The sequence below is a fragment of the Arthrobacter sp. 92 genome (genome assembly GCF_050260325.1).
Taxonomy (GTDB): Bacteria; Actinomycetota; Actinomycetes; order Actinomycetales; family Micrococcaceae; genus Arthrobacter.
Genome location: NZ_CP189863.1, coordinates 167,365 through 621,395, shown reverse-complemented (window position 1 = coordinate 621,395; position 454,031 = coordinate 167,365). Strand labels below are relative to the sequence as shown.

Annotated in this window: 410 protein-coding genes, 8 tRNA genes and 2 pseudogenes (2 of these 420 only partly in view); 176 read left to right on the top strand and 244 right to left on the bottom strand. The window is 65.5% G+C overall.

Going from position 1 to position 454,031, the window contains the following annotated elements; translation table 11 throughout:
• A protein-coding gene (locus ACP4XC_RS02905; protein ID WP_427174992.1) for an acyl-CoA dehydrogenase family protein crosses the window boundary here: on the bottom strand, positions 1-706 show its 5' portion. Its footprint begins 428 nt before the window's first position; the window shows 706 of its 1,134 coding nt (coding positions 1-706); it begins with the start codon at positions 704-706; the stop codon falls past the left edge of the window.
• A 161-nt stretch (positions 707-867) separates the two neighbouring features.
• Between ACP4XC_RS02905 and ACP4XC_RS02900 the strand changes: the two genes are divergently transcribed.
• The gene (locus ACP4XC_RS02900) at positions 868-2,643 is read left to right on the top strand and encodes an AMP-binding protein (RefSeq protein WP_427173395.1); all 1,776 of its coding nucleotides are present in this window, start codon (positions 868-870) and stop codon (positions 2,641-2,643) included.
• 30 nt (positions 2,644-2,673) lie between these two features.
• Positions 2,674-3,180 carry a MarR family winged helix-turn-helix transcriptional regulator gene (locus tag ACP4XC_RS02895; protein ID WP_427173393.1) on the top strand — a complete coding sequence of 169 codons (507 nt, stop codon included), beginning with the start codon at positions 2,674-2,676 and terminating at the stop codon, positions 3,178-3,180.
• A 66-nt stretch (positions 3,181-3,246) separates the two neighbouring features.
• Here ACP4XC_RS02895 and ACP4XC_RS02890 read toward each other — a convergent pair whose 3' ends face one another.
• On the bottom strand, positions 3,247-4,293 hold the full coding sequence (locus ACP4XC_RS02890; protein ID WP_427173392.1) for a LacI family DNA-binding transcriptional regulator: 1,047 nt from the start codon (positions 4,291-4,293) through the stop codon (positions 3,247-3,249).
• Positions 4,294-4,587: 294 nt separating this feature from the next.
• Here ACP4XC_RS02890 and ACP4XC_RS02885 point away from each other — a divergent pair, with 294 nt between their 5' ends.
• From ACP4XC_RS02885 to ACP4XC_RS02855, 7 genes are all read left to right on the top strand, one after another.
• Complete coding sequence (locus ACP4XC_RS02885; RefSeq protein ID WP_427173391.1) at positions 4,588-5,907, top strand: extracellular solute-binding protein; 1,320 nt, start codon at positions 4,588-4,590, stop codon at positions 5,905-5,907.
• Between the two features lie 89 nt (positions 5,908-5,996).
• Positions 5,997-6,815 (top strand): carbohydrate ABC transporter permease, encoded by an 819-nt coding sequence (locus ACP4XC_RS02880; protein WP_427174991.1) that lies wholly within the window; start codon positions 5,997-5,999, stop codon positions 6,813-6,815.
• The gene (locus tag ACP4XC_RS02875) at positions 6,815-7,717 is read left to right on the top strand and encodes a carbohydrate ABC transporter permease (RefSeq protein ID WP_427173390.1); all 903 of its coding nucleotides are present in this window, start codon (positions 6,815-6,817) and stop codon (positions 7,715-7,717) included. The genes ACP4XC_RS02880 and ACP4XC_RS02875 overlap by 1 nt, the downstream gene beginning before the upstream one ends.
• Before the next feature lie 17 nt (positions 7,718-7,734).
• Positions 7,735-8,943, top strand: coding sequence for a Gfo/Idh/MocA family protein (locus ACP4XC_RS02870; RefSeq protein WP_427173389.1), 1,209 nt, complete (start codon positions 7,735-7,737; stop codon positions 8,941-8,943).
• A gap of 10 nt (positions 8,944-8,953) precedes the next feature.
• Positions 8,954-9,958 carry a sugar phosphate isomerase/epimerase family protein gene (locus ACP4XC_RS02865; protein WP_427173388.1) on the top strand — a complete coding sequence of 335 codons (1,005 nt, stop codon included), beginning with the start codon at positions 8,954-8,956 and terminating at the stop codon, positions 9,956-9,958.
• Positions 9,959-10,020: 62 nt separating this feature from the next.
• The gene (locus ACP4XC_RS02860) at positions 10,021-10,719 is read left to right on the top strand and encodes a ThuA domain-containing protein (protein WP_427173386.1); all 699 of its coding nucleotides are present in this window, start codon (positions 10,021-10,023) and stop codon (positions 10,717-10,719) included.
• Complete coding sequence (locus ACP4XC_RS02855; protein WP_427173385.1) at positions 10,704-11,810, top strand: Gfo/Idh/MocA family protein; 1,107 nt, start codon at positions 10,704-10,706, stop codon at positions 11,808-11,810. Before ACP4XC_RS02860 ends, ACP4XC_RS02855 begins: the two co-directional genes overlap by 16 nt.
• Here ACP4XC_RS02855 and ACP4XC_RS02850 read toward each other — a convergent pair.
• The 3 genes from ACP4XC_RS02850 to xylA all read right to left on the bottom strand — a co-directional run bounded on the left by ACP4XC_RS02850 (position 11,792) and on the right by xylA (position 15,833).
• Entirely contained in the window at positions 11,792-13,003 is a 1,212-nt protein-coding gene (locus tag ACP4XC_RS02850) for an ROK family transcriptional regulator (RefSeq protein ID WP_427173384.1), read from the bottom strand. The genes ACP4XC_RS02855 and ACP4XC_RS02850 overlap by 19 nt on opposite strands.
• 93 nt (positions 13,004-13,096) lie before the next feature.
• Entirely contained in the window at positions 13,097-14,623 is a 1,527-nt protein-coding gene (xylB, locus tag ACP4XC_RS02845; RefSeq protein WP_427173383.1) for a xylulokinase, read from the bottom strand.
• A 19-nt stretch (positions 14,624-14,642) separates the two neighbouring features.
• A complete protein-coding gene (xylA, locus tag ACP4XC_RS02840; protein WP_427173382.1) occupies positions 14,643-15,833 on the bottom strand; it encodes a xylose isomerase in 1,191 nt (396 codons plus the stop codon).
• A gap of 279 nt (positions 15,834-16,112) precedes the next feature.
• Here xylA and ACP4XC_RS02835 point away from each other — a divergent pair, with 279 nt between their 5' ends.
• From ACP4XC_RS02835 to ACP4XC_RS02825, 3 genes are all read left to right on the top strand, one after another.
• Positions 16,113-17,369, top strand: coding sequence for a D-arabinono-1,4-lactone oxidase (locus tag ACP4XC_RS02835; RefSeq protein WP_427174990.1), 1,257 nt, complete (start codon positions 16,113-16,115; stop codon positions 17,367-17,369).
• 10 nt (positions 17,370-17,379) lie between these two features.
• Positions 17,380-18,624, top strand: coding sequence for an ROK family protein (locus ACP4XC_RS02830; protein ID WP_427173381.1), 1,245 nt, complete (start codon positions 17,380-17,382; stop codon positions 18,622-18,624).
• Between the two features lie 124 nt (positions 18,625-18,748).
• Positions 18,749-19,387 carry a class I SAM-dependent methyltransferase gene (locus tag ACP4XC_RS02825; protein WP_427173380.1) on the top strand — a complete coding sequence of 213 codons (639 nt, stop codon included), beginning with the start codon at positions 18,749-18,751 and terminating at the stop codon, positions 19,385-19,387.
• 40 nt (positions 19,388-19,427) lie between these two features.
• On the opposite strand, the gene ACP4XC_RS02820 is transcribed toward ACP4XC_RS02825, so the two are convergent.
• Genes ACP4XC_RS02820 through ACP4XC_RS02805 form a run of 4 tightly spaced genes read right to left on the bottom strand, consistent with a single transcriptional unit; the run spans position 19,428 to position 23,814 of the window.
• Entirely contained in the window at positions 19,428-20,207 is a 780-nt protein-coding gene (locus tag ACP4XC_RS02820) for an enoyl-CoA hydratase (RefSeq protein WP_427173379.1), read from the bottom strand.
• Positions 20,208-20,217: 10 nt separating this feature from the next.
• A complete protein-coding gene (mmsB, locus tag ACP4XC_RS02815) occupies positions 20,218-21,234 on the bottom strand; it encodes a 3-hydroxyisobutyrate dehydrogenase (RefSeq protein WP_427173378.1) in 1,017 nt (338 codons plus the stop codon).
• Positions 21,227-22,315: an enoyl-CoA hydratase/isomerase family protein gene (locus ACP4XC_RS02810; protein WP_427173377.1), complete on the bottom strand. Its 1,089-nt coding sequence runs from the start codon at positions 22,313-22,315 to the stop codon at positions 21,227-21,229. The genes mmsB (ACP4XC_RS02815) and ACP4XC_RS02810 overlap by 8 nt, the downstream gene beginning before the upstream one ends.
• Positions 22,315-23,814: a CoA-acylating methylmalonate-semialdehyde dehydrogenase gene (locus tag ACP4XC_RS02805; RefSeq protein ID WP_427173376.1), complete on the bottom strand. Its 1,500-nt coding sequence runs from the start codon at positions 23,812-23,814 to the stop codon at positions 22,315-22,317. Before ACP4XC_RS02805 ends, ACP4XC_RS02810 begins: the two co-directional genes overlap by 1 nt.
• A 270-nt stretch (positions 23,815-24,084) precedes the next feature.
• Here ACP4XC_RS02805 and ACP4XC_RS02800 point away from each other — a divergent pair, with 270 nt between their 5' ends.
• A complete protein-coding gene (locus ACP4XC_RS02800; protein WP_427173375.1) occupies positions 24,085-24,891 on the top strand; it encodes an exodeoxyribonuclease III in 807 nt (268 codons plus the stop codon).
• 37 nt (positions 24,892-24,928) lie between these two features.
• Positions 24,929-25,855 (top strand): hypothetical protein, encoded by a 927-nt coding sequence (locus ACP4XC_RS02795; protein ID WP_427173374.1) that lies wholly within the window; start codon positions 24,929-24,931, stop codon positions 25,853-25,855.
• A gap of 52 nt (positions 25,856-25,907) precedes the next feature.
• Here ACP4XC_RS02795 and ACP4XC_RS02790 read toward each other — a convergent pair whose 3' ends face one another.
• The 5 genes from ACP4XC_RS02790 to ACP4XC_RS02770 form a co-directional block, all read right to left on the bottom strand.
• A complete protein-coding gene (locus tag ACP4XC_RS02790) occupies positions 25,908-26,978 on the bottom strand; it encodes a LacI family DNA-binding transcriptional regulator (RefSeq protein ID WP_427173373.1) in 1,071 nt (356 codons plus the stop codon).
• Positions 26,979-27,059: 81 nt separating this feature from the next.
• Complete coding sequence (locus tag ACP4XC_RS02785; protein ID WP_427174989.1) at positions 27,060-27,305, bottom strand: hypothetical protein; 246 nt, start codon at positions 27,303-27,305, stop codon at positions 27,060-27,062.
• A 50-nt stretch (positions 27,306-27,355) separates the two neighbouring features.
• A complete protein-coding gene (locus tag ACP4XC_RS02780; RefSeq protein ID WP_427173371.1) occupies positions 27,356-28,249 on the bottom strand; it encodes a carbohydrate ABC transporter permease in 894 nt (297 codons plus the stop codon).
• On the bottom strand, positions 28,246-29,280 hold the full coding sequence (locus ACP4XC_RS02775) for a carbohydrate ABC transporter permease (protein ID WP_427173370.1): 1,035 nt from the start codon (positions 29,278-29,280) through the stop codon (positions 28,246-28,248). Before ACP4XC_RS02775 ends, ACP4XC_RS02780 begins: the two co-directional genes overlap by 4 nt.
• 10 nt (positions 29,281-29,290) lie before the next feature.
• The gene (locus tag ACP4XC_RS02770) at positions 29,291-30,580 is read right to left on the bottom strand and encodes an ABC transporter substrate-binding protein (RefSeq protein ID WP_427173369.1); all 1,290 of its coding nucleotides are present in this window, start codon (positions 30,578-30,580) and stop codon (positions 29,291-29,293) included.
• A gap of 237 nt (positions 30,581-30,817) precedes the next feature.
• On the opposite strand from ACP4XC_RS02770, the gene ACP4XC_RS02765 reads away from it, so the two are divergent.
• Positions 30,818-32,536 (top strand): glycoside hydrolase family 13 protein, encoded by a 1,719-nt coding sequence (locus tag ACP4XC_RS02765; RefSeq protein WP_427174988.1) that lies wholly within the window; start codon positions 30,818-30,820, stop codon positions 32,534-32,536.
• A gap of 61 nt (positions 32,537-32,597) precedes the next feature.
• On the opposite strand, the gene ACP4XC_RS02760 is transcribed toward ACP4XC_RS02765, so the two are convergent.
• From ACP4XC_RS02760 to ACP4XC_RS02715, 10 genes are all read right to left on the bottom strand, one after another.
• Positions 32,598-33,209, bottom strand: a complete 612-nt coding sequence (locus ACP4XC_RS02760; RefSeq protein WP_427173368.1) for a hypothetical protein — start codon at positions 33,207-33,209, stop codon at positions 32,598-32,600.
• Positions 33,206-33,769 (bottom strand): hypothetical protein, encoded by a 564-nt coding sequence (locus ACP4XC_RS02755; protein WP_427174987.1) that lies wholly within the window; start codon positions 33,767-33,769, stop codon positions 33,206-33,208. The genes ACP4XC_RS02760 and ACP4XC_RS02755 overlap by 4 nt, the downstream gene beginning before the upstream one ends.
• A gap of 182 nt (positions 33,770-33,951) precedes the next feature.
• On the bottom strand, positions 33,952-34,335 hold the full coding sequence (locus tag ACP4XC_RS02750; RefSeq protein WP_427173367.1) for a hypothetical protein: 384 nt from the start codon (positions 34,333-34,335) through the stop codon (positions 33,952-33,954).
• Positions 34,332-34,523 (bottom strand): hypothetical protein, encoded by a 192-nt coding sequence (locus tag ACP4XC_RS02745; RefSeq protein WP_427173366.1) that lies wholly within the window; start codon positions 34,521-34,523, stop codon positions 34,332-34,334. Before ACP4XC_RS02745 ends, ACP4XC_RS02750 begins: the two co-directional genes overlap by 4 nt.
• The gene (locus ACP4XC_RS02740) at positions 34,520-34,999 is read right to left on the bottom strand and encodes an Asp23/Gls24 family envelope stress response protein (protein ID WP_427173365.1); all 480 of its coding nucleotides are present in this window, start codon (positions 34,997-34,999) and stop codon (positions 34,520-34,522) included. The genes ACP4XC_RS02745 and ACP4XC_RS02740 overlap by 4 nt, the downstream gene beginning before the upstream one ends.
• A 176-nt stretch (positions 35,000-35,175) precedes the next feature.
• The gene (locus tag ACP4XC_RS02735; protein WP_427173364.1) at positions 35,176-35,625 is read right to left on the bottom strand and encodes a hypothetical protein; all 450 of its coding nucleotides are present in this window, start codon (positions 35,623-35,625) and stop codon (positions 35,176-35,178) included.
• Between the two features lie 111 nt (positions 35,626-35,736).
• Positions 35,737-36,198 (bottom strand): universal stress protein, encoded by a 462-nt coding sequence (locus ACP4XC_RS02730; RefSeq protein ID WP_427173363.1) that lies wholly within the window; start codon positions 36,196-36,198, stop codon positions 35,737-35,739.
• A 153-nt stretch (positions 36,199-36,351) separates the two neighbouring features.
• Positions 36,352-36,427 (bottom strand) — tRNA-Phe (locus ACP4XC_RS02725).
• A 48-nt stretch (positions 36,428-36,475) separates the two neighbouring features.
• A tRNA-Asp gene (locus ACP4XC_RS02720) sits at positions 36,476-36,549 on the bottom strand.
• A gap of 95 nt (positions 36,550-36,644) precedes the next feature.
• A tRNA-Glu gene (locus ACP4XC_RS02715) sits at positions 36,645-36,717 on the bottom strand.
• Between the two features lie 230 nt (positions 36,718-36,947).
• Here ACP4XC_RS02715 and ACP4XC_RS02710 point away from each other — a divergent pair.
• The gene (locus tag ACP4XC_RS02710; protein ID WP_427173362.1) at positions 36,948-37,967 is read left to right on the top strand and encodes a PHP domain-containing protein; all 1,020 of its coding nucleotides are present in this window, start codon (positions 36,948-36,950) and stop codon (positions 37,965-37,967) included.
• Between the two features lie 15 nt (positions 37,968-37,982).
• Here ACP4XC_RS02710 and ACP4XC_RS02705 read toward each other — a convergent pair whose 3' ends face one another.
• The 3 genes from ACP4XC_RS02705 to ACP4XC_RS02695 form a co-directional block, all read right to left on the bottom strand.
• Positions 37,983-38,585: a methyltransferase family protein gene (locus tag ACP4XC_RS02705; protein ID WP_427173361.1), complete on the bottom strand. Its 603-nt coding sequence runs from the start codon at positions 38,583-38,585 to the stop codon at positions 37,983-37,985.
• Between the two features lie 51 nt (positions 38,586-38,636).
• Positions 38,637-39,260 carry an FMN-binding negative transcriptional regulator gene (locus ACP4XC_RS02700; RefSeq protein WP_427173360.1) on the bottom strand — a complete coding sequence of 208 codons (624 nt, stop codon included), beginning with the start codon at positions 39,258-39,260 and terminating at the stop codon, positions 38,637-38,639.
• 86 nt (positions 39,261-39,346) lie between these two features.
• Positions 39,347-39,949 (bottom strand): LysE/ArgO family amino acid transporter, encoded by a 603-nt coding sequence (locus tag ACP4XC_RS02695; protein ID WP_427173359.1) that lies wholly within the window; start codon positions 39,947-39,949, stop codon positions 39,347-39,349.
• Between the two features lie 68 nt (positions 39,950-40,017).
• Here ACP4XC_RS02695 and ACP4XC_RS02690 point away from each other — a divergent pair, with 68 nt between their 5' ends.
• From ACP4XC_RS02690 to ACP4XC_RS02670, 5 genes are all read left to right on the top strand, one after another.
• Entirely contained in the window at positions 40,018-40,899 is an 882-nt protein-coding gene (locus ACP4XC_RS02690; RefSeq protein WP_427173358.1) for an ArgP/LysG family DNA-binding transcriptional regulator, read from the top strand.
• 149 nt (positions 40,900-41,048) lie between these two features.
• The gene (locus ACP4XC_RS02685) at positions 41,049-41,987 is read left to right on the top strand and encodes a DMT family transporter (RefSeq protein WP_427173357.1); all 939 of its coding nucleotides are present in this window, start codon (positions 41,049-41,051) and stop codon (positions 41,985-41,987) included.
• A 21-nt stretch (positions 41,988-42,008) separates the two neighbouring features.
• Entirely contained in the window at positions 42,009-42,482 is a 474-nt protein-coding gene (locus ACP4XC_RS02680; protein ID WP_427173356.1) for a metallopeptidase family protein, read from the top strand.
• A gap of 98 nt (positions 42,483-42,580) precedes the next feature.
• A complete protein-coding gene (locus ACP4XC_RS02675; protein WP_427173355.1) occupies positions 42,581-43,513 on the top strand; it encodes a cation diffusion facilitator family transporter in 933 nt (310 codons plus the stop codon).
• Between the two features lie 262 nt (positions 43,514-43,775).
• Entirely contained in the window at positions 43,776-45,212 is a 1,437-nt protein-coding gene (locus ACP4XC_RS02670; protein ID WP_427173354.1) for a C40 family peptidase, read from the top strand.
• 60 nt (positions 45,213-45,272) lie between these two features.
• Here ACP4XC_RS02670 and ACP4XC_RS02665 read toward each other — a convergent pair whose 3' ends face one another.
• The 5 genes from ACP4XC_RS02665 to ACP4XC_RS02645 all read right to left on the bottom strand — a co-directional run bounded on the left by ACP4XC_RS02665 (position 45,273) and on the right by ACP4XC_RS02645 (position 52,157).
• Positions 45,273-46,142, bottom strand: a complete 870-nt coding sequence (locus tag ACP4XC_RS02665) for an ABC transporter permease (RefSeq protein ID WP_427173353.1) — start codon at positions 46,140-46,142, stop codon at positions 45,273-45,275.
• Positions 46,132-47,154, bottom strand: a complete 1,023-nt coding sequence (locus tag ACP4XC_RS02660) for an ABC transporter ATP-binding protein (RefSeq protein ID WP_427173352.1) — start codon at positions 47,152-47,154, stop codon at positions 46,132-46,134. The genes ACP4XC_RS02665 and ACP4XC_RS02660 overlap by 11 nt, the downstream gene beginning before the upstream one ends.
• Positions 47,151-48,257: a LolA family protein gene (locus ACP4XC_RS02655; protein WP_427173351.1), complete on the bottom strand. Its 1,107-nt coding sequence runs from the start codon at positions 48,255-48,257 to the stop codon at positions 47,151-47,153. Before ACP4XC_RS02655 ends, ACP4XC_RS02660 begins: the two co-directional genes overlap by 4 nt.
• A gap of 105 nt (positions 48,258-48,362) precedes the next feature.
• A complete protein-coding gene (locus tag ACP4XC_RS02650; protein WP_427173350.1) occupies positions 48,363-51,077 on the bottom strand; it encodes a PEP/pyruvate-binding domain-containing protein in 2,715 nt (904 codons plus the stop codon).
• A 48-nt stretch (positions 51,078-51,125) separates the two neighbouring features.
• Complete coding sequence (locus tag ACP4XC_RS02645) at positions 51,126-52,157, bottom strand: universal stress protein (RefSeq protein ID WP_427174986.1); 1,032 nt, start codon at positions 52,155-52,157, stop codon at positions 51,126-51,128.
• Between the two features lie 455 nt (positions 52,158-52,612).
• Here ACP4XC_RS02645 and ACP4XC_RS02640 point away from each other — a divergent pair, with 455 nt between their 5' ends.
• Positions 52,613-53,245 carry an FAD-dependent monooxygenase gene (locus ACP4XC_RS02640; protein ID WP_427174985.1) on the top strand — a complete coding sequence of 211 codons (633 nt, stop codon included), beginning with the start codon at positions 52,613-52,615 and terminating at the stop codon, positions 53,243-53,245.
• A 132-nt stretch (positions 53,246-53,377) separates the two neighbouring features.
• Here the strand turns inward: ACP4XC_RS02640 and ACP4XC_RS02635 are convergent, their stop codons facing one another.
• Positions 53,378-54,013, bottom strand: a complete 636-nt coding sequence (locus tag ACP4XC_RS02635) for a copper resistance CopC family protein (RefSeq protein WP_427173349.1) — start codon at positions 54,011-54,013, stop codon at positions 53,378-53,380.
• A gap of 108 nt (positions 54,014-54,121) precedes the next feature.
• On the opposite strand from ACP4XC_RS02635, the gene ACP4XC_RS02630 reads away from it, so the two are divergent.
• Positions 54,122-55,564 (top strand): NCS2 family permease, encoded by a 1,443-nt coding sequence (locus ACP4XC_RS02630; protein ID WP_427173348.1) that lies wholly within the window; start codon positions 54,122-54,124, stop codon positions 55,562-55,564.
• Positions 55,565-55,640: 76 nt separating this feature from the next.
• Positions 55,641-56,612, top strand: a complete 972-nt coding sequence (hutG, locus tag ACP4XC_RS02625; protein ID WP_427173347.1) for a formimidoylglutamase — start codon at positions 55,641-55,643, stop codon at positions 56,610-56,612.
• A gap of 17 nt (positions 56,613-56,629) precedes the next feature.
• On the opposite strand, the gene ACP4XC_RS02620 is transcribed toward hutG, so the two are convergent.
• The gene (locus ACP4XC_RS02620) at positions 56,630-58,546 is read right to left on the bottom strand and encodes a hypothetical protein (RefSeq protein WP_427173346.1); all 1,917 of its coding nucleotides are present in this window, start codon (positions 58,544-58,546) and stop codon (positions 56,630-56,632) included.
• A 292-nt stretch (positions 58,547-58,838) separates the two neighbouring features.
• Between ACP4XC_RS02620 and ACP4XC_RS02615 the strand changes: the two genes are divergently transcribed.
• Positions 58,839-59,075 (top strand): hypothetical protein, encoded by a 237-nt coding sequence (locus tag ACP4XC_RS02615; RefSeq protein ID WP_427173345.1) that lies wholly within the window; start codon positions 58,839-58,841, stop codon positions 59,073-59,075.
• 8 nt (positions 59,076-59,083) lie between these two features.
• On the opposite strand, the gene ACP4XC_RS02610 is transcribed toward ACP4XC_RS02615, so the two are convergent.
• From ACP4XC_RS02610 to ACP4XC_RS02595, 4 genes are all read right to left on the bottom strand, one after another.
• Positions 59,084-59,320, bottom strand: coding sequence for a hypothetical protein (locus tag ACP4XC_RS02610; RefSeq protein WP_427173344.1), 237 nt, complete (start codon positions 59,318-59,320; stop codon positions 59,084-59,086).
• A gap of 165 nt (positions 59,321-59,485) precedes the next feature.
• A complete protein-coding gene (gene hutH, locus ACP4XC_RS02605; RefSeq protein WP_427173343.1) occupies positions 59,486-61,078 on the bottom strand; it encodes a histidine ammonia-lyase in 1,593 nt (530 codons plus the stop codon).
• Complete coding sequence (locus ACP4XC_RS02600) at positions 61,075-62,778, bottom strand: urocanate hydratase (RefSeq protein WP_427173342.1); 1,704 nt, start codon at positions 62,776-62,778, stop codon at positions 61,075-61,077. The genes hutH and ACP4XC_RS02600 overlap by 4 nt, the downstream gene beginning before the upstream one ends.
• A 287-nt stretch (positions 62,779-63,065) precedes the next feature.
• Positions 63,066-63,869 carry an IclR family transcriptional regulator gene (locus ACP4XC_RS02595; protein WP_427173341.1) on the bottom strand — a complete coding sequence of 268 codons (804 nt, stop codon included), beginning with the start codon at positions 63,867-63,869 and terminating at the stop codon, positions 63,066-63,068.
• A gap of 217 nt (positions 63,870-64,086) precedes the next feature.
• Here ACP4XC_RS02595 and ACP4XC_RS02590 point away from each other — a divergent pair, with 217 nt between their 5' ends.
• Positions 64,087-65,004, top strand: coding sequence for an SDR family oxidoreductase (locus ACP4XC_RS02590; RefSeq protein ID WP_427173340.1), 918 nt, complete (start codon positions 64,087-64,089; stop codon positions 65,002-65,004).
• Between the two features lie 4 nt (positions 65,005-65,008).
• Here ACP4XC_RS02590 and ACP4XC_RS02585 read toward each other — a convergent pair whose 3' ends face one another.
• Positions 65,009-65,695, bottom strand: coding sequence for a hypothetical protein (locus tag ACP4XC_RS02585; RefSeq protein ID WP_427173339.1), 687 nt, complete (start codon positions 65,693-65,695; stop codon positions 65,009-65,011).
• A gap of 400 nt (positions 65,696-66,095) precedes the next feature.
• Here ACP4XC_RS02585 and ACP4XC_RS02580 point away from each other — a divergent pair, with 400 nt between their 5' ends.
• On the top strand, positions 66,096-66,374 hold the full coding sequence (locus ACP4XC_RS02580) for a hypothetical protein (RefSeq protein WP_427173338.1): 279 nt from the start codon (positions 66,096-66,098) through the stop codon (positions 66,372-66,374).
• A gap of 100 nt (positions 66,375-66,474) precedes the next feature.
• On the opposite strand, the gene ACP4XC_RS02575 is transcribed toward ACP4XC_RS02580, so the two are convergent.
• Positions 66,475-67,224: a 3-hydroxybutyrate dehydrogenase gene (locus ACP4XC_RS02575; RefSeq protein ID WP_427173337.1), complete on the bottom strand. Its 750-nt coding sequence runs from the start codon at positions 67,222-67,224 to the stop codon at positions 66,475-66,477.
• A 103-nt stretch (positions 67,225-67,327) separates the two neighbouring features.
• Entirely contained in the window at positions 67,328-68,710 is a 1,383-nt protein-coding gene (locus tag ACP4XC_RS02570; protein ID WP_427173336.1) for an MFS transporter, read from the bottom strand.
• Positions 68,711-68,844: 134 nt separating this feature from the next.
• On the opposite strand from ACP4XC_RS02570, the gene ACP4XC_RS02565 reads away from it, so the two are divergent.
• Both ACP4XC_RS02565 and ACP4XC_RS02560 read left to right on the top strand, forming a co-directional pair.
• Positions 68,845-69,741, top strand: a complete 897-nt coding sequence (locus ACP4XC_RS02565; RefSeq protein ID WP_427173335.1) for a LysR family transcriptional regulator — start codon at positions 68,845-68,847, stop codon at positions 69,739-69,741.
• 245 nt (positions 69,742-69,986) lie between these two features.
• Entirely contained in the window at positions 69,987-70,697 is a 711-nt protein-coding gene (locus tag ACP4XC_RS02560) for a GAF and ANTAR domain-containing protein (protein ID WP_427173334.1), read from the top strand.
• A 68-nt stretch (positions 70,698-70,765) separates the two neighbouring features.
• Here ACP4XC_RS02560 and ACP4XC_RS02555 read toward each other — a convergent pair whose 3' ends face one another.
• Genes ACP4XC_RS02555 through ACP4XC_RS02545 form a run of 3 tightly spaced genes read right to left on the bottom strand, consistent with a single transcriptional unit; the run spans position 70,766 to position 74,733 of the window.
• Positions 70,766-71,656: a spermidine synthase gene (locus ACP4XC_RS02555; protein ID WP_427173333.1), complete on the bottom strand. Its 891-nt coding sequence runs from the start codon at positions 71,654-71,656 to the stop codon at positions 70,766-70,768.
• A 51-nt stretch (positions 71,657-71,707) separates the two neighbouring features.
• Complete coding sequence (gene rfaE2, locus ACP4XC_RS02550) at positions 71,708-73,243, bottom strand: D-glycero-beta-D-manno-heptose 1-phosphate adenylyltransferase (protein WP_427173332.1); 1,536 nt, start codon at positions 73,241-73,243, stop codon at positions 71,708-71,710.
• The gene (locus ACP4XC_RS02545) at positions 73,240-74,733 is read right to left on the bottom strand and encodes an aldehyde dehydrogenase family protein (RefSeq protein WP_427173331.1); all 1,494 of its coding nucleotides are present in this window, start codon (positions 74,731-74,733) and stop codon (positions 73,240-73,242) included. The genes rfaE2 and ACP4XC_RS02545 overlap by 4 nt, the downstream gene beginning before the upstream one ends.
• A gap of 243 nt (positions 74,734-74,976) precedes the next feature.
• On the opposite strand from ACP4XC_RS02545, the gene ACP4XC_RS02540 reads away from it, so the two are divergent.
• Positions 74,977-76,134: a glycosyltransferase family 9 protein gene (locus tag ACP4XC_RS02540; RefSeq protein WP_427173330.1), complete on the top strand. Its 1,158-nt coding sequence runs from the start codon at positions 74,977-74,979 to the stop codon at positions 76,132-76,134.
• Here ACP4XC_RS02540 and ACP4XC_RS02535 read toward each other — a convergent pair.
• The 7 genes from ACP4XC_RS02535 to ACP4XC_RS02505 all read right to left on the bottom strand — a co-directional run bounded on the left by ACP4XC_RS02535 (position 76,100) and on the right by ACP4XC_RS02505 (position 82,847).
• Positions 76,100-76,801 carry an SDR family oxidoreductase gene (locus ACP4XC_RS02535; RefSeq protein ID WP_427173329.1) on the bottom strand — a complete coding sequence of 234 codons (702 nt, stop codon included), beginning with the start codon at positions 76,799-76,801 and terminating at the stop codon, positions 76,100-76,102. The two genes, ACP4XC_RS02540 and ACP4XC_RS02535, sit on opposite strands and share 35 nt — an antisense overlap.
• Before the next feature lie 78 nt (positions 76,802-76,879).
• On the bottom strand, positions 76,880-78,253 hold the full coding sequence (locus ACP4XC_RS02530) for a PfkB family carbohydrate kinase (protein ID WP_427173328.1): 1,374 nt from the start codon (positions 78,251-78,253) through the stop codon (positions 76,880-76,882).
• Entirely contained in the window at positions 78,250-78,981 is a 732-nt protein-coding gene (locus ACP4XC_RS02525; RefSeq protein ID WP_427173327.1) for a D-sedoheptulose-7-phosphate isomerase, read from the bottom strand. The genes ACP4XC_RS02530 and ACP4XC_RS02525 overlap by 4 nt, the downstream gene beginning before the upstream one ends.
• Entirely contained in the window at positions 78,978-80,237 is a 1,260-nt protein-coding gene (locus ACP4XC_RS02520) for a glycosyltransferase (protein ID WP_427173326.1), read from the bottom strand. Before ACP4XC_RS02520 ends, ACP4XC_RS02525 begins: the two co-directional genes overlap by 4 nt.
• The gene (locus tag ACP4XC_RS02515) at positions 80,234-81,223 is read right to left on the bottom strand and encodes a glycosyltransferase (protein ID WP_427173325.1); all 990 of its coding nucleotides are present in this window, start codon (positions 81,221-81,223) and stop codon (positions 80,234-80,236) included. The genes ACP4XC_RS02520 and ACP4XC_RS02515 overlap by 4 nt, the downstream gene beginning before the upstream one ends.
• Positions 81,220-82,296, bottom strand: coding sequence for a glycosyltransferase family 9 protein (locus ACP4XC_RS02510; protein WP_427173324.1), 1,077 nt, complete (start codon positions 82,294-82,296; stop codon positions 81,220-81,222). The genes ACP4XC_RS02515 and ACP4XC_RS02510 overlap by 4 nt, the downstream gene beginning before the upstream one ends.
• The gene (locus ACP4XC_RS02505) at positions 82,293-82,847 is read right to left on the bottom strand and encodes a D-glycero-alpha-D-manno-heptose-1,7-bisphosphate 7-phosphatase (protein WP_427173323.1); all 555 of its coding nucleotides are present in this window, start codon (positions 82,845-82,847) and stop codon (positions 82,293-82,295) included. The genes ACP4XC_RS02510 and ACP4XC_RS02505 overlap by 4 nt, the downstream gene beginning before the upstream one ends.
• A 126-nt stretch (positions 82,848-82,973) precedes the next feature.
• Here ACP4XC_RS02505 and ACP4XC_RS02500 point away from each other — a divergent pair, with 126 nt between their 5' ends.
• A complete protein-coding gene (locus ACP4XC_RS02500; protein ID WP_427173322.1) occupies positions 82,974-83,918 on the top strand; it encodes a glycosyltransferase family 9 protein in 945 nt (314 codons plus the stop codon).
• On the opposite strand, the gene ACP4XC_RS02495 is transcribed toward ACP4XC_RS02500, so the two are convergent.
• A complete protein-coding gene (locus ACP4XC_RS02495; protein WP_427173321.1) occupies positions 83,876-84,718 on the bottom strand; it encodes a sigma-70 family RNA polymerase sigma factor in 843 nt (280 codons plus the stop codon). The two genes, ACP4XC_RS02500 and ACP4XC_RS02495, sit on opposite strands and share 43 nt — an antisense overlap.
• 205 nt (positions 84,719-84,923) lie before the next feature.
• Between ACP4XC_RS02495 and ACP4XC_RS02490 the strand changes: the two genes are divergently transcribed.
• The 6 genes from ACP4XC_RS02490 to ACP4XC_RS02465 all read left to right on the top strand — a co-directional run bounded on the left by ACP4XC_RS02490 (position 84,924) and on the right by ACP4XC_RS02465 (position 90,170).
• Complete coding sequence (locus ACP4XC_RS02490) at positions 84,924-85,904, top strand: hypothetical protein (protein WP_427173320.1); 981 nt, start codon at positions 84,924-84,926, stop codon at positions 85,902-85,904.
• A complete protein-coding gene (locus tag ACP4XC_RS02485) occupies positions 85,901-86,323 on the top strand; it encodes a phage holin family protein (protein WP_427173319.1) in 423 nt (140 codons plus the stop codon). Before ACP4XC_RS02490 ends, ACP4XC_RS02485 begins: the two co-directional genes overlap by 4 nt.
• A gap of 18 nt (positions 86,324-86,341) precedes the next feature.
• Complete coding sequence (locus ACP4XC_RS02480; protein ID WP_427173318.1) at positions 86,342-86,929, top strand: DUF3618 domain-containing protein; 588 nt, start codon at positions 86,342-86,344, stop codon at positions 86,927-86,929.
• Between the two features lie 123 nt (positions 86,930-87,052).
• The gene (locus tag ACP4XC_RS02475) at positions 87,053-88,168 is read left to right on the top strand and encodes a YihY/virulence factor BrkB family protein (protein ID WP_427173317.1); all 1,116 of its coding nucleotides are present in this window, start codon (positions 87,053-87,055) and stop codon (positions 88,166-88,168) included.
• 117 nt (positions 88,169-88,285) lie between these two features.
• Positions 88,286-89,143 carry a universal stress protein gene (locus ACP4XC_RS02470; RefSeq protein WP_427173316.1) on the top strand — a complete coding sequence of 286 codons (858 nt, stop codon included), beginning with the start codon at positions 88,286-88,288 and terminating at the stop codon, positions 89,141-89,143.
• Between the two features lie 25 nt (positions 89,144-89,168).
• Positions 89,169-90,170 carry a zinc-dependent alcohol dehydrogenase family protein gene (locus tag ACP4XC_RS02465; protein WP_427173315.1) on the top strand — a complete coding sequence of 334 codons (1,002 nt, stop codon included), beginning with the start codon at positions 89,169-89,171 and terminating at the stop codon, positions 90,168-90,170.
• Between the two features lie 36 nt (positions 90,171-90,206).
• Here the strand turns inward: ACP4XC_RS02465 and ACP4XC_RS02460 are convergent, their stop codons facing one another.
• The 6 genes from ACP4XC_RS02460 to ACP4XC_RS02435 form a co-directional block, all read right to left on the bottom strand.
• Entirely contained in the window at positions 90,207-93,389 is a 3,183-nt protein-coding gene (locus ACP4XC_RS02460) for a beta-phosphoglucomutase family hydrolase (protein ID WP_427173314.1), read from the bottom strand.
• Between the two features lie 100 nt (positions 93,390-93,489).
• A complete protein-coding gene (locus ACP4XC_RS02455) occupies positions 93,490-93,957 on the bottom strand; it encodes a hypothetical protein (protein ID WP_427173313.1) in 468 nt (155 codons plus the stop codon).
• Between the two features lie 7 nt (positions 93,958-93,964).
• Entirely contained in the window at positions 93,965-95,209 is a 1,245-nt protein-coding gene (locus tag ACP4XC_RS02450) for an ABC transporter permease (protein WP_427173312.1), read from the bottom strand.
• Complete coding sequence (locus ACP4XC_RS02445; RefSeq protein WP_427173311.1) at positions 95,206-95,940, bottom strand: ABC transporter ATP-binding protein; 735 nt, start codon at positions 95,938-95,940, stop codon at positions 95,206-95,208. Before ACP4XC_RS02445 ends, ACP4XC_RS02450 begins: the two co-directional genes overlap by 4 nt.
• A 6-nt stretch (positions 95,941-95,946) precedes the next feature.
• Positions 95,947-97,518, bottom strand: a complete 1,572-nt coding sequence (locus ACP4XC_RS02440; RefSeq protein WP_427173310.1) for an efflux RND transporter periplasmic adaptor subunit — start codon at positions 97,516-97,518, stop codon at positions 95,947-95,949.
• Between the two features lie 90 nt (positions 97,519-97,608).
• Complete coding sequence (locus ACP4XC_RS02435; RefSeq protein WP_427173309.1) at positions 97,609-98,643, bottom strand: polysaccharide deacetylase family protein; 1,035 nt, start codon at positions 98,641-98,643, stop codon at positions 97,609-97,611.
• Positions 98,644-98,810: 167 nt separating this feature from the next.
• Between ACP4XC_RS02435 and ACP4XC_RS02430 the strand changes: the two genes are divergently transcribed.
• Positions 98,811-100,757, top strand: a complete 1,947-nt coding sequence (locus ACP4XC_RS02430; RefSeq protein ID WP_427173308.1) for a heavy metal translocating P-type ATPase — start codon at positions 98,811-98,813, stop codon at positions 100,755-100,757.
• Here ACP4XC_RS02430 and ppsA read toward each other — a convergent pair.
• The 7 genes from ppsA to ACP4XC_RS02395 form a co-directional block, all read right to left on the bottom strand.
• Complete coding sequence (gene ppsA / locus ACP4XC_RS02425; protein ID WP_427173306.1) at positions 100,709-103,090, bottom strand: phosphoenolpyruvate synthase; 2,382 nt, start codon at positions 103,088-103,090, stop codon at positions 100,709-100,711. The two genes, ACP4XC_RS02430 and ppsA, sit on opposite strands and share 49 nt — an antisense overlap.
• Positions 103,083-105,773, bottom strand: a complete 2,691-nt coding sequence (locus ACP4XC_RS02420) for a cation-translocating P-type ATPase (RefSeq protein WP_427173304.1) — start codon at positions 105,771-105,773, stop codon at positions 103,083-103,085. The genes ppsA and ACP4XC_RS02420 overlap by 8 nt, the downstream gene beginning before the upstream one ends.
• A 115-nt stretch (positions 105,774-105,888) precedes the next feature.
• On the bottom strand, positions 105,889-106,677 hold the full coding sequence (locus ACP4XC_RS02415; RefSeq protein WP_427173303.1) for a glycosyltransferase: 789 nt from the start codon (positions 106,675-106,677) through the stop codon (positions 105,889-105,891).
• A gap of 1 nt (position 106,678) precedes the next feature.
• Positions 106,679-108,049, bottom strand: a complete 1,371-nt coding sequence (locus ACP4XC_RS02410) for a PIG-L family deacetylase (protein WP_427173302.1) — start codon at positions 108,047-108,049, stop codon at positions 106,679-106,681.
• Positions 108,043-109,167, bottom strand: a complete 1,125-nt coding sequence (locus ACP4XC_RS02405) for a hypothetical protein (RefSeq protein ID WP_427173301.1) — start codon at positions 109,165-109,167, stop codon at positions 108,043-108,045. The genes ACP4XC_RS02410 and ACP4XC_RS02405 overlap by 7 nt, the downstream gene beginning before the upstream one ends.
• A gap of 145 nt (positions 109,168-109,312) precedes the next feature.
• Positions 109,313-109,990: an O-methyltransferase gene (locus ACP4XC_RS02400; RefSeq protein ID WP_427173300.1), complete on the bottom strand. Its 678-nt coding sequence runs from the start codon at positions 109,988-109,990 to the stop codon at positions 109,313-109,315.
• A 79-nt stretch (positions 109,991-110,069) separates the two neighbouring features.
• Positions 110,070-110,420, bottom strand: coding sequence for a thiamine-binding protein (locus ACP4XC_RS02395; RefSeq protein ID WP_427173299.1), 351 nt, complete (start codon positions 110,418-110,420; stop codon positions 110,070-110,072).
• A gap of 100 nt (positions 110,421-110,520) precedes the next feature.
• On the opposite strand from ACP4XC_RS02395, the gene ACP4XC_RS02390 reads away from it, so the two are divergent.
• A complete protein-coding gene (locus ACP4XC_RS02390; protein WP_427173297.1) occupies positions 110,521-111,162 on the top strand; it encodes a TetR/AcrR family transcriptional regulator in 642 nt (213 codons plus the stop codon).
• Between the two features lie 65 nt (positions 111,163-111,227).
• Here ACP4XC_RS02390 and ACP4XC_RS02385 read toward each other — a convergent pair whose 3' ends face one another.
• From ACP4XC_RS02385 to ACP4XC_RS02350, 8 genes are all read right to left on the bottom strand, one after another.
• Positions 111,228-111,554 (bottom strand): hypothetical protein, encoded by a 327-nt coding sequence (locus tag ACP4XC_RS02385; protein ID WP_427173296.1) that lies wholly within the window; start codon positions 111,552-111,554, stop codon positions 111,228-111,230.
• 13 nt (positions 111,555-111,567) lie between these two features.
• The gene (locus tag ACP4XC_RS02380) at positions 111,568-111,720 is read right to left on the bottom strand and encodes a hypothetical protein (protein WP_427173295.1); all 153 of its coding nucleotides are present in this window, start codon (positions 111,718-111,720) and stop codon (positions 111,568-111,570) included.
• A 98-nt stretch (positions 111,721-111,818) separates the two neighbouring features.
• A complete protein-coding gene (locus tag ACP4XC_RS02375) occupies positions 111,819-112,547 on the bottom strand; it encodes an ANTAR domain-containing protein (protein WP_427173294.1) in 729 nt (242 codons plus the stop codon).
• A 111-nt stretch (positions 112,548-112,658) separates the two neighbouring features.
• Positions 112,659-112,877, bottom strand: a complete 219-nt coding sequence (locus ACP4XC_RS02370) for a hypothetical protein (protein WP_427173293.1) — start codon at positions 112,875-112,877, stop codon at positions 112,659-112,661.
• 53 nt (positions 112,878-112,930) lie between these two features.
• Positions 112,931-113,242, bottom strand: a complete 312-nt coding sequence (locus tag ACP4XC_RS02365) for an AzlD domain-containing protein (RefSeq protein ID WP_427173292.1) — start codon at positions 113,240-113,242, stop codon at positions 112,931-112,933.
• Complete coding sequence (locus ACP4XC_RS02360; protein WP_427173291.1) at positions 113,239-114,021, bottom strand: AzlC family ABC transporter permease; 783 nt, start codon at positions 114,019-114,021, stop codon at positions 113,239-113,241. Before ACP4XC_RS02360 ends, ACP4XC_RS02365 begins: the two co-directional genes overlap by 4 nt.
• Positions 113,982-114,434: a DoxX family protein gene (locus tag ACP4XC_RS02355; protein WP_427173290.1), complete on the bottom strand. Its 453-nt coding sequence runs from the start codon at positions 114,432-114,434 to the stop codon at positions 113,982-113,984. Before ACP4XC_RS02355 ends, ACP4XC_RS02360 begins: the two co-directional genes overlap by 40 nt.
• A gap of 273 nt (positions 114,435-114,707) precedes the next feature.
• A complete protein-coding gene (locus tag ACP4XC_RS02350; RefSeq protein ID WP_427173289.1) occupies positions 114,708-115,583 on the bottom strand; it encodes a glycerophosphodiester phosphodiesterase in 876 nt (291 codons plus the stop codon).
• Between the two features lie 50 nt (positions 115,584-115,633).
• On the opposite strand from ACP4XC_RS02350, the gene ACP4XC_RS02345 reads away from it, so the two are divergent.
• Positions 115,634-116,992, top strand: a complete 1,359-nt coding sequence (locus tag ACP4XC_RS02345) for a DUF445 domain-containing protein (RefSeq protein ID WP_427173288.1) — start codon at positions 115,634-115,636, stop codon at positions 116,990-116,992.
• 122 nt (positions 116,993-117,114) lie between these two features.
• Here the strand turns inward: ACP4XC_RS02345 and ACP4XC_RS02340 are convergent, their stop codons facing one another.
• From ACP4XC_RS02340 to ACP4XC_RS02300, 9 genes are all read right to left on the bottom strand, one after another.
• Positions 117,115-118,338: an MFS transporter gene (locus tag ACP4XC_RS02340; protein ID WP_427173287.1), complete on the bottom strand. Its 1,224-nt coding sequence runs from the start codon at positions 118,336-118,338 to the stop codon at positions 117,115-117,117.
• Positions 118,339-118,385: 47 nt separating this feature from the next.
• Positions 118,386-119,198: a respiratory nitrate reductase subunit gamma gene (narI, locus tag ACP4XC_RS02335; protein WP_427173286.1), complete on the bottom strand. Its 813-nt coding sequence runs from the start codon at positions 119,196-119,198 to the stop codon at positions 118,386-118,388.
• Between the two features lies 1 nt (position 119,199).
• Positions 119,200-119,820: a nitrate reductase molybdenum cofactor assembly chaperone gene (gene narJ / locus ACP4XC_RS02330; protein ID WP_427173285.1), complete on the bottom strand. Its 621-nt coding sequence runs from the start codon at positions 119,818-119,820 to the stop codon at positions 119,200-119,202.
• A complete protein-coding gene (narH, locus tag ACP4XC_RS02325) occupies positions 119,817-121,547 on the bottom strand; it encodes a nitrate reductase subunit beta (protein ID WP_427173284.1) in 1,731 nt (576 codons plus the stop codon). The genes narJ and narH overlap by 4 nt, the downstream gene beginning before the upstream one ends.
• Complete coding sequence (locus tag ACP4XC_RS02320) at positions 121,547-125,257, bottom strand: nitrate reductase subunit alpha (RefSeq protein WP_427173283.1); 3,711 nt, start codon at positions 125,255-125,257, stop codon at positions 121,547-121,549. Before ACP4XC_RS02320 ends, narH begins: the two co-directional genes overlap by 1 nt.
• A gap of 98 nt (positions 125,258-125,355) precedes the next feature.
• A complete protein-coding gene (locus tag ACP4XC_RS02315; RefSeq protein ID WP_427173282.1) occupies positions 125,356-125,673 on the bottom strand; it encodes a FadR/GntR family transcriptional regulator in 318 nt (105 codons plus the stop codon).
• Positions 125,674-126,114: 441 nt separating this feature from the next.
• The gene (locus ACP4XC_RS02310; protein WP_427173280.1) at positions 126,115-126,864 is read right to left on the bottom strand and encodes a LamB/YcsF family protein; all 750 of its coding nucleotides are present in this window, start codon (positions 126,862-126,864) and stop codon (positions 126,115-126,117) included.
• On the bottom strand, positions 126,848-127,690 hold the full coding sequence (locus ACP4XC_RS02305) for a hypothetical protein (RefSeq protein ID WP_427173279.1): 843 nt from the start codon (positions 127,688-127,690) through the stop codon (positions 126,848-126,850). Before ACP4XC_RS02305 ends, ACP4XC_RS02310 begins: the two co-directional genes overlap by 17 nt.
• A gap of 146 nt (positions 127,691-127,836) precedes the next feature.
• Complete coding sequence (locus ACP4XC_RS02300; protein ID WP_427173278.1) at positions 127,837-128,427, bottom strand: hypothetical protein; 591 nt, start codon at positions 128,425-128,427, stop codon at positions 127,837-127,839.
• Between the two features lie 255 nt (positions 128,428-128,682).
• Here ACP4XC_RS02300 and ACP4XC_RS02295 point away from each other — a divergent pair, with 255 nt between their 5' ends.
• A complete protein-coding gene (locus ACP4XC_RS02295; RefSeq protein WP_427173277.1) occupies positions 128,683-129,132 on the top strand; it encodes a transferase in 450 nt (149 codons plus the stop codon).
• 4 nt (positions 129,133-129,136) lie between these two features.
• Here ACP4XC_RS02295 and ACP4XC_RS02290 read toward each other — a convergent pair whose 3' ends face one another.
• The 8 genes from ACP4XC_RS02290 to ACP4XC_RS02255 form a co-directional block, all read right to left on the bottom strand.
• Complete coding sequence (locus tag ACP4XC_RS02290) at positions 129,137-129,535, bottom strand: hypothetical protein (RefSeq protein WP_427173276.1); 399 nt, start codon at positions 129,533-129,535, stop codon at positions 129,137-129,139.
• Between the two features lie 162 nt (positions 129,536-129,697).
• A complete protein-coding gene (locus ACP4XC_RS02285) occupies positions 129,698-130,345 on the bottom strand; it encodes a hypothetical protein (RefSeq protein ID WP_427173275.1) in 648 nt (215 codons plus the stop codon).
• Between the two features lie 67 nt (positions 130,346-130,412).
• A complete protein-coding gene (locus tag ACP4XC_RS02280) occupies positions 130,413-131,543 on the bottom strand; it encodes an AI-2E family transporter (protein ID WP_427173274.1) in 1,131 nt (376 codons plus the stop codon).
• A 112-nt stretch (positions 131,544-131,655) separates the two neighbouring features.
• The gene (locus tag ACP4XC_RS02275) at positions 131,656-134,016 is read right to left on the bottom strand and encodes a glycoside hydrolase family 65 protein (RefSeq protein ID WP_427173273.1); all 2,361 of its coding nucleotides are present in this window, start codon (positions 134,014-134,016) and stop codon (positions 131,656-131,658) included.
• 57 nt (positions 134,017-134,073) lie between these two features.
• Positions 134,074-134,832 carry an HAD family hydrolase gene (locus ACP4XC_RS02270; RefSeq protein WP_427173272.1) on the bottom strand — a complete coding sequence of 253 codons (759 nt, stop codon included), beginning with the start codon at positions 134,830-134,832 and terminating at the stop codon, positions 134,074-134,076.
• A gap of 80 nt (positions 134,833-134,912) precedes the next feature.
• On the bottom strand, positions 134,913-135,941 hold the full coding sequence (locus ACP4XC_RS02265; protein ID WP_427173271.1) for a LacI family DNA-binding transcriptional regulator: 1,029 nt from the start codon (positions 135,939-135,941) through the stop codon (positions 134,913-134,915).
• 147 nt (positions 135,942-136,088) lie between these two features.
• Entirely contained in the window at positions 136,089-136,706 is a 618-nt protein-coding gene (locus ACP4XC_RS02260; protein ID WP_427173270.1) for an alpha/beta hydrolase, read from the bottom strand.
• Positions 136,707-136,773: 67 nt separating this feature from the next.
• Entirely contained in the window at positions 136,774-137,994 is a 1,221-nt protein-coding gene (locus ACP4XC_RS02255; RefSeq protein ID WP_427173269.1) for a beta-ketoacyl-[acyl-carrier-protein] synthase family protein, read from the bottom strand.
• A 348-nt stretch (positions 137,995-138,342) separates the two neighbouring features.
• Between ACP4XC_RS02255 and ACP4XC_RS02250 the strand changes: the two genes are divergently transcribed.
• The 7 genes from ACP4XC_RS02250 (at position 138,343) to ACP4XC_RS02220 (ending at position 144,180) form a co-directional block, all read left to right on the top strand.
• Entirely contained in the window at positions 138,343-138,600 is a 258-nt protein-coding gene (locus ACP4XC_RS02250; protein WP_427173268.1) for a DUF6458 family protein, read from the top strand.
• A 246-nt stretch (positions 138,601-138,846) separates the two neighbouring features.
• Entirely contained in the window at positions 138,847-139,656 is an 810-nt protein-coding gene (locus ACP4XC_RS02245; RefSeq protein WP_427173267.1) for a DeoR/GlpR family DNA-binding transcription regulator, read from the top strand.
• Positions 139,653-140,639 (top strand): 1-phosphofructokinase family hexose kinase, encoded by a 987-nt coding sequence (locus tag ACP4XC_RS02240; RefSeq protein ID WP_427173266.1) that lies wholly within the window; start codon positions 139,653-139,655, stop codon positions 140,637-140,639. The genes ACP4XC_RS02245 and ACP4XC_RS02240 overlap by 4 nt, the downstream gene beginning before the upstream one ends.
• Before the next feature lie 2 nt (positions 140,640-140,641).
• Positions 140,642-142,699 (top strand): PTS fructose transporter subunit IIABC, encoded by a 2,058-nt coding sequence (locus ACP4XC_RS02235; protein ID WP_427173265.1) that lies wholly within the window; start codon positions 140,642-140,644, stop codon positions 142,697-142,699.
• Between the two features lie 72 nt (positions 142,700-142,771).
• Positions 142,772-143,050 (top strand): HPr family phosphocarrier protein, encoded by a 279-nt coding sequence (locus tag ACP4XC_RS02230; protein WP_427173264.1) that lies wholly within the window; start codon positions 142,772-142,774, stop codon positions 143,048-143,050.
• A 255-nt stretch (positions 143,051-143,305) separates the two neighbouring features.
• Positions 143,306-143,911: an SRPBCC family protein gene (locus tag ACP4XC_RS02225; protein WP_427173263.1), complete on the top strand. Its 606-nt coding sequence runs from the start codon at positions 143,306-143,308 to the stop codon at positions 143,909-143,911.
• A gap of 2 nt (positions 143,912-143,913) precedes the next feature.
• Complete coding sequence (locus tag ACP4XC_RS02220; RefSeq protein ID WP_427173262.1) at positions 143,914-144,180, top strand: DUF7218 family protein; 267 nt, start codon at positions 143,914-143,916, stop codon at positions 144,178-144,180.
• Between the two features lie 83 nt (positions 144,181-144,263).
• On the opposite strand, the gene ACP4XC_RS02215 is transcribed toward ACP4XC_RS02220, so the two are convergent.
• Positions 144,264-145,331 carry a Ku protein gene (locus ACP4XC_RS02215; protein WP_427173261.1) on the bottom strand — a complete coding sequence of 356 codons (1,068 nt, stop codon included), beginning with the start codon at positions 145,329-145,331 and terminating at the stop codon, positions 144,264-144,266.
• Positions 145,332-145,371: 40 nt separating this feature from the next.
• Between ACP4XC_RS02215 and ACP4XC_RS02210 the strand changes: the two genes are divergently transcribed.
• Positions 145,372-147,783, top strand: coding sequence for an ATP-dependent DNA ligase (locus ACP4XC_RS02210; RefSeq protein ID WP_427173260.1), 2,412 nt, complete (start codon positions 145,372-145,374; stop codon positions 147,781-147,783).
• Between the two features lie 152 nt (positions 147,784-147,935).
• Here ACP4XC_RS02210 and ACP4XC_RS02205 read toward each other — a convergent pair whose 3' ends face one another.
• Both ACP4XC_RS02205 and ACP4XC_RS02200 read right to left on the bottom strand, forming a co-directional pair.
• Positions 147,936-148,193, bottom strand: coding sequence for a hypothetical protein (locus tag ACP4XC_RS02205; protein WP_427173259.1), 258 nt, complete (start codon positions 148,191-148,193; stop codon positions 147,936-147,938).
• A gap of 74 nt (positions 148,194-148,267) precedes the next feature.
• Positions 148,268-148,549, bottom strand: a complete 282-nt coding sequence (locus ACP4XC_RS02200; RefSeq protein WP_427173258.1) for a hypothetical protein — start codon at positions 148,547-148,549, stop codon at positions 148,268-148,270.
• A gap of 461 nt (positions 148,550-149,010) precedes the next feature.
• On the opposite strand from ACP4XC_RS02200, the gene ACP4XC_RS02195 reads away from it, so the two are divergent.
• Positions 149,011-150,588 (top strand): MFS transporter, encoded by a 1,578-nt coding sequence (locus ACP4XC_RS02195; protein ID WP_427173257.1) that lies wholly within the window; start codon positions 149,011-149,013, stop codon positions 150,586-150,588.
• A gap of 99 nt (positions 150,589-150,687) precedes the next feature.
• Positions 150,688-151,803: an FUSC family protein gene (locus ACP4XC_RS02190; RefSeq protein ID WP_427173256.1), complete on the top strand. Its 1,116-nt coding sequence runs from the start codon at positions 150,688-150,690 to the stop codon at positions 151,801-151,803.
• 15 nt (positions 151,804-151,818) lie between these two features.
• Here the strand turns inward: ACP4XC_RS02190 and ACP4XC_RS02185 are convergent, their stop codons facing one another.
• Both ACP4XC_RS02185 and ACP4XC_RS02180 read right to left on the bottom strand, forming a co-directional pair.
• Positions 151,819-152,592 carry an SDR family NAD(P)-dependent oxidoreductase gene (locus ACP4XC_RS02185; protein WP_427173255.1) on the bottom strand — a complete coding sequence of 258 codons (774 nt, stop codon included), beginning with the start codon at positions 152,590-152,592 and terminating at the stop codon, positions 151,819-151,821.
• Between the two features lie 19 nt (positions 152,593-152,611).
• Complete coding sequence (locus ACP4XC_RS02180; RefSeq protein WP_427173254.1) at positions 152,612-153,301, bottom strand: hypothetical protein; 690 nt, start codon at positions 153,299-153,301, stop codon at positions 152,612-152,614.
• 123 nt (positions 153,302-153,424) lie between these two features.
• Here ACP4XC_RS02180 and ACP4XC_RS02175 point away from each other — a divergent pair, with 123 nt between their 5' ends.
• The gene (locus tag ACP4XC_RS02175) at positions 153,425-154,162 is read left to right on the top strand and encodes a GAF and ANTAR domain-containing protein (RefSeq protein WP_427173253.1); all 738 of its coding nucleotides are present in this window, start codon (positions 153,425-153,427) and stop codon (positions 154,160-154,162) included.
• A gap of 67 nt (positions 154,163-154,229) precedes the next feature.
• Here the strand turns inward: ACP4XC_RS02175 and ACP4XC_RS02170 are convergent, their stop codons facing one another.
• The 6 genes from ACP4XC_RS02170 to ACP4XC_RS02145 all read right to left on the bottom strand — a co-directional run bounded on the left by ACP4XC_RS02170 (position 154,230) and on the right by ACP4XC_RS02145 (position 161,145).
• Positions 154,230-154,583 (bottom strand): GNAT family N-acetyltransferase, encoded by a 354-nt coding sequence (locus tag ACP4XC_RS02170; RefSeq protein WP_427173252.1) that lies wholly within the window; start codon positions 154,581-154,583, stop codon positions 154,230-154,232.
• A complete protein-coding gene (locus ACP4XC_RS02165) occupies positions 154,580-155,941 on the bottom strand; it encodes an acyltransferase family protein (protein WP_427173251.1) in 1,362 nt (453 codons plus the stop codon). Before ACP4XC_RS02165 ends, ACP4XC_RS02170 begins: the two co-directional genes overlap by 4 nt.
• 292 nt (positions 155,942-156,233) lie before the next feature.
• Entirely contained in the window at positions 156,234-157,109 is an 876-nt protein-coding gene (locus ACP4XC_RS02160; protein ID WP_427173250.1) for a class II fructose-bisphosphate aldolase, read from the bottom strand.
• A complete protein-coding gene (locus tag ACP4XC_RS02155; protein ID WP_427173249.1) occupies positions 157,109-158,575 on the bottom strand; it encodes a GntP family transporter in 1,467 nt (488 codons plus the stop codon). Before ACP4XC_RS02155 ends, ACP4XC_RS02160 begins: the two co-directional genes overlap by 1 nt.
• Before the next feature lie 132 nt (positions 158,576-158,707).
• Positions 158,708-159,607: an NAD(P)-dependent oxidoreductase gene (locus ACP4XC_RS02150; protein WP_427173248.1), complete on the bottom strand. Its 900-nt coding sequence runs from the start codon at positions 159,605-159,607 to the stop codon at positions 158,708-158,710.
• 32 nt (positions 159,608-159,639) lie between these two features.
• Positions 159,640-161,145 carry a four-carbon acid sugar kinase family protein gene (locus tag ACP4XC_RS02145; RefSeq protein WP_427173247.1) on the bottom strand — a complete coding sequence of 502 codons (1,506 nt, stop codon included), beginning with the start codon at positions 161,143-161,145 and terminating at the stop codon, positions 159,640-159,642.
• Between the two features lie 151 nt (positions 161,146-161,296).
• On the opposite strand from ACP4XC_RS02145, the gene ACP4XC_RS02140 reads away from it, so the two are divergent.
• Complete coding sequence (locus tag ACP4XC_RS02140) at positions 161,297-162,007, top strand: FadR/GntR family transcriptional regulator (RefSeq protein WP_427173246.1); 711 nt, start codon at positions 161,297-161,299, stop codon at positions 162,005-162,007.
• Positions 162,008-162,065: 58 nt separating this feature from the next.
• Here the strand turns inward: ACP4XC_RS02140 and ACP4XC_RS02135 are convergent, their stop codons facing one another.
• Entirely contained in the window at positions 162,066-162,323 is a 258-nt protein-coding gene (locus ACP4XC_RS02135) for a metal-sensitive transcriptional regulator (RefSeq protein WP_354245727.1), read from the bottom strand.
• Between the two features lie 170 nt (positions 162,324-162,493).
• On the opposite strand from ACP4XC_RS02135, the gene ACP4XC_RS02130 reads away from it, so the two are divergent.
• Positions 162,494-163,399, top strand: a complete 906-nt coding sequence (locus tag ACP4XC_RS02130; protein ID WP_427173245.1) for an SGNH/GDSL hydrolase family protein — start codon at positions 162,494-162,496, stop codon at positions 163,397-163,399.
• Between the two features lie 93 nt (positions 163,400-163,492).
• Positions 163,493-163,702, top strand: a complete 210-nt coding sequence (locus tag ACP4XC_RS02125) for a dodecin (protein ID WP_011690139.1) — start codon at positions 163,493-163,495, stop codon at positions 163,700-163,702.
• A 64-nt stretch (positions 163,703-163,766) separates the two neighbouring features.
• Here the strand turns inward: ACP4XC_RS02125 and ACP4XC_RS02120 are convergent, their stop codons facing one another.
• Positions 163,767-164,696 carry a helix-turn-helix transcriptional regulator gene (locus tag ACP4XC_RS02120; RefSeq protein WP_427173244.1) on the bottom strand — a complete coding sequence of 310 codons (930 nt, stop codon included), beginning with the start codon at positions 164,694-164,696 and terminating at the stop codon, positions 163,767-163,769.
• 205 nt (positions 164,697-164,901) lie between these two features.
• Between ACP4XC_RS02120 and ACP4XC_RS02115 the strand changes: the two genes are divergently transcribed.
• The 8 genes from ACP4XC_RS02115 (at position 164,902) to ACP4XC_RS02080 (ending at position 173,204) form a co-directional block, all read left to right on the top strand.
• A complete protein-coding gene (locus ACP4XC_RS02115; protein ID WP_427174984.1) occupies positions 164,902-165,747 on the top strand; it encodes an aldo/keto reductase in 846 nt (281 codons plus the stop codon).
• A 24-nt stretch (positions 165,748-165,771) separates the two neighbouring features.
• Complete coding sequence (locus ACP4XC_RS02110; RefSeq protein ID WP_427173243.1) at positions 165,772-166,743, top strand: aldo/keto reductase; 972 nt, start codon at positions 165,772-165,774, stop codon at positions 166,741-166,743.
• On the top strand, positions 166,737-167,762 hold the full coding sequence (locus ACP4XC_RS02105; RefSeq protein WP_427174983.1) for an NAD-dependent epimerase/dehydratase family protein: 1,026 nt from the start codon (positions 166,737-166,739) through the stop codon (positions 167,760-167,762). Before ACP4XC_RS02110 ends, ACP4XC_RS02105 begins: the two co-directional genes overlap by 7 nt.
• Positions 167,763-167,802: 40 nt before the next feature.
• On the top strand, positions 167,803-168,633 hold the full coding sequence (locus tag ACP4XC_RS02100) for an aldo/keto reductase (RefSeq protein ID WP_427173242.1): 831 nt from the start codon (positions 167,803-167,805) through the stop codon (positions 168,631-168,633).
• Between the two features lie 134 nt (positions 168,634-168,767).
• Complete coding sequence (locus ACP4XC_RS02095) at positions 168,768-169,031, top strand: GlsB/YeaQ/YmgE family stress response membrane protein (RefSeq protein WP_427173241.1); 264 nt, start codon at positions 168,768-168,770, stop codon at positions 169,029-169,031.
• Positions 169,032-169,174: 143 nt separating this feature from the next.
• Positions 169,175-169,663 carry a hypothetical protein gene (locus tag ACP4XC_RS02090; RefSeq protein WP_427173240.1) on the top strand — a complete coding sequence of 163 codons (489 nt, stop codon included), beginning with the start codon at positions 169,175-169,177 and terminating at the stop codon, positions 169,661-169,663.
• A gap of 311 nt (positions 169,664-169,974) precedes the next feature.
• Positions 169,975-172,125 (top strand): glycogen debranching N-terminal domain-containing protein, encoded by a 2,151-nt coding sequence (locus tag ACP4XC_RS02085; protein ID WP_427173239.1) that lies wholly within the window; start codon positions 169,975-169,977, stop codon positions 172,123-172,125.
• 23 nt (positions 172,126-172,148) lie between these two features.
• Positions 172,149-173,204: a glycosyltransferase family 4 protein gene (locus tag ACP4XC_RS02080; protein ID WP_427173238.1), complete on the top strand. Its 1,056-nt coding sequence runs from the start codon at positions 172,149-172,151 to the stop codon at positions 173,202-173,204.
• A gap of 16 nt (positions 173,205-173,220) precedes the next feature.
• On the opposite strand, the gene ACP4XC_RS02075 is transcribed toward ACP4XC_RS02080, so the two are convergent.
• From ACP4XC_RS02075 to glyA, 7 genes are all read right to left on the bottom strand, one after another.
• Complete coding sequence (locus ACP4XC_RS02075) at positions 173,221-174,039, bottom strand: putative protein N(5)-glutamine methyltransferase (protein ID WP_427173237.1); 819 nt, start codon at positions 174,037-174,039, stop codon at positions 173,221-173,223.
• A gap of 125 nt (positions 174,040-174,164) precedes the next feature.
• Positions 174,165-175,538, bottom strand: a complete 1,374-nt coding sequence (locus ACP4XC_RS02070; protein WP_427173236.1) for an L-serine ammonia-lyase — start codon at positions 175,536-175,538, stop codon at positions 174,165-174,167.
• The gene (locus tag ACP4XC_RS02065; protein ID WP_427173235.1) at positions 175,538-176,173 is read right to left on the bottom strand and encodes a sarcosine oxidase subunit gamma; all 636 of its coding nucleotides are present in this window, start codon (positions 176,171-176,173) and stop codon (positions 175,538-175,540) included. Before ACP4XC_RS02065 ends, ACP4XC_RS02070 begins: the two co-directional genes overlap by 1 nt.
• The gene (locus ACP4XC_RS02060) at positions 176,166-179,129 is read right to left on the bottom strand and encodes a sarcosine oxidase subunit alpha family protein (RefSeq protein WP_427173234.1); all 2,964 of its coding nucleotides are present in this window, start codon (positions 179,127-179,129) and stop codon (positions 176,166-176,168) included. Before ACP4XC_RS02060 ends, ACP4XC_RS02065 begins: the two co-directional genes overlap by 8 nt.
• Entirely contained in the window at positions 179,126-179,560 is a 435-nt protein-coding gene (locus ACP4XC_RS02055; RefSeq protein ID WP_427173233.1) for a sarcosine oxidase subunit delta, read from the bottom strand. The genes ACP4XC_RS02060 and ACP4XC_RS02055 overlap by 4 nt, the downstream gene beginning before the upstream one ends.
• A 40-nt stretch (positions 179,561-179,600) precedes the next feature.
• Positions 179,601-180,821: a sarcosine oxidase subunit beta family protein gene (locus ACP4XC_RS02050; protein ID WP_427173232.1), complete on the bottom strand. Its 1,221-nt coding sequence runs from the start codon at positions 180,819-180,821 to the stop codon at positions 179,601-179,603.
• Entirely contained in the window at positions 180,818-182,197 is a 1,380-nt protein-coding gene (glyA, locus tag ACP4XC_RS02045; RefSeq protein WP_427173231.1) for a serine hydroxymethyltransferase, read from the bottom strand. The genes ACP4XC_RS02050 and glyA overlap by 4 nt, the downstream gene beginning before the upstream one ends.
• A gap of 176 nt (positions 182,198-182,373) precedes the next feature.
• Here glyA and ACP4XC_RS02040 point away from each other — a divergent pair, with 176 nt between their 5' ends.
• The gene (locus ACP4XC_RS02040; RefSeq protein ID WP_427173230.1) at positions 182,374-183,045 is read left to right on the top strand and encodes a GntR family transcriptional regulator; all 672 of its coding nucleotides are present in this window, start codon (positions 182,374-182,376) and stop codon (positions 183,043-183,045) included.
• Between the two features lie 479 nt (positions 183,046-183,524).
• On the opposite strand, the gene hxlA is transcribed toward ACP4XC_RS02040, so the two are convergent.
• The gene (hxlA, locus tag ACP4XC_RS02035; protein ID WP_427173229.1) at positions 183,525-184,148 is read right to left on the bottom strand and encodes a 3-hexulose-6-phosphate synthase; all 624 of its coding nucleotides are present in this window, start codon (positions 184,146-184,148) and stop codon (positions 183,525-183,527) included.
• Positions 184,149-184,210: 62 nt separating this feature from the next.
• Complete coding sequence (hxlB, locus tag ACP4XC_RS02030) at positions 184,211-184,828, bottom strand: 6-phospho-3-hexuloisomerase (protein WP_427173228.1); 618 nt, start codon at positions 184,826-184,828, stop codon at positions 184,211-184,213.
• A 136-nt stretch (positions 184,829-184,964) separates the two neighbouring features.
• On the opposite strand from hxlB, the gene ACP4XC_RS02025 reads away from it, so the two are divergent.
• Positions 184,965-186,272, top strand: coding sequence for a LuxR C-terminal-related transcriptional regulator (locus tag ACP4XC_RS02025; protein WP_427173227.1), 1,308 nt, complete (start codon positions 184,965-184,967; stop codon positions 186,270-186,272).
• A gap of 195 nt (positions 186,273-186,467) precedes the next feature.
• Positions 186,468-187,277, top strand: a complete 810-nt coding sequence (locus ACP4XC_RS02020) for an IclR family transcriptional regulator (RefSeq protein WP_427173226.1) — start codon at positions 186,468-186,470, stop codon at positions 187,275-187,277.
• 60 nt (positions 187,278-187,337) lie between these two features.
• On the opposite strand, the gene ACP4XC_RS02015 is transcribed toward ACP4XC_RS02020, so the two are convergent.
• Both ACP4XC_RS02015 and ACP4XC_RS02010 read right to left on the bottom strand, forming a co-directional pair.
• The gene (locus ACP4XC_RS02015; RefSeq protein WP_427173225.1) at positions 187,338-188,474 is read right to left on the bottom strand and encodes an aromatic ring-hydroxylating oxygenase subunit alpha; all 1,137 of its coding nucleotides are present in this window, start codon (positions 188,472-188,474) and stop codon (positions 187,338-187,340) included.
• Between the two features lie 92 nt (positions 188,475-188,566).
• The gene (locus ACP4XC_RS02010) at positions 188,567-189,832 is read right to left on the bottom strand and encodes an NAD(P)/FAD-dependent oxidoreductase (RefSeq protein WP_427173224.1); all 1,266 of its coding nucleotides are present in this window, start codon (positions 189,830-189,832) and stop codon (positions 188,567-188,569) included.
• A 249-nt stretch (positions 189,833-190,081) separates the two neighbouring features.
• Here ACP4XC_RS02010 and ACP4XC_RS02005 point away from each other — a divergent pair, with 249 nt between their 5' ends.
• From ACP4XC_RS02005 to ACP4XC_RS01965, 9 genes are all read left to right on the top strand, one after another.
• Complete coding sequence (locus ACP4XC_RS02005) at positions 190,082-190,432, top strand: bifunctional 3-phenylpropionate/cinnamic acid dioxygenase ferredoxin subunit (protein WP_427173223.1); 351 nt, start codon at positions 190,082-190,084, stop codon at positions 190,430-190,432.
• Positions 190,433-190,528: 96 nt separating this feature from the next.
• A complete protein-coding gene (gene purU, locus ACP4XC_RS02000; protein ID WP_427173222.1) occupies positions 190,529-191,494 on the top strand; it encodes a formyltetrahydrofolate deformylase in 966 nt (321 codons plus the stop codon).
• Between the two features lie 36 nt (positions 191,495-191,530).
• Positions 191,531-194,038: a GcvT family protein gene (locus ACP4XC_RS01995; RefSeq protein WP_427173221.1), complete on the top strand. Its 2,508-nt coding sequence runs from the start codon at positions 191,531-191,533 to the stop codon at positions 194,036-194,038.
• A 61-nt stretch (positions 194,039-194,099) separates the two neighbouring features.
• Entirely contained in the window at positions 194,100-195,842 is a 1,743-nt protein-coding gene (betA, locus tag ACP4XC_RS01990) for a choline dehydrogenase (RefSeq protein WP_427173220.1), read from the top strand.
• A complete protein-coding gene (locus ACP4XC_RS01985) occupies positions 195,839-197,380 on the top strand; it encodes an aldehyde dehydrogenase family protein (RefSeq protein ID WP_427173219.1) in 1,542 nt (513 codons plus the stop codon). The genes betA and ACP4XC_RS01985 overlap by 4 nt, the downstream gene beginning before the upstream one ends.
• A complete protein-coding gene (locus ACP4XC_RS01980; RefSeq protein WP_427173218.1) occupies positions 197,377-198,411 on the top strand; it encodes a quaternary amine ABC transporter ATP-binding protein in 1,035 nt (344 codons plus the stop codon). Before ACP4XC_RS01985 ends, ACP4XC_RS01980 begins: the two co-directional genes overlap by 4 nt.
• The gene (locus tag ACP4XC_RS01975) at positions 198,411-200,444 is read left to right on the top strand and encodes an ABC transporter permease (RefSeq protein ID WP_427173217.1); all 2,034 of its coding nucleotides are present in this window, start codon (positions 198,411-198,413) and stop codon (positions 200,442-200,444) included. The genes ACP4XC_RS01980 and ACP4XC_RS01975 overlap by 1 nt, the downstream gene beginning before the upstream one ends.
• 50 nt (positions 200,445-200,494) lie before the next feature.
• Entirely contained in the window at positions 200,495-201,478 is a 984-nt protein-coding gene (locus tag ACP4XC_RS01970; protein ID WP_427173216.1) for an ABC transporter substrate-binding protein, read from the top strand.
• Positions 201,479-201,632: 154 nt separating this feature from the next.
• Complete coding sequence (locus ACP4XC_RS01965; RefSeq protein WP_427173215.1) at positions 201,633-202,154, top strand: NUDIX domain-containing protein; 522 nt, start codon at positions 201,633-201,635, stop codon at positions 202,152-202,154.
• A 19-nt stretch (positions 202,155-202,173) separates the two neighbouring features.
• On the opposite strand, the gene ACP4XC_RS01960 is transcribed toward ACP4XC_RS01965, so the two are convergent.
• The 12 genes from ACP4XC_RS01960 to ACP4XC_RS01905 all read right to left on the bottom strand — a co-directional run bounded on the left by ACP4XC_RS01960 (position 202,174) and on the right by ACP4XC_RS01905 (position 210,663).
• Entirely contained in the window at positions 202,174-202,485 is a 312-nt protein-coding gene (locus ACP4XC_RS01960; RefSeq protein WP_427173214.1) for a hypothetical protein, read from the bottom strand.
• Positions 202,486-202,558: 73 nt separating this feature from the next.
• Positions 202,559-203,260: an SOS response-associated peptidase gene (locus ACP4XC_RS01955; RefSeq protein ID WP_427173213.1), complete on the bottom strand. Its 702-nt coding sequence runs from the start codon at positions 203,258-203,260 to the stop codon at positions 202,559-202,561.
• Between the two features lie 37 nt (positions 203,261-203,297).
• A complete protein-coding gene (locus ACP4XC_RS01950; protein ID WP_427173212.1) occupies positions 203,298-204,350 on the bottom strand; it encodes a HoxN/HupN/NixA family nickel/cobalt transporter in 1,053 nt (350 codons plus the stop codon).
• Positions 204,350-205,180: an urease accessory protein UreD gene (locus ACP4XC_RS01945; protein ID WP_427174982.1), complete on the bottom strand. Its 831-nt coding sequence runs from the start codon at positions 205,178-205,180 to the stop codon at positions 204,350-204,352. The genes ACP4XC_RS01950 and ACP4XC_RS01945 overlap by 1 nt, the downstream gene beginning before the upstream one ends.
• 149 nt (positions 205,181-205,329) lie before the next feature.
• Positions 205,330-205,947: an urease accessory protein UreG gene (ureG, locus tag ACP4XC_RS01940; RefSeq protein WP_427173211.1), complete on the bottom strand. Its 618-nt coding sequence runs from the start codon at positions 205,945-205,947 to the stop codon at positions 205,330-205,332.
• Between the two features lie 12 nt (positions 205,948-205,959).
• Positions 205,960-206,625 carry an urease accessory protein UreF gene (locus ACP4XC_RS01935; RefSeq protein WP_427173210.1) on the bottom strand — a complete coding sequence of 222 codons (666 nt, stop codon included), beginning with the start codon at positions 206,623-206,625 and terminating at the stop codon, positions 205,960-205,962.
• Positions 206,626-206,751: 126 nt separating this feature from the next.
• Positions 206,752-207,234 carry an urease accessory protein UreE gene (gene ureE, locus ACP4XC_RS01930; protein WP_427173209.1) on the bottom strand — a complete coding sequence of 161 codons (483 nt, stop codon included), beginning with the start codon at positions 207,232-207,234 and terminating at the stop codon, positions 206,752-206,754.
• Between the two features lie 19 nt (positions 207,235-207,253).
• Positions 207,254-209,026: an urease subunit alpha gene (gene ureC, locus ACP4XC_RS01925; RefSeq protein WP_427173208.1), complete on the bottom strand. Its 1,773-nt coding sequence runs from the start codon at positions 209,024-209,026 to the stop codon at positions 207,254-207,256.
• Complete coding sequence (locus ACP4XC_RS01920; RefSeq protein ID WP_427173207.1) at positions 209,023-209,367, bottom strand: urease subunit beta; 345 nt, start codon at positions 209,365-209,367, stop codon at positions 209,023-209,025. Before ACP4XC_RS01920 ends, ureC begins: the two co-directional genes overlap by 4 nt.
• 10 nt (positions 209,368-209,377) lie before the next feature.
• Positions 209,378-209,680, bottom strand: a complete 303-nt coding sequence (locus ACP4XC_RS01915) for an urease subunit gamma (protein WP_427173206.1) — start codon at positions 209,678-209,680, stop codon at positions 209,378-209,380.
• 41 nt (positions 209,681-209,721) lie between these two features.
• Positions 209,722-210,372: a DedA family protein gene (locus ACP4XC_RS01910; RefSeq protein ID WP_427173205.1), complete on the bottom strand. Its 651-nt coding sequence runs from the start codon at positions 210,370-210,372 to the stop codon at positions 209,722-209,724.
• Positions 210,373-210,492: 120 nt separating this feature from the next.
• Positions 210,493-210,663 carry a hypothetical protein gene (locus tag ACP4XC_RS01905; protein WP_427173204.1) on the bottom strand — a complete coding sequence of 57 codons (171 nt, stop codon included), beginning with the start codon at positions 210,661-210,663 and terminating at the stop codon, positions 210,493-210,495.
• Positions 210,664-210,819: 156 nt separating this feature from the next.
• On the opposite strand from ACP4XC_RS01905, the gene ACP4XC_RS01900 reads away from it, so the two are divergent.
• A complete protein-coding gene (locus tag ACP4XC_RS01900; protein ID WP_427173203.1) occupies positions 210,820-211,797 on the top strand; it encodes a cation diffusion facilitator family transporter in 978 nt (325 codons plus the stop codon).
• A 78-nt stretch (positions 211,798-211,875) separates the two neighbouring features.
• Here the strand turns inward: ACP4XC_RS01900 and ACP4XC_RS01895 are convergent, their stop codons facing one another.
• Positions 211,876-213,216, bottom strand: coding sequence for an MFS transporter (locus ACP4XC_RS01895; protein WP_427173202.1), 1,341 nt, complete (start codon positions 213,214-213,216; stop codon positions 211,876-211,878).
• Between the two features lie 227 nt (positions 213,217-213,443).
• On the opposite strand from ACP4XC_RS01895, the gene ACP4XC_RS01890 reads away from it, so the two are divergent.
• From ACP4XC_RS01890 to ACP4XC_RS01875, 4 genes are all read left to right on the top strand, one after another.
• The gene (locus ACP4XC_RS01890) at positions 213,444-214,172 is read left to right on the top strand and encodes a GntR family transcriptional regulator (protein ID WP_427173201.1); all 729 of its coding nucleotides are present in this window, start codon (positions 213,444-213,446) and stop codon (positions 214,170-214,172) included.
• A gap of 140 nt (positions 214,173-214,312) precedes the next feature.
• The gene (locus ACP4XC_RS01885) at positions 214,313-215,659 is read left to right on the top strand and encodes an enolase C-terminal domain-like protein (protein WP_427173200.1); all 1,347 of its coding nucleotides are present in this window, start codon (positions 214,313-214,315) and stop codon (positions 215,657-215,659) included.
• Complete coding sequence (locus ACP4XC_RS01880; protein ID WP_427173199.1) at positions 215,656-217,173, top strand: aldehyde dehydrogenase (NADP(+)); 1,518 nt, start codon at positions 215,656-215,658, stop codon at positions 217,171-217,173. The genes ACP4XC_RS01885 and ACP4XC_RS01880 overlap by 4 nt, the downstream gene beginning before the upstream one ends.
• Positions 217,170-218,384: a fumarylacetoacetate hydrolase family protein gene (locus ACP4XC_RS01875; RefSeq protein WP_427173198.1), complete on the top strand. Its 1,215-nt coding sequence runs from the start codon at positions 217,170-217,172 to the stop codon at positions 218,382-218,384. The genes ACP4XC_RS01880 and ACP4XC_RS01875 overlap by 4 nt, the downstream gene beginning before the upstream one ends.
• Here the strand turns inward: ACP4XC_RS01875 and efeB are convergent.
• The 3 genes from efeB to efeU form a co-directional block, all read right to left on the bottom strand.
• The gene (gene efeB, locus ACP4XC_RS01870; RefSeq protein ID WP_427173197.1) at positions 218,377-219,771 is read right to left on the bottom strand and encodes an iron uptake transporter deferrochelatase/peroxidase subunit; all 1,395 of its coding nucleotides are present in this window, start codon (positions 219,769-219,771) and stop codon (positions 218,377-218,379) included. The genes ACP4XC_RS01875 and efeB overlap by 8 nt on opposite strands.
• Positions 219,768-220,907, bottom strand: a complete 1,140-nt coding sequence (efeO, locus tag ACP4XC_RS01865; protein WP_427173196.1) for an iron uptake system protein EfeO — start codon at positions 220,905-220,907, stop codon at positions 219,768-219,770. The genes efeB and efeO overlap by 4 nt, the downstream gene beginning before the upstream one ends.
• A gap of 147 nt (positions 220,908-221,054) precedes the next feature.
• Positions 221,055-221,903 carry an iron uptake transporter permease EfeU gene (gene efeU / locus ACP4XC_RS01860; RefSeq protein WP_427173195.1) on the bottom strand — a complete coding sequence of 283 codons (849 nt, stop codon included), beginning with the start codon at positions 221,901-221,903 and terminating at the stop codon, positions 221,055-221,057.
• 277 nt (positions 221,904-222,180) lie between these two features.
• On the opposite strand from efeU, the gene ACP4XC_RS01855 reads away from it, so the two are divergent.
• Together ACP4XC_RS01855 and ACP4XC_RS01850 are read left to right on the top strand one after the other, a co-directional pair.
• Positions 222,181-223,269, top strand: coding sequence for a S1C family serine protease (locus ACP4XC_RS01855; RefSeq protein WP_427173194.1), 1,089 nt, complete (start codon positions 222,181-222,183; stop codon positions 223,267-223,269).
• 75 nt (positions 223,270-223,344) lie between these two features.
• Positions 223,345-224,154, top strand: coding sequence for a dioxygenase family protein (locus ACP4XC_RS01850; protein WP_427173193.1), 810 nt, complete (start codon positions 223,345-223,347; stop codon positions 224,152-224,154).
• Between the two features lie 74 nt (positions 224,155-224,228).
• On the opposite strand, the gene ACP4XC_RS01845 is transcribed toward ACP4XC_RS01850, so the two are convergent.
• A tRNA-Lys gene (locus ACP4XC_RS01845) sits at positions 224,229-224,301 on the bottom strand.
• Positions 224,302-224,505: 204 nt separating this feature from the next.
• Between ACP4XC_RS01845 and ACP4XC_RS01840 the strand changes: the two genes are divergently transcribed.
• From ACP4XC_RS01840 to ACP4XC_RS01830, 3 genes are all read left to right on the top strand, one after another.
• Complete coding sequence (locus ACP4XC_RS01840) at positions 224,506-225,165, top strand: hypothetical protein (protein WP_427173192.1); 660 nt, start codon at positions 224,506-224,508, stop codon at positions 225,163-225,165.
• A gap of 353 nt (positions 225,166-225,518) precedes the next feature.
• The gene (locus ACP4XC_RS01835) at positions 225,519-226,136 is read left to right on the top strand and encodes a DUF47 domain-containing protein (RefSeq protein WP_427173191.1); all 618 of its coding nucleotides are present in this window, start codon (positions 225,519-225,521) and stop codon (positions 226,134-226,136) included.
• 1 nt (position 226,137) lies between these two features.
• Positions 226,138-227,154, top strand: a complete 1,017-nt coding sequence (locus ACP4XC_RS01830; protein WP_427173190.1) for an inorganic phosphate transporter — start codon at positions 226,138-226,140, stop codon at positions 227,152-227,154.
• A 42-nt stretch (positions 227,155-227,196) separates the two neighbouring features.
• Here the strand turns inward: ACP4XC_RS01830 and pstB are convergent, their stop codons facing one another.
• From pstB to pstS, 4 genes are all read right to left on the bottom strand, one after another.
• Positions 227,197-227,976, bottom strand: a complete 780-nt coding sequence (gene pstB, locus ACP4XC_RS01825) for a phosphate ABC transporter ATP-binding protein PstB (RefSeq protein ID WP_427173189.1) — start codon at positions 227,974-227,976, stop codon at positions 227,197-227,199.
• A 47-nt stretch (positions 227,977-228,023) separates the two neighbouring features.
• Positions 228,024-229,133 carry a phosphate ABC transporter permease PstA gene (gene pstA, locus ACP4XC_RS01820; protein ID WP_427173188.1) on the bottom strand — a complete coding sequence of 370 codons (1,110 nt, stop codon included), beginning with the start codon at positions 229,131-229,133 and terminating at the stop codon, positions 228,024-228,026.
• Complete coding sequence (pstC, locus tag ACP4XC_RS01815) at positions 229,134-230,066, bottom strand: phosphate ABC transporter permease subunit PstC (protein ID WP_427173187.1); 933 nt, start codon at positions 230,064-230,066, stop codon at positions 229,134-229,136. It lies immediately after the preceding gene.
• Positions 230,067-230,264: 198 nt separating this feature from the next.
• Positions 230,265-231,383: a phosphate ABC transporter substrate-binding protein PstS gene (gene pstS / locus ACP4XC_RS01810; RefSeq protein ID WP_427173186.1), complete on the bottom strand. Its 1,119-nt coding sequence runs from the start codon at positions 231,381-231,383 to the stop codon at positions 230,265-230,267.
• A 250-nt stretch (positions 231,384-231,633) separates the two neighbouring features.
• Here pstS and ACP4XC_RS01805 point away from each other — a divergent pair, with 250 nt between their 5' ends.
• On the top strand, positions 231,634-232,761 hold the full coding sequence (locus ACP4XC_RS01805; RefSeq protein WP_427173185.1) for an FUSC family protein: 1,128 nt from the start codon (positions 231,634-231,636) through the stop codon (positions 232,759-232,761).
• A 90-nt stretch (positions 232,762-232,851) separates the two neighbouring features.
• Entirely contained in the window at positions 232,852-234,225 is a 1,374-nt protein-coding gene (radA, locus tag ACP4XC_RS01800; RefSeq protein ID WP_427173184.1) for a DNA repair protein RadA, read from the top strand.
• A gap of 20 nt (positions 234,226-234,245) precedes the next feature.
• On the opposite strand, the gene ACP4XC_RS01795 is transcribed toward radA, so the two are convergent.
• Entirely contained in the window at positions 234,246-235,007 is a 762-nt protein-coding gene (locus ACP4XC_RS01795; RefSeq protein WP_427174981.1) for an SDR family NAD(P)-dependent oxidoreductase, read from the bottom strand.
• Positions 235,008-235,147: 140 nt separating this feature from the next.
• Positions 235,148-236,116: an IS481 family transposase gene (locus ACP4XC_RS01790; protein ID WP_427173183.1), complete on the bottom strand. Its 969-nt coding sequence runs from the start codon at positions 236,114-236,116 to the stop codon at positions 235,148-235,150.
• Positions 236,117-236,289: 173 nt separating this feature from the next.
• On the opposite strand from ACP4XC_RS01790, the gene ACP4XC_RS01785 reads away from it, so the two are divergent.
• Positions 236,290-236,478 carry a hypothetical protein gene (locus tag ACP4XC_RS01785; protein WP_427173182.1) on the top strand — a complete coding sequence of 63 codons (189 nt, stop codon included), beginning with the start codon at positions 236,290-236,292 and terminating at the stop codon, positions 236,476-236,478.
• Positions 236,479-236,490: 12 nt separating this feature from the next.
• Positions 236,491-236,577: an SHOCT domain-containing protein gene (locus tag ACP4XC_RS01780; RefSeq protein ID WP_427174980.1), complete on the top strand. Its 87-nt coding sequence runs from the start codon at positions 236,491-236,493 to the stop codon at positions 236,575-236,577.
• 143 nt (positions 236,578-236,720) lie between these two features.
• On the opposite strand, the gene ACP4XC_RS01775 is transcribed toward ACP4XC_RS01780, so the two are convergent.
• Positions 236,721-237,956: a fatty acid desaturase family protein gene (locus tag ACP4XC_RS01775; protein ID WP_427173181.1), complete on the bottom strand. Its 1,236-nt coding sequence runs from the start codon at positions 237,954-237,956 to the stop codon at positions 236,721-236,723.
• Between the two features lie 13 nt (positions 237,957-237,969).
• Positions 237,970-239,085 carry a ferredoxin reductase gene (locus ACP4XC_RS01770; RefSeq protein ID WP_427173180.1) on the bottom strand — a complete coding sequence of 372 codons (1,116 nt, stop codon included), beginning with the start codon at positions 239,083-239,085 and terminating at the stop codon, positions 237,970-237,972.
• Between the two features lie 99 nt (positions 239,086-239,184).
• On the opposite strand from ACP4XC_RS01770, the gene ACP4XC_RS01765 reads away from it, so the two are divergent.
• On the top strand, positions 239,185-240,387 hold the full coding sequence (locus ACP4XC_RS01765) for a PucR family transcriptional regulator (protein WP_427173179.1): 1,203 nt from the start codon (positions 239,185-239,187) through the stop codon (positions 240,385-240,387).
• A gap of 11 nt (positions 240,388-240,398) precedes the next feature.
• Here the strand turns inward: ACP4XC_RS01765 and ACP4XC_RS01760 are convergent, their stop codons facing one another.
• The gene (locus ACP4XC_RS01760; protein ID WP_427173178.1) at positions 240,399-241,763 is read right to left on the bottom strand and encodes a protein kinase domain-containing protein; all 1,365 of its coding nucleotides are present in this window, start codon (positions 241,761-241,763) and stop codon (positions 240,399-240,401) included.
• Positions 241,764-241,899: 136 nt separating this feature from the next.
• Positions 241,900-243,513: a peptide chain release factor 3 gene (locus ACP4XC_RS01755; protein WP_427173177.1), complete on the bottom strand. Its 1,614-nt coding sequence runs from the start codon at positions 243,511-243,513 to the stop codon at positions 241,900-241,902.
• 389 nt (positions 243,514-243,902) lie between these two features.
• Between ACP4XC_RS01755 and disA the strand changes: the two genes are divergently transcribed.
• Together disA and ACP4XC_RS01745 are read left to right on the top strand one after the other, a co-directional pair.
• Positions 243,903-244,979 carry a DNA integrity scanning diadenylate cyclase DisA gene (disA, locus tag ACP4XC_RS01750; protein WP_427173176.1) on the top strand — a complete coding sequence of 359 codons (1,077 nt, stop codon included), beginning with the start codon at positions 243,903-243,905 and terminating at the stop codon, positions 244,977-244,979.
• Between the two features lie 196 nt (positions 244,980-245,175).
• Positions 245,176-246,876: a phospholipase C gene (locus ACP4XC_RS01745; protein ID WP_427173175.1), complete on the top strand. Its 1,701-nt coding sequence runs from the start codon at positions 245,176-245,178 to the stop codon at positions 246,874-246,876.
• A 54-nt stretch (positions 246,877-246,930) separates the two neighbouring features.
• On the opposite strand, the gene ACP4XC_RS01740 is transcribed toward ACP4XC_RS01745, so the two are convergent.
• The 5 genes from ACP4XC_RS01740 to ACP4XC_RS01720 form a co-directional block, all read right to left on the bottom strand.
• The gene (locus ACP4XC_RS01740; protein WP_427173174.1) at positions 246,931-247,833 is read right to left on the bottom strand and encodes an aldose 1-epimerase family protein; all 903 of its coding nucleotides are present in this window, start codon (positions 247,831-247,833) and stop codon (positions 246,931-246,933) included.
• Positions 247,830-249,350, bottom strand: coding sequence for an L-arabinose isomerase (araA, locus tag ACP4XC_RS01735; protein ID WP_427173173.1), 1,521 nt, complete (start codon positions 249,348-249,350; stop codon positions 247,830-247,832). Before araA ends, ACP4XC_RS01740 begins: the two co-directional genes overlap by 4 nt.
• A 52-nt stretch (positions 249,351-249,402) precedes the next feature.
• A complete protein-coding gene (locus ACP4XC_RS01730; RefSeq protein ID WP_427173172.1) occupies positions 249,403-250,110 on the bottom strand; it encodes an L-ribulose-5-phosphate 4-epimerase in 708 nt (235 codons plus the stop codon).
• Positions 250,107-251,822 carry a ribulokinase gene (gene araB / locus ACP4XC_RS01725; RefSeq protein ID WP_427173171.1) on the bottom strand — a complete coding sequence of 572 codons (1,716 nt, stop codon included), beginning with the start codon at positions 251,820-251,822 and terminating at the stop codon, positions 250,107-250,109. Before araB ends, ACP4XC_RS01730 begins: the two co-directional genes overlap by 4 nt.
• A 135-nt stretch (positions 251,823-251,957) precedes the next feature.
• On the bottom strand, positions 251,958-252,971 hold the full coding sequence (locus ACP4XC_RS01720) for a LacI family DNA-binding transcriptional regulator (protein WP_427173170.1): 1,014 nt from the start codon (positions 252,969-252,971) through the stop codon (positions 251,958-251,960).
• Between the two features lie 333 nt (positions 252,972-253,304).
• On the opposite strand from ACP4XC_RS01720, the gene chvE reads away from it, so the two are divergent.
• The 3 genes from chvE (at position 253,305) to mmsB (ACP4XC_RS01705) (ending at position 257,380) form a co-directional block, all read left to right on the top strand.
• The gene (gene chvE, locus ACP4XC_RS01715; protein WP_427173169.1) at positions 253,305-254,429 is read left to right on the top strand and encodes a multiple monosaccharide ABC transporter substrate-binding protein; all 1,125 of its coding nucleotides are present in this window, start codon (positions 253,305-253,307) and stop codon (positions 254,427-254,429) included.
• 105 nt (positions 254,430-254,534) lie between these two features.
• Positions 254,535-256,064, top strand: a complete 1,530-nt coding sequence (mmsA, locus tag ACP4XC_RS01710) for a multiple monosaccharide ABC transporter ATP-binding protein (protein WP_427173168.1) — start codon at positions 254,535-254,537, stop codon at positions 256,062-256,064.
• Between the two features lie 5 nt (positions 256,065-256,069).
• Entirely contained in the window at positions 256,070-257,380 is a 1,311-nt protein-coding gene (mmsB, locus tag ACP4XC_RS01705) for a multiple monosaccharide ABC transporter permease (protein ID WP_427173167.1), read from the top strand.
• A gap of 65 nt (positions 257,381-257,445) precedes the next feature.
• Here the strand turns inward: mmsB (ACP4XC_RS01705) and ACP4XC_RS01700 are convergent, their stop codons facing one another.
• Complete coding sequence (locus tag ACP4XC_RS01700; RefSeq protein ID WP_427173166.1) at positions 257,446-258,150, bottom strand: hypothetical protein; 705 nt, start codon at positions 258,148-258,150, stop codon at positions 257,446-257,448.
• 237 nt (positions 258,151-258,387) lie between these two features.
• Here ACP4XC_RS01700 and ACP4XC_RS01695 point away from each other — a divergent pair, with 237 nt between their 5' ends.
• Positions 258,388-259,224 (top strand): A/G-specific adenine glycosylase, encoded by an 837-nt coding sequence (locus tag ACP4XC_RS01695; RefSeq protein WP_427174979.1) that lies wholly within the window; start codon positions 258,388-258,390, stop codon positions 259,222-259,224.
• 25 nt (positions 259,225-259,249) lie between these two features.
• On the opposite strand, the gene dhaM is transcribed toward ACP4XC_RS01695, so the two are convergent.
• The 3 genes from dhaM to dhaK are packed head-to-tail and all read right to left on the bottom strand — an operon-like array spanning position 259,250 to position 261,551.
• Positions 259,250-259,924 carry a dihydroxyacetone kinase phosphoryl donor subunit DhaM gene (dhaM, locus tag ACP4XC_RS01690; protein ID WP_427173165.1) on the bottom strand — a complete coding sequence of 225 codons (675 nt, stop codon included), beginning with the start codon at positions 259,922-259,924 and terminating at the stop codon, positions 259,250-259,252.
• Positions 259,921-260,547 (bottom strand): dihydroxyacetone kinase subunit DhaL, encoded by a 627-nt coding sequence (dhaL, locus tag ACP4XC_RS01685; protein WP_427173164.1) that lies wholly within the window; start codon positions 260,545-260,547, stop codon positions 259,921-259,923. Before dhaL ends, dhaM begins: the two co-directional genes overlap by 4 nt.
• Before the next feature lie 2 nt (positions 260,548-260,549).
• A complete protein-coding gene (dhaK, locus tag ACP4XC_RS01680; RefSeq protein WP_427173163.1) occupies positions 260,550-261,551 on the bottom strand; it encodes a dihydroxyacetone kinase subunit DhaK in 1,002 nt (333 codons plus the stop codon).
• 487 nt (positions 261,552-262,038) lie between these two features.
• Between dhaK and ACP4XC_RS01675 the strand changes: the two genes are divergently transcribed.
• The gene (locus ACP4XC_RS01675) at positions 262,039-262,974 is read left to right on the top strand and encodes a 5'-3' exonuclease (RefSeq protein WP_427173162.1); all 936 of its coding nucleotides are present in this window, start codon (positions 262,039-262,041) and stop codon (positions 262,972-262,974) included.
• Positions 262,975-263,151: 177 nt separating this feature from the next.
• Here the strand turns inward: ACP4XC_RS01675 and ACP4XC_RS01670 are convergent.
• Positions 263,152-263,237 (bottom strand) — tRNA-OTHER (locus ACP4XC_RS01670).
• A 179-nt stretch (positions 263,238-263,416) separates the two neighbouring features.
• Between ACP4XC_RS01670 and ACP4XC_RS01665 the strand changes: the two genes are divergently transcribed.
• From ACP4XC_RS01665 to ACP4XC_RS01640, 6 genes are all read left to right on the top strand, one after another.
• Positions 263,417-264,664, top strand: coding sequence for a pyridoxal phosphate-dependent aminotransferase (locus ACP4XC_RS01665; RefSeq protein ID WP_427173161.1), 1,248 nt, complete (start codon positions 263,417-263,419; stop codon positions 264,662-264,664).
• 123 nt (positions 264,665-264,787) lie between these two features.
• Positions 264,788-265,573 (top strand): amino acid ABC transporter ATP-binding protein, encoded by a 786-nt coding sequence (locus tag ACP4XC_RS01660; RefSeq protein ID WP_427173160.1) that lies wholly within the window; start codon positions 264,788-264,790, stop codon positions 265,571-265,573.
• A gap of 41 nt (positions 265,574-265,614) precedes the next feature.
• On the top strand, positions 265,615-266,505 hold the full coding sequence (locus ACP4XC_RS01655; RefSeq protein WP_427173159.1) for a glutamate ABC transporter substrate-binding protein: 891 nt from the start codon (positions 265,615-265,617) through the stop codon (positions 266,503-266,505).
• Positions 266,506-266,524: 19 nt separating this feature from the next.
• Positions 266,525-267,175 carry an amino acid ABC transporter permease gene (locus ACP4XC_RS01650; protein WP_427173158.1) on the top strand — a complete coding sequence of 217 codons (651 nt, stop codon included), beginning with the start codon at positions 266,525-266,527 and terminating at the stop codon, positions 267,173-267,175.
• Complete coding sequence (locus ACP4XC_RS01645) at positions 267,172-268,059, top strand: amino acid ABC transporter permease (RefSeq protein ID WP_427173157.1); 888 nt, start codon at positions 267,172-267,174, stop codon at positions 268,057-268,059. The genes ACP4XC_RS01650 and ACP4XC_RS01645 overlap by 4 nt, the downstream gene beginning before the upstream one ends.
• A gap of 85 nt (positions 268,060-268,144) precedes the next feature.
• Positions 268,145-269,014 (top strand): MurR/RpiR family transcriptional regulator, encoded by an 870-nt coding sequence (locus ACP4XC_RS01640; RefSeq protein ID WP_427173156.1) that lies wholly within the window; start codon positions 268,145-268,147, stop codon positions 269,012-269,014.
• A gap of 57 nt (positions 269,015-269,071) precedes the next feature.
• On the opposite strand, the gene ACP4XC_RS01635 is transcribed toward ACP4XC_RS01640, so the two are convergent.
• The 7 genes from ACP4XC_RS01635 to lysS all read right to left on the bottom strand — a co-directional run bounded on the left by ACP4XC_RS01635 (position 269,072) and on the right by lysS (position 277,108).
• The gene (locus tag ACP4XC_RS01635; protein WP_427173154.1) at positions 269,072-269,656 is read right to left on the bottom strand and encodes a histidine phosphatase family protein; all 585 of its coding nucleotides are present in this window, start codon (positions 269,654-269,656) and stop codon (positions 269,072-269,074) included.
• Positions 269,657-269,770: 114 nt separating this feature from the next.
• The gene (locus ACP4XC_RS01630) at positions 269,771-270,280 is read right to left on the bottom strand and encodes an amino-acid N-acetyltransferase (protein ID WP_427173153.1); all 510 of its coding nucleotides are present in this window, start codon (positions 270,278-270,280) and stop codon (positions 269,771-269,773) included.
• A gap of 183 nt (positions 270,281-270,463) precedes the next feature.
• A complete protein-coding gene (locus ACP4XC_RS01625) occupies positions 270,464-272,956 on the bottom strand; it encodes an ATP-dependent Clp protease ATP-binding subunit (protein ID WP_427173151.1) in 2,493 nt (830 codons plus the stop codon).
• A 182-nt stretch (positions 272,957-273,138) separates the two neighbouring features.
• Entirely contained in the window at positions 273,139-274,428 is a 1,290-nt protein-coding gene (locus ACP4XC_RS01620) for an ISL3 family transposase (RefSeq protein WP_427173150.1), read from the bottom strand.
• 442 nt (positions 274,429-274,870) lie between these two features.
• Positions 274,871-275,197, bottom strand: coding sequence for a histone-like nucleoid-structuring protein Lsr2 (locus ACP4XC_RS01615; RefSeq protein ID WP_427173149.1), 327 nt, complete (start codon positions 275,195-275,197; stop codon positions 274,871-274,873).
• 145 nt (positions 275,198-275,342) lie between these two features.
• Positions 275,343-275,573, bottom strand: coding sequence for a hypothetical protein (locus ACP4XC_RS01610; RefSeq protein WP_427173148.1), 231 nt, complete (start codon positions 275,571-275,573; stop codon positions 275,343-275,345).
• Positions 275,574-275,575: 2 nt separating this feature from the next.
• Complete coding sequence (gene lysS, locus ACP4XC_RS01605; protein WP_427173147.1) at positions 275,576-277,108, bottom strand: lysine--tRNA ligase; 1,533 nt, start codon at positions 277,106-277,108, stop codon at positions 275,576-275,578.
• 92 nt (positions 277,109-277,200) lie between these two features.
• Here lysS and ACP4XC_RS01600 point away from each other — a divergent pair, with 92 nt between their 5' ends.
• Positions 277,201-278,133: an alpha/beta fold hydrolase gene (locus ACP4XC_RS01600; protein WP_427173146.1), complete on the top strand. Its 933-nt coding sequence runs from the start codon at positions 277,201-277,203 to the stop codon at positions 278,131-278,133.
• A gap of 67 nt (positions 278,134-278,200) precedes the next feature.
• Positions 278,201-279,034: an alpha/beta fold hydrolase gene (locus ACP4XC_RS01595; RefSeq protein WP_427173145.1), complete on the top strand. Its 834-nt coding sequence runs from the start codon at positions 278,201-278,203 to the stop codon at positions 279,032-279,034.
• Between the two features lie 155 nt (positions 279,035-279,189).
• On the opposite strand, the gene ACP4XC_RS01590 is transcribed toward ACP4XC_RS01595, so the two are convergent.
• The 14 genes from ACP4XC_RS01590 to ACP4XC_RS01525 form a co-directional block, all read right to left on the bottom strand.
• On the bottom strand, positions 279,190-280,668 hold the full coding sequence (locus ACP4XC_RS01590; RefSeq protein WP_427173144.1) for a DHA2 family efflux MFS transporter permease subunit: 1,479 nt from the start codon (positions 280,666-280,668) through the stop codon (positions 279,190-279,192).
• Positions 280,669-280,798: 130 nt separating this feature from the next.
• Entirely contained in the window at positions 280,799-281,725 is a 927-nt protein-coding gene (locus ACP4XC_RS01585; protein ID WP_427173143.1) for a 4-phosphopantoate--beta-alanine ligase, read from the bottom strand.
• A gap of 1 nt (position 281,726) precedes the next feature.
• Entirely contained in the window at positions 281,727-282,647 is a 921-nt protein-coding gene (locus tag ACP4XC_RS01580) for a Rossmann-like and DUF2520 domain-containing protein (RefSeq protein WP_427173142.1), read from the bottom strand.
• Positions 282,640-284,271 carry a PH domain-containing protein gene (locus tag ACP4XC_RS01575; protein WP_427174978.1) on the bottom strand — a complete coding sequence of 544 codons (1,632 nt, stop codon included), beginning with the start codon at positions 284,269-284,271 and terminating at the stop codon, positions 282,640-282,642. Before ACP4XC_RS01575 ends, ACP4XC_RS01580 begins: the two co-directional genes overlap by 8 nt.
• Positions 284,272-284,288: 17 nt before the next feature.
• The gene (locus tag ACP4XC_RS01570) at positions 284,289-284,801 is read right to left on the bottom strand and encodes a PH domain-containing protein (RefSeq protein ID WP_427173141.1); all 513 of its coding nucleotides are present in this window, start codon (positions 284,799-284,801) and stop codon (positions 284,289-284,291) included.
• On the bottom strand, positions 284,782-285,309 hold the full coding sequence (locus ACP4XC_RS01565; RefSeq protein ID WP_427173140.1) for a DUF3180 domain-containing protein: 528 nt from the start codon (positions 285,307-285,309) through the stop codon (positions 284,782-284,784). The genes ACP4XC_RS01570 and ACP4XC_RS01565 overlap by 20 nt, the downstream gene beginning before the upstream one ends.
• Before the next feature lie 2 nt (positions 285,310-285,311).
• Positions 285,312-285,863: a 2-amino-4-hydroxy-6-hydroxymethyldihydropteridine diphosphokinase gene (gene folK / locus ACP4XC_RS01560; protein WP_427173139.1), complete on the bottom strand. Its 552-nt coding sequence runs from the start codon at positions 285,861-285,863 to the stop codon at positions 285,312-285,314.
• Positions 285,860-286,219: a dihydroneopterin aldolase gene (gene folB, locus ACP4XC_RS01555; RefSeq protein ID WP_427173138.1), complete on the bottom strand. Its 360-nt coding sequence runs from the start codon at positions 286,217-286,219 to the stop codon at positions 285,860-285,862. Before folB ends, folK begins: the two co-directional genes overlap by 4 nt.
• 13 nt (positions 286,220-286,232) lie before the next feature.
• The gene (gene folP / locus ACP4XC_RS01550) at positions 286,233-287,168 is read right to left on the bottom strand and encodes a dihydropteroate synthase (RefSeq protein ID WP_427173137.1); all 936 of its coding nucleotides are present in this window, start codon (positions 287,166-287,168) and stop codon (positions 286,233-286,235) included.
• Positions 287,169-287,179: 11 nt separating this feature from the next.
• Positions 287,180-287,824, bottom strand: coding sequence for a GTP cyclohydrolase I FolE (gene folE / locus ACP4XC_RS01545; protein ID WP_427173136.1), 645 nt, complete (start codon positions 287,822-287,824; stop codon positions 287,180-287,182).
• Positions 287,825-287,833: 9 nt separating this feature from the next.
• Complete coding sequence (gene ftsH / locus ACP4XC_RS01540) at positions 287,834-289,900, bottom strand: ATP-dependent zinc metalloprotease FtsH (protein ID WP_427173135.1); 2,067 nt, start codon at positions 289,898-289,900, stop codon at positions 287,834-287,836.
• Between the two features lie 171 nt (positions 289,901-290,071).
• The gene (gene hpt, locus ACP4XC_RS01535) at positions 290,072-290,623 is read right to left on the bottom strand and encodes a hypoxanthine phosphoribosyltransferase (RefSeq protein ID WP_427173134.1); all 552 of its coding nucleotides are present in this window, start codon (positions 290,621-290,623) and stop codon (positions 290,072-290,074) included.
• Between the two features lie 29 nt (positions 290,624-290,652).
• Positions 290,653-291,714: a tRNA lysidine(34) synthetase TilS gene (tilS, locus tag ACP4XC_RS01530; RefSeq protein ID WP_427173133.1), complete on the bottom strand. Its 1,062-nt coding sequence runs from the start codon at positions 291,712-291,714 to the stop codon at positions 290,653-290,655.
• 69 nt (positions 291,715-291,783) lie between these two features.
• Positions 291,784-292,902, bottom strand: a complete 1,119-nt coding sequence (locus tag ACP4XC_RS01525) for a zinc-dependent metalloprotease (protein WP_427173131.1) — start codon at positions 292,900-292,902, stop codon at positions 291,784-291,786.
• Between the two features lie 157 nt (positions 292,903-293,059).
• Between ACP4XC_RS01525 and ACP4XC_RS01520 the strand changes: the two genes are divergently transcribed.
• Positions 293,060-293,245, top strand: a complete 186-nt coding sequence (locus ACP4XC_RS01520) for a hypothetical protein (protein WP_427173130.1) — start codon at positions 293,060-293,062, stop codon at positions 293,243-293,245.
• Here ACP4XC_RS01520 and dacB read toward each other — a convergent pair.
• Complete coding sequence (gene dacB, locus ACP4XC_RS01515) at positions 293,242-294,834, bottom strand: D-alanyl-D-alanine carboxypeptidase/D-alanyl-D-alanine endopeptidase (protein WP_427173129.1); 1,593 nt, start codon at positions 294,832-294,834, stop codon at positions 293,242-293,244. The two genes, ACP4XC_RS01520 and dacB, sit on opposite strands and share 4 nt — an antisense overlap.
• 148 nt (positions 294,835-294,982) lie before the next feature.
• On the opposite strand from dacB, the gene ACP4XC_RS01510 reads away from it, so the two are divergent.
• Positions 294,983-295,471: an inorganic diphosphatase gene (locus ACP4XC_RS01510; protein WP_427173128.1), complete on the top strand. Its 489-nt coding sequence runs from the start codon at positions 294,983-294,985 to the stop codon at positions 295,469-295,471.
• Positions 295,472-295,616: 145 nt separating this feature from the next.
• Entirely contained in the window at positions 295,617-296,372 is a 756-nt protein-coding gene (locus tag ACP4XC_RS01505) for a DUF429 domain-containing protein (RefSeq protein ID WP_427173127.1), read from the top strand.
• Positions 296,373-296,389: 17 nt separating this feature from the next.
• Here ACP4XC_RS01505 and ACP4XC_RS01500 read toward each other — a convergent pair whose 3' ends face one another.
• Positions 296,390-298,831, bottom strand: coding sequence for a phosphoketolase family protein (locus tag ACP4XC_RS01500; protein WP_427174977.1), 2,442 nt, complete (start codon positions 298,829-298,831; stop codon positions 296,390-296,392).
• Positions 298,832-299,033: 202 nt separating this feature from the next.
• Here ACP4XC_RS01500 and ACP4XC_RS01495 point away from each other — a divergent pair, with 202 nt between their 5' ends.
• Complete coding sequence (locus ACP4XC_RS01495; protein WP_427173126.1) at positions 299,034-299,633, top strand: MarR family transcriptional regulator; 600 nt, start codon at positions 299,034-299,036, stop codon at positions 299,631-299,633.
• A gap of 106 nt (positions 299,634-299,739) precedes the next feature.
• Here ACP4XC_RS01495 and ACP4XC_RS01490 read toward each other — a convergent pair whose 3' ends face one another.
• The 3 genes from ACP4XC_RS01490 to serS all read right to left on the bottom strand — a co-directional run bounded on the left by ACP4XC_RS01490 (position 299,740) and on the right by serS (position 303,465).
• Positions 299,740-300,696, bottom strand: a complete 957-nt coding sequence (locus ACP4XC_RS01490) for an HAD family hydrolase (protein WP_427173125.1) — start codon at positions 300,694-300,696, stop codon at positions 299,740-299,742.
• A 212-nt stretch (positions 300,697-300,908) separates the two neighbouring features.
• Positions 300,909-301,922 (bottom strand): hypothetical protein, encoded by a 1,014-nt coding sequence (locus ACP4XC_RS01485; protein ID WP_427173124.1) that lies wholly within the window; start codon positions 301,920-301,922, stop codon positions 300,909-300,911.
• A 262-nt stretch (positions 301,923-302,184) separates the two neighbouring features.
• Positions 302,185-303,465 carry a serine--tRNA ligase gene (serS, locus tag ACP4XC_RS01480; RefSeq protein WP_427173123.1) on the bottom strand — a complete coding sequence of 427 codons (1,281 nt, stop codon included), beginning with the start codon at positions 303,463-303,465 and terminating at the stop codon, positions 302,185-302,187.
• 77 nt (positions 303,466-303,542) lie between these two features.
• Here serS and ACP4XC_RS01475 point away from each other — a divergent pair, with 77 nt between their 5' ends.
• A complete protein-coding gene (locus ACP4XC_RS01475) occupies positions 303,543-304,613 on the top strand; it encodes a diacylglycerol/lipid kinase family protein (RefSeq protein ID WP_427173122.1) in 1,071 nt (356 codons plus the stop codon).
• An 85-nt stretch (positions 304,614-304,698) separates the two neighbouring features.
• Here ACP4XC_RS01475 and ACP4XC_RS01470 read toward each other — a convergent pair whose 3' ends face one another.
• The 3 genes from ACP4XC_RS01470 to ACP4XC_RS01460 form a co-directional block, all read right to left on the bottom strand.
• Positions 304,699-304,902, bottom strand: coding sequence for a hypothetical protein (locus ACP4XC_RS01470; protein ID WP_427173121.1), 204 nt, complete (start codon positions 304,900-304,902; stop codon positions 304,699-304,701).
• Between the two features lie 93 nt (positions 304,903-304,995).
• Positions 304,996-305,979: a prephenate dehydratase gene (pheA, locus tag ACP4XC_RS01465; RefSeq protein ID WP_427173120.1), complete on the bottom strand. Its 984-nt coding sequence runs from the start codon at positions 305,977-305,979 to the stop codon at positions 304,996-304,998.
• Positions 305,980-306,100: 121 nt separating this feature from the next.
• Positions 306,101-306,427 carry a rhodanese-like domain-containing protein gene (locus tag ACP4XC_RS01460; protein ID WP_427173119.1) on the bottom strand — a complete coding sequence of 109 codons (327 nt, stop codon included), beginning with the start codon at positions 306,425-306,427 and terminating at the stop codon, positions 306,101-306,103.
• A gap of 111 nt (positions 306,428-306,538) precedes the next feature.
• Here ACP4XC_RS01460 and ACP4XC_RS01455 point away from each other — a divergent pair, with 111 nt between their 5' ends.
• The 3 genes from ACP4XC_RS01455 to ACP4XC_RS01445 all read left to right on the top strand — a co-directional run bounded on the left by ACP4XC_RS01455 (position 306,539) and on the right by ACP4XC_RS01445 (position 311,381).
• Positions 306,539-307,282: a Type 1 glutamine amidotransferase-like domain-containing protein gene (locus tag ACP4XC_RS01455; protein WP_427173118.1), complete on the top strand. Its 744-nt coding sequence runs from the start codon at positions 306,539-306,541 to the stop codon at positions 307,280-307,282.
• The gene (locus ACP4XC_RS01450) at positions 307,275-308,768 is read left to right on the top strand and encodes an amidase (RefSeq protein ID WP_427173117.1); all 1,494 of its coding nucleotides are present in this window, start codon (positions 307,275-307,277) and stop codon (positions 308,766-308,768) included. The genes ACP4XC_RS01455 and ACP4XC_RS01450 overlap by 8 nt, the downstream gene beginning before the upstream one ends.
• Before the next feature lie 354 nt (positions 308,769-309,122).
• The gene (locus ACP4XC_RS01445) at positions 309,123-311,381 is read left to right on the top strand and encodes a polysaccharide deacetylase family protein (protein ID WP_427173116.1); all 2,259 of its coding nucleotides are present in this window, start codon (positions 309,123-309,125) and stop codon (positions 311,379-311,381) included.
• A 228-nt stretch (positions 311,382-311,609) separates the two neighbouring features.
• Here ACP4XC_RS01445 and ACP4XC_RS01440 read toward each other — a convergent pair whose 3' ends face one another.
• Positions 311,610-312,125 (bottom strand): DUF4190 domain-containing protein, encoded by a 516-nt coding sequence (locus ACP4XC_RS01440; protein ID WP_427173115.1) that lies wholly within the window; start codon positions 312,123-312,125, stop codon positions 311,610-311,612.
• A gap of 283 nt (positions 312,126-312,408) precedes the next feature.
• Between ACP4XC_RS01440 and pgm the strand changes: the two genes are divergently transcribed.
• Positions 312,409-314,070, top strand: a complete 1,662-nt coding sequence (gene pgm, locus ACP4XC_RS01435; RefSeq protein ID WP_427173114.1) for a phosphoglucomutase (alpha-D-glucose-1,6-bisphosphate-dependent) — start codon at positions 312,409-312,411, stop codon at positions 314,068-314,070.
• Here the strand turns inward: pgm and ACP4XC_RS01430 are convergent.
• Together ACP4XC_RS01430 and ACP4XC_RS01425 are read right to left on the bottom strand one after the other, a co-directional pair.
• Positions 314,067-314,606 carry a 2'-5' RNA ligase family protein gene (locus ACP4XC_RS01430; RefSeq protein ID WP_427173113.1) on the bottom strand — a complete coding sequence of 180 codons (540 nt, stop codon included), beginning with the start codon at positions 314,604-314,606 and terminating at the stop codon, positions 314,067-314,069. The two genes, pgm and ACP4XC_RS01430, sit on opposite strands and share 4 nt — an antisense overlap.
• Positions 314,607-314,806: 200 nt before the next feature.
• The gene (locus ACP4XC_RS01425; protein ID WP_427173112.1) at positions 314,807-315,412 is read right to left on the bottom strand and encodes a malonic semialdehyde reductase; all 606 of its coding nucleotides are present in this window, start codon (positions 315,410-315,412) and stop codon (positions 314,807-314,809) included.
• Positions 315,413-315,663: 251 nt separating this feature from the next.
• On the opposite strand from ACP4XC_RS01425, the gene ACP4XC_RS01420 reads away from it, so the two are divergent.
• Complete coding sequence (locus ACP4XC_RS01420) at positions 315,664-317,031, top strand: uracil-xanthine permease family protein (protein ID WP_427173111.1); 1,368 nt, start codon at positions 315,664-315,666, stop codon at positions 317,029-317,031.
• A gap of 3 nt (positions 317,032-317,034) precedes the next feature.
• On the opposite strand, the gene ACP4XC_RS01415 is transcribed toward ACP4XC_RS01420, so the two are convergent.
• Positions 317,035-317,565, bottom strand: a complete 531-nt coding sequence (locus tag ACP4XC_RS01415) for a hypothetical protein (protein ID WP_427173110.1) — start codon at positions 317,563-317,565, stop codon at positions 317,035-317,037.
• Between the two features lie 293 nt (positions 317,566-317,858).
• Between ACP4XC_RS01415 and ACP4XC_RS01410 the strand changes: the two genes are divergently transcribed.
• Both ACP4XC_RS01410 and ACP4XC_RS01405 read left to right on the top strand, forming a co-directional pair.
• Positions 317,859-318,359: a DUF6328 family protein gene (locus tag ACP4XC_RS01410; protein ID WP_427173109.1), complete on the top strand. Its 501-nt coding sequence runs from the start codon at positions 317,859-317,861 to the stop codon at positions 318,357-318,359.
• The gene (locus ACP4XC_RS01405; protein ID WP_427173108.1) at positions 318,356-319,066 is read left to right on the top strand and encodes a DUF6766 family protein; all 711 of its coding nucleotides are present in this window, start codon (positions 318,356-318,358) and stop codon (positions 319,064-319,066) included. The genes ACP4XC_RS01410 and ACP4XC_RS01405 overlap by 4 nt, the downstream gene beginning before the upstream one ends.
• A gap of 80 nt (positions 319,067-319,146) precedes the next feature.
• Here ACP4XC_RS01405 and ACP4XC_RS01400 read toward each other — a convergent pair whose 3' ends face one another.
• The gene (locus tag ACP4XC_RS01400; protein WP_427173107.1) at positions 319,147-320,271 is read right to left on the bottom strand and encodes a glycerate kinase; all 1,125 of its coding nucleotides are present in this window, start codon (positions 320,269-320,271) and stop codon (positions 319,147-319,149) included.
• Positions 320,272-320,497: 226 nt separating this feature from the next.
• Between ACP4XC_RS01400 and ACP4XC_RS01395 the strand changes: the two genes are divergently transcribed.
• Both ACP4XC_RS01395 and ACP4XC_RS01390 read left to right on the top strand, forming a co-directional pair.
• Positions 320,498-321,283 carry a histidine phosphatase family protein gene (locus ACP4XC_RS01395; RefSeq protein ID WP_427173106.1) on the top strand — a complete coding sequence of 262 codons (786 nt, stop codon included), beginning with the start codon at positions 320,498-320,500 and terminating at the stop codon, positions 321,281-321,283.
• Positions 321,267-322,226: an ADP-dependent NAD(P)H-hydrate dehydratase gene (locus ACP4XC_RS01390; RefSeq protein ID WP_427173105.1), complete on the top strand. Its 960-nt coding sequence runs from the start codon at positions 321,267-321,269 to the stop codon at positions 322,224-322,226. Before ACP4XC_RS01395 ends, ACP4XC_RS01390 begins: the two co-directional genes overlap by 17 nt.
• Positions 322,227-322,239: 13 nt before the next feature.
• Here ACP4XC_RS01390 and ACP4XC_RS01385 read toward each other — a convergent pair whose 3' ends face one another.
• Together ACP4XC_RS01385 and ACP4XC_RS01380 are read right to left on the bottom strand one after the other, a co-directional pair.
• Entirely contained in the window at positions 322,240-323,037 is a 798-nt protein-coding gene (locus ACP4XC_RS01385) for a class I SAM-dependent methyltransferase (RefSeq protein WP_427173104.1), read from the bottom strand.
• A gap of 85 nt (positions 323,038-323,122) precedes the next feature.
• The gene (locus ACP4XC_RS01380) at positions 323,123-323,491 is read right to left on the bottom strand and encodes an STAS/SEC14 domain-containing protein (protein WP_427173103.1); all 369 of its coding nucleotides are present in this window, start codon (positions 323,489-323,491) and stop codon (positions 323,123-323,125) included.
• Between the two features lie 88 nt (positions 323,492-323,579).
• On the opposite strand from ACP4XC_RS01380, the gene ACP4XC_RS01375 reads away from it, so the two are divergent.
• The 4 genes from ACP4XC_RS01375 (at position 323,580) to ACP4XC_RS01360 (ending at position 328,649) form a co-directional block, all read left to right on the top strand.
• The gene (locus ACP4XC_RS01375; RefSeq protein WP_427173102.1) at positions 323,580-325,223 is read left to right on the top strand and encodes an ATP-binding protein; all 1,644 of its coding nucleotides are present in this window, start codon (positions 323,580-323,582) and stop codon (positions 325,221-325,223) included.
• A gap of 325 nt (positions 325,224-325,548) precedes the next feature.
• Entirely contained in the window at positions 325,549-326,622 is a 1,074-nt protein-coding gene (locus ACP4XC_RS01370; RefSeq protein WP_427173101.1) for a hypothetical protein, read from the top strand.
• 175 nt (positions 326,623-326,797) lie between these two features.
• Positions 326,798-327,121, top strand: a complete 324-nt coding sequence (locus tag ACP4XC_RS01365) for an STAS/SEC14 domain-containing protein (protein ID WP_427173100.1) — start codon at positions 326,798-326,800, stop codon at positions 327,119-327,121.
• Positions 327,111-328,649, top strand: a complete 1,539-nt coding sequence (locus ACP4XC_RS01360) for a putative bifunctional diguanylate cyclase/phosphodiesterase (RefSeq protein ID WP_427173099.1) — start codon at positions 327,111-327,113, stop codon at positions 328,647-328,649. Before ACP4XC_RS01365 ends, ACP4XC_RS01360 begins: the two co-directional genes overlap by 11 nt.
• Here the strand turns inward: ACP4XC_RS01360 and ACP4XC_RS01355 are convergent.
• The 8 genes from ACP4XC_RS01355 to ACP4XC_RS01320 form a co-directional block, all read right to left on the bottom strand.
• Entirely contained in the window at positions 328,646-329,431 is a 786-nt protein-coding gene (locus tag ACP4XC_RS01355) for a glycerophosphodiester phosphodiesterase (protein WP_427173098.1), read from the bottom strand. The two genes, ACP4XC_RS01360 and ACP4XC_RS01355, sit on opposite strands and share 4 nt — an antisense overlap.
• 27 nt (positions 329,432-329,458) lie before the next feature.
• Positions 329,459-329,683 (bottom strand): hypothetical protein, encoded by a 225-nt coding sequence (locus tag ACP4XC_RS01350; RefSeq protein WP_427173097.1) that lies wholly within the window; start codon positions 329,681-329,683, stop codon positions 329,459-329,461.
• 157 nt (positions 329,684-329,840) lie between these two features.
• A complete protein-coding gene (locus ACP4XC_RS01345) occupies positions 329,841-330,656 on the bottom strand; it encodes an HAD family hydrolase (RefSeq protein ID WP_427173096.1) in 816 nt (271 codons plus the stop codon).
• 89 nt (positions 330,657-330,745) lie between these two features.
• Positions 330,746-331,258, bottom strand: coding sequence for a YbhB/YbcL family Raf kinase inhibitor-like protein (locus tag ACP4XC_RS01340; RefSeq protein ID WP_427173094.1), 513 nt, complete (start codon positions 331,256-331,258; stop codon positions 330,746-330,748).
• A gap of 9 nt (positions 331,259-331,267) precedes the next feature.
• A complete protein-coding gene (locus ACP4XC_RS01335) occupies positions 331,268-332,359 on the bottom strand; it encodes a carbohydrate kinase family protein (protein WP_427174976.1) in 1,092 nt (363 codons plus the stop codon).
• 43 nt (positions 332,360-332,402) lie between these two features.
• Complete coding sequence (locus ACP4XC_RS01330) at positions 332,403-333,776, bottom strand: MBL fold metallo-hydrolase (protein ID WP_427173093.1); 1,374 nt, start codon at positions 333,774-333,776, stop codon at positions 332,403-332,405.
• An 81-nt stretch (positions 333,777-333,857) separates the two neighbouring features.
• Positions 333,858-335,216 (bottom strand): Na+/H+ antiporter NhaA, encoded by a 1,359-nt coding sequence (nhaA, locus tag ACP4XC_RS01325; protein ID WP_427173092.1) that lies wholly within the window; start codon positions 335,214-335,216, stop codon positions 333,858-333,860.
• A 116-nt stretch (positions 335,217-335,332) separates the two neighbouring features.
• Complete coding sequence (locus ACP4XC_RS01320; protein ID WP_427173091.1) at positions 335,333-336,124, bottom strand: alpha/beta hydrolase family protein; 792 nt, start codon at positions 336,122-336,124, stop codon at positions 335,333-335,335.
• 221 nt (positions 336,125-336,345) lie between these two features.
• Between ACP4XC_RS01320 and ACP4XC_RS01315 the strand changes: the two are divergent.
• From ACP4XC_RS01315 to ACP4XC_RS01295, 5 genes and pseudogenes are all read left to right on the top strand, one after another.
• Positions 336,346-336,833 (top strand): annotated as a pseudogene (locus ACP4XC_RS01315) (MFS transporter).
• 57 nt (positions 336,834-336,890) lie between these two features.
• Entirely contained in the window at positions 336,891-337,328 is a 438-nt protein-coding gene (locus ACP4XC_RS01310) for an MFS transporter (protein ID WP_427173089.1), read from the top strand.
• Positions 337,329-337,427: 99 nt separating this feature from the next.
• Positions 337,428-338,534, top strand: a complete 1,107-nt coding sequence (locus ACP4XC_RS01305) for a GTP pyrophosphokinase (RefSeq protein ID WP_427173088.1) — start codon at positions 337,428-337,430, stop codon at positions 338,532-338,534.
• Between the two features lie 349 nt (positions 338,535-338,883).
• Entirely contained in the window at positions 338,884-343,032 is a 4,149-nt protein-coding gene (locus ACP4XC_RS01300; RefSeq protein ID WP_427173087.1) for a Pls/PosA family non-ribosomal peptide synthetase, read from the top strand.
• Between the two features lie 116 nt (positions 343,033-343,148).
• Positions 343,149-344,171 (top strand): bile acid:sodium symporter family protein, encoded by a 1,023-nt coding sequence (locus ACP4XC_RS01295; protein WP_427173085.1) that lies wholly within the window; start codon positions 343,149-343,151, stop codon positions 344,169-344,171.
• Here the strand turns inward: ACP4XC_RS01295 and ACP4XC_RS01290 are convergent.
• The 3 genes from ACP4XC_RS01290 to ACP4XC_RS01280 form a co-directional block, all read right to left on the bottom strand.
• Positions 344,168-344,761: a LacI family DNA-binding transcriptional regulator gene (locus ACP4XC_RS01290; protein WP_427173084.1), complete on the bottom strand. Its 594-nt coding sequence runs from the start codon at positions 344,759-344,761 to the stop codon at positions 344,168-344,170. The two genes, ACP4XC_RS01295 and ACP4XC_RS01290, sit on opposite strands and share 4 nt — an antisense overlap.
• An 87-nt stretch (positions 344,762-344,848) precedes the next feature.
• Complete coding sequence (locus tag ACP4XC_RS01285; protein WP_427173083.1) at positions 344,849-345,463, bottom strand: TetR/AcrR family transcriptional regulator; 615 nt, start codon at positions 345,461-345,463, stop codon at positions 344,849-344,851.
• An 82-nt stretch (positions 345,464-345,545) separates the two neighbouring features.
• Positions 345,546-346,202 carry a PAS and ANTAR domain-containing protein gene (locus ACP4XC_RS01280; RefSeq protein WP_427173082.1) on the bottom strand — a complete coding sequence of 219 codons (657 nt, stop codon included), beginning with the start codon at positions 346,200-346,202 and terminating at the stop codon, positions 345,546-345,548.
• Between the two features lie 425 nt (positions 346,203-346,627).
• On the opposite strand from ACP4XC_RS01280, the gene ACP4XC_RS01275 reads away from it, so the two are divergent.
• Positions 346,628-346,993, top strand: coding sequence for an ArsR/SmtB family transcription factor (locus ACP4XC_RS01275; RefSeq protein WP_427173081.1), 366 nt, complete (start codon positions 346,628-346,630; stop codon positions 346,991-346,993).
• 30 nt (positions 346,994-347,023) lie between these two features.
• On the opposite strand, the gene ACP4XC_RS01270 is transcribed toward ACP4XC_RS01275, so the two are convergent.
• A complete protein-coding gene (locus tag ACP4XC_RS01270; protein WP_427173080.1) occupies positions 347,024-347,455 on the bottom strand; it encodes a response regulator in 432 nt (143 codons plus the stop codon).
• A 156-nt stretch (positions 347,456-347,611) separates the two neighbouring features.
• Here ACP4XC_RS01270 and ACP4XC_RS01265 point away from each other — a divergent pair, with 156 nt between their 5' ends.
• Positions 347,612-347,995, top strand: coding sequence for a VOC family protein (locus tag ACP4XC_RS01265; protein WP_427173079.1), 384 nt, complete (start codon positions 347,612-347,614; stop codon positions 347,993-347,995).
• A gap of 5 nt (positions 347,996-348,000) precedes the next feature.
• Here the strand turns inward: ACP4XC_RS01265 and ACP4XC_RS01260 are convergent, their stop codons facing one another.
• The 6 genes from ACP4XC_RS01260 to ACP4XC_RS01235 form a co-directional block, all read right to left on the bottom strand.
• The gene (locus tag ACP4XC_RS01260) at positions 348,001-350,178 is read right to left on the bottom strand and encodes a glycogen debranching N-terminal domain-containing protein (RefSeq protein ID WP_427173078.1); all 2,178 of its coding nucleotides are present in this window, start codon (positions 350,176-350,178) and stop codon (positions 348,001-348,003) included.
• Between the two features lie 119 nt (positions 350,179-350,297).
• Entirely contained in the window at positions 350,298-350,609 is a 312-nt protein-coding gene (locus ACP4XC_RS01255; RefSeq protein WP_427173077.1) for a DUF6221 family protein, read from the bottom strand.
• Between the two features lie 71 nt (positions 350,610-350,680).
• Positions 350,681-352,456 (bottom strand): acetyl/propionyl/methylcrotonyl-CoA carboxylase subunit alpha, encoded by a 1,776-nt coding sequence (locus tag ACP4XC_RS01250; RefSeq protein ID WP_427173076.1) that lies wholly within the window; start codon positions 352,454-352,456, stop codon positions 350,681-350,683.
• Positions 352,456-354,192, bottom strand: a complete 1,737-nt coding sequence (locus ACP4XC_RS01245) for a 5-oxoprolinase/urea amidolyase family protein (protein ID WP_427174975.1) — start codon at positions 354,190-354,192, stop codon at positions 352,456-352,458. The genes ACP4XC_RS01250 and ACP4XC_RS01245 overlap by 1 nt, the downstream gene beginning before the upstream one ends.
• 34 nt (positions 354,193-354,226) lie before the next feature.
• Complete coding sequence (locus ACP4XC_RS01240; protein ID WP_427173075.1) at positions 354,227-355,564, bottom strand: MFS transporter; 1,338 nt, start codon at positions 355,562-355,564, stop codon at positions 354,227-354,229.
• A gap of 127 nt (positions 355,565-355,691) precedes the next feature.
• Positions 355,692-356,450, bottom strand: coding sequence for a LamB/YcsF family protein (locus ACP4XC_RS01235; protein ID WP_427173074.1), 759 nt, complete (start codon positions 356,448-356,450; stop codon positions 355,692-355,694).
• Positions 356,451-356,557: 107 nt separating this feature from the next.
• Here ACP4XC_RS01235 and ACP4XC_RS01230 point away from each other — a divergent pair, with 107 nt between their 5' ends.
• Complete coding sequence (locus ACP4XC_RS01230; RefSeq protein WP_427173073.1) at positions 356,558-357,316, top strand: GntR family transcriptional regulator; 759 nt, start codon at positions 356,558-356,560, stop codon at positions 357,314-357,316.
• Between the two features lie 23 nt (positions 357,317-357,339).
• Here ACP4XC_RS01230 and ACP4XC_RS01225 read toward each other — a convergent pair whose 3' ends face one another.
• On the bottom strand, positions 357,340-358,095 hold the full coding sequence (locus ACP4XC_RS01225) for a LysR substrate-binding domain-containing protein (protein ID WP_427173072.1): 756 nt from the start codon (positions 358,093-358,095) through the stop codon (positions 357,340-357,342).
• Positions 358,096-358,173: 78 nt separating this feature from the next.
• Between ACP4XC_RS01225 and ACP4XC_RS01220 the strand changes: the two genes are divergently transcribed.
• Positions 358,174-358,578 (top strand): DUF5997 family protein, encoded by a 405-nt coding sequence (locus tag ACP4XC_RS01220; protein WP_427173071.1) that lies wholly within the window; start codon positions 358,174-358,176, stop codon positions 358,576-358,578.
• Positions 358,579-358,599: 21 nt separating this feature from the next.
• Here ACP4XC_RS01220 and ACP4XC_RS01215 read toward each other — a convergent pair whose 3' ends face one another.
• Both ACP4XC_RS01215 and ACP4XC_RS01210 read right to left on the bottom strand, forming a co-directional pair.
• On the bottom strand, positions 358,600-358,875 hold the full coding sequence (locus ACP4XC_RS01215; protein WP_427173070.1) for a hypothetical protein: 276 nt from the start codon (positions 358,873-358,875) through the stop codon (positions 358,600-358,602).
• Between the two features lie 163 nt (positions 358,876-359,038).
• Complete coding sequence (locus tag ACP4XC_RS01210; protein ID WP_427173069.1) at positions 359,039-359,428, bottom strand: VOC family protein; 390 nt, start codon at positions 359,426-359,428, stop codon at positions 359,039-359,041.
• Positions 359,429-359,536: 108 nt separating this feature from the next.
• On the opposite strand from ACP4XC_RS01210, the gene ACP4XC_RS01205 reads away from it, so the two are divergent.
• Entirely contained in the window at positions 359,537-360,181 is a 645-nt protein-coding gene (locus ACP4XC_RS01205; RefSeq protein WP_427173068.1) for a hypothetical protein, read from the top strand.
• On the top strand, positions 360,174-360,812 hold the full coding sequence (locus ACP4XC_RS01200) for an NADPH-dependent F420 reductase (RefSeq protein ID WP_427173067.1): 639 nt from the start codon (positions 360,174-360,176) through the stop codon (positions 360,810-360,812). The genes ACP4XC_RS01205 and ACP4XC_RS01200 overlap by 8 nt, the downstream gene beginning before the upstream one ends.
• 7 nt (positions 360,813-360,819) lie before the next feature.
• On the opposite strand, the pseudogene ACP4XC_RS01195 reads toward ACP4XC_RS01200, so the two are convergent.
• The 3 genes and pseudogenes from ACP4XC_RS01195 to ACP4XC_RS01185 all read right to left on the bottom strand — a co-directional run.
• A pseudogene (locus ACP4XC_RS01195) lies at positions 360,820-361,017 on the bottom strand (pyridoxamine 5'-phosphate oxidase family protein); the annotation flags it as partial.
• Positions 361,018-361,024: 7 nt separating this feature from the next.
• On the bottom strand, positions 361,025-362,539 hold the full coding sequence (locus tag ACP4XC_RS01190; RefSeq protein ID WP_427173066.1) for an APC family permease: 1,515 nt from the start codon (positions 362,537-362,539) through the stop codon (positions 361,025-361,027).
• 227 nt (positions 362,540-362,766) lie between these two features.
• Entirely contained in the window at positions 362,767-364,152 is a 1,386-nt protein-coding gene (locus ACP4XC_RS01185) for a flavin monoamine oxidase family protein (RefSeq protein WP_427173065.1), read from the bottom strand.
• A 141-nt stretch (positions 364,153-364,293) separates the two neighbouring features.
• On the opposite strand from ACP4XC_RS01185, the gene ACP4XC_RS01180 reads away from it, so the two are divergent.
• A complete protein-coding gene (locus tag ACP4XC_RS01180) occupies positions 364,294-364,983 on the top strand; it encodes a TetR/AcrR family transcriptional regulator (protein ID WP_427173064.1) in 690 nt (229 codons plus the stop codon).
• Between the two features lie 146 nt (positions 364,984-365,129).
• Here ACP4XC_RS01180 and ACP4XC_RS01175 read toward each other — a convergent pair.
• Positions 365,130-365,212: transfer RNA gene (locus ACP4XC_RS01175), tRNA-Leu, on the bottom strand.
• Positions 365,213-365,612: 400 nt separating this feature from the next.
• Here ACP4XC_RS01175 and ACP4XC_RS01170 point away from each other — a divergent pair.
• The 7 genes from ACP4XC_RS01170 to pknB are packed head-to-tail and all read left to right on the top strand — an operon-like array spanning position 365,613 to position 375,260.
• Entirely contained in the window at positions 365,613-366,359 is a 747-nt protein-coding gene (locus ACP4XC_RS01170) for an FhaA domain-containing protein (protein WP_427174974.1), read from the top strand.
• A complete protein-coding gene (locus ACP4XC_RS01165; protein WP_427173063.1) occupies positions 366,356-366,838 on the top strand; it encodes an FHA domain-containing protein FhaB/FipA in 483 nt (160 codons plus the stop codon). The genes ACP4XC_RS01170 and ACP4XC_RS01165 overlap by 4 nt, the downstream gene beginning before the upstream one ends.
• A gap of 2 nt (positions 366,839-366,840) precedes the next feature.
• On the top strand, positions 366,841-368,511 hold the full coding sequence (locus ACP4XC_RS01160) for a PP2C family protein-serine/threonine phosphatase (RefSeq protein ID WP_427173062.1): 1,671 nt from the start codon (positions 366,841-366,843) through the stop codon (positions 368,509-368,511).
• Positions 368,508-369,968: an FtsW/RodA/SpoVE family cell cycle protein gene (locus ACP4XC_RS01155; RefSeq protein ID WP_427173061.1), complete on the top strand. Its 1,461-nt coding sequence runs from the start codon at positions 368,508-368,510 to the stop codon at positions 369,966-369,968. Before ACP4XC_RS01160 ends, ACP4XC_RS01155 begins: the two co-directional genes overlap by 4 nt.
• The gene (locus ACP4XC_RS01150) at positions 369,965-371,425 is read left to right on the top strand and encodes a peptidoglycan D,D-transpeptidase FtsI family protein (RefSeq protein WP_427173060.1); all 1,461 of its coding nucleotides are present in this window, start codon (positions 369,965-369,967) and stop codon (positions 371,423-371,425) included. Before ACP4XC_RS01155 ends, ACP4XC_RS01150 begins: the two co-directional genes overlap by 4 nt.
• The gene (locus ACP4XC_RS01145; RefSeq protein WP_427173059.1) at positions 371,422-373,239 is read left to right on the top strand and encodes a protein kinase domain-containing protein; all 1,818 of its coding nucleotides are present in this window, start codon (positions 371,422-371,424) and stop codon (positions 373,237-373,239) included. The genes ACP4XC_RS01150 and ACP4XC_RS01145 overlap by 4 nt, the downstream gene beginning before the upstream one ends.
• 56 nt (positions 373,240-373,295) lie before the next feature.
• Positions 373,296-375,260, top strand: coding sequence for a Stk1 family PASTA domain-containing Ser/Thr kinase (pknB, locus tag ACP4XC_RS01140; protein ID WP_427173058.1), 1,965 nt, complete (start codon positions 373,296-373,298; stop codon positions 375,258-375,260).
• A 29-nt stretch (positions 375,261-375,289) separates the two neighbouring features.
• On the opposite strand, the gene ACP4XC_RS01135 is transcribed toward pknB, so the two are convergent.
• Genes ACP4XC_RS01135 through ACP4XC_RS01125 form a run of 3 tightly spaced genes read right to left on the bottom strand, consistent with a single transcriptional unit; the run spans position 375,290 to position 376,887 of the window.
• Complete coding sequence (locus tag ACP4XC_RS01135; RefSeq protein WP_427173057.1) at positions 375,290-375,931, bottom strand: aminodeoxychorismate/anthranilate synthase component II; 642 nt, start codon at positions 375,929-375,931, stop codon at positions 375,290-375,292.
• A complete protein-coding gene (locus ACP4XC_RS01130; RefSeq protein WP_427173056.1) occupies positions 375,928-376,098 on the bottom strand; it encodes a hypothetical protein in 171 nt (56 codons plus the stop codon). Before ACP4XC_RS01130 ends, ACP4XC_RS01135 begins: the two co-directional genes overlap by 4 nt.
• 3 nt (positions 376,099-376,101) lie before the next feature.
• Positions 376,102-376,887 carry a class E sortase gene (locus ACP4XC_RS01125; protein WP_427173055.1) on the bottom strand — a complete coding sequence of 262 codons (786 nt, stop codon included), beginning with the start codon at positions 376,885-376,887 and terminating at the stop codon, positions 376,102-376,104.
• 171 nt (positions 376,888-377,058) lie between these two features.
• Here ACP4XC_RS01125 and ACP4XC_RS01120 point away from each other — a divergent pair, with 171 nt between their 5' ends.
• Both ACP4XC_RS01120 and ACP4XC_RS01115 read left to right on the top strand, forming a co-directional pair.
• Complete coding sequence (locus ACP4XC_RS01120) at positions 377,059-377,313, top strand: cell division protein CrgA (RefSeq protein ID WP_427173054.1); 255 nt, start codon at positions 377,059-377,061, stop codon at positions 377,311-377,313.
• Positions 377,314-377,540: 227 nt separating this feature from the next.
• The gene (locus ACP4XC_RS01115; RefSeq protein WP_427173053.1) at positions 377,541-378,146 is read left to right on the top strand and encodes a DNA-3-methyladenine glycosylase I; all 606 of its coding nucleotides are present in this window, start codon (positions 377,541-377,543) and stop codon (positions 378,144-378,146) included.
• 1,018 nt (positions 378,147-379,164) lie between these two features.
• Here ACP4XC_RS01115 and ACP4XC_RS01110 read toward each other — a convergent pair.
• Together ACP4XC_RS01110 and ACP4XC_RS01105 are read right to left on the bottom strand one after the other, a co-directional pair.
• Positions 379,165-380,034, bottom strand: a complete 870-nt coding sequence (locus ACP4XC_RS01110) for a rhomboid family intramembrane serine protease (RefSeq protein ID WP_427173052.1) — start codon at positions 380,032-380,034, stop codon at positions 379,165-379,167.
• Between the two features lie 9 nt (positions 380,035-380,043).
• Entirely contained in the window at positions 380,044-380,589 is a 546-nt protein-coding gene (locus ACP4XC_RS01105) for a peptidylprolyl isomerase (protein ID WP_427173051.1), read from the bottom strand.
• Between the two features lie 155 nt (positions 380,590-380,744).
• On the opposite strand from ACP4XC_RS01105, the gene ACP4XC_RS01100 reads away from it, so the two are divergent.
• Together ACP4XC_RS01100 and ACP4XC_RS01095 are read left to right on the top strand one after the other, a co-directional pair.
• On the top strand, positions 380,745-381,671 hold the full coding sequence (locus tag ACP4XC_RS01100) for a hypothetical protein (RefSeq protein ID WP_427173050.1): 927 nt from the start codon (positions 380,745-380,747) through the stop codon (positions 381,669-381,671).
• A gap of 127 nt (positions 381,672-381,798) precedes the next feature.
• Positions 381,799-382,674, top strand: coding sequence for a glycosyltransferase (locus ACP4XC_RS01095; protein WP_427173049.1), 876 nt, complete (start codon positions 381,799-381,801; stop codon positions 382,672-382,674).
• Positions 382,675-382,702: 28 nt separating this feature from the next.
• On the opposite strand, the gene ACP4XC_RS01090 is transcribed toward ACP4XC_RS01095, so the two are convergent.
• The gene (locus ACP4XC_RS01090) at positions 382,703-383,614 is read right to left on the bottom strand and encodes a DMT family transporter (protein ID WP_427173048.1); all 912 of its coding nucleotides are present in this window, start codon (positions 383,612-383,614) and stop codon (positions 382,703-382,705) included.
• A gap of 120 nt (positions 383,615-383,734) precedes the next feature.
• Between ACP4XC_RS01090 and ACP4XC_RS01085 the strand changes: the two genes are divergently transcribed.
• The gene (locus tag ACP4XC_RS01085; protein ID WP_427173047.1) at positions 383,735-384,103 is read left to right on the top strand and encodes a cupin domain-containing protein; all 369 of its coding nucleotides are present in this window, start codon (positions 383,735-383,737) and stop codon (positions 384,101-384,103) included.
• A gap of 46 nt (positions 384,104-384,149) precedes the next feature.
• Here ACP4XC_RS01085 and ACP4XC_RS01080 read toward each other — a convergent pair.
• The 11 genes from ACP4XC_RS01080 to dnaA all read right to left on the bottom strand — a co-directional run bounded on the left by ACP4XC_RS01080 (position 384,150) and on the right by dnaA (position 396,433).
• Positions 384,150-384,225: transfer RNA gene (locus tag ACP4XC_RS01080), tRNA-Ala, on the bottom strand.
• A gap of 72 nt (positions 384,226-384,297) precedes the next feature.
• A complete protein-coding gene (locus tag ACP4XC_RS01075) occupies positions 384,298-384,414 on the bottom strand; it encodes a DLW-39 family protein (RefSeq protein ID WP_427173046.1) in 117 nt (38 codons plus the stop codon).
• A 59-nt stretch (positions 384,415-384,473) separates the two neighbouring features.
• Positions 384,474-384,547 (bottom strand) — tRNA-Ile (locus ACP4XC_RS01070).
• Positions 384,548-384,647: 100 nt separating this feature from the next.
• Positions 384,648-385,295, bottom strand: a complete 648-nt coding sequence (locus ACP4XC_RS01065; protein WP_427173045.1) for a DUF3566 domain-containing protein — start codon at positions 385,293-385,295, stop codon at positions 384,648-384,650.
• Positions 385,292-387,997: a DNA gyrase subunit A gene (gyrA, locus tag ACP4XC_RS01060; protein ID WP_427173044.1), complete on the bottom strand. Its 2,706-nt coding sequence runs from the start codon at positions 387,995-387,997 to the stop codon at positions 385,292-385,294. The genes ACP4XC_RS01065 and gyrA overlap by 4 nt, the downstream gene beginning before the upstream one ends.
• A gap of 61 nt (positions 387,998-388,058) precedes the next feature.
• Complete coding sequence (gene gyrB, locus ACP4XC_RS01055; RefSeq protein WP_427173043.1) at positions 388,059-390,149, bottom strand: DNA topoisomerase (ATP-hydrolyzing) subunit B; 2,091 nt, start codon at positions 390,147-390,149, stop codon at positions 388,059-388,061.
• 409 nt (positions 390,150-390,558) lie between these two features.
• A complete protein-coding gene (locus ACP4XC_RS01050) occupies positions 390,559-391,119 on the bottom strand; it encodes a DUF721 domain-containing protein (protein WP_427173041.1) in 561 nt (186 codons plus the stop codon).
• Positions 391,116-392,324, bottom strand: coding sequence for a DNA replication/repair protein RecF (gene recF, locus ACP4XC_RS01045; RefSeq protein ID WP_427173040.1), 1,209 nt, complete (start codon positions 392,322-392,324; stop codon positions 391,116-391,118). Before recF ends, ACP4XC_RS01050 begins: the two co-directional genes overlap by 4 nt.
• A 39-nt stretch (positions 392,325-392,363) precedes the next feature.
• A complete protein-coding gene (gene gnd / locus ACP4XC_RS01040) occupies positions 392,364-393,248 on the bottom strand; it encodes a phosphogluconate dehydrogenase (NAD(+)-dependent, decarboxylating) (RefSeq protein WP_427173039.1) in 885 nt (294 codons plus the stop codon).
• 106 nt (positions 393,249-393,354) lie between these two features.
• Entirely contained in the window at positions 393,355-394,479 is a 1,125-nt protein-coding gene (dnaN, locus tag ACP4XC_RS01035; RefSeq protein WP_427173038.1) for a DNA polymerase III subunit beta, read from the bottom strand.
• A gap of 532 nt (positions 394,480-395,011) precedes the next feature.
• A complete protein-coding gene (gene dnaA / locus ACP4XC_RS01030) occupies positions 395,012-396,433 on the bottom strand; it encodes a chromosomal replication initiator protein DnaA (RefSeq protein WP_427173037.1) in 1,422 nt (473 codons plus the stop codon).
• A gap of 468 nt (positions 396,434-396,901) precedes the next feature.
• Between dnaA and rpmH the strand changes: the two genes are divergently transcribed.
• The 8 genes from rpmH (at position 396,902) to ACP4XC_RS00990 (ending at position 402,604) form a co-directional block, all read left to right on the top strand.
• Positions 396,902-397,039, top strand: coding sequence for a 50S ribosomal protein L34 (gene rpmH / locus ACP4XC_RS01025; protein ID WP_003800212.1), 138 nt, complete (start codon positions 396,902-396,904; stop codon positions 397,037-397,039).
• A 41-nt stretch (positions 397,040-397,080) separates the two neighbouring features.
• Positions 397,081-397,491 carry a ribonuclease P protein component gene (gene rnpA / locus ACP4XC_RS01020; RefSeq protein WP_427173036.1) on the top strand — a complete coding sequence of 137 codons (411 nt, stop codon included), beginning with the start codon at positions 397,081-397,083 and terminating at the stop codon, positions 397,489-397,491.
• Entirely contained in the window at positions 397,484-397,879 is a 396-nt protein-coding gene (yidD, locus tag ACP4XC_RS01015; RefSeq protein ID WP_427173035.1) for a membrane protein insertion efficiency factor YidD, read from the top strand. The genes rnpA and yidD overlap by 8 nt, the downstream gene beginning before the upstream one ends.
• A 16-nt stretch (positions 397,880-397,895) precedes the next feature.
• The gene (gene yidC, locus ACP4XC_RS01010) at positions 397,896-398,873 is read left to right on the top strand and encodes a membrane protein insertase YidC (protein WP_427173034.1); all 978 of its coding nucleotides are present in this window, start codon (positions 397,896-397,898) and stop codon (positions 398,871-398,873) included.
• On the top strand, positions 398,873-399,439 hold the full coding sequence (locus tag ACP4XC_RS01005; protein ID WP_427173033.1) for a protein jag: 567 nt from the start codon (positions 398,873-398,875) through the stop codon (positions 399,437-399,439). The genes yidC and ACP4XC_RS01005 overlap by 1 nt, the downstream gene beginning before the upstream one ends.
• 19 nt (positions 399,440-399,458) lie before the next feature.
• The gene (rsmG, locus tag ACP4XC_RS01000) at positions 399,459-400,109 is read left to right on the top strand and encodes a 16S rRNA (guanine(527)-N(7))-methyltransferase RsmG (protein ID WP_427173032.1); all 651 of its coding nucleotides are present in this window, start codon (positions 399,459-399,461) and stop codon (positions 400,107-400,109) included.
• An 87-nt stretch (positions 400,110-400,196) separates the two neighbouring features.
• Positions 400,197-401,264 carry a ParA family protein gene (locus ACP4XC_RS00995; protein ID WP_427173031.1) on the top strand — a complete coding sequence of 356 codons (1,068 nt, stop codon included), beginning with the start codon at positions 400,197-400,199 and terminating at the stop codon, positions 401,262-401,264.
• Positions 401,265-401,329: 65 nt separating this feature from the next.
• Positions 401,330-402,604, top strand: coding sequence for a ParB/RepB/Spo0J family partition protein (locus tag ACP4XC_RS00990; RefSeq protein WP_427173030.1), 1,275 nt, complete (start codon positions 401,330-401,332; stop codon positions 402,602-402,604).
• A 5,416-nt stretch (positions 402,605-408,020) separates the two neighbouring features.
• Here the strand turns inward: ACP4XC_RS00990 and trxA are convergent.
• The 5 genes from trxA to ACP4XC_RS00965 form a co-directional block, all read right to left on the bottom strand.
• Positions 408,021-408,347, bottom strand: coding sequence for a thioredoxin (gene trxA, locus ACP4XC_RS00985; RefSeq protein ID WP_427173029.1), 327 nt, complete (start codon positions 408,345-408,347; stop codon positions 408,021-408,023).
• Between the two features lie 36 nt (positions 408,348-408,383).
• Positions 408,384-409,340, bottom strand: coding sequence for a thioredoxin-disulfide reductase (gene trxB, locus ACP4XC_RS00980; protein WP_427173028.1), 957 nt, complete (start codon positions 409,338-409,340; stop codon positions 408,384-408,386).
• A gap of 158 nt (positions 409,341-409,498) precedes the next feature.
• Positions 409,499-411,193 (bottom strand): ABC transporter substrate-binding protein, encoded by a 1,695-nt coding sequence (locus ACP4XC_RS00975; protein ID WP_427173027.1) that lies wholly within the window; start codon positions 411,191-411,193, stop codon positions 409,499-409,501.
• Between the two features lie 166 nt (positions 411,194-411,359).
• Positions 411,360-413,423 carry a murein biosynthesis integral membrane protein MurJ gene (murJ, locus tag ACP4XC_RS00970; RefSeq protein ID WP_427173026.1) on the bottom strand — a complete coding sequence of 688 codons (2,064 nt, stop codon included), beginning with the start codon at positions 413,421-413,423 and terminating at the stop codon, positions 411,360-411,362.
• A 68-nt stretch (positions 413,424-413,491) separates the two neighbouring features.
• Entirely contained in the window at positions 413,492-414,040 is a 549-nt protein-coding gene (locus ACP4XC_RS00965; RefSeq protein ID WP_427173025.1) for an NUDIX hydrolase, read from the bottom strand.
• Positions 414,041-414,199: 159 nt separating this feature from the next.
• Between ACP4XC_RS00965 and ACP4XC_RS00960 the strand changes: the two genes are divergently transcribed.
• Entirely contained in the window at positions 414,200-415,717 is a 1,518-nt protein-coding gene (locus ACP4XC_RS00960) for a CCA tRNA nucleotidyltransferase (protein ID WP_427173024.1), read from the top strand.
• Positions 415,718-416,302, top strand: coding sequence for a histidine phosphatase family protein (locus ACP4XC_RS00955; protein WP_427173023.1), 585 nt, complete (start codon positions 415,718-415,720; stop codon positions 416,300-416,302).
• Between the two features lie 513 nt (positions 416,303-416,815).
• Here the strand turns inward: ACP4XC_RS00955 and ACP4XC_RS00950 are convergent.
• Positions 416,816-418,138 carry an ISL3 family transposase gene (locus ACP4XC_RS00950; RefSeq protein ID WP_427173022.1) on the bottom strand — a complete coding sequence of 441 codons (1,323 nt, stop codon included), beginning with the start codon at positions 418,136-418,138 and terminating at the stop codon, positions 416,816-416,818.
• A gap of 259 nt (positions 418,139-418,397) precedes the next feature.
• On the opposite strand from ACP4XC_RS00950, the gene ACP4XC_RS00945 reads away from it, so the two are divergent.
• The 3 genes from ACP4XC_RS00945 (at position 418,398) to ACP4XC_RS00935 (ending at position 421,520) form a co-directional block, all read left to right on the top strand.
• Positions 418,398-418,538, top strand: coding sequence for a hypothetical protein (locus ACP4XC_RS00945; RefSeq protein WP_427173021.1), 141 nt, complete (start codon positions 418,398-418,400; stop codon positions 418,536-418,538).
• A gap of 80 nt (positions 418,539-418,618) precedes the next feature.
• The gene (locus ACP4XC_RS00940) at positions 418,619-420,088 is read left to right on the top strand and encodes a glycosyltransferase family 87 protein (protein ID WP_427173019.1); all 1,470 of its coding nucleotides are present in this window, start codon (positions 418,619-418,621) and stop codon (positions 420,086-420,088) included.
• A complete protein-coding gene (locus ACP4XC_RS00935) occupies positions 420,081-421,520 on the top strand; it encodes a phytoene desaturase family protein (protein ID WP_427173018.1) in 1,440 nt (479 codons plus the stop codon). Before ACP4XC_RS00940 ends, ACP4XC_RS00935 begins: the two co-directional genes overlap by 8 nt.
• Before the next feature lie 22 nt (positions 421,521-421,542).
• On the opposite strand, the gene ACP4XC_RS00930 is transcribed toward ACP4XC_RS00935, so the two are convergent.
• The gene (locus ACP4XC_RS00930) at positions 421,543-422,151 is read right to left on the bottom strand and encodes an NAD(P)-dependent oxidoreductase (RefSeq protein WP_427173017.1); all 609 of its coding nucleotides are present in this window, start codon (positions 422,149-422,151) and stop codon (positions 421,543-421,545) included.
• 164 nt (positions 422,152-422,315) lie between these two features.
• Between ACP4XC_RS00930 and ACP4XC_RS00925 the strand changes: the two genes are divergently transcribed.
• The 7 genes from ACP4XC_RS00925 to ACP4XC_RS00895 all read left to right on the top strand — a co-directional run bounded on the left by ACP4XC_RS00925 (position 422,316) and on the right by ACP4XC_RS00895 (position 434,395).
• Positions 422,316-424,334 (top strand): penicillin-binding transpeptidase domain-containing protein, encoded by a 2,019-nt coding sequence (locus ACP4XC_RS00925; protein WP_427173016.1) that lies wholly within the window; start codon positions 422,316-422,318, stop codon positions 424,332-424,334.
• 34 nt (positions 424,335-424,368) lie between these two features.
• On the top strand, positions 424,369-426,051 hold the full coding sequence (locus ACP4XC_RS00920) for an ABC-F family ATP-binding cassette domain-containing protein (RefSeq protein ID WP_427173015.1): 1,683 nt from the start codon (positions 424,369-424,371) through the stop codon (positions 426,049-426,051).
• A gap of 196 nt (positions 426,052-426,247) precedes the next feature.
• Positions 426,248-429,115, top strand: a complete 2,868-nt coding sequence (locus ACP4XC_RS00915) for an FAD-binding and (Fe-S)-binding domain-containing protein (RefSeq protein WP_427173014.1) — start codon at positions 426,248-426,250, stop codon at positions 429,113-429,115.
• 55 nt (positions 429,116-429,170) lie between these two features.
• Positions 429,171-429,944 carry a DeoR/GlpR family DNA-binding transcription regulator gene (locus tag ACP4XC_RS00910; protein ID WP_427173013.1) on the top strand — a complete coding sequence of 258 codons (774 nt, stop codon included), beginning with the start codon at positions 429,171-429,173 and terminating at the stop codon, positions 429,942-429,944.
• Complete coding sequence (locus tag ACP4XC_RS00905; RefSeq protein ID WP_427173012.1) at positions 429,941-431,128, top strand: MFS transporter; 1,188 nt, start codon at positions 429,941-429,943, stop codon at positions 431,126-431,128. The genes ACP4XC_RS00910 and ACP4XC_RS00905 overlap by 4 nt, the downstream gene beginning before the upstream one ends.
• Before the next feature lie 69 nt (positions 431,129-431,197).
• Positions 431,198-432,700 (top strand): bifunctional phosphatase PAP2/diacylglycerol kinase family protein, encoded by a 1,503-nt coding sequence (locus ACP4XC_RS00900; RefSeq protein WP_427173011.1) that lies wholly within the window; start codon positions 431,198-431,200, stop codon positions 432,698-432,700.
• 270 nt (positions 432,701-432,970) lie between these two features.
• Complete coding sequence (locus ACP4XC_RS00895) at positions 432,971-434,395, top strand: amino acid permease (protein ID WP_427173009.1); 1,425 nt, start codon at positions 432,971-432,973, stop codon at positions 434,393-434,395.
• 104 nt (positions 434,396-434,499) lie between these two features.
• On the opposite strand, the gene ACP4XC_RS00890 is transcribed toward ACP4XC_RS00895, so the two are convergent.
• Positions 434,500-434,754, bottom strand: coding sequence for a hypothetical protein (locus ACP4XC_RS00890; RefSeq protein ID WP_427173008.1), 255 nt, complete (start codon positions 434,752-434,754; stop codon positions 434,500-434,502).
• A gap of 78 nt (positions 434,755-434,832) precedes the next feature.
• A complete protein-coding gene (locus ACP4XC_RS00885) occupies positions 434,833-435,300 on the bottom strand; it encodes an Hsp20/alpha crystallin family protein (protein ID WP_427173007.1) in 468 nt (155 codons plus the stop codon).
• A 985-nt stretch (positions 435,301-436,285) separates the two neighbouring features.
• Here ACP4XC_RS00885 and ACP4XC_RS00880 point away from each other — a divergent pair.
• The 3 genes from ACP4XC_RS00880 to ACP4XC_RS00870 all read left to right on the top strand — a co-directional run bounded on the left by ACP4XC_RS00880 (position 436,286) and on the right by ACP4XC_RS00870 (position 444,032).
• Positions 436,286-437,599, top strand: coding sequence for a M18 family aminopeptidase (locus tag ACP4XC_RS00880; protein ID WP_427173006.1), 1,314 nt, complete (start codon positions 436,286-436,288; stop codon positions 437,597-437,599).
• A gap of 257 nt (positions 437,600-437,856) precedes the next feature.
• Positions 437,857-442,563 (top strand): DUF4082 domain-containing protein, encoded by a 4,707-nt coding sequence (locus tag ACP4XC_RS00875; protein WP_427173005.1) that lies wholly within the window; start codon positions 437,857-437,859, stop codon positions 442,561-442,563.
• A 29-nt stretch (positions 442,564-442,592) separates the two neighbouring features.
• The gene (locus tag ACP4XC_RS00870) at positions 442,593-444,032 is read left to right on the top strand and encodes a glycosyl hydrolase (RefSeq protein WP_427173004.1); all 1,440 of its coding nucleotides are present in this window, start codon (positions 442,593-442,595) and stop codon (positions 444,030-444,032) included.
• A 65-nt stretch (positions 444,033-444,097) separates the two neighbouring features.
• Here ACP4XC_RS00870 and ACP4XC_RS00865 read toward each other — a convergent pair whose 3' ends face one another.
• From ACP4XC_RS00865 to ACP4XC_RS00855, 3 genes are all read right to left on the bottom strand, one after another.
• Positions 444,098-444,730 carry a NeuD/PglB/VioB family sugar acetyltransferase gene (locus tag ACP4XC_RS00865; RefSeq protein WP_427173003.1) on the bottom strand — a complete coding sequence of 211 codons (633 nt, stop codon included), beginning with the start codon at positions 444,728-444,730 and terminating at the stop codon, positions 444,098-444,100.
• Positions 444,731-444,964: 234 nt separating this feature from the next.
• The gene (locus tag ACP4XC_RS00860; protein ID WP_427174973.1) at positions 444,965-447,682 is read right to left on the bottom strand and encodes an AAA family ATPase; all 2,718 of its coding nucleotides are present in this window, start codon (positions 447,680-447,682) and stop codon (positions 444,965-444,967) included.
• Between the two features lie 326 nt (positions 447,683-448,008).
• Positions 448,009-448,710, bottom strand: coding sequence for a DUF1345 domain-containing protein (locus tag ACP4XC_RS00855; protein WP_427173002.1), 702 nt, complete (start codon positions 448,708-448,710; stop codon positions 448,009-448,011).
• Between the two features lie 329 nt (positions 448,711-449,039).
• Between ACP4XC_RS00855 and rpsF the strand changes: the two genes are divergently transcribed.
• The 4 genes from rpsF to rplI all read left to right on the top strand — a co-directional run bounded on the left by rpsF (position 449,040) and on the right by rplI (position 450,814).
• On the top strand, positions 449,040-449,345 hold the full coding sequence (rpsF, locus tag ACP4XC_RS00850) for a 30S ribosomal protein S6 (protein ID WP_427173001.1): 306 nt from the start codon (positions 449,040-449,042) through the stop codon (positions 449,343-449,345).
• 55 nt (positions 449,346-449,400) lie between these two features.
• On the top strand, positions 449,401-449,979 hold the full coding sequence (locus ACP4XC_RS00845; RefSeq protein ID WP_427173000.1) for a single-stranded DNA-binding protein: 579 nt from the start codon (positions 449,401-449,403) through the stop codon (positions 449,977-449,979).
• Between the two features lie 125 nt (positions 449,980-450,104).
• The gene (gene rpsR / locus ACP4XC_RS00840) at positions 450,105-450,344 is read left to right on the top strand and encodes a 30S ribosomal protein S18 (protein ID WP_003800144.1); all 240 of its coding nucleotides are present in this window, start codon (positions 450,105-450,107) and stop codon (positions 450,342-450,344) included.
• A gap of 17 nt (positions 450,345-450,361) precedes the next feature.
• Entirely contained in the window at positions 450,362-450,814 is a 453-nt protein-coding gene (gene rplI / locus ACP4XC_RS00835) for a 50S ribosomal protein L9 (protein WP_078028400.1), read from the top strand.
• Positions 450,815-450,975: 161 nt separating this feature from the next.
• On the opposite strand, the gene ACP4XC_RS00830 is transcribed toward rplI, so the two are convergent.
• Complete coding sequence (locus ACP4XC_RS00830; protein ID WP_427172999.1) at positions 450,976-451,398, bottom strand: DUF1801 domain-containing protein; 423 nt, start codon at positions 451,396-451,398, stop codon at positions 450,976-450,978.
• Positions 451,399-451,579: 181 nt separating this feature from the next.
• On the opposite strand from ACP4XC_RS00830, the gene ACP4XC_RS00825 reads away from it, so the two are divergent.
• Positions 451,580-452,206, top strand: coding sequence for an FMN reductase (locus ACP4XC_RS00825; RefSeq protein ID WP_427172998.1), 627 nt, complete (start codon positions 451,580-451,582; stop codon positions 452,204-452,206).
• Positions 452,207-452,248: 42 nt separating this feature from the next.
• Here ACP4XC_RS00825 and ACP4XC_RS00820 read toward each other — a convergent pair whose 3' ends face one another.
• Both ACP4XC_RS00820 and ACP4XC_RS00815 read right to left on the bottom strand, forming a co-directional pair.
• On the bottom strand, positions 452,249-452,818 hold the full coding sequence (locus tag ACP4XC_RS00820; RefSeq protein ID WP_427172997.1) for a hypothetical protein: 570 nt from the start codon (positions 452,816-452,818) through the stop codon (positions 452,249-452,251).
• 4 nt (positions 452,819-452,822) lie between these two features.
• On the bottom strand, positions 452,823-453,284 hold the full coding sequence (locus ACP4XC_RS00815; protein ID WP_427172996.1) for a hypothetical protein: 462 nt from the start codon (positions 453,282-453,284) through the stop codon (positions 452,823-452,825).
• Positions 453,285-453,965: 681 nt separating this feature from the next.
• Between ACP4XC_RS00815 and dnaB the strand changes: the two genes are divergently transcribed.
• A protein-coding gene (gene dnaB / locus ACP4XC_RS00810; RefSeq protein ID WP_427172994.1) for a replicative DNA helicase crosses the window boundary here: on the top strand, positions 453,966-454,031 show its start. The gene runs 1,317 nt beyond the window's last position; only the first 66 of its 1,383 coding nucleotides appear in the window; the start codon lies at positions 453,966-453,968; its stop codon lies off the right edge, out of view.

Here is a 454,031-nt window from a genome sequence, read left to right as displayed (position 1 = left end):
GTGAGTCACGCAGGAGCTCATTGGCCTTGGAGAAGCTGGTGGCGCCGGGCAGCAGGTTGGCCTCCGGGATACGCACGTTCGCCAGTTCGATGTCCGCGTTCTGCATGATCCGCAGCCCGATCTTGTTGGCGATCTTCGTGGCAGTGTAGCCGGGCCGGTCCGTTTCCACGATGAAGCCCTTGATCTGCTGGTCGGTCACGTCCCTGGCCCAGACGAGGGCGAAGTCCGCAATGGTGCCGGCGCCGATCCAGCGCTTGGCGCCGTTGATAATCCATTCGCCCCTATCCAGCCGGGCCGTGGTTTCAAGGCCGCCGGCAATGTCGGAGCCGTGTTCCGGCTCGGTCAACGCAAAGGCTCCCAATTGGGTGAAGGAGGTCAGGCCCGGAAGCCACCTGCGCTTCTGGTCCTCGGATCCCAACTCGTCGATCATGCCCACAATCAGCTCATTGTGGATGCCGACGAGCGCGGACAAGGACACGTCCGCGCGGGCTACCTCCACATACATCAGGCCTTTGAAGAGCTTCGATGTGCCGTCAGTCTGCAGGCCGCCAAGTCCGTACTTGCCCATTTCCGCCAGCAGCCCGAAGGGAAACTCCTCCCGGTTCCAGTAGTCAATGGAAGCAGCCCTGACCCGGGACTGAAGGAACTCGCGGACCTCCAGGTAGCGGGACCTCTCCGCCGGGGGCAACAAATCCACGATGTACATCAGGTCCGCGTCAGGAAACGGCGGCTGCTCCTGGGCTGTGGCGGTTTCCCCGCTGTCAAATCGTTTCGGCTGCACCGGCACGCGTCCCTTCGCTCTTCCAAACCCTTGGATGTCCTAGTATATTGCACAGTGATGTGGATCACTAGATGAAAGGTGCCCCCATGACAGTCACCGACGACTTCCGGGCAGCGCGCGACAGGCTGTTGGCCCTCCGCGAGGACTACGAGCAGGCGCGCAGCGAATTCCAGTGGCCGCGTTTCACCGAGTTCAATTTCGCCCTCGACTGGTTCGACCAGATCGCCGCGGACCCGGACAAGGGAGGCAACCCCGCGCTGGTCATCGTGGAGCAGGACGGCCGCACCGCCCGGCGGAGCTTCGCCGACCTCGCCGGACGTTCCAACCGGGTGGCCAACTGGCTGCGCGGCCAGGGCGTGCGCCGTGGGGACCGGATGATCATCATGCTGGGCAACCAGGTGGAGCTCTGGGAACTCATGCTCGCCGGCATCAAGCTGGGCATCGTCATCATTCCCACCACCACCCTCATGGGCCCCGCGGACCTGAGGGACCGGGTGGAGCGCGGCGGGGCGGCCTGGGCCGCCGTCGGCCGGGACAACATCGGCAAGTTTGCCGATGTTCCGGGAAACTACCGGCTCATCGAAATCGGCGACGGCGCTTCGGTCACCGAACCGGCCCTCGCAGAACCGGCCTCCCCGGAACCGGCCGCCAGGGAACAAACGCCGGGCGCGGTCCAGTATGCGGACGCGGCGACAGCCCCGAGGGAGTTCACGCCGGACGCACCGACGCAGGCCGACGAGACGCTCCTGCTGTACTTCACCTCGGGCACCACCTCCAAGGCCAAGCTGGTGGAACACACGCACACCTCCTACCCGGTGGGACACCTCTCCACGATGTTCTGGATCGGCATGGGGCCCGGCGATGTGCACCTCAACGTGGCCTCTCCCGGCTGGGCGAAGCACGCGTGGTCCAACGTGTTCACGCCGTGGATCGCCGAAGCCTGCGTGTTCATCTACAACTACGACCGTTTCGACGCCAAGGCCCTGATGGAGCAGATGGACCGCGAAAAAGTCACCAGCTTCTGCGCCCCGCCCACAGTGTGGCGCATGCTCATCCAGGCCGATCTCACGGTCTTGAAGAACCCGCCCACCAAGGTGGTCTCCGCCGGCGAGCCCCTCAACGCCGAGGTGATCGACCAGGTGCAGCGTGCATGGGGCCAGACCATCCGCGACGGCTTCGGCCAGACGGAAACCACGGTGCAGATCGCCAACACGCCGGGACAGCCGATCAAAATCGGCGCCATGGGACGCCCGCTTCCGGGCTACGACGTTGTGCTGGTTGATCCGGCCACAGGCGAGGAGTCCGACGACGGCGAGCTTTGCCTCCGCCTGGACCCCCGGCCCGTCGGGCTGATGAAGGCTTATCACGACGACCCCGAAAAAACCGCGGACGCCTTCCGCGACGGCTACTACCACACGGGAGACATGGCCAGCCGGGACGAGCGGGGCATCATCACCTATGTGGGCCGAGGCGATGACGTCTTCAAATCCTCGGATTACCGGCTTTCCCCGTTCGAGCTCGAAAGCGTCCTGATCGAGCATCCGGCGGTGGCGGAGGCCGCCGTCGTCCCCTCCCCCGATCCGCTCAAGCTTTCGGTGCCGAAGGCGTTTGTGGTCCTGGCCGCCGGGCACCAGCCCGGCCCCGAACTGGCCGAGGACATCCTGCGGTACTGCCGAGACCACCTGGCACCCTTCAAGCGCATCCGCCGGCTGGAGTTCGCCGAACTGCCCAAGACGATCTCCGGCAAGATCCGGCGCGTGGAGCTGCGGCACAGCGAGGAACTGCGCCACGGCGGCGGCGTCCTTCCCGAGGGCCTTGGCACCGAATACTCCGAATCGGACTTCCCCGGCCTGAAAAGTTAGGCTGAAACAACCCACATCTCAGGAGGTGCCATGGCAACCCCGCTCCCGCGCGACCCCATTGCCGACGCCCAGCGGAACTGGGAGCGCCATGGATGGGGGGACGTCGCCGCGCCCATGGCGGCCATCACGGCCATAATGCGGACCCAGCAGATCCTCCTGGCCCGGATCGAAACCGTCCTCAAGCCCTTCGGCCTGACCTTCGCGCGGTACGAGCTGCTTGCGTTGCTGAGTTTCGCCCGAAGCGGCGCGCTGCCCATGAACAAGGCGAGCGCGCTCCTGCAGGTCCACCCCACCTCGGTGACCAACGCCGTCGACCGCCTCCAGGACGCCGGCCTGGTGCTCCGCTCGCCGCACCCGACGGACGGACGCACCACATTGATCGAGCTCACCCCGGAGGGGCGGACCCTCGCCAAGAGTGCGACGGCGGCACTGAACACCGAGGTGTTCGGCCAGTCGGGCTTCTCCGATCTGGATGTGGATGAGCTGATCCGGATCCTGGGGACTTTCCGCCGAAACGCCGGAGACTTCAGCGGCTGAGCGGCACCTGCCGGTAAACCCCTGCCTGCGGGGTGGCTCCTGGCTCGGCCGGACGGGACGAACAGGCTACACGGCCTGGGCGGCAGGAGGTGCGGTGGATTCACGGACCACAAGATGCGTGGCCAACTCCACCCTGCGGGAATCCAGTTCATCCCCATGCAGCTGGCGCAGCACGAACCGGAGCGCCGCCCGGCCCATCTCGTGCAGGGGCTGGGCCACGGACGTGAGCGCGGGCACGGACTCCTCGGCCTGGTACGTGCCATCGAAGCCCACCAGGCTCAGGTCCTCGGGAATCCGGATGCCCTGCCTGCGCGACTCCGCGAGCACACCCAGGGCGATGCTGTCGCTGGCGGCAAAGATGGCCGTGGGCATCCGTCCGAGCCGCATCAGGGCTCTCAGGCCCTCAACACCACTCTCCGTGCGGAACCTTCCCTGGAGGATCAACTCCTCATCCACAGGGACCCCCTTCGCCATGAGAGCCGCCATGTAGCCATGCAACCGGGCCTGATTGCACTCGGCAGCCTCAGGCCCGCCCAGGTAGGCGATTCTGCGGTGGCCCAGATCGAGCAGATGTGCGGTGGCGGCCTTGCCTCCGGCCCAGTTGCTTGCTCCGACGCTGACCACATCACCCGGGGGCGGGTTGAGGGGATCGATCACCACCACGGGAATCTGGCGGCGATGGAAGGCATCCAGCTGTGCCGACCCGAATGCCGAGGTCACCACAATCATCCCGCCGCGCCCCTCATCGACCATTCGCTGGGCCCGGCGCTCCGGGCTTAGCACGGAGGCCTGCTGGAGTCCGGTGACGTTCAGCAGGATCTCCACGTCCGCTACGGCCGCATACTCCAGCACCCCGCTGAGCACCTCCACCACGTAAGCGGACTGCAGCGCGTCAAGGACCACCTCAACCACGGTGGTGCGGCCGGCCGCGTTCTTGCGCTGCAGCGGCGACTTGTAGCCCGTGTGCTCCAGCGCCTCCAGAACCCTCGCGCGGGTGCCGGCCGCGACGTCCTCGCGGCCGTTCAGCACTTTGGAGACCGTCGGCGCGGACACCCCGGCCTCGCGGGCCACTGCGGCCAGCGTCGGCTTCAACGGACGGTCAACAACGGTCATGGTTACCTCAAAACTTTCGAAACATTTCGGTAGAACAAGTCTGAGGGCTCGGTTCCTAGAGGTCAACCTTCATTTCGTAAAAGAGTTGAACTTTATTGGGAAAATGTATTGACGGTGTTTTTCATCACAGCTAAATTGAGTCAACGGGTTGCGATAAGTACCGAAATATTTCGATCCGGATCAACCTAAAAACCTTTATCCAGCGGCAGTGCAGCCTCTCTCTCCCGAAGGCCGGACTCCCGAACGCATAGCCGGGTAGTCAGCGTCGAGCCCGGAGGACCGAATGGAATGCAAATGGTAAATCGTAAATTGCGCTCTGCCGCGATGGCAGTCTCAGCGGCCGCGCTGTCAATCAGTCTCGCGGCCTGCGGATCCAGCGGCCCGGCAGGGTCGGGAACAAGCGGCGATTCAGCCAGCATGTGGGGTCTTACGGGCGGAAACCAGCCCGTGCTCCAGAAGTCGGTGGATGCGTGGAACTCGGCACACCCTGATGAGTCCATCAAACTCGATTTCTTCGCCAACGACGCTTACAAGACGAAGGTCCGTACCGCCGTCGGCGCCGGCCAGGGCCCCACCTTCATCTATGGATGGGGCGGTGGGGTGCTGAAGTCCTATGTGGACGCCGGACAGGTTGCGGACCTCACGGACTTCGTCAAACAAAATCCCGACGTGACAAGCCGCTACCTGCCCGCAGTCCTGAAGAACGGTGAGATCAACGGCAAGACCTATGCGCTGCCCAACAACAACGTGCAGCCTGTGGTGCTCTACTTCAACAAGGACGTGTTCGCCAAGATCGGAGCGCAGCCACCCAAGACATGGGACGAGTTGATGGCACTGGTGCCCAAGTTCAAGGCAGCGGGCGTGGCGCCCTTTTCCCTCGGTGGCCAATCCAAGTGGCCCGACCTGATGTGGCTCGAATATCTCGTGGAACGCATCGGCGGACCGGAAACGTTCGCGAACATTGCCGCGAACAAGCCCAACGCATGGTCGGATCCGGCCGTGGCCGACGCCCTGACTAAAATTCAGCAGCTGGTGGACGCCGGCGGCTTCATCAACGGCTTCTCCTCCGTAGCGGCGGACAGCAACGCGGACCAGGCACTCCTCTACACCGGCAAGGCCGCCATGGTCCTGCAGGGCGGCTGGATCTACCAGGGCATGAAGAAGGACGCTGCGGACTTCGTCAAGAACGGCAAGCTCGGATACACCACGTTCCCCACGGTCTCCGGCGGCAAGGGCGACCCCGCGAATGTTGTGGGCAACCCCTCAAACTTCTGGTCCATCTCCTCGAAGGCGACCGACAGCCAGAAGAAGGCCGCCCTTGAATACGTCAAGAGCGGGATGTTCACCGAGGCCGACACCCAGGCCCTGATCGCTTCCGGCGCCGTTCCGGTGATCAACGGCATCGACAGCAAGCTGGCAGCGTCACCGGACAAGGACTTCCTGACCTACGTCTACGGCATGGCCAAGAACGCCCCGAGCTTCACGCTCTCGTGGGACCAGGCCCTTAGCCCGGCCCAGGGCGATGCCATGCTGTCCAATCTGGACCAGATCTTCCTGAAGAAGATCACCCCGGAGCAGTTCGTCACGACGATGAACGCCACGATCGGAAAGTAAGCAACGTGACCACCACCAGTTCCACTCGCCGGGGGGTCCGCGACGCGGGCCCCTCGGGGTGGCTGGCCGCGCCAGCCCTCGTCTTCTTTATGCTCTTCGCCGTCATCCCCCTGGCCGGGGTGCTCTTCCTCAGCTTCACCAGCTGGGATGGCCTCAGGGAGATCCGGCTCGACGGGCTGAGCAGCTGGGTTACGGTCCTAAGCGACCCCGTCACCGGAAACGCCCTCCTGGTCACCGCAAAGATCATGTTTTTCTCCTTTATCGTCCAAGCACCCATCAGCTTGCTCCTCGGCGTTTTCACCGCCGGCGCCCAGAAATACCGCGCCGCCCTCGCCGTCCTGTACTTCCTCCCGCTCCTGCTGTCCTCCGCAGCCGTGGCAATCGCGTACAAGGCCCTGCTGGACCCAAACTTCGGCCTGGGCCCCGGCCTCCAGCTACCCTTCCTAACGCAGGACTGGCTGGGTAACTCGGACCTCGTCCTGTTCGTGGTGGTGTTCGTCATCGCCTGGCAGTTCGTGCCCTTCCACACGCTGATCTACCAAGGCGGAGTACGCCAGATTCCCACCTCCCTCTATGAAGCGGCGGAGATCGATGGCGCGGGCAGGTTCCGGCAGTTCTGGCACATCACCATGCCGCAGCTGAAGTACACCATCATCACGTCCTCCACCCTCATGGTGGTGGGCAGCCTCGCCTACTTCGACCTGGTCTTCGTCCTCACCGGCGGCGGGCCCGGCTACAGCACGCGCCTGCTGCCCCTGCACATGTACCTGACCGGTTTCAAGGCCAACGACATGGGGGCCGCCAGCGCCCTGGGTGTCATCCTCATCGTGATCGGCCTCGGCCTGGCCCTGCTCCTGCAGCGCCTGGGCGGCAAGAACCGGAACGCCAGCCAATTGGAAGGAGCCTGATGGCCTCCACAACACAGCTCCCGGTCCCGCCGGTGAAGCAAGCCCGCCGGGCGGCGGCTGCCCCGCAGGGCGCCAAAGCCCTGGGCCGCCGCCGGCCGAATATCCTCGGCGGCCTGGGCGGCTGGCTCTGGCTCGCCGTGATCATCCTGCCCATCTACTATGTGGTGATCACCAGCCTGAAGAACCAGGCGGGGTTCTTCACCTCCAACCCCATGCTGCCGCCCACCGAACCCACGCTGGACAACTACGCGCTGGTGCTGGAAAACGACTTCGTCCGCTACTTTGCCAACAGCGTGGTGGTGACCCTCGGTTCGGTTATCCCGGCCCTCGTTGTGTCCTTTATGGCCGCGTACGCAATCGTGCGGGGCAAGAGCCGGTTCCTCAGCTGGACCAACAACCTCTTCCTCCTGGGCCTTGCCATCCCCCTGCACGCGACCATCATCCCGATCTACTGGATGATCACCCGGGCGCACCTTTACGACACGCTCCTGGCCCTCATCCTCCCGTCGATCGCATTCTCCATCCCGATCTCGGTCCTGATTCTGTCCAACTTCATGAGGGACGTCCCCAACGAGCTTTTCGAATCGATGCGGCTGGACGGCTGCTCCGACTGGGCCATGATGTGGCGCCTGGCGCTGCCCATGACCCGGCCCGCCGTCGTCACCGTGGGCATCTACAACGCGTTGGGGATCTGGAACGGCTTCCTGTTCCCGCTGATCCTGACCCAGAGCCCCGCCACCAGGGTGCTGCCGCTGTCCCTCTGGACGTTCCAAGGTGAGTTCAGCGTCAACATCCCGGCCGTGCTGGCATCGGTGGTGCTGGCAACCCTGCCCCTGCTGGTGCTCTACGTAGTGGCCCGCCGCCAGCTGCTCAGCGGACTGACCGCCGGCTTCAGCAAATAGACCTGAGAGGACACCACATGGAACACACAACTCCCCTGCGGGTGGGCATGGTGGGCTACGCCTTTATGGGCGCCGCGCACTCGCAGGCCTGGCGGACCGCGCCCCGCTTCTTCGATCTCCCGCTCGAACCCCGGCTCACGGCCCTCGCCGGAAGGAACCAGGCCGCCGTCACGGCGGCCGCGGCCAAGCTCGGCTGGGACTCCGTGGAAACCGACTGGCGCCGGCTGATCGAACGCGAGGACATCGACCTCGTCGACATCTGCACGCCCGGCGACACCCACGCCGAAATCGCCATCGCCGCCCTCGAAGCGGGGAAGCACGTGCTGTGCGAGAAGCCCCTGGCCAACTCGGTGGAAGAAGCCGAGCGGATGACGGCGGCAGCGGATGCGGCCGCCGCCCGGGGCGTGTACTCCATGTGCGGCTTCAGCTATCGCCGCACCCCCGCACTGGCGCTCGCCAAACGGATGGTCGAAGACGGCCGGCTCGGGACGATCCGCCACGTCCGGGCGCAATACCTGCAGGACTGGCTCAGCGACGCCAACGCGCCCCTGACGTGGCGGCTGGACAAGTCAAAATCCGGCTCCGGCTCGCTCGGTGACATCGGCGCCCACAGCATTGACGCCGCCCAGTGGATCACCGGCCTGAACATCACCGGCGTCTCCGCGCTCCTGGAGACCTTCGTCAAGGAACGCCCCGTGGGCGGCGACTTCGTGGGACTCGGCGGCCACGGTGCCACCGGCGGGGACGTCCAGCGCGGTCCGGTCACGGTGGACGACGCCGCCATCTTCAGCGCCCGGTTTGAAGCGAACGGTTCCAACGGCGGTTCCTCCGGCGGCGGGCCGATAGGTGTCTTCGAGGCCACCCGGTTCGCGCTGGGCCGCAAGAACGCCATGCGCCTGGAGCTCAACGGAACCAAGGGATCGCTGGCCTTCGATTTTGAGGACATGAACTCGTTGTCCTTCTACGACGCTGCGGACGAGCCCGACGCCGGCTTCCGCAGGATCTTCGTCACCGAACCGGAACACCCCTATGCCGGGAACTGGTGGCCCACCGGGCACGGACTCGGCTACGAGCACCTCTTCACCCACCAGGTGGTTGACCTGGTGGCCGCGATTGCTGGCAACCGGCGCCCTTCGCCCTCCTTCGCCGACGCCCTGCAGGTGCAAAAGGTGCTTGCCGCCGTCGAGGCCAGCGCCGAAGCGGACAGTCGCTGGCAGAAAGTCTGAGAGGAAAACCATGACACGACCCATCACACTCTTCACCGGCCAGTGGGCGGACCTGCCTTTCGAGGAGGTGGCGCGCCTGGCTGGCGAATGGGGCTTCGACGGCCTGGAAATAGCGTGCTGGGGGGACCATCTGGACCCCCGCCGGGCCGTTGAGGATGACCGCTACCTGAAGGGCCGGCTGGACATCCTTGAGAAGCACAAGCTTCAGGTCTTCGCCATCGCCAACCACCTCACCGGGCAGGCGGTCTGCGACGATCCGATCGACGAACGGCACCGCGGCATCCTCTCAGACGATGTCTGGGGAAACGGCGATGCTGAAGGCGTGCGGCAACGGGCCGCGGAGTCCATGAAGGACACCGCGCGGGCTGCGGCCAGGCTCGGCGTCAAGACGGTTACGGGCTTCACCGGGTCCTCCATCTGGAAGGCCGTCGCCATGTTCCCCCCGGCCCCTGAGTCCATGATCGAACGCGGATACCAGGACTTTGCGGACCGCTGGAACCCCATCCTCGACGTGTTCGACGAGGCCGGGGTCCGGTTCGCCCTCGAGGTCCATCCCTCCGAAATTGCCTACGACTATTGGACGGCCAAACGCGCCCTCGAGGCGATCGGGCACCGGGAGAACTTCGGCCTGAACTTCGATCCCTCGCACTTCATCTGGCAGGACCTGGACCCTGTGATGTTCCTTCAGGACTTCGCGGACAAGATCTTCCACGTCCATGTCAAGGAGTCCGTCAGGCAGCTCAACGGGCGGAACGGCAGGCTGGGCTCGCACCTGCCGTGGGCGGATCCGCGCCGCGGCTGGGACTTCGTGACCGCCGGGCACGGGGACGTGCAGTGGGAGCCCATCTTCCGCACGCTTAACGCGATCGGCTACACAGGGCCCACCAGCATCGAATGGGAGGATGCCGGCATGGATCGGCTCACCGGCGCACCCCAGGCGCTCGCCATGGTGCGGCAGTTGGCGGCCATTGCGCCGCCCGCTGCGGCCTTCGATTCAGCATTTTCCAGCCACTAGGCACCATTACCGGGCCCGCGGCCGCAACCCCCGTGGCCGGAACCGAACAAAGGAAACCCTTCATGACAGACAAAAAGACGGCCCTGGTGGTCCGTGGTGGCTGGGACGGCCATCAGCCCTTCGAATCCACCGAACTCTTCATCCCTTTCCTCAGGGACAACGGCTACGAGGTCCGCATTGAGGAATCCCCCAAGGTTTATGCCGACGCCGCCTACATGGCTGGCGTTGATCTGATCATGCAGTGCATGACCATGACCACCATAGAGAAGGACGAGTTCGCGGGGCTGCGCTCCGCCGTCGAAAACGGCACCGGGCTGGCTGGCTGGCACGGTGGCATCGCGGACTCCTACCGGAACAACTCGGACTACCTGCACCTGATCGGCGGCCAGTTTGCGTGCCACCCGGGCAAGCACCCGGACGAGCTGATCGGAGAGCAGTCGGACAACTATGTGCCGTACACAGTGAACATGCTCCCGCACGCCGCGGAGCATCCCATCACCCGGGGCATTGGCGATTTTGACCTGGTCACCGAACAGTACTGGGTGCTTTCCGATGATTACATCGATGTCCTGGCCACCACCACTCAGAAGGTTCGCGAGTGGGATCCGTGGCATCGCGAGGTGACATCCCCGGCCATTTGGACGCGGCTGTGGGGCAAAGGCAAGGTCTTCGTCTGCACGCCGGGGCACCGCGTGGAAATTCTGCAGGACAGCAACGTTCGCACCATCATTGAAAGGGGACTGCTGTGGGCAAGCCGCTAAGGGTAGGAATCATCGGTTGTGGCGCGATCATTGCGCAGTATCTTGCCAACTTCCGCAGGCTCGATCAGATCCACCTCGTCGCCGTGGCGGACCTGGATCCGGCCCGGGCACGTGCGGTCGCCGAGGGCTACGACGGCGTCCGCGCGGTGTCCGTCGACGAGCTGCTGGCCGCCGACGACGTCGACCTAGTCCTGAACCTGACCATCCCCGCCGCACACGCCGAGGTGGCCCTCCGGGCCATAGCTGCCGGCAAGAGCGTCTACGGGGAGAAGCCGCTGGCAGCGACTACCGGGGAAGCGCGCCAGGTGTTGGACGCCGCTCGTGCGGCGGGAGTCACGGTCGGCTGCGCTCCGGACACCGTGCTGGGCACGGGAATCCAGACGGCCCGCAAGGCAATCGACGACGGCCTGATCGGCAAGCCCATCTCGGCAACCGCCACGATGGTGACGCCCGGCCACGAACGGTGGCATCCGAACCCCGACTTCTACTACCAGCCCGGCGGCGGACCCCTGCTGGACATGGGCCCGTACTACGTCAGCGCCCTGGTGACCCTGCTGGGTCCGGTGGTTTCAGTGATGGGCGCCGCGAGCCACACCCGCAACCAGCGGACCATCGGTTCGGGCCCCCGCAAGGGCCAGCTGGTGCCCGTGGACATCGACTCCCACGTCACCGGAGTCCTGGTCCATGCATCCGGCGCCCTGTCCACGCTCTTTATGAGCTTCGACGCCGTACAGTCCAAGTCCCCCAACATCGAGATCCATGGTGAAAACGGCTCCCTTGTGGTACCCGACCCCAACCACTTCGACGGCAACGTCCAGTTGTTTGGGCTGGGCGCCGACTCCTGGGAGACCCTCCCGGTTTCGGCCGGCTACGTCGACTCCGGACGCGGGTTCGGCATCGCGGACCTGGCAGCAACACCGGCCGGATCCGAACCCCGGGCCGGCGGTTTGCTGGCGTACCACGTGCTTGAGGTCATGGAATCCGTCCTCGAATCCGCACGCAGCGGCGCTGCCGTACCCATCCACAGCACAGCGGCCCGGCCGGACGCGGTGGAGTTGGGTTGCCTGGCGGTTCAGGAAATCAGCTCGTAGGACCGGCCAAGCACGTTCCTGACTGAGGAGCCGGCGGCGCCCATGAGCGCCGCCGGCTCCCTCAGTCGCGAAAAGGCGATATTTCCATCCGGGATGAGGCCCGGGGCGTAGTTGGCCAGGCTCCGGCGTAACGCGGGACCAAGCCAGGGCTCCAGGACCGCGAAGTGGCCGCCGAGAACCACGGCCGGCACATTTGTCAGCCGTGCTGCCGAGGCAACCGCCACACCGAGGTAGTGCCCGGCCTGCTCTACCGCCGCGGTGGCCCGGACGTTCCCCTCGGCCAAGGAACGGAGCAGGTGCGCGGTCTGGGCAACGGTTGACTCACCGCCGATGCCGGCCGCCAAAAAGATGGCATGCTGCCCGGCGAATTTCTCCAGGCAGCCATGGCCCCCGCAGGTGCAGCGGGGACCATCCGGATGAACCACCATGTGGCCGATTTCGCCGGCGTGGCCGTGAGGGCCGGCAAACAGTTCGGAGCCGATCACCAGGCCACCGCCAACGCCGACTTCACCGGACAGGTAGAGGTAGTCCTTGAACCTTGCACCATGAAACATCGCGCCGTGGCCGAACCAGAGTTCCGCGAGCGCGGCGCTGTTTGCCTCGTTGGAGAGCGTCACTCCGAAGCGCGAACCGGGCAGGAGTTTCTGCAGTTCTGCGGAGAGCCCGACGCCGGCCCAGCCCAGGTTAGGAGCGTTGATCAGGACGTCCCGCTCCGTATCCACCAGCCCGGGCACCGTCAGTCCGCCGCCGAGCAACTCGATTCCGGCAGCTTGGGCCGCGTCTGCCGCGCGACGCGCCATGGTCACCAACAGCGTGAATACCTCCCCGGGCCTGCTTGCCCGGTTGTGGCGTTCCAGCGTTTCATGGAACCTTAATTGGCCGGTGAAGTCCAGGACGCCGACGGCGAGGTAGTCCACGTTGATTTCGGCGCCGAGCGCTCCCCGGGCCGGGTTGAGTATGATCCCGGTACCCGGCCGGCCCCGTTCGCCGTCCCGCGTGACACTCGATTCCTGCACCAGGCCGGCATCGATCAGATCAGCCACGAGGCTGGAGACGGACGCCTTGGTGAGGCCGCTTTCGGCCGCCAGTTGGGCGCGGGTGGCCTGCCCGTTGCTCAGGAGGCCTGTCAGGATCAGGGCGAGGTTCTGTCTCCGGACATCCCCGACTCTTCCCGGCGAGGGCGTGGCGCGCATGGTTCCTCCGGAATCCGCCGACAGTGTGGTGACTTCATTCCACCACGCCGCCGGCGGATTCATTCAGCTGGCCCATTCAGTCAGACGGGTCGCCTAAGTGCCTGCGTCAACGTTGCGGCTTGCCTTCTTGTAGTTCCCGATGATGAAGGGCCTGAAGTCCGGCTCAGGCGAGGCATCCACCGCAACGTGCCAGCGCGGGCGGTCTCCGGAGAGTGCCCAGGCCGCCTGGACCGCTGCCCCGCGTGCCACGTACTCCCCCGGGCGCGGGATTTCCACGGGAAGATCGAAGACCTGGGCCGCGACGTGCTGCACCGCGGGGTTCTGCACCGCGCCGCCGATCAGGAGAAGGCGCGTTGCCGGGCCGCCTTGGGCCCGCAGGGCATCGAGCCCGCCGGACAGTCCACACAGCATGCCCTCGATGGCGGCACGGGCAAGGTTGCTCCGGGTGCTGGAGGCGATGCTGAGGCCGTGGAAGCTGGCCTTGGCGTGCGGCAGGTTGGGTGTGCGCTCACCTTCGAAGTACGGCACCAGCACCACGCCGCCGGCCCCGGGTTCGGCGTCAAGGGCCAGGCGTGAGAGTTCGTCGAAGTCCACGCCCAGGATGCCGGCCACCGAGCTGAGCACCCGCGCGGCATTGAGCGTGACGGCAATGGGGAGGTACTTTCCGCTCGCGTCCGCGAAGCCTGCCACGGTTCCGCTGGGATCTGTGACGGCCCGCGATGCCACCGAAAACACGGTGCCGCTGGTGCCCACGGAGACCACCACGTCCCCGGGCTGTGCCCCCAGCCCCAGGGCGGCGGCCGCGTTATCGCCGGCACCGGCGCCGAGCAGGATCCGGGACCCGGTTCCGGCAGAGCCGGATCCGGCAAACCCTGGTAAGCCGGCCGGGTGCCCGAAGCAGCCGGGGTGGATCGCTCCTGCGGCGTCGCGGGGGCCGAGAACCCGGGGCAGAATCACGCTTCCTGGTTCGCCCGGCCCGGCATCCCCGGTGGCCTCGCGGGCGTCCCGGCCGAAAGCGACCTTGAACAGCTCAAGATCGTACTCGCCGGCCGAGGGGGACCAATAGCCTGTTCCGCTGGCATCGGAGCGGTCCGTGGTCAGCTGGTCCAGATCCGGCCCCAGGGGGCTGGACCCGGCAGGGCCGTAACCGCGGAGCCGCCAGTTCAGCCAGTCATGGGGCAGCGCAACGGCCGCCACCCGGGCGGCCAGCTCGGGTTCGTGGTCCCGGACCCAGCGGACCTTGGTGATGGTGAACGAGGCCACCGGCACCAGCCCGGTCCGCCGGGCGAAGTCCTCCGCCCCCACTTCCCCTGTCAACGCGGCCGCGGCCCCCGCCGAGCGGGTGTCGTTCCACAGCAGCGCCGGCCGCACCACTTCACCGGCGGCATCCAGCAGCACCATGCCGTGCTGCTGGCCCCCCACGGAGAGCGCGCTGACGTCCGCCAGCCCGCCGGCGCTGTCGAACGCCTCGGCCAGAGCCCGCCACCAGTGCTCCGGGTGCACTTCCGTGCCGTCCGGATGGGCCGCGCGGCCCTCGCGGACCAGGGTGCCGCTGGCGGCGTCGAGGACCACCACCTTGCAGCTTTGGGTGGAGGAGTCGACGCCGGCAACGAGGGTCATGGGAGCAGCCGTCACGGGATCAGCGGGCGCCGAGCAGGTGCTCGATGAAGAGCTGCTGCAGCTTCACAAACCCGAAGCCCTTGCCACCGAAGTAGGCGTCGGCGTCGAAGTCCTCATAGGAAGCACGGTCGGCGCGCAGCTGCTCGTAGCCTTCGCCCGGGTTGAGCGTGGGTTCGTTGATTTCGGCCACGCGCGAAGCCTGCAGCGCGGCCTGGACCTCGGGGTCGGCGCGGAACGCCTTGGCGCGTTCCTTGAGCAGCAGGTAGGTCTGCATGTTCGCGGCCGCGGAATCCCACACACCGTCGATGTCCTCGGTCCGGCTGGGCTTGTAGTCGAAGTGGCGCGGGCCGTGGTAGGCCGGTCCCCCGTCGGGGCCGCCGTTCTCGAGCAGGTCCACCAGGGAGAACGCGTTCTGCAGGTCGCCGTGGCCGAACACCAGGTCCTGGTCGAACTTGATGCTCCGCTGGCCGTTGAGGTCGATGTGGAAGAGCTTGCCCTGGTAGAGCGCCTGGGCGATGCCGTGGGTGAAGTTCAGCCCGGCCATCTGTTCGTGCCCGGTTTCGGGGTTGATGCCCACCAGCTCGGGGCGTTCGAGTGTTTCGATGAACGCCAGGGCGTGGCCCAGGGTGGGCAGCAGGATGTCGCCGCGGGGTTCGTTGGGCTTGGGCTCAATGGCGAACCGGATGTTATAGCCCTTGTCCGTGACGTAGTCGCCCAGCAGGTTCACCGCTTCACGGTAGCGCTCCAGGGCCCCGCGGATGTCCTTGGCGGCGTCGTATTCGCTGCCCTCGCGCCCGCCCCACATCACAAACGTCTCCGCACCCAGTTCCGCGGCAAGGTCGATGTTGTCCAGGACCTTGCGGAGAGCGAAGCGCCGGACGCCGCGGTCATTGCTGGTGAAGCCTCCGTCCTTGAAGACCGGGTGGCTGAAGAGGTTGGTGGTGACCATCGGGACGATCATCCCGGTGGCCTTCAAGGCTCCGGTCAGACGGTCGATTTCGCGCTGGCGGTCCGCTGCGGAACAGCCGAAGGGAAAGAGGTCGTTGTCATGGAACGTGATGCCATAGGCGCCGAGGTCGCTGAGCCTGTTGATGGCTTCGACCGTATCCAGCGGCGGGCGGGTGGCGGAGCCGAACTGGTCCTGGGCCTCCCATCCCACCGTCCAGAGGCCGAAGGAGAACTTGTCTTCGCGGGTGGGCTGAATCGTCATTGAATGCTCCGGGGTGGTCGGTGGAGGGCGGTGCCGGATCGGACCGCCCGGGCTGCTCGAAAGAAAATGTTCTGTACACAAACATATTATGAATTTTCGTGATGTCAACCACTAAACCGAGCAGCCGCCGGGAGCGCCGGAAACCCCGTATGGAAGATTCTCTGGCCGCGAAGGCATTTGAATGTTATGTTGTGCAGAGCATCAAAACCCGCATCAAAACCTGCAACGACGCCGACGACGGCGCCCGGAACTAAAGGATTAACCGTGACGGATCAGCTTGTGACCGAACGCAACTGGGCTGGCAACTACAGCTACCAGGCTTCCCGGATAGCCCGGCCCCGGACCCTTGGGGAACTGCAGGAACTCGTGGCGGGCAGCACCGCGATCCGCGCCCTCGGGTCCAGGCATTCCTTCAACGACATTGCCGACACCACTGGGACCCTGGCCGTACTGGACGGCCTCGATTCAGGGCTCAGCGTGGACACCGGGGACATGACCGTAACGGTGTCCGGCGGAATCCGCTACGGCACTCTCGCCGCGGAGCTGCAGCGCCGCGGCTTCGCGCTGCACAATCTCGCGTCGTTGCCCCACATCTCCGTGGCCGGGGCGGTGGCGACAGCCACTCACGGCTCCGGGGACGCGAACGGAAACCTGGCCACCGCCGTCGCCGGTTTGGAACTGGTTACGGCCGATGGCAGCATCCTCACCGCCCGGCGCGGGGACGCGGACTTTGACGGGATGGTGGTGGGACTCGGCGCGCTCGGCATCGTCAGCCGCGTGACCTTGGACATCGAACCAGCTTTTGACGTCGCCCAAAGCGTTTTTGAGGACCTCAGCTGGGAGCAGGTGCTTGAGAATTTCGATCAGGTGACATCCTCCGCGTACAGCGTGAGCCTTTTCACCGACTGGAGCGGCCCCACCCTCGGCCACGCCTGGCTCAAGAACCGCACGGATGCCGAGCCGGCCGGAGCCGGAATGGATTCATTCTTCGGAGGCGTGCCGGCCACCCAGGCCCGGCATCCGCTGCCCGGAGTCTCCGGCAGCAACTGCACCCAGCAGCTGGGCATGCCAGGCCCGTGGTCGGACCGGCTGGCGCACTTCCGGATGGAGTTCACCCCGAGCAAGGGCGACGAGCTGCAAAGTGAATACCTGATCCCCCGCGAACACGCCGTGGATGCACTGCGCACCCTGCGCAGGCTCTCTTCGGTAGTTACACCGCTGCTGCTCATCGGGGAAATCCGCACCATTGCCGCGGACACGCTCTGGCTTAGCCCCAATTACGGCCGGGACGGCATCGGCCTGCACTTCACCTGGCGTCCGGACCAGCCGGCGGTCCAGCCTGTCCTCCGCATGCTCGAAGCGGAACTGGCCCCGTTCGCCGCACGCCCCCATTGGGGAAAGCTGTTCGACGCCGATGCTGCCGCAATCGCTCCCCTTTACCCGCGTTTCAGCGAATTCACGGCGCTGGCGGACCGGATGGATCCGGCCGGAAAGTTCCGCAATGACTTCCTGACGCGGAGCGTGTTCGGCTACTGATATCCTCGCGATGATGCCCTCTCCCACCCGACAGACCGCTGCCGGCCGGCAGCAGGCCAAGCCGGCGGCGTCCGGCGAGCCGGATCCGTCGCGGCGCAACAACCTGGCCCTGATCACCGCCCTGGTCCACCATCACGGCGTGCTCAGCCGCGCGCAGCTGACCAAAATGACCGGGCTAAACCGCTCCACGGTGGGAACCCTGATCGGTCAGCTGGTGGCCCTCGGGCTGGTGTACGAGACGGCGCCCGCAGGTGATGCGCAGCAGGTGGGCCGGCCAAGCCCTAATGTGCGCCCCAGCGAAACCATCGCTGCCTTGTCCGTCAACCCCGAAGTGGACGCCGTCACCATCGGCCTGGTGAGCCTGGGCGGAAAGGTCAGGAAGAAGATCCGCTTCCCCACAGAGCGGATTCCCACAGCCCGGGAGGCCGTCAATATCGCAGCGGCGGTCATTGAGGGCATGCGCTCGGAACTCGAGTCCGCCTACCGCATCACCGGAATCGGGGTGGCGGTACCGGGCCTGGTCAGCCTCGACGACGGCACAGTCCGCCTCGCTCCCCATCTGGGATGGCGGGACGAGCCCGTGGCACGGATGCTCAGTGAAGCCACCGGCTACTCCTGCCGGGCAGCCAATGACGCGTCCCTGGCCGCGGAGGCGGAACTGATTTTTGGCGCGGGCGCCGGCGGCCGGAACCTTGTCTATCTCAACGGGGGCGCCAGCGGCGTGGGCGGCGGCGTGATTGCGGACGGCGTGTTGTTGCGCGGTAGCTCCGGCTACGCCGGAGAGCTGGGCCACACCTTCGTGCGCACCTCCGGAAGGACCTGTCATTGCGGCGCCAGCGGTTGCCTGGAAACCGAGGTTTCGCAGGCGGCCCTCTTTGAACTCGCCGGTCTGGCCGGCGGGGATGCCTCCCAGCTGGAAGAGGCGCTCCGCAACACCGGGCGCCCGGAGGTGGCCGGGGAAGTGGAACGGCAACTGGGCTACCTCGGCATTGCGTTGCGCAACGCCGTAAACATTTTCAACCCGGATGCCATCATCCTGGACGGTTTCCTGGGGGTGCTCCACGCGCTGTCTCCCGCCACGCTGGACACCCTGATCCTGTCCCAGGCCATGGAGGGCCCCGCCGCCACGGTCAGAATCCACCGCGCTGCGCTGGGGTCGGACCTGATGATGATCGGCGCCGCGGAACTGGCGTTCACTCAGTTCCTTGCCGATCCCTCCGGCATCGGCACTGTTCCGGTCCGGCAGGGAACGTGACGCCGGCGAAAGAGCTGGACGATGCCGCCACAGCGTATCGTGGCAATGTCACGGCTCAGCCCGGCCGTCCCTGACGGCACCCCGGCGGGGCCGATACCGGCGGCTAACGAGGAGATCAGCGCAAATGACCGCACCGTTCGACGAATCCTTCTGGGATGAGCGCTACCGCCAGCACGGGGACGTGTGGAGCCGGAACCCCAATCCGCAGCTGGTGAGCGAAGCCAGCGGCCTGCGTCCCGGCTCGGCCCTCGATGTGGGAAGCGGGGAGGGTGCGGACGCCATCTGGCTGGCACGCCGGGGCTGGCGGGTCACCGCAGTGGACATCTCCTCCGTAGCACTCGAGCGCGCCTCCTCCCGGGCGGCGGAGGACCCGGACGCGGCGCAGCGGATCACCTGGACTCATCAGGACCTCACCAAAACGGCTCCCCCGGCCGGAACCTTTGACTTGGTGTCGGCCCAGTTCATGCATGTGCCCAAGGAGCAGAGGGATCCGCTGTATCACCGTCTGGCTGCCTCCGTTGCGCCGGGCGGAACCCTCCTGATCGTGGGCCATCATCCGTCAGACCTGGCCACCGGGGTGCGCCGCCCCTCGGCGCCGGGCCTGCTGTTCACCGCCGATGAGATCGCTGCCGTCCTCGACCCCGAGGAGTGGGAGATCCTGGTCTGCGAGGCCCGCCCGCGTCCTGCCCATGATGCCGACGGGAACACCGTCACCATTAGGGACTCGGTGTTGCGCGCGCACCGCAGGACTTCGGCACAGTAAGCAGTGAGCCGCTTGAGCAGCGCGGTATCAGCAGCGCCCCCTAACGGTGTTTGAAATCCGGCTGCCGCTTCTGAGTGAACGCCGCCATCCCTTCCTTCTGGTCCTCGGTGGCGAACAGCGAGTGGAAGACACGACGCTCGAACAGCACTCCCTGCGCCAGCCCGGTCTCGAAGGCGGCGTTGACGGCTTCCTTGGCCACCATGGCCACCGGCTTGGATTTGGAGGCGATCACTTCAGCGGCTTTCAGGGCCTCTTCGACGACTTCGGCGGCGGGCACCACCCTGGACACCAGGCCCGCGCGCTCGGCTTCGGCGGCGTCCATCATGCGCCCGGTCAGGATCATGTCCATCGCCTTGGACTTGCCCACGGCCCGGGTGAGCCGCTGCGAGCCGCCCATGCCCGGCAGCACACCGAGGTTGATTTCGGGCTGGCCGAACTTGGCGTTGTCTCCCGCGATGATGAAATCGCACATCATGGCCAGTTCGCAGCCGCCGCCCAGGGCAAAGCCGGAGACCGCCGCAATCACCGGGATGCGCAGCCGGGTGAAGTCCTCCCAGCCGCGGAACCAGTCCGCGGCGTACATGTCCATGTAACCCTTTGACTGCATTTCCTTGATGTCCGCCCCGGCAGCAAAGGCCTTGGCAGATCCGGTCACCACCACGGCACCCACTTCCGGATCGGCGTCCATGGCCGCTACCGCGCCCACGAGTTCGTCCATGGTTGCTTTGTTCAGGGCATTCAGCGCCTCAGGCCGGTTGAGCGTCACCAGCCCCACACGTCCGCGGCAATCAACCAGAATATTTGCGTACTCTTCCGCCATGCCTGACCCCTTACGTGGTTTCGCTTCGTTGCGCGTGATGCGCAGATTTGTCCCTGATGTCCGTGATGATGCCGGAGAAGTCCCTCCCGGCGCCGCCTTCGGCCGCAAATGTATCGTAGATTTCCGAGGCCAGCGGACCCATGCGCGCGGCCACGCCGGTGCTTTTCACGGCGTTCAAAGCCAGCTTGAGATCCTTCGCCATCAGCGCCCCGGCGAAGCCCGGCTGGTAGTCCCGGTTGGCCGGGCTGCTGGGGACCGGTCCCGGCACCGGGCAGTTGGTAGTCAGCGCCCAGCATTGCCCGGAGGCTGCGGACGCGACGTCGAAGAGCGCCTGGTGTGTCAGCCCCAGCTCCTCGCCAAGCACAAAGGCCTCACTCACGGCGATCATGGACACGCCCAGGATCAGGTTGTTGCAGATCTTCGCTGCCTGGCCGGCGCCGTGACCCCCGCAGTGCACAACGCGCCGGCCCATCACTTCCAGGATGGGCCGGACCGCTTCGAAGTCCGCCGGAAGCGCTCCCACCATAAACGTCAGCGTGCCGGCCTCTGCCCCCACCACCCCGCCGGAGACGGGGGCGTCCACGGCCCGGTGGCCCGCCGCCACGGCGATCGCCGCGGCTTCGCGCGCCTCGTCCACGTTGATGGTGGAACAGTCCAGGAACACCGTGTCCGGTGGCGCGACGTCCAGGAGGGCGGGGGCGCCGCCCGCACCACGATAGGCATCCAGCACGTGCTGGCCGCTGGGTAGCATGGTCAGCACCACGGCGGCTCCGGCCACGGCTTCCGCGGGGCTTGCCGCAGTGGGAACGCCCTGCTCTTCCGCTTTTTCGAGCGCTGCCGGGACCACGTCGAACCCCACCACGTCGTAGCCGGCCTCCACCAGGTTGACGGCCATGGGGCCGCCCATGTGGCCAAGGCCCAGGAACGCGATGCGTCCAGGTTCCGCCGCGCGCCCCGATTCCGACTGTGCTGGTTCGGGCGTTGTGGGTTCGGGGGTTGCTGGTTCGGGGGTTGTGGGTTCAGACATTGTCAGACTCCTTTGAATGCAGCTTGAGCTCGCGCTCCCCCAGCGGGGCAAAGAACCTCTCGACGTCGGCCGCGGAGACCTCGTGCAGGGTGGCCGGCTTCCAGTGCGGGTTGCGGTCCTTGTCCACCACCTGGGCCCTGATCCCTTCGCGGAATTCGGGCCCGGCCAGGAACCGCAGCCCCACCCGGTACTCCTGCGCAAGCGCCTCGTCCAGGCTCAGTCCCCGCGCGCGGCGCAGCGCGGCAAGTGTCACCTTCACGGCGGTGGGCGACTTGGCCTCGATGGTGTCCGCCGCGTCGACGGCGTCCCCGCCGGCGGCGCGGAGCCGGCGCAGGATCTCTTCCACGTCCTCGCTTGAGTAGCATTCATCGATCCATCCGCGCTGGGCGGCCAGCGCCGAGGCGGGCGCCTTCTCGCTGAAGCGTCCGACGGCGTCCTCCGGGGTTTCGGTCTCCAGCGCGGCGGCGAGCGCGTCGAGGTTTCCGGAGGCCACGAAACGGTCAGCCAGCCCTAGGTACAGCGCATCGGCGCCGCTCAGATGGGCGCCGGTCAGGGCCGCATGGGTGCCGGTCTCCCCCGGCGAGCGTGAGAGCAGCAGTGTGCCTCCGACGTCGGGCACAAAACCAATGGTGGTTTCCGGCATACCCGTTCTGGTGCGCTCGGTGACCACGCGCAGCGAGCCGTGCGCGGAGATTCCCACTCCGCCGCCGAGCACAAGTCCGTCCATAAAGGCCACGTAGGGCTTGGGGTATCCGGCAATGAGTGAGTTCAGTTGGTACTCAACCTGCCAGAAGTCCGCCGTCGCGTCGCCGCCGGCAAGCATGTCCTCGTAGATCGCCACGATGTCCCCGCCGGCACATAAGCCGCGTTCGCCGGCGCCGCGTACCAAAACCGTGGCAACGGCGTCGTCGTCCGCCCATGCCGACAGTTGCCGCAGCATCGCCGCCGCCATTCCCGCAGTGAGGGCGTTGACCGCCCTGGGCCGGTTCAACGTGATCACAGCCAGCCTGCCGCGCCGTTCGAACAGCACCTCGTCCCCGGGCATTTCGGCGGGCACACCCTCGGCTGCGGGCTCAGTCATCAGCTTCCTTCCGGCATCACGAAGCTGGCGCCCTGGCGGATGCCGGAGGGCCAGCGGGTGGTCACCGTTTTGGTCTTGGTGTAGAAACGGAACGCGTCGGCACCATGCTGGTTGAGGTCGCCGAAGCCCGAGGCCTTCCAGCCACCGAACGTGTAGTAGGCAATGGGCACCGGGATGGGGACATTGATGCCCACCATACCCACCTGAACACGGCTGGCGAAGTCCCGGGCGGCGTCGCCGTCGCGAGTGAAGATGGCCACGCCGTTGCCGAACTCGTGCTCGCTGCAGAGCCGGAGGGCTTCGTCGTAGTCCGCCGCGCGCAGCACGCTGAGTACTGGGCCGAAGATCTCCTCCTTGTAGATCTTCATGTCCTTCGTGACGTTGTCGAAGAGCGTGGGCCCCACCCAGAAGCCGCCCTCGTAACCGTCGACGGTGAGTCCGCGACCATCCGCCACCAGGGTGGCGCCCTCGTCAACTCCGGACTGGATGTAGCCTTCGATCCGCTCCTTGGCGGCCGCCGCCACCACCGGGCCGAAGTCCGAATCCTTGTCCAGGCTGTGGCCCACCCGGAGGTGTTTGACGCGCTCTTCCAGCTTGGCCACCAGGGCGTCTGCGGTGGCTTTGCCCACGGGGACGGCGACGGAGATCGCCATGCAGCGTTCGCCCGCGGAACCGTAGCCTGCGCCCATTAGTGCATCCGTGGCCATATCCAGATCCGCGTCGGGCATGATCACCATGTGGTTCTTGGCCCCGCCGAAGCACTGGGCGCGCTTTCCGTGGGCCGCGGCGGTGGCGTAGATGTACTGGGCGATGGGCGTGGAACCCACAAACCCGATTGCTTTGACCCGCTCGTCTTCCAGTAGTGCATCCACTGCTTCCTTGTCCCCGTTGACCACGTTGAACACCCCGTCCGGTACACCGGCCTGGCTGTACAGTTCGGCCAGGCGCAGCGGCACGGACGGGTCACGTTCGGAGGGCTTGAGGATAAACGCGTTGCCCGCGGCGAGGGCGGGACCGGATTTCCACAGGGGAATCATGGCCGGGAAATTAAAGGGCGTGATTCCGGCAACCACGCCCAGTGGCTGGCGCAGTGAATGCACGTCGATGCCCGTTCCGGCATTGTCCGAGAACTCACCCTTGAGCAGGTGCGGGGCGCCGGCTGCGAACTCCACCACTTCGATGCCGCGCTGGATGTCCCCCTTGGCGTCCGGAAGGGTCTTGCCGTGCTCGGAGGACAGCAGGGCTGCCAGTTCGTCCAGGTTTTCATTAACCAGGTCCACAAACTTCAGCAGGATGCGGCCGCGGCGCTGCGGATTCATGGCCCCCCACTCAACCTGGGCCTTTTCCGCGCTGGCAACCACATTGCGCACCTCTTCGGCGCTGGCCAGCGGAAGCCGGGCCTGGACCTGACCCGTGCACGGATCATAGACGTCGCTGAAGCGCCCGGAGGTGCCCTCTACCCGCTGGCCATCGACGTAATGGGAAAGCTCGCGAACCATGGTGGAATGCTCCTTTGCATGTGACCTACATCATCCTCGCAGCTGAATATACTCGGACTTCCTACTAATTTCCAGAGCTGCGCCCAGCCTCGGGAGTACGTCGCCGCACCACCTGCCCCCGCCGTCGTGGGGCAGTTTGAGGGACGTTCTGTGCGCTCGAGCTCCACCTGTCGGCGTGTCCGCGCCATACTGCCCCGTTCCCGCAGCAGACGACAGCCAAGGGAACGCGCTCCGGTATACGTGGCGCCCAAGTTCGGTAAGTTAGGACTTGTGAAGATTGCTACCTGGAATGTGAACTCCCTCCGTGCTCGCGCCGACCGCGTGGAAGCGTGGCTTCAGCGCACCGACTGCGACGTCCTGGCGATTCAGGAAACCAAGTGCAAGGACGAAAACTTTCCCTGGGAGCTGTTCGAAAACAACGGCTACGAGGTAGCCCACTTCGGCGTGAGCCAATGGAACGGGGTGGCCATCGCCTCCCGGGTGGGGCTTGAAGACGTCCAGCGCGCCTTCATGGACCAGCCCGTCTTCGGCAAGAACGGCAAGGACCCCGTGGAGGAAGCGCGCGCCATCGGCGCCACCTGCGGCGGAATCCGGGTCTGGAGCCTCTACGTCCCCAACGGACGGGCGCTCGACGACGAACACATGCCTTACAAGCTCAGCTGGCTGGACACGTTGAAGAACCACGCCCAGGCCTGGGTCACGGAGAACCCCGAGGCACAGATTGCCCTGATGGGCGACTGGAACATCGCACCCCAGGACGACGACGTCTGGGACATTGAATTCTTCCGTGCCAACGCTATGACCCACGTCAGCGAGCCGGAGCGCGCCGCATTCCACGCCTTCGAAACCGCGGGATTCAAGGACGTGGTCCGTCCGCACACTCCGGGTCCCGGCGTCTACACCTATTGGGACTACACCCAGCTGCGTTTCCCCAAGAAGGAAGGCATGCGGATTGATTTCATCCTGGCTTCCCCCGCACTTGCGGCCCGGGTGACCGGCGCGTCAATCGACAGGGAAGAGCGAAAAGGCAAGGGCGCCTCAGACCACGCGCCGGTAATCGTGGAGCTGGCCGAGTGATGGGGCGCCTGCAGGGCACCGGCAGCGGGGGGCCGCAATGACCGGGAACCTGTACCGAGGCCAGGCCGGGCTGCCTTTTTCCTCCGCACTTCGCGTTTACGAACCCTTGATGGCGTTTCCGGAGGAACAGCGCCCCGCGCTTCAGGCCGCCGGCGCCCGGGCCGTATCCCGCGCGGCTGTGGAAAATGCCGAACTACAAGCGTCGCTTGGCAGGATCACCCGCCCCGGCGGCGATCCCTTCCCCACTGGACGGACGGACCTGGTTCGGGTCCTGCCCGCCCCGGATTCCTCAACGCCGCTCGCCGGCACTGCGACGGGACGGACTGCGGAAGAGACCGACGGCGGCGGCCAGGGAGAGGTTGCGGCCCCTGACCTGCTGTACTGCCCCAGCCAGCTGGTGCTGCGCGCAGGGCTCGCCGCGAACGCACTGATGGAGGGCATCCATGGGCCTCTGGCGCAGCTCCTCATCCCCGAGGAGCAGCGTGACAAGCACCAGGAGCGCATCGACCTGGTGAAGGCGCGCGGGGGCGTTACCAAGGTCCATACCCGCGCCTCCACATGGGGAATCCCCTTCAGCTGGTTTTCGCTCTTCCAGGAGTCGGATCCCCGGGACGTGGTGGAATCGGGCGGCCGGATCGTCACCGTGCGGGTGTGGGCAAAGATTGAAGACGCTCTCGAAAGGGTCCGGTATGCCGTGGCCAACCTCGCGCTCGCCGCGCCGGATCTGGACATGCTGGACGACATGACCCAGCTGACCGAGTGGCTGGAACTGTTTGATCCGCATTCAGTAGTGGAACTCGATTACGGTGCTGTGGCGGACAAGGTGTATCCGGACGATTCGCCTATGGACGTCCGCCTTGGCATCGAATGCCTTGCCGAGGGCGATATGACTGGAGCTGCCGCGGCCTACCGGCGGCTGGCTTCCCGCTGGATCCCGATCCGGCAGCTGGCACGCGCCTCCTGAGCTTCGCTTTTTGGAACAAAGCGTCCCGGCCGGCCACAAACAGGGAATCGGCCTACCGGGCCGGCTCCTCCCCGGGCCGCGGCGGCGCCGTCGTTCTCCTGACGATGAGCTGATGCGGTGCTACAACCGAGCGCACGGCACCCAGATGTCCGTCCAGTTCATCCAACAACATCTTGGTGGCCGTCTCAGCCTGCTCGTCGGGCCTCTGGCTGACCGTGGTCAGCCCCATCGGGCCGGAAAAATCGTGGTCGTCGATCCCGATCACGGACAGGTCATCGGGGATGCGGACGCCCCGGCGGTTCGCCTCGAAGACAACGCCCATGGCCATCTCGTCAGAGGCGCAGAAGATCGCGGTCGGCTTTGGTCCGGGTTGGTCCCAGAGTCTGCTGAACGCCTCCTGGCCGCTGTGCACGGTGAAGTCCCCCCACTCGTCCCACTCCGGCCGGACAGTGAGCCCCGCTTCGGCCATGACTTCCTGGAACGCTTGGATCCGGACGCGCGGGACGTCGAAATTGAGGTCCGTTTCGTCGTCGCCGTGGAGCAGGGCAATGTCCTTATGACCTAGCCCGATGAGATGCCGCACCGCGGTGGAGGCGGCGGCGTAGTCGTCGATCCCGATGTACGCGCACTCCTCGACGTGGCCCCCCACCACCACCAGGGGGATATCGAGCTTCTGAAGGTGTTCAATTTCCTCATGGCTCAGGGCCATACAGAGCACCAGCAGGGCGTCGATCTGCTTGTAAACCATGGTCTTGCTGAACAGCCGCTCACGGTGGCTGCCGTGCCCGCCAAGATTGAACAGGGACAGGTTGTACTGGCGGGCGTGCAGTTCGCGGTCGGCTCCCTCGATTGCCTTGGAGAAGAACCACCGGCTGACAAAGGGCGCCAGCACCCCAATGGTCCGGGTCCGCCCGGTGGCCAGGCCGGACGCCGAGGAGGAGGCCACGTAGCCCAGGGAATCGGCGATTTCCAGGATCTTTGCCCTAGTGCTCGGTGAAACCCTGGGCAAACCACGGACGGCCCGGGATACCGTGGCCGTGGAAACCCCGGCGGCGGCGGCAACATCTTCAATACTCACACCGGAGTGTCCGCCCCGTTGAGCCCTTTCAGGTGTCTTCGCCACTGTGTCCCCTCGTCGGCTGTCCGCGGACGTGCGCTAGCCTGCCTCCCCAGCAGCCATAAACCATTCCAACTCGCCCCGCCCTCAGCTGTGCCGGGTGGCGGTCCGTGCGGGCAGCCGTCGCCGGAGCCGCACCATTCCATAAAGCGCGAGCAGTGCGCCGAGCAGGCCAAGCGCCCATCCAAGCGCCGGCTGCGCGGTGACTTCCATCCATACTGTGACCACCAGCAGCACCACGGCCCAGAACCCCAGGAATCCGATGATGATGTCGAAATCCTCGGCGGACCGCACCCGGCGGTGCTCCACGCGGACCTCGCCGGGTTTAGGCACGCCGGGTGCGTTGGTGGTCGGGGCGTGGTCCCCCGGCACGGCCGAGGGTGTCACTTGACCGCACCCGCTGTCAGTCCGGCCACGATCTTGCGCTGGAACACGAGCACCAGGATCACCAAGGGAATGGTGACGATGGTGCCGGCAGCCATGATGGCCGTGTACGGGATCTGGTTCGGCTGTGCCCCGGCAAAGCTGGCAATGGCCACCGTGACCGGCTGCGTCTTGTCGCTGGAGAGCTGGCTGGCGATAAGGAATTCGTTCCAGGAGGAAATGAACGCCAGGATCGCCGTGGTGAAGATCGCCGGCGCCGCCAAAGGCATGATCACCTTCCGGAACGCCTGTCCCTGGGTGCAGCCATCCACACGCGCCGACTCTTCCAGCTCCCACGGCATTTCGCGGAAGAAGGACGTCATGGTGTAGACGGTCAGCGGCAGCACGAAGGAGATATTGGGAATGATCAGCGCCTGATATGTGCCGATCCAGTGGATGCTGGTGAACAACTGGAACAGCGGCGTGATGAGGGCGACGCCGGGGAACATCGATGCTCCCAGGATGAAGCCGAGCACCAGGTACTTGAACCGGAAGTTGAGCCGGGCCAGCGCGTACGCGGCGAACACGCCGATCAGCAGCGACACGAGGGTAACCACACCACCGATGAACACGCTGTTGAGCAGTGCCTGGCCGAAGTGGTTGCCAAAGGAAGTGTCGAACGCTGTTTTGAAGTTGTCCAGCGTGATGTGGCTGGGCAACACCGAGGTGTCGTACGTGAAGCCGACCTCACGGAAGGCTGTCACCACCATCCAGTAGGCGGGAGCCAGGCACCAGATGAGGATCACCGCTGCGCTGACATAGGTCCGGCCCTGCGCCCACTTTTCCCTGTTCTGCGCTGCCCTGCGGCCGCGGTCCTGCTGCGTGCGGAGGGTCGTGGCTGTGGCGGTGGTCATTTCTTCCCCTTACCGGTTGCTCCGCTTTGTTCCACCACGTTGGCGCCCAGGAAGCGGACAAAGATGAAGGCGACAAGGAAGATGATGATGAACGTGATGGTGGACAGAGCCGCCGCCGCGTTGAACCCTTGCCTGATCTGGTTGATCACCAGGATGGAGAGCGTGGTGGTGTTGTTCGCGCCGCCCGTCAGGATGTACGGAAGGTCGAACATGCGCAGGGCATCCAGGGTGCGGAACAGGATGGCCACCATCAGCGCGGGCTTCACCAGCGGCAGGGTGATCAGACGGAACCTCTGCCAGGCGGTTGCCCCGTCCACCTTCGCTGCCTCGTAGACCTCCGCGGGAATCATCTGGAGGCCGGCCAGGATGAGCAGCGCCATAAACGGCGTGGTCTTCCAGGTGTCGGCGATGATGACGGCCCACTTCGCCGGCCATTCGCTACCCGTCCACAGGATGGTGGTGTTGAACAGCTTGTTGGCGATGCCTTCGAAGGCGAAGATGAACAGCCACAGCTTGGCGGTGACAGCGGTGGGGATGGCCCACGGCACCAGCACTGCCGCGCGGACCAGGCTGCGTCCCTTGAATTCCCGGGCCATGATCATGGCCATCCAGAATCCGAGGACAGTTTCAAACGCCACCGTGACCACCGTGAAGAAGAACGTGGTGGCAGTGGCGGACCAGAACTGGGCACCAAGGGTGCCCGGGGGGCATGCCACTGTGCCGCCGCCCGCAGCCGAACACTGCTGGGCGAGCCAGTTGACATAGTTCTGGACACCGGCTGCCCCGCCGGCCGTGAAGAGGCCGGTGGCGGGATCGAGCCCTGCGTCCTTCTGGAAGGACATGATGATGGCGCTGATGATCGGGTAAACGATCACGATTGCCAGCGCGATGATGGTGGGGGCAAGGAGCCACGAGGCCCATTTGCCTTGGCTGAGGATCTTGTTGTCCTCGCCAACCCCCTTGGGTGCGTGGTGAAGCGGGGTACCGCCCGACGCCGGCTTTACCGGCGTCGGGCCCAATTCGGTTGCCATGGCTGGACTACTATCCCGCGCTAGCGGATTCGATGGACTTCTGCATGTCAGACAGTGCCGTGTCCACGGGCTTCTCGCCCTTGATGGCCGCGTAGGCGTTCTCCTGGATCGCCTTGGTGACTGCAGGGTAGTAAGGCGTCACGGGACGCGGAACGGCGTGCTCGATAGACGTCTTCAGGACGGGCAGGTACGGAAGCTTGGCCACCAGGTCCTTGTCGTCGTAGAGGCTGGTCAGCACCGGGGCCAGTGAGCCCTGCGTGGCGAAGAACTTCTGGTTCTCAGCGGAGGTCAGGAACTTCAGGAAGTCCAGGGATGTGGCCTTGTACTTGGAGTAGACGCTGACCGCGGCGTTGTGACCACCGAGCGAGGAGGCACCGGGGCCGTCCTTACCCGGAAGGGCAGCCATACCCAGCGTGTCCTTGACCTTTGAGGAACCTTCCGTGGTGGCGAGGTTGTAGACGTACGGCCAGTTCCGCAGGAACAGGAGCTTGCCGTCCTGGAACGCCTGACGGCTTTCCTCTTCCTTGTACGTGATGGCTTCCTTGGGAATGTTGCCGTCCGCGTAGGCCTTGGCCAGGTTGCCCAGTCCCGCCTTGGCGGCGTCTGTGGTCAGGCTCGGCTTGCCGTCCTTGTCCAGCACGGAGCCGCCGGCGGAGTTGATGGCCTCGGAAGCGTTGACGGTGAGGCCCTCATACTTCGAGAACTGGCCCGCGTAGCAGCCGATGTTGTTGCTCTTGGCGATGGAGCACATGCTCATCATCTCGTCCCAGGTTTTGGGAGGAGTGGGCACCAGGTCCTTGCGGTAGTAGAGGATGCCGCCGTCGGAGGATACCGGTGCCGCGTACAGGTTGCCCTTGTACGACGCTCCATCCACGGTGGGCTTGAGCATGGTGCTGGTGTCAACCGCCATCTTGTCCTTGAGGGGCTGCAGCCAGCCCTTGGCCGCGAACTCGGCGGTCCAGACCAGGTCCACGCTCATCACGTCGTAGCTGGCGTTCTTGGCCTGGAAGTTCTGGACCAGGTCATCGTGCTGCTGGTCCGCGCTGTCCGTCTGCTCCTTGAAGGTGACCTTCTCGTTCGGGTGGGCCGCGTTCCACTTGTCGACCAGCGGGCGGACAACGTTGCTGTTGTCCTTGCCCTGGACGTAGGTGATGGGTCCTCGGCCGTCCAGCCCTTGCTCGGCGTCGCTGCCTCCGCCGCCGCCGCCGCTTGAGGTGCCTCCACCGCCACCACAGGCGGAGAGGGTGAGTGCCAGGACACCGGCTGTGGCCACCGGCAGAAGGAACTTAGGGGTTTTCATAAAATGGGACTCCTCGCTGAGTTACAAGATAAATCGGCGGTGCAGTTGATGTGGTGACCATCACACTAGTAACGTTACGGTGAGAAATGCAAGCGTTTACACAGAAGATTTACCCAAAGGAGACCTGTGGCACTGACCCCCATCCCGACCCCCGGCTCATCTATAAAGGCCTGGTGGGCCAGCGCGGTGGTGTACCAGATCTACCCTCGTTCCTTTGCTGATGCCAATGGCGACGGAATGGGTGACATCCGCGGGGTGACGTCGCACATGGGCTATTTGAAGGCACTGGGGGTCGACGCTGTGTGGCTTTCCCCGTTCTACAAGTCGCCCCAGGCTGACGCCGGCTACGACGTGGCCGATTACCGCGAGGTGGACCCCTTGTTCGGCACGTTGGCGGACTTCGACGAGATGTTGCAGAAAGCTCACCACGAGGGAATCAAGGTAATCGTGGATCTGGTCCCCAACCACACCTCTGACGAGCATGCGTGGTTCCAGGAAGCACTCGCCGCCGCTCCGGGCTCCCCGCAACGGGACCGGTACATGTTCCGCAGGGGGAAGGATGCCGTGCCCGGTTCCGGTGACGGCAAGCTGGCCCCGAACAACTGGAAATCCATCTTCGGCGGCCCGGCCTGGACCCGGACCGCCGGCCCCGACGGCGAGCCCGGCGACTGGTATCTCCACCTGTTCGACACCAAGCAGCCGGACCTGAATTGGGAGAATCCCGAGGTCCGGGAGGAGATGCGCTCGGTTCTGCGCTTCTGGCTGGACCGGGGCGTGGACGGTTTCCGGGTTGACGTGGCCCACGGGCTGGTCAAGGAAGCGGGCCTGCCGGATTGGGACGGCGCGGCTGCCATGGTGGAGGGGACCAGCGAGCTGCCCGGTGATGCCCGTGGCGGCCACACCGAGGCAGTGGAGCCCCACCGGGCGCACCCTGTTGCCAACGGCACGGGCGACGACGGTCATCAGGCCGTCTCGCCGCTGTACCCGCCGTCGCCCTTCTTCGATCAGGACGGCGTCCACGAGATCTACCGCGACTGGCACCGCGTCCTGTCCGAATACGACGGCGACCGCATGCTCGTGGCGGAAGCCTGGGTGGAACCTGCCGAACGGCTGGCCCGGTACATCCGCCACGACGAGATGCAGCAGGCGTTCAACTTCGATTTCCTCCTTGCGGGATGGAGTGCGGCCCGCACGGCCGCGGGCATCGAGGACTCCCTTCGCGCTGCCGCTTCAGTGGGCGCACCGTCCACGTGGGTGCTGAGCAACCACGACACCGTCCGGCACCCCACCCGGTTTGGACTGACGGACCCCACAACGTTCCCTAAGGGGATCGCCGCCGACGATGAGCAGCCTGACGCAGCCCTGGGACTCTCGCGCGCCCGGGCCGCCACCATGGTCTCGTTTGCCCTTCCGGGGTCCGCCTATATTTATCAAGGCGAGGAACTGGGCCTTCCGGAACACACCACCCTGCCAGCCGCTTCAAGGCAGGACCCCACCTTCTTCCGGACCAAGGGAGTGGAGCCCGGCCGTGACGGCTGCCGGGTTCCCCTTCCCTGGAAGTCCGGGGAGCCGGGTTATGGCTTCGGCGGAACCCCGTGGCTCCCCCAGCCGGACTCGTTCGGCGGCCTGGCCGCGGACGAGCAGGACGGCGTCGCGGGTTCCACCTTGGAGCTGTACCGCGCCGCGCTGTCGCTCCGGCGCAACCACGGGTTAGGTGCGGGCACGTTCCGCTGGGCCGGGGAGCACGCCCCCGAGGAGGGCGTCCTGGCCTTCCACAACCGGGACGTCCTGGTCCTGGCGAATATGGGCATGGCCGCGGTGGCGCTTCCCGAGGGCTACCGCGTTGCTCTCGCAAGCATGCCCGACGCGGTGGCCGGCCACGCCGGGCCCGGCGTGGGTGACAGCGGCGCACGGAAGCTTGCGCCCAACAGCGCCGTGTACCTGACGGCGGGCTAACAGGCTGCCGGGCTGAGGGCTGCCGGGCCGTTCGGCCCGGCAGGGGCCTTTGCCTCACGGACTAGCGGACGCGTTCGGCCCGGCTGAACCGCGAACGGGCACCAACGCCGATATGGATCAACACAGGAGTCCGTTTACCGACGACGGCGTCCAAGGCCTCCACCAGGGCCGAAGTATCGGCAGCGAGGACGTGAGGCGCCACGCCCTGCCGCGGCTGCAGCCGGATTTTCAGGGCAGGCTCGCCCCGGATTTCGTAGGTGGTCACGGAGGCGCCCGCCAGGTCCTGGCGGTCGGCCAAGGCTGCCCTCAGGGCCTGCCCGGCGACGGCGCCGCTGATCTGGACGTTTCCGGGATATCCGCCGGCGTCGTCCTCACTGACAATGAGGTTGGCGCGGCCCTTGCCCTGCTGGGCCGCCCACGCCACCATCAAGCCGACCACTAGGGCCAGCAGCAGGGTGATGACGACCCACAGCCAGCTGTCTTCCCGCCCCGGGAAACGGGTGTGCTGCAACACTTGGCTGGCCATGCTCCATCCGGAGGCAGACCAGGTGTGCCACCAGGTTCCCACTGCCGGGACGGTTGCGAGGAGGACGAGGAGCAATCCGATGACCATCAGCTTCAGCCCGAGGATCCCGAGCAGAATGCGGTTAAGGGTTCGAGGTGTGTTATTCATGCGCCGATCACTCCGGACGAGGCGAGGTTGACCCGGACCTCCGGCATGGGCGCAGGCGCCATGTGCAGCAGTTCCTCCTGCACGGCCGCCAGCACGGCACTTTCGCTCACCGGAATGCCCGAGGTGGGGCGCACATTAACCACTGCCTGCCGCTGCGAAACCACCACCATGACTTGTTCCTGGGTCACGTTCGCGGCGAGCCGGGCACGGCGTGCCAGCGCGGAGGCGATGACTTCATCGTCCACCACAACGCCTGCCCGGTGGTCGGGGAGGAGATGGCGGGCGCGGCGTCCTGGCAGCACGGCGTTGAGGAAAAAGAACAAGCCCGCCATCAGGGTTACCGCACCGATGGCGCCAAGCAACAGCGGCGGGATGCCTTGGGGCAGCGCGATGATTCGTTCGGCGGCGGTTTGCGGAGCTATGAGCCACGGAGGCTGGCCAATCGCCCGCACAGCCGACTCCAGAAGGGCGTAACCGCAAAAGAGAATCACCAGGGCGGCTGCAATTATGGAAACTCCGGCCCGCGAGAAAGTGGTTTCGCGAGCCAGAATCCGGCGCATGCTCGCGCCGTTCACGCCATCAACATCGTCCGGGTCCACGGCTGGCGCCCTGCCTCTGGCGCTGTGTGCCGGAAGGTGCGGACGGCCAGGGAGGTGGGGACCGGGAGAGGTGCCTGTGCCGGTGTTCCCAGCGGCGTCATTGGCAGCAGCATGGTCTTCGGCGTGGTTTTCAGTGGCGTGGTTCAACGCACCCTTCCCCCTTCACTAATGGCAACCCCGCTGATCCGGATATCCACCCGGCTGAGTTGCGCGCCGCTTAATTCGGTGACCCGGGTCAGGATTGTGGCCTTGGCCGCGACGGCGCGGTCCCAGATGGGTCCGCCAAATCCGGTCACACGCCCGGGGTCCCGCAGCACAGCGGCCAGCGAGGGTATCCGGATGGGGAGGACCAAGGACAATGCCAGCAGCCCGCCGTCGTCGGCCCATTCTGCCCGGACCTCGTGCGGCGGGACGCCCAGCGCCTCCGCGGCAGCGGTGCGCGCCAGGCTGGTCAGCGCCTGGGTACTAATACGGTTGTGGCCAGCCATCGCGGTGCCGCCGGCCACCGTCCCGGCCGTGGTGCTCATGACGACGAACGCCGGCCCGTGATGGCGTCGAGAACGCTGCGGAGGTCAAGTTTTCCTTCCGCGGCCCGGCCAAAGAGCGCACCGATCCCCATAAAGAGCAACGAGACCAGGAAGCCCCACACACCGAACTCGAAGGACATAAAGGCCACGAAAGCGCCAACTCCGATCCCCACAACAGTCATGCTCACTGGAGGGCCTCCCTTTCAGTCCGCTCAGTCCGGGCGTCCGCGGGCACGCCCGGCGCGCCGGGTTTTACCGGAGCCGGCACATAAACATCGTTGATCTCCACGTTGACCTCAATAACCTGGAGGCCAACCAGCTCTTCCACCGCGGCGTACACGGCTGTTCGGACCTGGTTTGCGAGGGCGTGCAGCGGCGTCCCGTAGACAGCGACGAGATTGATATCGACGGCGACCTGGGTCTCGCCCACCTCCGCGTGAACCCCGGCAGCATGATCGGAGCTTCCTACGGCATCCCGGATGGCGCCCAGTGCCCGCGAGGGCCCGGTTCCAAGTGAATAAACGCCCGGGACGGACCGGGCGGCGATGCCGGCAACCTTTGCCACCGCGGCTTCTGAAATGACGGTACGTCCGGCGCCGGCAACGAGCGCAGCACCCGGATGAGGCGATCCCCCCGGCGCGGGAGGTGTGTTCTGGTATTCCATCAGGCACTCCCTTCTCTTGAACACCACCCTAGTCCTTGCCTGCGACAAGAGGACGGACGCGGGAGAAAATCTGCTCAAGGACCGTGGGGAGATGCCGGCATGGAAAAATCTGTGCCGGCAGGGCAGGGCTTAGCCGCCCTGCCGGCACACCTGCCGCTTGCCCAGGGGCCGTCTGCTTACTTGCAGTTGGTGCTAAGCCACGCAGTCACCGGCGCCATGGCGTCCTGGAATTTTCCGCTGGAGTACACCGTCTGGTCACTCAGGCCGGCAATCGCGGTGTCCTTGAGCTTGGTGAAAGCGGCCTTGAGGGTGTCCGGCACACGCTCGGCGGTGCGGGCCAGCTCCGCCTTGTACTGTTCCAGCTCAGCGGTTTTTCCCTGGGCCGCGGACATGGGCAGCAGGGACGCGCCCGTTGCCTGCTGGGAAATGGCGGTGCATGCTTCCGCTGCGGTGGGGTATTCCCCAAATGGGCCGGAGGATTTGCTGGGGGTGGGAGTGGCGGAGGCGTCGGCGGTTTGGGAAGCGGACGACGACGGCGCGCTGCCTGCCTGTGGCGCGGAACATGCGCTCAGGGCCAGGGCGGCAAAGACGGCGGCGACGGTCAGAGGGCGTGAAAGGTTTTTCAAAGGTCACATTTCTGGTTGAGATTGCGCCGCCGGGCCTTTCGGGCCGCAACGGCATTGGCGTTCGTTCCCCGGCGTGCGAGTCTAGCCCGGATAGGGGGCCGGGTTCCAACCTCAGGCGGAAGTGGCTTCAGGCGCCTCTGGTTCGTGGATCACCAGAACGGGGCACGGGGCGTGCTCCGCGCACGCGGAGCTGACCGAACCGAGCAGGAGTCCGGCAAACCCGCCATGCCCCCGGGAACCCACCACCAGCATCTGGGCGCCACGGCTTTCCTCGATCAGCACATAGGCGGCATGTCCCATAACGGTGATGGTCTTCAGTCCTTGGGGTGGTTTGTCTCCGAACGCACGGGTGAGGGAATCCTGGAGAACCTCCCTCGCTGAGGCTTCCGGGTCCCAGGCCGGCGGGGGCGACCAGCCGAATCCCGTGTCGACGGGAAAATGCCATGCGGTGACCGCGGTAATTGTGGTATCCAGCGCGACGGCGAGCCGGGCCGCCCACTGCAGGGCCTTGACCGACAGCTCTGATCCGTCCACGCCGACGACGATCCCCGAAGCGTTCCTGCTCGGACTCATGCCTGAGGATAGCGCCGGCAGCGGCGCAAGGCATCGGGGCAAACGCCTCTACCGCCGGACGCCGCGGCGGCTGCGGTTGGCGTCTACGGTTGGCGGCTGCGGCTGGCGGTTAAAGAAGAAAAGCACCAGTTCCGAAGAACTGATGCTTCCCAGTGGTGGCTCCGACCGGCGTCGATCCGGTGACCTTTCGATTTTCAGTCGAACGCTCTACCAACTGAGCTACAGAGCCTAGGTGACGTGTCACCATGACAGCCGGAATTTCTTCTGGCAATCAGAGCGACCCTGACGGGACTTGAACCCGCGACCTCCGCCGTGACAGGGCGGCGCGCTAACCAACTGCGCTACAGGGCCATGCTTGTTTCTTGCTGCCTGCGGTATCGCTACCGCAATTTTTCAAGGCCTTTAGCCTACCAGACTTTCCCATCCGGTTTGACCACTTCCTTGCGTACCCCCAACGGGATTCGAACCCGTGCCGCCGCCGTGAAAGGGCGGTGTCCTAGGCCGCTAGACGATGGGGGCCAGAACTCAATTCGGCTCACTGAGGGCAAAAATAAAGGGCCGAAGCCTTTCGTTTTTGTCCTTTCGAGTTGCTCCGAACTGGACTATAAAACTATAAGGGCAGACCCCCGGAATAACCAAAATCGGGTTCCCCGGCCGCCGGCGCACCCACGGGCCGGCGTCGGCCACGTCTCGGGCATCTCCGGGGCATGTCCGGGCGTCCAGCCGCATTATGGGTGCAAGATGGACAGATGGATGCCGTTGCCGCCCTCAACGAGATTGCCTTCTGGCTCGAACGCGAGCTGGCCCCAACGTTCAAGGTGCAGGCATTCCGCAAGGCTGCCGCGACCATCGGGACCCTGACGCCGGACGAGCTGGCCGAGAGGGTCCGGAAGGGCCGGCTCAGGAGCATGAAGGGCATCGGCGACAGGACCTTCGAGGTAATCCGGCAGGCGGTCGACGGCACGGTCCCCGACTACCTCGAAGGTTTGCGGCAGCGTGGCAAGCAGCCCCTCGCGGACGGCGGAGCCGAATTGCACGCCGCCCTTCGCGGCGACCTTCACACTCACAGCGACTGGTCCGACGGCGGCTCACCCATCGAGCACATGGTGGATGCCGCGCGGGTGCTCGGCCGCGAGTACGTTGCCCTCACGGACCACTCCCCCACCCTCAAGATAGCCAACGGGCTCAGCGCCGAGCGCCTCGCGCAGCAGCTCGACGTCCTGGCCTCCATCAATGACGACGGCGGCCGCTTCCGTCTCCTGCGCGGCATCGAGGTGGACATCCTCGAAACCGGCGAATTGGACCAGTCCGCCGAGATGCTGGACCGCCTGGACATCGTGGTGGCAAGCGTCCACTCGAAACTCCGGTCCGACCGCGCCACCATGACCCGGCGGATGCTGGCCGCGATCAATGATCCCCACATGAACGTGCTGGGCCACTGCACCGGCCGCCTCCTGCAGGGGTCACGGGGAACACGCCCCGAGTCCGACTTCGACGCCCGGCAGGTGTTCGAGGCGTGCGCCGAGAACAGCGTGGCCGTGGAGATCAATTCCCGCCCCGAACGGCAGGATCCGCCCGACGAACTCATCCAGCTCGCCCTCGACGCAGGCTGCCTGTTCAGCATCGACAGCGACGCGCATGCGCCGGGCCAGCTCGACTTCCTCCAGTACGGGGCCGAGCGCGCGGCGCGGAACAACGTGCCCGCCGAGCGGATTGTCACCACCTGGCCGTTGGACAGGCTCCTGGAGTGGTCTGGCCGGGGACGGTAGGAGCCGGCCGCACCACTAGTGTGCCGAGCTGTCTCCGCCAGGGCTCCAGGGAGTCAAGCGGGGCAACCAGCGCGGGACATTGCTGCGGTAGGCCTGGTACTCGGCTCCGAAAGTCCGGGCCAGCGTGGGCTCCTCATAGAACCTGACGAAGGCTGTCACCGGAATGGCACCCAGGGCCACCGCAAGAAACAGCTTCGGCTGCCCCAGCAGCAGCCCTTGTCCCGTGACGGCGGAAGCGATGGCCACATACATCGGATTACGCACAAACCGGTAGAGCCCGCCCACCACCAGATGCTTCGGTGGCGCCATCGGAGCGGGCGTTCCCACGCCTTCAATGGCGAAGTGCACGAAGGAATTCGCCAGAGCGGCCGCCCCGGCACCGACCAGCACGGCCCCTGCGAGCTGAGCAGGCGCTCCTCCCGGGACCGGCTGGCGGAGGGTCCACCGCGTCAGCAGCCAGGGGACCAGGCCGGCGGCCGACAGGGGAGCGAGGGCGAAAACCGCCGTGCCAATGACGGCCCGCCGTTTCTCACTCCTGGAATCCACGGTTCTGGAGTCCACGGTTCTGGAGTCCGCGGTTCCGGAGTCCGCGGTGCTGGGATCTGCGAATGCGTCCATGCCGCCATTGTGCACCCCGGCCACTCCAGGCGTACATGCCTCGGGAATGGGTCATCGTGGCCGTGCCCGCTCCACGTCCGCGGCGGCGTCGGCCTCTCCCCTGGCCGACAACCCGGCCACCACACCGTCAATATCGGCCGAAGGCCGGTTCTGGCTAAGCTTCAGTTTCGCCTCGACCCGGGTAATAAGAAGTTCGACGCCGACAATCGCGCGCAGCTGACCGGCGACGTAGCGCTCGGGCGCGTCATCCACGGACCATGGCTGCTCCGACCCGGCTTCATGGACGTCCGTCAACCGCCGCACCAAGCCCTCGAGCCACGCTGGGTCGTCGTGGATGACCAGGTTGCCGTAGACGTGCGCGGCTGAATAGTTCCACGTGGGCACCACCCGCCCGTGCTCAGCCTTCGACGCGTACCAGTTGGGCGAGATGTAGGCGTCCGGGCGCTGGATAATCACCAGGGATTCACAGAGCGCAGGTTCTGACCACTGGGTGTTGTTGCGGGCCACGTGCCCCAGCAGGGCCCCGCGCTCGCCCGCCGCAGGGTCGTAGACGAAGGGCAGCAGGGTAGCCACGAGCCCGCGGGCCGTACTGGTGACAAGGTTTGCGGCGCCAGGGTGGTTCAGCAACTCCTGAACGGCTTCGGGGCCGGCTGCGAAATGAGCGGGAATATACATGGCACTTTCCTTTTTCTAGCCCTCTATCGGACAGTGTATTGCGATGCTTGCCGCGCCAGAACCAGCCGAGACAAACGCTGCCCGGCCTAGGTGAGCAGCAGCGCGGCGAGAGCGATCATGACCACGGCGATCCCGGCGTCGAGCACCCGCCAGGCGTTCCTGCGCTGAAACAGCGGCGTGAGGTAACGGGCACCGGCGCCGAGGGCCGAGAACCAGGCGATGCTCCCGATGCCCGCGCCAGCGGCAAACCACCACCGGCCGGTGTCCCCGTGCGTGCCAGCGAGGGATCCCAGCAGCAAAACGGTGTCAAGGTACACGTGCGGATTCAACCAGGTGAAGGCCAGGCACGTTCCCAGGACGGTTGCCCAGCTACCGCTCTTGCCGGTCCCGGCCTGGCCCATTTGTTCCCCACGGACGGCCCGCCGCGCGGCGAGCAACCCGTAGGCCAGCAGAAAAGCGGCTCCGACCCAGCGGATAACCACCACGGCTGCCGGCGCCCGGTCAATCAGCGCACCGACCCCGCCCACGCCCACAACAATGAGTGCCAGATCCGAGACCGCGCAGACCGCCACGACCATGGGCACATGGGATCGCAACAGGCCCTGCCGCAGGACGAATGCGTTCTGGGCGCCGATGGCGACAATGAGGGACAGGCCTGCCGAGAGGCCTGAGAGCAGGGGAAAGATCACCCTCCAACGTTAGGAGCGGCCCGATCATTAATCCAGTTAAAGATATTGCATTCACATAAGATGAGCTAATGATCGACATCCACCCGGAGCAAGCCCGCACGCTGGCTGCCATCGTCAAGCACGGAAGCTTCGACGCCGCCGCCAGCCACTTGTCCGTCACACCGTCGGCCGTCAGCCAGCGAATCCGGGCGCTCGAGGTTGCCGTTGGCCGCCCGGTCCTGAGCAGGGCGCGTCCGGTGGAGCTCACCGAGACCGGAGAGTCCGTGGTGCGCTTCGCCCGCCAACTCGAGCTGCTGACCGCCGACCTGGCGGAGGACCTGCAGCCGGACCAGCCCCTCGGACTGCCCTCCCTGGCACTGGTGATCAACAGCGATTCGCTGCACACCTGGGCGCTCAAGGGCTTGGCAGCGGTGGCCCACACCGCCCAACTGGAAATCCTTCGCGAGGACCAGGAGCATTCGCTGGACCTTCTCCGCAGCGGCGCCGCGGCAGGCGCCATCACCGCCACGGCGACGCCCATCCCCGGCTGTTTATCCCGCAGACTGGGGGTCATGCGCTACGTCCCGGTGTGCACGCCAACGTTCGCCCGCAAATGGCTCGACGACGGGGCAACCGCTGCGGCCCTGGCCGCGGCCCCCGTCATCATTTACGACCGAAAAGACGATTTACAGGACCGCTGGCTGCGGCGCCTGAGCCGCAAGCCGCTCCAGCCGCCGCGGCACTATGTTCCTGCCGCCCAGGAATTCGGCGATGCTGTCCGTTTGGGGATGGGATGGGGGATGATGCCCGAGATCGAAATCGGTGAGGACCTCCGGCGGGGGGCATTGCTGGCGCTGGCGCCGGGCGCCTTCGTGGACGTGACGCTGCACTGGCAGCAGTGGCGCCACGGCTCCGCCGCGCTGGACGAAATCGCCGCCGCCATCCAGCTGGCGGCAGGCGTGCTGCGGTAACGACCGGTTTAGGCGCTGTGAGTCGCCCCGGCGCGCCCACCAGGTAGGGCCGCACGTTCGAAAGGACGCCGTCAACTTTGGCAGGATCTCGACTAGACGTGGCCGATTTCCGCCAGCCCCGGACGCCGGTCCGGGGTTAGATTGGCTGCATGGCAACAACCGCCGAATCCGGCCCCCTGCAGTCCCCCGGCACCCACGAAGTGTCCGCGCAGACTGCCCGCACTCCCGTCAACAAGCTCGGCGTCGCCGCCGTCATCACCACCGTGGTGCTCTGGGCCTCCGCGTTCGTGGGCATCCGCTCGGTAGGGCCGCACTTCTCCCCCGGCTCCCTGACGCTGGGGCGGCTCGCGATCGCCGCCGTCGCACTGGGCCTTGTGGTGCTCCCCAAACTGCGGACGCTGCCCAAGGGGCGCGAGTGGTGGCCGATCCTCGCCTACGGGGTGATGTGGTTCGGCGGCTACAACGTTGCCCTCAACGCCGCGGAGCACCTGCTCGACGCCGGCACCAGCGCGCTACTGATCAACGTCAACCCCATCCTGATCGCGGTGATGGCCGGGGTGGTCCTCAAAGAAGGCTTCCCCCGCTGGTTGATCATCGGTAGCGCGGTGGCGTTCTCCGGTGTGGCGATCATCGCCTTGAGCTCCGGTCAACGCTCGACGGCGGATGTTGCCGGAGTTCTGCTCTGCCTGCTCGCAGCCGCCCTCGCCGCGGTGAGCGTCATCGTGCAGAAGCCGGTGCTGCGGAAGTTCCCCGCCGGGCAGGCCACCTGGTTCGGAATCGTGGTCGGCGCCCTCTGCTGCCTGCCCTTCAGCGGCCAATTGGTCACGGAACTTCAGGTGGCCCCGCTGCAGGCCACCCTGGGACTGGTCTACCTTGGCGTTTTCCCCACGGCGATCGCCTTCACCACGTGGGCCTACGCGCTGTCCCTGATCGATGCCGGGCGGTTGGCCGCCACCACCTATCTGGTGCCTGGCACCACGATCCTGATCTCCTGGCTGGTGCTCGGCGAGGTGCCGACCGTCTGGGGCCTTGTGGGCGGCGTTGTCTGCCTCGTGGGTGTGGGGCTGACCCGGCGCCGGTCCCGCTGATTCGGCGCTAGAGTTTCTGCTATGCCCGCCTCCCTCCCGCCAGGCCTGCCAATCAACCCGGACAGCCCGAGTGGCCCGGGCAACGCCCGGGACCGAGGCGCGAACGGCGTGGGCAAGGACCGCGCACCGTTTCCAATGTCCGAAGCCGACTTTGAAGCCGCAGTAAACGACGCCCTGGACCGTATCCCGCCGCACCTCGCCAAGACCATGAACAATGTGGCCATCTTCATCGACGACGACTACGTTCCACGGCCTGGGGATGACCCGGATACCGTCCTGTTGGGCCTTTACGAGGGCGTTCCGCTGACCGAGCGGGATTCGTGGTGGGACGCCGGCTCGCTGCCGGACCGTATCATCATCTACCGCCAGCCGATTCTGGACATCTGCACCTCCCGCGAGGAAGTGGTCCACGAGGTGGCGGTGACCGTGACCCACGAGATCGCCCACCACTTTGGCATCAGTGACGAACGCCTCCATGAACTCGGCTGGGGATAGCCCTACCCGCCCGGCGGCCGCAGGCGGCGCCGGTGCGGTACGCCTCGTTGACGCCGCCCTGCCTCATCCGGCAACCGCGCGGGACTAGCCTTGTAGGCATGGGACACGACCACAGCCACTCGCACGGCCTCTCGGCCTCCGCCACGGGCACTGCCAAGCACCGGAAACGACTGATCGCCGTCTTAGGCATCACCCTGGCCGTGGTCCTGATCCAGGTCGTTGGCGCCGCGGTGTCTGGTTCACTGGCACTGCTTGCCGACGCCGGCCACATGCTCTCCGATGCCGCAGGCGTGTCCATCGCGCTGCTGGCCGCCTGGATCGCCTCCCGGCCCGCCAGCGACCAGCGGACGTACGGCTACCAGCGGGCCGAGGTACTCGCCGCCCTGGCCAATGCACTGGTCCTCATTGTGATCTCAGTGGTCATTTTCACCGAAGCCCTCCGACGGCTTGGAGCGGCACCGGAAGTCCGGACGGATGTGATGCTCTACGCCGCGATCCTGGGCGCGGTGGCCAACCTGGTGTCCCTCCTGATCCTCCGCGGCGCCCAGAAGGAAAGCCTCAACGTGCGCGGCGCCTACCTCGAAGTGCTGGGCGACCTGCTGGGCTCTTTCGCCGTCATCGTGGCTGCTTTGGTAATCATCTTCACCGGATTCCACGCGGCGGACACCATCGCTTCGATCCTTATTGCGGTCATGATTCTTCCTCGCGCCTGGCACCTGCTCCGCGATGTAGTGGACGTCCTGCTGGAGGCCACGCCCAAGGGAGTGGAAGTCCAGATGATCCGCGAGCACATCCTGTCCGTGGCGGGCGTGGTGTCCGTGCACGACATCCACATCTGGACCATCACGTCCGGAGTGCCGGTCTTTTCCGCCCACGTGGTGGTGAAGGACGACGTATTGAGCGCGCGTGGCGCGGACCAGGTGCTGGACCGGCTCGCCTCCTGCCTGGGCTCGCACTTCGACACGGAACACTGCACATTCCAGTTGGAGCCCGCCAGCCATTCGGCGCACGAGGCCCACCAGCACGCCTGAGGGTTTCCGCACCTGATCCGTCCTTTTAGAAACCCCTTGGTGTGCCCCGCTGCTCCTTTTTTCGAGCCGCTTTTCGCGACACGCCGTCCGCCAGTGTGACTAAATGACATCCTTGTTGTTTATGTTATTCATGTGACCAGTGTTGCCAAAGTTGCGACCGGCACGTAGCCTCGTCTCTGCCGGGTGATCCGCAGAGGGGCCTTCCGTGTGAAACTTCCACACCCCTCGCTCATCCCGGCCCGAGTGCTGCGAGGTTTTACTGATGGGTTTAACGGGATCCGGCCGAAAAGCCGCCGTGCTGGGCGCCGCCGTCGTGCTGCTTGGAACGCTCGCCCTGCCCGCGCAGGCGACGCCCCTGGGGTCCACGGCCGCGACGGCCGTTCGCGCACCGGCGTCGCCCGAGATCCCGTCACCGGACGAGATTGCCGCTGCCAAGGCCAGTGAAAGCGCGACGGCGGATCAGGTCGCCAAGATCGACCACATCCTGGCGGACGCCGCCGCGGCCCAGGAGGCCAGCTTTGCCACCTCGATGCAGGCCAACAACGCCTACGGCGATGCTTTGGTGGCGCTCGGCATCCGGCGCGACGCTGCGGCCGTGGCCGCCGCGAAGGCGGCATCCGCCGACGTCGAACAGCAGAAGACCCGTAAGCAGATCGGCCAGCTGGCCGGGGATCTGTACCGCAACGGCGGCCTGAACCCCGAGCTCAGCACCTTCGTCGCAGGCAATGGCCAAGTCATGCAGCAGGCGGCCACCTTGGAAACCATTGCGGCGAGCCGCACCCGGGCGTTCGAGGGCGCCGAGAACGCCGCCTCGGCCGCCACGTCGCTGCGGGCAGCGGCCGAGGACGCCAACCGCGCCGCGGACGACGCCGCCAAGGAAGCGGAGGCCCGGAAGGCCGATGCCGAGAAGGCCAACGCGGCCCAGCTGAAGGCGGTGTCCGACGCGAAAACGCAGCGGACCATTCTGGTGGATCAGCTGGCCACCCTGAAGAACACCACGGTGGCGCTGGAATCGGCCCGGGTGGATGCCCTGGATCGCCAGCGGGAACAGGAACGGTTGGCCGCTGTGGCTGCCGCTGCCGTTGCCCAGGCTCCGCCCGTCCAGAACCAAGCTGCCGCCCAGGCGCCGGAGTCCGCCGGCGCGGCGGCTCCCCCGGCCGCACAGGCCGCTGCGGCCGGTCCGGCACCGCTGGCGCCCGCGCCCGCTGTTCCCGCTCCGGCCGCTCCGGCCCCGGTTCCCGCGCCCGTTGCTCCCGCGCCCGTTGCCGCCGCTCCGTCGCCGGTCCCGGCGCCCGCACCAGCCCCGGCGCCCGCACCGTCGCCGGACGGCTCGAACCAGACCGCCATTTCGGTGGCACTTGGCAAGGTAGGTTCGCCCTATTTCTACCAGTACGGCGGAACCGGGCCCCTTGGTTTCGACTGTTCGGGGCTGGTGCAGAACGCCTTCGCCGCAGCAGGGAAATACCTACCTCGCACGGCGGCGGAACAGTACGCGCAGGCACCCGTCCACCTGCCGCTCTCCCAGGCGCAGCCGGGAGACCTGCTGGTATGGGGATCGGCCCCGGGCTTCTACCACGTGGCCATTTATTTGGGCGGCGGCCGGGTGGTCCAGGCCCTCAACCCCGATGATGGCATTACCGTCACGGATGTGTCCCGGATGGCCGGAATGCAGCTCTACCCCTACGTGGCGCGCTACTAAGAGCTGGTCCGGAGGGAAGACCGGCAGGGCCTGGTTCCGGGAAAGCTGGTTCCGGGAAAGCTAGGACAGGACGTCCTTGGTGACGAACCGGCCATAGGCAAGCGCGCCGAAGACCGCGATGTATCCGGCCTGCAACACCGCGTTGTTGGTAAAGGAGTCCCATGCCGGCGGCTGGCGCAACAAATCGGCGAATCCGAGCCAATAGTGGCTGAACAACCAGGGATGCAGCCACTCGAGTTGTGGGAGTTCCCCCATCACCTGTGACACCACCGATGCCACGATGGTGGCGGCCATGGCACCTACGGGCACTTCGGTGAGGGTGGACAAGAAGAGGCCGACGGCGGAGAGCCCCAGCAGTGAGACGGTCAGGTAGGCGGCGATCAGCAAGAGCCGGACCACGGCTTCTTCCGGGCTGATCACGTCTCCGGACAGCAGCGTGACAGGTCCAACGGGAAAGAGTGCGGCGCCGATGCCCGCGCCGGCGAGCGCCACCACCAGCGGCGCAACGACGCAAAAGACGGCCGCACCCACGTACTTGACCAGCAGCAGCCGCACCCTTCCCGCCGGAGCCACCAGAAGGTAGCGCAACGTTCCCAGGCCCGCTTCGCCGGCGATCGTATCGCCCGCCACCACCCCCACGGTAAGGGGGAGAAACAACGGCACCGATACCAGCAGGGCAGTGACGCCCACAAACAAGCCGTTCTGCGTGATCCGGTCCAAAAAGGCCGGTCCCCGGCCAGGGGGCACCGAGGACGACACCCGCACCGCGACGGCCATCAGCACCGGCACGGCGGCGAGCGCGAGCAACATGGCCCAGGTCCGGCGCCTGCGGAACAGGACGGACAGCTCCGACACCAGCAGGGGTCCACCGGACCGTGCGGGCTTCGGGTCCCGGCGGTCACCGGCAGCCGGCAACTCGTTATTGGGCAATCTCGAATCCCTCCCCTGTCAAGGCCACGAAGCGGTCCTCCAGGCTTCCTTGTTCCACCACAAAGCCGCGGACCCGCACGCCCGCCGAGACCAGGGCGGACACCACGGCCTCAGGCGGGATGTCCGTCCCGGCGTGTGTTCTGCCGGGCGCCCGGATCCCCGGATGCGTCGCATCAAGGGGTTCGGGGAATACCGCCAACACCACGCCCTCCACGTCCGGGCCCGCTCCATCAAGGGGAGTAATGCCCATCTGCACCAAAACACCTGACGCTAAAGCGGCATCGGGGGTAACCAGACGGATTCTGGGCTTGCCGATCCCCCTCAGTTCCGCGAGCGTCCCCTGTGCCACGAGCCGGCCGGCACTCATCACGGCCGCATGGGTGCAGATCTGCTCCACCTCCGCAAGCAGGTGGCTGGAGACAAACACGGTGGCACCATCGGCCGCGAGTGAGCGGACGAGGTGCCTGACCTCACGGGTGCCCTGCGGATCCAGGCCGTTGGTCGGTTCATCGAGCACCAGCAGCTCACGGGGGGACAACAAAGCATTGGCGATGCCCAGTCGCTGCTTCATGCCCAAGGAATAGGCCCGGACCTTTTTCCCGGCGGCGTGGCTTAGGCCCACACGTTCCAGGGCCGCAGCCACCCGCGTACTGCGGGTGGCTGCGTCGGTGTACGGGTCCGCGGCATCAAACCGCTTCAGGTTGGCGGCTCCGGAGAGAAAAGGGTAAAAAGCCGGACCCTCCACCAAGGCCCCTACCCGCGGGAGAACTTCCTGCAACCGATCCGGCATCTCCTGCCCCAGCACACGGACGGATCCTGAGGTGGGCGCTGCGAGCCCCATCATCATGCGGATAGTCGTCGTTTTGCCGGAACCGTTCGGCCCCAGGAAACCGAACACTGAACCCCTCGGCACGGCCAGCGCAATCCCGTCAACAGCGAGTTGACGGCCGAACCGCTTGCTCAGGCCGTGCGTTTCGATGGCAAGTTCGGCAGCACTGCCCAGGGCGGTCACCGGTTGGCAGCGGCAGCCTGCAGCTGCTCCGCCGGGACGGAGCCGGCAAAAATGCGGCCGTCGTCGGTCAACAGCACGTTGACGATGGCTGTGGAGAACAAATGCCCACCGGGAACCGCGACGGCGGCCTGCTGGAGCAACGGATCACCGGAGAGGAAAGCGCCGGGCTGTCCCGGTGCCCCTGCAGCTGTGGCGTCGAGCCGGGTTTCCACTACGCTCTCCCAGCCTGACCCGGTCACCGACGGACGCTCATGCGTGGCCGCAGCCGGGCTTCCAGGCTCCCCTGCGTGGCTGTCCCTGGCGGCACTCTCTTTGAGGGTGCTCTCCTTGACGGTGGCCCCCGGAGGCGGGCTGAAAGCGAACAGCGCCGCGTCCGGTGCCTGCAGCGACAGGCTCGTGAACGCCACCTTGAGGGCCGGCTCCGCCTGGCCGCGGGCCTTCACCTCAACGCTGAGTGGCAGCCCGCTCTGACCGTCCACGGCAATGGCCACCGAGCCAATCAGGGTGCCGTTACCCCGGGGTGTGAGCATCAGATTGTAGGCTGGCCGGCCAGCGACATTAACGTCCGGCAGCACGGCAAAATCCGTGGTGGGACCGGCGGTGGCGAGAAGACGCGCAGCGAGCTCCTCCGGCGTCGGCATTGCTCCTTCGGTACGGGCGGGCTGGTGCTGGGCGGCGCCTGCGGGCAGCGTCAGATGGGTGGCCGAATTGTCCTTGGAGCTGTAGAGCCATATCTGGTCGCCATTGCGCACGGCATTACGCTCGGCCAGCCGGTCCAGTACCTGGACGCGGGAATGCGTGCTTCCGTCCAGGAACACCCGTGCCGTGTGCGGGCCGCTGAGCAACTCGAGGATGGACGTTCCGTCAGTTCCAGTCGAAGGACCCAACTTTGAAAGCGAGGGCAGGCCCATGTTGGAGGACTGCTCCAGGGTTCCGGAGAGCGAGGGGGCGGAGTGCCCCGCCACAAGCGCGAGTACTTCCCCGGGCGTCTTGGCGGGCAGCGGATTGCCGGCACTCGCGGGCAATGAGCCCGTCAGCGCGGCGGCGGCAATTACGGCAGGGGCAGCCACGGCGGGCAGCCACCGCAGCCATTTTCGGGTCATGGCAATCCAACTCCAACGTTGCAGCTCATAAATCCAGAGTACGCTTCGGACAACTCCCTTACACCCCCTCCGCTGGACGGTGGGGCCGTTTCGCCCGGCCCCGCTTCAGCCCGTCTGAGGCACCACTGTGCCGGCGGCGCCGTCCACCGCGACCACCTGCCCGGTGGCGAGGACAGAGGTGGCATCCGGCACGCCGACCACCGCAGGGATGCCGTATTCCCGGGCCACCACGGCTCCGTGCGAGTTGGGCCCGCCCATTTCCATCACCAGTCCTCCGGCGGTGAGGAACAGGGGCGTCCAGCCGGGATCCGTGGACGGTGCCACGAGGATCTCGCCCGGTTCCAGATGCGCCCCCTCCGGATCCAGAATGACGCGCGCGGGGCCCACCGCGGTTCCCGCTGAGGCGGGCGTTCCAGCCAGGACGCCGCGGGCTGTCCGGGCCCGGTCCTGCTGCAGGTCCTGCTGCAGCGTTTCGGGCTCCGTTCCGTCCGACAGCAGGACCCTGGGGATATGCCGGCGCCCGAGTTCGGCCCGATAGGCTTCCCGCCGCCGCTCCACGGTTCCGTGCAGTGGCGTGCCGCTGAGTCCCTGCCGCACCTCCACGAGGTCAAGGAAGAAGATATCCTGCGCGGACTCAATCCTGCCGGAGGCCGCAAGCTCGGCGCCCACCAGGGCAAGCTGTTTCCGCACCGCGGCCAGCGCCTCCACAATGTGGTATTTCGGCAGTTCACGGAGCCCGGCGAACATCCGGGCGCGCTTCAGTGCCGCGCGGACCAGGCTGGCGCGTAGCCGGCTCCGCTCCCCCGCGGCGGCGACGAGCCGCTCCACTTGGGCCTCGGCCTCGCGCGCGGCATTGCGGAACTGCCTGTCGGGAGCCTGCGCGGGATCCTCCAGCCTGAGGTAGTTCGTCAGCACCCCGAAGATGTGGGCGGGGTCGTCGGTCCAGCGGGGCATCCCCACGTCTATTTCGGCGACGGCCCGGTGGCCATAGCGGCTCAGGAACCGCGCCACTCCGGACTGTACGACGGCGGGCAACGCACCTGCGCGGTAGCGGCGGGCCAGCTCGGCCGGCTGGGCCTCGGCCAACATCGCAGCAGCAGCGGGGTGCAAACGGATGGATCCCGCAAGCTGCCAGAGCTCAAGGTCCATCTGCGTGGTCACATTGTTGGGCAGCCCGCGCAGCACGGTTTGCAGGCCTCCCTGATCCGCGCCGGCGCCCGTGCCCAAGAGTTTTCCGGCCGCCGCGAGCATGGCAAAACCCAGCGCCGGCAAGGGAAGCACGTTCGGAACCACAGGAAAGAGTTCGTTGCCCAGGATGCGTTCGGCGTGGGCCAGGCGTTCCGCGGGAGTGGCTCCCGCTGGAGCCACCAGGGCAGCCCGGAACTGTCCGCCGAAACGTTCCACGCGGTGGAGGGCGGCCTCCGGCCGAAGGAGCGCCCGGACCAGGGACCCGGGGACGCGGGCGCGCGCCGCCACCGGCGCCACATGCCGGAGGAGCCGCCAGGGCGAGCGTCTGGTGATGGAAAACCGGGGATCAGCGAAGAGCCGGCGCAGCACTGCCGCGGACCGGGCCTCCATCACGTCGAACACCCGCGGGACAATCGCCCGGCCGGCGGCGCTGCGCACGGCGGCTGTGAGGTCGAAGAAGATGCGCTGTCCGGCCTGCGTGTAGGGGCGGGGACCGCTGTGGGGCTCGGGGACGTCAAACCCCGCAGCGCCAGCAACAGAGGACGCGATGAGCCTGAACGCGGCAAGCCCCATGGGAGTCAGGGGCCGGGTCAGCCCCTGGGCCAGGCTGAAGCACAGGTAGACGCGCGAACCGTCACCCGCAGCCGGCCTCCCGGTGGCGTTTTCGGCTGCGTTATCCGGCAACGGATACAGGGTGGTGATGGGCCGCGACTGCGTCAGCCACAAGGAGCCGTCCACATCGATGGCCCATTCAAGGTCCTGGGGCGAGCCCAGATGGACCTCCGCCCGCCGGCCGAGCGCCTCCAGGGCCTGGATCCGGACATCCGACAAGCATGCTGCCGAACCGGCCGCGGCCGTCTCCACCCGCTCGGTTCCGCCTCCCTGACGGGACCGAATGACTAACCGCTTGTCCCCGATCCGCCGCTCCGTGATCCTCTTTGTGACGCTGTCCACCACAAAGTGGTCCGGGTTGACTGCGCCGGAGACCACCGCTTCGCCCAGGCCCGGACTTGCATCGATCACGGACTCATGCCGCCGTCCCGTGACCGGATTCGCGGTGAACAGCACACCGGCGACCTCCGCATCCACCATGTGCTGCACCACCACGGCCAGGGATACGGCGGACGGCGGGATTCCGTGGGTGGCGCGGTAGGCGACGGCCCGGTCTGTCCATAGGGATGCCCAGCATTGCCGGACGGCTGTCAGGACGGCCTCGACTCCCACCACATTCAAGAACGTGTCCTGTTGTCCGGCGAAACTGGCCAGCGGCAGATCCTCGGCCGTGCCGGAGGACCTCACGGCAACAGGAACGTCCGGACCGAGGGCCGCATAGGCGGCACGTACGGCGTCGGCCACCTCGGCAGGGATCCCGGCGCCAAGCACGCGTCCACGCGCCCCGCTGGCCAGTTCCGCCAGCGTACTCAGCTCGCCGGGCCTGGTGGCGGCCAGGGCGGCGTGCAGTTCATCGAGGCCGGCGGGTGCGACGGCGCGGCGGTACGCCGCGGTGGTGAGGCAGAATCCGGCCGGCACAGGCAGCCCCGCGGAGCTCAGTTCCCCGAGGTTCGCTGCCTTGCCGCCCACCGCCGGGAGCATGTCCGCTGTGATCATGTCCAGCCCCAGCACCAGATCCATCGGGGGCGTACCTTGCGTTCGGAGCCGGTTCACAGCACGGCCTCGGACCTAGGCCGCCCCGAGCATCGGACCAAAGCTCGGGCGGTCCGCAAGGCGGGGATCGTCCCTGTCCGGGACCACAAGGACGGGGCCCTTGGCGTGGTGCAGCACCCCGTCCGAGGTGGATCCGAGCAGCATCCCGGCAAAGCCGCCGCGGCCGCGCGTTCCCACCACCACAAGTTCCACGTGCCGGCTGGCGTCCACCAGGATGTCAATGGGAGAACCATCCACGAGCTGGGTTTCCACCGTCAGACTGGGGAAGTGGCTCTTCAGCCACGCCGCACCGGCGTCGAGCTGTACCCGGATCTCCGCGAAGAGCGCCTCGCGGTCCATGGGGGCAGGCACCCACGCCAGTGAACCGCTGTACTGGGGCACCGCACAAACCACGCGCAGGGTGGCGCCGAGGCGCTCCGCCTCGGCTGCGGCCTCGAGGACGGCCACGCGTGCCTGGTCGGAGCCGTCCACGCCCACCACCACCACATTCTCGATGGGCCGGTGCCCGGACTTGGCGCGCTCCGCCTTGACGTGCTTGTCCTCCGTAACCTCACCGAGCCTGTCCGCGCAGATCAGCGGCACCGTGACCGTGGGGCACTTGGCGTGGGCGGGCAGCGCGCTGCTCACCGATCCAAGGAGCCGGCCCACAAAACCGCCCCGCCCGCGCGTGCCGAAGACCAGAAGCTCAGCCGTTTCCGACATTTCCAACAGCACGCCGGAGGCGTCGCCGTTTTCGACGGTAGCGTCGAGGTCGATGTCGTAGGAGGCCACTTTATCCACGGCCTGTTTCAGGATGGCTTCGGCACCTTCGCGGATCACCGAATCGTCCACCGTGGCGTATCCGCCGTCGAGGCCGGACGCGGCGAAGATCGGCACGGAGTAGGCGGTCACAATGTGAAGGGGGCGGTGCCGGCGCTGGGCTTCGCGGGCCGCCCATACCAGCGCGCAATGGCTGTGGTCCGAACCGTCCACTCCCACGACGATCCCTTCGGGAGCGGCAGAGCCGCCGTCGTCGTCCTTTGCAGGGTGCACCTGTTCTCGGCCCATGGGGTCCGCCTCCTCGCGATACTGCATGATGTTGCCGCTATTCTGCCAGAACTGTCCGCGGTTCGTGTCAAACGTGGCGCTGGCGCCACAACAGGCCGAAAATCCGCTGATTCTGCCCGCTCTTCCCGGTGCGGGACCGTGGGAAAGAAGGCTTAACGAAGGCGTGGAGAGCAGCCGGAAACAGCCTTCCGCGCCAATTGGTAACCCATCCGAAATATCTACATCCCACCTCCCATGAGCCGAATCACATGTGTGAGATTGTAGGGGTACCCAATGATCCGGAAAGGCTATCCAGAGCTCCAAAAGTTCTGTAGTCTCGAGGCACTGCGATCTGAGATTTGTGTTTCAGAACACATCTGCGGATGACGCGGACGCCGGACTTTGGGGGTTACGGAGAACGTGCGGAGGAACTCTGCACATTGAGCCACTCGAGGAGGAAACCCGCTGTGTCCAGCATGCCAGTTTGCGGTGGGACCGAACGCACCACCACAGTGATCATCGGCGCGGGCCTGCCGGGTTTGGCGATTGCCAGCGAACTCCGGCGCCGGGGTGTGGACTCGATCGTTGTGGACGGCCTCGAAACCCTGGGCGTTGCACAGCCGGCCAACACCATATCGCTGCCCCGCTGTGACGCACCGAATTCGGCCACGATTCAGGAACGGAACGAAATCCTCCGGCACCTGCGCAACTACGCCGCGAGCCACAAGCTGGACATCCGCAACCATACCCGGGCCGTGCAGCTGGATCTGCTGGACACCGAAGCGAACAATCCCTCGGTGCACCAATGGGCTGTCCATACCCCCGACGGAATCCTCCTCGCGGACCACATCGTCCTGACCCGCGGCGCCCACAGCCACCTGCGCCGCATGTTCGCGGACCTGGGCCTGGCGGTGGGCCACAACCTGGGCGCCGCCATGCGCGCCATAGGCATCTACCTGGTGGGGGTCGGTGAACTGATCACGCCCACGCCGAAGGAGATCCTCCGCCAAGCCAAGGTGGTGGGCCAGGCCATTTCCGCCAAGGTCCACCCTGACAGCGTTCCCCTGGCACTAACGGGAAGTTTTGCCGCCGTTTCAGCCTCGATTTAGCGCCTCAGTCACTCCCCGCCCAGGGCCTCGGGCTGACGGGTCGGGGCTGGCCGGGTCGGGCTGACGGGTCGGGCTGACGGGTCAGGCTGACGGGGCGCCGTCCGCGGCCGCTGCCCGGGTTCAGCCGGCCTCTCAGCGCGCGTCATCCCCCGCATCGGCTGCATCCTCCGATTCAGCCGGGACTTCGGCTTCGGTCGCGTCCTCCTCCACCCCCAGGCTGCGCTTGGCCAGGACACCCAGAGCCACCAAAATTCCCAGGGCGGTCCCCGCGAAGATCACCAGGCTCCAGGGAAACGGCTCGGACGCATCAGGGGCTTTCTCCGGCGCCGGAGTGGTGCCGGGCTGAGGCGTCCCAGCCGTGGGCACCGGCGCGGCCGAACCGGCGGCCCCTGCGGTGGCGGTGAAGGTGAAGGTGCCTTCAATGGGGTGCGAATCGGAACTGACCACACGCCACACCACAGTGAACTTTCCCGCGGGCGCTCCCTCTTTCAGCCGCTGCGAGGCCACGTTGTCCACAATCTCCACTGCGCCGTCGGCCCAGTTGGTGCCAGCGGCGTCGGTGACCTTGACCTGAGAACCCAGAGCCAGCGGATGCTCGTTGAAGGTGATGGACACCTTAGCGGGCGGGACGGGCACGGTGGTGCCGTCCGCAGGGCTGGTGGACTCCGCCACATCATGCGCCGAGGCGGGGCCGGCGGCGAACAGCAGAGCGGCAGCGAAGACGACTGCACCAAGGAGGACGCTAAGCAGCTGGCGGGTGGAACGCATACGTGGACTACTCCTGTGTTGGCTTCCTTACAGAGTAGGCGAAATTGCAGGTAGGCCATCCTGGCGACTAATAAGATTCAAGAATCACTTATCACCCCCGGAGGACTAATGCTTAAGCAGGGCTCTGCGCTGGACCGCTACTTCAAGATTACTGAGCGGGGGTCGAACGTCTCGCGCGAGGTCCGCGGAGGGTTCGCCACCTTCTTCGCCATGAGCTACATCGTGGTGCTCAACCCGCTGATCCTCTCGGGCCAGGACTCCACCGGCGGCACGCTCGGCTTCCCGGCCGTTGCCGCCGTCACCGCCCTGGTAGCCGGCATCCTGACTATCATCATGGGAGCGTGGGCCAAGCACCCGTTCGCCCTTGCCACCGGCCTCGGCGTCAACGCCTTTGTGGCGGTCACGGTTGCCACGAACAAGGGCCTGAGCTGGCCGGACATGATGGGCCTGGTAATGCTGTCCGGCCTCACCATGCTGATCCTGGTGCTGACCGGATTCCGCACCGCGGTGTTCAAGGCGGTCCCGGACGGGCTGAAAACCGCAATCGTGGTCGGCATCGGCCTGTTCATCGCGCTGATCGGCCTGGTCAACGCAGGCTTCGTGCGCCGCATCCCGGACGTCGCCGGCACCACGGTTCCGGTGGGGCTGGGTTTTGATGGCAAGCTCCTGGGCTGGCCCACCCTCGTGTTCGTCCTTGGCCTGATCCTCACGATCGCCCTCGTGGTACGCAAGGTCAAGGGCGCCATCCTCATCGGCATCATCGCCTCCACCGTCCTGTCCGTGATCCTGGAATTCACCCTGCATATCGGACCCAGCTTCGACGGCAAGAACCACAACCCGCAGGGCTGGTCCCTCGTGGCCCCCAAATTCACCGAATGGGCGGCGCCTGACCTGTCGCTCATCGGCAAGGCCAACCCGGTGGGCGCTTTCGAACACCTGGGTTTCGTGGCCGCCACCCTGCTGGCTTTCGTGATCCTGCTCAGCATCTTCTTTGACGCCATGGGCACCATGGTGGGGCTCGCCACCGAAGCGGGAACCATCGACAAGGACGGCAACATTCCCAACGTGGACCGCGTGCTCATGGTCGATGCCGTGGGCGCCATCGCCGGCGGCGGCGCCTCGGTGTCCTCCAACCAGATCTTCGTCGAATCCGGTGCGGGCATCGGCGAAGGCGCCCGCACCGGTCTGGCGTCCATCGTCACCGGCCTGCTGTTCCTCGTGGCCATGTTCTTTACGCCGCTGATCAATCTGGTCCCGTTTGAGGCCGTGGCTCCGGCGCTGGTGGTAGTGGGCTTCATGATGGTCTCCCAGGTGGGCAAGATCGACTGGCAGGACTGGGGCATCGCCATTCCCGCCTTCCTGACCTTCACCCTCATGCCGTTCACCTACTCCATCGCCAACGGGCTCGGCGCGGGCTTCATCGCCTATGTACTGATCCGCACATTCCAGGGCCGCACGCGGGACATCCACCCGCTGATGTGGGCCGTGGCCGCCGCCTTCCTGCTGTTCTTCGCGGTTGGCCCCATTGAGGCGGCCCTGGGCATCCACTAGGGCTGATTCCGGGATTTCAGACAGTTCGACGGCGCCGGGGATGGTTTTCCCGGCGCCGTTGCTGTGTGCTTGGAGTATGCCGTTTACCGCCTTCACCGTGGACATCCCGCCGCTGAGCTGGAAGGGCCGTTTCGACGGCGAGGGATCCGAGCACCGCCGGTGGTGGCAGGCCGTCTCGCCCTACCGCCGCGGCCACGGAACGCCCGCCCTGCCGTCCGCCGCCCCGGTCCGCCGGCCAGCGGTGATCCTCGGTTTTAGCAGTGAAGCCGGCGTGATCCGCAACAAGGGCCGCGCGGGGGCCGCGGCGGGCCCTGCCGCCATCCGCACGGCCCTTGGCCCGCTGGCCTACCATCTGGACCGAGAGGTGTTCGACGCCGGTGACGTCACCGTCAAGGGCGGCGCGCTGGAAGCCGGCCAGGCGCGAGCGGGCCTGGCTATTACGGAGATGCTCGACGCCGGCAACCTCACCGTCCTGCTGGGCGGCGGCCACGAAACCGCGTTCGCAAGCTACCTGGGCGTGGCGGGGTCCGCGGCGGTCCGGGACGGACAGCGCCTCGGTGTGCTGAACCTTGATGCCCACTTCGACCTCCGCGACGAGCCCGAGCCCAGTTCAGGCACCCCGTTCCTGCAGATGGCCAAAGCCGAAGAGGCCGCTGAACGCGAACTGAACTACGCCGTCGTCGGAATCTCCGAACCGAACAACACGCGCGCCCTCTTCAACACCGCCAAGCAGCTGGGCGTGAAATACCTGCTGGATGAGGACTGCACCGCCGAGGCCACACGGGACTTCGTGGCCGCGTTCCTGGACAGCGTGGATGTGCTGTATCTGACCATCGACCTTGACGTCCTGCCGGCGGCGGTGGCTCCGGGGGTGAGCGCCCCCGCCTCCTACGGCGTGCCCTTGCCGGTGATCAGTGCAGTGTGCCGGCAGGTGGCCGCCAGCGGCAAGCTGTTCCACCTGGACGTGGCCGAACTGAACCCGAAATTCGACGTCGACCAGTGCACCGCAAAGGTGGCCGCCCGGCTGGTCACCACGCTGCTGGGGTAGCACTCAGCGGGGGCTGCTCAGCCGTTGAAGGTGACGACGGCGGTGGACCACGGTCCGAGCACCAGCGTGAGGGTACCGCCGTCGGCCGCCGTGGCTTTTGCCTGCGCTCCGGCTTCGGCGCCGATCACACTCACCGCAGCCCGGACGGCGTCGGCCCCGTCGGGCAGGGACACCGTTGCCTCGGCCTGCCGGGGGCTACGGTTTGCGGCAAACAGCTCCAGGCCGCCCCCCGATTCCACCGGGTAAAGGGTCAGGGGGCTCTTCCCGGACCGGGCCTCTGTGACGGTCAGCACCTTCCTGCCCCTGTGGGCCGCGAGCCGCTGCAGCAACTCCCCGGCCGGTGTCAGGGCCCCGTCATCGGCGGTGATACCGCGCGGCGGGCTGGTCTCAAAATATGTCACCGAGGCCACGCCATCCACGGTGAGCGCCGCGATGCTGCCCAGTGTCCAGGCGGCAGTAAAACTGTGGCCCTGCAGTTCGTCATGGGCGCCCTGATGCCCGGGTGCGTGGAACCGGGGTTTGAGCGTGACGGGCCCCACGTGGACCGGACGCCCGCCGCCGAGCCGGAGTGCGTTCAGGGCGGTGAGCCGCTGGATGGGGAGCGTCTCGAGGACATGTCCTATTTCAGTGCTGTGGACCTGCGGCGACAGGCTGTATGCCAAGGCATCCGCGTCCCGCGGAACGACCGCTGGATCTGCGCTGATCCAGCGGTTGAGCTCGGTGAAATGCGAGCATGTCCCGGCCACGAGCTGGCCGCCGAAGTCGGTTCCCTTAAGCGCCCCTGTCAATCCCGCCCAGACGGCGGGGTCGGTGCACTGCGTGCCGGGGTCAAAAATCCCCAGGCGGCTGATCCGGGAAAGTGTCCCGCCCAGCGCCCGGGCCAGGATCTCCGGCACCTCATCCGCTGCCGTGGAAATGATCCTCACGTCCAGCCCGGCGCCGTGGCGGTCCGCTTCCCGGGCGGCCGCAGTGAGCCTGGCAGGCCATTCTTCCCGCGGCTCGAAGAGCTCCAGCAGGACCGCGTCCAGTCCTGGAAGCACCGCAGACCCTGGGGAAACCGCGGCCCCAGTGGCGTCCTCAGGGGCGTTGCCGGAGTCGCTGGCGCCCATCAGAAGGGCGAGGGGCGGAACGGTTCCCGCCGGCCCAGCCACCGCGAAGGCGTCCTTGGCATGGATCTCGCTCAAGGGGTTGTCCGGCGTCTCGATGCTGAGCGCCTCGAGGCTGACGGACTGCTGCACGGTGTCTCCGGGCGCCACGTCCACGGGGATGGGCAGGGCGGACGGCGTGCTGTACGTCTTGAAGGACCCGTCCGACCAGTTCCGCTGATCTTCGGTTTCAAAAATGTCCCCGGTGAAGCCCAGATCGAAAGCCGTACCCGCATCCGCCCACTCCATGGAGGAGATGTCCCGGAACACCAGGTCCGGGCTGATCTCCCGCGGGAAAGTGCCGGTGGTCAAAGTGCCGTCCTGCGCCACCACGCTGACGTCCCGTCCGGCCTCGCTGGCGGGGTGGAGCACCACAATTCCGATCCGGTTCCTGCGGAAGGCCGTTATGGCCCTCCCCGAAAAATTCATTTCGACCGTGGCTGGGGTGATCCGGAACGTCACCATACCCTCGTAGGCCGGCTCCACGGCGTCCGGCGCCGCATAGTCCACGTGGAAGCGGAAGCTGAGCCCGTCGTCGTCCTTCAACTCGGTGAAGTCACGCACAGACGGTGCCAGGGTGCGCCATTCATGGTCCCGGACGACGGCCTTGATGGCGCGCAGGACCGGGCGGCCGGCGTAGCTGATATCCGCCAGTTCGTCGCCGACCAACTCGGCCGTCCAAACTCCGACCGCAAGCCGGCGGACGGGCGGATCGAGGCGCTCCTCAAGCGGGGAGCGCGCGCTGACGTCCGCGGGGATCGGGAATGTTGCCGGCTGATCAGGTGACAAGGAATGCTGCTCTCTGGAGGCTCGTGACTGCACCCAGCTGACCCAGGGCGGTCCTGTCGAGTCGACGATATCCGATGCACAGCACGTGCTCAATGGGCCAAAAGGACTACCCCGCGCCGGAGCCCAGGCGGCGCGAGGGTGTCAAGTGGGTGAACTCCACCTACGGCGTCCCTCCGGGAGGCGTCTGGGAAGACCGCCGCCGCATTGAAATGCCAGACATCCTACATTTGTTGACAGCGTCGGTAAGATGGGCTGAGGCCAATTGGCACACGTCATGAGAGAAAGTCCCCCAATGAGCTCAGCCACTATCGAATCCCGGACCCCCGCCGTGCGGTCCTTTCACCTGACCTTCTCGTCCGCCGAAGAGGTGCACCGCGGCCTCGAGAACGCTGTCAAGGCGCTCATCGAAGCAGCCGTTGAGGACGGAACCTGTGGAATCCGCGTCACCCGTCACGAAGCGGGCACCTACACGGTGACCCTGGACGAGACAGTCCCCTTCGGCGAAACGTACGAGGACGTCACCGCTTAATCGCGGAATTAGCTCCGGCGGACCTGCACGCCGTCGGATTTCATAAAGAGTTGAGTGTCGGACGGACCCGAAGCCACCAGCCAAAGGACGTTTCCGCTGACGGACACTTCTTCAACTTCACCCGCGGCCACAACGTGCGCGTGTTTGAGGATTTCAACTCGTTCGCCTGACTTGAGGCTCCTCCAGTCAGGAACGGTGGCGGCGAATGCCATGCGCCTGGACAGTACCGTCCCGCGTGCTTTCATTGAACTTCTACCCCTTTGTATATGTTCTTTTGCCACAACATCATTGGTGTGGACTTTTTTGCTACACCTTTAGTTCTACTACAATTCCCGGGCCCCCGCCTGCCGTGTCACGCATTATTTCGGGGACGCCGGGAATTGTTCATTCGTTTTGCACTTTGTTCAAATTCACGCCAGAATTCCGACGGCGGATTCGGCCGCGGCCCGGATCTCCCCGGACTCAACGAGCAGGTTTGCCGCTTCCAGTTCCGGGGACAGGAACCTGTCCGTGCCCGGCCCGTCCACAACGGTGCGAAGGGCCGCGATCACTGCTGCGCCCGCGGGCCCCGGGGTCAGCTCGCCGCCGGAGAGCTGGGTGCGGATATCGAGAGCCCGCGCCGAGGTCACCAGTTCGATGGCGAGGACGCGGCGCAGGTTGTCCACGGCTCGGCGAAGCTTGCGGGCCGCGTGCCAGCCCATGGAGACATGGTCCTCCTGCATGGCCGAACTCGGAATCGAGTCGACGGACGCCGGGACGGCCAGCCTCTTGTTGTCCGAGACCAGCCCAGCCTGGGTGTACTGGGCGATCATGAGGCCCGAGTCGACGCCGGGATCCGCGGCCAGGAACGCCGGCAGACCGTGCGAGCGCGCCGGGTCCAGCATCCGGTCGGTCCGGCGCTCGGCGATGGAGCTCAGGTCCGCGACGGCGATGGCCAGGAAGTCCAGCACGTAGGCCACCGGCGCGCCGTGGAAGTTGCCGTTGGAGCTGACCCGGCCGTCCGGGAGGACCACCGGGTTGTCGATCGCCCCGGCGAGTTCGCGGGAGGCGACCAGGGCCGCGTGGTCCACGGTGTCGCGGACGGCGCCGGCCACCTGGGGCGCGCAGCGCAGCGAGTAGGCGTCCTGGATTTTGGTGTCGTTGATCCGGTGCGAGGCCACAATCGGGGAGTTGGAAAGGACCCGGAGCATATTGTCCGCGGATGCGGCCTGGCCCGGGTGGGGCCGGAGGGCCGCGTGCAGTTCGGGGAGGAACACCTGGTCGGTGCCGAGCAGCGCCTCGACGCTCAGGGCGGCGGTGATGTCCGCCGTCGTGAGCAGCTGGCGGATGTCGGCGATGGCCATCAGCAGCATGCCCAGCATGCCCTCAGTGCCGTTGACGAGGGCCAGGCCCTCCTTTTCGGCCAGGGTGACGGGTTCGATGCCGTGCCCGGCGAGGAGCTCGGCGACCGGCCGTCCGCCCTTGGCGCCGTACAGCTCACCGTCGGGGCCGGTTGCTTCGCCTTCGCCCATCAGGACCAGGGCGCAGTGCGAGAGCGGCGCGAGGTCGCCGGAGCAGCCGAGCGAGCCGAATTCGCGGACCACCGGGGTGATGCCCGCGTTGAGGACGTCCACCATGGTCTGCAGCACGACGGGGCGGACGCCGGTCCTACCCGAGGCGAGGGTCTTGGCGCGCAGGAACATGATGCCGCGGACCACTTCGCGTTCCACGGCCGGGCCCATCCCGGCGGCGTGGCTGCGGATCAGGGATTTCTGCAGCTGGGTGCGCAGCTCGTTGGGGATGTGCCGGTTGGCCAGCGCGCCGAAGCCGGTGGAGATGCCGTAGGCCGGGACCTCGCTGTGGGCGAGGTTGTCGATGTGGGCGCGGACCTTCGCCACCGTGTCCAGGGCGTCCTGGGAAATGGTCACCCTGGCGTCGTGGCGGGCGACGGCCACGACGTCCTCGGGCGTCACGCCGCTGGAGCCGAGGGTGACGGTGAGCGGGGAATGGGTGGTCAGGGTCACTTTGTGGTTCCTTCGTTCATGGGGATGCGGACGCCGCGTTCTTTGGCCACCTCGACGGCGCGGGGGTAGCCGGCGTCGGCATGGCGGATGACGCCCATGCCGGGGTCGTTGGTAAGGAGGCGTTCGAGCTTCTGGGCGGCGAGGTCGGTGCCGTCGGCGACCGAGACCTGGCCGGCATGGATGGAGCGGCCGATGCCCACGCCGCCGCCGTGGTGGATGGAAACCCAGGTGGCGCCGGAGGCAGTGTTGAGCAGGGCGTTGAGCAGCGGCCAGTCCGCGATTGCGTCGGAGCCGTCGGCCATGGCCTCGGTTTCGCGGTACGGGGAGGCGACGGAGCCGGAGTCGAGGTGGTCGCGGCCGATGACGATGGGCGCCTTGACCTTGCCTTCCTTGACGAGCTGGTTGAACAGCAGGCCGGCCTTGGCGCGGTCGCCGTAGCCGAGCCAGCAGATGCGGGCCGGGAGGCCTTCGAATTCGACCCGTTCCTGCGCGGCGTCGATCCAGCGGTGCAGGTGCTTGTTCTCCGGGAACAATTCCTTGATCGCCGCGTCCGTCACGGCGATGTCCTCGGGGTCGCCTGAAAGCGCCACCCACCGGAACGGGCCGAGGCCCTCGCAGAACAGCGGCCTGATGTAGGCCGGGACGAAGCCGGGGAACTCGAACGCGCGGTTGTAGCCGCCCTTGCGGGCCTCGTCGCGGATGGAGTTGCCGTAGTCAAAGACCTCGGCGCCGGCGTCCTGGAATTCGACCATGGCCTGGACGTGCTTGGCCATCGAGGCCTGCGCCTTCTTGGTGAAGCCTTCGGGGTCGGCGGCGGCCTCGCGGTGCCATTCCGCCACCGTGATGCCTTCGGGGAGGTAGCTCAGGGGGTCATGCGCCGAGGTCTGGTCCGTGACGATGTCCACGGTGAGTTCGCCGGCGTTGTGGCGGCGCAGGATCTCCGGGAAGACGGTGGCGGCGTTGCCGACGTAGCCGACGGACCAGCCGCGGCGCTCCTCCTTGGCCTTGAGCACCTTGGCGATGGCGGCGTCGAGGTCGGTCTCCACCTCGTCGAGGTAGCGCTTGCCGAGGCGGCGGCGCAGGTGGCTTTCGTCGACGTCGACGATCAGGCAGGCGCCCTCGTTCAGGGTGACGGCGAGCGGCTGGGCACCGCCCATCCCGCCGCAGCCGCCGGTGAGGGTCAGGGTGCCGGCGAGGGTGCCGTTCTCGTCGCCGGTGAGCTTGCGGGCGATCGCGGCGAAGGTCTCGAAGGTGCCCTGCAGGATGCCCTGGGTGCCGATGTAGATCCAGGATCCGGCGGTCATCTGGCCGTACATCATCAGGCCCTCGGCCTCGAGCCGGCGGAATTCGGGCCAGTTGGCCCAGTCGCCGACGAGGTTGGAATTGGCCAGCAGCACCCGCGGCGCCCATTCGTTAGTGCGGAAAACCCCGACCGGCTTGCCGGACTGGACCAGCAGGGTCTCGTCCTTTTCCATGGTTTCCAGGGTGCGCGTGATGGCGTCGAACGCGGCCCAGGACCGGACGGCGCGGCCGGTGCCGCCGTAGACCACGAGGTCATCGGGGCGCTCGGCGACCTCGGGGTCAAGGTTGTTCATGAGCATGCGCAGCGGGGCTTCGGTCTGCCAGCTTTTGGCGGTGAGCTCGGTGCCGCGGGCTGCTTTGACCGGGCGGGCACCGGTGGTGAAATCGGCGGGTGCCATGAGGGGCTCCTTCTGTGCTGTGGGTTTTCGGGATGTGGTCCTGTATCAACTAAAGCCGGTCCGCGGCCTTGGATACAGCGGATTGAAGCCGGTACTGTCCGGGATTCCAGACCCCGCCCTGCCTGCCCCGGCCCTGCTCCTCCCGCGCCGCCTGCCCCTGGGTTGCGCTATCACTTTCGGTCCCTAAAACCGCCTAATGGGAGCCATAGGTGATAGCGCAACCCAGGGTGCCGGGGGGCCGGGGTGCCGGGGTGCCGGGGGCGGGGTGGGGCCGGGGGCCGGGGTGGTCAGGCCGGGCGGCGGCCGTGGATGCGGGTGGAGAGCTCGTCGGCGACCTTCTGCACCCGGGCGGCGAGGACCGGCCACTGCTCGGCGGGGAGCTTTTCCTCAAGGAATGTCACGGCGACGGCGGCGGTGGGCCAGCCCACGTGATCCGTCACGGCAGCGGCGATCGAGCCGAAACCGGGCGTCACCTCGCCATGTTCGGTGGCGTAACCGCGCTGCCGGACCTGGTCCAGGTGCGAGGACAGCGCCGAGTACTTCATGATGGCACCCTCCACCTCATGGCGGGCGGTAAAGGCCGCGGCGTTCGGGTAAAGCGCCCTGACCTGGGATTTCGGCAGCGCTGCAAGGATGGCGCGGCCGCTGGCGGTGAGGTGGCTCGGCAGTCTGACGCCGACATCAGTCACCAGGGACGGGCGGTTCTTGGCACGCTCCTCCACAATGTAAAGCACGTCCCGGCCGTGCAGGACAGCCAGGTGCGCGCTTTCGCCGATCACATCCACGAGCGAGGCAAGCATGGGCCGCCCCAGCCGGGAAAGCGGCTCCTGGCGCGAATACGCGGAGCTCAGTTCGAAGGCACTGATGCCCAGGCCGTAGCGCTGCTCCTCGTGCAGGTGCATCACGAAGCCGTTTGCCTCCATGACACCCAGCAGGTGGTAAACGCTGGAGCGGGGCAGACCCAGTGCCGTAGCAATGTTCGACGCCGCCATGGGCCCGCGTTTGGAGGCCAACAGTTTGAGGATGCGCAGCGTGTTTTCCGCCGCCGGAACTTTCGACGCCGCCCGAGCGGATGCTTCGCTTAAGGCCATGTCTCCTCCTTCGTTCGCGGCCGGACACGAGGGAAAATGTCCGGTATCCCGTACTTAAGCGTGCACCTTCGCCCGCACCTCGAAAGACCATCGAATCACGCCTCTGTCCGGGATACCAGACATTCAGGTTGACGTAGGCGGCGGGGACTTCCGCCCCTATCCCGGCAATGTCCAGTGGTGCTTCGATGGAGGGGCCGGCCGAGGAGGAAAGTGAATTATGGTCAAGCCACTGTCGGGAAAGATCGCGCTGGTGGCAGGGGCCACCCGCGGAGCAGGCCGGGGCACCGCCGTCGCCCTCGGTGAAGCCGGTGCCACCGTTTACTGCACCGGCCGCAGCACGCGCGAGCACCGCTCCGATTATGACCGGCCGGAGACCATCGAAGAGACCGCGGAACTGGTCAACGGTGCCGGCGGAGTGGGCATCGCCGTCGAGGTCGATCATCTGAATCCGGCGGCCGTGCAGTCGCTGGCGCGGCGGATCGATGACGCCCACGGGCGCCTGGACGTCCTGGTCAATGACATCTGGGGCGGTGAACACTTCATCGAATGGGACGCCCCGGTATGGGCACACCACCTTGGCTACGGTCTTCGGATGCTGCATCTCGCCGTCGACACCCACCTGATCACGAGCCATTTCGCCCTCCCCCTGCTGATCCGTAATCCCGGCGGCCTGGTGGTGGAGATGACGGACGGAACCCGGGAGTACAACGACGGGCACTACCGCGTCTCCACGTTCTATGACCTCGCCAAGAATTCGATCCTGCGCCTCGCTTTCAGCCAGGCCGAGGAACTGAAACCCTTCGGCTGCACCGCCGTTGCCTTGACTCCCGGTTGGATGCGTTCAGAGATGATGCTGGAGAACTTCAAAGTTACCGAGGCGACCTGGCGTGCGGCCGCAACCATCCAACCGCACTTCGCTGCAATCTCGGAAAGCCCCAGGTTCGTAGGCCGCGCCGTTGCCGCACTCGCCGCGGACCCTGACGTGCAGCGCCGGAACGGTGGTTCGTTTTCGTCCGGCGGACTTGCCCGTGAGTATGGTTTCACCGATGTGGACGGCTCGCAGCCGGACTGCTGGCGGTACCTGGTGGAAGTCCAGGACGCGGGGCGTCCGGCTGACGCGGCCGGCTACCGTTGAAGGCCTAGCCTACGGGCAACCAGTCCACGTGCGAGTCGTAGTCGTAGACCCTGCACACCCGCTGGTTCGCCTGGACGGGCCCGTCCAGGAGCTTGGTGGTGACCCGCACCACGACGTCATAGGACGCCAGCCCCGCCTTGGCAGAGGACCGCTCCGGGACTCCGGCGAATTCGAGGGAAACCAAGGTGTACGGCCGGCCCACCGCGGTGCCGGTCACCACGCCCGAACTCGCGGCGTCGCTCTGCATGCGGTTGGTGCAACTCGTCCTGACGCGCTGCACAGTCTGGGCGTCGGCGGTTTCCGGCGCAGGCGCTGCGGGCGGTGCAACCGCAGAAGGCGCCGCATGGGCCGTCTGGGTGGCGCCGGGCGCCGGGGCAGCGTTGCCGGACGGCTTGGCCGAAGCGCCGGGCCCCGGAGCCGCTGATGTTGAGGGCGGTAGCTGCGGGGCAGTGGTGGCCGGACCCGGGGCGGCAGCCTGGGATGTCTCAGGAATGGCGGATGGGGAGTTGGATTGCCGGGCGGAGCTGGACTGCGCGGAACTGGATTGCTGCGCGGGTGCAGAAACCGTTCCGCCTGCCGCCGTCCTGTTTCCCGAAGGGATCTGGGCGACGCCTACCACGATGGCGATCAGGACGAGGGTGGCGACGCCGACCCCCACCGGGACCAGTCGCTTCGATGACGGATTTTTCACAGCTCCCCCGATCGGGTTAGAGCAGGCCGGTCCGCTGCCGAACGCCCTGCGGGACGAGCGGGCAGCTCGGGGCTCCTGGCGATTCCGAGACCTGTCGGAACGAGCATAGGACCGCGGCCAGGCCCCCGCACGGGTGGGTTCTACCTGTCTTTGGGGCCCTGCCACTCGTTTGCCACCTGCCCTCCGCAGGAGCGAAGTCACGCAGGTAGTGGAGCACCGGACATCGAGTGTGCGCCGGGAGAGAAGGGGTGGAAGTTACGCGTGCTACGTACGGGGTTTGCGCCTAGGTTGATCACCAGGCGCAATCCGGACACCCTTGCCCGTACCTACCAGACGCGTGTTCCCAGCTCCGGAGCGGCGCGGAGTGCTGCCCGTCAAGAAGCTGCAAGGAGTGAGGTTGATGAAGGATCTACCAGTCCCCCGGCTCCCGCACCGACGTGGCGGGAACCGCCTGGCAATAATGCTGGCCCGCACCGCAGAACAGGTGCGGGCCGCGACGGTCCCCTACAAGGTGGGCGACGTGGTGTTGGGTGACGATCCGTTCAACGGCCGTCAGGTGGGGACGATCACAGTGATCCGCGGACCCGTCCTCGGCTTGCGGACCGCCTGCGAGGGCCATCCCGACTTCGTCCCGGGCATCGTCTACTACGATTACCGTCAGGTCAGGACACCCGACTAGGCAAGGGCCGCCGAGCCAGCAGCACCGGCCGCCGACGAGCATCGGCCAAGCGGGCAACACCCGCCGCCAGGCGCCGGCAGGCGACAGGGACGCGACACCCCTACCGCGCCGACCAGCCGCCGTCCATGGTGTAGCTGGCGCCGGTGACCATGCCGGCGTCGTTCGAGGCGAGCCACGCGACCAGCGAGGCCACCTCTTCCGGTTCCACCAGCCGCTTGATGGCTGACTCGGTCAGCATGATCTTCGCCAGCACCTCGGATTCCGGAATGCCGTGCACCTTGGCTTGGTCGGCGATCTGGCTTTCCACCAGCGGGGTCCGGACGTATCCGGGATTGATGCAGTTGGACGTGACCCCGTGGGGGCCGCCTTCAAGCGCCGTCACCTTGCTCAGCCCTTCCAGGCCGTGTTTGGCGGAAACGTAGGCACTCTTGAAGGGCGAGGCACGCAGCCCGTGCACCGAGGACAAGTTGATGATCCGGCCGAAGCCGTTGGCGTACATGTGCGGGAGCGCCGCCCGGACCAGCAGGAACGGGGCCTCCAGCATCAGCGTGATGATGCGGCGGAAGTCCGCTGGGTCGAACTCCTCGATGGGGCTGATGCGCTGGATCCCGGCATTGTTGACCAGGATGTCGACGTCGAGGCTCAGGGCAGCGAGGGCGTCGACGTCGAGCAGGTCCACCGTCCAGGCGGTGCCGCCCACCTCCTCCGCGAGGGCTGCCGCAGCGGCTGCATCAACATCCGCGATCACTACCTTGGCACCGCGTGCCGCCAGCGCACGCACGCTGGCCGCGCCGATTCCACCGGCTCCGCCGGTGACCAATGCTTTGCGTCCGTTCAAAGTGCTTTCCATAACTCAGCCTTCCCTTTCAAAGATTCTACGAGGCGGCCGGCTCCAGCGGGGGCAGGAGCCGGCCGGATCCCACGCAGCTCAATACACAAGCAGATCAATCAGCTCAGTGAGCGGCCGCGGGTACCAGACCCTCGCGCTCGGCGTCGGCACGGTCCACATCCTCAAGGGCGATGCCCTTGGTTTCCTTCAGGGTGAGCACGGCAACCGTGGTGATCACACAGGCCACCACCAGGTAGATCGCCGTCGGCAGCCAGGAGCCGGTGTCCTTGAGCCACTGCGTGGCCAGCAGCGGGGCCAGCGATCCTGCGAAGATTGAGGTGACCTGGGAGCCCAGCGACACCCCGGCGTAGCGCATCCGGGTGGGGAAGAGCTCTGACATGATGGCGGGCTGGCCCGCGTACATGAACCCGTGGAGGCAGAGCCCGATCGTTACGGCCAGAACAATGATCGCCGGGTTCCGGGTGTCGAACATGGGGAACGCGAAGAACGGCCAGGTGGCGCCGGTGATGGCGCCGATCAGATAGACGGGCTTGCGGCCCCAGCTGTCCACGAGGCGTCCGATCTGCGGAATGATCAGGAAGTGCGTCAGGTGCGCGATCAGCAGCGCCAGCAGGAGCGAGGACGTGTCGTACTTGTGCACGCTCTTGAGGTAGACGATGGAGAAGCTGACCACGAGGTAGTACATGATGTTTTCCGCGAAGCGGAGGCCCATCGATTGCAGGATGCCCTTGGGGTACTTCCGGATCACTTCGCCGACGCCGTAGCTGACGGCCTGGCTCTCCTCCAGCTGGGCCTTGGCTTCCAGGAAAATCGGAGCCTCGGAAACGTGCGTGCGGATGTAGTAGCCGACGAACACGATCACGGCGGAGAGCCAGAACGCCACGCGCCAGCCCCACCCAAGGAAGTCGGCGCTGCTGAGGACGTTGGACATGATGTACAGGACGAGGGTCGCCAGCAGGTTGCCCACCGGGACGGCAGCCTGGGGCCAGCTGGACCAGAAGGCGCGGCTCTTGTTGGGGCTGTGCTCCGCGACGAGGAGCACAGCCCCACCCCACTCGCCGCCCAGGGCGAAGCCCTGAACGAACCGGAGTATGACCAGCAGTGCCGGCGCCCAGTAACCGAGGCTGGCGAAGCCGGGGAGGCAACCCATCAGGAACGTGGAAACACCGATGATGACGATAGTCAGCTGCAGGGTGGGCTTGCGGCCCAGCTTGTCGCCGATCTGGCCGAAGACGATGCCGCCGAGCGGGCGGGCCACAAAGCCGACGGCGTAGGTCAGGAACGCCTGGATGATTCCGTCAAGGTCGTTTCCCGTCGGGGGGAAGAAGTACTTTCCAAACACGAGGGTGGCCGCGGTGGCATAGAGGAAGAATTCGTACCACTCCACGACAGTGCCGACCATCGAGGCGGCAACGATTTTCTTGAGACCGGCGCCCTTGGGTGCGGGGGCGGCGGGGGTTGATGCAGAGCGTTGACTGACGCTCATATGGTTCTCCTTAGTGTCCACATTGACACGTGCCGTGATCCACAGCACTCTGAAATGGCTCCAAATGAGTATTGCCGCACAAAGTTTGTGTTTCAATGGCCAAAACGGCACGAGGTGTGTGCAGAATTGCAGATATGAACACTAACCCTGATGACCTGCTGATCCTCCTGGCCGTCTCACGCTCCGCGAAGTTCACGACGGCGGCGCAGGCTTTGGGGCTGAACCACACCACGGTTTCGCGCAGGATAGCCGCGTTGGAAAAGACCCTGGGGGGCCGGTTGCTGTCCCGCGCGGCTGGCGGCTGGGAGCTGACGGAGCTGGGCGCCGAGGCCGTGCTGGTGGCCGAAGAGGTGGAGCGGGCCGTCCGCAGTCTGGGTCAGCCGGGGCAGACGCCGGATCCCATCACCGGCGTGGTCCGGATGACCGCGACCGACGGCTTCAGCGCCTACATCGCCGCTCCTGCCGTGGCGGCCCTGCGCCGGAAGCATCCTGGCCTGAGCGTGGAGATCGTCACTGTCACCAGGCGGGCCCTGCAGCAACGGTCCGGCCTGGACATCGAGGTGGTGGTGGGCGAACCGCAGGTGCACCGCGCGCAGGCCGCCCGGCTAGGCGAATACGTGCTGGGCATGTACGCCTCGCGGTCCTATCTCGAGGAGAACGGAACTCCCGCCACGGTGGAGGAACTCACCGAGCATCCACTGGTCTACTTTGTGGATTCCATGCTTCAGGTGGACGATCTCGACGCCCCGCGACGCCTGGTCCCCGCAATGCGCGACGGGCTGAGCTCGACCAACGTGTTTGTCCATGTGGAGGCCACCCGGGCGGGAGCGGGAATCGGCTTCCTGCCGTGCTTTATGGGGGACCTCCACCAGGATCTGGTCAGGCTGCTGCCTGCGGAGTTCTCTGAGCGGCTCCCCTATTGGATGGTGCTGCGGCCCGATTCGATGCGCAGGCCGGCCGTGGCGGCCGTGGTCCAGGCCCTGCAGGACCAGACCGCCGCATACCGCGAGGCGCTCCTGGGGCGGGGTTAAGCCAGACAGGGAGTCACGGGGGGCACGGCGCCCTCCTGGCCGCCACGCGCACCCGTGGCACCAGAGTGTCCCCCGCTGGCACCCCTATGTTCCGCGTTGCCGCGAGCGTAGTGTCAGAGACAGGAGATGTCGGAGAGCCTTAGGTGGTCTGTGTGCGTCGAACATCCGGGTTGCGGGCGATTTAGAGTCCACAACCGCCGTACCGGCTCCTACGGGGCCGGTTACTTCAAAGGATCGAGGCCGTTATGGCTCCCGGCACCGGCGATGCCCCCACCATGGAACAGCTCCAGGATTTGTTGTTAGAGAGTCCGGGCTTCACCGAATTCCTTCTTGGCCTAGCCACTGTTTCGGCCTCCCGCCTGGGCGGTTCCGAACCGATGCTGTGCGCCATCACCGTCGAACGCCAGGGCGGCCCGGCAACGGTGGCCAGCAGCGGGGAGGAAGCCCGGCGGATGGACGAGAAACAGTATGCCTTCGACGACGGTCCGTGCCTGACGGCGCTGCGTGAGCAGCATCCGGTCCTGGTGGCCGACCTGGCAGCGGATGACCGCTGGGAACACTATGCCTCCGCGGTTTCGGGGCAAGGGATCCGGTCCATCCTTGCTGTGCCGATCGCCACCGATTCGGGCTCGGCTGCCGCGCTGAACTGCTATGCGCGTTCGTTGGAGACTTTTGATGACGCCACCATAGCCGCTGTGACGGAACATGCGGCTTCCATCTCACGGATCCTGCGGCTGGCGATGCTGGTCCATCCTCCGGAAATCTATCCGGAACACCTTCGGACCGCGCTGAAATCGAGGGCGGTGATCGACGCCGCCGTGTCGCTGATCATGGCTCAGAACAAGTGCAGCAGGGACGAGGCGATGGAACTGCTGCATCTGGCGGCACGCGCCACCGACACCCGGCTGCATGCCATTGCCGGGGACATTATTGCCGGGGCCGGACTTCCCGGCTGAACCCGCACGGCCCCGCGCGGATTGACCACCGCTTGACCACCGCTTGGCCACCGCGCGGCCCCCGCGCGTCAGACCGGGTCGTGGCGGACCGGGGCCCCTTGGGCGAAATTCCGCACTTTGGCGTCGTCCCAGATGTGGGCGGGCACCCCGCCGCCCAGCAGCCTGCGCGCCAGCTGGGGATCCTCGCCGAACGGCTGGTCGCTGCCAGCCATCACCATGTTTCCGTAGCGCCGGCCCTTGAGCATGGCCGGATCGGCAATAATCATGGTGTGCTCGAATGCCGCGGCAATGGTGGCCGCGTCCTCGCGGGCGTTCTTCAGATCGGGGGCGTCGCCGGAGTTCACCACGTAGAGACCGCCCGGGGCCAGGACCCGCCGGACATGTTCATTGAATTCCAGGGTGGTCAGCGGCCGGGGAGTCAGTGCGCCGGCAAACACGTCCCTGATGATCACATCGCGGGTCTGCGGTGTCAGGGTTTCGGTGACCTCCCGGGCCTCCCCTACCCGCAACCGCAGCAGCGGGGCCTTAGGCAGATCGAACCAGCCGCGGACGTATTCGGCGAGCTTGCCGTCCAGCTCCACCACAACCTGCCTGGCATCCGGGTAGGCCGAGTGGAAGTAGCGGGCCAGGGAGCAGGCCCCGCCGCCAAGGTGGAGGGCCCGCAGCTTGGGCCGGGCTTCCCTGGGCCAGCGGGATTCCACGAGTGCGGACATCCAGCGCATGTACTCAAAATCCAGGAACAGCGGGTCCGCAAGATCGATGTGCGAGCTCATCACGCCGTTGATCCGCAAGAGCCACCCGGTGGAGTTGTCCTGGTCCGCGATCAGTTCGCAGTCACCTGTGTCGATGTAATAGACGCCCTCAACGGGGCCCTCCGGGCGGGTTCCCTTCGGCACTTCCACCACTCCCGGCGTCGAACCCTCAGCGTTCCTGCCGGCCGTCCGGCCTTTCCGCGCCATTAGCCGGCCACCGCGTTGCTCATGCTCCAACCCTAGTTGAACTGCGTGGCCTCAGGACTCGCCGACGGCGGCGCCCTCGCCGTTGCGAATGCGGCGAACGACTGCGGAGGTGGATAGTTCCGCCACGTAGTCCAGGATGGTCACGGAGCCGCCATAGCGTTCCACGGCCTCGGTTTCGGCCAGCATCTCCGGGGTGTAGTCGCCGCCCTTGGCGTAGATCTCCGGCTGGAGTGCTTCGATCAGGGGGATAGGGGTAGGCGTGTCGAACACCGTGACATAGTCCACGCAGCTGAGCGCGGCGATCACTGCTGCCCGGTCACCCACGGTGTTGATGGGCCGCTCCGGTCCCTTCAGGCGGCGCACGGAATCGTCGCTGTTCAGCGCCACCACCAGGATGTCGCCCAACTGCTTGGCCTGGTTGAGGTAGCGGGTATGTCCCCTGTGCAGGACGTCGAAGCAGCCATTGGTGAGGACGATCCGCTGGCCTTCGCTGCGGTGCGCCTGGACATGGCGGACCAGTTCCCCGGCATCGACGGCGGTGTCCGCAAAACTCTCGAGGTAACGGCTGAGCTCGGCCGTGCTGCATACCGAGGTTCCGGGATAGTGGACCACCACGTCCGCCGCCGCCTGGGCGAGGTCAAGGCTGGTGGTCAGAGGAAGGGCGGCCGCCCGGGCCAGGGTGAGGGCAGCCACGAAGGTGTCCCCGGCGCCGGAGGCCTGTTTCTCGGTTGCGGGCCGGGCCCAGGTTCTGTGGATATTGCCGGCGGCAGGAAGCAGGACGGTGCCGTCCCTGTCCAGGGTCACCACCACCGAGCGGGCCCCGGTGGCGCGGACCAGCCGGTCGCGGTGTTCCGCTACTACGGCCGCACGTTGACTCCCCTCTGGCAGCCGCACATCCAGCATCCGGGCAGCCTCCAGCGCGTTGGGGGTGGCGATGTCGGGTCTCAGCGGAGCCCACGGGCGCGGATCGTGGGCATCCACCACCGTCAGGAGGGCGGCAGGGCGCCGCGCCAGCACCTCCAGCAGGGAAGTCCCGACGGGCCCATGGAGGGCCCCTGCGCCGTAATCGCAGACCACCACGGCGTCCTGGCCCTGGAGCAGGGAAGGAACGGATGCAGCGAGCGCTTCGAGGGCATCCGGGGGAATTTCGCGTGCCACATCATCAAGGCGAAGGAGCACTTGGCCGCCGCTGCTGACCCGGGTCTTGGTGGTGGTGACCATGCCCGGATGTTCCTGCAGGTCACTCACGTTCACCCCGGCCGCGCGCAGCTGCCGTTTGAGCGCGGCTCCCGCGTCGTCGCAGCCGATGAGGCCGGCCAGGGTCACCCGGGCACCCAGTGCCGCCAGGTTCATGGCTGTGTTGGCCGCCCCGCCGGGGGCAGCATCACGACGGTTGATTTCCACCACGGGTGCTGGCGCCTCCCGGCACAGCCTGTCGATGGAGCCGCTCCACCAGCCATCCAGCATCACGTCTCCAATGACCAGGATGGACGGTGCCTCCGCGGCCAGGCGCCGGGGCAGCCATCCTGCCAGGCCGCGCTGCTCGGCCAGGGCCGCCTGGTCTGCCGGCGGCTGGAGGCCGCTCACGACTTCGGCCGCCCGCCGTCGGGAACCCCGTCGTCGGGAGCGGCCTCCACATCGTCGTCAAAATCCCCGTCCGCGGTTCCTGTCGGGCCGGGTGAGGCGAGCGGGGGAGCCGCGATGTGGACCACCTTGACGCGGGTGAACTCGTTGAGCAATTCCGGCCCGTAGCCAAACCCGCTGCCGCTCTCGCCGCGCGGCTGCGCGGCGCCGCCCGGCGCCCCGCCAAACACCTCATTGACTTTCACGGTGCCCACCGGCAGCGCGGCGATGGCCTGTTGGGCATGGCCGATCCGTCCGGTCAGGACCGTTGCGGCCAGGCCGTAGCGCCCGCTGGCCGCGAGCCGGAGACCTTCATCGAAGGTGTCCACCACTTGCACGGGGGCCACCGGGCCAAAGGTTTCGTCCACCATGATGTCCATGCCGGCCGTGCAATCAAGGAGGACGGTGGCCGGATAGTGGGCGCCCGGCCCGTCCGGCACGGCTCCTCCTTCAACCGCACGGGCCCCCAGCTGGAGGGCCTCCGCCACCTGCCGCTGGACTGCGTCGCGCATCGCCACGTCCACCAGCGGGGCCATTGCCCCGTCCCGGTTCCGGCGGCGCGCTTCCTGTTCAAGGGCGGCGCAGAAGGAATCGGCGATGCACCGGTGGACGTAGATACGCTCAACGGATGTGCAGATTTGGCCGCTGTTGCTGAAGGCACCCAGCGCTGCCTGCCGGGCTGCCCAAACGGGGTCGACGTCGTCGTCCACCAGGAGCGGATCATTGCCGCCGTTTTCGCGGATCACGTGCGCGCCGGTCAGCGTGGAGGCACGGGCAATCCTTTGACCGGCGGCGCTGGACCCAACATGGGCCACCACGGACACGCCGGACTGCTCGGTCAGCAGCGCTCCCACACCCGCCCCGCCTGTGACGGTGATGAGCACGTCCGGGGGAAATGCCGGAGCCAGGACCTCGCCCAGCATCACGCCCAGGTGCGGGCAGCGTTCGCTGGGCTTGTGAAGAACGGTGTTGCCCGTCACGAGAGCAGCACCGATCAAGCCGCAGGCCACCGCCACCGGATCGTTCCACGGCGTCAGCAGAACGGCGACGCCCCGGGGCTCCGCGACGGTGTAATCCGCGGCCAGGGAGTCACCGCGAAGGCTGTGGCCCCGGTGCACCGGCCCCAGTTCGGCGTACTGCTCCAAGGTGGCGGCGCCCGCGGCGATGCCGGCGAGAGCCTCCTCGACGGGGCGTCCGGTTTCCCGGCTGTTCATCTCGGCCAGCTCCGGTGCGGCCTCCGTCAGGGCGCGGGCGGCCGCCCGGAGGCACGCTCCCCTGCCGGCCGGGGGCGTGGCGGACCAGTCCCGCTGGGCCGCCCGCGAGGCGTTGACCGCGCGCCGGACCGCCAGCGGAGCTGCTTCCGGCAAGGCGCCCACATGCTCACCGGTGCGGGGATCACTAATGCTCAGCATTTCCATAGCGCTGTTCCGGCTGCGCTGAACGATCGCCGACATGATGCTCCTTCCGGTTTAGGGGCCCGGGCTGCCCTCTGGGGGCCAGTCCTGCCGGGGCGGGAATCGACCCGCCCCGAAGACCTGCTTAGATCAGTCCCGTACCCGTGCGCGGCCCGTTTACACCTGCTGGCCGGGGAAGATTTTGCTGCCGCGGCATGAAGGCCGTGGCGTTGGCCACGGTGGGCCGCACAGCCGTATGGTGGGGCTCCAAGAATCACCTCGACGACGGCGGAAGGAATCCCGGTGGAGGAGCTGAGAGCAGATTTCGGCGGTGCCCGCGTTCTGGGAACGGGAGTTGGGCCGCTCCTGGAAAAGTTCGACGACGTGACCCGGATCGCTGTCCTTCGCGGCGGTGGGCTGGGGGACCTGCTGTTCGCGTTGCCCGCGGTGTCCGCGCTGAAGGCGGCTTATCCGCAGGCGGCGGTGACGCTGTTGGGCACACCCGTGCACGTGCAGTTGGTGAGCGGAACGCTGAACCCGTTCGAGGCGGTCCGCGTTCTGCCCTTCGCCGAGGGCGTGCGCCCTGGCCCTGAGGATCCGAAGGCCCTGGAGACATTCTTCGCCGACCTGCGGCGGGAGCGTTTTGATCTGGCGGTCCAGCTTCATGGCGGCGGCCGGTATTCCAATCCCTTCCTCCTCGGGCTGGGCGCACGCCACACTGTTGGAACCCGGACTCCGGACGCGGCGCCCCTGGAACGGACGGTTCCCTACGTCTACTACCAGCACGAGCCCCTGCGTGGACTGGAAGTGGCGGGATTTGCCGGCGCTCCCCCCGTGGACCTGGAGGCGCGGCTGCGGCCGCTGGAGCGTTTTGCGGCCGCGGCCGCGGAATTCGTGGACCCCCTCAGCAACGGCCTGGTGGTGATTCACCCCGGAGCCACCGACCCCCGCCGTCGCTGGCCTGTTGCCCGCTTTGGCGAAGTGGCCGCGGCCTGCGCCGCCGATGGCTGCCAGGTCCTGGTGGTGGGCGATGCCAGTGAGGGGCAACTGGCCAGCGAGGTGGTGGACCGCGCCACCGGCTCCGGCAGCCCCCGGAACATCAGCTCAATGGCGGGACGGCTGGATTTGGGAACCTTGGCCGCCTTGCTGGCGCGCTGCGACGTCATGGTGGGCAATGACAGCGGCCCCCGGCACCTGGCGCAGGCGCTGGGCACGCCGACCGTGGGGGTGTATTGGGTGGGGAACCTGATCAACGCCGGCGCGCTGGGCCGGACCCTGCACCGGGTCCACCTTTCGTGGGTGACCCGCTGCCCTGAGTGCGGTGTGGACCTCACCCAGGTTGGCTGGACGGCCGAGCGCTGCGCGCACGATGACTCAATGGTGGCCGGCGTGCGCGCCGACGATGTCTACGAGGATGTCCTCGCGCTCAGGGCCATGAGCCCTCTTCCTCATGGCAAATAAGCATCTCGCGCACCTCACAGCCCCGGGGCTGTGAGAGCACAAAGAGAATCGCCTGCGCCACGTTGGCCGGATCGTTAAGCCGCGAGTCATCCTGGGGCTTGTACTGTTCCGCGCGGTCATCGAAGAACCGCGTCTTCATGCCTCCCGGGATCATGGTGGTTACCCCGATTTCACCGCCCGTCTCGGCGGCCAGCGCGTGGCTGAAGCCCACCACGGCGAACTTCGAGGCGCAGTACGCGGATGCCTCGGGCAGCGCCCGCTTGCCCAGCGTGGACGCCACGGTGACCACGCGGCCGCGGGACGCCTTGAGGTAGGGCAGGGCCGCCCGCACCACCGAAACGGTACCCAACAGGTTGACGCCAATCACCCTCTCCCAGTCATCGGCCCGCACGTCCTCAAGCTTGCCGCAGCGGTCGATTCCGGCGGCGGTCACCACGGCGTCGAGGCCGCCGAGGGCCTCGGCCGCCTGGCGGACCGCCTCGCTGACGGCGTGCCTGTCGGCCACGTCCACCTCGTAGGCCTTTGCCGCCGAGACCTTGCTGATGTCGCGGTCCAGCACCACCGGGGTCCCGCCGGCTTTCAAGACGGCATCGACGACGGCGGCGCCAAGCCCGGATGCTCCTCCGGTGATGAGCACCCTGCCGGCCTGGAACGTATCCTCAGTCATGGTTTTCCTCTCGCAGTTTTACTTGTGTGGTGACGCTTTGGTGATTCAAACCCTGGGGGTCCGGCGGGGAGGGGATGCTCAGCTGACCCTGGCGAGGGCATCGGCCAGGTCCGAGGTGGAGTGGGCGGGAAGAAACGGCACTGTTGTGCATCGTCCTCCCCAGCTCTCCACGAGCGCTGTCTCGGGCAACCGCGTGACATCGTAGTCCCCGCCCTTGACCCAGATGTCCGGCCGCAGCTTGTCCAGGCATGCCTCGGGGGTGTCCTCCTCGAACACCAGCACGGCGTCAACGGACTCGAGGGCCAGCAGAAGCTCTGTCCTGTCCCTCTGGTTGATGATGGGCCGCTGTTCCCCCTTGATCCGCCGGACGGACTGGTCCGAGTTCAGGCACACAACCAGGCAGTCGCCCAGGCTCCTGGCGGCTGCCAGCGCACGGGTGTGGCCCGCGTGGAGAAGGTCGAAGCATCCGCCGGTGGCCACCACCGTACCGCCCGCCTCGCGGACGTTCCGCGCCAGGGCCAGGGCGTCCGTGTCCCGGCCGCGCAGTTTCACCGGCTCCGGTTCGCAGGCGAGGGTGGCAACGCCGCCGCGGCCCAGGAAAGCCGCGGCTTCGCGCACTGCCAGTACGGACGCGTCGTCAACGCTGTGGCGCTCCAGGAGGTGGACGGCAAGGCTCGCTGCGAGTCTGTCCCCGGCGCCGCAGGAGTCCTGGACCACGGCCGCCGGCGCCGGCACGGGCAATGCCGGACGTCCGGCGCCGCGCACCAGCACGGCGCCCCTTTCGCCCATCGTGACGAGGACGGCGTTGCTTTTCCACCGGTGCTGCAGGGCCCTGGCCGCTTCCTCTGCCGTCGGCGTTGCGTCCGCCCCGGACTCCAACCGGGAGACCAGCGTGCGGGCTTCGGCGAGGTTCGGGGTGACCACCGCGACGCCGGGAACAGGGTCCGTGCCGGCCGGATGGGGGTCCCAGATCACGGGTACCCGGCGCGCCATTGCTTCCAGCGTGGCCCGCAGTTCCGTATTAGCGGTCAGGCCCCGTCCGTAATCAGCAACCACGATGGCCGAGGATTGTTCCAAAGCATGCAGCATGGCCGGGGTGACTTCCGGCAGTGGCGGAGGTTTGCACCCCTCATCGAAACGGACCACCGGGTGCCCGTCGGCCCGCACCCGCGTCTTCACGGGGGTGGGGGCACCTGACGGTCCCGCCACAACGGTGACGGCGTCCAGGGCCCGTTCCAGGTGCAAGGCGGAGTCGTCGTCGGACAGCACGGTCACCAGCGTGACGCTGTGACCGTCGCCAGCCAGCATGGAGGCGACGAGCCCGGCGCCGCCGGCCCGGCGCCGCACCTCTGCCACGTCCACCACCGGAACCGGGGCGTCCGGGCACAGGCGCGTGGCGTCCCCGTCGAGGTCCACGTCAAGCAGCACGTCACCCACAACCGAAAACTTCATGGCTGCCGGATCCCTTCGGAGGTGGCTGTGTGTGACCGCCTCGCAACCTCCGCGTCGAATGCCCGGCACATCGCGTGAAGGCCGATGAGATGGCCCTCCTGGGCGTTCGCCGAAACAGCCTCGATGGCCACAGCCTCATCGCAGATTGAGGCCAAGGGATTGGGCGTCCGTCCCGTGAGCGCCCACGTGGTGACGTTGAGCCTGGCAGCAACCTCGGCTGCCCGTAGAAGGTAGGGGCTCCTGCCGCTCGTGGACAGCAGCACCAGGACATCGCCCGAACGCCCATGGGCCCGGACCTGCCGGGCAAAGACCTCCTCATAGCCATAGTCGTTGGCGATCGCGGTGACAGCCGAGGTGTCCGCGTGCAAGGAGATTGCCGAGAACGGGACCCGTTCGGCGTCGAACCTCCCCACCAGTTCGGCGGTCAGGTGCTGGGCCTCGGCGGCCGACCCGCCGTTCCCGGCGGCAAGCAGCCGGTGCCCGCCCAGCATCCGCCGCGCCAGTTCCTCACCCCAGGCGGCCAGGTGGTAGGCCTGGGACTGGAGTGATGTCAGGGCAGGGAGCACACATTCCAGATGTTCCCGGACCGCGTCCAGGGAGTCGGGGCGGGCGGTTGCCGGAGGGTAGGCATCCACGGATCCGGGCATGGGACCGGACCCGCGGGTGCCGCCAGCCAAAGGCCTGAGCGTGGGAAGCTCCATTTCGCTCAAACTCCATTCGGTAGTCACAGGACTGCTCCTTCCACCGGTTCCAGACGTCGGGATGCCGCGCGGACCGCCAGTGTCTGCTGGTAGGACTTTTCGGTTTCGGCAGCAATCCTGTCCCAGGAATAGCGCGAGCGGGCCCGTCGCTCACCGGCACGGCCCAGCTCGGCGCGGAGGCCGTCGTCACCCAGCAGCTCGCCGAGTGACTCGGCAATGGCCGCCGGATCCCGGGGCGGTACGTGCAGTCCGGTCCGCCGGTCCACCACGGTGTCCGTTAGTCCGCCCACGGCCGCGGCCACCACCGGAACGCCGGAGGCCATCGCCTCGAGCGGAACGATGCCGAACGGCTCATACCACGGCGTGCACACCACCACGTCGGCGCTCCGCAGGATGCCCGGCATGGCTTCCCGGGGCACCTGGCCGCGCAGGTTGACCTGGTTCCGGACCCCCAGTTCCTCCGCAAGTTGAGCGAGCCTGCGGGCCTCGGGGTCGGTGCCCGCCACGTCGGCGTCGCCGCCCCCGCCCACGATCAACAGCTCAACGTCCTCGAAGCCCGCCTCCCTGAGCAGCGGCAGGGCCCTGATCACCAGGTCCACCCCCTTCCGTGGCACCAGCCGGCCTACGGAGAGGATGCGGTGGGTCCGGGGCCGGGCCTCCGAACCGCCGGAGGCCGCGAACAGCCGCAGGTCCACTCCGCAGGGCGCGATCGACACCTTGCTGGTGTCGATTCCCAGGGCCTTGAGTTCAAAGACCTCATCGGAGCAGGTGGCGATGATGCGGTCGACGGCGCGGCCCACGGACGGTTCCAGCCATTGGCGCTCCTGCGGGCTGGTGTCCTCAGCGCCCTGGTGCCTGCGCTTCACCGTGCCCAGGGCGTGAAATGTCTGCACCACCGGCACCCGCTGCGCGGCTCCGCCCCGGCGGGCGGCGTCAAGGGCAGCGACTCCGGACATCCAGAAGTGTGCGTGCACCAGGTCGGGGCGCCTGTCCCCCCAGTCCCGTGCGATCCCGTCCGCGAAGCTCCCCATGAACGGCAGGAGATCGTCCTTCGGAACGTGCCGGGCAGGTCCGGCGTCGATGTGCACCACCTCGAGCCGGGGCATAATATTCACCCGCGGCGGCAGGCTGGCGGCATCCCGCCGTGTGTACACGGTGACGTGGTGGCCCCGCCGGGTTAGGGCGCTGGACAGCGCTGCCACGTGCACGTTTTGCCCGCCCGCGTCCACCCCGCCCAGTGCGGCCAGCGGGCTGGCGTGTTCCGAAACCATCGATATCCTCACTGAACGCGTCCTACACGGAACCGCCGTAACTGCAGATCGTCAAGGAGCGAATCCCAGGCCGCCAGGAAGGCGCCCAGGCTGTAGCGTTCCAGGGCCGCCTGCCGGGCGGCCTTTCCCCTGCGGCGGGCCTCTTCGGGATCATTGATGAGGATGTCCGCGCTGCGGAGCAGCTCATCGACGCTGGTGGAAACCGCCCCGGCCTCCGGCGGAACGGCCCGGACGGCTTCCGTGGTGGCCAGCGCCAGAACCGGCATGCCGAGGTGCATGGCCTCCAAGAGGGCCAGTCCCAGCGAAGTCCAACGGAGCGGATGGAGGTAGACCCTGCAGCGCGCCAACTCGCGGTGAAGTTCGGACGTTTGAAGGTCGCCCCGCACAGTGAGCCGCGACGGCGCCAGCCCGGTTCCCTCCGGCAGCTGACCTCCGCCCATGCCGAAAACCTGCAGCGGAGCCGCGGACGCGAATCGGGCGAACAGGTCCGTGCCGGTGACCCGTCCCCGGCGGACCGGCTCATTGACCACGATCCCCAATTCCGGAACCTCCCCGGTGTACAGGTAGCCGGGGTCCGGGACGCCGTGTTCGATGACCACCACGGGGGCGGAACCGCTGTCCCAAAACAGATCGTTGAAATGCGTGACATGGACCAGCGGGATGGCGTGCTGGTCCGCGAAGGGATGCCTCGTAAAGGGAACATCCCCCTTGGGAGTGTTGTGCTCGAGGTAAATGGCGGGCAGGTCCACCCCGGGCCGCCGCCCCAGCGCCCGCGCCACCTCGGCGTGTTCCTCGGGTCTCTGCAGGACCACGGCGTCCACGCTGTCCGCGTCGAGGGTTTCCAGACTCACCTCCTGGACGGTGGGCGGCCAGTCCCGCCCGGCCCGGCCCAGCCCCCAGGGACCCCTGTCGGGAAGGACCGGAAGAAGGTATTCGTGACCCCCGCGGACGAAGGCGTCCGTCCAAGAACCGTGCACGTGCCATAACAAGATCCTCATAGCGGGCGCACCTTTCGACGGGTTGAAAGCGAGGACACCCCGCTGATGAGCCTTTCCACCGCTTCCACCACCTGTTCGGGGGACACGGAGCTCAGGCACGGGTGCCCGGGTACCGGGCATTCCCGGGCACGGCTGAGTTTGCAGGGTGCGTTCTGGTCACCCAGGAGCTCGAGGCGCACCCCGTAGGGGGCCCACCTGATGGCGGGAACCACCGGAGAGAAAAGGCAGGCCACGGGAGTGCCGACGGCGGCAGCCAGGTGTGCCGGCCCGGTGTTCCCGGTGACCAGCGCCCTGGCCCCCGCGATCACACCGGTCAGGCTGCGCAAATCGGTGTGGCCCCCCAGGTCAAGCGCGGACGGACCGGCCACCGTCGCCGTCAGACCTGTTTCGTCCGGTCCGCCGGTGACCACCACCCTGTGGCCTGCACCCTCCAGCAACTCCACGGCGGCGGCGTGATGCAACGGCGGCCACGCCCGGGAGGGGGCCGAGGCGCCGGGGTGCACCACGATGTAGGGCTCCTCCCCCACCAGTTCCCGCACGTCGGGATGTTCACGCACCCTCAGTTTGCCGTCGTCCCCCGCAGGCAAGCTGAACCCTGCCGCCCGGGCGATGCCCAGCGCCCGTTCCGCTTCGGGCTGGTCCTCGGCGAAGTCCTCACCGGGGCGCAGGCGCACATCCAGCAGCGCTCCGGCGTAATCCGTGGACGCTCCGGTAATGCGGCTGACTCCGGCGAGCCTCAGTAGCAGGGCCAACGGCAGCGGGGACTGGTGGAAGGACGTCAAAATCACGGCTTCGACAATCCTGGAAGCGCGGACGAAGTCAGTGAGCTGGTCAAGGTGGGGACCCTCCACCTTGGGGGCGGGATTCATAATCCAGGGGCAGGCCCAGCTGTAAACCTCTGAGACGCCTGGCAGAAGGGCCGCCGCTGATTCTCCCTGCGGTCCGCATAGCAGGACAACGTCGTTGGACACGCCGCCGTCGGACCGGCGTCCATTCGCCACCGCCCGCACGGCCGGACCTGCGAGCAGGACGTCGCCGACGCTGTCCAACCGCGCCACCAGGACCCGCGTCACCGGACTTCCCCCGCAGCGGGCGGAGCCAGCAGGAGCCTGACCGCCTCCGCAAGGTCTGCCGCCACTTCCCGAGCCGCCGTCACTTCCTCGGTTCTGGTCACGGGCGTGGGCACAATGATTCCCCTCGTTCCTGCGGCCTCGGCCGCTTCCACGTCGGCCCCGATGTCCCCGATGTAGGCGGCCTCGGCGGCGGTGATGCCCAGCCGACGGCAGGCGCTGTGGATCATTCCCGGCGCCGGCTTGCGGCAACCGCAACCCTCCGCCGGCCCGTGGGGACAGATTTCCCACACGTCAAACGGGCCGAGCAGCTCATCGATCCTGGTGTTGACGTCAGCCACCTGGCTCAGGGACAGGAGGCCGCGGGCCACCCCGGACTGGTTGGTCAGCACGCCGGTGGCAACACCACGGGTCCGTATCCAGTTCAACGCCTGCCGCGCGTGCGGCATGGGCTGCACCATTCCAGGGTCACCGTTGTATGGCACGTCGTGGACCAAAGTGCCGTCCCGGTCAAACAGGACGGCCTTTAGCTGTGGAATATTCGAACTGCCCATAGGGACGTAGTTCCCCGCCCGGGCCTCCGCTAAACAGCATGGCCGCGCTTCTTCGGACTAGACTCCTCCAAAAAGCACGCAGGCTGGGCGTGACGGGGAGGGAAGTACGGGGAGGGAAGTAGCAGCATGGGAAAGTCGGCAGGACATGATGACCGGCCCGCATTGCTGGTGCTGCGGGCACTGAAACTCGGCGACCTTCTGGTCGCGGTGCCCGCCCTGCACGCGCTGCGCCGCGCTTTTCCGGGCCACCGGCTGATGTATGCCGCCCAGGGCTGGCTCGCGGATGCGCTCGAGCTGGTGGGCGGGTACGAACTGCTCCCAACCCACGGCTTGGATGTGCCACTTGCCGTGCCGCCGGGGACGGTGGATGTGGCCGTGAACCTGCATGGCCGTGGGCCGGAGAGCGAGTCGCGGATCCAGGCCATCGAGCCGAGACGGACCATTTCGCACAGCTCGGACATCAGCCGGGGACCTCGCTGGGTGGACGGCCTCCATGAGCGCGAGAGGTGGGTGCGGCTCCTGGCGTGGCACGGCATCGAGGCCGATCCCCTCGATGTCAGGCTTGCTGTTCCGCTGGCCCCAAGCAACTGGCCCGCTGCCACCGTTGTCCACGTTGGCGCGGCCTACGGCAGCAGGCTGTGGCCGGAGGACCGCTTTGCGCTCGTGGCCTCCCGGCTGCGGGACAGGGGGCACCGGGTGCTGTTCACGGGTAGCGCCGCGGAACGGGATCGGGCGCTCAGCGTGGCCCGGTCCGCAGGGTTGCCCGATGAAAGCGTCCTCGCCGGCAGGCAGCGCCTTCAGGAATTCGCGGCGTTGATTGCCAGGGCGCGGCTGGTGATCTCCGCCGACACCGGCGCCGCCCATCTGGCCACGGCCTACAGCCGTCCGTCAGTGGTGCTGTTCGGACCTGCTCCCCCCGAGGAATGGGGGCCCCCGCCTGGTCCCCACGTGGTGCTGACGAGACCGGAATTTCGGCGCGGGGAAACGTTCTCCCCGGATCCCGATCCGGCGCTCCTTGCGGTTTCGGCTCACGATGTTCTGGGGGCCGTCCGCGGGCTCGGTTTGCTGTGAGCGTCCGCCTCCGAAAGCTGCCCCTGGAGCCTGACGAGCACGCGTGAGAGCCGCCGTGACACCTGCATCTGCGAGACTCCAAACCGTCTCCCCAGCTCCGCCTGGCTTTCTTCGCAGAAGTAGCGCCGGTACAGCAGTTCCCGGTCCTCTGCCCCCAGTTCGCGGATGGCCTGGTTGAGGCACATCATGTCCTCCAGGCGCTCGAGCGGCACGTCCTGGGCGGGAAGGGTTTCCGCCAGGGAACGCGCCTCGCCGTCCCCGTCGACGGCGTCCAGGGAGTCGGGCCGCATGCTCCCGCCGGCGGCAGTCGCTTCGCGGACAGCGGCGGGACTCGCACCGAGTTCCCGGGCAAGCTCATCCTCGGTGGGCGGACGGCCCAGGGACTGCGTCAGCTCCGGCTCCGCCCGGAGGAGCTGCGTGCGGAGGTCCTGGACCTGCCGCGGCGGCCGCACCACCCAGCAGCGGTCCCGAAGATACCGTTTGAGTTCGCCGGTGATGGTGGGCGCCGCGTACGCCGGAAAGCTGCCCCCCAGCTTCTCATCGAAGCCGCGGGCGGCCTTGACCAGCCCCAGGTAGGCCACCTGGTTCAGGTCGGCACGTTCTCGTCCCCTCAGGGCATAGCGGGCGGCCAAAGCCTCCGCGAGGTCCAGGTAGTCCAGCACCAGATGGTTCTCGAAGGCCTGCTGGATCCGGCCCGCGGAGGATGGACCTGCTGACGGCGGCCCGGCTTGGCCCTCTTCTGTTGCAACCGGCCACGATCCCGTGTGGCCCTGCGGAGGATACTGATGGTAGTCGGGCATGATCGTTCGTCCCTTGAACATTGGAGCGTTCGAAAGCCTGCGGCAAGACTTAGCAGTAGAAAACCATAAGGTTGCTTATAAAACAATGGCCAAAAGAACTTTGCTCAGGGTACTTACCATCGGATAGTAATCATGCTTACTATTTTAAGGCCAGTATTGCTGGTTCTTGATCAGCAGCCGACCTTCTTGGAAAGAGAGAGCGAAGATGACAGAGAACCAATGGCCGCAGGATGGCAGCTACGGCACTCCTCCGGCCACAAGGCAGACCGCACTCGAGCAGGACCAGGCCTACCCCGGTGATCCGGTATATCCGGTGGAAACCGAAGCCGCTCCGGTAAGCGCCGAGCCGGCGCCGTCAAAGACCGACGTCGCCAAGGGCGAAGCTGGCGAAGTACGCCAGCAGGCCACCGAATCGGCCCAGAACGTGGCTGAGACCGCGAAGGCCGAGGCCGCTAACGTCGCCGCCGAGGTCAAAACCAACGCCAAGGACCTCCTCTACCAGGCCAGGGCGGACCTTTCAGACCAGGCCGGGGCGCAACAGCAGAAGGTGGCCCAGGGACTACGGTCCATCTCCAGCGAGCTGCACTCGATGGCCGCGGCCTCGGAGCAGCCCGGTGTCGCCACCGATCTGGTGCGCCAGGCCGCCGAGCGTTCCTCCTCGGTTGCCGCCTGGCTGGACGGGCGGGATCCGGGCTCGCTGCTGAATGAGATGAAGTCCTTCGCACGCCAGCGCCCAGGGACCTTCCTGATGCTCGCCGCCGGCGCTGGCATCCTTGCCGGCAGGCTCACGCGCAGCCTCAGCGCCGGTGCACCGGAGACCCGTTCCGGCACTGCGGCTTCCGGCACTACTGCGTCCACCCCTGTCACCCGCGTCCCGGGAGCGGGCACGGCGGTTCCCCCGCCGCCCGTGCAACTGCCCGGGCCCGACGTCACCACTGCGGGAATGACCGGAACCGGAGGCGGACTCCGCGACGAAAACGTGTACGGGGACGCCCAGCATGGCGAAACCCGGTATGCGGACCAGACGCGAGCAGGGACCTACCCGCCGAACCCGCTGGCGTCCGAGGGCACGCAGCAGGACCAGTGGGCGGACGAACCGCAGGCGGACGCGGCCCAGGAGCCCATTACGGGCGAGCGGCCGGAGGACGACTACCGCGATGATCCCTTCGGAGGGGGCCGGCGATGAGCAGCCAGCTTCCAGAGACTCCGCCAACTGCGGCCCACATCAAGGCGGACAACGCCTCCCTTGGAGAGCTCCTGGGAGACGTCACCAAGGACCTCTCCACCTTGATGCGCCAGGAAGTGGAGCTTGCTAAGGCGGAGCTGAAGCAGTCGGCAAGCCGCGCAGGCAAGGGCAGTGGCATGCTGGCCGGCGCCGGCGTGGCGGGCCACTTTGTCCTCCTGTTCCTGTCCCTGGCGCTCTGGTGGGCGCTGGGAACAATGATGGGGCTCGGCTGGTCCGCCGTCGTCGTCGCCGTTATCTGGGCGATCATTGCGGCCGTCCTGGCCTCCGTGGGCCGCAAGGAACTCAAGACCGTCCAAGGCATGCCCCGGACGGCGGAGACGCTTCAGGAAATTCCGCCCACCCTCAAGCCCAACACCTAGACCGAGCGAGGAAACACGATGACTGAAAACCCGGACGCCATCCGCGCGGACATTGAGACAACCCGCGCACGGCTTGGCACCAACGTCGACGCCGTGGCGGACAAAGTCACACCATCTAACATCGTCCACCGGCAGACGGACAAGGCCAAGGAAACAGTGAAGGACGCCGTCTTCGGAGTGAAGGAGAAAGTCATGGGAGCCGCAGACCATGCAAAGGACACCATGCATTCCGGGACCAGCGGCGCCGGCCCCGCCCTGGGCGAGGCTCCCCGGCAGGTCAAGTACAAGACGCAGGGCAACCCGATGGCCGCCGGCCTCATTGCTTTCGGAGCGGGCATGTTGCTCTCGTCCCTGATCCCCGCGAGCGAGAAGGAGCGCGAAGCAGCTGACGCCCTGAAGACGGCCGCTGAACCCATGACCTCGGAACTGACCGAAGCCGCCAAGGACGTTGCGCAGGGCCTCAAAGAGCCGGCGCAGGAAGCCATGGAAAACGTCAAAGCTACAGCCACCGACGCCACCGAACACGTCAAGGCCGAGGGCCAGACCGCGGTGGAGGATGTCAGGTACCGCGCCGAAGATGCCAAGGACAACGTTCAGAACGCCTGATCGCTGAAGGGGCCGGCTGCGCGTCCTTGAGAATCCGGGTTGCACTCGGATTCAAGGATCCTCCCGGCCCCTCCCATTACCCATGCCGGCTCTCCCTTGCCGGCAGATTCGAGGATATTTCCGATGTCCCAGCACCCCGCCGCTGAGAAGAACGACACGACCGCCGAAACCGGGGAAAGCAGCACCGCCAAGGCGCGCACAGCGCCCGCTCCGGACGACACCCGCAAGCCGGACAGCCCCACCGACGTCACCAAACCATCGTGGCAGTACATCGCCAGGAAAACGCTGCGGGAGTTCACCAGGGACCAGTGTCCGGACCTCGCCGCTGCCCTGACGTACTACTCGGTGCTCTCCATCTTCCCCGCGCTTTTGGCGCTGGTGTCCCTGCTCGGCATTTTCGGGGACGCGCAGAAGACCACGTCCGGCCTGCTCGACATCGTCCAGGGCATCGCCCCGGGTGAGACAGTGAAAACGATCCGGCCGATGGTCGAAGAGCTGGCAAGCTCCTCGGCTGCAGGCTTCACCCTGATCCTGGGCCTGCTCACCGCCCTCTGGTCCGCGTCCGGCTACGTTGGAGCCTTCGGCCGGGCCATGAACCGGGTGTACGAGGTCGATGAGGGCCGCCCGTTCCTCAAGCTCCGGGGCACTATGCTCGGCGTAACTGTCATCAATCTGCTGATCGTCGTCTTGCTGGCCGCGATGCTTGTGCTCAGCGGGCCCGTGGCAGAGTCCGTGGGCAATGTCATTGGTCTGGGCGGGGCCTTCCTTGCTGTCTGGAACATCGCCAAATGGCCGGTGATGCTGGTGCTGGTCATCGTGGCGATCGCCATCCTCTTCTACGCCACCCCCAACGTCAAACAACCGAAATTCCGCTGGATGAGCATGGGATCCGCCATCGCCCTTGTGGTCTTCCTGCTGGCCTCCCTTGCGTTCGGCTTCTACGTGGCCAACTTCAACAGCTACAACAAGACCTACGGCGCAATCGGTGGAGTCATCATTGCGTTGCTCTGGCTCTGGATCCTGAACATGTCCCTGCTGTTCGGCGCCGAGTTCGACGCCGAGACCGAGCGCGGGCGCCAGCTGCAGGCGGGAATCGAGGCAGAGGAAACCATTCAGCTGCCCCCGCGGGATACCAAACAGAGCGACAAGCTCCAGCTCCGTGAGGAAGAGGACGTCCGGCGCGGCCGTGACCTGCGCGAACAGCACGACCGCCTGCGCCGGGACGACGAAAGCAGCTGACCGGTCCGGGGCTCAGCGGACCCAGCCAGGGGCGGGACCAAAGCCCCTAGCGTGAACCCCGGCCCGGGTCTCTACTTGGTGGACACAGCTCCGGCACCGCCTACAAGGGGAGGTCCTATGCCGGCACCAGCAGACGGGCGCCAAGGCTCCGCCATCGCCGTGGGCTACGACGGCTCGGAGCCGTCGCAGCTGGCGGTCCGCTGGGCCGCCGGGCATGCCGTGGCCACCGGACGAAGCCTCCGGGTGGTTCATGCCTGGGTCTGGCCCATGTTCACCAAGAACCTGGGCCCTGTAAAAGGGGTGCAGGGCAGCGGGCTGCGGCATGCCGCGGAGGTCATCCTGGCCGAGGGGGTGGCGGCGGCCCGCGCAGTCTCCAATGAACTGGACGTTGAAGGGTCCATCGAAGCCGGCCTGCCCGCACAGGTCCTTCGGGAAGCCTCGCAGGATGCGGCCCTCCTGGTGGTGGGGCACCGCGGAATGGGCCGCCTGCTCGGTCAACTCGTGGGTTCGGCATGCCTGGACCTCGCCGTTACCGCCCGGTGCCCCCTGATGGTGATCCGTTACCCCGGCCGCCCCGGGCTGCCCGTGGCGGCCGGAATTGATTCCTCGGCACGGTGCGAGGCGGTGGTGGCGGACGCGGCCACCCTGGCCGTGGCGCTGAGGGTTCCGCTGCAGCTGATCCATGTTGACCCCGGCCACCACGGGGAGCACGATCACGAACCCCATGGACGACACGCGCCGCTGCACGGTCAGGAACTGCTGGACCACACGGTGGATCTGGCCCGCAGGTTATCGCCGGGACTCGAGGTGGACGGCACCCTTGTGGAGGGACATCCGGCCTCCAAGGAACTGCTGACCGCCGCCGCCCATGCGGACGTGCTGGTCCTCGGGGCCCACCACCGCGAAGGCCACCCCGGCAGCACGGTGTCCGCGGCCCTTGAGCGGGCGTTGTGCAATGTGATGATCACGCGGTGAGTGCCCGAAGAACAGGAAGTGTGCGGTGCGTGCATGGTGGGTTGCGAACCCCGGCCCCATAACAGGCCGGCCCCTGGTCTTCGGCGAGCGCCCCGATCCGAGCCCGGAGCCCGGGGAGGTACTGCTGGCCGTGCGTGTGTGCGGGGTGTGCCGGACGGACCTTCATCTGGCCGAAGGCGACCTTCAGCCACGCCAGCCGAATGTGGTTCCGGGCCACGAGGTGGTGGGCGAGGTGGTTGAACTGGGTGAAGGGGCCAACCGGTTCAGCGTCGGCGAACGTGTGGGCGTGGCGTGGCTCGGAGCGACCTGCGGGCGATGCCGCTTCTGCCGCCGCTCCCAGGAGAACCTGTGCCTCTCCCCCACCTTCACCGGTTGGGACCGGGACGGCGGTTACGCGGACCTGGTCACGGTCAACCAGGACTATGCCTACCGGATACCGGAGGTCTTTTCCGACGAACAGGCCGCGCCGCTGCTGTGCGCCGGCATCATCGGGTTCCGGGCGCTCCGACGGGCGCAGCTTCCCGACGGCGGCCGGCTCGGTATCTATGGCTTTGGCGGCTCCGCCCATCTGGCCGCCCAGGTCGCCATCCACCAGGGCGCCAAGGTCTACGTCATGACGCGTTCGGAGGACGCCCGGCGGCTCGCTTTGGACCTCGGGGCGGCGTTCGCCGGGGATGCCGACGACGAACCACCGGTTCCGCTGGATTCCGCCATCCTCTTCGCCCCGGCCGGCTGGCTGGTGCCGCAGGCGCTGCGCGCATTGGACCGTGGCGGGACCCTGGCCGTAGCGGGCATCCACCTCAGCGACATCCCGCCCCTGCACTACGGCTCGGAGCTGTTCCAGGAGCGGCAACTGCGCAGCGTCACCGCCAACACGCGTGCCGACGGCGAGGAGTTCTTCCGTATTGCCGCGGACATACCGCTGCGGCCCACCACGGTGGCCTATCCCCTGCGGGGTGCCGCCCAGGCCCTGCGGGACCTGGCAGAGGACCGATTTACCGGCGCCGCAGTCCTGCACATGTCATAGTCCCAACCCGGCCGGGCCCACCTCACCACCGGCCGGCTAAGCGACGCTGGCCTCGCCCGACGCGGCCAGGCTGAATTCATGATCCTGGCCCGCATGCAGGAGGACTTCGGCGGCGCCAAGGCGCACCAGCACCGGGGACGCGTCGCCGGGGGCGGCGGAAACCCTCAATCTCTCGGTCTGCAGGTCAATGGCCAGCAACTGGTCCCTGTAGCGGACGTGGAAGCGCACCGTGGGGAGCTCGACGGGCAGCCGGGGTGAGAAATCCAGGGCATCCCGCGTGATGCGCAACCCCGCGAAGCTTCGCTGCACCACGTCGATGGAACCTGCCATGGCGCCCAGGTGGATTCCGGCACGGGTGGTGCCGCCCTGGGTGTCGTCAAGGTCGGCATCCAGGGCCTCGCGGAAGGTGGCCCACGCCCGTTCGGGATCGATCTGGGCCAGGACCGAAGCGTGCGCCACCCTGCTCAATGTGGAGCCATGGGCGGTCCGCGCCAGGTAGAAATCGACGTTGCGCGCAATCTGCTCGGACGTCACTCGATACCCAAGGCGTTCCAGGAACGTGACCAGCTGGTCCTCGCCGAGGACGTAGAGCAGCATCAGGACGTCCGCCTGTTTGGCCAGCTGGTATTCGTTGGTGCTCCGGCCCTCGGACTCAAGGATGAGGTCCAGGCGTTCGATGTTCCAATAGGTGCGGCGGTAGTGGTCCCAGTCGAGCTCCTGGAGATCCCCGTAGCCTTCGAACTGGCTGATGATCCCCTCCCCGTGGAACGGAACGTAGACCCTCCTGCCGAAGCGTGCCCAGCCCTCGATTTCCTCCGCCGTGACGCCCAGCCGCTCACGGAAGTCATCCATGTCGAAGCCGCGCACCGACGTCATGATCCACACCGCCTGCTCGCATACCCAGGCCGCCATGACATTGGTGTAGGCGTTGTCGTCCAACCCGCCGCCCGGGTTGGACGGGTATCCCGTGTGGTACTCGTCCGGTCCCACTACGCCCCTGATGTGGAACCGGTCCTCGGCGCGGTCGTAGTGGGCCATCGAGACGAACAACCGGGCCACTTCCACCACCATCTCCGCTCCGTGGTGGGTCAGCCACGCGCGGTCCTGGGTGGCTTCGAAGTACTGCCAGGCATTGTAGGCCACGGTCAGCCCGGCGTGGCGCTGCAGGTGGGAGTAATCGGGCACCCAGCGGCCCGACCGGGGATTGAACAACAGCTTTGGAGTCTCTTCCCGGCCGTCGCTGCCGCTCTGCCAGGGGACCATGGCACCCCGCAGTCCGGCGGCCCTCGCCGCGTCGCGGGCGGTGCCCAGCCGCCGCCACCGGTAGTCGAGCAGGCCACGGGTCACGGCCGGCAGCCTGGATGTGAGGAGGGGCAGCACAAACAGCTCATCCCAGAAAATGTGGCCGCGGTAGCCTTCGCCGTGCAGCCCGCGTGCCGGAACGCCGACGTCGAGCTCCGAAGTGTGCGCCGAGATGGTCTGGAGCAGGTGGAAGACGTGCAGGTTCAGGATCAGCTGCGCCTGGGCCGACGATCCGTACTCGATGATGAAGGGCCGGAGCAACACGCTCCATGCCTGTTCGTGCGCCGCGAGCAGCGCGTCGAACCCTCCGGTGGCGCGGGCCAAGACCGTGTGCGCCGCAGTCCGGGGTGAAGAGATCGCATGGTCGCGCGAGGTGGCCACTGCTACTGTCTTGGTGACCGTGACCGGCACCGCGTTCGAGAGTTCAACCTCGAAGCGGTGGGAGTACAACCCGTCAAGCTCCTCCGGGGCGGCGGGATGCAAGCTGGAGGGCACGTCCGTCCGGATGGCCAGCGCGATCCCGATCCTGCTTTGGCTCGTCTGGACCTGGACGGTCTGGGTGGCGCTGCCGGGGCCGTCGTCGGACCCCGAGACCTTCACTCCCGTCAGGTGCCGGTTGGCCAGCAGGGCCTCCACTGCGACATTCGAATTCGTGATGTTGGTGTCGCAGCCGCTGCGGATGCTGGCCTGTCCGTTCCAGCCAAGGGGCGTCAGCGTCATCTCCACCGCGGCGAGGTGCGGTTCCGCCATGGATACCAGCCGGCGCTGGACCACCTGGAGCTGCCGGCCGGTGTGGTCCTCCAGCAACACCTCCCGGGTGAGCAGGGCACGCTGCAGGTCCAGGGTGCGCCGCTCGCCCCGGACCGTCAGGCCGCCTTCCGACCACCACCGGCCGCCATCCAGGCGAAGATCCAGGGGCAGCCAGTCAGGGATGTTGACCATGTGCTCATCCTCGGTCTCCTGCCCCTGGATGACGCTGACCAGCCGGTTGTAGACGCCGGCGAGATAGGTTCCGGGGTAGTGCATCGCATCCCGGCGGTGTTCGGGAGCCGCACCACGGGTGGCCATGTAGCCGTTGCCCAGGGTGGTGAGCGCTTCCCGGTGCCCTTCGTGCGCGGGGTCGAACCCTTCATAGATCAGCAGCCAGGGATCGGCGATGACCAGTCCGATGTCGAGTTCGCCAACGTCCTCGAGGACCACGTCGGCGCCCGCGGCTTCCAGCTCGGCGCGGTGACCCACTCGGTCGATGCCCACCACCAGCCCGAAGCCGCCGCGGTGGGCCGCCTCCACTCCGGCCACGGCGTCCTCGATCACCACGGCCCTGCCCGGCGCAACCCCTAACTGGCTGGCGGCGTGGAGGAAAAGTGCCGGGTCCGGCTTGCCGGCGAGGTCGAAGCGGCGTGCCGTATTGCCGTCGACCACGAGGTCGAAGGCGCCCTCAAGGCCGGCTGACGCCAGTACGGCGCGGGCGTTGCGGCTGGCCGTTGCCAGGACCACCGGAATACGGCCGGCCTTCAGTCGCTCCAGCAGCCCGACCGTGCCCGGGAAGACCGGAACCCGCCGCTGGCTGAGCATTTTTTCGAAAAGATCATTCTTCCGTCTGCCGAGGCCAAAAACGGTCCATTCGGCAGGCCCGTCCGACGGGCTGCCTGCCGGCAGCGTGATCCCGCGAGAGTGCAGGAACGAGTCCACCCCGTCCTCGCGGGTGCGGCCGTCCACATACTTCAGGTAGTCGACGTCGGTGAAGGGATCCTTCCGCGCGTCGGGGGGAACCCGCGGGTCCTGCAGTGCGGCGTCGAACAGCTCCTTCCACGCGGCGGCATGCACCTCCGCGGTGTCCGTGACCACGCCGTCCATATCGAAGATGACTGCGTCAACGGGCGCCAGCGCAGCGGCAACGGTGGGCGACTCGGTCATGGCTTAGTCGTACCAGCACCGGCGCCGCCGTGCCAGTGACATTGGACCCCATTCGCCGCCCCGCCGCTCAGCCGCCCGCAAGGCACTCACTGGACGCTGGTCAGTTGCCGGCGCTGGGCTGCGGGGTGGCCGTTGCGGCCCCGGTGCCGTTCCCCGGGGCGCCGGTCTGGGTGCCTGCGCCCCGCCGGCCCTGGCCCGGGGTGCCGCCCGTGCCGGCGCCGGGGTTCTGCAGGTTACTGAAGTTTGAGCGTGTCCCCCGGGTTCCGGCGTCCATGCTCTTCTGGACCGCGGCGCCGCCGAGGGCTCCGGCCATGACCAATGCCACGCAGACCAGCGCCTTGGTGGACCGGCCCATGGTGAAGCGGGCTTTAGGGACGAACGTGTCATCAGCCGCCGGGGGCAACGGAACATAGCCGCCGTCCGGCCCGTCATCGGCGTCCGTTTCCGCGGCGTCCGTTTCCGCGGTTATCGGAGGCGCACCCCAGCGGGGCACGGCCAGGGGTTCCGTGGCGGAGCTGTCCCTTGGCGCGGGGAAATCGGGTTCATGGGATTCGGAAGAATGATTCACGGGAGGCCTATTCGTAGCGGAGGGCATCGATCGGCCGCAGCTTGGCGGCCTTGTTGGCTGGATATACACCGAAAACCAGACCGATCACGGCGGACACCGCAAGCGATACCCAGACCGTCCACGGCTGGACTTCAGGCTGGACACCGAAGACCGGGAAGGCGCTTCCGGCGAATCCGATGACGATCCCCAGCACACCTCCGATCACCGATATGACCAGGGATTCGATCAGGAACTGGGTAACAATACTTCCCCTGGAGGCGCCGATGGCCTTGCGGATGCCGATCTCCCGGGTCCGTTCGGTGACGGTCACCAGCATGATGTTCATAACGCCGATGCCGCCCACCAGCAGGCTGATGGCAGCCACCGCTCCGAGCAGGGTTGTCAGGGTCTGGGTGGTGTTGGTGGCGGTGGTGAGGATCTGGGCCTGGTTCCTCACCTGGTAGTCCCGGTTGGTTGAATCGACATTGTGGCGGGCGTCCAGAATCATCTGGATTTCGTTCTGCGCCTGGTTCATCACGTCCGTGGACTTGGCCTGCACCGCGACGGACGCCAGGCTCGGCGAGTAGCCGGTGAATTTGTTCTGCGCCACGCTCATGGGGACCACCACGACGTCGTCGGGGTCATTGAGCCCGCTGGACCCTTTGGCCGCGAGCACGCCGCTCACCGTGAAGTTCTGGCCGTTGAGCTGTATGGTCTGGCCCACCGCGGACGCAGTGTTGTCACCGAACAGATCCGAGGCCACGGTGTTGCCGATGACGGCCACGGGGCTGGCGCCCTGGACGTCGGCTTCGCCGAAGAGCGCGCCGGCCGCCGCCGTGCTGTTGCTGATGGCAAAGTACGACGGCGTGGTCCCCAGGAAGCTGCCCACCGAGTGCGTGGCGTTGTTGTAGGTTCCCGTGACGCCCTGCGCCTGGACCAGGGGCGCGGTCTGGGCGATGTCCGGAGCCAGAACCCCGTCCGTCAGCGCGCGTTCATCCTCCAGGGTGAGGTTGGTGCTCCGGGTACGCGAGCCCGAAACCTGGGTTCCGGCGCCAGCGCGGGCGCCCACGGTCGTCGACCGGTTGACGGTGAGCACGTTGGTGCCGAGCTTGCCGATCTGGTCCTTGATGGCGTTGCTGGTTCCGGCACCCACCGCGAGCAGGATGATGACGGCCGCGATTCCGATGAGGATGCCCAGCGTGGTGAGCACGGAGCGAAGCTTGTTGGCCGCGACCCCCGAGAGCGCGAACCGCGCCGATTCCAGGAGATTCACAGCGCACCCGCCAGCAACGGCTGCGCGAATGGCTTGAGGCGCTCGTCGGAGATGATCCTGCCGTCCTGCATGCGGACCACGCGCCCGGCGCGGGCGGCCACATCCATCTCGTGGGTGATCATCACGATGGTCCGCCCGGAGGAATGGAGGCTGTCAAAGAGATCCAGGATCTCAGCCGAGGAGTGCGAGTCAAGTGCACCCGTTGGTTCATCCGCCAGAAGCAGCACGGGGTTGGTGACCAGGGCGCGGGCAATGGCAACCCGCTGCTGCTGGCCGCCGGAAAGCTCGGATGGCTTGTGCTCGGCGCGGTTGGCCAGGCCCACGGCGTCGAGCATCGCCAGCGCACGCTCCCGCCGTTCCCGCCGCCGTACCTTCGCATAGGCGAGGGGCATGGCGACGTTGTCCACGGCACGGGTTCGCGAGATGAGGTTGAAGTTCTGGAAGACGAAACCGATTTTGCGGTTGCGGATTTGCGCGAGTTGGTACTCGTCCAGATCCCCTGTCCTGATCCCGTCCAGCAGGTAGCTGCCGAACGTGGGCGCGTCGAGGCAGCCGATGATGTTCATCATGGTCGACTTACCCGAACCCGAGGCCCCGATGATCGCCACGAAGTCCCCTCGCTCGATGGCGATGTCCACGCCGTCGAGGGCATGGACCTCGGCTTCACCCTTTCCGTAGACCTTCCCGACGCCGGCCAGTTCGATGACGGGCCGGTTGGTGATGGACGGCATGGCCCCCTACCGTCCGCTGCTCGTGTTCGAACCGCCCGCGCCGCCGGCTCCGCCGGAACCACCGCGTGTCCCGCCTGTTCCCGCTCCACCCGCGCCGGCGCCTCCGGTGCCAAGGCCCCCGAATCCGTTGCGCGCCGTTGTGGTGCCGCTGTCCAGGGTGCTGGAAATCGCGGGAAGCTCAACCTGGTCGCCATCGGAGAGGCCGGTGAGAACCTGTGTCCGTCCGCTGGCGGTGATGCCGGTGGTCACGGGTACGCCCGTGGGGGTACCGTTCCTGAGGACATTCACGGTCTGCCGGTTGCCGTTGGTGGTGATGGCCAAGGTGGGAACCAGCAGCGCGTTGTCCGCCGTGGCGGTGGTGACGGAAATGTTGGCGCTTTGGCCCAGCCGCAGCGATTTCGGCGCGTTGTCCACGGAAACCGTTACGGGGTAGGTCACCACCCCGTTCGTGGTGGTGGAGGTCTGGGCGATTGAGACAACCTTTCCGGTGACCGGCGCCGCGCCGGCGTCCTCCTTGACTGCGGGGAAGGTGAACTGCGCGGTCTCCCCCACCTTCATGTTCTCAATGTCCGATTCGGAAAAACCGGCCACCACCTGCAGGTGCGCCGTGTCGCTGATGGTTACCAGTCCGCTGCCCGCCGACGCGGCGGAGGCCGACGTCGCCGAGGACGCGGAGCCGGCGGATGTTCCCGACGCCGAACCCGAAGCTGACGTGGAGCCGCCGGATCCGGAGGAACCGGCGAGCGCCCCGACGACGGCGTTGACTGCAGTCACGGTGCCCGCGACGGGAGCGTTGAGCGTGCAGGAGGCGAGGTTCTTCTGCGCCGTGTCAACCGCGATTTGCGCGCTGGTTGCATTGGCGCTGGAACCGGCCCCTGCCGTGTTGCGGGCGTTTGTCAGGGCCACGCCCGCGGTGGAGACCTGCTGGCTGTCTTTGAGCTGGCTCGCGGCCTGCTGGCTCTGGGCCTGGGCGAGCGCCTGCTGGTCCTTCGTCAACTGCGCCTGGGCGGAGATAGCCGGGTCCACGTAGTTGGCGGGCTTGACCGCGGGGACGGGCTGGGCGTGCGCGGCAGCAAGGGCCGCAGTGTCATTATCAACCACCTTCTGCGCCGCGGCCACGGCGGCTGCCTGCTGCGAGGCGTCGAGCGCGGCTGTTTGCTGGGCGTTGACCAGGCCTTGGTTTGCCGACGAGACCTGGTTGTTGGCGGTCACCTGCTGTTGGCCCGCCTGCGCACTGACACTGTCCAGCTGGGCCTGGGCGGCGTCCAACGCGTTCTGGGCGTTGGTGGGGTCAATGGCCAAGAGCAGTTGGCCGGCAGTGACCTGCTGCCCCAAGGCAACGGGCACGGATGTGATCGGGCCGGAGCAGTTCTGCGCGTTCACCACTGTCGTGGTGGCGGACACGCTGCCCGAGGCGGTGGCCACGGCCGAGATGCTGGCGCGGCCCACGGCCACGCTCCGGCTGGAGGCCGCCGGGACGTTGGAACCGGCGGCGGTGACGGTGAGATACGTGCCCGCCCCGAGGGCAAGGATGACTGCGCCGAGCGCAGAATTAATGAGAAGTGTCTTGGACGGCATGGCGGTAAACTATCGGCCAATGCTGACCGCTTCATGTGAATAGCTCGTATAAGTCCTCCTAGTGCTGTTTATGTCTTCCAGCCGCACCCCTTAGCCCGCCAGCAAGCTGTCCAGCGTCACGAAGCCGTAGCCCGCCTGGCGCACCCGGTCGATGATGCGGGGCAGGGCATCAGCGTCGAGCGTGGAGCCGTCGTCGGGGTTCGAACCGACGTGCATCAGGACAATCTCGCCGGGCCGCAGCGCGGCCAGGACGCGGTCCGCCACCTGGCCGGAAGTGATTCCTCCGCTTGTTCCCTTCCAGCCCAGGGTGTCCACTGTCCATCTGACCGGAACGTAACCCAGGTTGTTGACCGCGGCGATGGTCCGGGTATCACGGTCACCAAACGGGAACCGGAACAGCGGCCGCGGATCCGCCCCGGCCGCCTGGATCGACTGCTGCGCCCCCAGGACTTCGGCCCCGATTCCGTCGTCCGGCAAGCGGCTGAAATACGGATGCGTCATGGAGTGGTTTCCCACCCGGTGGCCCGCGGCAACAATTGCCGCCACTTCGGCCGGGTGAGCTGCCGCCCACGCGCCGGTCACAAAGAATGTTCCATGAATCCCGCTGTCCGACAGGGTCTGCAGGATCCTGGGCAATGCCGCGGAATTGGCCCCGGCATCGAACGTCAGCGCAACCACAGCGCCGGCACCGGGCAGGACTTCGACATCCTTGCCAAGAAGGGCGGCAGGGAACGGCCCCGCAGGAGGAGGAGGAGGAGGCGGCGGCTGCGCAGGAAGGGTCTCCGCCGGGGGTGTTGGGCCCGGAGCCACGGGAGGCGCCCCGGTCGACGGCTCCGGAGTGGGCGCCGGTGTCACCGCTGCGGAGGAAGGGCTTACCGCCGGGACCGGCCCCGTGGGCGAACGCTGCGGGGAGGAAGCCGACGCCGTCTCCGGGCCATTGGTTGGAGCGGTCACCGCCGGCCGGCCGCTGGTTGTGGTGGCCCCCGGCTGGGGGGCACCTGGCTGCGGGCCGGCGGACAGGACCAGGGCAAGGACGAGGGCCACAGCGGACAGTGCGACCGCCACGGCCAACGCGATGAGCCGGAGGCGGCGGCTGCGCTGATCATCGGATAACCCGGGCCACATGCTCCACAATCCCAACGGCAGCGCGCCCCGCGCAAGGGCTGAACGGCCCGGCCGCAGGCGGGAGCCACGGGCGCGGACGGCAACCGGCGCGGGACCTCTATTCCCCTAACGGTCCGTGGCGGGTTGAATGGATTGGTGCACGTAGACGAATCGAGGCGGGTGTACCTGTGAAAGTTGTCCTCCGGTATCCGCTGGTGGCGGGCACGGTGGTGGCACTGCTGGGCGTAGCCATCCTGCTGATGTCGGGCCAGGCGTGGATTTCGCAACTGACGGCGAGCATCTATGCGCTCGCCGTGGCGGCTTATCTTTCCGTGGGCATGATCCGCAGGCTCCGCAGCGGGCACTGGGGGATCGACATCCTGGCCGTGACCGCAATTGTCAGCACGGTCCTGGTGGGCGAATTCATCGCCTCGATGATCATCGTGCTGATGATGGCGGGGGGCACCGCGCTCGAAGACTATGCCGCCGGACGCGCGAAGGGGGAACTAACCGCCCTGCTGGCCCGGGTCCCGCAAACCGCCCACCGGGAGCGCAGCGGCGCGGGCAATGGCGCCGGCAGTAACGGAACGGGCCCCGGCGCCCCGGGAAGCGGGGCGGAGAACGGCCAGCACGAGGACGTGGCCGCCACCGACGTCCGGGTGGGCGATATCCTGCTGGTCAAGCCCGCAGAGGTGGTTCCGCTGGACGGCATCCTGCTTTCGGAGGCCGGTACCTTCGACGAGTCCTCGCTGACCGGGGAAAGCATGCCGGTGGAGCGCTACGCCGGGGATGGCATCATGAGCGGGTCCATCAACGGCGAGGCGGCCATCCGCATGCAGGTGGCCGCAGTGATGGAGGATTCCCAGTACAGCCGGATTGTGGCCCTGGTTAAAGAGGCTTCCGAGAGCCGTGCCCCCATGGTCCGGCTCGCCGACCGGTACGCCATTCCTTTCACCGCGCTGGCGTACGCGCTGGGCGCCATCGCCTGGATCATCAGCGGAAGCCCCACCCGTTTCGCCGAAGTTCTGGTGGTGGCCACCCCGTGTCCGCTCCTGATCGCCGCTCCGGTGGCGTTCCTCGGCGGCATGTCGCAAGCGGCGAAGTCCGGCATCATCGTCAAGTACGCCGGCGTGCTGGAACAGCTCGGAAAGGTCCGCACGGCGGCCTTCGACAAGACGGGAACTCTGACCTACGGGCGCCCTTCGCTGGTGGCCATTATGACGGCCGGGAGCATGGATGAGAACGAACTGCTGCGGCTGGCGGCGTCCGCGGAGCAGTACTCCTCCCACGTCCTCGCGGCGTCCGTGATGGAGGCGGGGCAGTCCCGTGACCTTGGATTTGAAACCGCAAGCGAGGCTGTTGAACACGCCACCCATGGGGTCCGTGCGGTCTTCAACGGACTGGAGGTGGTGGTGGGCAAGCCTGCCTTCGTGGCAGAGTCCGTGGCCGGAGTGGTGGAAACCGAGCTGGACAGCGGACAGCTGGCCATCTACGTGGGCGTCGGCGGCGAATTCGCCGGCGCCCTGGTGATGAGCGATCCAATCCGCGCCGAAACACGCCGTACCCTCGCTGAGCTACGGGCCCTGGGGGTCACCGAGACGGTGATGCTCACCGGGGATGCGCTGGCCACCGCGGAACACATTGCCGCGGAAGCCGGCCTCACGCAGGTGCGGGCGGAGTGCCTCCCGCCGGACAAGGTGGAGGCGGTGAAGTCGTTGCCGAAGCGCCCGGTGATGATGGTGGGCGACGGCGTCAACGACGCCCCCGTACTTGCCGTCGCCGACGTCGGGATCGCCATGGGAGCGAGAGGCTCGACGGCGGCCGGCGAATCGGCCGACGTCGTGATCATTCTCGACGACCTGTCCAAAGCCGCCCAGGCCGTGCGCATCGGGCAGCGCACCGTCCGGGTGGCCATGCAGAGCATCTGGATCGGCATCGTGCTGAGCGTGGGCCTGATGGTGGCCGCGGCCGCCGGCTACGTGCCGGCCATTGCCGGCGCGCTGTCGCAGGAGATCGTGGATCTCGCCACCATCCTGAACGCGCTGCGGTCCCTGAGCCCGGGCCGGCATATGGCGCCGGTACGGGGTCAGGCGGGCGTTTCCACCGCGGCGATCACCCGGACGGTCTTCAGGTAGCTGTCCGGGTTGAGCGAGATCGAGTCGATGCCCTCGCCCACCAGGAACGCCGCAAAGTCGGGGTGATTGCTGGGTCCCTGTCCGCAGATCCCGATCTTGATGCCCGCCGCGTGTGCCTTGCGGATGGCTTCACTGATCATGGCGGTCACCGCGTCGTCCCGTTCGTCGAACAGGGCCGCCAGCTGCTCCGAGTCCCGGTCCACGCCCAGGACCAGCTGGGTGAGGTCGTTGGACCCAATGGAGAAGCCGTCGAACTTAGGGGCGAACTTCTCGGCCAGGATAACGTTCGACGGGATTTCGCACATCATGTAGACCTGCAGGCCGTTATCCCCCCGCACCAGCCCGTTTTCGGCCATGACCGCCAGGACGCGGTCCGCTTCCTCGGGCGTGCGGCAGAACGGCACCATCACAATGACGTTGGTGAAGCCGATGGCCTCCCGCACCCGTTTGAGCGCGGCGCACTCCAAGGCAAAACCCTCCCGGTAGCGGTCATCGTAATAACGCGACGCGCCGCGGAATCCCAGCATGGGGTTCTCCTCCGGCACCTCGAACGAACCGCCACCCACGAGGTGCGCGTATTCGTTGGTCTTGAAGTCGCTGAGCCTGACGATGACCGGGTGCGGATAGTAGGGCGCGGCGATCTTGGCAATGCCCAGGGCGAGCGCCTCCACGAAATACTCCTTGGGGTCCGCGTAAGCGCTGGTCAGCTCGCGGATCTGCGCGGCCTCCTGCTCATCCGTGACCCGTTCCGGATGGACCAGGGCCATGGGGTGGACCCGGATCAGGTTGCTGATGATGAACTCCATCCGGGCAAGTCCCACGCCATCGGCCGGGAGCCGCCACCATTGGAAGGCCGCGCCGGGGCTGGCGATGTTCACCATCATGGCGGTGCGTGTCCGCGGCAGCGCCCCGAGGTCCACTTCCTCGGTGTCAAAGGCCACCGTTCCCTCATAGACCCGGCCCTGGTCTCCTTCCGCGCAGGACAACGTGACGGCCTGCCCCTCGGGCAGGGCGCTGGTGCCGTTGCCGGTCCCGACGACGGCGGGAACTCCCAGTTCCCGGCTGACGATTGCTGCGTGGCTGGTGGGGCCGCCGTGGTCGGTGACAATGCCCGCGGCCCGCTTCATCACGGGAACCCAGTCGGGGTCCGTCATCTCGGTCACCAGGATGGCGCCATCCCGGAAGTTTGCGATGTCCTTGGTGTCCCGGATGACGCAGGCCGTTCCCTGTGCGATGGAATCGCCGATCGCGGCCCCGGACGCCAGCACCTTGCCGGTGCCGCGGAGGTGGTGGATGGTGAACCTGCTGGCGCTCTTGAGCGCCTGGACGGTTTCGGGCCGCGCCTGGACCATAAACAGCTCTCCCGTTTCGCCGTCCCGGGCCCATTCCATATCCATGGGCCGTCCGTAGTGTTCTTCCACCACAACGGCCCAGCGCGCCAGGTTCAGGATCTCGGCATCCTGCAGCACAAAGGACCGCCGTTCCACGGCCGAGGTGTCCACCGTGCGGGTGCGTGCATAGCCGCCCTGGCTGTAGATCATTTTCCGGGCCTTTGAGCCCAGGGTCTTCTCGATGATGGGGAAGCGCCCTTCCTCGGCCAGGAGCGGCTTGAAGACGATGTATTTGTCCGGATTGATGCTCCCCTGCACCACCGTCTCGCCCAGGCCCCAGGCCGCGCTGATTACTGCGGCCCGCGGGAACCCGGTATCCGTATCGATGGAAAACATCACGCCGGACGCGCCGACGTCGGACCGCACCATGCGCTGGACGCCGATGGACAGTGCCACCTCGAGGTGGTCAAAACCCTTTATTTCCCGGTAGCTGATGGCCCGGTCCGTGAAAAGGGAGGCGTAGCAGCGGCGGCAGGCGTCCATCAGCTCGCGTTCACCGGTGATGTTCAGGAATGTCTCCTGTTGCCCGGCAAAGCTGGCATCCGGCAGGTCCTCGGCGGTGGCGCTGCTGCGGACCGCCACAGCGAGCCGTTCCAGCCCCGAACGTTCCACCAGCTGGCGGTAGGAGCCCCGGATGGCTTCGGCGATGTCCTCGGGGAAGTCGCTGTCCAGGAACAGCTCGCGGATCACGCTGCCCGTTGAGCGCAAAGAGGTCTCCCCCGCCTGGTACTCAAGGATCCGGGCGCGGATCACCGAGCCGATGTTGTTGGCTTCGATGAAGGCGCGGTAGGCGGAAGAGGTGGTGGCGAAGCCGTCCGGAACCCGCACCCCCCGGGACTTGAGGGAACGGGTCATCTCGCCGAGCGAGGCGTTCTTACCACCCACCTGCGGCACGTCCGCCATACCGATTTCGTCGAACCACATCACGTGGCGTTCACTCATGGCTGCTCCCGCGGCTTGGTGGCTTATAGACCGATACTTGTGGGAAGGGACGGCGCGCGTCAGAGGCTTTGGACCTTGATGCCTGGCCCGCGGCGGGGCGGCGGTGCCGGATCACCTTGTACAGCCAGTCGGCGATGAGGACCGCCGGGATCGCGGCGAGAGCCGCCACCAGGCCACCGGGGGACGGCGGCGCGTGTCCCAGCAGCGCCGCGATGGGCCCAACGAACAAGAACACCAGCAGAAGCCCAAGCTCCGCCAGCACGGCCCACACCAGCAGCCGGTTGGTGAACCAGCCCAGCCGCCACGGCGCTGTGGTGGCGCTTCGGCAGGCGAACGCATTGGCCAGCTGCCCGAGCACCACAGTGGTGAAGGCCGCCCCCGATCCCGCCACCAGGACGTCCGCGGCGGGTAAGGCGCCGCCCGGATGCCAGCCCGCCCCGAGCAGCACCGCAGTATAGGCCGTCATCTCGAATAGCGCCTCCACCGGCCCCAGCAGCCCGAACACCCGGAACATCAGGGCACGGTCCATCAGGTGCCGTCGTTCCGGCGGCCGCTTGAGTGCCCCCTTGCTGGGCGCCTCGCTCCCCAGGGCCAGGGCCGGCAACAGGTCGGTGCCGATGTCCAGGGCAAGGATCTGCAGAACGCTCAGGGCGAGCGGAAAACGGCCGCCGGACATTGCCCAGAAGACAAACGGGGTGAGCTCGGCAACGTTGTCTGTCAGATGGTAGGTCAGGAACCGCCGGATGTTGGCGTAGGTTGCCCGGCCTTGTTCCACGGCGGCAATAATGGTGGCGAAATCGTCATCCAGCAGCACCAGGTCCGCGGCTTCACGGGCCACATCCGTGCCGCTGAGGCCCATGGCCACTCCGATGTCCGCCTGCTGCAGGGCCGGCCCGTCGTTCACGCCGTCCCCCGTCATGGCCAGGACATGGCCGCGGTGCTGCAGCAGCCTCGCCACTCTCAGTTTCTGTTCCGGCGTGACCCGGCTTACCACCACCCCATCGCGGTCCAGGAGTGCGGCGAGGACAGCATCGTCATCGGGCAGGTCGGTGCCCAGCAGGACGAGTTCCGGGGTGCCCATCAGCCCGGTCTCCCGGGCTATGGCCGCTGCAGTGAAGGCGTGATCGCCGGTGACCATGGCCACTTTGATGCCGGCCTCGCGGGCGGAGGCCAGCGCCATGCTGACTTCATGGCGGGGAGGATCATGCAGGCCGATCAGGCCAAGGAGCTCCAACCCGGCTTCGATCTCGGAGAGGACGTAGCGGCCTCCCGCCGCTTCCGGCAGGCCGCGCTGGGCGATGGCAAGCACGCGCAGCCCGTGGGAAGCCATCTCCTCCACCATCTCCAGCGCCCGGTCCGGGCCGGCCCCGGTCCTGTTCCGTGAGCACAGCGGGATGACGGCCTCCGGGGCTCCCTTCAGGTAGAGCGTCGTCCCCACCACCGCCGATTCCCGCAGACGGCGCGGATCGAACGCAAACCGTTGGGACGGCGTCGGCTCTTCCGGGTGGCCCTCGGGGCCGGCCAGCCGCTTCGCAAGGGCGTCGATCGCCGCTTCCATGGGGTCGCCCTCGGCGATCCACTGTCCCTCATGCAACACCACGCGCCCCTGGGACGCGGCAAGGGCGGCAACACTGAGATGCCTCGCCTGCTCAATGCCTTCGCCCGAGACCTGTGCCTCCGGACTGTAGCCCTGGCCGTCCAGGATCACCATCCCGGAGGGCGTCCAGACTTCGACGGCGTTCATCCGGTTCTGGGTCAACGTCCCGGTCTTGTCCGTGCAGATGAAGGTTGTGGACCCCAGGGTCTCCACGGCCTGGAGGTTGCGGACCAGGGCGTTTCGCCCGGCCATCCGCTGGGCCCCCACGGCGAGGGAGAGAGTCACCGTGGGCAGGAGCCCCTCCGGGACCAAGGCAACTGCCACACCGATGGCGAAGAGGAAGGCGTCCCGCCACGAAATGCCCACCAGCAAGGACAGCACGAAGAACAGCGCACCGATGCCCAGTGCGACGGCCGCTATAACCCGGACGATCCTGCGCAGCTCCAGCGCCAGCGGGCTGGGCGGCGCCTCCACCCTGCCGGTTAGGGCGGCGATTTCGGCGAGCCGCGTTTTGGCACCAGTAACGAGGACTACGCCCTCGGCCTGGCCGTTGACCAGGAACGTCCCGCCGTAGACGGTCTCACCTTCCCCCTTGGGTACCGGCTCGCTCTCACCCGTCAGCATGGACTCGTCCACGGAACAGGTGGCCGTGATGACCAGTTCGAGGTCCGCCGGCACCCTGTCACCGGCCACCAGCACCGCCACATCGTCCGGCACCAGCTCGGTGGTGTGGACCTTCATGATCCGGCCGTCCCTGCGGACCGAGACCAGGGCGGGAAGGAGCTCATGGAGTTTGGCCGCCGCCTGCTGCGCCCGCTCCTGCTGGGCGTAGGCGAAGAGCCCGTTGACCACGATCACCACTATGATCGCGACACCGAGCTGCGGCATCCCCGCCACAAAGGCCAGCCCGGACGCCACCCACAGCATAACGGCGAAGAAATGCGTCAACTCGGCCAACAGCCGGCGCCATCGGGGTACAGGGAGGACCTGCGGCAACTTGTTCGGGCCCACCTGCCGGAGCCGCAGTGCAGCGGCTTCCGAGCTGAGGCCCGCGGTTGCCGGCAATGCATCCGCGCCCGGGATCACGGTCCCCGCCGGCCCTTCACGCGCAGCACTGAACGCGCCAAACCGCGGCCCTCCTCAGGTACCCCATGAATCGAGAATGCGGCCTATCGCCGGGAGCCCCTAGGGTCAAAGGTCATTAGTCCATCAGCTCCGCGGCTGCCGGTCGTTCCAGGCCCAGTGCACGCAGGTAAGCAGCAAACCCGTGCGGGGCACGGGCGTGGGTGCGCCCGGAAGTCAGCACGCGCATGCTGTCAGTGGCCACGACGGCGAAGGCCCGGTTTCTGAGCCTCTCCACGAGGACCCGGTCCTCGTGGACGCGCAGCAGGGGAAAGCCCCCGGCCGCGAGGTAGGCAGAAGCTCTGACGCCGAAGTTGGCGCCGTAGATGTGCGGGTGGTCCTCCAGGAACGGATGTTTCTCCAGCCATCGCCGCAGGACGGCCGGGTCCATGCCTGTCGGATCCGGCTCCACCGACCCCAGCACGGCGTCAGCCCCGGCGTCCGCCAGTTCCAGCTGGCGGACCAGCCAGTTCTCCGGGACCGCGGAGTCGGCGTCGGTATTGGCAAGCCAGGTGCTGTGCGCCCGCAACTGTGCCGCGGATCCGGCCCGCACCCCTCCGATCCCGGCTGCACGGGCGCCGGCCGCGCGGCTGCCGCCCGTGCTCCGAAGCCGGACGGCCAGCGCGGAAAACCGGGGATCCATCGATGCGAAAACCTCCGTTACCGCGGCGGACCGGTCCGCGCAGCTGTCCAGAACCACAGTGACGCCGGCTTCCACCCCGGGCCGCTGCCGGTCCAGCCTCTCGAGGGCCCGTTGGAGGGCGTGCAGGGCACGGCCGAGGTGCCGGTCCTCGTTGTGGGCGGGAATCACCACAGCCACGCGGTCGATTTGCACCCCGTGGTCCAAAGGTTCGGCGCGCTCCGTCATGTCACCGGGAGTCCGCGGTGGCCGGGGCGGAAACCACGTCGAGCACGAAGTCCCGCTCAATGTAGTGGGCAGCGGTGGACCAGCCAAGCTGCCGGCGGGCCATGGCGTGGACGGCGTCGCCGTCGAGCTCCCAGCCCGCGATGGGGTGCCTCCAGTGGCACAGGACCAACGTCCCGCCTGGGGAGGTTGTCTCCGCTACCTTGGTGAATAGCGCACCGAGCTCAGCCGGGGAGAGGTAGTAACCCATTTCGGACATCACCACGAGGTCGAACGTGCCCTCTGGCCAGTCCCGCGGGACCGTCAGATGCTGCGTCCGGGCCGAGGGACGCGCAGCAAGCCGCTTCCGGGCCCGGGCCAGCGCCGCGCCGCTTGCGTCCACGCCGAGGAATTCGCCGCAGCGGGCCGCCAGCTCTTCGCTGAGCGTCCCGATTGAACAGCCGACTTCCAGCCCGGAGTCATATTTCTCGCGGGGCAGCGCGGCGAGGGTGAGCGTCCGTTTGCGTCGCTCATACCAGCTTGTGGCGTATTCCCACGGGTCCTCGTTGCCCCCGTGGACTTCGTCGAAAATCCGTTCGGCGTCCGCGGCGTTGCGGTGTCCGCTGACCGGGCCATGCCAGGCGAACGTCTCCCACGGGCGGGAGAAGTGTTCCAGGAAGTGCGCCGGGAGGAGGACCTCGTCGCCTTGGTGCGGGGACAACGGTTCCACCTGCGAGAGGTGTGCCCGCATGGCAGCGGCCTTTGCCTGCTGCTCCCCGGCCGTCAGCGGGACACGCAGCCAGGACTGCCATGCGCTGTTCCGGGGGCTGGCCCACAGCCAGTACCAAATGGGAAATTCCAGCAGTCCGTGGCCGCCCGCTTCCGCGGCGTCGGCGGCGAGGGATCCCAGGACTTCGTGGTCCGGGTGCCCGTCGGCGCGATAGGGCGCCAGGATAACAGTCTGCCCCGCGGCCCGTGCGGCGTGGTTCATTGCCTCGTCCAGGGCGGCACCGATGGCCTGCCGGTTTTCGGATAATTTCCCGTCGGGAAGCCCGAGGAACCGCCACGGTATGCCGGGGACGAGCGAGCTGAGGGCACCTTCGAATTCCTCGAGGCGGACGGCGGCCAGCTCTTCCCGTGTAACGGTGTGGGAGCCGGGGTGGGAGGCCTCGCCGGCGGTGCACAGCAGGACCTGGATGCTGGCTCCTGCTGCATGGAGCCGGGACAGGAACCCGCCGGCCCCGAGCGTTTCGTCATCCGGATGGGCCGCCAGGACGACGAATGAGGTGGAAGCCAGCTCCTCCGCGCTCAGCGGCAGTTCGGCGATGCCGGCAAGTCCGCTGCGCTGCCATTCGGCCTCGGCGGTCCCGCTGTCCTGGTGCGAAAAGGTCACCATCCGTGGTCTCCTTTCAGCACGAGCGCACCGAGCTGGGCGTCATCGCGCATCGCATGGTGCTGGCGGATGTAGAGGGAGAGATCGGCCATTCGCTTTCCATAGGCATCGTTAAAGGCCAAGGGCCCGGGCCCCAGGTTCTGGCTCACCAGGGTCTGGATTCGTTCGACGGCGGCGGCAACCGATCCGCGGACGCGCAGCGCCTCGCTCCATGCACCGGAGCCGGTCAACCCGCCGGCGTCGATCCGTGCGGCGGTCCGCGCCAGGTACTGGGTCAATGAGGCGAGGATCCTGTCCGTTTCGCCCAGGTGGGCAAGGGCGATCTGGTCCGGCTCGCGTCCGCCGGCAGCGGATTTGGCCAGGGCGGACCTGAAGTCCCGGGCCAGGGCCACGGCTCCTCCAAGCCAGCAGGCGGCCACGCCCATTCCTCCCCAGGCGAAGCCGGGGCGTTCGAAGTACCAACCCGGCTCTCCCACCGGAACCGCGGGTACGCCGTCAAAGGTCACTGTGCCGCTGGGTATCTCGCGCAGTCCCCTGCTGGTCCATTCCGGGACCTCGCACGTGACCCCCGGGTCACGGAGGTCCACGGCAAACGCCCGCCGCGCCGGCCGTCCACCAGGTCCCTGCCCTTCGACGTGGGCGGTCAGGACGGCTCCGTCCAGCTGGGCCGCCAGGGAACACCATGGCTTTGATCCGTGCAGGACAAATCCGCCGTCCGCACGGGGATCGGCTTTGGCTTCCAGCCGCATTCCGGCCGCTTCGGCGGCAAAAACACCCCACGTCCGGCCGGCTGCACTCCCCGCGGCCGGGGCCGCAGCGCCGGTTTCCGTGTCGCGGACCTGGGCGAGGATGGCCAATGCGTCCAAGTGGGGCTCGAGCACCCGGCCCGCGGCAACATCCACCGCAGTGACCGATGCAAGGATTTCCCAGAGGAACGCCGTGGCGCCCTCACCGGGCCGGGGCGCCGCGCTCCCGGCTTCCCGGGCAAGTGCCAACAGGGCGGGAACATCCCCCGCGGACGCCTTGGCCGAAGCGAGCAGCGGGGCGATTCCGGCCAGTTGGCCGGCCGTCGAACTGATGCGCACGGCCTGGGGCGCGGCGGACTCTTCGTCGTGGCTCACAATGATTCCCTACGGCGCATATATGTTCCTCCCGGACCGCTGGCTCAGTTTTCCTCAGCCCGCCAGACTATTCTAAGCATACTTACTAGCTTGCTCCCGAGGGCGTGCGGCATCCTGGATCCGCGCGGGCCCGGCGCCAGTGGCGTCAGCGCACAACGGCAAGGGCGAAGCCGTCCCAGCCCTTCGACCCCACGGTCTGGATCACCGTTGCGTCCAGCCGCGGGTCCTTCCCCATGATTTCCAGGGCACAGATGATGCCGGGTGCGTTGACCCGGTCCAAAGAGGGGTCAAGGAGCGCCCCTTCCCACACCACGTTGTCCATCACGATGGTGGTGCCCGGACGGCCAAGACGGATGGCCCAGTTGAGGTAGTGGGGGTTGTTTTCCTTGTCGGCGTCGATGAACACGAAATCGAACGGTTCATGCCCCTCGGCCTCAAGCGCTGCCAGCGACTCCAGCGCGGCGCCCAACCGGATCTCCACCTTGTGCCCGATGCCGGCGGCATCCACGTTGGCGCGGGCAACCCGGGCGTGTTTCGGGAGGTACTCACACGTGATGAGCCGGCCGCCCTCGGGCAGTCCCTGGGCCATCCAGATGGTGCTGAAGCCAGCCAGCGTCCCGATCTCCAGCACCCTGCGGGCGCCGGAGATCCGGACCAGCAACTGAAGAAGCTTTCCTGCATTGGGCGCCACTTCGATGGGGGGCATGCCGGCGGCCGCCGCGGATGCCACGGCATGTTTGAGGTGACGGTTCGGGCGGACAACCGTTTCGGACAGGAACTCTTCCACGGCTGCCCAGCCGGGCTCGGCCTTGTGCTCGATCATGGGGCAAGTCTCCCAGTTGCCGCCACCGCGCGATAGCCGTTCGCCCCTGCGTCTTGCGGGTTGTTGTTCCGGCGCTCGGCTAGCCAGCGTCCGCTATGGCGTTCTCGAGCCGTTCCACCTTGCCGGTCAGCTCGCCGGAATATCCCGGCCGGATGTCGGCCTTGATAACCAGGGACACGCGGCTTCCGAAGCGGCCCACGGCCTCGGTGGCCTCCTTGACCACGGCAAAAACCTCGTCCCATTCACCCTCGATCGTGGTGAACATGGAGTCCGTGTGGTTTGGCAACCCGGACTCGCGGACGATCTTCACCGCGGCCGCGACTGCGTCGTGCACGGAAGCGTCGGCGGAGTGCGAGCCCTGCGGTGCGGCATGATCCTGCCCCGCGGCAGCGGGCTGGCCGGAAGGTGCAACAGAAAATGCAAGCAACATGCACTCAGTCTGTCATAGCTGGGTACGTCACATAACGGGACATAGGGCGCTACTAATCAGTAACCCCGACGCTCAGGCACAGCATTGCTAATCTTAAAAAATGAACCTCGCAGTAGAACGCAAGCCCCTCCGTGCGGACGCTGCGCGCAATGTGGACAAGATCATCACAGCCGCCCGCAAATGCTTCCGCGAGTTCGGCCCCGAAGTCCCGCTGCAGACCATCGCGGTCACAGCCGGCGTGGGGCCCGCCACCCTCTTCCGCAACTTCGCGGACAAGGAACAGCTCGTCCTGGCGGCACTGGACCGCCAGCTCCGCTCCATGGTTGACCCGGTCATCGATCAGGCACTTGAGGGATCCGACGCGGCCGGCGGCCTCTTCCACGTGATCGACGCCCTGATGGCCGCGGCCAGCGAGGACGCCAACCTACTCGGCGCCGTGGCAGGACGGCGGGGGCTGCTGACCGGAATCACGGGCAGCCTCATGGAGTCCCTTGCCGTGCTCCTGGGGCGTGGACAGCGGCAGGGCACGCTGCGCTCGGACATTTCCATGACTGACCTGACCCGCCTGCTGGCAATGCTGATCGGCGTTGTGGACACTATGGAACCCGGCTCCGACGCCTGGCGCCGCCCCGTGGCGCTGGTGGAGGATGCCATCCGTACCGAGCGGCCCAACCGCCCGTTGCCTCCCCAGTCGCCGCTGCCCGGCTCCGCCTTCGCGGAGTCAGGCTCCGGCTTCGCCTAAGCTCCTGCGCCTAAACCCTCACCTCAGCCTGTCGCCTCAGCCCGGCGTCCGCAGCGAGTCGGTGCTCACTGGCCGTCAGGCCCTCGCTCATCCTGCGGCTGGTCGCCGTCCTCCTGCTGCCGGCTGGTGCCTTCGGATCCCTGGCTGTATGGCGCCCTGCTGTCCGGCGCCTCAAGCTCGTCGAGCCGCTCGTTTAAGGCGTGCGCCAAAATATCCCGCTGCAACGGCGGCAGCGAGATGGCACCGTGGATGTAAGCCTCGACTTCGAACTGGCTGGCAACTCCGCCAACACTGAAGTACCTCAACCACAGCTCTTCGAGGCGAAGGTCCGCACTCGGGAACATCTCCTCGAACCGGCGCCTCTGTTCGTCCTCGTCCTCGCCCAGGGCCAAAATGCACCCCCGCTCACCCGGATATCCGCAGTGGATGCACCAACTCCACGGACACCGCACGCAACGGTCTCTTGGAGAGCCGCGATTCCACCATGAGGCCCGGCGTGGCCGTGTCCTCGTCCATGCCCTGTTGTGGCGCGCCATCGGCCACCATGACTGCCCTCAAGAAAACACACCAACCACTTTTACGTCTCCCGGGTCTCCCTCAAGCATATCCGTGAGGGCACGCTGAGGCGGGAGTTCCCGCGGCGGAGGACGCGGCGGCTAATTGTCGAAGCGGGTGATGCCCGGGACTTTGTCGAAGTTCCGCAGCAGCTCCTCCGCCACCACCCGGAGCTTGACGTTGCGATTGTTGGAGACCTTGGTAAGGATGGCGAATGCCTCGGCCTGCGAGCACCTGCTCTGGCCCATGACAATGCCGGACGCAAGGTTGATTGTGGTCCGCGACTTCATGGCTTCCAGGAGATCCTCATTCAGGTCCTTGGATGCCCCGATCCGGACAGCGAGGCGCAACGCCTTGCCCGCCTTGGCGGCATAGGCCTCGCAGATAACGATTCCCTCCTCGTCGAAGGCATCGGTTTCCGGAGCGAAGAACGTCAGGGCAGCCGCCGCGCCTTGGTCCAGAGCCAGTGGCACTGCGAGGATGCTGCGCTGTCCCGCCTGTGCAACGGCGAGGTTGTACCTGCGCCAGCGCGGATCGAAGCGGGTGTCCGGCACGGACACTGTGCTTCCGGCCCTGAGTGCTTCCAGGCCCGGGCTTTGGCCGTGGGCCTGCGGGAAGTCGGCGAGGAGCCTCGCCGCCGGGGTGCTTCCGGCTGCGGTCACGGATCGGCGGTTCCGCACCAGGGTCACGCCGCACTGCACCGGCAGTCCGGAAGCCTTGCCGATGAATCCGGATGAGAACTCCGAGAGCTTCCCCAGAAAGCCGGCCACATCGGCGCTCTCCAGGACAAGGTCCTGGAGCCGCTCGGCTAGGTATTGGCCGAGCTTCATGGGGCCGCCCCGCTCCCGGTCGGGACGCGGGTCAGGGACGAGCTTGTTTCGAATGAATTTGACATACACAACAACGAAAGCCTCCCCACAGGCTGGTGATTCAGCGGCTGATCACGTGCCGGGTTCCGGAGCCTTGGGAGTGGCCTGAACTGCCCGGAGGTGCTGCTGCAGCTTGGCCTCGGCCTCCCGGCGGCGGCGTGCCAGGTCCCGGATCTGCCGGGTAGCCTCAGATCCCGTGACGACGGAAGGCACGTGGGACCGGACGGAACGCTCCGTGCCGTCCGGCTCTTTGCCGACAAGTGGTATCGCCAGCGTTTCTTCTTCGCTCATGTGGGAATAATCCCACAGGCGTCCCCGCGGTCAATAGGGCCGAAAGGCCGTCGTCAGCTCCAGCCGAGGAGTCTAAGCCCGGCGGCCGCCCCGGCGCCGGCGAGGACCACAACGAGGAACGGGGCGCGGAGCAAGAGCGCAACCGCGGCCGCCACCAAGGCCCCGATGCGCGCATCCAGCGCGAGGGACTGGCCAGAAGCCATGGCGTTCACAATGGTCAGCGAGGCCAGCAGCCCGATGGTCATGGTGCCCGCCACCCTGGACATCCGCGGGTTGCGAAGCAGGCTGGCCGGCACCAAGTAGCCCACCAGTTTCCAGGCATAGCCCAGGAGGCAGGCGGTCAGGAGCCACAACCACAAACTCATGAGCGGCCGCCGTGAGGGTGGGAACGGTGAGGGTGCTCGCTGGCGTAGGGGTCCACGTCCGGTTCGAGGCCCTCGTCGCTCCGGCCGTGGCTGAACCAGCCGGTCAGGGCAGCCACCACGGCGGCGATGAGGATAGGCACTCCGGCGGGCACAAAGGGCACGGCCAGGACTGTGGCCAGGGCGCACACCACCGCGATGGCCACCGGCTCGCGGCCCTTCAGTCGTGGCCAAAGCAACCCGAGGAAGGCCGCCACCGCCGCTCCGTCCAGTCCCCACTGCTTGGGGTCCCCCAGGGCGCTTCCCGCCAGCGCGCCCACCGCGGTGAACACGTTCCAGAGCACGAAGATTCCGATCCCCGCGGTCCAGAAGCCCCGATGCTGCTCCACGGGGTCGGTCTGCCCGGTGCTCGTGGCGGTGGATTCGTCAATGGTCAGATGGGCCGACGCGTATTTGCGCCACCCCTGCGGGCGCAGCAGCGCATTGAGCTGCATGCCGTAGATGCCGTTGCGCATGCCCAGCAGCGTGGCGGCGCCCATGGCTGCAATGCCGGACCCTCCCCCAGCCACCACGCCAATGAATGCGAACTGCGACCCGCCGCTGAACAGCAACAGGCTCAAGGCCATGGTCTGCCAGAAACTGAGCCCGGAGGTGACGGACAGGGCCCCAAAGGAAACGCCGTAGAGGCCGGTGGCGATGCTGATGGACATTCCCACCCTCACGGCCGGCGACTTCAGCAGTGTCACAGCCCTGGTCCGGAAGCCGGTTTCCGCAAACTCCATGCCCAAAGGATCAGCGGCACTTGAAGGGGAAGCCGAATCGTGTGGGCCTTTCGCCGCGCCGGCGTCCCCGCAGGGCCGTACGCCCGTCGCAGGGCGTCCACATGGCCGGCGAGGAAGAGCGTGAACATGGCGGTGATGCAGCCCGCGGCTGCCCGGCGCGTGCCGGGAATAAGGAGCACGACGGCGGCTCCCGCCTCAATCAGCCCGCTCACCGCCACCCATTCCTCGCGCGACATCACGGCGAGCGGCCCGTTTGGCCGTTCGCCGGAGTCGTCGCGGCACAGGAAGTCCGGGACCACCTCGGCAAAAAACTGCGGCTCCACAAAGTGCTTCCGGGCGCTGGTCAGCAGCAGCGCGCTCATGGCCGCGGCGGAGAGTGACTGGGTGGTCCGGCTGGACCAGCGAAATGGCATGGTTCTACTCAATCACAGCCATGGACAAGCCGGTAACCGCGGGGTGAGGCTGCGCCGACGGGACTTTCCGCACGGGTCCGCCACGATCCGGAGGCGTACCTTGTGACCATGAGCAGTGTGGTGCAGATGAGCGGCGCGCTGAGGCGTTTCGGGAACGTGACCGCCGTCGCCGCGGCGTTGGCCGCCCGCGGCTACCTGGGCGGGCGTCGCCGCGATCTGGCCCCCTGAGCGGCAACGTTTCGGCCGGGCTCCGGTTCCGGCCGGGCTCGAGAATCAGAGCTGGGCGAGCACCTGGGCGGGCCTGTTGGTGGTGATTTCCTGGATGCCCAGGCGTTGGCACAGTGCCACATCCGTTTCCGAGTCCACCGTCCACACCCGGAACCTGCGCCCGGATTGCAGCCAGCGCTGGACCACGAGGGCGTGCTGGCGGACGTAGTCGATGCCCGGGCCCGCAAGTCCCACTTCGCCGTCGTCCAGGATCCGTTCGCCCTCGAGCTGCGCTGCCTTCATGACGTTTGCCACGGCGCCGCCCGTGATGGGCCCGAGCCCCAGTTCCTCGCGGACCTCGTCCACTTTGACGTCGTCCACGAGCTGGCAGATGAACTCGGCCGGCACGGTCTTGAGCAGGTGCCTCACCGAGTCCGGGCTGAAGCTCATGAACGAGACGCGGATGTTGTCCACGGTGGATGTGCGCGGGTCCCAGCCCTCGGCGGCGAGGACTTCCAGCACCCTGTCCTCAAGCTGGAGCAGGTAGGGGCTGGGGTGTTTGAGTTCAATGGCCAGCCCGATGTCCCGCCCGGCGGTTCGCAGAATGTCCAGCAGTTCCGGCAGGGTGAGGAGCTGTTCGGACTTTGCCCCGTATTCGGAAGGGATCCTGGCGCCCTTCCACGAGGAGAAGTCCAGGAGCCGCAGTTCGTCCAGGGTCCGGTCCGCCACGGGCCCGGTGCCGTCCGAGGTGCGGTCAAGATTGGCGTCATGCAACAGGACCACATGCTGGTCCCGCGTGAGGTGAACATCGCACTCCACGCCGTCGGCGCCGTCGGCTATCGCCCGGAGGTAGGCGGCACGGGTGTGCTCCGCAAAGGCGGCGCTGGCCCCCCGGTGGGCGTAGACCAGGGGACGGGTGCGGCCGGACGCGTCGGTTCTCATGCTGACACGTTAGCGGACCCGGGGTGCTGATGCGGGGCTAGGCTGGGCACATGCAGGTGAACACTGAACGAACCACGCCGCCCGCTGCCCCCGCCCGCACGGGGGACGGAGGCAAGGGAGCCGGTCACATCGGAGCGGGCACCGCGGTGGGCCATCACGGCTTGAGCTCCGGCGATGCCGAAAAGGCGGCCGCCCTGCGCAAGATGAAGCTCCTGGCGCTGTCGCTGCTGATTGTGATGGCTGTCATTTTTGTGGCGGCCTTCGCGTTGCAGAAGCAGTACCCGTGGCTGGAGTATGTCCGCGCCGCGGCGGAGGGTGGCATGGTGGGCGGTCTTGCGGACTGGTTCGCCGTCACGGCCCTTTTCAAGTACCCCATGGGCGTCAAGATCCCGCACACCGCCATCATCCCCCGCCGCAAAGACCAGATCGGCGCTTCGCTGGGGGAATTCGTGGAAACGAACTTCCTCTCCGAGCAGGTGGTGCAGGAGAAGCTGGCCAGCGTGGATATTGCGCGGAAAGCCGGCGCCTGGCTCTCCGGGCCCGGCGGTGCCGAGCGCGTGGCCAAGGAGGGCGCCGCCGTCATCCGCGGGGCGTTCAAGGTGCTGAACGACGACGACGTGCAGGCAGTGATCGAGGGAATGGTCCGCCGGCATCTGCTGACTCCGCCCTGGGGCCCTCCGGTGGGCCGGTTGGCGGAGCGGATCTTCGCTGACGGGCACCACCACACGCTGGTGGACCTGATGGTGGACCGCACGGTGGACTGGGTGCGGGACAACCACGAGACCGTCAGCAGGCTGGTCTCGGACCGCTCTCCGCAGTGGGTGCCGCAATTCGTGGACGGCCTGGTGGGAGACAAGGTTTACTTGGAGATCCTGAAGTTCACCAAGGCCGTGCAGTCCGATCCGGAGCACCAGGTCCGCCAGTCCATCGACAAGTACCTCACGGAACTGGCGCGGGACCTGCAGCATGATCCGGTGATGATCGCCCGGGCCGAAGGCATCAAGGCACAGGTCCTCGGCGACCCGGAGGTACGCGAACTCGCCTCCCGCACATGGGGCACCATCAAAGCCGCGCTACTCACCGCCGTCGACGATCCCCACAGCGAACTGACGGTCCGGTTCAAGGCTGCCGTGCACGACTTCGGCACCCGGCTGGTGGTGGATCCTGAGCTGGCGGGGAAGGTCAACCGGTGGATCGGTGACGCTGCCGGCTACCTGGTGAAGACGTACCGCTCGGACATCGCGGGCGTGATTACCGATACCGTGGCCCGCTGGGATGCCGAGGAGACGTCCCAGAAGATCGAGCTCCAGGTGGGAAAGGACCTGCAGTTCATCAGGATCAACGGCACCGTGGTGGGTTCGCTGGCCGGGCTGGCCATTTTCACCGCGGCGAACCTGGTCTTTGGCTGACCGCCCCCAAGCGCGAACGGACACTTCAGCTCCGCCCCAAAGCGCGAACGGACACTTCAGCACCGCTCTGACGCGCCGCAGCGGTGTGCCCAAGTGTCCGTTCGCGCTCCCTGGCGGGTGTCCTACGCGGCGACCACCTGAGCCTTGGTCCGGCCCCGGATACCGAAGATGGTAAACACAAGCGCCACAAGGGCAGTGATCACCAGGAGCAGCAGGCCGATCGAGTAGCTGTGCGTCGCGGCGTCGTACGTTGCCCCCATGACCAGCGGCGGAAAATAGCCGCCCAATCCACCGGCCGCGCTGACCACGCCGCTGACGCTGCCCACCTTGCCCTGCGGCGACAGCACGCCCACCCAGGCGAAAACGCCGCCAGTCCCCAGGCCCAGCGCGGCCGCCATGGCAACGAAGGTCAGGCCGGCGGGGACTTCGCCGTCGGGCTGCAGGTTCACCACCCAGGCGAGGAGCGCCACGCTGGCGAGGGCAATGATCACCACCGGTTTGGGGCCAATCTTGTCCGCGAGCACACCGCCCACCGGCCTGGCCAACACCGCGGCAAGAGCGAAGCCGGCGGTGCGGGCGCCGGCCCCGCTGGGATCGAAGCTGTAGACGTCCCGGAGGTAGGTAGGCAGGTAGGTGGCGAAGGAGACGAAGCCGCCAAAGACGACGGCGTAGAGAAAGCACATCTTCCAGGTGACAGGCGTCTTCGCGGCGTCGGCCAATTTGGGCAGGACCGGTGCGTTGCTGCGCGTCCAGCCCGGCGCCTCCTTCATCAGGAACCAGACCAGGGCGGCCATGCCGGCCAGCACCGCTGCGATCAGGATGTGGGTGGGGAAGTATCCGATCCACGCCACCAGCCGTGGATTCAGGAATGCCGCCAGCGCGGTCCCTCCCATGCCGGCTCCGAAGACGCCGGTGGCGAACCCCCGGCGCGCGGGCTCGTACCAGGCACTGACGAACGGAATCCCGACGGCGAAGACCGTGCCAGCCACGCCGAGCAGCAGTCCCGCGCCGAGGACCAAGGCAAAGGAACTGATGGTTCCGCCGACGGCCACCAGCAGAATGGGCAGAATCGAGGCCAGCAGGACGAAGCTGAACATGGCCCGGCCGCCAAACCTGTCAGTGAGCGTCCCCACCACGATCCGTCCCAGGGATCCCACAAACACGGGCATGGCCACTAGAACGCCGGTGGTGGCGGGATTAAGGTGCAGGTGCTGAACGTAGTAGGAGCCCAGGGTGGCCACGGAGTTCCACGCCCAGAAGCATGCCACGGAGGTGGCGGTGGCAAGGACCAGGTTGCGGGTCCGGCCAGGGGATTCGGATGCGGTGGGGGTTGCGGCTCCGGCCACGGTGTACTCCTCTGTCAGTGCCGTCGATGTAGTTCCGTCAGTTCAGGTCAGCGGTTCCGTGTATCGCGGTCCCGGGTTCCGACGGCGGACCAACCCCGCCGTGCTGCGACGCCGGTGGTCCGGGCGCCGGTTGCCCGGGCCCCCGATGGGCGGTCGCGGTCCCGGGAACGGTAGACGATGTAAGGCCGGAAGAGGTAGTGCAGGGGCGCCGTAAAGGCGTGCACCAACCGGGTAAAGGGCCAGATCACAAAAAGGCCCATGCCTACCAAGGTGTGAAGGTGGAAGGAGAAGGGTGCTGCCGCCATGGCGGCGATGTCGGGCTGGAAAACGAACAGCGAGCGGAACCATGGGGCCACGGTTTCGCGGTAATTGTGGCCGTGTTCGCCCTCAAACACACTGGCCAGCGTGGTCCACAGCCCGAACACGATGGCTGCGGTGAGGACCACGTACATGGTCTTGTCGTTTTTGGTGGTGGCCATAAACACCGGCCCGCTGGTACGCCGTCGATAGATGAGCAGGATGATGCCGCCCAGGGTCCCCACCCCGGCGATACCTCCCACCAGCAGCGCGTTGAAGTGGTAGAACTCCTGGCTCAAGCCCGCGGCCTGGGTCCACGCCATGGGAATGACCAGGCCGAAGAAATGCCCGGCGATGACCGCAAGGAGGCCGAAATGGAACAGCGGCGAGGCGATCCGCAGCAGCCTCGATTCGTAAAGCTGGGAGGAGCGCGTGGTCCAGCCGAACTGGTCGTATTTGTACCGCCAGGCGAGGCCGCCCACCAGGACCACCACCATCACGTAGGGCAACACCCCCCACAGCAGAATGTCGACCGCGGTGAGGGGAGGTGCGGGCGTGTCCATATCAGGTCCCCTTCACGGGCAGCAGTCGCGGATCGTACGGGTCCAGGCCAACAGCCTCGGTGGGCGGGCCGTAGCCGGCCATTCGCATCACGGCCTGTTCATCCGTGGGGGATTTACCGGGAAGGGTGGAACAGACGGCCTGCAGGATCCGTGCATGCGGCAGCCCGTCGCGGAGCAGGCCGAGCCTGAGCATCTCGAGGCTGGCCCGGTACTGGATGAGCAGCCCGCGGCCCGCGGACATGTCCACCCGGGCCGCGTATTCGAGCACCATGGGAAGGTAGTCCGGCAGTTCGCCGTGGGTGTCCACGAGGATGTCGCTCTGCCGGTAGGCCTGCTTGAAGTGTCCCAGGACCTCCCCCCGGCGGCGGGTGTCGCCGTCGGTCCAGTAGCTGAGGTGGAGCGCGTGCCGCTTGCCGAGGTCGAACTCCCGGACGTAGGTGCCTTGGACCTCTATCGGTGGCCGGGACTCCAACTGGGCCAGGACCTCGTCGAAGTCGTCGAGGGCCCCCGGGAACTCCGTCAGCGCGGCCCGCATCAGCGGCACCTGCCCGATCAGCTCCTCGTCGGGGTAGGAAAGGCACCAGGCTGCGGCCAGGTACACCACCTGGTGACGGCGGCTCACCGCTCCTCCTCCGTCGACGACGGCGGCGCCGACGGGCCGGACCTCTCCGGAGGGAGCGCCTTCTCCGGAATCAGTGCTTTTTCCGGAAACAGCCCGGAAGGCGCCCCTGTTCCGTCCCAGTTGAGCAGGTTTACCCTGCCGCGCAGCGTCTTCTCGCCCGGGGCGGAGCCGGACGTCTGCCGGTCCCTCAACGCGTTGAAGGTTTCCAGGGCCACGGGGACCGGCCTGCCGCTTGCCTCACCGAACGGGGAGGAATCCTGCATGCCCGGGCCGCCCTCGAAGTCCAGTGAGCAGCCCATTTCCTCCAGATCGTGGGCCTGCTCCACGTGCGCCTTGGGAATGACGTAGCGCTCCTCATACTTGGCGATGGCCATCAGCCGGTACATCTCGTACATGGTCTGGCCGTCCATGCCCACGGACTCTGGGATCGAGTCGTCCGGGTCGTTGCCGAGGCTGATGCCGCGCATGTAGGAACGCATGGCGGCCAGCTTCTTCAGTACGGCCGTGACCCGGTCCACGTCCCCTGCAGTGAACAGTTCCGCGAGGTACTCCACCGGGATGCGCAGCGCGTCGATGGCGCCGAACAGGTTGCCGTGGTCCTCGCCGTCGTGCCCCTGGTCCTTGAGCAGGTCCACCACGGGGGACAGCGGCGGCACGTACCAGACCATCGGCATGGTGCGGTACTCGGGGTGCAGCGGGAGTGCCACCTTGTAGACCTTGGCCAGGGCGTAGACCGGCGAGCGCCGCGCGGCGTCGATCCAGTCCTCGGGGATCCCCTGGGCGCGGGCCTCGGCCTGGACGGCGGGGTCGTTCGGGTCCAGCAGCACGTCCATCTGGGCGTCGTAGAGTTCCTTGGGATCGGTCACCGACGCCGCTTCGGTCACGGCGTCGGCGTCGTACAAAAACAGCCCCAGATACCGCAGCCGGCCCACGCACGTTTCCGAACAGACGGTGGGCAATCCCACCTCAACGCGCGGGTAGCAGAAGGTGCATTTCTCGGCCTTGCCGGTCTTGTGGTTGAAGTAGATCTTCTTGTACGGGCAGCCGGTGACGCATTGGCGCCACCCGCGGCACTTGTCCTGGTCCACCAGCACAATACCGTCCTCGACGCGCTTGTAGATGGCTCCGGACGGGCAGGAGGCCATGCAGGACGGGTTCAGGCAGTGCTCGCAGATCCGCGGGAGGTAGAACATAAAGGTCTGCTCATAGGCGAACTTGATTTTGTCCTCGGACTCCCGGCGGACCTTCTCCACGATGGGATCCAGGTGGCCGTTTTCCACGGAACCGCCGAGATCGTCGTCCCAGTTCGCGGACCATGTGATTTTGGTGTCCTCGCCGGTGATGAGCGACTTGGGCCTCGCCACGGGGAAGTCATCGCCCAGCGGCGCGTCCACGAGGGTCTTGTAGTCGTAGGTCCACGGCTCGTAGTAGTCCTTCAGCTCGGGCTGGACCGGGCTGGCGAAGATGCCGAAGAGTTTCTTCACCCGGCCGCCGGCTTTGAGCACCAGCCTGCCGCGCTTGTTCAGCACCCAGCCGCCGTGCCACCGTTCCTGGTCCTCGTAGCGCCGCGGATACCCTTGGCCGGGCCGGGTCTCCACGTTGTTGAACCAGACATACTCGGTGCCCGCACGGTTGGTCCAGGCCTGCTTGCAGGTCACGGAACAGGTGTGGCAGCCGATGCATTTGTCCAGGTTCATGACCATGCCCATTTGAGCCATGACACGCATCAGTACTGCACCTCCTGTGAACGACGGCGGACGGTGGCAACCATGTCGCGCTGGTTTCCGGTGGGGCCGAGGTAGTTGAACGCGTAGGCCAGCTGGGCGTAGCCGCCGATCAGGTGCGAGGGCTTGACCAGGAGCCGGGTCACGGAGTTGTGGATGCCGCCGCGCCGCCCCGTTGCCTCCGACTTCGGCACGTCGATGGTGCGTTCCTGCGCGTGGTGGACGTAGACCACTCCGGCCGGCATGCGGTGGCTGACAATGGCCCGGGCCACGAGCACGCCGTTGGTGTTCACGCACTCCACCCAGTCGTTGTCCTGGACCTCGATGGCGGCGGCGTCGGACGGGCTCATCCACACCGTTGGGCCGCCGCGGGAGAGCGAGAGCATCAGGAGATTGTCCTGGTACTCGGAGTGGATGGACCACTTGGAGTGCGGGGTCAGATACCGGACCACCACCTCCATGGAGCCGTCCTGGCCGAGCTTGGGTTCGCCGAAAAGCCGGTGCATATCCAGCGGCGGCCGGTATATCGGCAGGGCCTCGCCGATGTCGATCATCCAGTCGTGGTCCAGGAAGAAGTGCATGCGGCCCGTGAGGGTGTGCCAGGGCTTGAGCCGCTCCACATTGATGGTGAACGGGGCGTAGCGCCTGCCCCCGGTTTCGGAGCCGGACCATTCCGGCGAGGTGATCACCGGCACCGGACCGGCCTGGGTCTGGGCAAAGGTAATGAACTTTTCCTCGGAGCCCTCGGCCAGGTCCGCCAGCTTCCTTCCCGTACGGATTTCCAGGTCCTTGAAGCCCTGCACGGACAGCTGGCCGTTGGTGGTGCCGGAGAAAGCCAGGATTGCCTCCGCCATTTTCGCGTCGGTGTCGATCGCGGGGCGCCCGTCGGCGGCGCCGCCGAGCATCACCCCGTTGGACCGGCTGAGCCGGTCCAACGGGCCGGCGAGTTTGTAGGTGACGTTCTTGACCGTGAAGCCGAGTTTGTCTGCCAGGGGCCCGACGGCGGCCAGCTTGTCCGCGATGGCCGTGTAGTCCCGCTCCACCACGGAAAAGATGGGCATGTTCTGTCCGGGGACCGCCGGGATGGACATGTCCCGCCAGTCCCGCACTATTCCTCCCGGCTGAGCCAACTGCCCCGGGGTGTCATGCTGCAGGGGGACACTGACCAGGTCGCGGCGGACGCCGAGGTGGGTCTTGGCCAGCCGGGAGAACTCCTGGGCCAGCAAGTGGAAGGTGTCAAAGTCGGTCTTGGTTTCCCACGGCGGGTCGATCGCGGGGGTGAAGGCGTGGACAAAGGGGTGCATGTCCGTGGAGGACAGGTCATGCTTCTCGTACCAGGTGGCGGCCGGGAACACGACGTCGGACAACAGCGTGGTGGAGGTCATCCGGAAGTCAGCGGAGACCAGCAGGTCCAGTTTCCCTTCCGGGGCCTGCTCATGCCATTTCACGTCCTTGGGCTTCAGCCCCTCGGCGTGGTCCTTGCCCATGACGTTGTTGTGGGTGCCCAGCAGGTTCCGGAGGAAGTATTCGTTGCCCTTCGCAGACGAACCGAACAGGTTGGAGCGCCACAGCACCAGCGTCCGCGGCCAGTTTTCCGGGGCGTCCACGTCCTCGATCGCCGGGTTCAGGGTCCGGTTCTTCAGCGCGTCCGCGATGTAGCCGGGCGTGTCTTTCGCGGTTCCGGCGGCGACGGCGGCCTCGGCCTCGTCCGCAAGGTCCAGCGGGTTGCGGTCAAACTGGGGGTAGAAAGGCATCCAGCCCAGCCGGGCGGACTGGGCCAGGGCATCCGCGGTGTGCATACCGTCCAGGGCCCCGGTGGACAGCGGTGATTTGAGCGCATCAGCCGAGTAGCCGTCCTGCCGCCACTGGTCCGTGTGCATGTACCAATAGCCGGTGCCGATCATGGTCCGGGGCGGCCGGGACCAGTCCAGGGCGTTGGCGAGGGACACCCAGCCCGTGGCGGGCCGGGTCTTTTCCTGGCCGACGTAATGCGCCCAGCCGCCGCCGTTGCGGCCCATGCAGCCGGTCAGCATCACCAGGGCCAGGACCGCCCGGTAGGTGGCGTCGCCGTGGAACCACTGGCAGATCCCGGCACCCATGATGATCATGGACCGGCCCTTGGACTGCTCGGCGTTGCGGGCGAATTCGCGGGCCACCCGAATGCAGGCCTGCGCCGGAACGCTGGTGATTTCCTCCTGCCAGGCCGGAGTGTAGGGGGTCGCGGCGTCCTCGTAGCCGGTGGCCCACTCCCCCGGGAGCCCCTCACGGCCCACCCCGTATTGGGCCAGCATGAGGTCGAACACCGTGGTGACCAGATGCCCCTCCATCTCCAGCACGGGCACTCCCCGCCGGAGCACGCTCCCCTCCCCTGCCGGGTCTTCGAAGCACGGAAGCAGGATCTCCGCGCTGTCACCGGTCACCTCGCGCAGGGACAGGGCGGGCTCGATCCCCTCAAGGTCCAGGTTCCATTTGCCCTCGCCGCTGCCGGAGTAGCGGAATCCCAAGGATCCGTTGGGGACGGCCGGGCCGCCGGTTTCCTTGTCGAACAGAACGGTACGGAACGCCGCGTCCTCAGCCCCGGCTTCGGCCGGGAGGTCATTGGCGGTGAGGAATTTCGACGGCGTCAGTGCGCCGTCGTCGCGCCGTTCAAGCCGGACCAGGAACGGCAGGTCCGTGTATTGGCGGACGTAGTCGGCAAAGAAGGGCACCTGGCGGTCAACAAAGAATTCCTTGAGCATCACGTGGCCCATGGCCATGGCCAGCGCGGCGTCGGTTCCGGCCTGCGCCGGGAGCCATTCGTCGGCGAACTTGGTGTTGTCCGCATAATCCGGGCTGACCGTCACCACCTTGGTTCCCCGGTAGCGGACCTCGGCCATCCAGTGCGCATCCGGGGTCCGGGTGACGGGAACGTTGGAACCCCACATCATGAGGTAGCTGGCGTCCCACCAGTCACCGGATTCCGGCACATCGGTCTGATCCCCGAACACCTGCGGGCTCGCCACGGGAAGGTCCGCGTACCAGTCGTAGAAGGACGTCATCACCCCGCCAATCAGCTGGATGAAGCGCGTCCCCACGGCGTGCGACACCATGGACATCGCGGGAATCGGCGAGAAGCCGGCGCAGCGGTCCGGACCATAGGTTTTGATCGTGTTCACGTGGGCAGCAGCGGCGATCTCGATGGCCTCCTGCCACGAGACACGGACCAGGCCGCCCTTGCCGCGGGCCTGCTGGTAGCGGCGGCGGCGCTCCGGGTCGCCGGTGATCTCAGCGAAGGCCAGCACCGGGTCACCCAGCCGGGCCTTGGCCTCGCGGTACATCTCCACGAGGACGCCCCGCGCATAGGGAAACCGGACACGCGTGGGCGAGTAGGTGTACCAGGAAAAGGCTGCCCCGCGCGGGCAGCCCCTTGGTTCGTATTCCGGGCTGTCCGGGCCCACGGAGGGGTAGTCGGTCTGCTGGGACTCCCAGGTGATGATGCCGTCCTTGACGTACACCTTCCAGGAACACGAGCCGGTGCAGTTCACCCCGTGCGTGGAGCGGACAACTTTGTCGTGGCTCCAACGGTCGCGGTAGAAGATATCGCCCTTGCGGCCGCCCTCCCGGAACACCGCCCTGCCGTCTTCCGTCTGGTCCCATTTTGTAAAGAAACGGCCCAGCTTCAACATTGCATCTGATGCGGGTCCATCTAACCCCGCATGGGGTCCGGCAGTCATGCCCTCAAGCTAGGTGGCAGGTTCAAGCACCCGATAGGGCCGAATGGCACTGGCGGGGGCTGTGTCAGGGTGCAGCCAGGCCCGCGTCGTTCTAAGCGCTACTGCGCGGCGTCAAAACCGGCCAGCAGGCGCCTCGATGCCGTCTCCATATGCGAGCGCATGGTGCGCGCCACGGCATCGGCGTCGCGGGCCTCGAGGGCGGCGAAGATTTCCCCGTGCTCCTTCAGCGCAGCTTCGGCGTGGCCCTCATCGGTGAGGGCTCGGTCCACCCAGATCCGGAGCAGCGAGCGGATGCTCCGGAGCAATTCCTGCAGCACCTGGTTTCCCGAGCCCATGGCGATTTCGCGGTGGAATGCGGCGTCCATCAAGCCCCAGCTCAGGGTTCGTGGCAGCAGTTCCGAAATGGCGTCACGCAAGTAGGTTCCAGCCCCCGGTAATCCAATCCGGCGTGGAGGTACGCGCCGGATTGGATTGGGGCGGATCAGCAGGAGGAACAGAAGCGTGGACAGCACTCCAGCACCCGGGCTCGCGGCTCCGCACCCGCCTTCGCCATGGCATCCGGTGGATGACTGGAAAATGCTTGAGGGCCGGGACGTCGAGATCTTCTGTCGCGATCGCATGGTTGATAAGGGCACCGTCGAATCCGTCACAGCCGACGGTCGGATCCTCTGCTTACCCTGGACGGCGCCACTTTGCGCCGCCTCATCGAAAAACTGCCGGGAACCCACGTCCGGCACAGGGCCCGGGGCCGGGCCACCCACCAAGCGCGAACGGACACTTAAGCCCCGCCCACAGTGGCCCCAAGTGTCCGTTCGCGCCTCAGGGGTGGCCCCAAGTGTCCGTTCGCGTCTGAGGGGTCAGGCGAACGGGGCGAGTTCCACCCCTGCGTCCTGCAGCGCCGTCCGCACGGCCGCGGCCATCTCCACGGAGCCGGGAGCGTCACCGTGCAGGCACAGTGAGTGGGGTTGGAGGTGGAGCACCGTGCCGTCAATTGCTTCCACCTCGCCCTTGAGCGCCAGCCGGACGGCACGGCCGGTAACCTCGTCTATGTCATGCAGCTGAGCACCCTCTTGGGAGCTTGGCACCAGGGTGCCGTCCGGCAGGTAGGCGCGGTCCGCAAAGGCTTCGTGGAAGACCGGGTGTCCGGCTTCGGCGGCGAAGGCCAGCAGCGCTGACCCCGGGAGCCCCAGCACAGGCAGTCCGGGATCGTAGGCCTGGATTGCCGAGACGACCGCCGAGGCCTGCTCCTCGTCACGCACCGTTCGTTCGTACAGTGCGCCGTGGGCTTTCACGTAGTCCACCGAGGCGCCCACTGCGTGAGCCACCCCGTCCAGGGCGCCCAGCTGGTAGAGCACCGATCCGAAGAGGTCATCGAAGCTCATGTCCAGTGAGCGGAGGCCAAAACCGGCCAGGTCCGGGTAGCCAATATGGGCGCCCACCCGGACGTCCAGTTCGTAGGCGGCCCGGCAGGTGTCCAGCATGGTCACAGGATCCCCCGCATGCATTCCGCAGGCCACGCTGGCACTGGTAATGAGAGGGAACATCGCTGCGTCCTCGCCCATGGTCCAGGAGCCGAAGGACTCCCCCAAATCAGCGTTCAGATCCAATGAATCCGCCTTTCAGCGACGTTTGTCCGGCCGCGGCTGGCGCCCCGGGGGTACTGCCGGCGGCAGCCGGTCCAGCCAGGAGTTCACCCGGAATGGTGTCCGGCATGGGCCCAAATGCCTCCTTGGCGTTCGCCACGACGGCGCGCCCCATCACCCGGTTGCCCACGCCACCCACGACCGCTCCGACGCCGAAGGGCAGCGCCCTGCCGAGCAACGCCGTTCCCTGCCGCTGCAGCAGATTGCGCAGGAAGGCCCGCTGGATGCGCTCCCGCACCGAGCCAAACCCCGGAAACGAAGTCTTGCGGGCGAAGGCCGATCCCCAGGCGTCCGCCGGCCCCTTGCTGCGGCCTGCGGCCTGGCCGCTGAGCGCGCTGAGCATTTCCGTCCCTTCCTCACCGAGCATGATGGCCATGATGAGGGTGCTGGCTTTCTCGGGATCCACCATCCGGACGCCGTGAAGTTCGGCCAGGGATGTTGCGTACAGGGCCGTGGCTTCGAGGAAGCCCACGGTGGCTGCGGCGGAAAGGCCAAGCGCCGCCATGGTGCCCACCCCGGGAATAACTGCCGAGCCGCCCACCAGGGCGCCCCCACTGGTGACGGCGGCCAGATAGTCCCGTTCCATCTTGTCGGCAAGCTGCGCGGCCGTGGCGCGGGGGTGCTTGCGCTGGAGCCGTCGAATGTTGGCCAGGACCAAAGGCCGCTGGACGTCAACCGCCCGCAGAAGCATGTTGTGGATTCCTGGTTTTGGCTTGCCTTGGGCATCGAATACCGCTTTGTGGGCGGTCCTTTGGGCAATCTTCATCGCGGGGTTCCTTCGCATGGCCATCAACACCTCTCTAGGGAACGGGAAGAGCCGGTAGTCCGCTGCCCGGCCCGGGCAGCTCGCGGCCGCCTTCTGCCCTTAACACTAGGCCACGCAGTATGTGCCGGGCAGTGAGGCGCGAAGTCACCCTCGCATCCGGGGGCGCGCCGCTACATGACCCAGGATTCCGCCACGGCCAGGTAGGCCGACGACTGTGGCCCCCGCGGCCCGGGGTACACGGTGGGCGCACCGGGCCACTCCACTCCGAATTCGGAGAGCCGGCCGGTGCTGCATGGCAGGTACACGTTGTTCAGGGACGCGCTGCTTGTGCCGAGCTGAAAGTCCGGTGCTGCGAATTGCCGGCGGTCCAGGACTCCGCTGATTTCCATCTCAGCCTTGCGGCCCACGGCGCGGAAACCGCGCTCGGGATGCAGGTCGACGTCGAACTCGTCATGGGTGTGGATGATTCCGGTCAGCGGAAACCGCGCGGCCTCCGGAAAGTGGCAGGCGAGCTCCGTGGCCAGCGTTGCCGCAAAGAATTCGCTGGCTCCGTAAGTGCGCCAGCCCTTACGGGTGGCAATCAGCAGGGCATGCCCCGTTCCCCATCGGGACCAATCGGCCATCCAAAATGAGGCAAAGCAGCTGGCCGGCTCGCCAGGGACGTGCACACCGTGGCGGTCCACCGGATGCAGGGCCAGACCCGGGTTTGTGCCGATGAATGCCATGCTGCGTCGCCAGGTGCCGGCGGGATTGGTCCCCATGACCCGAGCCTAGCCGGGCGAAAGGGTTAGGGGACGATGGCGCGGCCGGGTGTCAGTGGCAGCGGCTTGATCTGGGCGGCGCCGGGGCGCGCGCGGCAACGGGTTTCCGCGTGTTAGTCCGGGTGGGTTAAAACAACCAGTTCGGAACGCGCCGCCCGCTGCTCCGGGCGGAGTCCGGGGAGGCCGGCAGGAATCTATTCCCGCTTGCAGACGTTGAGTTTTTAATGCGTAAAGTGCGCAGGAATAAGGAATGGGATGAGCAGGAAGATCGAAGTCGTGGAAAACGACGACGGCGTGGTCACCAGGTACAGCCGGCACGCTAACGGCGGTGGACTCGTAGCGAGAGGTGCCACCGTGGATGAGAGTTCCTTTGTAGGCGCGGCGACCTATGTCGAGGCGGATGCCCACATCGGCGGCGGCTGCAGGATCGGTCAGGGGTGCTGGGTGGATCGGGCTGCCCTGATTGGCGAGCTGGCTGTCATCGGAGACGACGTGCACGTGGGCCCGGGGGCCGTGCTGGGCAGCAACGTCCGGGTGGGTGCGCACTCACGCATCGGCGCTGGAGCGCGGGTTGGCGAAGGGGCACGCCTGCACGGCGACACTCTGGTGCCCGACGGCGCTTTTGTGGCCTCCGGGGCAAGGGCGTCCCGCGGCGCTTCCACACGCCGCCAGACGCGCCCAAGCCATCGCAAGATGGCGGCCTGACCGGCTATTCCTCGCCGGTGGACGCCCCGCTGGTGGGCTCTGAGGCCTTGCGCGTGGGCTCAACAGTTCCGTCGGCCCCGTAGTCGCCTTCCGTGTACCGGCCGATTTCGTTCTCGGCGCTCCGCCCCGGGGCCGTGCCCGCGCCGTCGTAGTCTCCCTTCACGAAGCGGCCCGACTCCGCGGCGTGGCTGCCGAGCGGTTCGGGGAGGTCCCCCTCGGTGCCGGCCGCGCCGTAATCACCTTCGGTGTACTGGCCTTCCGTATCGTCCGCGTGGCGGCCGCTTTCGGTCCCCGCGGTCCCATAGTTACCTTCGACATACCGGCCGCGGAGTTCCTTTTCTTCAGGCTTTTCCCTGCCGGCGGCCTCATCCGCAGGTACCTCGAATCCGCTGCTGTCAGCCATGATCGTGCCTTTCCCTGAGCACTGCCTGCGCCCCGCCAAAGGGCGCATTTAAAGTCTAGCGAGGCCCAACTTGCCGCGACAGGGCAGTCGGCCCCGCAAGGCGGTCCCCTTCGACGCCGCCAGGTCCGTCGCGGTGGAGTACGGGGATGGCCCTGCCCCGGGTCAGGCTATTTCGAAGCTTGTGACACGGGCTGCGACGCTCCAGCCCGAATTCCCGTAGCCCTCCGCCCGCTCCGGCTCGGCGATCATGTACAGGGTGCCCGCCCCGTGCAGATAGGCCTCCTCCGCCAGCGCGGCCAGTAGCGCCGGCTCGTATGCCTCCCGGTGCTCCTCGCTATCGGCCTGGATCCCCGCGATCACGGCCGCGGCGTCACCGATGCTGATCCGGCCGCTGCAGACCGGGTGGTCAAAGAGGGAGATCTCGACGACGTCGTACGTGTCCATGGGTGCCGACGCCACTTGTGCCTCGTCCGGCAGGGACGCAACCTGGGCGATCTCGGCCGTCGGAGCCGACAGAAGCAGCCGGTCCGCCAGTTCCCCCATGCCGTTCTGCCGCGCGAAGTCGGCGATTCCCTGGGCATCGTCGCCCACCAGCGTCAGCCGTGATCCAGGGCCTGCCGCACCCGCGGCGGCCATCCCGGCGCCCTCGGATCCTGGCCACGGCAGAACATACTCCGCGCCGCCCTGCGCTGGACTTAGTGCTGGATCCGCAGCAATGACAACCGCGGAACCGTCAATGCTTGCTGCGAGGCCCTGAACCCGGGCCCACAAAGGCGCCCACTCGAAGATCTGGTCGCTGTTCTCGGACATGCACGGCTCTCCTTATTGAGGGGCGTCGCCGCCCGTGTGGTGACATGGTTGTTTCCGCGCCGGGCGGTCAGACTGCCGCGCCTTCGCTCTCGTCGACGGCGTCAGTTTCGGCATCATCCCGACCGGACAAGGTCTTGATAACCGTCCAGGACACGGCCGTCAGCGGCACAGCCAGAAGCGCGCCGACGATGCCGGCCAGCATCGTTCCAGCGGCCAGGGCCAGCAGGATGGCCAAACCGTGAATGCTCAGTACCCGGCCCATCAAAACGGGTTGGAGGAAGTGGTGCTCAAGCTGGTTCGCCCCGATCAGGACCGCGAGGACTATAAGGGCGGTCACCGGTCCGTTGGAGATCAGGGCGACGGCCACGGCCACGGTTCCCGCCGCGGTGGCGCCGACGATCGGGATGAATCCGCCGATGAAGACGAACACAGCGAGCGGCAGCGCAAGAGGCACACCAAGGATCAGCAGGGCGATGCCAACAATAAGCGCGTCGGAAGCCGCGATAAGCGCGGTCCCGCGCACGTAGCCACCGAGGACGACGGTGCTGCGGTTGGCGGCCAGGTCCGCCTTGCCGCGGTGGTTGGCCGGCAGGAATCCGATGAGGAAGGCCCGGATTTTCTCGCCGTCCTTCAGGAAGAAAAACAGGATGACTGCCATCAGGACAATGCCCGCAAGGATCTCCGCCGCCGTCCTGACCCCGGTGAGTGCCTCGGCTCCGAAGGCACTGCTGGTGAAGAACTTCTCGACAGAGTCGCGCGTGGCGTTGATCTGTTCATCGCTTACCTGGAACGGGCCGTTATTGAGGAAGCCGTGCAGCTGGTCCACGCCGGCCACCGCTCGGACCGACAGCTCCTTCCACTGGGACCGGACCAGGAACACCACGCCCGTCACCACGCCGCCGAACACCGCAAGGATCGCCAGGAAGGATGCCACAACAGCCAAGGCGCGTGGCCACGCGTGGCCGGTCAGCCACCGGACCAGGGGTGAGATGGCGGCGGCGAGAATCACGGCGATCACCACCGGGATAACCACCAGCGGGACGCGGGTCAGGGCCCAGAGGATCACCCAGGCCAGGGCAATCACCGCGAGCGTCTGCACGGAGCGGATGCTGGCGCGGCCAAGTCCGTCGGTCCAGAGGGCGGCGAGGCCCGGGCGGGACGCGCCGGGAGCGCCGCCCGCAGGCGTTGTTTCTGGCATGATGGCCATCCCTTCAATTCACCTTCAATTCAGGAGTGCTGACGGTACTTCACGGACTCCATCGAGCTAAGGGTAGACCAGTAAGCGCCTGCGGCCGGCCACCCCGGTCCGGCTAAGCGTGGGCCCGCACGATCGGGATCGACGCTGTTGGTGGTCCGCTGGGAAAGACGGTGGGCTCCGGGCTATCGACCGGCTTCAGTTCCACGCGCAGGGTCCCGGCGCCAACCGTGTAGAGCTTCCCGCGCACGCTGACGTCGAGTGCCTCGCCCTCCCGGAGGGTCAGGGCGAGGAATTCCTGCTCGAGTTCCACGAACAGCAGGCGCCCCTGCATCTTGAGATGGAAGGACAGGCTTCCCCATCCGGCAGGCAGCCGGGGATCGAAGAAGGGCACGGCGCCTTGGTCCCGGAGGCCTGCGAACCCACTGACCAGCGAGCTCCACACGCCGCCGGCGGAGGCGATATGCACGCCGTCGATCGTGTTTCCGTGGGTGTCATCGAGGTCGATGTACAGCGCGTGGGTGAAGTGGTCCAGCGCGGCCTGGCCGTAGCCCACCTCCGCCGCCATGATCCCCTGGACACAGGCGGACAGGGTGGAGTCGCCAGTGGTGATGGGATCGTAGAAGTCGAAGGCGCGGCGCTTTTCCTCGACCGTGAAGTCCTGCCACTGGAGGAACATGGCCAGCACGGTGTCGGCCTGCTTCAACACCTGGTGACGGTAGATCACCAGCGGGTGGAAGTTCAGCAGGAGCGGGTACTTGGACCGGGGAGTGGTCCAGTCCCATGGCTCAAGGGTCATGAAGTCGTTGTCCTGCGAGTACACCTGCAGGTCCTCGTCAAAGGGCAGCTGCATACGGTTGGCGGCCTGCTCCCAGAGTTGGCGCTCGGCGTCTTCGATCCCCGGATGGTCCAGGGCGGCCGCGGCCCGCAGGTTGAAGCGCGCCATCACGTTTGTGTAGAGGTTGTCGTTGACAACGGCGGTGTACTCATCCGGTCCCGTGACACCGTGGATGTGGAACTGCCCGTCCTTGCCGAAGAAGCCCAGCGAGGCCCACATCCGGGCGGTCTCAATGAGCAGCTCGGCTCCCATCCCGGCCTTGAACCCCGCGTCGCCGCTGGCCCAGATGTACCGGTTGGTGGCGAAGGCGATGGCAGCGGCGATGTGGAACTGCGCGGTCCCGGCGGCATAGTAGGCGCTGGCTTCGAGCCCGTTGATGGTGCGCCATGGGAACAGCGCCCCGTCCACGCTCAGCTCCTTGGCCCTGACCTTGGCGTCCGGCAGCATTTCGTGGCGGAACTCCAGGACCTGGCGGGCGTTCCCGGGGTTGGAGTACGTCAGGTACGGCAGCAGGTACACCTCCTGGTCCCAGAAGTAGTGGCCCTCGTATCCGGAGCCGCTCACGCCCTTGGCCGGGATGCCGGCCACGTTGGCGCAGGCCGTGGCCTGGGCGAGCTGGAAAAGGTTCCAACGGATGGCCTGCTGCAGTTCGGGCTGTCCGCCCAGCACGATGTCGGTGGTGGCCCAGTAGTCCCGGTAGTGTGCCTCACTCTCGGCGAAAATCTCGCCGACAGTCCTGAGGCCCTCTTCGGCGGCTTCGGAGGGGTCCTGAGGTGTTCCACCGCCGCCGGCACCCTCGCGGAAGGCCCGGCCCATGGCATAGCTGACGCTCTTTTCCAGCAAAAACGGCTGGTCCGCGCCCACGGCCAGGACGTAGCGGACGCTGCTGTCGTCCTGGTCCACCAAGGTATCGAACGGCTGTACCTCGGCGGAGGTCCAGTGATCTACTGCGAGGCCCACACGCTGCCGGGATTCCGCGGCTTCCCACGACAGGCGCAAGGAACCGTCGCCGCCGTCGAGCCTGACCGGCAGCAGCACCCGTCCCGCGTGGCGGCCGGCGCGGCGCGGGTCGTGCTCCGAATGGTCCTCCACGGCCTGGTCCTGGCGGTTGATGACCGACGACGTGACGTCGGCCGAGACGTCGCGGTCCGCTGCGAGTTCCAGCGAGATGCCCATGGAGCCGCGTGTCTGGAAGCCGACGGCGCGGCGCTCGGTGGTGGTCACGGTGGCGCCGGACCGGCATTGCCAGGAGATCCGGCATTCATAGATGCCCGTCGCGAAATCCACGGAGCGCCGGTAATCCAGCACGGTGGATTCGCTCAGGCTCAGCGTCTCGCCGTCGATGATCACCGTGAAGTTGTTGACGTCCGGAATGTAGAGGATCCGCTGGCCGGTCCGGGCGAAACCGAAGGCGTTCTCGGCGTGCTTGATGTCCCAGATTTCGTGGAACCCGTTGATGAAGCTGCCCGGAAGATCGGAGTCGGCCGCCGCCCAGTGGGCGCCCCTGATGCCCAGGTGGCCGTTGCCCAGGGCGAAGAGGGTTTCCAGCGTGCCGGCGTCGCCGGCAACGTGGACAGTCTCCACCAGCTTCCACGGGTCGTTGGGGAAGCGCGCGCGGTCCGAAGTGATGAGTGCCATGGCTCTTGGGGTTCCTTTGGCGTTGATACAGGTGGGGAGGAATGCTGAAAAAGGGTGCTAGAGAAGTTCGTCGAGGTCGTTGACCACCAGCGTGGCGCCGGCGTCCAGCAGGGTTTGCCGGCCGGCTCCCCTGTCCACGCCGATCACGGAATGGAAGGTGCCGGCATGGCCGGCCTGCACACCGGACACTGCGTCCTCCACCACAACGCACTCCTCTGTGGGCAGGTCCAGCAGTTGCGCCGCGTACTCATAGGTGGCCGGGCTCGGCTTGCCGGGGAGCCCCTCAGCGGCCGCGACGACGCCGTCAACCACCACGGGGAAATGCCCCGACAGTCCTGCTGCCAGCAGCACGGCGGGGGCGTTCCGGGAGGAGGAGACGACGGCGAGCTTGAGTCCCTGGGCCTGGACGGCCGCAATGAAACGCACCGAGCCCTCGTAGGCCTCCACCCCGGACGCCACGATGTCGTTGAAGACCTTGTTCTTCCGGTTGCCCAGTCCATGGACGGTGTTATGGGCCGGGTCGTCATCCAGCGGGCCTTCGGGCAGCACGATGTTGCGGGAGGCCAGGAAGTCCCGGACGCCGTCGAACCGGGGCTTGCCGTCGATGTGGTCGAAGTAGTCGCTTTCGCGGTAGCCGGCCGCCTCGGGAACATCCTGCAGGTAACCGTCGAAGAGCTGCTGCCATGCGCGCTCGTGCACAATCGCGGTGGGCGTCAGGACGCCGTCGAGGTCAAAGAGGATGGCCGAAGCGTCCGCCCAGCCGCTGGTGGACTGGGTGGTGCTGGCGCTCCTGGTGCTGCTGGACAGATCAGTCATTCGGTATTCGGTGTCCCTTCAGACGATGGCAGGTAAATACGTGGGGGCGGCGCGGGGCAATGCGGTGTTGGGACTGCCTGTCAGCGGCGACGGCGTGTGCTCTTGCGCTCAATCAATTTGGTGTCCAGCTCGTGGTGGGAGGGGGCGTTCAGATGCCCCGGACGCTGGAGTCCCTCAATCAGCAGATTGGCTGCAAAAGCGCCCTGATCGGCCACGGGCTGGGCCATGGTGGTTAGTCCCAGGAACCAGCTCATCTGATGATCGTCTATTCCTATGATGGACACGTTTTTGGGTGCTGACAAACCGAGGTCCCGCAATGCCATCAGCGCGCCGAATGCAGTCTCGTCGCAGCCGGCGAAGACTGCGGACGGCATCCGCCGGTTTTCGATGAGTTCGGTCATGGCCCGGCGTCCACCCTCGATACTGGAGCCTGCGTCCATGACCAGGTCCGGATCCACGATGAGATGCTGCTCTGCCAATGCCCGCTCGAACCCCCTGTGGCGGTCGCGGCCGGTGGTCACAGACCCTTCCTCCGGGCTCCGGTCGGCGAGAATCGCCAGGTCCCAGTGGCCCAGGCCCAACAGATGGCTGGTGGCCCTCCAGGCTGCGTCCTCGTTGTCGATACCGACGTTGTCCCACGGGACGTTGCGCATCCCCACGCTCGCGACGGCCAGCCCTGAGCCCGCCAGTGCGGCGATTTCCGCTGCGCTGAGGGCGATGTTGAGGAGCAGCACTCCGTCAACCCGCTGCGAGAGTCCGGCCAGGTCCCCGAAGAGCCGTCGCTGGACGCTGGCCTTGTTCCGGAGGCTGATGAGCACGGTGTCATAGCCGCTGTCCGCGAAGACTTCCTCCGCGGCTTCGACGGCCTGGGCGAAGAACCAGGCCGTGGCGGTGGGCGCGATGATGGCGACGGCTCCTGTGCTGCCGCCGGCAAGCCGGGAGGCGGCCGACGAGGCCTTGTAGCCGAGCTTCGTGGCGGCGTCGGCTACTTTCTGCTGGGCGGCTTCCGAGACGTTGGGAAGCTGGCGCAGCGCACGCGAAACGGTGCAGATGGACAGCCCGGACAGTGCGGCGACGTCCTGGATGGTAACGCGCGGTGCCTTAGCCATGCGACACGGGCTCAGCCCTTTCTTCGTCCTGAAGCAGCGGGCCTGAAACATGGCCGAAGAAGAGTGTAAGCGCTTACAAATTTGGCGCGCAACTGGTTTTTCTCCGCGGCGGAATTTTGATGGCCCTCACAGCCCCGTGGAGCTGCCTCAGCGCAGGACGTAATGGCGCAGGAAGGCGCTGACGTCCACCATTTCGGTCTTGGACATGGCGTGGCCCAAGCCGGGGTAGGTACGGGCGGTCAGCTGGGTGTTTCTGTTCAGCCACTTCGCCGTGTGCTCGATGGCCTCGTCATTGATGACCAGGTCCGCCTTGTCCCGGCCCCAGAAAAACGGCGGCCGGCTATCGAAGGATTCGCTCATGGCCAGCAATTCGTTGTCCAGGACAAACCCTGAAAGCCCGACGACGGCCCGGAAGTCGTGCGGCCGCAGCCGCAGCAGCGTGCTGGCCATGGCCATTCCCTGCGAGAAACCCAGCAGGCTGACGCTTGAGTGCTGCGCCTTGACGGAGTTGATCCACTCGAACACCGAGTTGGTGGCCGAAATGACATCCGCGAAGTCGTGGGTCAGGAAATAGTCCAGCAGGAACCAGCCATAGTGATCGCCAATGACTTTGGGCGCACGGAGGGCGGCGCAGGTGAATTCCGGCGGCAGGCAGCCAAACAGGTTCACCATCCGGGCCTCGTCCGTGCCGTAGCCGTGCATCATCACGAGCAGCGGAGTGCCGGCTCGTTCGTCTTCCGGCTTGGACCATTCGACTGTTCCCACCGGCACAGCCTAACGTTCCCGCTGCTGACCGCGCCGGACCTGCCTGCACCGCCACGGCCTTCCACAGCTACGGCGCGGTGATCACCAGGGAAGCGCTGTGGCCGCCAAAGCCGAACGCATTGGCGATGCCGGCCTTGGCCGTGAGCGCCCCGGTGGTAGCCGAAACGATATTGAGGTTGATGGCAGGGTCAAGGTTGTCCAGGTTCACCGTGCCGGGCACAGCCCCGGTCCGGAGGGCCTGGATGGTGACGATCGCGCCGAGGGCGCCGGCACCACCCAGCAGATGTCCCGTGAGCGACTTCGTGGAGGTGACGGGAACCTGATACCCCACGACGGCGCCGATCGCCTCGGCTTCCATTCGGTCACCCACCGGGGTGGAGGTGGCGTGGGCATGCACGAAGCCGATGTCCTGCCCGGTGAGCCCGGCGGCGGCGATGGCCTTCTGCAGCACGCGCCGCTGCATTGCCGGGTCCGCCGCGACAATGTCGACGGCGTCGGATGTGACGGCGCTGCCGGCGATGACCCCCAGGATATCCGCGCCCCGGGCACGCGCATGGTCTTCGCGTTCAAGGACCACGATGCCGGCGCCCTCACCCATCACAAAGCCGTCGCGGTCCCGGTCGAACGGGCGGGAGGCGCCCTGCGGGTCCTCGTTCCGGGTGGACAGGGCCCGGATCTGGGCGAAGCCGCTGATGGTCAGGCCGTTGATGCAGGAATCGACTCCGCCGGCGATCACCACGTCCGCGGCTCCGGTCCTGATCATCTCGGCGGCTTGGGAGATGGCTTCGGCGCCGGAGGCGCAGGCGCTCACCGGGGTGCGGGCTCCGCCCCGGGCGCCCACGTCGATGGAAACCCAGGCCGAGGGGCCGTTGGTCATGATCCGGGTGAGTGTGTGCGGGGATACCCGGCGCGGGCCCCTCGCATCCAGCGTCCGGGTCTGCTCCAGCGTGGTGTCCAGGCCGCCGTACCCCGAGCCGATCGCCACGGCGAGACGCTCGGGATCGGCGTCCGGCCGGCCCGCCTGGGCCCAGGCCTCACGGGAGGCGATCAGGGCAAGGTGTCCGCACCGGTCCATCCTCTTGAACTCGAGGGTGGAGAGCAGCGGGGCCACGTCTGTGGTGACGCGCGCGGCCATACGAACGGGCAAGGCCTCGGCCCATTCGGCCTCCAGCCGCGTAATCCCGGATTTTCCGGCGAGCAGCGCTGCCCAGGTCTCAGCGGCAGTGGCACCCACCGGGGTCACCGCGCCCAGCCCGGTAACCACAACGGCCGGGGAAACTTCAGACATGGATAACCGTGCTCCTGTAGGTATATGGATGATGCGCTCAGCGGCCGCGAGGCCGGGTCCCCCGGATTCCCCACCCCAAGGGTACGTGGGTGGGCACCGCTGGCGCCCCGGTATTACTTCATCCCCCGGTATTGCTTCATCCATAGTCCTCTCCGTCGGCAATGTGCCCCATCGGCGGTTCGCTTCCCCAGCAATCCGGCGGCGACCTACCTGTGGATGGCCCCGGAATTCCCGCCGCGGCGCACTGCCCGGTTCATTGAATCGGAGGAGGACGGGCTGTAGCGTGTCGCTAGACAGCATGCTGATCAAGTTTTTGCCCGCACGTCCCCGGACAGCTAGGAGCAAGTCATGAGAATCGGTTCCTCCATTTTTCTTATCGCCATTGGTGCCATCCTGGCGTGGGCCATAACCCCTGGCCTGATCCCCTACGTGGACCAAACCCTGATCGGCTACATCCTGATGGCCGTAGGAGTGATCGGATTGGTCGCTTCGCTGATCCTGGCTTCGCCGGGCCGCACCCGGCGCGTGAGCGAAACCCGTTCAGTGGTGGATCCGAACACGGGCGAGCGCATTGTGCGCAACGAAAGCCGGGACGGCACGCTGTAACCATGCGCCGCTGGTCGATGACATCCAGCAAACTGATACCCCGCAAGCCGGGTCGGACCATCCCGGTCCGGCCCGGCTTGCTGCTTCTGAGGCTTCGACCGGAAAGGGGGCAATCTTTGATCATGTTGTTTTCATTGACAAACCAACATGATCAAAGATAAAGTCAAACAATTCCACATCATGTGATGGCAGTCACGGGATGCCATTCACCTGAAGGACCCGCAGTAGTTACGCAATGGAGGGTAAGTGTTCGCCGAAGAGCGCCAACAGCTGATCGCAGGTCTCGTCGCAGCAAGCGGCCGCGCCAGCGTGACGGCCCTTGCCGAGCGCTTCAGCATCACCACCGAGACCGTCCGCCGCGACCTTGCCGCCCTTGAGTCCGCCGGTTCCGTCCGCCGGGTGCACGGCGGGGCCGTGGCACCGGACCGCTTCAGCACCACCGAGGAAAGCATCCTCGAACGCACCGTCCAGCGGCAGCCGGAAAAGCTGCGCATCGCCGAGGCCGCACTGGCGTTCATTCCCGAAGGGCCGTTCGGCAGCATTCTGGTCGACGCAGGCTCCACCACCGAGGCCCTGGCGGACCTCCTCGCGCTGCGACTTTCCGATCCTTCAGCCAGCGGCGCGTCCTCACCCGAAAACGAACTGGTGGTCATCACCCACGCCGTACCCATCGCAGCGAAACTCGCGGCGGAGCCCGGCATCGCCCTCCACATCCTGGGCGGCAGGGTCCGCGGACTCACCCAGGCCGCCGTGGGCCAGTCCACCGTGGACGCGGCACACCGGATCCGTCCGGACATCGCCTTTGTCGGCGCCAATGGAGTCCATGCCACGTTCGGCCTCAGCACTCCCGATCCTGAAGAAGCCGCCGTCAAGGCTGCCTTCGTCCAATCGGCACGCCGCATTGTGGTGCTGGCCGATTCGTCCAAGCTGGATGCGGAAACGCTGGTCCAGTTCGCCTCCCTGAAAGATCTGGACACCTTGATTACAGACAGTGACCCCAGCCCCGAACTTGCCGCAGCGCTTGCTGATGCCGGCGTGGATGTGGTGATCGCGTGATAGTCACCCTCACGGCCAACCCCAGCCTCGACCGTACGGTAGCCCTACCCTCGCCGCTGCTGCGCGGGGAAGTGCAGCGCGCGGTCTCCGTGAGCCAGGAGTCCGGCGGCAAGGGAGTCAACGTCTCCCGCGCCCTGGTGGCCTCCGGCCTTGAAACCGTGGCGGTCCTGCCCGGTGGCGACTCCGATCCGGTGCTGGCCGGGCTGCGCGCGGTCGGCGTCCCTTTCGCCGCCCTCCCCATCGATGCGCCGCTGCGCACCAACGTGGCGCTGACCGAGCCCGGCGGCGTGACCACCAAGATCAACGAACCCGGCCCGGAGCTGAGCGAAGACCAGCAGGAAGCCCTGATCGGGCTGCTGATGGAATGCTCCCGCGGCGCCAGCTGGGTTGTCCTCGCCGGCTCACTTCCACCCGGAGTACCAGCCGACTTCTACGCCACCGTTACCCGGCGGCTCCGCTCCATGCACGACGGCGGCACTCCTCCGCACATTGCCGTCGACTCCTCCGGTGAACCCCTGGTCGCTGCGGTTTCGGGCGATGCGTCGGGCAAGCCGGACCTCCTTAAACCCAACGCCGAGGAACTGGCGGAACTGGCTGCCGCAGCCGGGTTCGCCACGGCGTCCACCGCTAGCGAACTTGAAGCGGATCCGGCGGCTGCCGCGGCAGCCGCCGCCGCCGTCGTGCGTTCCGGTGTGGGTGCCGTGCTGGCAACGCTCGGCTCCAAAGGTGCGGTACTTGTGACGGCCGACGGCGCGTGGCTCGCCACGCATCCGCCGGTCAACGCGGTCAGTACGGTCGGCGCCGGCGATTCGTCGCTTGCCGGCTACCTGCTCGCCTCGAGCCAGGGCGCCGCCCCGGTCGATTGCCTCCGTCAGGCTGTGGCTCACGGTGCCGCCGCCGCTTCCCTGCCGGGCTCCACAGTTCCGGCAGTCCACCAAACCACCCCCGATGCCGTAACCATCACGGCCCTCTCGAAGGATTGACAGTGACTCAGCTCATCACCACCGACCTGGTCGAGCTCGACCAGAACCTGGGCAATTCGCCCGAGGACGTGATCCGTCACCTGGCCAGCAAGGTTGCTGCCAACGGACGCGCCACCGAATCAGAAGGGTTGTTCGCGGACGCCTTCGCCCGCGAACAGAAGACCGCCACCGGCGTTCCCGGCGGCATCGCCATCCCACACTGCCGTTCCACCGCGGTGACCGAAGCCACCCTCGCCATGGCCCGGCTTTCCCAGCCTGTGGACTTCGGCGCCAAGGACGGCCCGGCGGACCTGATCTTCTTCATCGCGGCCCCCGAAGGCGCGGACCAGGCTCACCTGACGCTCCTGTCCAGGCTGGCCCGCTCGCTCATCAAAAAGGACTTCACGGCCGCGCTGCGCGCCGCCACCTCGCAGGCGGAAATCGTTGAGCTTGTCGAGGGCGCCCTCGCCGACAAGCCGGCAGCGCACGCCGCCGAAGCCCCAGCCAGCGCCGCGGCCAGCGCCACCGCAACAACTTCCGCTTCAGCGCCTGCCAGCAAGGGCCCCAAGCGCCTTGTCGCCGTGACCGCGTGCCCCACCGGCATCGCGCACACCTATATGGCCGCCGATTCCCTCGTCGCCGCAGCCCGGGAAGTCGGGGTGGACCTCCAGGTCGAGACCCAGGGTTCCTCCGGTGCCAAGCCGCTGGATCCCGCGGTCATCGCCGCTGCCGACGCCGTGATCTTCGCCGTGGATGTGGACGTCCGCGGCAAGGAACGCTTCGCCGGAAAGCCGGTCATCAACGCCCCGGTCAAGCGCGGCATCGACGAACCGGAGAAGATGGTCCAGGAGGCCCTCGCCGCGGCCGACAACCCGAACGCCCGCCGCGTGCCGCACTTCGGCGCCGAAGAGCAGGCTGAGGCCGAGGCCATGGAAAAGGGCGAGCACATCGGCCAAAAGCTGAAGAAAGCCCTGCTCACCGGCGTCAGCTACATGATCCCGTTCGTGGCGGGTGGCGGCCTGCTGATAGCACTCGGCTTCCTCATGGGCGGCTACCTGATCACCAAGTACGCGGATGCGATCGTGGTGGACAACAGCATCTTCAACCTGCCCACCCAGTTCCCGGACAATGCCTGGGGCCCGCTCGGCGCCTACGTCGGCGCGGTGCTCTTCAAGATCGGCGCACTGTCCCTCGGGTTCCTGGTCCCGGCCCTGGCCGGCTACATCGCCTACGGCATCGCTGACCGTCCGGGTATCGCACCGGGCTTCGTGGCCGGCGCGGTTGCAGGGTTCATGGGCGCCGGCTTCCTCGGCGGCATCGTCGGCGGCCTGCTCGCCGGCTACATCGCCCACTCAATCGGCAGGATCAACGTGGCCCGCTGGCTGCGCGGCCTGATGCCCGTGGTCATCATTCCGCTGCTCGCCTCCCTTGTGGCCTCCGGCCTGATGTTCCTGATCCTCGGCGCACCTATCGTCGCCATCAGCAAGGGCCTGAACGGCTGGCTGTCGGGCCTCACCGGTGCCAGCGCCATCGCCCTCGGCGTGATCCTCGGCCTCATGATGTGCTTCGATCTCGGCGGCCCGGTCAACAAGGTTGCTTACTCCTTCGCCGTCGCCGGCCTCGGCGCCGCAAGCATGGACAACCAGGCCCCGTGGCAGATCATGGCCGCCGTGATGGCATCCGGCATGGTTCCCCCGCTGGCCATGGCACTTGCCTCGACGGTCCTGGACAAGCAGCGGTTCAGCCTGGCCGAGCGTGAAAACGGCAAGGCCGCGTGGCTGCTGGGAGCCTCCTTCATCTCCGAAGGCGCCATCCCGTTCGCCGCCGCCGACCCGCTCCGCGTCATCCCGGCCAGCATGCTGGGCGGAGCCGTCACCGGCGCCATGTCCATGGCATTCGGCGTCGGGTCCAAGGCCCCGCACGGCGGATTCTTCGTCTTCTTCGCGATCGACAACTTCCTGATGTTCTTTGTCTCCATCGCGGTGGGAGCGGTGGTGTCGGCCTTCGCCGTGATCGCTCTCAAGCGCTGGGCAGTCAAGAAGTCCGTTGATACGGTGGAAGCGGTTCCCGTCACCGTCTGATCCGGTCTCTCTTTCCGACAGGCCTGCAAAGTCCAGGCCTGAAATTCCAATCCTGAAACTCAAGGAGCAGAAATGTACGAACGCACCGCCACCATCGCCAGCCGCGTAGGGCTCCACGCCCGCCCGGCCGCCATCTTTGCCGAAGCAGCAGGCGAATACCCGCATGACATCACCATCGCCCGGCAGGGCGAGCCGGCCGACGAGGCCATGGACGCCGCCAGCATCCTGTCCCTCATGAGCCTGGGCGCGTCGCACGGCGACGTGGTGGTGCTGCGGGCTGACGGTGATGGTGCGGACACTGCGCTGGACCGCCTGGTGCAGATCCTGGAGACGGATCACGACGCCGAATAGGACCCGCACAACCGGCATTCAGTGGCCGGCCTTCCCGCACACGGACGCCTTCCGGGCATACCGCGCAGGAGGGCCGGCCACAGGTCTTTAACCCGCTGCTCAGCATCGGTTGCCCCCTCTTCCCGCCCCGCGATAAGCAGCCTTAGTAAATTCCTTGTGTTTGCCAAGGGCCCCGGTTAGCGTTGAAAACGTGGCGTCCCGCCGTTCACCAGAGCGTTTACCGGGCGCCGGCCCAGGCTGAAGGAGGATGAGACAGTGACTACTTTGCAGGAAAGCATCGAGGTGGATGTTCCAGTCTCGACGGCGTACAACCAGTGGACCCAGTTTGAATCATTCCCGCACTTCATGAAGGGCGTGGAGTCCGTGGAACAGATCGACGAAACGTCCCTCCATTTCCGGACTGACATCGCCGGAGTGAAGCGCGAGTACAACGCCCAAATCACCGACCAGCTCCCGGACCGGCGGATCGCGTGGGTCAGCACGGACAAGCCACGCAACGCCGGCGCCGTGTCCTTCGAAGCCCTCGGCCCAGAGCAGACCAGGGTCAGCGTGTCCCTGGAATGGGAGCCCGAGGGCCTGGTGGAGAAGACCGGCTCCGCCGTGGGCGCCGACAGCCACCAGGTCACCGCGGACCTGAAGCGGTTCAAGGAGTTCATCGAATCCCGGGGGATTGAAACCGGCGCCTGGCGGTCCAGCGTGAGCCGCGGCGAGGTGGAAAGCACCGAGGAAGAAGCCGGGTTCGCCGCGCAAGCCCCCGCCCTTCACACCGGCTCCGCCCCGCACCTTCCCACGCCGTCGCCGCAACGGCCTGCCGGCGTCGACCCTCTCCTTGACGATTCCGACCCCACGAATCCGAGCTAGCCATGCCTGAGAAAGAGAATCCAAGCCTCAAGGATCCGGAGCTCTACGAGGAACTGCGGAAGGACGGGGCGTCCAAGCAGAAAGCCGCCCGCATTTCCAATGCCGCGGCCAAGCAGGGCCGCTCGGAAGTGGGCCGCAAGGGCGGGAAGTCCGGCGACTACGACGACTGGACCGTGCCCCAGCTCAAGCAACGCGCCAAGGAAATCGGGCTCAAGGGATATTCCGGCAAAAAGAAAAGCGAACTCATTTCCGCGCTGAGAAACTCCTGATCGCGGCCTCTATGGACGCTGCCAGCCCGGCTTCTGCTTACTGGTCAACCGTGTCCTGTTCGGCCGTGCCCTGTTCAGCCGGGTCAGGCACCCTTCCGCCGGTTCTTGGCCGGTTCGCTGGCCGCGGTTGTCTTCGCGTCGGAGGCGTTGGCAGGAGTCTTCCGGGCGGGCGAGGCCTTGGCCCGGGTTGTCTTGGCAGCGGAGGTCTTCGCCGCGGACGTCCCCGCGGAAGTCTTACCGGCAGTGGTCTTGGCGGCGGGAGTCTTGGCAGCCGTGGTCTTGGCGGCGGCACGCCTCGCCGGCGCCTTAGCGGCGGGCGTCGCCTCGTCCTCTTCCGCCGCCCCACGGGAGCCTGCCGCGCCGCCGCCCCGCTTCTTCTCGATGCTGCGCTTGAGGGCCTCCATCAGGTCGATCACCTCGCCGGTGCCGGCCTGGGCCGCCTCCGCGCCGAAGGTCTTCTCCGTGTCCAGCGACTCCCCCTCCTCCAGCTTCGCCTCAATAAGCTTGCGCAGCTGCACCTGGTACTCGTCCGTGAACTGCTCAGGCTCGAAATCCCCGGCCATGGAATCCACCAGCGCGGCGGACATTTCCCGTTCCTGCGCGGAGATGCGGACGGGTGTCTCCAGTGCCGGGAAGCTGGCTTCCCGCACTTCGTCCGCCCACAGGAGGGACTGCAGGACCAGCACATCATTGCGGATCCGAAGGGCGCCCAGGCGGGTCTTCTCACGCAGGGCGAACTGGACAACGGCCACGCGGTCGGTGTCTTCCAGGGCCCGGCGCAAAAGGACGTACGCCTTGGGCGACTTCGAGTCGGGTTCGAGGTAGTAGCTCCGCTCGAACATGATGGGATCCAGCTGCTCGGACGGAACAAACTGGACCACTTCGATCTCGTGGCTGCTTTCCGCCGGGATGGACTTGAGCTCGTCACGGGTGAGGATCACCGTCCGGCCGTCCTCTTCATAGGCCTTCTCGATGTCCACATAGTCCACCACGTCCCCGCATACCTCGCAGCGCCGCTGGTAGCGGATCCGGCCGCCGTCGGCATTGTGCACTTGGTGAAGGGCAATGTCGTGGTCCTCCGTGGCGCTGTAGACCTTGACCGGCACGTTGACCAGCCCGAACGCGATAGCGCCTTTCCAGATGGCTCTCATGGATCAAGTGAACCTCACCGCAGCCCGGAGGTGAAGCCCTTTGGCAGGCAGTAGGCAGCTCGTGCGTGTTGCCGGCCGTGAACTGACCGTCACCAACCTGGATAAAGTGATGTACCCGGAGACGGGCACCACCAAGGCCGACGTCCTGGCCTATTACGCGGCCGTGGCTCCCGTGCTGATCCCCGCGGCGGCCAACCGGCCAGCCACACGGAAGCGCTGGGTCAATGGCGTGGGCACCGCTGAGGCCCCTGGACAAGTTTTTTTCCAGAAGAACCTGGACGGCTCCACTCCTGGTTGGATTCCGCGCGCTTCGATCCGGCACAAGGACCGCACCAATCAATACCCCCTGGTCAACGACGCCGCCACGCTGACCTGGCTGGCGCAGATGGGTTCGTTGGAGATCCATGTGCCGCAGTGGCGCGTGGACTCACACGGGGACGCCATGTTTCCCGACCGGATGGTGCTCGACCTGGACCCCGGCGAAGGCGCGGGCCTGGCCGAATGCGTGGAGGTGGCAAAACTCGCCCGGCTCATCCTGGCGGACGTGGGCCTGGACCCCGTTCCGGTCACCAGCGGAAGCAAGGGCATCCATCTTTACGCGCGGCTCGACGGCACCCAGAGCTCGGAACAGATCTCCGAGTTCGCCCACGAGTTGGCGCGCGCGCTCGAAGCGGACCACCCTGACTTGGCCGTCAGCGACATGAAGAAGGCCCTCCGCACGGGCAAGGTGCTGGTGGACTGGAGCCAGAACAGCGCGGCCAAAACCACCATTGTCCCCTACTCGCTCCGAGGGCGGCTGCGGCCCACCGTTGCCGCCCCTCGGACCTGGCGGGAGCTGGCCTCCCCCGCGCTGAAGCAGCTGGACTATCGGGAAGTGATGCGGCGCGTCCAGGGCGGGAAAGATCCCTTCGCCCCGATCTCCGGCGGCAGCGGAGACTCCAAACTGGAAAAGTACCGGTCCAAACGGGATCCGGAAGCAACCCCGGAACCGTTCACCGCCGAGCATCACCTCGCGGACTCCAGTAGGGGCGTCCTCAGGGAAAAGTTCGTCATCCAGGAGCACCACGCCAGCCGGCTGCACTACGACTTCCGGCTCGAACGTGATGGCGTACTGGTGTCCTGGGCGCTTCCCAAAGGTGTCCCGACGTCGGGTAAACAGAACCACCTGGCCGTCCAGACGGAGGACCACCCGATGGACTACGCCGACTTTGAAGGCACCATCCCGAAAGGGCAGTACGGGGCCGGGACCGTGAGCATCTGGGATCACGGCACCTACGAATGCGAGAAATGGATCGCCGGCAAGGAAGTCATCGCCACCCTGACGGGCGCGGAGGACGGCGGCCTTGGCGGAACGAGGAGGTTTGCGCTGATCCACACCGGGCAGGGCCGTGATCAGTGGCTCATCCACCTGATGGACGCTCCCGCTTCCAACAAAGCAACTGCCCCCGCTCCCGCGCATGATGCGGCCGCCCGGAATGCCGACCGGAAACCGGTGTCCGGCTTCGTGCCCATGCTCTCCAGCGCCGGGACCACCACCGACGTCCGCGAGAACGGCTGGCAGTTTGAACTCAAGTGGGACGGCGTGCGGGCAATAATCGTCGGCGATTCCCGCACAATCCGGCTCATCAGCCGCAATGGCAACGACATGTCCGCCAGCTACCCGGAGCTCACGGACCGCGGTTGCTGGCCCCGGCAGAGTTTCATCGCCGACGGCGAGATCATCGCCGTCGGCCGGTCCGGACGGCCGGACTTCGGGCTGCTGCAGGGGCGCATGAAGCTGACCAAGCCTGCCGACGTGCGGAAAGCGCGGGCCGCCACCCCGGTGCGGTTGATGGTTTTCGACCTGTTGTCCGACGATGGGGAGGACCTTCGCAATAAGCCGCTGCGCGAGCGCCGGGCCCGTTTGGAGCGCCTGAGTTGGCCGCCCGGGTGTCCTGTTCAGCTGTCCGAGGTGCTCGACCACGACGTGGGGCACATTATCGAAAGCGCCAAGGAAATGGGCCTCGAAGGGATCATGGCCAAACGCGTCGACAGCCGCTACGTGAGCGGGCAGCGCAGCCGGCTCTGGCTCAAGCTCAAGTTCGAACGCACCCAGGAGGTGGTGGTGGGCGGCTGGCGCCCCGGCAAGGGTGGGCGGCAGAACTCCGTGGGATCGCTGCTGGTGGGGATCCCCAACGGGTCAAAGCTGCAGTACGTGGGCCGCGTGGGCAGCGGCTTCAGCGACCGTGAACTCAAAGAGCTCCGCCAGCGGATGGATGCCATGGCCCGGAAGACATCGCCTTTCGGGGAGGTACCTGCCGCCGACGCTTCCGATGCCCATTGGGTGAGCCCGGGGCTGGTGGGCGAGGTCACCTTTGGAGAATGGACGGACGCCGGGAAACTGCGGCATCCCGTGTGGCGGGGCTGGCGGCTGGACAAGAATCCCCAGGAAGTAGTGCGCGAGTCGGAGTGACCGGGTGCTCCTGAGCCACGGGCGGTACCGGTCATGGATCCTGGCCGGTGAACCCGCAGGACGGCCCGGCAGTCGCCCGAATCGGGAGCCGCCGGGCCGCACCCTGCGGTGTTGACTTGTTGACTGGTATTGAGCTGGCTCGAAGGGGTGCGTCAGGAGGAGTGCGGCATGTCCGGCCGCCCGGTCCGATGAACGGCGACCGGCGCTGCCTCATGTCCCACCCGCCCGTGGTCCGTGGCACGCTCCTTTGGGTGGCGGTGTTTCCCGCTGCCATCCGGCCATTGCTGGCCGGCGCCGGCAGCCGGAATTTCGGGGCGGTGAGTCTCCGGAGGAGGCACCTCGTCCATGGACTCAGCCAAGTGGGAAACTATCTCGGGTTCGAGGTTCCCCCGGTGTTGGTGTTCAGGCATGCTGCTGGTCCTTTCCTCGTTGAAATGAAGCATCCACCAATACTGGTTATGCGGCAGCTGCTGCTCGCCCGGCCCTACCAGCGCACCTTCTTCTGCGCGGGCCCCTGTTTTCCGCTGGCGTGCGTCGGCTTGTGGCTGTGCCCCACGCTTTGCGATGCTGCGCCCCCGCGGGATTTGCTGGCCAGCATCTGCTTCTGGGCTTCGGTCAGCTTGGCTTTGACGCCCTGGCCGGCGCCCCCGGCCTCTGTCTCCGGGGTCTCTGGGGTTTGGGGGCTATGCGCAGTCTCCGGGTCTTCCGGCGTCCCGGCGCCCGGGGTGGTCCGTCCGGTTTTTTTAGCCTGATCTTTGTCGCTCATGCCTGGCGTCTCCTCGTGGGTGGAACTGGTGAATCCGGCGGGCCATCACCGGAACGGATACTCGCACGCGGCCGGATCGGCTACCCAAGAATCAGTGTTCCCATGGCACAACCTTAGACAGTGACTCGAGTAGTTGGGAACCCCGTATTTTGCCCGTCACGCGGGGCCGGGGACGGGCGCTTCGCGCGCCGTCGAGGCGGCCGAAAGGGCACCAAACCCACCGGTTTGGGCCTCATCGTCAAAAAGCTTTGGCAGCTACACAAGCGGGACCCCAAATCCCAGCAATGGCGCGGTCAATCCGCGCAAAAGAATTTCAGCGTTCAGCCGATAGGAGGTGCCGAATCGCACGATCATACGGCACCAAACTCGGAAACACCATGATCTTCGCGTAAAATTGAAGGCCTGCCCAGAGCGGGGCAGCTATAAGTCGCAAGCAAATGACCTCCCTAGGAGTCGCCCAAATGCCCATTGACCGAAGCACCACCGACTCTCCAGCAGGCGTTTACAACGCCAGCGGAACGAACCAGATGGCACCCCAGGGTGTAAGGAAACCGAAGTTACTAGCGCGTCGTCGACTCAAAGAGTCGGACGTGAATGTGGTTGACCAGCCCATGCTCAAAAAAGCCCTCGGCGGGACCATCGTGGGTAACACCATGGAGTGGTATGACGTGGGTGTCTTCGGTTACCTGATCACCACCATGGGCCCGGTATTCCTGCCCGAGGCGGATCCCTCGACGCAGAGCCTGTTCCTGCTCGGAACGTTCGCCGCCACGTTCATTGCGCGTCCCCTCGGCGGCGTGATCTTTGGCTGGCTGGGCGACAAGGTGGGCCGCCAGAAGGTCCTCGCTACCACGCTGATGATCATGGCGGCCAGCACGTTCGCCGTCGGCCTGCTGCCCGGCTACGCCCAGATCGGCATCTGGGCTGCCGTCCTCCTGGTGCTCCTGAAGGTCGTCCAGGGCTTCTCAACGGGCGGAGAATACGCCGGTGCCACGACGTTCGTGAGCGAATATGCTCCGGACCGGCGCCGCGGTTTCTTCGCCAGCTTCCTGGATATGGGAAGCTACCTCGGCTTTGCCTTGGGCGCCGCACTGGTGTCCGTATTGCAGCTGACCATCGGTCAGGGTGCCATGGAAGAGTGGGGCTGGAGGATTCCATTCCTGATTGCCGGCCCGCTAGGCCTGATCGCCGTGTACTTCCGGAGCAAGATCGAGGAATCCCCGCAGTTCCAGGCCACCCTGGACGCCCAGGAGGACCTGAACAAGGACGCCGCCAAGGCCGACGTTGTGGCTTCGAAGGGCCCGGTTGGCATTGTGAAGGCGTACTGGCGTTCACTCATCGTGGCCATGATCCTGGTGGCCGCGGCCAACACGGCAGGCTACGCCCTTACCTCATACATGCCCACCTACCTCACCGAATCCAAGGGCTACGACGAACTGCACGGCACCCTGCTCACTATCCCGGTCCTGGTGATCATGAGCCTGTGCATCCCGCTGACCGGCAAGCTTTCCGACCGGATCGGCCGCCGTCCTGTGCTGTGGATCGGCGCAATCAGCACCGTTGTCCTGTCAACCCCGGCGTTTATGCTGATCGGCGTGGGCGAGATCTGGTCCACGCTCCTCGGGCTGAGCCTCATCGCCTTCCCGGTGACGTTCTACGTGGCCAACCTCGCGTCGGCACTCCCGGCCCAGTTCCCCACCGCCAGCCGTTACGGCGCGATGGGCATCGCGTACAACTTCGCCGTAGCCATCTTCGGCGGTACAACGCCGTTCATCGTGGCGGCACTGATCAAGGCCACCGGCAACGACATGATGCCGGCGTACTACCTGATGGCCACCTCGGCGATCGGCGCAGTGGCCATCTACTTCCTGAAGGAATCAGCCCAGCGCCCGCTGCCGGGCTCGATGCCCAGCGTGGATACCCAGGCTGAAGCCCGCGAGCTTGTGGCCACCCAGGATGAAAACCCGCTGATCGATTTGGACGAAATGCCGTTCGAGACGCAGGACACCAACGCGGACAAGGTTCCGGCTCCGGCCTGAGCCGTATGACGGTGCCCGCGGTCTTATGACGGTGGGCACCGCACGCGCTTCACGCTTCTGGCAGACTGGGCACCGGGAAAATAGTGGAGGGTCCTAGGGATGCAGTACGTCAAGCGGCATGTCCGCACCCTGCACAGGGTGGCTCCTGTAACCAACGACCACCTCGCGGCCCTCCGGGTGGCCATCAGTGTGGCCGCACCATCCCTCCTGCTTCTGGCCGCGGGGCGCACGGACCTCATCATCTATGCTGTGTTCGGCGCCCTGACGGGCATGTACGGCAGGTCCGAGCCGCATCAATTGCGGCTGAGGCACCAAGGCCAGGCGGCCCTGGTGCTCCTCTCCGGCATAGGTGTGGGCGTCACCCTGTCGGTGAACCACATTCACTCCTGGTGGCTGGTGGCCATAGAGTCCCTGCTTGCCGGGTTGGGCTCGCTATACTCCGACCGGGTGAACCTCAAGCCGAACGGTCCGTTCTTCGGAATCCTTGCCTTGGGGGCCTGCGCCTCGGTGCCCACTGCTGTTCCCTGGCACATCGCCCTGCTCATCGGCGCGGTGTCTTCCGCTTTCTCCATACTGATCGGCTTCGGCGGCTGGGTCCGCAGCAGGGCCTGGAACCGGGGCGCCGCGCGGGATGCGAAGCCGCTCAGGGGACCCCGGCGCCAGAGGGCCGTGGTCCATGGCGCACGGTATGTGCTTGCCGTGGCTGCGGCGGGCACCATCGGCGTCCTTAGTGGAAGCGGACACCCGCACTGGGCCATGGCCGCCGCCGCGGTCCCCCTTGCCGGTGCGGATACGCCCAGCGGCATCTATCGCGGCATCCACCGCGTCGTTGGCACATGCCTGGGACTGGTGATTGTCGCGGTGGTCCTCTTTCCCTGGCCCGGCTCCCCCCTGACGCTGTTCCCCGGCCGCGAAGCCGCCGTCCTGGCGGTCCTGGTGATAATTTTCCAGTTCGCCACCGAGCTCTTCATGACCCGGCACTACGGCCTGGCCATGGTGGCCTTTACTCCGGTGATCCTCCTGATGACCCAGCTCGCCGCCCCGGCAGACCCCGCCGTCCTGGTTATCGAGCGGGCGGTGGAAACCGTAGTGGGATCATCGATCGGCGTCCTGGTCATACTCCTGGTCCGCGGCCGGCGTCGGCCAGTGCCGCGTCCGGCACCACGGAATTCGCCGCCGCAGGGCCCGACGCCGGAGCTTCCGGCCCAGCGCTAAGGAGCGTGCCGACGCCTACTTCGGGCGGCGCGGCGGCCCCGCCACGAGCCTGTCCGGGAGGACCCTGGCCGCGGCGGTCAGGATCTTGTAGCGCTTGGACGGGATGGACACCGCCCTGCCACGTTCGTTATCTGCCAGGCCGTCCCGGACAACCCGCTCAGGGGTCAGCCACATCCAGCGGGGGGCGAGGGTTTTGTCCATGCCCATGCGGTCATGGAACTCGGTGTGGGTGAAACCCGGGCACACTGCCGTCACCTTCACGCCCCGGTCAGCGTATGCGATGTTGGCCCAGCGGCTGAAGCTGAGCAGCCAGGCTTTCGCCGCGGAGTAGCTTTCACGCGGCAGGAACGCCGCCACACTGGAAACGTTGATAATCCGTCCGGACCGCCGCTGCAGCATTCCCCTGAGCGCGGCGTGGGAGAGCTCCATGGCCGTCTCCACATGCAGCTTGAGGTGCCGCTTCTCCTCGGCGATGTCGTTGTCCGCGAAGGACCGCAGCAGCCCGATCCCTGCGTTGTTCACCAGGATTTCCACCGGGCGCGCGGCGTCGGTAAGGCGTTCGACGACGGCGGCCACGCCGGCGTCGTCGGTCAGGTCCGCGGGCAGCACCTCGGCGGCAACGCTGTAATTGTTTTCCAGCTGGTGGGCCATCTCCTGAAGCCTCGACCGGTCCCGTGCCACCAAGACAACGTCATGGCCCTGTTCGGCAAGCTGACGGGCGAACTCGGCACCTAGACCCGCCGTGGCGCCGGTGATCAGGGCTGTGGTTTTCGGGGCAACTGACGTCATGGCCACAGCTTAGTCCTGTTCAGCCGGCCGCGAGCTCCTCCTGCGCGGGCCCGTCCTGCTCGCCTTCGGGCCCGGCCAGGTGCCGCTTGTGCAGTTCCTCCGAGGCCAGCTCATACCAGGTGTGGGCCCCGAAGGACGGGCTGCGGGTATCCAAGTGACGGTACAACGCATCGACCAGCTGACCCAGTGCCTCATCCGAGAGGGCCAGGACTGTGGATGCGGGGTCCAGGTTCCCTTCCAGATATTCAAGCAATTCCAGCCCGTTGATGGTGCGCTGCTCTTCCGTGCCACGTACGCCGTCGAGGTCCAGGCCGAGGCTGGAGTCCCCGTCCAGCAGCGAGCGGATCTCGCCATCCAGACCGGGCTGAGTGCCGGCGGTCAAGCCTGCGTGGTCGAGGCAGATCGGCACCTCGGCCGGTTCGGCGAGGGTCAGCGGGAATACTTCGGCGTTATTGACGGGGAGCTCGTTTAGGGTCGCCTTTTCGCCCGGTCCGGCGAGGTGTCGCAGGTACATCAGGACTTCCGGGTCCAGGTGGGACGTCTGTCGGAGGTCAATGGTGAGCGCCTGACCGGGCGCGAGCCGCCGGCTGCGGCGCATGATGTGGAGCAACACCGGATAATTCGCCTGCGTCAGGCAGCCGGTGGCTTCGAGCGTGACGTGTCCGGGATCGATTTCCACACGGACCAGCACACGGAGCTTATGGTTCAAGGTCTCTCCCAATGAGAATTCCGTGAGCCAGCTTCATAACTCACCTAAACCATACGAAATTGTTGTGTAGGCCACAAGCTTGCCGCAAGGGCCTTTCCAGCCCAGCCCAACTAGAATTGATAGATGGATGAAATTGCGTTGGGTTCTTCCGTGACTGAACAGTTGCAGGATCTGGTCATCGGGACACCGGACGTCAACAGCTTCCTCGCGGAGTTCTGCGAGTTGGCCGCCGCTGCCCTCTCCGAGTCCATGGGGCAGGACATCTGCTGCGCCGTGACGTTGAGCCGGCGCCACCGCAACACCACGGCGGCCTGGAGCAACAACCAGGCACGTTTGCTGGACGAGATCCAGCACGAGTATGGCGATGGCCCCTGCCTGCATGCCATGACCACGGGGACAACTGTCCTGGTCAGGGACACCCGCCGTGATCCGCGCTGGCCTGAGTACGGACTCGCCGTGGCACGCCGCGGGCAGTTCACGGTCCTGGGTGTGCCGCTGACCCTCGACACCGGATCCCGGGCCGCGCTGAACATCTTTGCGCCCACGGCCGATGCCTTCGACCCCTCGGGGATCCAGAGGGCAGCGCACTTTGCCTTGCAGGCGGAAAAAGCTTTGCGCCTGGCTGTTCGTGTGGGGGCCCGCCAGCAACTGGCGGACGATCTCCGGGCGGCCATGGAGTCCCGCACAGCGATCGACCTTGCGGCCGGCATCATTATGGGCCAGAACCGCTGCTCGCAGGAGGAAGCAATGTCCATCCTCACCAGGGCCTCCAGCGCCCGCAACTTAAAGCTGCGCGAGGTCGCTGAACAGTTGGTATCCTCGTTCGCCCCGACGCCGCCGACCACGCACTTCGACGACTAAGGGCGGCGATGACTAAGACTGGCGCCCGGCGTGCCCGGGACTCCATGCGCAGCGTTTATCCGGCGCCTTAGTTCTGCGACACCCCGGCCGGCGGCTGCTCCGGCCAGTCGATGCATTGGTTGTAAGCATCGTGTTTGCGGAGGTAGCCGTAGATGAACGGGCAGTGCGGAATGATCCGTTTGCCCGATGCCACCACATCATCCAACGCGAAATGCGCCAGCACCTTGGCAAGGCCCTGGCCTTTGAACTCCTCCGCGGTTTCCGTGTGGATAAAATCCACGTGGCCCGGCTTGTCCATGAAGCGCGTGTGCACCGCGAGTTTGCCGCCCACGCGCAGTTCGTAGCGGTGGAGGGCATCGTTGCGGATGGTGGTGACGTCCGCCGCGAACGCGTCTTCTGTGGATACCGTGTTCTCCGTCATGGTTCGACATTGGCACTTAATGGCTTCTGTGGCAATGGGCCCTCGGCCTGCGCCCCCGCCCCGCCGCCGGATGCTGGCACGGCTGCGGACGCAGGCGCGGGCATCCGGCCGAGCAGCAGCACGGCCAGCACGAAGCAGGCCGTTCCCCCGCCAAGCAGCGCAAGCGTGAGCCCGTTGAGGGCCGCATCGGCCACCGGAATAAAAACCACGACGCCGGCGGTCACCACCGCCACGGCGGGCCGGCTGCGGGCGTGGACGGACGCCGTCGGACGTTCTTCAAGCCGCCCGAACACGGCAAGGACCGGCAGCAGGAGGACGATGACGCCCAGCAGGACAACCGGACGCGACCACCACCAAGCGGCCGTCGCTGCGGCGGGCTTGGGGAAATCGGTCAGGAGGATCAGCCCGGACATGGCCGCCAGAAGCGGCAGGTGCCAGAGGTAGACGGTCATGGCCCGCCTGCCCGCGACACCCACCACCGTTCGCACCCATTTAGCCGAAGCCGCCTTGGACAGGGCAGGCCGGGCGAGCTGCAGGGCGGCGGCCTGCGCGACGCCCAGGAGGAGCAGGCAGAAGTTGGGCGGATTCAGGTTGACCAGCATGTTGCCCCGGTAGAGCCCGAGGCCGGTGAGAAGTCCCAATAGCAGATTGCTGCCGGCAACGATGCCCACCAGCGCGGAACGGTTCGGCCGCAGAAGATGGGAGTCGGCCAGGACAAAGCCCAGCTGCTGCACGGCGCACCACAGGAAAATCATATTGAGGTAGGCCAGTGCCGGGAACGCGCCCCGGAAGCAGTCCACGGCCACCACCAGCGTGGCAAGCGAAGCCAGCGTCAGCCATGGCGCCCGGTCATGGAGGGCGGCCAGCAGCGGGAGGTTCAACTGCGCGGCGAGATACGCGGCAAGGAACCACAGCGGCATGCCGGCGCCGGTGACGATGAGCTCCACCACCTGCGGTGTGACCCCCGCGAGGCGTGCGATCCACAGCCCCGTGAACATGACGGCCAGCAGCGCGGCTGCGGGCCGGATCAGGCGCAGCAGCCGGGCCTGGGCGAACTCTATGCCGCTGCCTCCCCTGGCTTTGAGCCGCCGCCAGGATTGCAGCCCGGTGATGCCGCCGGACACAAAGAAGAGCGGCATCACCATAAAGATCCAAATGATGGGCTCGAACCAGTCTTGGAGCGCAAGGGTGTTTTCGGTGGTCACGGTGCCGTCCGGATGGAGCACCGCGCTGACCATGGTGGTGTGTCCCATCACCACCAGTGCCAGGCAAAAGAAGCGGGCAAGGTCAATTGCCACATCGCGTTCCGGCGCGGGCAATTCCCGAACCGCCCCAGGTTGCTGCCCTGGCACTCCCATGGCGCTCCTCCCAGACGCGAACCGGCCTATGCCTATTTTTCATTGTCCGCCCGGGGTCCGCCGGGAGCCAGAGGATTTGGGCCGGCGCCCCGCGACCACTTTGCGGCCGCCATACCCTGCCGGGTATGCTGGCAACAGGAAAGACCCGGAGGCACTCCCCCAATTGCCTCCGGGTCTTTTCGCGTCATTGCCCAGGCCGCCACCGGCCGTGGCAGTGGCCGTGTTGGTGCAAGGACGAGGCCATGAAGTTCTTTCAGGACTTCCACAGCGGGCACGCACGCTGTGGCTTGCGTCAGCGCGTGAGCATGGCCAGGGCGCCGGTGGCAAAGCTCTTTGCGGACTTGCTCCACTCTCCCAGCAGGCCTTGAAGGTTCTCGCCGTCGGACCGGTGCGTGGACGTGTTCTTTTCAAGCGTGGCGAGCACCCCTGTGCGGAGCTCGGTGTTGAAATTGACCTTGCCCACGTTCATGGCCGCGGCCTTGACCAGTTCCTCGGCCGGGATGCCGGAGGCACCGTGCAGCACCAGCGGGATGTGGGTGCGCACTGCGATGTCCTGCAGCACATCCCAGCGCAGCTGGGGCTCGCCCTTGTATTTGCCGTGGACATTACCCACGGCCACAGCCAGCAGCTGCGCACCGGTGCGGGAGAGGAAGTCCTCCACCTGGGCGGAGTCGGTGAGTCCCATACCGGTCTCCGCCGCCGTGCTGCCCCCGGGGTCGGATCCGAAGGCACGGTCCTCATCGCCGGCGAGGCCGCCGAGTTCGGCTTCGATCACGACGCCGGTGCTGCCCTGTGCGTCCAACACCGCGCGGGCTTCGCGGACCAGTGCGATGTTCTCCTCAAGGGGCAAGGAGGAACCGTCGGCGAGGACGGAGTCCGCCCCCGCGGTGACGGCGTCGGCGATCACCCGAAGATCGGATGCGTGATCGAGCTGCACGGCCACGGGGACACTCGCCGCGTCCGCGAGGCCGCGCAGGGCAGTAATCAGCCGCAGCCCATTGGGCGTGCCGGCGGTCCTGGGAGCCACCAGCAGGATGACGCCGTGTCCTGCTTCTTCCGCCGCTTCCACCACCGCAAGCGCCGTGGTGAAGTCGTAGCAGGTGAAGGCCGGGACTGCGGAACCCTGCTGGAGGGCTGAAACCACCAGGTGGTCGAGTCGGGTGCGCATCAGGCCGCCAGGCCCCCCACCAGGATCCAGGCCCCGAATGTGAGTGCGAACCCGGCCACGCCCAGGACGGTGGTAAGCACGGTCCAGGTCCTGAGGCCGTCGGCCACGGTGAGGCCGTAGTACCGCACCACCACCCAGAAGCCGGCATCGGTCACGTGGGAGAGCCCCAGCGAGCCGAAGCCGACGGCGATGACAATCACGGCAATCTGGGCCGGGCTGTACCCGCCGTGGGCCACTGCGGCCGAGAGCAGGCCCGTGGTGGTCACGATGGCCACGGTGGCTGAACCCTGGGCTGCGCGGAGGGCCAGGGAAATGATAAAGCCGAGCAGGAGCACGGGCACGCCAAGCTTGTCGAGCGTTTCGGAGAGCGCCTGGCCGATGCCGGACACCTGAAGCACGCCGCCGAAGACGCCGCCGGCGGCGACCACCATAAGAATGGACGCGATGGGCGGCAGCGCGCCCTCGAAGATTTCACCGGTTTCCTTCAGGGACCACTGCCGGCGGACGGCGAGCAGGAAGAAGGAGAGCGCCACTGCCACGAGGAGGGCGAAGAAGGGGTTGCCGAAGAAGGCGGCCACACCGTACCAGTAGTCCTTTTTGTCGATGATCAGCGTGCCCACGGTGCCGAGCAGGATCTGCGCAATCGGGGCGGCGATAAGGAAGATGATCAGGCCGGGACGGGGCGGGGCGATCGCCTTGCTGCCCGGGCCCTCGTGGCCAACACGGACCAGGGACTCTGAGCCGAACTCGTCCACCTGGTTCTTGACGGCAGGCAGGAGTTCGTAGTCCTTGCGGTTCATGATGCTGGCCACCCAGTAGGCCAGGAAGCCGAGGGGAACGCAGATGGCGAGGGAGATCAGGGCGATGAGTCCGATGTCGGCGCCGAGGACACCGGCGCCGGCCACGATTCCTGGGTGCGGTGGAACGGCCACGTGGATCGAGAGCATAATGCCTGCCATGGGCAGGCCGAACTTGACCGGGTGCACCTTGGCGATCTTGGCGAAGGCGTAAACGATCGGGACCAGCACGATGATGCCGACCTCGAAGAAGACCGGAATGGCGACGAGGAAGCCGACGGCGGTGAGGGCCACGGCGACGCGCTTGGCGCCAAGCTTCCGGGTGAAGTGGTCGGCAAGGGACTGCACGCCGCCGGATACTTCGATCATGCGGCCCAGGACGGCGCCCAAGGCGATCAGGATCGCCACCTTGCCCATAGTTCCGCCAACCCCGTTCGAGACCACCGTGAAGACGTCCTTGAGCGGAATCTGGGCGGCGACAGCAACGAGGATGCTGACGGTCAGCAGGGCCACGAAGGCCTGGATCTTGAAGCGGATGATCATCAGCAGCAGCAGCGCCACGCCGGCTGCGGCGATGGTCAGCAGCAGCGGAGTACCCAGCTCCACGGCCGGCTTGATGACGGGCGCGTCAGCGGCGCGCACCATCAAGGAATTGATCAGGGGGGTCATGGCTGGGGTCTCCTTTGACTGGCCGGGATCATCCGGGCAGGCGGTGGTACGGCGACGGCGGAAAGGGGGGATCCGCCGTCGCCGGGCTTCTGCGGAAATGTACTTCGGTGGAAACTGAAGGGAGCGTGCGGGTTACGCCGTGCGCCTGGTGGGGGCCACAACCTTGATGACTGCGGAGTCGTCGGCGGCGGCAAGGCCCTGGGCCTGGCCCAGCAGGTAGAGCTGCTCGGCGGCGGCGGCAACGGGAGCTGCCAGACCGGCCGCCCGGGTTGCCTTGCCCACGATGCCCATGTCCTTGACGAAGATATCCAGGCGGCTGAGGACCTCCGCGCCGTCCTCCGTGTAGGCCTCAAGGATGCGCGGTCCGCGGTTGGAGAGCATAAACGAACCGGCCGCACCGGCTTCGAGGGCAGCCAGGGTCTTGGCCTGGTCCAGTCCGAGGGCATCGGCGAGGGCCATGGCCTCGGCGGCCGCGGCGATGTGGACGCCGCAGAGCAGCTGGTTGACGGTCTTGAGGGCCTGTCCGTCACCGGGTTTGTCGCCCACAACAGTGAGCGTGGAGGCCAGCAGCTCCAGGACGGGCCGCGCGGTTTCCAGCGCAACCGGCTCGGCGCCGACAACGATCAGCAGGTCACCTTCGCCGGCACGCTTGGGGCCGCCGGAGAGCGGGGCATCAACCAGCGCGACGCCGTTCTCGGCCAGGCGGGCAACGGTGGCCGGGATGGCCTCGGTGCCCACGGTGCTGGTGAGGATCACGACCGCGCCCGGTTTCAGCGCGGAGGCCACGCCGTTCTCGCCGAAGAGGACGTCGTTGAGCTGTTCGCCGTTGCGGACGGCCAGCAGCAGGGCGTCCGTTTCATCGGCGGCCTCGCGGGCGGAGGCGAAGGTGCGGATCCCGGCGTCCTCGGCGAGACGGAGGCGGGGCTCCGCGATGTCGAAGCCGTGGACGGTCAGCTGGGTGGCGAGGCGGGTTGCCATCGGCAGGCCCATGGCGCCAAGGCCCAGGACGGTGACTTTGTAGTTTGCAGTCATGGTTTTCTCCATTGAATACGTGTGGTGGAGGGCTAGAAGGTGTTGCTGAGCTTGCGGGTGACCTGGGCGAGGGACTGGTCGTCGCCCACGTTTCCGGCGAAGACGATGTACGGGATGCCCTTGGCGGGTCCGTCCACCGGCTCCCACAGGCTGACGATGCCCGGCAGCATGGGCCCCCGGACAATCGCGTGCCGGATCTCCAGTCCGTGGGCGGCGACGTCCGAGGACGTGATGCCGCCCTTGGCGATCACGAAGCGGGGCGGGAAGGTCTTGAGGGTGCGGTTCACCACTGCGACGACGGCGGCGGAGACGGTGCGGGCAATCCGGAGGCTTTCGGCGGCATCGTCGGTCTTGATGAGCAGGCGGCTGGTGTGGACGATCACGTCACCGTTGCGGAGGGCCTCCACCACGGCGTCCACCGTTTGGCCCAGGTACCTGTCCACGGCTCCTGTTTCGGATTCGGCGGCAAGAAGCTTCTCGGCGTCGATCTCCACGATGCGTGCGGCGCTGTGCTGTTCGGTGAGCGCCTTGAGCTGGCGGGTGGTGACGCCGACGTGCGAGCCGACCACAATCAGTCCTCCCGTTTCCGCGGGGGTGTTGCCGCCGTAGGCCTCTTCGCCGCTGAGTTCCTCGCGGATTTCCTGTCCGATGCGGGCGCGGACGAACGGCGGCCCCACGCGGTAGAGGAGCTTCTTGCCGCGGCGTTCGGCCTCCTCCAGGCCCAGGGCCAAGGCGCGGAGATCGTTTTCGGAGACGATGTCGGCCACGATCGGAGTGGAATCCGTGGCCGGATCGATGGCGTCGGCGATGGCCTTGGCGGACACCTGCGGGTCACCGTTTTCTCCGGCCGCCCGGATGATGTCCAGGTTCAGGACGATCACTGAGCCGGCGGGAAAGCGGCCGCGGGACTTCTCTTCGACGTACTTGGCCATCTCCGAGTTGGCGAAGCCGAAGCTGGCGTCCTTGGCGAACTCGGTCTCCGCCACCGGGGTGAGCTGGCCGGCCGCCTCCCCTGTGCCGCGCGTGTAGTGGACGCCGCCAATAGTCACGCGGCCGGCGTCCGGGAAAGCGGGAACAATCACGACGCCGTCGGTTGCCTCGCCGCTCACGGCGGCCACGGTGGCGGCGATAACGTCCGGCTCCAGCGGGTAGTGCCCCCGGAGGGTGGAGTCGCTCCGGCTGACGAAGCTCAGGCGCACGCTCGAGCCGGCACCTTCCGGCCCGTTGGCGGCAGCCAGGGCATTGCGGACGATCTCCTCGTTGCGGGCCGCGGCCTCGGCAGGGTCCAGGCTTCGCGTGTTGGTCAGGACGTAGACGGCAGCTTTGCCCTGGGCAAAGGCCCACGTGAAATCAGCGATGTCCCAACGGGTGAGCACCGGCAGGTCGGCCACGGACTGCGTCCCGGTGGGATCGTCGTCGAGCACCACCAGCACGCGGGGCGCATCCGCGGAGGATGCGGCTACGGCCTGGGCAACCAGTTGAGCGGGGATGTGGACTTCTGCCGGAAAGGCGGCCAACACGTCTGCTTCAAGGGGCACGTTGCACTCCATTGTGTGTGAGTAATCGAAAATCAGGGCTAGTTGTAAGATGTCTGACATCTAATATTTGAATGTCAGTGTGGCACATGGCACAGAGACGCGCAAGTAGACTTGTCTGACATATCGTCACTCACCGCTGAACGGGGGAAAATTGGCACGAAAATCACTGGTCGGCGTGGTGGCTGATGAGCTCCTGGACCGCATCATTGCCGGCGAATTCCCGCCCGGCGCCAGCGTGCCGGGAGAGCTGGAGCTAAGCGCCAAGCACGAAGTCAGCAGGATGACCGTGCGCGAGGCCATGAAGACGCTCGAAGCGCAGCGGATCCTCAGCGTGGAGCGCGGGCGGGGCACCTTTGTGAACCCGCTGAACCGCTGGGCCTCCCTGGAGGCAGTGCTCCGGGCCGCCTCTGAAGGCAAAAACGACTCCTCGGCGGCGATTCAACTGATTGAGCTGCGGCGGATGCTGGAAACCGGCGCCTGCGAGCTGGCGGCCGAACGCATCAGCGACGGGGATCTGCGGTCGCTTCATGCCCAGGTTGAGGCCATGCGCAAGGCGCACGGCGTCAACAATGTTGCGGCTTTTGTGGAGGCGGACCTGGCCTTCCACGATCTGATCCTGCGCGCCTCCGAGAACGTCTTCGTTGCCGTGCTTTTCGAGCCACTGCACCGGGTGCTGGAGAAGCGGCGCACCCAGACATCCCAGTTCCGGGACATTCAGGAACACGCGATCGGCCACCATCAGGCGATCGCCGAGGCGCTCGAATCACGCGATCCGCTGCGGGCCCGCGATGCCATGAATGCCCACATGCAACAGACCCTGGATGACCTCAAGACCTACGTTCTGGAAGCACAGACAGCCTGACGCATGCTTGCGTCAGGCTGTCTGGTTGGCCGGATCGGCGAAGTGGCCGGCCGCCCGGTTAAGCGAGGGAGAGGAAGAGTTTCTCCAGTTCGGCCCGGTCAAGGCTGGGGTCCTCCTGCTGCATGCACTGCTGCAGTCCGGTGGCAATAATGGAGAATCCGGCTTTATCCAAGGCGCTGGAAACGGCGGCCAGCTGGGTGACCACGCTCTTGCAGTCGCGCCCCTCTTCAATCATCCGGGTCACGGCCGCGAGCTGGCCCTGGGCGCGGCGCAGGCGGTTAATGACCGACTTCATGTCGGCGGGATCGAGTTCCATTGGTTCCTCCGTGGATTTTCGGGACTAATCCCATGATATACCCCCCTTGGTATTTATGATACCCATGGGGGTATGGTCGCGGTGCGGTTATCGTCACAGTGCGCCTCGAGCCCCACGGATACCGACCTTCGACTCTGGTGCGGCCCTGGCGCCGGGTTCACCATGGACAAATGAACGAGTCCAGCTCCCCCGGATTCAGCTTCCCCGGTCCGGTGCGACGACCGCCCGGCGCGGGCACTCCCAGCCCCCACCCCTGGAACCGCTTCGTGGCCCTGGGGGATTCGTTCACGGAAGGCGTTGGGGATCCGGAACCCCGGAGCCCCGGAGGAGTCCGGGGCTGGGCGGACCGTGTGGCCGAGGAACTCAGCGCCGACCACGCCGACTTCGCCTACGCCAACCTGGCAGTGCGCGGCCGCCTGATGCAACAGATCATCGACCAGCAGCTGGGGCCGGCACTGGACCTGAAACCCGATCTCGTCACCGTGTCCGCCGGCGGGAACGACATGGTGTTCCACGGAAGCGACCCCGACAAACTGGCCGAAAAACTCGACCCCGCCATCGGTCTACTCAGCGCCAGCGGCGCCACCGTGGTTCTTTTCACCGGGCCGGACTGGGGCAACACGCCGGTCTTTGGCCGTATCCGGGGCAAGACGGCCATCTTCAACGAAAACCTCCGGACCATCGCGTCCCGCCATGAGGGCGTGGTGGCTGATCTCTGGACGCTGCGGCAGCTGACCGACCCGCAGATGTGGGACCCGGACCGCCTGCATTTCTCTCCTTTGGGGCACCACACCATTGCCGCCATGGTGCTCGACGCCTTGAACGTCCAGCACACCCTGAGCCCCCTCGACCCGAAGCCGCTGCCCACAGCCAGCTGGCGGCAGGCCCGGAGCGGCGACCTTGTGTGGGCCAAAGACTACCTGGTGCCATGGGTGCTGCGCCGGATCCGGCAGCGCCACCCAAGCCTTGGCCTAACAGCGAAACGGCCAGAGCCTGGCCCTGTCTTTGGCCCCGGAATGCCGCGCGGCCCCCGTCCGTTGGACCCTTTGGAGCTGCCCTCCGCGGAATCCGCATAGGGGCCTGAAGCCCTAGTCGTCCAAGCCTCCGTCCGTTACTCTGCAGAGACGGCCCGCAGTTCCGGGTATCACTGGAGATCACGAGGAGCGAAGTTGTCTAACCACACCTACAGCATTTCTGAAATTGTCGGGACTTCCAATGAAGGCGTGGACGCAGCGGTCCGCAACGGCATTGCCGAGGCAGCCAAGACCCTCCGCAACCTCGACTGGTTCGAGGTCAAGGAAATCCGTGGCCATCTTGAAAACGGGCAGGTGGCCGACTGGCAGGTGACCATCAAGCTCGGGTTCCGTCTGGAGCGCTGACCCGGGGAAAGCGCTGACGCGGGGAAACAATCAGCCCCGGCGCCGCCATGGGGTTCCAGCGGGATCAGGCAGCGCTGCTGGCGTCGCTGGAATCCTCTGCTTGCGTGACCCGCGGGCCCTCCGCCGGGTCCGCCGGACCGGCGGACCCGGCGGCCGCCACGCCGGCGCCGAAACTGCCGAGCAACGCCAGCGAATCGGCCGACGGCGTGCCGGGCCTTGCGGAGAACACCCTTAGCATCTGATCGGGATCGTCCGGCAGCACAAGGTTTTCAAAGTTCAGTTCCAGATCTCCGACGACGCCGTGGTGCAGCCGCACGCTGCCGGCGGCCCGGGTGGCCACCCGGTGCCCCGCCCACCACTGGCGGAAATGCTCGCTATGGACTGCTAGTTCGCCCACCAACTGGTTGGCCTGGGCATCATTCGGATGCCGTCCGATGTCCACACGAAGGGCGCCGACCGCCTCGGACGCCACCGTCTTCCAGTCACGAAAGAGTTCGCGGGCCTGCGGATCGAGCATCAGCCAGCGGGTGAGGTTCCGCTCCCCCGCCGGCAGGGCGTTGAAGTCGGCAAACAGAAGAAATGCCAGGCGGTTCCCGGCCAGGACGTCGCTCCGGCGGCCGAGAACGAGCGCCGGGATGTCCCCCACGGCGTCGAGCAGCTGACGCAGCCCGGGCCGCACTCCCTGGGCGGGAATCGGCGAGCGCTGGGACTCCGCACAATTTTCCAGCAGGTTCACCATGTGCGCGTGTTCGCTGGAGTCGAGGCGGAGGGCCCGCGCCACCGAGTCGAGCACCGCACGCGAGGGATGGATGTTCCGCCCCTGCTCAAGTCGCGTGTAGTAGTCGGTGCTGACATCCGCCAGCCGGGCGATCTCCTCGCGGCGAAGGCCCGGAACGCGGCGCGAACCGGAAGTGCCCGCGATGCCCGCGTCCTCCGGCTGCAGGCGTGACCGCATTGCTTTCAGGAATTTTCCAAACTCGGCGCTCTGACCCATGCCTTCCATTGTGCACGGCTGCTGGGGTGCTTTCCACAACGAAGGTAGGACTGCCAGACCTAGGAAAAGCAGGAACAGGCACCCCTACTGACATGGCGCCACAAACTGCATAGGCTCAAGGGACAGCCCGTGCGAAAGCGGTTTCCCGCCGCGCGTTTCCCGCGGGTGGGCCATCGAACCAGACCACCAACCGGAAGAAATGATGATGTCGCAGACACACGAGACCACCATCCCCACCGTGACCCTCAACAACGGCGTCGAAATCCCGCAACTTGGATTTGGCGTGTTCCAGGTGCCCCCGGAGGAAACCCAGCGCATCGTGGAGGATGCCCTCGAGGCCGGATACCGTCACATCGACACGGCCGCCGCCTACCGGAACGAGGCCGGGGTGGGTGCGGCCATCGCGGCCTCGGGGGTTCCCCGCGAGGAAATCTTCATCACCACCAAGCTGCGCAACGGTGAGCAGGGCGCCGCCCACGAGGCATTCCAGAACAGCCGCAGGGCGTTGGGCGTGGACTACGTTGACCTCTACCTGATCCACTGGCCGGTGCCGTCCCAGGGACTCTTCACCCAGGCCTGGAAAGCAATGGAGCAGATCTACGCCAACAGCCAGGTCCGGGCGATCGGCGTCTCCAACTTCCTCGAAGATCACCTGGACACGCTGATTCCGGCCGCGGAGGTGGTGCCGGCTGTGAACCAGGTCGAAATCCACCCCACGTTCCAGCAGCAGGAGCTCGCTGCGAAGTGCCGCTCCCTCGGCATCGCCGTCGAGGCGTACAGCCCCCTGGGCCAGGGGGCGGACCTGAACGCATCCGCAGTCAAGTCCCTTGCCGCCAAGTACGGCGCCTCCCCGGCCCAGGTCGTGCTGGCCTGGCACCTGGCGCAGGGAACCATCGTCATCCCGAAGTCGGCCCACTCCGAGCGCATGCGGGAGAACCTCGGAGCGGTGGCCCTCAGCCTCACCCCGGCCGAAATCACCGAGATCTCGGCACTCGAGTCGGGCGCCCGGGGCGGATCCGATCCTGCCGTGGCCGCCTTCAGCCAGATGTAAATCCCGGACCCCAGGAGCCACAGCATGCAGTACACCCACCTTGGCCGTTCAGGCCTCAAAGTCTCCCGTCTCTGCCTGGGCACCATGAACTTCGGTCCGCAGACCGAGGAGGGCTCCGCGCACTCGATCATGGACTCGGCCCAGGAGTCAGGGATCAACTTCTTTGACACGGCCAACGTGTATGGCGGCGCGGAGCGCCGCGGCTGGACCGAGGAAATCATCGGGCGCTGGTTCGCCAAGGGCGGCGAGCGGCGGGAACGCACGGTGCTGGCCACGAAGCTTTATGGCACCATGACCGACCGCCCCAACGAGTCCAGGCTGTCCGCACTCAACATCCGCCGCGCCCTGGACGCAAGCCTGAAACGGCTCCAGACCGACTACATCGACGTCTACCAGTTCCACCATGTGGACCGGGACACGCCGTGGGACGAGATCTGGCAGGCCATCGAGGTTGCGGTTCAGCAAGGCAAGATCCTCTATTCGGGCAGCAGCAATTTCGGCGGCTGGCACATCGCCCAGGCACAGGAAGCCGCCGGCCGCCGCCATTACAACGGCCTGGTCAGCGAACAGTCCATCTACAACCTGCTCACCAGGAATGTGGAACTGGAGGTCATTCCGGCGGCGCAGCACTATGGTCTCGGACTGATCCCGTGGTCGCCGCTTCACGGCGGCCTGCTCGGCGGCGTGCTGAAAAAGGAGCGCGAGGGCGTCCGCCGCGCCGGGGGGCGCGCTTTGGAGACACTGAAGACGCATCAGGATCAGATCCGGCAGTACGAGGACCTGGCGGACGAGCTGGGCCACGAGCCCGGCGATCTCGCCCTGGCTTGGCTCCTGCATCAGCCGGCCGTGACCGCGCCGATCGTGGGGCCACGGACGCAGGACCAGCTCGACGCCGCCATCCGGTCCCTGGACGTGGCCCTTGACGATGACGCGCTCAAGCGTCTGGATGCCATCTTTCCGGGCCACCGGACCGCCCCGGAAGACTACGCCTGGTGAGCCCCGCCAACAAGGTCGCGGCGGGGTCGGACATCCTTTTCATCGGCGGAACCGGGGTGATCAGCGCGGCGGCGGCGGAGCGCGCCGTCGCCCTGGGCCACAATCTCACCATCCTCAACCGCGGGAAATCCGCGAACCGTTCCGCACCGGAAGGTGCGGAAGTGGTGCACGCGGACGTCCGCGACGCCGGCGCTGTCCGGGAGGCGCTGCGCGGACGGCAATTCGACGCGGTCGCGGACTTCATTACCTTCACCGCGGATCATGCCGCGGCCGCGATCAAGCAGTTCAGCGGAAGGACGGGGCAGTACGTGTTTATCAGTTCGGCCTCGGCATACCAGAAACCGCCCGCCAGGCTGCCGATCCTGGAATCCACGCCGTTGCGCAATCCATTCTGGCAGTACTCGCGGGACAAGATTGCCTGCGAAGAGCTGCTCATGCGGGCCTACCGCGACGACGGTTTTCCGGTCACTGTGGTGCGGCCATCGCACACCTATGACCACACCAAGATCGCCCTGCTGGGCGGCTGGACCGACATCCACCGGATGCGGGAGGGGCTGCCCGTAGTGGTGCACGGGGACGGGACATCGCTGTGGACCCTAACCCACAGCCGTGACTTCGCCACGGCCTTCGTGGGCCTGCTGAGCAGGCCGCAGGCAGTGGGCGAAAGCTACACCATCACCTCGGACGAGTTCCTGCCCTGGGACCAGGTGTACCGCCTTTTCGCGCGCGCAGCGGGAGTGCCGGAACCGGATCTGGTGCACGTTTCCTCGGAGACCATCGCAGCCCACGACGCCGAGCGGGGCCCGTGGCTACTTGGTGACAGGGCCCATTCGGTGGTGTTCGATAACTCCAAGATCAAGTCGCTGGTGCCGTCCTTCCGGGCAGCGGTACCCTTCGCGGAGGGTGCCCGGGAGATCGTGGGCTGGTATGACACCCATCCTGAGCTTCGGGAGGTGGATGCCGGCTTTATGGACCTCAGTGACAGACTCGTGGACTGGGTTCGGCGGCCGGCCTCATGAGGGTCTGGGCAAACGGACGCCCATAAGCAAGACTTCTGGAATGGCACTTTCACCATTGATTGAGCTCAATGACGGCCACCGGATTCCGCAGATCGGATTAGGCACCTGGCCGCTCAACGATCAGCAGGTGTCCGAGGCTGTGGTGCACGCGGTGGATGCCGGGTACCGCCATTTCGACACCGCGGTTAAATATGGCAATGAACGGGGCGTGGGTCAGGGAATCCGGGCCAGCGGCGCGGACCGCGCCGAACTCTTCATTACCACCAAGTTAGACGGCGAATTCCAGGGGCACGACCGGGCCGTGGCTGGTCTGGACGGTTCGCTGAAGCGGCTCGGAGTGGATTACGTGGACCTTCTCCTGATCCACTGGCCGCTGCCCCGGCGCGGAGAATTCATCTCCACTTGGAAAACTTTTGAGAAACTTCAGGCGGCCGGCAAGGCTCGCTCTATTGGAGTGTCAAATTTCAAGCCGGCACACCTGGAACAGCTGCTCGCGGCCTGCAATGTGCCGCCCGCCGTCAACCAGATTCAGCTCAATCCTGCGGTCACCAGGATTGTGGACCACGCTTACAACAAACGGCACGGGATTGTCACCGAATCGTACAGCCCGCTCGGCGCGGGCGGGGAGCTGCTGAACGCCCCCGTGCTGGGAAGAATCGCCCAAAAGCACCAGAGAACCCCCGGGCAAATTGTGTTGCGCTGGCACATCGAGCAGGGGCTTGTGGCTATCCCCAAGACCGGCAATCCGCAACGCATGAAAGAAAACCTGGATGTCTTCAGTTTCACCTTGGACGCCGGGGACAACGCGGCAATCGCCACGCTGGATGGGGGCGCTGATTCCGGCGTGGACTCTGATGTTCAGGGCCACTGAAACCGGGAGGGCGGGGAAGACTCGCAAGCCGCCGGACTGGCCAAATAATAATAAGCATGATTAGTATTAGGGAGAAGGATGAAGCGTGACCGGGATCCGGTCACCTCCTCAATGAAAGAAGAAGGAACGATAAAATGGGTTTTTTCGCATTTCTGATTCTGGGCCTTATCGCCGGAGCAATCGCTAAGGCAATCCTCCCCGGCCGTCAGGGCGGCGGCATTTTCATCACGCTGCTGCTCGGTGTTGTCGGCGCTATTCTCGGTGGTTGGATTGGCGGCGCGCTCTTCGGCGTGGGAATCAACGAGTTCTTCTCGCTGTCGACGTGGCTTCTTGCCATCGGCGGTGCGATCATCGTCCTGCTTATTTACGGCATGATCACCAGGCGCTCAGCCCGCTAAAGCGGAGTCTGGCCTGAAAACCGGCCCCGGGAATATTCCTGGGGCCGGTTTTCTATCTACTGCCCCGAATTTTCTATCGATCCCCTGACCGGATCAGCCGGCGGGGCCGGGTACGGAACCTTCTCACGGAGACGGAGTACATCATGAAAGCAAGACTTCTTTTTGGAACCGGATTGGCAGCAGGCTTTGTCCTTGGATCCCGTTCAGGACGTGCCGCTTACGAGAAGCTCAAGGCCAGGGCAGCGGGCATCTGGGACAGCAAGCCCGTTCAGGACAAAGTGGCTGCGGCCACCGAGGCTGTCAAGGAAAAGGCGCCCGAGGTGACCGACCAGTTGACTGAAGCTGCCCGGCGCGCGGGGACCATCCTCAGTTCCGCGATGCACCGGGACACCAGCGCAGCGACCGGCCCGGACTCGGCAGAGAAGGCGGGCCCCGGCACCGGGAGCACCCTGCCCGCCGGGGATTATGTCCCTTCCCACAGCGCGCATCCCGAGACCATCAACCTCGGCACCTCGGATGTGGCAAGCGATCCTGCCCTCAGCGATGCCACGGGCCAGGACTGGTCCGATGAGGGCGGGGCCACTCCCGCGGGAGCCGCAACGAACACCAACCCCGACAGGGCAGCCGAGTAAAACCTCCCGCGGAAGGCAGCGGCCTTCTCTGACAGGGCCCGCCGACAGGGCCGTCTTCGCGCCTGGCATGAGCATGCCAGGGCGGAGACGGCCCTGTTTTGCGCTTGCGGGGGGCATGCGCGGGCGCGTCCCTTCCCTCTCCCGACAAAGTCCTTGCCCCGAGTCACGCCGAAATCTAGACTGTGGGTGGCTAAGCAGTCAGCCATTGGATCCTCACCCCGGAGTGCATTCATGGGCTTTTCACGCTGCGCCCCGCTTCCCTACGGATTTTCCCGCACGCTTTCAACGCCGCTGATTGACAGGCTGCGGCCATGAGCGGCTGGAACATGGACACCGCGGGGACGGCCGGATCCAATGCCGTGACCACCATCGAGGGATCATCGTTCTGCATCTCGGCCGGCAACGGCGACCTGGATCCCGGACTGGCCCAAGGCGTCTTCTACCAGGACACCCGGATTCTTTCGCGCTGGAACCTGTTGGTGAACAACCACGCGGTGGAGGTGCTCTCGGCAATAACGCCGGAGCCGTACCGCGCCATCTATACCGGCCGCACCGCGCAGCCTGACGGAGCCGCGGACCGGCCGCTGCTGATAGAGCGCGACCGGCAGGTGGGCGATGGGATCCGGGAAGTGGTGACGATCCAGAACTTCTCCCTCAACCCCATCTCCTGCACCGTCAAACTGGCGGTGGAGTCGGACTTTGCGGACCTCTTCGAGGTCAAGGCGGCGCGTAAGACCCGTCACCAGCGGCCGTACCACCGCGTTGAGGGCGACGGGTTGGTCATCAGCGGCCGCCACAATAAGAGAATCCTTGGACTCGTCGTATGGGCGCCGGGCGCGGAAATCAACCGCCACGGACTCCTGTATAGGGTGACGGTGCCCGCTAAAGGGTCCTGGACCGCCACCATTGTGGTCACTCCCAGCACGGACGGAACCGAACCACAGGGGAAGTTCTCCGCGAGCGCGCCCCAGCACGAATCGGAACCCGCCCGGCGGCACCGGATCTGGGGGGCAATGTCGCCGGTGATCACCATGGACAATCCAGTCATGGAGGGGATCCTCCGGCAAAGCCAGCGCGACCTCGGCTCGCTGCGGATCTCCGATCCGGACCATCCCGACCGCAGCGTCGTCGCCGCCGGCGCCCCCTGGTTCATGGCCCTGTTTGGGCGCGATTCGATCCTGACCTCGCTTATGGCCCTCCCTGTCGACCCCGCCATTGCCTTGGGAACCCTGCAGACCCTCGCGGAGCATCAGGGTGAAAAGATCAATCCGCTCACCGAGGAAGAACCGGGCCGGATCCTCCATGAGGTGCGGCTTGGCTCGAGCGCCTCCCTTGCCCTGGGCGGGGACAAGACCTACTACGGCACGGCGGATGCCACGCCCCTATTTGTCCGGCTGCTCGGCGAAATCAGCCGCTGGGGCCTGGAGCCCGCAGCGGTGCATGCCCTGATTCCGAACGCGGACCGCGCCCTGGACTGGATCACCAACTACGGCGACCGCGACGGCGACGGGTTTGTGGAGTACCAGCGGGCCACCAAGCACGGACTCATCAACCAGGGCTGGAAGGACTCCTACGACGGGATCAATTTTGCTGACGGAACCCTGGCCGAGACGCCGATTGCCCTCTGTGAGGTTCAAGGGTATGTCTACAGCGCCTACGTTTCCCGCGCGCTGCTGGCCTTGGAGGCGGGCGACTCCGCCTTGGCCGCATCATGGGGTGACCGTGCGGCGGAGCTGAAGGAGGAGTTCAACCGGAAATTCTGGTTGCCGGAGCAGGGGTTTTTTGCCATTGCGCTGGATGGGGACAAGCGTCCCGTTGACGCGTGCGCCTCCAATATGGGGCACTGCCTGTGGTCGGGAATTGTCGACGACGACAAGGCTCCGCTGGTGGTGCGACGGCTCATGGCGCCGGACATGTTCTCGGGCTGGGGTGTCCGCACGCTGGCAACCACAATGGGCGCGTTCAACCCCGTGAGCTATCACAACGGCTCCGTCTGGCCGCACGATAACGCCCTGATCGCGGCCGGAATGATGCGGTATGGCTTCATCGAAGAGGCTCAGCAGCTGTCGATGGCCGTCCTCGACGCCGCGGCGGCATTCGGCGGCAGGCTACCGGAACTCTTCTGCGGTTTCGACCGCCAGCCGGGGAGGGCCCCGGTGCCCTACCCGACGTCGTGCTCGCCACAGGCATGGGCCTCTGCGACGCCCATTCATCTCATCCGGACCATGTTGCGGTTCGATCCCTACGTTTCAACTGGCGGCCTGTGGCTCAGCCCCGCTTTCCCGGAAGGTTTCGGCTACCTGCGCAAGGACCAGGTGCCCCTCGCCGGAACGCGGCTGACCATCGAAGTGACGGACAACACCCCCAAACTGACGGGGCTCCCGCCATCCATCGAACTGCACTTAGGTACAGAGGAACCTTTGGCGGACCTGATCCGGGTCCACGAAGAGACGAGCCGTTAAGGCGGCAGATGTAGGAGGACAAAATGCGCATAGGCCTGGTGGCACCACCCTGGATCCCCGTTCCCCCGCCGAGCTACGGCGGTACCGAGTCCGTGGTTCACACCCTCGCCACGGGGCTGGTGGAAGCAGGGCACGATGTTGTGCTCGCGGCTTCCAGCGACAGCACCTGCCCGGTCCCGAGGGTTTCCCGGATGGAGCCATCCACGGCCACGACCATGGACTCCGGACGGCAGGAGATCCTGCACGTCCTCCGGGCCTACGATGCAATGGTTGACGTGGACGTTGTGCATGACCACACCATCCTGGGCCCGCTCGCTCTCCGGTTGCCCCCGAACATCCCGCGCGCCACAACCCTGCACGGGCCCTTCGATGAGGAACTCACCCGGATTTACGGGGCGATGCGGCCGGGGACATCACTGGTGGCTATCTCGGAGCACCAGGCGTCCACCGCCCGCAATATCAAGATTGACGCCGTGATCCATCACGGCATTGACGTCCGGGACGTCCGCTACAGCCCTGCCCACCGGGGCGGAGCCTGCTTCCTGGGCCGCATGCACCCGAACAAGGGGCTGTTGCAGGCCATCATGGTGGCTCGGGAGGCCGGGATTCCGCTGCGGATCGGCGCCAAGATGCGCGAACCCTTCGAAGAGGACTATTTCCACGACGTCATCGAACCGCTGTTGGGACCCGACGTCGAATATCTCGGCGAACTTGCCGCGGCCGAGAAATATCAGCTGCTCGGCGAGTCCGTGGCCCTGCTGAATCCAATCCAGTGGTCGGAGCCGTTCGGGATGGTGATGATCGAGTCGCTGGCGACGGGCACTCCGGTAGTGGCCACCCGGCGGGGTTCAGCCCCGGAGATCATCCGGGACGGCGAAACGGGTTTCCTGGCGGACACGGTGACGGGGCTTGCCAGGGCGCTGCAGAGCTGTGAAGGCCTGGACCGATCAGCGTCCCGAAGGGACGCGGAGCAGCGTTTCAGCTCCCAGCGCATGGTGCGGGATTATGTCCGCTTCTACACCTCGCTGCTGGCACGGTCGCCCCGAACGGCCAGGGAGACCACCGCTGCCAGGTTCTGAACAGGGTCTTCCGAACCTACAGTGTCCCGATTGCCACCGTGGCATCCAGTTCCGGGTCGTTGGCCACCGTTGCCCGCAGGCCCGCGGTTGCCATCAGCCGCAGTGTCTGGTCCGCCTGCTCCCTGCTGGTCTCGATGAGCAGGTGGCCCTGGCGGGCCAGCCATTCCGGAGCGCCGGCAATCACCCTCCGCTGGACGTCCAGGCCGTCGTACCCGCCGTCCAGGCAGATCCTTGGTTCATGAAGCCGGGCTTCCGGAGGCATGGTTCGAATCGAGCCGGTGGGAACGTAGGGCGCGTTGACGGCGAGGATGTCAACCCGCCCGCGCAACGTTCCCGGGAGCGGCCCGTAAAGATCGCCTTCATGGACGTGCCCTCCCCGGGGCTCGATGTTCCTGCGGGCGCAACGCGCGGCCGCGGGTTCCACATCGGAGGCGTGCACCACCACTGCGTGCACGCTCGCCGCGATGGCGGCTCCAACCGCGCCCGATCCACAGCAGAGATCCACGACGACGGCGGGTGGGCGCACGGCGTCGTCGGGCTCGCCGGCCCCGTTGAGTAACGCGACCGCTTGGCGGACCAAAAGCCCTGTGCGGGCCCGCGGCACAAAAACGCCGGGGTCCACGGCTATGCGCAGCCCGCAGAACTCAGCCCATCCGAGCACGTGCTCAAGTGGCAGCCCGGCAATCCGGCGCTCCACCATTGACGTTAGCTCGGCCGGCGAGAGCGCAGCGGAGGCAAGCAGACGGGCCTCGTCCTCCGCATAGACGCAGCCGGCGGTCCGGAGCCGGCGGACCAACAGGGACCGGTCGCTCTCCTGTGAGGCGCGTTCTTCCAAGGCGTTCCCTTCCGGACCCTCGGGCGGCTGGGTACGTTCTGGCGGGATCGTTGACATCGGAAATGCCCGTCGCTTTGGTGGCCTACGGTGGAAACGCCATGATATCGAAGAGTGCCTTCAGCCGCTCAGCACTCGATCACATTCACGGCGAGGCCCCCTCGGGACGTTTCCTTGTATTTGGTCTTCATGTCCGCTCCTGTCTCGCGCATGGTTTTGATGGCTTTATCCAGGGACACCTTGTGGCTGCCGTCCCCGTGCAGGGCGAGACGGGCCGCGTTGATGGCCTTGACGCTCGCGATGGCGTTGCGTTCGATGCACGGGATCTGGACCAGGCCGCCCACGGGATCGCAGGTCAGCCCGAGGTTGTGTTCGATGCCCACTTCGGCGGCGTTCTCCACCTGTTCGGGGGTGCCTCCCAGGACTTCGCAAAGCCCGGCCGCGGCCATGGAGCAGGCCGAACCCACTTCGCCCTGGCAGCCCACTTCCGCACCGGAGATGGAGGCGTTGATCTTGAACAGGATTCCGACGGCGGCCGCGGCCAGCAGGAAGCGGACCACACCGTCGTCGTCGGCCCCTGGAACAAACTTGGCGTAGTAGTGCAGCACCGCCGGCACAATCCCGGCCGCACCATTCGTCGGGGCGGTGACGATCCGCCCGCCGGCAGCGTTTTCCTCGTTGACGGCCAAGGCAAAGAGGTTCACCCATTCCATGGCCCGGAGCGGATCGGTCATGCCGGTGTCCGCGGTCAGGGTTTTGAATAACGACGGCGCGCGGCGCCGGACGTTCAGCCCGCCGGGAAGGATCCCTTCCGCGGCGCAGCCGTTGTCCACGCATTCGCGCATGACGGCCCAGAGTTTCAGCAGCTCCTCGCGGAGCTCCGCTTCGCTGCGCCAGGTGAGTTCGTTGGCGAGCATGACCTCGGAGATGGACATGCCTTCGCGCTTGCAGATCGCGAGGAGTTCGTCGGCCGTGGTGAAGGGGTACGCCAGGATGGTGTCGTCCGCCACTACTTTGTCTCCGGCGTCGGCGTCCCCGTCAACCACGAAGCCGCCACCAATGGAATAGAAGCTCCGTTCGCTGAGGACGGCGCCCTTGTGGTCCAGCGCGCGGAAGGTCATGCCGTTGGGGTGGGCGGGCAGGGATTTGCGGCGGTGCAGCACCACGTCCTCGTCCCAGTTGAAGTCCACCCGGTGGTCCCCGCCGATCCGGAGTTCGGCGTCGAGCGCGGCGGCGGCGGCCTGGTCGTCCGCGGTGGAGGTGTCCACCGTTTCCGGGTCCAGGCCCTGGAGCCCGAGCACCACGGCTTTGTCGGAGCCGTGGCCCCTGCCGGTGGCGCCGAGCGATCCGAACAGTTCGGCCTGGACCCGCACGGTGGCGCTCAGGTGGCCGTCACTTTTGAGCCCGTCGGCGAACAGTTTCGCCGCCCGCATCGGGCCGACCGTGTGTGAGGACGAGGGCCCGATGCCAACGGAGAAGAGGTCCAGGGCGCTCAGCGCCATCAGGGCACCTCGGGGGAGGCGTATTCCCTCATGGCGTCCAGGAGCCAGCGGCCCAGGAAGTCCGCGAACGAAGCCCGCGGGAACAGCCGGAAGCTGTCCTCGCCGCTCTTGTGCAGGACCACGGGGATGTTGCCCACTTCGGTGCTCAGGGCTGTTCCCGGGGTGATGCTGCGGGGGTGCAGGTCCACGGCGCAGCCCTTCTCCAGGACGGCGCGGGCGCGCGGGCCGGAGAGCTCGAACGTGGTGCGGTTGGCGGAGAGGTCCACCACCTGGCCCGGGGCGTCGCCCAGGGCCGCCGTGAGGGCGCCGATCAGGTCGCCGCCCAGGGAGTCGTGGGCTTCCTCAGGTGCCACCACCAGGAACTCGGCCGGTCCGAGCCAGAGGACGCTGACGCTGCCCGAGCCGCCCACTTCGCCGCACCGCGCCGGCAGGCCGCCTGCAACGGATGCGATCCGTGCGCCCTGCTCGGAGCGGGGGTCCACGCGGATCCCCGCCATGGTCTGGAACGGGCCCTCTTTGAGGACTATGGTTCCCTCGACGGAGCCAGCTTCCAGGGCGGCGGCCAGGTGGGAGGCGGGGCTTCGGCGGATGTCCCGGAGTCCATTGATGCCTTCGAGTGCTGCTGTGTTAGCCATCTTTGCGGGTCCCTTCGGGGTCAAAAAGTACGGTTTCTGCGATGACGACATCAACGAGCTGGTCTCCGGCTGCGGCCACGAGGGTCTCGCCGATGCGGTTGCGGCCGTTCTTGATCAGTGCCAGCCCGAACGAGCGGCCCAGGGCGGCGCTGTGGTAGCTCGAGGTCACGAAGCCCTGCATGGGGACCGGACCGTAGGCGGGGTTGGTGGTGATGCCCTTTTCCACGAGCTGGGTTCCTTCGGGCAGGCGCAGCGTGCCGTCCACGGGAAGGACGCTGACCAGGTGCTTGCGGTCCTCGCGGCTGGCGTCGGTCCGGGCGTAAGAGCGCTTGCCGATGAATTCCTTGGCTTTGGAGACCACCCACCCCATTCCCGCGTCCTGCGGGGTGACGGTGCCGTCGGTGTCCTGGCCCACGATCGGGTAGCCTTTTTCGGCGCGGAGCACGTGCATGGTTTCGGTGCCGTACGGGGTGATGTTGAATTCGGCCCCGGCGGTTGCGACGGCTTCCCAGGTGTTCAGCCCATACCAGGACGGCACGTTGATTTCGTAGGCCAGTTCGCCGGAGAACGAGATCCGGCAGATCCGGGCCTGCACGCCGGAGGCGAGGGTGGTTTCGCGGAACGTCATGAACGGGAAGGCTTCCGCCTCCAGCCCGCCGCCGGCGGCCAGTTGCGGGGCGACCTTGGCCAGCACCGCACGGGATTTGGGCCCGACAACCGCAATGGTGGACCACTGCTCCGTCACCGAGGTGCAGTGGACGTCCAGCTCAGGCCATTCGGTCTGCAGCCATTCCTCCAGCCAGTCCAGCACCTTGGCAGCGCCGCCGGTGGTGGTGGTCATGAAGAACCGGTCCTCGTCCAGGCGCAGGGTCACGCCGTCGTCGAAAATCATGCCGTCGGCCATGCACATCACGCCGTAGCGGGCGGATCCCGGGGCGAGTTTCTTGAACGCGTTGGTGTAGATCCGGTTGAGGAACTCACCGGCGTCCTTGCCGCGGATTTCGATCTTGCCCAGCGTGGTGGCGTCCATGAAACCCACGGACTCGCGGACGGCGGCGCATTCGCGCAGCACGGCGGTATCCATGTCCTCCCCGTCCTGCGGGTAGTACCAGGGGCGCTTCCACTGCCCCACATCTTCGAACAATGCGCCCTTGGCAACGTGCCACGGGTGAATCGAGGTGACGCGGGCGGGGTCGAACAGTTCGCCGCGCTGGCGTCCGGCGAGGGCGGCAAACGCCACCGGGGTGAACGGTGCCCGGTACGTGGTGGTGCCGATGTCGCCGATGCCGCGGGACGCTTCGCCTGCCGAACGGAGCGCGGCGGCGATGACGCCGATCGCGTTGACGCCGGAGGTTTTGCCCTGGTCGTTGGCGGTGCTGATGGAGGTGTAGCGCTTGATGTGCTCCACGGAGCGCATGCCGGCTCCGGTGGACCGCAGCACGTCAGCCACGGACTGGTCGCGCTGGAAGTCCACGAAGTGGTGGTGCCAGTCATCCGGCGTGCCCTGCTGGCCCGGGACCAGCCACAGCTGGCGCGTGACGGCGGAGGCCTTGGGCTCGCCAAGGAGTGACGGTTTGGTTTCCGAGGCGAATCCTGCGGCGATGGCCGCCGCGGCCCCGGCGGAGATGCCCTCGGCCAGGCAGTCCCCGAGGTCGAAGCTGCCGCGGCCCGAGCCGATGGTCTGCTGGTTCGGGACCACGGTGCCCGGCACGAAAGCGGCGAGCTCATCGTCCCAGCGCAGCTTGCCCTGGCGCTGGGAGTGCAAGTGCACCAGCGGGCTCCAGCCGCCGGAGACGGCCAGCAGGTCGCAGGCGATCTCTTCGACGCCGGAGGTGAGCTCGCCGTCGTCGTTGATGCTGCGGACGGTGACGCTGGTCAGCCGGCCGTCGCCGGATGTCCCGTCGCCGGACCCGGCAGCGGCGGTGTTCGCCACCGCGCTGCCGATCAGCACCCGGGTGCCGGATTCGACGGCGGCGGCAGCCACCTCAGAGAGGCGGGGGCGGGCGTCCACGACGGCGGCCACCTTGACGCCGGCGGCGCGGAGGTCCCGGGCCAGGGCGTATGCGCTGTCGTTGGTGGTGCTGATGAGAACGCGCTGGCCGGCGGCAACAGCGTAGCGGTTGAGGTAGGTGCGGACTGCCGAAGCCAGCATGATGCCCGGGCGGTCGTTGTTCTCGAACACCAGCGGCCGTTCGTGGGCACCGGGGGCAAGCACCACCTGGGTAGCACGGATGTGCCAGATACGCTGGCGGGAGACACCGGGCGCGGCCGGGCTGGACAGGTGGTCCGTGCGGTTCTGGACCGCGACGACGTAGTTGGCATCGTAGGCGCCGAAGGCGGTGGTGCGGTTCAGCACGGTGCATTCGGCCGCGGAAACGAGTTCGGCCTCCACGTCCGCGACCCACTCCAGGGCAGGCTTGCCTTCAATGGTCTCCGCCAGGTCGGGGGCGGTGGAGCCGGACAGGAGCGTGCCGCCCAGTTCGGGCTGGTCATCCAGCAGCATCACGCGGGCGCCGGTTCGGACGGCTTCGCGGGCGGCGGCCAGGCCGGCGGGGCCACCGCCGATCACCAGGACGTCGGTGTGCACGAACTTCTTGTCATACTCGGCGCGGTCATCTTCCGGGTCCAGGCGGCCCAGGCCATTGAGCAGGTCCGCCTTCAGGCCGTCCACCAGGGTGACGGTGGTGGCGGGGAGCATGGACTCGGCCACGTGGCCCGGGAACCGTGCCTCCACCCGGACCAGCGCGTTGGATTCCTCCACACCTGCGGACATGATGCCGCGGGGCCGGTCCTCGTAAAGCGAGTTGCCGGCAGCGATCCGGCCGTTGGCGAGCAGGGCCGAAGCGAGCGTGTCGCCGGGGTGGCCCGTGAATTCCTCGCCGTCCACGGTGAAACGCCACGAAATGCTGCGGTCGATGCGTCCGCCGGCGGCGAGGCGGGCGTTCTGGGAAGTCACTTGGTTGCTCCTTCCGGGGCGGTGGTGCTGGAGGCGGTGCTGGTTGGAGAAATGCTGGTTGCGGAGGTGCTCGGGCCGGACGTGCCGGTGGTGGTGCTGTCAGCGGCGGTGCTGGCAGTGCCTGAGTCCGGGGCGTTCGCGGCCGCGGTTACCGAGGCAGCTCCCGGACGGGGGGCGCCCATCGGGTAGACGGCCTGGATGTCGTACGTGACCGTGTCGCGGAGCATGTTGAACCACTGGCGGCAGCCGGTGCTGTGGAGCCAGCGTTCGGCGAATGTGCCTTTGGTGTTGTCGCGGTAGAACAGGAACTCGGCCCATTCGCGGTCGGTCAGCTCGTTCGGGTTCTCCGGGTAGGCCACGTGGGCCTGGCCGCCATAGTGGAACTCGGTCTCGTCGCGCGAGCCGCAGTTGGGGCATGAGATAAGCAGCATGTGCGTCTTCTTTCTATGAGTGCAGGGTCGCTGACGGCCGCTAGTGGGCCACGGCGGCGGCGCCGTGTTCGTCGATCAGGGCCCCGGTTTCAAAGCGTTCCAGCGCAAACGGCTTGTTCAGCTTGTGCGGGGTGCCCGTGGCGATGGTGTGGGCGAACGTGAGTCCGGCAGCCGGGGTGGCCTTGAAGCCGCCGGTGCCCCAGCCGCAGTTCACGAACATGTTCTCCACCGGGGTCGTGCCCACGATCGGCGAGGCATCCAGCGTGGTGTCCACGATCCCGCCCCAGGTCCGGAGCACGTGCGCCCGGGCGAAGATGGGAAAGAGTTCCACGGCGGCGGCCATCTGGTTCTCGATCACGTGGAAGGAGCCGCGCTGGCCGTAGCCGTTGTAGGAGTCCACGCCGGCGCCCATCACCAGTTCGCCCTTGTGCGCCTGGGAGACATAGACGTGCACGTGGTTGGACATCACCACGGTGGGGTGGACCGGCTCGTGCAGTTCGGACACCAGGGCCTGGAGCGGGTGGGACTGGATGGGGAGCCGGAAGCCGGCCATTTCCGCCAGGACCGAGCTGTGTCCGGCGGCTGCGAGCCCCACCTTTTCGGTGTTGATGGTGCCGCGGTTGGTCTTGACGCCCACCACGCGGTTGCCGTCCTTCACGAAGCCTGTGACTTCGCAGTTCTGGATGATGTCCACGCCGAGCTCGTCGCACTTGCGGGCGAAGGCCCAGGCCACGTGGTCGTGCTTGGCGATGCCCGCACGCGGCTGGTAGGTGGCGCCCATGACCGGGTAGCGGATGTTGTCGCTGATGTTCAGGATGGGGCAAAGTTCCTTGACCTGGTCCGGCTCCAGCCATTCCGCGTCCACGCCGTTGAGCTTGTTGGCTCCCACGCGGCGGATGCTCTCGCGGACATCGCCCAGGGTGTGGGCGAGGTTCATGACGCCGCGCTGGCTGAACAGGAAGTCGTACTCGAGCTCCTCGGGCAGGATTTCCCACAGCTTCAGGGCGTGCTCGTAGATGGCCGCGCTCTCGTCCCAGAGGTAGTTGGAACGGATGATGGTGGTGTTCCGGGCCATGTTCCCGCCCGCCAGCCAGCCCTTTTCCAGGATGGCGATATTGGTCATCCCATGGTTCTTGGCCAGGAAGTAGGCCGTGGCGAGGCCGTGCCCGCCGCCGCCAACAATCACGGCGTCATAGGAAGACTTGGGCTCGGGGTTCCGCCACAGGAAATCCGGGTGCTCCGGAAGCTGGTCCGCGCTCACTGTGCTGCTCCAATCATTGCTGTATCGAAGGCGGCAATGTCGTCGCCGCTGAGGTCCTGGGAAAGATGCGGGTAAAGGGGGAATTGTTCGGCGAGGGCGCTCACACGGGCGCGGAGTTCGACGGCGGTGTCCTCGTTGAGCGAGCCACCAGCGGTTTCGGCGGCGGCGTTAGTGCCAGCACCCGCGGAGGCGATGAGCGCCGTGGCGATGATGTCCGCAACTTCAGCGAATTCCACGGCACCGAAGCCACGGGTGGCAAGGGCCGGCGTTCCGATCCTGAGGCCGGAGGAAACCATTGGCGGCCGGGGGTCGAACGGCACTGCGTTCCGGTTGACCGTGATGCCGATCCGGTGCAAGGCGTCTTCGGCCTGCTGCCCGTCGAGTTCAGAGTTCCGGAGGTCCACCAGGACCAGGTGCACGTCTGTGCCGCCGTTGACCACGGAGATCCCGGCGGCCGCCACGTCATCGCGGAGCAGACGCTCAGCAAGCAGCTTGGATCCCTGCAGGACGCGTTTCTGGCGCTCCTTGAATTCCGGGGTGCCCGCCAGCCTGAAGGCCACGGCCTTGGCGGCGATGACGTGCTCCAGCGGGCCGCCCTGCTGGCCAGGGAACACGGCGCTGTTGATCTTGCGGGCGTATTCCTCCTTGGCCAGGATCACGCCGCCGCGGGGACCGCCGAGGGTTTTGTGTGTGGTGGTGGTGACCACGTCGGCGTACGGCACCGGGTTGGGATGCAGTCCTGCTGCCACCAGGCCCGCGAAGTGGGCCATGTCCACCATCAGGTAGGCGCCCACGAAGTCGGCGATGCGGCGGAACTCGGCGAAGTCCAACTGGCGGGAGTACGCCGACCAGCCGGCAACAATCAGTTTCGGACGGTGCTCCAGCGCCAGGGCCTCCACCTCCGCCATGTCCACCAGGTGGCTGTCCTCGCTGACGTGGTACGGGACCACGTTGTACAGCTTGCCGGAGAAGTTGATGCGCATGCCGTGGGTGAGGTGGCCGCCGTGCGCCAAGGCCAGTCCCATGATGGTGTCGCCCGGTTCCAGGAGGGCGAACATGGCCGCTGCGTTGGCTTGTGCGCCGGAGTGCGGCTGGACGTTGGCGAACTCGGCACCGAAGAGGGCCTTCACGCGGTCGATGGCGAGCTGCTCGATCACGTCCACGTGCTCGCAGCCGCCGTAGTAGCGCTTGCCCGGGTAGCCCTCGGCGTACTTATTGGTCAGCACCGAGCCCTGTGCCTCCATGACTGCGGAGGGGGCGAAATTCTCCGATGCGATCATTTCCAAGGTGGACTGCTGGCGGCCCAGCTCATTGGCAATCGCCTGCTGGACCTCGGGATCGACTACGGAAAGTCGCTCGTTCAACTGCTCAACCACGGATGCTCCTTTGAAATACCACTATTGCTATGACTGATATATCAGTGTGAGGTCAATGGTATGATTGGGATCACAAGGGAGTCAATAGCAGGAAGCAAACTGGCATCGAGCTTCCGGTTGCAACCCCATGACGATGAGTGGCCAGGAACTTTAGTAGTGATGAACGGAGCGGCACCTTGAATGCACTTCCTGCCCTGCCACCCGCCGAGGACGAGGTACTGTCCCAGGCGGAGGCCGCCTACCGGCAGCTGCGCGACAAGCTGATCATGCTGGAGATCAGACCGGGCGAACCCATCAATGACGGTCAGCTGGCGGCCGAGCTGGGGTTTGGCCGCACCCCCGTGCGCGAAGCGATCAAGCGGCTGGAGGTGGACCACCTGGTGGTTTCCTACCCGCGACGGGGAACCTTCGCGACCAACGTGGATTTTACCGAACTGGCTGACGTCTCGGAGGTCCGGGAGCTGCTGGAGCCGCTTGCGGCGCGTAGCGCGGCCACGAGGGCAAGCGCCGCCATGCGCCGCGAACTGCTGCACGTCGCCGAGACCATCGCGCAGCTGGATCCCAACCCCGGAGAGTCCCGCGACCTCATGCGCTACGACCTGACCGTGCACCGGCTGATCTACAAGGCAGCAGCCAACCCCCACCTGGAAGACACCTTGATCCGCTACGACAACCTGGCCACCCGCATCTGGTGCCTGGTCCTGGACAAGGTGCCGTCGGTGAGCGGCCACATCACCGAGCACGTCGAGCTGCTCAAGGCCGTGGCCGCGGGAGACGCCGACAAGGCAGGGGAGCTGGCCCTGCACCACGTCACGAGCTTCGAAGAAACCATCCGCAAGGTGCTCTGACCAGCGGCCGCATATCGGCGGTCCGCAGCGAGGTCCGCAGCGACGGCTGCCGTGAATGCACGCCCCGAGATCAGGTCACGCGTTGGGGCGCCTGGACCTAGCCGTTTTTCTTCCAGCGCTTTGGCCATCTGATGTTGAACAACAACAATCCGAGGAGGAGGGCGTCGATGGTTATGATGCCCGCCATGAGGTAGGCCCAGCCGATCAACATGGGTGGCTCACCGCCCATCTGCGGCACGAGCACAGGGCGGACATCGATGATCGCATATCAATCTCCTGACGTGGATCCCCCCAGTCAATCGATAGTCCACCAAGTGTGGCACGGCGGCGGCCCTGACGGAACGGCCCGCACTACTCGAATTATGCCGCTCTGACGTGCAGGTAGGCGCACCGAACACTGGCGAGGCCAGCGATAGCGGCCGACGCCGTCTGCGGCTAAGTCGGTGCGCCGCATCATCTGCCGCACCAGCGACGGCTTGCTAGATGATTGCCGCCCGCAGCTGCTTGGCGGCGAGGGCCGGATCGTCCGCGCTGTAGATGGAACCGCCCACGACGGCGACGTCCGCACCGGCACGCTGCACGGCTTCGATGGTGGAGAGATTCACGCCGCCGGCCACGGAGAACGGCACGCGGGCTTCCTCGCCGGCGCTGAGCAGCCTGGCCAGGTTATAGCCCGGTTTGGCTTGCTCGTCGAGGCCGGCGTGGAACTCGATGAACTTGGCACCCAGGGCACGCGCTTCCTTGGCGCGGGTCACTTTGTCCGCAACGCCGATCAGGTCAACAACGATGCCCTTGTTGTGGGCCTTCGCTGCCTTGACCGCCCCGGCAATGGTGGAATCGTCGGCGCAGCCGAGGACGGATACCAGGTCCGCACCGGCGCTAAAGGCGATCTCCGCTTCCAGTTCACCGGCGTCCATGGTCTTCAGGTCAGCGAAAACGATCTTGTCCGGGTGGGCGGTCTTGACTGCGGTCACGGCGGACAGGCCGGCGTTTTTCACCAGCGGAGTGCCGAGTTCGATGATGTCCACGTACTCGGCAACCTTGCCTGCCAGCTCAAGGGCGGCTTCGACGGTCAGGACATCCATGGCGACTTGCAGTTTCACGTGCGGTCTCTTTTCTGGTTGGGGTTGTGATCCATGAAAATTCGGTCTTGCTCAAGTGCGGCTTATTCGAGGTTCGCGTGGCGCTGCCAGAGTTCCTCCGCGGCCGCTGCATCCTCGTCCCAAAGGCTTTGGAACACGGCTTCCGTGGTAGTGAACAGCACCTGTTCGAAGAGGCTGCCCGAATACTGCCGGGACACCGCCGAGCCATGGTCCGTCTTTTGGGCGGCCGGAATAAGTACGACGGCGGCGGCACCTGCCGCCAGCGGGGAACCTGTGTTGGCGGTGTAGGCAACCACACGCGCGCCCTGGGCGGCAGCGGTTTCCGCCGCCTTGACGACGCCGGCGGTGGTGCCGGAACCGGAAGCGGCCAGCAACAGGTCGCCGGGGCGGATGGCCGGCGTCGTCGTTTCACCAACGACATGAACCGCCAGCCCCAGGTGCATGAGCCGCATGGCCGCCATCTTCAGGACCAGCCCGCTGCGACCGGCACCGGAGACGAAGATCCTGCGGGCCAGACGGAGCTCGGTCGCGAGTGCCGCCACCTGGGCCGGATCAATGCGTCCGGATACTTCGCTGATCTCGTCCCGGACCAGAACCAGGTTCCGGCCAAAGGCCCGGGACATATCGGCCAGACTCTCATTGGCCGGCGCGGGCGGGTCGGTTTCTGTAATGGCGCTCATGGGCTGGTACCTCCTTCACGAAAGTTGCTGCCTATTCATCCTCGCCCGCCGGTTGGGCGGGTCCAACGCCATCGTCGGGCGGTCTTGACTACCCAAAAGGATAGGAAGGCGTGTGAACGGTCCGTACACTGGGCAGGTGGAATCTCCCGATCTGGCCCTGCTCGAAGCCGTTGCCGCACTATCCACGTCTCCGCTGACGGGCATCGCGCAGCGGCTGCGGGAGGCCACCATCCCGTACGTGGGATGCAGCGCCCTTGTCATCTTCACCAAGGACTGCACGGGCCGGCCGCAGAAGAAAGCCGGCAGTGAGTCGATCATCAGCCGGGTGTCCATCGCCGAACTCGACCACATCCGGGCTTCGCTCTCCGGCGCAACGAAGCCCGGTGCAAGTGCCCTGGCCCCGGGTGATGCGTGGCAGGGCGAAGCGGTGCTCGGCGGGCAGACACGTCCGGTCCTTGCCTTGTCTTCACCGTGCAATGCGCTGCTGGTCCTCGCCGATCCGCAGCATCCTGCAGAAATGGCAGGCCCCGCCGACCGCGAAGCGGCAGGGCGCATGCTCCGCTACCTGTGGGCGCTGGCAGCCGAGCGGATCCGGGAGAAGGTGGCGGACGCGCCGCCGTCGTACTTGATCGAATCCCGCGCGGCATCGGCCGAGCGGGTCAGGGTGACCGCCGAACTGGTGGACCAGCACTCCACCACCCTCGAAACGCTCCTTGCCGCGCTGCGGTCGCCCGCGCTGGCCGACGACGCCGCGCGGAGGTCCGCCACCGACGTCGCCGCCAGGGCGCTCGTGGGACTGCGCACGCTCAGCGACCGCACCACCGAACTTGTGGAAGAGCCCGTGGCCACCGCGTTCCAGCGCCTCCGCGAGGACCTGAAACCGCTGATGAACTTCAGCGGCATCGACGTCCAGTTCATCGAGCCTCCGGTTAATGGCAGGGCGCTGCCCGGCGAGGTGGCCCACGCGGCGCGGGCCTTGGTCCGCGGGCTGGTGCTGGCCATGATGGACCAAACCGGGGTGCGCCGGATCCGCACCCAGTGGGATTGTGACGGCGAAAACCTCCTGGTCAACGTCCGCGACGACGGACCCGGCGAACTCTCCCCTGCCGCACCGAACATGGTCCGCCTCGCCCAGCGCGTCGAGGCCCTGGACGGCAGCATGACGTTGGACGTGATGGCAGGCTGGGGCGCCGACGTCGCCATCTCACTCCCCCTCGACCCGCCCGCCCGTCAACTGGCCGACGTCTCCGGCTGGAAGCTCGGCGAGCGCGAACTCGAGGTCCTCCAGTTGCTTGCCGCGGGCCAGCGCAACCGCGCCATCGGTGCGAATCTGCACATCAGCGAGAACACCGTGAAGTTCCATCTCCGGAACATCTACCGGAAGGTGGGCGCATCCTCCCGCGCCGAGGCGATCGCCATGGCACACAGCAACGGCGTGCGTTAGGTCAGCTCAGGCCATCGAAGGCTATCCCGTGGATAACCAGGGCCGTTCCGGCACCGATGCCCAGGCGCTTAACGCAATACCGTCTCCCGCCCACCCCACGGCATAGGATCGAAAGTGTGCAACTAACCGAGAGGTCGCTCCAGGCGGCCTTGTGGCGGGTAAGCAAGCCGCAGAAACTACTTGAGAGTATGGATCATGGCTTCGAAGAATGGCCCCGAATCCGACGTCGATGCCGACGCGGGCCAGCACGGCGGCGTCCAGTCAGTGGACCGGGCCCTTGCGGTCCTGGAGATCCTGGCCAGAGACGGCCACGCGGGCGTGAGCGATATCGCCGAGGAGATGGGGATCCACAAGTCCACCGTCTCCCGACTCCTTGGTTCGCTGGTAAGCAGGGAAATGGTCCACCAGAACAGCGAGCGCGGCAAGTACCAGCTGGGCTTCGGCATCCTGAGGCTGGCCAGCTCAATCCCCGGACGGCTCAGCCTAGTGCGTGAAGCCCGGCCAGTGATTGAAAGCCTGGCGGAGGAATTCAAGGAGACGGTGAACCTCGCCGTCCTGCGCTCCAACTACGCCGTGAACGTGGACCAGGCCATGGGCCCCTCCACGCTCGCCACGTACGACTGGGTGGGCAGCCTGACCCCGCTCCATGCGACGTCGAGCGGGAAAGTCCTGCTGGCTGCGCTGTCCGCGGACGACCGCGACCGCATCCTGAAGGAGACCGGCCTGCCGGCCCGGACGCCCCGGACCATCACTGACCGGAACACCCTCGAAACCCAGCTCCTCGACGTCGCCCGCGACGGCTACGGCGTGGTCCGCGAAGAGTTCGAAATCGGCCTCAACTCGATGTCCGTGCCGGTGTACAACCACGTGGGCGTGGTGATCGGGGCCGTGAGCATCTCCGGTCCGGCCTTCCGTTTTGATCCGGAAACAGCTCCGGGCCTCCTCGAAGCGCTGAAGCAAGCCGGCCTGGAGATCAGCGCAAAGATGGGGTACACCGGGCGTTAAACGCCAAACCGGTGGCTGGGCCGGTCGAAGAGTTCGACCAGCCCAACCACCGGTTGGGGATCAGGCGCGCGGAGTGACGTCCCCCACCTTTTCCTGCACCCAGTCGTGGAAGGCGCCGATGTGGTGCTCGCTCGGCACCAGGACCCCTCCCTTGGCGTAGACCTTCGAGCCCATGGCCGGCTGGCACCGCTCGCAGGCGTCGAAGTCCTGCTGGTTGACGCGGTGGAAGAGTTCCACCGAGGCGCTGACGTCCTTGCCGCTTTCCACGACGCTGGGCACGTACAGCCAGTCGCACTCCACAATCGTGTGGTCCGCAGCCATCGGGAACATGCGGTGGATGATCACGTGGTCCGGGACAAGGTTCACGAACACCGTGGGCTTGATGGTGATGGCGTAATAGCGGCGGTCCTGGTCCTCCTCGATGCCCGGAATCAGGTCGAGCCCTTCTGAGCCGTCGATGGTGAATCCCTTGATATCGTCGCCGAACTCGGCGCCGTGACCCACGAAATACTGGGCGGCCAGGCCGTCGGCAAACTCAGGCAGCACCTCGGTGAGTTCCGGGTGGATTGTGGCGCAGTGGTAGCACTCCATGAAGTTCTCGATGATGAGCTTCCAGTTGGCCTTGACGTCGTAGCGGATGCGACGGCCAACGCTGAGGTTGGCCACGTCGTAGCCTTCGATGGCCTTCAGGTTGCCAAGCCGTTCCTCGATGGCCCCCATGACGTCCTCTTCGAACGACGGCGGCACGTCCGCAAGGCACACCCACACGTAGCCCAGGTATTCGCGGATGTTGACCTTCACCAGGCCGTATTCGTCCCGGTCGATGTCCGGCATCTTCGTCAGGTTGGGCGCCGCGATGAGCTTGCCCTCGAAGTCGTAGGTCCAGGCGTGGTAGGGACACTGGAAGGAGCGTGCCGCTTCTCCCTGTTCTTCCATGCAGAGCTTGACGCCCCGGTGCCGGCACACGTTGTAGAAGGCGCGGATGCCGCCCTTGCGGGTGCGACTGATCAGCACGCTTTCGCGGCCCACCTGCACGGTCCGCCAGGCGCCGGGCTTGTCCAGGTCCGAGGAGCGGATGGCGCAGAACCACATCTGCTCGAAGATCCGTTCCTGCTCTGCCCGGAATACGGCATCATCCACGTACGCGTAGCCAGGCAGCGTGGGAATCAGACTCGGTGTAGATACCTCAACAGACAATTTGTCCTCCTAACGAACAACAGATCAACAACAACAAAATCGGAGTTCCGGGCAGGGCCGGGCTTTTGGGACCGGTTCCTGGGCCAGGGGATCTAACCCACGACGGCGGCGCCCGCCAGCGCGGAGGCGTCCGAACAGGCAGCCTGTTTGGCCGCCCTGCCCGGCGGAGGGACAGCGGCCGGCGGCTGGGCAGGTGCCGGGATCCATGCGGCAAGGCTCCGCCGCCACTTGGTGAACAACCGCGGCTGGTTCATGCCGAGGACCGCCACCGGGATGTCCCCGCGGTAGTACACGGCAAGGCAACTGTGCGTGAGGGCGTCGCCGGCTTCGATCTCCAGCCGGTCGTACCCCGCCGAGTGGCCAGCGAACTGCAGCTTCACGCCGTACTGGTCGGACCAGAAGTAGTGCGGCCTTGCCGGCTTCGGCGCGGCGTCAGCGTCCAGCAGCGCCTCAACGGCCAGGGCTGCACGCTCCAAAGCGCCGGTCCAGTGCTCGATCCGGCGATGCGCCCCGGCGGACTCGTCGAACCAGGCGGCGCAGTCCCCTACCGCCACGATGCCCGGAACGTTCGTCCGGCCCATGGCGTCGCACAGGACACCGCCGCGCAGCTCCAGGCCTGAACCCTCAAGCCACCCGGTGTTGGGCTCCGCTCCGATGCCAACCACCACCACGTCGGCGGGAACGTAGCGTCCGCCGGCCAGCCGGATTCCGGTCACGTTGCCTTCGCTGCTGTAGAAGTCCTCTATAACGGCGGAGGAAATGAGCTCCACCCCATTGGCCGCGTGGAGTCCGGCCACCACACCGCCCATCTCCGTGCCCAGCTGTGCGGCGAACGGTACGGGCTTGGTGTCGATCATGGTGACCTCCATGCCCCGCGAAGCCGCAGCTGAGGCCACTTCGGCGCCGATGAAGCCTGCGCCGATCACGGCCATCCTGCTTCCGGGCACCAGCTCGGGGGCCAGGCTCTGCGCATCCGCGAGCGTGCGCAGCGTGAAGACATTGCTCAGTCCGGCCAGCGTGGGCAGCTTCCGGGCACTCGCGCCGGTGGAAATTACAATGCCGTCCGCCTGCACAGTGCGGCCGTCCTTCAGGCGGATGGTCCGCGAAGCGGCGTCCAAAGAAGCAGCTGCAGAACCCAGCACCCATTCAGCGCCCAGCTCATCGGCATCGGCCTCCAAGAACAGGTCGTCCGCCGTGACCGTACCGAGCAGGAAGTCCTTGGACAGCGGAGGCCGGTCGTAGGGACGGTGCGGTTCATCGCCAATGATGACCAGCTGCCCGGTGAAACCTTGGGCGCGGGCCGCCCGGGCGGCGGAAAGCCCCGCCAGGGAGGCTCCCACAATCGCAAGCGTCTGCATCTCAGCACCCTCTTTCAATTGCTTCTTACGCAACAACAATCGCTATATGCAACAGCGTGATCCATGCCACGGCCAGTGTCAAGGGTGCCTTCCGGGTAAGTCAAGGTGCCGAAACAGAGAAAAAAGTCCTTGACAAGCACTGTGACCTAAAGCACTGTGTTGCATATTGCGATTGCTGTTGTTTAGGACGGAACTCCATCCAACGGTCGCCGCACAGCCAAGGATCCCGAAACGAAAAAGAGGTCCCTCATGCACAAGGCATGCCCGCTCAGCGAACTTGCGCCAGGGGAAGCGCTGCGGCTCGATACCTCGCCGCCCATCGCCGTCTTTCATACCGAGGAGGGCGAGCTCTTCGCCATTGACGATACCTGCACCCACCAGGATGCATCCTTGGCAGATGGCTGGGTGGAGGACTGCTGGGTCGAATGCCCGCTCCACGCCTCCAGGTTCAACCTGCGCACGGGAAGTGTCGACGCCCCGCCAGCCAAACTGCCGGTCCGCTCCCACGGAGTCACAGTGATCGATGGCCACATCATGATCACCGAATCCGAAGAGGCCCCCAACCTACCCCCAGGGCTGACTGTGGACGGTCACCTCTAGCACCAGCCCATGAAGCCGGACAAAGGCTCGCTGCCCTGGTAATGAAACGCGCAGCGACGTCATCAAAGTTACGCCAGCAACTAGGAGAGCAACCCCGTGACCACAATCATTGAAAGCCGCCCGGCGGGTGCAGCGACGGCCGTATCGGGTGCAGCGACGGCCATCACGAAGAGCCGCGCGGTGAATTTCGTTCTCACCCTGGCCTGCCCCGAGCGGCCCGGCATCGTACGGGCAGTCACCGCTTTCCTGGCCGACCGAGGTTTCGACATCGTGGAGCATCAGCAGTTTGATGACCACGTCAGCGGCAACCTTTACCTGCGTACAGCCTTCACCGGCGGAGGTGATGAGCCCCTCGGTTTCGACCAGCTCAACCGCCGGCACACCAACACTGCAGCGGATCTCACCGCCGCCTTCGCACCGACAGCCAACGAATTCGGCATGGAATTCAGCATCCACGACGGCAAGCCCCAGCGGCTGCTGGTCATGGTCTCCAAATTCGGGCACTGCCTGAACGACCTGATCTTCCGCTGGCAGGCCGGCAGCCTGGGTGCGGAAATCGCCGTCGTGGTTTCCAACCACGAGGACCTGCGCGGCATGGCCGAAGCCGCCGGGCTGCCGTTCATCCATGTTCCGGTGACGCCCGGCACGAAACCGGAAGCCGAGGCGCGGCTGCTGGAACTCGTGGCCGAGTACGACGCCGATCTGGTGGTCCTGGCCCGCTACATGCAGGTGCTCTCCAACGATCTGTGCACCAGCCTGCGCGGCCGGGCCATCAACATCCACCACTCGTTCCTGCCCGGGTTCAAGGGCGCCAAGCCCTACCACCAGGCCTACGACCGCGGCGTGAAGCTTATCGGTGCCACAGCGCACTACGTCACCCCGGACCTCGATGAAGGGCCGATCATCGAGCAGGAGGTCTTCCGGGTGGACCACAGCCTGGATGCGGACGCCCTGGTGACGGTTGGCCGGGACGCCGAATCGCAGGCCCTGTCCCGGGCGGTCAAATGGCATTGCCAGCACCGTGTCCTGCTCAACAACACCCGCACCGTCGTATTCCGCTAACGCGAACGTCCGAGAAGTCAACCAGGAGAACCACTTATGAGCGAATCACCACGCGTCGTCATCATCGGCGCCGGCATCGTCGGCACCAACCTCGCGGACGAGCTCGCCACCCGCGGCTGGACCAACATCACGGTGGTGGAACAGGGACCACTGGAGCTGGCCGGCGGATCCACCTCGCACGCCCCCGGACTGGTCTTCCAGACCAACCCGTCCAAGACCATGACCGAGTTCGCCAGCTACACGGTCAACAAGCTGCTCTCCCTCAGCGCCGACGGAGTGCCCTGCTTCAACCAGCTGGGTGGCCTCGAGCTGGCCACCACCGAGTCCCGGCTGGAGGACCTCAAGCGCAAACTGGGGTACGCCACGTCCTGGGGCATCGAGGGCCGCATCATCGATCCCGACGAGTGCGAGAAGCACTACCCGCTGCTCACCACCGGTCCGCTTGGGGATGGCCGCGAAGTCCTCGGCGGCCTCTACGTTCCCACCGACGGCCTGGCCTCCGCGGCCCGCGCCGTCCAGCTGCTGATCACCCGCACCCGCGAAGCCGGCGTGACCTACCTCGGCTCCACCGCCGTCACGGGCATCGAACAGGCCGGCGGCAAGGTCACCGGCGTTGAAACGGCCGACGGCGTGATCCCGGCGGACATTGTGGTGTCCTGCGCCGGGTTCTGGGGCCGCGAGCTCGGCAAAATGGTGGGCATGCAGGTCCCGCTGCTGCCGCTCGCCCACCAGTACGTGAAGACAACGGCATTGCCGGAGCTGAAGGGCCGGAACGAGCTGCCCAACGGCGCCCGCCTGCCTATCCTCCGCTACCAGGACAAGGACCTGTACTTCCGCGAGCATGGCGACAGGATCGGCATCGGCAGCTACGCGCACCGCCCCCTGCCCGTGGACATGGCCCAGCTCCCCCGCGTGGGCGCGGAGGAGATGTCCGATCACCGGATGCCTTCCCGGCTGGACTTCACCATGGAGGATTTCCTACCCTCCTGGGAGGACAGCAAGGACCTCCTGCCGGCCCTGCGCGGAGCCCAGATCGAGGACGGCTTCAACGGCATCTTCTCCTTCACCCCGGACGGCGGCCCGCTGATGGGCGAGTCCCCCGACGTCGAGGGCTTCTTCGTGGCCGAGGCCGTCTGGGTGACCCACTCTGCCGGGGTGGCCAGGGCCATGGCCGAACTGCTCATCGAGGGCCAGTCCCACACCGACCTGCACGGCTGCGAGATCACCCGCTTCGAGAAGGTCCAGACCAGCGACCAGTACGTCAGCGAGACCTCCCAGCAGAACTTCGTGGAGATCTACGACGTCCTGCACCCGCTGCAGCCCAAGGAATCCCCGCGGGACCTGCGGGTGAGCCCGTTCAACGTCCGGCAGAAGGAGCTGGGCGCGTTCTTCCTGGAGTCCGCCGGCTGGGAGCGCCCGCACTGGTTCGAGGCCAACCGCGGTCTGCTGGCCGAGCTGCCGGCAGAATGGCAGGCGCCGGAGCGTGACGAGTGGTCCGCGATGTTCTCCTCCCCCATTTCCGCGGCCGAAGCGTGGAAGACGCGCACCGCCGTCGGGCTCTATGACATGACGCCGCTGAAGCGGCTGGCCGTCAACGGGCCGGGCTCCCAGGACCTGCTGCACCGGCTCAGCACCGGAAACATCACCAAAAAGCCCGGCGCCGTGACGTACTGCCTCCTGCTGGAGCACGACGGCGGCATCCGCAGCGACGTGACCGTCGCCCGGCTGGGCGAAGAGGACTTCCAACTCGGCGTGAACAGCAACGTGGACTTCGACTACCTGCGCGTCGAGGCCCGGAAGCAGTCGGCAGCCGAACCCGCCCGGTGGGTGCACGTCGCCGACATCACCGGCAGCACCTGCTGCATCGGGCTGTGGGGTCCACTGGCCCGTGAAGTGATCGCCAAGGTCAGCGCGGATGACCTCAGCAACGACGGCCTGAAATACTTCCGGACCAAGGAAATTTCGGTCGGAGGCATCCCCGTCACGGCCATGCGGCTCTCCTACGTCGGCGAACTCGGCTGGGAACTTTACACCACCGCAGAGTACGGGCTGCGGCTCTGGGACCTGCTGTACGAAGCCGGCCAGGAGCAGGGCATCGTCGCCGCCGGACGCGGCGCGTTCAACAGCATGCGGCTCGAGAAGGGCTACCGGCTGTGGGGCACGGACATGACCTCGGAGCACCACCCCTACCAGGCCGGCCTCGGCTTCTCGGTGGCCAAGGACAAGGCGGGCTTCGTGGGGGCGGAGGCCTTGGCGGCGCTGAAGGAGCGGCAGCCTGACAAGATACTGCGGTGCCTGACCGTGGACGACGGCACCTCCCTGGTCCTGGGCAAGGAGCCGGTGTACGTCAACGGCGAGGCCGCAGGGTACGTCACCAGCGCCGCCTACGGCTACTCGATCCGCAAGCCCCTCGCTTACGCCTGGCTGCCGGCTTCGGTTTCCGAGGGCGCGGCCGTGGAACTTGAGTACTTCGGCCGGCGCATCGCGGCAACGGTCACGGCCGAGCCGCTGTTCGATCCCGGGATGGAGCGGCTCCGCGGCTGAACCGGGACCCATCCGGGCCCTTCACACGACTCCCAGACCACGCACCAAGGAGATTTACCTGATGACGAACGAGAGCTACGACTACGTGATTGTCGGCGGTGGAAGCGCCGGATCCGTCCTGGCGGACAGGCTGAGCGCCGACGGCAAGAGCACCGTGCTGGTCCTGGAAGCAGGACGAAGCGACTACCCGTGGGACCTGTTCATCCAGATGCCCGCTGCCCTGACCTTCCCCAGCGGCAACAGGTTCTACGACTGGCAGTACCAGTCCGATCCCGAGCCGCACATGCGGGGCCGGCGGATCGCCCACGCCCGCGGCAAGGTCCTGGGTGGCTCCAGCTCCATCAACGGCATGATCTTCCAGCGCGGCAACCCGCTGGACTATGAGCGCTGGGGAGCCGACCCCGGGATGGAAACCTGGGACTTCGCCCACTGCCTGCCCTACTTCAAGCGCATGGAAACCGCCCTTGCCGCGGACCCGTCCGATGAGCTGCGCGGCCACGACGGTCCCCTGGTCCTGGAGCGTGGACCCGCCCGCAATCCCCTCTTTGGCGCCTTCTTCAAGGCGGCGCAGCAGGCGGGACACGCCAGGACCGACGACGTGAACGGCTACCGCCAGGAAGGGTTTGGCCCCTTCGACCGCAACGTCCACAAGGGCCAGCGCCTCTCGGCGTCGCGCGCTTACCTGCGGCCCCACCGGAAGCGGAAGAACCTCACCGTCCGCACCCGTGCCTTGGCGGCTAAGGTCAATTTCACCGGCACCACAGCCACCGGCGTCACCTACCGGCGAAACGGGCGCATGAGCACGGTCAACGCCAAAGAGGTGGTGCTGTGCGGCGGCGCCATCAACACTCCCCAGCTGCTGCAACTCTCCGGCGTGGGCGAGGCCAACCACCTGAAATCGCTGGGCATCAAGCCGGTGGTTGACCTTCCAGGAGTGGGCGAGAACCTGCAGGACCACCTCGAGGTGTACGTGCAGCACTCCTGCACCCAGCCGGTGTCCATGCAGCCCAACCTCAGCCTGTGGCGCTACCCGCTGATCGGCCTGCTGTGGCTCCTGGGACGCACCGGCCCCGCGGCCACCAACCACTTTGAGGGCGGCGGATTTGTCCGCTCCAACGAGGACGTCTCCTACCCCAACCTGATGTTCCATTTCCTGCCGGTGGCGGTTCGGTATGACGGCCAGAAGGCGGCTGCGAAGCACGGGTACCAGGTCCACGTGGGCCCCATGTACTCCGACGCCCGGGGCAGCCTGAAAATCACGTCGACGGACCCGTCAAAGCACCCCTCCATGCTGTTCAACTACCTCTCCACTGACCAGGACAAGCGCGAATGGGTCGAAGCCATCCGCGTCACGCGGGACATCCTGGACCAGCCCGCCCTGGCGCCATTCAGCGGAGGCGAGCTTTCACCTGGGCCGTCCGTGCAGACGGACGAGGAAATCCTGGAGTGGGTGGCCAAGGACGCCGAAACCGCCCTGCACCCGTCCTGCACGGCCAAGATGGGACCCGCCTCGGATCCCATGGCCGTGGTGGACCCGCTCACCATGAAGGTCCACGGCACCTCGGGCCTGCGGGTGGCCGATGCCTCCGCCATGCCGTACGTGACCAACGGCAACATCTACGCCCCGGTAATGATGCTCGCGGAAAAGGCCGCCGACCTGATCCTCGGACGGCAGCCCCTGCCGGCCCAGAAGGCCGACTTCTACCGGCACCGCTCAGCCGTGCCTGGCAACGCGGCGCTGGTTGCGGAGCCGGCGGAGACCGGTTCGGCCGCGGAGCCTGCCACAAGCCTGGGGCGGGCATGAACAGCATCCAGCTCTCCGAGACCCCGGGCGCGTCCACAACCGGAACGGTGCGCGGCGCCTATCTTAACGGCGGCTGGACGCCCACCTCGGGCGGTTCCACCAGGATCATCTCCTGCCCCGCCGACGGACGGACGGTGGCTGAAGTGGCGGAATGCACCGCCGCGGACGCGCAGGCGGCCGTCGCCAGCGCCCGCACGGCCTTTGACGAGGGGGTATGGCCGGGAACCAGCGAGAAGGAACGCGGCCAGGTGCTCCTCCGCACCGCGGACCTGCTGGAACGCGACAAAGCCGCCTACGCCAGGGCCGAGGCGCTGGACACCGGCAAACGCTACGTCGAAGCAGAATACGACATCGACGACGTCGCCGCCTGCTTCCGCTACTACGGGGGCATCGCGGGAACGGACGCCGGACGCGTGATCGACACCGGCGTTCCGGGAACGATCAGCCGGGTGGTGCACGCCCCAGTGGGCGTCTGCGCGCTCATCACCCCGTGGAACTACCCGCTCCTGCAGGCCTCCTGGAAAGTGGCGCCGGCCCTCCTGGCCGGCAACACCTTTGTCCTCAAACCCAGCGAGCTGACCCCGTCCACCTCAATCCTCCTGATGGACACGCTCCACGAGGCGGGACTGCCCGACGGCGTCGCGAACCTGGTGACGGGGATGGGGCCGGAGGTCGGAGCGGTTCTCAGCGAGGACCCCCGCGTTGACCTTGTCTCCTTCACCGGGGGCCTCGGGACGGGCAAAACAATCATGCGGGCGGCCGCTTCGACCGTGAAGCGGGTGGCCCTGGAGCTGGGGGGCAAGAACCCCAACATCGTTTTTGCAGACGCCAGCCGGGACGCCGCCATCGACAATGCCCTGACGGCCGTATTCCTGCACTCGGGCCAGGTCTGCTCGGCGGGAACCAGGCTGCTGGTGGAGGAATCGATCCATGACGAGGTGGTGGCGGAACTGGTCCGCCGCGCCGGGGCGATCCGGCTTGGCGGACCCTTCGATGAGCGGGCCGAAACCGGGCCGTTGATCTCCGCCGCGCACCGCGAAAAGGTGCATGCCTACGTTCAGGCGGGCGTCGCCGAGGGCGCCACGCTGCTGTGCGGCGGCTACATCCCCCGCACCGGGCCGCTGGGCGTCGGAAATTACTATCCGCCCACAATCCTGGACGGGTGCCGCAGCGGAATGCAGGTGGTGCGCGAGGAATCATTCGGCCCCGTGCTCACGGTGGAGACCTTCACCACCGAACAGGAAGCTGTTCGGCTCGCCAATGACACGGTGTACGGGCTGGCCGGTGCGGTGTGGACCTCGGACGCCTCCCGCGCCCAGCGGGTAGCCGGCGGAATGCGGCACGGAACGGTCTGGATCAACGACTACCACCCCTACGTTCCGCAGGCCGAATGGGGCGGCTTCGGCCAGTCCGGCAACGGCCGCGAACTGGGCCTCCAGGGCCTGGCGGAGTACCGCGAAACCAAACACCTCTGGCAAAACATCGATCCCAAGCCCAGCCACTGGTTCGAGCCCGCAGAGGCAGGAGAACAGCAATGAACAGTCCCGACATCTCAGTGCGCAATCTTTGGAAAGTCTTCGGACCCGGAGGCGAAAAGATCCCCAACAATCCTGAACTCTCAGCCCTGAACTCCGCCGAACTGCTGGAACGCACCGGTTGCGTGGCCGCGGTCCGCAACCTGAGTTTCGACGTCGCCAAGGGCGAGGTCTTTGTGGTCATGGGACTTTCGGGGTCCGGCAAATCCACTCTCATCCGCTGCCTGACGCGCCTGATCGAACCCACCTCGGGGCAGGTCCTGGTGGACGGCAAGGATGTCCTACAGGCCGGCACCGCGGAACTTCGCGAACTGCGCCGCCGCAAGATGTCCATGGTGTTCCAGCACTTCGGCCTCCTCCCCCACCGCACCGTGCTGGACAACGTCTCCTACGGCCTGCAGATCCGCGGCTCGGCCAAGAACGAGCGCTATGCCCGCTCGCGGGAAATCATCGAGCTCGTGGGCCTGAAGGGATACGAACAGCACTTCCCCGACCAGCTCTCCGGCGGAATGCAGCAGCGCGTAGGGCTGGGGAGGGCCCTTGCCGGCGATCCGGACACCATCCTTTTCGACGAACCGTTCTCCGCATTGGATCCGCTGATCCGCCGGGACATGCAGGCCGAGATCATCCGCCTGCACAGGGACATGGGCAAGACCATGGTCTTTGTCACCCACGACCTTTCCGAAGCCTTGAAACTGGGCGACCGCATCCTGATCATGCGCAACGGTGAGACGGTACAGTGCGGCACCGGCGATGACCTGGTGGGCTCCCCTGCGGACCAGTACATCGAGGACTTCGTGTCCGAGGTCCCCCGCGCCGATGTGCTGACCCTGAAATGGATCACCCGTCCGGTGGCAAGCGGCACGCCGGCAGACGCCCCGATACTGAGCTCCACCACCATCATCCGCGACGCGATCCCCACCGTGATGAATTCCTCCTGCCCGGTCCTGGTAGAAGACGCCGGGAAGATCACGGGCCAGATCGACCGCGACAGCATCCTCTCGGTGCTGCGCAGTCGGGAAGTGGCGGCCTAATGTCCACCCTCGTCCGTGACAGAGCCCCGGTACAGACCGGCGGCATCCCCCTCCGTGAACCCCGCCGCAAGCCCAGCCGGCGAACGGTGCTGCTGGCTGGCGCCGGGGCGCTCTGGCTGTTGGGCTTCCTGGTCCTGCACGGCGTCGCCACCCTGACGCTGCCCGCCTCGGAGTTGACCGACATGCACCGCTCCCTCAACCAGTTCAATGCCTGGGTGGCGGCCAACCGCGGCGACAACCCCGTCTTCCTGTTCATACTTTCCCCGCTGCGGGCCGCCGTCGATGCCGTGGCAAACGTGTTCATCACGATTTTCGCTGCCAGCTCCACCGGACTGCGCCTCCCGGAAATTGGCTGGCTGGGGACGGTGGGACTGCTGAGCTGGATCGCCTACGCTGTGGGGAATGCCCGGGTGGCCCTGCTCACCGCGGCAGTCTTCATCTTCTTCGGCCTGCAGGGGCTCTTCGTTGAAGCCTCATACACCTTCGCCCTGGTGATCACGGCGGTGCTGCTGACCCTGCTGATCGGCATCCCCGCCGGCGTCCTGGCAGGAGTGAACGGAGCCGTGGCGAAAGCCGTGACGCCCGTGCTGGACTTTATGCAAACCCTTCCCACTTTCGTGTATCTGGCTCCGCTGGCCCTGATCTTCCTGATCGGCCCGGCGTCCGCCGTCATTGCCACCGTGATCTACGCGGCGCCTCCGGTGATCCGCCTGACCGCGCACGGCATCCGGTGCATCCCGGCGGACACCCGCGAGGCGTCGGACTCGCTGGGAACCACCGGCATCCAGCGGCTCCTCACCCTCCAGTTGCCCATGGCCCGCCGCACCATCGTGATGGGCATCAACCAGACCACCATGGCCGCACTGTCCATGGTCACCATCGCGGCGCTCATCGCCGCTCCCGGGCTGGGCCAGGTGGTGGTCCGGGCGCTGCAGTCGCTCGACGTCGGAACGGCGGTAAACGCCGGGCTGTCCATCGTCCTGCTGGCCATTGTGCTGGACCGGGTCACCACGGCGGCCAGCCAGCGGGCAGAACCTGGAGCCCGCCAGCGGAGCAGGATCTCCCGGCGCACCCGGCTGGTCCTCCTGGGCGTCACGCTGGTGCTTGCGGTGGTCATGGTGCAACTGTCCCGCACCATGCTCTGGGCCGCGGCTTTCCCGAAGGACGTCAACATCGGGCCCTCGATCATCAGCGGAGTATCCGCCGCCAGCGAATGGCTGCAGACCCACCTGTCCCTGTTCACCGTCTCATTCCGCGAGGGGGTCACCACCGGCATCCTCAACCCTTTCCAGTCCCTCCTCACCGACACGCCGTTCTTTGTCCTCATCGCCGTGATCGCCCTGGCCGCATACGCCATCGCCGGCTGGAAACTTGCCGCCCTGACCACATTCTGCCTTGCCGTGATCATCTTCCTCGGGCTGTGGAGCGATGCCATGGTGACGCTGGCCGGAACCTTGGTGGCAACGGCCGTGGTGATGGTCCTGGGCGTGGTGTTCGGCGTGGCGATGGGCAGGTCCAACCGGATCGACCAGTTCATGCGGCCCATGCTTGACGCCGGCCAGACCATGCCCGCCTTCGTGTACCTGGTCCCGTTCCTGGGACTCTTCGGAGCAACCCGGTTCACGGCGATCGTGGCGGGGATCATCTACGCCGCCCCGGTGGCCATCAAGATCACCGCCGATGGCATTGCCGCGATCTCCCCCACCGTGGTGGAGGCCGCCATTTCCAGCGGTTCAACCCCCTGGCAGGTCATCACCAAGGTGCAGCTTCCCATGGCCCGGCAGTCCCTTGCACTGGCCGCCAACCAGGGCCTCATCTACGTCCTCGCCATGGTGGTGGTGGGCGCCCTCGTGGGAGCCGGCGGCCTTGGTTATGACGTGGTGGCCGGGTTCGTCCAAAGCTCGCTCTTCGGCAAGGGCCTTGCCGCAGGCCTTGCCATCGTCTTCCTGGGCATCCTCCTGGACCGCATGACGCAGGCTGCCGCCGCCACCCCGATACGGAAGATTCCTTCGTCCGACGCCCCCGCAACCTAACCATCAAACCGCATGCTCTCCACCCCGCCCCCGAACAAGGAGATGTACCCATGATCAGAACCGGACAGCTAATAAAACGAACTATTCCCACCATGGCGGGAGCCCTCGCGGCGGGCCTGCTGCTGGCCGGCTGCGGCGGCGCCTCGGTAAATCAGGTGGCGGCGGCCACAGGCGCGGCGGCCCAAGCCCCGTGCGGAAGCGTGAATGTGGCGCTTAACGCCTGGGTGGGCTACACCGCGAACGCTGCCGTCTACAGCTACGTGGCCAAGAACAAGCTCGGCTGCACCGTGGTTCAAAAGGACCTTTCGGAGCAGATCGCCTGGCAGGGCTTCAGTTCCGGCGAGGTGGACGTCGTGATCGAAAACTGGGGACATGATGATCTGGCGAAGCAGTACATCACCGACCAGGCTGTGGCCGTCGATGCCGGACCCACCGGCAATGAAGGCCACATCGGCTGGTACGTACCACCATGGATGGCGGCAAAGTACCCGGACATCACGGACAGCAAGAACCTGAACAAGTACGCCTCCTTGCTGAAGACCTCCGAGTCCGGGGGCAAGGGCCAGGTGCTGGACGGCGACCCGGCGTTCGTCACCAACGACGAGGCCCTGGTGAAAAACCTCGGGCTTGACTACAAGGTGGTCTTCTCCGGCTCGGAAGCGGCCCTCATCCAGTCCTTCCGCACTGCCGAGAAGAACAAGACGCCGTTGCTGGGCTACTTCTACGAGCCGCAGTGGTTCCTCTCCGAAGTTCCGCTGGTGAAGGTAAACCTGCCGAAGTGGACGCCGGGCTGCGACACGGACGCTGAGAAGGTGGCCTGCGACTACCCCGATTACAAGCTGAACAAAATCATTTCCAAGAAGTTCGCCGACAGCGGTTCACCGGCCGCCAAGCTGGCGAAGGCGTTCAAGTGGACCAATGAGGACCAGAACTCCGTTGCCACGGATATCCAGGGGGGGATGACGCCGGAAGCCGCGGCCAAGAAGTGGGTTGACGCCCACCCCCAGGTGGTGGACGGCTGGCTCAAGTCCTAGCCAGCTGCCGGTTATAGCGAAGCGGGCGTGTCCTCCGGGGCATGCCCGCTTCTTCGTGATCTCCCGGATTTAATTTCACCCATGGAAGACCGGAGCTCACACCCGGCAGGAAAAGCATGCAGTGGCCCGGGATACCCTTGGATAAGGAGGGCAGATGACGGTTCGGAGTGCGGGCATCCTGCTGTACCGGCGGGGTGGAACAGCGCCACTGCAGGTATGGATAGCCCATATGGGTGGCCCGTTCTGGGCCCGTAAAGACGCTCATGCCTGGTCCATCCCCAAGGGCGAATTCCCCGAAGACGAGGACGCCCTTGTTGCCGCCCGGCGTGAGTTCTCAGAGGAAATGGGCACGCCCGCGCCGGCCGCGCACTACATCCCGCTGGGCACTTTCCGCCAGCCCTCGGGCAAGCTGATCACAGTATTCGCGGCCGAGTGCGACTTTCAGCCGGCACGGATCGTGAGCAACACCTTTTCGCTGGAGTGGCCGAAAGGGTCGGGCATCATCCGCAACTACCCGGAAATCGACTACGCCGCGTGGATTGAGGAGTCGGAAGCCCGCATCAAGTTGGTCCGTGGCCAGCTCCCAATTCTCGACGCACTTCTGCGCCACCTCCAGGATCCCGGCGCGGATGCACCCGCGGAGCAGACGCGCAAGGGGGAAGGCCTGGCGGACTAGGCCCAGGGCGGACGGCTGCCTAACGGTTGATGGAAATTACCCGAACGGTCACTCCGGCCAGGACCACGGCGATGCCCAGGACGATCAGGGTCCATGTTGGACCCTCAGCGGAAGCGATACTTTGGTAACACTGGCCTGCGACCCCGGAGCCCCTCCGGAGCGAATCGAACAGCTCAGCCTCACGGCTCTGCGGTATTAGCGGGCTGCCACAGAGACGGCCGACTTTCTGCAAGCCGACAGTCAGGCCGACGACGTAGATAGCGAATCCGGCCAGGACCGACCAGATCCAGCGATGCGGCGGCCTGGGACCCTGCTGCACGGTACCTTCCATGTCTCTCCCTTGGAAAACGTAAGTTATGCAGGCAAGCCTATCGGCCCGAAACATCCACCACCGCTCACCAGGCTCACGCGGGCTCGATCAGGTCCGGGCCGTTGTTGCGGACGGAGTTGACCTTCTCCGTCACCACGCGCGGTGTCAGCACGGCTTCGGGGATGGCCTCCAGCATGTCCTTCACGTCGTCTTTTGAGGTGGTCCGGGGGTCCAGCCAGGCGTCGAATAAGTCGCTGGGCACAATGACCGGGGCGCGGTCGTGGACGTGGCCCATGGAATCGCGCGCCGTGGTGGTCAGGACGGTGAAGCTCAGCAGCCATCGGTGCGGATCGTCCGGCGGAAGGGACGGGTCCGGCCAGAACTCATAGAGTCCCGCAAACGCCAGCAGGTCATCCTTGTCTGAATGGAGGAAGTACGGGATCTTCTTCCCGTCCGGTGTCTTCTCCCACTCGTAGTAGCCTTCTGCCGGAACCAGTGCACGCCGTTTGACCGCCGCCTTCCGGAAGGCGGGCTTGTCGAGGATGGTTTCGCTGCGCGCGTTGATCAGCCGGGAGCCGATCTTGGTGTCGTTGGCCCATGAGGGCACCAGGCCCCAGCGTGCAATCAACAGCCGGCGTTCCGGGCCGTCGTCGGACTCTCTCTCGGCAATGATCGGCATGTCATCGGTGGGGGCGACGTTCCAGCTCGGCGGCGGCGCCGTTCCCTCGGCCTCGTCGGCGTGGAAATAGCTCAGGAGATCGCCCGTTGCCCGTGACATCACGTATCTGCCGCACATGCCACCATTCTGCCCCAGGACTTCGGCATTCGGGAGGCTACGGGCGCGGCGCGCGGCTCCTCTGCCGCTCCAGCACGGCGGCCAATGCCCACACCGCAAGCAGGAGTCCCACCAGCAGCAGGCCGGCGTCGCCCAGATCGACGGACCTGAGCCACAGCGTCAAGGGATCGTGCATGTCGAAGGCCGCGTTGAGGAATCCGGCCAGGGTGATGACCGAAACAAGAAGCGCCGATCCGGCCGAAATCCCCGTGATCAGTGCGTTGAACCCGAGCTTCCGGCGGGGATCGTGAAGGGCGGATTTGTACATCCGCATCATTGCCACACCGTTGAGCGAATCGCACAGGGTCATGGCCGCCGCGAAGGCGAAGGGCAATGCCAGGAGCGCCAGCGGCGATACCCCTGCGAGGGAGGCCGCCGTTGTCATCACCAACAGGCCGATGGTGGTGGCGGTATCGAACCCCAGCCCGAACACGAAGCCAATCACGAAAATATTGCGTGGATGCTGGACCCGCGACAGCGGCCGGGCAAGCAGCCGGGCCACGGCCCCCTTCGTTTCAAGGTCTTCCAGCGAGATGCTGGCACCGGTGCGGGCGCTCCGGTAGAGCTGGGCTGCCCGCAGAAAGGCGGAGCCATTGAAGATTCCCATCATCAGCAGGAACAGCCCGGAAACCCCGCTCCCGATGAGTCCCAGCACCAGGTTCCCGGGGTTCCCTTCCTCCATCAGCCGGCCAATGAGGGTTGCTCCTGACACCACCAGCGCACCGGCCAGGACCACCACCGAGCTGTGCCCCAGACTGAACGCGAACCCAATGCTGACGGGGTCGCGCCGCTGGGCCACGAACCTCCGCGTGGAGTTGTCGATCGCGGCGATATGGTCCCAGTCGTAGCTGTGCTTGACTCCCGCCAGATAAGCCGCCAGGACCAGTCCCAGCGCGAGCGGCTGACCTGCCGCGGTGGTGCTGGTCAGGAGGAGGACCACGACGGCGGTGTGCAGCGCGGTTACCGCGCCGAACGTCCACGACAGCCTGGCCCGCACTGACAGATGTTCGCGGCGACGGTACAGCACGGCGAGTTCTGTCAGCGAGGTCATCAGTGTTTCCTCAAATTCATGGGTTCCTGACCATTCCAATTGTGGCGCAACAGGGCGGTGCATGCACCCAGCAATCGGTTGAGCTCTTCGGTGTTGTGAGCGAGCGAGCGCAGGACCAGGCCAGTGCTGCCGGCAACGGACCGGGTGAGCGAAATACCGGTGTAGGCGTCATAGCCGGAGGTGATCGCATGCAGTTGGTCGGCGAGCGCTTGATTCACGCGAGGGTCCACCACCACCAGCGAGCCCAGGTGGCTGCAGCCCTCCATGAAGCCCATCCCCGTGACGTCGCCCAGGGGTGGCCGGATGAGCACGTTGTCCAGTGCCAGCAGTTCTGTGGCCGCATCGGTTTGCACGTGGATTTCCGTGCGCAGCCGCAGTTCCTCGTACTTGAAAGCCGCCCCATCGGGAGACCATCCCGGCGTGATGACTTCGGCCATTACCAGGCTCGACGACGGCCGCATGGTGATGTGCGTGTTCTGCCGGTAGCTGGCCTCCCGGTAGGCAATCAGCTGGTCCGGAGCCAGCTCCAGCCGCGCCCGCTCCCCCAGTTTGAGCACCATCCGTTGCTCGGCGAAGGACCCCGGAGTCCGGTAGATCTTCGTGGCGGACTGGGTGGTCAGCAATAACGCCGCACCGTCCCCCACCTCCACGTCAATAAGGTAGAGATCAGCCCCGAGATAAGCACCGCCGGGGTTCACAAGCACGTAGCAAACCTGCCCCGACTCATCCAGGTAATGCGGCCGCAATATTCTCAAGGCGCCCCGATGGAACTGATGCGCGGCCACCGATCGTCCAGCCCGTTCCTCGATGCGTAGGTCGAGTTCCCCCATAGGTTCCCGGGCGCTCCCGTTGGCTCCGGCGGCTTCACCGGATATGGGGCCGTGCCCGCTTCGCGGTGCCCGCCAGGCCGCGGCCCCAAAATCCGGCCTCGCCGCCTCAGCGATCCTGCCGTCGGAAGCTTTGGCCAGAGGGACCGTGCTCATGGCGCCAGGTCGAGCATCAGGACATCGCGCCGCACCCATTCGATGACTCGTTCCAGCCCTTCGTCGGTTTTCAGGTTGGTGAAGCAGAAGGGTTTGTCGCCCCGGAATTCCTTCGAGTCCCGCTCCATGATTGAGAGGTCGGCACCCACATGGGGGGCGAGGTCGGTCTTGTTGATGATGAACAGATCGGACTTGATCATGCCTTGGCCGGCCTTGCGGGGGATCTTTTCGCCCTGCGCCACGTCGATGATGTAGATGGAGAAGTCCACCAGCTCGGGGCTGAACGTGGCGGAAAGGTTGTCCCCGCCGGATTCGACGAAGATCACCTGCAGATCCGGGTGCCGCCTCTTGAGCTCCTCGATGGCCGCCGTGTTCATCGAGGTGTCTTCGCGAATGGCCGTGTGCGGGCAGCCGCCGGTTTCGACGCCGATAATCCGGTCTTCCGGCAGGATCCCGTTGGCTGCCAGGATTTTGGCGTCCTCGATCGTGTAGATGTCGTTGGTGATGGCGGCCATGGAGATCTCCCGGCTCATGTGCCGGGTCAGCCGCTCCACAAGCTGGGTTTTGCCGGCGCCAACCGGTCCGCCGATGCCGATCTTGATGGGTTCAGACATTCTGTCCTCCTGCTAGCTCATGAACATGCGGGCGCGTTGCCGCTCGTGCCGCATCTGCGAGATTTCCAGTCCGGGGCTGACGGCCCCGAAGTCGTCCGGCGTCAGGCGGCCGATCCGCCCGACAGCGGCAGCGACGTCGTCGGCCGCGTTCCGCAGCAGCCGCTGGCCGGCGTTCTGCCCCAGCGGAATCGCGCGGACGGCGTTCTGGGTCAGTGAGGTGACGGCGGCAAAGAGGTACGCGGCCAGCGCCTCCGTATGCGGCACCCCCAGGGAACGGGCGACGACGGCGAACGCCAGCGGCTGGTGGCCGGCGGCGCCGCCCTCAGTAACCAGCGCCCGATATGCCGTGAGTTCCGGGGAAGGGAAAGCCTCGGACCCGATCTCCAAAAGCCGATTCCCCATTTTGGTACTCGCCTCCCGCAGCTGGCGCGGCAGGAGCTGCGCGGTGAGCAGGCAGTCCAGCTCCGCCACCGGAACACCCTCATAAAGGAACCTGAGGGCCAGGCCGTCGGAGTACGTCAGCTGCTGCCCCACAAAGGCGGAGAGCCACACCCCGAAGCTCGCCTCATCATGAACCAGGCCGCGCTCAATGTAAGTTTCGAAGCCAAGCGAGTGCGCAAAGGCTCCGGTGGGCAACGCGGAATCAGTCAGCTGCTGCAGGGCCAATTGATAATGCATCACCGGGTGTCCTCAATGGCGAGATCGCAAGCCGCCGACCCGGATCTGGGGGCTGCGGTGTGGGGGGCACCGCGAGGCGGGCACAGCCCCAAATCCGGGGCGGTGCCCCTGCCGCGGGAGAGGAAACTAGTGGCTGTGTTCGGCATGGCGGAAGGGGACGGGCATCACGCGTTCCTGGCGGTCGTATGGCACTCCGACGTGTTTGAGGTAGTCCTCCACGGTGTGGTCGTACTGGCAGACCATCACGTCGGCCCCGTAGTCCGAGGAGGCCTCGAAGAACTGGGCCTGCAAGTGCCGGTTGCCCAGGGAATGCGCCACCACGCCCATCTCGTGGATGGTCCGCGGAGCGATTACCAGGACGTCCGTGGGCAGAACGGACACCACGATCATGTTGGCGTCGGCCACATGCAGGATGTCGCCGTCGCGCAGATCCCCGGATCCGGCGGGAAGCCGGATGCCCAGTTCCTGGCCGTGGTCCGTGGTGACGCGCTGGATGCGTTTGACCAGCTGGGCGCTGGGCAGCACCACCTTTTCCTTGTGCAGCCCAAAGTAGGGGTCCGGCCCGGGCGGAAGTTCGTGCAGGTTGCCCAGGATCTTCTCGATAATCATGTTGCTCTGCTCCTGGAGCCTAGAAGAGGAAATAGCGCTGTGCCATCGGCAGCACATCCGAGGGTTCGCAGGTGACGTCCTCACCGTCCACCGTCACCTTGTAGGTTTCCGGGTCCACCTCGATCCGGGGGGTTGCGTCGTTGTACTTCAGGTCCGCCTTGGTGAGGTTGCGGATTCCCGATACCGGCCGGACGATCTTCTCCAGGCCGAGCTCCTTGGGCACCCCGGCCTCGATGGCTGCCTTGGACATGAACGTGATGGAGGACTGCTGCAGCGCCTTGCCATAGGCGGCGAACATGGGCCGCATGGTACGCGGCTGCGGGGTGGGGATGGAGGCGTTGGCGTCGCCCATGAGGGCATAGGCAATCTGGCCACCCTTGAGCACAAGTTCAGGCTTGACCCCGAAGAACGCCGGGTCCCACAGCACCAGGTCCGCGAACTTTCCTTCCTCCACCGAGCCGATAAAGTCCGCCATGCCTTGGGCGATGGCCGCGTTGATGGTGTACTTCGCCACGTAGCGCTTGAGGCGGAAGTTGTCGCTTTCAGCCCCGGAGCCGTTGGGGGCGCCGTGCGCCCCGGCTGCGCTCTCACCCCGTGGATCCTTCAGCACGCCACGCTGCTTTTTCATCTTGTCCGCCACCTGCCAGGTGCGGGTGATCACCTCGCCCACCCGGCCCATGGCCTGGGAATCCGAGGACGTGATAGCGAAAACCCCCATGTCCTGCAGGACGTCCTCCGCGGCGATGGTTTCGGCGCGGATGCGGGAATCGGCGAAGGCCACGTCCTCGGGAATATCCGGGTTCAGGTGGTGGCACACCATCAGCATGTCCAGGTGCTCTTCGATGGTGTTCCGCGTGTACGGGAGCGTGGGGTTGGTGGAGGCGGGCAGCACGTTGGGGAGCCCGGCGATCTTGATGATGTCCGGGGCATGGCCGCCGCCGGCGCCTTCGGTGTGGAACGTGTGGATCACGCGGCCGTCGATCGCCCGGATAGTGTCCTCCACAAAACCGCACTCGTTCAGGGTGTCGGTGTGGATGGCCACCTGGACGTCGAATTCGTCGGCAACCTTCAGTGAGGTGTCGATCGAGGAGGTGGTGGCTCCCCAGTCCTCGTGGACCTTGAGGCCGATCGCGCCGGCACGGATCTGCTCGGCCAGGGGCTCGACGGCGGACGCGTGGCCCTTGCCTAAAAGGCCCATGTTGATGGGGAGACCTTCGGCCGCCTGCAGCATCCGCTGGATGTGCCATTTGCCCGGTGTGACGGTGGTGGCCTTGGTGCCCTCGGCGGGTCCGGTGCCGCCGCCCACCATGGTGGTGACGCCGCTGCACAGGGCGGCGGGAACCTGGTCCGGCGAGATGAAGTGGATGTGGGTGTCCACCCCGCCGGCGGTGAGGATCTTCCGCTCCCCGGCGATGATCTCGGTGCTCGCCCCGATCACGATGTCCACCGCGTCGGTGATCTGCGGATTGCCCGCCTTGCCGATCCGGAGAATGTGGCCGTCCTTGATTGCGACGTCGGCTTTGTAGATGCCGGTGTAGTCGAGGATGACGACGTTGGTGATGACGGTGTCCGGGACGGCTCCCCCTTGGACGTCACCGTCCCGGGTCACCTGGCCATTCTGGCCCATGCCGTCGCGAATCACCTTGCCGCCGCCGAACACCACCTCCTCGCCGTACACGGTGAGGTCCTTCTCGATCTCAAGGAACAGCTCAGTGTCCGCCAGGCGGATGGCGTCACCCGTCGTTGGGCCGTACAGATCCGAGTACTGCTTCCGGGATAGTTCGAAACTCACTGTGCTCCCCCTCCTGCGGCGGCGGGAGCCCCGTCGTCGAGCTTTCCGTTAACCGCGTTACTGAGTCCGTGGACCTCGCGGCTGCCCGCGAGGTCGATCAACCGGACGGTTCGCCGGTCCCCCGGTTCGAACCGTGCCGCGGTGCCGGCCGGGATGTCCAGCCGGCGGCCGCGGGCAGCCTGCCGGTCAAACTCCAGGGCCCGGTTCGCTTCGGCAAAGTGATAATGCGAGCCCACCTGGACGGGCCGGTCGCCGGTATTCATAACCACGACGTCGATCGCGTCGCGGTCCGCGTTAAGCACAAGCGGTTCACTGCGGAGGATGTATTCGCCTGGAATCATCTTTCTGCCCCTAGCGGATGGGATCGTGGACGGTAACAAGCTTGGTGCCGTCGGGAAAGGTGGCTTCGATCTGGACGTCATGGATCATTTCCGGCACGCCTTCCATCACGTCCTCGCGCGAGAGCAGGGTGGTCCCGTAGCTCATGAGCTCGGCCACGGTGCGGCCGTCCCGCGCGCCTTCGATCAATTCATAGCTGATGATGGCCACGGCCTCGGGGAAATTCAGCTTAAGTCCGCGGGACTGGCGGCGGCGGGCCAAGTCGGCCGCAACCACGATCATGAGCTTTTCCTGCTCTCGGGGCAACAGATGCATCAGAGATCCCTTCCACACGTTTTGTGAATACAGTAGGCCGGTCAGGTTTCCGTGAGATTTCCGGAGTCCTTGGACGCAGGCTCCTCGGACTCCCCCACGTAGCGCCGGCGGATACGCCAAATGACAAGAACCGCCGCCGCCACCGCAAACCCCACGACGGTGGCCGCACTCCCCACGATGTGGGCCATTTGCTCGTATAGGTTCCCGGCGGCGAAGCCCAGGCTTACAAAGGCTGTCCCCCACAGCACACCCCCCGTGATATTCCACAGGGCGAAGCGCCGGTACGGCATGGCACTGAGCCCGGCGAGGGCAGGCATGACGGCCCGGAAGAAAGCCGTAAACCGTCCAAAGAGAACCGCCGGGCCGCCCTTTCGCCGGAGGAACTCCCTGGCGCTGTTCAGCTGTGCCCGTTTGCGGTCCAGCAGCCGCCAGCGGATCAACCGGGGACCCAGATGCTTTCCGATCTCGTAGCCCACGGTGTCCCCCAGAATGGCAGCGGACACCACCACACCGACCATCACCACCAGCGGAATACCGCCCCTGCCGCTGATGACTCCGCCCACCACTGCCGCGGTTTCCCCAGGGATAACGAAACCAATGAAGAAGGCGTCCTCCGCAAACACGAGGGCGAACACAACGCAGGCCACCAGCACGGGGCTGGCGTTGAGGAGTCCGTCGAAGAAGGCCTGCATCCGAATAGTGTCGCAGTTCCGCGGGCGCTCGTCAGCGCGGCCGGCCCGGATCAGGCGCGGGCTTACTCTTGCCTGACGATGTCGACCGAGATCTCCAACGCCGGAACCGTTCCCCTGTTCTCAAGCCAGTGGGTGGTGTCCTTGTCCTCCGAAGACGCCTCCCGGCGCGATGGTCACCATGCGCATCCGAAGCTGGCGCCCTGCCATTCCCTCGATCTCAGGACCAAGGTCAACCGTTGCCAGTAACTCCGCCGTAACACCCTTTGTCTCAGGTTCCTCGTCGTTGCTCATCGTGCTCTCCTCTCTGCACTTCCAAGGGCTAACGTTCGACCTGCAACCAGGACGAGCTGACCTCCTGGTTGAACCGTCCGAGGCCGCGTCATTGAACCATAGACCTGGCACCCAACATGACGCCACAAGGAGAACTTCTTGGGTACGGTGGGCTTCATGGCCAACGAAACCGAACAACGATCCAGTTCAAGCCTGGTCACCGTGATCATCGCGTTTGCAGTGAACACGCTCGTTGCGCTGGCGAAAACCGTCGCCGCGCTCATCACGGGATCGGCTTCCATGACGGCGGAGGCGGCCCACTCGTGGGCGGATACCGGCAACCAGATCCTGCTTCTCGTCGCGGAAAAGAAGTCATCGAAGCGGCGCGACCATGCCCACCCGATGGGGTACGGCCGGGAAGCCTACGTGTGGTCGATGATCGCCGCTTTCGGGTTGTTCACGGCAGGTGCCGTGGCTTCGATCACCCACGGCATCCAGCAGCTCTTCGAACCGGAGGCCGCCGGTGACTTCACAGTGGCCTACATTGTCTTGGCGGTGGCCTTCGTCTTCGAGAGCGTGTCCTTTTTTCAGGCTTTCCGCCAGGCGCGGAAAGCGGCCCGGGAGCTCGAGAGGCACACCCTCGAGCAGGTACTGAAAAGCTCCGACCCCACGTTGCGCGCCGTCTTCGCCGAGGACAGTGCCGCCCTGATCGGCCTGGTCATTGCCTTCGCGGGCATCTTCCTGCACCAGGTCACGGGATCTCCGATTCCGGACGCTGTGGGCTCGATCCTGGTGGGGCTCCTGCTGGCCGTCGTCGCCGTCGTACTGATCGAGCGGAACCGCCGCTTCCTGGTGGGCCAGGGCGTGACCCCCGACATTGAGCAGGCCATGGCATCGCGGGTACTGGATCACGCCGAAATTGAGCGGCTGACGTATCTGCACCTGGAATTCGTGGGGCCGCGCAAGCTGTACCTCGTGGCGGCTGTGGATATGAAAGGCGATCATCCCGAGCACGAGGTTGCGTTGGCGCTCCGCCGGGTGGAACGTGACCTGGAGGACCACGATCTTGTCGAAGAAGCCGTGCTGACGCTCGCCACCTCCGATGAAAAGAGCCTGAGCTTCGGACTCGATGCTTCCCGCCCAGCCAGCGGTTAGGGCGGTTGGCCAGCGGTTAAGGGGAGGCCAAATGCGGCGGCAGCCCGTCGCCGGGCTGCCGCCCTCATATGCGGCGCGTCAGCTGGCCGTTGCCGCTTCCTTGACCTTCAAGGGCTCGATCTTGCCCATGACAAACAGGTAGTTGGCGGCGCCAACCAGGGACACCGCCCCGATTACGGCCAGGGGCGCCACGTAGGATCCGGTCTGGTCCACCAGTACGCCGATGAGGACCGGGGTGAAGATCCCGGCCAGGTTTGAGGCGAAGTTCTGCAGGCCGCCGATGGAGCCGACGTGCTTGGAGCTGGGCGCGACATCCGCGGGCAGGGACCAGATGCCGGTGGCTGCCACCGTAAGGCTCGAGTACGCGATGGACAGCAGCGCCAGGGCCATCCAGGCCTCCGGCACCAGGGCCGCAAACATGATCACAGAGCCCCCGGCCAGACCACCGGCAATGGCCGTCTTTCGGACTTTAGTCACTGAGGCTCCGCGCTGCACGGCACGGTCGGCCAGGTAGCCTCCGAGCCAGCCGCAAGCCACAGCACAGATACCCGGGATCGCACCAAAGAAGCCGAGCTTGAGCAGGTCGAAGCCGCGCTCCTTGACCAGGTAGCTCGGGAAGAATGTGATGAAGAAGTAGATGGCGCTGTTCAGGCAGAAGAAGCCGAACATCATGCTCAGGATGGTGCGGTACCTGAACAGGGCACGCCACGGAAGCTTTGCCGCGCCGGCGTCGTCGTTGGCTTCGCCTCGAGCGCCGCCTTCTGCGATGTAGGCCAGCTCGGCCGCATTGGCCTTGGGGTGCTCCTGCGGGTTCCGGTAGACCTTCCACCACACCGCGGCCCAGATGATGCCGGCAACGCCGATAATGATGAAGACGGCATGCCAGGAGGTCATGGCCACAATCATCGTGACAATGGGCAGCGCGATCACAGCGCCCACGCGTGATCCCGAGTCCCAGATGCTGGTGGCAAACGCCCGTTCGCGGACCGGGAACCAGGTGGCCACCACCTTGGCGGAGGTGCTGGGGGCCGGGCTCTCGCCCACGCCCAGCAGGAACCGGGCCGCAAAAAGAGACCAGAACCCGCGGGACATTGCCGTGGCCATGGTGAAGACCGACCACCAGAGGGCGGCCAGGGTGAATGACCGCCGCGGTCCCACCTTGTCCACATACCACCCGGCTGCCAGCTGGCAGAAGTCGTATGCCCAGAAGAAGGCCGCGAAGATGAGGCCCTGCTGCGTCGCCGAGAGCTCGAAATCCTTGCCCATAAACGGCAAGGCGACACTGAGGCTTGAGCGGTCCAGGTAGTTGATGCTCAACCCGATGAAGGCGAGCCAGATGATGACCCAGCGGGTGCGGGTCATGCCGCGGGGTGGCTTGGAGGAGGATTGGGGGGCGAGCTTACTTCCGAGCGCAGTCATGCGGTCTCCTTCGACGTAAACATGGCTTTGGGGCGCGTTGGGCACCGGCCGGCGGGAAGACGCCGAAGATATCGGCGCCAAAATCATATAGGAATCTGGTTAATCATATAGAAAATGAGATGCGGATCAAGCCTTAGGACAAAAATCCTCCAGACCCCGGCGCCGCGCCCGGTGGAATATGATTCCCCCAGCGACTCCAACCCCAACCATCCCTAAGAGGTCAGCACGTGCCCCCACGTCAGTCTTCCGACACTTCCAGAGGCAAAGCCGCCGTCAGCGACGTGTACTCCTCCATGCGTGCTTCCATTCTCGAAGGCGAAATCGCCCCCGGGACGCGGATCAACATCGATGCCGTCTCCCGCAGCCTGGGCGTCTCCCAAACCCCGGTGCGCGAGGTGCTGCAGCGCCTGGAGGGGGACAACCTGGTGGTGTACAACCCCGGCCGCGGCTACAGCACCACGCCCCTGCTGGATCTGGCCGAACTGCGCTCACTTTTTGAGTTCCGGCTCCTGGTGGAACCGTGGGCAGCCCGTTCCGCGGCGGTGGACCGGCTGGCGAACCCGGCGCGGACCCTCGAAAAAGAACTGGCCGCATTCCGCAGCACCATGCACGGCAACGCCGACCTCCGCCAGGACCTCGTGGCCCACGACACACGCTTCCACGACACCATCCTGGCAGCGTCCGGCAACGCAGTGGTCCGCCACGCCTTCGCGCAGACCCACTGCCACCTGCACACCTTCCGGCTCTACCCGGCCGATGTGGACGGCGCCATCACCGTGGCCGAACACTCGGCCATCCGCGAGGCCATCCAGGCCTGCGAGCCCGAGCGCGCCGAGGTGGCCATGGCCGAACACATCCGGAACTCCTTTGGACGATTCGCACAGGCCTTCGAGGGAAATCCGGCCCTCGCGCCGCTGGAGGATGCCGGGCCGCCCCGGCGGCACATGGTGGAGTAAAGGAAGTAACGGAAGCCCCGGCCGGACCGGGGCTTTTTGCCGCCCTCGGTACTTGATCTGGATCACAGCTCCTATATGATTATACAAATTCATATAGGAATCACGTTCACTTCCCAGAAATTTACCGAGAGAAGAGATCCATGCCTTCCATCACATCCATCACCACCCAGGACATTCGCTTCCCCACGTCCCTGGAACTGGATGGCTCCGACGCGGTCAACGTTGACCCGGACTACTCCGCCGCATATGTGGTCATCCGCACCGACGCGGGCGAGGAGGGCCACGGCTTTGTGTTCAGCTGCGGACGGGGCAACGACGTCATCACGCACGCCATTGACGCCTATGCCCGCCTTCTGCTGGGCCGCGACATCAACGAACTGATCTACGATCTTGGCAACGCCTCCAAACGACTCGTCCACGATTCCCAGCTCCGGTGGCTGGGACCGGAAAAGGGCGTCACGCAAATGGCGGCGGGGGCACTGGTCAGCGCCCTCTGGGACATCCGTGCCCGCCGCGAAAACAAGCCCCTCTGGTTGCTCCTCAGCGAAATGCCCGCCGAGGAAATCGTGGACGTGGTCGACTTCACCCACATCCGCGACGCACTCAACCCGCAGCAGGCGCTGGAGATCCTCCGTGCGGGCGACGAAGGCAAGGCAGCCCGCATTGCCTCCCTTATGGCCGACGGCTACCCTGCCTACACCACCTCGCCGGGGTGGCTCGGGTACAGCGACGAGAAGCTGGTCCGGCTCAGCAAGGAGGCCGCCGCCGACGGTTTCTCGATGATCAAGCTGAAGGTGGGCGGCGACATCGATGACGACCGCCGCCGCATGGCCCTGGCCCGGGAGGCCGTGGGGGACCTCCCCATCGCCATCGACGCCAACCAGCGCTGGGAAATCCCCGAAGCAATCGAGTGGGTCAACCAGCTTGCCGAATACAAGCCTTACTGGATCGAGGAGCCCACCAGCACCGATGACATCCTGGGCCACGCCGAGATCCGCAAGGGCGTTTCGCCGGTCCGCGTCGCCACGGGAGAGGCCGTGGCCAGCCGCATTGTCTTCAAACAGCTCCTGCAGGCCGGCGCCATTGACGTCCTCCAGCTCGACTCCACCCGGGTGGGCGGGGTAAATGAAAACATCGCCAACCTGCTGCTTGCGGCGCGCTTTGATGTACCGGTATGCCCGCATGCCGGCGGGGTAGGCCTGTGCGAGCTGGTCCAGCACTTCTCCTTCTTCGACTACGCCGCCGTTACCGGCACGCAGGAGGGCCGCATGATCGAATACGTGGACCACCTGCACGAGCACTTCGCCGAACCGGTCCGCATCGTGAACGGCCGATACACCGCGCCCCAACGCCCCGGGACCGGCGCCGAGATGCTCGGCGCATCCCGGACCCACTGGGAATTCCCCGCCGGAGCGGGCTGGGTCGAGGTGGGCGACCGCGCGGCCGTCACTGGAGCATCACTGGTTCCCGCGGGTGCCGTCCGATGACCGCGAGCCCGACGGCCACCGATTCAACGACCACCACGATCGATGCCCTCAACGCCAGCGTGGCGGCCGCCCACGCCGCCTTCGAAAAGGGCCGGGCGGCTTCCCCGAACAGCCGTGCCGCATGGCTGGAAGCCACCGCCGCGGGGCTGGAAAACGACGCCGGGGCCCTCGTGGAGCTCGCCCAACGGGAAACCCATCTCGGCACACCGCGCCTCCAGGGCGAGCTGAAGCGCACCGTCTTCCAGCTCCGGCTCTTCGCCGAGGAAATCCGGCAGGGCGAACACTTCGACGCCACGATCGATCACGCCGACGCCGGCTGGGGCATGGGCCCGCGGCCGGATCTGCGGCGCTACAACGTACCGCTCGGCGTCGTCGGGATCTTCGGGGCGTCCAACTTCCCGTTTGCCTTCAGCGTGATGGGCGGCGACAGCGCCTCGGCGCTGGCCGCCGGCTGCGCCGTGGTGCACAAAGCCCACGACGGTCACCGTGAACTCGCGGCGCGCACGGCAGGGATCGTGATCGCGGCGCTCGAGGGCGCGGGCGCGCCGTCCGGCCTTTTCACGCTCGTGACCGGCCGCCCCGCGGCGGAGGCATTGGTGGACCATCCGCTGGTCAAGGCCATTGGCTTCACGGGCTCGACGGCGGGCGGCCGGGCGCTATTCGACCGTGCCGCAGCGCGGCCCGAGCCCATCCCCTTCTTTGGCGAGCTGGGCGGAATCAACGCCGTTTTCGTGACCCCGGGCGCTTGGACAGCACGCCGGGACGAGATCCTGGCCGGCTACGCCGCCTCGTTCACCATGGGCATGGGTCAGTTCTGCACCAAGCCAGGACTGCTGTTCGTCCCTGCCGGACAGCGGGAAGAGATCCGCGGCCTGCTCAGCGAGGCGCTTTCCGGCTTCGCACCTTCCGAGCTGCTGAGTGAACGGCTGCACCACGGCTACCAGGAGTCCGTGGAACAGCTTCGTGGCACGGCGGGTGTTGACGTCCTGGTGGAAGGCGACTTCGCGCGGATGCCGGCGCCCACCCTGCTCCACACCACTGCCTCCGCCGTGCGCGGTGATCCCTCGATCCTCCGGCAGGAAATGTTCGGACCGGCCAGCGTGGTGGTGGAATATGGCGATGAGTCCGAACTGGCTGCACTCGCCGGCCTGCTCGAAGGGCAGCTGACCACCACCCTGCAAGCGGAGCCGGATGACGACGTCGCCGAACTTGCGGCCCGCCTGGCCGACCTCAGTGGACGGGTGCTCTGGAACGGCTGGCCCACCGGGGTCACAGTCAGCTACGCCCAGCACCATGGCGGTCCGTACCCAGCCACGACCTCGGCCACCACTTCCGTGGGAACGTCCGCCATCCGCCGCTTCCTTCGGCCTGTGGCATACCAATCCTTCCCCGAAGCGTGGCTGCCTGAACCGCTGCGGGAAACCAACCCGTGGAACGTGCCGCAAAGACTGGATGGTCAGTGGCACCGGCGTGGCCCCGCGGTTGGGACGCCCGGGATTGAAGGTCCGCGATGAGCGCCGGCCGGACCAACACCGGGCACGCCGCCGCAACGATCCTGCCTGAGGATGCAGGGCAGGCGTTGCTGATCGGCCGGCTCTGGGACGTCGAAACCTCAGGGCCGCGGGTGGTGGCAGTCCGCGGGGAGGACATCTTCGACCTCCAGCACCTGGCCGGCACGGTCTCGGAGCTGTTGGAGCGCGCCGACCCCGCCGCGGAGGTCCGAAGGGCATTGGCTGACAGAACGGTCCCTGAAGCGCGGTGGAAGACCGCCGACGTCGTCAATGCCTCGCTGCTGCAGGACACCAGCCGCGCTTATCTGCTGGCTCCGGTGGACCTGCAGGTCATCAAAGCCTGCGGCGTGACTTTTGTGGACAGCATGATCGAGCGGGTCATCGAGGAACGCTGCGGCGGAGATGCCGGCCGGGCCACGGCCATGCGCGAGCTGGTGGGCAAGGCCCTCGGCGGCAGCATTGCCGCGCTAACACCAGGGTCCGCCCAGGCAGCCGAGGCCAAGCGGGTGCTGATTGCAGAAGGGCTGTGGTCCCAGTACCTGGAGGTGGGAATCGGCCCTGACCCCGAAGTGTTCACGAAGGCGCCGGTTCTCTCCTCAGTGGGGCTCGGAGCGGGGGTGGGCATTCCCTCCTTCTCCTCGTGGAACAACCCCGAACCCGAACTCGTGCTCATCGCCACCTCGCGGGGCACGGTGGTGGGTGCAACCCTTGGCAACGACGTGAACCTGCGCGACGTCGAGGGCCGGAGTGCCCTCCTGCTGGGCAAGGCAAAGGACAACAACGCCTCCAGTGCGCTGGGTCCCTTTATCCGGCTGTTCGATGACGCCTTCACTTTGGACACCCTGCGGCAGGAAGAGATCCTGCTGCGGGTGGAAGGTCCGGAGGGCTACACCTTGGAGGGTCGCAATTCCATGGCCAGGATCAGTCGGCCGTTCGAGGAGTTGGTGGCAGCCACCTGCGGAAAGCACCACCAGTACCCCGATGGTTTCGCGCTCTTCACGGGCACGCTGTTCGCCCCCACCCAGGACCGGGATGTTCCCGGGCAGGGGTTCACGCACAAGGCAGGTGACGTGGTCACCATCCAAAGCCGCCACCTGGGCGCGCTCGTCAACCGTGTGGGGGCCGCCGAGGAACTTCCGGAATGGACGTTCGGACTCCGGCAGCTGTTCAGCTACCTGCGGGCGCAGGAACGTGAGGTCACAACCCTCAACTGAAGAGGCCCTCGCCAATGAAGCCGCCGGGCCTGATGCCCGGCGGCACGGCGGCCAGGGCTGAACCTGTGTGCTTCAGGTATTCGAGGGCCAGCGTGTCCTGCTTGGCCATGGCCATCTGCATGGGCACATAGTGCGTCCGGGGGTCCTTGACGAAGGCGACGAAGAACAGGCCGGCATCGAGGTGGCCCACGCCGTCGGACCCATCCGTGTAGTTGTAGCCGCGGCGGAGCATGCGGACTCCGCCGTTTTGGTCCGCGTGGGCCAGTCGGACGTGGGAGTAGAGGCCGATCAGCGGCTGGCCGGACCTGCCCTTGATGGCGAAGTCGGGAGCGGTGAACTCCGTTCCTCCGGACAGGGGCGCCCCTTCGGCCTTGGTCCGGCCTATCAGGGCCTCCTGCTCGCCCAGGGAGGTGCGGTCCCAGATCTCGATGTGCATCCGGATCCGACGGGCAACGAGGTAGCTGCCGCCCTGCATCCAGGCCTCGCCCTGCCGGGTTCCCGCATCCGCCCAGACGTGCTCTGCCAGCAGTGAAGTGTCCTCCACCTTGACGTTGTTGGTCCCGTCCTTGAAGCCGAACAGGTTCCTGGGCGTCTGCTGCGCACGGGACGTTGAAGCGGTACGTCCGAATCCGAGCTGGGACCACCGCACCCGCACCTTCCCGAAACCCAGCCGGGCCAGGTTCCGGATGGCGTGGACTGCCACCTGGGGATCGTCGGCACAGGCCTGAACAATGATGTCCCCGCCGCTGCGGGCCGCCTGCAGATCGTCGCCGGGGAAGTGCGGCAGGTCGATCAGGGCATCCGGACGTTTGCCCTCGAGCCCGAACCTTGCCTTGCCGTCCTTTTCGAAGAGACCCGCGCCGAAGCCGAACGTCACCGTGAGCCTTCCGGCGCTCAGGCCCAAGGCCTCGCCGGTGTCCTGCGGCGGAGCGTCGTAAGAACCTCCCGTGGCTCCGGTCGCCCCGGTTTCCCGGCCCTGGGTCATGGCCTCGGCGGCCGCCGTCCAGTCCTTGAGGAGCCGGATAAGGTCTGCGCGGTCCTCCGTGAGGACGTCGAAGGCAGCCATGTGCAAACGGTCCTGGGCCGGTGTGGTGATCCCCGCCTGCCGTTCGCCGTGGAACGGAACGGTGTCATCCGCTGGTGCAGCGGGCGCGGCGGCGGCTGCCACCACCGCGTCGTGCCCCAGCAGCCCTGCGGCGAGGCCGGCCACGGCCCCGGCACCGCCGATTCCTGCCAGGGACAGCATCCCGCGGCGGGAGAGCGCGCGCCGGGCGGGCCGGGGTTCGGTGGCGGAGACGGGGCTGTCGGGCGCGGGCGCTGAGTGCGGCGGGACCTGGGAGTGGTCAGAGTCGTCGGGCCGCGGACCTCCGAACGGGCAGCCGCTCACAGGACCACCGCCGCCGTGAGGTTGGACAGCGGTTCGCCCAGGGCATCCACCAAGGCCGAAAGGCGCTGGACCTGCTCAGGGCTCAGCTCGTTGTAGTAGGCAAAGCCCTCACCCTTGGCATGGGTTTTCAGCTCGGACTGCAGCACGGCGAACTTCGCCTCAAGGCTCCTGGCCAGTTCCGGATCCTTCTGCCGCAGCACCGGCAGCAGGCTCTCAAACGCGATCCGCGCGCCGTCCACATTGGCCTGGAAGTCCCACAAATCGGTGTGGGACCAGATCTCCTCTTCGCCCGTGACCTTACCGGTGGCCACTTCGTCGAGTAGTTCCTTGGCTCCGTTGCCCAGCTTGTCGGCCGTCAGTTCCACAGAACCCGTCCGATTGACGAGCTCCTCGGTGTCCGCCACCAGCCCGGCGGCGATCTTGCCTCGCTCCGGTGCGCTGAGAACCGCGTAGCCTGCGGGCGGGAAGAGGTCCTTTTCCGCACGGTGCCAGCCTGTCCACTGCTCCCCTGCGGCCACATCGGCTTCGCGGGCGTCAAGCTTGGGGTCGAGGTCACCGAAGGACTCCGCCACAGGCTCGATCCGTTCCCAGTGCATGCGCGTCGAGGCGTAAAGCCCGCGGGCCGTGGCGGCGTCGCCCGCGGAGTAGGCCTCGGCGAACTTCCTGGTGCCAGCCAGCAGCTGCTCGCTCTGGTCCTTGACGTAGGCGAGGTACTGCGCGGTTCCCTGCTCCGAGAGCGCCTTGAGGTTACCGTCCGCAGCGGCCTGGCTGCCCGACTCGGTCACTTCGAAGGCGGCCCTGATGCCCCCTCCTTCCATTCCCGGCTTGCAGGCGGTGGTGTATTTCCCGGCCGGGACGGTGACCACCAGGTTCCGGGTCAGGCCGGGGCCAATGTTCTCCACCTCGCCCACGATCCGCAATCCGTCCTCGGCGAGCAGGTAGAACTCCGTAACGGCGCTGCCTTCATTCTGGATGGTGAAGGTCAGGTTGCCGCTCCTGGCGCTCTGCGTGGAAACCTTGCAGGCATCGTTGCTGCTGGTGACCTGGATAGGCCCGGAGGCTCCGCCGGTGGCCGCGGGGGCTGCGTTGTCCGTGCACGCGGTTAGCGCCAGGGGAAGGACTACGGCGGCAGCCACCGACAGGCGCCGCCCCCACGATGGGCGGCGAAGGGCCGGGCCTGAGGCAGGGCGAAGGTGGCTCCCGCTGGACGTTTGACGGGGGGTTTTGGGCAGGGAGTGGCTGGGCATGTGGAGTGGATCCTTTGGAGTGCTTGGGTGGTGGACTCAGGAGGCGGCGGCGGTCCGAACGGCCGCGACGTTTGCGGAGGCGCGGACGCGCCGGTGTGAACGGAGGTAGAAATAGGTCACGGCGGGCACATAGAGCAGCCAGGCGCCCGCTTCCAGCCATGTGGTGGCCGGCGAGAAGTTAAGGGTGCCGTTGAGCAGGGTTCCGTACCAGGACGACGGCGGAACGGCTGCGGTGACATCGAAGGCCAGGTGGTGCAGGCCGGGCAGGATGCCGGCTTCCTGGAAGTCGTGGACGGCGTATGCCAGGACTCCGCCGGCAATCACGATGAGTGCGGCGCCACTCCAGATGAAGAAAATCCCCAGATTGACCCTCAGGACTCCGCGGTGCAGAAGGATACCCAGGATCACCGCAGTGGCAATGCCGAGCAGTGCACCGAACAGCGGAGTGGCGCTCTGCCCAGCGGCCTGGGCGGCGGCCCAGAGGAACAGGGCGGTTTCGAGCCCTTCGCGACCCACTGCGAGGGCTGCCACGACGGCAAGGCCCCACCCGGCGCCCCCGGCGGTTCTGTCCACGTGCGAGCGGAGCTCGCTGCCGAGTGTGCGCGCGGTCCGCGCCATCCAGAACACCATCCAGGTCACGAGTCCCACGGCAGCGACGGAGAGCGTCCCGCCGATGGCCTCCTGGGCCTCGAAGGTCAGTCCACGCGGGCCGAACGTCAGCAGTGCGCCGAATCCCACCGACACCCCCAAGGCCACGCCGACACCGGCCCAAAGCCGGGGCAGGAGGTGCCCCCGTCCGGTCTTCATGAGGTACGCCATCAGAAGTACGACGACGAGGGTGGCCTCGAGGCCTTCGCGGAGGCCGATCAGGTAATTAGCTGTCATGAACGTGGATCCCTACTCAACGCAGCCAAGGTTAGGCTTGCCTAATCTCAGGATTCCCCACCGGCACGAATTAAGCAAACCAAACGTGCGCTAATTATCCCTAGGTTGCGTTTGGCACTCCCGGGACCGCCGATGGCCCATTCGCCCGGGGTGCGGATGCCGGAGCGTCAAGGCGCCCACCCTCCCCGGCCGCATCAAGTCGGGACTTTCGGGCCTAGGCCCCTCCCCGGAGGCTGCCTACGCTTGGAGAACCCTCAGATTTCCGAAAGGCTAGCCGATGAGTGCATCGAGCGCGCGGGCCGTGGCCCGGACCTGCATGGCCCTGGGCATGGCGGCACTTCTTGGATGCGGCATCTCCGCCTGCACCGGAACAAGCCCACAACCTTCCCCTTCGCCATCCTCCGCAGCCCCCACCGGCACATCAGGCACCTCAGGCACCTCCACCGGATTGCAGCCGCCGCAGGAATCCTCGGACATTCCGGGGATTGTGGAGAAGGTGGAGCCTTCGGTTGTGACGGTACTGACCAGCGGGGGCCTGGGCAGCGGAGTTGTCTATGGTGCCGACGGCCTGATCCTGACCAACGAACACGTCGTCCGGGGCAACACTTCGGTCCAGATTGCCTTCGCGGACGGGCAGCGCGTGTCCGGCACCGTCAAGGCGGCGGACGCCATCTCCGATCTCGCCCTGGTGGAGGCAAAGCGCTCAGGCCTGAAGGCGGCGAAATTCCAGACCGCCCTCCCCCGGGTTGGGGAACTGGCCGTCGTGATCGGATCCCCACTGGGGTTCGAAAACACCGCGACGGCCGGCATCATCTCCGGACTGCACCGCGAGATTCCGGGCTCGGCAGCAAGCAGCCAGTCCCTGGTGGATCTCATCCAGACCGACGCCGCCATCAGCCCCGGGAACTCCGGTGGCGCCGTCGTCAACTCCAAGGGCGAGGTGATCGGCATCAGCGAGGCGTACATCCCGCCGCAATCCGGGGCTGTGGCACTGGGCTTCGCCATCCCAGCCGCAACCGCCGTCAAGGTGGCCGATCAACTCAAGGCGGACGGCACCGCCGATCATGCCTTCATGGGCCTGGCGCCCGGAACCATCACTCCGGAGATTGCCAGCTGGCTTGGCCTCCCGGACACCCGCGGCGCCCTGGTCCTGTCCGTGGTCAAAGACGGCCCGGCGGACAAAGCAGGCATTAAGCCCGGGGACGTCCTGATCTCGCTGGACGGCAAGGAACTTGGATCAGCCGAGGACCTTCTCTCCGCCCTCCGGAACGCGAACCCCAAGCAAACGGTGAACGTCGAGTACCGCCGGGGCACCGACAAGCGGGAAGCGAAGGTAACACTGTCCGACCGCCCGGCCCAGGGATGAGTGGGGCATCAGATCCGAAATGAGCACTCCTTACTAATGGTTGAACTTTCAACTAAAACATCGTAAGATTATTCCATGACGCAGACAATCGACCGCCCCCCGGTACTCTTCCTCAGCCACGGCGCCCCTCCGCTGGCCGACGACGCCCGCTGGACCCGCGAGCTCAGTGACTGGTCGGGCAGATTCGGCAAGCCAAAGGACATCCTGATGGTGTCCGCGCACTGGGAAAACGCCCCTGTCACCCTCAGCGCCACCGTCCGCAAGCCCGGACTGGTTTATGACTTCTGGGGCTTCCCGCAGAAGTACTACGACGTCACTTACGACGCGCCCCAGGCTGTGGACCTCGCCGCCGAGGTGGAAAAACTCGTTGCCAGCCATGGCCACCACGTGGAACGTGACGAGGAACGGGGCCTCGATCACGGCGCTTACGTCCCACTGGTCGAAATGTACCCGGACGCCGACATCCCGGTGCTCCAGATGTCCATGCCCACACTGGACCCGCAGGGCCTGTTCAACCTGGGCAAGACCCTCGCCCCGCTGCGCGACCGCGGCACGCTGATCGTGGGGTCCGGGTTCACCACCCACAATCTGAGGTGGTTCAACCCTGCCGGCGGCCCGGACACCACACCTCCGGCCGCTTCCAGCGAGTTCGACCACTGGGCCCAGGAGACCATGGAACGCGGCGACGTCGATTCCATCCTGGACTTCCTGCACAAGGCGCCGGCAGCGCGGGAAGCCCACCCCCGCAGTGAGCACTGGGCCCCGTTGTATGTGGCGCTGGGCGCGGCGTATGAATCCGGGGACCTGGCTGCCCGGACCGCCATAGATGGATTCTGGTTTGGACTGTCCAAACGTTCCTGGACGCTCACCTCGGACTCCCGCTAACACGGGACAACACAAAACCCCCGGTTCGCTGCTGTTGCAGGGAACCGGGGGTTTTCCACTCTTCGCTAAAAGAGTGGGCCCTGTGGGGATCGAACCCACGACCCACGGATTAAAAGTCCGATGCTCTACCAACTGAGCTAAAGGCCCCAGCTAACCGCCATAAATGAGCACCGGAAGCACTCACCAGGGGCTGTCAGCCCAGTCCATTTCTGGACGTTAACACTGTACCCCACACCCGGGGCCAGCTTTGACACGACGGCACGTGGCGCCGTGGGCCGTTGCCGCCCCGGTACGCCCGGTACGCCCCGCCCGATGCTCGATTCCAGAAGAGCACAGGAGTAGCGTGGGGGCATGAGCGAGCAAGCAGGACCGCCCGTCTACGGCGGAGCAAACAGGCACCACAAGCCCAAACCCTTCGCGCCCAGCGACTTTGAGCCGTTCGCGGGCGGCGCGGACCCCGCCCGGATCTCGGAGGCCGCACATCTCGCCGCCCAGGCGCTGGTGCGCCACGGCCGGGACAGTGACGACCCCAAGGTCACCAAACGGCTGGTCAAACTGGCGGATGAACAGGGGCTCGACGCCATCGCCGAGATGTGGGCGGAAAGCCCGGCACGCTCGCTGCCCGGTGCACTGTGGCGCCTTTACGCCCTGCGTGCCGCCACCATCCAGGACCCCGAGCGGATGTCCGTCTACTTCAAGGCCGGCAAGGACACCGCGCAGGTCTCCAACGTGGTGGCCGGCGCAGCTGAACCTCCGGGCGCTGACGAAATGAAGACCATGGCGGATGCCATCCTGTCCGGAGCGTTCGACGGCGAGTTCGACGTCGCGCTGGAACGCTCCGCGGCGTTTTGCCGCGTGGTGGCCCTGGGCCAGGCCACGCTGGCCGACGGCGCCGAGCACAGCAACGAGAACCACGCCAGCAAACTGACACGCAATTCACACCTCCTGGTCAAGACCGCGGAGGACCTGGAACACGCTGCCAATGCCTGGCGCCTGGGCGAATTGGACTGACAGCTTTTTGCGGCTGTGCTTGTTCAGCATGTCCGCCACTGTTACGCACGGAGTGGCCCGGCTGTCAATGTTGACTTGCTTCAGCCGAAGTAGAAAACTGAAACCGGTGCCGAACCGCGAAACCCCCGGGCTTCAACATTTAGCCGCCTAGAGCGGCCTACCGCCGAGAGGCGTATCCGGTTCGGCACCACTTTTATGCCCGGGTTCTTTCAGCCCGCGGGCAACGGCGTTAGACCCTTGCACGCGACCCTGCGCGGTGCCGGTAAAGTAATCCCTATGCGCGGGTCAACGTCACGTCACATGGCCCGGGGGCAGCATTCCCTGCGGCTCGCCAGCCACACAGGTCACCGCGCATGAGGCTCCGCCTCTTCCCGCAGGAACCCGCGGGACTCAATCTTCTCTCCCAGATGGCCCGGCAGCTCGTCCTCGCCACGGGCACCCTCGCCGAGATCCTCGGCGTTCCGGCCACGGAGCACAACCGCCTGGTGGAAACCATGCACGAACATGAGGCGAAGTCGTCCGAGCTCCAGTTCGCCCTGCTGACCCATATGCGGACCAGCTTTGTGAACCCGCTTCCCCGCGAAGACATGTTCGCCCTCTCCCGATACCTTAACGAGGCCATGGAAAAGCTGGATGCGGCCGCCGAGCTGGTGGCCCTCTACAAGCTGGAACGCCTGCCCAAGCGGGCCGCGGACCAGCTGGAGATCATCAGCAGGCAGGCCGAGCTGACCGTGGATGCCATGAGGCGGCTGAACGACCTGGATGAACTCGAGGATTATTGGATCGAGATCCTCCGCCTGGCCAAACGCGCGGAGCGGACGCACAGGGTGTGGGTGGCGGACATGCTCAAGGACATGAAGTCCGCCCAGTACGCCCGCAACCGGGATGTGGCGAACCAGCTGGTGGACGTCACGAAGGACATGCGCCGCGTCGCAACCCAGGTAGGCAGCATCATCGTCAAGGAATCCTGACGTGACCTTGTTGCTCTTCGCCGTGGTGGTGGTCTGCGGGGCGGCCTTCGCCTTCCTCAACGGCTTCCGTGATGCATCCGCCTCCGTAGCCCTCGCGGTCCGGACCCGCGCTCTGACTCCAACGGTGGCCGTGCTCCTGGCCGCGCTGTTCAACTTCGCCGGCGCGGGGCTGAGCGCCGCCTTTGCGCTCGAGGTAAGCAGGAGCTGGATCACCCTGCCGACGGGCGGGAACGGCCTGCACATCCTTATCGCCTGCCTGCTCAGTGCCGTGCTCTGGGGCGTCTATACCTGGTGGCGCGGCATCCCGGCCTCCTCCACGCACGCGCTCGTGGGCGGACTCGCCGGAGCCGGCGTGGCCAGTGTTCTGGTGGGAGGCAGCCCGGTCACCGGCGTGGACAACTCGCTGCTGTTCCAAGTGGTACTTCCCCTCTTGCTCTCCCCGGTGATCGCCTTTGCGGGGTCATTCCTCCTGGTGTGGCCGGCCACCTGGGCCGCCCGCTACACGCCGCCCAATGTGGTGAACAGCCGCTCCCGGCGGATTCAGGCCACCGCTGCCGGGGCCGTGGCTTTCGGTCACGGCCTGCAGGACGGCCAGCGCACTGCCGCTGTACTGGTCCTCGCCCTGCTGGCGGCCGGGTTGTCCGATGGCGGCAGCCTGCCCGCATGGGTGCCCCTGCTCACCGCAGCCATGCTGACGGCCGGAACCTTGGCCGGGGGCTGGCGGATTTCTTACACGGTTGGCTACAAACTGACGCGGATCGATCCGCTGCGGGGGTTCGTGGCCCAGATGTACAGCTCGCTGATCCTGCTCCTGGGCGCCATTGGCCTGCACTGGCCCATTTCCACCACCCACACGGTGACAGCAGCGGTGCTCGGCGCGGGCACCAACCAAAACTTTCCCGCGACCAACCGCAGGCTGGTCATCCGGATCCTGGCCTTCTGGGTGCTTACCCCGGCCGCGACGGCCGCGGCCGCTTTTGTGCTGGAGCTGGCGCTCTCGCCCCTGGCCAGGCTGTAGCAGACATGGGCCCGGGCCCCCGGTGTCCGCTTGGGCCGGTTTCTATCCGAAGCGGCCGGAAACGTAATCTTCCGTGGCCTTTTGGGTGGGATTGCTGAAGATCGTGTGGGTGTCGCCCACTTCGATCAGCTTTCCGGGTTTGCCCGTTCCGGCGATGTTGAAGAACGCGGTCCGGTCAGAGACGCGCGCGGCCTGCTGCATGTTGTGGGTAACGATCACCACGGTGTACTGGTCCTTCAGATCGTTGATGAGATCCTCGATGGCCAGAGTGGAGATGGGGTCCAGCGCGGAGCAGGGCTCATCCATCAGGATGACCTGGGGTTCCACGGCGATGGCACGGGCGATGCACAGCCTCTGCTGCTGGCCGCCGGAGAGCCCGGAGCCTGGCTTCCCCAGGCGGTCCTTGACCTCGTTCCAGAGGTTGGCGCCCTGCAGGGAGCGCTCCACGAGGGCATCGGCCTCGCCCTTGGAGATCTTCTGGTTGTTCAGCTTCACGCCCGCCAGGACGTTGTCGCGGATGGACATGGTGGGGAACGGGTTGGGCCGCTGGAACACCATGCCGATCTGGGAACGCACGGTCACGGGGTCCACACCGGGCCCGTAAAGGTTGTCCCCGTCCAGCAACACCTCGCCTTCCACGCGGGCACCGGGGATCACTTCGTGCATGCGGTTCAGCGTCCGCAGGAACGTGGACTTGCCGCAGCCCGAAGGGCCGATGAATGCCGTGACGGACTTGGCTTCGATGTTGATATTGACGTCTTCGACGGCCAGGAACTTGCCGTAGTAGACGTTCAAATCCTTGACGTCGATGCGCTTAGACATGGTATTCCTTCACTTGCTGGGTATAAGAAGAATATTACCGGGCGGCCCTAGCGGCCGGCCTTCGGTGCGAAGATGCGGGCAACCAGGCGGGCAGCCAGGTTGAGCAGCATCACCAGGAGGATGAGGACCAGCGCCGCGCCCCAGGCCCGCTGCGAGGAGGGCTCCGGGTTGGACGGCGAGGTGGGATTCAGGATCTGGGTGTAGATGAACGTGGGCAACGAGGCCATCCAGCCACCGAACACGTTGTTGTTGATGCCGGTGGCAAAGCCGGCTGTCACCAGGATGGGCGCCGTTTCGCCGATTACGCGGGCGATCGCCAGGGTGACGCCGGACGCGATCCCTGAGATCGCCGTCGGGATAACCACCTTGAGGATGGTGCGCCACTTGCGGACGCCGAGCGCGTAGGCGGCCTCTCGCAACTCGTTCGGAACGATCTTCAGCATTTCCTCGCTGGAGCGGACCACCACGGGAATCATCAGCACGGACAGCGCGACGGCCGCCACGGCACCGGTCTTGGTTCCGGGCCCAACCACCACAAAGAAGAAGGCCGCGGCGAACAAACCCGCCACGATCGAGGGGATGCCGGTCATCACGTCCACAAAGAAGGTGATGGCCCGCGCCAGCGGGCGGTCCTCGCCGTATTCCACAAGGTAGATAGCGGTCAGCAGCCCCACGGGGACGGAGATGACCGTGGCCAGCAGTGTGATCTGGACGGTGCCGATCAGTGCGTGGTAAATTCCGCCGACCACAGGCGCGCCTTGCTCGACAGCCTTGTTGTCGAAGGCGCCGGTGACGCCGTTCATGGAGGTTGTGAGGAACCCGGGGTCCAACAGCCCGGGCAAGCCTTTGACCAGCACCGTCCAGATCACGGAAATGAGCGGGAGCAGGGCCACCAGGAAGGCACCGACCACCAGGCAGGTGGCGAACTTGTCCTTCGCCCGCCGGGATCCTTCAACCGCCGCGCTCCAGCCCACCAGGCCGGCAGCGAACAGGATTGCGGTGACAATGCCCCAGCCGAAGGCGTTGAAGCCGATCAGCGCCAGGATGGCGGCGCCGATGATCAGGGCGAGGGGTAGGACGACGTAGGGAGCGTACTTGGGCAGCTGTCCCTTCGTCAGGGCCGAGCGCTTGCGCACGGGTGCGAGCGTGGAGGTCATTTAGTTGGCTCCCGAGAATTCTTTGTGCCGGGTGATGACCCAGCGGGCAATCATGTTCACGCCAAGGGTGATCACGAAGAGGACCAGGCCGGCGGCGATGAGCGTGCTGACCTTCAGGCCGCTCGCTTCAGGGAAGTTCAGTGCAATTTCCGCTGCGATGGTCTGGTTGCCGGATTGGATCAAGCTTGCGGTCAGTGCGCCGGAGGAGAGAACCAGCGCAACGGCCATGGTCTCGCCCAGGGCGCGGCCCAGACCCAGCATCACCGCGCTGACGATTCCCGGGCGGCCAAACGGCAGCACGGCCATCTTGATCATCTCCCAGCGGGTGGCGCCCAGCGCCAGCGCCGCTTCCTCGTGCAGCTTGGGGGTCTGCAGGAAGATTTCGCGGGTCAGTGAGGTGATGATGGGCAGGACCATAACGGAGAGCACGATGCCGGCCGTGAGGATGGTCTTTCCGGTGGCCGACGCGGGGCCCTGGAAGATGGGGAGCCAGCCCATGTTGGTGGCCAGCCAGTTATAGGCGGGCGAGATTTCCTTGGCAAGAAATGCGGCGCCCCAGGCTCCGTAAACCACCGAAGGGATGGCGGCCAGGAGGTCGATCACGTAGCCGAGGCCGGATGCGAGCCTGCGCGGCGCGAAGTGCGAGATGAACAGCGCCACGCCGATGGCCACGGGGGTGGCGATCACCAGGGCAATGGCCGCCGCGATCAAGGTTCCGATGATGATCGGCCAGATGTAAGGGAAGAAGCCCTGGCCGCCCTGGATCTTGTCCGGAGACGCCACCAGGGCCGGAATCGCCTGGATCACCAGGAAAAGGGCAACACCAAAGAGCACGGCAAGAATCAGGCAGCCTGCGGCCAGGGCTGTTCCGGAGAAGACTTTGTCCCCGGTGGGCCCTGCGCCCCGGGATCTTGTCAGGGAGGTGGTGGTCACAAACGATCCTCTGGGTTCGATCGGAACCGACTGTCGCCATCCGGATCACTCCGGGGTCAGCAGCGGTGGAAAACTGGCGTACTTCGGACAAACACTCAGGTTCCCTGCCCCGGCGGGACGGTCTATGACCGCCCGATCGGAACAGGGAACCTGGGTCAGGCTGGTGTTTCCACTATGCCTTGCTGTGCCTTGAAACCCCTAGGACTTGGCCTTGATGGATTCGATGGACTTCAGTGCCTTGTCCTGGAGTGCCTTGGACAACGGAGCGGACTTGGCGGCGTCGGCGGCTGCCTTCTGGCCGGCGTCGGACACCACGTAGCTTTCGAATGCCTTGACCAGGTCAGCGGTCTTCTGGTCAGCGTAAGTGGTGCAGACCACGTGGAAGGAAACCAGGACCACCGGGTAGGCGCCCGCGATGGTGGTCTTCCGGTCCAGCTTGATGGAGAGGTCGCTGGCGGCGCGGCCGTCAACGGGCTTGCCGGCGTCGACTGCCTTGGCGGCCGCATCGGGGGAGATCTTGGTGAAGGAGTCCCCCACCTTGATCTGCGCGGTGCCCAGCTTCCCGCTCACAGCGGAATCGTCAGCGTAGGTAACAGCACCAGGGGTGTCGGTGACAGTCTTGACCACGCCGGAGGTGCCCTTGGCGTTCTCACCCTTCAGCGAGGCCGGCCACACGCCGGCAGCCTTGTCGGTCCAGACGTCTGCCGCGGCAGCGGACAGGTAGTCCGTGAAGTTCTGCGTGGTGCCGGAGTCGTCCGAGCGGTTCACCGGCGTGACCTTGAGGTCCGGGAGCTTGGCGTCCGGGTTCAGGGCGGCAATGGCGGGGTCGTTCCACTTGGCGATCTGGCCACGGAAGATCTTGGCCACGGTGGCGGCGTCGAGCTTCAGTTCCTTGATGTCAGGCAGGTTGAACGCAACGGCGATCGGGGAGATGTAGACCGGGATGTTGATGGCGCCGTCGGAGCCGCACTTGTCCTTGGAGCTGGCGTACTCATCGTCCTTGAGGTAGGCGTCCGAGCCGGCGAACTGGGCCGAACCGTCCAGGATGGCCTTGCGGCCCGCGCCGGAGCCATCAGGGGAGTACTGCACGGTGGCGCCCTGGTTTGCGGAGGCGAAGTTGGTCTTCCAGACGTCCATTGCCGCGCCCTGCGCGGAGGAGCCGATGCCGGTCAGAGTGCCGGTGACCTTGGCGCCGCCGGACTGCGAGGCGGCCGGGGAGGTGCCCGTTGCGTTGTCGGAACCGCAGGCGGTAAGCGCGAGTGCGCCGGCTGCGATGACAGCGATAGCCGCGTGGCGGCCGAAGCGGAGTGCCTTCACTAAATGTGCCCCTTCCAGGGAATTTCTGATGCGTTCCGGACCGGAGACGTCCGAACAAAAGAAGTTGAGTACGTTTTGTACCTTGATCGAAGTTATGGGCCGCAGGTAACGGGATGTAGGGCTGAAGGTTAACGGACGGTTAACGACGGCGGCACATTGGCTTACGGCTGCTGGGTTGCCATTGCGTTACCTTCACCACAGACGTATGTGCGGGCCGCCCGTCAAGGCGGCCGCAAATAGACTGGAGTACATGGCCTCCGCGACTGGAATTTCCGCAAGCAGACGATTCCTTCGGTCACGCATCCGCACCGGCATGGTCCGGAGCCGGAATTCGCTGGTCCCGGCCATGCAAATGACCGGCTGCGCGGTGGGCGCATACGCCTTCGCGGAGTACGTTCTGGGCCACACCGGCCCCCTCTTCGCGGCCACGTCGTCATTGATCGCCCTCGGATTTTCGCGTGATCCGCGGCTGCGCCGGGTGGTGGAGGTGGGCCTGGGCTGCACCCTCGGCATCGTGGTGGGTGACTTGCTGCTCCACTGGCTGGGGGCCGGGATCTGGCAGGCCGCCGTCGTGCTTCTTTTCTCCATCCTCCTGGCGCGCTTCCTGGACAGCGGCAACATCTTCACCACCCAGCTCGGGCTGCAGTCCCTTCTGGTGGTGCTGTTGCCGGCGCCTGCCGGCGGTCCCTTTACCAGGAGCATCGACGCGGTGGTGGGTGGGGTCTTCGCGCTGCTGGTCACCATCCTGATCCCCAAGGATCCCCGGCGGGAGCCCCGGAAGGACGTCCGGAAACTGCTGCACGAGCTGGCCGAAGTGCTGCGTGAATGCGCGTCCGCGCTGACTTACAGCGATTCCACCCAGGCGTGGCACGCGCTGATCAGGGGCCGGAATTGCCAGCCGCTGGTGGACGCCATGCGCCAGTCCCTCCGGGCCTCCGGGGAGGTGGCGACCCTCGCGCCGGCCTACCGGCGGCACCGCGATGAACTGGACAAGATGGAGCAGTCGCTGGACTTCATCGACCTCGCGCTGCGCAACAGCCGAGTGTTTGCCCGGCGCCTTACCAGCGCCATCAACCACGCGGCATTGTCCGACGAAGCCACCGAAAATATCGCCGAAGTCCTGCAGGAAACCGCGGCGGCCATCGACGAACTGTCCCTGGGGCTCGCCGAAGTGCATGAAGGCGTCCGCCGCGCCCATTTGCGGACATCCCGGCTGGAATTGAGCGAGATCGCCGGCCGGCTGCATCCGCGGATGCTGGAGGTGCAGCGGCTTGAAGGGGAGACGGTGGTGATGCTGTTCCGGCCGTTGATGGTGGATTTGCTGGAGGCCACCGGCATGGACGCCAGGGAAGCCCGGGACATCCTTCCGCCCTTGTAGGCTCCGGGGCAGCGTCCCGGGTAGCTGACGGCCGCTGAATCCGGCGGGACCGGGGGCCCCGATGTCTGCGCCCCCGGATAGTGTGGAGCCATGGCAACCAAAACTTCCCGGGCTTCGAAAGCCCCGGCCTACAAGTGCGCCGAATGCGGCTGGACCACCGTCAAGTGGGTGGGCCGCTGCGGCGAGTGCCAGGCCTGGGGCACCGTGGAGGAGACGGGCACCGCGGTGGCGCGGACGACGGCGGCCACCACAGTTTTGGAGCCAGCCCGCAAGATCGCGGACGTGGATGCCACTACCGCGGCTTTTCTTCCCACCGGCGTGGACGAACTGGACCGTGTGCTGGGTGGCGGCCTGGTTCCGGGCGCCGTGATCCTGCTTGCCGGTGAACCGGGGGTAGGCAAGTCCACGCTGCTGCTGGACGTGGCAGCCAAGTTCGCCCGGACCGGACAGGACGTCCTCTATGTCACCGGCGAGGAATCCGCGGCCCAGGTGAAACTGCGCGCGGACCGGATCGACGCAGTGGCCGATTCCTTGTACCTCTCGGCGGAAACAGACCTCGGCCAGGCGCTGGGGCAGGTGGAGAAGGTGGAGCCGCGGTTGCTGGTGGTGGACTCCGTCCAGACACTCAGCAGCGCCGACGTGGAGGGAAGCTCCGGGGGCGTGTCCCAGGTCCGAGAAGTTGCGGCTTCCATTATTGCCGCGGCCAAACGCCGGAACATGACCACCCTGCTGGTGGGTCACGTGACCAAGGACGGCTCCATTGCCGGGCCGCGGCTCCTGGAGCACCTGGTGGATGTTGTGTGCCAGTTCGAGGGCGAGCGCCATTCCCGGCTGCGGCTGCTGCGGGCGGTCAAGAACCGGTACGGACCCACGGACGACGTGGGCTGCTTCGATCTCAACGAGGACGGCATCACCGGACTGGCTGATCCCAGCGGCCTGTTCGTTTCGCGCACCAAGGACCCCGTCTCCGGCACCTGCATCACCGTGACCCTGGAGGGACGCCGGCCACTGCTCGCCGAAGTCCAGTCCCTGCTGGCCGAAAGCGCCAACGCGCAACCCAGACGGGCCACGAGCGGCCTGGACAGCTCGCGCGTGGCCATGCTGCTGGCGGTATTGCAGCAACGCGCCGGTTGCCTGCTGCACAAGGATGATTCCTACGTGGCCACCGTGGGCGGAGTGAAGCTGAGCGAACCGGCCACGGATCTCGCCGTAGCTCTGGCGGTGGCCTCTGCCAAAGCCAGGAAGCCATTGCCGCAACGCCTCATCGCCTTCGGCGAAGTGGGCCTGGCCGGGGAAGTCCGTCCGGTTCCCGGGATCAACCAGCGCATCCAGGAGGCGCACCGGCTCGGTTTCACCCACGCCGTGGTTCCCTCCAGCCCGAGCGGCGCCGGACCCGTGCCCGCCGGATTCTCGGTTCGGGAAGTGGGCCATCTGACGGAGGCGCTGAGCCTGCTCATCAGCTAGGAAACGCATGCGGCCCGTCCTCAAATGGTGGACCAGCCGCCGTCGCTGGGAAGCACGGCGCCGTTGATGTTGGGCGAATCATCGCTGAGAAGCCACGTGATGGCGGCGGCCAACTGGGCGGGCGCGGCAACACCACCAACTGTGGCTTGAAGGATTGGCCCGATGCGGGCGGCCGCGTAGTCGGACTTCCAGGGTGCCTCGATGTTGGTGGCCACAGCACCGGGGGCCACAGCGTTGGCGCGGATTCCCAAGGGCCCGTAGAAAAACGCGACGCTCTTGGTGAAGCCCACCAGCGCATGCTTTGACGACGTGTACGCCGCCCCCGCCGCGGACGCCCGAAGTGAGGCCTCCGACGCCACATTCACGATCGAGCCCGCCCCCGCCTCGATCATGAGGGGAAGGACGGCGCGGGTAAGGCGCATGGGCCCGGTGAGGTTGACGCTGAACACCCGGTCCCAGGTTGCGTCGTCCACTTCGGCGGGCGGGAGGAAGGCATCCATGATGCCTGCCACGTTGGCCAGGCCGTCCACCTTTCCGCCCGCGGCTTCGGCAATCGCATCAATGGTCTCCGGTGCGGCCACATCGCCGGTGACCGTGACGACGTCGAAATCCGCAAGTTCGGCGGCCAGATCCTTCAGCCGCGCTTCCACCACATCCGTGGCCACCACCCTTGCGCCTTCGTGCGCCAGCCGTGCGGCGGTGGCCCGGCCGATGCCCGAACCGGCGCCCGTCACTATCACTGTTTTTCCTTCGAAACGGGACTGGTATTCGCCTGCCGGCACGGTGTGCTCCTCGATGGTCTGGGCGGAATGAACTTCAGCGGCCGCTAGCGCGGGCACGCGGGGGCGCCACGCCCGGCCGGGGAACGCCCACAAATACAGGGTCCGCCTTAAGGCCGGTTCTCCACCAGCGGCTTAGGACCCTAGCTGTATTGACCTGAGAGGTTGGTAACACGGCTGGCCGGTGGCTGACCTTTGAGTGAAGTGTGGCCTCGGTGATGATTGTAATGATGGAGCCAGTCAGCGAAAGCGGCAGCACGCTCGGTTTCTGATCCATAGGGTTTGGCGTAGGCCCATTCGTCGAGCATGGTGCGGTTGTAGCGTTCGACTTTGCCATTGGTTTGGGGCCTGTAGGGGCGGGTGCGTTTGTGGCTGATGTCCGGGCCCAGCGCGTCCTTGAAGGCGTGGGCGCGGTAGCAGGAGCCGTTGTCCGTCAACACCCTTTTGACTACGATTCCGCACGATTCGAAATAGGCGTTGGCGCGTTCCCAGAACCCCGCTGCGGTGTCCTTCTTCTCATCGGCCAGGATCTCGGTATAGGCAAGCCGAGAGTGGTCATCAACGGCATTGTGCAAGAAGGCGTAGCCCGGTCGCCGGTTCGCCGTCGTGCCGGTCTTGTTTTTATTACCCGCGGCCCGGCCGGTGACGCGGTGGCCGCCGCCGTCCGGGATCCGTCCGAGCTTCTTGATGTCCACGTGGACCAGCTCCCCGGGGCTGTGGTGCTCGTACCGGCGGATCACCCGGCCTGTGGCCCGGTCCATCCACGACAGCCTCGCCAACCCGAACCTCGACAGAACCCGGTGCACTGTGGACGGATGGATCCCCAGCAGAAAGCCGATCCGTGCCGGACCCCACCGGCGGTTGACCCTAAGCGCGATGATCCGCCGCTCCCGCCGCACGGACGTCCGCTGCGGGGAGCTGACGGGCCGGCTGGAACGATCACCCATCCCGCGCTCACCGTGCTCCCGGTAACGGGCCGCCCACCTCGCCGCGGTTGCCACCGACACCTGGAACCGCTCAGCAGCACGGCGCAGGGACCACCCGTCCTCGACAACGCACCTAGCCAGCCGGAGCCTGCCCTTCGGCGTCAGGAGCGCGTTAGCATGGGACATTGAAGACCTCCTTGTGGATCGGACTCTAGACAAGCCCCACTCCACTCGGAGGTCTTCTTTTTGTCACCTATCCACGCCGGGCGTCCCTAACGTCCGTGGACAATACACCTAGCCACGGGCATGTGGCAGGCGCACCATAAGAGTGGCGGCACCTGCGGCGAAGGGCGGAAGTCATGATGTGGGGCTGGGGTTACGGTCCGAACATGGGCTGGATGTGGCTGTGGGGCCTGCTCATGCTGGTGGGTGCGGGCCTGCTGGTTCTTCTCGCGGTGAGGATGTTTTCGGGCGGCCCCGGCCGCGGCGGCCCACCCGGTTTTGGCGGCCCGGGTCCGGGCACGCCCGGGGGCCCTCCGCAGGGATGAAGCAGTGCACGGCTGATCCTCGATGAACGCTTCGCGAGGGGCGAGCTGACGGAGGAGCAGTATCGCCAACACCTCAAGGTGCTCGGCGAGGACACCTAGTGCTCCCCTGCAGTTGCTCGGCAGGGACTCCGGCCGCCTGCGGTACGCGCACGCTCTCTTTAGGGACGTCCGTGAGAAACACAAAAGAGGCGCCCTGCAGGCGCCTCTTTTGTGTTCTTGCTCTACGTTTCGCTTGGCGTAGCTCAGGCCTTGCCGGGCAGTGCGAGCTTGAACACCTTGGCCCAGGAGGAGCCCACCTGCTTGAGCAACGGGCCCGTGGTGTACGGCAGGCCATACCGCTGGCACAGATCGCGCACCTTCGGAGCCACCTCGGCGTACCTGTTCGAGGGAAGATCCGGGAACAGGTGGTGCTCGATCTGGTGGGACAGGTTCCCCGTCATCAGGTGCATGAACTTGGAGCCGGAGATGTTCGCCGAGCCGATCATCTGCCGGACATACCAGTCCCCGCGGGTCTCGCCTTCCACCATGTCCTCGGTGAAGGTGTCCGCACCCTCGGGGAAGTGGCCGCAGAAAATCACCGCGTGTGCCCAGACGTTGCGCACCGCGTTGGCGGTCAGCGTGCCATACAGCGCCTGCTTGCCCGAGCCGGTGAGCATGGCCACGGCCGGCGTTGCGGCGTAGTCCTTGGTGAACTGCTTGAGTGCCTTAATTCCCAGCGCCTTGAGGTCCTTGACCAGCGCCTCCTTGGACTTCTTGCCTTCTTGATACTCCGCAAGCTCGAGGTCGTAGATGGCGATGCCCCATTCGAACAGCGGGGACAGGATGGCGTTGTACAGCGGGTTGCCCAGATTGAAGGGCTTCCATGGCTGGTTGGCGTCCATGCGCAGCAGGTTGTATCCCACGTCGTTGTCCTTGCCCACCACATTGGTCCAGCGGTGGTGGAGGTCGTTGTGGGTGTGCTGCCAGGCGCGGGCCGGCGTGACGAAGTCCCATTCCCAAGTGGTGGAGTGGATGTCCGGATCGCGCATCCAGTCCCACTGGCCATGCAGCACGTTGTGCCCGATCTCCATGTTTTCCAGGATCTTGGCGAAGCTCAGCAGGGTGGTGCCTGCAACCCAGGCGCCCTTGTTCCGGCTCATCAGGAGCGCCGCGCGTCCGGAGATTTCCAGGCCACGCTGGATTTTGATCATGCGGCGGATGTAGGCGGCGTCGGAGGCGCCACGCTTGGCCAGCACTTCGTCGCGGATTGCGTCGAGTTCACGGCCCAGCTCGGCCACCTGCTCGTCGGAGAGGTGCGCGGCGGCAGGCGGGCGCACCATCGGCCTGCCGGAGGTGGCCAGCGCTCCGCGACGGGTCTTGGTGGCCTGTCCGTTGGCGGGCGCGGCGGTACCGTCCGGGTTCAGTGCGGTTTCCCCGGCCGACGACGGCACAACAGCGTCCCCTGTCGTCTCGGCCTCGTGGTTCGTAACTATTGCCATGCGGTGATGCTCCTCAGATCTCGAGGTTAACGGGTCCGGCTGCTGCCGAGACGCACGTCTGGATTAGTTGGCCCGGCTCGCCGTGCACTTCGCCGGTGCGGAGGTCCCGGACGTGTCCGGCCCGCAACGGGATGAGGCAGCTGTGGCAGATGCCCATGCGGCACCCGCTGGGCATGAGGACGCCGGCGTCTTCGCCCACGTCCAGCAGTGGAGTGTTCCCATCCGCCTCGACCTCGCGGTCCGAGGTTTCGAAGGTGACCAGGCCGCCGTCGTGACCGGCACCGCCGGCCAGGCTGGTGGTGAACCGTTCAATAATGAGGTTGATGGGGTCAGCGGCAAAAGGACCCTCGGGGGCTTCGGCGCCGGTTCCTCTGGCGGCCGCGGCGGCAGCCGCCTCGGCGGACCACAGGTTCTCGGCGTCGTCCAGGAAACCTTCGGGTCCGCAGGCGTAAGCGGCGCGGTGCCGCCAGTCCGGACAGATCTCGTTCAGCGCCGCGGCCGAACCGAAGTCCAGGCGCCCGCGTTCGCCGGTGAACCAGTGCGTGACCCTGAAGTTGGGGAACTGGTCGGCCAGCTCGGAGAGTTCCTCGCGGAAGATGCTGTCGGCCGGAGTGCGGGCGGAATGGATCAGCACCACGTCGGCGTCCGGACGGTGCGGGACCAGCGTGCGGACCATGGACATCACCGGGGTGATGCCGCTGCCTGCGGTGAGCATCAGCAGCGGGCGCGGGTGCTCCGGGAGCACGAAGTCGCCCTGCGGCGGCGCGAGGAACAGGATGTCGCCGGGGCGCGTGTTACGGACCAGCACGCCGGAAACGGCCCCGACGTCGGTCACGGTGATGGCGGGGTCCTGCCCCGCGGGGGCGCTGAGGGAGTACGAGCGCCAGTGGCGCACGCCGTCGAGTTCCACGCCAATGCGCGCCCACTGACCAGCCTGGTGGGCTTTCCAGCCGCGGCCCGGGCGGAAGAAAATGGTGGCGGAGTCGGCCGTTTCAGGGACCACCTTGGTGACTACGCCGCGCAATTGGCGGGCGGAGAACACAGGGTTGAAGAGGGACAGGACATCTTCTGGAGCTAACGGGGTGATCAATACAGATGCGGCGCGCGCCAGCTTACGGAGCCGGATCATGTTATTAACCTTATGTCAGTCAGAGGCATATTTCTTCTCCCGGGGCATACGATCGAACCCACTAATCTGTTCCATCGAAACAACTTATGGAAGTCTCTCATGAACCAACCTTCCGTCGGGGGTCATTCCGCTGCGACCTACGATCCGCCCTGGTTCGCCCTGCCCCGGGAGGTCAGCGAGCTGCTGCGTCCCAGGATGCCGGGCATCGTGGAGGCCATCATCGACGCCGTCCCGCAACTTGTTCCCGCCTATGCCCGTCCCATCGAGGGGCGGTTCGGGCGCGGGCTGCGGCGCGGGGTGGCGGCGGCACTGGACCGGTTCCTGCAGCTCCCTGGCACCCGCCTGCCGGCCCTTTCGGAGGAAAGCCGGCAGCTTGTGGCAGGGCTGGGCAGCGGCGAATTCCGCCAGGGACGGAGCATGGACGCCCTTCTGAGCGCCTACCGGATGGGCGCGCGCGTGACGTTCCGCGAGATGTCCAAGATCTCCGTGGAGCACGATCTCGGCCTGAGTGTTGTGGTGGATCTTGGTGAATCGATCCTGGCTTACATCGACGAGCTGTCCGCTGTGAGCGCCGAGGCCTATGCCTTCGAACAGTCCGAGCGCGCCGGAGCCGTGGACCGCCGACGCACGGAGCTGCTGGAGCTGCTGGTCATGGGCCACGCCGACGAGGCCGCCCTGAGGCAGGCGGCCTCGATCGCGGACTGGTCGATCCCTGCGAGGCTGGTGGTGGTCACGCTGCCGCTGGACCGGGCCGGCGGGCTGCGGCTGCAGCTTGGCCCCGGAACACTTGTGGTGGAACGGGAGACCGATGCTGTGGCGCTGGTCCCGGCCCGGAAGTCCTCCGCCGGGCGCGCCGAACTGGAAAAAGCCCTGAAGGGAAGGTCCGCGTCCGTGGGCCCCGCAGGCGGGTGGGAGAAGGTGCCGGAGTCCCTGCGGCTTGCCGTGCTGGCCGCCTCCGTGCTGCCGCCGCGGGAGGGCCCGGACGACCCTCCCATCTGGGCGGACGAGCATCTGGCCCAGATCATCCTCGGTTCCGAGCCGTCGGCCGTTGCCGAGCTGGCCGAACGCCGGCTGGCGCCGCTGGAGCAGCTGCGCCCGGCGCAGCGTGAGAGGCTTGCCGAAACCCTGCTCTCCTGGCTGAGGCACTGGGGCCAGCGCGCCCCGGTGGCGGCGGAGCTGGGGATCCACCCGCAAACAGTGGGCTACCGGGCGGCCCAACTGCGTGAGCTCTTCGGTGACGACCTGGAAGACCCACGGGCGCGCTTCGAGCTGGAGTTGGCTTTGCATGCGGGGCGACGCTAGGTACTGCGGGCTCATGCTGCGGCCATGGCCTTCCGGGTCTGAAGGCGCAGCTCGAGATCATTCATCACGATCGCCGCCAGATCCTCAAGCATGCGGGTATCCCCGGCAGAGAACTCCCGCGGCTCCCGGTCCAGGACGCACAGTGTTCCCAGGTTGTAGCCGTCCGGGGTGCGCAGCGGAACGCCGGCATAGAACTGGAGGCCGAATTCGCCGGCGACCAGCGGGTTGGCCAAGGTACGGGGGTCCGCGGCCGCGTTCTCGACCACCCAGGCCCCGTCCTGCAGGATGGCGGAGGCGCACAGCCCTGGATCGCGGCCGATCTGCTCCACGTCCGTGCCGTGATGGGCCTTGAACCAGATGCGGTCGTGGTCCACCACGCTGACGATCGCCACGGGCACGGAGAACATGCGGGCCGCCAGGCCGGCGATCCGGTCGAACGAACCGTCCGGAGGCGTGTCCAGGATCCGGTAGCGGTGCACGGCCTGCATTCTGCCGTGCTCATCCGCCGCAGCCGGCGCGTTAGTACCACCCCGGCGGCGGCCGGCGGCGTTGGCCGCCTCCTGCCGCAGGGCGAGGGAGACTTCGCGCGCCGCCGGCCTGGCCGCAGGGTCGCGGGCCAGCATGGAGGAAAGCAGCGCGGACCATTCCTGTGGCAGCTCCGCTGGAATGTGCGGGTCCCGCAGGAGCCGGGCCATGGCCGAGGCGATGGGAGCGCCGGGGTAGGCGGGCTTTCCGGTCAATCCTTCCAGCAGGACCAGCCCCAGCGAGTAGACGTCGCTGGCGGGGCCGGTCGGTTCGCTGGCCGCCTGCTCGGGGCTGAGGTAGGCGGGGGTGCCGGAACTATCGGTGGCCCCGCTGCGCCGCCCCTCGCCCAGGATCATGGCCACGCCGAAGTCACTGAGCTTGGCGCGCGGCCGGTGGTCCGTGTTGCTGTAGTCCACCAGCAGGATATTGGCCGGCTTGACGTCGCGGTGAACGATGCCGTGATGGTGGATATAGGACAAGCCGTCGGCAAGGTCGTGGCCGATCAGCGCCATGTGCGCGGCGGAGATTGGCCCCTCGGCAGCGCGCTGACGGAGGTCCGGTCCGCGGACCAGATCCATCACCAGGTATGTGAGCCTGCGCTCCGGGTCGCTCAGATCGGCTCCGGCGTCAAGCAGCGTGACCAGCGCATGGTGGCTCATTCCGGCAAGGATGCGCACCTCCTCGCGCTGCCGCCGGTTGTGCTCCACGTTGCCGGGATCGTCACGGAAAAGTTTGACCGCCACTTCCCGCTGCAGCAGCTCATCGAAGGCCCTGTAGACGCCCGACTGGCTGCCGCGGCCGATCAGTTCCTCGATCCGGTACCGTCCGCTCAGGAGGTACCCGGATTCCATGCTTGCCGCCATCACAGGCCTCTCGCCTATTTAATTACTAAGTATGCTGATGATATCCCGCTTTTGCGAAAATGCGTCCCTCGGGATGGCCCCAAAAACGAACCTGTTTACAACCGGAGGGCCTGGCTGCTGATGCTTACTTGGCGGGGTTGTGGGTGCCGATCGGGACCAGCGTCAGTTCCGGCAGGTTCTTCTCGATCCTGCGAAGCGCCCAGATGTCATTGAACAGCGCCAGGTACTCCCCGTCCGAACGGAGCAGCACCTCTGCGCCTGTCACGTTCGCCAGCGCCGGCATGGCGTCCGCCGTCGTGATCCTTGCCATCGAGTAGGGCAGCCGCTCCAGGCGCATCGGCGCGCTGAAGTCGTGCGCCATGCGGTCCTCCACCACTTCGAACTGCATGGGGCCGACGGCGGCGAGCACCGGCGCCTGGTCGCCGCGGATGTCGGAGCGGAGCACCTGGATGACGCCCTCGTGCTCGAGCTGCTCGATGCCCCGGCGGAACTGCTTGAAGCGGCTGGGGTCCTTGGACCGGGCCACCTGGAAGTGCTCCGGCGCGAACAGGGGGATGGCGGGGAACTCCACGGGCTGCTCCAGGAACAGGCTGTCCCCAACGCGCAGGGAGGACGCGTTGACCAGGCCCACCACGTCACCCGGGAACGCTTCGTCGATCACTTCGCGCTCCCGGCCGAACACCTGCTGGGCGTACTTGGTGGCGAAGGACTTGCCGGTGCGGCCCTGGGTGACCACCATGCCGCGCTCGAAGACGCCGGAGCAGACCCGGATGAAGGCAACGTGGTCGCGGTGTGCCTTGTTCATTCCGGCCTGGACCTTGAAGACAAAGCCGGCGAACGGGGCGTCCACGGCACGCGGTTCCCCGGCGACGTCGGGGCGGGGGGCGGCCGGCGGTGCGAAGTCCACCAAGGCGTCCAGGATCTCCTTGACACCGAAGTTCAGGGCGGCGGAGCTGAAGAGGATGGGTGTTGCCTTGCCGGCGTGGAAGGCATCGACGTCGAACTCAAGGTTGGATTCGATGACCAGTCCGGCTTCGTCCACGGCGTTGGACCAGTCCCCTCCCTGGCTGGCGGCGGCCTCCTCCGGGGTGAAGTACTCCGTCAGGGCGATGTTGGCGCCCGCGTTGTTGCGCTTGAACTGGGCGAAGCGGTCATTGCGCAGGTCCCAGACGCCTCTGAAATCGCCGGAGATACCGACGGCCCAGGTCAGCGGCATGGGCTGCAGCCCGGTGCGTTCGGTGATTTCGTCCATCAGCGCCAAGGCGTCCAGGCCGGGACGGTCCCACTTGTTGATCACGGTGATGATGGGCAGGTTGCGCTGCTTGCAGACCTCGAACAGCTTCATGGTCTGGGTTTCCAGGCCCTTGGCCGCGTCCACGAGCATCACTGCGCAGTCCACGGCGGCCAGGACGCGGTAGGTGTCCTCGGAGAAGTCCGCGTGGCCCGGGGTGTCCAGCAGGTTGATCACGGTGTCGCGGTAGGAGAACTGCAGGGCCGCGGAGCTAATGGAAATACCGCGGTCCTTTTCCATCTGCATCCAGTCCGAGACGGTTTCCTTGCGGTTTGCCTTGCCGCTGGAGGCGCCGGCAGTGCCGATCACCTTCGCGTGCAGGGCCAGCGCCTCAGTGAGGGTGGACTTGCCCGCGTCCGGGTGCGAGATGACAGCAAAAGTCCGACGCCGGTTCGCCTGCTTGTGAATCTCCTGGACTCGGGCGGGGCTAAGGACTTCTTGGGACACGGTGCTACTTTCGCTGTGTTTCCGGGGCCGGCCGCGGTTCTGGGCCGAACGGGCGTGGCCCGGGAGGGTGGGGCCGGGGGATGGCGGGATGTTAATGGGTGCCGGCTGGCGCGGTTTGGTCCGCAGCCAAGACCTCAAGTTTATCGCAGGCTGCCCAACTGCGCAGATGGGCGGCAAAGTGCCGCCCGGGGCCGCCGCCGCCCGCTTGCCCCGAAGGCCATTGCGCCGGAAGGCCGAATGAGGCACTTTGAGGCTTGTCCGTGCGGTTAAAGGCCAGCTTTGCCTTTAGTATTGAGCAGACGGGAAACCGAGTACTTTTGGTCCTGCCGGCGGAATCGTAAAACCGGCATACTTGCGGGCAGTTGTCCGCACCTTTGAAGGGAAAACCTATGGCTCGGAGCCCTGAAGATTCGCTCAAGGCGACTCTGGGCAGAGTGGCTCCAGGCACCGCGCTCCGCGACGGCCTGGAACGCATCCTCCGCGGGCGCACCGGCGCGCTGATCGTCCTGGGTTCGGACCGGACCATCGAATCCATCTGCTCCGGCGGTTTCGACATCGGAATTGATTTCTCTCCCACCCGCCTGCGCGAGCTGGCCAAGATGGATGGCGCCATCATCTGCGACAAGGATGCCAGTAACATCCTGCGCGCCGCAGTGCAGCTGGTGCCGGACTCCAGCATCGAAACGCAGGAGTCCGGCACCCGGCACCGCACGGCGGAACGCGTCGCCATCCAGACGGGCGTACCGGTCATCTCGGTCAGCCAGTCCATGCAGATCATCGCCCTCTACGTGAACGGGCTGCGCCACGTCCTGGAAGGCTCGGAAAAGGTCCTGGCCCGGGCCAACCAGGCCCTGGCAACGCTGGAGCGCTACCGTTCACGCCTGGACCAGGTGACCAGTTCCCTCTCGGCCCTGGAAATCGAGGCCATGGTGACGGTCCGCGATGTTGCGGTCACCCTGCAGCGCCAGGAAATGGTGCGCCGGATCTCCGAGGAGATCTCCCAGTATGTCCTGGAGCTCGGCGAGGACGGCCGGCTGCTGTCCCTCCAGCTCGATGAGCTCACCGTGGGCCGCGGGCCTGGCAGCGACGTGATCATCCGCGACTACGCCGGCCCGAATGCTTCAGCGGAGGACATCGACGGGGCCGTCAGCGCGCTGCTCAGCCTGGGGCCCACCGAGCTGATCGACCTGAGCAAGATCGCGGGCATCATCGGCTTTGCCGGCGGGGTGGAAACGCTCGACGCCGTTGTCCAGCCGCGCGGCTACCGCCTCCTGTCGGGACTAAAGGCTGTTCCCAAAGCAGTGGCGGACCGCCTGGTGGATCACTTCGGCGGCCTGCAGTTCCTTATGGCGGCCACCATCGATGACCTCATGACCGTGGACGGCATCGGCGACCAGCGCGCGAGGACCGTCCGCGAAGGCCTGAGCCGGATGGCCGAGGCAAGCCTGCTGGACAGGTTCCTGTAGGCCCTCTCTTCTGAGGCATGTTCGTCCTCCCAAGTCAGTACCAAACCCCTGCGTGACGGCAACCGAAAGTATGATTCCGGTTTGCCCGGGGTTCACCCACGCGGTCTAGGCTCGGAGCCCGGACAGGGGCAAAGGTCCAATCTATGGGGCAAGACTCTGCCTGCGATGCCGGCACCGGACGACGATCAGGAAACCCATGAAACATCTCAAATCACTGGCTGCTGCCACAGGCGCCGCGGCGCTGGCGGTCTCGACTCTTGCGGCAGGACTTGTCGGTTTCGGAGCCGTTCCGGCTTCCGCCGTCGAAAATCCTGACGGCACAGCGACGCCCATCAAGCACGTCGTTGTGATCTTCGGCGAGAACGTGTCATTTGACCATTACTTCGCCACCTACCCCAAGGCCACGAACACGTCCGGCGAAAGCCAGCAAGGTACCGGAACCGGCGCCGCCACATTCGCGGCGGCGAAGGACACGCCCAAGGACATCGCCACCCTCGCGCACGACAACCTGCTCGCGCCGCAGAACCCGAACTCCGTCCAACCGTCCCGGCTTTCGCCGGCCCAGGCCGTCACATGCGACCAGGACCATAAATACACGTCTGAGCAGAAGGCCTACAACGGTGGCCTCATGAACCTGTTCGTGGAGAACACCAGCAAGGACGCGTGCGGCGCGGGCCAGTACGGCCGCCCGGGGCTGACCATGGATTACTACGACGGCAACACGGTCACCGGGCTCTGGAACTACGCCCAGAACTATTCCATGAGCGACTCACACTTCAGTACCGTTTTCGGACCCTCGAGCCCCGGCGCGCTGAATCTGGTCTCGGGACAGACCCACGGGGTGAGCGAATTCACCGCCGCCGGCCAGCCGGTCAAGCCGGCGTCAAGTGACTACACGGTCCGCGCTCCGGACGCGAACGGCGTCGGCACCATGATCAATGATCCGGATCCGGTCTATGACGACTGCTCGAACAACAGCCACACCACTACCAACAACCTTGCGGGCATGAGCGGCAGGAACATCGGCGACCTGCTCAAAGACAAGGGCGTGAGCTGGGGCTGGTTCCAGGGCGGTTTCGCCCCGACCACCCCGGCCACCGCCACGTCCCCCGCCTCCTGCGGGGCCACCCACACGAACGTGGCGGGCGCCACGGTGACCGACTACAACCCGCACCACCAGCCCTTCCAGTACTACAAGTCGACATCGAACCCCCATCACGTGGCCCCCGCCAGCGACGCGGAGATCGGCCACAATGGTCAGGCCAACCATCAGTACGACACCGCCGATTTCAGCAAGGTGGTCAATTCGGAGAACATGCCGGCGGTCTCATTCCTCAAGGCGGGCAACTACCAGGACGGCCACGCAGGATACTCGGACCCCATCGACGAACAGAAATTCATCACCGCCCAGGTGAACGCGATCCAGCAGTCGAAGAACTGGGACAGCACCGCCGTGGTCCTCGCCTATGACGACTCCGACGGCTGGTATGACCACGTCGCAGCAGGGGTCAAGAACTCCTCCAACAACGCCGACGACGCCGCCTGGTGCCTGAGCGCCTACAACAAAGGCGTTCCGATGGCCGGCGGTTACGCCGACCGCTGCGGTCCCGGGCCGCGCCAGCCGCTGATTGTCATCTCCCCGTACGCCAAGAAGAACTTCGTGGATCACACCCAGACGGATCAGGCCTCGATTCTGCGGTTCGTCGAGGAGAACTGGCACACGGGCCAGATCGGAGACTCCTCCGCGGACGCCACGGCAGGCTCAATGGCGGCGATGTTCAACTTCAACCACGAGCGCACCGACAAATTGCTGCTCAACGAACAAACCGGAGCCATCGCCAGCATCACCGAAGGCAACCATGGCAAGGGTGAAACCAGCGACAAGGCCGGGAACTAGGCCTTCTGCGGCACATAACTGATCGGGCTGGAACCATCAGGCACGGGCTGGGGCTCAGGCGGCGAAGATGCTCCACGAGGCTTCGTGGGTATCGCCGGGCTCCAGCCTGATCAGGTCCAAGCCGCTGTTGAACGCATCTGGCGGACACGTCATGGGTTCCACGGCGAGACCCAGCCGGTTGGGCAGCGGGGCGGGTTTGTCAGCGGTGTGGACCTGAAGCCACTGGCAGCTGCGGTCCCATGCGATGCCGACGCCGGTCCCGCCCGGATCACGGGCTATCAGCCGGGCGCGGCCTTCACCGTCAAAGTCGATGCCGGTGAAGGCGTGGTCGATTTCGGTGGCACCGATGGTCCGTTGCCGACGGAAGTCGAACTCATGGTCCGTCACGGGCCGGAGGCCGGCCGGCAACAGCCGGTCGGGGGTGACCTCAAGGAAGGACCGGGCGGGGACCTCGAGGGTCCATTCATCAAGCGGGGCCGGCCCAGCCACCAGGTAAGGGTGCGGACACACACCGTACGGTGCTGTCCGCTCACCGATGTTGGTGGCTGTCACGCCGCTGTGCAGGCCGTTTTCGTCCAGCTGGTAGCGTGCCGTGACGCGAAGGGCGGATGGGTAGCCGGCCCCGGGTCCGATGATGCAGGACAGCACCACGGATGACTCGTCCCTGGACTCCAGGCTCCAGTCCAGGCCGAAGGCGAAGCCATGCAGGGCGCAGCCGCGCTCGGGTTCGTTGACCGGCGCCTGATAGGCCACGCCGTCGAAGGTGTAGGCGCCGTCCGCGATCCGGTTGGGCCACGGCGCGGCAAGAATACCGCGGTAGTCCGGAATGGGGCCTCCTTCCGGGAAGGGGACAATCAGGTCACGCTCCCGATGGCGAAGCTGCCGGAGTGCGGCCGCCCGCGCCGTGACCACGGCGGTGTATTCTCCGGCACTGAGCCTGTATTCGTCTGCGCTCACAGGCCGCTCGCCAGCTTGTAATAAGCCGAGTTCCAATTCAGCTCCTTCTTGAACTGTTTGAGGGTGGTGTCCGCGTCAATGGTCAGCAGCTCGGTGCGGGCGATCTCGGCGAAGTCCTCGAACACGTCCATGCCCACCGCGGTGGTCAGCACGGTGTGGTGCGCGGCCCCGGCGGTGAGCCACGCGGCGGCGGAGGTGGCGAAATCGGGCCGAGGGGACCAGAGTGCCCGGGCCACCGGAAGGTTCGGCAGGGGCTCGTCCAGATCCACCACGTCGACGGCGTTCGCCACCAGGCGGAAGCGGTCGCGCATGTCCGAGAGGGCCACGACGACGCCGGGTCCGGCATCCGTGTCGAACACCATGCGTACGGGGTCTTCCTTGCCGCCGATGCCCAACGCGTGGATTTCCACGCGGGGCTTCGCAGTGGTCAGCGACGGGCAGACCTCCAGCATGTGCGCGCCCAGAATTTTCTCCTGACCGGGGGCGAGGTGATAGGTGTAGTCCTCCATCAGGGACGCGCCGCCCGGCAGGCCGGCCCCCATGACCTTGGCGGCGCGGACCAGGATCGCGGTTTTCCAGTCGCCTTCGGCGCCGAAGCCGTAACCGTCGGCCATCAACCGCTGCACGGCCATGCCGGGGAGCTGGCGCAGGGCTCCAAGATCCTCGAAGGACGTGGTGAAGGCGGCAGAACCGTTGGCTTCGAGGAAACTGCGCAGCCCCAGTTCAATGCGGGCGCTGTAGCGCAGGGAGTCGTGGCGGTCCCCGCCGGCGCGCAGTTCCGGAACAACGTCGTAGAGGCGCTCGTACTCGGCTACCAGGGTGTCGACGTCGGACTCTTCCGCGCCGTGCACTGCGTCGGCGAGCTCGTTGACGGACCAGGTGTTAACCGACACGCCGAAACGCAGCTCGGCTTCGGTCTTGTCGCCTTCGGTCACGGCGACGTTGCGCATGTTGTCACCGAAGCGGGTCAGCTTGAGGGTGCGGACGGCGGCCCAGCCGGCCGACGCGCGCTGCCACGCTCCCACTTGGCGGGTCACCTCGGGGTTGGACACGTGGCCCACCACGGTTTTGCGCGGGATGCCGATGCGGGACTGGATGTAGCCGAACTCGCGGTCGCCGTGCGCGGCCTGGTTGAGGTTCATGAAATCGAAGTCTATGTCAGCCCAGGGCAGCTCCACATTGGCTTGGGTGTGCAGGTGCAGGAGCGGCTTGCGCAGCAGGTCAAGGCCCTGGATCCACATCTTTGCCGGTGAGAACGTGTGCATCCACGCGGTCACGCCGATGACGGCGTCGTCGGCGTTCGCTTCAAGGGCCGTGCGGCGGATGGCGTCCGAGTCGGTGAGCACCGGCTTCCAGAGAACTTTGACGGGAACGTCGGAGGAGCGGTTGAGCTGGTTTGCGATCTCCTGCGACTGCGCGGCCACCTGTTTGAGGACGTCTTCGCCGTAGAGGTGCTGGCTGCCCGTGAGGAACCAGACTTCATAGGGCTCGAGGGAGGTGTTGTTGGCCTGTGACATGGTTCTCTCCTGCGGAAGTGTTGCCGAATTCGGGGGTTGCATGGGAAGCGGCCTAGCGGCCGTAGACGTTCTGGTAACGCTCGAAGAGCGACTCGATTTTGGCCTCGTCGATGGGGATCGGTTCGCCCAGCTGGCGCGCAATATGGACGGTCCGGGCCACTTCCTCGCACATCACGGCGGCCTTGACGGCGGCGCGGGCGTCCTTGCCGATGGTGAAGGGGCCGTGGTTCTGCATCAGGACCGCCGGAGAGTGGGACGCCTGCAGGGTTTCCACGATTCCGCGGCCGATCGAGTCATCACCGATCAGGGCGAAGGGCCCCACGGGGATACTGCCGCCAAATTCGTCGCCCATCATGGTCAACACACACGGGACGGCCTCTCCCCGGGCGGCCCATGCTGTGGCATACGTGGAGTGGGTGTGGACCACTCCGCCCACTTCGGGCATGTGCCGGTAGACATAGGCGTGCGCTGCCGAATCCGAGGACGGTGTAAGGGCCGGGTTGGACCACTCCGCCATGTTGCCGTTCCCGGTAGAGGCCCCGCTGACGGGAATTCCGTAGAGATCGGTCACCACCATAAGCTCCGGCGCCAGATCGTCGTAGGAGACTCCAGAGGGCTTGATGACCATAAGGTCGTGCCCGGGGACCCGGGCCGAGACGTTTCCGGCCGTCCACACCACCAGTTGGTAGCGGGTCAGTTCGGCGTGCAGGGTGCAGACTTCGCGGCGCGTCCGTTCGATGGTGTCCAGCAGCGCGCTCATGCCGAGACCCCGGTGGCGAGAAGGGACGCGGTGGAGTTCCGCTGGATGGCTTTGAGACGGTGCATCACATCGTTTGCTCCCCGGCCGAAGTAGTCATGGAGCGTCCGGTACTCCTGGAAAAGCTCGTCGTACGCGGCCACGTTTTCGGCGATGGGGGCATACACGGCGCCGGGTTCTGAGCCCATCGCGGCCGCGGCGGCCCGGATGTCCGGGTACTTCCCCGCCGCCACGGCGGCGTGGATTGCCGAGCCCAGCGCGGGGCCCTGGGTGGAGCCGATGGTGGAAAGTGGCAGTCCCGTGACATCCGCGTAAATCTGCATCAGCAGGGGGTTTTTCAGCAGCCCTCCGGCCACAATGAACTCCTTCACCGGCACGCCGGACTCCCGGAATGCGTCCACGATCGTGCGGGTGCCGAACGCCGTGGCCTCAAGCAGCGCGCGGTAGGTGTCCTCCGGGCGAGTGGCCAGGGTCTGGCCGACGATGGTGCCGGAGAGCTCGTGGTCCACCAGGACCGAGCGGTTTCCGGAGTGCCAGTCCAGGGCGATGAGCCCGTGCTGCCCGATCGCCTGGCGGGAGGCGAGTTCCGTGAGGTACCCGTGGATGTCGAGCCCCTTGAGTGCTGCCGCCTCGTGGTATTCGGGCGGGACCCCAAACTTGGTGAACCAGCCGAAGATGTCCCCCACTCCGCTCTGGCCGGCCTCGTAACCCCACAGCCCGTCCACGATTCCGCCGTCCACCACACCGCACATCCCGGGCACTTCGCGCAGCTCGTCGCCGTTCATGACATGGCACGTGGACGTGCCCATGATGGCAACCAGCTGTCCCGGTTCCACGGCTTTGGCTGCGGGTGCGGTGACGTGGGCGTCCACATTGCCCACTGCCACCGCGATTCCCTCGGGCAGCCCTGTCCAGGCTGCGGCCTCCGCAGTGAGGTATCCGGCAGCATCGCCCAGACGGCCGATGGTGTGCTGGAGCTTGGCGCTGACAAAGTCTTTGAAGCCCGGGTTCAGGGCGGCGAGGAAGCCTTCGGACGGGTACGCCCCGTCCTGGTAGATGCCCTTGTAGCCGGCGGTGCAGGCATTGCGGACGTACTTTCCGCAGAGTTGCCAGACTATCCAGTCCGCGGCTTCCACCCAGCGGTCCATGGCCGCATAGGTTTCGGGATCCTCTTCCAGCAGCTGGAGCCCTTTGGCAAATTCCCATTCCGAGGAGATGAGCCCGCCGTAGCGCGGCAGCCACGTTTCGCCCCTCTCGCGGGCAAGTTCGTTGATGCGGTCCGCCTGCGCCTGAGCCGCGTGGTGGCGCCACAGCTTGACGTACGCGTGCGGGCGGTTGGCGAATTCCGGCAGCTCGTTCAGCGGGGTGCCGTCAGCTTTCGCCGGTACCATGGTGCAGGCTGTGAAGTCGGTGGCAATTCCGACGACGGCGGCGGGATCGATCGCTGCCTGCGCGATGGCGGCCGGGACCGCGTGCCGGAGCACGTCACGGTAGTCGTTGGGCACCTGCAGCGCCCATTCTCCGGGGAGCCGGACGGCGTCCGCTCCTGCGGTATCGGCCGGGAGGGCTTCGGTGACCACGGCGTGGGGGTAGTCGAACACGGCGCTGCCGAGTTCCTTGCCATCACTTATGCGCACCACCACTGCCCGGCCCGACAGGGTGCCGTAGTCCACCCCAATAACAAAGCTTTCTCTGCCGTCCACATCGACGTCCATGAAGTCCTCCCGATAACTTGCCCGCCACTTCGCGGCCCGGGGTTAATTGTGAGCGCTAACAAGATGCGTGTCAAGGAGTCCCGTGTCGATTCGTCGGCTGATGCCCCATCTTCCCCCCGCCCCCGGCCGTCGACGCTACCCGGGCCGGGAGGTGCTGGCGCGGACCACAAGTTCGGGAGCGACCACGGTGGTCCCGCCAGCGGAACCGTCCTGGATCTGGGCCAGCATCATGTCCATGCAGCGCCGCCCGAGCTCCTCGAAATCCTGCCGCACGGTGGTCAGCGGCGGGGTGAAATAGGCCGCCTCCGGCTGGTCATCGAAACCAACCAAGGAGACGTCCTGGGGCACGCGGACGTTGGCTTCGCTAAATGCACGCAGCAGCCCCAGTGCCATCTGGTCATTGCCCACAAACACCGCCGTGGCCTGACGGCCGGTGGCCAGACGCTGGCCGATGCGGTAGCCGCTGCCCGCACTCCAGTCGCCCTCCACCAACAGATCGTCAGCCAGGCCGGCCTCGGCCAGCTCCTGGCGCCAGCCCTCGGTCCGTTCCGCGGCGTCAATCCAGTCCAGCGGACCGGAAATATGGCCGATCCGCCGGTGACCCAGCCCGATCAAGTGGGCGACCGCCATCCGGGCGCCCCGCCTCTGATCCACCATGGCGCCGCTGAAGGATCCTTTGCCGCCCGTTCCGACCACCACCACGGGCACGTCAAGATTCAGCTCCGACAAGGTCCGGAGGGTCACCTCGTGCGGGACGAGGGCGATGATTCCATCCACCCCCTGGTCCTTGAAGTGCCGGACCGCATCAGCGATGGACTCCGCGCCCGAGTCCTTCAGCGCGGCGATGCTGACGAAGTAGCCGGCCTCGCGGGCGGCCCGCTGAACACCCAAAAGCGTGTTCGCCGGCCCATACTGGGCAAGCTCGGCACCCAGGACCCCAATGGTCAGGGACCTTCTGGTCACCAGGCTCCGGGCGGCGGTATTGCGACGGTAGCCGAGCTCGGCGATGGCCGCCTCCACCCGCTCGCGGGTGGCCTTGCTGACGTTCGGGTGGTTGTTGACCACCCGCGAGACGGTCTGGTGCGAGACGCCGGCATGGGAGGCGACGTCCTCAAGGCGCGGTGGACGTCTATCGCTAACGTTCCCCATATGAGGTACCTTTCAGTCCCGATTGGAGTGGAGCAAAGTATTGCTCCACATCCTACGGCCGGCGCGGACCACGAAACCGGGCGCCTTCGGTGGGGCGCAGTTCCGGGCTCGCGGTGGCACCCAGGGGCGGCCTCGCCGCGCTGTGAGTTGACTCACAGGAGGGCCGGTGATATTTTACTCAGGACAGACTTGTTAGCGCTAACAAAGAACGACGCCGTTCACGCCCGTTGATCTTGCTAACCGGACCTTACTACTGAGCCAGCGTTACAGCGCAGATGCGTACCGGGGCCAGTTTCAGTTCGCGGACTACGTTGTCCGCGGAAGGAGAATATCGTGAGAATCAAGAAACTTCTCGGCGCGTTCGCCGTCGTCCTCGCACTCACTGTGGGGGCCACAGGATGCGGGGCCCGCGGAGGCGCGGCAAACCCGTCCGCAAGCGCTGACAACTCCGGCGCGCTGGTGGGCATCTCGATGCCGACCCAGACCTCCGAACGCTGGATCGCGGACGGCAAGAACGTGGCCGATTCATTGACCAAACTTGGCTACAAGACGGACGTCCAGTTCGCCAATGACGACATCCCCACGCAGGTCTCGCAGATCGAGAACATGCTGACCAAGGGCGCCAAGGCACTCATCATCGCGGCCATCGACGGCACCACCCTCACCGATGTCCTCGCCAAGGCGAAGGAACAGAACGTCAAGGTCATCGCCTACGACCGGCTCATCAACGGCACGCCGAACGTGGACTACTACACCACGTTCGACAACTACACCGTGGGCGTGCAACAGGCCACCTCGCTCCTGACGGGGCTGGGCCTCGTCGATGCCAACGGCAAGAAGGTGGATGGCAAGGGCCCCTTCAACGTGGAACTCTTCGCAGGCAGCCCGGATGACAACAACGCCAACTTCTTCTGGACCGGCGCCATGGACACCCTCAAGCCATACATGGACGCCGGAACCCTCAAGGTCCCCAGCGGCCAGACCAAGTTTGAGCAGGCCGCCATCCTGCGGTGGCAGGCCCCGGTTGCCCAGAAGCGCATGGAGGACATCCTCACCGCCGCCTACAGTTCCGGGACCAAGCTCAACGGCGTACTCTCCCCGTATGACGGACTCTCCATCGGCATCATCTCGGCCCTGACCAGCACCGGCGGCTACGCCAAGGGAAGCCTGCCCATCGTAACGGGCCAGGACGCCGAAAAGGGCTCAGTGAAGTCCATCATCGCCGGCGAGCAGTACTCCACCATCTTCAAGGACACCCGTCAGCTCGGTTCCCAGGCCGTGAAGATGGTCGACGCCCTGCTGAAGGGCCAGGAACCCGAGACCAACGACACCAAGACCTACAACAACAAGGTCAAGGTTGTTCCGGCCTACCTGCTCAAGTCCGTGATTATCACCAAGGACAATTACAAGAAGGAACTGATCGACTCCGGCTATTACACCGACGCCGACGTCAAGTAGGAATGTCGCGGGGTTGTGGCCGGGCATGCGGCCCGGCCACAACCCCTGCCGGAGGTCCCTGCAGCCGCAGGCGGCCCAGTCCCGACCAGCCAGTGGGAATTGACGATGAACACACCTATTCTTCAAATGCGAGGAATCACCAAGACCTTCCCGGGCGTAAAAGCCCTCCAGGACGTCACCCTGGACGTGAACCGCGGCGAAGTGCATGCCATCTGCGGCGAAAACGGCGCCGGAAAATCCACCCTCATGAAAGTTCTCTCCGGCGTCTACCCGCACAACTCCTTCGACGGAGAGATCCTCTTCGAAAACGAGCCGTGCAACTTCTCCAGCATCACTGACAGCGAGAAGCGCGGAATTGTCATCATCCACCAGGAACTGGCGCTCAGCCCGTACCTTTCCATCGCCGAAAACATCTACCTCGGCAACGAACAGGCCAGGAACGGCTGGGTGGACTGGCGCAAAACCAACCTCGAGGCCGCCAAGCTGCTGGCACGCGTTGGCCTGAGCGAAAACCCCGTCACCCCCGTCCAGCACATCAGCGTGGGCAAGCAGCAGCTCGTCGAGATCGCCAAGGCGCTCTCCAAAGAGGTCAAACTGCTGATCCTGGACGAGCCCACTGCCGCGCTCAACGACGAAGACTCCGGGCACCTGCTGGACCTGATCCTGCACCTGAAGGGCCAGGGCGTCACCAGCATCATCATCAGCCACAAACTCAACGAGATCCGGAAGGTGGCGGACGCGGTGACCATCATCCGGGATGGCAAGACCATCGAGACGCTCCGCCTCGATGAAGGCCAGATCACCCAGGAACGCATCATCCGCGGCATGGTGGGCCGGGACCTGGAGAGCCTGTATCCGGACCGCGACCCAAAGATCGGCGAGGAGGTCCTACGGATCGAGGACTGGTCGGTCCGGCACCCGCAGGACCATACCCGCATGGTGGTCAGCAACGCCAACCTCAACGTCCGCAAAGGCGAAGTCGTGGGGCTGGCCGGACTGATGGGAGCCGGCCGGACCGAGCTTGCCATGAGCGTGTTCGGCCGCACCTACGGCACGGCCACGTCCGGGAAAGTGCTCAAATACGGCAAGGAAATCAACACCGCCACCGTTTCGGACGCCATCAAGCACGGCATCGCCTACGCCACCGAAGACCGCAAGCTGTACGGACTGAACCTCATTGAGGACATCAAACGCAACATCTCCATGGCGGCGCTCCGCAAGCTCGTCAAGCGGGGGTGGGTGGATAAGAACGAAGAAACCATTGTGGCCAACGGCTACCGAAAGAGCATGAACATCAAGGCTCCCTCGGTGGCCGCCATCACCGGCAAGCTTTCGGGCGGCAACCAGCAGAAAGTGGTGCTGAGCAAATGGATGTTCTCCGATCCGGACGTCCTCATCCTCGATGAGCCCACCCGCGGAATCGACGTCGGCGCCAAGTTCGAGATCTACACGATCATCGCCAAGCTCGCCGCCGAAGGAAAAGCGGTCATCGTGATCTCCTCCGAGCTCCCCGAACTCCTGGGCATCTGCGACCGGATCTACACCCTGTCCGCGGGACGCATCACCGGCGAAGTCCCCATCGCCGAAGCCTCGCAGGAAACCCTTATGCACTACATGACCAAAGAGAAGGAATAACGAGCATGTCCGCCCTACGAGAATCCCTCGGCTTCCTGACAAGCCGCCTCCGTCAGGTAGGCATCTTCGTCGCCCTGATCCTGATCGTCCTTTTGTTCCAGGGACTCACGGGAGGAATCCTCCTGGAGCCGCAGAACGTCACCAACCTGGTGGTCCAGAACAGCTACATCCTCATTCTGGCGATCGGCATGGTGATGGTAATCATCGCCGGCCACATCGACCTCTCCGTGGGATCGGTCGCAGGCTTCATCGGCGCCGTTGCCGGCGTCATGATCGTCCACTGGGGATGGGCCTGGTGGCTGGCCATCCCCGCGTGCCTGCTCGTGGGCGCGCTCGTGGGCGCCTGGCAGGGATACTGGATCGCCTACGTCGGCATTCCCGCCTTCATCGTGACCCTGGCCGGCATGCTGATCTTCCGGGGCCTGACCCTGATCACCCTCAAGAACCAGCAGATCACTCCGTTCCCGGCCGAGCTGCGCGCTCTTGGCGGCGGCTTCCTCCCGGACATCTCCGGGGGCACGTCGGTGCTGGAATGGCTGACCGTCATCCTTGGCGTGGGCGCCACCATTGCACTGCTGATTCAGGCCGTCAAGGAGCGCCGGATCCGGAAGAAGTATGACCTGGAGAACGAACCGATGGCCTGGTTCGCCACCAAGACCACGTTCATCGCACTGCTGATGCTGACCATCACCTTCCTCCTCGCGAGCTACCGCGGCACTCCGATCGTGCTGATTGTGCTCGCCGTGCTGGTGATTGTGTACACGGCGCTGATGAACAACAGCGTGTTCGGCCGCCACACCTATGCCATCGGCGGCAACCTCCACGCCGCCGAGCTGTCCGGCGTCAAGACAAAGGCCGTCACCTTCAGGCTCTTCGTCAACATGGGTGTGCTGGCAGCACTGGCCGGCCTGGTGTTCACGGCCCGCCTCAACTCGGCACAGCCCGCGGGCGGCACCGGCTTCGAACTGGACTCCATCGCGGCGGCCTTCATTGGCGGCGCCGCGGTCCAGGGCGGGATCGGCACCGTGGCGGGAGCCATGATCGGCGGCCTCATCATGGGCGTGCTGAACAACGGCATGTCCATCCTCGGCCTCGGCACGGATTATCAGCAGCTCATCAAGGGCTTGGTTCTTCTGCTCGCCGTCGGCTTCGACATCTTCAACAAGAACCGCAGCAGTGGCGGCGGAAGCAACCTGGGCAAGCGGTTCAAGCTCAAGACCACTCCTCCTGCCACTGAGGCGGCAAAACCGGCGACGGAGCGCCCGGTTACTGCCGGCGCCGGTTCCCGCCAGGGGAGCACTGTCCCCGACCCCTAGACCATCAGCTCAAACCCCTCTCCCGGGCACCACCCGCCCGGGGGAGGGGTTTGTTGTGCCGCGGCTCAGTTGAGCTGGAAGACGGCCTTGGGGCTGGTCTTGTTGCCCAGGCGTGCGATGAAAATATAGTAGGCCCCGCCGGAGCCGGGCTTTGCCGCTACCGCCGCGCAGCCGGGCACCGTGCGGTTGCGCTGCCACGGGAAGTTCGCGGTTTCACTCTGGCCCGGAGCGATGGTCTTCACGAGGTCTCCGCTGTCGGACTGGCAGTCCGCGGAGGAGAAGATCCGGTCGGAGCCGCTGGTGATGGTGTACTCCATCTGAGAGGTTCCGAGGTTCACCTCGCAGGGAGCCTTCCCGCCATTGGTGACCTTCATGCTGAGCACCGGATTCTCACCGGCAGCATAGGCCCCCTTGTCAGTGGAGGCGGACACCGTGACCAGGTTCAAATCACAGGTGGGTGTGGCGGACGTGGCGCTGGGCGTGGGGCTTGCACTCGCGCTGGCGCCCGTTGAGGCCAGCGCGGAGGCAGAGGCAGCCGCTGTGGCGCCCGCACTCCGGTCGGTGGATGATGCCTGCTCCGACGCGCCGTTGACTACGGCCGAGACGACGGCGAACCCGCCCAGCCCCACGGCAAGGACAACCAGGAGAATCACTGCCACAAAGAGCCTGCGGCGGCGATAAACGGCGGCCACGGGGGGCCGCGCGGATTGACGGCTGGCTGTGCCCTTCGGTTTGGAACCGTTCTTTCCTGAAGTGCCTTGCCTGACCATCCTTCTAGGCTAGAGAACATCGGGGCCTAACGGAGCACCACCACGCCGGGAGGCGGCTTCCGGACCCGTATCCACTACAGTATTTGCATCAAACCCTTAGCCCAATCCACCCTCACGTCCCCGGCTCCTCGACTCCCCGGGACGCCCTTGGATACCCTTCACGCCACGTTGGACGCCTGGTTCGAGACTGCAGCCAGGCCGCTGCCGTGGCGCCGCCCGGAGCGCTCCGCCTGGGGCGTGCTGGTCAGCGAAATCATGTTGCAGCAGACGCCGGTGGTTCGCGTACTGCCCGTGTGGGAGGACTGGCTCGGGCGCTGGCCCACGCCGGCCCACCTTGCCGCGGAGGCCTCCGGGGAGGCCGTGCGGCACTGGGGCCGGCTCGGCTACCCGCGGCGGGCGCTTCGGCTGCACGCGGCGGCCGCCGCAATCGTGGAACGGCATAACGGCCAGGTCCCCGGGACTTACACGGAACTGTTGGAGCTGCCCGGCGTGGGGAGCTACACCGCGGCAGCGGTTGCCGCGTTCGCATTCGGGCGCCGCGAGACCGTGGTGGACACCAACATCCGCCGCGTCCACGCACGCCTGTTCACCGGCGCCGCGTTGCCGTCGCAATCGCTGACGGCGGCGGAAATGCGGCTCGCGGCAGAGCTGTTGCCGGCCGACGTCGAACTGTCTGTCCGCTGGAACGCGTCAGTTATGGAGCTCGGGGCGCTTCTCTGCACGGCCCGGGCGCCCAAGTGCGCCCAGTGCCCGGTGCGCCACGCGTGTTCATGGCTCGCGGCGGGCGAGCCGGCGCCGTCGTACACGCCGAAAGGGCAGTCCTGGCACGGCACGGACCGGCAGGTCCGCGGAGCCGTGATGGCGGTTCTGCGTGTGGCGGACGCCCCGGTGGCGCCGGAAATGTTCCACCAGAAACCTGCGGACCTGGACTTCGAACCGGAAGGCGTCGGCGTTCCGCTGGCGGCCCTGCACCGGCTGAACTCGGGTCCGGAACAGTTGGAGCGTGCCTTGGCCGGCCTCCTGGCGGACGGCCTGGCGGAACTTCACCTCGGCGGTTTCCAGCTACCTGCCTGAGCGGCCGCCCCGCGGTTTACCCAAGCTAGGGTTCCCCGAAGCCCGACTGGACCATCCGGCCCACGTAGTCGATCGCCTTGGCGGCATCCGGGCCGCTTGCCTCCACATGGAGCACCGTCCCCTTGGGTGCGCCCAGCATCATCAGTGCGGTCATTGAGGTGCCCTCGGCGCCGTTGACTGTGACATCCGCGTCGAGACCGGACAGACCGCCGGCGATCTTGGCTGCCGGCCGCGCGTGCATGCCCGCCTGGTTGATCAGCTCGAAATCGCCGCTGGCGTCCGGCGGCTGCTGATGCTCATGAGCGGGCAGCTCCGGCGGAAGGGGCGGCCGGTAAACGGCTTCGGCAGCTTCCTTCACGGCCTCCGCATCGGCGCCGGCCTGGGCGGCAACAGCGGCAGCCACGAGGCCCTCCACAAGGGGCGCCTCAGCCAACAGGACCGAATCCGGTTCCGGCAGGAACTCCACGGCCGACTCAGCCGTCATCACGGCCGAACCCAGGTCGGTGAGGACCACCACGCCGTCCGCGCCCGCGGCCTGCTCAATGGCGGCCATAACCTTCTCCAGGCTGGTGCCGATCCGGCCGTCGTCGGTTCCACCGGCCGGAAGGATCACGACGTCGGGCGCCATTTGGGCGGCGAGTTCGACGGCGCCGTCGGCGATCTTTTCGCTGTGGGACACAACAACGAGCCGCACCGTCATTCGGCAGCTCCGGCGGCAGCGCGCAGGATCAGGGCGCTCGAGACGGCTCCGGGGTCCCGGTGGCCGATGCTTCGCTCCCCCAGATAACTGGCCCGCCCCTTGCGGGCGAGCATCGGATCGGTGGACACGGCCCCGGCCTCGGCGGCTTCCGCTGCGGCGAGGAGCACCTTGTGCACGTCGCCGTCCCCGGCGGCGAGCGCGGCCGCCTCTATCGCCGGAGTCCACGCGTCCACCATCGTCTTGTCCCCCGATTCGGCCTTGCCGCGCGCCACAATGCCGTCGCGGGCGGCCTGCAGAGCTGCCGCCAGCGTGCCGGCGTCGATGTCCCGGGTACTGCCCAGCGCCGTGGCGGCCCGCAGGAAGGCGGTTCCATACAGCGGACCCGCGGCCCCGCCCACCTTTGACATCAAGGCCATGGCAGTCAGCTTCAGCGCAGCCCCCGGGGTATCCGGCGGCGACTCGGCCAGCTTGTCCATCACAGCCTTGAAGCCGCGGTCCATATTTTCGCCGTGATCCGAGTCCCCGATGGGACGGTCCAGCTCAATCAGTTCCACCCGGTGTTCGGCCATCGCCTCGGCCGACAGGGTCAGCCAGCGCACCGCCCAGGTCACATCCAGCCCCACGGTCAGACGCCCCAGCGGAGGGCAGGGGTGTGCACCGGCGCGTCCCAGAGGGCCGTCATTTCGTCGTCAAGACGCAGGACCGTGATGGAGCAGCCCTGCATCTCGAGCGAGGTGATGTAATTGCCCACCAGGGAACGCGCCACGGTGACGCCTTTTTCGGCAAGGCTCTGCGCTGCGCGGCGGTAGACGATGTACAGCTCGCTCAGAGGTGTGCCGCCCATGCCGTTGACGAACAGAAGCACGTTCTCCCCTGAGGCGAGGCCGAGATCGCTCACCACGGGCTCCAACAGCCGGTCAGTGATGCCGTCGGCGTTTTCCATCGGGATCCGGTGCCGTCCCGGCTCCCCGTGGATGCCGATGCCGATTTCTATCTCATTTTCCTCGAGCTCAAAGCTGGGGACACCCGCGTGCGGAACCGTGCAGGCGGACAAGGCCACACCCATGCTGCGCACGTTCTGGTTGACCCGGTCTCCGATGGAGGCCACGGCGTCGATGTTATCCCCTCGCTCGGCAGCGGCCCCGGCGATCTTCTCCACCAGCACCGTGCCGCCCACCCCGCGACGGCCGGCGGTGTAGAGCGAGTCCTGCACGGCGACGTCGTCGTTGACCAGGACCGTCCGAATCTCAACACCTTCGGCCTGCGCCAGTTCCGCGGCGGTCTCGAAGTTGAGGACGTCGCCGGTGTAGTTCTTCACGATATGCACGACGCCGGCGCCGGAGTTGACGGCCAGCGTTGCAGGGAGGATCTGGTCTGGCGTGGGGGAAGTAAAGACGGCGCCCGGCACGGCGGCGTCGAGCATTCCCATGCCCACATAGCCGCCATGGAGCGGTTCGTGCCCACTCCCGCCGCCGGAGACCAGTCCCACTTTTCCAGCCACTGGCGCATCTTTGCGCGTGATGAATTTGGGGTCGGCGCTGACGTTCAGCAGATCCGCATGCGCCAGGCCGAAGCCTTCCACGGACTCGTCCACAACCGCCCGGGGATCGTTGATCAGCTTCTTCATTGCAGTGCTCCCTTGTAGTGTCCAGACGGTTTTGTCTTGACCCTACTACCGCGGCTTCGGCGGCGGTAGCGTCAGGGGCCAACAGCAAAGAAGCGGAAAGGGACAGCCCCCAATAGACTGTCCCTTCCCTCGCCCCGCTTTAACTTGCAGTCCGTGTCAGCCGCGCCTTCCGGGCCCCGCAAGGAGGTCCGGCCACACCGTTGCCGTGATCTCCAGGACCCTTGGCTCCGTATGTTGGCCGTGGGCTTCGGTGCCAGCCGCCTCGAAGGGCAGGTCCATTTGAAACGCAGAAAAATCCGGAAAAATGGCATGATCGCGCATCTCGGTCCTTCGGGGAGTGGTTTCGGCTGACGGATTATTCAGAAGCAAGCTTGGTTAATTTTATACATCGATTTGATATAAGGGAAGATGCTGAAGCAGGGTCAAAAGACCCTAATTTCGCGACTCATGCCGTGACCCCCGGCGCACATCCGTGTCAGGATCAGTTATGCCCCGCCTAATGCTGCTCGATACCGCTTCTCTGTACTTTCGTGCCTTCTACGGCGTACCCGACACCATCCGCCGCACTGACGGCGTTCCGGTGAATGCCGTTCGCGGGCTGCTGGATATGATTGCGCGGCTCACCACCGACTTCGACGCGACGCATCTCGTTGCATGCTGGGACGACGATTGGCGTCCACAGTGGCGCGTGGACCTCATTCCGACTTACAAGTCGCATCGCGTGGCGGAGTCAGTGGCCGGCGCCCCTGATGTGGAGATCGTGCCGGAGGCGCTTGAGGCCCAGATTCCGATGATCCGCCGGGTATTGGGCCTGGCCGGCATCGCCATCGTGGGTGCCCACGAGCATGAGGCCGACGACGTCGTCGGCACCTACGCCAGCCATGCCGGGATTCCGGTCGACGTGGTGACGGGTGACCGCGACCTCTTCCAGGTTGTCAACGACGCCCGTCAGGTGCGCGTGATCTACACCGCCCGCGGCATGAGGAACCTCGAAATCATGACCGACGCGGCCGTCGTCGGCAAGTACCGGGTGCTGCCCGGGCAGTACGCGGATTACGCGACCCTCCGCGGCGACACCTCCGACGGGCTGCCCGGCGTCGCCGGCATCGGCGAGAAGACCGCGGCGGCACTACTGGGAGAATATGGCACCCTCGAGGGTCTGCTCGCGGCGGTAACGGATACCGGCAGCGGGCTCTCCGCATCCGTGCGGTCCAAGCTCGCCGCCGCGATTGACTACCTGACGGCGGCGCCCGCCGTCGTAAGGCTCGTGCGCGACCTTGAGCTGCCGGCCATTGAGGAGGCCGGCGCGCAGCTGAGCCCTGTCGCCGGAGAGGCGCGGGCCGAACTCGAGAGACTTGCCATCGAGTGGAACCTGGGCGGCTCGGTCAAACGACTCCTCGGAGCGCTCGACGTTCGGCGCTGAGGACGGGCGGACTGTCGTCCTCAAATAACGCTTCGGGGACCAAGCGATCTTCGTGATGACCGGAAGCCGGGCCAAAGTGCGGGCCACCTGAATCATTGGTATGACTCCGGGGAGCATGCGCCCAACACGGCCAGCGCACTGATTCAGGTTGTTCTCTGCCGTTTCCGGCCCGCACCGTCGGGATGGGAGGACTCGAACCTTCCGCCCTGCCGCCAACCAGGCCCGGTACAACCAGGCTCGGTACCAAACTGCGACACACCCCGCTGGCCTGGCGGAGGCCGCCTTGCCGGTCTTCATTTTACGGCCAGCCCCTGCCGATGCCGCAGCCTTTCTGTGATGGCTCCGAGCGTCCTGTGCTGAAAAGTTTCCCCTTGCGCCAGCAATGCAACTAATCTAGCATCAGCGATACACCACGCAATAATAGTTGCACACAGGAGAAGCCATGACGATGCACTCGGCCACGCTTGCCATTAACGAAGCGATCCAGAAACGCAAGGAATCCGGCGAGGATGTCCTTCACCTCGGCTTCGGAGAGGCCGGCCTTCCCGTTCCGGACTTCATTGTCGAGGTCCTCCAGTACGCTTCGGTTCAGAACAGTTATGGGCCCGTCGTCGGGTCAGCCGCAGCCCGCGAGGCTGGGGCCGGCTGGTTTGAGCGGCGGGGCATTCCCACCACGGCCGACCAGGTTGTTTTCGCCCCCGGCAGCAAGGCCCTCCTTTTCGCCGCCATTGCCGTACTGCCCGGAGACCTAATCCTGGCCCGGCCCTCATGGGTTAGCTATGCTGCCCAGGCAGCCCTGCTGAACAAGCCGGTCATCGAGGTGGCCATCCCGGCCGAGTCTGGGGGCATCCCCGATCCGGCACTCTTGGAGGAGGCAATCCTTCAGGCGCGAGAGGCTGGCGGCAATCCCGGAATCCTGTTGCTGACCATCCCGGACAACCCGACGGGAACAGTCGCTACGGAATCCTCCGTCGAAGAACTCTGCCGGATAGCGAGGAAATACGACCTCGCCATCATCTCGGACGAGATCTATGGCGAAGTGGTCCACGATGGCACAGCGCCCAGCGCCGCCCGCTATCTCGAAGAGCGGACGATTGTCACCACTGGACTGTCCAAGTCGCTCGCACTTGGCGGGTGGCGCATAGGCTTCGCCAGAGTCCCGGGCAATGAATGGGGACGCCAGGTGATGCAGGACCTTATCGGCGTCGCCAGCGAGGTGTGGTCCAGCCTGGCCGCGCCGATGCAGGCCGTCGCGGCCTACGTCCTGAATGAGCCGATCGAAGTCGTAGAGCATATCCAGAGGTCAACGGCGCTGCATGCAAAGGTCGCTAATGCCGTGTACGAGGAGTTCATCGCCGCGGGCGCGACATGCCGCAAGCCGACGGCCGGCTTCTACATCTACCCCGACTTCGAGCCCATCCGCCCGCAGCTGGAACTCAAAGGGATCGGCAGCAGCGCGGAACTGGCCGCAGTCCTCCTGGACCACCACGGCGTCGGAGTGCTCGCCGGAGAAGCATTCGGCGACGCTCCGTCGGGACTTCGGGCACGAGTGGCCACCAGCCTCCTCTACGGCACCACTCCTGAGGAGCGTTGGGAAGCACTGCGATCCCCCGACCCGCTGGGGCTTCCCTGGATCGCCAAGTCCCTGGATCATCTCCGCCGCGCACTGACCGGCCTCACGCGGGACTGACTCGCCGAGTGATTGACGACACATGGAACTTTCGCTAAATTTACGCGAGGGGACAGGCAACTTTTCTTGCTTTAAATAGTAAACACGCAATGCATATTGCATCCATCTTCCAAAGGCGACGTTATGACCGACACATGTCCCCTCATCCCTCCCTCTCCGGAGAGTGCCATAAGCAGACCCATTCTTTCCCTGCAAGGTGTTCACAAGAGCTTCGGCCACACCGAGGTCCTTCGCGATATATCCCTGGACGTGCAGCGCGGCCAGGTGGTCGTCATTATCGGCCCCTCAGGATCGGGAAAGTCAACGCTGTGCCGGACCATGAACCGGCTGGAACGCATAGACTCCGGCCGGATTGTCTTCAACGACACTGATCTTCCGGCAGAGGGCAAGGCCTTGGCCGCCATGCGGTCTGACATCGGCATGGTCTTTCAGTCGTTCAACTTGTTCCCCCATATGAGTGTTCTGGAAAACATCATGCTGTGTCCGGTCAGAGTGCGGCGTGAAACCAAAGCACGGGCGGAGGAGCATGCCCGCGAACTCTTGGCCCAAGTGGGGCTCTCAGAGAAGGCTGATGCCTACCCGCCGCAGCTCTCCGGCGGACAGCAGCAGCGCGTTGCGATCGCCCGGGGCCTGGCCATGCGCCCCGAAATCATGCTGTTCGACGAGCCCACCTCCGCCTTGGACCCGGAAATGGTCCGTGAAGTCCTCGATGTAATGAGGGAACTGGCCGACGGCGGCATGACGATGATCGTCGTAACCCACGAAATGGGATTCGCGAAGGCAACGGCGGACCGCATCATCTTCCTCGACGACGGGCAGATCCGTGAGGACTCACCGCCGCAGGAGTTCTTCACTGCCCCGAAATCAGCGCGGGCCCAGGACTTCCTGTCACGGGTGCTCGAACACTAATAACTTTGCTCACAATCGTCCCCCAAATTTGAGGAGTCTCCATGAAAGCCCTACGCCGCACTCTGATAGCCACCACCGTCCTGGCTGCCGCCGCCGCATTGACCTCCTGCAGCTCAGGCGTTGCCGGCCCTGCAGCCAGCGCCCAACCTACCGTGAACAGCCAGGCCACGTTCGCTGCGGACTCCACAATGCAGAAAATACACGACGCCGGCAAGATCACCATCGGCACCAAGTTTGACCAGCCACTCTTTGGATTGAAGAATCCGACGACCAACCAGCCGCAGGGGTTCGATGCGGAAATCGGCAAGATCGTGGCCGGCAAAATGGGAATCCCTGCCGATAAGATCGAATGGGTCGAAACGGTCTCAGCCAACCGTGAACCGTTCATCCAACAGGGACGCGTCGACATGGTGCTGGCTACTTACACGATGAATGCCAAGCGAGCCGAAATCGTGAACTTCGCCGGCCCCTACTACGTTGCCGGACAAAGCCTGATGGTCCGGAAGGGCAACCCGCTGGGCATCAAAGCGCCCCAGGACCTTGCCGGCCACACCGCTTGTTCCGTTGAGGGATCGGCGTCGTCCACCAACATTCGCACCCTCGTTCCCACCGTCCACGTCACCACGTTCGACTCCTACTCCAAGTGCGCCGACGCCCTGAAGAACGGGCAGGTCGACGCCGTCACCACCGACAACACCATCCTCGCCGGCCTTCGCAGCCTCGATCCTGATTCCTTCGACCTGGTGGACGTGACCTTTACCAAGGAACCGTACGGAATCGGTGTGGCCAAGGACCGGAAGGACCTGGCGGACTTCGCCAATGAGGCGCTCAAGGAATCCTTCAGCGACGGCAGCTGGGCGAAAGCCTGGGACTCGACCGCTGGCAAGATCCTCGGCCCGGCACCTCAGCCTCCGGTCCTCGGCAAGTACTAGAGCGCCCGGAGAAGCGTCCGTGGATATTCCGCTCAAATATGCCTCCCTGCTTCTGGAAGCGCTGGGCAACACTCTCCTGTTGAGCTTCGCCGGCGGTTGCTTGGCGCTCATCCTTGGACTGGCGGTCGGGTTGTCCCGCCTCAGCCCCGTTCCTGCCTTGGAACGGGCAGGAACAATCTACGTGGAGACGATCCGGAACACCCCGTTGACTGTGGTCTTCTTCATCATTGTCTTCGTGCTGCCCCAGATTGATCTGGCGTTGCCCGACTACACGGCCGCTGCCATCGCTTCGCTTGGCATCTACACCGGCGCGTTCGTTTCCGAGGGAATCCGCGCCGGGGTCAACACGATCGGCGCGGGGCAGGCAGAGGCCGCCCGGGCGCTTGGGCTTACCTTTGGCCCCAGCATGAGGCTGGTCATTCTGCCCCAGGCCCTCCGGGCTGTGGTCCCTCCCATGGCCAACGTCTGGATAGCGCTGGTGAAGAACTCCTCCATCGCGGCCGCCTTTGGCGTCACGGAACTGACCGCGGCAGGACAGCGGGTCAATTTCCAGGAGCCGGGAGCCGTTGTGCCGGGTCTGATGTGGATAGCGGCCGCCTACCTGGTCATCACCCTGAGCTCCGGACAAATATTCCGACTCCTGGAACGAAGGCTGGCGGTAACCCGATGAGCACTGTTCTCTTTGACCGCCTGGGCCCCCGGGGCAAGAAGGCGTCGCGATTGGCCAGTATTGGCGTCGGAATCGTGCTGGCTGCGCTCCTCGTAGTCATCGCATTCCGGCTCGAGTCCAAAGGACAGCTTGAGGGGCAGCGTTGGGCCATTCTCCTGGACCCGGCGTCCGGAGTTCCCCAGACGTTGGGACTGGCACTCCTGGCAACCCTGCAGGCGGCGCTGCTGGGCATGGTGTTCTCCCTTATCGCGGGAGCAGCCCTTGCCGCGATGCGTTTGTCCTCCCGGCCAGCGCTCAGCGTAACGGCCGCCGTATTGGTCGAAGGTTTCCGAGGCGTCCCGCTGCTCCTGCTCATGCTGTTCGCGGCACTTGGACTGCCGCAGATCGGCATCGAACTCAGTGTCCTCACCATCGTTGTTCTCGCGCTTGTGGTCTACAACTCCGCCGTCATCAGCGAAATCATCCGGGCGGGGATCGAATCCATCGGTGCCGGCCAGCGGGAGGCGGCGCTGGCCATGGGGATGCGGCCTCTCCAAGTGCTATTCCGGATCTTGATGCCGCAGGCCATCCCGGCCATGACGCCCCTGTTGGTGAGCCAAATGGTGATCCTACTCAAGGACACATCGATCGGATATGTCATCGGGTATGCCGAACTCCTGCGTAGCGGACGTTCGTTGGTGGAGTTCTACGGAAACCGGTACAGCCTGCAAATCTATCTAGCCGTGGCGCTCATCTACATCCTGGTCAACGTGCTGATTTCGCTTACGGCCCGCAGACTGACGCGGCGCAACATCAAGAAACCGAAGCAGCCCGGTCAAGTGATCATTCCGCGGTCCGAGGACGGAGAGCTCCCGGTCTCGTCGGTCCCCGCTCGAATCCCATGACACGCGTTCGAGGAACCACATGCACCGTATGCAACGATAGTTGCGTACGGTGCATGTCCGAATCGCATGAAGGGGAAGAACTGAAATGGCCGAGTTGACCACGTATCCACAGCTGCAGTCGGAACTGCAGCAGCGGATGGAAAACCTGGCGCCGGGCCAGCAGCGCATTGCGCGCGTCCTGCTGACCGACCCGGAGGGAACAGCCTTCCGGAGCATCGCCGAGACGGCGAAAATAGCGGAAGTGAACCAATCCTCCATGGTCCGGTTCGCTACGATGCTGGGGCTCAAAGGCTACCCCGCCTTGGTCCGACTATGCCGGGAGCACCTGGCTGACCAAGCCAATCTGGTCAGGCGATTTGACCGCGCCCAGCAAGTCGAAGGCAGTCGATCCCTGTTCGCCGCGGTCTTGGAGCACGAGAAAGAGAACCTCACGCGGACCTATGCACGGATCAATGAGACCGAATGGGACTCAACCGTCAAGGCGCTGTCCGAAGCGCCGAGGGTCTACGTCATGGGCTTGAGGAAATGCGCCCCGGTGGCCCAGCTTCTGAGCTATTTGCTCCGGCTGGTGCGCCCCGGGGTGGAACAGATCGCCCCCGCCGCAGGGGTGTTCGTGGACCAGTTGCGTGACCTGGATCCCGATGGCGTCTTCGTGGCAATGTCCATTCGCCGCTATACCGCCGATACCGTCCGGGCGCTCAGCCACGCCAAAATGCTCGGCCTCAAAACGATCGCACTCACCGATGATTCCGCCTCGCCGCTGGCCAGACTTGCGGACACCACCTTCTTCATCGAGACGGAGGGCGTCACCGTCCTCCGCTCCATGTCCGTGTTCACCTCAGTGGTCCAGACGCTAGCCACGGCTGTCACGATCAGAAACGGCGCCCGGAGCAGACAGGGGCTGCTGGCGGACGAGAAACTGTTCAAGGACTTCAATGTCTACACCGAGGACTGAGCGGCAACCCGACCGCCCTCTCTTGGCGCCGGGGTAGGCCCGGAGAGGGAGTGGAGGTTAGTCCTGGGCGGCAGCCATCACCGGTTCACCGTTGAAGTATTCGAGTTCCCAGCCGTCCACGGCGTGGTGGTGGGCGAGGTTGAGCACCGCGTTATCGACGCTTTGCAGCGTCCGGCCGATGGCGCGGCTGAGGCTTACGCGAATCAGCGTGCCGTGGGCGACCACCAGGACCCGGCGGCCACGGAATTCTTCGGCCAGGGTTTCCAGCGCGGCCAACCCGCGGGCGGCTGCCTCGTCCTCGCTTTCCGCGCCGCGGAAACCACCAGGAATCCGCAGGGCTTCAAGTTCGGGACCGGCCTGCAGGCCCTCCGCCGGTCCGAAGCTTCGCTCGGTGAGGCCCGGTATGAGTCGGGCCACGCCGAGGCCCAGCCCGGCGGCAATCAGGCCGGCGGTTTCCGCGGCCCGGCTCAGCGGCGAGGACACAATCGCATCCCATTCGTAGCCGGAGAGGACAGCGACGGCGTCGCGCGCCTGGCCTCGGCCGACGTCGTTCAGCGGAATGTCGGTGGAACCCTGCAGCCGGCGCTCCGCATTCCAGTCCGTCTGGCCATGGCGGACAAGGGCGAACGTCGTAAGAGTCATGCCTCCCATTCTGCCCTGACAGGCAGCAGACTCCCGAACTGCGGCTGCGTGGGACGTGCGGTTACGCCCTGATCGCTTGGCCTGAGCCCACGCGTGCGGAAACCGGCAGCAAGGCTAGAGCAACTTGATCATCCGGGTGTTGCCCAGGGTGTTTGGCTTGACCCGCGCCAGGTCCAGGAATTCGGCAACACCCTCATCGTGCGAACGCAGCAGTTCGGAGTAAACCTGCGGGTCCACCGCCGTCTGGTCCGCCATCACGTCAAAGCCATGCTTCTTAAAGAAATCCACCTCAAAGGTCAGGCAGAACACGCGGGAAACGCCCAGCGCCGTTGCCTGCTCCAGAAGCCGCTCCACCAGTGCGTGCCCCACGCCCTTGCCCCGCCAGGCATCCGAGGCGGCCAGGGTGCGGACTTCGGCCAGGTCCTCCCACATAACGTGCAGGGCGCCGCAGCCGATCACCTCGCCGTCGGCCGATTCCGCGATGGTGAATTCCTGCAGGCTTTCGTAGTAAGCCACAGTCTCCTTGGCCATGAGGATCCGCTGCTCGGCCAGCGGGGCCACGAGGCTCTTGATGGAGGCCACATCGGTGGTGCGGGCAGGGCGGAGATGGAAAGTCTCAGTCACAGGCCCCATCTTACGGCCGTGGCGGCCGCAAGGGTCGGTTTCAAGTGCCGGCCTCAGGGATCCGCCGCACGGAAGAGTTGAGGCGGGCCGAACCCGAAGCCGCGCCGCCTTAAAGCACAAGCCCCGCCCGTTCCCTTGCGGGAGCGGACGAGGCTTGTGCGTTGAACAGCGGAAGCTCGGGTCCTAGACGCTCGGAGCGATCTCCGGGATGCGCGGCTTGGCGTTGCCGGCGAAGGTGAACTTGGCGTCGTCGCCTTCGCCGTCCACGTCCACCACCACGATGTCCCCGGGGTGCAGTTCTCCGAAGAGGATCTTCTCGGAGAGCTGGTCCTCGATCTCGCGCTGGATGGTGCGGCGCAACGGCCGGGCACCCATGGCAGGATCGTAGCCGCGGGTTGCCAGGAGGACCTTGGCAGCCTTGGTCAGCTCGATTCCCATATCCTTGTCCTTGAGGCGCTTCTCCAGGCGGGTGACGAAGAGGTCCACGATCTCGATGATCTCGTCCTGGGTCAGCTGCGGGAAGACCACAACGTCATCAACACGGTTCAGGAACTCGGGGCGGAAGTGCTGCTTGAGCTCCTCCGTCACGCGGGCCCGCATCCGGTTGTAGCCGGTCTGCGTGTCCGTGCCGGACTGGAAGCCGGTGGCAACGCTCTTGGAGATATCCCGGGTGCCGAGGTTCGTGGTCATGATGATCACGGTGTTCTTGAAGTCCACCACACGGCCCTGGGAGTCGGTCAGGCGGCCGTCCTCAAGGATCTGCAGGAGCGAGTTGAAGAGGTCCGCGTGGGCCTTCTCCACTTCGTCGAACAGGACCACGGAGAACGGACGACGGCGGACCTTCTCGGTCAGCTGCCCGCCCTCCTCGTACCCGACATAGCCCGGAGGGGCACCGAAGAGCCGGGAGACGGTGTGCTTCTCCGAGTACTCGGACATGTCCAGTGTGATGAGGGCATCCTCTTCGCCGAACAGGAACTCCGCAAGGGCCTTCGCGAGTTCGGTCTTGCCCACGCCGGTGGGGCCGGCGAAGATGAACGAGCCACCCGGACGCTTGGGATCCTTCAGCCCCGCACGGGTGCGGCGAATAGCCTGAGACAGGGCCCTGATGGCCTCGTCCTGGCCCACCACACGCTTGTGCAGTTCGTCTTCCATCTTCAGCAGGCGCGAGGATTCTTCCTCGGTCAGCTTGAAGACCGGAATGCCGGTGGAGTTTGCCAGCACCTCAGCAATGAGATCCTCATCCACCTCGGAGATGTCGTCCATGCCGCCGGTCTTCCAGTGGCGTTCCTTCTCCGCGCGTTCGGCAATGAGCTTCTGCTCCTTGTCGCGCAGCGAGGCGGCACCTTCGAAGTCCTGCGCGTCAATCGCGGACTCCTTCTCCATCTTCAACTCGGCGATGCGCTCGTCCATGGCCTTCAGTTCCGGCGGTGCGGTCATCCGGCGGATGCGCAGGCGCGCACCTGCTTCATCGATCAGGTCGATCGCCTTATCCGGCAGGAAGCGGTCCGAGATGTAACGCTCGGAGAGTGCCGCGGCCGAGGCCAGCGCGCCGTCGGTGATGGTGACGCGGTGGTGCGCCTCGTAGCGGTCACGCAGGCCCTTGAGGATCTCGATCGCGTGCGCAACCGAGGGCTCCTTGACCTGGATCGGCTGGAAACGGCGCTCCAGCGCGGCGTCCTTCTCGATGTGCTTGCGGTACTCATCCAGCGTGGTGGCACCGATGGTCTGGAGCTCACCGCGGGCCAGCATGGGCTTCAGGATCGAGGCCGCGTCGATGGCGCCTTCGGCGGCACCGGCACCCACCAGGGTGTGGATCTCGTCGATGAACAAGATGATGTCCCCGCGGGTGCGGATCTCCTTGAGGACCTTCTTCAGGCGCTCCTCGAAGTCACCGCGGTAGCGGGAACCGGCCACCAGGGACCCCAGGTCCAGGGTGTACAGCTGCTTGTCCTTGATGGTCTCCGGGACGTCCCCACGCACAATCGCCTGGGCAAGGCCCTCCACCACAGCGGTCTTGCCCACGCCGGGCTCACCGATCAGCACGGGGTTGTTCTTGGTGCGCCGGGAAAGGACCTGCATTACGCGTTCCATTTCCGATTCGCGTCCGATCACCGGGTCCAGCTTGTTCTCGCGGGCGGCTTGGGTCAGGTTGCGCCCGAACTGGTCCAGGACCACGGAACCGGCAGGAGTGCCTTCCGCCTGGCCCTGGCCGACGCCGGCGCCGGTGGTTTCCTTGCCCTGGTAGCCCGAGAGGAGCTGGATCACCTGCTGGCGGACGCGGTTGAGGTCCGCTCCCAGCTTGACCAGCACCTGAGCGGCAACACCTTCACCCTCGCGGATGAGGCCCAACAGGATGTGCTCGGTGCCGATGTAGTTGTGGCCCAGCTGCAGGGCTTCCCGGAGCGAGAGCTCCAGCACCTTCTTGGCGCGCGGAGTGAAGGGGATGTGTCCGGAGGGGGCCTGCTGACCCTGTCCGATGATCTCCTGCACCTGCTCGCGTACGCCGTCGAGCGAAATGCTCAAGGACTCCAGAGCTTTGGCGGCAACGCCCTCACCCTCGTGGATAAGACCCAAGAGGATGTGTTCGGTACCGATGTAATTGTGGTTCAGCATGCGTGCCTCTTCTTGGGCAAGCACAACTACGCGACGGGCACGGTCCGTAAATCGCTCAAACATTTCGCCACACTCCTAGCTACGACGTACTTTGATGCTACGTGGACGAGGCACACTTTTGGAGCTTGTTCGCCACAGGGGAAACCGGAGGCCGGCCTGGAGACGTCGACACGGCAGTCCAGCGGCCCCTGCCGCCCAACCGGGCTCTCCGTGGTTGGTGGTGATTTGCACCGCGCGGTGAATGTTCAGGCCGCCGTTCTGGCGGCGCTTCTGAGCATAATGCGGGTGGTGTAGTTCCGGCTATTGACGAACCCGCGTCCTGTCCGTTTCAGGTGTTTGATGGCGGTGTTGTTCGCTTCGACTTTCGCTGTGGTGGCGCCGGTGACGATGAGGACTTCGATTTCCTTCCACCAGCGGCAGACTGTGCGCCAGAGCCTGTTCGTCTCGGGCTGTGCGGCGATGCCGACGAGTTCCTGGAGCCGGTGCTTCGCCTCGGCGGCGTCTTCGAGCGAGCCGGTGCGCAGCAGCGTGCGGAGCTGCTCTTTGACGTTCCACGCCGCCTGCAGCTTGCCGGTCGGGTCATCAATGTCGAAGACGTGCTTGAGCAGGTTGCAGCCCCGATCGGAGAGCGTCTCGCCGGCTCGGAGCAGCAACCGGCGGTTGGCCCAGACCGGGTCCGCGGTGCGTCCGCGCCGGCCCTTGGTTTCCTGGGTCAGGCGCTGGCGGACTTCGGTGAGCATGTTGTTGCCGAGCAGGACCAGGTGGAAGGCATCAACCGAAACGGCGGTGCGCGGCAGCCACATCCGCAGGGCCTTGCGGAACGCCGCCGACGGGTCGATGGCGACGACCTGCACGCCGAGACGCCACTCGAGCGGCCGGGCGAAGAGCCACTCGCCGACTCCCTTGTGGTCGCGGCCGTCGACCACGCCGAGGACCTGTCCGGTGTCCAAGTCGACGATGGTGCTCATCCAGGGTTCGAAGCGTTTCCAGGCGCCGGTGGCGGGGTCCTTGAAGAACCGGACGGACCGGAACCGGTGCTCGTCGATGCCCAGCATCCTGGGACGTAGCTTGTCCACGTCCGGAAGCCTGGTCGCGGCCATGTTCAGGGCGCGCTGGACCAGCCACCACGAGACACCGTGCGCGGCGGCGGCTTCGGAGGCGGCACGGCCGGAATCGATGACCGCGGAGACAAGCATGTCCCGCAGCCGCCGGGTGGAGCGGGCCCGTCTCGGGACCTCGACGGTGGCTTCGAAGAACGTCCCGCGGGGGCATTCGGACTCATCGCAGAAATACCGGTGCTTGGACCAGATGACTTCCACTGGTCCGGCGACGGGAATGTCGCGGATCCGCTGCCGTCGCCGTGAGTGCCGCCGGGCACTGATCACACCGCAGTCCGGGCACCCGGATTCGACGGTGCTCTCGACCAGGATCCTGCGCTGGCCGAAGCCCAGAATCTCCGTTGAAAGAACACGGTAATCAGGCAGGTTGAAGATGGCGGTGGCAGCGTCAGGGCACCGGGAAGTAAGCTCGGTCAAGGCTCGTAGTCCTGTCATCGATGAATGCGTCAAGAACATCCATCACAACAGGGCTACGGGCCCCTCACGTCTAAAGACACGAGCCCGAATTCACCACCAACCACGGAGAGCCCCCAACCGTCAGCCAACCTGCCGACGTGCCGCCCGGCAGTCGCCGCCTCGGCGGTCCCACCGGGGGCCCCGCTGGCGGAGGCGACACGAATGATACGGAAAAACCCCAGCGTTACCGAAGTTTTCTGTGCTAACTATTCCCACAGGCCTGAACCGGAAGAGCTGGTGCCCATTACGGAAGGATCCGGGTGCAATTCTCTGCTCAGCAATAGGGCCGGATTACCCGGAGGCCCCCATATGGTCCGGCCGGCCTGCCGACTCCCCTATTCAAATAACAATGCCCCCACCGATAGGCAGGGGCATTGCTTTCGCACGCAAAGCAACTTCAGTACTAGGAATTTGCCTTCTGGTAGGCTTCCTGAATTTCAGCCTGGATACGGCCGCGGCTGTTAACCGCATAGCCGTTCTCCCTGGCCCACTGACGAATCTGCGCAGAGTCCTGACTCCGGGCGCCTGAGACCTTGGTGCGGGTAGCGCGGCCGGTTGAGGTCTTGCGTGCGTTTGATACAAACCGCTCCAAAGAGGAGCGGAGTTCTGAAGCATTGGCATTCGACAAGTCAATTTCGTAACTGACGCCGTCAAGGCCAAACCGGACAGTCTCGTCCGCGGATCCCCCATCCAGATCATCTACAAGGATGATTTTTACTTTCTGTGCCATAAAATTCTCTCTTTTGGAAAGGGACGGGTATTCAGAAAAGCAGGATGTATCTCTAAAAAGTATCCCTCTGTTTATGGCAACGCGTCAAAGCGAGAAATGGTTCCGTCGAAAGAAGGGCATGAAAGACCGCGGAAAAGCACCGCTATTAGTTTGCGCCGGCGTCGTTCCCGGCGTCGTTCCCGGTATCAGCGGGGTTCCGTTCCCCGGCGGCGAGTTCGGATGCGCCGGCCCGGCCCGCCTCGCGCGCATCGGCTTCCGCCTGGGCGCGGGCCTCGGCCTGGCGCTCCGACCGGTCGGCGTTGAAGATCGCCTTCATGGCGAACCAGAACAGCAGACCCACAACGAGGGACGGCAGCAAGACCGCTACGTACTCCACGGTCAGTGTCCCTCGGGCTTGAGGAGCGGGAAGAGAATGGTCTCGCGGATGCCTGCCCCGGTGAAGAGCATGACCAGGCGGTCGATCCCCAGTCCGATCCCACCCATCGGCGGAGCCCCGTACTCGAGGGCGCGGAGGAAGTCCTCATCCAACTGCATGGCCTCTACGTCGCCGGCCGCCGCATGGCGGGACTGTTCCGTGAGACGCTCACGCTGGATGACGGGATCGATGAGCTCGGAGAACGCCGTGCCCCGCTCCATGCCACCAATGATGAGGTCCCAGGCTTCGATCAGCCGGTCGTCCTCGCGGTGGGGGCGTGCCAGCGGCTGGGCGGACGGCGGGTAGTCGTACACAAACGTGGGGTTCAGCAGCGTGGGCTCAACGATTTCGCCAAAAAGCTCAACCGCCAGTTTCTCGGCATCCCACTTGGGGTCCACCTTGACCTCATGCTTTGCCGCGACGGCCCGCAGTTCCTCCACGGTGGTGTCCGGCGTGATTTCCTGCCCCACGGCGTCGGAAAGCCCGGGGTACACGGCCAGCCAGGCCCAGTCGCCGTCGAGGTTGATCTCGCCGGCGTCCGTCTGGAGGATGCGGCCCACGCCGGCGGCGTCGGCGGCGTCGAGGATGATCTCCTTGATGCGGTCGGCCATAACGAACTGGTCGGCCCAGGCCTCGTAGCATTCCAGCGTGGTGAATTCCGGGCTGTGCGTGGAATCAACGCCCTCGTTGCGGAAAACGCGTCCCATGTCGTAGACGCGGTCGATTCCGCCCACCACGGCACGCTTGAGGTACAGCTCGGTGGCGATGCGCAAGGTCATCTTCTGGTCGAACGCGTTCATGTGCGTCTCGAACGGGCGGGCCAGGGCGCCGCCGTGGACCAGCTGGAGCATCGGGGTTTCCACCTCCACGTAGTTGCGGCGGTGCAGGCTTTCGCGGATGGATCGAGTGATAGCGGCGCGGGTGTAGACCATCTCGCGGGCCTCGTCGCGGACCATGAGGTCCACGTAGCGCTGCCGGACACGCGTTTCCTCGTTGAGCCCGGCGTGCAGGACCGGCAGGGGGCGCAGTGCTTTGGAGGCCATAGACCACGAATCGGCCATGACGGACAGCTCGCCGCGGCGGGAGGAGATGACCTCGCCCTTAATGAAGACATGGTCCCCGAGGTCCACCAGCGCCTTCCACTCCGCCAGTGCCTCCTCGCCCACGTTGGCCAGGCTCAGCATCGCCTGAAGGCGCGTGCCCTTGCCGTCCGTGCCGCCCTCCTGGAGGGTTGCGAAGCACAGCTTGCCGGTGTTGCGGATGAACACAATGCGGCCGGTCACGCCCACCACGTCCCCCGTGGTCTCGTCAGCCTGCAGGTGGGCGTACTTTTCCCGGATCTCACTCAAGGAGTGCGTGCGTTCGACCCCGACCGGATACGCCTCGACGCCGCGTTCAATCAGCTTGGCGCGCTTCTCCATGCGGATGCGCATCTGCTCGCTGGCGTCCGCGGGCTCGGCGGCATTGGGCTGGGAGGGAGTGTTTTGGGAAGTCACAATCCCTAAGTTTACCGGGAGTTCCGCCCGCGGCTTCCCAGCCCGGCATGCCCTCCAAACCTCAATCAGCAGGGAGGCATAGACTCGGGGCTGTGGAGACGCGGACTGTGGACACGGACGACGGCGAAGGCCACCTTGAGGTGCACAGCTTCAGGCCGCAGCTGACGGCTCGGAATGAGGCTGAAGGCGACCGTGCAGCGGCACTGCCGCCCGGCGTCGTCGTCGTGCATGGAACCCTGGTGACCGACGCCCTCTACCGGCCGTTCGCGGCAAAACTCGGCAGGCTGCTGGGCCGGCCGGTCCACACCTACAACCGCCGGGGCCGGGCAGGGTCCTCGCCTCAGCCGGCGGGCTACTCGGCGGCCACCGAGGTCAGCGACCTCGCTGCGGTGCTCCGCGAAACCGGCTCCACGGACGTGGTGGCCCACAGCTACGGCGGTTTTGTGGCGCTGCAGGCCGCCCGGACCATGCCGATCCGGCGGATGGTTACCTACGACGCCGCGGTGTCGCTCTCCGGCAGCCTCAACCAGCGGTGGCGCCCCGAGCTGGAGGTTTCACTTGCCGCGGGCCAACTGGACCACGCGTGGGCCCACCTGGTCCAAGGGCTGGAAACTGCCGGGCCGGTATCGCGGCTGCCGCTCGGCGCCCTGCGCATGCTCAGCATCGTGTCCGCCCGGACCACCCTGGGCGCGGAGATGCGGCAGCTGTTGCCCACCGCTGTGGCCGAAATGCGGGCCGTGCTCGATGCCGACGCCGAGATTGACGACTTTGTTCGGGTCACCACGCCCACCCTGATGCTGAGCGGCGGCTGGAGTCCTGACTATTTTGCGGAGACCGGACGCCAGCTGGCCGCGGCGGTCCCCGCAATCGAGTTCGCGCTGGTGCCGGGGCAGCTGCACGAGGGCCCACTCCGGCCCGGGACGAGGCTGGCGTTGACGACGGCCAGGTTCCTTGCCGGCGACCTCGGCCTGCAGCCAAGGCGCGTCCGCACCCGTCACCCCACACTTGGGCGCCGGTTCCGGTAGGCCTCCGACGACTGGGACAAAGCCCCTCCTGCTGTGCGGTTCCAGCCGCCACAGGTAGGCTCGGAACATGACCCGCGAGAACATCATCACCCCGGACGGCGCAACGTTGGAGCTATTCACCACGGGAGCCGAACTGGCCCCTGCAGGCTCCGGCGTCGTCGTTGTACAGGCCTCAATGGTGACCGCAGCCGACTACACCCGTTTTGCCCAGAAGCTCAGTGCAGCCTTGGGCCGCCCCGTGCACACCTTCAACCGGCGTGGGCGCGGCGAATCATCCCCCCAGCCGGAGGACTACACGCTGGACGTGGATATCCGCGACCTCGACGCCGTGATGAAGCACACCGCCAGCACCGATGTCTTCGGACACAGCTTCGGCGGCGCCGTGGCCCTGCACGCGGCCCGGTCCCTGCCGGTGGAACGGCTGGCCGTATACGATCCCGCCGTCTCCGTGAACCACAGCGTCAAGGCAGACTGGACGCCGGAATACGAGCGCGCAACTGCGGCGGGAGACGACGACCGCGCCCTCGCCGTCCTGGTCCGGGGCATGGAGACCGGCGGCGCGTTCTCCCGCATGCCGCTGTCCATGCTCACCCTGGCCAACAAGCTCACCGCCGGAACCCCGGTGGGCAAGCAGATGCGCGAACTGATGAAGACCGGCGTACGGGAGATCAAAGCAATCATCGCCGCGGACATGCCGGCGGAGCCGTTCCTGGCCCTGCCGCTCGAAACCCTGATCATCGTGGGCGAGAAGAGCCCGGCCTACTTCGGCGTTGCCTGTGGACAGATCCACGATGTGCTGTCCGGTTCCAGCTACACCATCCTGCCCGGATTCGGCCACGACGGCGCCATCCGTGCACCGGAGAAGCTCATCAGCGAACTAAGCGATTTCTTCGCAGGCTGATCCCGGGTCCGCGGCCCCCGGGAAGCGCGAACGGACACTTAAGCCCCGCGGGAAGCGCGAACGGACACTTAAGCCCCGCCGGAAGCGCGAACGGACACTTAGGCACCCGGCTAAAGGGAGCTTAAGTGTCCGTTCGCGCTTAAGTTGCGGGGAGGCTAGTGGGCTGCGGGTGCCGGGTGCTGCGCCCCGGCGGTCTTGCGCATCATCGCGGAAAGCACGACGGCGGCGACGGCTATGACAGCCGCGGTCAAGAACGCGGCATGCATTCCCGCTACCACCCCCGCGCCGGCGGACACCACGGCGAAGATCGACACCAGGAGCGCGGTTCCGGCGGCGCCGGCCACCTGCTGCAGCGTACTCATGATGGCCGAGCCGTGAGAGTACAGGTGCGGCGGAAGCGGGTTCAGGCCCGTGGTGAAGGCCGGAGTGAACAGGAGCGCCAGGCCCAGGCTCAGGGCCACGTGCAAGGCCACGATCCACCAGACCGGGGTCCCGGCATCCAGCATGGAGAACTGCCACAGCGACAGCACCATCATTACCGAGCCTGTGACGGTCAGCGGCAGCGGGCCCACCTTGTCGAACAGGCGGCCGATGAACGGGCCCAGCAGTCCCATGGACAGGCCGCCGGGGAGCAGGACCAGCCCGGTCTCCAGCGACTTAAGGCCCCTGATTTCCTGCAGGTACAGGGGCAGCAGGATCACCGCGCCGAAGAGGGCGATCATGGCCACCACCAGCAGCAGCACCGACACCGTGAACATTCGGAAATTGAACGCCCTCAGATCCAGCAGCGGAGCCTCGGCTCTCTGCAGTTTGAGCTGTCGCAGCACAAACGCCACCATCGCCACCAGCCCGAGCGCCAGCGCGCCCAACGCGGGCGCGCCTGGGCCCGCTGTGCCGCCGCCGATCTGGCTGAGGCCGTACACCAGGCCGCCAAATGCGGGAACCGTCAGCAGGACGGACAGGGCATCGAGCCTGGTCTTCTCGGTTTCGCCGATGTTGGTCAGGAATCTGGCCCCGATGGCGAACGCGGCGAGGGCGATCGGCAGGACGAAGACGAACATAAACCGCCACGAAAAGTGTTCAAGGATCAGGCCTGAAACCGTGGGGCCCATGGCCGGAGCCACGGAGATGGCAATGCTTACGTTGCCCATCACCGCGCCGCGGCGTTCCACCGGCACCAGGGTGAGGATGGTGGTCATCAGGAGGGGAAGCATGATCGCGGTGCCGCCGGCCTGGACAATGCGGGCGACCAGCAGAATGCCGAAGCCCGGAGCAAGCGCCGCCAGAAGCGTGCCGCCTGAGAACAGGCCCATCGCGAGCATAAAGACGGCGCGGGTGGAGAGCCGCTGCAGGATAAACCCGGTGGTGGGGATGACCACGGCCATGGTGAGCATAAAACCGGTGGACAGCCATTGCACCGTGGGCGCGTCGATCCGCAGATCGACCATCAGCCGCTGCAGGGCCACGTTCATGATGGTCTCGTTGAGGATCACCACAAACGTGGCCACCAGCAGCGTGACGATGATGGTCACCGATTCACGGGACATCTTCGCGGGAGCGGGCACTGTGGCTGGCGTTGCGGTTCGGGCCTGTGCTGGATCGCCCGGGGCAGTTGAAGATACGTCTGTGGACATGGCGATTCCCTCGGGAGGTTTTGACTGGGATGAGGCCAGCGAAAGGCGCTGCTACAGATCCAAACAGTGTATACGGCGGGGTAATTCCCGTCGTTGGATCAAATCTTTTTCCGGCGACGCTGGCCCGGGGTCAGGAGTCCAGGGGAAGGTTGTCGATCAGGCGGACCGGGCCAACCTTGGCCGCAATGATGGCCAGTCCTTCGCCACGGAATGGGGTGTCCTTGCAGTTTTCGGCCAGCGGTTCCAACGTGCGCGGGTCCACCACATCAAAGTAGTCAAGTCCCACCAAGGGCTGGGACTCCACGAGCGCCTGGGCGGATTCAAGGTCCAGTGGCTCGTGGGAGTTGGCACGCTGCTCAATCAGCCTCAACGCGCGTGAGAGCACTAAGGCTGCCTCACGCTCTTCTTCGGAGAGGAAGCGGTTGCGGCTGCTCAAGGCGAGTCCGTCGGCGGTACGCACCGTGGGGACGGCCACGATCTCCACCGGAAAATTCAGGTCCGAGACCATGCGCCGCACGAGGGTCAGCTGCTGGGCGTCCTTCTGCCCGAAGTAGGCCCGATAGGCCGGGAGCCCGGCGCCGCCGGAGACAAAGGCCCTGGTGCCCGCTACCCCCGCGCCCGGGAACGCGTAGTGCAGGAGCTTCGCCACCACCGTCAGGGCGCCGTCGAAATGCCCCGGCCTGGAGGCACCTTCCCATTTTTCCCCGAGCCGTCCCGCGGTGACGCGCACCAGCGGTTCGCCTCCGGGGTAGACCTCTTCAACCGACGGCGCGAACACCAGGTCCACGCCCTCGGCGTCAAGGAGGTTTATGTCGGCATCCAACATCCGGGGATAACGCTCCAGGTCAGCGGCTTCGCCAAACTGCAACGGGTTGACGAAGATGCTGGCCACCACAACGTCGTTTTGTTCCACGGCCGTGCGGGCCAGCGTGGCGTGCCCCTCGTGAAGGGCGCCCATGGTAGGAACGAGCCCTTGGGACGTTCCCTGCTTTTCCACGAGCAGACGCGCGCTTTCGGCCCGCAGCTGCGCCGCCGTGGTGACAACTTTGATCGCCATGTCAGTGTCCTTCCGTGGCCTGTGGCCCGTCCTCGTCTGTGCCGCTAAGTGCGCTGCGGATCCCGTCCAGCTGGTCAGGCTTCAGCAGCCCGCGGCTGCCGGCCCTCCGCGCGGTGGCCCGCGCCATGGCCAGGTAGGCCTCCAGAATATCGCCGCCGGCACCGGCGTCGTGCTCCCGCAGTGCCTCGGCGTGGGCTGCCACGGTGCCGACGTCGCCGCGGGCAACCGGCCCGGTGAGGGCGGATTCCCCGGAGGCGAGCGCGTTCTCAAGGGTGGCCCGGAGCAGGGGCCCCAACATGCGCTCGGGAGCTTCCACGCCCACTTCCCGCAGGAGCTGAGAGGACTGCGCCACGAGGGTGACCAGATGGTTGGAGCTGTGCGCCAGCGCCGCGTGATAGATAGTGCGGTCACCTTCGGCGATAACCACCGGCTCGGCTCCCATCTCCACAACGAGGGCCTGGGCGATGGGGAGCATGGCCGCGTCCGCCGTAACCCCGAAGGTGCAGTCCAGGAGCCTGGTGAGGTCCAGGCTCATGCCCGTAAAGGTCATGGCCGGGTGCAGCGCCAGGGGGACGGCTCCGGCGGCGCGCACTGGGTGGAGGATTCCCACGCCGAATCGGCCTGAGGTGTGGGCCACGAGCTGCCCGGGCTGCCATGCTCCGAGCTTGGCGAGTCCCTCCACCAAACCGCCCAGGGCGTCATCGGGAACGGCCAGCAGCACCAGTTCGGACCGCTCAACGATGTCCTGCACGTCAAGCACGGGAACACCGGGCAGCAGGGTGTCCGCGCGTTCGCGGCTCGCATCCGACACGGCGGCAACCCCGACGACGGCGTGCTCGGCCGCGCGCAAGGCCGCACCGAGCACGGCGCCCACCTTGCCGGCACCAATGATCCCAACGCCGAGGCGTCCTGGTTTAGCCATGGGCTTGGCCTTCCTTGTCCGTTGGTTGCAGCTCTTGTCGGTGCAGGTCTGGTTGTGGCAGTTCTTGTCGTTGCAGGTCTGGTTGTGGCGGTCCTGGTCGTCGCAGCTCACTTCGCGGCCCGTTGTCGGGCCCGGCCTGCCGGACGGCCACCATGGCCAGCCAGTGCTCGCTCGTTTGGCGCTTCCGCGCGGCGCGGGCCCGGGCGGCTTGAGCGTCGAGCAGGGCCCGGGCCTCATCCAGATCCGCCTGAATAAGCCGCGGCGACACCGGCCCGGACGTGGTGTGCAGGACCAGGTCCGCGACCCGGAAGCGACGGGCCAATGGCCCCTGCTCCAAAGCCATTGACTGGGTGCGCTGATGCGGGACCACCACGAGTTGGCGCCACAGCCGGCCTGAGCGGATAAGCAGCGCAGTACCGGTGGCAGTGAAGCCGTTGCGCCGCCAGCCGAGGGGGGCCAGAATCCGCGCACGCCGTGGAGTGGTGACAAAGCCGCCGTCGTCCTCCGGGCTGCCAGGTCCGCCGAGTCCGTTGAGTCCGGCGGTGAAGACGCCCGTGGGGTCCGGGGTGCCGGGGTCCGGGAGCACCAGCGCGAGCATGGACATCACATCCCGGAGCTGGCCTACCGGGAGCAGGGTTGTCCGCGCCGCGCCTTCGCCCTTGTTGCCGGGACCGCCGTAGCCCGCAACGTTGACCTGCATCCGGTACCAGCCGAAAATCCGCCATAGCGGCGGCTGGATCACCTTGAGCGCCTGGATCCTGCCCGGGGGAAGGGTCTGCGCCTGGGTGTCCAGGAGCCCGTAGCGCAGCCGGATGCCATCGGGGGAAATGGCCGCGGTGAAGTTGTAACCCTTATTGAACGAGCCCCAGTACGCGGCGGCCAGGCCCAACACCGCCGGGATCAGATACAGGATGAAGGCCCGGCTTTCGGTCAGGGCGGACAACGCCACCGACGCCACGCCGCCCAACACCACGAAGAAGCTCTGCTCGCTCAGGAGCAGCGAACCGATCAGGCGCGACGGCGGGACGGCCAGCACCACGTTTTCCGGCGCCTCGGGGGCGGCCTCCTGAGGACGTTCCGCGTCGGGCGGGAGCCCGGCCGCGCTGGCCAGTATGGTGGCCCGCAGGCCAGTGGCTTCCCCGATGCGAAGGTAAGCCAGCCGAACCGCTGATTCGCCGGCGTCGGCCACTTCGAACCTGAGCTCGGCAAGGCCCAGGAGCCGGGGGAGCAAGGGCTGCACGATATCAATGGCCTGCACGCGGTCGAGCCGGGCCTGCCGCTGTTGCCGGAACAGGAACCCCGTGTTGACCCTCACATAGCCTTCAGCCACCTGGTAGCGGGTGAAGTACCACGTGGTGACGTATCCCAACACCGTCGCCAGGAGCACGAGTCCGCCGCCAAGCAGCAGGAACGGGGCCTGGCCCGTGTATAGCTCGTCCACGGGTGATTCGCCCCGCAACAGGCGTTCGAAGGCGTCCCGGCCAAAGAAGAAGCCAATCGCGGCAAGCGCCACCCAGCCCCGGATGAACGGGGAGGCCGGGTGAACGCGCCTCCAGCCGCCGTCGCGCGTTCCCGTTAATGGCCCCTCCGGCATGCCGTGCCCGGGATCCGCGGCGTCCGTCATCACAGCGTTGCCAGCCGTCACAGCCCGGCCAGACGGGCCTCGCCGCGGGCGGAAAGCTGCTCCCGCAGGCGGGCGCCTTCTCCGCTGGGCAGTCCCGGGATCTCGGCGTTGGTGCCGGGCGAGGCCGTGTGCAGCTTGAGCGTGCACAGGCCGAGGGGTCGCTCCACCGGGCCTACGCCGATGTCCACGTATTGCATGCGGCCGTAGGGAACCACCAGCGTGCGCTGGAAGAAGATGCCGCGCCGGATGAGGAGGTCGTCGTCGCGTTCTGCGTACCCGATCGATTTAACCTGGCGCGGAATGAGCACGAGGCGCCAGAGAGCGGCCAACAGCATGACGCCAGGGAGAGCCACGGCCAGCCAGAGCGGCAGCCAGTCCCACAGGCCCGCCAGCGAGAGCGCGAGCGGCAATGAAAGCACAACGATCACGATGAGGTTGCCAAAGGCCCACTCGGCCACCCGGACGGCCACATACCTGGGTGAAACCCGTTGCCAGGTGATTCCCGGCGGATCAATCGCCTCGGTAGGCATATTCGCCTTCCCCCTTAGGTTTGCGGGCACCCCTGCCCGGCAATCCCGTGGCTCCATCGGCGTCGCCATCTTCCGGCGGAATCCGGCAGAACCGCTCCACCACCAGCCCCACAATGATCATGGCCAGCCCGCCGCCTGCCATGGCCAGCGCAAGCCAGGTGATGCCCTGATCGCTCCGCAAGCTCCAGATCCGCAACAGATCCAGGAAGATCCCGGCGTGCCAGCCCAGCAGGACGGTGCCGGTATAGGCACAGGCCTGGGCCAGGACCAGCGTCCAGGCGGCAAGGATCGGGTTCAGCATCTTCTTTTTCTTGCCGTTCCGCCAGCGCAGGACCCGGATCCCCAGGATCAGGGTCAGGACCACGATCACGCCCATGGTCACCAGCCCCGTGGGCGGCAGCACCGGGGTGGACAGACTGTAACGGCCGGCCATGACGGTGGCGAACCAGCCCGCAACCGCCAGGAGCAGGCCCACCACCACCAGCAGGAACGGATTGACCGGTTTCACGGCTACACCGCTCCGGCAGTGGGGACGCCATCAAAGTCGCCGAAGCCGTCAAAGGGCGCCAGGTCAGGGAAGTCGGCAGCCTTGACGGCCAGCTCGCTGATCTTTTCGCCGTTCAGCACCGCCGCCGGTTCCACCAGCGACCACGGGTACAGCACGAAGGCGCGCTTCGCCGCGAGTGGATGCGGCAACGTCAGGGTGGAGTCGGAACTCACGACGTCGCCGTACGTGATGATGTCCACATCCAGCGTGCGCGGACCCCACCGGACCTCACGCACCCTGAGGTGTTTGTTTTCGACCGCCTGGCAATGCCGGAGCAACTCCAGCGGCGTCAGAGAGGTTTCCACGATGATGACCATATTCAGGAAGTCCGGCTGGCCCACGGGGCCGCCCACCGCCTTGGTCTGGACTACGGGCGACACCGCGATCAGCCGGACCTCCGGCCGGTCGACGAGGTCCGCGACGCCGGTGGACAGGGTGTCGTTCCGCTCGCCGAGGTTGCTCCCGAGGGCCAGCACGGCCCGGGCGTAGGGTCCGTTCTGCGACAGGGGGCTCATGACCGCTCCCGGTAGACGCTGACGGAGACATCGCCGAACTCCACCTCGATGGGAGCCTTCGGCTTGTGCACGGTGATGTCCACCGCCGCGAGCGGAAACTCGCGGAGGAGATCCTCCGCAATCCGCACGGCCAGCGCCTCGATGAGGTTCATCGGCTCGCCGGTGATCCACTTCGTGATGCGTCCGGCCACCTCGCCGTAGTGCGCGGTGTCCAGCACATCGTCTGACGCGGCGGCCTTGGTGAAGTCCAGGTGCAGCACGGCATCAACGATGAACGGCTGGCCGTCGCGGCGTTCGAAATCGAACACCCCGTGATGGCCGAGGGCGGTAACACCGCTCAGCGTGATTCTGTCCATCGTGGCCGCCTGCCTAGTTGGTGGTGCGGGTGTCGCCGAGCTGCGGCCGGCTCATGCGCGCCGCCACCTTGACGGCGTCAAGGCTGGATCCGACATCGTGCACGCGCACAGCCCATGCGCCGCGGGCGGCGCTGATGGCGGTGATGGCGGCAGTCGCGTGGTCGCGTTCCTGCGGTGCGGCGGCCTTGCCGGCCACGGTCAGGAGGGTGCCGAGGAAGCGTTTGCGGGATGCTCCGACGAGGATCTTGTGGCCAAGGGCTTCCAGCGGAGCCATGTTCTTGAGGAGTTCCCAGTTCTGCTGGTCCGTCTTGGAGAAGCCCAGGCCCGGGTCGATAATGATCTGTTCGGGGGCCACGCCCGCCGCATAAAGTTTGTCCCGGACGCCCATCAGTTCGGCGGCCACGTCCTGTGCCACGTCGCCGTACTCGGTCAGGGAGTTCATGGTCTTGGCATCACCGCGGCGGTGGGTAAGAACGTAGGGCGCTCCTGTGCGGGCGGCGAGTTCCGCCATCTCCGGTTCAATGGTCAGCCCGGAGACGTCGTTGATGATGGCGGCGCCGGCCTTCAGGGCTGCGGCCGCGGTGGAAGCATGCGTGGTGTCAACGCTCACCAGGGCGCCGGCCTTCACCAGCGCTTCGATCACGGGCAGGACGCGGCGCTGCTCCTCTTCCGGGCTGACTTCCGCCGCCCCGGGACGGGTGGACTCGCCGCCGACGTCGATGATGTCGGCGCCCGCATAGAACATCCGGAGGCCGGCCGCGATGGCGGTGTCCGGCGTGGGGTGTGTGCCGCCGTCGCTGAAGGAATCCGGCGTCACGTTCAGGATGCCCATCACCAGCGTGCGGTCCGCGGGAAGGTCTGCGAACCTCGCTGCCGGCCGCGGCTTGCGAATAATGGGCAGGGGGCTGGTTGCGGGTCCGGTTCCTGGGGCTGCAGCGAGGGAGTCCATAGTCTGTTTGATTACCTTCCGAGTATGAGGCTCATGGCTTCGGCGCGGGTGGCCGGGTCATGCAATTGACCGCGCACGGCGCTGGTCACTGTCTTGGCACCGGGCTTGCGGATGCCGCGCATGGACATGCAGAGGTGTTCGCATTCGACCACCACCATGGCGCCGCGGGGCTTGAGGTATGTCACGAGCGCTTCGACGATCTGCGTGGTGAGGCGCTCCTGCACCTGCGGGCGCTTGGCGTAGATGTCCACCAGCCTGGCGAGTTTGCTCAGGCCGGTCACCTTGCCTTCGTGCGAAGGAATGTAGCCCACATGGGCCACGCCGTGGAACGGCACGAGGTGGTGCTCGCAGGTTGAGTAGAAAGGGATGTCCTTGACGAGGACCAGTTCCTCGTGCTCAAGGTCGAAGGTGGTGCCCAGGATTTCGGCGGGGTCGTGGTGCAGCCCGGCAAACATTTCGGCATAGGCCTTGGCCACCCGTTTGGGCGTGTCGAGAAGACCGCCGCGTTCGGGGTCCTCCCCGATGGCAAGCAGGATCTCGCGCACCGCCGCCTCAATCCGGGGGCGGTCCACCTTGGCGCCGGATTGGCGGTTGGTGGAGTCGTCTTCGAAAGAGCCGGCGGTGGCGGAAACGTCGTCGTCGTCGAAATGATTCACATCAAAAGCTTAGCCGTGCTGGCCGTCGGCACCGACGTCCGTGACGCCGCCCCCGAACACATCCTGCTCCGCCACGCCCTGGGGATGGGGCGGCAGGCTGTCCAGCGGCTCCTCCAGCCTGGCTTCCGTGGCTTCCTCCTGGGCCTCGCGCTCGGCCTTCTCGTGGCGGGACTCAACCGGTCCGGCGGACTGGACCGGACGGGTCTCCTTGGAGAGCCACACTTCACGGAAATCGCGCTTTCGGATATCGGTGAAGATGTACGCGATTTCGGCCTGGTTCAGGGTCTCCCGTTCGAGCAGCTCAAGGGCAAGGGAGTCCAGAATGTCGCGGTTCTCAGTAAGGATGGAGTAGGCCTCGTCATGCGCCTGGTCGATCAGGCGGCGCACTTCCTCGTCCACAATGTAGGCGATCTGGTCCGAGTAATTACGCTCATGCCCGGCGTCCCGGCCCAGGAAGGGCTCGCCGCCGCCCTGGCCCAGGCGGACGGCACCCACGCGCTCACTCATGCCGAACTCCGTGACCATCTTGCGGGCGGTTGCAGTGGCCTTTTCGATGTCGTTGGACGCGCCGGTGGAGGGGTCGTGGAAGACGATTTCCTCGGCCACACGGCCACCCATGGCGTAGGCCATCTGGTCCAGGAGCTCATTGCGGGTGATGGAGTACTTGTCGTTTTCCGGAACCACCATGGTGTATCCGAGGGCACGGCCGCGGGGCAGGATGGTGATTTTGGTGACGGGCGCGGAGTTCCGGAGGGCAGCCGCAACGAGTGCGTGGCCGCCTTCGTGGTACGCAGTGATCTTGCGCTCGTGTTCCTTCATCACGCGGCTGCGCTTCTGGGGGCCGGCCATCACACGGTCGATGGCCTCGTCCAGGGCGCGGTCGTCAATCAGGTTCGCGTTGGAACGTGCGGTCAGCAGGGCCGCCTCGTTGAGTACGTTGGCCAGGTCGGCACCGGTGTACCCGGGGGTCTTTTTGGCCACAGCCTTCAAGTCCACTCCCGGAGCCATGGGCTTGCCCTTGGCGTGGACGTGCAGGATCTGGTCGCGGCCAACGAGGTCCGGCGCCTCAACGGAGATCTGGCGGTCGAAACGCCCCGGGCGCAGCAGCGCCGGGTCGAGGACGTCCGGACGGTTGGTGGCCGCGATAAGAATGACGTTGGTCTTGACGTCGAAGCCGTCCATTTCAACCAGGAGCTGGTTGAGGGTCTGCTCGCGCTCATCGTTGCCGCCGCCGATCCCGGCACCACGGTGACGGCCCACGGCGTCGATCTCGTCAACGAAGATAATGGCCGGCGAGCTGGCCTTGGCCTGCTCGAACAGGTCCCGGACGCGGGAGGCGCCCACACCGACGAACATCTCAACGAAGTCCGAACCCGAGATGGAGAAGAACGGGACGCCTGCCTCGCCTGCGACCGCCCGGGCCAGCAGGGTTTTACCGGTGCCTGGAGGGCCGTACAGCAGCACACCCTTGGGGATCTTGGCGCCGACGGCCTGGAACTTCGCCGGTTCCTGGAGGAATTCCTTGATCTCCTGGAGCTCTTCCACCGCTTCATCGGCGCCGGCAACATCGCCGAACGTCACCTGCGGCATGTCCTTGTTCACCAGCTTGGCCTTGGACTTTCCGAACTGCATGATCTTGGAGCCGCCGCCCTGCATCCGGGAGAGCAGGAACCAGAAGAGGACGCCGAGCAGCAGCACGGGCACCAGCAGGGAGAACAGCCCGGAGAACCAGTTGTTTTCAATTGGCTGGTCGGTGAAGCCCTTGGATGGCTTGGCATCGGTCACGGCCTTCACCACGTCCGCCGCGCGGGCGTTGACGAAGAAGAACTGGACATTCTTGCCCTTGTCCTGTCCGTCGATAACCAGGTTGTCCTTGAGCACCAGATCGACGCGGTTCTCGGCGTCGAAAATCTTGGCCTGCTCCACCTTGCCGCTCTGGGCGAGAAGTTCAAGACCCGGCTGGGTGTCAATCCGGGTTGCACCACCGGGAGCGAGGGTGGCAAAGGCCAGCAGGAGCATGCCGATGACAACGACGATCCAGATGCCCGGGCCTTTCAAGAAATTCTTAGCTTTCATCTGATCGGGGGCTGACCCCGTCCCTCCTGGTAGTGCTGCACGGCGAAGGATCTGCGCACGTGTGGTGCTGCTTTAGTTTCTAGCTATACACCGTTCGGATTAGATCACGCACAGTGAACTGCAAAAGTTCCCTGTAGGCGTAGCGCTTCGGTGCAACGCCGCAAGAAGCAGTTATTCGTACACGTGCGGGGCGAGGGTGCCCACGAAGTCCAGGTTGCGGTACTTTTCGGCGTAGTCCAGCCCGTAGCCGACAACGAATTCGTTCGGGATGTCGTACCCGACGTACTTGACGTCAATCTGGACCTTGAGTGCTGTGGGCTTGCGGAAGGCGGTGCAGATTTCCACCGAGGCCGTGCCGCGGGACTCCAGGTTGGTCTTGAGCCAGGACAGCGTGAGCCCCGAGTCGATGATGTCCTCGACAATCAGGACGTCCTTGCCCATCAGGTCGGTGTCCAGGTCCTTGAGTATGCGGACCACGCCGGAGGACTGCGTGCCGGAACCGTAGGAGGAAACGGCCATCCAGTCCATGGAGACGTGGCTGTGAAGTGCCCGGGCCAGGTCCGCCATGACCATCACCGCACCCTTCAGGACGCCAACGATCAGGAGTTCGCGCCCTTCATAGTCCTTGTCGATCTGGGCAGCGAGTTCGGTGATCCGCTGCTGAATCTGATCCTTGGTGTAGAGAACGTGCTTGAGGTCTGCCTGGACGTCGTTTGAATCCACCAATGGCTCCTGTGTAGATGCGGGTGCGACTATTCTTGGGGCGGTTTTTGAGGCCGGAATACTAGCTTCCCACAGCGGGCCGCCTCGCGGGGAACCCCGTCGGCACCATCGTGCGGCAGCCCTTGACGATTCTGTTGGTCCTCGGCAAGCAGCTGGGCCAGCGACAACCGGTAGACGCTGACGCCCCCGGGCAGCTCAACAGGACCCGCCGAGCCCTGCCGGCGCAGCAGCGCCTCCGCGGCCAGCAGGCGCTGGTAGCTGGGCTGTTGGCCCCCGACGTCGGCGGCCGCCTTGGCGATAACCCGGAACCTGATGGCGGGGGCAAGCTCGCCCAGTGCCGCTTCGGGGAGGCTTATTTCGGCGCCCGAACGCTCCGCGAGCCGTTCAAACGTGCTGTTCGCCACGTCCTCCAGGTAATCGGCGTCGTGCTGCAGGATGGATGCGGTCCTGGCCAGCGATTCGGCGACGCCGGGGCCCAGCTTTTCCTCGAGCACCGGCAGGACCTCGACACGGGTCCGGGATCGGGCAAAGGCAGGGTCCGCATTGCTGGGATCATGCCAGGGCTCCAATCCCTCGACTGCGCAGATCTCCAAGGTGTCATCGCGCCGCAAACCGAGGAAGGGGCGCAGCAGCTTCCCCCTTACCGGTCGCATCCCCGCCAGCGAACGCGTTCCGGAGCCGCGGGCGAGCCCCAGCAACACCTGTTCGGCCTGGTCATCGAGCGTGTGGCCGAGGAGGATCACATCCGCGCCCGTCTCGGCGGCGACTGCCTCCAGCGCTGCGTGCCGGGCATCCCGAGCAGCCGCCTCCGGGCCCAGCCCGGAGGAAGCAACATCCACGGTCCGCACGTGAACCGGGGAGAGCCCCAGCTCCTGGAGGACTGCCGCCGTCTTGGCCGCCACGTCAGCCGAGGCCGGCTGGAGCTGGTGGTCCACCACCACGGCGCCAACCGACACGGGGCGGCCGTTCACGTGGCCGCGGCGCCCGAAGTAGGACGCCACTGCCGCCAGCGCCAGGGAATCAGGGCCGCCGCTGCAGGCCACGAGCACCCGTTTAGGGTAGCCAGCCTGCGCCAGCGCGTCCTGCAGCATCCTGCGAGCCTTGCCGACCACCGGCGCCAAGCGGCCAGGTTGGCGGCGGCCGGTTGCGGGTTGGGACAACTAGAGGCCCATCCGCTCAAGCCACAGCTTCGCATCGTGGATCTCCGGCTCCGTGGGCAGGTTGTCGGCCGACTCCCAGACCCTGTTGAAGCCTTCCATCCCGGCAACATCCACCACGGCGCGGACGAACTTGGCACCGTCGGTGTACTGGCGCATTTTGGCGTCCAGGCCCAGCAGGCTGCGGATGAATTTTTCTATGACGCCGCGATCCTTGCCGCGGGCGTTGAACCGCTGCCGGATGGTCTTGACCGAGGGAACGATGCTGGCGTCCACGGCGTCCATCACCACGTTCGCGTGACCCTCCAGCAGGCTCATCACGGCGGTCAGGTGCGAGAGTGAGGCCTTTTCCTCGGGGTCCTGCAGCAGTTCCAGGATGGCGCCCCGCCGCGGGGTCGCGCCACTGGCGCTGCGGTCCCTCAGGGACTTGGCGGCAGCGGAGGCTCGCTCCATCAGGGAGTCCACGTTGCCCAGCAGGTGGCCGCTGAGGTTGTCGATTTCGGTGAGCATGTGGTGCCGCAGCCACGGGGCCGCGGCGAACTGCACCCGGTGGGTCTGTTCGTGAAGGCAGACCCACAGCCGGAAATCCTCAGGGGTGACGTTGAGTTCGCGCTCCACAGCCACAATGTTCGGCGCCACCAGCAGGAGCCGTCCGGCAGCCGGGGCCGTGGAGTCCTCGGCAAGTGCAGAGAAGGGGTCGTACTGGCCCAGGACCTTGCTGGAGAGGAATGCGAGCACGGCTCCGAGCTGGCTGCCTGTGACGGCGCCGCTGACACTCGCGGCCCCGGGGCTCATTGCACCCCGCCGGCTCTCCATCATCTTTTCCATGGCCGGCTTCAGCATCACGGCGAAGCTTTGGGTGTTCGCTTTGGCCCAGGAGGCGCGGTCCACCACCAGGACTGAGGAATCGCGAAGATCACGGGCGGCTTCGAGTCCCGTGATGTCGTGCACATGAGGCACCGAGAGGTCCGCCATCAGACGCAGGTTTTCGACGGCGCTGCCGATTTCGCCGGAACGCAGTGAAGGCCCTGCAGGGGCGAGCCGGGCAGCCGTCGATGCGGCCAGCTCCCAGTTGATCAGTGCCTGGGCCTGTACGGATGACTCGCCTGCAGATGACTCCATAGCGTCCATCACACCACAGCACGCCTGCTTTGCACCTTAAGTTCGCTGTCCGGCGAACGGCCTCATAGCCCATAGCCTGCGCACAGCCTGGCGACAGCGGAACGCAAATGTCACAGTCCACCCTTGAGTCAGAAACCCACGCCGAAGGAGAGCCCCCATGATTGTCTACCGCCCCATAGCTCCGTTGACCGAGGGTACCGGCAACGGCTGGCGTTCAGTCCTCGCCGCAGTGGTGATGACGGCACTTTTCGGCACCGCCGAGTTGCAGTCCCCGGCCCCTGCTTCCGCGTCAGCGGGCGTCGAGGACTCCCCGAGGACCGCCGCAGGACGGATTCGCCGCTAGCGGCAACCGCAGGATGCGAGAATCGACGCCGAGCGGTCCAGCGCGGTCTTGTTTCCCGCCGCGCCCGGCGTCAATCCGTTGCCGACGAAGGAGAACACCAGGAGCCGGCCCTCGGCGTCCACAACGTAGCCGCTGAGGGCAAGCGCCGAGTTCAGCGTCCCGGTTTTCGCGCGCACCAGGCCTGCCCCGCGGGACGTGGAGGCGTCAGTGTAGCGGTCGCCCAACGTGCCGGTGAGTCCGGCAATAGGGAAGCCGCCGATGGCGGCCCGCAGCTTAGGCTCGTTGCCCGATGTGATGGCGCGGACCATCGCCGCAAGCTGTTTGGCGGATGCTTGGTCGGCCAGCGACAGCCCGGACACATCAGCCAGATGCAGGCCGTCCGTGGGGATTCCGAGCTCCGTCACCTGCTGGAGGACGGTGGCGGTGGCGCCGTCGTTGCTGCCTGGCCGGCCAGCCGTTATCGCCGCCATCCGGCCCATCACCTCGGCCAGGTAGTTGTCTGAAGTCTGCAGCAGAAGGTCCACCTGCTGGCGGACGGTGGCGGACTGGACCTCGGCGAGCATAGCCCCCCGAACCATGGCCGCTGGGCTGGTTGCCGTGGAACTCGCTGACGGGCGTGCGCCGCCGTCGTCGGCATTCGGAGTGGTGACCGTACCGTCGGCAGTACCGGCTTTGACCCGAACGACGCCGGGGGCGACGGACAGCCCGGCGGCTGCTCCTGCCGCCGTGAGCTGGGCGGAGAACGCCTCGGCGGCGCTCATGGCTGCGTCCTGCGGACGGGGGCCGCTGGTCACGGCTGGATCAAACCGGGCCGAGTTCAGCGCCAGCGGGAACAACGGCGCCGTTTCGCCCGCGGCCACGTCCTCAGGATTCCAGGCCGGGCTGAGGGACGGCCCGGTAAACAGGGAGTCGTCGAGCTGCACCGTCAGGGGGCCTTTTATTCCGGCATCCTGCAGTGCACGGACCGTGCGCTGCGCGAGGGTGGCTAGGCCGGCGTGGCCCAGTACGGCGTCATTGGACGACTCGCCGGTTCCCAACAGGACGTCCCCTCCGCCCACCAGGACGACGGTACCGGGCGCTGCTCCGGCGACCACCCGGGTGTTGAAGCGCCGCTCAGGGCCGATCGCTCGAAGGGCCGCCGCGGCGGTGAAGAGCTTCAGGTTGGACGCCGGTATCCTGCCGTCCGCTCCCCCGCGGTCAAACAACACCTGGCCGGTGGCGGCGTCCTGCACCACGCCGGTGAAGGTTCCCCCGCCGTCGGTCTTCAATGTGGCCTCAACCTGGGCGGCGAGGTTGTCCGGAAACGGAACAGGCGCTGAGTTGCTGAGGGGTGCGATTCCGCCAGGAAGAGAAAGTTCGCGCGGGACCTGCTGCCAAGGCGGCACAGATGAATCTGGCGTAGCGGTTGCCGGTCCGCGGCCGGTGAAGGCGGGAGCCATGACCATGGCCGCCGGGACCGCGAGGGCCAGGATCAGCAGGGTCAGCAGCACCATGGGCAGGCTGCGCACGACTCCCGTGAAGGCTGCGCGGGCCGGTCCCTTGGCGTTGATCCATGGGCGCCGTCCTGCGCGGCTCATCCTGCGTTTCATGCTGCTCTTGGTCCTTTAGTGCTGAAATGTCCCCACTAGTTCATGAAACCTGGGCCGATCCCTATATCCTCAATAGTAGTCGGCGGCACTGACACTATTGGTGGAAAGTCAAGAGTGCCGCGAACACCCTGAAGTCGAGGAGCATTCCATGAAGCATGACGTGACAATCGAGATCCCCAAGGGATCACGCGTCAAGTACGAAGTCGACCACGAGACCGGCCGCGTCCGCCTGGACCGCGTCCTCTTCACGTCAATGCAGTACCCCACCCACTACGGGTTCTTTGAGAACACGCTGGGCGAGGACGGCGACCCGCTGGACGCCCTGGTCCTCCTGCAGGATTTCGACCTGCACCCCGGTGTCATTGTGGAAGCGCGCCCCATCGGTGTCTTCAACATGACGGACGACGGCGGCGGCGACGCGAAGGTCCTCTGCGTCCCCACGGACGCACGCTTCGACCACATCAAAGAGGTCAGCGACGTCAGCGAATACCTGATCAAGGAAATCGAGCACTTCTTCACCCGCTACAAGGACCTGGAGCCGGGGAAGTGGGTCCGTGCCGAAGGCTGGGGCGACCGCGCCGCGGCCGAGGCCGAGCTCGAAGCTTCCATCAAGCGTTACGTTCCGTCGGGTCACTGATCCCCGCAACACACCATTCACGCGCAAGCGCGAACGTACACTTGAGGCCCTGGAATCCGCGGATTTCGGGGCCTCAAGTGTACGTTCGCGCCCGGCGTGGGGCTCATAATGGTGAGATGGACGCCGAGCCTACCGGGACAGGGCATTGAGAACCCTCGGCGTGGACCTTGCCGCGGCCACGAAGAAAACCGCAGCCGCCATCGTCGAATGGACCGATGGCGCCGCACGCCTGGTGCACTTGTCGCTTAATGTCAGCGATGACGCCATAGTGGAGCTGTTTGGCAGCACCGCGATGACAGGGATTGACTGTCCCGTGGGCTGGCCCGACGCCTTGCTTCCGTTCATTGCCGGACACCTGAACTTCGAAGCGAAGTCGGTCCTGGAGCACGACGGGATCGAAGGCCGCCGGCTCCTCGCCTACCGCGACACCGACCGCTTCGTCACCCGGGAAACGGGCCTGATCCCGCTCAGCGTCTCGGCCGACCGACTGGCCCACCCCGCCATGCGGTGCGCCGTGATCCAGGCCAAGATTGCCCGCACTCACGGAGTTCAGGCCAGGGACGGATCCGGGCAGCTGGCTGAGGTCTACCCGGCCGCATCATTGAAATTATGGGGAATGTCCGCCCGTGGCTACAAAGGCAACGGCACCACCGAAGCCACGCAACGGGCCTCGATACTCGAACGCCTGACCCGAAGCGCCCCCTGGCTGGACCTGGGCGGATACCAGTTGGATCTTGCGGCCTCCGACGACATGTTTGACTCCCTCGTCGCCGCGCTCACGGCCCGCGCTGTCAAAGTGGGCACCACACTGCGGCCCGATAACGATCACGCCGCCCGGGCCGCGAGCGAAGGCTGGATCCATCTGCCCAATGGACGCCTCGAAGACCTGGCCCGGGGCTAAAACCGGGGTCCCCCACGTTATTCCTGGCTGTGCTGCCCGCTGAGCGACCAGTCGCGGATCTCCGCCGGGTCCTCGCCGTGGACGCGCGTGTGGTTCCGGGCCCTGATCCGGGCATCCTGCAGCGACTGGCGGAGCAGCGAGTGGCGCTCTGCCAAGCCAGGGACCCGGTCGATCGCATCGATGGCCAATTGGAAGCGGTCGATTCCATTGAGCATCGCCATGTCGAACGGGGTGGTGGTAGTGCCCTCCTCCTTGTAGCCCCGGACGTGGAGTCCCTCTTGATTGGTCCGCCGGTACGCGAGCCGGTGGATCAGCGACGGATAGCCGTGGTAGGCGAAGATGATGGGCTTGTCCGCAGTAAAAATACCGTCGAAATCTCGCGCAGACAGGCCGTGAGGATGCTCGTTCGCATCCTGGAGCCGCATAAGATCCACAACGTTGACCACCCGGATCTTCAGCCCGGGAGCGCCCTCTTTGAGCAGCTCCGCCGCGGCCACGGTTTCCACCGTGGGCACATCCCCGGCACAGGCAAGGACCACATCGGGCTCCTCACCCGGGACCTCGGACCCCGCGAACTCCCAGATTCCCAGCCCCCGCTGGCAATGGTGAGCCGCGTCGGCCGGTCCGAGCCAGGTGGGAGAGGGCTGCTTGCCGCTAACCACAATGTTCACGTAGTCCCGGGAGGCAAGGCAGTGCTCCATAACGGACAGGAGCGTGTTGGCGTCCGGCGGCAGGTACACCCGGATGACCTCGGCCTTCTTGTTCACCGCATGGTCAATAAAGCCTGGATCCTGGTGCGAGAACCCGTTGTGGTCCTGCTGCCACACGTGTGAGGACAGCAGGTAGTTCAGCGATGCCACGGGCTGGCGCCAGGGAAGTTCGCGGTGAACCTTGAGCCACTTGGCGTGCTGATTGAACATGGAGTCCACGATGTGGATGAAGGCCTCGTAGCAGTTGAACACGCCGTGCCGGCCGGTGAGCAGGTACCCTTCCAGCCAGCCTTGACACAGGTGTTCGCTGAGCACTTCCATCACACGGCCTGCGCGCGCAAGGTGCTCGTCGACGTCGTCGATCCGGTACTGCCATACCTTGTCTGTGACTTCATAGACGTTCTGGAGCCGGTTCGAGGCCGTTTCATCGGGCCCGAAGAGCCGGAAGGTCTCCGGGTTGAGTCCGATGAGGTCCCGCAGCCAGGAGCCCAGCGTGACCATGGCGCTGACCCGCTCCACGCCCGGCCGGGCGACTTGAACGGCATAGTTGTTGTATTCGGGAAGCTTGAGGTCACGGAGGAGGACGCCGCCGTTGGCATGCGGGGTGGCGCTCATGCGCAGGTCCCCCGACGGCGCGTTCGCGGCGACGGCGGTCCTCAGACGGCCCTGTTCGTCGAACAGCTCAGCAGGCCGGTAGGATTCCAGCCATTCCTCCAGCTGCGTGAGGTGCCCCGGGTTCGTGCGCACTTCGGAGAGTGGAACCTGGTGGCTCCGCCACGTCCCTTCCACCTGTTGTCCGTCCACTGTGCGCGGCCCGGTCCATCCCTTGGGCGAACGCAGGACGATCATGGGCCACTGCGCGGCACCGCGGTCTCCAGCGGCTGCTCCCCCTCCTGCACCACGGCGCTCGGCCTGGATGGCCCGGATCTCGGCCAGGCACTCGTCCAGGACTTCAGAAAAGTCACGGTGCGCGTCCGCGACCCGGTCCGGATCCTCGACAGTGACGAAATGCGGCTTGTGGCCATAGCCCCGAAGCAGCTGCTCCAGCTGGGCCTCGGGCATGCGGGCCAGGATCGTGGGATTGGCGATCTTGTAACCGTTCAGGTGCAGGATGGGGAGCACTGCGCCGTCCGCCGCGGGGTCCAGGAAGTTGTGTGAGTGCCAGCTCGCGGCCAGCGGCCCGGTTTCCGCCTCCCCGTCACCAACCACGACGGCGGTGATCAGCTTTGGATTATCAAAGACCGATCCATACGCGTGTGCCAACGAATAACCCAGTTCGCCGCCCTCGTTGATGGACCCGGGGGTTTCCGGCGCCGCGTGGCTGGGGATGCCGCCGGGATACGAGAACTGCCGGAAGAGCTCGGCCATCCCGGCCTCATCGTCGCCCACATTGCTGTAGATCTCGGAATACGTTCCCTCCAGCCAGGCGTTGGCCACCACGGCCGGTCCGCCATGACCCGGCCCCGCGACAAAGAGCATTTCCTGCCGGTCCCGGCGGATGACCCTGTTCAGATGGGCGTAGACGAAGTTGAGGCCTGGAGTCGTACCCCAGTGGCCCAAAAGCCTGGCTTTGGTGTGGTCCGCAGCCAGCGGTTCCCGCAGCAGGGGGTTGGAACGGAGGTAGATCTGCCCCACCGACAGGTAGTTGGCCGCCCTCCACCAGCGATCCACAAGCTCCAGGGCCGCCAAGGGCTCCTCGTCCGGCGCCGGAGCTGTTGGCGCCGGAGCTGTTGTGGTGCCGCCCGCCATGCTTGGGTCCATCCTTGTTGTGTCATCGCCTAAGTCTTTGGTCACTGCGGTCCTCCACTTGGGTCAATGCCGCCATCGGCAGCTTCCTCCCCATCGCAACATCTCTGCGCGTGCGAGACAACCCCGCCACGGGCGAACTTGGCCGGTGAACGTGGAAGCCAGCTTGTCCCCGGAACGCCACCCGGTAGTGTGTGACCCAGAAATGTTCACGCTGACCATCAACCAAACTGACAGCCGGCGCGACGGCGACCGGGTGCCGCAGCTACTCAAGGACCTGCGGCATATACCGGCGCGCCTTGATTTCGACCGCTCAGTCGAAGATGAGGTCCAAGGAATTGTCGACTGTCCGCACCAGGCTGTGGAGGCGGCCCTGATCGCTCTGCGCTGTGGCAGCTGGTTCGTGGGCATTGGAGTGGGGCCCGTGAATGAGCCGCTGCCGAACCAGATCAAGGACGCCACGGGGCACGGCTTGATCTACGCCCGCCGGGCGGTGGACCGGGCCCGGAACAGCAGAGAACGCATTCCCGTGGCGGTCGATGGGCCGTTCGCTCAACTGGCTGCCGAATCAGAGGCCGTGCTGAGGCTGCTGGGCCACATTGTGCATGGCCGCAGCGCGGCGGAGTGGCGTGTCCTGGACTTGTTGACCCCGGGCGTACGCGGCCAGCAGAAAGCCGTGGCTGAAGAACTGGGCATCACCACCCAAGCAGTCAGCAAGGCCGTGGCCCGCGCCCAGTGGAACGAGGAGCATTCCGCCCGTCCCGCAGCGGCCCGGCTCCTGCAGCTGATCCTCGAGGTCCGTTAGGCCACAGCGCGGCCCCGGATCCGGCTACGGCTGCGGCTGCGGCTGCGACGACAACCAGCCAAGCGTTAAAGCAGCCGGCGGTGGAGCAGCCCGGCGTTACCCGGCGTTAGAGGAGGCTGCGGAGAACGTGCGCCGCGCCGTCGTCGTGCACCGACAGGGTGACCTCGTCCGCCGCGGCGATCACTTCCTCGGGCGCCTGGCCCATCGCAACACCCCGGCGCGCCCACGTCAGCATCTCGATATCGTTGCGGCCGTCACCGATCGCCACAGTCAGGTGCGACTCGATGCTCAGATGCCCGCGGAGGTGCTCCAAGGCGCTGGCCTTGGTGACGCCTTCCGCGGCAATGTCCAGCCAGGCAGTCCAGCCCACAGAGTAGGTGACGCCGGCCAAACCGATGTGCTTGATGGCCTCGTTGAAGTCCTCCGGGGTGTTGTCCGCACTGAAAACCACCACGCGCACGGCCGTGGCCTCAAGCATGGTCTGGAAGTCCACGCCGATCGCCTCCACGCCGAAGCTCGCGTCCTGGAAGCGTTCGGTGGACAGGAAGTTGCCGTCCTCGTCCTCCAGCGCGTACTTCGCCATGGGCAGGCGCTTACGAAGGGCCCGCAGTGCGGGGCCGGGATCAAACGTGGCTTTACGGATGATTTCGTAGCCATCGGGGTGGGCCGGATCCAGCCGGAGCGTCACGCCGCCGTTGCAGCACACCGCATAACCGGTGTCGATCCCGATGTGCTCGATGATGGGCAGCGTGGCGTTGAGGGAGCGGCCGGTGGCGATCATGACTTCGTGGCCCGCGGCTACCACGGCCTGCGCGGCCTCCCGGACGGTAACCGACATGTGACCATCGTGGTTCACCAACGTACCGTCAACGTCCAGGGCCACCATCATCTTCGGGCTCGCGGCGAGCTCGGCAGCTTTGGTGCGCACCTTTCCCGCAAGGCCCGTGTTGCTTTCCAAGGCTTGGTGGTCGCTGCGCTGGTCCCGGTATTCGTTGCGCTGTTCAGGATTTTCGTTGCGCTGGTCGTCGTTGCCAGCGACTGAGGTTTCAGTCAAAGTAGTCATTTATCTAGTAGAGCAGACACCCCGGACACCGGCTAGGACGCACGCCACAGCCGAGAGTGAACAGCTGGCCAATATCCACAGTTTTTCCTCACTGTGAGTGTTTACCCGCATGTAGCCTCCGGGGGGATTCCTGGGCTTATCCGCCAATCCTGCCTGTTACGCTTCGGAAACGCCGACTAGCCCAAGTTTTGGGGGCAGTTCGGAAACGCCGACTAGCCCAAGTTTCGGGGGCGGAGTCCGGCCGCCAGCAGCTTGCGCTTCAGATGGTCAGGATTGTCCACATCGGCCCAGGTCCACCGAACGAACCCACCTCCCAAGGCACGGAGCCGGTCTTCGCGCAGTTTCTCCCGGTAGACGGCCTCCTCCGCCGTGATGCCCCCACGCAGCGCGGCGTCCACGTACTTGCCTTTCCCGTCGAACTCTCCCACAACCCGCTCTTTCCGCCACCAAAAATCGCTCCGGCCAATGAAGCCATCCCGATCGCTAAACACGTGCTGAAGTGCCGGTTGCTCGAATCCCAGAAATTCAAAGGCTGCACGGCTGTAGGACTCACCCACGGACTCAGCCAGCGGGCTGGCAAGCGTGGCCACCAGCTCCGCACGACGACGCGCGGCAGCGAAAGGGCGGTCCGCTATGCCGGCTGCAATCCCCGGCACGGACAGGAGGTTGGCACCCGCAGCCAGCAAACCATCGCCACGGAGTTTTCGAGCCACCCCATCGGCCAGCACCAACGCGTGACTCAGGCGACCGGATACCATCACGTCCACTGTGGTCTGCATGAGTCCCGTGCAACGGAACTCGCCATGCAGCACCGGCTCCACTGCGGTTTTGAGGCAGTACTTCAGAGGGTACGATCGCTTCTTCCGCACCTCCTGGGCAGCATTGCCCTCTCCCAAAACCAGAAGCGGGGACCGCCTCGTCCCGCTGCGGCCGGGCAGGGTTGTTGCGAGCTCGATGCAGGCGGGGGTACCGAGCGTGGGCAAGCCGCTGGCCAACGCGGCTGTCTCCCCGCACAACACCGCACCCTTGACCGATCTGGCAACCGCCGCCGTCGACCATGCGAACCGCTGTGACGGGTGGGCGCGCAACCACTCAGCCGTCTGCACGTAGAACCCGCGGCGGATCCGCACCAGCTTTCCCGCCCTGAACTCGCGGTGAATAAAATCGACGCCTTCCCGCGTTCGCAGAATGGCCGCCGAGTCGATCAGTCCGGGCGGGATTTCCATGTCAACAGAATGCAGGGCCGGCGCCCCACCGTCACCGGGCACCGGGGGTTATGTGGACACGGCGGGCTGTGGAGGACGAGTGGCGACGTCCGTGGCCAAGGAGGCCCTTGGGCCTTGGGCGTAGGGAATCCTAGGCACGTCCGTGTTTCAGAGGGCTGAAGGAACGGAGACGCGGACAAGCCCGGGAATGACGAACCGACAGAACCCACGACGAACCTATGGAACCCCGGGAACGGCGAACCTACGGAACCCACGCCGGAACCTAGAGGACGGGGAACACTTCCATGCCGCCGAGATACTTCCGCAGCGCGGCCGGGACGTTCACCGAGCCATCCGGGTTCTGATGGTGCTCCAGGATGGCCACGATCCAGCGGGTGGTGGCTAGCGTTCCGTTGAGCGTGGCCACGGCGCGGGTGCCCTTGGGCGCACCGTCCTCGCTCAGGATCCGTTCGCGGATGTTGAGGCGCCGGGCCTGGAAGGTGGTGCAGTTGGACGTGGAGGTGAGCTCGCGGTAGGCGCCCTGCGTCGGGACCCAGGCCTCGCAGTCGAACTTGCGGGCCGCGGAATTGCCGAGGTCGCCGGCCGCCGTGTCAATCACACGGTACGGCAGTTCGCACTTGGCCAGCATCTCCTCTTCCCAGGCCAGGAGGCGGGCGTGCTCGGCTGCGGCCTCCTCAACCGTGGTGTAAATGAACATCTCCACCTTGTTGAACTGGTGGACCCGGATGATGCCGCGGGTGTCCTTGCCGTGTGAGCCTGCCTCGCGGCGGTAGCAGGAGCTCTGGCCGGCGTAGCGGATGGGACCGGCCGAGAGGTCCAGGATCTCGTCGGCGTGGTAACCGGCAAGGGCCACTTCCGAGGTGCCCACAAGGTAAAGGTCGTCTTCAGCCAGGCGGTAGATTTCGGCGTCGTGCTTCACATCGAAGCCGGTGCCCTGCATGGTCTCCGGGCGTACCAGCGTGGGGGTGATCATGGGGACAAAACCGGCCTCGATGGCCTGGTCCATGGCCATCTGGAGCAGTGCCATCTCCAGGCGCGCGCCCACGCCACGCAAGAAGTAGAAGCGGGAACCCGACACCTTGGCGCCGCGCTCCATGTCGATCGCACCGATCAGCTCACCGATCTCCAAGTGGTCCCGGGGTTCAAAGTCGGGAAATTCGCGCGGCGTGCCCACCGTCTTGAGCACAACGTAGTCATCCTCGCCGCCCTCAGGCACGCCTTCCTCGATCAGGTTCGGGATGGCGCGCAGGAGCTCCTCCTGCTTTGCCTGCGCGACGTCGGCCTCGGCGGAAGCGGCCTTGACCGACCCTGCCAGGACCCTGACCTCGGCAAGGAGGGCTTGCTTCTCCCCACCCTTGGCCTGGGCCACCTTCTTACCGAACGCGTTCTGGTCGGCGCGGAGGTTCTCGAACCGTATTAGTGCCGCGCGCCGGGCAGCGTCCGCGGCGATGATCGCGTCCACCACGGACTCGTCGGCGCCGCGGGCGCGTTGGCTGGCACGGAACTTGTCCGGATTTTCGCTGAGGTCTTTTACGTCGATCACCAGACAAGAGTATCGAATCCGGCCGCGCCTCAAGCGGTGGCAACGACAGAGCCCGGGCGGGATAGTGTTGGAGCACCATGAACGACTGGCTGCTCTACCTCATCATCGCCGCGGCCCTTGCATTCGCGGTCTCCAGTTGGTGGGGCGTGCGCAGGCTCAGGGTCCTGCACACGCGAAGCGCCGTCCGGGAGGACACCTACCACCCGGGCCTTGAGCAGCAAAAGGTTGCCGTGGTGCTGAATCCCATAAAGGCCAAGTCGGCCGAGGCCCGGGCCCTCATTCAAAGGGCCTGTCTCTCCGCGGGTTGGGAAGCCCCCCTGTTTTTTGAGACCACAGCCGAGGATCCCGGCTACGCCCAAGCGGAGGCGGCCCTCGCCAGCGGGGCCGACGTCGTCCTGGTGGGCGGCGGGGACGGCACCGTGCGCGTTGTGGCTGAGAAGCTCGCCCACACAAATGTGCCGATGGGCCTGATCCCGCTGGGCACGGGCAACCTGTTGGCCAGGAACGTTCACCTGGACGTCGCCGATCTGCACGGATGCATCCAGACTGCGCTATTCGGGCATCAGCGCTTCATAGACACAGCCCGCATGGGCATCAGGAACTCCCGTACAGGAGCTGCCTCCGAGCACGCATTCCTGGTGATTGCCGGTATGGGCATGGATGCTGAAGTGGTGGGCGATACCAACGATGGCCTCAAAAGGGCAGTTGGCTGGCTCGCATACACTGAGGCGGGTGCCCGGCACCTGATAGGGCGGCGCAAGAAGGTATCCATTTCCCTGGACGATCAGCCAGAACAGACCCGGAAGATTCGCAGTGTGCTTTTCGCCAACTGCGGCCTGATCCCCGGCGGCATAGATTTCATCCCGCAGGCCATGATCGATGACGGGGTGCTGGACGTAGTGGTGATGAGCCCCCGCAGTGCCATCGGGTGGATCGCAATGTATGGGAAAATCATGTTCAAGCACAAACGGAACCTGCCGGTGATGAGCTACTACCGCTCCGGCAAAATAGTGATTCGCTGTGCGGAACCCGTGGCCACTCAAGTCGACGGCGACCCCTCCGGAGAGGCGACTGAGGTGACTGTGCAGGTTGAGCCAAGATCGCTCCTGGTTCGGGTTATCGAAAGCACGGGGAACGAAACCGCCTGATCGGGCTCCGTCCCGCCGCTTCAGACCGCGCTACTTCTTCCGGCCCGGGCTTCACAGTAAACAACCATGCTCAGGTTCACACGCGTTAGGCGGTGGCCCTCTTTTTTGCCTCGGCCGCTTTCGCCGCGGCACGGGCTTCGGACTGCTCGCGGATCATTGCTTGCTCTTCCTCGAAGCGCAGGCGATCGGCCCGGTCCGCATCGTCACCGTCCCAATCCTGGTTCTCGGCTGTCGGTTTGGGATTGACAATCATTCCCTGGCCGTCGTTGTCGGTGCTGGTTCCTGACATGGTCCTGCTCCCTCCGGTAGAGGATTTCCCCAATGGATCAAGCAAGCATACGCACCATGTTGCGGAGGCGGAAGTACCGGAAGCGGCATTCGTCTAAGCTGTGGGCGAACCCCCATGGGCATGCTCGGGCGCAGCCACTGCCCCGGCAAGGATCTCCCGGACCCATGCATGTGCCGCTTGGAATGCTTCGTCGGAGTTGTACGGCGCCACTTCCGGACTCTGCGCGTCCGCCCGGCCGTAGGAACCCAGGAAACGCGTGGCCGGGCTGATCCGATGCAACCCTGCCAGGGCATCCGCCATCCTGGCGTCCGCGGCGTGGCCGTCCGCGTCGATACTGAAGAAATAGTGGCCGAGGTACTGCCCGGTGGGGCGGGACTCGATCCTGCTGAGGTTCACTCCGCGCGAGGCGAACTGATCGAGGATCTCCATCAGGGCACCCGGGCGGTCTTCCGGCAGCGGCACCACCACGGTGGTCTTGTCGGCTCCAGTACGGTCAGGCAGGACACCCGGCCGGCTGACCAGGACGAAGCGGGTGACGGCCCCAGGGTTGTCGCCGATGTTTTCCGCGAGCACGTTCAACCCGGGCTGCTCGCTTGCCACAATCGGCGCGCAGATGGCCGCCTCGTAATGGACGCCCTCCTCGTCCAGGAGACCCATCGCCGCAGCGGCCGTGGACGAACCCGGAACGTATTCCGCATCCGGCATATTCGCCTCCACCCACAAACGGCACTGGGCCCACGCGTGGCCATGGGTGGACACTCGCCGGATGTCGGATATCCTCACGCCGGGACGGGCCACCAGCACGAAGCTGATGGGCACAAGCGCTTCGCGGATAATCCGCAACTCCTGGCCGGAGGCGATGGCGTCCAGAGTTGCGGTGACGCCGCCTTCCACCGAATTCTCGATGGGCACCATTGCTGCGTCGGCCGAGCCGTCCCGCACCTTGTCCAGGGCTGTATTGACGTTCGAGGAGGGGATGCGGACGGCGTCGGCAGCACCCGGAACCTGCATCAGGGCCGCCTCCGTGAAGGTCCCCTTGGGGCCGAGGAACGTGTACGTGACGGGCGAGGCGGGCATGGGGTTCCTTCAGGTTTGTGCGGAACCGGCGAAAGTCCCGCGCGCATGGGACAAAACGGCGGCGACCCGCAAGGGCCGGAGCTAGGGGTCAGAGCAGGAGAGCGAAACCAGAACGGTTGACCTAGAGAATGACGGGTTTCAGGCCGTTGTCGGATACCAGCGGCAGCCCGGTTTCGAGCCACTGATCCATTCCGCCGGACACATTCAGCGCCGAATAGCCCTGGCCGGTCAGCCACTGTGCGGCGCGGTAGGAGCGCCCCCCGGTACGGCAGATGACATAGAGGTCCTCGTCCGGATCCAACTCGCCCACCCTGCCCGGCAACTGGTCCAAGGGAATGTGCAGAGCACCTTCCGCATGCCCGGCCGCCCACTCGTAGTCCTCCCGAACGTCGAGGAGGGTGGCATCGCCGGGGATATCGGTCACAGTCACGGTTTCGAAGTCGCTCATTGTGGTCCTCTCCAGATATTGAAGGTCTACCTCCAGCGTATCCCCGCCGCCGAGTGCGGCCCGAATGAGGCGGCAGGTTAAGCTTCAGGAGGAGCGCAAAGGAGAATCCCGATGGCAGCAGAACAGCCCACCATTCTGGCAACTTCCGGTGGTTACAAGGCCGGAAGGCGCTCCCGGCTGGAGTTTGATGCCCTGCTGCACCACGCCGTCGAACTGTCCGGCGTCACCGGACGAGCCCCGCGCGTCACCCACATCGGCACTGCCTCCGGCGATCAGAGCTGGTTCAACGCGCTAATGGACCACGCCGCCCGGATCGCGGGATTCGATTTCAGCCATCTGAATTTGTTCACCATGCCCAGCGTGGAGGACCCTGAAACGCACCTCATGGATCAGGATGTGGTGTGGGTTAACGGCGGCTCGGTGATCAACCTCCTGGCGGTGTGGCGCGCGCATGGCCTGGATGCCATTCTGCGGCGGGTGTGGGAAGACGGTGTGGTTCTAGCCGGCGTGTCCGCCGGCTCCATCTGCTGGTTTCAAGGGGGAACCACCGATTCGTTCGGACCCGAGCTCCGGCCAGTGACCAACGCACTGGGATTCCTTCCCTATGCCAACGGTGTCCACTACGATTCCGAGAAACAGCGCCGCCCCCTGGTTCACCGCTTGGTGGCAGCTGGCACCCTGGGCGAAACTCACTGCACCGACGACGGCGTGGGGCTGGTCTACCATGGCACGAACCTTGTTGAGGCGGTCAGCGAAGTCAGGGGCAAGGCCGCCTATATCGTCTCCCGCGCGGCAGGCGAAAGCGGTGAACCGGCGGCTGCCGAGGAACGGCTGGAGACCCGGTTCCTTGGCTGAGATCCACGAGCTGTCCGCCGTCCAACTCCGTGATGCCCTCCGGTCCGGCGGGCTATCCGCACGCGAGGCGGCGGCCCACTACTTGGCTCGGATTGAGGCCCGCAACCCGGCACTAGGGGCGTTCATAACGGTCACCGGAGACCATGCCTTGGCGGACGCACGGAGGGCAGACGCCTTGTTCAGCCGCTCCCCCGCGCAACTTCCGCCCCTCCATGGCATGCCTGTGGCGTTCAAGGACCTGACCGACGTGGCCGGTGTGGTGACCACCCACGGCAGCGCGGCCCTGGAGCACAAGCCGGCTCCGGCGGATGGCGCCCTGGCGGCGTTGTTGAAGGCTGCCGGGGTCATCTCACTGGGCAAGACCCAGGTGCCGGAATTCGGGTTGACGGCATACAGCGAGAACCGGATCGCTCCGCCGTCCCGCAACCCCTATGCCCTTAGCCGGAGTTCCGGCGGCTCCTCGGGCGGCAGCGCTGCCGCGGTGGCGGCGGGACTGGTGCCGTTCGCGCCCGGGTCCGACGGCGGCGGCTCGGTTCGGATTCCGGCGGCGGCCTGTGGCCTGGTGGGTTTGAAACCGGGCCGCGGGCTGGCGCCGGCGGGCGAGAACAGCGGCGATCCCGCCCGGCTGGTGGTGGCCGGTCCGTTGGCCCGCTCGGCCCGAGATGCGGCCCTGATGCTGGACTCCCTGGTGCCGGAGGCGACATTCGGCAACGCCAAGGGCGGGACTGGCGGCGCGGCCGGAGGCGGCGGAGGCGGCGGGACCGGGGGCGCGCCCGGATGCGGCATGGGTCATTACCTCGCCGGCATCGCCCGGGAACCGCGGCCACTGCGAATCGGCATGAGCATGGACAGCCCATGGCAGGCGCTGTTTCCGATCACGCCTGACCCGGAGGCGATCAGCGCCCTGAACGAGGGGATCACCCTTCTGGAGGCGGCTGGCCACAATGTAATGGACGCTTCAGTCCGCTATGACAACCGCTATCCGGCTGCCTTCACCACGGCGTGGACGGCTGGCGTAGGCAGCGCACGAATCGCGCCACAACGCGAAGCGCTCCTGACCCCGCTCACCCGCACGTTCCGGCGCCGGGCGCAGCAACGCAGCGCAGCGAAACTGAACGAGGCCTTGGAATTCCTGCGTCAGTTCGAACGGGACACAATCGCCCAATACAACGCATGGGATCTCATGCTCATGCCGGCGCTGGCCCAAACGCCGCGGCCCGTTGGCTGGTTCACCGGGGCCACTCACGGAGATGGATACTGGCCTGCGGCTGAGTGGGCCGGGGATGCCGACGGCGACTATCGCAAGCAATGCGAATACGCCCCGTGGTCCTCCATGGTGAACGTGTGCGGACTGCCCGCCATCAGCGTGCCGGTGTACTGGACCGGCGGCTCCAGCGGGGCCGGCCTGCCGATGGGAATCCAACTGGTGGGACCGATGGGATCTGAGGCACTTTTGCTTCAAGTCGCACATCAGATCGGGTTCTAGAAGCACAGCTCGTTTGACGCCCCGCCACGGCGCCCTGGCGCCCGGCACTCCGCCGTCCCCTGCCTTCCATTTTGAACCGAGTATAGGGCGATTGCTACTCGTTAATTGCCGGAACCAGTCCAGTAGTAATCACTCACGACCCCGGACCGGCAGCCGAATAGTATCCGAAGTGGGCTGGTGACAGCCTAATGCTCTTAGTTCGGGCAGCCGGGGGGAATGCCCGAAGCATCAAAGCGACACTTCGCCTCGATGCAACAGAACATTCAAGGCGGCTGAGGGTTCCTTGGAACGGCGATGCGGGGGGAAAGCCTGTGCATAGCAAGTCGCCTCACGACCGAGCTATGGGATGCAGACATGAAACTAATGAATCACCGCCCCCTCTTTCGAGGCCGCGCGGACCGTGACCCCCACATTCCGGCCACAGCCAAGGCACCCACCGGCAAGGCCCCCACCACCAAGGCGGCCACAAAATGGACTGCCGCAGGCAGCGTGGCGGCCGTAGTGGCGAGCTTCATCGGGGGTGCCGTCTTTGCGGCACCGGCCCACGCGGCGGATCCGCCGGTCATTACGCTCACGTATGACGATGCGAACGGTGATCAGGTGGCGGCCGCGCAGATCCTGAATGCGGCCGGGCTGAAGGGCACCTTCTATACCCCTTCCGGCTATCTGGACGCGGCAGGGTACATGACGAAGGCCCAGGCGCTGGCGCTGCAGGCGGCCGGAAACGAGATCGCCGGCCATACGGTCACGCACCCGGACCTCGCGCAAATGGGCGCAGATGAGGTCAAGCGCCAGATCTGCAATGACCGCGTCAACCTGACCAACATGGGATTCCGGATCACGAGCTTCGCCTACCCCTTCGCATCCCTGACCCCGGCAGTCGAGCAGACCGTGAAGGACTGTGGATTCAACAGCGCCCGCGGCCTGGGCGATCTGGAAAGCAAGGTTGCCGGCACCGCGGGTCTGGGGTTCGCCGAGACCATTCCCCCCGCCGATCCCTGGCTGACCAAGGCCCCGGACGAGGTGGACAACACCTGGACGCTGCTGGACCTGCAAAACCTCGTCACCAAGGCGGAGCCGGGCGGCGGATGGGTGCAGATCACCTTCCACCACATCGGCGCCGGAACCGACGCGACCACCGGCATCGCCGATCCACTCACCATCTCCACAGACGTTTACACCCAGTTCATTACGTGGCTCGCGGCCCAGCAGAGCGCCGGGACGATATCGGTGAAAACGGTGGACCAGGTGATCGGCGGGACGGTGCAGCCCCCCGTGGCCGGCCCCGCCGCGCCGGCACCGCTGACCACCGGAAATCTCTTCCAAAACCCCAGCCTGGAAACTGCCGGGCCGGTCGCAACCGGGCTGCCGCAGTGCTGGGCAGCCGGCGGATTCGGGACCAACACACGCACCTTCACCACCGTGACCCCGGGCCATACAGGAACGGCCGCCGAGCAAATGGTCATGTCGGCCTACACCAATGGTGACGGAAAACTACTGCCCACCCTCGATCTGGGCGAATGCGCGCCCAGCGCCATCCCGGGACACACCTACACAATGAAGGCGTGGTACCAATCCACGGCGCCCACCCAGTTTGAGCTGTACTACCGCACAGGCCTTGGTACATGGAACTACTGGACGGCGAGCCCTCAGGTGCCCGCCGCCACCGCCTGGACGCAGACTACCTGGACCTCACCTGCAGTCCCGGCTGGTGCTTCCGCGATCAGCATGGGCCTGAACCTGGTCAGTGCCGGCACGCTCACGACAGACGACTACGAACTCACGGACGGGGCGGCCACGGACACGGCTGCGGCCACAACCGCCATCACGGCAGTAGCCACAACGTCGGGCATTGGTACGGCCACCGGAACCGTTGTATGCGGCCTCACCGCCGGCGGTTGCTACCAAAACTACACGGGCGGCGTGATCCACTGGACGGCCACGACGGGCGCCTTCGTTACCAAGGGCGCCATCGACGCAGCCTGGGCAGCCCAGGGCTGGGAAACGGGCCCCATCGGCTACCCCACCAGCAATGAAATCGGCGGCCTCAAGAACGGAGGCGTCTACCAGAACTTCCAGCACGGCGTCATCCACTGGTCCCCGGCCACCGGAGCCCACATCACCAAGGGCGCCATCGACGCGGCCTGGGCGGCGCAAAACTGGGAGAACGGCGGACTCGGCTACCCCACCAGTAACGAAATCGGGAACCTGAAGAACGGGGGCGTCTACCAGACCTTCCAAGGTGGCGTGATCCACTGGTCCCCGGCCACCGGAGCCCACATCACCAAGGCCGCCATCGACGCGGCCTGGGCCGGGCTCAACTGGGAGAACGGCTTCCTCGGCTACCCCACCAGCAATGAGATCACCGGCCTCAAGAATGGAGGCGTCTACCAGAACTTCCAGGGCGGCGTCATCTACTGGTCCGCCGGTTCGGGGGCTCACAGCAATGCCGGTGCCATCCGCACAGCCTACGCATCCCAGGGCTGGGAGAACGGCCGCCTTGGCTATCCGATCACCAATGAGTTCGCCTCCGGCGCAGGTGTGGCCCAGGACTACCAAGGCGGACGCATCACCTGGTCCGCCGCCGCAGGCGCAGCCATCACCTACAAGTGAGGTTGGGGCGGCCGACGACGAAGGGCGGCATAAAGCTGACATAGGGCTTGTGCCGGGATAACCAACAGGGAGCGCCACGGTGATTGCATCTCCACCGTGGCGCTCCCTCTTGTGCGCCGACTTGTGCCCCCACTTGTGCGCCGGCGATTCGCCGCATGGTTGCAGCGTGGGCCACCGGCTGCGCTCCAGCCGTGACCTGTTCAAGATGGCCCATTCGGCTGGCAGGGGCTACTGGCCCAGTACGCCGTTCTCGGCGCTCAAGACGGCGATCACGGCCAGGGCCAGCACTATGGCAGTGATGACGAGTGCGATATACCCCAGGACCAGACCAGCTATGGCCAGACTCCGGCCAGCCGGCTCGCGTTGCAGCGCCATGTGTCCCAGAATCACGGCGGCAATTTGCGGCATGATCAACAAGCCGAATCCCAGGTACACCGCGATGCCGCAACAAAGGCTTGCGATACTCAGCCCTTTTGGTTCCGGCGGAGCTCCGTAAAGGCGGCCGTACGCAGCGGCAAATGGATCGGGCTGTGCCGGATGGATTTCGTCTGCGGACGCCTCCGGCGTTGCCGGGTCTGAAGGCCCGGCCAACGGTGCCGGGAATTCGGAGGGAACCGAGGGCGGTGACATCTCGGGTTCCTGCGGTGGAATGTGGGACGCCGGCAGGTTTTCCTGCGGCGTACGGTCCTCGCGGGGATCAGGCTGGTCCGTTATGGTCTTCCCCTTCGTGTTAGTCGCTGTCATCGCTGTTTGTCACCACTGCTGATCAATTTCAACGCTGGGCAATATCGCTCACCACATACGAGCCTACCGCCGTGTCCGGCCGGCTTCCGGCCGCTGGCCACGGATAGCCACAAGCATGCAATATGGGGCAGATTATTCGCGTTTGTTCCGTGGGAACGGGCGGCTCCGGAGTTAAAGCAAAATCGGAATGAATTACTTGAATTCCCCGTAAAACAATGCGTCACAGGGGCCCCATTGCGGACAAAGCGTGTTGCGGGGCGCTGTCGTCTGGCATGCTGGTGCCATGGCTAGCCGCGCGGGCACAGTTGCCCAACCCCAGGACCTTGTTGACCTCACTGCGCTTCTTGATGCGTATTACGACGTTTCGCCGGACCTGGGTGACCCGGGCCAGCGTGTTGCCTTCGGGACCTCGGGCCACCGCGGCTCCAGCCTCAAGGCATCCTTTAACGAGCCGCACATTCTCGCCATCACCCAGGCCATCGTGGAGTACCGCGCCGGCCAGGGCATCACCGGGCCGCTGTACATGGCAAAAGACACCCACGGCCTGAGCGAGCCCGCCCAGAATTCCGCGCTGGAGGTGCTCGCGGCCAACGGAGTGAACGTCCTGATCGATGCCCGCCACGGCTACACCCCCACTCCGGCCCTAAGCCATGCGATCCTCACCCACAACCGCAACGCTCCTGCTGGGTCGCCGCAGGCTGACGGAATCGTGGTGACGCCCAGCCACAACCCTCCGGGCGACGGCGGCTTCAAGTACAACCCTCCCCACGGCGGCCCCGCGGACACCGACGCTACCGGCTGGATCGCCAACCGTGCCAACGAGCTGCTGGAAAACGGACTCCGCGGCGTCAAGCGCATCCCCCTGGCCGACGCCCTGGCCGCAGACACTACCGGCAAGTTTGACTTCCTCAGCAGTTATGTTGATGACCTCCCCTCGGTTCTGGACCTGAACGCCATCCGCGAGGCCGGCGTCCGGATCGGGGCCGACCCCATGGGCGGGGCGTCCGTGGACTACTGGGGCGAGATCGGTGAACGGCACCACCTGAACCTCACCGTGGTCAATCCCACCGTCGATCCGCAGTGGGCGTTTATGACCCTGGACTGGGACGAGAAGATCCGGATGGACTGCTCCTCCCCGTCCGCCATGGCGTCGCTGATCAGCCGGATGTCCGCCGATGCTTCGGGCAAGGCCCCGTTCGACGTCGCCACCGGGAATGACGCCGACGCCGACCGCCACGGGATCGTTACACCCGACGGCGGCCTGATGAACCCGAACCACTACCTCGCCGTAGCGATCGACTACCTCTACCGCCACCGCACCGGATGGAACCCGCAGTCGGTGATCGGAAAGACCCTGGTCTCCTCCTCGATCATTGACCGTGTGGCCGAAAGCCTCGGCCGGAAGCTCGTCGAGGTTCCCGTGGGCTTCAAGTGGTTTGTGCCTGGCCTGCTTTCGGGCGAGGGTGCCTTCGGCGGCGAGGAATCTGCGGGAGCATCGTTCAACAAGATGGACGGCAGCGTGTGGACCACAGACAAGGACGGCATCCTGCTGGCACTGCTCGCCTCCGAGATCACCGCGGTCACCGGAAAGTCGCCTTCGCAGCTGTACAAGGGGCTGACGGACCAGTTCGGTGATCCCGTCTACGCCCGGATCGACGCCGCGGCCACACGCGAGCAGAAGGCCGCCCTTGGCAAGCTGTCGCCGTCGGACGTCACGGCAACGGAGCTGGCAGGCGAGACGATCACAGCCAAGCTGACCGAGGCACCCGGCAACGGCGCCTCCATCGGCGGACTCAAGGTGGTGACCGAGAACGCATGGTTCGCTGCCCGGCCCTCCGGCACCGAGGACGTCTATAAGATCTATGCCGAGTCCTTCAAGGGCGCGGAGCACCTCAAGCAGGTGCAGGCCGAGGCGAAGGCGCTGGTGGACGGGGTTATTTCCTAAGCGTCACCGGCGTCGTTGAACTTCCACAGGCGGAGGATGCGCCGGACGGCATGGTTTCCGTCCGGCGCCATATCCACCAGGGCCACCCGGTCAAGGACCACTTCGGTACCCGGGTGCAGACGCTTCTCCCCGTGATGGGAGACGTGGGGACGGAAGCCTTCCATGGTGTGGTGCGGGCTGGGCACCCGGCCGCCAAGGTCCGTCACGGTACGCATCAGGGCCTCGTGGAGCGCCTGCAGCGGCTGGCTCGGCTCCACGAGGTTGACCGGAATTGAGCCGTACCGGCCAAAGCCGGCGTCCGCGCCGACGGTGAGCCTGGCGCCCAGGGCTTCCCGGACGGGTTCATCTATCAGCCCCGCGATCAGGTCCGGGAGGTCCACCGTCTGGACGGCGCCGCTGGCGTCACCGCCTTCAGCGCCGCCATTGGAGTCGACATCGAACCTCACCAAAGTGATGTGCAGGGGCCAGTCCTCACGGGGGAAATCCGTCCCCTCGACCACGGGCTCGGTGAACGCCACCAATATCAGGTTCCGCATAGGCCCAGTGTGCCACCGGGACCGGGCCTCGGGGGCCTGCCACTGTCGCCATGGTCCCAATTTTGGCTAAAATAGTAAGTGGCTTCGGATACATGCCGTGCACTCACGTGCAGAAATGTTGCCCCGAGTGCCTCCGGCGTGTCCCCCATCGTGCCGGGGGCATTTTCGTCAGGAGTGCATTCCTGAGCAAAGTTTCCCGATTAGACCGTGCGCACCACGTCGTCGTAGCCAAACTTCGGCTTCGCCGCTCCCCAGGCATCGGGTCCGGGCTGGCCAATATTCACCACGAGGAAGCTCTTCTGGTCGCCGGCGGGGAAGAACGCTGCGTCGATCGCGGAGAAGTCGGCTCCGGTCATGGGGCCCGCCGCGAAACCGAGGGAGCGAACAGCCAGGATGAAGTAGCCAGCCTGGAGATGGGCGTTGTTGTTGCCCGTAGTCGCCGCTAGCTCGGGGGCGGCGTCGTACATCGCCTTGGGGGCGTTGTAGCCGGGCAGGAAGTTGTCCCACCGTTCCTGCCATGCGGTGTCGTAGCTGAGGACAGCAACAAGCGGCGCGGATGCCGTCTTGGCGCGGTTTCCGGCGGAGAGTGCCTCCACGAGCTGTGCACGGGCCTCGTCCGAGCGGACGTAGGTGACACGAAGGGGCTGTGAGTTAAAGGCGGTGGGGCCGAACTTGGTGAGCTCATAGATGGCCCGTGCCTGCTCCTCCGTCACCTCGCCGGTGAAGGAATTTGCAGTGCGGGCTTCGGCGAAGATTGCGTCAACTGCGGCTGCATCGATTACTGCTTCTTCATGGGCGATTGTCATCTACGCACCTCTCTCTGGGGCCTGCACCGGGCGGTGGTTGGCAGTTTCTCGTTCCATAGTTTCAACTTCAGGCAGTTTCCTCCTCTTCCCGCGGCAGCGCGTGACGTCTCCCACAGCCGATGCCCCGTCCGGATGGCATCCTCCCCGGCATCCCTCCGAACGGGCTCCCGGAGGGAGGCCGTCGCCGTGCGCGGTAAAGTTGCACCCGGAAGATTCCTTCCCGCCCACATTCTCTGAAAGGCCCCCTGGCAATGAGCATGCTCGGTACCAAGTGGAAGCTCCACGGCAACGGAAAATCGGTTCTTCCGGGCGAGGTGGTGGCCCCTGGCGAACGGCTCACCTGGCCGCTGACCATCGGCGTGGGCATGCAGCACGTGGTGGCCATGTTCGGTGCCACGTTCCTGGTGCCCATCATCACCGGGATGCCGCCGGCAACAACACTGTTCTTCTCCGGCATCGGGACCCTGCTGTTCCTCATCATCACCCAGGGCCGGGTGCCCAGCTACCTGGGCTCCAGTTTTGCCTTTATTGCCCCGATCATGGCGTCCCAGCAGCAGTTCGGGATCCCGGGCGCCCTGGGCGGCGTGGTGCTTGCCGGGGCCGGCCTGGCCGTGATCGGTGCGATTGTGCAAAAGTTTGGCGCCGGCTGGATCAACCGGCTGATGCCGCCCATCGTCACCGGCGCCATCGTGGCGCTCATCGGGCTGAACCTTGCACCCGCGGCCAGGCATAATTTCGACGCTGCCCCTGTCACCGCGGTGATCACCCTGGTGACGATCATCCTGGTGAGCGTCCTCTTCAAGGGGATCGTGGGACGCCTCAGCATCCTGGCGGGCGTCCTGGTGGGCTACCTAGTGGCCGTCCTCAGGGGCGAAGTGGACTATTCCAAAATGGATTCTGCCGCCTGGGTCGGGTTGCCCTACTTCCAGACTCCCGAATTCCACCTCGGCGTGGTGGGCCTGTTCGTCCCCGTGGTCCTGGTGCTGGTGGCCGAGAACATCGGCCATGTGAAGTCCGTTTCCGCCATGACCGGCCAGAACCTCGACGGCGTCTCCGGCCGGGCGCTCCTCGCCGACGGCGCCGCGACGGTTCTTGCCGGCCTGGGCGGCGGCTCGGGCACCACCACCTACGCGGAGAACATCGGCGTTATGGCGGCCACGAAGGTTTATTCGACGGCAGCGTACTGGGTTGCGGGGATCTTCGCAATCGTCTTGAGCTTCTCGCCCAAGTTCGGTGAACTCATCGCCACCGTCCCTGCAGGGGTTCTGGGCGGCGCCGCCACCATGCTCTACGGCATGATCGGCGTCCTGGGTGTGAAGATCTGGGTGCAGAACAAGGTCAACTTCTCCAACCCGGTCAACCTCACCACGGCCGCCGTGGCCCTTATCATCGGCGTGGCCGACTACACGTGGACCGTGGGCGAACTCAAATTCACGGGCATCGCCTTGGGTTCCGCGGCCGCGTTGGTGATCTACCACGGCATGAAGTCGATCGCCAGGGCCAGGGGCAGCGTGGCTGAACCGGAAACGGAAGATGCCCGGTCCGGGTCAAACGTGCCCCCCGCCGTCAAGGCTGCCGCCAGCGCAGCAGCCCGACGAACGGCGAAGAAGCGGCGCTAGCTGCTACCCGGCGTCGAACGTTTCGTCTTTGTCATCCTGGTCCTGCGGGGACTTTTCCCCGGGGAGATCGGTGCCGCTGCCGTCCGGTAATCCGGCCGCATCGGGGTGTGGCTCCGAGGAGAACGGACGCCCCGCATCCGTGTCTTCGGTATTCGACTCATCCATCTCGGCCTCCGCGGAGGGTTCGGCCACGTCACCGCTTTCGGTGGTTGCATCGCTGCCGGGCTCGAATCCGGTGGTGGCTGTTTCGTTTTCCGCGTTCATCTGATCCTCCGTACCTCCGAAGCGTCCGGCTCCGGGTTCTCCTGCACTGTCCTGGTCCTCGGCGCCAAACTGGCTCAGATCCGGGGCCCCGGCCGGAAAAGTCTCACCGTCGGGGCTGTCCTGGCTGAGGCCGGCGGCCTCGAACGCCTCCTCCTCGCGGGGCTGGGCGAACTTCTTGTTGTCGGCCCCTCCCATTTCCTGCTCCACCGTGGGAGTGCCGTAACCACCAGCCTCCTCAAGGGGGCTTTCCGGCGTATTCTCCTGGGTCATGCGTTCCTCCTGGTGAGTCGGACTGTAACCGGGTCAAAGGCGCTGGCCGCCCGCGCCCCGGAGTTGCGCAGCCCCGGAAATCTCCGGGGCCGTGGCGGCGGGGCAAGCGGCACGAATGCTGCCGGCGGCCCGGTCCGGCCCTTCGAAACTATCCCAGCGGCGTGGGCAAGTCCACCGTTTTGGCAGAAATAGTCAGCAAACTTAGTATTGGTTGTAATTACCGGGCTGCAAGCTTAGGTTGACAGATACGGGCCGCGACGCCGCGACGCCCCACATGCGCTGGAGGTGAGTCGATGTCCGATCCTGGGACGGGGTACCCCGGCAACGGACGGAACGAGACCGTCGAGCAGCAAATGGACCGCAACTGGATGGAGCTGCTGCAGGAACTGCGCGTGCTTCAGACCGGGGTCCAGATCCTTGCCGGCTTCCTGCTGACTCTCCCCTTTCAGGCTCGCTTTGCTAGCCTTGACGGCTTCCAGACGGGCCTCTACCTGGCAAATGTGGTGTTGGCGGCGCTGACCACGGCATTGATCCTGCTTCCCGTCAGCGTGCACCGGAGACTTTTCCGGAAGCGGCTGAAGGCAACGCTCGTCTCAAGCGCGGACACCATCGCCAAACTGGCGCTGGGAGGGGTGGGGCTGCTCAGTGTGGGAACCTCTTCACTGGTCTTCGACGTCACCGCTGGCCGCGGCGCGGGACTGATCGCCGGCGGAACGTTGCTGGCGGTATTGATTGCACTCCTGGTCTACGTTCCATTCCGACTCAACAAACGCGCACGGGAGGACTCCCCATGACCCACCAGAAGGTTCAGGTCCAGCACACAAGATCAGGAGGAACCATGCGCACATGGGCCCGGGAACACGGACTACTGCTGGCCAACATCGGTTTATTTCTTGTCTTTTATGGCGGCATGATCCTCAGCGGGGCAGCGAACTATAGCGCGGACCAGCTCTCCCACGGTCAAGCGCCCGTGACCGTGTTCGAATACCTCACCACCGGCGACTTCGTTGAAGCCACTTTCGAAAACTGGGAATCCGAATTCCTGCAGATGGGCATGTACGTCATCCTGACGGTATTCCTGTTCCAGAAGGGCTCCTCGGAATCCAAGCCCATGGACCGTGAGTCCCCGCAGGATCAGGATCCACGCCACGCCAAGGTCAAAGCCACCACTCCGTGGCCGGTCCGTCGTGGCGGCTGGGTGCTCAAGTTCTACGAGCACTCCCTGTCCATCATGTTCCTCGTGCTCTTCCTGGCCTCAATCGCCCTTCACGCCGCGGGCGGCACCGCCGCCTACAATGAGGAGCAACAAAGCCATGGCCAGCCCGCAGTGACATTCTTCGGCTATCTGGCCACCAGCCGGTTCTGGTTCGAGTCGTTCCAGAACTGGCAAAGCGAATTCCTGGCCGTCGCCGTCCTCGTCGGAGCGTCCGTCTACCTCCGCGAAAAGGGTTCCCCGGAGTCCAAGCCGGTGGCCGAGCCGCATTACGAAACGGGCGCCTGACTTCCCCAGCCGCGACCAGCCCGGGCGCCCTGGCGCCCGGGGCGCGCCGCCCCGACAGGCCCGGGACTCCCTGAGTACAGCTAGGCGCCTTCGAGCACCTGGGTTGTTGCCCAGGTCAGATACTTGGCTGCATGTGCCATGGCCTCCTCGGGGCTGGGTGCCACGTCCAGGAGTTGCGCCGCGGCAACCACACCGTGATCGGCGAGCTCCTCCGGGGTCACCAAAATCCTGCCCGCCACCACGATCACCGGAATGCCCCGCTCCCGGGCGGCGTCGGCGAGTGCAATGGGCGCTTTGCCGGTCAGCGACTGGGAATCCATGGAACCTTCGCCGGTAATCACCATGTCCGCTTCCACGAGCTGCTCTGCCAGCCCTGTCAGACCCGCCACCAAGGCGAAGCCGCCTTCCAGCGTGGCGTTGCTGAACGCCAGGAACGACGCCGGGAAGCCACCCGCCGCGCCGGCGCCTGGTATGTTGACGTCGCGGCCGGTGGCCTGCCGGAGCACGGACGCCCAGTTCCGAAGGCCCGCGTCGAGCAGTTCGACGGCGTCTTGGTCGGCACCCTTTTGCGGGCCGAAGACATGCGCGGCACCGCTGTTACCGAACAGCGGGTTTTGGACGTCAACGGCGATCCGGAACTTCACGGCCGCCAGCCGGGGATCCAGGCCGGAAATATCCACGGCCACCACATCAGCCAGCGAACCGCCGCCCAGCGGAACCACATTCCCGGCGGCGTCGACCGGTTTCAGACCCAGGGCGCGGAGGGCTCCGCTGCCGCCGTCTGTCATGGCCGAGCCGCCCACGCCGAGGACAATTTCCGTGGCGCCAGCGTCCAACGCCGCCGCAATCAATTGACCGCAGCCATAGCTGTGCGCCCGCAACGCGTTGGCGGGGGTGGGCTCCATGTGGGCCAGACCGGAAGCCTGGGCCGTTTCGATGACAGCGGTGGCGTCCCCGGACGGGTCCTTGTGTATGGCCCACGCGGCACCGATCGGGGCCAGAATGGGGCCCACCACCGCGTTCAGCCGCTCTTCATAGCCCGCGGCGACGGCGGCTTCCAAGGTGCCTTCCCCGCCGTCGGCCACCGGGAATTGAGTGGCCACGGCGTCCGGGTAGACGCGGAGGGCGCCCTCGGCGATGGCGCTTGCCGCCTCGGCGGCAGTGAGGGAGCCTTTGAACTTATCCGGGGCTATGAGAATGCGCATGGATCCCATCCTGCCAGCAACCCGGGGCACAGGCGCCGCAATGCTGCGTCTGGCGCGCTCTGTTACTTCGGGGCCCCCTCCCTGGCCGGTTCGTCGGCCTGGTGGGTGCCGCGGCAAGAGGCCGCGACAAGACGGCCGGACCGGTAGTAACGTGGGCTTTCCCGAGCCCCGGACGGTCAGCGCGGACGTGAGGTGGCCTTGGGTAGCCGCGGACGGAGGGTATCGAATGCATCAAACCGAAGAGGCCACGAACCGGATGCTTGGCCAACTGCCGGGAATGACTGAGCTTGTCCTTGTCCGCCATGGGGAGAGCGAGGGCAACGTCGCCGCGACTCAGGCCCGCGAGGCGGGGGCGCATGTTATCGACGTTCCCGCGCGCGACGCCGACGTCGAACTTTCCGCTACCGGGCGGGATCAGGCGCTGGCCCTGGGACGGCTGCTTTCGGAGGTTCCGGACGAACGCCGGGCAGCGGCGGTATGGTCTTCCCCCTACGTCCGCGCCCGACAGACGGCGGAGCTGGCCGTCGACGCAGCAGGCTGGCCCGCACGGGTGATGGTGGACGAGAGACTCCGGGACCGCGAACTTGGCATTCTGGACATGCTGACGTCCGCGGGGGTTGAAGCCCGCTTGCCGGAGGAGGCAGCCCGACGTCGCTGGCTGGGAAAGTTCTATTACCGGCCTCCGGGCGGCGAATCGTGGGCAGATGTGGTGCTCCGGCTGCGGACCCTCGTTAACGACCTGGACCGCCGGCACTCCGGACAACGGGTGCTCCTGGTCTGCCATGACGCCCTGATTTTGCTGTTCCGGTACATCCTGGAGGACCTCTCCGAACGTGAAGTCCTTGACATTGCGGCAACCTCCACCATCCTCAATGCCTCCGTCACCCGGTTCGCCCGGCCCGGCGGTGTGGGTGAGTGGGCCCTGGAAACCTTCAATATGGCGGACCATCTGCTGAGTGAGGGCGTCCCCGTGACCGAGCATGCGGGAGAGGCCAATGTCCACCCCAGGTAAGTCCGGACAGGCTCAGCTGGTGACCCCGGCCCTGCTGAGGGACTGGCCGCTGCCCGGGGGTGGGTCCAGCAAGGACGACCGTGGATCCGTGTTGGTTATCGGCGGCGCCCGGAGAACGCCCGGCGCCGCCCTGCTTGCAGGCACTGCTTCACTGCGCGCCGGAGCGGGACGGCTCACCCTGGCGGTGGCCGGGTCGACGGCGGTGGCTGTGGCGGTTGCCCTGCCGGAAGCCGGTGTGGTGGGCCTGGACGAAACGCCGGAAGGCACCGTCCGGGGCGTCTCAGTCAAGGACCTCGGTTCTGAGCTGGCCCAGGCCTCAGCAATCCTGGTGGGGCCGGGCCTCGATGACATGGATGAGGCCCGCGCCCTGATCCGGGAATTGCTGCGCCTCGATTCAACCGGTTCGTCCGGCGCCCAAGGCGGCGGGGCCGCGGCCGGCGGCGAGAGCAAGCAGGGCAGGGCAAGCCTGATTCTGGACGCCTACGCTTTGGGTTGCCTCCCCGGGCTGGAGGCTGAACTGGGGCCCTGGGCCGGCCGGCTCATCCTGACCCCGAATGTCACTGAGTCCGCCGTCCTGCTTGGCCGCGACCTGGCTGGGCTCCACCGGGACGTCCCCGAAATCGCCGAGCGGTATCAGGCCGTAGTGAGTTGCCAGGGCGTGATCGCCGGGCCCGGCGGTGGCCTGGGCAACTCGTCAGGCCCGTTGTGGGAAATCACCACCGGCCACGGTGGCCTTGGCACCTCCGGAAGCGGCGACATTCTTGCCGGGGCTATCGCCGGCCTGCGCGCACGCGGCACCTCGGATGCCCAGGCGGCCTGCTGGGGCACCCATCTTCACGCAGCCGCCGGCGACAGGTTGGCGAGCCGACTGGGCGGCCTGGGTTATCTGGCCCGGGAACTCGCCGACGAGCTTCCGCCACTGATGATGGAACTTGGCACCTGAAAGGCGCAAAGTCTCAGCGCCGCGCCTGGAGCACGGCGAAATAGCCCGGAATGAGGCTCGGTAACGTCGGGTGGGCCATCGCCACCGCCTCGATCACGGCCGCGCCGTCGTCGATCAGCTCCCACCGCTCGGCCGGGAAGGTCCGTTTGCATTCGTCCGGGCCGAAGCGGCCCGGCATCGGCAAGTCCCGGATGGCACCCTCCAACGGCGCGGGAATCGATCTGACAGTGGCGCCCAGATGGGAGACGTACTGAACTGCGTTTCCCCGGAAGTCTGTTTCCGCAAGGAAGACCCGGCCGCGCATTCCGATGACCGCTCGCAGATTTTCCGCCAAGGCCGCCTGGTCGCGTTCGTCGAGGACGTGGAAAACTCCACGGATGAATACGTTGGCGTCCCCGCGTCCAGGCACAATATCAATCTCAAGCCCGGCACCGGGGGCGGTCATGTCGCGGACGGCGTAGGAGACATTCGGGAGGCCGGCGGACTCATCGCGCGCACGCTCAATGGCGTAGGAGGAGACGTCCACGCCGAGGGCGCGGGGAAAGAACTGCGCCAGCCAACGGGTGAAACTGCCGTTGCCGCAGCCCACATCCACCACGGGCAAGCCTGCGTCCAGGTGAAGCCGCAAGCCCTCGCTATAGCCCTGCATTTCGTGGTCGCTTCCGGAGTCCCACAGGACGTCCCCTCCCACGCCGGTGGTTTCCACCTTTGACCAGTACTGGTCCCAGGCCACGCGGCGGTCCTTGGGCGCGGCGGCGGACAGGTACACCAATTTGGGCACCATCAAGTACTTCTTCAACCCGGAAAGCATGGTTCCAATATATGCGCAGCCGACCCGACACGAGGGCTGGCCGGGGGTGCCACCGAGGCCTGGCGGCTGCCGCTTGGCCGAGGCCCTAACGGATAGCGAGCCACGCGATGGCTTCCCGCTCAGAAGTGAAGAACTTCGTGGGACAAGGCAAGGTATTGATTCCAAGGAAGAAGTTTGCAATCACCCGGTCAACGGGAGAGGAGCCCAACAGGGCGATCCGTGACGCCTGGCAGCGCCTGCTGAAAACAGCCCTGGCCCCGGGTGATACCGACGCCGTCGTGGCCATATGCACCAGCATTGGATGCCGGTTCTCACCGCACAATTCGTTGACCCGGCGCATGGCGCGCTCGGCATCGCCCGCATTAATCACGGCGGACCGGGGCCACCGGAGATGCAGGGTTCCATCCGCGTCCTGTGTCAGGTGGGCCTCAGTGGGTTCCACGTCAGGTCCCATTGGGTTTGCCTTCCCTCGTCACGGACGCGTCGCAGGATTGCGGCATGCCTTGTCACCCTACAATGTAGTCATCCGGGACCAAAGGAGCATGGTGGTTACACAGCTTGAGAGCTCGCTCATGCCGCGCACGGCCATCGTCGCCGATACTGACCCCGCACGACTCTCCAATACGTCGGCGGTTCTGGCTGGCGCGGGGTTCTCCGTTACAGAGGCTGCGGACCACAAGTCCTTAACGGCGCTACTCGATGCCCACAACCCGAGCCTTGTGGTTGTGGACCGATCCCTCGCGGGCCCTCAGGTAGCAGCGCCTTTGCTGGTGTTAATTGATTTGGCGGACGGCCTCGACTCCGAGGGAGCCCGCTACATGGGCATGGCGGATTACATTGCGAAGCCCGTCTGCCCGCAGGAGTTGGTGCACCGCGCCCAAACCCTTATCCGCCGCGCCGCACAGCGGAACGAAGCCCGGGAAAGCGCGGAACGCCTGCGCGGACGGCTGCGCTCCGTATCGGCGGCGGTCCGGGCCACGCAAGATCCCCAACTCATTTCGGAGCACTTGGTCAACGGCTTCGGCGAGACCTTCGGCGCGGACCGCGTGCTGTTCGCTACCTTCGACGACAACCGGGTGCCAAGGATCACCGCGCAATGGCACCGCGCCAATTTGTTGCCCATCCCCGACGGGCTGGGGGTACACGAACATGCGGCCTATCAAGTGGCCAACCGGCTCTGGGCGGACGCTGAGGTGCTGGCCGTGGACGATCACTTCAACCACGAAGTAACACCGGATGAGACCAATCTGGAAGCCTGGACTGAACAAATGCGCCCCTGGGCTTCTGCCTGGGTGCCGGTGGGTGAGGGCGATTCCCCGTTCGGCGTCATCTGGATCGCCCAGCTTGATGAGCCCCGAGTGTGGACGCGTGCCGAGATTTCGCTCATTCAGCACGTTGCCGGCAACGTTGCTTATGGCCTGATCCAGAGCCATCTCATGAGCGCCCAAAAGCAGGTGGTCAAGCAGCTGCAGCAACTTGATCAGGCCAAGACGGACTTCCTTGCCACCGTAAATCACGAGCTGAGGACGCCCCTGACCTCTATTTCGGCATACCTGGACATGATCCAGGACGGGGCGGGCGGGCCGGTCCCGCCAGAGGTGGGGCGGATGCTGGATATCATCGTCCGGAACTCCGAACGCCTGCGCCGGCTGATCGAGGACATGCTCACCGTTTCAAGGCAGGATTACGAGGGAACCAGCCTGCATCTGGCGCACGTGGGGCTTGGGAACACCCTGCGGATTGTGACCGTGGCGCTGCGGCCCCTTGCCGAACTGCGGGATGTCACGATCGACCTGGAGCTTGCGGACGATGGGCCCGTGATCATCGCCGACGAAGTGCAGCTGGAGCAGGTTTTCACGAATCTGGTTTCAAACGCCATCAAATTCACCCCGGGCGGCGGAAGAATCGTCGTGAGCAGTTCGGCCGAACCTCTTCCGGATGGGGCGCCCGGGGTGATTGTTCGAGTCGCCGATTCAGGGGTGGGCATTCCAGCAGACGAAATTCCGCATCTGTTCACCCGGTTTTTCCGCGCTTCCAATGCAACGTCGTCCGCCGTGCCTGGAAGCGGCCTGGGGTTGGCCATTGCTCACGACATCGTGAATAGGCATTGCGGTCAGATTGACGTCGCATCAGAATTGGGTTCGGGCACCACAATTGCCGTTCGACTTCCTGCTGCCGGCCGTTAAACGCAAAACTGCCCCCGGCCTACGCCGGGGGCAGTCGCACGGAGTGTCCGCTAGTTAGGCCACCAACCGATGGAAGTCTGGCTAACCGACGTATTTGTCGTCGTTGCGGCCGTGGCGGGAGCAGCGAATCCTGCAACAGCTAGGATTCCGGTCAGCAGGAATGTTGCGGCAAGCTTTTTCATCCGTTGGTCCTTTCAATCAATTAGTGCAATAACTCATTACGTGCGTCAGTATACGGTCAAACCATCAATTGCCAAGCTAGTAATGGATAGATTTTTGGGGTGCCGATGACCGGTCATCACGCGCCCGGGTGGATAATTGAAAAATGCCGAGTCCCCGCAAATTATTGCCTTACGTGCTTGCCGAGCTGCAAGCCCGCGAAAGCTGGAAAAGCCGCGACTACGAAGCGGCGAAAACGCAGGCGGCGCGGGCGGCGGCTCAGGCACTTGAGGCGGACGACAGGTCCGCATGGTGGAACATGGTGTACCTCCAGGCCGAATGCCTGAGGGATGAAGGAACCATTCCGGAGTGCATGGAGCTCGCCCGGCGCCTCACCGAGGACCGGCTGTCACATGAATTCCCGTCATTGGCGGCGCGCGCGTACACATTGCTCGCAATATCACAGCAGGGACTGGGCCGGCTTCCCGAAGCTGTCACCGCAGCGACCATCGCCGCTGAGGCCATCGCCGGCGACTCCGAATACGTTTACCTTCACGTCGAAGCGCAACGCGCCCTGATTGCGGCCCTGGCCGAGAGCCGCCTCCTGGATGACGCATGGACGCAGAGCCTCCTGCTCGAGTCCCTCCTCACGGAGCTGGTGGATGAGGACACTGCCGGCAAGGCCTATTGGGTGATCGGCAATGTGGCATTTCTCAGCGGGCGGCTTCACGAGGGGGGCCACTATCATGACCTTGCGGCCGAGCGGCTCTCGCCATCCAGGGACGTGGACCTCTGGGCCAGGTTCAACCGCGCATCAGCGGTGATGCGTTTGGAAGCGGAGCTCGCAGACCCTGCAACTCTGCGTTGCATTGAGCGTGCGGAACTGGCCACCGAGGTGGTGGGCGGCAGCCGCCGTGACCTCCTGGAGATGTCCTTTGCGAGAGCTCACTGGCACTACCTGACCGGGGATATGCCCACGGCCATCAGCATCCTGGGGCCCCTCTGTGCCGAGTCCGGGATCCTGGCCGCACAAACGGCGGCCGAGGCGACGTTCCTTTTGGGAAAGTCACTGCTGGCCCAGGGGGAAAAGCCCGACGCCATCCAGCGTTTCGAGGACGCGGCCGCGCTTTTTGATGATGCCGCCGCTTCGGAGCGCAGCGCGCAGGTTCGCGCCTTCGCGGCCTCTGTGAGCGCCCCGGTTCAACCTCCGGTCCACACTCCGGACGCCGGGCGGCCGTGATCGCTCTCGAACCGGCCGCCCCCGCGGCGGCGCGTTCGTTCAGCAGCTGGACAGTGTACCTTAGTCAAACACCCCGCTTGGGGGCAGGGTGTTGGCGCGGGGAGGGCCATAGGCCATCCGCAAATACAGTCGGGGGAAGATAGTGGATCCACAGGGGTTATCACAGGACCAGATCGTGACAATCACGTTCCCCCGGGACGAGCATCTGAACGAGGAGGCGGCAATTATATTGGCCTCTGAACTCAAAGCGCCCAGAAGCGGAGGCCCCGTGGCTGTTCTCCTGGACCTCGCGGGTGTGGCCTCAGTGAGCCGGGCCGCGCGAAACGTTTTCAGCAACGTGTCAACCGTGGCCGCCTGGGCGCTGCTGGGGCACACGCCCGTGGACCGGATCCTTGCGCACTTCATTCTTGGCGCGGAATTCAAATCCGGGCCCGCAAGCTACTTCACTTCCGAGTCCGAAGCCCTTACCTGGTTGACGGAGAAAGCCCATGTTCACTGACGGCGATCCGCGCCTGGGTCAGTTGCTGGACGGGATCGTGCGGCTGGCGGCGGGCGAACTCGACTCCAGAATCGAGGTCTCCCCTGCGCGGGATGAACTCGATGCCGTGATTATGGGCACCAACCTGCTGGCCGAGGACCTGCAGATCATGTACCAGGAGCTCGAGCAACGGGTTGAGTCGCGAACGCGGCTGCTCCACGAGGCCCACCGGGAAATGCAGAAGATGGCGCTGACGGACTCGTTGACCGGGCTCGCCAACCGGTCCGCCCTGGTCAGCGCGGTCAATGAAGCACTGACGGAAACCGCGGCGGGCGGGCCGCCACCGGCTCTGATCCTCCTGGACCTTGACGCCTTCAAAGGGGTCAATGACTCCCTTGGCCATGCCGTGGGGGACCTGGTGCTTAACGCCGTCGGAAACCGCATCAGGAGTTCGGTCCGTGACACGGACACTGTGGCCCGCCTCGGCGGCGACGAATTCGCCGTCCTTATGCCTGCCACCACCATGGCCCGCGCCGCGACGGTGGGAAAGCGGATCCTGGCCTCGCTGGATGCGCCCATAGAGCTGGATCATGAGGCGGTACGCTGCGGCGCCAGTGTGGGACTGTGCGTGGGTGACTCTGGCCAGAGCGCCGAACAGCTGCTGATGGAAGCCGATGTGGCCATGTACGCCTCGAAGGCGGACGGCCGCAACAGGCTGAAGATGTTCGAACCCACCATGCTCCACGCACGGCAGCTCAGGAGCCAGCTCGTGGACGATCTTCGCGCCGCGATTTCCGGATCGGAGCTGGTGCTGCACTACCAGCCCGTGGTGGAGCTGGCCACCGGCAGGGTGGAGGGCGTGGAGGCCCTCCTTCGGTGGGACCACCCCGTCCGCGGCAGGGTGATGCCGGACGAGTTCATTCCCGTTGCCGAAGACGCCGGGCTGATTTCGGAACTGGGCGGCTGGGTGCTCCGCACCGCCGTCGGACAGCTCCTCCAGTGGCGGAATGCAGCGCTTGTGGGCGACGACTTTTCCATGCGCATCAACATCTCGCCAAGCGACCTGCAGCGCCTCGAGTTCATAGAGGAAGTCCGCGACGTGCTCAACGGCGCCGGAATCAGCCCGGAGATGCTGGTGCTCGAGCTGACGGAAGGCGCCATCGTCAGGGGCAACGAGCTGGACCGGTATTCGCTCAACAGCCTGCGGAAGCTGGGAGTGGGGTTGGAAATCGACGACTTCGGCACTGGCTATTCCTCCATCAGCTACCTCCGCCGGCTCCCGGTGGACAAAGTCAAAGTTGACCGCTCGCTGCTGAAGGACCTGGGGACCGACCCGGCCCAGCCCGCCTTGATTGCCGCGATCCTCCAGCTCATCCGGGCCTGCGGGCTGGAAGCAGTGTGGGAAGGCGTGGAGACGGCGGAACAGGCAGAGCATCTTAGGAACATCGGCTGCGTCAGCGCCCAGGGCTACTTCTTCGGGCGGCCCTCGCCCGCGGAGGAGTTGGCGGGTCTGCTGGATCGTCAGCGGCCGGCCCAGGAACCCGGCTAGCCCCACTCCCCCCGATCCCGGAGCACCTGCTTGAGCAGGTCGGCACGATCCGTGACGATGCCGTCCACGCCAAGTTCGAGGAGCCTGTGCATCTCCGCCGGATCGTTGATGGTCCACACATGCACCTGCAGGCCGTGCCGGTGGGCCCGGCGGACGAATCCGGGAGTGACCACCCGCAGGCCACGGAAGCTGACGGGCACCTGAAGGGCATGCACTCCGCGCAATGCCTGGCGAATGACCGCAGCAGGGAGCACAGGCGCGAAGAGCAGGAAAAGCGCGTTGGAGAGAATGCCGGCCGATCCCGCTACCGGCCGGCTGAGCTGCTTTAGGACCGCACGGCGCCGGCGGTCCGAGAAACTGGCGATCAGGACGCGGTCGTGAACCTGGTGCTTCTCTATGGCCGCGGCGAGGGTGGGTACGGACTTCCAGTCCTTGACGTCCAGGTTCAGACGGACGCCTGGAAACTCAGACACCAGTTCTTCAAAGAGCGGGATGGGCTCGATCCCGCCAATCCTCGCCCTGGCCACGGTCTCGGCGGGAAGATCGGCGATCCGGCCACGGCCGTCCGTGACACGGTCCAGCGTTTCGTCGTGGAACAGCAGCAGTGCACCATCGGAGGTGGTGTGGACATCCAGCTCCAGATACTGAAAGCCGAGTCCGACGGCGGAGCGAAACGCGGCCATGGAGTTTTCCAGCCCCTCGGGCGAAAACCCGCGGTGCGCCATGGCGATTCTTGCCACGGAACCGCCGGCAGTGGCAAAGAACGGGTGGGACTCAGTCACTCCTGAAGCGTACCCGAGGAACGGGAGTCAGGGGTGGAGCGGGAGGATTTCCACGCCATCACTGCAGTGCAGCAGCGTGCGCCCCCGGCCGCCGTCGAGATCCACCCATACCGCGGTGTGGTCGCCCGTAACGGCGTCAACCAGGCCGGCGGTTTCGTAGCCCGGCGCCATGCGGACATTGACGCGGTCACCGGCCCTCAGCTTCCGCCAGTCGGCGCTCGGTTCGGCCCTGTGCAGCGGTTGTTCGCTCATGCGTTCAACGCGGTTCCTCGCCATGATTTCCCCATCCTCGGTCTCGCCGGTCCTGCGTCACCTTAGAGCCTATGAGGCAAATGTGAACGGGAGTTGACCGTCAGCTGGGAGTCCGGTGGCAACACCGTGGAGGCGTGCCCCCCCCCAAGTCGCTCGGCTAAAGCTTCAGTCCAAGTTCAGCGAGCTTGGCCTCGAGAACCTGGGCCACGCCGTCGTCGTCGAAATGGGGCGCCTGCTGACCCGCGGCGCGGATGGCCTCCGGATGGCCGCTGGCCATGGCGTAGCCGTCCCCGGCCCAGCGCAGCATTTCGATGTCGTTGGGCATATCTCCGAACGCCACAACGTCCGCCGCTGCAATGCCCAGCGACTTGGCATACTCGGCGAGGGTCACGGCCTTGTTCACGCCCGGAACGGAGAGCTCCAGCATGGCCATGTTCGGTGCCGAATGTGTGGCCGCGGCCAGGTGCGCCACGGCGGGGCCCACTTGTGCGAGGAAGGCATCGGCAGTGCCGTCGCGGACAACAGCGAGGAACTTCACCACGGCGTCGTCTGCCTTCAGAGTCCTGGCCAGAGGCGCCGGCGTGAATTCGGACAGGAGCTCGCTCGACTCGTTTTCGATGAACCCCGGTTCGAGGTGGAAGCCGCTGAGGGTTTCCGCGGCGAAAAGCGCGGAGGGCCGCAGCTGCTTGATGATGCGGCGCGTCTCGAACACTGCCTCCAGGGCGAGTGTCTGGGCGGAAACCAGCCGGGCAGCTTCAAGATCCCACACCACGGCACCGTTGGAACAGATCACCGTTCCGGTGTGGCTCAGCTGCTCTTCCAGCGGGTGCAGCCAGCGTGGCGGCCGGCCGGTGACGAACACCAGTTCGACGCCGGCTTCACGGCAAGCGTGGAAGGCCCGAACGGTCCGGTCACTGATTTTGCCGTCGTGCCCGAGGATCGTTCCGTCAATGTCACTCGCTACCAGCCGCATAATGCCAGTCTACGTTGGCGGCTCAGGGGTGCGGACCGGCACCGGACTGCGGTCACCGTGCGGGCACGTAGACCGGGGGCTCCTCCGGCCTAGTGCCGCTCGAAGATCCCCGTCAGCGTTGCGCGGCCCAAAGTGTGGCGGGACAGCTTCGATTCCAGACTCGCCGCCGACGTCCCGGAATCCAGTCCCGTCTGCTCCACGTCCAGGGCGTGGATTGTGAAAATGTATCGGTGCGGTCCATGGCCCGGCGGCGGCGCGGCCCCCACGAAGCCGCGGAAGCCGGCGTCGTTCTTCAATTGCACGGCGCCGTGCGGCAGGAGGCCCCCGCCTTCCGTGCCCGCCCCGGCACGCAGGGAAGTGACTGTGGCCGGCAGATTCAGCACGGCCCAGTGCCAAAATCCGCCATGTCCTGGAGCGTCGGGGTCGAAGGCCGTAACGGCATAGCTCTTGGTTCCGGCCGGGGCGCCGCTCCAGTGCAGCTGTGGAGATTCATCCCGGCCCCCGGCGCGTAGTTTGCCGCTTCGCTGGGCCGTGGGCAGTACCTCGCCGTCCTTGAATGACTCGCTGCTGACACGGAAGGACGAAGCATCGTGGTGCGTCATGGCTGCCTTTCAGTTGCTGGTGGAATCGGCTTTTTTGAGTTCGGCGGCATCGATTTCGCCGGCCTCGAAATTGTCGGTCTCGAGCACGCCGGCGCCCCTGCCGTCATCGGAAATTCCAGCCTGGCGCGCCAGGCTCTCAAGCTCCAGCTGGTTCAGCTCCGCGCGCGTGGGCGGATTGGCACCCGGGCGCGAGACCGTCACAGCGGCGGCCCAGGCAGCATGCGACAGGAGCTGACGCAGCGTTTCGGCGGGCATCGAGCGCAGATCCTCGCGGTTCTGCGCTCCGTCCAGGCCGCGGTCCACCACGCCGGAGATCAGCGCCGCCATGAAGGAATCGCCTGCGCCCACCGTGTCCGCCACACTCACGTGGGGCGCGGCTACCGTGGCCTGACCCGCGGCGTTCACGCCCCAAGGGCCGGCGGCACCGCGCGTGACCACCACCAGGGCGGGCCCTTCGGATCCTCCCAGGGACAGCCAGCGGCGGGCGGAGTCCAGCGGATCCACTCCTGGGTAAAGCCACTCGAGGTCCTCGTCCGAGGCCTTGACCACATCGGCAAGCGTTACGAACTTTTCCGTCTGGTGGCGGGCGTAGTCCACATCGGTGATGATGCTGGGGCGGCAGTTGGGGTCGAAGCTAATGGTCGCGGACGGATGGGCGTACTCGACGGCGGCCAGGACGTCGGCGGCGCCGGGGGCCAGCATGGTGGCGATCGAGCCGGTGTGCAGCAGGGTGGTTCCCTGCAGGATAAAGGGCAGCCGGTCCGCGAGGCCCGGCAGTTCCCACGCCAGGTCGAACGTGTATGTGGCGGCGCCGTCGTCGTCGAGCAGGGCGGTGGCCACACTGGTGGGCAACGCGTCCGGGGCCTGCGGGACCATCACCGAACTGGCCTTGAGATGGGCGGCCACGGACTCGCCGTAGGCGTCGCGGCCGAACCGGCCGATGAACTGCACAGGATGGTCAAGCCGAGCCAATCCCACGGCCACGTTGAGCGGGCTGCCGCCCACGTGCGCCTCGATTCCGGAGCTGCGCTGGACGACGTCAACCAGGCCTTCGCCAATTACTGTGAGCATGCTCATACTCTGCCAGAGAACGGCGCACAGCGCTCCTGTGTTGCGGAGGCCGCGGCGTCAACGGCCTGTGCCATCAACTCGCTGCCCGCAGCGCGCCTTTCTCCAGGGGCACCCCTGCGGGCCCGGCGTCCTCGAAATCCGCCTCGATCTGAACCACGTTCCTGCCCGCACGCTGCAGCAAACTCGAGGCGACACTGGCCCGGTACCCGGAGGCGCAATGGACCCACAGCTTTCCGCCCGGCACCTCGTCCAGGCGTGTCAGCAGTTCGTGCAACGGGACGTTCACCGCGCCGGCTACATGCGAGAGAGCGTATTCCTCGGCGCGGCGGACGTCCAGGACAATATCGCCCTCGGCCTTACCGTTGAGCACCCCCTCCCAGTCCACGCTCGGATAGGACGCGACGGGGGCATCCGGTGCCAGTGCATGGGGATCAGCGCCCACGGCAGCGTCCGGCGAGTCGATGCCGATCCGGGAGAGGTCACGGATGGCGTTTTCCACATCCTCCAGGGAACCCACAAGAGTCAATTTCCCATCCCAGGGCAGCACCCAGCCAAGGTAGGTGGTGAATCTGGAACCGGAGCCGTATTCAAAGCTGACACTGCCCTTGAGATGGTTACTGGCGAAAGCCACGCGGTGGCGCAGGTCAACCACCCATTCGCCATCGTCGAGGCGACGGGTGAGCTCGGCGGCGTCGAGCGATTCCGGAATGGAGAGGTCCGCCGGACCCGGACCCTTGGCGTTGATGGGGGCCATGTGGGCGTAGTAGGACGGGTAGGCGGTGAGGTTGGCCATGAGCTCGCGGACAAAGTGGTCCTCGTCCGGGTCGGTGAGGGCATGGTTCCCCTTGATTTGTTCCGCGATGGTGGAGGATCCGACGCCGGATGCGGGGCCGGAGGAACAGAACGAACCGAAGCCGTGGGTGGGGAACAGCGAGGCATCGCGCGCGGACTCTGCCACGAGGCGGCGCACCGAGGCGTACTGGTCATGCGTCAGGCCAACGGTGTCGGCGGGAGCCACAAGATCCGTTCGTCCAACAGAGCCGTAGAGGAGGCTGCCGCCGGAGAACACGGCTTGCTTTTCGCCGTCGTCCACAATGAACGACATGTGCGTGTGCGTGTGACCCGGCGTGGCAACGGCTTTGACGGTTAGTGATCCCACCCGGACGCTCTGGCCATCGGTGATGGGCTGGCGCTCAAACCGGACGGGGTCCGCGGCGTTCACGAGGTAGCTGGCCCCATGGGCCTTGGCCAGTTGGAGGCCGCCGGTGATGTAGTCGTTGTGCAGGTGGGTTTCTGCCACATGGGTGATCTTCACGCCTGCTTCGCGCGCCGCGGCTTCGACCCGGTCCGTGTCGCGCTGGGGGTCGATCACCAGGGCGACAGCGCCGTCATGGACCAGGTAGCTGCGGTCACCCAGTTGCGGGGTGTCGATAACGATGACGTGCACTGTTTCCTCCTGAGCCCGGGGAATGACACTTGCCTCACTCCCAACATACCCATAGGGGTATGAGGATTCAAGAAGCCGGAATCAGGCCTGGTTCTCGGGCTGGTAGACGTCCGGGATGCCATCGTGGTCCGAGTCGATGGCTTCCTCTGCCTCGGCCTGGCGGTACTGCCTGTTCCTGGTCCGCAGCACCACTGTGGCGAGTATCGCCGCGATGAACGACGCCGCCAGGATGCCCACCTTTGCGTGGTCATCCTGCACACTTCCCTGGCCGAAGCTGAGCTCTGCCACCAGCAACGACACGGTGAAGCCGATGCCTGCCAGCAGGGCCACCCCGAACACGTCGATCCATTTGAAGGATCCGTCGAGCCGGGCCCGGCTTGCCTTGGTAATGACCCACGTAGTGCCCATGATGCCGATCGGCTTGCCCAGCACAAGGGCCATGACAATGCCTACGGCCACCGGATCCGTCAGGGCCGAGCCGAGGCCCTTCCAGCCCCCCACCGCCACGCCTGCTGAGAAGAAGGCAAAAACGGGGACGGCGAACCCCGCGGAAATGGGGCGGAAGCGGTGCTCAAAAATCTCCGCCAGGCCCGGGCCGGCGTCCGGCCCGCCGCTGGCTTGGGAACGAATCACCGGGATGGCAAATCCCAACAACACCCCGGCAACCGTGGCGTGGATCCCGGAAGCGTGCACCAGCGCCCAGGTGGCAATTCCCAACGGGAGAAGGATGGCCCAGGCCGCCGGAGCGTGTGCGCCGAAAAAGCGACGGTACTTCTGCGCCAAAAACGTATAGAGGGCCAGCGGGGCCAGGGCCAGCAGGAGCGGAAGCGGCCGGATGTCTGTGGAGTAGAACAGCGCGATGATGGTGATGGCCAGGAGATCGTCCACCACGGCCAGGGTGAGTAGGAAAATTCGCAGCGCGCTGGGCAGGTGCGAGCCGATAATGGCCAGAACGGCAACGGCGAAGGCAATGTCCGTGGCAGTGGGAATGGCCCAGCCGCGTAGCGTTTCTGGGCTTGAAAGGTTCACTAACGCATAGATCAGCGCGGGAACAAGGACGCCGCCGGCGGCGGCCGCCACCGGAACCACGGACTTGTTCAGCTGGCGCAGGTCGCCGGCCACGAACTCCCGTTTGAGCTCCAGGCCCACCAGGAAAAAGAAGATCGCAAGCAGGCCGTCGGCGGCCCAGGCGCCCAGGGACAACTCGAGATGCCAGGGCTCATACCCGAATCGGAAATCCCGCAGCGAGAAGTAGCTGTCCGACGCCGGAGAGTTCGCCCAGATCAAGGCGATAACGGCGGCAGAAACCAGCAGGGCACCGCCCACCGTCTCCTTGCGCAGGATTTCGCCGATGCGCAGTGACTCGGCGTAGCTGCCGCGTCCAAAAACAGTGAAACGGGGCGGAGTGGCGGGTGGCACGGGGGAAGGCGTGTGGCTCATGGCGGAGTCCTCAAAATCGGGTCGACAAAACTGTGCCGACCAGACTTCCCGGCTCACCTCCTACCAGTCTATTGGAGACCTGTCCGATTGGAGACCGCCTTGGAGACCCGCGGGATTCAGGCGAGCAGTTCCTGGACCAGCTCCCGGCACTTCCGGTAGGCGGGGGCCTTAGGGTCGATTAGCGCGAAATGATCGGCGGCCACCTTCAACAGCTGGACCGGCGCCCCGGCGGCCCGGGCCGCACGGGCATAGGCCTCGGACTGGCTCGCCGGAACGGTGTCATCCTCGGTTCCGTGCACCGCGTATACGGGGATGCTCAAAGGGACTGAGCTCATGGGGTCAGCGTATTTATACCTCTTCGGGTATTTAGCGGACGAGCCGCCCAGCAGGTTGCTGACCGCACCGTTGCTCAGGTTCAGTTTTTCGGCGTCGGCCAGGTTCAGCACCCCCGCCTGGCTGACCACTCCCGTGAGGTGGACGGCGTCGTCGTTCTTCCTCAGAAGCTGGCGGTCCGCATCCGGCGCGCCGAGCTGGGTGAGCTTGTCCCGGCCGGCCGCCCAAACGGCCAAGTGGCCGCCGGCGGAGTGGCCCAGTGCCACGACCCTGTCCAAGACCAGTCCGTGGCTGCCGGCGATGTCGCGCAGTTTGTCGATTCCGGCCAGCACGTCGTGGAAGGTGTTGGGCCAGCCGCCGCCATTGCCGGCGCGCCGGTACTCCAGGTTCCAAGCCGCCATGCCGTGCATGGCGAGGTCCTTGGCGAGCGGCTCGCCGAGCTCAGCGCCGTATTGGGAACGCCAGTACCCGCCATGGATGACCACCACAACACCCTTCGGTCCGGGCGTGTCCGGGAGGAAGAGCTCACCCCACTGGCTCGGGTCATCGCCGTACTGGTACTTGTGCCGCTTCACTGCATCCCCCTTGGAGCTCGACGAACAGGAAGCTGACAGTGCCCCCAAGTGTCACCGCTGTGGCGGCGCCCGGCAGCCCCTGCGAAAGCAAGGTCCGGGGCCGCACATCAGCCATGGGGAGAGCCTACCGTGGCGGCGGCCCGAGACCGTGACGTTGGCGCCGGCTGCCCCTTCCCGCGGCTGCACGATGCCACGGGGCACCGGCGTCCCTCCGCGGCCGCATGGTGACCATCAACGAACTCATGATTGTCACCGGACAGATGATGGCCTTCGCCATCAACGCCCTGCTGGACACCCTGATCCACAACAACGAGGTCTGGCGCACGATGCTCGGCGTCGCCTCCGTGCCGGCCGTCGCGCTGCTGATCGGCATGCTCTTGCTGCCCGAATCCCCACGCTGGTACGCCATCCGGAACCGTCTGAGCGAGAGCCGCCGCATCCTGGACCTCAGCCGCAGCCCGGAAGAGGCGGAACGTGAATTTGACGAGATCGTCCGCTCCTCCCAGACCGCGCAAAAGAGCGTGGCCACGCTTTGCGCGATCTGAAGGCAAACCCGTGGATGCGCAGCCTGCTCTGGATCGGCTGTGGACTTGCCATCGTCCAGCAGGCCACCGGCATCAACACTGTGAACTACTACCCCCCACCATCCTGGAAAAGAGCGGTCTCGGGGTCAGCGCCTCGCTTGTCGCGACGATCGGCGTCGGCGTGACCTCGGTCCTGACCACCGTCCTGGTTCTGGCTGCTGGGCTACCTGGGCCGGCGGAAGATGCTCATCATCGGATTCTCAGGCGTGGCCGGATCCCAGGCGCTGCTCGCCATCGTCTTTATGCTGCCGCAGTCTGATGCCGTCAGCTACACGATCCTGGCCGCCATGATGCTGTTCGTCGCCTTTGTGCAGTGCTTCATCGGCACGTGCGTCTGGCTGCTGCTCTCCGAGATTTTCCCGCTGGCCATCCGGGGCTTCGCCATGGGTGTGGCGGTGTTCGCCCTGTGGACAGTGAACGCGGCCATCTCCTTCGCCTTCCCCATCCTCAACAACGCCCTGGGCTCCACCGGAACCTTCGCCCTGTTCGTGGCCGTGAACCTGGTATCCCTGGGCTTCGTGCGGAAGTTCGTTCCGGAAACCAAGGGCCGTTCGCTAGAGGAGCTGGAAGCGGACTTCCGCGCCGAAAGTGAAAGCAAGGTTCCGGTGGCCAGCAGCTAGGATCAGCGGAACCCACGGGCAGTCGGCATGACCGCCCCTCCACGACGGCCGCGGGGTGTCAGCCCCGTGGCCGTCGTAGGCCCGCCGTAAGCTGGAACCATGGCAAGCAACTGGGATCGTCTGGACAACGGCCTGCGCGAATCCGTGCAGGAAAACGTGGAGCTCTACGAGCGCGTCCGCCCGGCCCTCAAACTCGTAACGCGCGAGGTATTGCTCACCCTGCGGGACATGCTCAAGGACACGGAGGTGACTCCTCTGTTCGTCACCGGCCGGACCAAGACCGTGGAGTCCTTCCGCGAGAAGATTTCCCGCACCGAGGCGCCCCTGGAGCCAGGCGGACCCCCGGTACTGAAGTTCCCGGACCCGTTCCGCACCCTCAACGACATGGTGGGGATCCGCGTCATTACCAAGCTGCCGGCCGAGAACGCCGTGGTGGCCAACCTCATCAAGCGCCAGCGGCAGCTCTTCGATTGCCGCGGGGACCGGGAGAAGGATATCGGCTCCATCGAATCGGGAACGTACGGATACTCAAGCCGCCACCTGATCCTGCGGACCATCCAGAACGCCGCCGTCAAGGACTACCAGCAGGTCTTCAACCCCGAGGCGCAGCCCAACGGCAGCTACTTCTTCGAATGCCAGATCCGCACCGTGTTTGCCCACGCCTGGAGCGAGATCGAACACGACATCCGCTTCAAGGCCGAGGATCCCCGCGCCTGGACGCCGCACTTCGACCGCCAGTTCACCGCCACGGCGGCCATGTTGGAAACAGTGGAAAGTGCCTTCTCGGACCTGCACGACCGTTACGAGGAAGTCCGCAGTTACTGGGACATGGATGGCGAGGGCGCGGCGCAGCTCACGCCCAACCGGATCCGGGATGTGTGGCGGACGCTGCTCCCGCACGTGGACCGGAAGGTCGATGACGATTGGGGCTGGGCCGCTGAACTTATGGCGGCGCACGGCCTGAACCAGACCGTGCAGCTGGCGGGGCTGCTCAGCGCGAACCGCATCACCGAGGTTCGCAAAGCCTTGGACCACCGGTACTCCCCTGGCCCGGACCGCCTGCTGGATGACCTGTTGCTGTGGCAGTACGGCACCGCCCACATTGAGCTCACCGCCGAAGCGCCCGACGTCCTACCCCACCCCCGGCGCGACAGCCTCCTGCGGAGGCTGAAACAAATCGAGCGCTACCGCCAGGCGAACGCTTAGGAGACCGGGACGGCCGGGCGCTTGGTAACGTCCGGTCGAATTTACGCTCCGGTAACCGGTGCGGCCTTTCCAACCGGCGCGTATTATCGGGAGAACGCGGCACCACAAGCGATGGCACAGGAAACGCTAAGGGGCAGACCAATGGTTCAACCCGTCAAATCTGAGCTGAAGGAATCGCGCCCGGCGTCTGCTGGACATCCGGGCACAGCGGCCGAGCGCCCGCGATCCAGGCCGCCGGCCCCCTAAACCACACGCCTCAGGCACGCGGCCGTTCAAGCCGTCGGCTGGCTGCCCGCCCCCTTGGGCGTACCGCAGGAACCGCTTCCCGGAGCATGACAGGAGAAGCTAAATGGGTAAACACGTGGCCGCAGCAGCGGTGCTGAACAGGTCCCGAGGGCGGAACCATTCACCGCACCATTCCGCCACTCGTCACGGACCCGAGCCCACGCAGGCGCTGCCCGCCGCCGAGCCGGACCAAGGCATCCGCTGGCGGCCGGGCGAACGGCTGGACGAGCTGTTCGAGGACCGGTGCGACCGGCTTCGCGCCGAAGGAGAAGCGGGCCACATCGCGGTGGACGCCGGGGACAGGGTGCTCACCTACGACCAGCTGGACGCTCGCGCAAACCAGCTGGCCCGGCACCTGGTGGCCTCCGGGGCAGGCCCCGGCGACCGGATTGCACTGCTGTTCGACAACGCTCTCTACGCCTACCTGGGCATGCTCGCCGTGCTCAAAATCCGCGCGGCCTACGTTCCGCTGGATCCCGGCTTCCCGGCCGAGAGGCTCTCGTACATCATCGACGACGCCGGCGTGCGGCTGGTGCTCTCGCTCTCGCATTTGGTGGATCGGCTGCCCGAAGTCGCAGCGCCGAGCCTCTCTCTCGACGAGCAGGAACTGGTGGTGACCACGCTGGATGACTCGCGCCTGACGGATGCGGAGAAGGGCGCTCCGGTGGACGAGCTGGCCTACATCATCTACACCTCGGGCTCCACCGGCCGGCCCAAGGGCGTGGCCATTGAACACGCCAGCATCTGCAACTTCGTCCGGGTTGCCGCGGAGGTATACGGCTACGTGCCCGCGGACCGGGTTTACCAGGGGCTGACCATTGCCTTCGACTTCTCCATGGAGGAAATCTGGGTCCCGTGGATGGCAGGCGCCACCCTGGTGCCCAAACCGTCGGGTTCCACTTTGCTCGGTGCCGATCTCGCCGACTATGTGAGGGACAGGCGGATCAGCGCGTTATGCTGCGTGCCCACGCTGTTGGCAACCATTGACGAGGACCTCCCCGGGCTGAGGTTCCTGTTGGTCTCGGGCGAAGCCTGCCCGGACGACCTCGTCCGGCGCTGGCACCGGGCCGGGAGGCGGTTCCTCAACGTATATGGGCCCACCGAAGCCACCGTAACGGCCACCTGGACTGCCCTGGACCCGGAGCGTCCGGTCACCCTCGGCGTGCCGCTGCCAAGCTACTCCGCCGTCATCCTCGACCCGCTCCAGGCCAAGGCCCTTCCGCCCGGCGAAATGGGCGAAATCGGGCTGGCGGGCATCGGCTTGGCCCGGGGCTACGTGAATCGCCAGGACCTTACCGAGCGGGCGTTTGTCCCGGACTTCCTGGGCCTCCCGAACAACCCCCGCGGCCGGATCTACCGCACCGGCGACCTTGGCCGCATCAACAAAGAGGGAGAGATCGAGTACCACGGCCGCATCGACACCCAGGTCAAGATCCGTGGATACCGGATCGAACTGGCCGAGATCGAGTCCGTCCTGTTGCAGGTGCCGGGGGTGGCACAGGCTGTGGTCAACACCTTCGAACCCGTGGCCGGGCTGGTGGAACTTGTGGCCTACTACAGCCTGCGCACAGATGCCGGCGAGATGGACCCGGGGGTCATCCGCGACTGGCTGCGCGAGCGGCTGCCGGGCTATATGGTTCCGGCGTATCTGGAGCGGCTGGACGTGGTCCCCATGCTCCCGAGCGGCAAGACTGACCGGAAGAGCCTGCAGCCTCCCAGTGGCGACAGGGCGGCCACCTCCGCCCAGGAGTACGCGGCCCCTGCCAACGAGATGGAACAAATCATCGCCACTGAACTGGGCGAGGCCATCGGCATGAAGTCGGTGTCGGCCGAGGCCAACTTCTTCAACGATCTTGGCGCCAACTCGTTGCTGCTGGCACACTTCTGTGCCCGGGTCAGGAAACGGGGAGACCTGCCTTCCATTGCCATGCAGGATGTCTATCTGCAACCCACCGTCAGAAGCCTGGCCGCGGTTCTCGCCGACCGTGCAGCCGAAGCGGGAGTGGAGGAAGCGGGAGAGGGACAGAGTTCCCCCGCGGTATCCGTTGAACCTGCGGCGCGCGCCCGCACGGGCCAGTACGTGCTGTGCGGACTGCTGCAGGCGGTGGTGTTGGTGGGCTATGCCTATCTGGATGCACTGGCCATCATTTCCGGCTATGGCTGGGTGGCCAAGGGCGACGGCCTGCTGGAGATTTACGTGCGCGCGATGGTGCTGGGCGGTTCCGTTTTCCTGGGGATGTGCCTGGTGCCGCTGCTGGCAAAATGGCTGCTCATCGGGCGCTGGAAGCGGCAACAGATACCCATCTGGAGCCTGGCGTATTTCCGCTTCTGGACGGTACGGATGCTGCTACGATTCAGCCCGCTGGCGTTGCTCACCGGTTCGCCGCTCTACGTTATGTACCTCAGGGCGCTGGGGGCCAAGATCGGACGCAACGTGGCCATCCTTTCCCGGGCAGCGCCCATCTGCACGGACCTCCTCACCATCGGCGACGGAACGGTCATTCGCAAGGACTCCGTTTACTCCGGCTACCGGGCGCAAGGAGGCCTTATCCAGACCGGCCGAATCACCATCGGCCGGAACGCCTTTATCGGGGAGGCAACGGTCATCGACATCGAGACCACCATGGGCGACGGCGCCCAGCTGGGACACTCCTCCTGCCTCCAGTCCTCGCAGGCCATACCGGACGGCCAGCACTGGCACGGAACGCCGGCGCAACCCACAACAACGAACTACCTGAGAATCGACGCACCGGACTGCGGCAGGCTGCGTCCGATCGCCTACTGCACCATGCAGATAGCCACGCTGCTATTCGTCTCACTTCCCCTGGTGCTCGGATTGGGCGGGGTGGTCTTCAACTACGTGCTCGCTGACCACGACGTCCTGAGCGGATGGACGTACTACCAGAATGAACTGGTCGCCGCTCTGGTACTGCTCTTCGTTCCGATTGTGGGCGGCCTGATCATCGTCTTCACCGTTCCCCGGGTGGTGAATATCATCCTCAAGCCGGACAGGCTGTATCCGCTCTACGGCATCCATTACTCGGCCTTCCGGACAATCAGCCGCTATTCGAACCAGAAATTCTTCAAGTATCTCTTTGGCGACAGCCCGTACATTGTCTACTACCTCCAGGCGCTCGGGTACGACCTCGGCAAGGTCCAGCAGACGGGCTCGAACTTCGGGGTCGAGGTCAAGCACGACACCCCGTTCCTGAGCACGGTAGGAAGCGGAACCATGGTTTCCGACGGCCTGTCCTTGATCAACACCGACGTCTCGAACACGTCCTTCCGGCTGTCCCGGGCCGCCATCGGCGCCAACAACTATGTGGGAAACGACGTGTATTTCCCCACGGGGGCCAGAACGGGTGATAACTGCCTGCTGGCCACCAAGGTGATGATTCCCGTCGACGGACCGCTCCGGGAAAACGTCGGCCTGCTTGGTTCGCCGCCGTTCGAGATTCCCCGCTATGTGCAGCGCGACACCCAATTCGACTACATGAAGACCGGCGATGAGTTCCGCCGCCGGCTGGGAGCCATGACCAGGCACAACACGGTCACCATAGGCTTGTTCCTTCTGGTGCGCTGGGCCTACCTCTTCTGGATGAACGTCCTCTTTACGGTTGCGGGAACCTTCGAGCCTACGTTCGGCGCGGCGGCCATGGCCGTAGCCGTGGTGGCCAGTGTGGTGTTCAGCGTGCTCTATTTTGGCGTGGTTGAGCGCGCCGGAGCCGGTTTCCGTGACCTTCGTCCGCAGTACTGTTCCATTTACGAGCCGTACTTCTGGTGGCACGAGCGTTTCTGGAAGCTCAGCGCGGGCGCGGCGATTGAACTCTTCAACGGCACGCCGTTCAAGCCCCTGATCTGGCGTCTGCTGGGTGTCCGGATCGGCAAGCGCGTTTTCGACGACGGTTGCGCCATGCCGGAGAAGACCCTCATCACCATCGGCGACGACTGCACGCTGAACACGGGCAGTTGCCTTCAATGCCATTCCCTGGAGGAGGGCACGTTCAAATCGGACTTCATCAAGGTTGGGGCACGCTGCACAGTGGGCACCAACGCCACCATCCACTACGGAGTCACCGTGGGCGATGGCGCCGTGATCGAGACCGACTCGTTCGTGATGAAGGGCGAGGACGTTCCGGACAACCGGCGCTTCGGCGGCAACCCTGCCCGCGAAATCACCAAGGCCCGGGCCCCGCTGCCCCGAGAGCCATAGATCAACCACCCTCCACCGGGAACCCTAAGCTGCCCGGAACCCGGGGGTCGCGAAACAAATGTCAGACGTCTGTTCATGAATTGGCCTATCAGGCATTCTGATGTGAGCATTATCGGATGCTTGAGGCAACTAAACCCACCGAAGAAGATACTGAACGCTCCGCGGCCGGCCCTGACGCCACCGCCGCCCAGCTGAATCCGGCCTTGGCGGCCGAGGCGAAGATCGCTCGAATCGCGGTGACTGTCTTCCCGATTCTGGTGGTGGCGGCCGGGGTTGCGGGATTCCTGCTGCCGGGCGCCTTCAAGCCCATGGCACCCAGCGTGCCGTACCTGCTGGGCATCATCATGTTCTGCATGGGCTTGACGCTCACTCCGCCGGATTTCGCCTCGGTGGTCAAGCGTCCCTGGGCGGTGGTGCTGGGAATCGTGGCACACTACGTCATCATGCCCGGCGCCGGCTGGCTGATTGCCGTTGCCCTTCAGCTGCCACCGGAACTTGCGGTGGGCCTGATCCTGGTGGGCTGCGCCCCGTCCGGCACGGCGTCGAACGTGATGGCTTTCCTGGCCAAGGGCGATGTTGCCCTGTCCGTCGCTGTCGCCTCAGTCTCGACATTGATCGCGCCGATCGTCACTCCGCTGCTGGTTCTCTTCCTCGCCGGGTCCTTCCTGAACATCGACGCCGGCGCCATGGTCCTGGATATCGTCAAGACAGTCCTCCTGCCGGTGATCGCCGGCCTGCTGGCGCGCCTGTTCCTCAAGAAGCTCGTGGCAAAGGTGCTCCCGGCGCTGCCGTGGGCATCCGCCGTCGTCATTTCGCTGATTGTGGCCATTGTGGTGGCCGGCAGCGCGAGCAAGATCGTGGCGGCGGGCGGCATCGTGTTCCTCGCCGTGGTGCTGCATAACGGCTTTGGCTTGGGGCTCGGATACCTCGCCGGCAAACTGGGCCGGCTGGACGACAAGGCCCGCAGGGCGCTGGCATTCGAAGTCGGCATGCAAAACTCGGGCCTGGCCGCGACGCTTGCCACGGCCCATTTCACTCCGCTCGCAGCGCTTCCGTCCGCCGTGTTCTCCCTGTGGCACAACATCTCAGGAGCAATCGTGGCCGCGTGGCTGGCCCGGCGTCCCTTGCGCGACGCCTAGGAATCAGGCGGCGGGGCAGCCCCGGGGTCCCCGATCCCGCCTGGTGCTCCGGTTGCCAGCCGGTGCACCAGCGTGGCAACGACGCTCTCCACATCAGGCTCTTCGGACCCGGCGGACAGGCCCGCGGACGGCTCAAGCGCGGTGACCTTCACGTGGGCCACTCCGCGCCTGGCAAGCTCCAAAATGGTCGCGTCGTCCGCTGCGCCTGCCGCGACGGAGGCAAGAATCACGCCGTCGGCACCGCCGGAGAGCATAAACCGCCGCCACGAGTCCCCCAGCAGTATGACGGCTTGGTAGCCGTGCTGCGGAAGAATGCGCGCCGCCGCAGTGGCCACCGCCCGGTCCCTGTCGGATTCCAGATCGCCGATGGCCACAGCCACCAGGTCCGTCCTGCCGCGCCGCATGCCGCGGGCGGCCTGGTTCGCAACGTAGCCCAACTTCTCGGCCGCGGTGCGTACCCGGTCCTGGGTGGGCTGGCTGATGCGTGTGGTGCCGCCATGCCTTCCGGAAAGCACATAGGACACGGTGGTCAGTGATACACCCGCCTGGTCCGCCACCTCGCGGATGGTGGGCTTGGTTCCGTACCTCACTGAAAACTCCCCGAATGAGTCGTAGTTGCCCCGGCATGCCTGGACCCCGGTTTCCTGAACTCTATCGGGAACCGGGGACCGTGCCGCTCAGTGGCGGTGGTGTTCGATCAGCCAGCCGGCCATCTCCTGGGCGCGCCGGGAAGCCAGGAAGTCGCCCTCGGTGGCCGAGATGATCGAGCCCTTCATCAAGATGTGCCAGGAGCGGGCGAAGTCCTCGGTGTCTTTCAGCCCGGCCTCTTCAGCCAGGGCCTGGATGTGTCCCCTGATCCTGCCAAGGTAACCGATGCTGGCTCTTCCGAGCGGATGCTCGGGTCCCATTTCGAGCAGCACGTTGATAAACGTGCACGCCTCGAAATCAGGGCGTTGGAACCAGTCGCCGAACACGTCGAAAATTGCCAGCAACCGCTCCTCGGCGGTGCGGCCGCGCCGTCTGGCTTCGGTGACTATAAGGTCCACGGTCCAGACCTGGTCACGCAGCGCGAGGAAGGCGAGGACAAGTGCGTCCTTTGACGGGAAGTGACGGTAGAACGTTGCCTTCGCCACCCCGGAACTGGCGATCAGTTCATTTGTCCCGACGTCGCGTATGCCCCGGCGTGAGAACAACTCGTAGGCGGTGGCCAGAATCCGGTCCACAGGGTCTTCGCGGCCGGTCAAAGCCTGGGCTGGCAAGAGCTTGGCAATAGTGTCGTCGTTGGCAGTCATTGTAATTTCGAATTTTACATGCGCCTTTTGGCTGAAACCTGTACGGGCGGACTTACTTGTACGTTTGGCACTGGCGCCCGCGTCAGTGCTGATGAGCCGTCGCCGCGCGTGATCGACGACTCGCCGCGCTACTACGCAGTGCCTTGATGAATCCCTCCAGGAGCGCGGGCTCCTGGACATCGCTGGCCAGGCGCACCATGTCCGCCGCCGTGTCCGCCAGCCTGATATTGGCATGCTGGCTGTGGGCGACCAGCAGTTGGAAGGCCTCCTCAGAACCAATGCGCAGCGCGCCCATCAGGATACCCTTGGCTTGTTCTATGGTGCCGCGGGTCGCGTTGGCTCCAGCCACGGCCGCGCGGGCCACCCGTTCCGTTTCTTTCCGCAACAGCCGAGTCAGGTCGATCATCAAGCCCTCGATTCGGCACAGCCTCCCGCGGTCGTCAAATACCCCGGCGCCAACGGTCAAGACCCGATGCTCGCGACGCCGGCCGTCGAGGATCCGGTGATAGTCGCAGAACCATCCGCCCACTCTGAGAATCTCGGAAAAGGTCTCCCGGGCATGCCTCCGGTCGTCCGGATGTATGTGCGCCATGAGCAGGTCGATGGTGGGCACAACGTCGCCGCGGCCGTAACCGTGAAGGACGTAGAGTTCCTCGGACCAGTCGAGCTTGCGTGAGATCGCGTCATAACGGAACGTCCCCGTCAGCCAATCGGCTGACGTGGCGCTGGCATGGGCCACGCCCCCCGGGCTTCGGTTCAGCACGGACGGAGCCCGGTCCCAGCTGCGCCGAGGTCCAGAAATAGTTCTAACCTGCCAGCCATGGGGTCCTCCTAAAACCTGGATCAGCCTGCTCCCGGTAACGCCGTCGTGGCCGGGAGTCCGCCTGAGTCCATCCAAGCGTTGCCAACCGCCGGTGCACAGCTGGGTCGAATTGATGAATTCATGAAAGTCTGAACTACGTTCCCCGCCGCGCGCAAGGGGCGCCCACGTTTCGAAAACAAAGCCCCGCTGCGGGAGCCCCTGGCGCTAGGATGTAGATGGATCCCGCGCGGTTCTCCAATGTGGCGAGACAGACCTTTCTGTCTGTAGTGCGGCTCACCGCGGCTCCCTCGGAGAACCGTGCGTCCGCGTTGTGCTCGGCGTTGGCGACGGAAGGAAGCCGGATGAAGGAAGCGTTGCCGGCGGGCCTTGTCCTGACCGATATGAAGGCCGAACTCTTCAAGTCCATGGGCCATCCCACGCGGATCCAACTCCTGGAAATGCTAGCCAACGGGCCTGTGGCCGTCAGTGAACTGCGCAGCGGCACCGGCTTGGAGCCCTCGAATTTGTCCCAGCACCTGGGCGTACTGCGCCGGCAGCGGCTGATCCTGCCGTCGCGCCGGGATGGCCGATTGTTCTATGAACTTTCCTGCCCTGAAGTGCACACCCTGCTCGGCGCCGCCCGCGTGTTGCTCGGGACGGTTCTGCGCGGCACCCGCTTGCCGGGCGTTGCCAGAGATGAGGTCCAACAGGAGGCGGCAGCTTACTGAGAGCCCCCGCGGGCTGCCAGTATGCGGCTTCTATGCGCCGTTCTCGAGAACGCTCAGGATGGTGGGAACCAGCCCCATCCCCCGAAGTCGCTTCAGGACAAATCCCGAGGCTCCGGCCAACTCCGCCTCGCGCCGCGCCCCTGCGTCCTCGAAAGTTTCCAGGATGATGCACTTGACCGAGGGATCAGCGGAGCGGACTCCGTGGCACACGTGCGCCCCGTGGCTGCTGTCGGCGCCAGCACTCAACAGCGCGACGTCGACGTTCAGGGCGGCTATCCTGCTGACCATATCCTCGGCAGTGGCCGACGAGCCGACGACGTCGAAGCCGTCGTGCTCAAGGGATTCGTGCAGGCTTGAACGCACCAGTTCATTGCTTTCCAGAATAAAGATCCGGACCGCCGGTGGTAGTCCCTGGGAAACGCCGTGGGTTGATGCTTCCGTGGGGCGCGCGTCGGGTGTCATCGCCCTATTTTATGCCCATGACCAGACAGACCGGTCTGACTTGTCCGACATTTTTATTTTTCGGACGAAAGTTCGGTGAACTGTACGGGGGTTTAAGCTCGGACTAAAATTCCCCGTAGGCCAGTCGGCCGGATCCTTCAATTATGGAGGCAAAAAATGTTGGGCCAATCCAAGGTATACGCCACCCTTCCCGCCACCGATTTTGCGCGGGCGAAACAGTGGTATCAGGAGAAACTGGGCCTCGCTCCCGCGGAGGAAAACCCCGGAGGTGCCACCTATGAAACCGGCGGGGGTTCGGGTTTCTTCCTCTACCCCACTCCCAACCCGGACCGCGGCGGACACACCCAGATGGGGTTCACGGTCCAGGACCTCGCAGCGGAAATGACGGCCCTGAGGGAGGCAGGCGTGGTTTTCGAGGATTACGACCTTCCCGGGTTCAAGACCGTGGAGGGAGTCGCCGAAATGGACGGCGGCCGGGGAGCATTTTTCAAGGACAGTGAAAATAACCTCATCGGTCTGGTTGAGTACGCCTCACGGTGAGAGGTTTACTCTGACGCGATCCCGGTATCGGCCCTGGGTCCGCTGCCCGCATGGTTGATGATGTCCGCCAAAGGGGACCGGGCTTCCCTGTGGAGCCTGATCCCCGGCGGTAGTCCCTCAATGGTCACCTCGCCCCGCGAAACACGTATTGACACGTGGGACGTGCCAATTGGCACGTTGTGGGCCTCGAAGTCGCCAAAATCTTTGGGGAAGACGGGTGCAAGCCAGACATCGTTCGTGGTCAGGTACGGATCCAGGCGCAGCAGGATGCGCATCAGCAACACAGGGGTGCCGGCTGCCCACGCTTGCGGCGAGCAAGCCGTGGGGTACGGCACCGGCTGGGCGTACGCCCTGCGGTCGAAGCCGCAAAACAGTTCCGGCAGCCGGCCGTCAAAGTAGTCCGCCGCTTCCAGCATCGCCGACGCAACCCGTTGGGCTTCCTTCACAAACCCGTGCCGCATCAGCCCTGCGGCAATAAGAGCATTGTCGTGCGGCCAAACTGAGCCGTTATGGTAGCTCACCGGGTTGAACGCGCCCATGTCCGATGCCAGCGTGCGGATGCCCCACCCACTGAACATTTCCTGGGACATCAGGCGCTCCGCCACGAGGGGAGCCTTCTCGTCGTCGACGATTCCGCTCCAAAGGCAGTGCCCCATGTTGGAGGTGCAGGCGTCCACCGGCCGTTTATGGCGGTCCAGCGCCACGGCGTAGTACCCGCGGTCGGGGAGCCAGAACAGCTCGTTGAATCGCTTTTTGAGGGTGGCTGCGCGTTTCCGCCAGTGCTCGGCCAGTTCCGGGTCACCCGTGTCGAGGGCAAGCACCGCGCGGCTGATGAAGGCGCTGTAGACGTACCCCTGCACTTCGCACAGGGCGATTGGCGCCTCGGCCAGTCCGCCGTCGGCAAAGTTGATACCGTCCCACGAGTCCTTCCAACCCTGATTGATCAGCCCACGGTCCGTGGCGCGGGCGTACTCCACAAAACCGTCCCCGTCGCGGTCCCCAAACTGCGTGATCCAGTCCAGCGCGCGGTCGGCATTGGGCAACAACGACCTCAGGATGTCGGTTCCCAGTCCCCAGCGGCTTACTTCGCCCAGCAGCGTCACGAACAGGGGTGTGGCGTCCGCTGTTCCGTAGTAGGCGTTCCCGCCACTGAGCGCCAGGCGCATGGTTGCACCGTGGCGGACTTCGTGAGGGATGCGGCCCGGCTCTTCTTCGGTGAGGGGGTTCACCGTGGTTCCCTGCAGTTCCGCAAGGGTCCGCAATGTGCCTAACGCGAGCGAGGGATCCACCAGCATCGTCATGTAGGAGGTGAGCAGCGCGTCCCGGCCAAACAACGCCATGAACCACGGGGTGCCGGCGGCCAGCACGGCCCGGCCCGGATGCTTCGGATCGAAGATCCTCAGCGATCCCAAGTCATCGCGGCTGCGGCCCAGGATTCGCTCCGTCCCCTCGTCCTCCACGTGGAGGACCGGAGTGAACTCGCTCCATTCCTGGTAACGCTTGGCGGCCGCGGTGGATGCGGCCGAGACTTCACGGGAGAACGGATCGGCTGACTCCCCGGCGTCAAATCCCGGAGTCACAACAATCCGCCGGCTCCAGCTGGAGCGCGGCGGGATCACCACCATGTACCGGAGTTCGTCCTGACTGAAGCTGGCGTCCGGGGCACGGACGGTCACACGCCGGGGTGCGCCCTTCCCCGTTGACTCGATGGTCAACGATCCGGGTCCCGTTGTCCTTGACTGCTGGCCGGTAATGCGTGCGCGGCCGTCCTTCACTTCGAAAAGGTCCGCGAAGTCCGTTTCCACCGTGAGGCCGATGCTGCACACGGCGGGTTCGCGCGAGTAGTTCCGGACAGTGATGTCCTCGCGGATTCCGGCCCCGACAACGCGTTCCCGTTCCACCACCAAGGGACTGTCCGCGCGGCCGTCCGAACGTTTGGCACGGCCCACAAAGAGCGCCCTGAACGGCTCATGGACCCTTGATGAAAGGGGCTCCACCGGCCCGTCGTTGACCAGGAGGTTCCAGCGGGAGATAAACCGTGTGTCCTCGAAGAAGACTCCGTGCGGACGCTCGGGATGCATGTCGCCATTGGCCGAAGAAATACAGAAGGAGGAACCGTCCACCACGGTGACCGCGCCCTCACCGAGCGGACCTGCGCCCGTATCCGCGTTCCATCCGGTCATCGGTTCACCCCCGTCGGCCAACCGCGCCCGGCAGATTGCTGGCCGGTGACGGTCCATTCATCTACACACGATGCGCCCTCCCGGAGTATTTGGAAAGACCCAAAGGGCCCAGGCGCGGGCTAACGCCACTCCTCCCGGAAGTCGGGATGGTCCGAGTAAGGCAGCGCCAGCGCATTCAAGGACAAAGTGGTCCACTCAATGGCTTCGGGAATCCACTGAGTGGACCCGGACGGGTTGCTGACCATGGTTGCCAGCGCCGCCTGCCGCGCGGCTTCGATAATGCCAATCAGCGTTCGTTTCGCCTGGCACTCGCGCAGCAGGCGCCATTCGTACCATTTCCCGGATTCGGAGACCGTCCGGTCCTGCAGGAGCCTTTTCGCCACCGCCTCATCTTCCGCGATCCGTGCGGACAGGAATTCGACAATATCCACAGCCTGAGACTACGCGGATCAAAACAGCGGCGATATGGTCTGGCCGGCTTCGGAGGTTGCCTGCGCGCCGGCTAGCCGATCAGCGCCAGCACCGCCCCGGCGCTGACGATTCCGCCGGCTTCCGACCGGACCCCGGACAAAATGCCGGCGCGATGGGCGGCAACTTGCGTTTCCATCTTCATCGCTTCGAGGACGACGACGGGATCCCCCGCCGCCACTTCGGCGCCCGGCTCGACCAGCCACTTCACCACCGTACCGGCCATGTCGGCCCGCAGCTCGCCGGGATCAGCGGCGGTAGCACCGCCGTCGAACGCTCCCTCAACAGGCCCTCCGGCCGGCAATGCCCCGCCAGAGTGCGTCCGGTGGGAGCGGGCCCAGCCGTCCAGCAGATCGGCCGGCAGTCCAACTGCCAAGCGGCGGCCGTCCACCTCAACGGTGATGGTGCGGCGTTCGCCGTCGGGGGCGGTGGCGCTGTAATCGGGGTCGGCTGAGATCGACGTACTGTCCGCGAAGTCGGTCTCGATCCATCTGGTATGGATGCCCAGCCCGGCCTCGGAGGTGAAGTCCGGTGATTCCAGCACGGCCCGGTGGAACGGCAGCACGGTGGCCACCCCGGTGATGCGCATTTCGGCGAGGGCACGGCGGGCTCGGCGCAGGGCCTGCTGGCGGTCCGCGCCCGTGACGATCAGCTTGGCGAGCAGGGAGTCGAACTGCGGCGCCACGAAGGAGCCGGACCGGACACCGGTGTCCAGCCGGACGCCCGGGCCGGTGGGGCCAACGAACTCGCCGATGGTGCCGGGAGAGGGCAGGAACCCTCGGCCGACGTCCTCGGCGTTGAGCCGGAATTCGAAAGCGTGCCCACTCGGCGCCGGGTCCTCGGTCAGGCGCAACGGCTGGCCGGCGGCGATCCGGAACTGCTCCTGGACGAGGTCGACGCCCGTGGTTTCCTCGGTGATGGGGTGCTCCACCTGGAGGCGCGTGTTGACCTCGAGGAACGCGACGGTGCCGTCCTCCGCGACCAGGAATTCCACCGTGCCGGCACCGGAGTAGCCGGCCTCGCGGCAGACGGCCTTGGCGGCGTCGTAGATCATCCTGGTCTGTTGCTCGCTCAGGAACGGTGCGGGCGCCTCCTCGAGGAGCTTCTGATGCCGGCGCTGCAGCGAGCAGTCGCGGGTTCCGACGACGACGACGTTGCCGTGCGCGTCAGCCAGGACCTGCGCCTCGACGTGGCGCGGCCGGTCCAGGTAGCGCTCCACGAAGCACTCGCCCCGTCCGAAGGCCGCAACAGCTTCCCGAACGGCGGAGTCAAACGCCTCCTCCACCTCGTCCAGGACCCGGACCACCTTCATGCCGCGGCCGCCGCCGCCGAAAGCGGCCTTGATGGCGATGGGCAGGCCGTGCTGTTCGGCGAAGGCCCGGGCGTCGGCAGCGGTGTCCACGGGGCCGTCGCTGCCGGCGACCAACGGCGCCCCGGCCCTGACGGCGGCGTCACGGGCGGTGATTTTGTTGCCGAGCAGGCGGATGGCGTCCGGGCTCGGGCCGATCCAGATGAGCCCGGCGTCCAGGACAGCCTGGGCGAAGTCGGCGTTCTCGGAGAGGAAGCCGTAGCCGGGGTGGACGGCGTCGGCTCCGGACTCGGCCGCCACGGCAAGGAGCTTGGGGATGTTCAGGTACGTGTCCGCGGGCGAGTTGCCGTTGAGGCTGAACGCAACATCGGCGGCGGAGACGTGCAGGGCATCGGCGTCGATGTCCGCGTACACGGCTACGGACGCCAGCTGCGCATCGTCGCAGGCCCGGGCAATCCGGACCGCGATTTCCCCACGGTTGGCGATCAGGACCTTGCGCATCAGTTACTCACTTCTTCTTCGGTGGTGGCGTGTTCGTGGGTGGCGGGCGTGTCTATTTCGGCTTCGGCCCAGCGGAAGCGGATCTTGCCGCCGATGGGCACCTGAGCGGCGAGGTCCAGCTGGGAGTCGACCACCACGGCTATCACCGGGTAGCCGCCGGTGATCGGGTGGTCGGCCAGGAAGAGCACCGGCAGGCCCTCCGGCGGAACCTGCAGGGCGCCGGCCACAGTGCCCTCGCTGGGCAGTTCGCCCTGGCGGGTGCGCTGCAGCGGAGTCCCCTCCAGCCGCATGCCCACGCGGTTGGACTGCGGCAGCACGGACCAATCCTGGGCGGCGAAGGCCTCCAGCGCCGCCTGATCGAACCAGTCCGCGCGTGGGCCGGGAACGACGTCAAGCACCGTGACCCCTGCACCCGGGTACTCCGGCTGCAGTTCGGGATGCCCCACGACGCCGGACTCGGCCTCTCCGCCTGCGGCAAGGACCTGCCCGGCCGCCAGGGGCGCGGGGCCGATCCCGGACATGGTGTCCGTGGAGCGGCTGCCCAGCACCGGGGCCACGTCCACCCCGCCGCGGACCGCAAGATAAGCGCGGAAGCCGCTCTGCGGCACGCCAAGGGTGAGGGTTTCGCCGTCGAGCAGCGCAAACGGAGTGGCCATCGGCACGGTGCGGTGCCAAGTGTCGCCGGCGCTGTCCGGCACCGAGTCGATGCTTAGTTCCGACGGCGCGCCGGCGACGGCGAGAACCTGGTCCCCCGCGGCCCGGACTTTGAGTCCGCCGGCGACCGTCTCGATGGCGGCTGCCGACGGCGCGTTCCCCACGAGGCGGTTGGCCCGGCGCAGCGAGGCCCGGTCCAGGGCGCCGGCCGCGGAGACCCCGAGGCCGGAGTGCCCGTGCCGGCCGAGGTCCTGGACGAGGCTCTGCAGTCCCGGCGAAACGATCCGGAGCCCGGAGGCGGCACCCTCCCCGGCGGCCTGTGCCGGCGCGCCGCCGGAATTCACTGCTGCCACGGCGGCACCCTCGGGGGCAGCCTCGGCGGCAGGCTCCGCGACTGACTCCGTTGCCAGCATGAGCGCATCCCGGACGGGGCGGAACCGCACCCGGTGGCCCGGGGCGGCCAGGGCGGGCTGATCCCGGCCCAGGTCCCACATCCGGGCGCTGGTGTGCCCGATCAGCTGCCAGCCGCCCGGGGAACGGCGCGGGTACACGGCCGAGTAGTTGCCGGCCAGCGCCACGGAGCCCGCGGGGACGGCGGTGCGCGGCGAGCTGCGGCGCGGCACTTCCAGCTGCTGGTTCTCGCCCACCATGTAACCGAAACCCGGCGCGAAGCCGGCGAAGGCCACGGTCCAGACCTGGCCCGAATGAACGGTGATCACGCCCTCGGTTCCGAGGCCGGTGAGCCGCCCGACTTCGGCGAGGTCCTCGCCGTCGTACACGGTATCGATGACCACCAGCTCACCGTCGCGCTGCACCGGCGCGGTGAGCTCGAGCTGCAGCAGCCGGGCAGCGATGCGGCGGGCCGACGCCGCGGATTCGGCCTTGACCAGGACGGTCTCAGCCGCGGCCAGGACGTCCTGCTGGCCCGGCAGCGGATTCTCGAGGAGCATGGACTGCAAGGCCAGCACGTCCTGCGTCCCGGAGAGCTCGGCAAGTACCGCGCGGGTTCCCACGGCCCGCACGGAGCGGACTTTCCGAACTTCCCCTTGTGCAACCGCCAGGGTTTCCATTGCTGTCTCCATCATCGCCACCGTTTCCTGGAAGGGTCCGTGCCGCTCAGGCGCGGGCTTCCTGCAGAAGCCGCTCTTCTTCCTGGGTCTGCGGATTCCGGCCGATGGCCAGGCCGACGACGGTTACCACGGAGGCCAGCCCGAGGTACCCCGCGATCAGGTACCAGTTGCCTGTGGCGGCGTAAAGTGCCGTGAAGATCAGCGGTGCGACGGCGCCGCCGATCACGCCGGCGAGTGTGTAGGCCAGCGAGCTGCCTGCGTAGCGCAGGCGTGCCGGGAACTGCTCGGTGATGTAAGCCGCCTGGGGGCCGTACATAAAGGCGTGGAAGGCCAGGCCGATCACGACGCCGATGGTGAGCATCAGCACCGACTTGCCCTCAATCATGAGGAAGAACAGCGGGATGTAGACGGCGGTTCCGATTGCGGCGAGGCCGTAGACGAGGCGGCGGTTGAAGCGGTCCGTGACGGCACCGGCCGCGGGGATCAGCACCAACTGGAAGGCGGACCCGATCAGGATGGCACCAAGCACGTTGCCGGCGGTCATGCCCAGCTGCTTCGTGGCGTAGACCGCGACGAAGACCGTGAACAGGGCGTAGAGGACATCGGGGCACACACGGGAGAGGGCGGCGGCCACGAGAGCGCGGGGTTCCTTGGTGAACACCTCTTTGATGGGGGCCTTCGGTGCCTCACCGTGTGCCTGGATGGCCTTGAAGACCGGGGTTTCCTCCAGCTTGAGCCGGATCAGGAGTCCGAAGACCACCAGGAGTGCGGAAGCCAGGAAGGCCACGCGCCAGCCCCAGGACACGAAAGCCTCGTTGCTCAAGGTCGCCGCGAGCACGGCCAGGACGCCGTTGGCCATCAGGTTGCCGGCCGGCGGTCCTATCTGGGCCGCGGAGGACCAGAACCCTCGCCTGGTGGCACTGCCGAATTCACTGGAGAGCAGCACCGCGCCGCCCCATTCTCCGCCCACGCCGATTCCCTGCGCAAGGCGGAGAAGAACCAGAAGGACGGGCGCAGCGACGCCGATCACCGAGTAGTCCGGGAGGGCGCCAATCAGGACCGTGGCGGCGCCGATGAGCATAAGCGTGACCACGAGAACGTGTTTACGGCCGATCTTGTCGCCGAGCCGCCCGAAGACGATGCCGCCGATCGGCCGTGCCAGGTAGCCGACGGCGAAGGCCGAGAAGGAGAGCAACAGCCCGACAAATTCGTTGTTGCCCGGAAAGAAGATCTTGGGGAAGACCAGGGCCGAGGCCACGGAGTAGATGGCGAAGTCGTAGTATTCGAGCGACGTGCCGGTGAGGCTGGCGATGTAGGCCTTCAGTGCGCCGGGCGGCAGCTTCCTTGTGGCAGTGGCCGGGGTGGCCGGGTGCGGTGTGGTCATGGTTTTCCTCCAGGTGTGCGGGTGCTGCCTGTGCTGGGTGGTGGATGAGGTGGTGGGTGGCGAACCGCTGGCGAACCAATGCCCAATCGATGCTCCGCAGGGAGCGGCTTCGGTGCGCTGCCAGGGCCTAAACGAAGGCTGCGGTGGTAATGCCGGCGTCGTGAAGTGCGGCCCTCACGGCTTCCGCCATGGCGACGGCCCCGGGGGAATCACCGTGGACGCAGATGCTCTCTGCACGGATTTTCAGGATGGAGCCATCCACCGTGCGGATAGCGGAATCGGCCGCCATCCGCAGGACGTGCTCGGCCACGAGGGCCGGATCCTTCAGGACGGCCCCGGGGAGCGTTCGAGAAACGAGGGTGCCGTCCGGGTTGTAGGCCCGGTCCGCGAAGGCTTCGGAGACCGCGCGAAGTCCGGCGGCCTCCGCCAGGCGCAGGACCTCCGAACCCGGGAGGCCCAGAATCGGCAGCCCCGGGTCAATGGACTTGACGGCGTCAACGACGGCACGCGCCTGCGCGGTGTGGGAAACGATCGCGTTGTAGAGGCCGCCGTGCGGTTTGACGTACATGACCCGGCCGCCCTCTGTGGCGGCCAGCGCCTGGAGGGCGCCGATCTGGTAGACGACGTCGTCGGCCAGTTCGGTGGGGTCGATGTCCATGAACCGTCGGCCAAAGCCGGAGAGGTCCCGGTAGCCCACGTGGGCCCCAATCATGACGCCGGCCTGGACCGCTTCACGGCAGGTGCGGCGGATCACGGTGGGATCCCCGGCGTGGAAACCGCAGGCGACGTTGGCGCTGGAGACCGAGCGGAACATCGCCGTGTCGTCGCCGAGAGTCCAGCGTCCGTAGGACTCTCCGACGTCGCTGTTCAGGTCGATGGTTGCCATTTGTGATCCTCGTCTCATTGGTGTTCCCTATCTAGGATGCACCAAATCTGCGGATTGTTCAACAATCCTTCGATTCAACGATGTGACGATCGTGTAAATTCTGAAGTATGGCCAGTTCCGATGCAGAAGTCCGCAGCAGTATCCGCGCAGGAAACGGCACGATCTCAGGCGCTCGACCCAACCCCCCGGCCGGGGTCCCGGGGGACGTCCAGCGAGGCGCCGCCCGACTCCGGGTAGTGGTCCCGTCGGTGGCGGATAGGGTGGCCGACGAACTGCGCCTCCAGCTGGCCGAAGGAGTGCTCCTGCCTGGTGAGCGGCTGACCGAATCCACCATCGCCGAAGACCTTGGCGTGTCCCGCAACACCGTCCGCGAGGCATTCGCGGAACTCGCGGGCGAGCGGCTGGTGGTCCGCCACCCCAACAGGGGGGTCTTCGTGGCCAGCCTCGACGCCGCCGACATCCACGATGTGTACACTGTCCGCCGGGTGATCGAGGTGAGCGCCATCCGCGGCGGCGGCAGCACCGACCGGGTGGCGGCGGTCCGGGCAGCGGTGGAGGAGGGAAAGCTCGCCGCGGCCGCAAACGACGACGAGGGACTGGGCAATGCGAACCAGCACTTCCACGGAGCCATCGTGGCTCTGGCGGAAAGCCGGCGGCTGGACACCATCATGTCCCAGGTACTGGCCGAGATGCGCCTCTTCTTCCACAAGGCCACCGTGGACGCGAACTTCTACCGCGGATATCTCAAAGACAACGAGGAGATCTGCGCAGCCCTTGAGGCCGGCGAACTGGACCGCGCCGGGGATCTCCTGCTCGCCTATCTGGACCGGTCAGAGGAAAAGCAGGCTGCCGTCCACGAGGGGTAGCGCGATTGGCTGGCTCCCGTGACCTACCGTTTGCCTTTTTTCCGTGAGCCCTTGCCCCGGCCCTTGTCAGGGTTGGGAGCGTAGCGCTGCGCCACCTTGGGCTTCTTCACCGTTGGTCCCCGCCGGTCCGGCTTCGGTTCCTTCTTCGGCTTCTCCTGCTGGGCGGAGGGCTGCCGTGAACTCTGCGCCGTGCGGCCGCGGACAATGCCGATGAACTCCTCGATCACTTCGTCAGTGGATTCGCTCGGCCACGCCAGAGCGATCTCCGTCACAGGTGCCCCGGTAAGACGGCGCGCCACGGTGTCCTTGACGTTGAAGTGGCGGGCGACCGACATGGGCAGGATCGCCAAGCCCGCGCCGGAGGCCACCACGTGCAGGGCCATTTCGGGACCGCCGAGCTCCTGGACGTCAAGGAGAGTCTCAGTCGACAGGTCCGCCAGGGCCACTTCTTCGAACACCGAGATCTCATGCCCCTTGGGAGCCACCACAACCGGCTGCTCCTCATAGAGGGGAATCACGTTCAGGCCCTCGCGTTCAACGGGCAGGCGCACGAAGCTCAGGTCAGCGGTACCATCGCGCAAGACCGTCAGCTGCGCGCCGTCGTCTGCCATAAAGGACTGCAGCGGGATGTCCAACACGCGTTCTTCCCAGCGCCGGATCCACTTGCCCGGCGTCACGCCGGCCACGTAGGCGAAACGCAGCACCCGCCCCGCGGGCCCGGAGTGTTCGTGAGGCGTGGAATCGGCGGGGGTCTGGGGGGAAAAATCTTCAGCGGACACACGTTCACAGTACCGCCAGTACAGGCGCACGGTGCCCGCGTGGTGCCCTGCGGGCCGGCCGCCGGATACCCTTGAAGCATGACCTCTGCAAACTCCCAGTCCATGAAGCCGGCCACCGTTGCCAAGAAGCTTGGTATCTACCTGCCGGCAACACCCCAGGAGTTCCAGGATTCGGTTATCACCCGGGCCGATTTCGCCGAGCTGCAGGCCAACCCCCCGGAGTGGCTGGCCGAACTCCGCCGCAACGGGCCGCACCCCCGCCCGGTGGTGGCGCAGAAGCTGAACGTTTCCATCAGCGGCCTGGCCCGCGGCGGCGTTGAGGAAGCGCTGACGACGGCGGAAATCACCGCGCTGCTCCAGGCTCCCCCGGCCTGGCTCGTGGCCGAGCGCGCAACGCACGCAGCGGTGCGTGCCGAAGCCCAGCGTGTCAAGGAGGAGGCCGCAAAAAAGGACGCCAAGAAAGCGCGCGCGCAGGCTGAATAGACCGGTAGGAGAGCGGGCGGCCTAACGGCTCCGCGGCACTCCCTCGTGGTGGCCTTGCTCACCGCTTGTCCCGAATAGCCAGCCGGACACATCGCTGCGCAACACAACGTGCGGTCCGCCCGTGGCGCTGACACTGCCAGTGGGGACGTAATAGCCGCGGCCCGCGCCGGAACCGCCCGCTGCGCGGTCCAAGGCGTCAGTCTGCTCTCTGGTCAGGTGTCCTTGGGGGCCCAGAGCCCGGAGTTCATCAAGTTCTTCCGGCGTAAGCCGTCCCAAAACAGCGGCGATATCGGCCATGATGATTCCCTTCCAGCGGTAGTGCCTGCGGCACACATTGCTGCGCCGCAAATGCCTAAGGAACCAAGCTACGGCGCCCCGATTAACGGGGCGTGAAATCGGCATGGCGGTTATCGAAAAATTTCCCCGGACAGGCGTCAAGTGCCGAACAGGGCTGGAACCATCAGTCCTGGTGCAGCTGAACGTAGTTCCCGCAGCCGTCATCGAGGATAACCGAGACCCCAGTGGGGCCCTCGGAAGGCTCTGCTTGGAAGATCACTCCTTGGGCGCCAAGCCGCTTGTACTCCGCCCTCACATCCGGGACGCCGAACACTATCGCCGGAATGCCGGCGTCGTGCAGTCCGTTCATGTAAGCCGCACCCACCGGGTTGTCGCTGGGTTCCAGCAGCAGGCCCACGGAACCTGAGCTGCCGCTCCCGCCGCCAGGGTCTTTTACGATGTACAGGTTGTACTCCGGCATGGCCATCAGGGTCTGAAAGCCCAAGGTTCCCGTGTAGAACTCGTGGGCAGCCTTGGGATCCTTCACGTGGATGCTGCACATTTTCAGTCGCATGACGCCTAGGCTACCGCAGCCCCCATGGAGCACCATTGACGGCCGGACGTCCTGGGACTCCAATAGAACTAGCGGAACCATGCACGCGGTTGCGTTGGAGGTGCAGCGGTGTCAACCATTACAGCGTCTTTCCCGATGGGGCCCATTCAGCTGGCCGTCTGCGCCGCCGTTGTGGTCCTGGCGGCCGCCGTGTCCGCCTCCGCCGCCCGGCAGCATCTGATCCGCGCGTCCGGGGAAGTGACAGATGCTATCTTCTGGGACGGTTTCGCCGGACTGGTCATTATTCTTCCCGCCATTGTTATTCCGGCCTTGGCTTCGCCGCTGGCGGGCCTGGCAGTAGCCACCGTGGGATCTGTTGCCGGCGCCTGCGCGTTCGTAGCCGCCCCGCGGCTTGTCAGCAGGCAGGAATCCGTGCTGGAGCAGCAACGGGAGGCGGCAGCCCACCGGAAGGCGGCTGCCGTTCACCGGAGCATTCTGGCGCGCTGGCGGCGGTACGAACTCGAACCTGCCTACTGCATCGATTTTCCTGGGATGAGCGACCCATCCCAGCCCGAAACGGCCGCGTTCATCAAGGCGATGAAACTGGCAGCGCGGCTGCAGGAAAGCAGTGACGCCGCTGGCTATGGCCAGGCTGTCGCCCGGCTGGAACGGGCCTTGGCCGCTGCCGAGCGGGCAGCCGGAGTGAACCTGAACGCCGCACTTTCCACCCCACATACCGCGCAGGCCGAGCTGGAGGAACCAAACCATGACTGATATCACCATCATCGGAGCCGGCAGCATGGCCCGTGCGCTTGGAACCCGCGCTGTGGCGGCAGGACGCACCGTTCAGATCCTCAATCGCACCCCGGACAGTGCCGCCGAACTGGCCACCGAACTGGGCGGTGAAACTTCATCCGGAGGCCTCAGCCAAGGTCCAACCGGAGATCTGGTGGTCCTTGCCCTGCACTTTGGTCCCGCCAAAGAGGTGGCCACGCATTTTGGCGACACGCTCAGCGGCAAGACCGTGATCGAAATCAGCAACCCGGTGAACATGGAGACCTTTGATTCGCTCATGGTGGGCCCCGGAACCTCCGCCGCCGAGGAGATAGCGGCGCTCCTCCCCGGTGCCCGGGTGGTCAAGGCCTTCAATACCACCTTCGCAGGTCCCCTCGCCGCGGGCTCCGCAGGCGGAATGCCGTTGGATGTTTTTATCGCCTCCGATTTTGAAGGCGCCCGCAACGAGGTGGCAGCATTTGTCACCGCTGCCGGCCTGCGCCCGCTCCAAGTCGGCGCCCTGCGCCACGCCCGCGAGCTCGAGGGCTTCCAGTTGTTGGTCATGGCGTTACAGGTCAATCCGGCCTATGAGACCTTCAACTGGGCCACCGGGCTCAAGATCCTCGACTGAGACTTGCTTACAGCTCCACGGTTCCGCGTTGACCCATGCTCATCCGGCTGTGCGTGACCTTGGACTTGACCCACTGCAGGACCGTCGCCGCATTCCCGCCGGGGCTGGTCCAGTATTCGGCCGAGTCCGAGTCCACACGGAGCAGCACCACGTCGGGGGTGTCTGGACCGTCGGGGAACCACGCTTCGACCGCCTGGTTCCACACATTCGGCTCAGATGCCCCGGGACAGGACCTGCCCCCTGAAGAATTCGGGCCGGATCTTGTACATGATCAGCATCAGGACCACACCCAGCAGAATCACGCCCATCCCCAGGATGAACACCAAGCCCAGTCCGCCGATGGAAGAGCCGGAACCGTACCCGGGGTCCATGGAGTCGTAGGCGGTCTTGACGAACATCACCAGCAGGATGACGCCCCCCAGCAACGGTGCAAGGAACTTGAAGAAGAAGGAGTGTGCCCCGCTGAAGGCCTGGGCGCGGAAGAACCACACGCAGGCCAGGGCCGTGATCCCGTAGTAGAAGCAGATCATCATGCCCAGCGCCGTAATGGTGTCCCACAACGCGTTCTCGGAGGTGGTGCGGGTGATGACGTAGAACGCCGCGGCGGCCACGGCCGAGGCGATCGTGGCGTAGCTCGGCGACTTGTGCGTGGGGCTGATCCTGCCGAACTTCTGCGGCAGGGCCTTGTAGTGCCCCATGGACAGGAGCGTGCGGGCCGGGGAGACGAACGTTGACTGCAGCGAGGCGGCAGAGCTGCTGAGGATGGCCAGGGACATCAGGATGGCGAAGGGGCCCATCACCGGGCCGGCGAGGACGGCGAAGATACTGCCCTGGTTTTCGGGGTTCCCGGCTCCCAGCCCGGTGTCGCCGATTCCGGCGAAGGAGAGCGTGGCCAGCGCGACGGTCATGTAAATGATCACGATGACCAACACGGTGACGGTGGCGGCGCGGCCCGGGGTCTTCTTGGGGTTCCTGGTCTCTTCGTTCATGGTCAGCGTGACGTCCCAGCCCCAGTAGATGAAGATGGACAGCGACACGCCGGCCGCGAAGGCCGAGAAGGATTCCACCGCGAAGGGGTTGAACCAGTCGGGTGCAATGGCGGTCGCGTCAAAGGCGGTTCCGTCGGCCACATGGCTGAAGGCCGCCGCTGCGAACCAGCCAAGCACCAGCAGTTGGAACCCCACGAGCACGTACTGGACCGTTTTGGTGGTCTCCATGCCGCGGTAGGAAATCCAGCACGCCAGGGTGATGAACACGAGGGTCGTCGCGATGTTGAGCGGCAGGTTCGTGGTGAGCTCGGCCAGGTCCGGATTGCCAAACACTTGGGCCAGCATGAGGTAGAAGAAGTCGACGGCGACGGCCGCGAGGTTGGAGAGCACGATGATGGTGGCCGCGATCAGTCCCCATCCGCCCATCCAGCCGATCCACGGCCCGAATGCCCGGGACGCCCAGGTGAAGGAGGTCCCGGCGTCCGGCATGGCGTTGTTCAACTCACGGTAGCCAAGGGCCACCAGCAGCATGGGGATGAAGCCAACGAGGAAGATGGCCGGCAGGTGGACCCCCACCTCGGACACGGTGGGCCCCAGCGCCGCGGTGAGGGTGTAGGCCGGTGCAATGCAGGACACGCCAATCACCACGGCACCGATCAGCCCCACCGATCCGGCCTTCAGTCCCTTGTCGCTCAAGGTTTTATGCGCCGCCTTGGCCGGCTCTGTTGCTGTTGTCATGGGGTTGTCTTTCCGGAGAGGTCATTCGACGTTGAATGGATCGAGCCGTCCGGCTCGGGTTTCTTTCATGATTGCTTGGCGCCACAATCCTCGGCACCGGCAGTGCGCCCAAAATGCGGCTGGCCGTCGTGCCCGGGCACCGTCGTGCCCAGGAACATTGAGCGGTTCGGTCCGGCCGATTGCGGGGCTGTTCATGGACTGTTGCTTGTTCTTTGTTCAGTCGCGGGTCACGCCGCTGCGGAGACGCGCGCCAGTTCGGCCACGCGGGCCGCTGTCCGCTTACCCATGCGGACTGCGCCGTCCACGTGCTGGTAGCCTTCGGCCGCGAGGTCGGAGGATGACCAGTAAATGGGCCCCACGGGCCGGTGCTGGTCCTTGCCGTAGCGATGCAGGCCACCGAGGTCGTAGCTGGAGGCATACGCCCCGCGGGTCCATTCCTCGGAACCCCAGTCCGATTCGTAATAGACCTCAGGCTTGAGGGCTTGCTCGCCGAGGAATCCGGCAATGGATTCCAAGATGGCGCTCCGGCGGTCCTCCGCGCTCAGCTCGAACACGGCGTCGGCCTTTTCGTCTGAGACGAAGCCCACCAGCGTCCCGCGGGAATCGCCGTGGTTGGTGTTGTCGTAGACCTCCTGCACCAGGGCGTCCGCACCGAAACAGGTGCCCGAGAGGCCGTTCTCGCGCCAGAACGGCGTGCCGTAGACGGCATGGACCTTGATGACCAGGCCCAGGGACTGGTGCTGGTGCATCTGGTGCTGGCGTCGCGGCAGCGGGGGGTTGAAGGAAACGCGGGAGTACAGGTTCGGGGGCACAGCCATGATCACGTAGCGGGCGTTGACCGTTGCGCGGTCGGAAATCACCCTGACGCGGGTGCCGCCGTCGGCGTTTTCCTCCCAATCGATGCTGCGCACGGGACTGTTAAGTATGACGTCGCCGCCGAGCTGCTGCGCCTGCAGCAGGGAAACCTGCTGCATCCCGCCGACAACCCGCCTGTCCAGGATGAAGTCTTCATCCGTCAGGTGGCTGAAGGAACCGGCCGATACGGCCATCAGGACGGCCTGAAGCGCGGAAAACGCGTGCGCGGGCTTGGTCAGCATGCCGCCGGCAATGAACAGTCCGATATTGTTGCACGCTTCTTCGTCCGGCGAGTTGGCACGGAGCCAGTGGTGGAAAGAGACGGTGTCCAGCTCGCGCGCCCTGGGGTGCGCCCAGGGCTCGGCGGGGCCGATTTCCGCCGCCAGCCCGTCCAGCAGGCCAATCAGCTTGTCCATTTCGGCGGCCGTGGTGTCGCTGACGGGGAAGGAATCTCCGCTGTAGCGCGTTTTCTTGCCGTCGGCGCCGATGTAGACCGATTCTCCTTCGCGGTAGCGGGAGTAGGTTTCCAGGCCCAGCTCGTCCAGGAGTTCCAGGAGGGCCGTTTGGTCCGGCGAGACCCACTGGCCGCCGATTTCCAGCATGGCGCCGTCTATGGTGTCCGTCCACGTGCGGCCGCCAACACGGTCCCGCGCCTCCAGCACGGCGACGCTGAGTCCGGCCTTTTTCAATTCGCGTGCCGCCGTGAGGCCCGAGGGGCCAGCGCCTACGACGACGACGTCGCGGTCAAGTTCCAACATGATGTCCTCTCCGTGGCCGCTGGAGTGATGCGGGCCACTAAATGAATGCCATTCATTTAGGATGACTATAGCGGTTCCATCCCCGTCCCGGAAGAGGTAAATGGAATAATGCTGGGGACCCCGCCAGGAGAAAGGCCGACGATGCCGGCAGCCGATCGCCCCACCACGGATTCCCAGCTGCCCCAGACGACTGCGCGACGCCGGGTGGGCAGGCCCGCTGCAGCGGTACTGGATCAGGGTGTCATTACCTCAGCGGCTCTGGTCCTTATCGGGAAGAGTGGCTATGACGGGCTCACCATGGCCGCGTTGGCACGCTCGCTAAACGTGGCGCCGTCGGCCCTTTACAACCATGTTGAATCCAAACGGGACGTACTGCTCCTGGTCGAGGACCACCTCACCGCACTGGTGGACGTCACGGCATTCAGCAGTGAGCCCTGGGACGAGGCGGTGCGCCAGTGGGCCTGGAGTTACCGGGACGTCTTCTCCAAACACACGCCACTAATTCCCGTCATCGCCGTCCTGCCTGTCACGGACGCGCCGCAGACCCTGGCCATGTACGAGGCCGTGAGTGCCGGCTTCCGGCAGGCCGGTTTTCCGCAGGACCGCATCATCTCCGCAATCGTGGCGCTCGAATCGTTCATCTTCGGCTCGGCTTATGACGTCACGGCTCCTGCGGACATTTTCGACTCCGGCAGCATGGCCGAAGCCACCCCAAATTTCACCGGGGCGGTGCGGAGCCTGGCGGACCAGGGATATGAGAAGCCCGCGGACGTGGCGTTCAGCCTGGGCCTGGAGGCCCTCATTTCCGGGTTGGGAGCGCTCCGGAGGTAACAGGCGACGCCGGGCATCGAAACTGAGCCGGAGCCTCCTGGGTTCATTCGGCCGGGCGCCACCGGGTTGAGGAAGCAGCTGTGATGCATGACCAGGGTTAACGCACAGGAACCCCGGTCCGAAGACCGGGGTTCCTTGTAATTGCGTGCGCGAGGGGGGATTTGAACCCCCACGCCCTTTCGGACACTGGCACCTGAAGCCAGCGCGTCTGCCGTTCCGCCACTCGCGCGCAACTTCTTTCACGTGCAATCAGCCCGATTTCGCGGACCAGCAACCTCGTAAAAGCAGCGAGATCAAGCATAACGGACAATCCCGGCAAAACACCAATCGGGCCATTTCGGTGTCCCCGCACGGCCTTGCGCCACCCCCGCTTGGACATCTTCGCAGCCACGCCGGGCGCGCGGAAAAGTTGTCCGGTGGCGCGTCCGCTGAGAACTATTCTGTCCGCCCCGGCGGTGCGCGTTAAGGTCATTCCCAGCCGTGCCCAGTAGTATCTGATGTAGGAGTGCCCGTGCCCGGCGGGCTCCAGAGCGTGTTCGTATGCGTGTTGTATCGGGTGTTGTGACAAGTGTTGTGAACCGAGTTCCAAAACGTGTGCTGCCCGCAGCCGTCAGGAAAGGAGAGTGACCATGGGATTGCTGGACAAAGTCGAGCGCGGCATCGAAAAGGCTGTCCGAGGTGTCTTCTCCACCGGTTCACGCGCCCAGGTGGAACCTGTCGAGATTGCAAGCCGGTTGCGGCGGGAGGTGGACCACAAGGCCGTCACCATCGCCGCCGGCCGCACCCTGGCCCCCAATGTTTTTGATGTTCACCTCAGCGACGACGACTTCCGGCGCGCACAGGAATGGGGCACGCCGCTGGCTGAAGAGCTGTGCGACGTGGTTATCAACCACGTCCGCAGCCAGGGCTACACGCTCCAGGGTCCGGTCAGGATTTCCTTCCGGCGCGACGAAGCAGTGCGTGCCGGCGACTTTGAAATCACATCCAAAACCGAGAAGAAAGCCTCGGGCGCACCTGCCCAGCCCTCTCCCCGCAACAATGTGCCAGCGGCTCCCAGCAGGCAGCCAGTGCGGCTTCAACCAGTCCTGGACATCGATGGCCAGCGTTACTCCCTGAATGCCCCGTCCATCGTGCTGGGACGTTCCTCGGAAGCGGACATCCTGGTGGATGACACCGGGGTTTCCCGCCGCCACCTTGAAATCCGCACCACGGACGGCATCACGCAGGCAGTCGATCTCGGATCCACCAACGGCAGCTACGTCAACGGACACAAGGTTGCCGGCAGCGTGGATCTGACCGACGGCTCCACCATCACGATGGGACGGACCAAAATCATCTTCCGACTACTGCCCTCCGGCACTGGTGGCCGCCCGTGAGCGAACTGACCATCACAGCCCTGCGGTTTGGATTCCTTATCCTGCTGTGGGTCCTCATCTTCAGCATTGTCTCTGCCATGCGTAGGGATTTGATGATCGGACGCAAGGCAGCCACTGGCGCCCCCACCGCCCGCCAAGTGCGCAAGCACCCGGAGCTGGCCGAAGCGGCACCCGCTCCCGTAAGGCAGCAGGCCCACCAGCTCGTGGTCACGGAAGGGCCCCTCAAAGGTCACAGCATCCCCCTCGCAGACAGCCCCATCCTGTTGGGCCGCGCGCAGGAGGCCACGATCGTTCTTGAGGACGACTACGCCTCCGGCCGGCACGCCAGGCTGTTTCCGCAGGGTAGCCGCTGGTTCATTGAGGATCTCGGCTCGACTAATGGCACGTACCTGGCCAATCAGCAGCTCACCAGGGCACTGCCGGTGGAGCTCGGTGTCCCCGTGAGAATCGGCAAGACGGTCATCGAATTGAGGCCGTAGCCGTGGCCGTGCCCGAGATTCCCGCAGAGAAGGCCGAGGCCTCGAAGCGGCCGCTCATCCTGCGCTATGCCGCACGCTCCGACGTGGGACGTATCCGCGCCAAGAATGACGACTCCGCATATGTGGGCCGCCACCTCGCCGTTGTTGCCGACGGAATGGGTGGCCATGCGGGCGGTGACGTTGCCTCGGCGGCGACGGTGCTGGACATGCTCCACCTCGACCACGGAGACTACGACGGCGACGCCGGGACCGTCCTTGCGGATGAAATTCAGACGGCCAACTCCCTGCTGTCAGAGCTGGTCCACATCAACCCCAAGCTTGCCGGCATGGGCACCACCGTTACGGCCCTGCTCCTGGCCGAAGGGAAGCTTCATTTCGCCCATATCGGCGACTCCCGGGCCTACAGGCTGCGCAACGGCGAATTCAAGCAGATCAGCGTCGACCACACGTTCGTCCAAAGGCTCATTGACGAGGGGCGCCTGCGCCCCGAGGAGGCGGAAACCCATCCGCACAAGAACGTCCTGATGCGGGTCCTCGGGGATGTCGATGCCAGCCCCGAACTCGATCTGGCCACCCTTGACGTGGAGCCTGGCGAACGATGGCTGCTCTGCTCGGACGGCCTGAACTACGTGGCGGGCCATGTGGTGGAACGAACGGTCCGCGAAACCAAGGATCTGCGTGAATGCGTGGAAAAACTTGTGGACCTTACCCTTGAGGCCGGCGCACCGGACAACGTCACGGTCGTCATGCTTGAAATCGCTGAACAGACTCCTGACGACGTCCGCACAGCCGCCGTCGGAATCGTGGAGCCGGACGCATCTGCCCACGGGGATAAGGCCACGGCTGCGGACGAAAAGCCCACACCCGCCGCATCCGCGACTGTGGACACGGCGGGTGCGACGGCCGAAGGTGCCGCCCCCGCTTCGACGGACGGCGAGGCAGCCGCGCCTCCGGCAAGACACGGTGAACCGGCGGCCACCACTGATCCCCACCTCGGTGAGCATCTGTCCGCAGCCGTCCTGCGCGAGGAGCTCTCAACCCGTCCGCATGAGCTCGTGGGTGCGGCAGCGGCGGCAGCCGAATCAGGCTCCATTCCCACCATTGCCGGGCGCACAGTAGCCCGTCGGGCGGCCACTGTCCTCACCCACAAATCCAACCAGGACCGTGAGGAGACCGATGAGTACAAAGCCGCGGCCAAGCCGCGTCGCTGGGTCACCTTGGTCACTGCCGCCGCGATCCTGGTGGTCCTTGGCATCGGTCTGTGGCTTGGATACGCGTGGACCCAGACGCGCTACTACATCGGCGAATACGATCAGCGCGTGGCCATCTACAACGGCGTGTCACAGCGGCTCGGCCCCATACAGCTCTCCACCCTGGAAACGGTGACAGACATCCGGATGTCAGACCTCCCCGAGTTCTCACAGCAGCGCGTGCGCCAGACTGTCCCGGCCCGCGACCTCTACGATGCGCAGCGCATCGTCAAGAACCTCGAACGCACCGGCACCACAGCCCCCTCTGACGAATGCCTCACACCGTCCGCGGGAGCGACGCCGCCCCCGGCGTCGGCGTCGGGCGCGCCACCGGCACCCAGTGCCGCTGCCTCTCCCACGGGAACTCCGCAGCCGTCCGCTTCGCCCGGCAAATCCGCGGGCACCTGCGAGGAATCCAAATGACACAGATCGACAACACCCCCAAGCCCCGACGCAACGTTGAGCTTGCGCTGCTGCTCCTTGCCCTCGCAGTGGGAATCGGGGCCAACGCCCTGGTTGGAGTGGATCAGGAGAAGGCGTTCGACTCCGACTTCTGGTTCCAGTCGAGCCTGCTGGCCGCCGCCGCATTGGCGTTTCACGTGGTGCTCCGCGTCAGAGCGAAATATGCCGATCCAGTTATACTTCCCCTCGTGGTGGCGTTGAACGGTCTCGGCCTGGCTATGATTCACCGCTTGGACCGCGTGGGCGAGGACACCGGCAATAATCAGCTCCGGTGGACCCTGGTGGCGATGGCAGTGGCCATCGTGGTGATCTGGTTCCTCAAGGACCACCGGATCCTCCGCCGCTTCACATACATTTCACTGGCCGTCAGCGCCGTGCTCATGGTTCTGCCGCTCGTCCCTGGCATCTCTGCCGGAGAAATCCTGGGGGCAAGCGTCTGGATAAAGATCGGTTCCATGACGTTCCAGCCGGGTGAGGTCGCCAAAATCACCTTGGCCATCTTCTTCGCCGGATATCTATCGTCCAACCGCGATCTCATCCTGCTGGCCGGCCGGAAGGTCGGCCCCCTGCAGTTCCCCCGTTTCAAGGACATGGGGCCCATGATCACGGCATGGCTGGTGAGCATCGGTGTGTTGGTCTTCCAGCGGGACCTTGGCTCTTCCATTCTGTTCTTCGGGCTGTTCCTGGTGATGATCTACGTCGCCACGAGCCGTATCAGCTGGGTGATCATCGGTGTCCTGCTGATGGCTGGCGGCAGCTTCGTGGCCGCCAAGGTGTTCTCCCATGTGGCGCTCCGCATCGATGGCTGGATCAACGCCTTCACCCCTGAGGTGTACGGGCGTGAGTTCGGCGGCAGCCTTCAGATCGTGGAGGGTCTCTTCGGCATGGCCAACGGCGGCCTTGTGGGCACGGGACTGGGCCAGGGCCGGCCGAACCTGGTTCCCTTCGCCAACAGCGACATGATTGTCGCCTCCTTCGGCGAGGAACTTGGCCTGATCGGGCTCTTCGCCATCGTCCTGATGTACCTGTTGCTGGTGACACGCGGTTTCCGTGCGGCCCTGGGCACGCGGGACGCCTTTGGAAAGCTTCTGGCGTGCGGCCTGTCCTTCGCGATCGCCCTGCAGTGCTTCGTGGTGATCGGTGGCGTCACCCGCCTTATCCCGCTCACCGGACTCACCACCCCGTTCCTGGCCGCGGGCGGTTCGTCCTTGCTGGCAAACTGGATCATCGTGGGTTTGCTGCTGATGATTTCCCACACTGCGCGTGGACCGGTGGACACCACGCCGCTGCCGCCCGGGCACGGACAGGACGAGAAAAAGCAGGCCCCCGCCGAGCCTCCCCGTCCGGCCGGCCAATCCTCCCGCAATGCCGCCCCCGCGCGGCCCGATGCTCCTACTGAAGCGGTGAATCACCTGTGAACCATGCTATTCGGAACTCATGGATCGCCGCAGTGGCCATGTTCGCCCTGATCTTCGGAGCGCTCAGTTATGTCCAGGTGGTCGGCGCCGACGAATTACAGGCCAACGCGTGGAACAAGCGCGCCATCCTGCAAAACTACTGCAACGACCGCGGGGCCATCATCGTGGGCGGAACGCCCGTGGCACAGTCAGTTGCCGGCTCGGAAAGCTGCAAGTTCCAGCGGACGTACACCCAACCCGAGCTTTACGCGGGCGTCACGGGCTATTTCTCCAAGAACTACGGGTTGACCGGACTGGAACGCGCCATGGACGATCAGCTTGCCGGCAGCTCGGACCAGTTGTTCCTTGACCGTGTGGGCCAGTTGTTCCTCGGAAACCAGCCCAAAGGCGCGTCGGTGGAGCTGACGCTGGACCCCAAGATCCAAAAGCTGGCCTACGACCTGATCCCTGACGGCCAGCGGGGTTCCATTGTGGTGACCAATCCAAAAACGGGGGACATTTTGGCGATGGTGTCCAAGCCGTCCTACGATCCCAACCTGATAGCCACCCAGGATGCCGACGCCGAGGCCGCCAACTACAACGCCCTGAACAAAGTGCCAGGCATCAACCTGAACCAGTCCGTGAGCGGACCCACCGGCGCGCTCCTTGCCCCGGGCTCGGTTTTCAAACTGGTGGACACGGCTGCGGCGCTTAGCTCCGGCAAGTACAACAAGGACAGCGAACTGCCCAACCCGGCTGAGATGTCCTTCCCGGGGATCCAGTACAAGCTGCCCAACTATGCCGGCGGAAACTGCTATACGCAGAACACCGCGAGTTTCGCCTTCGCCCTGCAGCAGTCCTGCAATACGCCGTTTGCCAGCATCGCGCTGGACCTCGGCCAAAAGGCCATTGCTGCCCAGGCCGCCAAATTCGGCTTCGGCCAGGATCTTGGCGACCAGCTGAAGCTGGACTATGCCAAGAAAGCCTTCCCTGAGGAGAATCTGGACCAGGCAGGTCTGGCGCAGTCCGCCATCGGCCAGCGCGACGTCCGGGCCACCCCGTTGCAGATTGCACTGATGACGTCGGCAATCGCCAACGGCGGCGTCCAGATGCGGCCAAACCTGATCAAGGCCGTGAGGTCCCCGGATCTCCGCGTCATCAGCGAGCCGAAACCCGAGGTGCTGCGGACGTCCACCACGCCGGAGATTTCACGCCAGATCACGGAATGGATGACCAGTGTTGTCAGCAACGGCATCGCTAAGGGTGCGGCCGTTCCAGGCGTGCAGGTGGCCGGTAAGACCGGCACCGCGGAGCTTGGCACCGACGGCCTGAACAACTCATGGTTTACCGGGTTTGCCCCGGCCAATGACCCGCAGGTGGAGGTCACCATCGTCATGCAAGGCGTTGACATCACCACCGGCGCAAAGCTAACCAGTCCGAACGCGAAGAAGATTTTTGAGGCGGTGTTGAATAAGTGAGGCCTACATCGGGAATCACCCTCGGCGGGAGATTCCAGCTGACCACGCGTATTGCGATTGGCGGGATGGGAGAGGTCTGGAAAGCCAAGGACCTAATCCTTGGCCGGATCGTTGCCATCAAGGTCCTCAAAGAGGAGTACACGGGCGATCCCGGTTTCCTCCAGCGGTTCCGCGCCGAAGCCCGGCACACTGCCCTGCTGAACCATGTGGGCATTGCCAACGTCTTTGACTACGGCGAGGAAGAGGGCTCCGCCTACCTGGTCATGGAACTCGTGCCAGGACAGCCGTTGAGCAGCATCATCGAGCACGAACAGGTTCTCTCCCCGGACCGTACCCTCTCGATGATCGCCCAGACCGCGCGCGCCCTGTCTGTGGCGCACGCACAGGGCCTGGTGCACCGCGACATCAAGCCCGGCAACCTGCTCATTACTCCTGACGGCCGCGTAAAAGTGACCGACTTCGGCATCGCGCGCCTTGCCGATCAGGTTCCGCTGACCCAGACCGGCCAGGTCATGGGTACAGCTCAGTACCTTGCCCCGGAGCAGGCCACCGGCCAGACGGCCACCGGCGCCTCGGACATCTACTCGCTCGGCGTGATCGGCTATGAATGCCTCACCGGCCACCGTCCGTTCTCCGGGGAATCACAGATCGCAATCGCGCTTGCCCAGGTGAACGACGCCCCGCCGCCGCTCCCTGAGACACTTCCCACTCCTGTGCGCGCCTTGCTGATGTCCATGCTTTCCAAGGACCCCAAGAACCGTCCGGCCAACGCCATCAAGCTCTCCGAGGCCGCCGAAGCGATCCGCAGAGGCGATATTTCCGCAGCCCATGCCGCGGTTCCCGGCATGCTCCTGTTTGACGCCGCCACCGGCCCCATCACCGCTCCCGTTGACATTCCCACGGCACCCACGGGGGTCATCGAACCTGGTGCGGAAAAGGACAAATCGACGACGGCGACGTCCGCACTGCCTGTTATCGGCGCCGCCGGCGCGGCGGCCGCAGCCGGCCTCGCCGCGTCCGCGGCCGCGGCCCGCGGAGCCGGTCCGCGGGACACACTTTCACGCGCTGATGCCCTGGCGGCGGAGCGCACCTGGGAGCAGGAGGAAACCGACGAATACGAGGAACCGGTCCAGGAACCTGAACGCCGCAGACGCAGTCCGTGGACCTGGCCTTTGATTGCACTAATCCTGCTGGTGCTCTTTGCGTTGATCGGCATCATTCTTACCCAAGCGGGCATCCTGTTCCCGACGAAGGGCGCCGTCAGCAGCAGCAGCGCCAGAACAACGAGCGCCAGCCCCTCGCCGTCACCCACATCGGCGAGCCCAAGCCCCACCAGCGCTTCACCCACCCCGACACCCACACAATCGACACCGGAGACCATCAACCTGATCCCCGAGGCCTATCTGGGCCAGCCCTATAACGACGTCCGCAGCAAGCTGGTCGGCATGGGGCTTCAAGTCAATGGCGATCCAGTCTTCAACGACGCGACGCCAGGGACGGTCACCAACATCGAGCCATCCGGTCCTGTGAGTCCTGGCGCGACCATCAAGGTCACCTATTCCAAGGGCCCGGAGATGCTCTCCGTGCCCGCGATCGGGGTGGGCAGCAGCGAAGCCCAGACGCAGGCAGCGATCGAAAATGCGGGGCTGCGCTGGGTCAAGGGCGCGGACGTTGCGGGCAGCAACGGCCAGAAGGCCGGTACGTTCGTCAGTTCCGAACCTGGGGCGGGGAGCAAGGTACCTGCCGGTTCAGTGGTGACTTACCACTTGGCCATGCAACCGTCTCCGAGCTCCAGCCCCACCTCCAGCAAATAGGCCGGACCGTGGCAGACTCACCCCGTACTCCCTCGCACAGAGAGGACAGCCTTCCAGTGAACACTCAACGCGTCCTCAACGGGCGCTACGAACTCGGTGAGCTGATTGGCCGCGGCGGCATGGCGGACGTCCACCGGGGTGTGGACGCACGGTTGGGACGAACGGTGGCGATCAAACTGCTGCGCCCGGACCTTGCCCGGGATCCGCAATTCCAGGCGCGCTTCAAGCGTGAAGCCCAGGCTGTGGCCGCTTTGAACCATCCGTCCATCGTGGCCATCTACGACACCGGAGACCACGCGGTCCCGGGCGGTCCTGAGGACACCGTGAGGGTGCCCTATATTGTGATGGAGTTCGTCTCGGGCAGGACCCTCCGTGACCTAATCCGGGCCAAGGAAGTCAGCATTGACCAGGCCATAGACTTCACCCTCGGGGTTTTGTCTGCGCTCGAGTACAGCCACAAGGCCGGTATCGTCCACCGGGACATCAAGCCCGCCAACGTGATGTTTTGCGAGGATTCCAGTACCGTCAAGGTGATGGACTTCGGTATCGCCCGGGCCATGGCGGATTCCTCGGCCACAATGACCCAAACCCAGGCCGTGGTGGGAACCGCGCAGTATCTCTCGCCGGAGCAGGCCCGGGGCGAAACGGTGGACGCGCGTAGCGATCTCTATTCAGCGGCATGCCTGCTTTACGAAATGTTGACCGGCCGGCCGCCTTTCATTGGCGACAGCCCCGTTTCCGTGGCATATCAGCACGTCCGGGAGATTCCGGAGCCTGCGAGCACCTTCAATCCGGACGTGTCCCCGGCCCTGGACAGCGTCCTCGCAAAGGCGCTTCAGAAGAACCGGGCGGACCGGTTTCAGGATGCTGCGGCCTTCCGGCGTGCCCTCAGGGCTGCCCGCAACGGGGTGGCCGTTCCGGACCTTCCCGCAGGGGAAGCGCCAACCGATCCGAATGTTACGGTCCCCATGCCGGACCGGACGGTTCAGGCGACCGCTTACTCGCTCACCGGCGCCAAATTCCTTGACGACTCACCGGGCGGACGCCTCAGGACCCCCCAGGACGCCACCCTCGGCGATGACAGGGCACTGGCCGCCCAGCCCGCACCGGTCTATGAACCGTCGGAAGCTGACGAGCTGCCCTTGGGCCTCCCGCATGAGCGTGAGCGGACCCCCAGACAGAAGTCCCGGCGTCGGACCTGGATTGCCACCCTGGTGATCTTCACACTGCTGGTCCTGGCCGGCGGCGGACTGTGGCTGTATAACATGATGAACCAGCCTCCGCCGGCCGTGACCAAAATCCAGGTGCCGTCCGTTGCAGCGCTGTCCGAATCCGAAGCGTTGCAGCTGCTCTACCGCGCCAAACTCAATCCCCAGCTGAACAGGATTCCGCACGACACCATCGCCAAGGGGAGCGCCATCGGCACAGTGCCGGACGCCGGGACTCTCATGGAACCCGAATCCAAGGTGACACTCAATATCTCGGACGGCCCCAGTTCCGTAAAGATTCCCGACAACCTCCCGGGCCGTACGGAAGCGGCAGCGCGCGATGTCCTGCGCCAGGCGGGCCTGGTGGGCGCACCCACCACAACTATGGCGAACAGCAGTTCAGTGCCTGCGGGAATCGTCATCACCACCAAACCGGCACCTGGCCAGACCGTGGCGGTGGGCAGCACCGTGGAGCTCGTTGTGTCCACGGGCAAAGTGGCCATGCCGGAACTCCGTGGTCTGCCCAAGGCCGAGGCCGAGGCCGCGCTCAAGAACCTGGGACTGGCCATGCAGGTGCGGGAAGTGGAAAACTCCGAGGTTGAGCCCGGAAAGGTGACTGAACAGAGCGATCCGGTAAACGCCCTCGTGGATCAAGGCAAGACCATCAACGTCGTAGTCGCGAAAGCTCCGGCGCCCACCCCAACGCCCACCCCGACCCCGACCCCGACGCCCACCCCCACGTCCACACCGTCAGCGGGAAGGAAGGGCTCAACCGAGGGTGCCCTGGCTATGCTGGGAGGCCTGACTCCCTAGGCGCGTGGACCGCCCTGTAATGCGGAGCGTTAGTGCTGGATCAGCGGACTGAGCTTCGCGGCGCGCTCGGCTGCCCCTGTCATTCCGAGGGATTCGAGCCAGTTTCCCAGCATTTGGTATCCACCCTCGGTGAGGACAGATTCCGGGTGGAACTGGACGCCGCACAGAGGTGCCGTCCGGTGCCGCAGGCCCATAATCACGCCGTTGGCCGTCTCGGCGTTGACTTCCAGGACTTCCGGAATGGTTTCACGGACCGCGGCGAGGGAGTGGTACCGCGTGGCAGTGAAGGGGGAGGGAAGCCCGGCGAAGACGCCCGTCCCGTCGTGCTGGACCAAGGACGTCTTGCCGTGCATGAGCTCAGGGGCGTGGGTCACGGTGGCACCATAGGCCTCAGCTAACGCCTGATGCCCGAGGCAGACGCCGAACATCGGTTTGTTGTGACTGCCGCACCATTTGATCAGTTCGATGCAGACGCCCGCTTCCGCGGGGGTGCCCGGACCTGGCGAGACAAGAACGCCGTCGCGCGCTTCGGCCATTTCGATGGCCTCGGCAAGGGTGACGTCGTCGTTCCTGACCACCGTTGTCTCCGCGCCGAGTTCCTGGAGATATCCAACCAGGGTGTATACGAAGCTGTCGTAGTTGTCTACGACCAGAATCTTGGTTGTGCTCATTGTCGAGTTACTGAACCAATCGTTGAGTCGGTGAACTGGGTGAACTGTGACATCCAGGGAAAAAGGAATTGAACCATCAATACCAGCGCGCCGGCTATCAGCACCAGCGAGGTAACGATGCGGAGCCACAGCGGTCCGGGCAGGTGGCGGAAAATCCATCCGTACATCGCTTAGCCTTTCCCGAGCGCCCGTGCCACCTGAGTGGCTATCTCCGCCGGCGGCCCCGCTGATGCGGGCTGCCAGTGATCCAACACGGAGTACGCAATGATCCGTTCCTCGGAGCCGAAGCGGGGATTGCAGCTGGTCATGGTGAGGTAGCCTTCGGTCGGCGTTGCCGCAGGCTGCGTGGGGACCGGCAGCAGCACATCGGTACTGGACGGCAGCACGATCTGATTATTGCGGAAGATGTAGACGTAGTATCCGTCCCGGGTCTGGACGTAGATTTTGTCGCCCGGCACGAGGGTGTGGATGTTGTCCAGGACGGCGCCGTGGGTCTGCCGGTGGCCAGCGACGGCGAAGTTACCGATTGCGCCGGGCATCGCGGTGCCGTTGTAGTGCCCTAGACCGAGGGTGTCCAATACATCGGCTGAGGTGCCCTGAACGATGGGCCGCGTGTAGTCCGCACCAAAGCGCGGAATGTACATGATGCCTATGGTGACGCCGTGCCCCGGGGCCTCAGCCACTTTAGGGGGACCATAGTCCACGGGGGAGGTTGCGGCCGGGGCCGGAACGGGGTTGCCACCAGGTACGGCAAGATTCTGGGCGAAATCCTTAATGACTTCGCTCTGCTTGGCGTTGGATTCGACGTTGGTCCACCAAAGTTGCCACGCAACGAACAGCAGCAGCACTATCCCGACGGTCATCAGGAGTTCGCCCACCACCTGGATTACCTTGCGGATAACCGCGGCGCCTGTCGCTGGCACGGCCGCAGTCGTCTCCTTCTCCAGCAGTGCCACGTGGTCTCCTCTAGGACAGTTGGGGGAGCCGGTGCGACCTGAACTACAGCTAGAATTGGCTGCTAGTAAGAATTCAGACCTGACCAGGGGCGAATCCACCGCCGGCATCTTCCTTCTTGCAGGATATCAAGCCGCGGGGCCGCTCTTGATTCCGCCCCACCAGGAGGACCCGTGCCCGAGTCAAAGCCACGCAAGAAGAATGCCCCCGCGGCACAGCCGGCTTCTGCATCGCAGGCGTACAAGCCCAATGCGGTGTGGTTCAAGCCCGTGATGTTCGGCCTCATGATTATTGGCCTGCTGTGGATCATTACGTTTTACATCAGCGAAGGTGCCTTTCCCGTCAAGGCCTGGGAATCATGGAACATCGTGGCCGGATTCGGCATCGCCATCGCCGGGTTCCTCATGACCACCCGCTGGCGCTCCTGAGCTTTCAGCATCACTAGGTGGCTCCGGCTGCCGTTGGGGTTGTCATCGCTGGGCCCACATGAAACTCCCAGTAAATGGTGAGCAGGGCCACAGCCCAATGCGATGCTGGACTTCCCCTCCCCAACCCCTCGGTTGGCCCGCGTTTCGCGTCGTGGTTTCGGCCCTGACGGCCGGCGTCACAGTGCTTTAATCGGCAAATAGCGCAGAAGAGAGATCAGAGGATTCACATGGCCTCGGCTGACCACGGCACAATCGTGGGCGACGACGGGCTATCGCGGCCGCCCTGGGCGTCAGCGGATCCCCTGTTGCGCGAGTACTACGACACCGAATGGGGAATGCCCGTCCGCGACGAGCAGGGGTTGTATGAACGGATCACGCTGGAGGCCTTCCAAGCCGGCCTGTCGTGGGCAACGATCCTCCGCAAACGCCCGGCGTTCCGGGCGGCTTTCCACAATTTCCAGCCGGATACGGTGGCAGCGTTCACGGAAGACGATGTGGAACGGCTACTGCTCGACGCCGGCATCGTCAGAAACCGGCAGAAGATCCGGGCCGCTATTACGAATGCCAAGGCCACCATCGACCTCCGGCCCGACGGCGGGCTTGTTGATTTCGTGTGGCAGTTCCAGCCAGCGGCAACCCCCCAGCCCCTAACCCACGCGGAGATACCCACAAAATCTCCCGAATCACTGGCTCTGTCAAAGGCCCTGCGAGGCAGGGGATTCGTATTCGTTGGTGCCGTCACGATGTACGCCCTCATGGAGGCGATCGGGATGATCGACACCCATTTGCTTAACAGCCACCGGCGCGGGACCTCGGGCGTCTGGGCAGACTAGGGCCAAACGGCCCGACTTAAATGTGTGCAACGTTATCCACACTGTGGATAAGAAGAGCAGACCAGGATGCCCGTTAGGCCAGTCAGGGCCCAGCATGGCGGGCACCCACGCAAGAACTCGCATCTCATAAGTTATTAACATTGTGGATTCTCTGTGGATAACCATTGATTCTTCATGCCAAGGCCGTGGACGGGTTCAGCGTCCGACGGCCTCCGGTGCTGCCCGTCGGGGAGTCGCTCTTCGTGCCGCTTCTTCACTGCTCCTCTTCACCGGTCCTCTTCACTCCGCAGACTTATCCACTTAATAACAGTTCGCTATTCACAACTTATCCACAGATGGGGATAACTGTGCCCAAAAATCAGTAGTTTCAGCTCAGTTAGCCTTAACACGGCGGATTTGCGCCGATTCACCGAAGCTGACGATCGTTATTAACAGTGTGAATAACCTGTTGAGAAACCGCTGCGCTGCGCCGGCCACTGCCTTCAGGATCAGGAAACGGGGCCCATGCAGGCTAAATGGACCGGATGCGCGCCACCGGGAGCCCCAAGTTGTCCACTTAACCACAAGTACCGATCACAGGGTTGTCCACAGATGTGGACACCGAATCGCTTTGAGTTGCCAAAATCGCCAGCCGGTAAGGAAATGGGAGCCGGGCACAGTTGAACTACAGGCGTGTAAGTTACCAACAATGTGGATAACCCCTGTGGATAACCGTTCGCCTTCCGCCGACCCTGGCACGAAAAGACTGTTGAAGGAGTCCTCTGCGACCGTACGGAAGCTCGCCTCCTTCACCACTGGTTTGGCAAATGGGAAGAACCTCAACCCTCGGGGCAGACGCGGGAGAAGGGTACTGGGCGGCCACGGGGATCCGCCCCGGGAGGCGCGGGGCACATCGGGGAGGTACGGGGATCCGCCGCCGGAGGTACGGGCGCAGCGACGCAGCGGGAGGCGCGGGGCGCATCGGGGAGGTACGGCGATCCGCAGCGGTTGTGTGCGGGCGCAGCGGAGGGGGAACGCCTTAGGCCGTGACGACCCTGAACCAGGAGAGTGCAATGAGCAGAACGAGGACCAGCAGGAAGCCGGCAGTTTGCCAGAACCCGCGGAGGGGCCCTTTGGGAGCGTAGGCAATAGCCGCTGCGCACGCAGCACCGGTAACCAGTCCGCCGAGGTGCGCCTGCCAGGCAATCCCGGGGACGATGAAGCCGATGGCGCCGTTGATGGCGATAAGCACCCACAACTGCCTTGTATCGCCGCCGCGCTGACTTTGCACCACGAGCATGGCGCCAAACAGTCCAAAAATGGCGCCGGAGGCACCTTCGACGCCGACCGGCGGCAACATCGGAGTTAATAGCAAATAGCCCACTGAACCGCCGAGCGCGGACAGCAGATAGACGGCCAGGAAACGGATCCGTCCCAGCAGAGGCTCCAGGGCTTGGCCAAAGAGCCACAACATATACATATTGAGCACAATGTGGAGAATGAAGCCCTGGGAGTGGACGAATGCGGAGGTCAGCATCCGCCATGGTTCGAAACTGCCGTACACGGGGGCAGCGTACGCGGAGGCGAAGGCAAGCTTGTCCTCGACGGCTCCGCCTGGGATGAGCCATTGCAGCGCATACACAAGGGCGCAGGCCGCGATGATGACAATCGTCGCCAGCGGCTTGCCCGACACTACGGCGCCGCCGTAAACATTCTGTGCCGCCGGCGTCGTACGTCGCGTTTCGTTGACACAGTCAATGCATTGGAATCCGACGGCGGCCGCCCGCTGGCACTCCGGGCACGCCGGGCGCCCGCAGCGCTGGCAGCGTACATAGGAGGGCCTGTCCGGGTGCCGGGGGCACACCGGAATCTGCGCGGACGGCTCGGCCGCCGGAATTCCGTAACTCATGGTGAGGTTTTAGAGCTGTTCGATGTCGATGCTGTTAATGACAACGTCTTCGACGGGGCGATCCCCCATGCCGGTGCGGACGCCCTCGATGGCGTCAACTACCTTTTTGGATTCCTCGTCTGCCACTTCACCGAAGATGCTGTGCTTGCCTTGCAGCCAGTCCGTGGGAATGGTGGTGATGAAAAACTGCGATCCGTTGGTGCCGCGTCCCATCTGGATGCCCGCGTTGGCCATCGCCAGCTTGTACGGCTCGTTGAAGGTCAGCTCCGGGTGGATTTCGTCGTCGAACTTGTAGCCCGGCCCACCAACGCCGCGGCCCAGCGGGTCGCCGGCCTGGATCATGAAGTCCTTGATGATGCGGTGGAAGATGGTGCCGTCATACAGCGGGGTGCCGGTCTTGTCCTCACCGGTCTCCGGGTGGGTCCAGGCCTGCTCACCGGTGGCCAGGCCGATGAAGTTCTTCACGGTCTTGGGCGCGTGGTTGCCGAAGAGGTTAACTTTGATGTCGCCGAGGCTCGTGTGGATGGTTGCTTTTGCAGTCGCGATTGCAGTCATAGGCCCATTCTTTCACGGCACGTCAAAGGCCAAGGAGGCCTGCAGTGCAGTTCCGCGCTGGGTGAAATCAGCCGGAAATCGGGCGGGAGAATAGCCGGTGAAGTCCAATCCACGTAGGCTAACAAGAAAGCCGTGACATCAATCGGGAGGTAGTTGTGAAGAAATCGGATCGTATTGCCCGTGACCTTGAGCAGTCTGTAAGCACCGCAGTAGAGAATGCGAAGGATTGGGCGACCCCCCGTGTGGAAGCAGCCGTTGACTGGGCTGTGCCCCGTCTGCAGCAAGGCCTGGATACCGCTTCACCCAAGATCCAGGAAGGGCTGAAATCAGCCGCCCACAACCTGGCCGAAGGCGTGGCGACAGTAACGCCGCGAATCCAGGACGGCTTGGCCCACCTCGCTCCGAAGATCCACGACGCCGTCGAAGGCGCCACCCCGCGGCTTCATGAAGCACTGGACAAGGCGACGCCGGTCATAGCGCAGGCCCGCGACCGAGTGGTGGAGGAGTACCTCCCCAGACTTTCCGACCAGATCGGCTACGCCTCCGAGGCCGTGCACCGCACGCTCGAAAGCGCCCCGGCGCACGTGGACGCCATGGCCCAGAAGCTCGCCGACACCGGCGTGGTCCACTCCATCCAGGACCAGGCCCAGGCCGCCGGGCAGCAGCTGAAGGCCGCTGCGGCCGAAGCAACCCGCGTGGTTACCGGCGAAGCCGCCAAGCCGCAGAAGCCCAAGCACCGTGGGCTGCTGATCTTCGGCGTCATCGCCGCAGCCGTGGCCGCCGGCGTGGCCGCCTGGAAGGCATCCAAACCGGTGGAGGATCCGTGGAAGACCCCGGCGCCCGTGGTTCCCGCGCCGGCACCGTCCAGCGGCGTGAGCGACGTCAGCGCGGCCGCCAAAGAAGCGGCCGATGCCACGGCGACCGGCACGGTTGCCGCGGCGGACGAGGCCTCGGATGCCTCAGACGAAGCCGCAGAAAATGTTTCCGATGCTGAAACGAAGGTTGCCACCGACGCCAAGACCGCGGTGAAGAATATCGCTGCCGGTATCGACAACGGTGCCACCAAGGAAACTGAAAAGTAAGTTGTAGCTGTCGCCCCGCGGCGGCGTACTGGAGGGACCCAGCTTGGCGCTGGGTCCCTCCTTTGTTTTCCCACCCTTCACTTGAACACCGCGGGCGGCAGCGCCCAGGGGTGCTAAATTTGAGGTGATGTCACCCGATAGATCCTCCGAGGACTCCTCGCACGACGCTGCGCTAATGCCGGGCGTGTCCATTGTGATCCCGGCATACAACGAGGAAAGCGTCATCCGGCAGTGCCTCATCGCGGCCGTTTACCAGTCGGTGCCGGCGGCTGAGATCATCGTTGTGGACAACATGTCCAAGGACCGCACGGCCGGGATTGTCCAGCAAATGCAACTCGAATACCCGGAGAGCCCCATCATCCTGCTGAGCCAGGACCGGGACCAAGGACTGATTCCCACCCGTAATTTTGGCCTTAACCATGCCACGGGCGACATTCTGGGCCGGATTGACGCGGACTCGGTAGTGGAGCCGGATTGGGTGGAACAGGTGCAGCACGCCTTCCGTGATGAATCCGTACAGGCCGCTACAGGCCCGGTGGTCTACTACGATATGCCGATGCGCCGCTTCGGGCTGAAGGCCGATGACAAGATGCGCCAGCTGATGCTGAAGCTCGCCAAACACCAATATCATTTTCTCTTCGGCTCGAACATGGCCCTCAGGCGGTCCGCTTGGGAAGCGATACGGGAGGAGACCTGCCGTGACGAGAAGGACGAGATGCACGAGGACATCGATCTTTCGCTGCACCTCGCCGATCACGACCTGCGGGTGCAGTACTGGCCCCAAATGGTGTCGGGAATGTCCGCCCGCAGGCTCGAGGACTCCCCGCGGGATTACCGCTATTACGTCACGCGGTTTGACCGTACATACAAGGCTCACAACGTGAAGAAGATTGCCTTGAAGGCACCTATGGTGGTGTTTTTCTCGGTGTACTTCCCCGCAAAGCTGCTGCGCGCCATCCACACTGTGAATTCGGCGCAACCGGCACGCCGCGGAGGCCAGTAGGCCCTACACGCCGGCTGACCGTGCCGCGTCAGTCCGTTCCCAGCTCGGCCAGCTGTGGCGCTCCGCGCCTGGTTCGGCCGTCCCGCTGGCCTGTCACAACGACGGCGAGACCCACCAGGATCAGCCCGAGCCCGGCGTAGGTCCCCGCGGGGAGCATTTCGCCCAGGAACATGGCAGCAAGCAGAGCTGCACCCGGGATCTCCAGAAGAATAATCATGGAGACCAGCAGGGGGCTCATGGTGGCGAGCAGGTGGTTGAAGGCGGTGTGGCCCACCAGCTGGGCGCACACGGTGATGGCTAGGATGCCGGTCCAGCCCGCGCCGTCGAATCCCGCGAGCGGCTGGTTGAAAACCAAGGCAAGGGCCGCGACCACCACAGCGCACATTCCGTAGCACAGCGTCGTGTACGTCCCGGTACCCATCGTTTCCCGTGCCTTACCGCCACTGAGCGTGTACAGCCCTGCCAGGGCCCCGCCAGCCACTGCCAGGACGTCGCCCAGCAATGCGCCGGGTGAGGTGCCCATGTCGAACCCGGTAATGACCACCACGCCGCCGAACGCTGTGCCCAACCCCACCAGGACCTGCCAGCGATGCCTTGTTCCACGGAAGAGCTGAAACACGGCGATCCACGCCGATTGGAGGCATACGAGGGCCGTGGCAGCGGCTACGGAGGTGAGTTGAAGGGAGGTGATGAAGCACGCGAAGTGGAAGGCCAAGGCGACGGCGGCCACCAAGGACCAGCGGAACTCCCGGGCAGTGACACGGCCGAATTGCTTTGGATTGCGCACCAGTACCGGAGTGGCCATAACGGCGGCACCGATGGCGTTCCGCCAAAAGGCGATGGCCAGTGCGCTGACGGTGGTGGCACCGAGGGTGGCGGCGATGAGCGGCCCTGAGGAGGCCACCCCAAGGACTCCCAAGGCGGCAATGAAGAAGTTCACCGTTCCACAGTAGTAGTACCAAGGAGCGGACGCCGGACGTCAACACCGATCCTTGACCGCCGTCGGGCGCGGTGCCACTCTTAAATTCCGGTCTCGCCATCATCCAAGAAGGAGACCATCATGGCGTCAATGATCCGCATGAATATGGATAATCCGGAGGAAACACGCCCCGTCGCTGACGGGATGGGTCAGGTGGAGCTCGTCAACCTCGCGGCAGGTCCGGTGGGACGGGCCACGTTCCTGCCGGGCTGGCAGTGGTCAAAACATGTTAAGCCGATCGCCAAGACGGACAGCTGCATGGCGGCCCACGTGGGCTACACGATTTCCGGCCGCATCAAAGTGGTCATGGACAACGGAGAAGAAACTGAATTCGGTCCGGGCGACTTCGGCGTGATTCCTCCTGGCCATGACGCCTGGGTAGTGGGCGATGAACCCTACGTCTTCATCGACTGGCAGGGCATGCAGGACTACGCCAAGCCCAAGGATTAAAGAAAAATGCTCCGGACCGCGTTTCCGCGTTCCGGAGCATTTCTTATGGTGGAGGCACGGGGACTCGAACCCCGAACCCCCTGCTTGCAAAGCAGGTGCGCTACCAATTGCGCCATGCCCCCATAAGAAGCAACCCGTCAATCATACCCTAGATCCGGAGTGCTGTTGGACAGCCTCCAGGCCGGGAATCGGGGCTATTCGACCGTGTCGGTCGATTCGCTCCAGACTGCCTTCCGGGCTTCGGATTCCTGCACTTTCCTGTAGAGCAGGGCGCCTGCAACAGCTACTACAACAACCAGCAACTTCTTCACATGCACCCCGTTCCGGTTCGGTATTACCCGAACCTTTACTAAAACCTATGCAGGTTCCGTGGGCGTACCAGGACTTGAACCTGGGACCTCTTCGTTATCAGCGAAGCGCTCTAACCGCCTGAGCTATACGCCCCGATGCCTCATCGGGCCGAGACATGACTTTACAGCACATCCCGGCCCGATCTCAAATCGAGGCAATTGACCGGACTATTTCCGGAAAATTTGGATCTTTTTTAGTCATCGGTGAGGGTCACGCCGATGCCGCCCACGAGAGTGGCCGAGATGTTGTAAAGGACCGCGGACAGCATGGACAGTGCGGTCAACAACACAACGTTGACCACCGCGATGATGGTGGCAAAGGAGGCCACCTGCCCGAGCGACGCGACCTTCTTCAATTCGAAGCCGGCTCCCTCGGAGCCTGCCAGCGTTCCGAGCAGGCTGTCCACCTGGTCGAAGATTCCGGTCAGGTCAAGGACGGTCCACAACACAATGGCTGCCACCACGGTGACAATGCCCAATGCCACGGACAGGAGGAATGCCATTTTCAGAACCGACCACGGGTCAACCTTGCTGACCAGGAGCCTCGCGCGGCGCACCTTGGCCTTCGGGGCAGGCTTGACCAGGCCGGGAGCGGCCTGTGCGGGCCGCTGGCTGGGTGCACCGGGACGTTGCTGCTGCGCCGGGCGCTGGCCCTGCGGAGGCCGCTGCTGGCCCTGAGCCGGACGCTGCCCCGGAACCACCGGGCGCTGACTGGGAGCACCGGGCGCGGACGGCCGCTGCTGCGGACGCACGGGAGCATTCACGCGCGGAGCGGACGACGGCTGCGCCATCCCGCCTGGTCCGCCGCTGTTCGGCTTGGGATATGAGTCCGAATTACTCACTCGTTACCTCCGGTATTTTCCTCGTCCAGCTCAGTGGCATCCGATAATTCTTCGGACTCCCCGGCCGGTGCTGAATCTGCCTCTGCGGACCCCTCATGTGATCCGGCACCTTCAGCCAACGTTACGTCATCAGCGGCTCCAGCCGGGCTTTCCGCCAGGTTTTCCGCACCGGCTGCGTCCGCCTCATCGGCTTCGAGTCCGCGTTCAGTGTTGCGGGCCACCTCGATGATGCGGTCATTCTTGTCCGGCTTGGCAAAAATGACGCCCATGGTGTCGCGGCCCTTGGCGGGGACTCCGGCCACCGATGAACGGACCACCTTCCCGCCCTCCATGACCACAAGGACCTCGTCCTCTTCCTGGACGATGAGGGCGCCAACCAGATGCCCCCGCTCCTCCTGGTACTTGCCAACTTTGATGCCCAGGCCGCCGCGGCCCTGCAACCGGTATTCCTCCACCGCAGTCCGTTTGGCATAGCCGCCCTCGGTGACGATGAAAACGAACGACCCGTCCTTCACAACGTCGGCCGTGAGCAGTTCATCGTCGTCGCGGAACTTCATGCCGGTGACACCGGAAGTTGCCCGTCCCATGGGGCGCAGTGCCTCGTCGGTGGCGGTGAAGCGGATCGATTGCCCCATCCTGGAAACCAGCATGAGGTCGTCCGTTTCGGAGACAAGTTGTGCGGAGACAAGCTCGTCTCCCTCACGCAGGTTGATTGCGATGACGCCCGCGGAGCGGTTGGTGTCGTAGTCTTCGAGCCGGGTCTTCTTCACCAGCCCACGCTTGGTGGCCAGCACCAGGTACGGCGAATGCTGGTAGTCCCGAAGGTCAAGAACCTGCGCGATGTGCTCATCAGGCTGGAACGCCAGCAGGTTGGCCACGTGCTGCCCCTTGGCGTCCCGTCCGGCCTCGGCCAGTTCATAGGCCTTGGCCCGGTAGACGCGTCCCAGGTTGGTGAAGAACAGCAGCCAATGGTGAGTTGTGGTGACGAAGAAGTGTTCCACGACGTCATCGCCGCGCAGTTGGGCACCCTTGATTCCCTTGCCGCCGCGCTGCTGCGAGCGGTAGTTGTCGCTGCGGGTGCGCTTGACATAGCCGCCCCGGGTGATGGTCACCACCATTTCCTCTTCGGGAATCAGGTCCTCCATGGACATATCACCGTCGAATCCCATGAGGACCTTTGTGCGGCGGTCGTCGCCGTGCTTAGCCACGATCTCGCCCAGTTCGGTGCTGATGATCTCGCGCTGGCGCTCCTCGGAAGCGAGGATCGAGTTGTACTCGGTGATCATGGCTTCGAGCTCGGAGTGTCGGTCCTGGATCTTCTGGCGTTCCAAGGCCGCAAGCCGGCGCAGCTGCATGTCCAGGATGGCGCGCGCCTGGAGTTCGTCGATGTCCAGAAGCTGCATCAGCCCGTCGCGGGCAGCTTCTGTGGTGTTCGACGCCCGGATCAGTGCGATGACTTCGTCGAGCGCGTCGAGCGCCTTGAGGAGGGCACGCAGGATGTGCGCTTCTTCCTCGGCTTTCCGCAGCCGGTAGCGCGTGCGCCGCGCAATGACGTCCATCTGGTGCGTAACCCAGTGGCGGATGAACGCGTCAAGGCTCAGTGTGCGGGGAACCCCGTCGACGATCGCCAGCATGTTGGCTGCGAAGTTGTCCTGCAGCTGGGTGTGCTTGTACAGGTTGTTCAAGACCACCTTGGCAACGGCATCGCGCTTGAGCACGATCACGAGGCGCTGGCCGGTACGGCCGGAGGTCTCATCGCGGAGGTCGGCGATGCCGGAGATCTTGCCGTCCTTGACGAGTTCGGCGATCTTGATGGCCAGGTTGTCCGGGTTGGCCTGGTATGGCAGCTCGGTGACCACCAGGCACGTCCGGCCCTGGAGCTCCTCCACGTTGACCACGGCCCGCATGGTGATGGAACCGCGGCCGGTGCGGTACGCATCCTCGATGCCCTTGTGGCCGAGGATGGTGGCGCCCGTTGGGAAATCGGGGCCCTTGATGCGCTTGATCAGTTCTTCGAGCAAGTCTTCGCGGCTTGCCGTCGGATTCGCCAGGTACCACTGGACGCCGTCTGCGACTTCGCGGAGGTTATGCGGCGGTATGTTGGTTGCCATTCCGACGGCGATGCCCGAGGAACCGTTGACCAACAGGTTCGGGAAACGCGCCGGCAGGATGGTGGGTTCCTGGTTCTTGCCGTCGTAGTTGTCCTGGAAGTCGACGGTTTCCTCGTCGATGTCTCGGACCATTTCCATCGCCAGCGGAGCCATTTTTGTTTCGGTGTATCGGGGGGCAGCCGCACCGTCGTTGCCTGGTGAGCCAAAGTTGCCTTGGCCTAGTGCCAGCGGGTAGCGCATGGTCCAGTCCTGGATCAGGCGGACCAGGGCATCGTAGATGGCGGTATCGCCGTGCGGGTGGTACTGACCCATGACTTCGCCCACCACACGGGCGCACTTGTTGAAGGATCGGTCCGGGCGGTAGCCACCGTCGAACATGGCATACAGCACGCGGCGGTGCACCGGCTTGAGCCCGTCGCGGACGTCCGGCAGGGCACGTCCCACGATCACGGCCATGGCGTAGTCGAGGTAGGAGCGCTGCATTTCCGTCTGGAGGTCCACCTGCTCGACGCGGTCAGTCAGCACGTCTCCCTCAAGGACAGGCTCGCCGGCGTTCGATCCGGCAGGGACCTCGGGTGTTTCGTCACTCATAGTCTATATTTTCCGTTTCAGGTATATATCGGTCCAGGAATATGCACGCCCGTGTTGGCGCCTAGATATCGAGGAACCGAACGTCCTTGGCGTTCTGCTGGATGAAGTTACGGCGCGATTCCACGTCCTCGCCCATGAGCACGGTGAAGATCTGGTCCGCGGCCAGTGCGTCGTCCATGGTGACCTGCAGCAGGGTCCGGTGGTCAGGATCCATAGTGGTGTCCCAGAGCTCGGTGTAGTCCATCTCGCCGAGGCCCTTGTAGCGCTGAATGCCGTTGTCCTTGGGAATGCGGCGGCCCGCAGCCTGGCCGGATACCAGCTTCGCGTCTCGTTCACGATCGCTGTACACGTAGTCGTGTGGGGCATTGGACCACTTGATCCGGTACAGCGGGGGCTGGGCGAGGTAGACGTAGCCGTTTTCGATCAACGGGCGCATATAGCGGAACAGCAGGGTCATCAGCAGCGTGGTGATGTGCTGGCCGTCCACGTCGGCATCGGCCATGAGGACGATCTTGTGGTAGCGCAGCTTGCTGAGGTCGAAGTCCTCCCCGATGCCTGTGCCGAACGCAGTGATCATGGACTGGACCTCGTTGTTACCAAGGGCCTTGTCCAGGCGGGCGCGCTCAACGTTCAGGATCTTGCCGCGCAGCGGAAGGATGGCTTGCGTTTCCGGGTTGCGGCCGCGCTTGGCCGAACCACCCGCCGAGTCACCCTCCACGATGTAGACCTCGCATTTTTCCGGGTCCTTGGAGGAACAATCCGACAGCTTACCCGGCATGCCGAAGGACTCCAGCGGGCTCTTGCGGCGGGCATTGTCGCGGGCCTTGCGGGCGGCCATCCGGGCCTGCGCTGCGGAAATTGCCTTGCGGATAACGTCGCGGGCGGGCCCGGGGTTGCGCTCCAGCCAGTCGCCCAGACCGTCGGTGACCACGCGCTGGACGAAGCCCTTGACCTCGGAGTTTCCGAGTTTGGTCTTGGTCTGTCCTTCGAACTGCGGCTCGGCCAGCTTTACGGAAATTACGGCTGTAAGGCCTTCGCGGATGTCATCACCCGTGAGGTTGTCGTCCTTTTCCTTGATGATGTTTTTTTCCCGCGCATAGCGGTTGATGAGCGACGTCATGGCCGCGCGGAAGCCCTCTTCGTGGGTTCCACCCTCATGTGTATTGATGGTGTTGGCGTACGTGTGGACGCTCTCGGAATACGCGTTGGTCCACTGCATCGCCATTTCGAGGGCGATTTTTCGTTCCTTGTCCTCGGTTTCGAAGGCGATGACGTCCTCATGGACCACATCAACCTTCTTGCCGGAATTCAGGTGCTTCACATAGTCCAGAAGGCCGTCGTCGTACTGGTAGACCACGGTGTGGAACTCAGCGGGGACCTCCCCTTCGGTGGGGACCGCGTCCAGGTCCAGGTCAGCCTCTCCGGACGGCTCTTCCGTGGCCCGGCGCTCGTCGGTGAGTGTGATGCGCAGGCCCTTGTTCAGGAACGCCATCTGCTGGAAACGCGCACGCAGCGTCTCGAAGTCGAATTCGGTGGATTCGAAGATGCTGGCATCAGGGTAGAACGTCTGTGTGGTGCCTGTTTCGCTGGTGGCCTCACCCTTGATCAAGCCGCCCTGGGGTTTGCCGCCGTCGGCGAAGGACATCCGCCAGACATGCCCCTGGCGCCGTACCTCGGTGTCGACCCGGCTGGAGAGGGCGTTGACCACAGAAATACCTACGCCATGGAGACCGCCGGACACCGCATAGCCGCCGCCGCCGAACTTTCCGCCGGCGTGCAGGATGGTCATCACCACCTCCACCGTGGGTTTGTGCTCGGTGGGGTGCATGTCCACGGGAATACCGCGGCCGTTATCCACCACCTTGACCCCGCCGTCCGCCTGGAGAACGATTTCGATGTGGGTGCAGTAGCCTGCCAGCGCCTCATCCACGGAGTTGTCCACCACTTCGTACACAAGGTGGTGGAGGCCGCGTGGCCCGGTGGATCCGATGTACATACCGGGGCGTTTGCGAACGGCTTCGAGTCCCTCAAGGACCGTAATGTCGCTGGCACCGTATTCCCTGCGCGGAGTAGCCTCTGCCGGCGCCCCAGTTGTAGGTGTCTCCTCAGCTGCGGGTTCCGCTGCCAGGGTCTCTGCATTGTCGTTAGCCACAGGCGCTTTCGACTCCTCTATGTTCGTATGGCCGGCCGTCACCCCTCCGATAGAAGAGGCCTCGGCCAACAGGCACGTCACTGAAGGCGCCACTGAATCGATCGACTGGTGGAACCGCACCCGGCCACCGAAAAAGCGCCGGAAAACGGACTCAGTCAACGTTTCACCGGCGCCCAGTTATCTCCCTTGATTCTACCGTGCGGAGAGCCTAATCCCACATTCCGAGGCCGCAAACACGGAGGAAAGTGGCGCTGACAGGCCTTTGATTCGGTCTGCAAGGCTCCAGCGGTACCGTTGCTGGGTTCCTATACGACTCCGGGGCGTTGAAGCGCCCTACACGGCGCCCGGCGTTTTTTCAAGAGTTTAGGACCCGGGCTGCACGCCACGGGCCGCGGGTTCTCCACCCCGATTACCCGTAGGTGTCGCGCGGACCGCGTCCATTGACGGTTCGCCCGCCCTTCCGCCAGCTTGGCGCCGCCGGTCCAAGCACCTGGATCTTGGTGACCACGCCCTCGCCCAATTCGGAGCGGAATTTTTCCAGGAGGCTGAAACTGAGCAGGCGCAGCTGCGTGGCCCAGGCCGTGGAATCGCATCGTACGTGGAGCGTCGTGTCTGTGAAGCTCTCCGGCGTGCAGTGGGCGGAAATTTCCGGCCCCACAAGGGTGCCCCACTCCGCCATCACCGATCCGACGGCGACGGGTGAGGTCCACCCTCGTTCGGCCACAAGTCTTCCCACCACCTTGCCCAGACCCAGTGGGTCCCGGCCCGTGCCATGGAACTGGGCGAAGCCACGGGTGCCTGCGCCGCTGCGCCCCGGCTTTTTGGTGCCGCCCGCGGGCGTGGGGTACTTCCGACGGATTTCGCCGCGGGCGGCCGCGGCCTCGCGCATTCGATTGAGGGCGGCCTGTGCGGCGTCGATGGCGTCGGGGTCCCGGCCCGGTTGCAGGCCGCCGTCGGTATCCTTATTCATCGAGATTCCGGTTCATCGATTCCTCCCGGGACAACCGTCACCCGCCGCCCGTCCAGTTCTTCGGGAATATCGGCTTCGACGGCAGCCGTCACCAGTACCTGCTCGGCACCGGAAACTATTGCGGCCAGTTTACGCCGGCGCTGAATATCCAGCTCGGCGAAAACGTCATCCAATATCAGGATCGGCGCCGACCCGCCGGTTCGCGCGTCGTCAAGCATCACGTAGTACGAGGCCAACCGCAACGACAGACACATGGACCACGTCTCACCGTGTGAGGCGTATCCCTTGGCCGGGGCCTCGCCGAGGACCAGCTCCAACTCGTCCCTGTGGGGTCCCACCAGGGAAATACCACGTTCCAGTTCCCGGCGTCGCGCAAGCGCGAATGCCTGGATGTATCGAGCGGTGAGTTCATCCACTGACAGTCGATCCAAGTCTTCAGACTGCACGACGCCGGCCTCGTCGCCGAACCCCGCCGGCGCGGCGGCGCCGTCGTCATCCAGCAGATCCTGGATGGTGGACCGGTAGATGGCATCCGCTTCCTTGGATCCGTCGGTCAGCTGTGCGTAGGCATTTTTCAGATGCGGGCGCAGACGTTCAACAAGCTCCAGGCGTGCGTGCAATAGCTCGGCACCTGCGCGGGCCATGTGGTGGTCCCATACATCGAGCGTTGCTTCGTGGCCCGATGTGAACTTCCCGGCGCGGGCGGATTTCAGCAACGCGTTGCGTTGTTTCAGCACGCGGTCGTAGTCGCTTCGAGTGGCCGCATGGCGGGGCACCAGGCTGACAAGGAGTTCGTCGAGGAACCTGCGCCGGTTGGAGGGGTCACCCTTAACCAGCGCCAGGTCTTCCGGGGCAAAAAGCACTGTCTGGCAGATCCCCAGGATGTCGCGGGCCCGCACGGGATTACTACGGTTGATGCGCCCGCGGTTGGCGCGGCTACCGTTAATTTCCAGTTCCAGGACCGTTGACTGTTCTCCGCGGACCAGCTTGGCGCGGATCAACGCCCGGTCGGTACCGAACCGCAGTAGCGGAGCATCCGAACTGACCCGGTGGGAACTCAGCGTGGCCAGGTAGCCGATGGCCTCCATGAGATTGGTCTTGCCGATGCCGTTGGACCCCACCAGCACGGTGACGCCGGGCGCCAAAGTGAGATCCACTTGGGCGTAGCTGCGGAAATCAGTCAGCGAAAGTTTTTCTAGGTACACGCCGTCTTCAGGATTCCCAAAGTGTCCAAAGCGCTGATGCTACTTCGCCGGCCGCGTGGCGTGGCCGCCGAACTGATTACGGAGGGCGGACACCATCTTCATGGCCGGGGAGTTGTCCTCGCGGGATGAAAAACGGGCGAAGAGGGCAGCTGTGATGGCCGGAGCCGGCACCGCGTTGGCTATTGCCTCTTCAACGGTCCAGCGTCCTTCGCCGGAATCTTCGACATAGTCGTCAATTGAGGCCAGTCCCGGATCTTCATCCAGGGCCTTGACCATCAGGTCCAGCAGCCAGGACCGGACAACCGTGCCCTTTTGCCACGCTCGGAACGTCCCCGGCAGGTCGGTGACGATGTCCTTGGCTGCGAGCAGCTCGTAGCCTTCGGCGTAAGCCTGCATGAGGCCGTATTCGATCCCGTTGTGCACCATTTTGGCGTAGTGCCCGGCTCCGATGCCGCCCACATGAACGAAGCTGTCAGCTCGGTCGCCCTCGGGCCGCAGGACATCAAAGACAGGGAGTGCGCGTTCGATATCGGCGGCGTCGCCGCCAGCCATCAGCCCGTAGCCGTTCTGGAGGCCCCAGACTCCGCCGGAGACACCGCAGTCAGCAAAGTGGATGCCTTTTTCGGCCAGGGCCGCGCCATGCTTTTGGTCTTCTGTGAACCGCGAGTTACCGCCATCAATGACCAGGTCACCGGCCTCGAGCTTTTCCCCCAGTTCGGTAATCACGGCATCAGTGATTTCGCCGGATGGGACCATCACCCAGACGATGCGTGGAACCGGTACGGCAGCGATCAGTTCTTCCACGGAGGCCACGTCTGTCAGCTCTGGATTGCGGTCAAGACCGGTCACCTCGATTCCACCCTTGCGCAGGCGTTCGCGCATGTTGAAACCCATTTTTCCGAGACCGATCAGTCCGATGTGCACGGTGTGAACTCTTTTCTGCGCTGGTGTTGAGATGGGGCTACCTGGTCTCCCCAACTAGCTCGCATTAGATGCCGTTATAGGAGCCCATAACGGCATTAATTGCGAGCTAGTTGGGGAGGCGTACCGGCATGACCAGATAACGGTAGTCGTCCTGGTCCTCACCGTCGGCATCGACCTGCGCGGTGATCATGGCTGGCTTCGGAGCGGTGGTGAAGGAGAAACGAACGTACTTGGTCTCGATCACGCTGAGTCCTTCCACCAGGTAGTGGGGGTTGAACGCCACAGTGATGTCTTCGCCGGTGAGTTGCGCCTCGAGTTCTTCCGACGCCTGGGCGTCCTCGCCGGTGCCGGCGTCGAGGTTGAGCTGGCCCTGCGTGAATACCAAGCGCACTGGAGTGTTGCGCTCCGCCACCAGGGACACACGCCGAACTGCCTCAACAAGTTCCTGGGTCTGAACGGTGGCGTGGATCGGGGTGGAATCCGGAAACAGTGAGCGGATCTTCGGGTAATCGCCGTCCACCAGCAGGGACGTTGTGGTGCGACCGCCGCTTTCGAAACCGATCAATCGGCTGTCGTCGTCGGCGAGGGCAATGTTGATGTCTCCGCTGCCGCCGAGGGTCTTGGCGACCTCATTGAGCGTTTTGGCCTTGACCAGGGCGCTGGTCGAGATTCCGGGATTGACGGGCTTCCAGGGAACTTCGCGCATGGCCAGCCGGTATCGGTCCGTGGCGAGGAGCGTGATGAGGCCGTCTTCGATTTCCATGCGCACGCCGGTCAGGATGGGCAGCGTGTCGTCTTTGCTGGCCGCGATGATGACCTGGGAGACGGCCTGGGCGAAGGAGTCGCCAGGAACTGTTCCGCTGATGGTGGGGAGCGCCGGGAGCGGTGGGTACTCAGCCTCAGGCATTGTGGCCAGGTGAAAACTACTGCGGCGGCAGGTGAGCGTGACTTTGTTGCCATCGGTTTCGATGTCCACGGGAGCCGAAGGAAGGCTGCGGCAGATATCGGCAAGCAAACGCCCGGAAACCAGGATGGTTCCCTCCACGCTGATATCGGCCGGGATTTCAAGCCTCGCCGACGTTTCGTAGTCAAAACTGGACAAGCTCACGGTGCCGGCTGCGGCCTTGAGGAGAAGTCCTGAAAGGACCGGGACGGGCGGCCGCGGAGACAACGACCGGGCTGTCCAGGTGACGGCTTCTGCCAGGACGTCCCGTTCGACTCTGAACTTCACGGAAGGGTGCCGCCTTTCATTGCTGCTGCTTTCATCGCCAAAACTCGCCGAACTTTGTCGAAATCCATCGAAACGTAAGTGTCCTCACCCATTGGGAGGCCGGCGCCGTGACGTTGAATCACAAGTCCGGTCCGGGAGGGACGCACTCCAGACAGCTTAGCGTCATGAGCCCGGTTCTCCCATCCCCGGGGTTACATCCGTGTGGTTCCGACCGGCCTGGCTGGGCAGTGTGCGGGAGGCGAATCGAAACTGTTGTTTGAGGGAATTTCATTTTCTTGGGATTAGTAGTGTTAATAACTGCTGTGGAAACTGTGGATAACCCAGTTTCGCGGCACGATTCCGGGGTTAAGCCCTGTTCATCCGTTGTGGGCTAAACAGGTTTTAAACAGGGTGTGGATGGGGACAACTTTTTGGGCGACTTCGCCGATCCACAGCTGCCTTAAGGGTTTTAAGCCCATTAACCCCGGTTGTCCCCTTAACTATCCACAGGCTTATCCACATGCACCTGTTAATAAGGTAAGGAGACGGCGGTTCAGGAATCCCGTTGCTGCTGTTTGATCCGGTTGGTCAGCTCGGTCACCTGGTTGTAGATCACACGTCGCTCGGCCATAAGCTCGCGGATCTTGCGGTCTGCGTGGATCACGGTGGTATGGTCGCGTCCGCCGAGCTCCTGCCCTATTTTCGGCAGGGACATATCCGTCAGCTCCCGGCACAGGTACATGGCGATCTGGCGTGCCGTCACCAGGGTCCGCGTGCGCGACTTGCTGCAGAGCTCTTCCATGCTGAGCTTGAAGTAGTCGGCGGTCTGGGTCAGGATCTGCACGGACGTGATTTCTTGGGCGCCGTCGTCCGTGATGAGGTCCTTGAGCACCATCTCCGCAAGGGCCACATCAACCGGCTGTCGGTTGAGGCTGGCGAAGGCGGTGACCCGGATCAGAGCGCCTTCGAGTTCCCGGATGTTGCTGGAAATCTTGGATGCTATGTACTCCAAGGCATCATCAGGGGCTGAGAGGCCCTCGCTGAGCGCTTTTTTGCGAAGAATCGCGATTCGGGTCTCCAATTCCGGCGGCTGGATGTCGGTCAGGAGACCCCACTCGAAGCGTGACTTCATGCGGTCCTCAAACCCCGCCAACAGCTTGGGCGGCTGGTCCGAGGTGATGACAACCTGCTTGTTGTTGTTGTGCAATGCGTTGAAGGTGTGGAAAAACTCCTCCAGCGTCCGGTCTTTGCCGGCGAGAAACTGAATGTCATCGATCAGCAGAACATCAACGTTGCGGTAGGTGGTCTTGAAGCTCGTGCCTTCGTCGTCCCGGATGGAGTTGATGAAGTCATTGGTGAACTCCTCGGAGTTCACGTAGCGGACCCGGATGCCGCTGTAGAGCCTGCGGGCGTAGTGGCCGATCGCGTGCAACAAATGGGTCTTGCCGAGTCCCGAGTCGCCATAAATGAACAGCGGGTTGTAGGCCTTTGCCGGGGCTTCGGCCACCGCGACGGCGGCCGCATGGGCGAAGCGGTTGGAGGAGCCAATCACGAATGTGTCGAACACGTACTTAGGGTTGAGGCGGCCGAACTCGTGGGAGGTGCTTGGCAGCATGGGCTGCGGCTTCAACTCCACCAGGGGGTCCGTTGCGAGGGACAGTTCGACGGCGGGTTCCGGCTCCGTGTGGAGGGGAACCAGGTCCGTGTCGACGTCAATGGCGCAGCGGATGTCGTCCGAGAAGACATTGTGCAGGGCGTCATCCAGCGCTTCTTTCACCTGAGTCTGGAGTACCTCGCGGGTGAGCTCGTTGGGGACTGCCACCAGGAGCGTGGAACCGATCAGTCCTTGGGCCTGGGCGAGGATGACGAAGCCCCGCTGGCGCGGTGAAACCCGGTGGTCCTGCTCCAGAAGACTCACAACCCGCCGCCAGGAACTTCCGACAGTGTTCGCGTGGTTGGCTTCGTCTACTGTCATCAATCAGTTCCTCAAACTTGCTTGCCTGCATTACCTGCAGCCACAAGTCCTGAACCAGCGTGCTGGTCCTGGCTTATATCCACAGGGTTATGCACAGTGCGTGGATAATCGGCTACTGAGCCACTGTAGGGGATAAAAAACCCAGAAGATAGCTGGGTGCGGCCTTGTGGATAATTACACGGTTGTGGTTCGAAAATGGGCCCTGTGACTCACTTCATCCACAGGCTCGAGACCGGGGTTAACCACAGGGTGGGCGCCTCAGTGAAGGATGGTCCAGTTTGACTCAGGGGTTCACTTGGCCCTAACGTTGTGAAGTCCTTTGTGTACGCTTTTCGACCTCATCTGAATCTCTCTGACGTTCTGCGTCCTACGAGCCGAGGGCAGCGTGCATATACAAAACTTAGCGTCGGCCAGTTCTTCCCCTTTTTGATCGGGTGGGCGCACCTTTGATCCACTGGAGTAACTAACGTGAGCAAGCGGACTTTTCAGCCGAATAACCGCCGTCGAGCCAAGAAGCACGGCTTCCGCCTTCGTATGCGTACCCGTGCCGGCCGTGCCATCCTGGCAGCCCGTCGTGGCAAGGGCCGCACCGAACTGTCGGCCTAAATAACTGACTCGTCGGTCTACATTCCTTTGCGAGTTTAACGGTGCTAGCCACCCGGAACCGTCTCAGGACCTCAACCGATTTTTCAACAACCGTACGTTCCGGTGTCCGCAATGGACGCCGGAACGTAGTGTTATATACGGCAGCTATTGTTGCCGGGGAACCGAGCCGGATCGGATTCATCGTTTCCAAGAGTGTTGGGAACGCTGTTGTCAGGAACCTCGTTAAGAGGAGACTGAGGGAAGCCGGCGCTTTGTCGTTGCAGGAATACGGCACCGGGTTCGCAATTGTGGTCCGGGCGTTGCCTGCGGCTGCAACCGCAACCTGGGACGATCTGCTGGCAGATTACAACGCCGCTCTCGAAACAACCATGAGACGGCTGGGTGGACGCCTTCCTCGGGCCGCTTCATCGGTTTCACAGGACACAACACAGGAAGGGACACCGCGTGCGTAACTCAACTGCCGCCGTCGTCCGTTTCTTCCAGTTCGCAACCGCGAACCTGGGCAGGATGCTCTGGAACCTGCCCAAAAACATCCTGATTCTCTTGCTCTTGGCCTATCGCAAGGTGGTTTCTCCCTTGTACGGTCAGGTCTGCCGTTTTTTCCCCAGCTGTTCGGCCTACGCCCTCGAGGCGATCACGGTTCACGGTGCTGTGAAGGGAAGTTGGCTCGCTGCCCGGCGCCTGGTGCGCTGCCATCCATGGAATGACGGTGGAGTGGACCATGTCCCCGCCGGCCACCGGGAATGGCCCGAAGGCCGAACCCCCACAATTGTTGTGCTGAACAATCCGGACAAGTACCTGGCTGCTCAGACTGATGGAGAAGGCCGCATCGCGGCCTAACGAATAGGGATAACGTATGGACATCTTTGGAACAATTCTGGCCCCGTTCAAGTGGCTAGTGTCCGCCATCATGATTGGTTTCCACGACGGACTGAGTGTCCTGGGCTTGCCAGGGGCCAACGGATGGACATGGACCCTGTCGATCATCGGGCTGGTGCTGGTCATCCGCGCCGCCCTTATTCCCGTCTTCGTCAAGCAGATCAAGGCTCAGCGCGGCATGCAGCTGCTCCAGCCTGACCTCAAGAAAATGCAGGACAAATACAAGGGCAAGACCGATCAGCTCTCCCGTCAGGCCATGGCGCAGGAGCAGATGGCCCTGTACAAGAAGCACGGCACCAACCCCTTCTCGGCCTGCCTGCCGATGCTGATCCAGATGCCGTTCTTCTTCGCACTTTTCCAGGTTCTCTCCGGCATCAGCACGGCGAAGCAGGGCGGCCAGGGCATCGGTGCCATGAGCCCGGAACAGGTCAAACAGTTTGACGAGTCGAGCATCTTCGGTGCTCCGCTCTCCGCTTCGCTGCTCCACGGCGGAGGCGGCGATTCACAGGTGATCGTCAGCATTCTGTCGATCGTGATGATCCTGGCCATGACGGCGTCGCAGTTCATCACCCAGAAGCAGATCATGGCGAAGAACATGTCCGAAGAGGCCATGGCCAGTCCGTTCATGCGCCAGCAGAAGATGATGCTCTACATTCTGCCGGTCGTCTTTGGTGTGGGTGGCATCAACTTCCCCATCGGCGTACTGATCTACTGGACCACCACCAACCTGTGGACCATGGGACAGCAGTTCTTCGTGATCCGCCGGATGCCGACGCCGGGCTCCCCCGCCGCGAAAGCCCTGGCCGAGCGCCGGGCTGCCAGGGGCCTGCCGGCGCTGCCCTTGATGGGAGCGAAGAAAGCCGACGCCGAGGCTGCCGAGGCTGCTGCTGCCGCTGCGGCGGAGGCCAGGAGTCAGCGCGTCCAGCCACAACGTAAGAACAGGAAGAAGAAGTAATGTCTGTCGATAGCACCGAAAACGCTGTTTCCGCCGAGGCCCCTGAGGACCAGGACGAAGCCCGGAACGACGCCCAGGATGCGGACAAGGGCACTGCTGCGAGCCGGCTTGAGGAAGAGGGCGACGTCGCCGCCGACTATCTCGAGGAACTCCTGGATATTGCCGATATTGACGGCGATATCGACATTGAGGTCCGTAACGGCCGCACGTACATCTCCATCGTTGCGGAAGAGGATTCCGCCGGACTCGAAAGCCTCGTAGGGCGCGACGGTGAAGTGCTTGAAGCCCTCCAGGAGCTGACCCGCCTGGCCGTGCTATCGGCCACTGAAAACCGTTCGCGGCTGGTCCTGGACATCAATGGTTACCGCCAGGACCGCGCCGGACATCTCCAGAAGATTGCAGAGGATGCCGTGGCCTCGGTGAAGGAATCCGGCGAGGCCGTGGCTCTTGAACCGATGAGCGCCTACGAGCGCAAGATCGTTCACGACGCCGTGGCTGATCTCGGACTTGTCAGCGAATCCGAGGGCGAAGGTGCCGGGAGGCACATCGTTGTCTCCGCAGACTGATAACGCCGGGGCACTGACAATGGTTGAAATGACGCTGGCCGAGCAGAAGGCTGCGGAGGCGATCTTCGGTGACCGATTGGATCTTGCCAAGCGCTACGTTGAGCATTTGGCCACCTCCGGCACGGAACGGGGACTGATCGGCCCGCGCGAAATTCCGAGGCTTTGGAGCCGACACGTTTTGAACTGTGCGGTCATTGAGCGCGAGATCGCCAAGGGAAGCCATGTGGCGGACGTAGGGAGCGGGGCGGGCCTGCCGGGACTTTGCCTGGCCATTGCACGGCCGGATCTTGAATTGACTTTGATCGAGCCCCTGGAGCGTCGAGTGATCTGGCTCCAAGAGGTGATTGACGATCTTGGCCTACACAACGTCACCATAATGCGGACCCGGGCAGAATTGGCCATAGGCATGGTGAACGCCGATGTCGTGACGGCGCGGGCTGTCTCCGCGTTGACGAATCTGGCTGGCTTGACCATTCCCCTCCTTGCCGGCAAAGGCGAAGTCATTGCCATCAAGGGCCGCAGCGCGAGCGAGGAGATCGCAAAGGCGGCCAAGGTGATCCGAAAGCTCGGCGGGGTGCAGACGTCGGTGGTGATGGTCGGTGAAGATCTCCTTGAGGAACCCACTACAGTGGTTCGCATCGTCGTCAATAAGACTCAAAAGATTGCCTAGCCACTGGCCCGGTGCCGCGGGACTGTAACGCGAAGCGGTTAGGCTAGTGAACGGCAGAAAAAGCCGAATGAGAGTGAGTGTGTCACAGTGACCAGTAGCGAAGCCTCCACACAGCGGATCCCCCCGTTTGTGTCCCTGGGGTCCGCGCGGGCTATGGTTGCGCCCTCAATCGCGCAGGCTGATTCATGGAAACACGTGAATTCGGTTTCAAACCGGTCCAAGGCGGCCGGTGTTTCACGTGAAACCGTCGCTCCCGCGGTCCCCAACATCATGGATTCCATCGATGATTCCAGCCCCATTGCCCGTGAGCTGGCTCATGAAAACAAACGCCGCGAGAAATTGATGGGACGCGGACTCCCTAAGCCGGAGAACACCCGGATTTTCACGGTGTCCAACCAGAAGGGTGGCGTGGGTAAGACCACTACCACCGTTAACATCGCAGCTGCTCTTGCAGCAGCAGGCTTGAACGTTCTGGTCATTGACATCGATCCGCAGGGAAATGCCTCGACCGCCCTTGGGATCGAGCATCACGCTGACGTGGACAGCATCTATGACGTTCTGATCAACGACCTGCCGCTCAAGGACGTGGTGGCACAGTGTCCGGACATAGACAACCTCATCTGTGCCCCAGCCACTATTCACCTTGCGGGTGCCGAAATTGAGCTCGTGTCGCTCGTGGCACGCGAGCAGCGGCTCCGCCGCGCAATCGATGTTTATGCCAAAGAGCGTGAAAAGGCCGGCGAGCCGCGGCTCGACTTTATCTTCATCGACTGCCCGCCCAGCCTGGGCCTCCTGACCGTCAATGCCTTCTGTGCAGCCGGGGAGGTTCTCATCCCCATCCAGTGTGAGTACTACGCACTGGAAGGACTGAGTCAGCTTCTTAAGAACATCGAGATGATCCAGAAGCACCTCAATGCTGATCTCGTGGTTTCGACCATCCTCCTGACCATGTATGACGGCCGTACCAACTTGGCGGCCCAGGTTGCGGCCGAGGTGCGCCAGCATTTCCCAAATCAGGTGTTGGGAGCCGTGGTGCCGCGATCGGTCAGGATCTCGGAGGCGCCCAGCTACCAGCAAACAGTCATGACTTACGATCCGTCCTCCAGCGGTGCACTTTCTTACTTGGAAGCCGCAGCGGAAATCGCTGAACGTTAGAATTTTCAACAACTGCACTAGCCAGAGTCGGGTTGCCCCGGCTCTTTCATTGGAGGGATCTATCCATGAGCGATAAGCGACGCGGCCTCGGTCGTGGTCTTGGCGCACTCATTCCAAGTTCCGCCCAAGCGAACACTTCCGGCAACGGTGCAGCGCCTTCCCGCCCTGTCGATCTCTTCTTCCCGGAGTCCAGGAAGAAGCCCTCCACTCCGGCTGAATTCATCATTGAAGAGGATGATGTGGAAGCTCAACGCGTGGACCGTGACATCAGGCAGGTGGGCGATGCCACTACTGTTCCTGTTGCTGGGACCCAGGACGTCCCTGATATTCGTCCGCGCGTAGCGGCCAACGGCAATGCTGCGGATACCGAAGCTTCGTCCAAGTCCTCTTCCCGGAAGCCAACTGCAAAGGCGGCTACGAAATCGCAGCCGGCGAGGGAGATCCCCGCAAGAGCTGGTGCTTCGGTGGAACAGGGGTCCGACCCGTCTGGGGACGATTCCTCTGCTGTAGAGCTGGTTGAAGTTCCCGGCGTGCGGTTTGCCGAAATCCCAGTTGGGGATATTCATCCGAACCGCAAGCAGCCACGTTCCGTCTTTGATGAGGACGACATGGCAGAGTTGATCCACTCCGTCAGGGAGATCGGCGTCCTCCAGCCAATTGTGGTGCGAACTTCAACCGAAGACGGTGGAGAACCCTATGAGCTGGTTATGGGTGAGCGCCGGTGGCGTGCAGTGCAGGCAGCTGGGCTCGAAACGATCCCCGCAATAGTCCGCGACACCACAGATGACGACCTCCTCCGTGATGCACTTCTGGAAAACCTCCACCGAAGCCAGCTCAACCCCTTGGAAGAGGCAGCTGCCTATCAGCAGCTTCTGGAAGACTTTGGTACGACGCATGAGCAGCTGGCGGACCGGATTGGCCGTTCGCGACCGCAGGTTTCCAACACTCTGCGGCTTCTGAAGCTGCCGCCGTTGGTGCAGCGCAGAGTGGCGGCGAATGTGATCTCTGCCGGGCATGCGCGCGCCTTGCTTGCTCTTCCTGACGCCGCTGCTATGGAACGATTGGCCCAGAAAATTGTCGCCGAAGGGATGTCGGTTCGTGCCACGGAAGAGGCCGTGACGTTGTACCAGAGCACCTCAACGCCGACGAAGAACAACGTCCCCCGTCCCGGTGCACGTCACGAGCGGCTGGACTACCTCGCATCGTCCCTGTCCGACCGCTTGGACACAAACGTTAAAATCTCGCTGGGAGCCAGGAAGGGCCGCGTGAGCATTGAATTCGCGAGTGTCGATGATTTGAACCGAATCATGGAAGTACTCACGCCGGGCTCTCCCAACTAGTAGAACGACTTGTACTGAAAATAGGGTTTGTTTCACGTGAAACAAACCCTATTCTCGTAACGGTCTGCTGTAATTCCGATCAATCTCAATGTGGTCTGGCGATGCCCCGCACTTGACCACCTCGAAGGGTTGTCGGGGCAGTTTCGTACACTAGCCGGCACGGACTCGGGCCGTTGTTCTTCACCCCAGCTTATAGTCCAGACGATGTCTACCATCGAGGCTCCAAGGCGGAGACGGCCAGCAGGCTCTCCACGACGCCCTGTCCTGGCACTTGCTGTGCGCAAACACATTCTTACATGGGCGATGCTCTACTACTACCGCTGATGCAGCACCGCGGAAAGGTGGAACTTCGGTGTGTCATCGCACAGCCCGCGTGATGGGCAGACAGGCGGGCTGTGGCCGGGAAACTTGTTTCACGTGAAACAACGTACTGTCCCGGTTATCGTGCCAGACGCACCACCCCGGTTGAACGCCAGCCGGCCCACGTTATGCCTTGGTCGGTTTGTTAGACGCCCAGGCGGGAATCCGTCTTCGCGTCGACTGCAGGCCGGTGGGGTCGCGGATATAGGGAAATGACCCTTAGCAGGGAAGGTTCCGGTGCAACGAGTAAAGAATTCGAGATGGTGCGCAGGATGAGGCACTCAGTCAGAGTCCTGCCGTCGTCATTGGTCATATCCGCTCATATGCCTGAGGGGCGCTGAATGCCGCGCTAACCGCCGTGGACTTCATGGGGCGATCATTCCCGCGTTCCTGGCGTCCCGGGGCGACACCAGCCGAAAGGGCCCCAAACCCACCCTCGTAGGGGATGCGACCCTACCGGCGTATCCGATGCCACTGGTGGAAGGGGTTCCCGACCGGTGTCGGCTTGCCGGCGCGCTTACGGCGAGCATTGCCCACCGCTCCAACGTCGTCGCGGGACGCCTGATATTCGCGGACTTCTAATACACGTCCCTGCGCGCCAGGAAAGAGTTACAGTGCCAGGTGCCAGGTGCCAGGTGCCTGCCCGACCCTCCCCCGGAGCAGGGGGCACGTAGGAGAGAAACCGTGTCTATGCATCGGATTTGATTCTAGTCTGCGTGCAAAGTGACTCTGGACTTTACGAATGATCACGTCTGCCATGCGTGATCCATGCTCGACCCGTAGGCGGCTTTCGCGTCCGCGCTCCTGCCGCTGATCGCCTTTCCATTGTCCAGACCGGCATTGGAAAATTTTGGCTTTGGCACAAGCGGCTTGCTCTGCCGTTGGCGAGTACGTGGACGTCGTGATGTTTGGTGATCTCTCACGGCTCGTGGAATATCCCGCCAGGACGATCGGATCTTTTGTGTTCCTGGTGCGCGTGTACCCACCCGGGAGAGGCCCCCGCGCCCGTCCCAGCCAAGATCATGTTTCACGTGAAACGGGGACCCTTGTTCTTCCGCTCGCCAGACCCGGGTGAGCTGCCGGCAGCTGAGGATATGCATCGCATACATCTTGCGCGCGTTGTGGCCCAGGTTGTGGTCATGGCATCGAGTCGAGCGGCCTTACATGGCTACCCCGACTGGCGGCCCTGACCGGAGGACCTGGCTGGGCGGCTGAGATGCGGGTGACGACGCCCGCAGCTAGGTTGGTTGCGCGGCGTGATGAAGATGTTGATCGCTGCCGGGCGTCGCCCGCTTGACCGAGCCCCAGAGATAGCTTCCGGCCTCCAGACGCTAGGTGGTGACTGGTTCGTTGCGTCGCTTTCGGGATAGGCCCCACGCCCTTAGTGCGGATTGGGATGTTCCGCCTTCCTTAGACTGGCGACCATCGCCACCCTTCGGTGTGCGGGAGACGCGGAGGTGCTCGTATCGGGCCGTGTGGTTGAGTTGGTGAACAAGCACTGTGGGCCGACGTTGTCGGGTAGACGTGGTCCGGTGAAGCTCAGACGAACAGTCGCCACGCTGGCGTGGCCCGCGTGGTTCGAAAGAAACGATGTCAGGCTGCCGTCTGTTCCGCAGGGATGCGGCCTGGTCTTGCATTGGGGAAGACATCTCGGCGTTGTGATTTGCACCATCCGGTCTTGGGGACGACCCCAAGAGTTGCCCGGCCAGCGGTGGATAACACGGTGGATATTGCTGTGGATAACTTTGTGGAAAGCACCACCACACCGGCGACTGAATTCGCGAATGAGCGTTGAACCCAGCTGGACGAACGGAGCCCCTCTCGGCGTTGTTTCACGTGAAACGCGATGACCCCGCTTACGACGCCCGAATGAGGCCCAAACGCACCGTTTTTCGCCGAAAAGACAGTTTTTAGGCTCATTTCGTCACATAAGCTACCTGCTACTTCGGCTAACTTGGCATCTCTCGGTGCGAGCCACTTGGCTGAGCCAGCAGACGCATGCAAGGCCCTATTGCTTTAGCCAGCCAAGCCGCTTGCGGCACTGTGGATATAGCTGTGGATAACGTCTGTGGAAAACATGTGCCCTAATGTGTGTTAGGCAATGAACATGCGGGTGTTATCCCCCACAGGTTGGGTCCTTAAATCCTTCGTGGTTGTTCAGCGAACCGTGGAAATCGTCGTTTGGTTGCCACGCGGTGGCGTCGCCCGGTAAGTCAGAACATGAATGAACACTGGTACCTTTTGCGGGTGGGAGCGCCAAGAAGAGGCGTCTGCCGCACTGGGTCGAGGGTGCAGAGCCTCCTGGCGGCAATCGACGTCGAACCCTCCGAAGCTGCCGGTCGACTCTGCCCTGTCGACTGTCGGCAGGAGTTGGTCGCGGCGCGTTACGAGACGTTTGCCGCATCCTGCTGAGAATGGGTGGCCGGGCGTGGACACGCGGATGCTGGCCGGCACGCTAATCCGACCGAACGTGACAGTGTAGGAGCCAGCCCTGCGGTCCCTGTCCGTTCCAGGACTCCCCTGTGCACGCGTAGCGCTTCTCTAGGATAAGGATCCAATCCTTGCGCGACGGGGCAAATCTATGGTCTGGAGGCGGGGCGATTGATCGCGTCTGTTTGGTCGGTGCCCCCACGTCGACAGGAAATCCGTAAGACCGCCTGCGAGGTGTCGTGCGGGTATGGAACAAGTAGGGCTGAACCACTGCCGGCGCGGGTTGGGCGTGCCGCGCCGGCCTGTGGCCTGGCGTGCGCGTCCCGTTGATCGTTCGGGATGCCATGGCATGAGGGTGCTCTCTACAGGCCAGCCCCACCAGCCAGCCACTAAAGTCGGGAACCAAGCGCGTAAGTAAGTGCAGCAGCATGGACCAAGGCGTATGCGATGAGCGGCAAGGATCTGGATGCATGCCTTCGGTCCCGATGGAGCAGCGTGCCGAACGGTGATCCGGGACGGCGGTCTGCGGTGAACCACGAGACCTTGCGGTTCACGGCGCTCCGATGGCTGTCCTTCCAAGCCGATCCCGCGGTGCTGTAGGCCTAAGCTGCCAGGTGCAGAGTCGGCACGGCCGCTCATGTCTTCCTGGATCCCTCACCAAAGTCACAGCGCCGCTTTGTCGAGGGTAGCGGTTAGGGCCGGAAGGTCCTCACGGATGCAGACTTCATTTACGGCCGATTGGGGTGCACCGTACTTTCGCGGCCGGCGACGGGGATGACTCGCCTCACCAGACCCGAGCTTCCACGAGGGTTCCCACGCCGGGCCTGGCTCACACAGTGAGTTCGGTCGTTGCCTTCGCCGTGGGCGCGAGATGGGGTTCGCCACTGCACCTCTGGCGCCGGTGTACCGGGCACCGGCTGCGGGCGAAGAGCAGGAGAACGCCGTAAGGAACCAGCGCGCTGAGGATTGGTAGGTCCCCCGTGGCGCCCAGAGCTCCTCTTAGCCGTTGGGCTTGCAGACGCTGCATCGAAACAAATGAACTTGGTTGTCCACAGTGCCGCTGGGCGTTATGGCAGGATGTTTCACGTGAAACGTCGTCGGAAATGGCCCGTTTCACGTGAAACATAATCTGTGGTCTCCTGACCTCGTAAGGATCCAGGTGACCGTCACGACGGCCGGACTCGGGCGGACCTGGTGATCGGGGCGGCGGCGTGTCTCACCGACGCTGCTTCGCTTGGCGAACTGCGGGAGGGAGCCTTTTTGTCCGCGACCTCGCGCGCTGGGGGTCTGTAGTCTCGCAGACCGGTCATCGTACGTCAGAGGCGCGCGCACGCAACGCCGCCAGCGCCTGGAAGCGTTGCGCGGGCCGTTGTGTGCGCCAAATACTATCGCATGCCGGTCATCGCAGGCCGGTGCGGTTTCACGTGAAACATACCGTGGTGCTTCCCCCGCCACTCCTTGGTTTCGTAGAGAGGTGCGTTCCGGCTCTTGGACCCGTGCGCCTCATCGCTGCAGACGACGGCAAGCCGCCTCCGCGTGCCCTTCGCTCGTAGTGGGCCATGCGTGGTTCGAATTTATGTTTCACGTGAAACGTTCTTCGGCTCGTCGGGGCCGCGGCGCCGGAGACACATGGGTTGAACCTAGGATTCCGCTGCGGGCTCTGGGAAATGCAAGCGGAACATCAGGATCCGGCTGTCGGTTCAGCCTCAACTGGCTCTTGCGTGACGTTGAGAGTCCTAGTGGGGACCGGCACCGAGCGACAGGCTGCGACTGGGTTGTGTTTCACGTGAAACATTGCGCGGAGGAAATGCGACGGTCCCCCTCTTGGCCTTTGAAGAGGCGAAACGGAACTTACGGTGCAGCTCGGGAGGGCCTGCTTACTACGTTGTGCATGTAGAGCGAGTGTACGAAAGTTACTTTCCGGAGGCCTCCGGCCCGGTCATCGATGAACCGCCCGGTCCGCAGCGGCGTTGCCGCATTCCCCCGATCAAATTGAGCTTCGCGAACCTTGGAGCTTGCTCCTGATCGCGGGAGAGTAGACAATCGGGGGGCCTGTGGGGTGCCTGTTTCGACCGTCGGGCGAGAGGCTCGCAGGATTTGGGCTATCCGTTCCCTGACGTGCCCCGAGGGGACCCTTAGCGGAGAGCAGTACGGTTGGGACATCCGAATGCGAGGACGTCAGAAGGCATGTGTTTCACGTGAAACAGGACGCGTCACTCGGCGCAGACCCTCGCTGGGAAGCCTTATCGAGGCCCGCGCATTAGGAGAAAGATTTCTACGGTGGACGGCGTTTCACGTGAAACAAGCAGGCATGATCCGCCGACCCCTTGGCCCGCTGGGGGCAACCACGGGCCAGATTGTCCAGCCATCCGCGTCCCGCGCCCGCGGGCCAACCCACCACTCCCCTAGGTGTGACTAGTTATGGCGGCGCTGACGGCCAAATCCACCCCACCGAATTACATAGCCGAATTGAAGTTTATTCGGTTGTCATCGCAAGCCAACCGGTCGATGCTATTCGGCCTGCATCGCTGGGCCGCCACGAAATTGAAGCGGCACAAGAAAAGCGGTGGCCGCCAAGACTAGCGACCACCGCCTCTGAGGGTTCCCTGCCCGAACGGGCGGAGTCTTAGGACAGAACGTCGGCGAATTCCTTTTCGAAGAACTGCTTCGGCTTAGCGCCGATCACCGTGCTCTTCACCTCGCCGCCCTGGAAGAGGTACACCGCCGGGATTGACGTAATACCGTACTCAGCCGCGATGGCCGGATTGTCATCAACGTTGAGCTTGACGACGTCGACCTTATCGCTGTATTCCACTGAGATTTCATCGAGGATGGGACCAAGCTTGCGGCACGGGCCACACCATTCGGCCCAGAAGTCCACGATGACCGGCTTGTCGGACGCTAGTACGTCCGCGCTGAAGCTGGCGTCCGTTACGTCTTTTGCGTTGCTCATAACCTTGTCTTTCCCTTCGGTTGGAATAATTGCTTGCTAAGCGTGAATGTCTGCCAGGTAGTGCTCGACATCCAGAGCTGCTACACAGCCGGATCCCGAGGCCGTGATGGCCTGGCGGTACGTGGGGTCAATGACATCACCCGCGGCAAAGACGCCCTTGATGCTGGTCTTCGAGGTGCGGCCTTCGACGGCGATGGTGCCCTCGGGGGTTAGCTCCAGCTTTCCCTTGACGAGATCGGTGCGGGGATCGTTGCCGATCGCCACGAAGACACCGGTCACAGCGAGTTCCGATTCGGTGCCATCCACCAGGTTCTTCAGCCGAAGGCCGGTCACTTTCTCTTCGCCAATGACGTCGTCCACCCCGGTATTCCACACGAAGTTGATCTTCTCGTGGGCTTGGGCGCGGTCCGCCATAATCTTGGAGGCCCTGAGTGTGTCACGACGGTGCACTACCGTTACGGACTTGGCGAACTTGGTGAGGAAGAGCGCTTCTTCCATGGCGGAGTCGCCGCCACCGATTACGGCGATGTCCTGGTCCTTGAAGAAGAAGCCGTCGCAGGTTGCGCACCAGCTAACACCGTGTCCAGAGAGGCGTTTCTCGTTCGGCAGGCCCAGCTCGCGATAAGCCGAACCGGTGGACAGAATGATGGAGCGGGCCTGGAATTTCTCCCCCGTGGCGATGGTGACAGTCTTGATGTCGCCCTCCAGGTTCAACTCGGTGACGTCCTCGAACTGGATCTCCGTGCCGAACCGTGCAGCCTGCTTCTCGAAATTCTCCATGAGGTCGGGGCCCATAATGCCCTCTGGGAAGCCCGGGTAGTTTTCAACGTCCGTGGTGTTCATCAGTTCACCGCCGGCGGTAACCGATCCCGCCAGGAGCAGGGGCTTCAGGTTGGCGCGCGCCGTGTACACCGCGGCGGTGTAGCCCGCCGGGCCGGAGCCGACGATGATGACATCACGTACGTCGGACGCGGTGTTTTCTGCGTTGCTCACTGAACGGTGAACCTCTTCCTTGGTCGATGCGCCTGGCTTTTCCGGCCGGGCACATGGCACAACTGATTCGCGGTGCCGAATATTCCTAGTGTCGATCGCGCCATAAGTAGGACGCCAACACTCAGGCTACCGTCTGGATACTCCGGGAGGCGTGCCGGTTACTGGACTTTGATCTCAGCTAGGCGCAGGCCGTAACCGTAGCGGGTTTTCGGTGCTGCCAGTTTGGGAAGATTCTTGATGGAAACGATCACATACTGAGCCGTTACGGGTTCCGGCAACGGAATAGTGAGATCCGGGGACGTGAAGCTGTTGGTGCCCACTTGCTTGGCGCCGTCCATGGATGGGCGGTCGTTGGTGAACACGCTGATGCTTCCGCCGGACCCGCCCAGCTGGCTGAGGGTGATAGAGGAAACCTTGGAGGGATTCTTCAACTTCACAACGAGCGGGACTTCGGTGGCAAGTCCACCCCAGTTGTCCGTTGCGAACTCCATGTCGGACCAGTAGCTCGCGCCATTGCCATCAAAGGTCTTGGTCAGATCGGCGTCGTAAGTGGCTGCGAAGTCGAAGTTGCCCAAGCGGGAAACTCCCTCGATGGAAGGCGGTCCTGCCACCGGCGCGCTTGGGTTCGGGCTGGCCTGCGCGGACGTCGGTGCCGGCGCCGCGCTGCTGGAGCCACTGGGATTCGGGTTCGCCTGAGGTCCGCTCTTGAAAAGGCTTCCCAGGTTGGTGATGGCAAGGATGAGGCCTACGACAAGGACAGCGGCCAGCAGACCTCCCACGAGCCAGCGCATTGATCGCGGCTCGCGCTCACTTGGTTCGTCATCGTCGTACTCGTCGGTTTCGGCATTCCCCGTACGGGCGAAGGCCGGAAATGTTCCAGCGGCCCGTTCCCCGGTGCTGCGGGAAGGAGCAGGTGCCCCCTGGGCGTGGTTGTCCGAAGTCTTGTAGTCATCTCCGGACCAGAGAGACACCTTGGGTGCCTCCTCCGCTGACCGCGGCGCGTCGACGCGGCCTCCCGCCGGCGGTGCGGCCGGAGGCTTGGTGGATCCACCCAAGCCGGTGCCGCGCTGCACCGGCTGGGGAGAAGTCGGTTGAGGTGAAGTCGCCCTGGGCGGAGCCGCAGGCGTCCGGGGAGAGGCGGTTTGCCGAGACGTGTCGGCTGGCGAAGTCGTGGGCTGTGGCTCGGTTGAAGGCGACGCCGCCTCGGTGCGGGACTTCGCTGCCGCGGCGCCCGCAGCACCTGCCGCAGCACCTGCACCTGCGCCAGCGGCCGCTCCCGCTCCGGCAGCAGCGGCACCCGTGGCGGCCGCCCTGTTAGTCCCGCCTGTGGCGGGTGCCTTGGCAGGAGGCGACGGTGACCGCGGCGGTACCACCGGCGGTGGTTTCCGGGGTCCCCCGGGCTGGCTGTCGCCGTAGCTGATGACGCCGGCGTCGACTTCCTCTTCGTCATACAGCCCGTCGTAGGTTTCCGGCTCATGGGAGCGGGCCTGCCCGAAGATTTCGCTGCCTAGCGTGTCCGTGAAGAACGGCTCAACATAGGGAGGGTTCGAGGCCACCACCAGGTCCAGAAGGTCAGCGGCCGAGGTGTGGTTGGTGATCAGGTAGGTCGTGGCATCGCTGACGCCCAGATCCAGAATCTGCACGTTTCCGGGACGTTCCCCGGTGGCAACCTCGCGCGCGCTCTGTGCCACCTGCTCTGCATTCTCCGGGCCAGCCACCAGGATGCTCACGGGACGGTTTAGAACCTGGTCCACGCCATCCAGCACCAGATCCTGGTCGTGTGAGGTCAGTACTGTGGCAGTGACTTTGTAGCGGCCGCCAAGTACAGATCCAACATCGATCGGGTGGGACACGGGTTCCTCCTAGACTGTCCGGGAATCGCTGGCCTGAATCAGGCCGCAGCGCACACGCCGGTAAGCCGGTTAATTTCTGGTCTGCAAACTACCCTTGTTAGCTTCTGATCCTAGCCGATGGTCCGTGGCCCCCGCGTGAGACAGGCTCGGGGAACTCGAGGCGTTGTCACCTTTTCTTCTTCCGGTCCTTGCGGAAGTAGGGGTTGCGTCCGGCCGCTCCCTGGTATGTCCTGCGGCCCGGCAGCGGGATCTCCTCACGCACGAGGTTCCCGCGCGCGGTGTTGGGAATGTCTTCGGATGGGAGATACCCCTCCTTGAGCCCGGCCGGAACGTCTTCACCATGGTCGGCGCCTCGCTCAACCCGGGGTCCGGCACGGAAGGAGGCGGCGTCGAACTCTCCGGAGATGCGCGGTATGAGGCCGGTGTCCACGGAAACTGTGGCGCGTTCCGGCGTCCCACGTTTCGCGGCTGAACCGACCCTGGCGGAATCGGCCGGAACAGGCGCTGCGGCGGGCAGGCTTCCTCGGCCCAACCGGCCAAGCAACGGCTGCAGCAGGTCCCTCAATTCAGTGACGCGGAACAACTTGAGCAGCAAGAGATAGGTCGCCAGCATCACGGGACCCACGACGACCACTGTGACCAGGGCAGTCAAGCGGTTGATCCAGGCAAAGCCGTCGGCGTTGTAACTCCCCATCAACCACAGGGCAACAGCACCGGTTAAGGCGGACCCCAGCGCCGCATAGCCCATCCGGATGTAGGAGTTGGCGATACGTGGCCCGTCCAGGTTGCCGAGCATCCTGCGAAGGAAGAACGCGCTGACCACCACCGAGAGGATGTTCCCGCCGGTATAGAGGACGGCGATGGCGAAAATGATTTGGCCAAACGGCAGGAACTGGATGAAGAAGGCTGCCACCACGTTGACCAGTGCAAGGATCAACTGGATATAGAAGGGCGTGCGCGCGTCTTCGTTGGCGTAGAAAACCCGGGACATCATGAAGTTCGCGCTCATGAACGGCGTGCTCAAGGCCAGGATGGTCAGTGTCTGGGCCAGCATGACGCCGTCCTGCCGCAGGCCGCCCGAGAAGAACATGCCCAGCGGGCCCGCCAGCGCAAAGAGTGCCAAGGCCCCGAATACGGTGGCCACGGCCATGGTCCGTAATCCGTGGGACAGTGCCTCTCTCAGCCCCGCACGGTCACCCTCCTGGGAGGCTCGCGTCATCCGGTTGAACAGCACGGTGGCCAGGGACAGCGCGATGATGGAGTGCGGGAGGAGATAGAGCTGGCTCGCGACCTCAAGGACCGCGTTTCCCGGCAGCAGCTCCGCGGCGGGGTCCCCCGCGTGCTGAAGACGGAGGCGTTCGGCACCCGGAATAGTGGCGATTCGCATGACGTAGAGAAAGGCGAGCTGCCCCACGGCGGCGGTCAACAGCGTCCAGACGCTTAGCTTTGCCGCCTGCCCGAGCCCCACTCCCCGCCAGCCGAAGCGTGGCCGAAGGCCGAGCCGGAGCCGGAACACCGGAACTAAGAGGATGGCGGTCTGCGCCACCACTCCGATGGTGGAGAATCCCGCGACCAGCAAGGTCTGGAAGGGCCCCCACGTGTCCAGGGTGTGGGGATTTGTGACGTTAGCACCAAGAATCCAGATGAACATGCCCAGGCCGGCGATGGCCACGATGTTGTTCAGGATGGGCGCCCACATGGCGGGGCCAAACGCACCATTGGCGTTCAGTACCTGCGTCAGCAGGGCATACAGCCCGTAAAAGAAGATCTGCGGCAGACACCAGAACGCGAAAGAAACGGCGAGCGACTTCTGTTCAGGGGAATACCCTTGGGTGGTGAGTTCGATGACCCACGGCGCCAGGAGGGTGACCAGCAACGTGAGGCTCAGGAGCACCAGGACAGCAAGGGTCAGCAGCCGGCTGATGTAGTCGGCTCCCCTGTCGGGCGCCTTGCTGGCCTTGATGATCTGCGGCACCAGGACGGCATTAAAGACGCCTCCCGCCACCAGCAGAAAGATCAGGTTCGGCAGGTTGTTGGCGTTGATGAAGGTGTCGTTGACGGTGGATCCAAGGCCGAGGGCGGCGCCCAGCATCCAGGTCTTGCCGAAGCCCAGGAATCTGGACACCAATGTTCCCGCAGCCATGATGGCGCTGGAACGGGCCTCTCCATGCTGGGCAGTCTTGGCGCCGGCGGCACCGGGATTGGAGGAAACAGGTTTGGCTGCTGACATCGCCTTCATCGTCTCAAATATGCGCGGTCAAGCATATGACCGGCGCTTAGTGGGAGGGCCATGTGACCTCAGAGGTGTTCCGGCAGGACTTCTTTGGCCAGATCGGCAATGCGGCGCTCGTTCGGAAACGACAGCTTGCGGGCCAGCTCGTTGATGGGGACCCAGGCCACATCCACGGCTTCCTGGTCCGGATCGTTCTCGATGGTGAGCTCGCCGCCGGTTGCACGGAGCAGATAATGATGAACAGTCTTGTGGACCCGGTGCCCGCTGACTGTGAACCAGTAGTCAATACTTCCGAGCGGCGCGAGAATGCAGCCGCTGATGCCGGTCTCTTCGGCTATCTCACGGACAGCGGCTTCCTCGTTCTTTTCCTTGCCTTCCGGGTGGCCCTTCGGAAGGCACCACTCAAGTCGGCCCCCGCGGTTAAGGCGGGCGATAATCGCCACCCTCAATTCGCCGTCGGAGGTATCGACCACAACGCCGCCCGCGGAGATTTCCTCAACGGTGGGCAGGGAAGCCGGTCCCGGGTGCTGGGCAGGCGCGACGTGGGCACCTATTGCCGACGGCAAGGGTGGGTTTGTCCTCCTGCCGGGAGCGCTCGGTACGGGATGGGCCATGAAGTCCACTCTAACGACTCTTGCCCCGTGGTGATGACCGGAACATGACAAGAAAGTGGACGGCTTATGACGCACATTGCCCCGCCCGCCGCGTAAACGCATGCTTCCGGAACGGTTTTGGTGGGTGATGGCGGGGTTTTCTGACAAGCTTAAGTAACTATGGCGCACGCACATCACAAGTCAGATTCCCACACCGTCGAATTCCAAGTGGACCCGGTGGTCCTGGAGCTCGGCCAGCGGTTTGTCGAGGCGGGCCATGAGCTCTCCCTGGTGGGCGGCCCGGTGCGTGACCTCTTCCTCGGCAGGCTCTCGCCCGACCTTGATTTCACCACGGATGCCACCCCGGACCAGACGGTGGCGCTGATCAAGAAGTGGGCGGACAACTACTGGGAGATCGGCCGCGCCTTCGGCACCATCGGGATGCGCAAAGCAGGCTTCCAGATCGAGATCACCACCTACCGCGCCGAGGCTTACGATCCCCAGTCCCGCAAGCCGGTGGTGGCCTTCGGCTCGTCCCTCACGGACGACCTGCTCCGGCGCGACTTCACCATCAACGCCATGGCGCTGCGGTTGCCTTCGATGGAGCTCGTTGACCCTTTCGGCGGTGTCCGGGACTTGCACGCCTCGCTGCTGGCCACGCCCGGCACCCCTGAGACGTCCTTCTCCGACGATCCACTTCGGATGATGCGGGCGGCCCGCTTTGCCTCGCAGCTGGGAGTGGAGGTGCACGAGGACGTGCGCTCGGCAATGACCCGGATGGCCGAGCGGATCACCATCATCTCCGCCGAGCGCGTCCGTGAGGAACTGGTCAAGCTTATTTGCGGCAAACACCCCAGGGTGGGCGTGGATCTCCTGGTAGACACAGGGCTTGCCGAATACGTGTTGCCTGAAGTCTCTGCGCTTCGGCTCGAGTCAGATGAGCACCACCGGCATAAGGATGTCTACCAGCACTCGCTGCAGGTCCTCGAGCAGGCTGCCGGCATGGAGACAGCTGCCGACGGCGCCGTTCCCGGCCCGGATTTTGTGCTGCGGTTTGCGGCCTTGATGCACGACGTCGGAAAACCGGCGACGCGTCGTTTTGAACCGGGCGGCGCGGTGAGCTTCCGCCACCACGATATGGTGGGCGCCAAGCTGACTGCGAAACGCATGAAGGCCCTCCGATTCGATAACGACACCATTAAGGCCGTGGCACGGCTCGTGGAGCTGCACATGCGTTTCTATGGCTACGGCGAGGCAGGTTGGAGTGATTCGGCGGTCCGCCGCTACGTCACTGACGCCGGGCCCCTGCTGGAGCGCCTGCACCGGCTGACGCGCTCAGATGTAACCACGCGCAACCAGCGCAAGGCTGACCGGTTGTCCTTCGCCTATGACGATCTGGAGGCCAGGATCGTGACATTGAAGGAACAGGAATCCCTCGAGGCAGTCCGCCCGGATTTGGACGGCGGGCGGATCATGGCCATTCTTGGCCTCAAACCCGGGCCGGTGGTGGGCCGCGCCTACAAGTTCCTCTTGGAGGAACGGATGGAACATGGGCCGCTCGACCCAGCAGTCGCCGAGGCAAAGCTCCACGAATGGTGGGCGCTGCAGCCCGAAGCCGCCGACCCGGCCCCTGCATCAGTACCGTCCGCACCGGCGCCGGGCGCCGACGTCGAACTTTCCACAACCGAGGAGTCCTAAGTGATTGCACCCGATAGCGCTGCGCGCCCCCAGCTATGGATACTGCGCCACGGCGAAACCGAATGGTCAAAGAGCGGACAGTACACCGGCCTTACCGATCTCCCCCTGACGGTGGAAGGCGAGCAGCAGTCCGTGGAGGCACGGAAAGTGCTCGAGGGCGTGGACTTTGACCTGGTCCTGACCTCGCCACTTCGGCGGGCACGCCGCACGGCGGAACTGGCCGGATTCCCCGATGCACAACAAGAACCCCTCGCTGTGGAATGGAATTACGGCGACTATGAGGGCATCAGCTCGGACCTGATCCGCAAGGACAACCCCGAGTACCTGATCTGGACCCATGGCGTGCCCAACGGGGAGACGCTGGATGACGTGGCCGCCCGCGCTGACAAAATCGTGGCCCGCGTCCTGGAATCCGGCCTGGACAACGTGCTGATCGTTGCCCATGGCCACTTCTCGAGAATTCTGACCGCCCGCTGGCTGGGGCTGGACGCACATGAGGGACGGCATTTCGTGCTGGGTACGGCAAAGCTGTGCACCCTGGGGTGGGATAAGAAGACCCCCGCAGTGGTGCGTTGGGGACTATAAAGCGATTCATAAACGGACTTGAAGAACTTTGTGAATTTGGTGGCCAAATGCCTGGTTCAGGGTGTAATTTTATTCCTAACCCCCAGCGCGTCTTGCCAGGGTCACAGCGTGCATTGTCCGGGCCATTAATCGGCACAGCGGCAGTTCTGAAAAGGAGGTTGGGAAAATGATTACTTTGACTAGCGGATGGACGTTGAGCGTCGCCGCAGCCCCGGCCTCTGCTGCTGAAGCGCGCCCCGGTTCCGGAGTCGCTGCCTCCTGAGCGTGGGCTGCCGGCATTTCCGGCGAAGCCCCCGAGACATGGAAGCTCCCTGTGATGGGGATCTTTCGAAGCAGAATTCGCTCGGGTGACGCCAGACCAGCTGACCGCTCGATCACTCAGCACCCATAGTTCGGAACGTGCTTTCCGGCGGGTGAATCCGGGCCGCCCCAGATCACTTCGTGGTTAAGTAAATTCCCCGACTATGCCGAATTTTGTACGCCCAATTCCAGCCTTTTAATGGCTCTTCGCATTTAGGCATGGTTGGTCTGTTTGATCCGGTAGGGGCGGTGACCGCCTGCGGCGAGCAGGCATCTGAGTCTGTAGTTGGTGAAGTTACGGAAGCCGCGGGCGATTCTGCGGGTGGTTTCGATGACGCCATTGATCGCTTCGGTAGGGCCGTTGGACGCGCCGAAGGTGTCGAAGTAGGCCATGATTGCTGCCTTCCATTGTTTGAGCGTCCGGCCCAGTCGTGAGACCTCCGGGATCGGGCAGGACGGGAACGAGGAGATCACCTCGTTGACGAGTTCCCTGCCCCGTTCCGGCCTGGCGTGGTAGATGTTCCGGAGCTTCTGGTAGCACTGCCAGGCCAGGGTGACTTCGTGGTCCGGGTCCCCGAGGGTGAGTTTCGCATCGAGCCTGGCGGATTGCTTGTCCGTGAGGTGTTCGGCGCCGATCTGCAGGGTCCGGCGGATCCCGTAGAGCGGGTCGCCCTTGCGGCCGCGGTGCCCGAGGGTGTCCTGCTGGACCCTGCGGCGGACTTCATCGACCATGGCCGATCCCAGTTTCACGACATGGAACGCGTCCAACACGGTGATCGCTTCGGGCAGCTCGTCGCGGATAGCGTTCGCGTAGCCGCGGAACGGATCCAAAGCGGCGGTCTTGATGCCGGCAGTGAATTCCTCGCCGCGGGCTTTGAGCCAGTCCGCGTAGGCCTTCCCCGACCGGCCCGGAACAAGGTCCAGCAACCGGGCGTGAACCACGCCCTTCGCGTCGCGGGTGTGGTCCACGATCCCGGTGACCATCCCGGAACCCGGCGGGCCCGTATGGGACCAGACATGCTCATCCACGCCTAGCGCGTTCACCCCAGTCAGACGGCCGGCCGCTGCGATTCGTCGGGCGGCCTCTGCCTTGATGGCGTCCCAGGCCGTATGCCAGGAGACGCCGAGCTGATGGGCCAGGGCGGAGACCGAGGTGTCGAAACGCTGCAGGCCGTCGGTCGCCCACGCCACGGCCCTGGCAGTCAGTTTCGCCCGGGGCCCGGCCAACTCATGCTCTTCGGTGAAGGTGGTTCTGGGACAGTCAGGGTCCGGGCAGCGCCAGACACGCTTGGCCCACAGCAGCCGCACCGGCCGCCCGAAACACGGGGTGTCATGGAGCCGGACCTGCCGGCGGCCGTGCCCGACCGCGACGACACCGCAGTCCGGACAACCGCTAACAGTTTCCTCTGTCTCAACGTGCAGAACCAGGCCGGTCCCGGCCGCCGTGACAGAGCAGACGTGGATGCCGTGGACACCAAGAAGCGCGTCTGCCCGCTCGCACCAGCGACCGCCCGGGCAGGAAGTAGCATTAGGCATATCAGGGTCTCTTTTTTATTTGGAAGCTTGGTCGCTACCAATTCAAAGAGGCCCTGACCTCTCTCCTCCCGCACCACGCCGCAGCGGCATCAGGACACGCTCCCGCCCTCGGCGCCAGACAGCCCTAACCACGCTCATCTGCGAAGGGCCCTTTTAATCGGCCATTTCAACGGCTCTAATTGTTGTGCCCGAATTCGTAATCATTTACTGGCCTTTGGCCAACCAATGCATCCATCCGGCATCGCGAGGAGGTGAAGCCATGATCAAGAGAATCAGGAAAGCCTGGGCCGCGAAACGGAAAGCCAGCGGCAAGGCCGCCACCACGTTCAACGCCCAACTCCTGGACCGGAATCGCGAAGAAATCCACGCCGTACTTCATCGGATCGGCATGACGCGCTGAGGACGGCCCGGAAGGGCCGATTAACGGTGGAAGGCAACGGTGGAAGGCGCGGGCCCCAAGGGCAACGGTAAGCTCAAGGCATGCAGGAGACATTGCCGCCGGCGAACCGAAAACGGGCACGCCTGGTCATCCCGAGCCGAAGTGACCTCCTGCTGCGGAACTTCACGGAACTCGTCGGCGGACCCTTGGGGCGCCGGGCGGCGCCGGGTCTGGTGGCGCCCGGCGTCTTTACCGTCGAGCGGGTTCTCATCATCCTCACGGTCCTGGCGGCGTTCGCCAGCATCGTGGTCAAAGACTATTGCCGGGTCAACGGTTGGACGTCTCCGTCGCAGTTCTACTCCACCTGCTACTCGGACTTTCCCGAACTATTCCGCAGCCGGGGCCTCGGCGATGGCGCCTTTCCCTTTCTCACGCCAGGGAGCTTCTTCGAATACCCGGTCCTGATGGGTCTGATCGCAGGCGTTACGGCACTGCTGGTCCCTGGGCACGGAGTCGACGACGCCAGAATTCTCGGCTACTTCGACGTTAACGCCACCCTGATTGCCGTTGTTTGGATGATCACGGTTCTGGCCACCGCACGGATGAACCGAAGGCGGCCGTGGGACGCGGCCATGGTGGCGGTTGCCCCGGGCATCATCCTCGCCGGGGTGATCAACTGGGACATGTGGGCCGTGGGATTGCTGGCGGTTGGAATGTATTTCTTCTCCCGGGAGCGTCTGGTGCTGGCGGGGGTAATGATCGGTTTGGGCACAGCCACCAAGGTCTACCCGGTGCTGATTTTCGGTGCGCTTCTGCTGCTGGCCATGCGTACGGGCAAGGTGCGGCCACTGATGGTGACCGCAGCCGCCGCGGCAGGAACCTGGCTTGCTGTCAACATCCCGTTCGCCGCCCTAAACCCCGCGGGGTGGAAGTACTTCTACCAGTTCACGCAGGAAAGGCCCGCCGGCTACAGTTCGCCCTGGTTCGCCTTCAACCTCGTGGCCGAACGGCTGAATTGGCGGCCTCTGGGGCCAGACGTCATAAACAGCATGGCGCTCAACCTCTTCCTGCTGGCCTGTGTGCTGATCGCCCTCCTCGCGCTGACGGCACCGCGCAGACCGAGGGTGGCGCAGCTGACCTTCCTGATTGTGGCGGCGTTCATCCTGACCAACAAGGTGTACTCGCCGCAGTTCGTCATCTGGCTTATTCCCCTGCTGGCGCTGGCCCGCCCCCGGTGGCGCGACTTTCTGGTTTGGCAGGGGATCGAGGGGATCCACTGGGCGGCCGTCTGGATGTATCTCGGTCAAGTGACCAGCGGAGGCGCCACCCAGCACAATATTGATATGCCCTACTACGTCCTGGCCGTTATCCTTCATATGTCGGCAACGGCATATTTGATGTGGCGAGTTTCCTGGGAGGTCTGGGAACCCCGGCTTGATGTGATCAGGTTCCAGGGCGTCGATGATCCACAAGGCGGTCCGTTCAACACAGCGGCCGACTGGCTGCGGCTGGATCCGGTGCATCCGGGCAAGTCGGTGTGGCCCCGTCCCAAGGAGGCCGTCCATGGTTGATGTGGCAGTTGTCGGATCCGGACCCAATGGACTCGCCGCCGCGGTGGTCATGGCCCGCGCCGGATTAGAGGTCCACGTCTACGAGGCCGACTCCGTTGTTGGCGGCGGGGTCCGGACCCTTGAACTGATGCGCCCCGGCCACTTCCACGACGTGTGCTCCGCCGTGCATCCCATGGCCCTGGCCTCACCGTTTTTCCAGGACTTCGAACTGTCCAGGCGCATCGAGCTGCGGACGCCCGAACTTTCCTTTGGCTCACCCTTGGATGGTGGCCGCGCCGCGCTGGCGTACAGGTCCCTTGACCGCACGGCGGCGGAATTGGGCCGGGACGGCGGAGCTTACCGCCGGCTGATGGAACCCCTGGTGCGCCGGGTGGAGCAGGTCACAGAACTGACACTGAATCAACTCCTCCGGATTCCCCGGGACCCCGTGGCGGCTGCCATGTTGGGGCTCCGAACGCTGGAACAGGGCACCCGTGCCTGGAACCTGCGGTTCAGGGAAGAGTTGGCCCCCGCTCTCCTGGCCGGTGTGGCAGCCCACGCCGTGGCACCCCTGCCGTCGCTTGCCTCTGCCGGCGCCGGCCTGATGCTGGGAACCCTCGCGCACGTTCAGGGCTGGCCGATTCCGGTGGGAGGCTCAGCATCGATCGCCCAGGCGATGTTGGCAGACCTTGAAACCCACGGAGGAACGGTCCACACCGGGACCCGGATCGGATCCCTCAAGGAGTTGCCCGCGGCGAAGGCGACCCTGTTGGATGTTGCGCCCCCCGCCCTGCGACGGATGGCCGCCGACGACCTGCCGTCCGGATACCGCCGTTCCCTGGAGAACTTCCGTTTCGGTAACGCCGCCTGCAAAGTGGACTTCATTCTCTCCGGGCCCGTGCCATGGAGCGCGGCCGAGCTCTCCGATGCAGGAACGGTGCACATCGGCGGGACCCGCGCGGAAACAGCCCAAGCCGAGCGCCTGGTGGCCGCCGGACGTCATCCGGCGCGGCCCTACGTGCTGGTGTCGCAGCCGTCCCGCTTTGACCCTGGCCGGGCACCGGCCGGCCGGCATATCCTATGGACCTACTGCCATGTTCCTGCCGGCTCAACGGTGGACATGGGCGAGGCGGTGATCGCCCAGCTTGAACGCTTTTCCCCGGGATTCCGCGACCTGGTGGTCGAGTCCAAGGTGACCACCGCTGCGGCCTTGGCGGACTACAACGAGAACTATGTGGGGGGTGACTTCGGTGCCGGGCTGATGGACGTTCGTGGCTTGATCCAGCGGCCCGTGCTGAGTCCGGTGCCATGGCGCACTCCCCTGTCCGGCGTGTACCTGTGCTCGTCATCGACGCCGCCGGGCCCCGGCGTGACCGGGATGTCCGGCTACCACGCGGCAAGATATGCCTTGAAGGATATGTACGGGCTGGGGCTCCCGTCACTCGGCCTCTAGCCGGCGAGCCGGATCGGCAGGGTCAGGGGTTAGCCGCGGTAAAGCGTGCCCGGCGGTGTGACGGGGACTCGATCTCGTCGAGCATGGCCACAGCAAAGTCCTCCACCGAGATTGCGGCACCAGCGGGCGTATCGACGGCTGTGACATAACGGCCGGTGCGTTCTCCGGGCACCAAGGCGGGGGCCGGCGAGAGCATGGTCCAGTCCAGCGTCTCAGGGGCCGCTCGAACGGCATCGAACGCCGCAGCCATGGTCCGGGCCTCGGGCCTATAGGGCTCCGGAAAATTCGGGGAATCACACAAGCGGACGCCGCCCACCTCCAGCGATCCTGCTCCTCCAACGACCAAGAGCCGCGTGGTGCCGGCGTTATTGAATGCTGACTTCATGGCGGACAGCCATTCGCCATGGTCACCGCCCGTGCGGCTGGGCACCGTTGCCAACACGACGGCGTCGTGATTTCGTGCGACGTCGGCGAAGGTGTCAGCATCCGCCAAATCAGCGCTGCGGGCCGTGGCGCCCCGAACTCCGGCGCCCGTGCGGGATATTGCGGTCACTTCGTGGCCGCGGCGCAACGACTCCCGGACAATCCTGCTGCCCACCATCCCCGTTGCTCCGTACACTGCGATTTTCATGTCACTCCTTGAGCCGGGCTTCGCTGAAGCTCACAGTATTTAAAGGATACCGAGGGCGTAAAAGGAACGGGGAGACGCTTTTGGCGTTGCGGCCGGACGGAGCGGCCGTTTACGTCGGGGATTGTGACAAGGCCTTCGGTGTGGCGACCGGGCATAATGGCGCCATGGGGAACTTTCAGAAACTTTCGCTTGCTCTTGTGGGACTGATCATTGGCGGGTCGGTGGTGGCCTGTGATGACGGCCGCTCCAAGGCCGACAACGCCGCGAAGGAGCTTGCCTCGGCCATCTCTGCCTTGGACGTCGGCTCGATCGCCTTCGACGGCAAGGATGCCGCCGCTGCCAATGACCAGCTCAAAGAGGTGTTCAAGGCACTCGAGCCGGCTAAACCCGCAGTGGCTGCCGGCGACATGAAGCTGGAAGGTGACACTGCTACGGTTCCGTTGAACTACAGCTGGAAGATCGGATCCGGGGAGTGGAAATACTCCGTTTCCACCCAGCTCAAAAAATCCGGGGACACCTGGCGTGCCACATGGAATCCGGCCATGCTGGTGCCTGAGCTCGCCGAGGGGGAGATCCTCAGCAAGGCGGCCGAATCGCCTCAACGCGCGGACATCCTGGGCGCGGGCGGCGCCCAGCTCGTCGCATACCGGCCCGTTGTTAACGTGGGAATCGACAAACCGCAGGTTGGGGGCGGGGACATCGCCGCCGCAGCCACGAAGCTTGCCCAACTGGTGGGCGTGGACGAAGCCGCCTACGTCAAACAGGTGGAGGCGTCCGGCGCTGAGGCCTTTGTTACCGCCATTACCCTGCGCGACGACGGCAACCGTACCGTCTCTGACGAGCAGATCGCCGCGATTCCCGGCGCACGGTCCATTAGGGACAGTCTGCCCCTGGCCCCGACCCGCACCTTTGCCCGGGCCGTCCTGGGCTCCGTTGCCCAGGCGAGTGCCGAACAGATCGAGAAATCCGGCGGCGTACTCTCCGCCGGGGACGTGACCGGCAACGGTGGCCTGGAACAGCAATACGATGCGCAGCTGCGCGGGACGGACAAGGTGGTGATCCGGGCGCAGAAAGCCGGGCTCACCACAGCCGAGATCAAAGCGGCCCCGCAAGATCCGCGGCGCACGGTCTTCGAGGTCCCCGCTAAACCCGGCGTTCCGGTGAAAACCACACTCGACCCGAAGCTGCAGCAGTGGGCCGAGGACGTCCTGGGCAAGGTCGGCCCAGCCTCGGCCATCGTGGCCCTGCGCCCCTCCAGTGGCGCCGTGCTGGCTGCCGCGTCCGGCCCGGGCAGCAATGGCTACAACACCGCCATGCTGGGCCAGTACGCCCCGGGTTCAACATTCAAGATAGTGGATTCCCTCGCCCTGATCCGCAACGGGATGACCCCCGATTCCAAGGTGGAGTGCACCCCCACCCTGACCGTTGACGGCCGCACCTTCAAGAATGCCGAAGGATATCCGGCCGGATCGTTGGGCTCCGTTACACTGCGGGACGCCTTTGCCCACTCCTGCAACACGGCGTTCATTTCGACCCGTGACGCCGTTAGCCAGGCCCAGCTTGAGTCCGCCGCAACGTCCCTGGGCGTGGCGGTTGAAGCGCCCGCCCTCGGAGCCGCAGCCTTCCTTGGCTCAGTGCCGGGCGAGGCCGAGGGGACTGAACATGCGGCATCCATGATCGGCCAGGGCAAGGTGCTGCTATCCCCGCTGGCGGCCGCTGTGATGGCCGGCTCAGTGGCGAAGGGGGCTCCGGTGTCCCCCGTGCTTGTGCTCGCTCCGGACGCGGGGGCGCCAGCCGCCACCGCGCCGACGGCCACAGCCGTCCCGACGATGGACGCAACCTCGCCGGCGCAGGGAAGCGATGCATCGCCGTCGGCCACTGCGCTGGCTCCGGCCAAAACGTCCGATAAGCCGGTGACTGCAGCGGAAGCAGCGGCCTTGGCGGACATGATGCGCGCCGTCGTGACGTCCGGACACGCCGGCTTCCTGGCCTCGGTGCCGGGAGCTCCGGTGGGAGCGAAGACAGGCACGGCCGAGTTCGGCAAGGAGAACCCGCCCAAGACGCATGCCTGGATCGTGGCTGTGCACGGCGACCTGGCCGTAGCCGTGTTCGTGGAGGACGGCGGGCTGGGTGCCACCACCTCCGGGCCGCTGCTCAAGGAGTTCCTCACCCAGGCCGGCTAAAAATGCGGCGTCGGGCCGTGGGAAGATTGAACGCGTGGCCCATATTGACGTTTCCGGCATCGACTACTTCCTCTCCGACGGCACACAGCTGCTCAATGGGGTGAGCTTTAAAGTGCCCGACGGCACCAAGACGGCGCTGATTGGCCCAAACGGCACGGGTAAAACCACGCTCTTCCGGATCATCTCCGGGGACCTCACACCCGATGAGGGCGTGATCGGACGGTCCGGAAACATGGGCATCATGGGCCAGTTCGTCGGCCAGGTCCGGGACGACTCCACGGTCCGCGACCTGCTGGTTTCCGCCGCACCACCCGCGCTGGCCGCTGCCGCGCGGGCCGTGGACGAGGCGGAACTCGCCATGATGGAGCATGACGACGAGCCCACCCAGATGACCTACGCCCAGGCGATTGTGGACTGGGGCGACGCCGGCGGCTACGACGTCGAGACCGTCTGGGACGAGGTCTGCATGGCCGCACTCGGGCTGCCGTTCGACCGGGCGCAACACCGCCCGGCGTCCAGTCTCTCCGGCGGCGAGCAGAAGCGTCTGGTGCTGGAGGCCCTTTTCGCCGGCCCGGATGAGCTGCTGCTCCTGGACGAACCGGACAACTACCTCGATGTCCCGGGGAAGCGCTGGCTCGAGGCCAAACTCAACGAATCCAAGAAGACGGTGCTCTTCATCAGCCACGACCGCGAGCTGCTGAACAACGCCGCCGGCCGGATCGTGACGCTCGAACCAGGCATCAACGGTGCCGGGGCATGGGTCCACGGCGGCGGCTTTGGCTCCTACGTGGAGGCGCGCGCGGACCGAAACGCCCGGTTCGAGGAGCTGCGCAGACGGTGGGACGAAGAGCACGTGAAGCTCAAGGAACTCGTCAACATGTACAAGAACAAAGCTGCGTTCCGCTCGGACATGGCCAACCGGTACCACGCCGCGCAGACGCGCCTGGCCAAGTTCTTGGAGGCCGGTCCGCCCGAGGCCTTGCCGATCGAGCAGAACGTGAAGATGCGGCTCAAAGGCGGCCGCACGGCCAAGCGCGCCGTCGTTGCCGAAAAGCTCGAACTGACCGGGCTCATGAAGCCCTTTTCCACCGAAGTGTGGTTCGGGGACCGTGTGGGCGTGCTCGGTTCGAACGGCTCGGGCAAGAGCCACTTCCTGAGGCTGCTGGCCACAGGAGGAACCGATCCGGAGCGTGAGCACCTGCCGGTGTCCGACGTCGAGATCGCGGAGGTCCCGCACGAGGGCACGGTCAAACTCGGCGCCCGCATCCGCCCCGGATTCTTCGCCCAGACGCACGTCCGCCCCGACCTGCTCGGGAAGACCCTGCTGGAGATCCTTCACCGGGGCGACGAGCACCGTTCCGGCATGGGTCGTGAAGCCGCCGCCGGCGCGCTTGACGGATATGGGCTCGCCGGGCAATCGGAACAAAAGTACGAGTCGCTCTCGGGCGGCCAGCAGGCCCGGTTCCAGATCCTGCTCCTTCAGCTCTCCGGCGCCACGCTGCTGCTGCTGGATGAGCCAACGGACAACCTGGACCTGCACTCAGCCGAGGCGCTGGAACGGGCAATAGACCACTTCGAGGGCACGGTCCTGGCCGTCACCCACGACCGCTGGTTTGCCCGGACCTTTGACCGCTTCCTGGTCTTTGGATCCGACGGCAAGGTGTACGAGTCCGAGGAGCCCGTGTGGGACGAGAAACGCGTGGAGCGCGCGCGGTAGCCCCGCCGGGTGATCGCAGCGTGGGCGAGATGCTTGCCCTGCAGAATCTCGCTGCAGCCTCGGCAGCAGTGGGGCTTGGCGGCTGAAAGGGCACCCTGTTCCGCTAGCTGGTGTGCTGGAGCGTCGCACTGCCGGCGCTGATCACCGTGCTAATCTTCCCCCAATCGACGCCGATAATTGGCTGGATGGTTCCCTGATGACTGACATGCACCTGGCCGGCTTACGCGCGGCCGTGGCCGATCCCGCCCAGGTAAAGACACGGGCAATCGACCTGCACGCGAACGCCCACGATGCCTCCCACTTCCTGCTCATCCCCCAGGCCGTGGTGATGGCCGGAAACGCGGCGGAGGTGGCCGGGCTGCTGCGGGCCAGTGCTGCCCACGGGTTGCCACTGACCTTCCGCTCCGGCGGCACCAGCCTCAGTGGCCAGGCGGTCACGGCCGGCGTGCTGGTGGATGTGCGGCGCAACTTCAAGGATATTGAAGTGCTCGACGGCGGTGCGCGCGTGCGCGTGCAGCCCGGCGTCACCGTCAGGGCCCTGAACACCCGTCTGGCCCGGCACGGGCGCAAGTTCGGCCCCGACCCGGCCAGCGAAGCCGCCTGCACCATCGGCGGGGTGGTTGCCAACAATTCCTCAGGCATGAACTGCGGCACCGTGGACAACGCCTATCAAACGATCGAGTCGCTGACCGTGGTGCTGCCCTCAGGGACGCTGATCGACACCGGGGCACCGGACGCCGGCGAGAGGCTGCGCACGCTGGAACCGGCACTCTACGAAGGGCTGGCCCGGCTGGCCCAACGGGTACGGCAGAACAGTGATTCCGTGCGGAGGATCCGGGAGCAGTTCGCCATGAAGAACTCCATGGGGTACGCGCTGAACTCGCTGCTGGACTTCGAGAACCCCGTGGACATCCTGACCCACCTGATGGTCGGCAGCGAGGGCACGCTTGGCTTCGTGGCGGAGGCGGTCTTCCGGACCATTCCGCGCTTGCCTTTCGCCGCCACCGGGCTGCTGGTCTTTCCGGACCTCGAGGCAGCCAACACGGCCCTGCCTGCCCTGGTGCACACCGGGGCGGCAACAGTTGAACTCATGGATGCCCTCTCCCTGAAGGTGGGACAAACCCTCAAGGGGACCCCCGCCGTCATACAGGACCTGGCGGTCCGGGACCACGCCGCCCTGCTGGTGGAGTATTCGGCCGGCAACGCGGACGCCCTTGCGGAGCTCCAGCACGGCGCGGAGGCCATGCTCGGCAACCTCGGACTTTCGGCCCAGGCCCGGTTTACGGTGGACCCGACAGCCCGGGACCAGTTGTGGCACCTGCGCAAGGGGTTGTATGCCTCCGTGGCAGGCGCCCGCCCGCAGGGGACCACCGCGCTCCTTGAGGACATTGTGGTGCCGGTGCCTGTGCTGGGGCGCACCTGCCGGGAACTGGTCGGCCTGTTCGACAAATACCGGTACAGCAACAGCGTGATCTTTGGCCATGCCAAGGACGGCAACGTCCATTTTATGCTTACCGATGGCTTCGCTTCGGCAGCCGAACTGGACCGCTACAGCGCGTTCACCGAGGACATGGTGGACCTTGTCCTCGGCGAAGGCGGATCCCTCAAGGCCGAGCACGGCACCGGCCGCGTGATGGCACCTTATGTGCGCCGGCAGTATGGCGAGGAGCTCTATGGCGTTATGCGCGGCATCAAGGAACTGTTCGACCCGGCCGGGATACTCAGCCCCGGCGTGTTGATGGACGATGACCCGCGTGCGCATCTGCGCCACATCAAAACGGCTCCGCCCGTTGCCGAGGAAGTGGACCGGTGCGTCTCCTGCGGCTATTGCGAGCCGGTCTGTCCCAGCAAGGACATCACCCTCACACCCCGTCAGCGGATCGTGACACTCCGGGCCATCGAGGCCGCGCGGCTGGCGGGAGACGTGGCGCTGGTGAAAGACCTGGAGAAGGACTACGACTACAGCTCGGTTCAGACATGCGCCGTGGACGGCATGTGCCAGACAGCCTGCCCCGTGGACATCAACACCGGCACGCTGGTCAAAGATCTCCGTAAGTCCGGCGCCGGCCCCGCGGCCAACGGCCTGTGGAACGCTGCCGCCAAGCATTGGGAAGGCGTGACGCGGGGGGCATCGATCGCGCTGACGCTGGTCGACAAGCTTCCACCCGCCGCTGTGCAGCCGCCAAACGCGGCCGTCCGGGCGCTCCTCGGCACTGACACGGTGCCGTTGTACTCACCCGAATTGCCCCGGGGCGGTTCGGTGCGGAAAAGGCCGACGCCGGAAGGCCGGGCGGACGCCGTCTACTTCCCGGCATGCGTGGGCACCATGTTCGGACCGGCCGGCTCCGTGCCGGCCACCGCCCAGGCGACCGGGGTCCAGTACAGTTTTGAACAGCTGTGCGCCCGCGCGGGGATCCGTCTGCTTGTCCCCGAGGGAATCGATGGTCTGTGCTGCGGCACGCCCTGGTCCTCAAAGGGCATGGTGGCGGGCCGGAGGACCATGCGGGACAAAGCTTTGGCGGCACTCAATGCAGCAAGCCTAGGCGGCGAGCTTCCCATCATCTGTGACGCGTCCTCGTGCACTGAAGGGCTCCGCCAGTCTCTCGAGGATGCCGACCCGCTGCCGGGACAGCATCCGTTCCGGATAGTGGATGCGGTCGACTTCGCGGCGGAGCACATCCTGCCGAAGCTTCCGGATCATGAAAAGTTGACTTCGCTGGCCCTCCATCCAACCTGCTCCTCCACCAGGATGGGAATCAACAGTGCCCTGGAGACCGTGGCCAAAGCTGTTGCCGACCGGGTCGAAGTTCCCGAAAACTGGGGCTGCTGCGCCTTTGCCGGAGACCGTGGCATGCTGCACCCCGAGCTGACGGCCTCCGCAACCCGGAAGCAGGGCGCCGAGATCAAGGAGATGGGGGCCTCAGCCCACGCCTCGTGCAACAGAACCTGCGAGCTGGGGATGACCCGTGCCACAGGTTCCGAATACCGGCATGTGCTGGAACTGCTTGAGCAAGTCACGCGGGGTGGGAAATCACCTGGCAGCGAGGCGGACCATGAGGGGTAAAGACCGAAAAGCTCAAAATTCTGATTAATTGAGCAGTTTACGTTAGCGTTTGAGCATGAAGAGTGAAGATCGGCACCTCCTGATCGGGGAGCTGCTGAGGTACCGCAACGAGGTTACCGTCGACGAGTTGATGGCCGAGTGCGGCGCGTCCGGGGCCACGATCCGTCGCGATCTCGAGACATTGTCAGCCAATGGGGTATTGCGGCGGATCCATGGGGGCGCGAAGAGCCTGGTTCTGCGCGGTGAAAATCCGGGCTATGGTCAGCGCGAGCTCGAGCAGCAAGGCGCCAAGTCCCGGATCGCGGCGGCGGTGGCGGCGCTGCTGGCCGACCGGGAGCATGTGTGGCTGGACAGTGGAACCACCGCGACCGAGATTGCCCGTAAGCTGCGCCACCGGAATCTCACGGTGATGCCGATGTCGCTCCGCGCGGCGAATGTCCTGACAGCGGACAACCAGCCGGAGGGATATCAGCCTGCTCTGCTGCTTCCCGGCGGCAGCCTGATTCCCGGCGAACTCTCCTTGCGGGGTCCCCTGGCTGAGGCCAGCATCCGCACGCTCCGCTTCGACACCGCGGTGGTGACTCCATGTTCGGTGAGCCTCAAGGATGGACTGTTGGCACATGATCTCGAGGACGCCGCGGTGAAGCGCGCGGGCCTGGAGTCCGCCGGACGGGTGGTTTTGGCCTGCTCCGGATCCAAGTGGAACACCAGCGCCGTTGCACTCGTCGCGCCCATGCACGCCGTGGATGTCATCGTTACAGACCGGTCATTCAGCCCGGCGGAACTCGACCAGCTTGGACAAATCTCAGTGAAGGTAGTGAATGTATGAGCATCGCCGTATCCTCCCAAAAACTCAACGCGGCGGCCGCCGCCACGTTTCTGGTTTTCGGGGTCAATGGCCTGGTGTTCGCCAGTTGGGCAGCCCGCATCCCTGCCGTCACGGACATCCTTCACCTCACGTCGGGGCAGATGGGCACACTTCTGCTGTGCACAGCCATCGGCTCACTCCTTGCACTGCCCACTGCTGGAGGGGTGGTTGGCCGGATTGGAACGGCCAACACTTTGCGCGCCAGCGGGCTTCTGGCCGCGTTGGCCGGGATCGGTGTTGCCCTCTCGTTGACAGCTGAGTCGATTCCAGGAACAGCCGTGGCACTGTTTTTCTTCGGCGTGGGGATTGGCCTCTGGGATGTCTCCCAAAACATTGAAGGTGCCGACGTCGAGCACCGGCTCAAACGCACCATCATGCCCCAATTCCATGCCGCCTTCAGCGGTGGCGCCTTTGCCGGAGCGCTGATCGGCGCCGGTCTGTCCAACATGGGCGTGGGACTCCCCCTGCACCTACTGGTGATCGCCGGCGTCGTAGCGGTGTCAACCATGCTCGCCCCGCGATATTTCCTGCCGCACATCCCGGCAGAGGTGTCCGGCGACGGCGCCGCGCGGGCGCCCAGGGGACCGTCCGCGTGGCGCGATGGCCGCACCCTCCTGATCGGCGTGGTGGTTCTGGGGGCGACGCTGACCGAAGGGGCGGGCAATGACTGGATCGCCAAGGCTTCAGTGGATGGACTCGGCACCTCGGAGTCGTCGGGCGCCCTGTTATTCGCTGTCTTCGTGCTGGCCATGACTGCCATGCGTTTCTTTGGAGGAGCGGTGATCGACGTCTACGGCCGGGTGGCCGTGCTCCGGGCCAGCATGGCAGCGGCAGCCGCCGGCCTGGGGCTCTTTGTGTTTGCCGGAAACCTCTGGCTGGCTGGGGCCGGCGCGGCGCTTTGGGGCATCGGCGCCGCATTGGCCTTTCCGATGGGAATGTCCGCCGCAGCCGATGATCCCAGGCATGCCGCGGCAAGGGTTTCGGTGGTGTCCACCCTTGGATACATCTCATTCCTCGCGGGGCCGCCGCTGCTTGGCTACCTCGGAGACCTCACCGGGATACATCAGGCTCTGCTGGCCATCCTTGCGCCCATTCTGGTTGCGCTATTGCTCGCCGGTGCGGCTAAACCACTGCGCGTCCAATAGGACGCGGCGGTGACACGGCACGCCGGGCAGCCCCCGATGCGCGCCGGGAATCGCCTGTAGGGTGGGGAAATGCGAGGCATGCTGAGGAAGGGCCCGGGCTGGGTGGCAGGAATAGACCGTGCGCTCGTCCACAAGGTCTCACGCTTTCCCGGAGGCGGTCACGATGACCTGTTCCGCCGGCTCTCTGCCGCGGCCAACAATGGGAAACTGTGGTTTGGCATAGCCGGGGTCCTGGCGACGTTCCCGGGCAAGCCCAGGCGTGCGGCCCTCCACGGAGCCATAGCCCAGGGTGTGGCGTCGGCGGTGACGAACCTTGTGTTCAAGAAGCTCCTGCCCAGGGCGCGTCCGCTCCCCGAACATCTCCCCTTGTTCAGGTTCGTCAACCCGCAACCGACCAGTTCGTCCATGCCATCGGGCCACTCGGCGTCCGCGGTGGCATTCACGTTGGGCGCCGGTCTGGTTCAGCCGGTCCTCGGCGCGGCCGTGGCACCCTTGGCCGCCGGCGTGGCATATTCACGGGTGCACACCGGCGCCCACTGGCCCTCGGATGTCTTCTTCGGTTCCCTGATCGGCGCGGGAGCGGCCATGGTCACCAGGAAATGGTGGCCGGTCCGGCCGCCCTTTCCCGAAACAGCGCGCAGCCGGACCGACGCAGCGAAAGTGCCCGGCGGCGAGGGCCTGAGCATTATCGTGAACACGCTCGGTGGTTCCTACGCACCGGAAACCATCGGAGCCCTCCGCGAAGTATTCCCTTCGGCGTATATAAGGGAGATCAGCGAAGGCGAGGACATTGCCGCCGAGACTGAGGCGGCTGCCACCCGCCCCGGTGTGGTGGCACTCGGCGTGTGGGGCGGCGACGGCACCGTTGGCACCGCAGCTGCCACCGCCGTCGCGCATTCGTTGCCGTTGTTGGTACTTCCCGGCGGGACCCTTAACCACTTTGCCCGCGATGCGGGGACGTCAACGCTGGAGGCGGCGGTGGAGGCGGCGGCCAGGGGTGAGGCGGCCCTGGCTGACGTGGGCCACGTGACCGTGGCCCGCGGCCTGGCCGGAAATCCGGAGCGACTCGAACTCATCATGCTCAACACCGCGAGCATCGGCCTCTATCCCAACCTTGTCCGCCGGCGCGAGCAGCTGCAGCCGGCCCTGGGCAAACCGCTTGCAGGAGTGGTGGCAATGTTCAGGACCTTCGCCGCAGGAACAGCCACCACAATGCTGGTGGACGGCGTCCGCCACAAGCTGTGGATCATGTATGTGGGCCGGGGACGGTACTATCCGCGAGATCATGCCCCCTTGGTTCGCCCGGTGCTCGATGACGGCGTCCTGGACCTGAGGATGATCACGGCGGATGAATCCTTCGCGCGTGCCCGTCTGCTCTGGTCCGTTCTCACTGGAACCGTGGCAACATCCCGGATCACGCATCTTCGCGAAGAAACGCGGATCAAGGTGGACTCGGCCGGATCACCGCTGGTGCTCGCCGTGGATGGCGAGGTTATACCGGGGGTGCGGAGCGCGGAGTTCACCGTGATGAGGGACGCGCTCACGTACTACTCGCCTTCAGAAAACAGCTGACGCGGCCCGGGATGATGACCTCAAGCTACTCCTAGGTAGATTTCCAGCACATTGCATTGTTGCCTCGCGGAAAACTTTTATTCACTTTGAGTAGTCGCTCTTGTCGAATACGCTGTTTCTGGCCACGTCAAAATGTTCGACTGCACAGGAAGTGCAGGCGTGCCGCCGGTCTATGGTGAAACGACAATGTGGCCTGACGCACAGTTGACACCACCCAGCTCCTGATGCGACATCAGCCGCCACACACCATCAACGAAGGACGGCGCTCCCATGCACGCTGACCAGCAACTCTCGAAATCATTAAAACCGCGGCATCTTTCCATGATCGCCATTGCGGGCGTTATCGGCGCCGGCCTCTTTGTGGGTTCCGGCGCGGCAATCCAGCAGGCCGGTCCTGGCATCCTGATCGCTTATATGGCGGCGGGAATCGTGGTCATCCTGGTCATGCGGATGCTTGGCGAAATGGCCGCGGCAAACCCTGAGACAGGCTCATTCTCCACATATGCGGACAAGGCCTTGGGCCGTTGGGCCGGGTTCAGCATCGGTTGGCTGTATGCCTGGTTCTGGATCATCGTGCTGGGCATCGAAGCCACGGCCGGCGCGGCCATCATGCACCGCTGGGTGCCCGGCATCGACCAGTGGATCTGGGCGCTGGTGCTGATGGTACTGCTGACCCTCACCAACCTCGGCTCAGTGAAGTCCTACGGCGAGTTTGAATTCTGGTTCGCGTCCATCAAGGTCGCAGCGATTGCATTGTTCCTGCTCTTCGGCGCGGCAGCGATCCTGGGCCTCATCCCCGGCGTCCCGGCTCCGGGACTGAGCAACCTCGTCAACAACGGCGGGTTTATGCCCAACGGTCCGGGCGCGGTGCTCGCAGGCATCCTGGTGGTGGTGTTCTCCTTCTTCGGCGCGGAAATCGCCACAATCGCCGCCGGCGAGTCCGAGAACCCCGTGGACGCTGTCAAGAAGGCCGTAAAGTCCACCGTTTGGCGCATCCTTGTCTTCTACATCGGCTCCATCGCCATTGTGGTGACCCTGCTGCCGTGGAATTCCGCCTCTGTGGCCAAGAGCCCGTACGTGGCGGTCATTGAACTGTTCGGCATCCCGGGCGCCGGCACCATCATGGACATCGTTGTTCTGACGTCGGTCCTGTCGTGCCTCAACTCCGGTCTCTACACGGCCAGCCGCATGCTGTTCTCACTGTCCAGGCGCGGGGACGCGCCCCGGGCCTGGATGAATATTTCCAAGCGCGGCGTGCCCGCGGCGGCCGTTTTGGCGTCGACCGTCGTGGGGTTCGTGACCGTTGGCCTGAACTACGTTGCTCCGGACACGGTGTTCCTGTTCCTGGTCAACACCTCCGGCGCCATCGCCCTGTTCGTTTGGCTCGTCATCTCGGTCTCTCAGCTGATCCTGCGGCGCCGCATGGGTGCCGAAGCCAAGGAACTTGAACTGAAAATGTGGGCCTTCCCCTACCTGACATGGGTGGCCATCGTCAGCATCGTCGCCCTGCTGGTGGGCATGGTGATCCTGGAATCAACCCGGGAATCGCTGTTGCTGTCCCTCGCCCTGGGCGCCGTAGTGGTGGGCCTCGGAATGTGGCGCTACCGCAGGGGCAACCGAGTCCACGCCGGAGCCCACACGGCCGCAAGCATGGAAGACGAGGAGCCGGCGGTGGCCGCGAGCCCGGCGTCGTAATTCACCGGTGACTTCACCCGGCGCCAGATGACCGGGCAGTAGCAGCAAGGGAATCCGGTCACCGTCAGCGGTGGCCGGATTTCTCTCTCTCGAGGCTGGCGGACCTATCCAGGCTGCACGGCATCGAAGAAGCGCTGCGCCCCGGCGGCCGCGGAAGCGCTGTGAGCCCGGCCGCGGATAAAGGTGACGTCCTCCTCTGAAAGTTGGATTGCGCCGTGCTGGTCCAACAGCACAGGTTCGTCGATAACTTTCGCGACCCTCGCCGAGATCGTCCGGGGCAGGATCATGCATCCCGGATGGTCCATCAGCCACCCGCGCGTCGCGGGATCAAGCCGGTTCCACTGAGTTTTGAGGTCCATTGAGGGTCCGTTCCATAGGTTTCGTTCTAGCTACGTGGTTGCTTGTTGGAATATGCCCGGCTCACCCCGGAGCGGGGTTTAGCCGTGGCTGATCGGCAGTCGCTGGTGCTGCGTGGCGGCGGTCAAACACTCCGGAACCAACGCCCGGACCTCGAGCACCCCGTCTCTGTACGAGGCCTTGATATCCTCGTCCGTCAGGCCTTCCGGCAGGGGGACGTGGCAGGAGAAGGAGCCGTATTCGCTCCCTGCGGTGGGCGCGTCACCTTCCGCACTGGCCTCGTTTCCATGGCGTTCGGCTCGAATGTGAAGGACCCCCGCGGCCACGGACACTTCGATATCCCGCTCCGGGTCGGCACCGGGCATCTCCGCGCGCACCATAAGAACCCTGTCGACGACGGGCCGAACGCGGACGGCCGTGGGGCCGGTCGTGGTGTCAAAGACACGTTCGACGCCATCCGGGAGCTGGACCGGGGTCTTCCCTGACGCGCTTGTGGGCGCGGGCCACCGGGCCGATTCAAAGGGGGACCACTTCAGCAGACCGGACATAACTCTTTCTCCCAATTATTTTGCCGCGTCAGCGGCCGCGGCAGGCATCGATTCCTGTCAAGTAGATACCTATCCGCGTACGGGGAATAGGGACCAAAGTCCCCGTAACGCCACCTAATCCTCGGCCGCCCGGCCCGGCTTGGATACTTGGATTCGGGCCAGGTGCCGTTTTGCTCCCGGCTACGGGACTTTGGCCCCTTACCGCTGCCCACCAAGGCCCGGGATGATGGTTGGGACGTCCGGTCGGCTGCGGCGCCCGTGGAAGCACGGCGCCTGCAGACGGTGCACGTGTCCACTGGACGACCGGCAATTGGGAATCCGCCCGATCCAAGAAAATCACTGCGGGTGACCCACGTGGCAAACAGCCTTGGGTCAGCATCGGAAAGGAAGTAATGGCAGGTCAATTCGAACTCTTCATGGACGAGGAAGCGAACGTACGGTTCCGGATGATCGGACCCGACGGTGCGGTCCTCGCGGTCTCGGGGCAATATCCGGATACCCGCGCAGCTGCAGCTGGCGTCGAGGCGATGCGCGAATGCGCGGGTACCGGGCTGATCCGGAACCTTTGCCCCGGGGCGCAGGCCGCTGAGCGTGCGTCGCGCCCGACGGAACGAATGACCGGGGGGAGATTGAACGCTGCGCCAACAAACCCTGGGCAGCTAGGAGCATCGCAACTGGGTACCATGCGGGTGGGCATTACCCAGGGGGCCGCCGGGTCCGGAGGACTCGGCGCTGAGTCACAGCGGGGGCACTGGAAAGCTCAACACGCCGCATAGCCGCCCGGCGTTCCCTGGATATATGACGGCCCCCTCCGCAGCCTCACAACGAACCGCATCCCCAACACGGCCGGGGCCTCGAGTTCGACCTGTCAATGCTCATCAGCAGGCGGTCCGTGGTGAGGTTCCCTGGCGCCGGCGCGGCAGCCGCCACTTTGAACGCATGCACCTGACCATGACGGGAACCCGGCACCGTTAGACTCAGGGCCATGCCTTCACTCTCCACGGCCGCCGATCACATCCGCGATCTCGGTTCCTATGTCAGCGCCTCGCCGTCCAGCTTCCACGCGGTCGGTGAGGCCGCAATGCGGCTGGACCAGGCCGGTTTCACCGGTCTGGATGAGCTTGATGACTGGACTGACACGGCAGCTGCCGGCAAGTTCTACGTGGTTCGCGACGGCGCGCTCATCGCATGGGTGACCCCCGCCGGGGCCGGTCCCACCACGGGCTTCAACGTCCTGGGCGCCCATACCGATTCGCCGTCCTTCAAGCTCAAGCCAAAGCCGACCACCGGCAAGTTCGGCTGGCTTCAGGCCGGGGTTGAAGTCTACGGCGGTCCCCTGCTCAACTCCTGGCTTGACCGGGAGCTCAGACTCGCCGGGCGCCTCGTGATGCTGGACGGCACAGAGCACTTGACTGCCACCGGACCACTGTTGCGTTTCCCGCAGTTGGCCATCCACCTGGACCGCGCCGTCAACGAGGGCCTGGTGTTGGACAAGCAGCAGCACATGAATCCGGTGTTCGGGCTGGGCGATCCAAGCGGCGGCGATCTGCTGGCTCTCCTTGCCGGGATGGTCACCGGCGCGGAGGTTGACCCGGCGGAGATCGGCGGGTACGACGTCGTGATTGCGGACACGCAGCAGCCGGCGGTTTTCGGGGCCAAGGAGGAGTTTTTCGCCTCGGGGCGGTTGGACAACCTTTCCGCAACCCACGCCGGCCTCACCGCCCTGATCGGACACGCCGGTGCAGCGTTGGAGGGTGCTGGCGCACCGATCGCCGTGCTGGCGGCGTTCGATCACGAGGAGATCGGTTCCAACTCGCGTTCCGGCGCGTGCGGCCCGTTCCTTGAGGACATCCTGGTGCGTATCTCCGACCGCCTTGGGGCGTCGACGAGCCAGCGGCGCCAGGCCCTGGCGGCGTCGTTCTGCCTCTCTGCCGATGCCGGCCACGCCGTGCACCCCAACTACGCGGAGCGCCACGATCCCGCCAACCGTCCTGCCCTCAACGGCGGACCGTTGCTGAAGATCAACGCCAACCAGCGGTACGCCACCGACGGGCCCGGGGCGGCATTCTGGGCGCGGCTCTGCGGCGAGGCCGGGGTGCCGTACCAGGAGTTCGTGTCCAACAACGTGATCCCGTGCGGGTCCACGATCGGACCCCTGACGGCCACCCGGCTGGGAATCCGGACCGTGGACGTGGGCGTGCCGCTGCTGTCCATGCATTCGGCCCGAGAATTATGCGGCGTGGAGGATCCCTTCCGGCTGGCGAAGGTGACCGAACTGTTCTTCCGGACGGTGGCGTAAGGCCGGGCTCTGGCGCCGCCGGGGCCCGTTCCCGCAGAGCCGCTCATCGATCCACAAAGATGATGTGGATATCCACATAGTTGCCTCTTTGGCTCTCGCCGCGCTCTGGGCCTGAACCTAGTGTTTCAGGCATACGGAAGCCTCGCGGGCTCGACTGGAACATGTCAGCAGGGGTCTATGGCTCGATGCCGTTCGGTCGACTCAGTGCAGACACCTTGGATGTGCCCCCGCGTTGCACCTTGACGATGGAGCCCAAAATGAAGCTTGCACGAGCCTTTTCGCCCCGCCGGTTCATCCGGATGACGGTCCCCGCCGTTGTTGCTGCACTGCTCGTCTCGACGTTATCGGTTGCGGTTGATCCTGGCGTGCTCCCATCTGCCAGTGCCGCCACTGCGTGCACGGCCCCAATTGTGAGCAAAGTGGCCTGCGAAAATACGCTGCCCGGGAATCCGGCGTCGGAATGGCAGGTCGCAGGCGCGGGCAGCAGCACCATCCAGGGGTATGCCACAAGCATGAGCGCCAATATTGGCGACGCGGTGAAGTTCAAAATCAAGACCCCCTCCACGTCCTACCACATCGACGTGTACCGCCTGGGCTACTATCAGGGCGCAGGCGCGCGGAAGGTCGCGGCAAACGTCCTCCCGAGCGCCACGCTCCCGCAGAATCAGCCCGCCTGCTCCACGTTCTCCGATACCGGATTGATCGACTGCGGCAACTGGGGCGTTTCGGCCACCTGGCAGGTCCCCGCAACAGCTGTTTCCGGCGTTTACCTCGCCCGGCTCGTGAGGGACGACACCACAGGCGCGGCGAGCGTGATCCCGTTCGTGGTCCGTGACGATGCCGCCCACTCGGACGTGCTGTTCCAGACATCTGACACCACGTGGCAGGCCTATAACAGCTACGGCGGGAACAGCCTGTACACGTGCACCGTGGCCTGTCCGACGGGCACCCCGCTGGCTTACAAAGCCGCATACAAGGTCTCCTACAACAGGCCGTTTAACTCGGCGGCGGACGACCAGGGGAGAAGCTGGCTGATGTATGCGGAATATCCCATGATTCGCTTCATGGAGGCCAATGGTTATGACGTCAGCTACATGAGCGGCCTCGACGTGGCCACCAAGGCACCGTTGCTGCTGAACCACAAGGTGTTCACCTCTGTAGGACATGACGAATACTGGTCCGGCGACCAGCGGACCAATGTTGAGGCCGCGCGGGATGCCGGTGTGCACCTGGCCTTCTTCAGCGGAAACGAAGCCTTCTGGCGCACCCGCTGGGAACCCAGCGCCGACGGAACGAATACCTCGGGCCGCACGCTGGTGGCCTACAAGGACACCCACTTCAACGCCCCCACCGATCCCGTGTCATGGACAGGTACCTGGCGCGATCCTCGTTATGGCACTGCCACCGGAGGCGGAAACCCGGAGAACGCCCTGACGGGACAGTTCTTCATGGTTAATTCGGGCACCACCGACATCACCGTTCCCGCCAGCTTCAGTAAGCTGCGCCTCTGGCGCGGCACAACTATCGCCGGGCTGTCCCCTGGCGGTACGGCCACGCTGGGTGCTGGCTTGGGTACCCTCGGCTATGAGTGGGACAGTGATTCGGACAACGGTTTCAGACCTGCGGGGTCCTTTAAGTTGTCGCAAACGAACAGCACATCGGCGGAGGTCTTTACCGACTACGGCTCCAGCACCGCCAGCGGCCAGGCCGCAACCCACAACCTCACGATCTACAAGGCGCCAAGCGGCGCTTTGGTCTTCGGGGCCGGCACAGTGCAGTGGTCCTGGGGGCTGGACGGCTTCACTACCGGTAAGGCCGTGGACAAGAACATGCAGCAGGCCACGGTCAATCTCTTCGCCGATATGGGATCACAGCCGGCCACCATCATCTCTGGCCTGACCGCTGCCCAAGCTTCAACGGATACCACCCCGCCGACGTCGGCCATCACCTCCCCGACGGGGGGAGCCACCATTACCGATGGCACAGTGGTGACAGTCAGCGGCACCGCTGCCGACAACGGCGGAGTCGTTGCCGGCGTCGAGGTGTCGACCGACGGCGGCAAAACGTGGCGTCCTGCCACCGGAACCACAAACTGGACATTCAGTTGGAATGCCCACGGAAGTCCAACGTCCACCTTGCGGTCCCGCGCCGTTGACGACAGCGGGAACATTGAATCACCCGCGCCCGGTGCGGTCACAAACATTCCCTGCCCATGCTCACTGGTGGGCGTGCACACCGCCCCGGCGGCCCCGGATTCCGGCGATACGAATGGCGTTGAGGTCGGTGCGAAGTTCTACACGGACGTGGCTGGAACAATCAGCGCCGTTCGGTTCTACAAGGCGGCCAAGAACACCGGCACGCACATCGGAAACGTGTGGAGCATGTCCGGGCAACGCCTGGCCACCGCAACGTTCAGCGGTGAATCCTCCAGCGGCTGGCAGAGCGTAACCCTCTCTCCGGCCCTGGCGGTGACCGCCAACACCATGTACGTGGTCTCGTACTACGCGCCCGGCGGCCACTATTCCCAGGACTCGGCATTCTTCTATAACCACCCGTCGGCGCCCCCGGCCGGAAATGACAGTACGGACAGCGCACCTTTGCATTTCACCCGCAGCGTCCCGGGAGCTCCCAACGGTTTCTACCGCTACTCCGGCTCGTCCACCTTCCCCAACCAAATTTACGACGCGGAATACTACTGGGTGGACGCCGTCTTTAGCCCGTCGGCGCCGGCGGCGCCGGCTGTTTCGTCGGTGTCTCCGGTGAATGGGGCGACGGGTGTGGCGGTGTCGGTGAAGCCTGCTGCGACGTTCAATCAGTCGGTGACGGGCTCCTCGGTGGTGTTCACGCTCAAGGACAGCGGTGGTGCTGCGGTGGCGGGTGCGGTTTCGTATGATTCGGCGAGCAACACGGCGACGTTTACTCCGGGCAGTGCCCTGGCCTATGGGATCACGTACACGGCGACGGTCAGCGGTGCTGCGAACAGCACGGGGCAGGTGATGGCGGCGCCGTATTCGTGGGTGTTCACGACGGCCGCGGCGCCGGCGGCGCCGGCTGTTTCGTCGGTGTCTCCGGTGAATGGGGCGACGGGTGTGGCGGTGTCGGTGACGCCGGCTGCGACGTTCAATCAGTCGGTGACGGGCTCCTCGGTGGTGTTCACGCTCAAGGACAGCGGTGGTGCTGCGGTGGCGGGTGCGGTTTCGTATGATTCGGCGAGCAACACGGCGACGTTTACTCCGGGCAGTGCCCTGGCCTATGGGATCACGTACACGGCGACGGTCAGCGGTGCTGCGAACAGCACGGGGCAGGTGATGGCGGCGCCGTATTCGTGGGTGTTCACGACGGCCGCGGCGCCGGCGGCGCCGGCTGTGTCGTCGGTGTCTCCGGTGAATGGGGCGACGGGTGTGGCGGTGTCGGTGAAGCCTGCTGCGACGTTCAATCAGTCGGTGACGGGCTCCTCGGTGGTGTTCACGCTCAAGGACAGCGGTGGTGCTGCGGTGGCGGGTGCGGTTTCGTATGATTCGGCGAGCAACACGGCGACGTTTACTCCGGGCAGTGCCCTGGCCTATGGGATCACGTACACGGCGACGGTCAGCGGTGCTGCGAACAGCACGGGGCAGGTGATGGCGGCGCCGTATTCGTGGCTGTTCACCACGGCCGCGGCCGCGACCGGGTGCCCCTGCAGCGTGTTCAGCGCCACTTCGGTGCCTGCCACCGTGACGGTGAACGACTCCAATGCCGTGGAGCTGGGGATGAAGTTCCGTTCCGACGTGGCCGGGACCGTCACCGGGGTCCGGTTCTACAAGGGCAGCAGCAATACCGGCACCCATACGGGCCATTTGTGGTCCGCTTCCGGGACGTTGCTGGCTTCGGTGACGTTCTCGGGTGAAACCGCCTCCGGCTGGCAGCAGGCCTCCTTCTCCAGCCCGGTGTCCATCACTGCCAACACGACGTACGTGGTTTCGTACCAGGCGCCGAACGGGTTCTATTCCGCCAACGGCGGCTACTTCAGCAGTGCCGCGGACAACGCACCGCTGCATGGCCTGGCCAGCGGCACTGACGGGGCCAACGGTGTCTACAACTACGGCGCCACCGCATTCCCCACCAGCAGCTACAACAGCACCAACTACTGGGTCGACGTCGTCTTCGCCACGAACTCGAACGCGGCGCCGGCTGTGTCGTCGGTGTCTCCGGTGAATGGGGCGACGGGTGTGGCGGTGTCGGTGAAGCCTGCTGCGACGTTCAATCAGTCGGTGACGGGCTCCTCGGTGGTGTTCACGCTCAAGGACAGCAGTGGTGCTGCGGTGGCGGGTGCGGTTTCGTATGATTCGGCGAGCAACACGGCGACGTTTACTCCGGGCAGTGCCCTGGCCTATGGGATCACGTACACGGCGACGGTCAGCGGTGCTGCGAACAGCACGGGGCAGGTGATGGCGGCGCCGTATTCGTGGCTGTTCACCACGGCCGCGGCCGCGACCGGGTGCCCCTGCAGCGTGTTCAGCGCCACTTCGGTGCCTGCCACCGTGACGGTGAACGACTCCAATGCCGTGGAGCTGGGGATGAAGTTCCGTTCCGACGTGGCCGGGACCGTCACCGGGGTCCGGTTCTACAAGGGCAGCAGCAATACCGGCACCCATACGGGCCATTTGTGGTCCGCTTCCGGGACGTTGCTGGCTTCGGTGACGTTCTCGGGTGAAACCGCCTCCGGCTGGCAGCAGGCCTCCTTCTCCAGCCCGGTGTCCATCACTGCCAACACGACGTACGTGGTTTCGTACCAGGCGCCGAACGGGTTCTATTCCGCCAACGGCGGCTACTTCAGCAGTGCCGCGGACAACGCACCGCTGCATGGCCTGGCCAGCGGCACTGACGGGGCCAACGGTGTCTACAACTACGGCGCCACCGCATTCCCCACCAGCAGCTACAACAGCACCAACTACTGGGTCGACGTCATCTTCAACGGGGCATAGGCACACGCAAGGGGAACCGAGAGACCCGGATGAGGACAGCCCAGGGGCTCCTGAGGGTAATGGCCGCCAGCTGCACCCTGCTGCTGGCGGCCTGCTCGGGCGGGGTTTCACAAGCACCCGCGGGCGCGGCTCACAGTGGGGAAGCACCCTCGCATCCGGCACCGGAGCAGGCCGTAGCCACCCCGGCGCCGCAGCAGATAGTCACCGGGCTCGGCGTCAACGCCAACGTCCATAGTTGGAACAACGGCCAGCTCCGCCCGGCCATCGATAAGATTGCCGAGTTGGGCGATGTCACGTGGCGGGTGATCATCGAAAAAGCCGACTGGGGGTCCCGGACGGAACTGGCTGAATCCTCTGTGATTGACGCAAGCCGGAACGCGGGCATCTACGAACGCGGCAAGATGGCGGATCTTTGGAACACCATCGCCTACATCAACTCAAAACCCGGTCAGCAGGTCATGGTTAATGTTATGGGTAGCGTGCCGGAGTGGATGGGCGGCAACCACATCGACCCGGCCAGCGAGGACCAGTGGGTCCGTATGATCGCCTCGATGGTGGCGTATGGCCGGACTGTGCGGCATGTTGACTTCACGTTGCTCGGACCCATGAACGAGACCGACTGGAACGGGGTTGAGGGCCCTCAGGTCCAGCCGGACCAGTATGCCAGGATCCTTCACAAGCTCCTGGTCCAACTCGATGAGCTCGGCCTTTCGGATATCAGACTGGTAGGGCCGGACACGGCATCCGCGTCCCGCGCCACTTCCGACTACCTCCCGGCCCTGGCAGCCGACTCACTGGTCATGGGGAAGATGGCGCATTTTGGCATCCACAGCTACGACGGCAGTTCGGCAGGGGCGATGGAAGCGCTGAAGAGAGCCACGGACCCGGGAATGGACTTCTGGGTTACCGAATTCGCTGGCCCGTGCCCTGGATGTGACACGGGACCGCCCCCTCTGCGGGACTGGTCCGTGGCTGCCGGAATGGCCGAACACGCCATTGCGCTCTTATCGCAGGGGGCCGCTGGCTTGCTTCAATATGATGCGTGGGACGGGTACTACGAACATCACGGAAGCACGGGTTACTGGGGCCTGCTGGCCTATGACTCGTCAAGCGGCCTCTACCTCCCGCGCAAAAGCTATTACGTGCTCAAACAGCTGATCCGGTATACGCCGAGGGGAGCGGTACGGATCCCCGCCTCCTCCACAAACGGCGAGGTCGACGTCGTCGCCGTCCAGGACCCGGCGTCCGGCCGGCTCACCATCTTCGGGCAGAACACTTCGGATTCGGCAGTTCCTGTGACCTTGCGTCTGCCGGGCGTCGGCGCAGCAGTGCGGCTGGACAGCTTTGTCACGGATTCCGGCCGCAATATGGAAGCAGATGGAAGCGCCATCCTGACAGACGGGACGATGACCATGACCGCCGGACCCCAATCGGTCTTCACCCTGACAGGGGTCGCGGCGCAGGGCTAGGTCAGCACTACTGAGCGGCTTATGAGACGCATCCAGGTTTCGACGAATGCCGGTGTCAGGGAGCGTCAGTGATCGATCGGGTGCGCCGGGACCCCCACCCAAGTTTCCCCGTCCGGCACGTTACTCAGAACGGCGGCGCCCATACCGATGGTGGCGTGGGCTCCCACCGAGGTGCGTTCGCGGACGCTGGAATTCATCCCCAACTGGGCCGCATGGCCAATCCGCACTCCGCCGCCCAAACACACGCCAGCGGCGAGCGTAGCGAAGTCCGCCACGTCGTCGTCGTGGGTGAGAATGACTCCCGGCATGGCCACCACGTGGGAACCGATGGTGACCGAAGCGGTCACGGTTACGTTTTGCAGCAGGATGCTCCCGTGGCCAACCCGGCATTCCTCGGGCGTTGCGAGGGACCGATCGACCACCTTCGCGTAGCGCGTCGGGGCGATGCCCATCGCGGTCAGCCGGTCCACCACTGACTCACGGGCCCGGCCAGAGCCCAAACAAACCAGGATAAACGCCTGGTTGAACTGGGGAGCGTCGCTGATAGGTCCGAGAACCGGGGCCCCATCCACTTCAACCCCTGTCAATTCCTCGTCGTCGTCCAGGATTCCCAGGATGTCGTATTGCCCACTTCTGCGCACCAATGCCATCACTTCCCGGGCCAGCCCGCTGGCGGCAATCAACAGCAGTTCACTCACTGTTCGCCCCCTCGCCTACCGTCATTTCCGTTTGCGTTCCCTGAGTCGCCCTTGCCCGTGGGATCAAAGATAGACCGGACGCGGGGCGGAAGACGCGAGTGCGGAACTCAATGTGGTGCCCACGCGGGAACTGTGTGGAAACTGTGGGAGCCTCTGAGTTTGCGTCCCGGCAGTTTGAGCCGCGGCCCCCTGCCTTCGGTGCCGGCGGCGCCGCCATCGACTGCAGCCCGATGTTCATAAAGACAGACCGGCAGGTTCGCGATCCGGTGCCGCGGCCTGTGCCGGGGGCGGTGTCTGCTCCCGCGCCGTCACCAAGGACGTTAGGTGGGACCGAGACTGGATCCCAAGCTTCCGGTAGATTCCGGTAAGCCGCACCTCAACAGTCCGGACTGACACATACAAGGACGCCGCAATTTCCTTGTTGCGCTGCCCGCGTGCCACCATCTGCGATAGCGCCCGCTCGTCATCTGAGAGCAGCAGCAGTGCCGGATTGCGGATCTCCGCGAAATTCTCCATACGACCGCCGAGCAGCAGCGTGTCAACATGCTGCGTCCACGCTGCTGCGCCGGATTCTTCAAAGAGCGCTTTGGCCCCCAGCAACGCGTCTTTGGCTTGTTGTGGCCGGCCAAGGGCCTTGAGGCGTTCGGCGTAGCAAAGGATGGTGCGCGCCCGTTCGTAGGTGGAGTCATTTTTCTGCCAGGTCTCCTGGGCCTGGACGAACAGCTCAAGTGAACGCTCTCCATCCGCTACGACGGCACGGCCCCGGAGGATCGCCGTGCGCAACCAGCGCGACTTCAATCCAGCCGCCCGGTACTCAAGCCGTGTTTGGGCGCGGACGGCGTCGTGGCGGCGTCCGAGTCGCACCAGTACTTCCACGAGGTCGGCTTCGCAGCGGAGCAATGCAGGATTGGCGAAATCCATTCCGATCTCTGCCGCCCTGCTTAGCTGTGCACAAGCCTCGGCAAGGTCGCCGCGCATCAGCGCGAACTGCCCTTGGTATGCGGCCATCATTGCCGTGCCTGCCGCATGGGTGTCGGCACCGGCGAAGCATTGGGCCTCGGCCAGGCATGACTGCGCAGCGACCTCGTCACCCGCGGCATACGCCCGCCAGAGGAGCAGGTTGTTGCGCATGCCGCGGTGGTATTTCAGGCTTCCTTCGGAAATTGCGATTTCGTCTATAAGTGCGGCGGCGGAGCGGAAATTGCCGGCCCGGAGTTCGTTGTCCGCGGCAAAATAGCGGGCGGTCTCCCCCCAATTGGCATCATTGGCCTGGCTAAGATTCCTCACCAGCACAAAGAGATCGCGTGCCCCCTCGTAGTTCTCGGCATACGTCAGGGCGCGGCCCTTTATCAGGAGGGACACAGGGGAACTCGGGTCGACGCCGTCGGATGTTCGGCGGATGCTTGCTGGGCTCCCGGCGACGGCATCCACAAGGAGCTTAGCCCGCAAGTTCATGGCCAGGGCTTCCCCCGAAGCCGCTGCAATAAACTCCTCTGCAAGCTGCAGCAAGCGGCGGGCTTCCCCAAGTTCCCATCGTTCGGCCATATACAGTGCCGCGATCGACAGCAGGCAAGCCGAGAAGGCCGGGTCATAGTGACCGAATTCCCTGACCAGGGTGAGCACCAGGCTCGGCCTTACGCTGTTGCCCTTTAGCAGTTCGATCTGGAAATCCAGACCGGTGAGCCGGAGCGTGAGGGCGCGGTTCCTGGTGATCCTGCGGGCCCAGTCCAAGTAGCGTTTGGCGTGGACCAGTTCACCCCTGCTGAACAGTACCTCGCTGATTGTGGTCAGACGTGCTGCTGTTTCAGCTTCCCAGGGGTTGATGCTGAGGGCGCGCTCAATGTATTCGATGGCAATAGGTGTCTCTCCGGCCCTGACCAGCTCAACAGCAACGCGGAGGAGGCGGAAGGCTGTATCGCGCCGCTTCTCCACGAAGCTTACGTGCCACGGCCACGCTGCAGGATCCTCGGTTTCCGTGACGGCAGCCAACTGCCGGTGTTTGGCCAAGCGTGCCGCCGGCGGCATAGCCGCGAATGCGTGGGCGCGGAGCATGTGGCTCTGGATCCGGACATGCGGCCCCGAATGGACCGCGATTCCGGCAGAGACCAACTCCTCCACCCCGGGCCATAACTCGCCGGGCATTTTTTCCAGGACAACGTCCCTGCTGCGGTATGAAAGAGAGAGAACGTCGAGTGCCTGTTTTCCGCATGGCGAGAGCGGGGAAATTGACGCAGCCAGATCGGCTTCGAAGGTTCCTTTCCAAACCATCGGGATAGGCCTGGCGCAATTTTCCTGTGACTGACTTTGAAGTAATTCCCTGTAAAGCTCAATCGCGGCCAGGGGATTTCCCTGGCTGGCCCCCGCAATCACATGAATTGTTGCGGTATTTGTGTTCGATAATCCCATCGACTCAAGCATCCGTACGGTGTCGTATTGGCTGAGGCTCGGTAAATATAGCGAGGGGGTCCGGGCAAACGGGCCCTCCGGCAACTCGGTCCGCATGGCTGCAACAAGCACAATTCCGGTGCCCGCAAGGCGCCGGGTCAGGAACCCAATAACTGCTTGGCTGGGAGGATCCAGCTCGTCGGCGTCATCGATCAGGATGACGGTCCTCGTTGCGTGGGGCTGCCGGAGTGCGCCGAGGAGGCGTGATGCGATCGCGGCAAGGTCCAACTCTGCGGTATCCGGATCAGTCAGTTGCTCAAATGCGGGGACCAGGGCCTGGTGGTCGATGCCATTGAGAATGGCGGTGAGTCCGGAAAACGGCCACGCGGATTCTGCAGGATTGACCCGGAGCAAAACCGTGCGGTGGCGGTGCATCCCGGGGATTTCCGCCAGCAGTGACGATTTACCGCTCCCATGGCCCCCGACAACCACCAACGCGGAATCTTGCGGGCCTTGAATGAGAGCCATCAGCCGCCTGAGCTCCTGGTCTCGGCCAAACAAAACCATCGATCCCCATTTCATATGCAGGAATCCGTCCAGAGGTGCTTCATTTTCCGTTTTCAAAGAATGAATGCGACCTCCCGCATCCATTCATCGCGGGCTGTCGACTTCCGCACTAGAGTCCTATATCCGCGGGCCGCGGACTCGATCAAACGGCGCCTTATTCGTGCAAATATAACTGGAGTTAAACGGGGTAACCAGCGTTCCGGAAGAAACGGGTATAATAGGGGGATAAACAGGTATAGCAGTGCTGAAAAGCGAGTGTGGAGCGTTGCTGGAGGCCTCGAGGACAGGACGCGCAATGACCGGGAACCACAATGAGGAGCAGCCGCCTATCCGGCCAGGCTGACCACCAGGTTGATGGTGGTGGCCAGGATGACGGTGCCGAACAGGTACGAAAGCAGGCTGTGCTTCAGTGCCTCTGCGCGTATGGCATGGTTCTTTAGAGCGGTGTCCGAGACCTGGTACGTCATGCCGAGGCTGGTGGCAAGGTAGGCGAAGTCCGTGTACTGGGGAAGTCGCTCCTGGTTGAAGTCGACGCCGCCTACGGGGACGCCGCCCCGCTTTCCCTTGCCGTAATAGAGTTCGGCGTACCGCAGGGTGAAGAGCGTCTGCACCAGCATCCAGGAAAGTGCCACGGACGCCAGGGCCAGCAACCCCCCGCCCAGGCCCGAACCGCCGCTGCTGTTGTTGTGGGAGTCGACGACTACTGCGGCCACCGCGGCCAGGCTGGCAACGTTAGCTGCGAGGATCAGAAGGTCGGTCGTCCTCCGTGAGGGGTCTTCCGACGTCGCGTGGGCGCGCGTCTCGGCCGGGGGAAGGCGCCCGATTACCAGCCAGACCCACGCGACGTACGTCAAGGACGCAGTTCCCCAGCCGACGGCCGGGGCTTCCACCCAGAGGCCTGCCGTCCCCGTGCCAACGGCCGCGCCAAGTCCGGCCACGATCATCACCAAAAAGCGGAGCCGGCTTCGTTTGACGCGTGGAGCTTGGAATTGCGGGGCGCTCCCGCGTGAGTGTGGCCAGCTGTTCATAGCCTGATCATGGCATAGGGCCCTGGGACGCCTGGACGCCTGCGAGGCCTGGGACGCCGCCGCCGGCAGCGAGCCGTTCCGGATGCCCGCTAGCGTACGGTCCTATCGCGGGTTATCCACATGGCGTACCCGGGCGCTGGCAGGGCCCGGTCCGGCGGCATAGCCTGAGCGGACGGTGAATCGCCGAAACGGGTCCACATGCACTAAGATTGTGAAGTCTGTGCTGCGCCCTGCCCCGTTCCGGTGGTCGGGCAACGCGCGGCACCGCAAATGAACCTCCTGTTACGGAAATGCCGTAACCGCTTAGCCCAAAGGAGGTGGGTTCACATATGCGTCCTTACGAATTGATGGTAATCATCGACCCCGAGGTCGAAGAGCGTACCGTTGAGCCAACGCTTCAGAAGTTCCTGAACGTCATCACCAACGATGGTGGAACCATCGAAAAGGTTGACATCTGGGGCCGTCGTCGCCTGGCTTACGAAATCCAGAAGAAGTCTGAAGGTATCTACGCCGTGGTGAACTTCACCGCTGAGCCTGCTACCGCCAAGGAACTTGATCGCCAGCTGAGCCTCAATGAGACCATCATGCGCACCAAGATCACCCGCCCCGAAGTGCAGAAGGTCGTCGCTGAGTAATTTCAGCTCCGATTTTCACTCTTCATCCCCGCAGGAACGAACAAGGAGGCAGTAGATGGCAGGCGAAACCACTATTACGGTCATCGGTAATCTCACCAGTGACCCCGAACTGAGGTTCACACCGTCAGGTTCGGCAGTAGCGAATTTCACCATCGCTTCTACTCCCCGCACGTTCGACCGCCAGTCCAACGAGTGGAAGGACGGGGAAACCCTGTTCCTCCGCGCGTCGGTATGGCGTGAAGCGGCCGAGAACGTCGCCGAATCCCTGACCAAGGGCATGCGCGTGATTGTTTCCGGCCGGCTGAAGAGCCGTTCCTACGAAACCAAAGAAGGCGAGAAGCGCACCGTTATCGAGCTTGAGGTCGATGAAATCGGCCCCAGCCTGCGCTACGCCAACGCCAAGGTCAACCGCACCCAGCGCTCCGGCGGACAGGGTGGACAGGGTGGCTTCGGCGGCGGCAACAGCGGCGGCGGCTTCGGTGGTGGCTCTGGTGGAAACCAGGGCGGCAACTCCGGCGGAACTTGGGCCGGCAATCAGCCCGCACAGCAGCAGGATGACCCCTGGGCCACGCCCGGTGTCAGCAATGCAGGCGGCGGCTGGGGCAACGGCCCGGATTCCGAACCTCCCTTCTAAACAACATCTAAGGTCCGAGCACGGAACCCGCTGGGACGCTGAAAGGCGGCCGGGCGCAGACGGTGCCGGATCACCACCATCCCGTGGATCAATATCCACGGGCTCCATCGAATAGGAGCTCCACGATGGCTAAGGCTGAACTCCGTAAGCCCAAACCAAAGTCCAACCCCTTGAAGGCCGCTGACATCACCGTCATCGACTACAAGGACGTAGCATTGCTGCGCAAGTTCATCTCCGACCGCGGAAAGATCCGCGCCCGTCGCGTCACTGGCGTTACGGTGCAGGAACAGCGCAAGATCGCCCAGGCAATCAAGAACGCCCGCGAAGTTGCTCTGCTGCCTTACTCCGGCGCTGGCCGCGGCTAAGGAAGGGATTAACTAACATGGCAAAGCTCATTCTGACCCACGAAGTAACCGGTCTCGGTGCTGCCGGCGATGTTGTCGAGGTCAAGGACGGTTACGCACGTAACTACCTGCTGCCCCGCAACTTCGCCCTGACCTGGTCCAAGGGCGGCGAGAAGCAGGTTGAATCCATCAAGGCTGCCCGCGTCGCCCGCGAGCACGCTTCCTTGGAAGATGCTCAGAAGCAGGCCGCCGCACTCTCCGCCAAGCCGGTCAAGCTCGTCGTCAAGGCTGGCGAGACCGGACGCCTGTTCGGCACCGTCAAGCAGGCCGACGTGGCTGACGCGGTTGAGGCCGCTGGCCTCGGCCGCATCGACAAGCGCAAGGTTGAACTGCCGGCACACATCAAGTCGGTTGGTTCCTACCAGGCCAACGTCCGTCTGCACGACGACGTTGCCGCTGTGATCGAACTCGACGTAGTCGCAGGCAAGTAGCGCTTCCGGCCCTCGGCCAGAGTGTTACGCAGTCCTGAACTGCTGACGGCCCCCGCCGTCGGATTCCTCCGGGAGCCGGCGACGGGGGCCGCGTGCGTTAAGTCGCAGACACCAAGGCCGGCAGCGCCCTAAACACCGACCTCCGGAGCTGGCCGGGCAGCTCATTCCTGATGCATCACCGTGGTGGAATGCCTGTGGGCGGCCCGGATCAATTCGGCGAGGACGGCCTCGTCCACGTCCTCCAGCGCGTTAATATACAGGCACCCGGCCCCGACCTTGTGCTTGCCCAGCCGGGGGAGGAGCGCCGCCGCTTCCGGGGCATAGGTCAGCCCGTACAAGGAGAGGCTTCCTTTGCGCGGAGAGAAACCCACTGCGACCGTATCCCCTTCCCGGCCGCTGGCGTACCTGTAGTGGTAGCTGCCGAAGCCCACGATCCCGGGCCCCCACATGACGGGAGTCTCGCCGGTGGCGGCCTTCATGAGTTCCAACAGCCGAAACCCGTCCCGGCGGCGGGTGGGATTCTCCACGCCGTCGAGGAAGTCCTCCACGGATGCGTCCGTGGGTTGGGTCTTGTTTTCGGCCATGACGGAAGTGTGGCAGAGCCCGGGCTGGTTGTCAGTAGGGAAGGGATGGATGCCGATAGACGCGGCGGTCGCCCGAATCCGTCGGGCTGCAGCGTGGGAATAAACGTCAACGGCACATGGTTTATCGGTGTAGATGCAAATGCATGTAGTCTGGATTTATCCTCTAACTCAGGAGCACACTGTGGAAACCCGCCGCATCACCGTTCTTTCCGCCGGACTTGGCGTACCGTCGTCGAGCCGACTGCTGGCCGATCAGCTCGCGGCTTCGGCGGAGCGGCACCTTGCCGCCGCCGGCTTTGCGGTGCGCGTGGAGGTGGTGGAACTGCGCGAGCTTGCAGTGGACATCGCCAACAACTTCGTCACCGGCTACGCCGCACCCCGGCTCGCCGAAGTCATCACAGGCGTGCAGGACTCTGACGGTCTGATTGCCGTCACTCCGGTGTTCAGCGCATCCTACAGCGGCCTTTTCAAGTCCTTCATCGATGTTCTGGACCCCAAATCCCTGGAGGGCAAAGCAGTACTGCTGGGGGCGACCGGAGGCACCGACCGTCACCAGATGGTGCTTGACTACGCCATGCGCCCGCTCTTCAGCTATCTGCGCACGCGCACGGCCGCCACCGGAGTCTTCGCCGGCCCGCAGGACTGGGGACATGCGGACGACGGCGGGTCTTCGCTCTCTGAGCGGGTCGACCGCGCGGGGAGGGAGCTCGCCGGGCTGCTGAGCGGCCCACAGGAGGGGCGAAAAGCGCCGATGCCGGAGTCCCTGCCGTTCGAGCAGCTGCTTGCGGGCATCTCCGGCGGCCACTAGCCCGGGGCTTGGTCGTCCGGCAGCTCCGGTCCTCGGACGGCTTTAGTCATCCAGCAGGGCGATGAACTCCCGGGCTTGCTTTATGGAGATGTCCGAGTGGCGCGTCAGCGCCATTGCGGCCGCTTCGGTATCCCCGCTCTTGGCCAAGGTGCGGATCCTGCCATAGATTTCATCGTTCAGCATGTTGCTGCTCACTTCCCGGGTGACGTCGCCCTTGCTGGCGATGGCCCGGTAGCGGTAGGGAAAACGCTCCGGGACGTCGTCGTCGTCGTGCTCGGGGGCTGGCGCCGCCGGCGGCTGGAACGGCTGTGGATACGCGGCGAGGGCGCTCACGGCGTCCTTGGCAGCCCGAAGGCCCACGCCCGAGGCCTCGTAGTAGAGCTTGATCGCGGCCATGGCCTGGCCCTGTGCTATAAGGGCGTAGAGGCGCCTGTGTTCCTCCTCCGTGAGTTTGGCCGCGGCCGTGCGGGCCAGCTCCGCTTGATCCACCCGCTGGTTGCTGCTGTTGGCGGCCGCGACGCTCTTTGTTCGACGGTTGAAGGCGCGCAGGGCAAGCAGCACGGCAATGCCCGTAAGGAGCAGGATCAGGACGGGGATCAGTAATGATTCCATGGGACTAGAGCCGATCTATGTAATTCTTGGCGGTCAAGAGATCCGAATGGGTGGTCTGGCGCAGCAACTTGATGGCTCGGAGCTTTTGTCCCTTGCGGACCATAGCCTGCAGCTGGAGCGAGAACTGCGGATCCAGCTGCCCGCCCGCCAGGACGGGCCCCGGGCTTCCATGTGTGCCGGTCAGTGACCCCGGGTGGGACTGCAAGGCCATCCGCGCATGTTCCGCCTGTTGCGACTGCTGCTGGGTGTTCTGGCTGGGCCGCGTAGCTGCATCTACGCGCGCGCGGGCCGCGGTGGCCGCCTGGACCTGGGCCACATAGTGGGCATGGGAGCGGGCGGCCAATTCCAACTGGTAGCGCTCCGCGTCCGAGATGCCGCTGCTGCGTGGTTTGAGGGCTGTGGATATGGCCCAAATTACTGCCGCCAGGATGAGGGCAGGCATGATAACTATCAACACATCGCCCATGTTTAGAGCTTATGCCAATTCGCCGTTATCCACAGCAGCATTCCCGGCAACGCGTACACGCCGAGTAGCCCGGCGTCAATTCCCGCCCTGCCCGGTGGGAAAAATCACAATGCAGGAAGTTTTGCCCCGCCGCTGGCCGCTGGCCCCGGCGCTATCCCCAAGGCGAAGCTGCAAGCTGTGGATGAACCTTCTGAAAAATAAATCCTCATCCACATGTAAGAACGGACGTTTTCGCAGGTCAGAGGCATATGGCAGGGGTAAGTTTTTTTCTTTCCACAGGTCTTCCCACAGACTGTGCACAAGTAATGGTGCCTAGTCCACAGGTTATCCACAGGGCGTCCGGCAACTGGGCTTGGTGGCTTGAGCTACGGGTACTACGGTTGCGGCATACCTGTTTTTGGGCGTATGAGTACCTGTTTTTGGCAAAGTCCGGGATTCCTGGAGACAACCGCGGATATTCACGCACGGCGGGATCTGTGGATAAATCCCCCCAGCTGGGGATAACCGAAAAACTGGCCAAAAGACCCGCGGGTAAAACCTGTCAGGGCTGGCTGGTATTACTGGATCCGACCGGCGCGCATCGGAATTCCCCTGCAAGGGGCGTGCGGGCATCCCAAGGCATAGGGCTTAACCACCGCCGGCACGGAAGATCGCCGCGGTACACAATGGAGGACGGCAGCTTTGTCAGTTACGCACCTGGACTCAATCGAAGCCACCCGGGGTTCCGAAGGCAGCCGCAAGCCGCCA

What these genes read in the sequence shown, in the direction of transcription:
- ACP4XC_RS02670 (WP_427173354.1), top strand. Translation starts at nt 43,776, where the DNA reads ATGGGTTTAACGGGATCCGGCCGAAAAGCCGCCGTGCTGGGCGCCGCC.
- ACP4XC_RS01180 (WP_427173064.1), top strand. Translation starts at nt 364,294, where the DNA reads ATGCCGGCAGCCGATCGCCCCACCACGGATTCCCAGCTGCCCCAGACG.
- ACP4XC_RS02300 (WP_427173278.1), bottom strand. Translation starts at nt 128,427, where the DNA reads ATGGGGACCAATCCCGCCGGCACCTGGCGACGCAGCATGGCATTCATC.
- ACP4XC_RS02535 (WP_427173329.1), bottom strand. Translation starts at nt 76,801, where the DNA reads ATGACTGAGGATACGTTCCAGGCCGGCAGGGTGCTCATCACCGGAGGA.
- ACP4XC_RS02175 (WP_427173253.1), top strand. Translation starts at nt 153,425, where the DNA reads ATGGATGAAATTGCGTTGGGTTCTTCCGTGACTGAACAGTTGCAGGAT.
- ACP4XC_RS01645 (WP_427173157.1), top strand. Translation starts at nt 267,172, where the DNA reads ATGAGCACTGTTCTCTTTGACCGCCTGGGCCCCCGGGGCAAGAAGGCG.
- ACP4XC_RS02470 (WP_427173316.1), top strand. Translation starts at nt 88,286, where the DNA reads ATGCCGGCACCAGCAGACGGGCGCCAAGGCTCCGCCATCGCCGTGGGC.
- ACP4XC_RS01655 (WP_427173159.1), top strand. Translation starts at nt 265,615, where the DNA reads ATGAAAGCCCTACGCCGCACTCTGATAGCCACCACCGTCCTGGCTGCC.
- ACP4XC_RS02555 (WP_427173333.1), bottom strand. Translation starts at nt 71,656, where the DNA reads ATGGCGCGGAAAGGCCGGACGGCCGGCAGGAACGCTGAGGGTTCGACG.
- tilS (WP_427173133.1), bottom strand. Translation starts at nt 291,714, where the DNA reads ATGCTGCAGGACGCGCTGGCGCAGGCTGGCTACCCTAAACGGGTGCTC.
- ACP4XC_RS02350 (WP_427173289.1), bottom strand. Translation starts at nt 115,583, where the DNA reads ATGAGAACCGACGCGTCCGGCCGCACCCGTCCCCTGGTCTACGCCCAC.
- ACP4XC_RS01920 (WP_427173207.1), bottom strand. Translation starts at nt 209,367, where the DNA reads ATGATTCCAGGCGAATACATCCTCCGCAGTGAACCGCTTGTGCTTAAC.
- ACP4XC_RS01970 (WP_427173216.1), top strand. Translation starts at nt 200,495, where the DNA reads ATGATCAGAACCGGACAGCTAATAAAACGAACTATTCCCACCATGGCG.
- ACP4XC_RS02080 (WP_427173238.1), top strand. Translation starts at nt 172,149, where the DNA reads ATGCGCATAGGCCTGGTGGCACCACCCTGGATCCCCGTTCCCCCGCCG.
- ACP4XC_RS02295 (WP_427173277.1), top strand. Translation starts at nt 128,683, where the DNA reads ATGAGCAGGAAGATCGAAGTCGTGGAAAACGACGACGGCGTGGTCACC.
- ACP4XC_RS01305 (WP_427173088.1), top strand. Translation starts at nt 337,428, where the DNA reads ATGGCAAGCAACTGGGATCGTCTGGACAACGGCCTGCGCGAATCCGTG.
- ACP4XC_RS00895 (WP_427173009.1), top strand. Translation starts at nt 432,971, where the DNA reads ATGCACGCTGACCAGCAACTCTCGAAATCATTAAAACCGCGGCATCTT.
- ACP4XC_RS01520 (WP_427173130.1), top strand. Translation starts at nt 293,060, where the DNA reads ATGATTGTCTACCGCCCCATAGCTCCGTTGACCGAGGGTACCGGCAAC.
- ACP4XC_RS01230 (WP_427173073.1), top strand. Translation starts at nt 356,558, where the DNA reads ATGGCCAGTTCCGATGCAGAAGTCCGCAGCAGTATCCGCGCAGGAAAC.
- dhaK (WP_427173163.1), bottom strand. Translation starts at nt 261,551, where the DNA reads ATGAAGAAGCTGATCAACGATCCCCGGGCGGTTGTGGACGAGTCCGTG.
- ACP4XC_RS01420 (WP_427173111.1), top strand. Translation starts at nt 315,664, where the DNA reads ATGAGCATGCTCGGTACCAAGTGGAAGCTCCACGGCAACGGAAAATCG.
- rpsF (WP_427173001.1), top strand. Translation starts at nt 449,040, where the DNA reads ATGCGTCCTTACGAATTGATGGTAATCATCGACCCCGAGGTCGAAGAG.
- ureE (WP_427173209.1), bottom strand. Translation starts at nt 207,234, where the DNA reads ATGATTATCGAGAAGATCCTGGGCAACCTGCACGAACTTCCGCCCGGG.
- ACP4XC_RS02490 (WP_427173320.1), top strand. Translation starts at nt 84,924, where the DNA reads ATGACAGAGAACCAATGGCCGCAGGATGGCAGCTACGGCACTCCTCCG.
- ACP4XC_RS01105 (WP_427173051.1), bottom strand. Translation starts at nt 380,589, where the DNA reads ATGACTGCAATCGCGACTGCAAAAGCAACCATCCACACGAGCCTCGGC.
- ACP4XC_RS00940 (WP_427173019.1), top strand. Translation starts at nt 418,619, where the DNA reads ATGCAGGAGACATTGCCGCCGGCGAACCGAAAACGGGCACGCCTGGTC.
- ACP4XC_RS01595 (WP_427173145.1), top strand. Translation starts at nt 278,201, where the DNA reads ATGACCCGCGAGAACATCATCACCCCGGACGGCGCAACGTTGGAGCTA.
- ACP4XC_RS02765 (WP_427174988.1), top strand. Translation starts at nt 30,818, where the DNA reads ATGGGTGACATCCGCGGGGTGACGTCGCACATGGGCTATTTGAAGGCA.
- ACP4XC_RS02255 (WP_427173269.1), bottom strand. Translation starts at nt 137,994, where the DNA reads ATGTCTGAAGTTTCCCCGGCCGTTGTGGTTACCGGGCTGGGCGCGGTG.
- ACP4XC_RS02250 (WP_427173268.1), top strand. Translation starts at nt 138,343, where the DNA reads ATGAGAATCGGTTCCTCCATTTTTCTTATCGCCATTGGTGCCATCCTG.
- ACP4XC_RS01415 (WP_427173110.1), bottom strand. Translation starts at nt 317,565, where the DNA reads ATGACCCAGGAGAATACGCCGGAAAGCCCCCTTGAGGAGGCTGGTGGT.
- ACP4XC_RS02445 (WP_427173311.1), bottom strand. Translation starts at nt 95,940, where the DNA reads ATGCCGTCCATCACCAACCGGCCCGTCATCGAACTGGCCGGCGTCGGG.
- ACP4XC_RS02530 (WP_427173328.1), bottom strand. Translation starts at nt 78,253, where the DNA reads ATGAAGTTTTCGGTTGTGGGTGACGTGCTGCTTGACGTGGACCTCGAC.
- ACP4XC_RS00960 (WP_427173024.1), top strand. Translation starts at nt 414,200, where the DNA reads ATGGCGCACGCACATCACAAGTCAGATTCCCACACCGTCGAATTCCAA.
- radA (WP_427173184.1), top strand. Translation starts at nt 232,852, where the DNA reads ATGGCAACCAAAACTTCCCGGGCTTCGAAAGCCCCGGCCTACAAGTGC.
- ACP4XC_RS01850 (WP_427173193.1), top strand. Translation starts at nt 223,345, where the DNA reads ATGACGCAGACAATCGACCGCCCCCCGGTACTCTTCCTCAGCCACGGC.
- ACP4XC_RS01675 (WP_427173162.1), top strand. Translation starts at nt 262,039, where the DNA reads ATGCCCCGCCTAATGCTGCTCGATACCGCTTCTCTGTACTTTCGTGCC.
- ACP4XC_RS01425 (WP_427173112.1), bottom strand. Translation starts at nt 315,412, where the DNA reads ATGACAATCGCCCATGAAGAAGCAGTAATCGATGCAGCCGCAGTTGAC.
- betA (WP_427173220.1), top strand. Translation starts at nt 194,100, where the DNA reads ATGACGAACGAGAGCTACGACTACGTGATTGTCGGCGGTGGAAGCGCC.
- ACP4XC_RS02880 (WP_427174991.1), top strand. Translation starts at nt 5,997, where the DNA reads ATGCTCTTCGCCGTCATCCCCCTGGCCGGGGTGCTCTTCCTCAGCTTC.
- ACP4XC_RS01170 (WP_427174974.1), top strand. Translation starts at nt 365,613, where the DNA reads ATGGGATTGCTGGACAAAGTCGAGCGCGGCATCGAAAAGGCTGTCCGA.
- ACP4XC_RS02185 (WP_427173255.1), bottom strand. Translation starts at nt 152,592, where the DNA reads ATGACGTCAGTTGCCCCGAAAACCACAGCCCTGATCACCGGCGCCACG.
- ACP4XC_RS01625 (WP_427173151.1), bottom strand. Translation starts at nt 272,956, where the DNA reads ATGTTTGAGCGATTTACGGACCGTGCCCGTCGCGTAGTTGTGCTTGCC.
- ACP4XC_RS02370 (WP_427173293.1), bottom strand. Translation starts at nt 112,877, where the DNA reads ATGAGCGAAGAAGAAACGCTGGCGATACCACTTGTCGGCAAAGAGCCG.
- ACP4XC_RS02795 (WP_427173374.1), top strand. Translation starts at nt 24,929, where the DNA reads ATGACCGGGAACCTGTACCGAGGCCAGGCCGGGCTGCCTTTTTCCTCC.
- ACP4XC_RS01190 (WP_427173066.1), bottom strand. Translation starts at nt 362,539, where the DNA reads ATGACAACAGCAACAGAGCCGGCCAAGGCGGCGCATAAAACCTTGAGC.
- ACP4XC_RS02230 (WP_427173264.1), top strand. Translation starts at nt 142,772, where the DNA reads ATGTACGAACGCACCGCCACCATCGCCAGCCGCGTAGGGCTCCACGCC.
- ACP4XC_RS01235 (WP_427173074.1), bottom strand. Translation starts at nt 356,450, where the DNA reads ATGGCAACCATCGACCTGAACAGCGACGTCGGAGAGTCCTACGGACGC.
- ACP4XC_RS01470 (WP_427173121.1), bottom strand. Translation starts at nt 304,902, where the DNA reads ATGTCAGGAACCAGCACCGACAACGACGGCCAGGGAATGATTGTCAAT.
- ACP4XC_RS02215 (WP_427173261.1), bottom strand. Translation starts at nt 145,331, where the DNA reads ATGAGAGCCATCTGGAAAGGCGCTATCGCGTTCGGGCTGGTCAACGTG.
- ACP4XC_RS00820 (WP_427172997.1), bottom strand. Translation starts at nt 452,818, where the DNA reads ATGGAATCATTACTGATCCCCGTCCTGATCCTGCTCCTTACGGGCATT.
- ureG (WP_427173211.1), bottom strand. Translation starts at nt 205,947, where the DNA reads ATGTCTGAACCCATCAAGATCGGCATCGGCGGACCGGTTGGCGCCGGC.
- ACP4XC_RS02480 (WP_427173318.1), top strand. Translation starts at nt 86,342, where the DNA reads ATGACTGAAAACCCGGACGCCATCCGCGCGGACATTGAGACAACCCGC.
- ACP4XC_RS00890 (WP_427173008.1), bottom strand. Translation starts at nt 434,754, where the DNA reads ATGGACCTCAAAACTCAGTGGAACCGGCTTGATCCCGCGACGCGCGGG.
- ACP4XC_RS02365 (WP_427173292.1), bottom strand. Translation starts at nt 113,242, where the DNA reads ATGAGTTTGTGGTTGTGGCTCCTGACCGCCTGCCTCCTGGGCTATGCC.
- ACP4XC_RS02700 (WP_427173360.1), bottom strand. Translation starts at nt 39,260, where the DNA reads ATGTATATTCCCGCTCATTTCGCAGCCGGCCCCGAAGCCGTTCAGGAG.
- ACP4XC_RS01155 (WP_427173061.1), top strand. Translation starts at nt 368,508, where the DNA reads ATGACACAGATCGACAACACCCCCAAGCCCCGACGCAACGTTGAGCTT.
- ACP4XC_RS01995 (WP_427173221.1), top strand. Translation starts at nt 191,531, where the DNA reads ATGAGCGAATCACCACGCGTCGTCATCATCGGCGCCGGCATCGTCGGC.
- ACP4XC_RS01375 (WP_427173102.1), top strand. Translation starts at nt 323,580, where the DNA reads ATGGTGGTTACACAGCTTGAGAGCTCGCTCATGCCGCGCACGGCCATC.
- ACP4XC_RS02355 (WP_427173290.1), bottom strand. Translation starts at nt 114,434, where the DNA reads ATGCCATTTCGCTGGTCCAGCCGGACCACCCAGTCACTCTCCGCCGCG.
- ACP4XC_RS00845 (WP_427173000.1), top strand. Translation starts at nt 449,401, where the DNA reads ATGGCAGGCGAAACCACTATTACGGTCATCGGTAATCTCACCAGTGAC.
- ACP4XC_RS02675 (WP_427173355.1), top strand. Translation starts at nt 42,581, where the DNA reads ATGGGACACGACCACAGCCACTCGCACGGCCTCTCGGCCTCCGCCACG.
- ACP4XC_RS00855 (WP_427173002.1), bottom strand. Translation starts at nt 448,710, where the DNA reads ATGAACAGCTGGCCACACTCACGCGGGAGCGCCCCGCAATTCCAAGCT.
- ACP4XC_RS01485 (WP_427173124.1), bottom strand. Translation starts at nt 301,922, where the DNA reads ATGGAAATCCCGCCCGGACTGATCGACTCGGCGGCCATTCTGCGAACG.
- narH (WP_427173284.1), bottom strand. Translation starts at nt 121,547, where the DNA reads ATGCGTGTCATGGCTCAAATGGGCATGGTCATGAACCTGGACAAATGC.
- ACP4XC_RS02010 (WP_427173224.1), bottom strand. Translation starts at nt 189,832, where the DNA reads ATGCAGACGCTTGCGATTGTGGGAGCCTCCCTGGCGGGGCTTTCCGCC.
- ACP4XC_RS01390 (WP_427173105.1), top strand. Translation starts at nt 321,267, where the DNA reads ATGTCCACCCCAGGTAAGTCCGGACAGGCTCAGCTGGTGACCCCGGCC.
- ACP4XC_RS02875 (WP_427173390.1), top strand. Translation starts at nt 6,815, where the DNA reads ATGGCCTCCACAACACAGCTCCCGGTCCCGCCGGTGAAGCAAGCCCGC.
- ACP4XC_RS00990 (WP_427173030.1), top strand. Translation starts at nt 401,330, where the DNA reads ATGAGCGATAAGCGACGCGGCCTCGGTCGTGGTCTTGGCGCACTCATT.
- ACP4XC_RS02820 (WP_427173379.1), bottom strand. Translation starts at nt 20,207, where the DNA reads ATGGCGGAAGAGTACGCAAATATTCTGGTTGATTGCCGCGGACGTGTG.
- ACP4XC_RS02770 (WP_427173369.1), bottom strand. Translation starts at nt 30,580, where the DNA reads ATGAAAACCCCTAAGTTCCTTCTGCCGGTGGCCACAGCCGGTGTCCTG.
- ACP4XC_RS01200 (WP_427173067.1), top strand. Translation starts at nt 360,174, where the DNA reads ATGACTGATATCACCATCATCGGAGCCGGCAGCATGGCCCGTGCGCTT.
- ACP4XC_RS01395 (WP_427173106.1), top strand. Translation starts at nt 320,498, where the DNA reads ATGCATCAAACCGAAGAGGCCACGAACCGGATGCTTGGCCAACTGCCG.
- ACP4XC_RS01095 (WP_427173049.1), top strand. Translation starts at nt 381,799, where the DNA reads ATGTCACCCGATAGATCCTCCGAGGACTCCTCGCACGACGCTGCGCTA.
- ACP4XC_RS01880 (WP_427173199.1), top strand. Translation starts at nt 215,656, where the DNA reads ATGACCGCGAGCCCGACGGCCACCGATTCAACGACCACCACGATCGAT.
- ACP4XC_RS01950 (WP_427173212.1), bottom strand. Translation starts at nt 204,350, where the DNA reads ATGACCTCGCTGACAGAACTCGCCGTGCTGTACCGTCGCCGCGAACAT.
- ACP4XC_RS02190 (WP_427173256.1), top strand. Translation starts at nt 150,688, where the DNA reads ATGCAGTACGTCAAGCGGCATGTCCGCACCCTGCACAGGGTGGCTCCT.
- ACP4XC_RS01005 (WP_427173033.1), top strand. Translation starts at nt 398,873, where the DNA reads ATGTCTGTCGATAGCACCGAAAACGCTGTTTCCGCCGAGGCCCCTGAG.
- ACP4XC_RS01900 (WP_427173203.1), top strand. Translation starts at nt 210,820, where the DNA reads ATGGCCAACGAAACCGAACAACGATCCAGTTCAAGCCTGGTCACCGTG.
- araB (WP_427173171.1), bottom strand. Translation starts at nt 251,822, where the DNA reads ATGGACGTCGATGTGGACGGCAGAGAAAGCTTTGTTATTGGGGTGGAC.
- ACP4XC_RS02440 (WP_427173310.1), bottom strand. Translation starts at nt 97,518, where the DNA reads ATGCCGTCCAAGACACTTCTCATTAATTCTGCGCTCGGCGCAGTCATC.
- ACP4XC_RS02760 (WP_427173368.1), bottom strand. Translation starts at nt 33,209, where the DNA reads ATGAATAACACACCTCGAACCCTTAACCGCATTCTGCTCGGGATCCTC.
- mmsB (WP_427173378.1), bottom strand. Translation starts at nt 21,234, where the DNA reads ATGTCTGAACCCACAACCCCCGAACCAGCAACCCCCGAACCCACAACG.
- folP (WP_427173137.1), bottom strand. Translation starts at nt 287,168, where the DNA reads ATGGACTCCCTCGCTGCAGCCCCAGGAACCGGACCCGCAACCAGCCCC.
- ACP4XC_RS01385 (WP_427173104.1), bottom strand. Translation starts at nt 323,037, where the DNA reads ATGCTTTCCGGGTTGAAGAAGTACTTGATGGTGCCCAAATTGGTGTAC.
- ACP4XC_RS01765 (WP_427173179.1), top strand. Translation starts at nt 239,185, where the DNA reads ATGAACCAACCTTCCGTCGGGGGTCATTCCGCTGCGACCTACGATCCG.
- ACP4XC_RS01720 (WP_427173170.1), bottom strand. Translation starts at nt 252,971, where the DNA reads ATGGGGAACGTTAGCGATAGACGTCCACCGCGCCTTGAGGACGTCGCC.
- ACP4XC_RS01050 (WP_427173041.1), bottom strand. Translation starts at nt 391,119, where the DNA reads ATGAATAAGGATACCGACGGCGGCCTGCAACCGGGCCGGGACCCCGAC.
- ACP4XC_RS02195 (WP_427173257.1), top strand. Translation starts at nt 149,011, where the DNA reads ATGCCCATTGACCGAAGCACCACCGACTCTCCAGCAGGCGTTTACAAC.
- hutG (WP_427173347.1), top strand. Translation starts at nt 55,641, where the DNA reads ATGCCGTTTACCGCCTTCACCGTGGACATCCCGCCGCTGAGCTGGAAG.
- ACP4XC_RS02890 (WP_427173392.1), bottom strand. Translation starts at nt 4,293, where the DNA reads ATGACCGTTGTTGACCGTCCGTTGAAGCCGACGCTGGCCGCAGTGGCC.
- ACP4XC_RS01945 (WP_427174982.1), bottom strand. Translation starts at nt 205,180, where the DNA reads ATGGGGGAACTCGACCTACGCATCGAGGAACGGGCTGGACGATCGGTG.
- ACP4XC_RS01580 (WP_427173142.1), bottom strand. Translation starts at nt 282,647, where the DNA reads ATGGCTAAACCAGGACGCCTCGGCGTTGGGATCATTGGTGCCGGCAAG.
- ACP4XC_RS00875 (WP_427173005.1), top strand. Translation starts at nt 437,857, where the DNA reads ATGAAGCTTGCACGAGCCTTTTCGCCCCGCCGGTTCATCCGGATGACG.
- ACP4XC_RS02065 (WP_427173235.1), bottom strand. Translation starts at nt 176,173, where the DNA reads ATGGCTAACACAGCAGCACTCGAAGGCATCAATGGACTCCGGGACATC.
- ACP4XC_RS02130 (WP_427173245.1), top strand. Translation starts at nt 162,494, where the DNA reads ATGAACGAGTCCAGCTCCCCCGGATTCAGCTTCCCCGGTCCGGTGCGA.
- ACP4XC_RS01220 (WP_427173071.1), top strand. Translation starts at nt 358,174, where the DNA reads ATGACCTCTGCAAACTCCCAGTCCATGAAGCCGGCCACCGTTGCCAAG.
- ACP4XC_RS00915 (WP_427173014.1), top strand. Translation starts at nt 426,248, where the DNA reads ATGACTGACATGCACCTGGCCGGCTTACGCGCGGCCGTGGCCGATCCC.
- ACP4XC_RS02435 (WP_427173309.1), bottom strand. Translation starts at nt 98,643, where the DNA reads ATGTGGCCCGGGTTATCCGATGATCAGCGCAGCCGCCGCCTCCGGCTC.
- ACP4XC_RS01490 (WP_427173125.1), bottom strand. Translation starts at nt 300,696, where the DNA reads ATGACTACTTTGACTGAAACCTCAGTCGCTGGCAACGACGACCAGCGC.
- mmsA (WP_427173168.1), top strand. Translation starts at nt 254,535, where the DNA reads ATGAACACACCTATTCTTCAAATGCGAGGAATCACCAAGACCTTCCCG.
- dnaA (WP_427173037.1), bottom strand. Translation starts at nt 396,433, where the DNA reads ATGACAGTAGACGAAGCCAACCACGCGAACACTGTCGGAAGTTCCTGG.
- ACP4XC_RS02395 (WP_427173299.1), bottom strand. Translation starts at nt 110,420, where the DNA reads ATGTTGCTTGCATTTTCTGTTGCACCTTCCGGCCAGCCCGCTGCCGCG.
- ACP4XC_RS02100 (WP_427173242.1), top strand. Translation starts at nt 167,803, where the DNA reads ATGGCACTTTCACCATTGATTGAGCTCAATGACGGCCACCGGATTCCG.
- ACP4XC_RS01805 (WP_427173185.1), top strand. Translation starts at nt 231,634, where the DNA reads ATGGCCTCCGCGACTGGAATTTCCGCAAGCAGACGATTCCTTCGGTCA.
- rpsR (WP_003800144.1), top strand. Translation starts at nt 450,105, where the DNA reads ATGGCTAAGGCTGAACTCCGTAAGCCCAAACCAAAGTCCAACCCCTTG.
- ACP4XC_RS01575 (WP_427174978.1), bottom strand. Translation starts at nt 284,271, where the DNA reads ATGACGGACGCCGCGGATCCCGGGCACGGCATGCCGGAGGGGCCATTA.
- ACP4XC_RS02755 (WP_427174987.1), bottom strand. Translation starts at nt 33,769, where the DNA reads ATGCGCCGGATTCTGGCTCGCGAAACCACTTTCTCGCGGGCCGGAGTT.
- ACP4XC_RS02270 (WP_427173272.1), bottom strand. Translation starts at nt 134,832, where the DNA reads ATGACTGATCTGTCCAGCAGCACCAGGAGCGCCAGCACCACCCAGTCC.
- ACP4XC_RS02570 (WP_427173336.1), bottom strand. Translation starts at nt 68,710, where the DNA reads ATGAGCGTCAGTCAACGCTCTGCATCAACCCCCGCCGCCCCCGCACCC.
- ACP4XC_RS02565 (WP_427173335.1), top strand. Translation starts at nt 68,845, where the DNA reads ATGAACACTAACCCTGATGACCTGCTGATCCTCCTGGCCGTCTCACGC.
- ACP4XC_RS02090 (WP_427173240.1), top strand. Translation starts at nt 169,175, where the DNA reads ATGAAAGCAAGACTTCTTTTTGGAACCGGATTGGCAGCAGGCTTTGTC.
- pstB (WP_427173189.1), bottom strand. Translation starts at nt 227,976, where the DNA reads ATGTCTAAGCGCATCGACGTCAAGGATTTGAACGTCTACTACGGCAAG.
- ACP4XC_RS02560 (WP_427173334.1), top strand. Translation starts at nt 69,987, where the DNA reads ATGGCTCCCGGCACCGGCGATGCCCCCACCATGGAACAGCTCCAGGAT.
- ACP4XC_RS00945 (WP_427173021.1), top strand. Translation starts at nt 418,398, where the DNA reads ATGATCAAGAGAATCAGGAAAGCCTGGGCCGCGAAACGGAAAGCCAGC.
- ACP4XC_RS02655 (WP_427173351.1), bottom strand. Translation starts at nt 48,257, where the DNA reads ATGACCCGAAAATGGCTGCGGTGGCTGCCCGCCGTGGCTGCCCCTGCC.
- ACP4XC_RS01525 (WP_427173131.1), bottom strand. Translation starts at nt 292,902, where the DNA reads ATGGAGTCATCTGCAGGCGAGTCATCCGTACAGGCCCAGGCACTGATC.
- ACP4XC_RS01760 (WP_427173178.1), bottom strand. Translation starts at nt 241,763, where the DNA reads ATGGAATCCGGGTACCTCCTGAGCGGACGGTACCGGATCGAGGAACTG.
- ACP4XC_RS01960 (WP_427173214.1), bottom strand. Translation starts at nt 202,485, where the DNA reads ATGGAAGGTACCGTGCAGCAGGGTCCCAGGCCGCCGCATCGCTGGATC.
- ACP4XC_RS02900 (WP_427173395.1), top strand. Translation starts at nt 868, where the DNA reads ATGACAGTCACCGACGACTTCCGGGCAGCGCGCGACAGGCTGTTGGCC.
- ACP4XC_RS02070 (WP_427173236.1), bottom strand. Translation starts at nt 175,538, where the DNA reads ATGGCGCTGAGCGCCCTGGACCTCTTCTCCGTTGGCATCGGGCCCTCG.
- ACP4XC_RS01210 (WP_427173069.1), bottom strand. Translation starts at nt 359,428, where the DNA reads ATGCGACTGAAAATGTGCAGCATCCACGTGAAGGATCCCAAGGCTGCC.
- ACP4XC_RS01370 (WP_427173101.1), top strand. Translation starts at nt 325,549, where the DNA reads ATGCCGAGTCCCCGCAAATTATTGCCTTACGTGCTTGCCGAGCTGCAA.
- ACP4XC_RS01260 (WP_427173078.1), bottom strand. Translation starts at nt 350,178, where the DNA reads ATGACCGGATGGAACGCGGATACGGGCGCAGGTCCGCTCGGTGAGGGC.
- ACP4XC_RS02110 (WP_427173243.1), top strand. Translation starts at nt 165,772, where the DNA reads ATGCAGTACACCCACCTTGGCCGTTCAGGCCTCAAAGTCTCCCGTCTC.
- ACP4XC_RS02055 (WP_427173233.1), bottom strand. Translation starts at nt 179,560, where the DNA reads ATGCTGCTTATCTCATGCCCCAACTGCGGCTCGCGCGACGAGACCGAG.
- ACP4XC_RS02095 (WP_427173241.1), top strand. Translation starts at nt 168,768, where the DNA reads ATGGGTTTTTTCGCATTTCTGATTCTGGGCCTTATCGCCGGAGCAATC.
- ACP4XC_RS02610 (WP_427173344.1), bottom strand. Translation starts at nt 59,320, where the DNA reads ATGAAAGCACGCGGGACGGTACTGTCCAGGCGCATGGCATTCGCCGCC.
- ACP4XC_RS01445 (WP_427173116.1), top strand. Translation starts at nt 309,123, where the DNA reads ATGAAACTAATGAATCACCGCCCCCTCTTTCGAGGCCGCGCGGACCGT.
- ACP4XC_RS01460 (WP_427173119.1), bottom strand. Translation starts at nt 306,427, where the DNA reads ATGAGCGACTTCGAAACCGTGACTGTGACCGATATCCCCGGCGATGCC.
- ACP4XC_RS01775 (WP_427173181.1), bottom strand. Translation starts at nt 237,956, where the DNA reads ATGGCAATAGTTACGAACCACGAGGCCGAGACGACAGGGGACGCTGTT.
- gyrA (WP_427173044.1), bottom strand. Translation starts at nt 387,997, where the DNA reads ATGAGTGACGAAACACCCGAGGTCCCTGCCGGATCGAACGCCGGCGAG.
- ACP4XC_RS02495 (WP_427173321.1), bottom strand. Translation starts at nt 84,718, where the DNA reads ATGCCCGACTACCATCAGTATCCTCCGCAGGGCCACACGGGATCGTGG.
- ACP4XC_RS02705 (WP_427173361.1), bottom strand. Translation starts at nt 38,585, where the DNA reads ATGGACGCATTCGCAGATCCCAGCACCGCGGACTCCGGAACCGCGGAC.
- nhaA (WP_427173092.1), bottom strand. Translation starts at nt 335,216, where the DNA reads ATGAGCCACACGCCTTCCCCCGTGCCACCCGCCACTCCGCCCCGTTTC.
- ACP4XC_RS02500 (WP_427173322.1), top strand. Translation starts at nt 82,974, where the DNA reads ATGGGAAAGTCGGCAGGACATGATGACCGGCCCGCATTGCTGGTGCTG.
- ACP4XC_RS02575 (WP_427173337.1), bottom strand. Translation starts at nt 67,224, where the DNA reads ATGGAAAGCACTTTGAACGGACGCAAAGCATTGGTCACCGGCGGAGCC.
- ACP4XC_RS02205 (WP_427173259.1), bottom strand. Translation starts at nt 148,193, where the DNA reads ATGCCTGAACACCAACACCGGGGGAACCTCGAACCCGAGATAGTTTCC.
- ACP4XC_RS01115 (WP_427173053.1), top strand. Translation starts at nt 377,541, where the DNA reads ATGGCCTCGGCTGACCACGGCACAATCGTGGGCGACGACGGGCTATCG.
- ACP4XC_RS02170 (WP_427173252.1), bottom strand. Translation starts at nt 154,583, where the DNA reads ATGACGGAGAACACGGTATCCACAGAAGACGCGTTCGCGGCGGACGTC.
- ACP4XC_RS02085 (WP_427173239.1), top strand. Translation starts at nt 169,975, where the DNA reads ATGAGCGGCTGGAACATGGACACCGCGGGGACGGCCGGATCCAATGCC.
- rplI (WP_078028400.1), top strand. Translation starts at nt 450,362, where the DNA reads ATGGCAAAGCTCATTCTGACCCACGAAGTAACCGGTCTCGGTGCTGCC.
- ACP4XC_RS01840 (WP_427173192.1), top strand. Translation starts at nt 224,506, where the DNA reads ATGAGCGAGCAAGCAGGACCGCCCGTCTACGGCGGAGCAAACAGGCAC.
- ACP4XC_RS00830 (WP_427172999.1), bottom strand. Translation starts at nt 451,398, where the DNA reads ATGGCCGAAAACAAGACCCAACCCACGGACGCATCCGTGGAGGACTTC.
- ACP4XC_RS01635 (WP_427173154.1), bottom strand. Translation starts at nt 269,656, where the DNA reads ATGACTCTTACGACGTTCGCCCTTGTCCGCCATGGCCAGACGGACTGG.
- ACP4XC_RS02640 (WP_427174985.1), top strand. Translation starts at nt 52,613, where the DNA reads ATGCCAGTTTGCGGTGGGACCGAACGCACCACCACAGTGATCATCGGC.
- ppsA (WP_427173306.1), bottom strand. Translation starts at nt 103,090, where the DNA reads ATGAGTGAACGCCACGTGATGTGGTTCGACGAAATCGGTATGGCGGAC.
- ACP4XC_RS02635 (WP_427173349.1), bottom strand. Translation starts at nt 54,013, where the DNA reads ATGCGTTCCACCCGCCAGCTGCTTAGCGTCCTCCTTGGTGCAGTCGTC.
- ftsH (WP_427173135.1), bottom strand. Translation starts at nt 289,900, where the DNA reads ATGAAAGCTAAGAATTTCTTGAAAGGCCCGGGCATCTGGATCGTCGTT.
- ACP4XC_RS01495 (WP_427173126.1), top strand. Translation starts at nt 299,034, where the DNA reads ATGTTCACGCTGACCATCAACCAAACTGACAGCCGGCGCGACGGCGAC.
- ACP4XC_RS02485 (WP_427173319.1), top strand. Translation starts at nt 85,901, where the DNA reads ATGAGCAGCCAGCTTCCAGAGACTCCGCCAACTGCGGCCCACATCAAG.
- ACP4XC_RS01215 (WP_427173070.1), bottom strand. Translation starts at nt 358,875, where the DNA reads ATGGCCGATATCGCCGCTGTTTTGGGACGGCTTACGCCGGAAGAACTT.
- ACP4XC_RS02680 (WP_427173356.1), top strand. Translation starts at nt 42,009, where the DNA reads ATGCCCGCCTCCCTCCCGCCAGGCCTGCCAATCAACCCGGACAGCCCG.
- ACP4XC_RS01730 (WP_427173172.1), bottom strand. Translation starts at nt 250,110, where the DNA reads ATGAGCGCGCTGCTGGACACCATCGAACGGACGCGCCGCGAAGTCTGC.
- hxlB (WP_427173228.1), bottom strand. Translation starts at nt 184,828, where the DNA reads ATGAGCGCCATTACAGAAACCGACCCGCCCGCGCCGGCCAATGAGAGT.
- ACP4XC_RS02360 (WP_427173291.1), bottom strand. Translation starts at nt 114,021, where the DNA reads ATGGAGTTTGCGGAAACCGGCTTCCGGACCAGGGCTGTGACACTGCTG.
- ACP4XC_RS01440 (WP_427173115.1), bottom strand. Translation starts at nt 312,125, where the DNA reads ATGACAGCGACTAACACGAAGGGGAAGACCATAACGGACCAGCCTGAT.
- ACP4XC_RS02615 (WP_427173345.1), top strand. Translation starts at nt 58,839, where the DNA reads ATGAGCTCAGCCACTATCGAATCCCGGACCCCCGCCGTGCGGTCCTTT.
- ACP4XC_RS01835 (WP_427173191.1), top strand. Translation starts at nt 225,519, where the DNA reads ATGAGGCTCCGCCTCTTCCCGCAGGAACCCGCGGGACTCAATCTTCTC.
- ACP4XC_RS02750 (WP_427173367.1), bottom strand. Translation starts at nt 34,335, where the DNA reads ATGAGCACCACGGCCGGGACGGTGGCCGGCGGCACCGCGATGGCTGGC.
- ACP4XC_RS01915 (WP_427173206.1), bottom strand. Translation starts at nt 209,680, where the DNA reads ATGCATCTGTTGCCCCGAGAGCAGGAAAAGCTCATGATCGTGGTTGCG.
- ACP4XC_RS01770 (WP_427173180.1), bottom strand. Translation starts at nt 239,085, where the DNA reads ATGATCCGGCTCCGTAAGCTGGCGCGCGCCGCATCTGTATTGATCACC.
- ACP4XC_RS01430 (WP_427173113.1), bottom strand. Translation starts at nt 314,606, where the DNA reads ATGCGGAACCTGATATTGGTGGCGTTCACCGAGCCCGTGGTCGAGGGG.
- ACP4XC_RS01895 (WP_427173202.1), bottom strand. Translation starts at nt 213,216, where the DNA reads ATGACTGCGCTCGGAAGTAAGCTCGCCCCCCAATCCTCCTCCAAGCCA.
- ACP4XC_RS01745 (WP_427173175.1), top strand. Translation starts at nt 245,176, where the DNA reads ATGAAACATCTCAAATCACTGGCTGCTGCCACAGGCGCCGCGGCGCTG.
- folK (WP_427173139.1), bottom strand. Translation starts at nt 285,863, where the DNA reads ATGAGCCCCCTGTCGCAGAACGGACCCTACGCCCGGGCCGTGCTGGCC.
- ACP4XC_RS00910 (WP_427173013.1), top strand. Translation starts at nt 429,171, where the DNA reads ATGAAGAGTGAAGATCGGCACCTCCTGATCGGGGAGCTGCTGAGGTAC.
- ACP4XC_RS01380 (WP_427173103.1), bottom strand. Translation starts at nt 323,491, where the DNA reads ATGGGACCTGACGTGGAACCCACTGAGGCCCACCTGACACAGGACGCG.
- ACP4XC_RS02580 (WP_427173338.1), top strand. Translation starts at nt 66,096, where the DNA reads ATGAAGGATCTACCAGTCCCCCGGCTCCCGCACCGACGTGGCGGGAAC.
- ACP4XC_RS01785 (WP_427173182.1), top strand. Translation starts at nt 236,290, where the DNA reads ATGATGTGGGGCTGGGGTTACGGTCCGAACATGGGCTGGATGTGGCTG.
- ACP4XC_RS01340 (WP_427173094.1), bottom strand. Translation starts at nt 331,258, where the DNA reads ATGACGCACCACGATGCTTCGTCCTTCCGTGTCAGCAGCGAGTCATTC.
- ACP4XC_RS01905 (WP_427173204.1), bottom strand. Translation starts at nt 210,663, where the DNA reads ATGAGCAACGACGAGGAACCTGAGACAAAGGGTGTTACGGCGGAGTTA.
- xylB (WP_427173383.1), bottom strand. Translation starts at nt 14,623, where the DNA reads ATGACCCTCGTTGCCGGCGTCGACTCCTCCACCCAAAGCTGCAAGGTG.
- ACP4XC_RS01855 (WP_427173194.1), top strand. Translation starts at nt 222,181, where the DNA reads ATGAGTGCATCGAGCGCGCGGGCCGTGGCCCGGACCTGCATGGCCCTG.
- pgm (WP_427173114.1), top strand. Translation starts at nt 312,409, where the DNA reads ATGGCTAGCCGCGCGGGCACAGTTGCCCAACCCCAGGACCTTGTTGAC.
- ACP4XC_RS02870 (WP_427173389.1), top strand. Translation starts at nt 7,735, where the DNA reads ATGGAACACACAACTCCCCTGCGGGTGGGCATGGTGGGCTACGCCTTT.
- ACP4XC_RS01615 (WP_427173149.1), bottom strand. Translation starts at nt 275,197, where the DNA reads ATGGCACAGAAAGTAAAAATCATCCTTGTAGATGATCTGGATGGGGGA.
- ACP4XC_RS00925 (WP_427173016.1), top strand. Translation starts at nt 422,316, where the DNA reads ATGGGGAACTTTCAGAAACTTTCGCTTGCTCTTGTGGGACTGATCATT.
- ACP4XC_RS00905 (WP_427173012.1), top strand. Translation starts at nt 429,941, where the DNA reads ATGAGCATCGCCGTATCCTCCCAAAAACTCAACGCGGCGGCCGCCGCC.
- ACP4XC_RS01875 (WP_427173198.1), top strand. Translation starts at nt 217,170, where the DNA reads ATGAGCGCCGGCCGGACCAACACCGGGCACGCCGCCGCAACGATCCTG.
- ACP4XC_RS02475 (WP_427173317.1), top strand. Translation starts at nt 87,053, where the DNA reads ATGTCCCAGCACCCCGCCGCTGAGAAGAACGACACGACCGCCGAAACC.
- ACP4XC_RS00930 (WP_427173017.1), bottom strand. Translation starts at nt 422,151, where the DNA reads ATGAAAATCGCAGTGTACGGAGCAACGGGGATGGTGGGCAGCAGGATT.
- ACP4XC_RS01360 (WP_427173099.1), top strand. Translation starts at nt 327,111, where the DNA reads ATGTTCACTGACGGCGATCCGCGCCTGGGTCAGTTGCTGGACGGGATC.
- ACP4XC_RS02825 (WP_427173380.1), top strand. Translation starts at nt 18,749, where the DNA reads ATGACCGCACCGTTCGACGAATCCTTCTGGGATGAGCGCTACCGCCAG.
- ACP4XC_RS00885 (WP_427173007.1), bottom strand. Translation starts at nt 435,300, where the DNA reads ATGTCCGGTCTGCTGAAGTGGTCCCCCTTTGAATCGGCCCGGTGGCCC.
- ACP4XC_RS02415 (WP_427173303.1), bottom strand. Translation starts at nt 106,677, where the DNA reads ATGACGGAGCGCGCCGAACCTTTGGACCACGGGGTGCAAATCGACCGC.
- ACP4XC_RS01350 (WP_427173097.1), bottom strand. Translation starts at nt 329,683, where the DNA reads ATGAGCGAACAACCGCTGCACAGGGCCGAACCGAGCGCCGACTGGCGG.
- ACP4XC_RS01965 (WP_427173215.1), top strand. Translation starts at nt 201,633, where the DNA reads ATGACGGTTCGGAGTGCGGGCATCCTGCTGTACCGGCGGGGTGGAACA.
- ACP4XC_RS01135 (WP_427173057.1), bottom strand. Translation starts at nt 375,931, where the DNA reads ATGAGCACAACCAAGATTCTGGTCGTAGACAACTACGACAGCTTCGTA.
- ACP4XC_RS01590 (WP_427173144.1), bottom strand. Translation starts at nt 280,668, where the DNA reads ATGTCCACAGACGTATCTTCAACTGCCCCGGGCGATCCAGCACAGGCC.
- ACP4XC_RS01910 (WP_427173205.1), bottom strand. Translation starts at nt 210,372, where the DNA reads ATGCAGGCCTTCTTCGACGGACTCCTCAACGCCAGCCCCGTGCTGGTG.
- narI (WP_427173286.1), bottom strand. Translation starts at nt 119,198, where the DNA reads ATGGACACGCCCGCACCTCCCCTCACCGCGGTCGACATTCTGCTGTGG.
- ACP4XC_RS02595 (WP_427173341.1), bottom strand. Translation starts at nt 63,869, where the DNA reads ATGGCCTTAAGCGAAGCATCCGCTCGGGCGGCGTCGAAAGTTCCGGCG.
- ACP4XC_RS00860 (WP_427174973.1), bottom strand. Translation starts at nt 447,682, where the DNA reads ATGGTTTTGTTTGGCCGAGACCAGGAGCTCAGGCGGCTGATGGCTCTC.
- ACP4XC_RS02345 (WP_427173288.1), top strand. Translation starts at nt 115,634, where the DNA reads ATGCAGGTGAACACTGAACGAACCACGCCGCCCGCTGCCCCCGCCCGC.
- ACP4XC_RS02150 (WP_427173248.1), bottom strand. Translation starts at nt 159,607, where the DNA reads ATGACTGCAAACTACAAAGTCACCGTCCTGGGCCTTGGCGCCATGGGC.
- dacB (WP_427173129.1), bottom strand. Translation starts at nt 294,834, where the DNA reads ATGAAACGCAGGATGAGCCGCGCAGGACGGCGCCCATGGATCAACGCC.
- ACP4XC_RS00870 (WP_427173004.1), top strand. Translation starts at nt 442,593, where the DNA reads ATGAGGACAGCCCAGGGGCTCCTGAGGGTAATGGCCGCCAGCTGCACC.
- ACP4XC_RS02410 (WP_427173302.1), bottom strand. Translation starts at nt 108,049, where the DNA reads ATGGTGACCTTTTCGCACCAGGACAGCGGGACCGCCGAGGCCGAATGG.
- ACP4XC_RS01130 (WP_427173056.1), bottom strand. Translation starts at nt 376,098, where the DNA reads ATGTACGGATGGATTTTCCGCCACCTGCCCGGACCGCTGTGGCTCCGC.
- ACP4XC_RS02290 (WP_427173276.1), bottom strand. Translation starts at nt 129,535, where the DNA reads ATGGCTGACAGCAGCGGATTCGAGGTACCTGCGGATGAGGCCGCCGGC.
- ACP4XC_RS02135 (WP_354245727.1), bottom strand. Translation starts at nt 162,323, where the DNA reads ATGGAACTCGATCCCGCCGACATGAAGTCGGTCATTAACCGCCTGCGC.
- ACP4XC_RS02630 (WP_427173348.1), top strand. Translation starts at nt 54,122, where the DNA reads ATGCTTAAGCAGGGCTCTGCGCTGGACCGCTACTTCAAGATTACTGAG.
- ACP4XC_RS00935 (WP_427173018.1), top strand. Translation starts at nt 420,081, where the DNA reads ATGGTTGATGTGGCAGTTGTCGGATCCGGACCCAATGGACTCGCCGCC.
- ACP4XC_RS02865 (WP_427173388.1), top strand. Translation starts at nt 8,954, where the DNA reads ATGACACGACCCATCACACTCTTCACCGGCCAGTGGGCGGACCTGCCT.
- mmsB (WP_427173167.1), top strand. Translation starts at nt 256,070, where the DNA reads ATGTCCGCCCTACGAGAATCCCTCGGCTTCCTGACAAGCCGCCTCCGT.
- ACP4XC_RS02280 (WP_427173274.1), bottom strand. Translation starts at nt 131,543, where the DNA reads ATGCCAGAAACAACGCCTGCGGGCGGCGCTCCCGGCGCGTCCCGCCCG.
- ACP4XC_RS01400 (WP_427173107.1), bottom strand. Translation starts at nt 320,271, where the DNA reads ATGCGCATTCTCATAGCCCCGGATAAGTTCAAAGGCTCCCTCACTGCC.
- ACP4XC_RS01110 (WP_427173052.1), bottom strand. Translation starts at nt 380,034, where the DNA reads ATGAGTTACGGAATTCCGGCGGCCGAGCCGTCCGCGCAGATTCCGGTG.
- ACP4XC_RS01245 (WP_427174975.1), bottom strand. Translation starts at nt 354,192, where the DNA reads ATGGAGACAGCAATGGAAACCCTGGCGGTTGCACAAGGGGAAGTTCGG.
- ACP4XC_RS01790 (WP_427173183.1), bottom strand. Translation starts at nt 236,116, where the DNA reads ATGTCCCATGCTAACGCGCTCCTGACGCCGAAGGGCAGGCTCCGGCTG.
- ACP4XC_RS01570 (WP_427173141.1), bottom strand. Translation starts at nt 284,801, where the DNA reads ATGCCTACCGAGGCGATTGATCCGCCGGGAATCACCTGGCAACGGGTT.
- ACP4XC_RS02505 (WP_427173323.1), bottom strand. Translation starts at nt 82,847, where the DNA reads ATGGGCAGTTCGAATATTCCACAGCTAAAGGCCGTCCTGTTTGACCGG.
- ACP4XC_RS02740 (WP_427173365.1), bottom strand. Translation starts at nt 34,999, where the DNA reads ATGGAATACCAGAACACACCTCCCGCGCCGGGGGGATCGCCTCATCCG.
- ACP4XC_RS01980 (WP_427173218.1), top strand. Translation starts at nt 197,377, where the DNA reads ATGAACAGTCCCGACATCTCAGTGCGCAATCTTTGGAAAGTCTTCGGA.
- ACP4XC_RS02320 (WP_427173283.1), bottom strand. Translation starts at nt 125,257, where the DNA reads ATGACTGCCGGACCCCATGCGGGGTTAGATGGACCCGCATCAGATGCA.
- yidC (WP_427173034.1), top strand. Translation starts at nt 397,896, where the DNA reads ATGGACATCTTTGGAACAATTCTGGCCCCGTTCAAGTGGCTAGTGTCC.
- araA (WP_427173173.1), bottom strand. Translation starts at nt 249,350, where the DNA reads ATGTCACAGGCCAACAACACCTCCCTCGAGCCCTATGAAGTCTGGTTC.
- ACP4XC_RS01185 (WP_427173065.1), bottom strand. Translation starts at nt 364,152, where the DNA reads ATGTTGGAACTTGACCGCGACGTCGTCGTCGTAGGCGCTGGCCCCTCG.
- ACP4XC_RS02710 (WP_427173362.1), top strand. Translation starts at nt 36,948, where the DNA reads ATGGATGCCGTTGCCGCCCTCAACGAGATTGCCTTCTGGCTCGAACGC.
- ACP4XC_RS02005 (WP_427173223.1), top strand. Translation starts at nt 190,082, where the DNA reads ATGCACAAGGCATGCCCGCTCAGCGAACTTGCGCCAGGGGAAGCGCTG.
- ACP4XC_RS02115 (WP_427174984.1), top strand. Translation starts at nt 164,902, where the DNA reads ATGTCGCAGACACACGAGACCACCATCCCCACCGTGACCCTCAACAAC.
- ACP4XC_RS02885 (WP_427173391.1), top strand. Translation starts at nt 4,588, where the DNA reads ATGGTAAATCGTAAATTGCGCTCTGCCGCGATGGCAGTCTCAGCGGCC.
- ACP4XC_RS01585 (WP_427173143.1), bottom strand. Translation starts at nt 281,725, where the DNA reads ATGGCGATCAAAGTTGTCACCACGGCGGCGCAGCTGCGGGCCGAAAGC.
- ACP4XC_RS02165 (WP_427173251.1), bottom strand. Translation starts at nt 155,941, where the DNA reads ATGGGAGTGCCAGGGCAGCAACCTGGGGCGGTTCGGGAATTGCCCGCG.
- efeU (WP_427173195.1), bottom strand. Translation starts at nt 221,903, where the DNA reads ATGACAGCTAATTACCTGATCGGCCTCCGCGAAGGCCTCGAGGCCACC.
- ACP4XC_RS02515 (WP_427173325.1), bottom strand. Translation starts at nt 81,223, where the DNA reads ATGAGGATCTTGTTATGGCACGTGCACGGTTCTTGGACGGACGCCTTC.
- ACP4XC_RS01640 (WP_427173156.1), top strand. Translation starts at nt 268,145, where the DNA reads ATGGCCGAGTTGACCACGTATCCACAGCTGCAGTCGGAACTGCAGCAG.
- folB (WP_427173138.1), bottom strand. Translation starts at nt 286,219, where the DNA reads ATGGACAGAATCACGCTGAGCGGTGTTACCGCCCTCGGCCATCACGGG.
- ACP4XC_RS01955 (WP_427173213.1), bottom strand. Translation starts at nt 203,260, where the DNA reads ATGTGCGGCAGATACGTGATGTCACGGGCAACGGGCGATCTCCTGAGC.
- ACP4XC_RS02400 (WP_427173300.1), bottom strand. Translation starts at nt 109,990, where the DNA reads ATGATCGAGCACAAGGCCGAGCCCGGCTGGGCAGCCGTGGAAGAGTTC.
- ACP4XC_RS02155 (WP_427173249.1), bottom strand. Translation starts at nt 158,575, where the DNA reads ATGACCCCCCTGATCAATTCCTTGATGGTGCGCGCCGCTGACGCGCCC.
- ACP4XC_RS02305 (WP_427173279.1), bottom strand. Translation starts at nt 127,690, where the DNA reads ATGGCCATGCGAAGGAACCCCGCGATGAAGATTGCCCAAAGGACCGCC.
- ACP4XC_RS02265 (WP_427173271.1), bottom strand. Translation starts at nt 135,941, where the DNA reads ATGGCTAAGGCACCGCGCGTTACCATCCAGGACGTCGCCGCACTGTCC.
- ACP4XC_RS02120 (WP_427173244.1), bottom strand. Translation starts at nt 164,696, where the DNA reads ATGGGTCAGAGCGCCGAGTTTGGAAAATTCCTGAAAGCAATGCGGTCA.
- ACP4XC_RS01455 (WP_427173118.1), top strand. Translation starts at nt 306,539, where the DNA reads ATGGCAGCAGAACAGCCCACCATTCTGGCAACTTCCGGTGGTTACAAG.
- ACP4XC_RS01085 (WP_427173047.1), top strand. Translation starts at nt 383,735, where the DNA reads ATGGCGTCAATGATCCGCATGAATATGGATAATCCGGAGGAAACACGC.
- pstA (WP_427173188.1), bottom strand. Translation starts at nt 229,133, where the DNA reads ATGACCTCCACGCTCGCACCCGTGCGCAAGCGCTCGGCCCTGACGAAG.
- ACP4XC_RS01410 (WP_427173109.1), top strand. Translation starts at nt 317,859, where the DNA reads ATGTCCGATCCTGGGACGGGGTACCCCGGCAACGGACGGAACGAGACC.
- ACP4XC_RS01665 (WP_427173161.1), top strand. Translation starts at nt 263,417, where the DNA reads ATGACGATGCACTCGGCCACGCTTGCCATTAACGAAGCGATCCAGAAA.
- ACP4XC_RS02650 (WP_427173350.1), bottom strand. Translation starts at nt 51,077, where the DNA reads ATGGATCTGGTGCTGGGGCTGGACATGATCACAGCGGACATGCTCCCG.
- ACP4XC_RS02850 (WP_427173384.1), bottom strand. Translation starts at nt 13,003, where the DNA reads ATGCGCGCCACGCCCTCGCCGGGAAGAGTCGGGGATGTCCGGAGACAG.
- ACP4XC_RS01700 (WP_427173166.1), bottom strand. Translation starts at nt 258,150, where the DNA reads ATGGTCAGGCAAGGCACTTCAGGAAAGAACGGTTCCAAACCGAAGGGC.
- ACP4XC_RS02160 (WP_427173250.1), bottom strand. Translation starts at nt 157,109, where the DNA reads ATGCGCACCCGACTCGACCACCTGGTGGTTTCAGCCCTCCAGCAGGGT.
- ACP4XC_RS02685 (WP_427173357.1), top strand. Translation starts at nt 41,049, where the DNA reads ATGGCAACAACCGCCGAATCCGGCCCCCTGCAGTCCCCCGGCACCCAC.
- ACP4XC_RS02275 (WP_427173273.1), bottom strand. Translation starts at nt 134,016, where the DNA reads ATGGCACTCATCACTTCGGACCGCGCGCGCTTCCCCAACGACCCGTGG.
- ACP4XC_RS02645 (WP_427174986.1), bottom strand. Translation starts at nt 52,157, where the DNA reads ATGGGCCGAGAACAGGTGCACCCTGCAAAGGACGACGACGGCGGCTCT.
- ACP4XC_RS02780 (WP_427173371.1), bottom strand. Translation starts at nt 28,249, where the DNA reads ATGACCACCGCCACAGCCACGACCCTCCGCACGCAGCAGGACCGCGGC.
- disA (WP_427173176.1), top strand. Translation starts at nt 243,903, where the DNA reads ATGGCTCGGAGCCCTGAAGATTCGCTCAAGGCGACTCTGGGCAGAGTG.
- trxA (WP_427173029.1), bottom strand. Translation starts at nt 408,347, where the DNA reads ATGAGCAACGCAAAAGACGTAACGGACGCCAGCTTCAGCGCGGACGTA.
- ACP4XC_RS02390 (WP_427173297.1), top strand. Translation starts at nt 110,521, where the DNA reads ATGAACCTCGCAGTAGAACGCAAGCCCCTCCGTGCGGACGCTGCGCGC.
- dhaM (WP_427173165.1), bottom strand. Translation starts at nt 259,924, where the DNA reads ATGACGGTGCGGCTCGTTGTTGTGTCCCACAGCGAAAAGATCGCCGAC.
- xylA (WP_427173382.1), bottom strand. Translation starts at nt 15,833, where the DNA reads ATGACGATTCAGCCCACCCGCGAAGACAAGTTCTCCTTCGGCCTCTGG.
- ACP4XC_RS02285 (WP_427173275.1), bottom strand. Translation starts at nt 130,345, where the DNA reads ATGTCCGAGAACAGCGACCAGATCTTCGAGTGGGCGCCTTTGTGGGCC.
- ACP4XC_RS02200 (WP_427173258.1), bottom strand. Translation starts at nt 148,549, where the DNA reads ATGAGCGACAAAGATCAGGCTAAAAAAACCGGACGGACCACCCCGGGC.
- ACP4XC_RS00900 (WP_427173011.1), top strand. Translation starts at nt 431,198, where the DNA reads ATGCGAGGCATGCTGAGGAAGGGCCCGGGCTGGGTGGCAGGAATAGAC.
- ACP4XC_RS02375 (WP_427173294.1), bottom strand. Translation starts at nt 112,547, where the DNA reads ATGAAGCTCGGCCAATACCTAGCCGAGCGGCTCCAGGACCTTGTCCTG.
- ACP4XC_RS02810 (WP_427173377.1), bottom strand. Translation starts at nt 22,315, where the DNA reads ATGACTGAGCCCGCAGCCGAGGGTGTGCCCGCCGAAATGCCCGGGGAC.
- ACP4XC_RS01300 (WP_427173087.1), top strand. Translation starts at nt 338,884, where the DNA reads ATGGGTAAACACGTGGCCGCAGCAGCGGTGCTGAACAGGTCCCGAGGG.
- pheA (WP_427173120.1), bottom strand. Translation starts at nt 305,979, where the DNA reads ATGCCCGCCTCGCCCGTCACGTACACGTTCCTCGGCCCCAAGGGGACC.
- ACP4XC_RS02590 (WP_427173340.1), top strand. Translation starts at nt 64,087, where the DNA reads ATGGTCAAGCCACTGTCGGGAAAGATCGCGCTGGTGGCAGGGGCCACC.
- ACP4XC_RS01285 (WP_427173083.1), bottom strand. Translation starts at nt 345,463, where the DNA reads ATGACTGCCAACGACGACACTATTGCCAAGCTCTTGCCAGCCCAGGCT.
- ACP4XC_RS01275 (WP_427173081.1), top strand. Translation starts at nt 346,628, where the DNA reads ATGAAGGAAGCGTTGCCGGCGGGCCTTGTCCTGACCGATATGAAGGCC.
- ACP4XC_RS02020 (WP_427173226.1), top strand. Translation starts at nt 186,468, where the DNA reads ATGGCTTCGAAGAATGGCCCCGAATCCGACGTCGATGCCGACGCGGGC.
- ACP4XC_RS02860 (WP_427173386.1), top strand. Translation starts at nt 10,021, where the DNA reads ATGACAGACAAAAAGACGGCCCTGGTGGTCCGTGGTGGCTGGGACGGC.
- rsmG (WP_427173032.1), top strand. Translation starts at nt 399,459, where the DNA reads ATGGTTGAAATGACGCTGGCCGAGCAGAAGGCTGCGGAGGCGATCTTC.
- ACP4XC_RS00880 (WP_427173006.1), top strand. Translation starts at nt 436,286, where the DNA reads ATGCCTTCACTCTCCACGGCCGCCGATCACATCCGCGATCTCGGTTCC.
- ACP4XC_RS01985 (WP_427173219.1), top strand. Translation starts at nt 195,839, where the DNA reads ATGAACAGCATCCAGCTCTCCGAGACCCCGGGCGCGTCCACAACCGGA.
- ACP4XC_RS01510 (WP_427173128.1), top strand. Translation starts at nt 294,983, where the DNA reads ATGAAGCATGACGTGACAATCGAGATCCCCAAGGGATCACGCGTCAAG.
- ACP4XC_RS02805 (WP_427173376.1), bottom strand. Translation starts at nt 23,814, where the DNA reads ATGGTTCGCGAGCTTTCCCATTACGTCGATGGCCAGCGGGTAGAGGGC.
- ACP4XC_RS01935 (WP_427173210.1), bottom strand. Translation starts at nt 206,625, where the DNA reads ATGCATTATCAATTGGCCCTGCAGCAGCTGACTGATTCCGCGTTGCCC.
- ACP4XC_RS02690 (WP_427173358.1), top strand. Translation starts at nt 40,018, where the DNA reads ATGATCGACATCCACCCGGAGCAAGCCCGCACGCTGGCTGCCATCGTC.
- ACP4XC_RS01250 (WP_427173076.1), bottom strand. Translation starts at nt 352,456, where the DNA reads ATGCGCAAGGTCCTGATCGCCAACCGTGGGGAAATCGCGGTCCGGATT.
- ACP4XC_RS01475 (WP_427173122.1), top strand. Translation starts at nt 303,543, where the DNA reads ATGAACGACTGGCTGCTCTACCTCATCATCGCCGCGGCCCTTGCATTC.
- ACP4XC_RS02730 (WP_427173363.1), bottom strand. Translation starts at nt 36,198, where the DNA reads ATGAGTCCGAGCAGGAACGCTTCGGGGATCGTCGTCGGCGTGGACGGA.
- ACP4XC_RS02895 (WP_427173393.1), top strand. Translation starts at nt 2,674, where the DNA reads ATGGCAACCCCGCTCCCGCGCGACCCCATTGCCGACGCCCAGCGGAAC.
- ACP4XC_RS01295 (WP_427173085.1), top strand. Translation starts at nt 343,149, where the DNA reads ATGCTTGAGGCAACTAAACCCACCGAAGAAGATACTGAACGCTCCGCG.
- ACP4XC_RS01240 (WP_427173075.1), bottom strand. Translation starts at nt 355,564, where the DNA reads ATGACCACACCGCACCCGGCCACCCCGGCCACTGCCACAAGGAAGCTG.
- ACP4XC_RS02220 (WP_427173262.1), top strand. Translation starts at nt 143,914, where the DNA reads ATGCCTGAGAAAGAGAATCCAAGCCTCAAGGATCCGGAGCTCTACGAG.
- ACP4XC_RS00965 (WP_427173025.1), bottom strand. Translation starts at nt 414,040, where the DNA reads ATGGCCCATCCCGTACCGAGCGCTCCCGGCAGGAGGACAAACCCACCC.
- murJ (WP_427173026.1), bottom strand. Translation starts at nt 413,423, where the DNA reads ATGTCAGCAGCCAAACCTGTTTCCTCCAATCCCGGTGCCGCCGGCGCC.
- ACP4XC_RS01345 (WP_427173096.1), bottom strand. Translation starts at nt 330,656, where the DNA reads ATGCGGCTGGTAGCGAGTGACATTGACGGAACGATCCTCGGGCACGAC.
- ACP4XC_RS02830 (WP_427173381.1), top strand. Translation starts at nt 17,380, where the DNA reads ATGATGCCCTCTCCCACCCGACAGACCGCTGCCGGCCGGCAGCAGGCC.
- ACP4XC_RS00815 (WP_427172996.1), bottom strand. Translation starts at nt 453,284, where the DNA reads ATGGGCGATGTGTTGATAGTTATCATGCCTGCCCTCATCCTGGCGGCA.
- ACP4XC_RS01975 (WP_427173217.1), top strand. Translation starts at nt 198,411, where the DNA reads ATGTCCACCCTCGTCCGTGACAGAGCCCCGGTACAGACCGGCGGCATC.
- ACP4XC_RS02600 (WP_427173342.1), bottom strand. Translation starts at nt 62,778, where the DNA reads ATGGCACCCGCCGATTTCACCACCGGTGCCCGCCCGGTCAAAGCAGCC.
- ACP4XC_RS00950 (WP_427173022.1), bottom strand. Translation starts at nt 418,138, where the DNA reads ATGCCTAATGCTACTTCCTGCCCGGGCGGTCGCTGGTGCGAGCGGGCA.
- ACP4XC_RS02545 (WP_427173331.1), bottom strand. Translation starts at nt 74,733, where the DNA reads ATGTCGGCGATCGTTCAGCGCAGCCGGAACAGCGCTATGGAAATGCTG.
- ACP4XC_RS01405 (WP_427173108.1), top strand. Translation starts at nt 318,356, where the DNA reads ATGACCCACCAGAAGGTTCAGGTCCAGCACACAAGATCAGGAGGAACC.
- ACP4XC_RS01310 (WP_427173089.1), top strand. Translation starts at nt 336,891, where the DNA reads ATGCTCATCATCGGATTCTCAGGCGTGGCCGGATCCCAGGCGCTGCTC.
- ACP4XC_RS01885 (WP_427173200.1), top strand. Translation starts at nt 214,313, where the DNA reads ATGCCTTCCATCACATCCATCACCACCCAGGACATTCGCTTCCCCACG.
- ACP4XC_RS01270 (WP_427173080.1), bottom strand. Translation starts at nt 347,455, where the DNA reads ATGACACCCGACGCGCGCCCCACGGAAGCATCAACCCACGGCGTTTCC.
- ACP4XC_RS01500 (WP_427174977.1), bottom strand. Translation starts at nt 298,831, where the DNA reads ATGGCGGGCGGCACCACAACAGCTCCGGCGCCAACAGCTCCGGCGCCG.
- ACP4XC_RS01265 (WP_427173079.1), top strand. Translation starts at nt 347,612, where the DNA reads ATGTTGGGCCAATCCAAGGTATACGCCACCCTTCCCGCCACCGATTTT.
- ACP4XC_RS01660 (WP_427173160.1), top strand. Translation starts at nt 264,788, where the DNA reads ATGACCGACACATGTCCCCTCATCCCTCCCTCTCCGGAGAGTGCCATA.
- ACP4XC_RS02775 (WP_427173370.1), bottom strand. Translation starts at nt 29,280, where the DNA reads ATGGCAACCGAATTGGGCCCGACGCCGGTAAAGCCGGCGTCGGGCGGT.
- ACP4XC_RS02460 (WP_427173314.1), bottom strand. Translation starts at nt 93,389, where the DNA reads ATGACCGAGTCGCCCACCGTTGCCGCTGCGCTGGCGCCCGTTGACGCA.